The sequence below is a fragment of the Hymenobacter aerilatus genome (assembly GCF_022921095.1).
Classification (GTDB): Bacteria; Bacteroidota; Bacteroidia; order Cytophagales; family Hymenobacteraceae; genus Hymenobacter; species Hymenobacter aerilatus.
Genome location: NZ_CP095053.1, coordinates 1,871,122 through 2,332,494 on the forward strand (window position 1 = coordinate 1,871,122; position 461,373 = coordinate 2,332,494).

The 461,373-nt window shown below is 56.5% G+C and carries 404 protein-coding genes, 4 tRNA genes and 4 pseudogenes (2 of these 412 cut by a window edge); 183 read left to right on the forward strand and 229 right to left on the reverse strand.

Annotated elements, in window-relative coordinates; translation table 11 throughout:
• Positions 1 to 19 carry the end of a 3-hydroxyacyl-CoA dehydrogenase family protein gene (locus MUN82_RS07950; RefSeq protein WP_245096456.1) on the forward strand. 872 nt of this gene lie to the left of the window's left edge, so 19 of the gene's 891 nt are visible here — the last part of the coding sequence; its start codon lies off the left edge, out of view; it ends in the stop codon at positions 17 to 19.
• 309 nt (positions 20 to 328) lie between these two features.
• A complete protein-coding gene (gene msrA / locus MUN82_RS07955) occupies positions 329 to 877 on the forward strand; it encodes a peptide-methionine (S)-S-oxide reductase MsrA (protein WP_245096457.1) in 549 nt (182 codons plus the stop codon).
• A gap of 169 nt (positions 878 to 1,046) precedes the next feature.
• Here msrA and MUN82_RS07960 read toward each other — a convergent pair whose 3' ends face one another.
• Positions 1,047 to 1,877, reverse strand: a complete 831-nt coding sequence (locus tag MUN82_RS07960) for a 2,3,4,5-tetrahydropyridine-2,6-dicarboxylate N-succinyltransferase (protein ID WP_245096459.1) — start codon at positions 1,875 to 1,877, stop codon at positions 1,047 to 1,049.
• Between the two features lie 106 nt (positions 1,878 to 1,983).
• Entirely contained in the window at positions 1,984 to 3,492 is a 1,509-nt protein-coding gene (locus MUN82_RS07965; RefSeq protein ID WP_245096460.1) for a M28 family peptidase, read from the reverse strand.
• Between the two features lie 317 nt (positions 3,493 to 3,809).
• Between MUN82_RS07965 and MUN82_RS07970 the strand changes: the two genes are divergently transcribed.
• The 8 genes from MUN82_RS07970 (at position 3,810) to MUN82_RS08005 (ending at position 12,112) form a co-directional block, all read left to right on the forward strand.
• Positions 3,810 to 4,952 (forward strand): glycosyltransferase family protein, encoded by a 1,143-nt coding sequence (locus tag MUN82_RS07970; RefSeq protein ID WP_245096461.1) that lies wholly within the window; start codon positions 3,810 to 3,812, stop codon positions 4,950 to 4,952.
• Between the two features lie 103 nt (positions 4,953 to 5,055).
• On the forward strand, positions 5,056 to 6,066 hold the full coding sequence (locus MUN82_RS07975; RefSeq protein WP_245096463.1) for a 3-oxoacyl-ACP synthase III family protein: 1,011 nt from the start codon (positions 5,056 to 5,058) through the stop codon (positions 6,064 to 6,066).
• Between the two features lie 210 nt (positions 6,067 to 6,276).
• Positions 6,277 to 6,936, forward strand: a complete 660-nt coding sequence (locus tag MUN82_RS07980) for a metal-dependent transcriptional regulator (RefSeq protein WP_245096464.1) — start codon at positions 6,277 to 6,279, stop codon at positions 6,934 to 6,936.
• Between the two features lie 103 nt (positions 6,937 to 7,039).
• Positions 7,040 to 8,431 carry a tRNA uridine-5-carboxymethylaminomethyl(34) synthesis GTPase MnmE gene (gene mnmE, locus MUN82_RS07985; protein WP_245096466.1) on the forward strand — a complete coding sequence of 464 codons (1,392 nt, stop codon included), beginning with the start codon at positions 7,040 to 7,042 and terminating at the stop codon, positions 8,429 to 8,431.
• Positions 8,432 to 8,602: 171 nt separating this feature from the next.
• Entirely contained in the window at positions 8,603 to 9,238 is a 636-nt protein-coding gene (locus MUN82_RS07990) for a hypothetical protein (RefSeq protein ID WP_245096467.1), read from the forward strand.
• 37 nt (positions 9,239 to 9,275) lie between these two features.
• The gene (locus MUN82_RS07995; RefSeq protein ID WP_245096469.1) at positions 9,276 to 10,154 is read left to right on the forward strand and encodes a helix-turn-helix transcriptional regulator; all 879 of its coding nucleotides are present in this window, start codon (positions 9,276 to 9,278) and stop codon (positions 10,152 to 10,154) included.
• A gap of 134 nt (positions 10,155 to 10,288) precedes the next feature.
• Positions 10,289 to 11,173: an NmrA family NAD(P)-binding protein gene (locus MUN82_RS08000; RefSeq protein ID WP_245096471.1), complete on the forward strand. Its 885-nt coding sequence runs from the start codon at positions 10,289 to 10,291 to the stop codon at positions 11,171 to 11,173.
• A gap of 3 nt (positions 11,174 to 11,176) precedes the next feature.
• Positions 11,177 to 12,112 (forward strand): alpha/beta fold hydrolase, encoded by a 936-nt coding sequence (locus tag MUN82_RS08005; RefSeq protein ID WP_245096472.1) that lies wholly within the window; start codon positions 11,177 to 11,179, stop codon positions 12,110 to 12,112.
• A gap of 75 nt (positions 12,113 to 12,187) precedes the next feature.
• On the opposite strand, the gene MUN82_RS08010 is transcribed toward MUN82_RS08005, so the two are convergent.
• From MUN82_RS08010 to MUN82_RS08020, 3 genes are all read right to left on the reverse strand, one after another.
• Positions 12,188 to 12,916 (reverse strand): MIP/aquaporin family protein, encoded by a 729-nt coding sequence (locus MUN82_RS08010; protein ID WP_245096473.1) that lies wholly within the window; start codon positions 12,914 to 12,916, stop codon positions 12,188 to 12,190.
• Positions 12,913 to 14,454: a glycerol kinase GlpK gene (glpK, locus tag MUN82_RS08015; protein ID WP_245096474.1), complete on the reverse strand. Its 1,542-nt coding sequence runs from the start codon at positions 14,452 to 14,454 to the stop codon at positions 12,913 to 12,915. The genes MUN82_RS08010 and glpK overlap by 4 nt, the downstream gene beginning before the upstream one ends.
• Before the next feature lie 109 nt (positions 14,455 to 14,563).
• Positions 14,564 to 16,183 carry a glycerol-3-phosphate dehydrogenase/oxidase gene (locus tag MUN82_RS08020; protein WP_245096476.1) on the reverse strand — a complete coding sequence of 540 codons (1,620 nt, stop codon included), beginning with the start codon at positions 16,181 to 16,183 and terminating at the stop codon, positions 14,564 to 14,566.
• Positions 16,184 to 16,461: 278 nt separating this feature from the next.
• Between MUN82_RS08020 and MUN82_RS08025 the strand changes: the two genes are divergently transcribed.
• Positions 16,462 to 17,214: a DeoR/GlpR family DNA-binding transcription regulator gene (locus tag MUN82_RS08025; protein ID WP_245096478.1), complete on the forward strand. Its 753-nt coding sequence runs from the start codon at positions 16,462 to 16,464 to the stop codon at positions 17,212 to 17,214.
• A gap of 141 nt (positions 17,215 to 17,355) precedes the next feature.
• Entirely contained in the window at positions 17,356 to 18,645 is a 1,290-nt protein-coding gene (locus MUN82_RS08030; RefSeq protein WP_245096480.1) for a citrate synthase, read from the forward strand.
• Between the two features lie 94 nt (positions 18,646 to 18,739).
• On the opposite strand, the gene MUN82_RS08035 is transcribed toward MUN82_RS08030, so the two are convergent.
• The 7 genes from MUN82_RS08035 to lepA all read right to left on the reverse strand — a co-directional run bounded on the left by MUN82_RS08035 (position 18,740) and on the right by lepA (position 25,877).
• Positions 18,740 to 19,102, reverse strand: coding sequence for a DUF4890 domain-containing protein (locus MUN82_RS08035; protein ID WP_245096482.1), 363 nt, complete (start codon positions 19,100 to 19,102; stop codon positions 18,740 to 18,742).
• 323 nt (positions 19,103 to 19,425) lie between these two features.
• Positions 19,426 to 19,797: a hypothetical protein gene (locus tag MUN82_RS08040; RefSeq protein ID WP_245096484.1), complete on the reverse strand. Its 372-nt coding sequence runs from the start codon at positions 19,795 to 19,797 to the stop codon at positions 19,426 to 19,428.
• Positions 19,798 to 20,094: 297 nt separating this feature from the next.
• A complete protein-coding gene (locus tag MUN82_RS08045; RefSeq protein ID WP_245096486.1) occupies positions 20,095 to 22,041 on the reverse strand; it encodes an OmpA family protein in 1,947 nt (648 codons plus the stop codon).
• Between the two features lie 38 nt (positions 22,042 to 22,079).
• A complete protein-coding gene (locus tag MUN82_RS08050; RefSeq protein ID WP_375374083.1) occupies positions 22,080 to 22,730 on the reverse strand; it encodes a 7-carboxy-7-deazaguanine synthase QueE in 651 nt (216 codons plus the stop codon).
• Positions 22,731 to 22,867: 137 nt separating this feature from the next.
• On the reverse strand, positions 22,868 to 23,779 hold the full coding sequence (locus tag MUN82_RS08055; protein ID WP_245096488.1) for a bifunctional 5,10-methylenetetrahydrofolate dehydrogenase/5,10-methenyltetrahydrofolate cyclohydrolase: 912 nt from the start codon (positions 23,777 to 23,779) through the stop codon (positions 22,868 to 22,870).
• A gap of 13 nt (positions 23,780 to 23,792) precedes the next feature.
• On the reverse strand, positions 23,793 to 23,981 hold the full coding sequence (locus MUN82_RS08060; protein WP_245096490.1) for a hypothetical protein: 189 nt from the start codon (positions 23,979 to 23,981) through the stop codon (positions 23,793 to 23,795).
• Positions 23,982 to 24,089: 108 nt separating this feature from the next.
• Complete coding sequence (lepA, locus tag MUN82_RS08065) at positions 24,090 to 25,877, reverse strand: translation elongation factor 4 (RefSeq protein ID WP_245097541.1); 1,788 nt, start codon at positions 25,875 to 25,877, stop codon at positions 24,090 to 24,092.
• A 194-nt stretch (positions 25,878 to 26,071) separates the two neighbouring features.
• Here lepA and MUN82_RS08070 point away from each other — a divergent pair, with 194 nt between their 5' ends.
• From MUN82_RS08070 to MUN82_RS08080, 3 genes are all read left to right on the forward strand, one after another.
• Positions 26,072 to 26,428: a hypothetical protein gene (locus tag MUN82_RS08070; RefSeq protein ID WP_245096492.1), complete on the forward strand. Its 357-nt coding sequence runs from the start codon at positions 26,072 to 26,074 to the stop codon at positions 26,426 to 26,428.
• 166 nt (positions 26,429 to 26,594) lie between these two features.
• Positions 26,595 to 28,448, forward strand: a complete 1,854-nt coding sequence (locus tag MUN82_RS08075) for a glycoside hydrolase family 15 protein (RefSeq protein WP_245096494.1) — start codon at positions 26,595 to 26,597, stop codon at positions 28,446 to 28,448.
• 145 nt (positions 28,449 to 28,593) lie between these two features.
• Positions 28,594 to 29,460: a carboxypeptidase-like regulatory domain-containing protein gene (locus MUN82_RS08080; protein ID WP_245096496.1), complete on the forward strand. Its 867-nt coding sequence runs from the start codon at positions 28,594 to 28,596 to the stop codon at positions 29,458 to 29,460.
• Between the two features lie 33 nt (positions 29,461 to 29,493).
• Here the strand turns inward: MUN82_RS08080 and MUN82_RS08085 are convergent, their stop codons facing one another.
• On the reverse strand, positions 29,494 to 30,417 hold the full coding sequence (locus MUN82_RS08085) for an AraC family transcriptional regulator (RefSeq protein WP_245096498.1): 924 nt from the start codon (positions 30,415 to 30,417) through the stop codon (positions 29,494 to 29,496).
• Between the two features lie 249 nt (positions 30,418 to 30,666).
• On the opposite strand from MUN82_RS08085, the gene hxlB reads away from it, so the two are divergent.
• The 7 genes from hxlB (at position 30,667) to MUN82_RS08120 (ending at position 39,237) form a co-directional block, all read left to right on the forward strand.
• Positions 30,667 to 31,251, forward strand: a complete 585-nt coding sequence (hxlB, locus tag MUN82_RS08090; RefSeq protein WP_245096500.1) for a 6-phospho-3-hexuloisomerase — start codon at positions 30,667 to 30,669, stop codon at positions 31,249 to 31,251.
• Between the two features lie 59 nt (positions 31,252 to 31,310).
• Positions 31,311 to 31,943, forward strand: a complete 633-nt coding sequence (gene hxlA, locus MUN82_RS08095; protein ID WP_245096501.1) for a 3-hexulose-6-phosphate synthase — start codon at positions 31,311 to 31,313, stop codon at positions 31,941 to 31,943.
• A gap of 191 nt (positions 31,944 to 32,134) precedes the next feature.
• Positions 32,135 to 32,737 carry a Uma2 family endonuclease gene (locus MUN82_RS08100; protein ID WP_245096503.1) on the forward strand — a complete coding sequence of 201 codons (603 nt, stop codon included), beginning with the start codon at positions 32,135 to 32,137 and terminating at the stop codon, positions 32,735 to 32,737.
• A gap of 54 nt (positions 32,738 to 32,791) precedes the next feature.
• A complete protein-coding gene (locus tag MUN82_RS08105; RefSeq protein WP_245096505.1) occupies positions 32,792 to 33,064 on the forward strand; it encodes a hypothetical protein in 273 nt (90 codons plus the stop codon).
• Between the two features lie 116 nt (positions 33,065 to 33,180).
• Positions 33,181 to 34,053 (forward strand): carboxypeptidase-like regulatory domain-containing protein, encoded by an 873-nt coding sequence (locus MUN82_RS08110; RefSeq protein WP_245096507.1) that lies wholly within the window; start codon positions 33,181 to 33,183, stop codon positions 34,051 to 34,053.
• A gap of 134 nt (positions 34,054 to 34,187) precedes the next feature.
• Positions 34,188 to 37,670: a methylmalonyl-CoA mutase family protein gene (locus MUN82_RS08115; protein ID WP_245096509.1), complete on the forward strand. Its 3,483-nt coding sequence runs from the start codon at positions 34,188 to 34,190 to the stop codon at positions 37,668 to 37,670.
• 313 nt (positions 37,671 to 37,983) lie between these two features.
• A complete protein-coding gene (locus MUN82_RS08120; protein ID WP_245096511.1) occupies positions 37,984 to 39,237 on the forward strand; it encodes a DUF3826 domain-containing protein in 1,254 nt (417 codons plus the stop codon).
• Positions 39,238 to 39,596: 359 nt separating this feature from the next.
• On the opposite strand, the gene MUN82_RS08125 is transcribed toward MUN82_RS08120, so the two are convergent.
• The gene (locus MUN82_RS08125; RefSeq protein WP_245096512.1) at positions 39,597 to 40,085 is read right to left on the reverse strand and encodes a YciE/YciF ferroxidase family protein; all 489 of its coding nucleotides are present in this window, start codon (positions 40,083 to 40,085) and stop codon (positions 39,597 to 39,599) included.
• A gap of 641 nt (positions 40,086 to 40,726) precedes the next feature.
• Entirely contained in the window at positions 40,727 to 41,860 is a 1,134-nt protein-coding gene (locus tag MUN82_RS08130; protein ID WP_245096514.1) for a M50 family metallopeptidase, read from the reverse strand.
• A gap of 346 nt (positions 41,861 to 42,206) precedes the next feature.
• Here MUN82_RS08130 and MUN82_RS08135 point away from each other — a divergent pair, with 346 nt between their 5' ends.
• The 10 genes from MUN82_RS08135 (at position 42,207) to MUN82_RS08175 (ending at position 54,691) form a co-directional block, all read left to right on the forward strand.
• Positions 42,207 to 44,081 carry a peptidoglycan D,D-transpeptidase FtsI family protein gene (locus MUN82_RS08135; RefSeq protein WP_245096516.1) on the forward strand — a complete coding sequence of 625 codons (1,875 nt, stop codon included), beginning with the start codon at positions 42,207 to 42,209 and terminating at the stop codon, positions 44,079 to 44,081.
• Between the two features lie 46 nt (positions 44,082 to 44,127).
• Positions 44,128 to 44,631: a DUF1493 family protein gene (locus MUN82_RS08140; protein WP_245096517.1), complete on the forward strand. Its 504-nt coding sequence runs from the start codon at positions 44,128 to 44,130 to the stop codon at positions 44,629 to 44,631.
• Between the two features lie 201 nt (positions 44,632 to 44,832).
• Positions 44,833 to 45,708, forward strand: coding sequence for an aldo/keto reductase (locus MUN82_RS08145; protein WP_245096519.1), 876 nt, complete (start codon positions 44,833 to 44,835; stop codon positions 45,706 to 45,708).
• 90 nt (positions 45,709 to 45,798) lie between these two features.
• Positions 45,799 to 47,310, forward strand: a complete 1,512-nt coding sequence (locus tag MUN82_RS08150) for an alpha-L-fucosidase (RefSeq protein WP_245096521.1) — start codon at positions 45,799 to 45,801, stop codon at positions 47,308 to 47,310.
• Positions 47,311 to 47,551: 241 nt separating this feature from the next.
• On the forward strand, positions 47,552 to 48,439 hold the full coding sequence (locus MUN82_RS08155) for a DUF2279 domain-containing protein (RefSeq protein ID WP_245096523.1): 888 nt from the start codon (positions 47,552 to 47,554) through the stop codon (positions 48,437 to 48,439).
• 306 nt (positions 48,440 to 48,745) lie between these two features.
• Entirely contained in the window at positions 48,746 to 48,880 is a 135-nt protein-coding gene (locus MUN82_RS22270) for a hypothetical protein (RefSeq protein ID WP_262922851.1), read from the forward strand.
• A gap of 246 nt (positions 48,881 to 49,126) precedes the next feature.
• On the forward strand, positions 49,127 to 49,756 hold the full coding sequence (bamJ, locus tag MUN82_RS08160) for a BamJ family beta-barrel-assembly machinery protein (RefSeq protein WP_245096525.1): 630 nt from the start codon (positions 49,127 to 49,129) through the stop codon (positions 49,754 to 49,756).
• Between the two features lie 171 nt (positions 49,757 to 49,927).
• Positions 49,928 to 50,335, forward strand: a complete 408-nt coding sequence (locus tag MUN82_RS08165; protein ID WP_245096526.1) for a hypothetical protein — start codon at positions 49,928 to 49,930, stop codon at positions 50,333 to 50,335.
• Positions 50,336 to 50,429: 94 nt separating this feature from the next.
• Positions 50,430 to 52,364, forward strand: a complete 1,935-nt coding sequence (locus MUN82_RS08170; protein ID WP_245096528.1) for a KUP/HAK/KT family potassium transporter — start codon at positions 50,430 to 50,432, stop codon at positions 52,362 to 52,364.
• Between the two features lie 587 nt (positions 52,365 to 52,951).
• On the forward strand, positions 52,952 to 54,691 hold the full coding sequence (locus MUN82_RS08175; protein ID WP_245096530.1) for a DUF5723 family protein: 1,740 nt from the start codon (positions 52,952 to 52,954) through the stop codon (positions 54,689 to 54,691).
• Between the two features lie 104 nt (positions 54,692 to 54,795).
• Here MUN82_RS08175 and MUN82_RS08180 read toward each other — a convergent pair whose 3' ends face one another.
• Together MUN82_RS08180 and MUN82_RS08185 are read right to left on the reverse strand one after the other, a co-directional pair.
• On the reverse strand, positions 54,796 to 55,464 hold the full coding sequence (locus MUN82_RS08180) for a helix-turn-helix domain-containing protein (RefSeq protein WP_245096532.1): 669 nt from the start codon (positions 55,462 to 55,464) through the stop codon (positions 54,796 to 54,798).
• A gap of 261 nt (positions 55,465 to 55,725) precedes the next feature.
• Positions 55,726 to 57,534 carry a M61 family metallopeptidase gene (locus MUN82_RS08185; protein ID WP_245096534.1) on the reverse strand — a complete coding sequence of 603 codons (1,809 nt, stop codon included), beginning with the start codon at positions 57,532 to 57,534 and terminating at the stop codon, positions 55,726 to 55,728.
• Between the two features lie 166 nt (positions 57,535 to 57,700).
• Here MUN82_RS08185 and MUN82_RS08190 point away from each other — a divergent pair, with 166 nt between their 5' ends.
• From MUN82_RS08190 to MUN82_RS08210, 5 genes are all read left to right on the forward strand, one after another.
• Complete coding sequence (locus tag MUN82_RS08190) at positions 57,701 to 58,273, forward strand: C40 family peptidase (RefSeq protein WP_245096535.1); 573 nt, start codon at positions 57,701 to 57,703, stop codon at positions 58,271 to 58,273.
• A 795-nt stretch (positions 58,274 to 59,068) separates the two neighbouring features.
• Entirely contained in the window at positions 59,069 to 59,503 is a 435-nt protein-coding gene (locus MUN82_RS08195; RefSeq protein ID WP_311136432.1) for a DUF2147 domain-containing protein, read from the forward strand.
• 141 nt (positions 59,504 to 59,644) lie between these two features.
• A complete protein-coding gene (locus MUN82_RS08200) occupies positions 59,645 to 60,139 on the forward strand; it encodes a DUF2147 domain-containing protein (protein WP_245096538.1) in 495 nt (164 codons plus the stop codon).
• An 89-nt stretch (positions 60,140 to 60,228) separates the two neighbouring features.
• Positions 60,229 to 60,858, forward strand: coding sequence for a hypothetical protein (locus MUN82_RS08205; RefSeq protein WP_245096540.1), 630 nt, complete (start codon positions 60,229 to 60,231; stop codon positions 60,856 to 60,858).
• A 181-nt stretch (positions 60,859 to 61,039) separates the two neighbouring features.
• A complete protein-coding gene (locus MUN82_RS08210) occupies positions 61,040 to 62,848 on the forward strand; it encodes a T9SS type B sorting domain-containing protein (RefSeq protein WP_245096541.1) in 1,809 nt (602 codons plus the stop codon).
• Between the two features lie 92 nt (positions 62,849 to 62,940).
• On the opposite strand, the gene MUN82_RS08215 is transcribed toward MUN82_RS08210, so the two are convergent.
• The 5 genes from MUN82_RS08215 to MUN82_RS08235 form a co-directional block, all read right to left on the reverse strand.
• Positions 62,941 to 65,748 (reverse strand): M16 family metallopeptidase, encoded by a 2,808-nt coding sequence (locus MUN82_RS08215; RefSeq protein WP_245096543.1) that lies wholly within the window; start codon positions 65,746 to 65,748, stop codon positions 62,941 to 62,943.
• Between the two features lie 248 nt (positions 65,749 to 65,996).
• Positions 65,997 to 66,416, reverse strand: a complete 420-nt coding sequence (locus MUN82_RS08220; RefSeq protein ID WP_245096544.1) for a GNAT family N-acetyltransferase — start codon at positions 66,414 to 66,416, stop codon at positions 65,997 to 65,999.
• Between the two features lie 127 nt (positions 66,417 to 66,543).
• Complete coding sequence (locus MUN82_RS08225) at positions 66,544 to 67,191, reverse strand: cytochrome c oxidase subunit 3 (protein WP_245096546.1); 648 nt, start codon at positions 67,189 to 67,191, stop codon at positions 66,544 to 66,546.
• 131 nt (positions 67,192 to 67,322) lie between these two features.
• Entirely contained in the window at positions 67,323 to 67,664 is a 342-nt protein-coding gene (locus MUN82_RS08230; RefSeq protein WP_245096548.1) for a hypothetical protein, read from the reverse strand.
• Positions 67,657 to 67,890 carry a hypothetical protein gene (locus MUN82_RS08235; protein ID WP_245096549.1) on the reverse strand — a complete coding sequence of 78 codons (234 nt, stop codon included), beginning with the start codon at positions 67,888 to 67,890 and terminating at the stop codon, positions 67,657 to 67,659. The genes MUN82_RS08230 and MUN82_RS08235 overlap by 8 nt, the downstream gene beginning before the upstream one ends.
• A gap of 181 nt (positions 67,891 to 68,071) precedes the next feature.
• Between MUN82_RS08235 and MUN82_RS08240 the strand changes: the two genes are divergently transcribed.
• The 5 genes from MUN82_RS08240 (at position 68,072) to MUN82_RS08260 (ending at position 73,266) form a co-directional block, all read left to right on the forward strand.
• A complete protein-coding gene (locus MUN82_RS08240; protein ID WP_245096551.1) occupies positions 68,072 to 68,812 on the forward strand; it encodes a TapB family protein in 741 nt (246 codons plus the stop codon).
• Between the two features lie 130 nt (positions 68,813 to 68,942).
• Positions 68,943 to 69,449, forward strand: coding sequence for a DUF4920 domain-containing protein (locus MUN82_RS08245; RefSeq protein ID WP_245096552.1), 507 nt, complete (start codon positions 68,943 to 68,945; stop codon positions 69,447 to 69,449).
• A 116-nt stretch (positions 69,450 to 69,565) separates the two neighbouring features.
• On the forward strand, positions 69,566 to 71,689 hold the full coding sequence (gene ligA / locus MUN82_RS08250) for an NAD-dependent DNA ligase LigA (RefSeq protein ID WP_245096554.1): 2,124 nt from the start codon (positions 69,566 to 69,568) through the stop codon (positions 71,687 to 71,689).
• 205 nt (positions 71,690 to 71,894) lie between these two features.
• Entirely contained in the window at positions 71,895 to 72,269 is a 375-nt protein-coding gene (locus MUN82_RS08255) for a rhodanese-like domain-containing protein (protein WP_245096556.1), read from the forward strand.
• Positions 72,270 to 72,273: 4 nt separating this feature from the next.
• Positions 72,274 to 73,266: an alpha/beta hydrolase gene (locus MUN82_RS08260; protein WP_245096558.1), complete on the forward strand. Its 993-nt coding sequence runs from the start codon at positions 72,274 to 72,276 to the stop codon at positions 73,264 to 73,266.
• A 127-nt stretch (positions 73,267 to 73,393) separates the two neighbouring features.
• On the opposite strand, the gene MUN82_RS08265 is transcribed toward MUN82_RS08260, so the two are convergent.
• Positions 73,394 to 74,290: a polysaccharide deacetylase family protein gene (locus MUN82_RS08265; protein ID WP_245096560.1), complete on the reverse strand. Its 897-nt coding sequence runs from the start codon at positions 74,288 to 74,290 to the stop codon at positions 73,394 to 73,396.
• A 139-nt stretch (positions 74,291 to 74,429) separates the two neighbouring features.
• Here MUN82_RS08265 and dapA point away from each other — a divergent pair, with 139 nt between their 5' ends.
• On the forward strand, positions 74,430 to 75,326 hold the full coding sequence (dapA, locus tag MUN82_RS08270; RefSeq protein WP_245096562.1) for a 4-hydroxy-tetrahydrodipicolinate synthase: 897 nt from the start codon (positions 74,430 to 74,432) through the stop codon (positions 75,324 to 75,326).
• A 199-nt stretch (positions 75,327 to 75,525) separates the two neighbouring features.
• Here the strand turns inward: dapA and MUN82_RS08275 are convergent, their stop codons facing one another.
• The 5 genes from MUN82_RS08275 to MUN82_RS08295 all read right to left on the reverse strand — a co-directional run bounded on the left by MUN82_RS08275 (position 75,526) and on the right by MUN82_RS08295 (position 80,579).
• Positions 75,526 to 76,266 carry a (Fe-S)-binding protein gene (locus MUN82_RS08275; RefSeq protein ID WP_245096564.1) on the reverse strand — a complete coding sequence of 247 codons (741 nt, stop codon included), beginning with the start codon at positions 76,264 to 76,266 and terminating at the stop codon, positions 75,526 to 75,528.
• A 138-nt stretch (positions 76,267 to 76,404) separates the two neighbouring features.
• The gene (locus tag MUN82_RS08280; RefSeq protein WP_245096565.1) at positions 76,405 to 77,847 is read right to left on the reverse strand and encodes a TlpA family protein disulfide reductase; all 1,443 of its coding nucleotides are present in this window, start codon (positions 77,845 to 77,847) and stop codon (positions 76,405 to 76,407) included.
• Between the two features lie 117 nt (positions 77,848 to 77,964).
• A complete protein-coding gene (locus MUN82_RS08285) occupies positions 77,965 to 78,807 on the reverse strand; it encodes a hydroxymethylglutaryl-CoA lyase (RefSeq protein ID WP_245096567.1) in 843 nt (280 codons plus the stop codon).
• A 66-nt stretch (positions 78,808 to 78,873) separates the two neighbouring features.
• Positions 78,874 to 79,848, reverse strand: coding sequence for a hypothetical protein (locus tag MUN82_RS08290; protein WP_245096569.1), 975 nt, complete (start codon positions 79,846 to 79,848; stop codon positions 78,874 to 78,876).
• 122 nt (positions 79,849 to 79,970) lie between these two features.
• The gene (locus tag MUN82_RS08295; protein ID WP_245096570.1) at positions 79,971 to 80,579 is read right to left on the reverse strand and encodes a helix-turn-helix domain-containing protein; all 609 of its coding nucleotides are present in this window, start codon (positions 80,577 to 80,579) and stop codon (positions 79,971 to 79,973) included.
• A gap of 178 nt (positions 80,580 to 80,757) precedes the next feature.
• Here MUN82_RS08295 and MUN82_RS08300 point away from each other — a divergent pair, with 178 nt between their 5' ends.
• Complete coding sequence (locus MUN82_RS08300) at positions 80,758 to 82,107, forward strand: M23 family metallopeptidase (RefSeq protein ID WP_245096572.1); 1,350 nt, start codon at positions 80,758 to 80,760, stop codon at positions 82,105 to 82,107.
• Between the two features lie 245 nt (positions 82,108 to 82,352).
• On the opposite strand, the gene MUN82_RS08305 is transcribed toward MUN82_RS08300, so the two are convergent.
• The 3 genes from MUN82_RS08305 to MUN82_RS08315 all read right to left on the reverse strand — a co-directional run bounded on the left by MUN82_RS08305 (position 82,353) and on the right by MUN82_RS08315 (position 85,607).
• On the reverse strand, positions 82,353 to 82,949 hold the full coding sequence (locus MUN82_RS08305) for a hypothetical protein (protein ID WP_245096574.1): 597 nt from the start codon (positions 82,947 to 82,949) through the stop codon (positions 82,353 to 82,355).
• Positions 82,950 to 83,124: 175 nt separating this feature from the next.
• On the reverse strand, positions 83,125 to 83,850 hold the full coding sequence (locus MUN82_RS08310; protein WP_245096576.1) for a hypothetical protein: 726 nt from the start codon (positions 83,848 to 83,850) through the stop codon (positions 83,125 to 83,127).
• Complete coding sequence (locus MUN82_RS08315; RefSeq protein WP_245096578.1) at positions 83,847 to 85,607, reverse strand: S8 family serine peptidase; 1,761 nt, start codon at positions 85,605 to 85,607, stop codon at positions 83,847 to 83,849. Before MUN82_RS08315 ends, MUN82_RS08310 begins: the two co-directional genes overlap by 4 nt.
• 278 nt (positions 85,608 to 85,885) lie before the next feature.
• Here MUN82_RS08315 and MUN82_RS08320 point away from each other — a divergent pair, with 278 nt between their 5' ends.
• Positions 85,886 to 86,692: an OmpA family protein gene (locus MUN82_RS08320; protein WP_245096580.1), complete on the forward strand. Its 807-nt coding sequence runs from the start codon at positions 85,886 to 85,888 to the stop codon at positions 86,690 to 86,692.
• 185 nt (positions 86,693 to 86,877) lie between these two features.
• Here the strand turns inward: MUN82_RS08320 and MUN82_RS08325 are convergent, their stop codons facing one another.
• From MUN82_RS08325 to MUN82_RS08340, 4 genes are all read right to left on the reverse strand, one after another.
• The gene (locus tag MUN82_RS08325; protein ID WP_245096582.1) at positions 86,878 to 88,263 is read right to left on the reverse strand and encodes a M20/M25/M40 family metallo-hydrolase; all 1,386 of its coding nucleotides are present in this window, start codon (positions 88,261 to 88,263) and stop codon (positions 86,878 to 86,880) included.
• Between the two features lie 89 nt (positions 88,264 to 88,352).
• Positions 88,353 to 88,892, reverse strand: a complete 540-nt coding sequence (locus MUN82_RS08330; protein WP_245096583.1) for a phosphoglycerate mutase family protein — start codon at positions 88,890 to 88,892, stop codon at positions 88,353 to 88,355.
• A gap of 276 nt (positions 88,893 to 89,168) precedes the next feature.
• Positions 89,169 to 92,078: a GEVED domain-containing protein gene (locus MUN82_RS08335; RefSeq protein WP_245096585.1), complete on the reverse strand. Its 2,910-nt coding sequence runs from the start codon at positions 92,076 to 92,078 to the stop codon at positions 89,169 to 89,171.
• 100 nt (positions 92,079 to 92,178) lie between these two features.
• Positions 92,179 to 92,643 (reverse strand): hypothetical protein, encoded by a 465-nt coding sequence (locus MUN82_RS08340; protein ID WP_245096587.1) that lies wholly within the window; start codon positions 92,641 to 92,643, stop codon positions 92,179 to 92,181.
• Between the two features lie 390 nt (positions 92,644 to 93,033).
• On the opposite strand from MUN82_RS08340, the gene MUN82_RS08345 reads away from it, so the two are divergent.
• From MUN82_RS08345 to MUN82_RS08365, 5 genes are all read left to right on the forward strand, one after another.
• Positions 93,034 to 94,029 (forward strand): ABC transporter ATP-binding protein, encoded by a 996-nt coding sequence (locus MUN82_RS08345; RefSeq protein ID WP_245096589.1) that lies wholly within the window; start codon positions 93,034 to 93,036, stop codon positions 94,027 to 94,029.
• 61 nt (positions 94,030 to 94,090) lie between these two features.
• Positions 94,091 to 94,549: a hypothetical protein gene (locus tag MUN82_RS08350; RefSeq protein ID WP_245096591.1), complete on the forward strand. Its 459-nt coding sequence runs from the start codon at positions 94,091 to 94,093 to the stop codon at positions 94,547 to 94,549.
• A gap of 105 nt (positions 94,550 to 94,654) precedes the next feature.
• Positions 94,655 to 96,223 carry an ABC transporter permease/substrate-binding protein gene (locus MUN82_RS08355; protein ID WP_245096592.1) on the forward strand — a complete coding sequence of 523 codons (1,569 nt, stop codon included), beginning with the start codon at positions 94,655 to 94,657 and terminating at the stop codon, positions 96,221 to 96,223.
• Between the two features lie 117 nt (positions 96,224 to 96,340).
• Positions 96,341 to 97,249 carry an NAD(P)/FAD-dependent oxidoreductase gene (locus tag MUN82_RS08360; RefSeq protein ID WP_245096594.1) on the forward strand — a complete coding sequence of 303 codons (909 nt, stop codon included), beginning with the start codon at positions 96,341 to 96,343 and terminating at the stop codon, positions 97,247 to 97,249.
• Positions 97,250 to 97,340: 91 nt separating this feature from the next.
• Positions 97,341 to 98,474 carry an AI-2E family transporter gene (locus MUN82_RS08365; RefSeq protein ID WP_245096596.1) on the forward strand — a complete coding sequence of 378 codons (1,134 nt, stop codon included), beginning with the start codon at positions 97,341 to 97,343 and terminating at the stop codon, positions 98,472 to 98,474.
• Positions 98,475 to 98,531: 57 nt separating this feature from the next.
• On the opposite strand, the gene MUN82_RS08370 is transcribed toward MUN82_RS08365, so the two are convergent.
• The gene (locus MUN82_RS08370; RefSeq protein WP_245096597.1) at positions 98,532 to 99,941 is read right to left on the reverse strand and encodes a T9SS type A sorting domain-containing protein; all 1,410 of its coding nucleotides are present in this window, start codon (positions 99,939 to 99,941) and stop codon (positions 98,532 to 98,534) included.
• Positions 99,942 to 100,285: 344 nt separating this feature from the next.
• Here MUN82_RS08370 and MUN82_RS08375 point away from each other — a divergent pair, with 344 nt between their 5' ends.
• The 3 genes from MUN82_RS08375 (at position 100,286) to MUN82_RS08385 (ending at position 102,819) form a co-directional block, all read left to right on the forward strand.
• The gene (locus MUN82_RS08375; RefSeq protein ID WP_245096599.1) at positions 100,286 to 100,972 is read left to right on the forward strand and encodes a response regulator transcription factor; all 687 of its coding nucleotides are present in this window, start codon (positions 100,286 to 100,288) and stop codon (positions 100,970 to 100,972) included.
• A 138-nt stretch (positions 100,973 to 101,110) separates the two neighbouring features.
• Entirely contained in the window at positions 101,111 to 102,442 is a 1,332-nt protein-coding gene (locus tag MUN82_RS08380; protein WP_245096601.1) for a sensor histidine kinase, read from the forward strand.
• A gap of 173 nt (positions 102,443 to 102,615) precedes the next feature.
• Positions 102,616 to 102,819, forward strand: coding sequence for a hypothetical protein (locus MUN82_RS08385; RefSeq protein WP_245096603.1), 204 nt, complete (start codon positions 102,616 to 102,618; stop codon positions 102,817 to 102,819).
• Positions 102,820 to 103,004: 185 nt separating this feature from the next.
• Here the strand turns inward: MUN82_RS08385 and MUN82_RS08390 are convergent, their stop codons facing one another.
• The 3 genes from MUN82_RS08390 to surE form a co-directional block, all read right to left on the reverse strand.
• Positions 103,005 to 103,325, reverse strand: coding sequence for a putative immunity protein (locus MUN82_RS08390; protein ID WP_245096605.1), 321 nt, complete (start codon positions 103,323 to 103,325; stop codon positions 103,005 to 103,007).
• A gap of 182 nt (positions 103,326 to 103,507) precedes the next feature.
• On the reverse strand, positions 103,508 to 104,059 hold the full coding sequence (locus MUN82_RS08395) for a 2'-5' RNA ligase family protein (RefSeq protein WP_245096607.1): 552 nt from the start codon (positions 104,057 to 104,059) through the stop codon (positions 103,508 to 103,510).
• 15 nt (positions 104,060 to 104,074) lie between these two features.
• Positions 104,075 to 104,953: a 5'/3'-nucleotidase SurE gene (gene surE, locus MUN82_RS08400; protein ID WP_245096609.1), complete on the reverse strand. Its 879-nt coding sequence runs from the start codon at positions 104,951 to 104,953 to the stop codon at positions 104,075 to 104,077.
• Between the two features lie 194 nt (positions 104,954 to 105,147).
• Here surE and MUN82_RS08405 point away from each other — a divergent pair, with 194 nt between their 5' ends.
• A complete protein-coding gene (locus MUN82_RS08405; protein ID WP_245096611.1) occupies positions 105,148 to 105,771 on the forward strand; it encodes a hypothetical protein in 624 nt (207 codons plus the stop codon).
• 82 nt (positions 105,772 to 105,853) lie between these two features.
• Here the strand turns inward: MUN82_RS08405 and MUN82_RS08410 are convergent, their stop codons facing one another.
• Complete coding sequence (locus MUN82_RS08410; protein ID WP_245096613.1) at positions 105,854 to 106,357, reverse strand: cupin domain-containing protein; 504 nt, start codon at positions 106,355 to 106,357, stop codon at positions 105,854 to 105,856.
• A gap of 46 nt (positions 106,358 to 106,403) precedes the next feature.
• Positions 106,404 to 107,429 (reverse strand): LacI family DNA-binding transcriptional regulator, encoded by a 1,026-nt coding sequence (locus tag MUN82_RS08415; RefSeq protein WP_245096614.1) that lies wholly within the window; start codon positions 107,427 to 107,429, stop codon positions 106,404 to 106,406.
• Between the two features lie 937 nt (positions 107,430 to 108,366).
• Here MUN82_RS08415 and MUN82_RS08420 point away from each other — a divergent pair.
• The 8 genes from MUN82_RS08420 (at position 108,367) to MUN82_RS08455 (ending at position 121,598) form a co-directional block, all read left to right on the forward strand.
• On the forward strand, positions 108,367 to 111,519 hold the full coding sequence (locus tag MUN82_RS08420; protein ID WP_245096616.1) for a SusC/RagA family TonB-linked outer membrane protein: 3,153 nt from the start codon (positions 108,367 to 108,369) through the stop codon (positions 111,517 to 111,519).
• 17 nt (positions 111,520 to 111,536) lie between these two features.
• Entirely contained in the window at positions 111,537 to 113,042 is a 1,506-nt protein-coding gene (locus MUN82_RS08425) for a RagB/SusD family nutrient uptake outer membrane protein (protein WP_245096618.1), read from the forward strand.
• A 215-nt stretch (positions 113,043 to 113,257) separates the two neighbouring features.
• Positions 113,258 to 113,980: a basic secretory protein-like protein gene (locus tag MUN82_RS08430; protein WP_245096620.1), complete on the forward strand. Its 723-nt coding sequence runs from the start codon at positions 113,258 to 113,260 to the stop codon at positions 113,978 to 113,980.
• Positions 113,981 to 114,145: 165 nt separating this feature from the next.
• Positions 114,146 to 116,434, forward strand: coding sequence for a GH92 family glycosyl hydrolase (locus MUN82_RS08435; RefSeq protein WP_245096621.1), 2,289 nt, complete (start codon positions 114,146 to 114,148; stop codon positions 116,432 to 116,434).
• 195 nt (positions 116,435 to 116,629) lie between these two features.
• Positions 116,630 to 118,048 carry a glycoside hydrolase family 125 protein gene (locus MUN82_RS08440; RefSeq protein ID WP_245096623.1) on the forward strand — a complete coding sequence of 473 codons (1,419 nt, stop codon included), beginning with the start codon at positions 116,630 to 116,632 and terminating at the stop codon, positions 118,046 to 118,048.
• Positions 118,049 to 118,359: 311 nt separating this feature from the next.
• Complete coding sequence (locus MUN82_RS08445; protein ID WP_245096625.1) at positions 118,360 to 119,568, forward strand: fumarylacetoacetate hydrolase family protein; 1,209 nt, start codon at positions 118,360 to 118,362, stop codon at positions 119,566 to 119,568.
• A 338-nt stretch (positions 119,569 to 119,906) separates the two neighbouring features.
• A complete protein-coding gene (locus MUN82_RS08450; RefSeq protein WP_245096627.1) occupies positions 119,907 to 121,061 on the forward strand; it encodes a zinc-dependent alcohol dehydrogenase in 1,155 nt (384 codons plus the stop codon).
• A gap of 12 nt (positions 121,062 to 121,073) precedes the next feature.
• Positions 121,074 to 121,598 carry a hypothetical protein gene (locus MUN82_RS08455; RefSeq protein WP_245096628.1) on the forward strand — a complete coding sequence of 175 codons (525 nt, stop codon included), beginning with the start codon at positions 121,074 to 121,076 and terminating at the stop codon, positions 121,596 to 121,598.
• A gap of 106 nt (positions 121,599 to 121,704) precedes the next feature.
• Here the strand turns inward: MUN82_RS08455 and acs are convergent, their stop codons facing one another.
• From acs to MUN82_RS08495, 8 genes are all read right to left on the reverse strand, one after another.
• The gene (acs, locus tag MUN82_RS08460; RefSeq protein ID WP_245096631.1) at positions 121,705 to 123,621 is read right to left on the reverse strand and encodes an acetate--CoA ligase; all 1,917 of its coding nucleotides are present in this window, start codon (positions 123,619 to 123,621) and stop codon (positions 121,705 to 121,707) included.
• Positions 123,622 to 123,733: 112 nt separating this feature from the next.
• On the reverse strand, positions 123,734 to 124,105 hold the full coding sequence (locus MUN82_RS08465; RefSeq protein ID WP_245096632.1) for a response regulator transcription factor: 372 nt from the start codon (positions 124,103 to 124,105) through the stop codon (positions 123,734 to 123,736).
• Between the two features lie 30 nt (positions 124,106 to 124,135).
• Positions 124,136 to 124,978 (reverse strand): sensor histidine kinase, encoded by an 843-nt coding sequence (locus MUN82_RS08470; RefSeq protein ID WP_245096634.1) that lies wholly within the window; start codon positions 124,976 to 124,978, stop codon positions 124,136 to 124,138.
• Positions 124,979 to 124,998: 20 nt separating this feature from the next.
• A complete protein-coding gene (locus tag MUN82_RS08475) occupies positions 124,999 to 126,882 on the reverse strand; it encodes an SLC5/6 family protein (protein ID WP_245096636.1) in 1,884 nt (627 codons plus the stop codon).
• 165 nt (positions 126,883 to 127,047) lie between these two features.
• Positions 127,048 to 127,254 carry a hypothetical protein gene (locus MUN82_RS08480; RefSeq protein ID WP_245096638.1) on the reverse strand — a complete coding sequence of 69 codons (207 nt, stop codon included), beginning with the start codon at positions 127,252 to 127,254 and terminating at the stop codon, positions 127,048 to 127,050.
• A 224-nt stretch (positions 127,255 to 127,478) separates the two neighbouring features.
• Positions 127,479 to 128,954, reverse strand: a complete 1,476-nt coding sequence (locus MUN82_RS08485) for an MFS transporter (RefSeq protein ID WP_245096639.1) — start codon at positions 128,952 to 128,954, stop codon at positions 127,479 to 127,481.
• Between the two features lie 171 nt (positions 128,955 to 129,125).
• Positions 129,126 to 130,637: a hypothetical protein gene (locus tag MUN82_RS08490; RefSeq protein ID WP_245096641.1), complete on the reverse strand. Its 1,512-nt coding sequence runs from the start codon at positions 130,635 to 130,637 to the stop codon at positions 129,126 to 129,128.
• A gap of 149 nt (positions 130,638 to 130,786) precedes the next feature.
• Positions 130,787 to 131,209 carry an IS1/IS1595 family N-terminal zinc-binding domain-containing protein gene (locus tag MUN82_RS08495; RefSeq protein WP_245096642.1) on the reverse strand — a complete coding sequence of 141 codons (423 nt, stop codon included), beginning with the start codon at positions 131,207 to 131,209 and terminating at the stop codon, positions 130,787 to 130,789.
• 261 nt (positions 131,210 to 131,470) lie between these two features.
• On the opposite strand from MUN82_RS08495, the gene MUN82_RS08500 reads away from it, so the two are divergent.
• From MUN82_RS08500 to MUN82_RS08515, 4 genes are all read left to right on the forward strand, one after another.
• On the forward strand, positions 131,471 to 131,737 hold the full coding sequence (locus MUN82_RS08500) for a hypothetical protein (protein WP_245096644.1): 267 nt from the start codon (positions 131,471 to 131,473) through the stop codon (positions 131,735 to 131,737).
• Positions 131,738 to 131,843: 106 nt separating this feature from the next.
• Positions 131,844 to 131,987 carry a VIT1/CCC1 transporter family protein gene (locus MUN82_RS08505; RefSeq protein WP_262922858.1) on the forward strand — a complete coding sequence of 48 codons (144 nt, stop codon included), beginning with the start codon at positions 131,844 to 131,846 and terminating at the stop codon, positions 131,985 to 131,987.
• Positions 131,988 to 132,132: 145 nt separating this feature from the next.
• A complete protein-coding gene (locus MUN82_RS08510; protein ID WP_245096645.1) occupies positions 132,133 to 132,600 on the forward strand; it encodes a BLUF domain-containing protein in 468 nt (155 codons plus the stop codon).
• 75 nt (positions 132,601 to 132,675) lie between these two features.
• A complete protein-coding gene (locus MUN82_RS08515; RefSeq protein ID WP_245096647.1) occupies positions 132,676 to 134,541 on the forward strand; it encodes a PAS domain-containing sensor histidine kinase in 1,866 nt (621 codons plus the stop codon).
• Between the two features lie 71 nt (positions 134,542 to 134,612).
• Here the strand turns inward: MUN82_RS08515 and MUN82_RS08520 are convergent.
• Positions 134,613 to 135,838: pseudogene (locus tag MUN82_RS08520) on the reverse strand (alanine dehydrogenase).
• 96 nt (positions 135,839 to 135,934) lie between these two features.
• Positions 135,935 to 136,366 carry a tRNA (adenosine(37)-N6)-threonylcarbamoyltransferase complex ATPase subunit type 1 TsaE gene (tsaE, locus tag MUN82_RS08525; RefSeq protein WP_245096649.1) on the reverse strand — a complete coding sequence of 144 codons (432 nt, stop codon included), beginning with the start codon at positions 136,364 to 136,366 and terminating at the stop codon, positions 135,935 to 135,937.
• 224 nt (positions 136,367 to 136,590) lie between these two features.
• Between tsaE and MUN82_RS08530 the strand changes: the two genes are divergently transcribed.
• From MUN82_RS08530 to MUN82_RS08555, 6 genes are all read left to right on the forward strand, one after another.
• A complete protein-coding gene (locus MUN82_RS08530; RefSeq protein ID WP_245096650.1) occupies positions 136,591 to 137,742 on the forward strand; it encodes a serine hydrolase domain-containing protein in 1,152 nt (383 codons plus the stop codon).
• A gap of 216 nt (positions 137,743 to 137,958) precedes the next feature.
• Positions 137,959 to 139,215: a pyridoxal phosphate-dependent aminotransferase gene (locus MUN82_RS08535; protein ID WP_245096654.1), complete on the forward strand. Its 1,257-nt coding sequence runs from the start codon at positions 137,959 to 137,961 to the stop codon at positions 139,213 to 139,215.
• A gap of 317 nt (positions 139,216 to 139,532) precedes the next feature.
• Positions 139,533 to 142,010, forward strand: a complete 2,478-nt coding sequence (locus MUN82_RS08540; protein WP_245096656.1) for an outer membrane beta-barrel protein — start codon at positions 139,533 to 139,535, stop codon at positions 142,008 to 142,010.
• Between the two features lie 77 nt (positions 142,011 to 142,087).
• Positions 142,088 to 143,005 (forward strand): bestrophin family protein, encoded by a 918-nt coding sequence (locus MUN82_RS08545; RefSeq protein ID WP_245096657.1) that lies wholly within the window; start codon positions 142,088 to 142,090, stop codon positions 143,003 to 143,005.
• A 914-nt stretch (positions 143,006 to 143,919) separates the two neighbouring features.
• Positions 143,920 to 147,063, forward strand: coding sequence for a SusC/RagA family TonB-linked outer membrane protein (locus tag MUN82_RS08550; RefSeq protein ID WP_245096659.1), 3,144 nt, complete (start codon positions 143,920 to 143,922; stop codon positions 147,061 to 147,063).
• A gap of 13 nt (positions 147,064 to 147,076) precedes the next feature.
• Positions 147,077 to 148,567: a RagB/SusD family nutrient uptake outer membrane protein gene (locus tag MUN82_RS08555; protein WP_245096661.1), complete on the forward strand. Its 1,491-nt coding sequence runs from the start codon at positions 147,077 to 147,079 to the stop codon at positions 148,565 to 148,567.
• Positions 148,568 to 148,678: 111 nt separating this feature from the next.
• On the opposite strand, the gene MUN82_RS08560 is transcribed toward MUN82_RS08555, so the two are convergent.
• Together MUN82_RS08560 and porX are read right to left on the reverse strand one after the other, a co-directional pair.
• A complete protein-coding gene (locus MUN82_RS08560) occupies positions 148,679 to 149,821 on the reverse strand; it encodes a TlpA disulfide reductase family protein (protein ID WP_245096663.1) in 1,143 nt (380 codons plus the stop codon).
• 156 nt (positions 149,822 to 149,977) lie between these two features.
• Positions 149,978 to 151,543, reverse strand: a complete 1,566-nt coding sequence (porX, locus tag MUN82_RS08565; protein WP_245096665.1) for a T9SS response regulator signal transducer PorX — start codon at positions 151,541 to 151,543, stop codon at positions 149,978 to 149,980.
• Between the two features lie 330 nt (positions 151,544 to 151,873).
• On the opposite strand from porX, the gene MUN82_RS08570 reads away from it, so the two are divergent.
• Together MUN82_RS08570 and MUN82_RS08575 are read left to right on the forward strand one after the other, a co-directional pair.
• Complete coding sequence (locus MUN82_RS08570; protein ID WP_245096666.1) at positions 151,874 to 153,100, forward strand: HD domain-containing protein; 1,227 nt, start codon at positions 151,874 to 151,876, stop codon at positions 153,098 to 153,100.
• A 447-nt stretch (positions 153,101 to 153,547) separates the two neighbouring features.
• Entirely contained in the window at positions 153,548 to 154,780 is a 1,233-nt protein-coding gene (locus tag MUN82_RS08575; protein WP_245096668.1) for a tyrosine-type recombinase/integrase, read from the forward strand.
• 370 nt (positions 154,781 to 155,150) lie between these two features.
• Here the strand turns inward: MUN82_RS08575 and MUN82_RS08580 are convergent.
• The 10 genes from MUN82_RS08580 to MUN82_RS08625 all read right to left on the reverse strand — a co-directional run bounded on the left by MUN82_RS08580 (position 155,151) and on the right by MUN82_RS08625 (position 158,918).
• A tRNA-Leu gene (locus tag MUN82_RS08580) sits at positions 155,151 to 155,229 on the reverse strand.
• Between the two features lie 5 nt (positions 155,230 to 155,234).
• Positions 155,235 to 155,306 (reverse strand) — tRNA-His (locus MUN82_RS08585).
• Positions 155,307 to 155,308: 2 nt separating this feature from the next.
• Positions 155,309 to 155,379, reverse strand: a tRNA-Gln gene (locus MUN82_RS08590).
• 71 nt (positions 155,380 to 155,450) lie between these two features.
• Positions 155,451 to 155,526 (reverse strand) — tRNA-Pro (locus MUN82_RS08595).
• Positions 155,527 to 156,228: 702 nt separating this feature from the next.
• Positions 156,229 to 156,765, reverse strand: a complete 537-nt coding sequence (locus tag MUN82_RS08600; RefSeq protein WP_245096670.1) for a hypothetical protein — start codon at positions 156,763 to 156,765, stop codon at positions 156,229 to 156,231.
• Positions 156,762 to 156,956 carry a hypothetical protein gene (locus tag MUN82_RS08605; protein ID WP_245096672.1) on the reverse strand — a complete coding sequence of 65 codons (195 nt, stop codon included), beginning with the start codon at positions 156,954 to 156,956 and terminating at the stop codon, positions 156,762 to 156,764. Before MUN82_RS08605 ends, MUN82_RS08600 begins: the two co-directional genes overlap by 4 nt.
• Complete coding sequence (locus MUN82_RS08610) at positions 156,953 to 157,486, reverse strand: TIGR02594 family protein (RefSeq protein ID WP_245096673.1); 534 nt, start codon at positions 157,484 to 157,486, stop codon at positions 156,953 to 156,955. The genes MUN82_RS08605 and MUN82_RS08610 overlap by 4 nt, the downstream gene beginning before the upstream one ends.
• Complete coding sequence (locus MUN82_RS08615; protein ID WP_245096675.1) at positions 157,483 to 158,106, reverse strand: hypothetical protein; 624 nt, start codon at positions 158,104 to 158,106, stop codon at positions 157,483 to 157,485. Before MUN82_RS08615 ends, MUN82_RS08610 begins: the two co-directional genes overlap by 4 nt.
• Entirely contained in the window at positions 158,103 to 158,384 is a 282-nt protein-coding gene (locus MUN82_RS08620) for a hypothetical protein (protein ID WP_245096677.1), read from the reverse strand. The genes MUN82_RS08615 and MUN82_RS08620 overlap by 4 nt, the downstream gene beginning before the upstream one ends.
• Positions 158,385 to 158,444: 60 nt before the next feature.
• Complete coding sequence (locus MUN82_RS08625; RefSeq protein ID WP_245096679.1) at positions 158,445 to 158,918, reverse strand: hypothetical protein; 474 nt, start codon at positions 158,916 to 158,918, stop codon at positions 158,445 to 158,447.
• A 245-nt stretch (positions 158,919 to 159,163) separates the two neighbouring features.
• Here MUN82_RS08625 and MUN82_RS08630 point away from each other — a divergent pair, with 245 nt between their 5' ends.
• A complete protein-coding gene (locus tag MUN82_RS08630) occupies positions 159,164 to 159,322 on the forward strand; it encodes a hypothetical protein (protein WP_245096680.1) in 159 nt (52 codons plus the stop codon).
• Positions 159,323 to 159,366: 44 nt separating this feature from the next.
• Here the strand turns inward: MUN82_RS08630 and MUN82_RS08635 are convergent, their stop codons facing one another.
• From MUN82_RS08635 to MUN82_RS08680, 10 genes are all read right to left on the reverse strand, one after another.
• A complete protein-coding gene (locus tag MUN82_RS08635; RefSeq protein ID WP_245096681.1) occupies positions 159,367 to 159,948 on the reverse strand; it encodes a hypothetical protein in 582 nt (193 codons plus the stop codon).
• A gap of 33 nt (positions 159,949 to 159,981) precedes the next feature.
• Positions 159,982 to 161,340 (reverse strand): hypothetical protein, encoded by a 1,359-nt coding sequence (locus tag MUN82_RS08640; protein WP_245096682.1) that lies wholly within the window; start codon positions 161,338 to 161,340, stop codon positions 159,982 to 159,984.
• A gap of 67 nt (positions 161,341 to 161,407) precedes the next feature.
• Positions 161,408 to 164,596 (reverse strand): hypothetical protein, encoded by a 3,189-nt coding sequence (locus tag MUN82_RS08645; RefSeq protein WP_245096684.1) that lies wholly within the window; start codon positions 164,594 to 164,596, stop codon positions 161,408 to 161,410.
• Between the two features lie 3 nt (positions 164,597 to 164,599).
• A complete protein-coding gene (locus MUN82_RS08650; RefSeq protein ID WP_245096686.1) occupies positions 164,600 to 165,187 on the reverse strand; it encodes a hypothetical protein in 588 nt (195 codons plus the stop codon).
• A 5-nt stretch (positions 165,188 to 165,192) separates the two neighbouring features.
• Positions 165,193 to 165,411 (reverse strand): hypothetical protein, encoded by a 219-nt coding sequence (locus MUN82_RS08655; protein WP_245096688.1) that lies wholly within the window; start codon positions 165,409 to 165,411, stop codon positions 165,193 to 165,195.
• Positions 165,412 to 165,674: 263 nt separating this feature from the next.
• Positions 165,675 to 168,080, reverse strand: coding sequence for a glycoside hydrolase family protein (locus tag MUN82_RS08660; protein WP_245096689.1), 2,406 nt, complete (start codon positions 168,078 to 168,080; stop codon positions 165,675 to 165,677).
• A 2-nt stretch (positions 168,081 to 168,082) separates the two neighbouring features.
• Complete coding sequence (locus tag MUN82_RS08665) at positions 168,083 to 169,249, reverse strand: hypothetical protein (protein ID WP_245096691.1); 1,167 nt, start codon at positions 169,247 to 169,249, stop codon at positions 168,083 to 168,085.
• Positions 169,246 to 171,492: a collagen-like domain-containing protein gene (locus tag MUN82_RS22375; RefSeq protein ID WP_311136433.1), complete on the reverse strand. Its 2,247-nt coding sequence runs from the start codon at positions 171,490 to 171,492 to the stop codon at positions 169,246 to 169,248. Before MUN82_RS22375 ends, MUN82_RS08665 begins: the two co-directional genes overlap by 4 nt.
• Before the next feature lie 3 nt (positions 171,493 to 171,495).
• Positions 171,496 to 172,656 carry a hypothetical protein gene (locus MUN82_RS08675; RefSeq protein ID WP_245096693.1) on the reverse strand — a complete coding sequence of 387 codons (1,161 nt, stop codon included), beginning with the start codon at positions 172,654 to 172,656 and terminating at the stop codon, positions 171,496 to 171,498.
• Positions 172,657 to 172,715: 59 nt separating this feature from the next.
• Complete coding sequence (locus MUN82_RS08680) at positions 172,716 to 175,865, reverse strand: hypothetical protein (protein WP_245096695.1); 3,150 nt, start codon at positions 175,863 to 175,865, stop codon at positions 172,716 to 172,718.
• Between the two features lie 82 nt (positions 175,866 to 175,947).
• Here MUN82_RS08680 and MUN82_RS08685 point away from each other — a divergent pair, with 82 nt between their 5' ends.
• Positions 175,948 to 176,385, forward strand: a complete 438-nt coding sequence (locus MUN82_RS08685) for a hypothetical protein (protein WP_245096696.1) — start codon at positions 175,948 to 175,950, stop codon at positions 176,383 to 176,385.
• Here MUN82_RS08685 and MUN82_RS08690 read toward each other — a convergent pair.
• The 21 genes from MUN82_RS08690 to MUN82_RS08780 all read right to left on the reverse strand — a co-directional run bounded on the left by MUN82_RS08690 (position 176,382) and on the right by MUN82_RS08780 (position 190,112).
• Positions 176,382 to 180,158: a phage tail tape measure protein gene (locus MUN82_RS08690; RefSeq protein WP_245096698.1), complete on the reverse strand. Its 3,777-nt coding sequence runs from the start codon at positions 180,156 to 180,158 to the stop codon at positions 176,382 to 176,384. The genes MUN82_RS08685 and MUN82_RS08690 overlap by 4 nt on opposite strands.
• Positions 180,159 to 180,464 carry a hypothetical protein gene (locus MUN82_RS08695; protein WP_245096700.1) on the reverse strand — a complete coding sequence of 102 codons (306 nt, stop codon included), beginning with the start codon at positions 180,462 to 180,464 and terminating at the stop codon, positions 180,159 to 180,161.
• A 32-nt stretch (positions 180,465 to 180,496) separates the two neighbouring features.
• Positions 180,497 to 180,880: a hypothetical protein gene (locus tag MUN82_RS08700; protein ID WP_245096702.1), complete on the reverse strand. Its 384-nt coding sequence runs from the start codon at positions 180,878 to 180,880 to the stop codon at positions 180,497 to 180,499.
• A gap of 1 nt (position 180,881) precedes the next feature.
• On the reverse strand, positions 180,882 to 181,301 hold the full coding sequence (locus tag MUN82_RS08705; protein ID WP_245096704.1) for a phage tail tube protein: 420 nt from the start codon (positions 181,299 to 181,301) through the stop codon (positions 180,882 to 180,884).
• 29 nt (positions 181,302 to 181,330) lie between these two features.
• Complete coding sequence (locus MUN82_RS08710; RefSeq protein ID WP_245096705.1) at positions 181,331 to 181,825, reverse strand: hypothetical protein; 495 nt, start codon at positions 181,823 to 181,825, stop codon at positions 181,331 to 181,333.
• Positions 181,822 to 182,184, reverse strand: a complete 363-nt coding sequence (locus MUN82_RS22425; protein ID WP_375374084.1) for an HK97-gp10 family putative phage morphogenesis protein — start codon at positions 182,182 to 182,184, stop codon at positions 181,822 to 181,824. The genes MUN82_RS08710 and MUN82_RS22425 overlap by 4 nt, the downstream gene beginning before the upstream one ends.
• On the reverse strand, positions 182,174 to 182,509 hold the full coding sequence (locus MUN82_RS08715; protein ID WP_245096707.1) for a phage head closure protein: 336 nt from the start codon (positions 182,507 to 182,509) through the stop codon (positions 182,174 to 182,176). Before MUN82_RS08715 ends, MUN82_RS22425 begins: the two co-directional genes overlap by 11 nt.
• A complete protein-coding gene (locus MUN82_RS08720; RefSeq protein WP_245096709.1) occupies positions 182,509 to 183,072 on the reverse strand; it encodes a head-tail connector protein in 564 nt (187 codons plus the stop codon). Before MUN82_RS08720 ends, MUN82_RS08715 begins: the two co-directional genes overlap by 1 nt.
• Positions 183,073 to 183,075: 3 nt before the next feature.
• Positions 183,076 to 183,321 carry a hypothetical protein gene (locus MUN82_RS08725; protein ID WP_245096711.1) on the reverse strand — a complete coding sequence of 82 codons (246 nt, stop codon included), beginning with the start codon at positions 183,319 to 183,321 and terminating at the stop codon, positions 183,076 to 183,078.
• Between the two features lies 1 nt (position 183,322).
• Positions 183,323 to 184,567: a phage major capsid protein gene (locus tag MUN82_RS08730; RefSeq protein ID WP_245096713.1), complete on the reverse strand. Its 1,245-nt coding sequence runs from the start codon at positions 184,565 to 184,567 to the stop codon at positions 183,323 to 183,325.
• A gap of 11 nt (positions 184,568 to 184,578) precedes the next feature.
• Positions 184,579 to 185,313: an HK97 family phage prohead protease gene (locus MUN82_RS08735; protein ID WP_245096715.1), complete on the reverse strand. Its 735-nt coding sequence runs from the start codon at positions 185,311 to 185,313 to the stop codon at positions 184,579 to 184,581.
• Between the two features lie 252 nt (positions 185,314 to 185,565).
• The gene (locus MUN82_RS08740; protein ID WP_245096717.1) at positions 185,566 to 186,306 is read right to left on the reverse strand and encodes a phage minor head protein; all 741 of its coding nucleotides are present in this window, start codon (positions 186,304 to 186,306) and stop codon (positions 185,566 to 185,568) included.
• Positions 186,306 to 186,479 (reverse strand): hypothetical protein, encoded by a 174-nt coding sequence (locus MUN82_RS08745; RefSeq protein ID WP_245096718.1) that lies wholly within the window; start codon positions 186,477 to 186,479, stop codon positions 186,306 to 186,308. Before MUN82_RS08745 ends, MUN82_RS08740 begins: the two co-directional genes overlap by 1 nt.
• 16 nt (positions 186,480 to 186,495) lie before the next feature.
• Positions 186,496 to 186,921 carry a BC1872 family protein gene (locus MUN82_RS22430; protein WP_375374085.1) on the reverse strand — a complete coding sequence of 142 codons (426 nt, stop codon included), beginning with the start codon at positions 186,919 to 186,921 and terminating at the stop codon, positions 186,496 to 186,498.
• A 241-nt stretch (positions 186,922 to 187,162) separates the two neighbouring features.
• Positions 187,163 to 187,438: a hypothetical protein gene (locus MUN82_RS08750; protein WP_245096720.1), complete on the reverse strand. Its 276-nt coding sequence runs from the start codon at positions 187,436 to 187,438 to the stop codon at positions 187,163 to 187,165.
• A 6-nt stretch (positions 187,439 to 187,444) separates the two neighbouring features.
• A complete protein-coding gene (locus MUN82_RS08755; RefSeq protein ID WP_245096721.1) occupies positions 187,445 to 187,783 on the reverse strand; it encodes a hypothetical protein in 339 nt (112 codons plus the stop codon).
• 11 nt (positions 187,784 to 187,794) lie between these two features.
• Entirely contained in the window at positions 187,795 to 187,962 is a 168-nt protein-coding gene (locus MUN82_RS08760; protein ID WP_245096723.1) for a hypothetical protein, read from the reverse strand.
• A gap of 5 nt (positions 187,963 to 187,967) precedes the next feature.
• The gene (locus tag MUN82_RS08765; protein WP_245096725.1) at positions 187,968 to 188,498 is read right to left on the reverse strand and encodes a hypothetical protein; all 531 of its coding nucleotides are present in this window, start codon (positions 188,496 to 188,498) and stop codon (positions 187,968 to 187,970) included.
• A 235-nt stretch (positions 188,499 to 188,733) separates the two neighbouring features.
• Positions 188,734 to 189,456: a site-2 protease family protein gene (locus MUN82_RS08770; RefSeq protein ID WP_245096728.1), complete on the reverse strand. Its 723-nt coding sequence runs from the start codon at positions 189,454 to 189,456 to the stop codon at positions 188,734 to 188,736.
• Between the two features lie 63 nt (positions 189,457 to 189,519).
• Positions 189,520 to 189,831, reverse strand: a complete 312-nt coding sequence (locus tag MUN82_RS08775) for a hypothetical protein (RefSeq protein WP_245096729.1) — start codon at positions 189,829 to 189,831, stop codon at positions 189,520 to 189,522.
• An 11-nt stretch (positions 189,832 to 189,842) separates the two neighbouring features.
• Positions 189,843 to 190,112, reverse strand: coding sequence for a hypothetical protein (locus tag MUN82_RS08780; protein WP_245096731.1), 270 nt, complete (start codon positions 190,110 to 190,112; stop codon positions 189,843 to 189,845).
• 84 nt (positions 190,113 to 190,196) lie between these two features.
• Between MUN82_RS08780 and MUN82_RS08785 the strand changes: the two genes are divergently transcribed.
• The 3 genes from MUN82_RS08785 (at position 190,197) to MUN82_RS08795 (ending at position 191,364) form a co-directional block, all read left to right on the forward strand.
• On the forward strand, positions 190,197 to 190,364 hold the full coding sequence (locus MUN82_RS08785; RefSeq protein ID WP_245096733.1) for a hypothetical protein: 168 nt from the start codon (positions 190,197 to 190,199) through the stop codon (positions 190,362 to 190,364).
• Between the two features lie 49 nt (positions 190,365 to 190,413).
• Positions 190,414 to 190,737 carry a hypothetical protein gene (locus MUN82_RS08790; RefSeq protein ID WP_245096734.1) on the forward strand — a complete coding sequence of 108 codons (324 nt, stop codon included), beginning with the start codon at positions 190,414 to 190,416 and terminating at the stop codon, positions 190,735 to 190,737.
• Between the two features lie 450 nt (positions 190,738 to 191,187).
• Positions 191,188 to 191,364 (forward strand): hypothetical protein, encoded by a 177-nt coding sequence (locus MUN82_RS08795; protein ID WP_245096736.1) that lies wholly within the window; start codon positions 191,188 to 191,190, stop codon positions 191,362 to 191,364.
• Here the strand turns inward: MUN82_RS08795 and MUN82_RS08800 are convergent.
• The 40 genes and pseudogenes from MUN82_RS08800 to MUN82_RS08995 form a co-directional block, all read right to left on the reverse strand.
• Positions 191,361 to 191,627 carry a hypothetical protein gene (locus tag MUN82_RS08800; RefSeq protein ID WP_245096738.1) on the reverse strand — a complete coding sequence of 89 codons (267 nt, stop codon included), beginning with the start codon at positions 191,625 to 191,627 and terminating at the stop codon, positions 191,361 to 191,363. The genes MUN82_RS08795 and MUN82_RS08800 overlap by 4 nt on opposite strands.
• A 149-nt stretch (positions 191,628 to 191,776) precedes the next feature.
• Positions 191,777 to 192,040, reverse strand: coding sequence for a hypothetical protein (locus MUN82_RS08805; protein WP_245096740.1), 264 nt, complete (start codon positions 192,038 to 192,040; stop codon positions 191,777 to 191,779).
• A gap of 50 nt (positions 192,041 to 192,090) precedes the next feature.
• On the reverse strand, positions 192,091 to 193,446 hold the full coding sequence (locus MUN82_RS08810; protein ID WP_245096742.1) for a phage portal protein: 1,356 nt from the start codon (positions 193,444 to 193,446) through the stop codon (positions 192,091 to 192,093).
• On the reverse strand, positions 193,447 to 194,721 hold the full coding sequence (locus MUN82_RS08815) for a phage terminase large subunit family protein (protein ID WP_245096744.1): 1,275 nt from the start codon (positions 194,719 to 194,721) through the stop codon (positions 193,447 to 193,449). It lies immediately after the preceding gene.
• Complete coding sequence (locus MUN82_RS08820) at positions 194,721 to 195,167, reverse strand: terminase small subunit-like protein (RefSeq protein ID WP_375374086.1); 447 nt, start codon at positions 195,165 to 195,167, stop codon at positions 194,721 to 194,723. The genes MUN82_RS08815 and MUN82_RS08820 overlap by 1 nt, the downstream gene beginning before the upstream one ends.
• 59 nt (positions 195,168 to 195,226) lie before the next feature.
• Entirely contained in the window at positions 195,227 to 195,823 is a 597-nt protein-coding gene (locus MUN82_RS08825; RefSeq protein WP_245096748.1) for a helix-turn-helix domain-containing protein, read from the reverse strand.
• A 131-nt stretch (positions 195,824 to 195,954) separates the two neighbouring features.
• The gene (locus MUN82_RS08830) at positions 195,955 to 196,464 is read right to left on the reverse strand and encodes a hypothetical protein (RefSeq protein WP_245096750.1); all 510 of its coding nucleotides are present in this window, start codon (positions 196,462 to 196,464) and stop codon (positions 195,955 to 195,957) included.
• Positions 196,465 to 196,598: 134 nt separating this feature from the next.
• On the reverse strand, positions 196,599 to 196,796 hold the full coding sequence (locus MUN82_RS08835; RefSeq protein ID WP_245096752.1) for a hypothetical protein: 198 nt from the start codon (positions 196,794 to 196,796) through the stop codon (positions 196,599 to 196,601).
• Positions 196,797 to 196,810: 14 nt separating this feature from the next.
• Positions 196,811 to 197,122, reverse strand: a complete 312-nt coding sequence (locus MUN82_RS08840; RefSeq protein WP_245096754.1) for a hypothetical protein — start codon at positions 197,120 to 197,122, stop codon at positions 196,811 to 196,813.
• A complete protein-coding gene (locus MUN82_RS08845; protein ID WP_245096755.1) occupies positions 197,115 to 197,522 on the reverse strand; it encodes a hypothetical protein in 408 nt (135 codons plus the stop codon). The genes MUN82_RS08840 and MUN82_RS08845 overlap by 8 nt, the downstream gene beginning before the upstream one ends.
• On the reverse strand, positions 197,519 to 198,001 hold the full coding sequence (locus MUN82_RS08850) for a hypothetical protein (protein ID WP_245096757.1): 483 nt from the start codon (positions 197,999 to 198,001) through the stop codon (positions 197,519 to 197,521). The genes MUN82_RS08845 and MUN82_RS08850 overlap by 4 nt, the downstream gene beginning before the upstream one ends.
• A gap of 51 nt (positions 198,002 to 198,052) precedes the next feature.
• A complete protein-coding gene (locus MUN82_RS08855; RefSeq protein ID WP_245096759.1) occupies positions 198,053 to 198,313 on the reverse strand; it encodes a hypothetical protein in 261 nt (86 codons plus the stop codon).
• Positions 198,314 to 198,315: 2 nt separating this feature from the next.
• Positions 198,316 to 198,804: a hypothetical protein gene (locus tag MUN82_RS08860; RefSeq protein ID WP_245096761.1), complete on the reverse strand. Its 489-nt coding sequence runs from the start codon at positions 198,802 to 198,804 to the stop codon at positions 198,316 to 198,318.
• A gap of 69 nt (positions 198,805 to 198,873) precedes the next feature.
• Positions 198,874 to 199,296, reverse strand: a complete 423-nt coding sequence (locus MUN82_RS08865; RefSeq protein ID WP_245096762.1) for a hypothetical protein — start codon at positions 199,294 to 199,296, stop codon at positions 198,874 to 198,876.
• 33 nt (positions 199,297 to 199,329) lie between these two features.
• Complete coding sequence (locus MUN82_RS08870; RefSeq protein WP_245096764.1) at positions 199,330 to 199,572, reverse strand: hypothetical protein; 243 nt, start codon at positions 199,570 to 199,572, stop codon at positions 199,330 to 199,332.
• Positions 199,573 to 199,639: 67 nt separating this feature from the next.
• Positions 199,640 to 200,008, reverse strand: coding sequence for a DUF4326 domain-containing protein (locus MUN82_RS08875; RefSeq protein ID WP_245096765.1), 369 nt, complete (start codon positions 200,006 to 200,008; stop codon positions 199,640 to 199,642).
• Positions 200,009 to 200,068: 60 nt separating this feature from the next.
• Complete coding sequence (locus tag MUN82_RS08880; protein WP_245096767.1) at positions 200,069 to 200,335, reverse strand: hypothetical protein; 267 nt, start codon at positions 200,333 to 200,335, stop codon at positions 200,069 to 200,071.
• Between the two features lie 20 nt (positions 200,336 to 200,355).
• On the reverse strand, positions 200,356 to 200,550 hold the full coding sequence (locus MUN82_RS08885) for a hypothetical protein (protein ID WP_245096769.1): 195 nt from the start codon (positions 200,548 to 200,550) through the stop codon (positions 200,356 to 200,358).
• Between the two features lie 2 nt (positions 200,551 to 200,552).
• Complete coding sequence (gene dnaB, locus MUN82_RS08890; RefSeq protein ID WP_245096770.1) at positions 200,553 to 201,986, reverse strand: replicative DNA helicase; 1,434 nt, start codon at positions 201,984 to 201,986, stop codon at positions 200,553 to 200,555.
• Entirely contained in the window at positions 201,983 to 202,909 is a 927-nt protein-coding gene (locus MUN82_RS08895) for a DUF1376 domain-containing protein (RefSeq protein WP_245096772.1), read from the reverse strand. Before MUN82_RS08895 ends, dnaB begins: the two co-directional genes overlap by 4 nt.
• Positions 202,906 to 203,406 (reverse strand): class I SAM-dependent methyltransferase, encoded by a 501-nt coding sequence (locus MUN82_RS08900; protein ID WP_245096774.1) that lies wholly within the window; start codon positions 203,404 to 203,406, stop codon positions 202,906 to 202,908. The genes MUN82_RS08895 and MUN82_RS08900 overlap by 4 nt, the downstream gene beginning before the upstream one ends.
• Before the next feature lie 413 nt (positions 203,407 to 203,819).
• Positions 203,820 to 204,038 (reverse strand): hypothetical protein, encoded by a 219-nt coding sequence (locus MUN82_RS08905; RefSeq protein WP_245096776.1) that lies wholly within the window; start codon positions 204,036 to 204,038, stop codon positions 203,820 to 203,822.
• A complete protein-coding gene (locus MUN82_RS08910) occupies positions 204,031 to 204,531 on the reverse strand; it encodes a dUTP diphosphatase (protein WP_245096778.1) in 501 nt (166 codons plus the stop codon). Before MUN82_RS08910 ends, MUN82_RS08905 begins: the two co-directional genes overlap by 8 nt.
• Positions 204,531 to 205,322 (reverse strand): SANT/Myb-like DNA-binding domain-containing protein, encoded by a 792-nt coding sequence (locus tag MUN82_RS08915; protein ID WP_245096779.1) that lies wholly within the window; start codon positions 205,320 to 205,322, stop codon positions 204,531 to 204,533. Before MUN82_RS08915 ends, MUN82_RS08910 begins: the two co-directional genes overlap by 1 nt.
• 3 nt (positions 205,323 to 205,325) lie before the next feature.
• Positions 205,326 to 205,805, reverse strand: coding sequence for a hypothetical protein (locus MUN82_RS08920; RefSeq protein ID WP_245096781.1), 480 nt, complete (start codon positions 205,803 to 205,805; stop codon positions 205,326 to 205,328).
• Between the two features lie 4 nt (positions 205,806 to 205,809).
• A complete protein-coding gene (locus MUN82_RS08925) occupies positions 205,810 to 206,016 on the reverse strand; it encodes a hypothetical protein (RefSeq protein ID WP_245096783.1) in 207 nt (68 codons plus the stop codon).
• A 234-nt stretch (positions 206,017 to 206,250) separates the two neighbouring features.
• On the reverse strand, positions 206,251 to 206,487 hold the full coding sequence (locus MUN82_RS08930) for a hypothetical protein (RefSeq protein ID WP_245096785.1): 237 nt from the start codon (positions 206,485 to 206,487) through the stop codon (positions 206,251 to 206,253).
• Positions 206,488 to 206,496: 9 nt separating this feature from the next.
• Positions 206,497 to 206,858 (reverse strand): annotated as a pseudogene (locus tag MUN82_RS08935) (ERF family protein); the annotation flags it as partial.
• Positions 206,859 to 207,066: 208 nt separating this feature from the next.
• Positions 207,067 to 207,846 (reverse strand): DUF551 domain-containing protein, encoded by a 780-nt coding sequence (locus MUN82_RS08940; protein WP_245096789.1) that lies wholly within the window; start codon positions 207,844 to 207,846, stop codon positions 207,067 to 207,069.
• Between the two features lie 70 nt (positions 207,847 to 207,916).
• Positions 207,917 to 208,111: a hypothetical protein gene (locus MUN82_RS08945; RefSeq protein WP_245096790.1), complete on the reverse strand. Its 195-nt coding sequence runs from the start codon at positions 208,109 to 208,111 to the stop codon at positions 207,917 to 207,919.
• A gap of 13 nt (positions 208,112 to 208,124) precedes the next feature.
• A complete protein-coding gene (locus MUN82_RS08950) occupies positions 208,125 to 208,490 on the reverse strand; it encodes a hypothetical protein (protein ID WP_245096792.1) in 366 nt (121 codons plus the stop codon).
• A 4-nt stretch (positions 208,491 to 208,494) separates the two neighbouring features.
• Entirely contained in the window at positions 208,495 to 208,644 is a 150-nt protein-coding gene (locus tag MUN82_RS08955; RefSeq protein ID WP_245096794.1) for a hypothetical protein, read from the reverse strand.
• Complete coding sequence (locus MUN82_RS08960; RefSeq protein ID WP_245096796.1) at positions 208,631 to 209,062, reverse strand: hypothetical protein; 432 nt, start codon at positions 209,060 to 209,062, stop codon at positions 208,631 to 208,633. The genes MUN82_RS08955 and MUN82_RS08960 overlap by 14 nt, the downstream gene beginning before the upstream one ends.
• 156 nt (positions 209,063 to 209,218) lie before the next feature.
• Positions 209,219 to 209,512, reverse strand: a complete 294-nt coding sequence (locus MUN82_RS08965; protein ID WP_245096798.1) for a hypothetical protein — start codon at positions 209,510 to 209,512, stop codon at positions 209,219 to 209,221.
• A gap of 71 nt (positions 209,513 to 209,583) precedes the next feature.
• Positions 209,584 to 209,772, reverse strand: coding sequence for a DUF7167 family protein (locus MUN82_RS08970; RefSeq protein ID WP_245096800.1), 189 nt, complete (start codon positions 209,770 to 209,772; stop codon positions 209,584 to 209,586).
• 152 nt (positions 209,773 to 209,924) lie between these two features.
• The gene (locus MUN82_RS08975; protein ID WP_245096802.1) at positions 209,925 to 210,407 is read right to left on the reverse strand and encodes a hypothetical protein; all 483 of its coding nucleotides are present in this window, start codon (positions 210,405 to 210,407) and stop codon (positions 209,925 to 209,927) included.
• A 1-nt stretch (position 210,408) separates the two neighbouring features.
• Positions 210,409 to 210,699, reverse strand: coding sequence for a hypothetical protein (locus tag MUN82_RS08980; protein ID WP_245096804.1), 291 nt, complete (start codon positions 210,697 to 210,699; stop codon positions 210,409 to 210,411).
• Positions 210,700 to 210,789: 90 nt separating this feature from the next.
• Entirely contained in the window at positions 210,790 to 211,515 is a 726-nt protein-coding gene (locus tag MUN82_RS08985) for an antA/AntB antirepressor family protein (RefSeq protein ID WP_245096806.1), read from the reverse strand.
• 260 nt (positions 211,516 to 211,775) lie between these two features.
• The gene (locus tag MUN82_RS08990; RefSeq protein WP_245096807.1) at positions 211,776 to 211,934 is read right to left on the reverse strand and encodes a hypothetical protein; all 159 of its coding nucleotides are present in this window, start codon (positions 211,932 to 211,934) and stop codon (positions 211,776 to 211,778) included.
• A gap of 520 nt (positions 211,935 to 212,454) precedes the next feature.
• On the reverse strand, positions 212,455 to 212,745 hold the full coding sequence (locus MUN82_RS08995; RefSeq protein WP_245096809.1) for a hypothetical protein: 291 nt from the start codon (positions 212,743 to 212,745) through the stop codon (positions 212,455 to 212,457).
• Positions 212,746 to 212,887: 142 nt separating this feature from the next.
• Between MUN82_RS08995 and MUN82_RS09000 the strand changes: the two genes are divergently transcribed.
• From MUN82_RS09000 to MUN82_RS09030, 7 genes are all read left to right on the forward strand, one after another.
• A complete protein-coding gene (locus MUN82_RS09000; RefSeq protein WP_245096811.1) occupies positions 212,888 to 213,457 on the forward strand; it encodes a helix-turn-helix domain-containing protein in 570 nt (189 codons plus the stop codon).
• Positions 213,458 to 213,513: 56 nt separating this feature from the next.
• Positions 213,514 to 214,554, forward strand: a complete 1,041-nt coding sequence (gene lpxD / locus MUN82_RS09005; protein WP_245096813.1) for a UDP-3-O-(3-hydroxymyristoyl)glucosamine N-acyltransferase — start codon at positions 213,514 to 213,516, stop codon at positions 214,552 to 214,554.
• 134 nt (positions 214,555 to 214,688) lie between these two features.
• Entirely contained in the window at positions 214,689 to 216,080 is a 1,392-nt protein-coding gene (locus MUN82_RS09010; RefSeq protein WP_245096815.1) for a bifunctional UDP-3-O-[3-hydroxymyristoyl] N-acetylglucosamine deacetylase/3-hydroxyacyl-ACP dehydratase, read from the forward strand.
• A gap of 102 nt (positions 216,081 to 216,182) precedes the next feature.
• Positions 216,183 to 216,980 carry an acyl-ACP--UDP-N-acetylglucosamine O-acyltransferase gene (gene lpxA / locus MUN82_RS09015; RefSeq protein ID WP_245096817.1) on the forward strand — a complete coding sequence of 266 codons (798 nt, stop codon included), beginning with the start codon at positions 216,183 to 216,185 and terminating at the stop codon, positions 216,978 to 216,980.
• Entirely contained in the window at positions 216,970 to 217,602 is a 633-nt protein-coding gene (locus MUN82_RS09020) for an ABC transporter ATP-binding protein (RefSeq protein ID WP_245096819.1), read from the forward strand. The genes lpxA and MUN82_RS09020 overlap by 11 nt, the downstream gene beginning before the upstream one ends.
• A gap of 227 nt (positions 217,603 to 217,829) precedes the next feature.
• A complete protein-coding gene (locus tag MUN82_RS09025; protein ID WP_311136434.1) occupies positions 217,830 to 218,234 on the forward strand; it encodes a Uma2 family endonuclease in 405 nt (134 codons plus the stop codon).
• Positions 218,235 to 218,351: 117 nt separating this feature from the next.
• On the forward strand, positions 218,352 to 218,714 hold the full coding sequence (locus MUN82_RS09030; protein ID WP_245096821.1) for a hypothetical protein: 363 nt from the start codon (positions 218,352 to 218,354) through the stop codon (positions 218,712 to 218,714).
• A gap of 136 nt (positions 218,715 to 218,850) precedes the next feature.
• Here MUN82_RS09030 and MUN82_RS09035 read toward each other — a convergent pair whose 3' ends face one another.
• Entirely contained in the window at positions 218,851 to 219,606 is a 756-nt protein-coding gene (locus MUN82_RS09035) for a DUF4197 domain-containing protein (RefSeq protein WP_245096822.1), read from the reverse strand.
• A 96-nt stretch (positions 219,607 to 219,702) separates the two neighbouring features.
• On the opposite strand from MUN82_RS09035, the gene MUN82_RS09040 reads away from it, so the two are divergent.
• From MUN82_RS09040 to MUN82_RS09050, 3 genes are all read left to right on the forward strand, one after another.
• The gene (locus tag MUN82_RS09040; protein WP_245096824.1) at positions 219,703 to 220,962 is read left to right on the forward strand and encodes a competence/damage-inducible protein A; all 1,260 of its coding nucleotides are present in this window, start codon (positions 219,703 to 219,705) and stop codon (positions 220,960 to 220,962) included.
• Between the two features lie 165 nt (positions 220,963 to 221,127).
• Positions 221,128 to 222,564 carry a dihydrolipoamide acetyltransferase family protein gene (locus tag MUN82_RS09045; RefSeq protein WP_245096826.1) on the forward strand — a complete coding sequence of 479 codons (1,437 nt, stop codon included), beginning with the start codon at positions 221,128 to 221,130 and terminating at the stop codon, positions 222,562 to 222,564.
• Between the two features lie 75 nt (positions 222,565 to 222,639).
• A complete protein-coding gene (locus MUN82_RS09050) occupies positions 222,640 to 222,849 on the forward strand; it encodes a hypothetical protein (RefSeq protein WP_245096827.1) in 210 nt (69 codons plus the stop codon).
• Positions 222,850 to 223,014: 165 nt separating this feature from the next.
• Here MUN82_RS09050 and MUN82_RS09055 read toward each other — a convergent pair whose 3' ends face one another.
• The 3 genes from MUN82_RS09055 to MUN82_RS09065 all read right to left on the reverse strand — a co-directional run bounded on the left by MUN82_RS09055 (position 223,015) and on the right by MUN82_RS09065 (position 228,586).
• Positions 223,015 to 225,123 (reverse strand): S9 family peptidase, encoded by a 2,109-nt coding sequence (locus MUN82_RS09055; RefSeq protein WP_245096829.1) that lies wholly within the window; start codon positions 225,121 to 225,123, stop codon positions 223,015 to 223,017.
• 195 nt (positions 225,124 to 225,318) lie between these two features.
• Positions 225,319 to 227,949 carry a valine--tRNA ligase gene (locus MUN82_RS09060; RefSeq protein ID WP_245096830.1) on the reverse strand — a complete coding sequence of 877 codons (2,631 nt, stop codon included), beginning with the start codon at positions 227,947 to 227,949 and terminating at the stop codon, positions 225,319 to 225,321.
• Between the two features lie 286 nt (positions 227,950 to 228,235).
• Entirely contained in the window at positions 228,236 to 228,586 is a 351-nt protein-coding gene (locus MUN82_RS09065) for a 4Fe-4S dicluster domain-containing protein (RefSeq protein ID WP_185283457.1), read from the reverse strand.
• A 187-nt stretch (positions 228,587 to 228,773) separates the two neighbouring features.
• On the opposite strand from MUN82_RS09065, the gene MUN82_RS09070 reads away from it, so the two are divergent.
• Entirely contained in the window at positions 228,774 to 229,784 is a 1,011-nt protein-coding gene (locus tag MUN82_RS09070; protein WP_245096832.1) for an acyl-CoA reductase, read from the forward strand.
• 108 nt (positions 229,785 to 229,892) lie between these two features.
• Entirely contained in the window at positions 229,893 to 230,198 is a 306-nt protein-coding gene (locus MUN82_RS09075) for a hypothetical protein (RefSeq protein ID WP_245096834.1), read from the forward strand.
• A 153-nt stretch (positions 230,199 to 230,351) separates the two neighbouring features.
• Here the strand turns inward: MUN82_RS09075 and MUN82_RS09080 are convergent, their stop codons facing one another.
• The 8 genes from MUN82_RS09080 to MUN82_RS09115 all read right to left on the reverse strand — a co-directional run bounded on the left by MUN82_RS09080 (position 230,352) and on the right by MUN82_RS09115 (position 241,670).
• A complete protein-coding gene (locus MUN82_RS09080; RefSeq protein WP_245096835.1) occupies positions 230,352 to 231,224 on the reverse strand; it encodes a nucleoside phosphorylase in 873 nt (290 codons plus the stop codon).
• A gap of 158 nt (positions 231,225 to 231,382) precedes the next feature.
• Positions 231,383 to 232,336 carry an oxygen-dependent tRNA uridine(34) hydroxylase TrhO gene (gene trhO, locus MUN82_RS09085; protein ID WP_245096837.1) on the reverse strand — a complete coding sequence of 318 codons (954 nt, stop codon included), beginning with the start codon at positions 232,334 to 232,336 and terminating at the stop codon, positions 231,383 to 231,385.
• Between the two features lie 107 nt (positions 232,337 to 232,443).
• Complete coding sequence (locus tag MUN82_RS09090; protein ID WP_245096839.1) at positions 232,444 to 233,079, reverse strand: NeuD/PglB/VioB family sugar acetyltransferase; 636 nt, start codon at positions 233,077 to 233,079, stop codon at positions 232,444 to 232,446.
• 236 nt (positions 233,080 to 233,315) lie between these two features.
• The gene (locus tag MUN82_RS09095) at positions 233,316 to 234,566 is read right to left on the reverse strand and encodes a hypothetical protein (protein WP_245096841.1); all 1,251 of its coding nucleotides are present in this window, start codon (positions 234,564 to 234,566) and stop codon (positions 233,316 to 233,318) included.
• On the reverse strand, positions 234,563 to 235,861 hold the full coding sequence (locus tag MUN82_RS09100; RefSeq protein WP_245096842.1) for a DUF2851 family protein: 1,299 nt from the start codon (positions 235,859 to 235,861) through the stop codon (positions 234,563 to 234,565). Before MUN82_RS09100 ends, MUN82_RS09095 begins: the two co-directional genes overlap by 4 nt.
• A gap of 252 nt (positions 235,862 to 236,113) precedes the next feature.
• Complete coding sequence (gene lolA1 / locus MUN82_RS09105) at positions 236,114 to 236,758, reverse strand: outer membrane lipoprotein periplasmic chaperone LolA1 (RefSeq protein WP_245096844.1); 645 nt, start codon at positions 236,756 to 236,758, stop codon at positions 236,114 to 236,116.
• A gap of 114 nt (positions 236,759 to 236,872) precedes the next feature.
• Positions 236,873 to 239,821 (reverse strand): FtsK/SpoIIIE family DNA translocase, encoded by a 2,949-nt coding sequence (locus MUN82_RS09110; protein ID WP_245096846.1) that lies wholly within the window; start codon positions 239,819 to 239,821, stop codon positions 236,873 to 236,875.
• Positions 239,822 to 239,951: 130 nt separating this feature from the next.
• On the reverse strand, positions 239,952 to 241,670 hold the full coding sequence (locus tag MUN82_RS09115) for a DUF6044 family protein (RefSeq protein WP_245096847.1): 1,719 nt from the start codon (positions 241,668 to 241,670) through the stop codon (positions 239,952 to 239,954).
• 136 nt (positions 241,671 to 241,806) lie between these two features.
• On the opposite strand from MUN82_RS09115, the gene MUN82_RS09120 reads away from it, so the two are divergent.
• Positions 241,807 to 242,220 carry a tudor domain-containing protein gene (locus tag MUN82_RS09120; protein WP_245096849.1) on the forward strand — a complete coding sequence of 138 codons (414 nt, stop codon included), beginning with the start codon at positions 241,807 to 241,809 and terminating at the stop codon, positions 242,218 to 242,220.
• A 138-nt stretch (positions 242,221 to 242,358) separates the two neighbouring features.
• Here MUN82_RS09120 and MUN82_RS09125 read toward each other — a convergent pair whose 3' ends face one another.
• From MUN82_RS09125 to MUN82_RS09135, 3 genes are all read right to left on the reverse strand, one after another.
• Complete coding sequence (locus MUN82_RS09125; RefSeq protein ID WP_245096851.1) at positions 242,359 to 243,669, reverse strand: ferredoxin reductase family protein; 1,311 nt, start codon at positions 243,667 to 243,669, stop codon at positions 242,359 to 242,361.
• Positions 243,670 to 243,766: 97 nt separating this feature from the next.
• Positions 243,767 to 244,666 carry a site-specific tyrosine recombinase XerD gene (xerD, locus tag MUN82_RS09130; protein WP_245096852.1) on the reverse strand — a complete coding sequence of 300 codons (900 nt, stop codon included), beginning with the start codon at positions 244,664 to 244,666 and terminating at the stop codon, positions 243,767 to 243,769.
• A gap of 169 nt (positions 244,667 to 244,835) precedes the next feature.
• On the reverse strand, positions 244,836 to 246,644 hold the full coding sequence (locus tag MUN82_RS09135; RefSeq protein ID WP_245096854.1) for a serine hydrolase domain-containing protein: 1,809 nt from the start codon (positions 246,642 to 246,644) through the stop codon (positions 244,836 to 244,838).
• Positions 246,645 to 247,005: 361 nt separating this feature from the next.
• Here MUN82_RS09135 and aroQ point away from each other — a divergent pair, with 361 nt between their 5' ends.
• The 4 genes from aroQ (at position 247,006) to rnhA (ending at position 249,967) form a co-directional block, all read left to right on the forward strand.
• The gene (gene aroQ / locus MUN82_RS09140) at positions 247,006 to 247,452 is read left to right on the forward strand and encodes a type II 3-dehydroquinate dehydratase (protein ID WP_245096855.1); all 447 of its coding nucleotides are present in this window, start codon (positions 247,006 to 247,008) and stop codon (positions 247,450 to 247,452) included.
• A 227-nt stretch (positions 247,453 to 247,679) separates the two neighbouring features.
• Positions 247,680 to 248,744 (forward strand): aminotransferase class V-fold PLP-dependent enzyme, encoded by a 1,065-nt coding sequence (locus tag MUN82_RS09145; RefSeq protein ID WP_245096857.1) that lies wholly within the window; start codon positions 247,680 to 247,682, stop codon positions 248,742 to 248,744.
• Between the two features lie 86 nt (positions 248,745 to 248,830).
• A complete protein-coding gene (locus tag MUN82_RS09150) occupies positions 248,831 to 249,391 on the forward strand; it encodes a MarC family protein (RefSeq protein ID WP_245097544.1) in 561 nt (186 codons plus the stop codon).
• Between the two features lie 111 nt (positions 249,392 to 249,502).
• Complete coding sequence (gene rnhA, locus MUN82_RS09155) at positions 249,503 to 249,967, forward strand: ribonuclease HI (RefSeq protein WP_245096858.1); 465 nt, start codon at positions 249,503 to 249,505, stop codon at positions 249,965 to 249,967.
• Between the two features lie 174 nt (positions 249,968 to 250,141).
• Here rnhA and MUN82_RS09160 read toward each other — a convergent pair whose 3' ends face one another.
• Complete coding sequence (locus MUN82_RS09160) at positions 250,142 to 251,581, reverse strand: DUF389 domain-containing protein (RefSeq protein WP_245096860.1); 1,440 nt, start codon at positions 251,579 to 251,581, stop codon at positions 250,142 to 250,144.
• Positions 251,582 to 251,684: 103 nt separating this feature from the next.
• Between MUN82_RS09160 and MUN82_RS09165 the strand changes: the two genes are divergently transcribed.
• The gene (locus MUN82_RS09165) at positions 251,685 to 252,407 is read left to right on the forward strand and encodes a tRNA1(Val) (adenine(37)-N6)-methyltransferase (RefSeq protein ID WP_245096862.1); all 723 of its coding nucleotides are present in this window, start codon (positions 251,685 to 251,687) and stop codon (positions 252,405 to 252,407) included.
• A gap of 2 nt (positions 252,408 to 252,409) precedes the next feature.
• Here the strand turns inward: MUN82_RS09165 and MUN82_RS09170 are convergent, their stop codons facing one another.
• From MUN82_RS09170 to MUN82_RS09180, 3 genes are all read right to left on the reverse strand, one after another.
• Positions 252,410 to 253,102, reverse strand: a complete 693-nt coding sequence (locus tag MUN82_RS09170; RefSeq protein WP_245096864.1) for an ABC transporter ATP-binding protein — start codon at positions 253,100 to 253,102, stop codon at positions 252,410 to 252,412.
• Positions 253,095 to 254,039: a hypothetical protein gene (locus tag MUN82_RS09175; RefSeq protein WP_245096865.1), complete on the reverse strand. Its 945-nt coding sequence runs from the start codon at positions 254,037 to 254,039 to the stop codon at positions 253,095 to 253,097. Before MUN82_RS09175 ends, MUN82_RS09170 begins: the two co-directional genes overlap by 8 nt.
• A gap of 151 nt (positions 254,040 to 254,190) precedes the next feature.
• On the reverse strand, positions 254,191 to 255,561 hold the full coding sequence (locus tag MUN82_RS09180) for a saccharopine dehydrogenase C-terminal domain-containing protein (RefSeq protein WP_245096867.1): 1,371 nt from the start codon (positions 255,559 to 255,561) through the stop codon (positions 254,191 to 254,193).
• 205 nt (positions 255,562 to 255,766) lie between these two features.
• On the opposite strand from MUN82_RS09180, the gene MUN82_RS09185 reads away from it, so the two are divergent.
• Positions 255,767 to 256,711, forward strand: a complete 945-nt coding sequence (locus tag MUN82_RS09185; protein ID WP_245096869.1) for an alpha/beta fold hydrolase — start codon at positions 255,767 to 255,769, stop codon at positions 256,709 to 256,711.
• A 124-nt stretch (positions 256,712 to 256,835) separates the two neighbouring features.
• Here the strand turns inward: MUN82_RS09185 and MUN82_RS09190 are convergent, their stop codons facing one another.
• Entirely contained in the window at positions 256,836 to 257,639 is an 804-nt protein-coding gene (locus MUN82_RS09190) for an NIPSNAP family protein (RefSeq protein WP_245096871.1), read from the reverse strand.
• Positions 257,640 to 257,744: 105 nt separating this feature from the next.
• Here MUN82_RS09190 and MUN82_RS09195 point away from each other — a divergent pair, with 105 nt between their 5' ends.
• The 5 genes from MUN82_RS09195 (at position 257,745) to MUN82_RS09215 (ending at position 261,671) form a co-directional block, all read left to right on the forward strand.
• A complete protein-coding gene (locus MUN82_RS09195) occupies positions 257,745 to 258,329 on the forward strand; it encodes a DUF7010 family protein (RefSeq protein ID WP_245096873.1) in 585 nt (194 codons plus the stop codon).
• A 34-nt stretch (positions 258,330 to 258,363) separates the two neighbouring features.
• Positions 258,364 to 259,491 carry a sensor histidine kinase gene (locus MUN82_RS09200; protein ID WP_245096874.1) on the forward strand — a complete coding sequence of 376 codons (1,128 nt, stop codon included), beginning with the start codon at positions 258,364 to 258,366 and terminating at the stop codon, positions 259,489 to 259,491.
• Between the two features lie 14 nt (positions 259,492 to 259,505).
• Complete coding sequence (locus MUN82_RS09205; RefSeq protein ID WP_245096876.1) at positions 259,506 to 260,243, forward strand: LytR/AlgR family response regulator transcription factor; 738 nt, start codon at positions 259,506 to 259,508, stop codon at positions 260,241 to 260,243.
• Positions 260,244 to 260,482: 239 nt separating this feature from the next.
• Positions 260,483 to 260,986, forward strand: coding sequence for a cytidine deaminase (cdd, locus tag MUN82_RS09210; protein ID WP_245096878.1), 504 nt, complete (start codon positions 260,483 to 260,485; stop codon positions 260,984 to 260,986).
• Positions 260,987 to 261,056: 70 nt separating this feature from the next.
• Positions 261,057 to 261,671 (forward strand): alpha/beta hydrolase, encoded by a 615-nt coding sequence (locus tag MUN82_RS09215; RefSeq protein ID WP_245096880.1) that lies wholly within the window; start codon positions 261,057 to 261,059, stop codon positions 261,669 to 261,671.
• Positions 261,672 to 261,796: 125 nt separating this feature from the next.
• Here the strand turns inward: MUN82_RS09215 and MUN82_RS09220 are convergent, their stop codons facing one another.
• From MUN82_RS09220 to MUN82_RS09235, 4 genes are all read right to left on the reverse strand, one after another.
• Positions 261,797 to 262,543, reverse strand: a complete 747-nt coding sequence (locus tag MUN82_RS09220; protein WP_245096882.1) for an SDR family NAD(P)-dependent oxidoreductase — start codon at positions 262,541 to 262,543, stop codon at positions 261,797 to 261,799.
• 193 nt (positions 262,544 to 262,736) lie between these two features.
• Entirely contained in the window at positions 262,737 to 263,567 is an 831-nt protein-coding gene (gene porT / locus MUN82_RS09225) for a type IX secretion/gliding motility protein PorT/SprT (RefSeq protein WP_245096884.1), read from the reverse strand.
• Complete coding sequence (ubiE, locus tag MUN82_RS09230) at positions 263,516 to 264,244, reverse strand: bifunctional demethylmenaquinone methyltransferase/2-methoxy-6-polyprenyl-1,4-benzoquinol methylase UbiE (RefSeq protein ID WP_245096886.1); 729 nt, start codon at positions 264,242 to 264,244, stop codon at positions 263,516 to 263,518. Before ubiE ends, porT begins: the two co-directional genes overlap by 52 nt.
• 158 nt (positions 264,245 to 264,402) lie before the next feature.
• A complete protein-coding gene (locus MUN82_RS09235) occupies positions 264,403 to 266,640 on the reverse strand; it encodes an OmpA family protein (protein WP_245096887.1) in 2,238 nt (745 codons plus the stop codon).
• A 500-nt stretch (positions 266,641 to 267,140) separates the two neighbouring features.
• Here MUN82_RS09235 and yihA point away from each other — a divergent pair, with 500 nt between their 5' ends.
• The 3 genes from yihA to MUN82_RS09250 all read left to right on the forward strand — a co-directional run bounded on the left by yihA (position 267,141) and on the right by MUN82_RS09250 (position 268,937).
• Entirely contained in the window at positions 267,141 to 267,758 is a 618-nt protein-coding gene (gene yihA, locus MUN82_RS09240) for a ribosome biogenesis GTP-binding protein YihA/YsxC (RefSeq protein ID WP_245096889.1), read from the forward strand.
• 131 nt (positions 267,759 to 267,889) lie between these two features.
• On the forward strand, positions 267,890 to 268,300 hold the full coding sequence (locus MUN82_RS09245; protein ID WP_245096891.1) for an energy transducer TonB: 411 nt from the start codon (positions 267,890 to 267,892) through the stop codon (positions 268,298 to 268,300).
• An 82-nt stretch (positions 268,301 to 268,382) separates the two neighbouring features.
• Positions 268,383 to 268,937, forward strand: a complete 555-nt coding sequence (locus MUN82_RS09250; RefSeq protein WP_245096893.1) for a DUF5606 family protein — start codon at positions 268,383 to 268,385, stop codon at positions 268,935 to 268,937.
• 80 nt (positions 268,938 to 269,017) lie between these two features.
• Here MUN82_RS09250 and fbp read toward each other — a convergent pair whose 3' ends face one another.
• On the reverse strand, positions 269,018 to 270,028 hold the full coding sequence (fbp, locus tag MUN82_RS09255; protein WP_245096895.1) for a class 1 fructose-bisphosphatase: 1,011 nt from the start codon (positions 270,026 to 270,028) through the stop codon (positions 269,018 to 269,020).
• Between the two features lie 138 nt (positions 270,029 to 270,166).
• Here fbp and MUN82_RS09260 point away from each other — a divergent pair, with 138 nt between their 5' ends.
• From MUN82_RS09260 to MUN82_RS09285, 6 genes are all read left to right on the forward strand, one after another.
• On the forward strand, positions 270,167 to 271,435 hold the full coding sequence (locus tag MUN82_RS09260) for an aspartate kinase (RefSeq protein WP_245096897.1): 1,269 nt from the start codon (positions 270,167 to 270,169) through the stop codon (positions 271,433 to 271,435).
• Between the two features lie 86 nt (positions 271,436 to 271,521).
• Positions 271,522 to 271,983, forward strand: coding sequence for a Fur family transcriptional regulator (locus MUN82_RS09265; protein WP_245096899.1), 462 nt, complete (start codon positions 271,522 to 271,524; stop codon positions 271,981 to 271,983).
• Positions 271,984 to 272,045: 62 nt separating this feature from the next.
• The gene (locus MUN82_RS09270; protein ID WP_245096901.1) at positions 272,046 to 272,681 is read left to right on the forward strand and encodes a peroxiredoxin; all 636 of its coding nucleotides are present in this window, start codon (positions 272,046 to 272,048) and stop codon (positions 272,679 to 272,681) included.
• Between the two features lie 129 nt (positions 272,682 to 272,810).
• Positions 272,811 to 274,076, forward strand: a complete 1,266-nt coding sequence (locus MUN82_RS09275; RefSeq protein ID WP_311136435.1) for a 3-deoxy-D-manno-octulosonic acid transferase — start codon at positions 272,811 to 272,813, stop codon at positions 274,074 to 274,076.
• 139 nt (positions 274,077 to 274,215) lie between these two features.
• Positions 274,216 to 275,142, forward strand: a complete 927-nt coding sequence (rsgA, locus tag MUN82_RS09280; protein WP_245096903.1) for a ribosome small subunit-dependent GTPase A — start codon at positions 274,216 to 274,218, stop codon at positions 275,140 to 275,142.
• Between the two features lie 72 nt (positions 275,143 to 275,214).
• Positions 275,215 to 276,672, forward strand: coding sequence for a hypothetical protein (locus MUN82_RS09285; protein WP_245096905.1), 1,458 nt, complete (start codon positions 275,215 to 275,217; stop codon positions 276,670 to 276,672).
• 291 nt (positions 276,673 to 276,963) lie between these two features.
• Here MUN82_RS09285 and MUN82_RS09290 read toward each other — a convergent pair whose 3' ends face one another.
• On the reverse strand, positions 276,964 to 277,614 hold the full coding sequence (locus MUN82_RS09290; protein ID WP_245096906.1) for a fasciclin domain-containing protein: 651 nt from the start codon (positions 277,612 to 277,614) through the stop codon (positions 276,964 to 276,966).
• A 207-nt stretch (positions 277,615 to 277,821) separates the two neighbouring features.
• Between MUN82_RS09290 and MUN82_RS09295 the strand changes: the two genes are divergently transcribed.
• A complete protein-coding gene (locus MUN82_RS09295) occupies positions 277,822 to 278,280 on the forward strand; it encodes a peptidylprolyl isomerase (RefSeq protein WP_187317817.1) in 459 nt (152 codons plus the stop codon).
• 131 nt (positions 278,281 to 278,411) lie between these two features.
• Positions 278,412 to 278,660, forward strand: coding sequence for a hypothetical protein (locus MUN82_RS09300; RefSeq protein WP_245096908.1), 249 nt, complete (start codon positions 278,412 to 278,414; stop codon positions 278,658 to 278,660).
• Positions 278,661 to 278,900: 240 nt separating this feature from the next.
• On the opposite strand, the gene MUN82_RS09305 is transcribed toward MUN82_RS09300, so the two are convergent.
• From MUN82_RS09305 to MUN82_RS09315, 3 genes are all read right to left on the reverse strand, one after another.
• Complete coding sequence (locus MUN82_RS09305; protein ID WP_245096910.1) at positions 278,901 to 280,430, reverse strand: sigma 54-interacting transcriptional regulator; 1,530 nt, start codon at positions 280,428 to 280,430, stop codon at positions 278,901 to 278,903.
• Positions 280,431 to 280,529: 99 nt separating this feature from the next.
• Positions 280,530 to 281,633 (reverse strand): vWA domain-containing protein, encoded by a 1,104-nt coding sequence (locus MUN82_RS09310; protein ID WP_245096912.1) that lies wholly within the window; start codon positions 281,631 to 281,633, stop codon positions 280,530 to 280,532.
• Between the two features lie 112 nt (positions 281,634 to 281,745).
• The gene (locus MUN82_RS09315; RefSeq protein ID WP_245096913.1) at positions 281,746 to 282,732 is read right to left on the reverse strand and encodes a GNAT family N-acetyltransferase; all 987 of its coding nucleotides are present in this window, start codon (positions 282,730 to 282,732) and stop codon (positions 281,746 to 281,748) included.
• Positions 282,733 to 282,899: 167 nt separating this feature from the next.
• Between MUN82_RS09315 and MUN82_RS09320 the strand changes: the two genes are divergently transcribed.
• Entirely contained in the window at positions 282,900 to 283,181 is a 282-nt protein-coding gene (locus MUN82_RS09320; RefSeq protein WP_245096915.1) for a DUF427 domain-containing protein, read from the forward strand.
• Positions 283,182 to 283,276: 95 nt separating this feature from the next.
• Positions 283,277 to 283,897 carry a hypothetical protein gene (locus MUN82_RS09325; RefSeq protein ID WP_245096917.1) on the forward strand — a complete coding sequence of 207 codons (621 nt, stop codon included), beginning with the start codon at positions 283,277 to 283,279 and terminating at the stop codon, positions 283,895 to 283,897.
• Positions 283,898 to 283,976: 79 nt separating this feature from the next.
• On the opposite strand, the gene MUN82_RS09330 is transcribed toward MUN82_RS09325, so the two are convergent.
• On the reverse strand, positions 283,977 to 284,954 hold the full coding sequence (locus tag MUN82_RS09330) for an acyl-ACP desaturase (RefSeq protein WP_245096918.1): 978 nt from the start codon (positions 284,952 to 284,954) through the stop codon (positions 283,977 to 283,979).
• 92 nt (positions 284,955 to 285,046) lie between these two features.
• Positions 285,047 to 286,708, reverse strand: a complete 1,662-nt coding sequence (locus MUN82_RS09335; RefSeq protein ID WP_245096919.1) for a hypothetical protein — start codon at positions 286,706 to 286,708, stop codon at positions 285,047 to 285,049.
• An 87-nt stretch (positions 286,709 to 286,795) separates the two neighbouring features.
• On the opposite strand from MUN82_RS09335, the gene MUN82_RS09340 reads away from it, so the two are divergent.
• Complete coding sequence (locus tag MUN82_RS09340; RefSeq protein WP_245096921.1) at positions 286,796 to 288,433, forward strand: ArnT family glycosyltransferase; 1,638 nt, start codon at positions 286,796 to 286,798, stop codon at positions 288,431 to 288,433.
• A 49-nt stretch (positions 288,434 to 288,482) separates the two neighbouring features.
• Here MUN82_RS09340 and MUN82_RS09345 read toward each other — a convergent pair whose 3' ends face one another.
• From MUN82_RS09345 to MUN82_RS09400, 12 genes are all read right to left on the reverse strand, one after another.
• On the reverse strand, positions 288,483 to 289,445 hold the full coding sequence (locus MUN82_RS09345) for a GNAT family N-acetyltransferase (protein WP_245096923.1): 963 nt from the start codon (positions 289,443 to 289,445) through the stop codon (positions 288,483 to 288,485).
• A gap of 54 nt (positions 289,446 to 289,499) precedes the next feature.
• Complete coding sequence (locus MUN82_RS09350; RefSeq protein WP_245096925.1) at positions 289,500 to 289,901, reverse strand: sugar 3,4-ketoisomerase; 402 nt, start codon at positions 289,899 to 289,901, stop codon at positions 289,500 to 289,502.
• A 68-nt stretch (positions 289,902 to 289,969) separates the two neighbouring features.
• Positions 289,970 to 290,959: a glycosyltransferase family 2 protein gene (locus MUN82_RS09355; protein ID WP_245096927.1), complete on the reverse strand. Its 990-nt coding sequence runs from the start codon at positions 290,957 to 290,959 to the stop codon at positions 289,970 to 289,972.
• Complete coding sequence (locus MUN82_RS09360) at positions 290,956 to 292,212, reverse strand: MATE family efflux transporter (RefSeq protein ID WP_245096929.1); 1,257 nt, start codon at positions 292,210 to 292,212, stop codon at positions 290,956 to 290,958. The genes MUN82_RS09355 and MUN82_RS09360 overlap by 4 nt, the downstream gene beginning before the upstream one ends.
• Before the next feature lie 94 nt (positions 292,213 to 292,306).
• Entirely contained in the window at positions 292,307 to 293,308 is a 1,002-nt protein-coding gene (locus MUN82_RS09365; protein ID WP_245096931.1) for a GNAT family N-acetyltransferase, read from the reverse strand.
• Positions 293,309 to 293,419: 111 nt separating this feature from the next.
• The gene (locus MUN82_RS09370; protein WP_245096932.1) at positions 293,420 to 294,730 is read right to left on the reverse strand and encodes a sensor histidine kinase; all 1,311 of its coding nucleotides are present in this window, start codon (positions 294,728 to 294,730) and stop codon (positions 293,420 to 293,422) included.
• A gap of 199 nt (positions 294,731 to 294,929) precedes the next feature.
• Positions 294,930 to 296,300, reverse strand: a complete 1,371-nt coding sequence (locus tag MUN82_RS09375; protein WP_245096934.1) for a sigma-54-dependent transcriptional regulator — start codon at positions 296,298 to 296,300, stop codon at positions 294,930 to 294,932.
• Between the two features lie 126 nt (positions 296,301 to 296,426).
• Positions 296,427 to 297,545: an FtsX-like permease family protein gene (locus MUN82_RS09380; RefSeq protein ID WP_245096936.1), complete on the reverse strand. Its 1,119-nt coding sequence runs from the start codon at positions 297,543 to 297,545 to the stop codon at positions 296,427 to 296,429.
• Between the two features lie 68 nt (positions 297,546 to 297,613).
• Positions 297,614 to 298,864, reverse strand: coding sequence for an ABC transporter permease (locus MUN82_RS09385; RefSeq protein WP_245096938.1), 1,251 nt, complete (start codon positions 298,862 to 298,864; stop codon positions 297,614 to 297,616).
• Between the two features lie 85 nt (positions 298,865 to 298,949).
• Positions 298,950 to 299,678: an ABC transporter ATP-binding protein gene (locus tag MUN82_RS09390; RefSeq protein WP_245096940.1), complete on the reverse strand. Its 729-nt coding sequence runs from the start codon at positions 299,676 to 299,678 to the stop codon at positions 298,950 to 298,952.
• 333 nt (positions 299,679 to 300,011) lie between these two features.
• Positions 300,012 to 301,475: a TolC family protein gene (locus MUN82_RS09395; RefSeq protein WP_245096942.1), complete on the reverse strand. Its 1,464-nt coding sequence runs from the start codon at positions 301,473 to 301,475 to the stop codon at positions 300,012 to 300,014.
• 4 nt (positions 301,476 to 301,479) lie between these two features.
• On the reverse strand, positions 301,480 to 302,730 hold the full coding sequence (locus MUN82_RS09400; RefSeq protein WP_245096943.1) for an efflux RND transporter periplasmic adaptor subunit: 1,251 nt from the start codon (positions 302,728 to 302,730) through the stop codon (positions 301,480 to 301,482).
• Between the two features lie 234 nt (positions 302,731 to 302,964).
• Here MUN82_RS09400 and corA point away from each other — a divergent pair, with 234 nt between their 5' ends.
• Together corA and MUN82_RS09410 are read left to right on the forward strand one after the other, a co-directional pair.
• Positions 302,965 to 304,179, forward strand: a complete 1,215-nt coding sequence (gene corA / locus MUN82_RS09405; protein WP_245096945.1) for a magnesium/cobalt transporter CorA — start codon at positions 302,965 to 302,967, stop codon at positions 304,177 to 304,179.
• A 31-nt stretch (positions 304,180 to 304,210) separates the two neighbouring features.
• Complete coding sequence (locus tag MUN82_RS09410; protein WP_245096946.1) at positions 304,211 to 304,753, forward strand: hypothetical protein; 543 nt, start codon at positions 304,211 to 304,213, stop codon at positions 304,751 to 304,753.
• 131 nt (positions 304,754 to 304,884) lie between these two features.
• On the opposite strand, the gene MUN82_RS09415 is transcribed toward MUN82_RS09410, so the two are convergent.
• On the reverse strand, positions 304,885 to 307,620 hold the full coding sequence (locus tag MUN82_RS09415; protein ID WP_245096948.1) for a hypothetical protein: 2,736 nt from the start codon (positions 307,618 to 307,620) through the stop codon (positions 304,885 to 304,887).
• Between the two features lie 130 nt (positions 307,621 to 307,750).
• Between MUN82_RS09415 and MUN82_RS09420 the strand changes: the two genes are divergently transcribed.
• Complete coding sequence (locus MUN82_RS09420; protein WP_245096949.1) at positions 307,751 to 309,223, forward strand: APC family permease; 1,473 nt, start codon at positions 307,751 to 307,753, stop codon at positions 309,221 to 309,223.
• A gap of 85 nt (positions 309,224 to 309,308) precedes the next feature.
• Here MUN82_RS09420 and MUN82_RS09425 read toward each other — a convergent pair whose 3' ends face one another.
• Together MUN82_RS09425 and MUN82_RS09430 are read right to left on the reverse strand one after the other, a co-directional pair.
• Positions 309,309 to 309,758 carry a carboxypeptidase-like regulatory domain-containing protein gene (locus MUN82_RS09425; RefSeq protein WP_245096950.1) on the reverse strand — a complete coding sequence of 150 codons (450 nt, stop codon included), beginning with the start codon at positions 309,756 to 309,758 and terminating at the stop codon, positions 309,309 to 309,311.
• 451 nt (positions 309,759 to 310,209) lie between these two features.
• Positions 310,210 to 310,587, reverse strand: a complete 378-nt coding sequence (locus MUN82_RS09430) for a hypothetical protein (protein WP_245096951.1) — start codon at positions 310,585 to 310,587, stop codon at positions 310,210 to 310,212.
• Positions 310,588 to 310,714: 127 nt separating this feature from the next.
• Here MUN82_RS09430 and MUN82_RS09435 point away from each other — a divergent pair, with 127 nt between their 5' ends.
• A complete protein-coding gene (locus tag MUN82_RS09435; protein WP_245096952.1) occupies positions 310,715 to 310,999 on the forward strand; it encodes a hypothetical protein in 285 nt (94 codons plus the stop codon).
• A gap of 151 nt (positions 311,000 to 311,150) precedes the next feature.
• Here MUN82_RS09435 and MUN82_RS09440 read toward each other — a convergent pair whose 3' ends face one another.
• The 7 genes from MUN82_RS09440 to MUN82_RS09470 form a co-directional block, all read right to left on the reverse strand.
• Entirely contained in the window at positions 311,151 to 312,395 is a 1,245-nt protein-coding gene (locus MUN82_RS09440) for a tol-pal system protein YbgF (protein WP_245096954.1), read from the reverse strand.
• A gap of 597 nt (positions 312,396 to 312,992) precedes the next feature.
• Positions 312,993 to 313,553 carry a hypothetical protein gene (locus MUN82_RS09445; RefSeq protein WP_245096956.1) on the reverse strand — a complete coding sequence of 187 codons (561 nt, stop codon included), beginning with the start codon at positions 313,551 to 313,553 and terminating at the stop codon, positions 312,993 to 312,995.
• 21 nt (positions 313,554 to 313,574) lie between these two features.
• A complete protein-coding gene (locus MUN82_RS09450; protein ID WP_245096958.1) occupies positions 313,575 to 314,633 on the reverse strand; it encodes a LacI family DNA-binding transcriptional regulator in 1,059 nt (352 codons plus the stop codon).
• A gap of 282 nt (positions 314,634 to 314,915) precedes the next feature.
• Positions 314,916 to 315,815, reverse strand: coding sequence for a hypothetical protein (locus MUN82_RS09455; protein WP_245096960.1), 900 nt, complete (start codon positions 315,813 to 315,815; stop codon positions 314,916 to 314,918).
• 102 nt (positions 315,816 to 315,917) lie between these two features.
• Entirely contained in the window at positions 315,918 to 316,460 is a 543-nt protein-coding gene (locus tag MUN82_RS09460; protein ID WP_245096962.1) for a heme NO-binding domain-containing protein, read from the reverse strand.
• Between the two features lie 128 nt (positions 316,461 to 316,588).
• Positions 316,589 to 317,443 (reverse strand): anti-sigma factor, encoded by an 855-nt coding sequence (locus MUN82_RS09465; protein WP_245096963.1) that lies wholly within the window; start codon positions 317,441 to 317,443, stop codon positions 316,589 to 316,591.
• A gap of 2 nt (positions 317,444 to 317,445) precedes the next feature.
• Positions 317,446 to 318,003 carry an RNA polymerase sigma factor gene (locus tag MUN82_RS09470; RefSeq protein ID WP_245096965.1) on the reverse strand — a complete coding sequence of 186 codons (558 nt, stop codon included), beginning with the start codon at positions 318,001 to 318,003 and terminating at the stop codon, positions 317,446 to 317,448.
• A 235-nt stretch (positions 318,004 to 318,238) separates the two neighbouring features.
• Between MUN82_RS09470 and MUN82_RS09475 the strand changes: the two genes are divergently transcribed.
• Positions 318,239 to 319,636, forward strand: a complete 1,398-nt coding sequence (locus MUN82_RS09475) for an NAD-dependent succinate-semialdehyde dehydrogenase (protein WP_245096967.1) — start codon at positions 318,239 to 318,241, stop codon at positions 319,634 to 319,636.
• A 3-nt stretch (positions 319,637 to 319,639) separates the two neighbouring features.
• Here the strand turns inward: MUN82_RS09475 and MUN82_RS09480 are convergent, their stop codons facing one another.
• The 6 genes from MUN82_RS09480 to MUN82_RS09505 form a co-directional block, all read right to left on the reverse strand.
• Complete coding sequence (locus MUN82_RS09480; RefSeq protein WP_245096970.1) at positions 319,640 to 320,407, reverse strand: YdcF family protein; 768 nt, start codon at positions 320,405 to 320,407, stop codon at positions 319,640 to 319,642.
• A 359-nt stretch (positions 320,408 to 320,766) separates the two neighbouring features.
• Positions 320,767 to 321,108 carry a thioredoxin family protein gene (locus MUN82_RS09485; RefSeq protein WP_245096971.1) on the reverse strand — a complete coding sequence of 114 codons (342 nt, stop codon included), beginning with the start codon at positions 321,106 to 321,108 and terminating at the stop codon, positions 320,767 to 320,769.
• A gap of 210 nt (positions 321,109 to 321,318) precedes the next feature.
• Positions 321,319 to 323,109, reverse strand: a complete 1,791-nt coding sequence (locus MUN82_RS09490) for a DUF885 domain-containing protein (protein WP_245096973.1) — start codon at positions 323,107 to 323,109, stop codon at positions 321,319 to 321,321.
• A gap of 303 nt (positions 323,110 to 323,412) precedes the next feature.
• Positions 323,413 to 327,018 (reverse strand): ATP-dependent DNA helicase, encoded by a 3,606-nt coding sequence (locus MUN82_RS09495; RefSeq protein WP_245096974.1) that lies wholly within the window; start codon positions 327,016 to 327,018, stop codon positions 323,413 to 323,415.
• Positions 327,019 to 327,116: 98 nt separating this feature from the next.
• Positions 327,117 to 327,563, reverse strand: a complete 447-nt coding sequence (locus tag MUN82_RS09500; RefSeq protein WP_245096976.1) for a hypothetical protein — start codon at positions 327,561 to 327,563, stop codon at positions 327,117 to 327,119.
• A 147-nt stretch (positions 327,564 to 327,710) separates the two neighbouring features.
• A complete protein-coding gene (locus MUN82_RS09505; RefSeq protein ID WP_245096978.1) occupies positions 327,711 to 329,153 on the reverse strand; it encodes a M48 family metalloprotease in 1,443 nt (480 codons plus the stop codon).
• A gap of 351 nt (positions 329,154 to 329,504) precedes the next feature.
• Here MUN82_RS09505 and MUN82_RS09510 point away from each other — a divergent pair, with 351 nt between their 5' ends.
• Positions 329,505 to 330,899 (forward strand): DNA/RNA non-specific endonuclease, encoded by a 1,395-nt coding sequence (locus MUN82_RS09510; protein WP_245096980.1) that lies wholly within the window; start codon positions 329,505 to 329,507, stop codon positions 330,897 to 330,899.
• Between the two features lie 136 nt (positions 330,900 to 331,035).
• A complete protein-coding gene (locus tag MUN82_RS09515) occupies positions 331,036 to 332,733 on the forward strand; it encodes a sensor histidine kinase (RefSeq protein WP_245096982.1) in 1,698 nt (565 codons plus the stop codon).
• 220 nt (positions 332,734 to 332,953) lie between these two features.
• On the opposite strand, the gene bglX is transcribed toward MUN82_RS09515, so the two are convergent.
• The 12 genes from bglX to rsmA form a co-directional block, all read right to left on the reverse strand.
• Positions 332,954 to 335,278, reverse strand: coding sequence for a beta-glucosidase BglX (gene bglX / locus MUN82_RS09520; protein WP_245096983.1), 2,325 nt, complete (start codon positions 335,276 to 335,278; stop codon positions 332,954 to 332,956).
• A 224-nt stretch (positions 335,279 to 335,502) separates the two neighbouring features.
• Positions 335,503 to 337,272 carry a family 43 glycosylhydrolase gene (locus MUN82_RS09525; protein ID WP_245096985.1) on the reverse strand — a complete coding sequence of 590 codons (1,770 nt, stop codon included), beginning with the start codon at positions 337,270 to 337,272 and terminating at the stop codon, positions 335,503 to 335,505.
• 12 nt (positions 337,273 to 337,284) lie between these two features.
• The gene (locus MUN82_RS09530; RefSeq protein WP_245096987.1) at positions 337,285 to 338,082 is read right to left on the reverse strand and encodes a carboxylesterase family protein; all 798 of its coding nucleotides are present in this window, start codon (positions 338,080 to 338,082) and stop codon (positions 337,285 to 337,287) included.
• A gap of 194 nt (positions 338,083 to 338,276) precedes the next feature.
• Positions 338,277 to 339,644, reverse strand: a complete 1,368-nt coding sequence (locus MUN82_RS09535; RefSeq protein ID WP_311136436.1) for a glucoamylase family protein — start codon at positions 339,642 to 339,644, stop codon at positions 338,277 to 338,279.
• Between the two features lie 167 nt (positions 339,645 to 339,811).
• Entirely contained in the window at positions 339,812 to 341,296 is a 1,485-nt protein-coding gene (locus tag MUN82_RS09540) for a RagB/SusD family nutrient uptake outer membrane protein (RefSeq protein ID WP_245096989.1), read from the reverse strand.
• 27 nt (positions 341,297 to 341,323) lie between these two features.
• Positions 341,324 to 344,620: a TonB-dependent receptor gene (locus MUN82_RS09545; protein WP_245096991.1), complete on the reverse strand. Its 3,297-nt coding sequence runs from the start codon at positions 344,618 to 344,620 to the stop codon at positions 341,324 to 341,326.
• A 126-nt stretch (positions 344,621 to 344,746) separates the two neighbouring features.
• A complete protein-coding gene (locus MUN82_RS09550) occupies positions 344,747 to 345,778 on the reverse strand; it encodes a FecR family protein (protein ID WP_245096992.1) in 1,032 nt (343 codons plus the stop codon).
• Between the two features lie 146 nt (positions 345,779 to 345,924).
• Positions 345,925 to 346,512: an RNA polymerase sigma factor gene (locus MUN82_RS09555; protein ID WP_245096994.1), complete on the reverse strand. Its 588-nt coding sequence runs from the start codon at positions 346,510 to 346,512 to the stop codon at positions 345,925 to 345,927.
• A 140-nt stretch (positions 346,513 to 346,652) separates the two neighbouring features.
• On the reverse strand, positions 346,653 to 347,546 hold the full coding sequence (locus MUN82_RS22380) for a nuclease A inhibitor family protein (RefSeq protein ID WP_311136437.1): 894 nt from the start codon (positions 347,544 to 347,546) through the stop codon (positions 346,653 to 346,655).
• 202 nt (positions 347,547 to 347,748) lie between these two features.
• The gene (greA, locus tag MUN82_RS09570; RefSeq protein ID WP_185283340.1) at positions 347,749 to 348,222 is read right to left on the reverse strand and encodes a transcription elongation factor GreA; all 474 of its coding nucleotides are present in this window, start codon (positions 348,220 to 348,222) and stop codon (positions 347,749 to 347,751) included.
• 144 nt (positions 348,223 to 348,366) lie between these two features.
• Positions 348,367 to 349,317 carry an NAD(P)-dependent oxidoreductase gene (locus tag MUN82_RS09575; RefSeq protein WP_245096996.1) on the reverse strand — a complete coding sequence of 317 codons (951 nt, stop codon included), beginning with the start codon at positions 349,315 to 349,317 and terminating at the stop codon, positions 348,367 to 348,369.
• A gap of 368 nt (positions 349,318 to 349,685) precedes the next feature.
• The gene (gene rsmA / locus MUN82_RS09580) at positions 349,686 to 350,474 is read right to left on the reverse strand and encodes a 16S rRNA (adenine(1518)-N(6)/adenine(1519)-N(6))-dimethyltransferase RsmA (protein WP_245096998.1); all 789 of its coding nucleotides are present in this window, start codon (positions 350,472 to 350,474) and stop codon (positions 349,686 to 349,688) included.
• A gap of 132 nt (positions 350,475 to 350,606) precedes the next feature.
• On the opposite strand from rsmA, the gene MUN82_RS09585 reads away from it, so the two are divergent.
• The 12 genes from MUN82_RS09585 (at position 350,607) to accC (ending at position 361,569) form a co-directional block, all read left to right on the forward strand.
• Positions 350,607 to 352,058, forward strand: a complete 1,452-nt coding sequence (locus MUN82_RS09585) for a leucyl aminopeptidase family protein (protein ID WP_245096999.1) — start codon at positions 350,607 to 350,609, stop codon at positions 352,056 to 352,058.
• A gap of 209 nt (positions 352,059 to 352,267) precedes the next feature.
• Positions 352,268 to 353,284 carry a 4-hydroxythreonine-4-phosphate dehydrogenase PdxA gene (pdxA, locus tag MUN82_RS09590; RefSeq protein ID WP_245097001.1) on the forward strand — a complete coding sequence of 339 codons (1,017 nt, stop codon included), beginning with the start codon at positions 352,268 to 352,270 and terminating at the stop codon, positions 353,282 to 353,284.
• A gap of 208 nt (positions 353,285 to 353,492) precedes the next feature.
• Positions 353,493 to 353,774 carry a hypothetical protein gene (locus tag MUN82_RS09595; RefSeq protein WP_245097002.1) on the forward strand — a complete coding sequence of 94 codons (282 nt, stop codon included), beginning with the start codon at positions 353,493 to 353,495 and terminating at the stop codon, positions 353,772 to 353,774.
• 383 nt (positions 353,775 to 354,157) lie between these two features.
• Positions 354,158 to 355,372, forward strand: a complete 1,215-nt coding sequence (locus tag MUN82_RS09600; RefSeq protein WP_245097004.1) for a hypothetical protein — start codon at positions 354,158 to 354,160, stop codon at positions 355,370 to 355,372.
• A 205-nt stretch (positions 355,373 to 355,577) separates the two neighbouring features.
• Positions 355,578 to 355,925, forward strand: a complete 348-nt coding sequence (locus tag MUN82_RS09605; protein ID WP_185283335.1) for a helix-turn-helix domain-containing protein — start codon at positions 355,578 to 355,580, stop codon at positions 355,923 to 355,925.
• A gap of 77 nt (positions 355,926 to 356,002) precedes the next feature.
• Entirely contained in the window at positions 356,003 to 356,536 is a 534-nt protein-coding gene (locus tag MUN82_RS09610; protein WP_245097005.1) for a YceD family protein, read from the forward strand.
• Between the two features lie 53 nt (positions 356,537 to 356,589).
• Positions 356,590 to 356,814, forward strand: a complete 225-nt coding sequence (gene rpmF / locus MUN82_RS09615) for a 50S ribosomal protein L32 (RefSeq protein ID WP_245097007.1) — start codon at positions 356,590 to 356,592, stop codon at positions 356,812 to 356,814.
• A gap of 71 nt (positions 356,815 to 356,885) precedes the next feature.
• The gene (gene plsX, locus MUN82_RS09620; protein ID WP_245097009.1) at positions 356,886 to 357,827 is read left to right on the forward strand and encodes a phosphate acyltransferase PlsX; all 942 of its coding nucleotides are present in this window, start codon (positions 356,886 to 356,888) and stop codon (positions 357,825 to 357,827) included.
• 57 nt (positions 357,828 to 357,884) lie between these two features.
• Positions 357,885 to 358,892, forward strand: coding sequence for a beta-ketoacyl-ACP synthase III (locus MUN82_RS09625; RefSeq protein WP_245097010.1), 1,008 nt, complete (start codon positions 357,885 to 357,887; stop codon positions 358,890 to 358,892).
• Positions 358,893 to 359,005: 113 nt separating this feature from the next.
• Positions 359,006 to 359,569 carry an elongation factor P gene (efp, locus tag MUN82_RS09630; RefSeq protein WP_187317753.1) on the forward strand — a complete coding sequence of 188 codons (564 nt, stop codon included), beginning with the start codon at positions 359,006 to 359,008 and terminating at the stop codon, positions 359,567 to 359,569.
• A 30-nt stretch (positions 359,570 to 359,599) separates the two neighbouring features.
• Entirely contained in the window at positions 359,600 to 360,100 is a 501-nt protein-coding gene (gene accB, locus MUN82_RS09635; RefSeq protein WP_245097012.1) for an acetyl-CoA carboxylase biotin carboxyl carrier protein, read from the forward strand.
• Between the two features lie 122 nt (positions 360,101 to 360,222).
• Entirely contained in the window at positions 360,223 to 361,569 is a 1,347-nt protein-coding gene (gene accC / locus MUN82_RS09640; protein WP_245097014.1) for an acetyl-CoA carboxylase biotin carboxylase subunit, read from the forward strand.
• A 134-nt stretch (positions 361,570 to 361,703) separates the two neighbouring features.
• On the opposite strand, the gene MUN82_RS09645 is transcribed toward accC, so the two are convergent.
• On the reverse strand, positions 361,704 to 362,276 hold the full coding sequence (locus MUN82_RS09645) for a DUF3109 family protein (protein ID WP_245097549.1): 573 nt from the start codon (positions 362,274 to 362,276) through the stop codon (positions 361,704 to 361,706).
• 114 nt (positions 362,277 to 362,390) lie between these two features.
• Positions 362,391 to 363,554, reverse strand: coding sequence for a glycosyltransferase family 4 protein (locus MUN82_RS09650; RefSeq protein ID WP_245097016.1), 1,164 nt, complete (start codon positions 363,552 to 363,554; stop codon positions 362,391 to 362,393).
• 111 nt (positions 363,555 to 363,665) lie between these two features.
• Here MUN82_RS09650 and MUN82_RS09655 point away from each other — a divergent pair, with 111 nt between their 5' ends.
• From MUN82_RS09655 to MUN82_RS09670, 4 genes are all read left to right on the forward strand, one after another.
• Positions 363,666 to 365,921, forward strand: a complete 2,256-nt coding sequence (locus MUN82_RS09655; protein ID WP_245097018.1) for an ATP-dependent helicase — start codon at positions 363,666 to 363,668, stop codon at positions 365,919 to 365,921.
• A gap of 152 nt (positions 365,922 to 366,073) precedes the next feature.
• Positions 366,074 to 366,769, forward strand: a complete 696-nt coding sequence (locus MUN82_RS09660) for a DUF4290 domain-containing protein (RefSeq protein WP_245097020.1) — start codon at positions 366,074 to 366,076, stop codon at positions 366,767 to 366,769.
• Positions 366,770 to 366,870: 101 nt separating this feature from the next.
• Positions 366,871 to 368,175: a UDP-N-acetylglucosamine 1-carboxyvinyltransferase gene (murA, locus tag MUN82_RS09665; protein WP_245097022.1), complete on the forward strand. Its 1,305-nt coding sequence runs from the start codon at positions 366,871 to 366,873 to the stop codon at positions 368,173 to 368,175.
• A gap of 236 nt (positions 368,176 to 368,411) precedes the next feature.
• Positions 368,412 to 369,176: a DUF4349 domain-containing protein gene (locus MUN82_RS09670; protein WP_245097024.1), complete on the forward strand. Its 765-nt coding sequence runs from the start codon at positions 368,412 to 368,414 to the stop codon at positions 369,174 to 369,176.
• Positions 369,177 to 369,224: 48 nt separating this feature from the next.
• Here MUN82_RS09670 and MUN82_RS09675 read toward each other — a convergent pair whose 3' ends face one another.
• From MUN82_RS09675 to MUN82_RS09710, 8 genes are all read right to left on the reverse strand, one after another.
• Positions 369,225 to 369,560 (reverse strand): phage holin family protein, encoded by a 336-nt coding sequence (locus MUN82_RS09675; protein ID WP_245097025.1) that lies wholly within the window; start codon positions 369,558 to 369,560, stop codon positions 369,225 to 369,227.
• Positions 369,561 to 369,657: 97 nt separating this feature from the next.
• Positions 369,658 to 370,749 (reverse strand): agmatinase, encoded by a 1,092-nt coding sequence (gene speB, locus MUN82_RS09680; RefSeq protein ID WP_245097027.1) that lies wholly within the window; start codon positions 370,747 to 370,749, stop codon positions 369,658 to 369,660.
• A gap of 112 nt (positions 370,750 to 370,861) precedes the next feature.
• The gene (locus MUN82_RS09685; RefSeq protein ID WP_245097029.1) at positions 370,862 to 371,497 is read right to left on the reverse strand and encodes a chemotaxis protein CheC; all 636 of its coding nucleotides are present in this window, start codon (positions 371,495 to 371,497) and stop codon (positions 370,862 to 370,864) included.
• Between the two features lie 66 nt (positions 371,498 to 371,563).
• Positions 371,564 to 373,198 (reverse strand): chemotaxis protein CheA, encoded by a 1,635-nt coding sequence (locus MUN82_RS09690; RefSeq protein WP_245097031.1) that lies wholly within the window; start codon positions 373,196 to 373,198, stop codon positions 371,564 to 371,566.
• Positions 373,195 to 374,265, reverse strand: a complete 1,071-nt coding sequence (locus MUN82_RS09695) for a chemotaxis protein CheB (RefSeq protein ID WP_245097033.1) — start codon at positions 374,263 to 374,265, stop codon at positions 373,195 to 373,197. The genes MUN82_RS09690 and MUN82_RS09695 overlap by 4 nt, the downstream gene beginning before the upstream one ends.
• A gap of 53 nt (positions 374,266 to 374,318) precedes the next feature.
• Complete coding sequence (locus tag MUN82_RS09700) at positions 374,319 to 374,702, reverse strand: response regulator (protein ID WP_245097035.1); 384 nt, start codon at positions 374,700 to 374,702, stop codon at positions 374,319 to 374,321.
• A gap of 89 nt (positions 374,703 to 374,791) precedes the next feature.
• Positions 374,792 to 375,304, reverse strand: a complete 513-nt coding sequence (locus MUN82_RS09705; protein WP_245097037.1) for a chemotaxis protein CheW — start codon at positions 375,302 to 375,304, stop codon at positions 374,792 to 374,794.
• Between the two features lie 77 nt (positions 375,305 to 375,381).
• On the reverse strand, positions 375,382 to 379,170 hold the full coding sequence (locus MUN82_RS09710; RefSeq protein WP_245097038.1) for a HAMP domain-containing protein: 3,789 nt from the start codon (positions 379,168 to 379,170) through the stop codon (positions 375,382 to 375,384).
• Between the two features lie 350 nt (positions 379,171 to 379,520).
• Here MUN82_RS09710 and topA point away from each other — a divergent pair, with 350 nt between their 5' ends.
• The 4 genes from topA to MUN82_RS09730 all read left to right on the forward strand — a co-directional run bounded on the left by topA (position 379,521) and on the right by MUN82_RS09730 (position 387,796).
• Positions 379,521 to 382,007: a type I DNA topoisomerase gene (gene topA / locus MUN82_RS09715; protein ID WP_245097040.1), complete on the forward strand. Its 2,487-nt coding sequence runs from the start codon at positions 379,521 to 379,523 to the stop codon at positions 382,005 to 382,007.
• Positions 382,008 to 382,077: 70 nt separating this feature from the next.
• On the forward strand, positions 382,078 to 382,770 hold the full coding sequence (locus MUN82_RS09720) for an SIR2 family NAD-dependent protein deacylase (protein WP_245097042.1): 693 nt from the start codon (positions 382,078 to 382,080) through the stop codon (positions 382,768 to 382,770).
• Positions 382,771 to 382,873: 103 nt separating this feature from the next.
• Positions 382,874 to 386,554, forward strand: a complete 3,681-nt coding sequence (locus tag MUN82_RS09725; RefSeq protein ID WP_245097044.1) for a BamA/TamA family outer membrane protein — start codon at positions 382,874 to 382,876, stop codon at positions 386,552 to 386,554.
• A gap of 258 nt (positions 386,555 to 386,812) precedes the next feature.
• Positions 386,813 to 387,796, forward strand: a complete 984-nt coding sequence (locus tag MUN82_RS09730; RefSeq protein WP_245097046.1) for a Ppx/GppA phosphatase family protein — start codon at positions 386,813 to 386,815, stop codon at positions 387,794 to 387,796.
• Positions 387,797 to 387,976: 180 nt separating this feature from the next.
• On the opposite strand, the gene ppk1 is transcribed toward MUN82_RS09730, so the two are convergent.
• Together ppk1 and gyrB are read right to left on the reverse strand one after the other, a co-directional pair.
• A complete protein-coding gene (gene ppk1, locus MUN82_RS09735; RefSeq protein WP_245097047.1) occupies positions 387,977 to 390,319 on the reverse strand; it encodes a polyphosphate kinase 1 in 2,343 nt (780 codons plus the stop codon).
• Positions 390,320 to 390,467: 148 nt separating this feature from the next.
• Positions 390,468 to 392,444 (reverse strand): DNA topoisomerase (ATP-hydrolyzing) subunit B, encoded by a 1,977-nt coding sequence (gyrB, locus tag MUN82_RS09740; protein WP_245097049.1) that lies wholly within the window; start codon positions 392,442 to 392,444, stop codon positions 390,468 to 390,470.
• A 255-nt stretch (positions 392,445 to 392,699) separates the two neighbouring features.
• Here gyrB and MUN82_RS09745 point away from each other — a divergent pair, with 255 nt between their 5' ends.
• Positions 392,700 to 392,912 (forward strand): hypothetical protein, encoded by a 213-nt coding sequence (locus tag MUN82_RS09745; protein ID WP_245097051.1) that lies wholly within the window; start codon positions 392,700 to 392,702, stop codon positions 392,910 to 392,912.
• Positions 392,913 to 392,992: 80 nt separating this feature from the next.
• On the opposite strand, the gene MUN82_RS09750 is transcribed toward MUN82_RS09745, so the two are convergent.
• Together MUN82_RS09750 and MUN82_RS09755 are read right to left on the reverse strand one after the other, a co-directional pair.
• A complete protein-coding gene (locus MUN82_RS09750) occupies positions 392,993 to 393,730 on the reverse strand; it encodes an SDR family NAD(P)-dependent oxidoreductase (protein ID WP_245097053.1) in 738 nt (245 codons plus the stop codon).
• A 52-nt stretch (positions 393,731 to 393,782) separates the two neighbouring features.
• Entirely contained in the window at positions 393,783 to 395,099 is a 1,317-nt protein-coding gene (locus tag MUN82_RS09755; protein WP_245097054.1) for a family 1 glycosylhydrolase, read from the reverse strand.
• 276 nt (positions 395,100 to 395,375) lie between these two features.
• Here MUN82_RS09755 and MUN82_RS09760 point away from each other — a divergent pair, with 276 nt between their 5' ends.
• From MUN82_RS09760 to MUN82_RS09775, 4 genes are all read left to right on the forward strand, one after another.
• Complete coding sequence (locus tag MUN82_RS09760; protein WP_245097055.1) at positions 395,376 to 396,446, forward strand: 3-oxoacyl-ACP synthase III family protein; 1,071 nt, start codon at positions 395,376 to 395,378, stop codon at positions 396,444 to 396,446.
• Positions 396,447 to 396,635: 189 nt separating this feature from the next.
• Positions 396,636 to 397,640: an SDR family oxidoreductase gene (locus MUN82_RS09765; RefSeq protein WP_245097057.1), complete on the forward strand. Its 1,005-nt coding sequence runs from the start codon at positions 396,636 to 396,638 to the stop codon at positions 397,638 to 397,640.
• Positions 397,641 to 397,844: 204 nt separating this feature from the next.
• Positions 397,845 to 400,400, forward strand: a complete 2,556-nt coding sequence (locus MUN82_RS09770; RefSeq protein WP_245097059.1) for an FdhF/YdeP family oxidoreductase — start codon at positions 397,845 to 397,847, stop codon at positions 400,398 to 400,400.
• A gap of 464 nt (positions 400,401 to 400,864) precedes the next feature.
• Positions 400,865 to 401,773, forward strand: coding sequence for an LEA/WHy family protein (locus MUN82_RS09775; protein WP_245097061.1), 909 nt, complete (start codon positions 400,865 to 400,867; stop codon positions 401,771 to 401,773).
• Between the two features lie 85 nt (positions 401,774 to 401,858).
• On the opposite strand, the gene MUN82_RS09780 is transcribed toward MUN82_RS09775, so the two are convergent.
• The 5 genes from MUN82_RS09780 to MUN82_RS09800 all read right to left on the reverse strand — a co-directional run bounded on the left by MUN82_RS09780 (position 401,859) and on the right by MUN82_RS09800 (position 406,128).
• A complete protein-coding gene (locus MUN82_RS09780) occupies positions 401,859 to 402,551 on the reverse strand; it encodes a DUF421 domain-containing protein (protein WP_245097063.1) in 693 nt (230 codons plus the stop codon).
• Between the two features lie 3 nt (positions 402,552 to 402,554).
• Positions 402,555 to 403,256: a DUF421 domain-containing protein gene (locus MUN82_RS09785; RefSeq protein WP_245097065.1), complete on the reverse strand. Its 702-nt coding sequence runs from the start codon at positions 403,254 to 403,256 to the stop codon at positions 402,555 to 402,557.
• A gap of 58 nt (positions 403,257 to 403,314) precedes the next feature.
• Entirely contained in the window at positions 403,315 to 404,202 is an 888-nt protein-coding gene (locus MUN82_RS09790) for an RES family NAD+ phosphorylase (protein ID WP_245097066.1), read from the reverse strand.
• A 499-nt stretch (positions 404,203 to 404,701) separates the two neighbouring features.
• A complete protein-coding gene (locus MUN82_RS09795; RefSeq protein ID WP_245097068.1) occupies positions 404,702 to 405,580 on the reverse strand; it encodes a cyanophycinase in 879 nt (292 codons plus the stop codon).
• Between the two features lie 53 nt (positions 405,581 to 405,633).
• Positions 405,634 to 406,128: a ferritin-like domain-containing protein gene (locus MUN82_RS09800; RefSeq protein WP_245097070.1), complete on the reverse strand. Its 495-nt coding sequence runs from the start codon at positions 406,126 to 406,128 to the stop codon at positions 405,634 to 405,636.
• Positions 406,129 to 406,413: 285 nt separating this feature from the next.
• Here MUN82_RS09800 and MUN82_RS09805 point away from each other — a divergent pair, with 285 nt between their 5' ends.
• From MUN82_RS09805 to MUN82_RS09865, 13 genes and pseudogenes are all read left to right on the forward strand, one after another.
• Positions 406,414 to 407,997, forward strand: a complete 1,584-nt coding sequence (locus tag MUN82_RS09805) for a TPM domain-containing protein (protein ID WP_245097071.1) — start codon at positions 406,414 to 406,416, stop codon at positions 407,995 to 407,997.
• Positions 407,998 to 408,700: 703 nt separating this feature from the next.
• A complete protein-coding gene (locus tag MUN82_RS09810; protein WP_245097073.1) occupies positions 408,701 to 409,681 on the forward strand; it encodes an aspartate carbamoyltransferase catalytic subunit in 981 nt (326 codons plus the stop codon).
• Positions 409,682 to 409,759: 78 nt separating this feature from the next.
• The gene (locus MUN82_RS09815; RefSeq protein ID WP_245097075.1) at positions 409,760 to 411,037 is read left to right on the forward strand and encodes a dihydroorotase; all 1,278 of its coding nucleotides are present in this window, start codon (positions 409,760 to 409,762) and stop codon (positions 411,035 to 411,037) included.
• Positions 411,038 to 411,112: 75 nt separating this feature from the next.
• Positions 411,113 to 411,433 (forward strand): hypothetical protein, encoded by a 321-nt coding sequence (locus MUN82_RS09820; RefSeq protein ID WP_245097077.1) that lies wholly within the window; start codon positions 411,113 to 411,115, stop codon positions 411,431 to 411,433.
• 72 nt (positions 411,434 to 411,505) lie between these two features.
• Complete coding sequence (purE, locus tag MUN82_RS09825; RefSeq protein ID WP_245097078.1) at positions 411,506 to 412,027, forward strand: 5-(carboxyamino)imidazole ribonucleotide mutase; 522 nt, start codon at positions 411,506 to 411,508, stop codon at positions 412,025 to 412,027.
• Positions 412,028 to 412,050: 23 nt separating this feature from the next.
• The gene (locus tag MUN82_RS09830; RefSeq protein ID WP_245097080.1) at positions 412,051 to 413,274 is read left to right on the forward strand and encodes a 5-(carboxyamino)imidazole ribonucleotide synthase; all 1,224 of its coding nucleotides are present in this window, start codon (positions 412,051 to 412,053) and stop codon (positions 413,272 to 413,274) included.
• Positions 413,275 to 413,496: 222 nt separating this feature from the next.
• Positions 413,497 to 413,700: pseudogene (locus MUN82_RS09835) on the forward strand (hypothetical protein); the annotation flags it as partial.
• Positions 413,675 to 414,139 carry a helicase-related protein gene (locus MUN82_RS09840; RefSeq protein WP_245097082.1) on the forward strand — a complete coding sequence of 155 codons (465 nt, stop codon included), beginning with the start codon at positions 413,675 to 413,677 and terminating at the stop codon, positions 414,137 to 414,139. The pseudogene MUN82_RS09835 and the gene MUN82_RS09840, both read left to right, overlap by 26 nt.
• A gap of 565 nt (positions 414,140 to 414,704) precedes the next feature.
• Positions 414,705 to 415,379, forward strand: a complete 675-nt coding sequence (locus MUN82_RS09845; protein ID WP_245097083.1) for a response regulator transcription factor — start codon at positions 414,705 to 414,707, stop codon at positions 415,377 to 415,379.
• Between the two features lie 44 nt (positions 415,380 to 415,423).
• Positions 415,424 to 416,800, forward strand: coding sequence for an ATP-binding protein (locus MUN82_RS09850; protein ID WP_245097085.1), 1,377 nt, complete (start codon positions 415,424 to 415,426; stop codon positions 416,798 to 416,800).
• A gap of 726 nt (positions 416,801 to 417,526) precedes the next feature.
• A complete protein-coding gene (locus MUN82_RS09855) occupies positions 417,527 to 419,077 on the forward strand; it encodes an FMN-binding glutamate synthase family protein (protein WP_245097086.1) in 1,551 nt (516 codons plus the stop codon).
• A gap of 3 nt (positions 419,078 to 419,080) precedes the next feature.
• Positions 419,081 to 419,503: a nucleoside diphosphate kinase regulator gene (gene rnk / locus MUN82_RS09860; protein ID WP_245097089.1), complete on the forward strand. Its 423-nt coding sequence runs from the start codon at positions 419,081 to 419,083 to the stop codon at positions 419,501 to 419,503.
• A 288-nt stretch (positions 419,504 to 419,791) separates the two neighbouring features.
• Entirely contained in the window at positions 419,792 to 420,253 is a 462-nt protein-coding gene (locus MUN82_RS09865) for a DUF4199 family protein (RefSeq protein ID WP_245097091.1), read from the forward strand.
• A gap of 116 nt (positions 420,254 to 420,369) precedes the next feature.
• Here the strand turns inward: MUN82_RS09865 and MUN82_RS09870 are convergent, their stop codons facing one another.
• Together MUN82_RS09870 and MUN82_RS09875 are read right to left on the reverse strand one after the other, a co-directional pair.
• A complete protein-coding gene (locus MUN82_RS09870; RefSeq protein ID WP_245097093.1) occupies positions 420,370 to 420,594 on the reverse strand; it encodes a hypothetical protein in 225 nt (74 codons plus the stop codon).
• A gap of 173 nt (positions 420,595 to 420,767) precedes the next feature.
• Positions 420,768 to 421,652 (reverse strand): helix-turn-helix domain-containing protein, encoded by an 885-nt coding sequence (locus MUN82_RS09875; RefSeq protein ID WP_245097095.1) that lies wholly within the window; start codon positions 421,650 to 421,652, stop codon positions 420,768 to 420,770.
• Positions 421,653 to 421,785: 133 nt separating this feature from the next.
• Here MUN82_RS09875 and MUN82_RS09880 point away from each other — a divergent pair, with 133 nt between their 5' ends.
• From MUN82_RS09880 to MUN82_RS09910, 7 genes are all read left to right on the forward strand, one after another.
• Positions 421,786 to 422,718, forward strand: a complete 933-nt coding sequence (locus MUN82_RS09880; RefSeq protein ID WP_245097552.1) for a dihydrodipicolinate synthase family protein — start codon at positions 421,786 to 421,788, stop codon at positions 422,716 to 422,718.
• Positions 422,708 to 424,162, forward strand: a complete 1,455-nt coding sequence (locus MUN82_RS09885; protein WP_245097097.1) for an aldehyde dehydrogenase (NADP(+)) — start codon at positions 422,708 to 422,710, stop codon at positions 424,160 to 424,162. Before MUN82_RS09880 ends, MUN82_RS09885 begins: the two co-directional genes overlap by 11 nt.
• Before the next feature lie 92 nt (positions 424,163 to 424,254).
• The gene (locus MUN82_RS09890; protein ID WP_245097554.1) at positions 424,255 to 425,256 is read left to right on the forward strand and encodes a 4-hydroxyproline epimerase; all 1,002 of its coding nucleotides are present in this window, start codon (positions 424,255 to 424,257) and stop codon (positions 425,254 to 425,256) included.
• Between the two features lie 2 nt (positions 425,257 to 425,258).
• Positions 425,259 to 426,506, forward strand: coding sequence for an NAD(P)/FAD-dependent oxidoreductase (locus MUN82_RS09895; RefSeq protein ID WP_245097099.1), 1,248 nt, complete (start codon positions 425,259 to 425,261; stop codon positions 426,504 to 426,506).
• 205 nt (positions 426,507 to 426,711) lie between these two features.
• On the forward strand, positions 426,712 to 429,114 hold the full coding sequence (locus MUN82_RS09900) for a glycoside hydrolase family 127 protein (protein ID WP_245097100.1): 2,403 nt from the start codon (positions 426,712 to 426,714) through the stop codon (positions 429,112 to 429,114).
• Positions 429,115 to 429,229: 115 nt separating this feature from the next.
• Positions 429,230 to 431,599, forward strand: coding sequence for a glycoside hydrolase family 127 protein (locus tag MUN82_RS09905; RefSeq protein WP_245097102.1), 2,370 nt, complete (start codon positions 429,230 to 429,232; stop codon positions 431,597 to 431,599).
• Between the two features lie 143 nt (positions 431,600 to 431,742).
• Positions 431,743 to 433,392 carry a M1 family metallopeptidase gene (locus tag MUN82_RS09910; RefSeq protein ID WP_245097103.1) on the forward strand — a complete coding sequence of 550 codons (1,650 nt, stop codon included), beginning with the start codon at positions 431,743 to 431,745 and terminating at the stop codon, positions 433,390 to 433,392.
• A gap of 4 nt (positions 433,393 to 433,396) precedes the next feature.
• Here MUN82_RS09910 and MUN82_RS09915 read toward each other — a convergent pair whose 3' ends face one another.
• A complete protein-coding gene (locus MUN82_RS09915; RefSeq protein ID WP_262922852.1) occupies positions 433,397 to 434,437 on the reverse strand; it encodes a LacI family DNA-binding transcriptional regulator in 1,041 nt (346 codons plus the stop codon).
• A gap of 408 nt (positions 434,438 to 434,845) precedes the next feature.
• On the opposite strand from MUN82_RS09915, the gene MUN82_RS09920 reads away from it, so the two are divergent.
• The 7 genes from MUN82_RS09920 to MUN82_RS09950 all read left to right on the forward strand — a co-directional run bounded on the left by MUN82_RS09920 (position 434,846) and on the right by MUN82_RS09950 (position 448,389).
• Positions 434,846 to 436,885: a glycoside hydrolase family 127 protein gene (locus MUN82_RS09920; protein ID WP_245097107.1), complete on the forward strand. Its 2,040-nt coding sequence runs from the start codon at positions 434,846 to 434,848 to the stop codon at positions 436,883 to 436,885.
• 141 nt (positions 436,886 to 437,026) lie between these two features.
• Entirely contained in the window at positions 437,027 to 440,041 is a 3,015-nt protein-coding gene (locus MUN82_RS09925) for a SusC/RagA family TonB-linked outer membrane protein (protein WP_245097109.1), read from the forward strand.
• A 17-nt stretch (positions 440,042 to 440,058) separates the two neighbouring features.
• Positions 440,059 to 441,687, forward strand: coding sequence for a RagB/SusD family nutrient uptake outer membrane protein (locus MUN82_RS09930; protein ID WP_245097111.1), 1,629 nt, complete (start codon positions 440,059 to 440,061; stop codon positions 441,685 to 441,687).
• A 140-nt stretch (positions 441,688 to 441,827) separates the two neighbouring features.
• Positions 441,828 to 445,187 carry a VCBS repeat-containing protein gene (locus MUN82_RS09935; protein ID WP_245097112.1) on the forward strand — a complete coding sequence of 1,120 codons (3,360 nt, stop codon included), beginning with the start codon at positions 441,828 to 441,830 and terminating at the stop codon, positions 445,185 to 445,187.
• A gap of 62 nt (positions 445,188 to 445,249) precedes the next feature.
• Complete coding sequence (locus tag MUN82_RS09940; protein ID WP_245097114.1) at positions 445,250 to 446,434, forward strand: hypothetical protein; 1,185 nt, start codon at positions 445,250 to 445,252, stop codon at positions 446,432 to 446,434.
• Positions 446,338 to 446,973, forward strand: a complete 636-nt coding sequence (locus MUN82_RS09945; RefSeq protein ID WP_245097116.1) for an SGNH/GDSL hydrolase family protein — start codon at positions 446,338 to 446,340, stop codon at positions 446,971 to 446,973. The genes MUN82_RS09940 and MUN82_RS09945 overlap by 97 nt, the downstream gene beginning before the upstream one ends.
• A 51-nt stretch (positions 446,974 to 447,024) precedes the next feature.
• Positions 447,025 to 448,389 (forward strand): vanadium-dependent haloperoxidase, encoded by a 1,365-nt coding sequence (locus MUN82_RS09950; RefSeq protein ID WP_245097118.1) that lies wholly within the window; start codon positions 447,025 to 447,027, stop codon positions 448,387 to 448,389.
• A gap of 282 nt (positions 448,390 to 448,671) precedes the next feature.
• On the opposite strand, the pseudogene MUN82_RS22440 reads toward MUN82_RS09950, so the two are convergent.
• Both MUN82_RS22440 and MUN82_RS09955 read right to left on the reverse strand, forming a co-directional pair.
• Positions 448,672 to 448,791 (reverse strand): annotated as a pseudogene (locus MUN82_RS22440) (integrase core domain-containing protein); the annotation flags it as partial.
• A gap of 1,094 nt (positions 448,792 to 449,885) precedes the next feature.
• Entirely contained in the window at positions 449,886 to 450,860 is a 975-nt protein-coding gene (locus MUN82_RS09955; protein WP_245097119.1) for a hypothetical protein, read from the reverse strand.
• A 333-nt stretch (positions 450,861 to 451,193) separates the two neighbouring features.
• On the opposite strand from MUN82_RS09955, the gene MUN82_RS09960 reads away from it, so the two are divergent.
• From MUN82_RS09960 to MUN82_RS09985, 7 genes are all read left to right on the forward strand, one after another.
• The gene (locus MUN82_RS09960) at positions 451,194 to 451,415 is read left to right on the forward strand and encodes a helix-turn-helix domain-containing protein (protein WP_262922853.1); all 222 of its coding nucleotides are present in this window, start codon (positions 451,194 to 451,196) and stop codon (positions 451,413 to 451,415) included.
• A 143-nt stretch (positions 451,416 to 451,558) separates the two neighbouring features.
• Positions 451,559 to 453,361, forward strand: coding sequence for a restriction endonuclease subunit S (locus MUN82_RS09965; RefSeq protein WP_245097123.1), 1,803 nt, complete (start codon positions 451,559 to 451,561; stop codon positions 453,359 to 453,361).
• 29 nt (positions 453,362 to 453,390) lie between these two features.
• Positions 453,391 to 454,731: a hypothetical protein gene (locus MUN82_RS09970; protein ID WP_245097125.1), complete on the forward strand. Its 1,341-nt coding sequence runs from the start codon at positions 453,391 to 453,393 to the stop codon at positions 454,729 to 454,731.
• 109 nt (positions 454,732 to 454,840) lie between these two features.
• Positions 454,841 to 454,972 (forward strand): hypothetical protein, encoded by a 132-nt coding sequence (locus MUN82_RS22275; RefSeq protein ID WP_262922854.1) that lies wholly within the window; start codon positions 454,841 to 454,843, stop codon positions 454,970 to 454,972.
• Between the two features lie 193 nt (positions 454,973 to 455,165).
• The gene (locus MUN82_RS09975; protein WP_245097127.1) at positions 455,166 to 457,739 is read left to right on the forward strand and encodes a DEAD/DEAH box helicase family protein; all 2,574 of its coding nucleotides are present in this window, start codon (positions 455,166 to 455,168) and stop codon (positions 457,737 to 457,739) included.
• A gap of 67 nt (positions 457,740 to 457,806) precedes the next feature.
• Positions 457,807 to 461,256, forward strand: a complete 3,450-nt coding sequence (locus tag MUN82_RS09980) for a DEAD/DEAH box helicase family protein (protein WP_245097128.1) — start codon at positions 457,807 to 457,809, stop codon at positions 461,254 to 461,256.
• Positions 461,257 to 461,309: 53 nt separating this feature from the next.
• Positions 461,310 to 461,373: the 5' end (the start) of a helicase-related protein gene (locus MUN82_RS09985; protein WP_245097130.1), read on the forward strand. Its footprint extends 2,780 nt past the window's final position; the window shows 64 of its 2,844 coding nt (coding positions 1-64); the start codon lies at positions 461,310 to 461,312; its stop codon lies off the right edge, out of view.

The window sequence follows — 461,373 nt, forward strand, 5'->3', positions numbered from 1 at the left end:
CGAGCGGTTTCGTAAGTAGTTTAGTCACGTTTCCTACCCTATTTACACTCCTATTAGGGTAGATACTCGCCTCAAAATTGCAACCCCAGTAAATCTGCCCGGCCCGCCGCTGACGTATACATAGTCGGTGGCGGGCCGGGCTATTGTTAAGCTGCATAGAATGAGCGCTATATAGCTTCTGAGCCGTCTGAGTAAACTTTTTTGCCTGAAATTTCCTTTCTACCGTATGATCAAATTGCTTACTACCGCGCTCCTGCTGTTGAGCTTCTGCTACGGCAGTTTCGCTCAAAGCACAACGGTTAAACCCTCTACCAAGACAACCAAGAAAATGGAATTAGCAACATTTGGCGCCGGCTGCTTCTGGTGCACCGAAGCAGTTTTTCAGGACCTCGAAGGCGTTGAAAAAGTGGAATCGGGCTATGCCGGCGGGCGTATTGCCAACCCTACCTATAAGGAAGTATGCTCGGGCCTTACTGGCCACGCCGAAGTCATTAATATCACCTACGACCCCGGCAAGATCAACTTTAAAGAGCTGCTGGAGATATTCTGGAAAACCCACGACCCTACTACGCTCAACCGCCAGGGCAACGATGTGGGCACACAGTATCGCTCGGTGGTGTACTACCACAATGACGAACAAAAGCAGTTAGCTGAGGAGTATAAAAAGAAGCTCAACGACGCCCACGCTTTCCCCAACCCCGTGGTAACGGAAATCAGCGCCGCGCCTACCTTCTATAAGGCCGAGAACTACCACCAGGACTACTACAACCTGAACGGCACCCAGCCCTACTGCCAGTTTGTAGTGAAGCCGAAGGTAGATAAGGTGAAAGCCGTGTTCGGTGATAAGCTGAAGAAGTCTGCCTCGGCAGCGAAGTAAGTCTAAACCACGGATTCGTTCGGATTTTCGGATGACACGGATTTTGTGAACGATTACAAACAAAAAGAGCTGCCCAAATTGGGCAGCTCTTTTTGTTTTAGTTCAGTTGCTTATGGTCAGGTCGTACACAAAATCTGTGTCATCCGAAAAATCCGAGCGAATCCGTGGTTTAGACAGCCACGTTGTGCTCGCGTAGAGCATCGTTGAGCGAGGTTTTGAGGTCAGTGCTGGGCTTGCGCTGACCGATGATGAGGGCGCAAGGCACTTGGTACTCACCGGCCGGGAACTGCTTGGTGTAGGAACCCGGGATGACCACCGAACGAGCCGGCACTATGCCTTTGTACTCCTTAGGCTCGGCACCCGTCACGTCGATAATCTTGGTGCTACCCGTGATGGTAACGCCCGCGCCAATAACGGCTTCCTTGCCGATGTGGCAGCCTTCTACCAGAATGCTACGCGAGCCGATGAAGGCGCCGTCTTCTACAATCACGGGGGCGGCCTGCACAGGCTCCAGCACACCGCCGATGCCCACACCGCCGCTTAGGTGTACGCCCGCGCCAATCTGCGCGCACGAACCTACGGTGGCCCAGGTGTCTACCATCGTGCCCTCGCCTACCCAGGCACCGATGTTGGTGTAGCTGGGCATCAGGATAACGCCGGGAGCCAGGTAGGCGCCGTAGCGGGCCGTGGCGGGCGGCACCACGCGCACGCCCTGTCCAGCGTAATCGGTCTTGAGGCGCATTTTGTCGCGGTACTCAAAGGGCGTCAGCTCGATGGTTTCCATCTGCTGAATGGGGAAATACAGGATAACGGCCTTCTTCACCCAGTCGTTTACTTGCCACTCACCGTCTTTGCCCTCGATGGGCTGGGCCACACGCAGACGGCCTTTGTCCAGTTCCTCGATAACGGCGTGGATGGCATCCGTGGTGGCGGATTGCTGCAACAGGCTGCGGTCGGCCCAGGCGGCTTCAATGATATTTTGCAGTTCGGAAGTATTCATATTAACTCTTGAAAACGGAATGAGCGGTAAAACTAGCGCCAGCGGCGGCTATGTTCCCAATATCAGGCGGAAAACATTCCGGCCGCCGCACCTGCTGATAAGTTTTCTACCGCTCCAGTTTAAAGCCTGCTTCCCGCGCCGGGCGCTGGTCGCGGTTGGCCACCTGCCAGCCGGTGAGGTACATCCACTGCGTCATTTTAGTGAGCTTGGCGTAGTCGATGCGGCTGGCTTCGTCCTTGGGTGTGTGGTAGTCCACGTGCAGCAGGGAGGTATACATCACGGCCGGAATGCCTAGCCGGGCGTAGGGCAAATGGTCGGAGCGGAAATACCAGCCCTCGGGGTGGGTAGGCTTGTCCCACTCGATATCGAGCTTGAACCTGGGGCCGGCTTGGTTAGCAGCTAGGGCTATGTCTACCAAATCCTGGGAGTTGCGGTGGGGCGGCGTAGAGCCCAGTAGGGCAGCGCTGTCGGGGTCGTTGCGGCCCATCATCTCGGCGTTCAGCACCACTACAATCGACTCCTGCGGCACGGTAGGGTTGGCCGAGTAGTAGCGCGAACCTAATAGGCCCCGCTCCTCAGCCCCGTGGTACACAAACAAGGCCGAGCGCCGAGCTGGTTGCTGCTTGAAGGCCCGCATGATAGCCAGCAGGGCCGCGCAGCCAGTGGCGTTGTCGTCGGCACCGTTGTAGATGGAGTCGCCGGCCACGGGGGCGCGGGCGCCGTCGTGGTCTTGGTGGGTGCTGAAGAGCACATATTCCTTTTTCAGCTGCGCATCGGTGCCGGGCATCCTGGCCACGATGTTCACCGAGGGGTAGGCAAAGGTTTCCACTTTCAGATTGGTGCTGAACTGCTGACCGGCCTGTCGCGCCCAACTTAGGGCATCGGCCGGCAGCCACACCACAGGCGCCTGATCGGCTGGTACCTGCACGTTGGCGTCGCCGGGTAGGCCATAGCGGCCCCGCTCGAAGATGTGGCTCCAATGGTCGTAGATGGCCTGCGCCTTGTCGTCCGACACAAACACCACGGCCACGGCGCCGGCCTTGGTCAGCTCGGCGGCTTGGTCGCGCAGCTTGGCAAACAGGTAGCGGCGGTAGCTGATGCCGTCGGTGGGGGCCCCGGAAATCTGCAAGGCTACAGCTTTGCCTTTTACATCCACCTTTCCTACCTCAGCCGGCGTGGCGGTGCCCACAAATACCAGCGGCGCCGTGATGCTGGCGTTGGTGGGGGCCACAATTACGGCATCGTGGTTGGGCCGGAGCTGATGCGACCCGATACGCAAGGTGCTGACGGGTGTGAGGCGGGTGCGCTGGAGCGAGAAAAATTGAAAATACGTACCATCGTCGCCGGCGGGCTCCAACCCAATGGAGCGCATTTGTTCGGCTATCCAGGCGGAGGCGCGCAGCTCGTCGAGGGTGCCACCTTCCCTACCCCGATACTTGTCGTCGGCCAGCACATACAGGTCGCGCTTGATGTCGGCTTCGCGGATGGCAGCTTCAGCTTTGGGGGCTTTCGTGGTTGTCTGGCGGTTTTTCTTTTGGGCTGAAGCCGTGTGCGGGTCTGCAAGTGTGAGGCCCAGCAGCAGGCAACTCACAGCTGCCTTGTGCGTGATGTTCATGCGGAGAGGATAATAGATAAGTAGATGCAAAAGGCTATGATAAGGAAAAGGAATGAGTCTGAACCACGGATTCGCTCGGATTTGTCAGATGACACGGATTTCGTGAGTAGGAGCTATTGGGAAGGCTTGTCATCCTGAGCTTGCGAAGGACCTTCTCACGGCAGAATGACAAGCGAAACAACGACTCGCTCACGCGTGAGAAGGTTCTTCGCAAGCTCAGAATGACAAAACGCAGCAAAAACCCCTCGTCTACAAAATGAATCCGTAGTTCAGACAATTTCATACCTGCCGTAAAACCGGCATCTTTGGCCTCAACGATGCCGCCTACCACTATCCTGCTTGCCTCCGTTCTCAAGCCCCTCGACGACACGCGTATGTTCGGTAAATTTGGCCGTACGCTGGCTGAGCGGCCTGGAATCCAGGTGCACGTGGCAGGCCGACGCGCCCCGCATCCGCCCGATGCACCAGCCAACCTGCACACGCACGAGTTGCTGGTCGGTTCGCGCCTGAGCTGGCAGCGTTTGGCGGCGCAGTGGCGCTATTGGCGGCTATTGCAGCGGGTGCAGCCGCAGTTGGTGGTGGTGCACGCGCCGGAGCTGCTACCCCTCGCGCGGCTATGGTGCAGCCAAGGTAGGGAGCGTCATTTTATATATGATGTGCGGGAGAACTACGCCCTCAATATCCTGACGCAACAGGTCTACCCCCAGGCACTGCGGCAGCTACTAGCCCGGCTGGTGCGGCGCATCGAAACGACGGCAGCGCGGCAGGCGGCGGCGCTAGTGCTGGCCGAGCGCAGCTACGCTGGGGAGCTTCCCTTTGCCGAGCCGGCCCGTACGGTGGTATTGGAAAATAAATACCAGTCTCCGCCCGGCGAGCCGCTGCCTGCAGCCCGCCATGTCCTCCCCCTACCCCCCGCGCCGCTGGAGCTGCTGTACTCCGGCACCATCTCAGAGCTAAACGGGGTGTTCGATGCTATTGCTTTCACGCACGCGTTCCGGCGGGCGTGGCCCACGGCGCGGCTCACTATTATTGGTTTTTGCCAGCAACCCGAGGTACTGCGCCGTTTGGAGCAAGCTGTAGCTGCGGCCCCAAATGTCCTCACACTCATCGGCGGCGACCAACTGGTACCGCACCGGGAAGTGGTGCAGGCCATCCAACGCAGTCACCTGGGGCTGCTACCCTACCGCCCTCACCCCAGCACTTGGCGGTGCCTACCTACCAAGTTGTTTGAATATGCTGCGCACGGCCTGCCCATGTTGCTTCCCGACAATGCACTGTGGCTGACTACGGCGCGGGCCTACGGGGCGGCACTGCGGTGCGCTGACTTCGCGCAGCCGCCCGCACAGCAGTTGGCGGAGGAACTGCGCCAGACACGCTTCTATCCGCAAGGCGCTCCTGAGAAGGTTTTCTGGGCTTCCGAAGCCACGAAATTGTGGGCCGTAGTGGATGCTATTCGGTAACTGCCGACCTTCGCGCCCCGTTTGAACAATCAGGGCGGTGTTTTTTTTACCTTCGACCGTTCCTTTTTCCCATCTTACTGCCCACCCCAACGCTTTACCGCTTATGTCTACTCTCCGTTATTCCGAAATTGCTGGCGTTGGCCACTATGTACCCGACCGCGTAGTTACGAATGCCGACATCGAACAGCTCATGGAAACCACCGATGCCTGGATTCAGGAGCGCACTGGTATCAAAGAGCGGCGCTGGTTCACGGAGGGCGTAGATACTACTGCTAACATGGGCGCCAAAGCTGCCCGCCGGGCCCTGGAAGCCGCCGGCCTTACGCCCGACGACGTGCAGCTCATCGTGTTTGCGACCCTCTCGCCCGACTACTTTTTCCCTGGCTCGGGCGTGCTGTTGCAACGCGAGTTGGGCATGAAAGACGCCACTCCAGCCTTCGACGTGCGCAACCAGTGCTCGGGATTCATCTACTCGCTTTCCATGGCCGACCAGTTCATCAAGACCGGCATGTATGATACGGTGCTGGTGGTAGGCTCCGAAATTCACTCCTCGGGCCTCGATAAATCGACGCGCGGGCGGGCCGTATCTGTGATTTTTGGCGATGGTGCCGGCGCCGTGGTGCTGCGCCCTAGCACCCGCGAGGGTCACGGCATTCTGAGCACTCACCTGCACTCCCAGGGTGAGCACGCCGAAGAGCTGATTGTGAAAGAACCCGGCTCGAACCGCGAGGGCCGCGTAGATTACGCCATTGCACACGAGCCTGATATGTACCCCTACATGAACGGCCAAAACGTGTTCAAGCATGCTGTGGTACGCTTTCCCCAGGTCATCAAGGAAGCACTGGATCAGAATGGCATGCAACCTCAAGACATCGACATGCTGATTCCTCACCAAGCCAACCTACGCATCACGCAGTATGTGCAGCAGAAAATGGGGCTCACAGACGATAAAATCTTCAGTAACATTCAGCGTTACGGTAATACTACCGCCGCTTCCATCCCTATTGCCCTCAGCGAAGCCGTGCAGGAAGGCAAAGTGAAGCGTGGCGACTTGGTGTGCCTGGCGGCCTTTGGTTCCGGCTTCACCTGGGCATCGGCTCTGATTAAGTGGTAAAGCGTCGTTTGTATTATTTGTCATCCTGAACGCAGCGAAGGACCTTCTCACGTTTGCACGGTACTCGTACCAACGACTCGTTCTATGGGCATAAGGTCCTTCGCAAGCGGACGCCAGATAAAGGATGACAAATGGCTTAGGATAACAGACTTCTCCAAACAACAGCGCGAAAACTCACAATTTCACCTTCTCACCATTTCACAACTTCCCTTGCCTAGCTACACCGAGGAAAACTACCTGAAAGCCATCTACAAGCTCTCCGAAGCCGAGCCCGGCGTGGAAGTCAGCACCAACCGCATTGCGGAGGCGCTGCAAACGCGGGCAGCTTCGGTAACGGATATGCTGCGCCGCCTCGGGGAAAAAGGGTTGCTCGACTACCAGCGCTACCGGGGGGCTACCCTCACCCGTGAGGGTAGGCAGGCGGCCTTGCTCACTATCCGGCGACACCGGCTGTGGGAGGTGTTTCTGGTGCAGACCCTGGGCTTCAATTGGGACGAGGTGCACGAGGTGGCCGAGGAGATGGAACACTTGCAGTCACCCTTGCTGCTGCGGCGGCTCGACGAGTTTTTAGGATTCCCCCAGCTCGACCCTCACGGCGACCCGATTCCGAGCGAAGACGGCGCCGTGCAGCGCCCCCGCAGCCGTCTGGTGGCCGACCTCACGCCCGGCGAGCAGGGTACCGTGGTAGCGGTGAAAGACACTTCCCCCGCCTTCCTGCGTTATCTAGATAAGGTAGGTTTGAGCCTGGGCGCTCAGCTTGAAGTATTAGACAAGGTAGAATTCGATAATTCACTAGAAATCAAAGTAAATCAACAACAAAAAGCTTTAATATCAGCCGAAGTGAGTCGGAACTTACTGGTAACCCAGTAGGTGCTGTGCATCTACTGCTGCTGCTTGGCAACTTATTAACCCGGCAATCCATGCTAGGGTAGCCTGCGTATTTTTATGACCGAATTCGCTTAGATTTTTCTCCGTGGCTGCTTTCCTTCCCCCTACTCTTTCTGATACCATCATTGCCTTGTCGACGCCGCCGGGCGCAGGCGCTATTGCGGTGCTGCGCCTGTCTGGTCCGTCGGCCATTGGCATCACCGACCTGGTATTTCACGGTCATCAGCTGGCCGACCAGCGTGGCCACACGATGCACTATGGCACCATCCGCGACGAGGGTAGGATTATCGATGAGGTGGTGGTGTCGCTGTTTCGCGGACCGCGCTCCTACACCCGCGAGGATGTGGTGGAAATCAGCTGCCACGGCTCCAACTACATTGTGCAGCAGTTGCTGATGCTGCTGGTGCGCTGCGGCGCCCGGCTGGCCGAGCCTGGCGAGTTCACCAAGCGGGCTTTTCTGCGCGGTGCCCTCGACTTGGCCCAGGCCGAAGCCGTAGCCGACCTCATTGCGGCCGATTCGGCCCTATCACACCAGGTAGCTATGCAGCAGATGCGCGGCGGCTTCTCGCGGGAGCTGCGCGACCTGCGGGCGCGACTGGTGCAGTTTGCCTCGTTGCTAGAATTGGAGCTGGACTTCGGCGAAGAAGACGTAGAGTTTGCCGACCGTACTGGGCTGGTGGCGCTGAGCCAGGAAGTGCAGGCTCTGGTGCGCAAGCTGCTGCGCTCATTCGAGTTGGGCAACGTCATCAAAAACGGTGTAACAACTGTTATTGCCGGTCGGCCCAACGCGGGCAAGTCTACCCTGCTCAACGCCTTATTGCACGAGGAGCGCGCCATCGTATCGGCCATTGCCGGCACCACCCGCGACTTGATTGAGGACGAAGTGAGTATCGACGGCATCCGGTTCCGCTTTGTGGATACGGCCGGCCTGCGCGATACCACCGACGTGGTAGAATCCATTGGGGTAGAGCGTACGCGGCAGCGGGTGCAACAAGCAGCTGTTGTACTATATCTATTTGATATCACGAGCACTTCGCCCGCTCAACTTGAAGCAGAAATTGAAGACCTACGCCTACCTGCCGGCGTTTCGGTAGTGGCCGTGGGCAACAAGCTAGACGTGGCCTCCGACGACGAAATCAGCACGTTTAGTGCCCGACCCGATACCGTTCTCATTGCCGCTTCCCGCGGCGACGGTCTCGACGAACTGCAAACGGCCCTACTCGAGCACGTGCGCGGCGCCGGCCTCGACCGCACCGGTAGCAGCACTATCGTCACCAACCTACGTCACGCCCGCAGCCTAGAGGCTACCATTGCCGCCCTCGATGCGGTGCTAGTGGGTCTGGCTACCGGCGCCGGCACCGAGCTGGTGGCCGCCGACCTGCGCCAAGCCTTGGGCGCACTGGGCGAAATCACCGGCGAGATTTCGTCGGATGATTTGCTGACCAGCATCTTCACACAGTTCTGTATCGGGAAGTAAATCCCCATGTCATTCCGAACAGCGTGAGGAATCTGAGTCAACATATGATGGTTATGCCTGCGTAGCTAGGGCCGTTACGCGGGCATTTCTTTCTCTTCTGCAACCAGTTATTCCTATGTCGCGTGTTAACTCAGATTCCTCACGCTGTTCGGAATGACAAACTCTCTACCTATGCTTTCTACCCTGAACCCCTCTGCCCTACCCGACGCGGACGCGTTGCGCCGCTTATGCAAGTCGCTGGCCGCGCTGGATGTCGTGAACTCGCCGGAGCCCGAGTATCGGTACTACACCTACAATCCGGCGTGGGATATAGAGGAGGAGCTATTTGAAATGGCCGATGGCGAGGGCGACCAGATGCTGGTGTTGTTTCGGCCGGAAGGCTGCTGCATCAATGGCTACTTGCAAGACTACGACCAGCCAGATAAAGCCGAGGTAACCCGCGGCCTGCCCGAAGCCTTCGATGAATTCGTATTCGGAGAGCCGGTCAATTCCATTGGCACTACGTTTTGCCTGTGGTACACGCCCGCGCATGGCTGGCAAACTGGGGTGGTAGAAAACGAAGACGACGGCTCCGACGAGTTGCTGTTCATCTTCGACCAACAGCCCGACACCTACACCGACTGGGCCACCGAGTACTACCTCGACGAAACCGACCGCCAGCCCATCGACCCCGATGCCGTAGCAGCTGTATACCGCCACGAACCGCTTACGAAAGCCGCTGCCCTGGCTATCAACAACGAGCTGGAAGATTGGCCGCAGCTGGAAACCGATTTACAAAGTATTGGTTTTCCTTACAATTTGGGGTAGTCAGCAACTCCCTGCTACACGCCGCACCTGATTTTCTATGGCCGCTTTCACTACCCACGTCTACACCTCCGAGTTGTATGACCGTCCGGCCCTGGCAAGCAGTCAGGCGCTGGACTGGCCGGGGGTGCGGCTGGAGCGCTACCAACTAGAGGCCATGACTCTGCCAGCCCACTACCACGAGCAGCACCTGCTACTTGTGCACCAGGGCGAACAGCCGGTGGTAGCTAGCAGGCGCACGGGCGGGCACGTAGAGGCCGACCGGTTTTGCAAAGGCGATGTAGGCCTGTATCCGCAGGGGGAGTACGGACCGTTTGGGTGGGATGGTCCCGCGGATATCATTCACGTACACCTAGATGCGCAAGCCTTGGAAACTCGCGCCCGCCGCGACCTAGACGTATCTTATTTTGCCCTGCGCGAGCGGTTTCGCAGCGAGGATGGCTTACTGGCGCAGGTAGGGCAGCAGTTGCTGGCGGCCGCCGGCCGGTCCCATACCTTAGGCCACCTGTACAGTGAGTCGCTGGTTACGGCGCTCAGCTACCATCTCATTGAGCACCACGCCACTTTTGAGCGCCGCTTACCGGGGCGGACCCAGGGCCAGCTTCCCACGGCCGTGCTCACCCGTATCGACGCGTACCTGGAGGCCCACACCGAGGCCCCTATTACGCTGGAGGCCTTGGCCGATCTGGCTAATTTAAGCGTCTTTCACTTCGCCCGCCGCTTCAAGCACACCACTGGCCGCTCACCCTACCAGTATGTGCTGGACTGGAAAATCCGGCGGGCTCGCGCCCTGCTGCGGGCCGGCGAGCTGCCCGTGGCAGCCATTGGCGACGCGTTGGGTTTTGCCTCGCCAGCGCATTTTGCAGCCTCCTTTAAGCGGGCCACGGGGCGGAGTCCGCGCGCGTTTCAGCAGGGCTAGGCTACACAACATAAGCGCAAGAATGCGTAAGTAAAGCGCAAGAATCAGGCATTGGACCGAGAGAGGTTAGAGGACCTTTGGGGTAGTTAAAGTCGCCGCGGCAAAGCGGCTATTTCTTCCCCATCCCTCTTTTTATGAATCCTTTACTTGTAGTGGCCGGCGCGACGGGTAACCTCGGCAGCCGTATAGTTAACGCCCTGCGGCAGCGTGGTGCGAATGTGCGAGTGCTCGTGCGCCCCGAAACTGCCCCCGCCAAAGTTGACAGTTTAACCCAACAGGGAATCGACGTACGCCGCGTCGATTTTGCGGACCTCCCTACCCTTACTCAAGCCTGCGCCGGAGCCGACTGTGTGGTGTCGGTGCTGGCGGGTCTGCGCGAAGTCATTGTGGAAGCGCAAACGCAGTTGCTTCAGGCGGCCGTAGCTGCCGGCGTGCCTCGGTTCATTCCGTCTGATTTTTGCAGTGACTACACCCAGCAGGCACCCGGCACCAACCGCAATTTTGACCTGCGGCGGGCGTTTCAAGCCCGCCTCGACCAGGCGCCTATTGCTGCTACGTCTATTCTCAACGGCGCTTTCGCCGAAGTGCTGACCTACAACATTCCGCTGCTCGACTTTCAGCAGCAGCAAGTGGGCTATTGGGAAGATGCCGACTGGCGCATCGACTTCACCACCATGAACGACACGGCTGCTTTCACAGCCGCGGCCGCGCTGGACCCGGCTACCCCCCGCTTTCTGCGCATTGCCAGCTTCCAACCCAGCCCCCGCGAGCTGGTTACCCTCGCTCAGCAGGTCGGTCGGGGAGATTTTGCACTGACGCGGCTAGGCTCCCGTGCTGACTTGGCCGCGTCCATTGAGCATGCACGGGCGGCCAACCCCGCCGGCGAGCAGCAGCTCTACGCCGACTGGCAACAGATGCAGTACCTGCTCAGCATGTTCAGCGTGCAAAACCAGCCCCTCGACAATGCCCGCTACCCAGACCTTACTTGGACTTCTGCCCTCACCTTCCTAGCGTCTTAGTTTATGCAACCTGATACTTCCAACACTCTAGGGCCTTATTCTGACGAAGCCCTTATTCAGCACCTGCCCGGCTTCACCAATCACTACGCAACCGTGAACGGGGTGCAGCTCCATTACGTGGATGGCGGCAGCGGTCCAGCCCTTATCTGTCTGCCAGGCTGGCCGCAGACTTGGTACTCCTACCACCCTATTGCGGCTGAGCTGGCCCAACATTACCGGGTTATCATTGTGGATATTCGGGGCATGGGCAGCTCTGAGAAGCCCGCTGTCGGCTACGACAAGAAGACGATGGCCCAGGATATCTACGCTCTATTGCGCCACCTGAACATCGAAAAAGCATCTCTGCTCGGTCACGATATCGGAGGGATGGTTGCCAGCAGTTTCGGCTTTAACTATCCACAGGCCACGGAAAAATTGATTCTGGCCGACGGCGCTCATCCCAGCGAAGGTATGCGGCAGATGCCACTACTACCCTCCCCCGGCGCCTTCACCGAAAAGATGGACGGGCAGCAACCCTACGTTTGGTGGATGGCCTTCAACCAGGTGAAGGAGCTACCCGAGCAACTTCTGGCCGGACGTTTTCAGTATCTGCTAGACTACCTATTTCGCTACGTGATGCTGGATGAGTCCCGCATGTCGCCCTTTGACCGGGAGGTGTACGCGGCCGTGTATAATCAGCCCGAAAATATCCGCGCAGCCACGGCCTGGTACCAAGCACTGAATCAGGACATTGCTGACGCCGGCACCTACGAGCGCCTAACCATGCCGGTGCTGGGTATTGGGAGCCGCGTATCGTTCAACTATTTGCAGATGAGCTTGCCGTATATGGCCGAAAACGTTGAGGTAGTGGGTATTCTGGATAGTGGCCACTACATGTTCGAAGAGAAGCCAGCAGAGGTGCTGGACGCTGTGTTACGTTTTTTACAACCTATCGAGTAAACTTCTCCTACTGTCCCCCTACTGGCGCGAGTTACGCTGCGCCAGTAGGGGACAGTAGAATAGTAACTACACTGCCTACCCTAGCCACGCATACAAGCCCGCGGCCAGGACTGCGCCAATCAACGGTCCTACCACCGGAATCCAGGCGTAGGACCACTCGCTGGAGCCTTTGCCCTTGATAGGCAATAGAGCGTGCGCGATGCGCGGCCCCAGGTCGCGGGCCGGGTTGATGGCATAGCCGGTGGTACCACCCAAGCCCAACCCTATTACCCACACCAGCAGCGCCACCGGCAGCGCCCCTACCGAGCCCAACCCGATAGGCGTGCGGGTAGGCGTAATTTCACCGCCCACAATGTAGAACACCGTCAGCACCAATACCAGGGTGCCTAGCGTCTCGCTGAATAGGTTGCTGAGGTGGTTGCGGATGGCCGGGCCAGTGGCAAACACCGCCAGCTTGGCCAGCGGGTCGGGCGTGCGGTCGAAGTGGTCTTTGTACATCACCCACACCAACGTGCTCCCCACAAAGGCCCCCGCCAGCTGCGCCCCGAGGTAGGGCAGCACCAGTGCCCAGGCAAACTTGCCGGCTACAGCCAGTCCTAGTGTTACGGCCGGGTTTAGATGGGCACCGCTGCTGGGCCCGGCAATGACTACCCCCACAAACACAGCCAGCGCCCAGGCCGTGCTGATAACCATCCAGCCGCTGTTGTGGCCTTTTGTGTCGGCCAGCACCACGTTGGCCACTACCCCGTTGCCGAGCAAGAGCAGCACGGCAGTACCCACAAATTCTGCTGCAAATGGGCTCATTGGGCGGCTGCGGTTGCTGGTGTAGCTTCTGATTTCGCCGCCGGCCTACCCTCCGACCACACTTGCAGCGCCTGTACGGCCCGGTTCCAGTCGGCAATACCGTCTTCGATACTGGCACGGTCGGGGCGGGGCGTATAGGCCGTATCGGCTTGGCCGAGGGCTTTGATAGCCTCTATGCTTGGCCAGTAGCCCACGGCCAGCCCCGCCAGGTAGGCGGCGCCCAGGGCCGTGGTTTCGGCCATATGGGGGCGCACCACTTTCGTATTCAGCACGTCGGCCAGAAACTGCATCAGCAGCTTGTTGGCGGTAGCGCCGCCATCTACGCGCAGCTCGGCAATGGGCAATTCCGCATCGGCCTGCATGGCACGCAGCACATCCATGGTCTGGTAGGCAATGGATTCTACGGCGGCCCGCGCCACGTGAGCCGCTTTCGTGGCCCGGCTCATCCCAAAGATGACGCCCCGCGCATATGAGTCCCAATAGGGCGCGCCGAGCCCGGCAAAGGCCGGCACAAAGTACACCCCGTCGGTGCTGCTTACCTGACGGGCCAGCTGCTCTACTTCGGCCGATGTTTTGATGATGCCCAGGTTGTCGCGCAGCCACTGTACCACGGCGCCAGCAATGAAAATGCTACCCTCCAGTGCGTACTGCACCTGCCCGTTTAGCTGCCAGGCCACGGTAGTCAGCAGGTTGTTTTGCGACGCTTTCGGCTCGGTACCGATGTTCATCAGCATAAAGCAACCAGTACCGTAGGTGCTTTTCACCATGCCCGGCTCGGTGCACAACTGCCCAAATAGGGCCGCCTGCTGGTCGCCGGCAATGCCGGCAATGGGAATCTTAGAAGCAAAAATGGTGGTCTTGGTTTCGCCGTACACCTCACTCGACTGCCGCACCTGGGGCAACATGCTGCGCGGAATAGCAAACAGAGTCAATAGCTCGTCGTCCCAGGTTAGGGAGTGAATGTTGAACAGCATGGTACGCGAGGCGTTGGTCACGTCCGTCACGTGCAACTCGCCCTGAGTGAAGTTCCAGATCAGCCAGCTATCCACGGTGCCGAAGGCCAGCTCGCCGGCCTCGGCCTGCTGGCGGGCACCCTCCACATGGTCGAGAATCCAACGCACTTTGCTGGCCGAGAAGTAGGCGTCGAGAAGCAGGCCGGTCTTGGCCCGAATCAGGTCTTCCCTACCCTGCGCACGCAGCTCGTCGCAGTACTCCGCCGTGCGGCGGTCTTGCCACACAATGGCGTTGTACACGGGCTTGCCAGTGTGGCGGTTCCAGACCACCACGGTTTCGCGCTGGTTGGTGATGCCAATGGCGGCAATGCTCTTGCCGTTCTGCCCGGCTTTCACCGTTGCCTCGGCCGCTACCCCTGCTTGCGTCGACCATATTTCCAACGGGTCGTGCTCCACCCAGCCCGGCTGCGGAAAAATCTGCGTAAATTCTTTCTGAGCTTGCGAGACTATCTGCCCCTGTTGGTCGAAGAGAATAGCACGGGAGCTGGTCGTTCCTTGGTCGAGCGACAAGATATATTGCTGCATGAAGGATAGTAAAGTGAGAGCGTATTGGGAAGAGCAAAAGTCTAATTCGGTTCGCTAAGTAGCACTTTTAGCCCGAAATCGTTTGCAGTTTGAGAGAAAGGAAAAGCCTTCAGGCTTTTTCCGTAGCTAGTAGGGACTGGTCCCGAAGTACGTAGTGCTGCGCCACCTTGCAGAACGCATCTACTTGCTGCTGCTCCCACTGCGCATCGTGCCCCAGCTCGCGGGCCAGCAATGCAGCTACCGTTGGCGCCATCCGGATAGCAGCCTGCGCATCCAGGAATAGCACCCGCACGCGGCGGGCCAGCACATCCTCCACCGTGCGGGCCAGCTCGTGGCGGGCGGCCCACACCACTTCGGCCTTCACAAACTCCAGGGTAGGATCCAGCTTTTCGCCTAGGGCAGGCTCGGCGGCAATGAGCTGCTGCAACGCAGGTTGGTCGCTGCCATACACGTAGAGGTGGTTGCTACGGTCGGGGGTAGGTAGGGCGCCGTGAATGGGAAGGTGCGCCGTTTGGCTCGGCGCCTTCGGGAGCTTACCTAGGGCAATAGCTTTATCCACAGTATCTTGACCCATGCGGCGATAAGTAGTCCACTTGCCGCCTGTGATGGTAATCAGCCCTGCTTCCGACACCAGAATCTTGTGGCTGCGCGAAATTTCCTTGGTCTTCTCTGAGTTATCCTGGGGCGCTGCTAGGGGCCGTAGCCCGGCAAAAATGCTCAGGGCATCGCTCCGTTTGGGCGGGCGCGCCAGGTAGCGAGCGGCAGTACGCAGAATGAAGTCGATTTCCTGTTCCAGCGCCTGCGGCTCCTGGCTGTACTCGTTCAGGGGCGTGTCGGTGGTGCCCAGCACTACGCGGCCGTGCCACGGCACGGCAAACAGCACGCGCCCATCATCGGTCTTCGGAATCATGAGGGCGTCGCCGCCGGGTAGGAAAGATTTGTCGAGCACGATGTGCACGCCCTGGCTGGGACGCACCAGCTTCTTGGCACCGGGCTGGTCCATTTGCAGAATATCATCTACGAAAATACCAGTGGCATTTACTATGGCTTTGGCCCGCAGGGGGTAGGCTTTGCTGGTTTCTAAGTCGGTAGCCAGTACGCCCGCCACTTCGCCTTGCTCGTTCTTCAGCAGGTTGCGCACCTCGAAGTGGTTGAGCAGCGTGCCCCCCTGCTCAATGGCCGTCTGGGCTAGATTCACGGCTAGGCGGGCGTCGTCAAATTGGCCATCGTGGTAGAGCACGCCGCCCCGCAGGCCGTCGGTTTTGATGTTGCCCAGGCGGCGCAACGTTTCCTTTTTACTGAGATGCCGTGAGGCTCCCAAGCTGAGCTTACCAGCCAGCAGGTCGTACATCGTCAGGCCGATGGTATAGAACGGGCCGCCCCACCACTCGTAGTTTGGGATGATGAAATCCTGATTTTTCACCAGGTGGGGCGCGTTTTTCAGCAGAAGTCCCCGCTCATACAGCGCCTCGCGCACCAGCCCAATGTCGCCCTGGGCCAGGTAGCGCACGCCCCCGTGCACCAGTTTGGTACTGCGGCTGCTGGTGCCCTTGGCGTAGTCTACCTGTTCTAGTAGTAGCGTTTTGTAGCCCCGACTAACGCCGTCGAGGGCTACTCCCAAGCCCGTGGCGCCGCCCCCAATCACAAGTAGGTCCCAAATAGGCTGGCTCGTCAGCTGCTGTAAGAGGGCTGCCCGCTGAAAGGTAGACCCGGTTGCTTGCTCACCCATCTTTTCGTTTTATTTCTTTTCCTTTTCAACTATTACCCAAAGAAACTAAACGAAAGTAAAGAACAAAAGATTACAGTAACATATTTTCTGTAGATAAGAAATATATATTCAACTGGTTATCCTCAATTTATTCTATCACAACACGTCTTTGGGTTGACTTTCTACCGTCCGGCAGCAAGTCCCTACCCTAGCAGAAACAGCAAAGCGAAACACTCGAAAAGCTGTTAGTCTACTTGCTCCGCTAAAATTGGATACATTTACTCCTGATGAATCCTAGCATGAAAAGGCACCAACTCATTTTGCAGCAGTTGCAGGAGCAAAAGCACGTGCAGGTACCCGCTTTGTGCGAGGCCCTGAACGTGTCGGCCGTGACAATCCGTAAGGACCTGAAACTACTTGAAGAAAAAGGATTGCTGTTTCGCACCCACGGCGGTGCGGCTCTGGAAAGCCCCTACATCAAAGACCGCCCCGTGAATGAGAAGGAACTGTTGCATGTGACCGAGAAAACGGCCATTGTGATGGCCGCGGTCCGGCTCATTGAGGCGCAGGAGTCCATTATTATTGCTTCGGGCACCACCATGCTGGCGCTGGCCCGCGCCCTACCCGCCCAGCTGCCGCTCACCGTTATTACCTCGGCCCTGAACGTGGGGATAGAACTGCTGCGCCATCCCGAAATAGAGGTACTACAGCTCGGCGGCTATCTACGGCATAGCTCGTCGTCGGTGACGGGGCCCTACGCCGAGCAGGTACTGACCGATACTTCGTGCAGCAAGCTCTTTCTGGGTATTGACGGCATTGACCTGGATTTTGGCCTGACCACCACCAATATGGGCGAGGCTCGCCTGAACCAGCAAATGATACGGGCGGCCCAGGAAACCATCGTGCTGGCCGACTCCTCCAAGTTCGGCCGTCGCGGTTTTGGGCGCATCTGCGGCCTCGACCAAGTACACCGCATTATCACCGACGCCGGAATTTCGCGGCACGATGCGCAGCGGCTGGAAGAGCAAGGTATTCAGCTGACTATTACCTGACCCGGCTTCTTTCAATACCTATTCATCACGAAACAACACAGCCTGGGATTTTGTAGTATAGGTGCAAATCCTTGTTATTCGCTTTTTGGCTTGGCCGTAATTCTTTAGCTTCGCCCCGAACCCACCCTCTAACCGATACTTATGGCAGAGTCTGCTGAGATGATTCTCGATGGGAAAACGTATTCTTTCCCTACTATTGAAGGCACCGAGCACGAAAAGGCAATCGATATTGCCAAGCTTCGCGACCAAACCGGCTACGTTACCCTTGATCCGGGCTACAAAAACACGGGCGCTACCAAGAGCGCCATCACATTTCTGGATGGTGAGGAAGGCATTTTGCGCTACCGGGGCTACCCTATTGAGCAACTAGCCGAGCAATCGAGCTTTCTGGAAGTAGCCTACCTGCTGATTTACGGCTCTCTACCCACTCAAAGTGAGCTGGACGCGTTCAGCAACCGTGTTACCAAGCACACGCTGGTACACGAGGACATCCGCAAGATTTTCTCCGGTTTCCCCAGCAGCACGCACCCCATGGCCATCCTCAGCAGCATTACCTGCGCGCTGACCGGCTTCTACCCCGAGAGCATCAATCCCAACCAGACCGCCGAGCAGATAGACCTGACCATTGTGCGCTTGCTGGCCAAGATGCCAACTATTGCGGCTTGGACGTATAAAAACTCCATTGGGCACCCGCTCAGCTACCCCCGCAACGACCTCGACTACTGCGCCAACTTCCTGTATATGATGTTTGGCTACCCCACCGAGAAGTACGAGGTGAACCCCGTGGTAGTGCGCGCCCTCAATAAGTTGCTCATCCTGCACGCCGACCACGAGCAGAACTGCTCTACCTCTACCGTGCGCCTGGTAGGCTCGTCCAACGCCTCGCTCTACGGTTCGGTTTCGGCCGGTATCAACGCGCTGTGGGGCCCCCTGCACGGCGGTGCCAACCAAGAGGTTATTGAGATGCTGGAAGCCATTGAACGCGATGGTGGCGACACCAGCAAATTCATTGCGAAGGCCAAGGACAAGGAAGACCCCTTCCGCCTTATGGGCTTCGGCCACCGCGTGTACAAGAACTTCGACCCGCGCGCCAAGATCATCAAGAAAGCTGCCGACGAAGTATTGCAGGAATTGGGCGTTACCAACAGCCCCCTGCTCAAAATTGCTAAAGAGCTGGAAGAAGCTGCCCTCACCGACCAGTACTTCGTTGACCGTAAGCTCTATCCGAACGTTGACTTCTACTCGGGCATTATCTATAAGGCTCTGGGTATTCCGTCGGAGATGTTCACGGTGCTGTTTGCCCTGGGCCGCCTACCCGGCTGGATTGCCCAGTGGAAAGAGATGCGCGAAAACAAAGAGCCTATTGGCCGCCCGCGCCAGATCTACGTGGGCGAGCAGGTACGCGACTACGTTGGCATCGAGCAACGCTAAGTTGGCCCTACCCTCCTCATACAAAAAGCCCGCTTTACAGCGGGCTTTTTTGTGTACTAGAAGATGGATAGCCGTTTAGCCAGTAGGCAAGCGCTTAACGCAGGTTTACGGCCGTCATAGAGGCTTTGGCCTCACGGTAGGCTACCATCTGGCGGGGCCATAAGATAGCAGCTAGGTCCCACTCGTAGTGGTCCTGAATTTCGGCCATTTGTTTGTCAACGGCTTCGGTGTCCATGTTGCGCTGTTTTTTAAGCGTTTCCACAGCCGTCAGCATTTGCAGGTTCAGCTGTTTCACTTTCAGGTACTGACCTTCATTGAGGTGCGTCTTAGCCGCAATCTGCTGCGTCATCGTTTTGGCGCGGGTAGCCAACGGTGAGTCGCCAGGGCCGCCGGCCATTACAGAAGTTGTGCTGAACAGAGCAAATACGGCGAGGAGGATGTAAGATTTTGCTTTCATAATACTAGAGAAGTAGAAAGTGAGAATACTGTTGAATTTTGTGTGGGGTGATGGAAAAAGTCAACTGGCATTGGCATGTGTGTCACAGATGCCAACAAGCGAGGCAAAACATAATTATAATCGAATATAATACTATTTATAAATATAATGCAACATAAACTTATTATATTTTTCTACTAACTATCATTTAACCTATATGCAACTGCATTCCTATTCATTATTGTATTAGTGTCACTCAGACTGTAGGGCTTACTTACCTATATAAATTGTACTGACACGTCACTTGGAAGAGGGCCCTTGGTCTTTCTATTAGCTTAATGAAGCTATTCGGCGCGGAAGGCCATACGGGTATTTTCTGAATGGCGGTAGATCTGCTGCTGCGCGGGGTATAGCAGTGCTAGCATTTCGCTTTCGTACTGCGCCTGCATAGCCGATGCTTGCTCATCCAGCGACGATACAGTGGCTGTGCCCTCTTGTTTAAGCGTTTCCATCTCCGTCAGCCACCGTACGTTCAGTTGCTTTAGCTTCAAATACTGGCCTTCATCGAGTCGCATTTTGGTGGCCATAGTCCGGGTGAGTATCACCGCCCGCTGCTGAATCGCAGGATTTTCGCTGGGATCTTGGGCAATAGCTTCTGCTGTGCTACTCATGTATAGCCCTATCAGCAAAGCGGCGGTCAAGTATGCTTTTTTCATGCTCGTAGTAAGTAAAAGAGTGGATGCTTGATGATTCTTCTTTAATGTATTCTTTGTGCTTACATCAGCCGAATCCTATTTATAGACGCTATTCAGCCACATCGAACGATACAAACGTACCGTCTAAATTTTAACTTAAAAAAGAATTTGTAGTATTTAAATGATTGATAACTTGCACTAAACTTATACAACAGACTTATTCCCAGTTGCCTGTTTGCTGTATGAAAAAGGAATACTACAAACACAAAAAAAGCCAATAGCTCGAGGCTATTGGCTTTGAAACGAAGGTCTACTGGACTACAGTAATCGGAACTCGATGCGCCTGTTCTGCTGACGGTGTGCTTCCGAATCGTTAGCGACCAGCGGGCGAGTTTCGCCGTAGCCCTTATAGCGCAGGCGAGAGGCCTTCACGCCATGCTGGCTTAGGTAATCATACACAGCCTTCGCGCGGTTCTGCGAGAGCACCATGTTATCGGCATCGGCGCCTACGTCGTCGGTATGGCCCGAAACCTCTACCTGCACCTCCTGATACTGCTGCATAAACTGAATCAGCCGGTTCAGTTCCGTGCGCGACTTAGGCTTCAGCTCGTACTTGTTGGTATCGAAAAATAGATTGTTCAGCACAATGGTGCGCCCGGCCCGCACAGGCTCCAGGTAGATGTCGAGCGTGAGCGGGTCAAAATTGCGCTTGTCCGTATAATCAAAGCTCAGGCTTTTCATTAGGTATTTATCAGCCACGGCATACATGGCGTACTGCCTACCCTCGTTCAGCACCACGGTATAGTCGCCCTGCTCGGGGTCGGAGGTAACATACTGCGTAAGCTGGTCGGTGTTAAGGTCGTAGAGCTGCACATCGGCCTTCAGGGGCTTCTTCGTAATGGCATCAAACACCCTACCCTGTGTGTAGGTGCTGGTTTCCTGGGCTTGCACGGCCTGGGGCACCTCAAAGCTATATAGCTCTACCGGACGGTTGCGCACCTTGGTTACGCCCGGCTCAGAAGTGCGCGAGCGGGAGCAAAATCCCCGGCGGTTGTCAGAAGAGATAAACAACGACGCTTCGTTTTCGAAGGTATTGAGCGGGTAGCCCAAGTTTTGCGGCACGCCCCATTTACCATCGGGCTGCACGGCACTCCGAAACACGTCGAGGCCGCCCATGCCTACCAAGCCATCCGTTACGTAATAGAGCGTGGTGCCCGAGGCGTGAATAAACGGCGCCATATCCTGCCCCGGCGTATTTATGGGGGCGCCCAGGTTGCGGGCGGGGCTCCAGGTGCCGTCGTCCTGCTGAGTGGTCACGTAGATGTCTTCCTTGCCTAAGCCGCCACGCCGGTCGGAAGTGAAGTAAAGTGTGCGCCCATCGGCCGAGAGCGAGGCCTGCGAATCCCAATAGGGCGAGTTCACGTTGCGGCCCATATTCTGAGGCTTGCTCCACGTATTGCCCGTGCGCCGTGAGATGTACAAGTCGCAGGACCCCACGGAGCCAGGCCGGTCGCAGGAGGTGAATACCAGCGTTTTACCGTCCCCGGAAATCGTGGCGGCTCCCTCATTATAGGGCGTGTTGATGGCCGGCGATATCGACACTGGTTCACTCAACGACCCGTCTTTGCCTTGCCGGGAAATCAGAATATCCTCGTAGCTATTGTCAGAGGCGCTGGCCCGAGCCGTAAAGACCAGAAAGCGGTTGTCGGCCGTCAACACCGGAAAATACTGGAAGTAGAAGGTATTCAGCGGCTCGCCAAGGCGTTCGGGCTGCTTACCAGTGGGGTTGGCCATGGCCTTTTGGGCAAACTCGCAGTTGAGCAGTTGCTGCTGTGCCCGCACCGTATTGCGCTGTCCCTTCGGTCCTACCTTTAGGTATTTGGTATACCCGTCCGCTGCGGTTTTGTAATCACCCAGGCTCAGGGCCAGCTCGCCCAGTGTGAAGTAGTTGTTGGCCTGCCCCGCTGTCACCGGCAGCTTGCTGAGCCCGTCGCGGTAGGCCTCGTAGGCGTTCTGGTTTTCGCCCATAGCCTTCAGCAAGGAGCCACGCATTACATACGGCTCACCCAGCGAAGGGAACTTCTCATTGAGGACTTGCAGTGTTTCCAGAGCCTTGTTGAAGTCACGGGCTTTGGCTTGCTGCTGCGCCTTATCCCACAGACCGCGCGCTTTGGTATTGGAACTAGCCAGCGTTGCCTGCGCGGCGCTTGACAGCGGCAGCGCCAGCACGAGTGCCAACAACGAGGCAGGAAAGGAGAAGCGCATGGGCGGGTAGCGGAAAGGTAGACCGTGAAGGAGAGCGGCTAAGGAATATCGAGGTATTTGTGCGTTTGCAGCGACACTTGCCAACGCGGATTGGCCTTCACGTAATCGATAATTAGGGGTGTCATAGCGGCCTCTTTACTCCATTCGGGTTGTAGGTAGAGGCGGCAATTGCTCCCTACTTGGGTGGCGTGTTCCTCAGCCCACTTAAAATCCGACTTGTTGAATACTACCACTTTAAGCTCATTGGCTTCAGCCAGCACTTGAGGTAGGGGGGCTTTGAATTTCTTGGGCGACACGCAGATCCAATCCCAGTGACCAGAGAGCGGGTAGGCGCCGGAAGTTTCAATCCAGGTTTGGCAGCCGGCTTCTTTCAACGCGCCGGTGAGCTGGGTGAGGTCGTGCATGAGTGGCTCGCCGCCGGTAATCACGGCGTTGCGGCCGGGGTAGGACGTGACGGCAGCTACCATGTCGGCAATGGCGACGCGGGGGTGCGCCTCGGCATCCCACGACTCCTTAACATCGCACCACACGCAGCCCACATCGCAGCCGCCCAGGCGGAGGAAGTACGCAGCGCGGCCCGTATTGTAGCCCTCGCCCTGAATTGTGTAGAAATGCTCCATCAGGGGCAGCGTGGCCGCCCCTACGCTATCGGCCACCAGGCCGGTTGCAACGGGTAGTTGGTGTAACAAGACAGTCAGCAAAAAAGGTAATCGGGCCTTAGGAAAGGCGCTGGGTACCACGGCACCCAAAAACCCTGCCTAAAGCCCGACTTTAAAGATACTATTCAAGCTCCAAACCGCGAAAACGGCGGTTTGGTTCTGGCTACCTACCGCGGGTATACGTCACCTTTGGCCGCGCGCAGCGTGTTGAGCAGCAGCATAGCAATGGTCATGGGACCTACCCCGCCGGGCACCGGCGTGATGTAGCTGGCCTGTGGTGCTACCTCTGTGAAGTTGACGTCGCCTTTCAGCACGAAGCCCGATTTGCGGCTGGCGTCTTCTACCCGTGTAGTACCCACATCAATCACCACGGCGCCGGGCTTCACCATGTCGCCCGTCACGAACTCTGGCCGGCCCAAAGCTGCTACAACAATGTCAGCCTGACGCGTGATTTCCGCCAAGTTAGCGGTACGCGAATGGCATAAAGTAACGGTGCAGTTACCTGGCTCCAAGTTCTTAGCCAGCAATATACTAACTGGCGTACCCACAATATTAGAGCGGCCAATCACCACGCAGTGCTTGCCACTGGTTTTGATACCGTAGCGCTTTAATAACTCCACAATGCCCGAGGGGGTAGCAGGCAGCAGGGCAGGTAGCCCAGCCACCATACGGCCGATGTTCATGGGGTGGAAACCGTCCACGTCCTTCTCCGGCCGGATGGCCTCAATCACCTTTTCCGGGTCGATGTGCTTGGGTAGGGGCAGCTGCACAATAAAGCCATCGATTTCGGGTTCCTGGTTCAGTTCTTCTACCTGTGCCAGCAATTCCGCTTCGGTGATGTTGTCCTCAAAGCGTAGCAGGGTACTGCCGTAGCCTACCCGCTCGCAGGCCAGCACCTTGTTGCGCACGTAGGTTTCGGAGCCGCCGTCGTGTCCGACGAGGATGGCCGCCAAATGCGGTACTTTCTGGCCAGCCGCTTTTAGCTGCTCTACTTCAGCGGCAATTTCAACTTTGATATCCTCGGCGGTTTTCTTACCGTCGATGAGTTGGTAGGTGTCAGCTTCGGGGGCTGTGGTCATAAGTGATGTAAGGTTATTCAGGAAGAATACTATCGGTTTTTTTAGACCGATTATGTTTTAGAATGGCTGCACTACCGGCTTCCGTTAGGGCTTTTTCCATGGTGGGCCAGTCGTCGCGCCACCGAAACTTACGTTCCTGGCCCTTGATGATTTTTTCCAGTTGCTCCTGGCTAGTACAGTTCTTAGTAAGATCGTTGGACATTGGATGGTTGGGTAATCATACAACGCCGTGTCAAGAAGTGTATGAGGTGAAACAGGAAAGAAAAGTAAAAACAAAGCGCGGCCCGTTTCCGGAGCCGCGCTTTTTGCATTAGTCAATCTTCAACACCGCCAGGAACGCTTCCTGCGGGATTTCTACGGAGCCCACTTGGCGCATCCGTTTCTTGCCCTCTTTCTGCTTTTCGAGCAGCTTGCGCTTACGAGATATGTCGCCGCCGTAGCATTTGGCAATCACGTTTTTGCGCAGAGCTTTCACCGTTTCGCGGGCCACGATTTTCTGACCGATAGAAGCTTGAATAGCAATTTCGAACTGCTGGCGGGGTAGTAGCTCGCGCAGCTTTTCGCAGAGACGCTTGCCCCACTCATAGCTCTTGCTGCGGTGCACAATGGCCGACAACGCATCGACCTTCTCCCCGTTCAGCATGATATCCAGCTTCACCATGTCCGACTCGCGGAAACCAATCAGCTCATAATCCAGCGAGGCATAGCCGCGGCTAATGGTCTTGAGCTTGTCGAAGAAGTCGAACACAATTTCCGACAGCGGCAGCTCGAAGGTCATTTCTACCCGCTCGGAAGTCAGGTAGCTTTGGCCTTTGATGATGCCACGCTTCTCCATGCACAGCGTGATGATCGAGCCTACGTAGTCGGCAGCGGTGATAATCTGGGCCTTAATAAAGGGCTCCTCGATGAACTTCACCGTGTTCGGCTCCGGCATTTCGGAGGGAGCATTGATGATGTACGCCTGGTCCTTGGTACCGGTGGCGTGGAACTGCACCGAGGGCACAGTGGTAATCACCGTCATGTCGAATTCGCGCTCCAGACGCTCTTGCACGATTTCCATGTGCAGCATGCCCAGGAAGCCGCAACGGAAGCCGAAGCCCAGGGCTGCTGAGGTTTCGGGTTCCCACACCAGGGCGGCGTCGTTGAGCTGGAGCTTCTCCATGCACGAGCGTAGTTCCTCGTACTCGGTGGTATCTACGGGGTAGATACCAGCAAATACCATCGGCTTCACGTCTTCGAAGCCGTGAATGGCCTCTTTCGTGGGGTTCAGCACGTTGGTAATGGTGTCGCCTACCTTCACCTCGCGGGCCTCTTTGATGCCCGAAATTAGATAGCCCACGTTGCCGGCGCGCATTTCGGGGCGAGGCTCCTGCTTGAGACCCAGGATGCCGATTTCGTCGGCGCCGTACTCCTTGCCGGTGGCCATGAAGCGGAGCTTGTCGCCCTTGCGCATGGTGCCGTTCTTAATGCGGAACAGCACCTCGATGCCACGGTAGGAGTTGAATACCGAGTCGAAAATCAGAGCTTGCAGCGGGGCTTCCGGGTCACCTGCCGGGGCGGGAATCCGCTCGCAGATGGCATCCAGAATTTCCTTGATGCCGATGCCCGCCTTACCCGAGGCGTGAATAATTTCGTCCCGGTCGCAGCCAATCAGGTCCACAATCTCGTCCGACACCTCCTCCGGCATGGAGTGGGGCAGGTCGATTTTGTTGAGCACCGGAATAATGGTCAGGTCGGAGCCAATGGCAAGGTAGAGGTTGCTAATAGTCTGCGCCTCAATCCCCTGCGATGAATCCACGATCAGCAGAGCCCCTTCGCAGGCGGCAATGGAGCGGGATACTTCGTAGCTAAAATCGACGTGACCGGGTGTATCAATCAGGTTGAGCGTGTACTGCTCGCCCTGGTACTGATACTGCATCTGGATGGCGTGGCTCTTGATGGTGATGCCCCGCTCCCGCTCCAGGTCCATGTTGTCGAGCAGCTGGGCTTGCATATCGCGCTGGGCCACGGTCTGGGTGAATTCCAGCAGGCGGTCGGCCAGGGTGCTCTTGCCGTGGTCGATGTGGGCAATGATGCAGAAATTACGGATGTTCTTCACTAGAGGCGGTTTTTGCAACCGCGAAGTTACGCAAACCGGCCCGCAAAAGCTAGCTGCAGGTGCAAGTCGCCGCGCTGCGCCCAAGCTCGACCAAAACGCACCAAGTGGCCTGCTCGTTTAAAAGAAAACCCTACCCCTGCCACCCGCCGTGGCCAGGGTAGGCTCCATTCCATTTTCCTACCCCCTCCCCAACCATGAGCATCCAAGTAAACAAAAAGGCCGTGACGTATGCCAAGCAGCTGATCGAAGACGGCAAAATCAAGAACGACTCCGGCCAGTGGAGCGAACACAACCCCGATACGGCCGACGAAAACAAGTTTCTCGAAAAACACGAGATAGAAGAATATGCTAAGTGGCACCTCGGCGAGGACACCAGCAAGGGCGAAGACACGAAAGGCCGCTATAAATTTCCCTACGGTGACTTCAAGACCGTGCACCGCGACGGCCTGCTGGCTGCCAAAGAGCGCGCCGCCCAGCAGGGCTACCACGACATCGAAAAGGCCGCCGACGAGCTGGAACAAGCTCTGGAAAAGAAGGCTGACAGCAAATAGTGCCTTTACCCTACTTGGCCTGAGCGCCCGCATAGTACCGGCTGCCGAGTGCTTCGCCCGACTTGCCTACTCCCTCCCTCACCCTACAAAATTCGCGTCTACCTCGGCTGTCGATGGGCCTTTTGCGTTGATAGAGTACTACACACTCGTGTACCTACTTCTTTATATGACGCAAGCCACTCCTCTAGAAGATTACGGCCTGGTTGGCAACCTGCACACGGTTGCGTTGGTATCCAACAAAGGGTCAATAGACTATCTACCCTTCACCCGCTTCGACTCCCCTACCATCTTTGCGGCGTTGCTGGATGCCGAGAAGGGCGGTTATTGGTCTCTGGCGCCCGCCGATGAGGGGGTGCAATCCAAACAGCTCTACCTGCCCAATACAGGTATTCTACTAACGCGCTTTTACTCCCAAGGTGGCATTGCTGAGCTAACGGATTTTATGCCCGTGAAGCATCACCAGCAAAACTGCGCCGTGGTCCGAATGGTGCGCGTCATCAAAGGCAGTATGACGTTCACGATGCACTGCTGCCCGCGTTTCGACTACGCCCGTGCCTCGCACGAACTGGTAGCACAGGAAGATGATTTGCTTTTCCGCAGTTGCGGCGAAGAGGATTTTCAATTTCGTTTGCTTGGCGACCAGCCGCTGCAGTCCACTGAGGCCGGCGACGCCATCGGCACCTGGACGCTGGCGGCGGGCGACACGGCCAATTTTGTGATTGAAGCCACGCCCACTGATGATCCGTCTTTTATAGCCCGCGACCTGAAGCACTACACAGAAGGTGCCTTCAATGATACGATGGCCTATTGGCGCGAGTGGATAGAGAGCAGCACGTATACCGGCCGCTGGCGCGAAACAGTGCTACGCTCGGCCATTACGCTTAAGCTGCTAACTTCCTTGCAATTTGGCTCTACGGTGGCCGCCGCTACCTTCGGCTTACCCGAGTGCGTGGGCGGTGCCCGTAACTGGGACTACCGCTTCACGTGGATTCGCGACGCGGCTTTTACCATGTATGCGTTTCTGCGATTGGGCTTCACCACCGAGTCGAAGGCCTTTCTGCACTGGATTATGGAGCGTTGCAACCAGCTGAAAGACGCCGCCGACTTACAGCTGATGTACGCCGTGGATGGTTCTACTGAGCTGCCTGAGATAGACCTGCTGCACCTGGCCGGCTACCGCGACTCGCGCCCGGTACGCATTGGCAACGGCGCGGCGCATCAGTTTCAGTTGGATATCTATGGCGAGCTGCTCGACACGATTTACCTCTACAACAAGTACGGCGGTGCCATCACCTACGACTTCTGGAAACATGTGTCGCGGCTGGTAGATTTTGTGGCGGAGAACTGGCAGGAGGAGGACCACGGCATGTGGGAAGTGCGCGACGAGGAACGCCAGTTTATCTCGGCCAAAATGATGTGCTGGGTAGCGCTCGACCGCGGCATTCAGATTGCCAACGACCGCTCGTTTCCAGCCCCGCTGGAGAAGTGGTACAAGGTGCGCGACGAGATTTACAAAGAGGTATTTGACAACTATTGGAGCGAGGAGAAACAAGCGTTTGTGCAGTACAAGGGTAGCGACGTGCTAGATGCCACCGTGCTGCTCCTGCCGCTGGTGCGGATGTTTAGCCCGGCCGAACCACGCTGGCAGTCTACCATGCGCGCCCTGGAAAAGGAGCTGGTCATCGACTCGCTAATGTATCGCTACCATGCTGGTGGTGGTGCTTCCGACGGCCTGGAAGGTGAGGAGGGCACGTTCACGATGTGCTCGTTCTGGTACATCGAAAACTTGTCGCGGGCGGGCGATTTGGACAAGGCCACGCTGCTATTTGAGAAGCTGCTGGGTTTTGCTAGTCCGCTGGGCCTATACTCCGAGCAGATTGGCGTGGCCGGCGAGCAGATTGGCAACTACCCGCAGGCCTTCACCCACCTGGCCCTCATCAGTGCCGCGTTCCAGCTCAACCGCGACCTAGACGAACGACACAGCGGAAAAAGCCAGCAAGGGCATAACTTCGTGGGGTAGAATCCATTTAGCTACTGCTAGCTTCTCGAAAACAAAATCGCCGCGCTGAAGCCTGCTTCAGCGCGGCGATTTTGTTTTCGAGAAGCTAGCGTTGCAACGTTTGGATGCGCTTTTTCACTCTACTGGCTACATCATTCTCCTACACATGGTAGCCTACCTTCTCTTCTTTCCCTTCTCGTCGCTCTTCTTACAGGCCCCTACCCCCTCTATCACCAACGCGGCTACCCATGCCGCCGTACCGTATGCTTCGGTTGGGGTGAAGGGCAAGCCTATTGGCACTGTGGCCGATGCTCAGGGCCACTTCGATCCACAGCACCTAGCCGCCGCTGCCCCTAGCGACACCGTCGTGTTTTCCTGTGTGGGTTATCAGCCTTTTAAGCTACTGGCTGCGGACCTGCCGCGCCACTCAGCTATCAAGCTGACGCCACAAGCGCAAACGCTGGGTGAAGTGCACGTGCGCGCCAACAGCTGGAAGCGCCACCGACTAGGCCGCGACGGTAGCTGGGGTTTCACTTACTACAACTTTCACCTAGCCACTGATAAGAGTCCAGCCAACATTCCCGGCCGTGAGGTAGGCACCATTCTACACATAAAACCAGGCAGCTACCTGGAGGACGCGCACGTGTATTTTGGAAGTCGCAATTATAAGAATCTGCGTTTCCGCCTTAACGTGCGTACCCTCGACGCCGATGACCACCCCGCTACCAGCCTACTCACGCAGGATGTGCAAATGACCATACCCGATGACGCCCCCGCCGGCTGGCAGCACATCGACCTCAAACCCTACCAGGTTTGTGTGGGCGACAACAAGCGAATAGCCGTGACGCTGGAGTGGCTCGACGGCCTGGAAACCCGCGACCGTGCTGATAAAAACCAGTGGAATGTACTGCTGATTCCGGCTGCTTTATCGGCCACACACCGCATGGTGTTCCGCGAAAAATCGGAGGACCAGTGGCAGGTGCAACCTATAAACCTGAGCCTATACGTGACGGTGGCAAGTCCCCGCGGCTAAGTGCCATTCCAACAAAGCCATACCCTCCACAGATTACCTAGCCAAACACAGCACCCGGTAATCCGTGGGGGTGATGCCTTCCAGTTGCCGGAACATGCGCGTGAAGTAGTTCAGGTTGCTGAAGCCGGCTTTGAAGCATATTTCGGTGATGCTGAGCGCGGGATTCTTCAGGCACTTCTTTGCCAACCGCATGCGCTCTTTGATGATGTAGTCGATGGGCGACAGGCCAAACTCGTGCTTGAAGGCCCGGTAGAAATTGGGCTTGCTCATGTACACCTTCTCGCTCAGGTCATCGACGCTGATTTTCTCCGCAATGTTCTCTTTGATGTACTGCAAGATGTGCGCGAACCGATTGGAGGTAGCCAGCACGGCCACGTTGTGTTCCTTTTCGTGGAGGCTTTGCACCTGCATGATGCGGAGCAGCAGCTCTTTCACCGTAAAATCGGCCAGAATATCCTTGTTGCGAGAGTCGCCAAATCCGATGCGCACTAGTTTGTAGAGCAGCGCCGTCACTTCTTCATCGTTGTAGAAGTAGTGCTGGTTGAAGCTGAAGGTCCACTTTTCGTCCTCCGTTTTGGGGTAGTGCTCGTTCAGATAGTTCACCGTGTCGATGATTTGCAGCCGGTCGATGGCCAGGGCCACGCACTGGGTAGGGTTCTCGTCGGAGGCCTCCGGGAAATCAATCATCATCTTCAGATTGGGTGGCACTACCATCGTATTGCCGGGCAGGTAATTGAACTTCTCCTGCTCCAACAGATGCATCACCTTCTTGCCGCGCAACATATTGGTGAGCACTAGGTCGCTGTACGACTGCTCTACCTGCGCGCTTTGTATATAGGTTTCGAGCAGGCTAATCTCATAGTTTTCCAGCGTTTGCACCCGCCGGTTGTCAATCAGGGTAGCAAGGCTCTGTGCGTTGGGCAGCGGGATGCGAGGAAGTAAATCAGGTACACGCATGGGTGGGTGGTAACGATGTAACTGCCCCAGGGCAGCGATGCAAATAGGGGTGAAATACGCGGGCTACCTGGCAAAACGCAGCCCGCAGGTCGGGTTCGATAGGATACTGCTACCACTTGATACCATTCTGCCAGTATGGCCCTGCAGCCTGCTCTAGCTTTGCAGCACGGTATCCAGCTTCGCTTTTCCAGCCAAGTGATCCTACCTAAGTAGCCAGCTACGTAGCCGAATCCAAACCCTGCGGCCCCCATGAGCAAGACACCTTCCGATGCGTTGAGCGCAACCCTGCACAACCATCTACAGCAGATCATCCGGGAAAATCAACAGCTGGCCGAAAAGCTCGATTTCGACCAGGTAGCGGCAATCCTTCCGCTCTTGCAACAGGCCAAGCGGGTGTTTGTTGTGGGCGCTGGGCGCACGGGGCTGGCCCTGAAAGCTGCCGCCATGCGCCTAATGCACCTCGGCCTGACGGTGTTTGTGGTAGGCGAAACCACTACCCCCGCCATCGGCAGCGGCGATGTGCTGCTGGCTGGCTCCGGCTCCGGCACCACCAGCAGCATTGTGAAAGCGGCCGAAAAAGCCGCCGCTGCTGGCGCCCAGGTGGTAGCTATTTCCACTACTACCTCATCGCCGCTGGCGGCTCTGGCTACGCACGTGGCCGTGCTACCGGCTGCTCAAAAGCAGGACCACGGCGGCGAAATCTCGGCGCAATATGCCGGCAGCCTGTTCGAGCAAAGCGTCCTGCTGCTCCTCGATGCCATCTTCCAAACCCTGTGGGGCCTTGATGGCACCCCGGCCGAGGAGCTGTGGAAGCGACACGCCAACCTAGAATAATTTCCTGGGGACACCCCTCCCCTTTTTCTCCTACCTAACACAAAATCAGACCCACACCCATGGCTAAATTACAAGTTGCCATCGACCTACTAAGCACTCAAGAAGCTTTGGCCCTAGCTGGCAAAGTAGCGCCCTACGTTGATATCATTGAATTGGGCACGCCCCTCATCAAGAGCGAAGGACTAGCCGTCATCACGGCCATGAAGCAAGCCCACCCCGACAAACTCGTTTTTGCCGATTTCAAAACCGCCGATACGGGCGAGCTGGAAGCGGACATGGCCTTCAAAGCCGGTGCTGACCTGGTAACCATCCTGGGTGCCGTAGACAACGCTACCATCGTAGGCGCCGTGAAGGCAGCCAAAGCTCACGGCAAAGGTGTGGTAGTAGACACCATTGGCGTGACCGACCGCGTGAAGCGTGCCCAGGAAGTAAGTGCGCTTGGCGTAGAATTCGTGGAGCTGCATGCCGGCCTCGACGAGCAAGCTTTGGAAGGCTATTCTATTCAGGTATTGATTGATGAAGCAACGCGCGCCGGTGTACCCGTTTCCATCGCGGGCGGTGTCAACCTGAGCAATATTGCCGCCGTGAAGCAGGCTGGCGTAGCCGTTGCCGTTGCTGGTGGCGCTATCTACAGCGCCGCCGATCCGGCCGCTGCCGCCAAAGAGCTGCGCGAAGCCCTCGACGCTGCCTAAGGCAGGTAGTCTCTTTGGCGCATCGTATCGTAAGTACACACGCCTTACTAGGCTATCGAAAAAGCTCCGGCCAGTGGCCGGAGCTTTTTTGTTAGTTGTGCGCGAGTGGGTGGATGAGGTAGAAGCGCCTCCTGAACGTTGAGCCTACTATCCACGTTTTGGCATTACGACCAAACGCGTACCTTTCTACTATGCTACCTCTCTTCTCCGAACACAGCTTGGTTTTGCGCGGCCCGTACCTGGAAAAGATGACCGATGCGGAGTTTTTCGACTTCTGCCAGCAGCATCCGGAGTTGCGCATCGAGCGTACGGCTAACCACGAAATAGTTCTTATGTCGCCTACCGGCAGCCGCTCCGGCAAACGCAACGCCCGCTTGAATGGGCAACTTTACATGTGGTGGATGCAGCACCGCGCGTTAGGTGAAGTATTCGATTCAAATAGCGGCTTTACCCTCCCTGATGGTTCCATCTTTTCCCCAGATGCTTCCTGGGTCTCCGCGGCTAAGTGGAACGCCCTGACAACCGAGCAGCAGGATAAGTTTGCCCCTGTGTGCCCAGAGTTTGTGGTGGAGTTGAAATCGGCTACTGATTCAACTAAAACACTGCAAGCGAAGATGTTCGATTGGCTCCGCAATGGCGCACAACTGGCGTGGCTGCTGGTGCCCGAGACAGAAGCTGCCTACCTCTACCGCCCCGGCCAGCCAGAGCCGGAACTCGTACAAGGCTTTGACCATGAGCTTTCGGGCGAAGCAGTGCTGCCAGGGTTCCGGCTGCGGCTGGCGGAGTTGCGGTAAAACAGGTTATCCTTACCAGTTTCACTACACATCACTACTTCTTAAACCCAGCATATGGCTTTTATTACTGATAACCGGAATTTTCGGCTTGTAATAGCAAGTGATGTGAACCCACGCGATGGCTTGGGCTGGGAGTTATGGGAGGGCCATACACTACTATTAGAGATATTCAGGCATGACGATTTGAAAAAGATAACATTCTCAACATTTCACCAGGGTATTGATATTCCCATTGAGGCTCTGGAATACATTTTAAACGATTTTAATACTACTGGTGGTAGAAACTTCATTGAAGACTTCGAAGAAGATTCATCTAATTCTGAATGAATAGTCTGCATAATCCAAACTCACCCCGCGCCTACCCCCGCCGGGGCTTCTTTGTGCGCGTTGCAACGCCAGGCTACCCTACTGCACTCCCATAGCTGTATCAACGCTACAGCTCCATGCGCTTTATCCTATTAGTCGGCTTACTATTAATTCTATGCCGGCCTACCCTGCTTGTTGCTCAAACCTTGCAAGGGCAAGTGCAGCATGATTCTACCGCCACACCCGTGCCGTTTGCTTCCGTTGGGGTGAAAGGCAAAGCCTCAGGAACCGTGGCAGACGCCCAAGGGCGCTTCAGTTTCCCAGACTCACCGGACCTTGCGGCGACGGACACTGTAGTAGTTACGTGTGTAGGCTACCAGCCGGCCCGACTAGTAGTACGTCAGTTACGGCAACAGCCTGTGACTATCCGGTTGCGGAAGCAGCCGCAGATATTGCAGGAGGTAACGGTGCGGCACCAGCACTTACGCCAGGAAACGCTGGGGCATACAGGGAAAGCGGGGCTAGCAGACTGGGGGACGGGTAGCATGCCGAACGACAGCACCTATCGGCGTGATATGCGAGGTAAGGAATTCGGCACGTTCCTTACACCGGCTCGCAACTGTTACGTAGACGATTTCAACCTGTACATTCGCGGCAATTCCTTCCGAGAAGTTCGGTTGCGGCTATTGTTTTATACCGTCCGCGACGGGCGGCCAGCGGAGCTATTACTACCAGCTGATATACAGTTTACGATACCTAACAAGTATGTAGGCTGGTTTAGAGTTGACCTGCGGCCCTACAATATACAACTAGCCAAACAGCAGAAAATAGCCGTTGCCATGCAATGGCTAAGCAGCGAGGGCGATACGACTACCCGACAATGGTTTGGAATTCCGGCGGTATTCCCAGCGGCGTTGCACCGTATATTTTCTAGAAACAAAAGTCAGGCAAAGTGGGAGTCCTACCCCTGTCAACCTAGCCTGTACTTGACGGTGCAGAGCTGGCGGTAGGGGCGCGTTGCACGCACTCCTTGTTGCTGGTATTGTTTGGGTGTATAGCATAAGCCTCTGACAAATGACGGGAGCCTACCCCGCCGAGGCTTTTTCGTACCTTAGCCTACCCAAATTACCCACCCCACCCGATTATGCAAACCACCCCCGTTGCTCCTTATAAACCCCAAAACCACGTTCGTATCGTAACGGCTGCCGCCTTGTTTGATGGGCACGATGCGGCCATTAACATCATGCGCCGCATCATCCAGAGCAGCGGCGCGGAGGTGATTCACCTGGGCCACAACCGCTCGGTGCAGGAAATCGTGGACTGTGCTGTGCAGGAAGATGCCCAGGCCATTGCCATTACCAGCTACCAGGGCGGCCACAACGAGTACTTCAAGTACATGCACGACCTGCTGTACGAGCGCGGTGCTGGTCATGTGAAGATCTTCGGTGGCGGCGGTGGTGTCATCCTACCCTCCGAGATTGAGGAGCTGGAGGCCTACGGCATCACCCGCATCTACTCGCCCGACCACGGCCGCGCCATGGGCCTGCAAGGCATGATCAATGACCTGCTGGAAAAATCGGACTTCCCGACCGGCCAGCACCTCAACGGCGAGGTGAAGCACATCAAGGAGAAGGACGCCCGCAGCATCGGCCGCCTGATTTCCGCCGCCGAAAACTTCCCGCAGGAGTATGAGCGGGTGAAGTCGCAGCTTATTTCTGACTTTCAGCAGAAAGAAAATGCAGAGGGGTCTAACACCTCCCAAACTCCTACCCTCCCACCCTCCCACCCTTCAACCGCCCCCATCCTCGGCATTACCGGCACGGGTGGCGCGGGCAAGTCGTCGCTGGTAGATGAGTTGGTACGGCGCTTTCTGCTCGACTTCCCTAACAAGACCATTGCCATCATTTCCGTCGACCCGAGTAAGCGCAAGACCGGCGGCGCCCTACTCGGCGACCGGATTCGGATGAACGCTATCAACTCGCCGCGGGTGTATATGCGCAGCCTCGCTACCCGTCAGAGCAACCTGGCCCTCAGCAAGTACGTGCAAGACGCCGTAGACGTGGTACGCGCCGCCGACTTCGACCTGATCATCCTCGAAACCTCCGGCATTGGGCAGTCGGACACGGAAATCACCGAGCACTCCGACGCTAGCCTCTACGTGATGACGCCCGAGTACGGCGCCGCTACCCAGCTGGAAAAGATTGACATGCTGGACTTTGCCGACGTCATTGCCCTCAACAAGTTTGACAAGCGTGGTGCCCTCGACGCCCTGCGCGACGTACGCAAGCAGTACCAGCGCAACCATCAGCAATGGGACGCGCCCCTGGACCAGATGCCGGTATTCGGCACCATTGCCTCCCAGTTCAACGACCCCGGCATGAACCGCCTGTACCGGGCCGTGCTGCACGTGCTGGAAGAGAAAACGGGCGCTACCTTTGCCTCGCACCTGGAAACTCCGGTGGGGGAATCGGAGAAGATCTATATCATTCCGCCCCACCGCACGCGTTATCTTTCTGAAATAGCCGAAACCAACCGCCAATATGACCAGTGGGTCCACCAACAATCCGCAACTGCCCAGCAGCTTTTCGGACTTCAGCAAAGTGTCGAAACCGTCCGCAGCCTCGGGGCCGGAAGCCCTAACGGAAGCAGCGGGAGCAGCCCAGGACTCGACGCCGGCGCACTCGTGGCCGGCCTGGAGGCCGCATTCGAGGAAGTCAAGCTGCGGCTGGACGGGCAAAACTGGAAACTCCTGGAAACCTGGCCGCAAAAGGTAGCCGCCTACAAGGCCCCGGAGTTTGTGTTTAAGGTGCGCGACAAGGAAATCCGCATCCAGACGCACACCCAGAGCCTCTCGGGTCAGCAGATTCCCAAGGTTTCCCTACCTCGCTACACGGCGTGGGGCGACCTGCTACGCTGGCAGTTGCAGGAAAACGTGCCCGGCGAGTTTCCATACACGGCCGGCGTGTTTCCGTTCAAGCGTGAGGGCGAAGATCCTACCCGCATGTTTGCCGGCGAAGGCGGCCCCGAGCGCACCAACCGGCGCTTCCACTACGTGAGCATGGGCCTACCCGCCAAGCGCCTGAGCACGGCCTTCGACTCGGTGACGCTCTACGGCGAAGACCCCGACCACCGGCCCGACATCTACGGCAAAATCGGCAACGCGGGCGTGAGCATCTGCTGCCTCGACGACGCCAAGAAGCTCTACTCCGGCTTCAACTTAGCCAACCCCAGCACGTCGGTATCGATGACCATCAACGGTCCGGCCGCCACGCTGGCGGCGTTCTTCATGAATGCGGCCATCGACCAGCAGTGCGAACTGTATATTAAGGAGAACGGGCTGGAAAGTGAGGTCGATGCCAAAATCAACCAGCTTTATCAGAAGAAAAACCTGGAGCGTCCCCGCTACCAGGGCGCCCTACCCGAAGGCAACGACGGCCTGGGCCTGATGCTGCTCGGCGTGACCGGCGACCAGGTCCTACCCCCCGACGTGTACGCTACCATCAAGGCGCGCACGCTCTCGCAGGTGCGCGGCACCGTGCAGGCCGATATTCTCAAGGAAGACCAGGCCCAGAATACCTGCATCTTCTCCACGGAGTTTGCCCTGCGCCTTATGGGCGACGTGCAGGAGTACTTTATTAAGGAGAAGGTCCGCAACTTTTACTCGGTGTCGATTTCCGGCTACCACATTGCCGAGGCGGGCGCCAACCCCATTACGCAGCTGGCCCTTACCCTTAGCAACGGCTTCACCTTTGTGGAGTACTACGTGAGCCGGGGCATGGACGTGAACGACTTCGCCCCCAACCTGTCGTTCTTCTTCTCCAACGGCATCGACCCCGAGTACGCCGTGATTGGCCGCGTGGCGCGCCGCATTTGGGCCAAGGCCATGAAGCTGAAGTACGGCGCCAACGCCCGCTCGCAGATGTTGAAGTACCACATCCAGACCAGCGGCCGCTCGTTGCACGCCCAGGAAATCGATTTCAACGATATCCGCACCACGTTGCAGGCGCTCTACGCCATCTACGACAACTGCAACTCCCTGCACACCAACGCCTACGATGAGGCCATCACTACGCCCACCGAAGAATCGGTGCGCCGGGCTATGGCTATCCAGCTCATCATCAACCGCGAGTTGGGCCTGGCCAAGAACGAAAACCCGATCCAGGGTTCCTTCATTATCGAGGAGCTGACCGACCTGGTAGAAGAAGCCGTATTGGCCGAGTTCGACCGAATTACGGAGCGCGGCGGCGTGCTGGGCGCCATGGAAACCATGTACCAGCGCGGTAAGATTCAGGAGGAAAGCATGCACTACGAGATGCTCAAGCACACGGGCGAGTATCCCATCATCGGCGTGAACACCTTCCTGTCCTCCAAAGGCTCGCCCACGGTCATCCCGGCCGAGGTAATCCGCGCCACGGAGGAGGAAAAGCAGTACCAAATCACAATGCTGCAAAACCTGCACGCCCGCAACCACGGTACCACCGAGCAGCGCCTGAAGCAGTTGCAACAGGTAGCCATTGCCAATGGGAATTTGTTCGAGGAGCTGATGGAAACCGTGAAGTTCTGCTCACTCGGGCAGGTGACAAATGCGCTGTTTGAGGTAGGCGGGCAGTATAGAAGAAATATGTAAGCCGCGGCAGCTTTGGCTGAAACGAAACGGGTGCTACCTTGCTGAGAGGTAGCACCCGTTTTTTGAAGACATTTTTATATTAAGTTGCTTACTAAACTAAGTATAATTTAACTCATGGCTGACGTAGAAAAGAAAGGTGTAACGTCTTTTGGTTTTGTAAGAAATCTTAAAACTTTCGCTCAAGAAGCAAACGACTGTATTTTAGATACTGAAAAACCTTTTTAAGCGAAATAAGAAACAGCATTGCACATTTACCTCAGGAATGAGCGTAAAAAAATATATACCATTAATTCCTTTCCTAAAGTAACAGTATATGAAATTATACGCTTGGAGCGCTTTCTTCGCGCTTTGCCTCTCGCAGGCAGCTATTGGCAAAAGTGCTTTGCAGCCCAAAGATTCTACAACTTACCAACAGATAGTAGCAGAACGGGCACACAAAATTGCTATTACTCTTGATCTCACAGATCCTGAAAGAGTGAAAAAAGCAGAAAAAATAATAGCAAAGCAGTATATCGATTTAAGGCAAATACACGATGCAAGGGATAAGCAAGTAAATATTGCGAAAACAAATTCTGAGTACTCAACTCAACAGGTGAATGCAGCAGTAAAGAAAATTGAAGAGCAAACAGGCAAAAGGCAAGATAAATTGCACGAAAAGTACTTGGCTAAACTCTCCAACCCTCTTTCGCCAGCGCAGGTAGATAAAGTAAAGGATGGCATGACGTACAATGCTTTACCTATCACATATAGAAATTACCTGGCAATGATTCCAGACCTGAGTGAAGAGCAAAAGGTACAGATTAAAGCGTGGCTCACCGAAGCCAGGGAACATGCCATGGATGGCGGGTCGTCGAAGGAAAAACTCGGCTGGTTTGAAAAATACAAAGGAAAAATAACCAACTACCTTACTGCTGCCCACTACGACCTGAAGAAACTGGAAGCCGATTGGCTGAGCCGCACGGAAAGCCAAAAAGCAACGCATAATAAGTCAGCTGGCAATGCCGAAAGCGTGAAAAGAGCACAGGTTGTTTTGGATAGCCTGAAAATTACGGATGGGACGAAGAGAGCAAAAGTACAGGCACTCCTAACCCAGCATTTTGACAGCCTGAATTCCATTTTTCAGCGGCGTAAATCTGCTATGCAAACCGCGTCCCAATACGCCGATAAAGAATTGGCTAATGCGCGCGGTGAAGCAGCATGGAGTGCAGCAAGTGGCAAATTGAATAAAGTGCACGCTATATTTCTAGGCAAACTCTCAACTGAACTATCAGCAGATAACATAGAAAAAGTAAAAGATGTAATGACCGAAGGCGGATGCAGAAAGGAATACAAAAATTATCTTGCATTATTTCCTGGCCTGAATCCTGTCCAGAGAACACAAGTTTGGGCGTATCTGACTGAAGCACGTGATAACGCAATGAATGCAGAAAGTGCCGATGTAAGAAAGCAGTGGTTTATTAAGTATCGTGGCCGTGCAAATAATTTTTTATCGGCTGCCGGATATGACCTGAGAAAAGCAACTGAAGATTTAGAAAAACACCAGAATAAGAATGCAATTAAAAAATAAGGAAGTGGTCTAAAGCGAGGTGATGCTCTGTTTACAGTCGTGCTTATAATCTTTTCATAGAAACGTAACAAGCAGGTTTTACTGCGTGTACGCAAGCCGTTCATCACTTCACTTTAGACCACTGCCATCTTGTGTTTATCTAAACGATACCGCCCAACGATGTAGAGACGCTTATTCGCGTCTCTACATCGTTGGGCGGTATCGTTTACCTGCTTATATGATTTGTTATGGATACCGAATTATTTAATGACCAATACCGCATTGAATTGTTAATGTGGACGGCCTAACGCAAACCGCGCCGCCTGGAGCTGTCCAAGCGGCGCGGTTTGCGTTAGGTAGGGTCAGAAAAGGCGACTCCTCTACTCCTGGCCCTGCTCGGCGAGAATCCGCTGGGCGATGTCGGTGTGCTTTTCGTCGGCCTGCTTGGCTTCTTGCACAGAGGCTTTCAGTTCTTGTTCGGTTTGCGAAAGGCCAGCCGAGGCGGCATACGAGGCCACTGTACCGAAGGAAGCAATCCAGTAGTGCAGGGCCATTTGGCCGCTGGCAATGATGCCCAGGTCGCGCACGGTGTCGGTTTCAGCTTGACCCCGAATCTCTTTGCTCACTTCATAGTGCGCTTCCAGGATTTCGTTGTCCTGGCTATCTACACCGCCTACCTCTTCGATAGCGCGGTCGATGCGCTTGGCCCACTCCTTGGAGGTTTCGTTACCTTCCTTAAGAGCAGCTTTCAGCTCGGGGTGCGTGGCGTCGTCGAGGATTTCGTCGGTTGCTTTAGCAGCTACTTGGCTTCCTGCTTTCTGGGCAGATAAGCCGTCTTTGATGAGTTGTTTTAGGTCGTCGGTTTTCATGATACAGAGGAATAAAAGATCAAGAGTGAGAATCACTTGTTTTGCCCTTTCAACGGACCCTTTATCGATTTGTTTGCCTCTACTAGCGGTAGTGAGTGCTGCGCATTTGTTTAATATTACTGCCTTATTATCAATATTTTACACATTCAACTACTTAGTATTCTTCCTCTAATATGAATATATAGTCGAAGCTCTTTACTTTATGAATCCAATAATGGAGGCTACGCCAAAGTTGGTGTCATAGGCTAGCATCTTGCACTACAGTATGTAGCTGTCGATTAACGCTATAGCACTTTGACAGCTACCTTATTATGACGAATCAGTATTCGAATCCTTCCCTTCCAAATCGTGCTTTTGTACTACGGCACAGTGCTCCACAAATGAGTTGGTTGAGAGACAGAACGCTGTTAGCTACCTCTCGTCAAAAGCTTAGGGACGTCTGGTCAATAGGGCCGCGAAATGACAATATCCTGTAGGTAAACTTCTGAGTAAGCCATCCTAAGCCATAGGGTAAGAGGTGGTCGAATCGCAGAATGCTTCCAACTAGCGCGGCTTGCATTGCGGCTAGCGCTACTATATAGATGCTGCGTATCTGCGGGCAACTGCTGTACCTGGACGCAATGCCTGTTTGCACAGCTAATTTAAGCGGACTCTACCCGTGCCACGGATGCTTGTTCTGCCCAGCGCATGGTGTCTTGCAACCATTCCTGATACAGACGGGCGCTACCCTGATCAAGGTTGCGAGGCAGTTCGCGCAGGGCAGTCTGCGCCTGGGCGTGGGCACGTTCGGCATCGCCTATGAGGCGAGCCAGGGCCGCTTCTACGCGCGGCAGTTGATCGGCTGAGGTAAAGGCATTGGGTTTAGCTTCGGCCAAGTAGGCGCGGGCCGCAGAGGCGTCGTGCTCGTAGGCAGCACTGAAAAACGCGGCTTCCAGCCAGACGCTGGCTTGCAACGCAGGCGGCAGATGGGGTAGCTGTTGGCGGTAATTAGCCAAGTGCTGCCCGGCAGCCACCGGGTCGCCCGCATCGAGATGATGCAGGTAGAGGTAGTAAGACAAATGCAGTTTCGATGGGTGCTCGACGGGCAGGGCAAGGGCGGCTTCCAGGGCCGAGCGGTTCAACGCACGCGGTCGTATGCCGGCCATGCCGCGGATAGTAGCAGTTAGCATAGCTACTTCTAACTCTTGCGCTGGCCCCGAGCGACTTAGATTGCGTATACGCATGCCGTCGCTGGCAAAGCCGCCCGCCTGGAAGGGTAGGATCGTGACGATGAATAGTAGAAAGGAAATGCCACCAATCATGGCCAGCGCCATTGCTGGCACCGTGCCTTGGGCGGCGGCTGGCAGCAGCGCGTAAAGTCCTACCCCTACCACGCCCCATACCAGGCTGGCCAGTGGTCCGCCCGCAACAAACATGCGAAACCGTTCGCGCAGCCGCACGTCGTCGGGGGGCACGCTCAGGGCCAGCCCCCCGGCTGTATTCAGGTTGCGGTTCCACTCGAAGCGCAGGCGGCCCGTGGGCTGGCGGCGCCACATCAGCGGCCCTACCGTGAGCCAGTGCAGGCGAAACCCTTGCAGGCGCCCGGCCAGCGCGTGGCCCAGTTCGTGCAATCCAACCGCTACCAGCCACGCCATCGGCAGCAGGGCCAGCAACACTAGCTTTTGTGTCAGGGTCAAGTGCAGGTCGCCGGGTGGAGAAAGTAGTCGGTACTTGGCACATAGAAAACCTATACCCCCACCTAGTATTGCGAATACAACTAGTCTTAGTTTTTTCATGATAAGGCTGAGTAGGAAGTTGGAGGCTCGACGTTCAAACTGAGCGGAGGCGAAGCATCTCGTGTGCCGACGAAAGATAGTATCGAATATTCAGCACGCAAGATGCTTCGTCTTCACCCAACCTGCTGTTCGATCTTTTCTAAGATTCTTCCTTATAGATACCTTTCAAATGTACTGGCGGCACCTCAACTAGCCTAACCACCCTGTAGTGCACCAAGACGCACGCGCCCGCCTACTACCCAGCAAGGCTCATCATACTACCATTCTAACTTAGAACTAGAAGGCAGCAAACCCGATTCATCGAAAAGCGTGGCCCGAAGCTTGGCAAATGCCTAGCTTTACTCTCATGCGCACGGTTTACACTATTCAAGGCTTACTCCTATTCTGGCTACTTGTAGGGCTGGCTGCTTGTTCCTCGTCGGACCAGCAGACCAGCGACCCAACCCAGGGCGCAGACCCCACCTACACTCGGCAGCGCATCGTGGTATCCGACTCGTTGCACCGGGGCCGCATTCTCGACCGGTACGACTCGGTGCTGGTGGATACACGCCCGCAATACCTACTGAAGCTGCCGCGCCGCCTGCTCGATACGCTGGCACTGGGCGAGCTGCTCGGCTGGGACTCCGTGACCGTCCGGCAGCGCCTGACCGATGCCCTACCCTACGGCCGGGCTTCTGCCGGCTACCCCATTCAACTCCGCCTCACAGCCAAGGAAGCCGAGCGCGTGCGCCGCGACAGCAGCGCTACCAGGCTTCAGAAGCTTGTGCTGACCCAGCGGCGCCAGCGCGTGTATACTACCAGCGCAGGGGCTTCCGTACTGGGCTATCTGGGTACCGAGGCGCAGGCGTTTTACCGCCAAGCCAAGCGCATCAAGCGCGGCCGCTTTTACCGGCTGCGCAATGGCGGCGTCGAAACTTACTACAACGGTTTGCTTACCGGGCATTGGGGCTACCTACACCCGCTGGTAGATGAGCAGGGCAACCAGCACGGCACCTGGGCGAAGGACACCGTTTTTCAGCAGGGTCAGGACATACACCTGACCATCGATGCGAAGCTACAGGCCTACGCCGAGAAGCTGCTGGGCGGCCGCAGGGGCTACCTGGTGGCTCTGGACCCCAGCACCGGCGAAATTCTAGCCTACGTGTCGGCGCCGGTGTACCCGGCCAGCGCCCTTACTGCCCCCGACCAAGCAGGCGTGCGCACCCAATTGCTGCAAGACGCCGACATGCCGCTGCTCAACCGCCCAGCCATGCTGGCCAACCCGCCCGGCTCGGTATTTAAGCTGGTGAATGCCGCCGCCGCGTTGCAGCTGGGCGCTATTCAGCCTACCACCGGGTTTCGCTGCGACCAATCGTTGGTGCGCTGCGTGCACCATCATCCCCAAGCCAACAGCCTGACCGCAGGCCTGAAATACAGCTGCAACCCCTACTTCTACCAGGTGATGCAGCAGCTCATCAACCGCACTCCCGACAGTCTGGCCCAGGACTCAGCGGCCGCCCGCCACCTCAACCTGGCCTTGTGGCGGCGCTACGTTCGGTCGTTTGGGCTGGACTCGGTGCTGGGCACCGATGTGGCCCGCGAGGCGCCCGGCTTCCTCCCTACCCCGACCTACTACGATAAGTCCCGTGGCACCAAACAGTGGACCTACCGCTCTATCTACTCGCTCAGCATTGGGCAGGGCGAAATAAACCTGACGGGCCTGCAAATGGCCAATATGGCGGCCATTGTGGCCAACCGCGGCTGGTACTACCCGCCACACCTAGTACGTAGCGTGGGCAACCGTGGCCCCCTACCCCGCTTCCGCGAAAAGCAGCATACGCTGATTGATAGCGCCAACTTTGCGGCGCTGCTGCCCGGCATGGTGGCCGTGCTACAGCGCGGCGGCACCGCCGAAGCCTCCAGCCTGTCCGATGTAGGCATCACAGTAGCCGGCAAAACTGGCACTGTGCAAAACGACGAAGGCGACGACCACGCCGCTTTTGTCGGCTTCGCGCCGGCTGATAATCCCAAAATAGCCGTGGCCGTGTATCTTGAAAATGCTGGTTTTGGGGCCACGGCGGCGGCACCCTGCGCCGTGCTGGTGATGGAAAAGTATCTGCGCGGCAGCATCGCGCCCAAGCGGAAACGCTGGGAGCGGCGGATACAGAGTAGGGCCGAGAGAGCACCAATAATTAAAGCTCCGCCCAAAAAACCAGTATCGGCCGACAGCGTATCCCAGTAGCCCTTCTTTTGCAATTATAACAATCTTACTTGCTAGCTATCAACCTATGACTCGTCCGGAAATACCTATTCGATTTGCCGATTTACGCCGGCTAGTCCGTGAAGTGCCACCCTATCTGTCGGATTTCGTTGGCGTAAAAAATGAAGCGTGGACGCTGCGAACCGCTGTGGAAGACGATTGGGGCGTAGCTGGCCTGGATACAGAGCAACTGCTACTCGCATTTGGCAAAAAGTATCGGGTTGATTTAGCTAAGTTCGATTTCACGGGTTATATCACCCCCGATGACCTCCCACCGTGGCAAGCATGTCTATCATCGGTTCTTTTGCCAAGCCTGCTGTTTTTGTGGCTGATTAAAACGGCAGTAGCTGGCCTGTGCTGGCTGTTTAATAGGTCGTGGACGTCTGCTATCTGGCGCTTCAGCCTGACAGGAATCTTTACAAAGCCCCGACCATACACTGAAGTGCTGACGACGGGCGACTTCGTAGCCTCGGCCGCGGCGGGGCAGTTTGTGAAGCGTGAGCGGGTACGGTTTGTATTGATCAGCCAGTAGTCAACTGCTCTTTAGTTGTAGCGGTGCGCACACTGACGCGATTTCAGCACGCCCTACTCTGCGCCCAGCTCTATAGTAGCATTCGTGCCGTTGGTAGGTAGTTGATACTTCAGCATCAACCTATATAGTAGCGCCCGAACTTACGCCGATCAGGCCGGTTTACTTAACATCCTCCAGATCAACTAAACCACCCCTCCTTCCATGCCCTCCACCATCACCATTGCCTCTAACTCCGACCAACCACTTACCGTTAACCGCTTAGGCTACGGCACTATGCGCCTACCCGGCCCCGATGTGTGGGGAGAGCCGGCCAACCGCCCCGAGGCCCTGCAAATCCTGCGCACGGCCGTAGAAAACGGCGTCAACTTCCTCGACACGGCCGATTATTACGGCGAGGATGTCACCAACCGACTCATCCGCGAAGCCCTCTACCCCTACCCTTCGGACCTCGTCATCTGTACCAAGGTAGGCGCCACGCGTCGGCCTGATAAAAGCTGGGTACCCTTCAACACGCCCGAAAACCTGCGCACCAGCATCGAGAACAATTTACGCACCCTGGGGCAGGAGCAGATTCAGCTAGTGCACCTGCGCCTGATGGGTCACGGCGCAGTGCCCCTAGACGAGCAGCTGGGTGCCATGTTGGAGATGCAGCGCGAGGGTAAAATCCTTCATGTAGGCCTCAGCAATGTGACCCGCGAGGAGCTAGAAGCTGGCTTGCAGCTAGGCAACATTGCTTCGGTAGAGAACATGTACGGCTATGCCCAGCGCACTACTCTGGCGCACGCACACGGCCACAACCCCGGCGGCGAGGAAGTGCTAGACCTCTGCGAAAAGCATGGCATTCCGCTGATTCCATTCTTTTCGCTGCTGCACGCCCTACCCAAGCAGCTCGATACAATTGGTGAGGTAGCCCGCCGCCACAACGCCACGCCTGCCCAGATAAACATTGCCTGGCAGCTACATAAGTCGCCCTGGATTCTACCAATTCCGGGCACCTCGTCGCTGGCGCACTTGCGCGAGAATCTGGCGGCAGCCGCTATTCAGTTGAGTGCGGAGGACATGGCGTATCTGGGGTAGCAAGCAGCTCGACCACGTGCTTTGTGTAGCAGCATAACGGCGAAGTTTGTTTCTTGTGCCACCGCACATCCTCTTGCCAGCCATTTTCTCATGCTACGCACCTATCTGAGCACCGCGCTGCTTCTCGGCTCTTCTTCTCTGTTCTTTCCCTACTGGTCGTCCTTGCCGGCACCGATGCGGGCAATTCCTACTATTGCCCCAGCTACCCCACCCAAGCCCTACGGCGCCCTACCCTCAGCCCGGCAGTTGGCCTGGCACACCACGGAGGTATACGGTATTGTGCATTTCACGCCTACCACCTTCGAAAACAAGGAGTGGGGCTACGGTGATGCGGACCCGAGTGTTTTCAACCCAACTGATTTCAACGCGGAGCAGATTATCAAGGCAGCGAAGGCCGGGGGCTTGCGCGGTATTGTGCTGGTAGCCAAGCACCACGACGGCTTTGCACTGTGGCCCACTAAAACTACGGCCTACAATATCTCCAAAAGTCCTTTCCGAGGCGGCAAAGGAGACTATGTGAAGGAGATGGAGCAGGCCGCTCGCAAGCATGGCCTGAAGTTCGGGGTGTACTGCTCGCCTTGGGACCGGAATAATGCCGCCTATGGTACCACCGCCTATCTACCCATCTACCAGGCCCAGTTACGGGAGCTGTACACGGGCTACGGGGAGCTGTTTATGAGCTGGCACGATGGCGCTAACGGCGGCGACGGCTACTACGGTGGCGCCCGCGAAAAGCGCTCCATCGACAACACCACCTATTATAACTGGGACCAGACCTGGGGCATCACCCGCAAAATGCAACCCATGGCCAATATCTTCAGCGACATTGGCTGGGATGTGCGCTGGGTAGGCAACGAGGAAGGTCATGCGGCCGAGACCAGCTGGGCCACCTTCACGCCCCGTCCGCCCGAGGGCAAAAATGTGGCCGTGCCGGGCCAGGCCAACTACCCGCAAAGCCCGGCGGGCATTCGCAACGGCGAGTTCTGGATGCCCGCCGAGTGCGACGTCCCCCTTCGCAAAGGCTGGTTCTACCACCCCACCGAAGCACCCAAAACGCCCGAAATGCTGTTTGATTTGTACCTGAAAAGCGTTGGCCGTGGCGCAGCGCTGGACCTGGGCCTGGCCCCCGACACCCGCGGTCAGCTGCACGCCGATGACGTGGCCGCCCTCAAAACGTTCGGCGACATGGTGCAGCACACCTTCGCCGACAATCTGGCCAAGGGCGCACGCCTCACGGCCAGCAACACCCGCCACGCCACCTACGCCCCCGCCAAACTGCTCGACGGCAACCGCCAAACCTACTGGGCCACCACCGACGATGCCCACACGCCTACCCTGGAGCTAGCCTTTACGGCGCCTAAAACGTTTGATATCATCAGCCTGCAAGAATACATTCCGCTGGGTCAGCGCATCGAAGGATTTACCCTCGAAGCGTGGCAGGACGGTGCCTGGCGGCCGCTCTACACGGGCACTAGCATCGGCGCCAAGAAGCTGGTGAAGCTAGATGCCCCCGTGACGGCTACTAAACTGCGCGTGTCGGTTACCAAATCGCCGGTTTGCGTGGCGCTGAGCGAGGTAGGCGTGTATAAACAAATGCCGTAGCAGCAGGGTAGGCTTGGCGCCTCATGTAGTGCTTTGGGCCTGAGACCCGAAAATAGGTACACGAGCAGCCGGCAGTTGGTCCACGGCTCGCCGAGCATTCATAAAAAGTGAAGCTTTTGATGGCCATACGAAGTACATCATCGTATGTAGAAGCCTTTTACTTCACTTAAAATAGATTTTATTGACTTTTTCGACGCCAACGACAGCACTTTCCTCGTTTTCCAAAATAGTTGGCAGCAGCTTGCTTCTGAGCAGCTTAACTGTATTCAACACCATCGCCCAGCCCACCGTTACTCCCCACGACACACTAACGGTTCGGCAGAAACGCACCCGGCAGTTGGCATTGGGTACCGGCTTTGTGGTGGGCTACGCCGTTTCGCTCAAATTGCTCAGCGACGCGTGGTATAAAGAGTATCCTCGCGCCCCCTTTCATTTCTACGACGACCGCCACCACTGGAAACAGATGGACAAAGCGGGACACTTCTGGACGGCTTTTCACCAAAGTCGCATTGGCGTAGACGCGTTGCGCTGGGCGGGTACTTCCGAGAAAAAGGCCATCTGGCTCGGCAGCTTGGTTGGCTTAGTCCTGCAAACGCCAATTGAGATACTAGATGGCATGAGCGAGGGCTATGGCTTTTCGAACAGCGACATGGTGGCCAATGCCGCCGGCGCGGCGGGCGTGCTGGGGCAACAGCTGGCCTGGGGCGAAATCCGGGTGATGCCGAAGTTTTCGTTTCATAGCACGTCCTACCCCACTACCCGCCTCGAAAGCCTGGGTAACAACTATGCCATGCAGGTGCTGAAAGACTACAACGGCCAAACCTACTGGCTCTCAACGGATATATCCCGCTTCCTACCCTCCGACACCCGCTACCCCAAGTGGCTGAACGTGGCAGTGGGCTACGGTGCCGCCGGTATGGTGGTAGGCGACCCAGTCCAGAATCGGGCGCTGGGTTACCGGCCGTATCGCAAGTTCTACCTCTCCCCCGATCTGAACCTGCAGAACATTCCTACCCGTAGCGGCCTGCTACGCAAGGTCTTCTACGTGCTCAGTATCGTGCGTGTGCCTGCGCCGGCCCTGGAGTACAATACCAAGCGCGGGTTCGTATTTCGCCCGCTCTATTATTAAGTCTATGCATCCGCGCAGAGCCGCTATCTGCTGGCCTGCGTCAGCTTTCATCCCCCGTAGCAACAAGCTACCCGACTACCCGGTTCTAGTCCGAAGCTGCAGGCACTGGAACAATGACAGATTTGACACATATATCATTGTATATCAATGATATACATCAATTAAATAGACTTTATAATAGCTTTTTTCCGAGAGAATATTCTATAGTGAGTATATAAATAGTATGCACGCCTACTACTTTTTCAATAAATACCTCGTACCTTTGCACGCAACCAATTGATCATCATTATGCTACCTTCCATCACTATGAAAAGAAGCACCGTTGCTGTTTCGTCCTTTCTGTTGCTGAGCAGCCTGGGTTCGTTGGGCTTTCTTGCCTCCCAGGTGCGGGACCTCAACCTGTTTTTTGACCTGCGCGACGGCGAGGAGCTGCATTTCTAGCCCCTTTGCGCATTGGCTATTTTCTTCTAAACCCCGCTACTGGCGGGGTTTTCTGTATTTGGCGCGTCGCACAAAACAGCTCTGATTATCAATCTGTTGATCAGAGAGAACAAAAAAATTAGAACTGTTCGCGGGGGTTTTCGGTACTTCACGCTGGGTTGACCCATAGAGGGTCGGCCGTACTTTTCACCTGCTGGTATTCCGGGCGCCACCCATCACCTTGGTTTACAGCACAATTTAGGATGTATGAACCTGAGTAGCCTTAAGGAGCAAATCAGCTACATTATTGGCCGCGACATGGCCCGCAACTTCTCGCAGCAGGGCCTGGACCTGGATGTGGATGTGTTGGCCCAAAGCATGAAGGATGCCCTGGGCGGCAAACCCAGCGCCCTCTCCAACGAGCAGATACAAGCGGCTATGCAACAGCTACAAGAGCAGCTGGGCGGCGCCGAAGAAGATGACACCCAAGACCCCAACGCCGTGAACAACAACAAAGCCGAAGGCGAAGCCTTCCTTGCCGAAAACAAAAACAAGTCGGGCGTGACGACCTTGCCCAGCGGCCTCCAGTACGAGGTGCTGACCGAGGGCACCGGCCCTAAGCCTACCCCCCGCTCGTCGGTGACCACGCACTACCACGGCACGCTCATCAACGGCAACGTGTTCGACAGCAGCTACCAGCGCGGTCAGCCCGCTACGTTTGGTGTGAACCAGGTAATTGCTGGCTGGACGGAAGCCCTGCAACTGATGCCCGAAGGCTCGAAGTGGCGCCTCTATATTCCCTCGGACCTGGCCTACGGCAAGCGCGGCGCCGGTCGCGACATCGGCCCCGACTCCACGCTCATCTTCGATGTGGAGCTGTTGAAAGTGAATAACTGACTGGCTGTTTCCCCGGCTTCCGCGGCGCCCTCTGGCGCGGCAGGAGCCGGGGAAACCCTTTCCCTACCCCCGCCTACGGACTTTTCTACTCCTACCCCCCCTGCTCCTGCCCCCCTGCCTACCCTGCACAGCGAGGACAACCGCCTGGAGCTAACAGCTACCACGCTACGCGTGCACGACCAGCGCTACAATCTGCTAGAATTGGAAGCTGCCGAGCTGACGCCCGTACGCTGGCTGCTGTGGTACATGCTGGGGGCATTGGTTTTGGCTGGCGTGCTGCTGGCTTTCTTGCAAAACTGGCTGCGCACCCTACCCACGGCGCTGGGCCTGGCCATAGGTGCCCTGTTGCTGGCGTATGGTAACCGCGGCACCAACCGGCTGCGCTTGCACCGGGCCGGCCGCGAAGCCACGCACTTTGCCCTCCCCGGCGACCCGGCCACCTGGCAGCCGCTGATCAGCGAGCTGAACCGCCGCATTCGTGCCCGGCACGATGCCGCCGCCGCCCACGCGGCGCAGCTGCTGGCGGCCCTTGCGCCGCCCGATGCCGACCCGCACACCCCACCCACTGATTCGTTTTAGTCTGCCCTTGCTTTAGCTATGCGTCCAGTGGTTTTGCTGTACCTTTGGCGCGTCCGTTTCACTGGTTAGTACCACCGTTTTCCCTCCTCTCTCTATGGACTCCAAACACCAGCACACCGCCATTTCTACGGCAGGTCTGCTCATCGCCCTGGGCATTATCTACGGCGATATTGGTACTTCCCCACTCTATGTTATGAAGGCCGTTGTACCGGGTATCATCGACCCGGTGCTAGTATACGGCGGCATTTCGTGCGTGCTCTGGACGCTCACGCTTCAAACTACCATTAAGTATGTATTGCTGACGCTGAACGCCGACAACAACGGGGAAGGCGGTATTTTTTCGCTCTACGCGCTGGTGCGGCGGCGGGCGGGCTGGCTTACCGTCCCGGCCATTGTGGGCGGCGCAGCCCTGCTGGCTGATGGCGTGATTACTCCTCCTATTTCCGTATCATCGGCGGTGGAGGGCCTGGAAGCCATCTACCCCAATATCCCTACCGTGCCCATTGTTATCGGCATTCTGCTACTGCTGTTTTTACTCCAGAGCTTCGGAACGCAGATTGTAGGCAAGGCTTTTGGGCCGATTATGCTTCTATGGTTCAGCATGTTGGCTGTGCTGGGCGTCAGCTGGATAGTGCAGCATCCGGGCATCTTGCAGGCCGCGAATCCCTACTATGCCTACGATTTGCTGGTGAACTACCCTGGTGGCTTCTGGTTGCTGGGCGCGGTATTTCTGTGCACTACCGGTGCCGAAGCCCTCTACTCCGATCTGGGCCACTGCGGCAAAGGCAACATCCGCATCAGCTGGACTTTTGTGAAGCTGTGCCTGCTGCTCAATTACTTCGGGCAGGGCGCGTGGTTGCTGGAACACCAGGGCCAGCAGCTAAACGGCCGCAACCCCTTCTATGAGCTGATGCCCCATTGGTTCCTTATCATCGGCATTGGTATTGCAACCATTGCGGCGGTTATTGCCTCGCAGGCGCTCATCACAGGGTCGTTTACGCTGGTGGCCGAGGCCATTCGCCTGAACATGTGGCCCAAGGTGAAGCTCAACTACCCTACCGATGTGAAGGGCCAGCTGTTTGTGCCCAGTATGAACCGTTTGTTGCTGTTTGGCTGCATTGGGGTAGTGCTGTATTTTCAGCGCTCCGAGCATATGGAGGCAGCCTACGGGCTGGCCATCACCCTCACTATGCTCATGACCACGCTCTTGCTCACCGTATGGCTGCGCAGTAAACGGGTGCCCATGGCCGCCATTGCATTATTCGTGTTGCTCTACGGTAGCATTGAGGGGTCGTTTTTGATTGCCAACCTTATCAAGTTTCCGCACGGCGGGTGGGTATCGTTGGCCATTGGGGCGGCGCTGGTGAGCGTGATGTACGTGTGGCTACGGGCTTTCTACATCAAGAAGCGCCTCACCGAATTCGTGAAAATTGAGCCCTACATAGAGTCGCTTAAGAATCTGAGCGACGACGAGTCTATTCCTAAATACTCCACCCACTTGGTGTTCATGACCTCGGCCGAACGGGCTTCCGAAATTGAGTCGAAAATCATTTACTCAATCTTCCAGAAACGACCAAAACGGGCTGATATCTATTGGTTTGTGCACGTGGATACCACCGACGAGCCGTATACAATGGAATACAAAGTGTCGGAGCTGGCCAAGGATGACGTGTTTCGCATCACGTTCCGCCTGGGCTTCCGGGTCGAGCAGCGCATCAACCTCTACTTCCGCAAGGTGGTTGAAGACCTGGTGCGCAATAAGGAGGTAGACATCACCTCGCGCTACGAATCCCTTAGCAAGCAGCACGTGACGGGCGATTTCCGCTTTGTAGTGCTGGAAAAGTACCTGTCCGTCGACAACGACTTCCCGACCATGGAGAAGCTCGTGATGCAGGCGTATTTCTACATCAAGCAGTTCATTGCCTCCGAAGACAAGTACTTTGGCCTCGATACCAGTTCCGTGAAGGTGGAGAAGGTGCCGCTGGTCATCGCCCCCGTCCGCGACGTGGCGCTCAAACGCATCAGCTAGCCCTACCCTTCGGGCATGAAAAAGGCGACCCACTTGGGTCGCCTTTTTCATGCCCGAAGGGTAGGACCGGTATAAATTACCGCTCCGGCCGATGACTTTGCTAGCAAAAAAAGCCCGGGATTCATGCGAGCAAAATTACTACCCTGGTTAACCGGCAGTAGCGCAGCAGGTCGTGAGGCTGCTAACGACCTGCCCTACTCTCAGGGCTATATCACGAAGCTGGAGAAGTAGGTCAGCAGGACGTTCAGTCTTCTGACTTCCTGGATAGCCTCTACTACTATTGAAGTACAGCGCAACCCGCTTGCAGAGCGAAGACCGTCATCTTGGTTTTTCTTATCTGTTTTGCTTCCTACCCCCTTCGTTGCCTATCTCCTAGGTGGTTCTTTTAAAAGTATAAATGTCTATGAATATGACTATTAAGACCACTAAATAATAGATATGCATGGCTAAATATACCTAAAATCGGGTATTGCGGGGCACATACCTTTCTGTGATTTTTGCAAATAAAGACTGTAAAAATCATATTTATGACATACTTTTACTTCTTCCATTCCCGCGCAGGATTTTTACTCTTGCTGGTACTCTTGTTGGCTTTAACTCATTCGGGATGGGCGCAGAACTGGAGCGGTTTAGCGCATAGCAACTACGGGGGCACGCAAAATATCTATCTGAATCCGGCTTCGTTGGCCGACTCCCGGCATGCTGCTTACCTGAACTTGGGTAGTGGCAACGCCACGTTTTATAACACCTACCTCCAGCTGGAGCTGCCAAGCTCGCCGCTGAAGTTTCTGCGAAGTGGTCAGGAGCTGCGCGAACAGTATTTGCAGGAGCAAGGCGGTGGCGGACCGTATTTCGCCACGTTCATGGGCGAAGCGCGGCTTCCCTCCTTGATGCTGGCAGTGGGCAAGCAGCAAGGCATTGCGTTTACCAATCGGGTACGCGTGTTTGCGCAGGCCAATAACGTAAGCGAAAACCTAGCCCGGGTGGCCCGTTATGGCCTGGACGATGCCAATAGCCTGGGGCTGTCCAACGACAACAACTTTACCCTATCGGCCGGCGCCTACCACGAATTTGCCTTCTCCTACGCCCGTACGTTTACGGCCAACCAGACGCATTTCTGGAAAGGCGGCATCACGGCCAAGTATCTGGTCGGGCTGGCCGGCGGCTACCTGCAAAGCGAGGGTACCGGCTATCAGGTGTACAACGAAGACAGCGTACAGCTGCGCAATGCCAATCTGAATTACGGTTTCACCAACCCTGAGCTGTATGACCAGCAGGACTTCAGCGTGGGCTCCCTCTACGGCAAGCAGCGCCTGGGGCGGGGCGTTGGGTTTGATGTGGGGGTAGCGTATGAGTGGCGGCCCGACCACGACCAGTACGAGTACCAGATGGATGGCCGCACCTGGGAAGATGCTACCCACAACAAGTACCGGCTTCGTCTGGGCTTGGCCCTCACCGATATAGGTGCCATCCGTTATAACAACGCGCAGTATGTGCGCCAGGCGCGGGTAGCCAACAGCCAAACGCTGCAACTCGGGCAGCTCGATACCGTCCAGATCCGCAATGCCGATGACATTGCGCCTACCCTGGACCGCTTGGTTGGTCTTTCCGAACAGAGCCAGCGCTTCACCACCTACCTGCCCACTACCCTGCGCCTCAGCGCCGACTACCGTTTGGCCAACCATGTGTATGCTGGCCTGCAGTGGACGCAAAGCCTACTACCGGAAAGAACGATTGGGCAACGCTCTATCAGCAGTCTGGTTCTCACCCCGCGCCTGGAGTTTAGCCACGTTGAGGTAGCAGTGCCCGTTCTGCTCACCAACCGCTACCGCTCGCTGCAGTTGGGGGCTATGGTGCGCCTGGGTCCGTTGCTGATTGGCTCCGATAACCTGGGTGGCCTACTGGGCCTGACTGCCACCACCGGCGCGGATGTATACGTGGGCCTGGGCCTTGCCCTACACAAAAAACGGCTGAAAGATCGGGACAAGGATGGGGTCAGCAATAAACTGGATAAATGCCCCAAGGTGAAGGGCACCTGGGCATTGCAGGGCTGTCCCGATCAGGATGGGGACGGTATTGCGGACGCCGCGGATGCCTGCCCCACGGAAGCAGGACCAAGCGAAAACAAAGGCTGCCCGCTCCCGGCCACAGAACAGTCGGCCCCGGTGGTGCCGGCTTCTACCCCCGAGCCCACCACACCGACGCAGCCAGAACAGACCGTTGCTCCTACCCCACCAGCTACGCCTACCCCGCCGGCCACGCCTACCCCCGAGCAGCCACTGCCGATTCCTACCACGGCCCCTACTCCCCCCACCGACCTACCGTAGGACGCCGTGCTACTACCTACAGTTGGGTAGGTAGTAGCGGCTCCACGTGGATGCCACGACTTGTTTCAGAGGCGCTACCTTCTGGCGTTCTACATTGCCCGCGGCTAGAGCAAATCAAAGGCGCGGGCATACTGTCCGAGTTCGTAGGCGGAGGTGGTGCCTAGCTTCTGGCGCAGGTTACGGCGGTGCGTATCAACGGTTTGAACGGAGATAAACAAGCTTTCGGCAATATCGCCCGAGCTTTGCCCCCGGCAGATGCAGGCCAACACTTGCCGCTCCCGGTTGGTGAGGCTGGCAAACCGGGCCGACTGGGCGCGCAGGAAGGCGTTTTCATCCAGTAGCCGCTGCGCTTTGGTGTTGATGTGACAGTCTGGGTCCAAAATGCAGGACAAGCAGACAGTCAGCAGGGGTTGCCCCTGGTTGCCTTGCGCCAAGATGCGCACCGTGCTCAGATGAAGCTGATAGCTGCCCTGTGGCCCCGTGCGCACCTGCTGAAAGAGGGTAAGCGAGTAGGTCAGATCGTTCCGCTCCAGTAGGTCGGCTACCTGCGGAACGTATTTGTGGGCTTCGTCGGCGTTGAAATAACGGCTATAGTACTCCTCGCCCATGGCCTTCAGTTCCGGCACCGTTGTGTTCAGCTTGGCTAGTCCCATGGCCGACATATACAGCACCTGGCGGCAGTCACCGCTTAAGATGATTATCACCCCGGGCAAGTCGTCGGCTACGGCCGCAACCTCTGCTATTTTTCGCTCAATCAGTTCTTCATCGGTCATGCAAATGGGGGTAAGTCATCCAGATATCAAATCCAAAATGTAGACGAAGCGGCTCTTTTCCCATGCTTCACCCCCCTGCCGTATACCTTATCTAGAGTTGCCTCAATTAAAAGATAAAAAGTAGAAGCCTCGAATACAACCTAAAGTCTATATTTATTATTTGGCACCCCTAAATCATAAAGGCTCCGGTGGTTAAATGTCGATTCAACCACCGGAGCCTTTATGATTTTCCTCTTTTACAAGAAATTTCGCTTTCCACTACTACTGCCCTACCGGCAGCCACTTGCGCAGCACTTTCAGCTGGGCTTCGGTGGGGTTTTCTACCTGCTCTACGCGGTAGCGCTGGGTGGTACCGGCCAGCAGCGGGAAGCTCACTTCCTTGATCTGACCATCGCGGTTTACCAGGAATTTGACGGTAGTGCCGGCCGGGCGGCCGGTAAGGGCCGTGTTGGGGTCGGTAGTGATGCGGCCGCCGTCGAGGGCCAGGATTTCGTCGTTCACGTTCAGGCCACCCTGCCAGGCGCTACCGTCGCGCACCACGGTAGTCACGGTAGGCGCGCCGCCACGGGTGCTTACCACAGCACCCAGCACGCCGTCGGTGGTAGTGGGGGTGTTGGCGAGGCGCAGGCCCGCGTAGCCCAGGGCCGTATTGTAGGGTAGGGTTTCGGTGCCGTACACGTAGCGCCGGAAGAAGTCGTCGAAGCGCTGGCCGGTTATTTTGGCCACAGCAGCTTGGTATTCTTCGTCGGTGAAGCCACGCTTCTTCTTGGTGTAGTACTCCGAGTAGAGGTAGCGCATCACGTCGTCGAGGCTTTTCTCGCCTTTGGTGGCGTTAATCACCATCAGGTCCAGCACGGCCCCAATCACCTCGCCCTTGTCGTAGTAGCTGATGCTGGTGTTATAGGAGTTTTCGTTGGGTCGGTACTGCTTGATCCAGCTATCAAAGCTCGACTCGGCAGCCGACTGAATCTTATTGCCGGGCGTGTTTTCTACCCTGGTAATCACGTTGCTGAGGTCGGCTAGGTAGTTTTCGGGCTTCACGAAGCCGGCGCGCTGGGTAATCAGGTTGGAGAAATACTCGGTGCCGCCCTCGCTCACCCACAGCATGTGCGTGTAGTTTTCCTTGTCGTAGTCGAACGGCCCCAGCGCGATGGGCCGAATGCGCTTCACGTTCCAGAGGTGGAAATACTCGTGCGCTACCAGCCCCAGAAAGGCCTTGTAGCCGCCAGGGGTATTATACGTGTTGCGCGACACCTCCAGGGTAGTCGAGAACAAGTGCTCCAAGCCGCCGCTACCACGCTCCAGGTTGTGCACAATGAACACGTAGCGGTCCAGCGGGTTCTGGCCCACCACGCGGTGCGCTTCCTCACATACTTTTTTCATATCGGCCAGCAGCTGCTGCTCGTCGTAGCGGGCCTCGCCGTACATGGCTACCGTATGGGGCGTGCCGTTGGCGGTAAATTGCAATACCTTCTGGTTGCCGATTTCGATGGGCGAGTCGGCCAGCTCGTCGTAGCTCTCGGAGCGGAAGGTGAAGGGCGCGCCGCCGCTCACGGGCTTTAGGCTGGTGCTTACTTGGCTCCAACCAGTAGAGGGCCGCACCGTGAGAGTACTGCCCATCATTTTGCCCTCGGCCGGATACATAAACACGCTGGTACCGTTGAGGTAGCCGTGGGAGGCATCGATAAAGCTGGTGCGTACGCTCAGCTCATACGCGTACACCTTATACTTAACGGTGAAGTCCTTGGCCTTGGGATGATACACGCGCCAAGTGTTCTTATCCACCTTGTCAACCTGTAGCGCCTGCCCGCCGGCTGTGGCTACCAGGCCTTCCACGTTTTTCTCGAACTCCCGCACCAGGTAGGAGCCGGGCGCCCACACGGGCATTTTCACGTCGGTATAGGGTTTGTTGAAGCCCCCCAGGCTCATTTCCACTTCGAAGTAGTGCGTTTGCGGAGCAGGCATCGAGAGGGTGTAGCGTAGGGTAGGCGTGGCAGCGGCAGCTGTGGCGGCCGTCAGCAACGACAGCGCCCCGGCGGCTACCAGCGTGCGGAAACGGGTAAGCAGCATGAACAGAAAGTGAGAATAAGAAAAGCAGGTGTACACCCGACCCAAAACAAAGGCCGGGGTTGCAAAGTAAGGCCGATTTTTGAGCCTACCTACTTGCCGGGGCATCCCCCGCCGGAACCCCTACCCCACGGTTGCCGTTAGGCAGCTTACTTTCCTGCTCCCGTCTATGCGCTACGTCTGGATAACATTTCTGACACTGGTAGCCGTGCTGCTAGCTGTATTTCTCTGGCCCCGACAGTCGGCCAACCGTTCGGCCCGCACGGCACCTACCCCCGTTGCGCCCGTGGTGGCAGTTGTTCATCGGGTGCCCCGCGCCCCCACTCTCATTGCCAACGACGACGACCGAGCCGAGGATATTATCCGATTTGCCCGGCAACAGCTAGGCACGCGCTATTGCTACGCCGGCACCACGCCCGCCGGCGGCTTCGACTGCTCAGGCTTCGTCTACTACGTGTTCAAGCAGTTTGCTATCAGTGTGCCGCACTCCACCGCGCAGCTCATCAGCACGGGCCGCCCAGTGGAGCGCCGCCAGGCTCGCCCCGGCGATATTGTGGTGTTTACGGGCACTGCTGCTACCTCTACCACGCCCGGCCACGCAGGCATCGTACTCTCGGAGCCCGGCGAGCCGCTGCGTTTCATTCACTCTTCCTCGGCCCGCCGCGAGTCCGGCGTGAAAATCAGCCAGGTAGAAGGCTCCGACTATGAGCGTCGCTTCATGCAGGTGCGGCGGGTGCTTTGAAAGTGCCTAAGTAAAAAAACCGTCTGTCATCCTGAGCGCAGCGAAGGACCTTCTCACGCGTGAACGAGTCGTTGTTACGACGGTCGTCCAACTGGCATAAGGTCCTTCGCTCAGGATGACAGACGGTTTTATATTCACGAAACCACTACCTGATTCAGGCACTCGTTTAAAAAAGCGATGCCCGGTACTGCCTGTGCAGGCCTACTGAAAGGCTGCTGGGCAATACCGGGCATCTAATCCTTCAAATCTTACCAAGCGACGGGTCTGGGGTACAGCCCCGCCATCCGTGAGATAAGACCTTGCCAGAATGCGGGAGCACGCCCTGTTGGGCTAACAAGTGCTCCGCGCGAAAAGCTGTTGTTACGCGCGTCCGGCGGTGAAGCGGACTACATTCGACAGGCTCGGCAGGATTTGGTTGGGACTACTAGACATTTTGTACCTCCTTTCTTTACGTTCGACATAACCCTTGCACGCGCTACCCAGCACCTTAGGGCTGCTTGCGCAGGGCTGTAGCACTCGCTACTGGTCTGTAAAGTTAAAAGCCCTTCGGATGGTTCAAAGTAAAACCTCTACTATTTTACCCCCTGTAGCTAGTTACCTGATCATCAGCATGTTTTTTTTGGAAAAATCCAGACATTTTTTTCATCAACGGCTGAATAGGAAGCTGGCGCTATGTTTGTATCCTACCAATGGTATTCTAACGCGGTTTGGTTGCACTCACTGGCTTTGACCATCTCGTGGTTTTCCCTTATCTTTTTTCCCAAACTCACTCTCTCTATCACCACCATGAAAAAAATGTTGTTTCTCTGTCTGGCGTTGTTGCTGGGTTTCACAAAGTTTGCTGCGGCCCAAAGCCTCTCGCCGCTGGGAACTTGGACCAATGCTGAGAAAAAAGCCACGTTCGAAATTTATAAGTGCGACGGCGACAAACTGTGCGGCAAGATTGTGTCGCTGACGGTGCCCAACGACCCCAAAACCGGCAAGCCTAAAACCGATACCGTAAACCCCGACCCCAAGCTGCGCAGCCGTCCCCGTCTGGGTATGGTGTTTATGCAGGGCTTCGAGTACGACTCCGATAACAAGTGGGATGACGGTAAAATCTATGACCCCGAAAGCGGCAAAACGTATTCTTGCTACATCAAAATGCAGAACGCGAATACGATGGAAGTAAAGGGCTACATCGGCTTTTCGATGATTGGCCGCTCCCAGACCTGGACGCGGGTAAAGTAATAGAAGAACTTATTTGCTGAGCAGCGGCGTTCCGGGCGGAACGCCGCTGTTTTTATTTTATATTCAGCCAGTTACTGCGCAGGCGTCTGTCATGCCCCTCCCCGGCTCTTTTGCGTATCACTCTATTTGCCCCTCCCGCCTATGTCCTTGCTCCAGCCCCTCACCACAACCAGTACCGCGCACGTGTTTTCTTTCTGGCTGTTTTGCCTGGGCGTGCTGCTGCCGCTGCTGGGCCAGGCGCAGGCGTTGTCGCCGGTAGGAATGTGGGAAGACAATTCGGGGGAGGCCCGCGTGGAAGTGAGCGTGCGCGACGGTGAGCTAACCGGCCGGCTGGTGTGGATGCGCCACGCCATAGACCCCAAAACCGGCCAGCCTCACCTCGACGGGCGCAACCCTAACCCTACGCTGCGCACCCGCCCGCTCCAAAACCTGGTGGTGCTGTACAAAATGCGTTATAACCCCGACTCAGGCCGCTGGGAAGACGGCGAAATCTACGATCCACACAGTGGCCACTACTACTCGTGCTACCTGCGCATGGAGTCGCGCGACCGGCTGGAAGTGAAGGGCTTCATTGGGTTTTCGCTGCTGGGCCGCTCGCACTACTGGCACCGCCTGAAACCCGGCAACGCTTTGTAGCTCCTGTGTTGGCCAGTGCAGCTCTCCGGAAACTATTTGCAGGGTCGGGTGTTTCTTCTGAAAATCCGAACCAGCTTTTTCTTCCACCCTTGCGTCGTTTTCTTCAACAGCTTTTTGGTTCTGCTACCACTGCCTGCCAGGCTGAGTGGCGGCCGCTGGCACGCACCAGAGCACAGCAGGAAAGCTACGCCCGCTGGGTACAGCAGCGGGTGTATCTGAACTGGATGGGGCCGTTTTTCAAAGCCTACCACTTTCAGAAAACCAACGTGCGCGGCCAGGGGCTGCGCGTGCAGTTGCTGAGTGAGTGTGGCCGGCAGGGGGCCTTGTTTTTCTACGACCCCAGCATCGGGCCAGGCAACTTTCAGCACCTGTTCGACTTCATTCGGGACCGGGTGTTGGCGCTGGGCTACCATCTCTCTACCTCAGACTGCCGCCGCCGTCCTCATGCTGAGTACACAGAAACTATTGAAAAGCACTTTCTGAAGCCCACACCCGGCGACTGTCCCGAGACGGGGCGCTGCAACCAACGCTTCGGCAACGTGACGGTAGACTTGGTGCGCATCAACAACCAGCCGGGCTTTATCCGGTTTGTGAGCAACCCCTACCACGACAACATCTTTTCCCCAGCTCATACCTTCGATGAGTTGCTGGATGCTGTGTTCAACCTCCCCGCTGCTAGTGCAACAGAGCAGGCTAGCGCCAAGCAGTTTCAGAAGTAGCGCTGGGCCTCTCTTGGTTATGATTTGCCACGGCAAAGCAGTATCTTTTCAAGGAAAAATATCCTTGTCTTAAGAGGTTGCTATGGCCAGATTTTTACGTTCTTTTAGTTGTGTTAGCCTATTTGTTGTCTTGCTCCTGCTGAGTTTATCAGCAAGGGCTACGCATATTGTGGGCGGTGAGATGGACCTACGATACGTGTCGGGCAACAACTACCAACTGACCCTCACGCTGTATTTCGACGCCATCAATGGCAGCCCCGGCGCGCTGGACAACGACCTGACGGCCGGCATTTTCGACAAGGCCACCAACCGCTCGATGCAGGATGTGGTGCTGCCGTTAGTAGAGAATACCTATGTGGCCTACACCAATCCGGCCTGTACGTCGCCCTCGCTCAGCACGCGCAAGCTGGTGTATCGCAGCGTGGTGCAGCTTGCCCCTACCACGTATAATGGCGCACAGGGCTACTACGTGGCCGTGGAGCGGTGCTGCCGCAACAACGGTATCAGCAACATAGTAGGGCCGGGCGAGTCGGGCCAGACGTTTTACCTGGAGTTTCCGGCAGTGCTGCGCAACGGCCAGTTGTTTCGCGATTCCACCCCCCGCATTTTCCCGCCCCTGAGCGACTACGCTTGCCTGGGCGAGCTGTTTTACTATGACTTTGGCGGCCAGGACCCCGATGGTGATTCGCTGGTGTATGAGCTGGCCACGCCGCTCAATGGCTACTCCTCTACCCGCGTGCCCAAGCCGGCCACGGCTACGGCGGCTCCTTACCCTACCATCCAGTGGGGAACGGGCCGTGGCGAGCAAAACCAGATACCCGGTACGCCTACGCTCACCATTAATCGGCGTACGGGGCGGTTGCAAGTGCGTCCCACCGAACTGGGCCTGTTTGTGTTTGGCATCAGGTGCTCGGAGTATCGCAACAAGGTGAAGATTGGCGAAACGCGGCGCGACTTTCAGCTGAAGGTGATTATGTGCCCCACCAATGCCGAGCCCACCATTACGGCGCAGGCCCAGGTGGGTAGGGCCACCTACCGGCCCGGCCGCGACACCATTCGGCTGGTGCCGGGCGGCAACCCCTGCGTACGCCTGCGCTTCACCGATGCAGATAACGCGTCGGCCCTGTCGCTGTCCTTGCAGCCGGTAAACTTCACGGGGCCGCTGCCCAGCATCTCGCTCCTGCAAGGCATGGTGCGCGCCGCGGGTATGCCCGACACACTCGTGTCGCAACTCTGCTTTCCTACCTGCTTCGACACCAAGGGCCAGGTGTACTACCTGAATGTGATTGTGGCCGACAACGGATGTAGCCTGCCCAAGCGCGACACTGTGCAGCTGGCTATTATAGCCCAGCCCGTGCCTACCCACGTGCCGGTGCTTACCTCCGTGCCTACCCTGATGCAGGATAACAGCACACCGCTGGTAATACGCGTGGCTCCCGGCAGCGTGTACGAAGCCACCCTCACGGCCACCGATGCCGACAACGACCCACTAACGCTCACGGCTGCCGGTACCGGTTTCGATATGGCGGCGGCCGGTATGCGCTTTGTGCCGACGAATGGCAACGGACGAGCTACGGGCTTGTTTCGGTGGGAAGCTTCCTGCGCGGCGGCGCTGCTGCAACAGATGGAAGTAACGTTCCGGGTGCAGGAAAGTACGTGCTACCCGCAGCCCCAGGTGCAGGTGGTGCGCTTTGAGGTAGTCAGCCCCGACACGCTGGCGTTTCTGCCGCCCAACATCATCACACCCGGCAACCACGATGGCAAAAACGACGAATTCACGCTGCCTACCCTCCCACCCGACTTCTGCGACAACCGCTTTGCCACCATCAAGATTTTCTCGCGCTGGGGCAACGAGGTGTATAGCTCCGCTGACCGCAACTTCCGCTGGGACGGCGGCGGCCGCCCTGCCGGCGTGTATTTCTACCTGATTGAGTACACCAACAAGCGCCGATTCAAAGGCATGCTGACCCTGGCTCCGGCCTATCAGTAAGGAAGTTCTAGCAATCTACCGCAAGCAAAAGCCCCGGTCCTGCTGCGCATGCAGCAAGGCCGGGGCTTTTGCTTATAAACCCGACAATTACCTTATGGCTTGGCCGGCGGAGCTGAGCGGTAGGCGGGCTCTTTCGCTTTTTTCTCGGCTAAGGTCTTCTTGGCTTTCTCGAAGTCGCCGGCTTCTACGAACACCAGCTTGTTGTAGTCGAGGTACTTCTTCACGGCGGCGTTTACCTGCTCGGGCGTGAGGGCGGCTACCTTCTTCTCGAAGTCGGCATCCCAGGCCAGGGTGCGGTTCAGGTCGAGGTAGGAGTTCAGGCGGCCAGCCAGGGCATCGTCCTGAGCGCGCGATACGGAGCGACTTTGCAGCCAGCCGCTCTTCGCCGCTTTGATTTCCTCAGCCGAAAAACCGGTTTTCGACATTGTGGCAAACTCCTCCTGAATGGCTTTTTCCAGCCGCTCGTTGTTTTCGGGGTTGTAGATGGCGTATACCATGTAAGAGGCCAGTTTGTCGCGCGAGTCAGCACTTACCTGTGAGCCGATACCGTAACTGATGCCTTCCTTCTGGCGCACTCGCGTGGCCAGGCGCGAGTTCAGGAAGCCGCCACCGAACAGGTAGTTGCCCAGCACCAACGCGGGGTAGTCAGGGTCGTCGTCGCGCATGGGTAGGTTGAAGCCGGCCACATACACGGCGTTGGCCTTGTCGCTGGCCTGCACCGACTGCTTCCCAGCCTTTATATCTTGGTAGTTGCGCACAATGCGCGTGTACGAATTGTTGGCTTTCCACTTGCCCAGGTCGGTTTTCACTAGCTTTTGCACGGCTGCTTCGTCGGTGGCGCCTACTACGGCCACGGTGGCGTTATCGGCGCCGTAGAAGTCCTTATAGAACTGGCGCACATCGTTCACGGTAGTGGCTTTCAGGGCTTCTATTTCCTCATCGAAGGTCATCACGTACAACGGGTGGCCTTTGGGGTAGGGATTCAGCACGCGCTGGCTGGTGTTAAAGGCAATGGCATCGGGCTCCTGCTTTTGCGATTCCAGCGACACCAAGCGCTCCTGCTTTAGCTTGTTGAACTCCGCTTCCGGGAACGTCGGATTCTTCAGGTAATCTGTCACAATCTTCATCACGGCCGGCAGGTTTTCCTTCGAGGCTTCCACCACTACTCCGGCCGACTGGCTGCCACCGTACACGTAGGCGCGGGCTTTCAGCTTGTCCAACTCGTCGCGGATTTGCTGGTAGGACCGGGTTTTGGTGCCGCGTTCCAGCATGGAGGCCGTGAGGCTGGCTAGGCCGGGCTTGTTGGCCAGGCTCTTTTCGTCGCCGTAACGCAGGGTGAGTTGCACGTTCACGCTGTTGCCGCGGGTGCTTTTGGGCAGCACGGCATACTTGGTGCCTTTTCCTTCCTCGCCACGCTTGGTGCGGGCCTCAATGTTGGCGGGCGAGGCGTCGAAAGCTTCGCCGGCGGCTACGGCTTTCTCGCCTTTGTAGTCCTTCACCAGCGCCAGCACGTTGGGCGTTTCCGGAATGTCGGCGCGGTCGGGCTTTTGTTCGGGGATGAAGGTACCGACGGTACGGTTGGAGGGTTTCAGGTAGGCGTTGGCCACGCGCTGCACATCGGCGGGCTTCACCTTCCGGATGTTGTCGCGGTAGAGGAACACCAGGCGCCAGTCGCCGGCCGCAATCCACTCGCTTAGGTCCAGCCCTACCCGGTCGGTGTTCTTAAATAGCAGCTCAATGCCGGTGAGCAGCTTGGTTTTGGCACGGTCTACCTCTTCGGCTGTGGGCGCTTTGGTGGAAGCCATGTCCAAGGTGCGCAGCATGGCGGTGCGGGCCGAGTCCAGGGACTGTTCTTTGCGCACTTCGGTGTAGAAGAAGGCAAAACCGGGGTCGTGGAGGGCGGGCGTCCAGCCATAGGTGTAGGCCGCCTTTTTGGTATCGATGAGGGCTTTGTACAAACGGCCCGAGGGCTCGTTGGTCAGCACATCCATCAGCACATCCAAAGAAGCATAATCGGGGTGGGCACCGGCGGGGGTGTGGTAGGCCACGGCCACGCTCTGCGCGTCGCCCACGCGGCGCAGAGTTACAGACCGCTCCCCATCCTGGGTAGGCTCGGTGGTGTAGGCCTGAGGCAGTTGCCGGGTAGGCTTCGGAATGGGGCTGAAGTACTTGTCTACTAAGGCCAGGGTTTTGGCCTCGTCCATCTTGCCGGCTACCACCAGCACGGCGTTGTCGGGTTGGTAGTACTTCTGGTAGAAGGCTTTTAGATTATTGATCGGCACGCGCTCAATATCTTCCTTCGAGCCGATGGTGGATTTGCCGTAGTTGTGCCACAGGTAGGCCGACGACAGCACGCGCTCCATCAGCACCCTGCTCGGCGAGTTTTCGCCCATCTCAAACTCGTTGCGCACCACAGAAAACTCCGTAGACAGGTCCTTGGCGTCGATGAAGCTGTTCACCATGCGGTCGGCTTCCAGGTCGAGAGCCCAGTTCAGGTTTTCGTCGGTGGCCGAGAAGGTTTCGAAATAGTTGGTGCGGTCGTACCAGGTGGTGCCGTTGGGGCGGGCACCGTGCTCGGTCAGCTCCTGCGGAATGTTCTTGTGTTTGGCGGAGCCCTTAAAGGCCATGTGCTCCAGTAGGTGCGCCATGCCGGTTTCGCCGTAGCCCTCGTGTCGCGAGCCTACCAGGTAGGTGATGTTGACCGTGGTAGTCGGCTTGGAGTTGTCGGGAAACAGCAGCACGCGCAGGCCGTTTTTCAGCTGATACTCCGTGATGCCCTCCACCGATGCTACGCGGGTGAGGCCTTCGGGAAGCTTGGTCTGCGCCGTCGTCGGCAGAGCAGTTGGTAGCAACGCAGCCACCAAGGGCCACAGCCGGATAAAAGACCCAAAACAGCGCATAGGATAGTGGTTATGTGAGTAGGTTAGTACTCTGCATAATACCAACTATCTATCTAGAAACAAGCACTATATGGCAATATTCATATACTATTTGAAACAGCCAATTTCTTCATTCTGCGCAGCGCCTGCCCTGATGCTATTGCTACCTTATTTGTGGACAGAGCATCCTTCAAACTCGAATACTCTCCGCAAGACGAGACACAAAATAGTGTATCCTTACCCTCTATTACTCTACTTGCCTCAACTACTCACGAAAGCGCTTTGCGCAGGAAGTAGCGCGTAAAGCCAGTCGGGTAGTTTTCGAGCTGCCCGAACACGGTGTAGCCTTGTTTCACGTAGAAATCCTTGGCTTGAAACCCGAATGTATCGAGGTGGACGTGCTGGCAGCCGCGCTGTCGGGCGGCTTGCTCCGCCTCTTGCAGCAGGCGGGTACCTAGGTTCTGGCCGCGTAGCGCCTCCGGCACAAATAGCAGCTCTACAAACAGCCAGTCGTAGTAAGTGCGCCCCCACAAGCCGCCGATGGTCGTGTTTTGCTCATCAAGAAGCAACACGGCCAGCAGTTGGGACTCGCCGGGCACTTGCTGCCGGTTGTATTCCTGCAATCCTGCCAAAATCGGCTGACGGGCGGCAAGATCGGGGTCAGAGGTGAGTAGCAGGCGCGGGGACATAGAAGAATCGGATACCTAGTTAATACCGAAGGACCTTAGGCTAAATAAACGAATCGTTGTTACATCGGTCGTTTACTCAGCCTAAGGTCCTTCGCGTTGTTCAGGATGACAGATATGTACTTTCGGCCTAGTACAGGAATAGAAAGGCGCAGAACAGCAATACCCACAGCACATCCACGAAATGCCAGTACGTGCTCATTAGCTTGAGCTGCAAGCGGCGGTATGGGTCGCGGATGAAGAGTAGCGTGCGGATACTGTCGCGGGAGGCGTGCTGAGCACGCAAAAACAACAAGGTCAGGAACAGCACACCGCCCAGCAGGTGCATCACGTGGATGGCGGAGATAAGGTAGACGTAGGTACCGCTGGGCTTATCTCTGAAAAAGACGCCCTGCACTTGCAATTCGTGCCAGCCCAGCGTCTGCAAACCGGCAAAGGCCAAGCCTAATAATAACGTAGCTCCCAAGCAGCGGGCCAGGTTCTTCACGTCGTCCTCGCGGTAGAGGCGCTGGGCTTGGCTGAGCGTGTAGCTGCTGGCTAGCAACACCACCGTACTGATGGAAAAGTAACGCGGAAACGGGTGCAGCCCCGACGGCACCCCACTCAGGAAGCGCGTTTGCGCGTACGCCGTAATCAGCACCACAAACAAAACCAAGCTACCCACCAGCCCCAAGTAGAGCAGCAGCAGCGACAAGGGCACCCGAGCGGGGCGCGGGGAGGGAGCAGAGCGATTGGCCCCTATGCGTCCCTGGCGTTCTTTACCGAAATCAGAATTCATTACAACAGAGCAGACGTAGCAGCATACGGTTGGGCAAGCTATTTTAGAGACCTTTAGTTCCGTGGCAAACCCATTGAGCCTTTTGCTAATATAAACAAAACCGCCACGGAATGCCGCTTGTTTTCACCGACTCAGCTGCGAAAAAACGACCCGATTTTTCCTAGCACGGCGTGGAAGGTGATACTCGGCCGCTTGCCCTGCCCGAACGTAACGTAGGTTTTGCCGTTCACGCGCAGCTCCAGTACCAAGCCCAGCCGTTTGGCTAGTTCGTGCAGTTGCTGCAAAGGGTCGGCTTTGGGACCAGGGGGGCGCGGTGGGGCGTTGGGGTCTTTGGGCGGGCCGCTGGTGAGCTTGTCGAGTACGCGCTGGCTAGGTACGTTCAGGATGAGGTAGGTGCCGGAGGCCGCCAGTTGCAGCTCGTCGCCCTCAATCGTGACGGTCAGCCGGGCGTCTATTTCGAGGCCGCTAGCCAAGGGACGAGGGCGTGGAGCCGGGAGTAGGGTTTTCGCCGCGCGTGCGGATGCGCAACGAGCCATTGATGCGCCAGGTGGCGGACGCGCCGGTGGGATTTTGCGGATTGGGTACCTGCACTTCTATCTGATCGAAAGCGCAGGACAGCTCCACGCCGCCCGAGAGCTTAGACAGTACAGAAGCGGCCATATCGGCCCAGTTGGTAGTGGAAGCAGCAGAATCGGCCATGCTGTTTTAGTAAGAAAATTGGGTGAAATCAGATTCAGAACTCGTTGCCCGCAAGCTACGGTCCTGTCTCGGCAAACGCAAAACGCCCCGCAGGGTTGTCCCAAGCGCAACTTGCGCCCCCCTGCCCCGCGTATGAAGCAGGACAAATAGCCTCCTACCCATATTGTATTTTTCTGCTTCTATGTCCTGCTCTTTTATGCGCCCACTTGGGCTAGTGGCACTGCTGCTTGGTGCCAGCGCCTTCGCTCCTACCCACCTTCTCCCCGAAGGTCCCGCCCCCTTCCGCCTGACCGACAACGCCGAGCTGGTGTATAACTTATTGGATGCAAAGGGTCAGAAAACCGGCCATATCACGCAGCGCGTGGTCCGGCTTGACTCTGAGACCAATAAAAAGCAAACGCTTACCACGACTACTGCCCTGCTAAAAAGCGGCATTTACGATGCGAAAAATCGCTTGGTGCGCATGCAGGACCTCACCTATGCGGCACACCACGATACGTCTTTCACCGACGGCATGGCCGAACTGCCGCCCGATGCGCTCCGCCGCTTTCGGGACCGTATCTACGACTACCAACCCACTCGCGTGGCCTGGCCCGATGCGCCTACCGTGGGCACGCGCTTGCCCGATGGCGGGGTGGTGGTAGCCATCAGCAGCACCGCCGTGAGCATTGCCAAAGTGCAGGCCGTGCTCAAAAACCGCCGGGTGGTAAGTGGCCCCCAGGCCGTGACCACGCCCGCCGGCACCTTCCAATGCTATAAGGTAGAAGCGGAGCGCGACCTCACCACCCGGGCGCGTGCTGATATGGCGATGCGCCAAGTGGAGCGCGAAGTAACGTATTACGACCCGGCCGTGGGCATTGTGCGCACCGAGTACTACGACCGGGACAAGCTACGCGAGGTAAAGGAGCTAGCGAAGCGGTAGGCCGGGCCAGTGGCAAAGGACTTTCAGTGTGCCATATGTTTGCTATTTTGCATGTCTAGTAGCTGATACTCAGCCGCAGCCATCGGCTAACCTGTTGCGGCGGCTTCATCCCTTTTCCTACCCTACCCCTATGCGTTATTTCCTGTTGACTGCCCTCAGCCTCTCTTGCACGCTGGCCTCAGCCCAGGCCACTAAAACCCCGCTGACGCCCAAGCCCGGCACTCACACGGCCTTGCTAGCCACCACACAAGCGCAGACCTACGGCGCCCCCGTGACGACCACTGGCGCCGTGCCCGTGCAACAGCTCAAAACGGTGCTGGCCGGCCGCGACTCGGCCCGCGTGAAGCTGGTAGGTCCCATTGCCGACGTGTGCAAAGCAGAGGGCTGCTGGCTGACCATGCAGCCCGCCCCCGGCCAGATGATGCGCGTGCGCTTCAAGGACCATGCATTCTTTGTGCCCAAGGATATCAGCGGCAAAACGGCCGTGGTGGAAGGTGTAGTAGTGCACGAAACGGTATCGGTGGCCCAGCAGCGCCACTACGCCGAGGACGCCGGCAAATCCAAGCAGGAAATTGCGGCCATCACCAAGCCCGTAGAGCAGTACAACTTCATTGCCGACGGCGTGCGAGTGCAGTAAGGGATGAAATTGTGAGTTGATGAAATGGTGAGTTTGCCGTTTTTGCGACGCAACTTGCGTTGCTTACGCGGCGAGAACGTCAAACTCACCCTTTCACTATCTCACCCTCCCACCTCATGTCCAGCATTCAGGAACAGATATCCACCCTCACGGCCCGCCTGCACCACCTCAACTATCAGTACTACCAGAACGACGTGTCGGAAGTACCCGACCAGGAGTTCGACAAGATGCTGGCTGAGCTGGCAGCCCTCGAAAAAGCCCACCCCGAGCTGGCCCTACCCAACTCGCCTACCCAGCGTGTGGGGGGCACCATCACCAAGCAGTTCCCCACGGCTCTGCACCGCTACCCCATGCTCAGCCTGGGCAATACCTACTCGGAGGCCGATCTGCGGGACTTCGACGAGCGGGTGCAGCGCGGCCTGGAAGGTGCGGAGTACGCCTACGTGTGCGAGCTGAAGTTCGACGGTGTGGCCATGAGCCTGACCTACCAGAATGGCCAGCTCACGCAGGGCGTCACGCGCGGCGACGGCACCCGCGGCGATGTGGTGACCAGCAACGTGCGCACCATCAAAAACCTACCCTTACACCTGCGCAACACTGGCCCTACCCAGCCCGAGGAGTTTGAGGTGCGCGGTGAAATCTTTATGCCCCAGCCGGTTTTTGCGGAGCTAAACCAGGAGCGTGAGGCTAATGGCGAAGCTTTGCTAGCTAATCCGCGCAACGCGGCCAGCGGCGCCCTCAAGCTGCAAGACTCGGCGTTGGTGGCTGCGCGGCGGCTGCGCTTTTTTGCCTACAGCTACCTCAGCCAAGGCCGCGACTTCCCTACCCACAGCGCTGCCCTGGAAGCCCTACGCGCATGGGGCCTACCTGTGTCGGACACGTGGCGCAAGTGTCACTCACTGGATGAGGTACTAGAGTTTATTCATTATTGGGACAAGCACCGCTTCACCCTACCCGTGGCTACCGACGGTATTGTGGTGAAGATAGACGACCTACGCCAGCAGGAGCTGCTAGGCTACACGGCCAAAAGTCCGCGCTGGGCTATTGCGTATAAATATCCCGCCGAGGCCGGCCGCACCCGCCTGCGCGAGATACAGTACCAGGTAGGCCGCACCGGCGCCGTGACCCCGGTAGCCCTGCTCGACCCGGTACCGCTAGCCGGTACCATCGTGAAGCGCGCTTCGGTGCACAACGCCAACCAGATTGCCGCCTTGGATTTACGCCTGGGCGACATGGTGTTTGTAGAGAAAGGCGGTGAAATCATCCCTAAGATTACCAGCGTCGACCTCACTGCCCGCCCTGCCGACAGTCAGCCCATCATCTATCCTACCGAGTGCCCGGCTTGCGGCACGCCGCTAATTCGGCCCGAGGGTGAGGCGCACTTCCGCTGCCCCAACGACCGGGGCTGCCCGCCCCAACTCAAAGCCAAACTGGAGCACTTTGTGTCGCGCAAGGCCTTGGATATTGACGGTTTGGGCGCCGAAACTGTGGGCCGCTTCTTTGACCTGGGGCTGGTGACGGACGCCGCGAGCCTATACGACCTGCCCGGCAAGGCCGCCGAACTCGCTCAGCTCGAGCGCATGGGTGAAAAATCGGTGCAGCGCCTGGTAGCGGGTCTGGAGGCCAGCAAGCAGGTGCCATTCGATCGAGTGTTGTTTGGTTTGGGCATTCGCTATGTGGGCGAAACCGTAGCCGAGAAGCTGGCCGCGCACTACCGCACGGTGAAGGCGCTGGAAGCTGCTACGGCCGAGACGCTGGCCGCCGTGCCAGAGGTAGGCGGCGTCATTGCCGTATCGGTAGCGGCGTGGTTTCAGGAGCCGCAGAATCGCGAGATGGTGGAGCGTTTGCGGGCAGCGGGCGTGCAACTAGCCCTCACCGGCGAGGCCCCTAAGGCTCAGAGCGACCGACTAGCCGGACAAACCTTCGTGCTGTCGGGTGTGTTTGAGCAGCACAGCCGCGAGGAGTTGCAACAGCTCATCCAGCAGCACGGCGGCAAGGTAACGGGCAGCATCAGCAAGAAGCTGAGCTACCTGGTAGCCGGCGACAAGATGGGTCCCGCCAAGCGCGAAAAGGCCACGGAGCTGAAGGTGCCAATTATTTCGGAAACCGATCTGCTAGCCATGCTCCCGGATGCCACTACCCTCCCCGACTCCGAGGCTGAAGCTGCCGCCGATTCTGCTCTGGACGACCTCACTGCGCCTACCCCACCACAAGGAGGTCAGGCCTCGTTATTTTCGTAGAGATGCATGTAGTATGTCTTATCGTTGCTGACGTTGGGGCTATCCAGAAAGTCGACAGAACGTCCTGCTGAGCGGAGTCGAAGCTTCTCGCGTGCTAACGGTGAGATACTATCTTTCGTCACCACGCGAGATGCTTCGACTCCGCTCAGCAGGACGTTCGGACAATTCCCCTGTTCCGCTTCACAAACGCCTTTTCCTACCCACCATGTCTCGTTTCCTATTACTGACTTTTGCCGGCGCACTCGCCTTCACACAGCTTTCCTGCTCCTCTAATACCTCCGTCACGCCCACCGAAACCGCCGCGCTGCTGCAAAAGCCCGATGTGGTGCTGCTAGACGTACGCACGCCCGAGGAGTACGCCGACGGCCACCTAGCCGGTGCCCGCAATATCGACTTCAAAGCGTCGGACTTCAACGACCGAATTGCCCAGCTCGACAAGTCCAAAACCTACGTGCTGTACTGTGCTTCTGGCAACCGCAGCGGCAAAACGGCTAAGCTTATGGCAGAAAATGGCTTTACTAAGGTAGACAATGCTGGTGGTTTCAAGGATTTGAAAGCAGCTGGTTTGCCCACAGAATAGCCGGATGAACTATCCTTTCTGCATACGCTGTGGCTGGGTGTTGGCGCTGACTTTCGCCAGCTGCTACCCAGGCCTAGCACAGACGCCTACCCCGGCTCGCGACACCTCGTTCACGGTGTACAGCGCCCTGGCCAAAGCCCGCAAAACGGACCCATCCATCACGCTGGCCCGGCCGGCGGTGCCGACAATTATTCGCTCGCGGATGAACGTGCCATACTGCACGGCCAGTGGGCGGGCGTTGCAGCTCGATGTGTTTTACCCCAAAGCCCGGCGCCAGGGCGGCTACCCGGCCGTGCTGCTGATTCATGGGGGCGGGTGGCGCTCCGGCGACCGGAGTCAGCACGTGCCCATGGCCCAACAGCTGGCGGCCCGCGGCTTCGTGGCCGTCACGGCCGAGTACCGGCTGAGTACCGAAGCGCCCTACCCCGCCGCCGTGCAGGATCTGAAAGCGGCCGTACGGTGGATGCGGGCCAATGCGCGGACGTACCGCATAAATCCTAAGCAGATTGCTACGTGGGGCTTCTCGGCAGGTGGTCAGTTGGCGGCGCTTGTCGGCACTACCAATGAGGAAACTCGTTTCGACTCGTTGGCCTGCAACATAGGCTACTCCAGCCAAGTGCAGGCCATTGTAGACGTAGACGGCATTCTGGCCTTCATTCATCCCGAATCGGGTGAGGGCGACGACCGGAAAAGCACTTCAGCGGCCACGTATTGGTTTGGCAGCCCCAAAACCGAGCGGCCCGATTTGTGGCGCCAGGCCTCAGCCCTGACGTACGTGGGGCCACACACGCCGCCTACCCTGTTCCTGAACAGCTCCGTAGACCGCATGCACGCCGGCCGCGACGACATGATGCGGCAGCTCAGCCAGTTCAATATCTACCACGAGGTACACACCTTCCCCGACGCGCCGCACCCGTTTCCGTTGTTCAACCCCTGGTTTTCGCCTACCCTGGACTACACGGTGGCCTTTCTGAATAAGGTGTTCAGCCGGAAATAGCACATAACAATAGCACGTCCTGCTGAGCTTGTCGAAGTATCTCGCTTGTATCGTTGAATGATTGTGGGCGAGATGCTTCGACAAGCTCAGCAGGACGTGCTATGATACGTTTATTTAACACGAATACTTAAAAGCTGTTCACCATGCTGTTATGCAGGGTGCGTGGGCTCCAGTAGCCACTGGCAATAATGCGACGAATGGTAAACAGCGGGTCTTGCTGGTCGCGCTTTTCGGCCAGAGCGAAGGCTGCCACAAACCCGCGCTTCTTCAGCTCCGGAATAGCTTCGGGGTTCCACAGGCCGAAGGGGTAGGCGAAATACGTAATCTTCTGCCCTGTGATTTCCTCTAGGGTTTTGGTCGGCTTTTCGATCTGCGTCACCCAATCCTGACCCTGGTATTTCTTCACGTTATGATGGTCCCAAGTGTGCGAACCGATAACGTTGCCTTCGTCGGCTAGCTGTTTCACTTGGGCTTTGCTCATGTACTTGGGACGGCCCAGGCTCACGGTCATCACAAAATACACGGCCTTGAAACCATGCTTTTCCAGCTCGGGGCGGGCTACGGTGAACTGGTCGAGGTCCGTGTCGTCGAAGGTGAGCATGATGGGCTTGGGGGGTAGCGGCGCGCCCGTGGCAAGGTAGGCGTAGAGCTGATCAGGTAGGATGGTGTGGTAGCCCGAGTCGGCCAGCATCTGCATCTGCTTCTTGAACGCATCTACCGGCACGATGTAATCCTTAGCCGATTTGGAGTCGCGCGGACGCCAGTCGCGGATCTGATGGTAGCACAGAATAGGCACTTGCGGCCGGGCGTAAATCTCCGCCGCACTGGCCATAGCGGCCACCGGAATGCTGGCCGGCGTGGGGGGAGCCGGGGCTTCCACAGGCACTGCTACAGTGACCGAATCGGTAGCCGAAGCAGCGGGAACATCAGTTTCAGAAGCAGTAGCAGATTTGATATCGCAGGCAGGCAGCGCGGCCAATGAGGCCAGCCCAGCGGCCAGCAAAGCAGTACGAAATAGATACATAGTCACCTGAGAGTACTAGGCTCTCAGAAAATGGGTATTTTTGAAAATAATTAGCGGATAACGTTGCTCCAGCTGCACATACCTATACATTGTACTTTCGCTGGAGTAGCTCCATTGCAAATCAACTGCTTTCTTTCTCATGAATCAACTCCGTGGTACGGGTGTCGCACTCGTCACGCCTTTTTTGCCTACTGCAAACCATGCCGTGGACTACCCCGCGCTGCGCCGTCTAATTGACTTTACCCTGGATGGAGGCGTTGATTATCTGGTAATTAACGGCACCACGGCCGAATCTCCTACCCTCTCTGCGGAGGAGCGAGCAGAAATTTTGCGCGTAGCGCAAGAACAAGTAGCGGGTCGCGTGCCGCTGGTTTTTGGCCTGGGTGGCAACCACACGGAAGCCGTAGTTCATGCCCTGCGCACCACAGACCTTACCGGCGTAGTAGCCATACTGTCGGCCTCGCCCTACTACAACCGGCCTTCGCAGGCTGGTATTGTGGCGCACTACCAAGCCCTAGCCGATGCCTCGCCCCTACCCCTCATCCTGTATAATGTGCCTGGCCGCACGGGCTCCAACCTCACGGCTGCCACTACCCTGCACCTGGCCCAGCACCCCAATATCATCGGCATCAAAGAAGCCAGCGGCAACCTGGAGCAGTGCATTGCCATTGCCGCCGGTAAGCCCGATGACTTTCTGCTGATTTCGGGCGACGACATGATGACGACTTCGCTCGTCAGCTTTGGCGCTGTAGGTATCATTTCGGTGCTGGCTAACGCCTTCCCCCGTGCTTTCTCCGACATGACTCGCCACGCCCTAGCCGGCAACTTCGCCCAGGCCAGCCAGCTGCTGTATGATTTCGTGCCGCTGAACCCGCTGATGTACGAGGAAGGCAACCCCGTGGGCGTGAAAACGGCTCTGGCAGCCCAGGGCCTGTGCTCAGCCACCGTGCGCCTACCCTTAATAGAAGCATCGGAGAGCCTACAGGAGCGTATTACCCTGCTGACGCAGAAAATGCAAGCAGTAGCTGCAGAGTAGACAAAAACGCATTTTTAGTACTAGTGGGCAAAACAGCTGTCATCCTGAGCGGAGCGAAGGACCTTCTCACGTTTGCAAGACAAGCGCACTAACGACTCGTTCTACCGTGAGAAGGTCCTTCGCTCTGCTCAGGATGACACACGTTTTAGATCGTCCACAAAATCAGTGAAATACGTTAAAATGCGAGCTAATCCGTGGTCTACCAGCCACTAGCCAGCACATCGGCTATATGTAAGGTCTTGATGGGGCTTTTCTCGCGGCGGATGTAAGCGTCGAGGTGCATCAGGCAGCTGGTATCGGTGCTAATAAGGTAGTCGGCGCCGGTGGCCAGGGCGTGCTCTACCTTCTGCTCGGCCATGGCCACGGAAATTGCCTGAAACTTGACGGCAAATGTGCCCCCAAACCCACAGCAGGTTTCAGCCTCGGCCATTTCCAGGCGCGTGAGGCCCTGCACATTATCCAGTAGCTGGCGCGGCGCTTCCTTTATACCACATTCCCGCAGAGCCGAGCAGGAGTCGTGGTAGGTGTACTGGCCGGGTAGGGCGGCACCGGGGATGGTATTGATACCCAGTACGTCTACCAAAAACTCCGTCAGCTCGAATACGCGCCGTTGCAGGCCGTAGTGCTGGGTTTGCCGAGGCGTGCCGTCGAATAGCTCGGCGTAGGTATTGCGCACCATGCCCACGCACGAAGCCGATGGGCTGACCACGTAGCGGCCCGGCTCGTTGGGAAAATCCTTCAGAAACTTGGTAGCCACCTCGCAGCTTTCGGCCTTGAAGCCCGCGTTGTAGGCCGGCTGCCCGCAGCAGGTTTGGTTGCTATTGTAGTGCACCTCGCAGCCCACGGCCTCTAGCACCTTCACCATATTCATTGCCGTGGCAGGAAACAGTTGGTCAACGAAGCAAGGAATGAACAGGTCGACGGCGGTGGGGGTAGGCATGGGGTAGAATGCAAACGAAGGAGGGGTAGGCCGGACGGGATGCCAGCCATGGACCAAAAGCAATATGGTCTGGCAAAGGTAGGCGTCCTTTCCAGAAAAAGCTTCCTACCCTATTCAACCCATATATACCTTAGTGCCTTACCGCGCCAGCAAATCAGCAATCAGCGGCTTCAGCTCGGGGTCGTCGGGGCGCAGGGCGTCGGCGTAGCGCACGATACCGTATTTGTCGAGCAGCACATAGCGCGGAATACTGTTGACGGTGAAGCGTTTCAGGAAGCCAGCCGTGGTAGGGCTGACGAAATGATACTGCTCCCGCACACCCGCTAAAAACTCCTTACTGGCCTGCTGCCACGCCTGCTTGTCCTTATCAATAGAAAGCTGGATAACCACTACTGGTTTCCCTTGGTAATGTCGATGCAACGCTGCCGTGGCAGGCATTTCCATGATACAGGGCGCGCACCAGCTAGCCCACAGATCGAGGTAGATAACTTTACCCCGGTGCCGGGCCAGCAGCGCGGCCAGGGTCTGGCGGGAACCGTCGGGGGCTACGAGGGTGTCGGTAGTTGCCATTTGCTGGTTGGGCATCACCAGCGTGAATTGGTCCTGGTGGGTGAGGCTGCGTACGAAACGGCTTTCTGGCATTACCCAGGTGCGGTAGTCTTTGAGTTGCGTCCCGATGGGGCGGTGCATAAACTGCGCTTCTTCCAGCAATGCGTAGCATACCCACTCTCGCTCTAAACCAGTGTATTCCTGCTTGGCTACGGCATACTGCACACTGGTAGAAGCCGGTCGATTTTGCAGCATCGTTAGGTAGGCAGCCATTCTGTCTAACGTTTCCAACCGTTTCGGCGACGCCGTTGGCGGTAGCAGTTGCATACTCCTCAAAAGCCGCAGCTGCGCCCGCACCGAGTCCTGATAAACAGCTGGAAACGAAGTTACCAAATTCAATTTCAGCGTATCCCGCATCAGCCGTACACTGCGTGGAATGAAGGGCTGGGTATTATATAGATTATGGTACCAGACACCCCCGAGCAGGTAGGCAACTTTTTGCAAACGCAATTCCCTCTCCAGTGCCTCCGCCATAGCTGGCCGGATGCCCGGTGTAGTGCGCACCGCCACTCTGAGGCTGTCGCCGGTAAGGCGTAGGCGCTGCCAGTGCGCCATAAATTCTTCCAGCGTGGCGGGCATCTCTAGCGTCGTTTTATCGTCCAGAAAAGCCCAATTACTCAAGCTGAATGAACTGCGCCAGAGTTGTTCGAAAAAGCGCAACTCTGCCGGGTAGCGGCCAGTAAAGTCGTACGTTACGGCGGCTTCATTGTGACGAATCGTAATAACATCACCGGGCAATACCAACAGCGCGGGCTGCTCTACCAGGTTATGTATTTCCCGGGCGAAATGAACAGTTGTTGGCAAGTAGGAGTTCTCGTCAAACTGGATGCGCAAGGTGTCGCCGGGCTTCACCGGACCACCTTTGTCTTTGTGTAGAATGTTACGGTAATGAGGCCAGATTTTATCCGTTGCGCTGTTGTTAATCAATAGCGCTTCCCGCCGCTGGGCGTAGCTGCTAGTACTGACTAACAAAGCACATACTACAGCAAGCAATAGAATCCGATACATCAGCATAGCACGCTAGGTAGTTGTGAATCAATTCAATACCTCACAACTAACGACTATTACCTGACAATCAATATAGCCTACTTAAAATACTTGCCTGGCCGCTATTTGAGCTTCTCGGAAGGCCTGCATATCCAGTTCCAACGCTTCGCCCTGGGCTTGCAGGTAGGCTACCAAGTGCTCGGTGGGCATGTTACCGGTTAGCTCGTCGGTGGCCATGGGGCAGCCGCCGTAGCCGCCCAGCGCCCCATCGAAGCGGCGGCAGCCGGCGTGGTAGGCGGCGGCTACTTTCTCTTGCCAGGCATCAGGCGTGGTGTGCAGGTGCGCCCCGAAGGTGATGTCGGGGAAAGCCGGAATCAGGGTTTCAAACAAGGGCGTGATAGTAGCTGCCGTACTCACCCCAATGGTATCCGACAGGGCCACGATGCGCACGCCCAGTACTGCCAGCTTACGCGTGAACTCTGCCACAATATCAGGGTGCCACGCCTCGCCGTAGGGGTTGCCAAAGCCCATCGACAGGTATACGACCAGCGTTTTAGCTGTTCGCTCACACAGCGCCTGCATCTGCACTACCTCTTCCAGCGCCTCGGCAATGGTTTTGTTGGTATTGCGCCGCTGGAAGGTTTCGGATAGAGAAAGCGGAAAACCGAGGTAGGCAATTTCGGCGAAGCTGGCCGCCGTTTCGGCCCCGCGCAGGTTGGCCACAATAGCGAGCAGCTCGGTGGGCGAGTTGCCGGTATCGAGGCCAGCCAACACCTCGGCCGTGTCGCGCAGCTGCGGAATAGCCTTGGCTGACACAAAGCTGCCGAAGTCCAGGGCCGTGAAGCCTACCCGCAGCAACTGGTTGAGGTAGGCCGTTTTAGTGGCTGTGGGGATGAAGTCGGCTAGGCCTTGCATGGCGTCGCGGGGGCATTCGATAAGCTGCATAAGGAAGGGAAGAAGCGGTGCAAATAGCGGTATACGCCATTGCTCTTTTTGGGTGAACTTACTTACTCATTTCGTAACAACTCCAAACCGCCCACCTCTTACATCAAACACAACCAGTTGTTCCGCAAACGGCTCGTTTCCAAGCATTCCACTCATACCCGACGTTTGCATCAGCAACTGCTGCCACCAACTCATCCCTTCTATATAGGTGACTGTTTGCAAGGGTAGCGCGGCACCCCCAAGCTGCAGCCGAGCCGCCGTGGCAGTGGTATACGACGTGAGCGTACTACCCCAGGAGTTGACGTTAATGGTCTGAACGGCGGCGGCGGGCTCGGCCATTTTGTGCCATTCCGACTTGGAAGTAAGCAAGGCAAACGCGCTGCTGCCCGAATCGAAAAGCAGTTGCCGATCCTTGCCCGCTATAGCCGCCTCTACCAGTAACCGGCGACTTTTGAACGACAGGGGCACGAAGGCCGCTTGGCGCGCGAGGCTGTCAGGTACCACGTTACTCAGCGTAAAACGGTGGTGGGCGTAATCAAGCACCAAGGCACGACCTTCCAAAACATCGGTTCCCAGCGTACCAATGACAAATGGGGTAGCGCTATCGGGTAGCTGGGCAGTTCCATAAGGTAGTACCCGCATCTCACGCGCTTGCACCTGACCTTGACCTAGCGCAAAATGGACGTTTTGCGCGGATGTGGTAGCCGGTTGGATAGCAGTGCGCATAGCAGGATACTGCCTTTGTAGGGCCACCATCGGCTTGGCGTATAGTATCGAATATGGAGCGCCGGTATCAAATTGCAGGTAGCATGTGCGCGGGCAGCCAGGTAGGGTTACAGGCACGAGCAATGCGGCATGCGGCGTAATCCGGCCAGCGCTGGTATCAGCCAGCCACGAGAACGTACAGGTGGCTGGTAGCTTCGTCACGACCAGTTGATTAACGGGTGGCTCGAACTTCTTACGAGCGTAGAAATAGCCGCCTACGGCAGAGAGTAGGAGCAGCAGCAGTACGGCGAGAAGCACTTTGGTAAGCGGACGCATACGGTATGGGGCTGAGGTGATTTTCTGATTCGAACCTACTAGCCTTGCCCGTTCACGCTTGTGTCATTTCTACGTCATTGTGCCGCCATAGCCTACAACCACCTGTTATTCAACAACAACACTCATACTCTATACCGATAGATATTCAAATTCCCCAGCTGCAATTGTCGGGCGTAATACCCAACGGTTAGCACATTCAGCGTATAGGTCAGCACCAACGCTCCTATGAAAACGCTTGGCACTACCCCACGGAAGTAGGAAGCGGCTACCACCTGCGCCAGCGCCAGCAGCAAATACAAAAAGAAGCATCCTACCTGCCACAGCACTTGAAACCCTACCACCCGCCGGCCTATTTCTGCGACGTGTTCCGTGTCGTGTCGGCGGGAACGCCACAGCAGCAGTGGCACCAGAATATTGAGCAGCGGGAAAAGCAGCAAGCTCAGCGCACTCAGATTAAGCAATTGCAAAAACTGCGGATCGGCCCGAATTGAGGTAGCTCTTGGCACCTCAGTAGCCGCGGAGGATTCCACTGGCGCGGGCTCTTCGTGGAAGCTTTCCAGCGGCACTTGCAGGGCGGCGGCCAGCGCCTGTATGGTGTGGCCGCGTGGTACCGTTTCGCCCTGCTCCACCCGTTGGATTGTACGCAGGCTTACGCCCGACTCTTCGGCTAGCACTTCCTGCGAGTAACCTTTGCTTTTGCGGAGAGCGACGATGCGAACAGGAGAAAACATAAGAGCGCCAACGGAGATAGAATGAGCAGCAACCAATGATACAGTATTATTCTCGCTCATTGCACAAGTTGGGCCTCGACTATCTTAAAAGCCCATTGCTGACGGCTTTTTTCTACCTCGATGCTGCACGAACTACCTCTATCATCCTAGTGTTTGGTATAGAAATCAACTACTGCCTATGTTTTTTCGCCTTCGTGCTCCTTTCTATTTTGCTTTACTAACCTTTTTTCTTGCGGCCTGCGGTAAGCAACAAACCCTGCAAGGCATCTTCAACCAGCCTCGCACCCCGCACGAAGCCTACGCTCGGCAACTGCATCAAACTCGCCTCGACGAAACAGCCCTGGGCCGCGACTGGCTGCAAGCCGCCGACCAAGCCCTGCGCGACTCGTTGGTCGTGACGCTACCTTTCCAGGAATCTGGCGTTTTTCGGGCCGATAAAGCCACGGCAGCCGGGTACCGCTACGCCGTGCGCGCTGGCGAAACCATCCGCGTGACGCTCACGCTGAGCCCTGGCACCGATGCCCGCGTGTTTCTGGATGCGTTTGAGTTAAATCCGGAGCGCCCTACCCCCCAGCCCATCACCTCGGCCGATACTACAGCGCTTACGTTCAGCTACGACGTGAAAGACGACCGCCAGCACCTGCTGCGTGTACAGCCCGAGCTGCTGCGCGACGGCCGCTACACTGTGCGCATCCAGCGGGCGCCTTCGCTGGGGTTCCCGGTGCAGGGTAAGAACGATGTGGCCGTGGGCAGCTTCTGGGGCGCCGACCGCGACGGGGGCAAGCGCCGCCACGAGGGCATCGACATCTTTGCCAAGCGCGGCACGCCCGCTGTGGCTGCCGTGGATGGCTACGTGACGCGCACCGGCGTAACCAACCTGGGCGGCAACGTAGTGTGGTTGGCAGATACCGAGCACGGCCAACACCTGTACTACGCCCACCTCGATAAACAGCTCGTGCAACCCGGCCAGCAGGTGCGCCAGGGCGATACGCTGGGCTTGGTAGGCAACACCGGCAACGCTCGTACCACGCCGCCTCACCTTCATTTTGGCGTGTACCGCGGGGGACGTGGCGCCGTGGACCCCTACCCCTTCATCCGGCGGGCCGACGCTACCCCGGCTGCTCCGCGTACCAAGGCCGAGCGCCTGGGGGAGTGGGTGCGCGTGCAGGACAAAAGCACTGATTTGCAATACAGTCCCGCTCGCAAAGCTGGCCAGATTGCGGCCCTACCCCGCCATACACCGCTGCTAGTGGTAGGTAGCCAAACCGATTGGTACCGCGTGCAGCGCCCCGACGGGCAAATGGGCTACGTAGCGGCCCGCGCCGTGGTGCCTGCTACCACGCCGCTGCGCCGCGAGAGCCTCTCCCGCCCCACCGACCTTCTTGCTACCCCCCTCCCTTCTGCCCCTATGCTCGATACCCTGCCCGCACAATCCAAGGTGGCTGTGCTGGGCGAGTTTGGTAGCTTTCAACTGGTGCGTGCCGCCAGTGGCAGCCTGGGCTGGCTCACAAAAGCACCGGCTTCCTAATATTGGTCTTAACACGCCGTAGGGTTCACTTACGATTAATCCCTCATAAACCCTGCTAACTTCATCTTTCACTCATGCACCGTACTCTACCTTCGAGCCGGTGATTGGAGTACAGCGCGGCATATTCTCTCCGGAGGGTATGCCGCGTTTGCGTTGGCGGCACTGGAGTTTAATTGTAATTACAATGCAAAAGCCGCCCCGCAGTATATGCGGGGCGGCTTTTGCGTGTTGGGTATTGCTACTACTTACTCAGCAATGATAACTGCCTTACCTAGGGTTTTGGCGTAAGCGATGCGCCGCTCACGGCCGGTATTAGAGGTGTAATCGAAACCTACGGCTTTGGTATCGGCTTTCACGGCGCGCCAGTTCTCGGCGTCTACGTTAGCGGGTTGGGTTGCGGTACGAGGCACGGCTGGCTGCGTAAACCGGTCGTCGGCAAAGAAGGTGTTCATGGCCTGCAGAATAGCAATTTCCTTGGCGCGGGTAGTAGCTGCCTGCGGATCTTCCAGATTGCGGGCTTCAATGAGCGCAATCGCCGGAATCATCTCCTTGCGCAACGTGTCGCCGGTGCTGGTTAGGATGATGAAGCGAGCCTGCGCATTCAAAATTTTTGCGCCCTGCAATTGTAGAATAAAGTTATCCTTGGTTTTGGCGCTGGAGAAATAATGCGTGGCGCGCACCGTATTTAAGATGCTGCGGGTGGTGAGGCGGTTGCTTTCCGTAGGTGGCGAATACGCTTTGTCGGCATTCTTGGAATTTCCTACCTCGCGCTCGGTATTGATGCAGGAAGTAACCTGGAACAACAAAGCAGCGGCGACACCAGAGAGGAGAAGTTTTTTCATTGCGCGGCCGTGGCCAATTAAAATCAATGCGGCAAGATACGCGGCTGACTTACTTCGCAAGCCAACCCACCGCGCCCGACCGCGAATTTTATACCAGAAATGACCGTCGGGTACGTTCTTTTCTGCCTTTCTTATACGCACCAGGTAATGTTAAGGTCACACGCGTAGGGCATGCTCACAACCAGCTCAACTCCAATCCGAGCGTCCAGCGAGGCAACTCGGGGTAGTACGCTTGAGTGCTGGGAGTAAAGGTATCGGCCAAACGGTAGCGGCCCACCAGCGCAAAGCGTCCAATACCGGCGCGGGCGCCCACACCATAGGACCAGCGCCGCACGTACTCCAGTCCCCGCACCGATACGCGCTGCCGACGGGCCCCATTCGGGCCGGGGCGGTCCTCGTAGAAGTGCGTGCTACCCATCACCCAGCCTCCCCAGCCCCCCACGTCTACGTAGCGCCCAATGGCGTTGCCGCGCCGGCCGTAGTTGATGCGCACAAAGCCCTCGGCCTGCGCCTGGTGCAGCGCTAGGTACTCGCGGTGGTGTTGCGCGGGGGTGGGCAATACCTTCTGGTCGTTCTGGCGCAGGTAGTACGCTAGGCGGCTATAGCGCAGGTCGGCACCCAGGGCCAGCGTTTGGCTGAGGCGCCACTTGTTGCGCAAGCCCAGAAATAGCTCCGCTGAGCGGCCATACTCCACCTCGGCGCCCGTCCCGGCCGAGGGGCCCACTACGGCCGCATAGCCCAGGTAGAAATGATTGTAGAAGGCTCGGTTGGGGCCGTAGTTTTCATAGGTAGTGTCATTGGCGACGTTGGCGCGCAGCAGCACCCGTTGCGCCCGAGCGGCGGGTAGCCACCCGGCCAGCAGCCCCCCCACCAATGCTATCCTTTTGATTATCCGCATCATGGCGCAGCAGTGTACGTTTGCGTGGAGCCCCGATAGTGCACGCGCAGCACATCGCCGGGCTGCAACAGGCGCAGGGGCATTTCCAGCACCGCCCGTTGGGTCACGTCGCGCACCTCATAGCGGCGCAGCACGCCTTGACGGTTGGCAATGTGCCAGTAGAGGTAGCGCGGCGGTTCTGCGGGCACGGGCTCTTCCTCGGCCGGCGCCTCAGGGGTAGGCACGGTCGACTCTTTGCCCAGAGCGGGCACCTCATTGGGGCGGACAGCGGGTGTCACGGCCCGCACCGAGTCGGCATAGAGCGGCAGCGTGCGGGCAGGCACGGTAGCGGCGGCCACCCGAACCACCACGGCCACCATCGTATCGCGCCGCACAAAATCGAAGGTAGGCGTGGGGGCCGCTGGCGGACTGGCCGGCGCGAGCAACACCGCAATCTGTGGGCGCCCGTAGCCGTGGGCATAATCATAGTACGGATACAACTCCCCTGCTTTCTCCAGCTTCCTGAACACCTCCATGGCCGTGAGTTGGCGCTGCTGCTGCCATAAGCAAGCCGCCAGTCCTACCATCAGCGGACTGGCAAAGGAGGTGCCCTCGATGCGCTCGTAGCCGCCGGGCGCGGCCACCAAGGCCGTGCTGAATGCCGCCACGTTGGGCTTCAGCCGCCGCCCAGCCCCAGGACCGTAGCTACTGAAGTCGCTGTGCAAATAGGTATCGGGGTCAAGGCCACCCACGGTCAGCACCGAGTCGCCGTCGGCGGGTGTGCCAATGGTGCGCCAGTCCTCGTCTTCCCCATCGTTGCCGGCGGCATTCACTACCAGAATGCCTTTGCGCACCGCCATTTCGGCCGCCCGGGCAATCAGGCTGGTGCGGCCGTTCATCTGCTCCGGAAAGTAGCGCCGCTTGGTATAGCCCAGCGAAGAGTTGATGATGTCGGCGCCCTGGCGGTCGGCCCACTCAGCGGCAGCCAGCCAGGCTTCTTCCTCGGCATACCGCTCCCGAAACATCTGCTCGGTGCGCGCCAACAGGAATTCGGCGCCGGACGCCAGGCCCAGGTAGCTACCATCGGGGAGGGCACCTGCCACGCACGACAGCACCTCACCGCCGTGGTTGGCACCATGGTACACATTAGGTTGACGTTTGATGAAATCATACGTGGCCACAATGCGCTGCCCGCTACGCAGGTGCTCAAACGCCGGGTGGCGGTCTACCCCATTAAAGCCCGCATCGAAGATGGCAATGCGCAGGCCCCGGCCGTCGAGGTGGGCCTGGCGGAGCTGCACCGCGCCCAGGCTTTCCGTCTGGCGGCGGGCCAGCTGGCGGTTGGTGGTCGATATTTGCATAGAGGCCCCTCCCAGTGCTGCACGAGTTGCTAGTTGCACCTGGTGCTCCGGCAATGGTAGTACGCTGCGCACGCCCGGCAACCGGTGCAGAGCCTGCACCTGCGCTGGCGTAGCCCAGCAGACCGCCCCGTTCAGCCAGCGGCTCACCATAGTTACCGAGTCGGAGGTAGCAGCCAGGGCATGCAGGTAGACCGGGCGCACGGGGTAGTCGGTGCTATCGGCTAGGGGCAGCTGCTGGCGTACGCGCCGAGCCAGTGCCGCGGGCGTAAAATAGGCCTTGGGGTTGAACTCCACGCCTTTCTTGTCGCGCAGCTGTACCCAGTAGCGGGTAGTAGAAGGCTGCGCCTGGCCTAGCCGGGGTAGTAGCGCGCCTACCCCTAGCAACAGCTGGCAGCACAAAAAGTAAATGCGGTTACTCACAAAATATAAATGCCGAAACGAAAACGAGGCCTAAGGTACAATGTGAACAGCAGACCCGCTACTCGATGCTTGTTTGCCGGTAGCAGCAAATGGCTGCTCTGCGGATATTCAATTTTCCTACTATTATTGCCGGCCAGTGCCTACCGACCAAAGTTCTTCTTTCTAGGAATAGCACAACTTCTCATCCAGCCAAAGCTTTTTTCGTATAAAGCAACAACGTCGGAAAGCGTAACGGCAGCCGGCTCCATTCTTTGTTTATCCTTTTGAATAGTACCTACATGACCTCCCCTCTTTCCCGCTTGGCCCTCACGGCGCTTCTGGGCGGCAGCTTATTGGCTGCCCCCGGCTGTAACAAAAAAGAAATTGCTGCCTTGCAGCAGCAAAACCAGGATCTGACCCGCTCGCGCGAGCAATTACAGGCCGAAAAGGAGGCACTGGCACAGGAGAAAGCTCGTTCGGAAGAAGAATTGCGCTCCAACTTGCTCAATAAAAATCAGCAGGTGAGCCAACTCAACGAGAACCTAGGCATGACGCAGCAGCAGCTGAAGGAGCGCGAGGCCCGTATTGCGGAGTTGCAGCGCGTGCTGGACGAGCAGCAGCAGCGGGTGCAAAGCCTGCGCCAGCGCGTAGCCGACGCCCTACTGGGCTTCAACGCCAATGATTTGCAGGTGCAGCTCAAGAACGGCAAAGTATACGTGTCGCTTTCGGAGCAATTGCTGTTCAAATCAGGCTCTACCAAGGTAGACCCCAAAGGCCAAGACGCCCTCAAGAAGCTGGCAACGGCACTGCAAGGCAACAAAGACGTGAACGTATTGGTGGAAGGCCACACCGACGATGTGCCGATTGCCCGCGGTACTGCTGGCATGCAAGACAACTGGGACCTGAGCGTACTGCGCGCCACCGAAATCACCCGCCTGCTCACCACCAACGGCCTCAACCCCGACCAGGTAACGCCCTCCGGCCGCTCGAAATATTTGCCGATTGTGGCCAATAATTCTCCTCAAAACCGCGCCCTCAACCGTCGTACCGACATCATCCTGACCCCAAAACTGGATGAGTTGTTCCAGATTCTGGAACAGAACTAAGGTAGCGAGTCTCGAATAACATAAGACGGCTGTCATCCTGAGCAGAGCGAAGGACCTTATCACGTGTGAACGATAAACATAACAACGTCTTGTTCTACCGTGAGAAGGTCCTTCGCTGTGTTCAGGATGACATCCGCTTTTTATTTAACGCTCACCACTTTATAACCTCACAACTTCACCACTTCTTACAGCCCATATTTGCTGATAAGGTAGATGAGGGCGGCCATGCTGGCGCCGCCTAGTTCCAGCTCGCGTCGGTTTACCTTGTCGAAGGTGTCGGCGGCGGTGTGGTGGATGTCGAAGTAGCGCTGGTCGTCACAGTCGTAGCCAATGAGGGCTTTCACCTGGCCTTTTAGCGGGCCAATATCGGTGCCGCCGTGGCCTGGGCCGATTTCTTGGCTATGGTAGGGCGCAAACAACGGGGCCCATTGCTGCATTTTGGCCAGGGTAGCGGGGTCAGCTTCCACGCCGAAACCACGGGGTGTGAACCCACCCCCATCCGACTCCATGGCCGCTACGTGCTTTTCGTTGGCGGCTTTGGCTAGCTCGGCGTATTTCAGGCCGCCGCGGGTGCCATTTTCCTCGTTCATGAAGAACACGGCGCGCACCGTGCGCTCGGGGCGCAGACCGGTGGCTTTCAACAGGCGCAACACTTCCATGCTCTGCACAATGCCGGTGCCGTCGTCGTGGGCACCTTCGCCTAGGTCCCATGAGTCGAGGTGGCCGCCCACGCTGATGATTTCGTCGGGATACTTCGAGCCTTTCAGCTCGCCTATTACATTGTAGCTTTTCACCTCAGGCAGTTGCTGGCAGCTCATTTCCAGCTCGAAGGTGAGGGTAGGGTTGGCTTTGAGCAGCTGGCTGAGCCGGTCGGCGCCGTTGGTGCTGAGGGCGGCGGCGGGCACTTTGGTTACTTTCTCATCGTAGCTCATGGTGCCCGTGTGCGGGTAGTCGTCGTGGGCCATGGACAGGCTGCGTACCAGGGCACCCACGGCGCCGCGCTTAGCCGCCTCAATGGCCCCGCGCCGGCGCTGGTCACCGGCGTCGCCGTAGGCCCTACCCGTCTCGATGAAGGTAGGGTTCATGGGGCGGTTGAAGAAGATGAACTTGCCCTTCACCTGGTTGTCGGGTAGGGCGGCAAGCTGGTCCCAGCTGGTTACTTCTACCACGCCGGCCTTCAGCTTGCCTTTGGTAGCTACCGAGCCACCCAGGGCGCACACGTTGAACTTGACAGCTTTGCTACCAGCCTTGGCTTCGGCCTTTTCCTTGGCTCCGCGCACCCAGTGCGGCACCATCACCTCCTGCAAATACACCCGGTCGAAGCCGGCTTTTTCCATGGCGGCTTTGCCCCACTCCACGGCCTTTTGGGCTTCCGGCGAGCCGCTAAGGCGGCCGCCTACCTGGCTGGTAAGCTGCCGGAGATTCTCGTAGCTCTGCCCGCGCAGCAGGGCTTCGTCGTAGAGTGTCCGGATAGCCATCGAGTCGATTTTGGAGGCAGATTGGGCCTGGGCAGCAGGGGCCAGCGCGGCCGCCAGGGCCACGGCTGCTACCCCGCGAGAAAGAAAGCGCATGTAGGGAGGAGTATGGTAGAAAATCAAAAAAGCGGACAGAACGAAGTCGCAATATAGAAAGCCCGCTCAGCGGAAGAAACGCAACAGCTTTATTTCGCGCCGGCGCCGTAGTGCTGCACAGCTACCGTGCCGGGGGCGCCGGTGCGGGGCAGCTTCACCTCAAACAGATAATCATACTCGCTGTCAGCTATTTCCTGAAACGGGCGCGTCACCTGCAATTCGTCCAGCAAGGGCAAAATCGTATTGGAGTGCCCTACCACTACCACCGTTTTGCCGGCGTATTCCTGCCGGATCTGCTCGGCCAATCCGCGCTGGTTGCGTGCGCTATACACAATGGGTGGCAGCCGCAAGGCCGTGGCCAGTGGGGCCACCGTGCTACGGGTGCGGCGGGTATCTGTCGTGAAAATGGCCGTGATGGGGCGGCTTTCCAGCAGCTCGCGCAGGGCCACGGCGCGCTGCTCGCCGGCCGGCGTCAGGGTCGGGTCTGGCAGATTGGGGGTCGGGTCCTTTTCTCCGTGGCGCACGATGTACACCGTGGTAACGCTGGCTTGGCTGGGATTGGCCGAGCGCGTGCCGCCGCAGCCGGTCAGGAACAAAAAGCCAAGAATGAGAAGTAGAAACGTACGCATGGCGGATAGCAGTAGGAGCGCCCTGTAAGCGCCTGTGAGAATGTGTGTGAATAGGCTGCCAGACGGAGAAGCCGATGTGATACATAGACCCTTCAGGCATAACCACGGCGTAAAGTCGGTTTCAAGATAAAGCAGAAGATGCACATACGGCCCCTCCGGCGTCTTTCCGGAAACTCGGAAACACGCCGGAGGGGCCGTTTACTGGCTGCGCTCCGTACTTAGCAGCCTGCGGACACGGTACCTGGCAGCTGCTGGTACCGTGCCCCGTGCCTAGGATTATTTCACCTTCAGCAAGCGGAAGCTTTGGGACGTTTGGCCCGTTGTCAACCGCACCAGATATATGCCTTCTGTCAGGTTTTGGCTATCCACCGGAAACTGGTAGTTCTTGCCCGCTTCGGCGGTACCGGCGGCAATGCGCTGGAGCAGCCGGCCGGTTACATCATATAGTTCAAGCACATAGCTCTCCGTTTGGGCCTGCTGGAATTCAATGACTGCTTCCTCCGTGAAGGGGTTCGGGTAGATGCTGAGTTGCTTGCTCATGCCCCCTACCTCGTCCGTGAGGTGCTGGGCGCTGCTCTTGGCAGTAGCTACTAGCTTAGCCGAGTTACCATCTAGAGGGCAGCCCATATTGTTGAGCTTATCAAGCTTATCCGCTAGCGCGTTTGCTGCTTTTTTATCCCTGCTCAAGAAGGCCGCATTCACGTCCGCCATAAGCTGCTGCGTATTGTTCCGGTAGGGGGCACTGTAGGCTACTGCATTGGTGCAACTATTCAACAGCGCCGCCACCGATTGCCGGCCCAGGTTATAGTTGCCACCTCCACCGGACTTTAGCACCTCCAGCAACGTTTTGCTTTTAAGTTCGGCTGGGGCTTTCTGAAATACACTTCCGTAGAGGGTAGTGGGTGTATAGCACCCCCACCGGGTAGGGTGATTTTTCCAGTAGCCCAGCCCGCAGCCCTGGGCCACAGCATTGTCGCTGACGGTCACTGACACCGCTGTAGAAGTGGTTGCCAGCCCTTTGTCGTCGGTGGCTACGGCCGTGAGGGCATACGTACCGACCCCTACCCCAGTCCAGCTATAAGTATACGGGGCGGTCAGCACTTCGCCCAGCTTGGTAGCGCCCGCAAAGAATTCTACTTTGGCGACACGCCCATCGGCGTCGGCAGCTTCGGCCGTGAGGCTGATGGTAGCAGGAGCACCAAAACTGGCATTGGCCGCCGGCGAAGTGAGGCGAACGGTAGGCGCTTCGTTGGTCCGAATGGTGATGGTGTAGTCCTCCGCCTCGCCATAGTTCATCGACGACGATGACTGCTCACCCGTAATCTGGGGGCTGTAGCTGCTGCGTACCCGCATGCGCGTGGTGCCCAGGCGCGCCGTAGCCGGAATGGCAATGGTGGCCGCAAAGGGAGACGTGGAGGAGGTAGGCGAGCCGTACACAAACTCTCCTTCGTCATCAAAATCCTTGTCTTGGTTGTAATCTATCCACACGCCAAAATACATGGGGTAGTTGGCCGCCTGCATCTGCATAGCGTAGCTTTCACCGCGGGTAACGGTAGTAGTCAGCACACCGGTTGGAGGATAGATGGTGTAGCCATTGGCCGTGCCACCTCCACAGCCCGAATTAGCATTTGCCAACGTGCTGAAGCTAAAATTGTTGATGAGCGTCGCGAAATTGGTACAGCCATCGGTGTATGTGGGTTGCTCGTAGTCTTTTGTGGAAATGGAGTAGACCCCCAGGGAAGCATAGTCGGAGTTGGCGCCGAGTGCTCCCACTGTGCCGTCAATGGTTAGGTAGTAGGTGCCAGCCGGCCATGTGCCCTCCACTGTGGCCGAGAGCGTGGCTGGGTCGGCGGTGGCCACTACGGTGCCGGCTGCGTCGCGTAGGGTCAGCAGTACGTCCAGGTTAGGGTGGGCAGGATCGGGACGGACGCTGAGAGCCAGGCGGCCGCCAGCGTGTTTGATGGAGAAGACATCTACATCCGTTGAGGTGGATATAACGCCCTGGTTGGCCTCTCCCGACACCAACCCGCCTGCGCCTACCACCAGCGGGGTAGCCGAGGCCAGGTCGTTGCCGTGGTCATCGGCCCGGTAGCCAAAGCCATTCATCGTACTGATTTTCAGTAAGTCATCCTCCACATTATTGGCGTAGGGATACTCGCCCTTGCTCCACTGTGCCACCGGCACGTAATAGCCCACTCCCATGATAGGAGCCCAGGACTGCTGACCCGCAAAATATCCTTCGTCGGGGTTAGTGCGGCCATCGTGCCCCAGGTACAACGTGTGGCCGCCCTCGTGCGAGCCGGCTTCACCGGCGCCCTTCACGCCCCCATTGAAGACCCAGCAAGGAGTTTCGCCGTAGGTAGTGCCACCCCAGGTGAAGGACCCTATATAGGCTACGCCCCCGGCACCAGGGTAGAAGTAGGTAGTGGGCGTGAAAATAACCCGCATCCGCTGGCTTGGCGACGCTTGGTTGAAGACGGCCTCACTCGTGGTTACATTCAGAGCAAAGGGGCGGTAGTCCTCACTGACCAGCTTCCATACCTCGATCATCTCCCGTTCCGACAGCGTAGCGGGGGCTGCCTCAATGGGGTTGCCGTTGTTAAAATTGTAATTCCACAGTGTATTCGTCACCGTCTGCCCATCAAAATCGAGGTAGAGCACTGCGCCAGCTCCCGGCAGACTCTCGAGGGCCGGCACGGTGGCGGCCACCGTTGCGCTAGTAGCCACTTGCGTGTTTGCGGGAGCAGTGGGCTGGCGGTCTTGGTAGCCCACACACAGCACTTTGTCGATGTTTTCCTCTGTCAGGTAGACCGAGCCATCGGCAGTAGAGGAAAACCGGTAGTATTTCTTCTCGTCGCGCAGAATCACCGAGCCTGTGGCCTCCCAGTCCGATACCTTCAGGTAAAACGAACTGTGCTTGGTGCCTGCTACTTCGCCAAAGAACAACTCGGCGGCTCCCTGCCGCTTGTTTTCCGTTAAAGTAAGCGCCAAGTCCTTGCCTGCAGGCACCGCTTGCCGCACCGCTGTGCCTACCCCCTTGGCGCTGGGCGTTGCAGCTTGCGGGTGCTTTTTATACTGCGCGACCACTTCCCGGAGCTTACCCAGGTAAAGCGGTTTCTGCCCATAGGCCGGCACCAGCAGCCCCCCAGACAGAAGCAAAATCAAGAAACAGTAGATGTTTTTCATAAGATGTGGAATGAAGTGGAAAGGATAGATCGTATGGCTTATTGTGCCTGAGAACAGGTGACGCGCCGCATCACACCGCTTCTCCGACAATTGGCAGTGCTTATTTCCGGAGCAGTGTGACCTGAATTTCTGAGCCCAGCCCTGTGGAAAGCGCAGCGGCGTTGGTGTCCTGCCCGCTTGCTACTGGCGTAAAGAGATTGGGCGAACGTATAATCAGGCGCTTTGTGGTCAGCTCGTACGTAGCAACCCACACCATATCCTGCTGTGCCAGGGTAAGAAAGTGTCCGCGCGTTTTGTAAGACAAAACAGCACAAGGCTGCTTAGCACCCTCTGCGTGCACGGCTAGGGTAGCAGCGCTAAAGGTGACCGTAGTACCAGGCCGGATAGCCTGGCATAGCGTAGCAATGCCAAGCGGAGTAACCGATTGATCGGTAATCACCCACTCGCCTTCCAGTGTAGCCCTCACCGCCTTGTTTTGCTCAGGGTGCTGCGCTTGTACGCACCCCACGCAGCATAGCGCCATAACGAGCACCTGCACACCAACCATCGTCACGAATAGCTTCATAAGGCACTACTCTCTCCTTACTAGATGATACACAGCTTGACCCTAGCCAGCCGCTTCTATTTTCCTACTATTTCGCAATCCTAGCCTACCTGGTCAGAGACAGGTAATTGGTTTACACGCTGGATATTAGTCTCTAACTATCGCGCAGATACCGATGCAGCACAAAGCAGAACCGGTACGGCGTAAATAGACCGTATACTAAAATTATTACTCTATTATTCAAAATTAAATTAGAATATTTATACAATAAGGTAAAGGTTACATTTGCCTTATTTCATGTGTAACGCCCTACGCAGATCAAGGCTGAACTTTTGCTGTTGATATACGCGCGTCATTGCCCGCAAACAAACTTCGCCCCTTCTCTCTTACCTTGACACACTGTAGCGCAGCTTGCCTACCCTCCCCATCGCCTATACTTCCTTGACTGCACCCGCCATTCACGTCCGTAACCTGACCAAACGCTACCAGGACCGCGCCGTGGTGCAGGATATTTCCTTTGCCCTAGCACCGGGCGAAACGCTGGTGCTGCTGGGCCCCAGCGGCTGCGGCAAAACCACGCTGCTCAAGATGCTCAACCGCCTCATCGAGCCCGACGGTGGCATCATCGAAATCAACGGCCACGACATCCGGCAGCAGAATCCCGCCGAGTTGCGGCGCGGCCTGGGCTACGTGATTCAGCAGGTAGGGCTGCTGCCGCACTACACTGTGGCCGAAAACGTAGCTGTGGTGCCCAAGCTACTCCAGCACCGCCCCAAGCAGATTGCCCAGCGTACTACGGAGCTGCTCACGCGCCTGCACCTGCCACCCGCGCAGTACGCTGGGCAGTACCCGCGCCAGCTTTCGGGCGGGCAGCAGCAGCGCGTAGGCATTGCCCGCGCCCTGGCCGCCGATCCGCCCATTGTGCTCATGGATGAGCCCTTCGGCGCCCTCGACCCTATCACCCGCGCCGCCATCCGGCAGGATTTTCGGGAGCTGGATGAGCTACGCCGCAAAACCATTGTGCTCGTAACCCACGACGTACAGGAAGCCTTCGAGTTGGCCGACCGTATAGCCCTGCTCAACCAAGGGCAGATTCAGCAGATGGGTACGCCGCGGGAGCTACTGTTCCATCCAGCCAATGACTTCGTGCGCCAGTTTTTCGCCGCCGAGCGCCTGGCTTTGCAGCTACGCGTGCTGCAACTGGCCGATGTGTTGCCGTTTCTGCCAATGTTTCCGGAAACACTGAATGCGCCTACCCTACCTGTTTCCGCTCCGGTGCAGGAGGCTCTGGAGTTGCTTAGCGGCGCGCCCGGCAGCCAGCTACGCATTGCCGAGACGAGTACGGCGGTAGATTTGGCGGGACTGATGGCGGGATTTGAACGGGCCTTGGCAGCGGCGGCGGCCTAACTTAGGTTGCTAAAATATTTAGTGCGCTGTACCTTAGCTAAAAATACTTACTTGTTTCCGTATGGCCACCCGTAAGAAAAGCCCTACCACCTTCGTACCCGATGCCCCCCACGCAACGGATTCAGATGCTACGGAAGTGCTAGATATAGATACAGAACTAGCGCCCGCACCTACCTCCGACCTCGATGCCTCGCTGTGTGCCACGTGCGGAGAGCCGCTGGTCTGGCACGAAGAAGCGTGCAGCGCGACTGCTCCCGCCGCAGCTCCCGAGAGTCGGCCTACCCGCTTCACCCTGGACGCCCCGCCGGAAGCCGACCCCGGCCTGACGCCACGCCCGTTTGCCTATGCGCTGGGCCAAACCGTGCAGCCTACCCCCGACGCGCCCGTGCACACCATCGTCTGGCGTGGCCAGGTGAAAGCCCGGCACCCGCGCCTGGGACTAATCCACCGCGTAAACGTCTACCGGCTCGACAACGGCTATTGGGACTGTTACTACGAAACCGACCTGCGGGCCGCGTAAGTTGCCGTTTTTACGCCAAGTTGCCCCGCTACGAGGCTATTTCTCGGAGCTACTGGTAGTCACCCGCTACCCTACCCGGCTTCCTTCATCACCTACAACAGCCCCGTGCATATCCTCTCCGACCTATTCTCCTTCTGGCACGAGCAGGCGGCCAAACTCGGCCAGCAGACCATCCAGCACATTGGCCTCACGGCGGCGGCGCTGCTGCTGGGCGTGCTGGTGGGCGTACCCGCGGGGCTGGCAGTGGCACGGCGGCCGCGGTGGGCGGGGCCGGTGCTGGGTTTTGCGGGCGTGTTGCAGACCATCCCGAGCATTGCGCTGCTGGGCTTTTTGATTCCGTTGATGGGCATTGGCTATAGGCCGGCCATCTTCGCGCTATTTTTGTACTCGTTGCTGCCCATTGTGCGCAACACGGTGGAGGGCGTGCGTGGTGTAGATGCCAGCGTGGTAGAAGCCGCCCGCGGGCTGGGCTTCACCAATTGGCAGATTCTGCGGCGCGTGGAGCTGCCGCTGGCCTTGCCCGTGCTGTTTGCAGGCATCCGAACGGCCACGGTGATAAACGTGGGCGTGGCCACGCTAGCGGCCTACGTGGCGGCGGGTGGTCTGGGCGAGTTCATCTTTGGTGGTATCGCGCTCAACAATCCAGTTATGATTCTGGCCGGCGCCATTCCGGCGGCTGGGTTGGCAGTGGCCTTTGATGTGGCACTGGCGGGTGTGCAGCGCCTTAGTGCCCGTCAGCTCACGCGGGTAGGCACGGCCCTGCTGGTGGCGTTGCCGCTGCTGGGTGGCCTCTACCTCCTACCCCGCGCCAGTGCCCGGCTGCGGGCTGGCTTCAGCCCCGAGTTTGTGGGGCGGGCCGATGGACTGCCGGGCTTGGCTACCACCTACGATTTGCACCCCAGCAACGTAATTCTGGCCCCGGCCCTGGTGTATGAAGCCGCCCGCGCCGGCGAAGTCGACCTCATCGACGGCTACTCCACCGACGGCCGCATCAAGGCCTACGACCTGCGCGTGCTCCACGACGACAAGCAGGCCTTTCCGCCCTACTACGCCGCGCCCGTAGTGCGCCCGCAAGTGCTAGCGGCCCACCCCGAGCTAGGGCCGGTGCTAGCCAAACTCACTGGCCAGATCAACGATTCGGTGATGACCGACCTGAACTATCAGGTTGATTTCCTGCACAAAGAACCCCGCGCCGTGGCTGAAGCTTTCCTGCGGCAGCGTGGTCTGTGGGCGGCACCTCGCCCTACCCCTGCCACGGCACCTACCATTACGCTGGGCTCCAAGATTTTTGCCGAGCAGTACATTCTAGTCGAGCTATACGCGGCGCTCATTCGGGCCAATACTAATTTGAACGTAGCCTCCAAAACCGGTTTGGGTGGTACCAGTATTTGCTTTGAAGCCTTGCGGCGCGGCGAAATTGACCTGTACCCTGAGTACACCGGCACGGGCCTGCTGGTACTGCTGCAACCCTCCGCCGCTGTGCTAGACTCGCTCGGTGGCAACCCGCAGGCTGTGTACGACTACGTGCAGCAAGGTTTCCGACGTCGCTACAACTTAGAGTGGCTGGCGCCGCTGGGCTTCAACAACGCCTATGCCCTACTCATGCGGCGCAAGCAGGCCACCGACTTAGGCATTGCCTCCATTTCGCAGTTGGGCGCCTACTTACGGCAGTAAGAGAACTATCAGCTCGCGGAGGCGTCAGCTTTGCGGTAACGCATTTCTTTTTATTTTACTGAAACAATGTTGCATATATTTGTTGTATAGTTATTCACTCCCCTCTTATTTTTCGTTATGTCTTCTGACACGCTTTTTGATGCACTAATTGTTGGTGGCAGCGTAGCCGGTCTCAGTGCCGCGCTGATGCTGGGCCGTTCACGTCGCCGCGTGCTGGTACTGGATGCCGGCCGCCCGGCAAATCGGCAGACGCCCCACTCCCACAGCTTTTTCACCCGCGACGGGGCTACCCCGCAGCAGCTGCTTGCCATTGCCCGCGAGCAACTCCTACCCTACACCACTGTACAGCTTCGCACGGCTACTGTCACGCACATCACCCCTGATGGCCCCTATTTCAGCCTGAGCACTGAGGATGGGCAGACTTTCCAGGGACGTAAGCTTCTGCTTGCCACAGGCATCCGCGACGAAATGCCCGCACTACCGGGCTTTGCTGACTGCTGGGGCATCTCGGTGCTACACTGCCCCTATTGCCACGGCTACGAGGTACATAATCAACCGCTGGGCGTGCTCGGAAACGGCGACATGGGCTTTCATTTTGCCCGTATGATTCAGCATTGGTCCGCTGATCTACGCGTGTTCACCAATGGACCTTCTACTTTCACTGTAGAGCAGGCCCAGCAGTTGCAAGCGCATGCTGTCCGCATTATCGAAACACCCTTAGCGGCGCTGGAGCACGAGGCGGGTCAGCTGCGCTACCTGCGCTTGACTACCGGTGAACAGGTGCCACTTACGGCCTTGTTTGCCCACGTGCCTTTTTCGCTGCCGCTCGATTTCAATGCACAACTTGGTTGCGAACTCACGGAGAACGGGCACCTGCGCACGAATGAGATGGGCGCTACTACGGTGCCCGGCGTATTTGCGGCGGGCGACCTTACCACGCCGATGCGGCAGATATCCGTTGCCAGCGCTCAGGGTGGCATGACAGGTGGTGCTCTAGACCGGGAACTGATAGCGGCAGATTTCTAACGCTGCTTCTTTGCGGCAGCCAACACGAGGTGGTAGTGGTCAACTTTCCTTAGCGTAGCCAGTATCACTACCATACTCACTGGCTACGCATATGCTCGATTTTATCCGCAACACGTTTCAGGCGCCGCCGTCGGCTCCACGCGCATCTTCCCTTGCCCCCGACCATACAAAAGGCCCGTTTGAGCCTAAGCAGCAGTCTGATAGCTTTATGACGCGGGTGCTGCTAGTGGTGGGCACGGTACTGTGCGTGGGGCTGCTGCTGTGGTTTCTGTGGGCCAGCATGTCTATCCTGCTGCTGGGCTTCGGCTCGGTACTGTTTGCGGTGCTACTGCGGGCCATCGGCCGCTTGTTTTGCCGTATTTCCGATAAAATTCCGCAGAAATTGGCCGTTACACTGGCCTTGCTACTCATCATCGGGCTTATTGCCGGGTTTGTATTGTTGGCGGCACCACGTATTTCGGCGCAGGCCAGTACGCTGTCGTCCGATCTGCCAACAGCCATCAATAAACTGGAAAGTCAACTGGACCAGACGCAATGGGGGCACTACATCATTGATAAGATTCGCTCCGATGCGTCGGCGCCCAATCTCAGCCGCATGACGGGCTATGTGGGCAGCTTTCTGGGCATTGTGGCCAACACCGTGGTACTACTGATTGCGGGCTTCTTTCTGGCCCTCGATCCGGGTTTGTACGTCAACGGCTTCACGCGCTTGTTTCCTGTAGCCCGCCGGCAGCGTGCCCGCGAGGTGGTAGGCCGTGTGGTAGCGCAGTTGGAAGGCTGGCTGTTGGGGCAATTTATTGCCATGCTGGCCGTAGGCATTCTCACTTGGGCGGGCCTGATGCTGCTGGGCATTCCGCTGGCGCTGGTGCTGGGCGTGCTGGCCTTTATATTGGACTTTGTGCCCTTTATCGGCCCCATTGTGGCGGCCGTGCCGGGGGTGCTGCTAGCAGTACTGCAAGGCCCCGAGATGATGCTGTATGTGGGCCTGATCTACCTGGGCGTGCAGCAAATAGAAAGCTACGTAGTGGTACCGCTGGTGCAGCAGCGCACCGTATCGGTGCCGCCGGTGCTAGTGCTGCTAGGCGCGCTGTTGGGCGGTGTGCTGGGTGGCTTGCCCGGTACCATCATTGCCATGCCTGCTCTCGTCACATTCATGACTTTAGTTCAAGAACTCTACATCAAGGATGCCCTGGGCGACCATTCATCAACAGATGAAAGCAAATAGCCCCAGCCGAGGCCGCTTCTACAGAGCGTCGGTTGGGGTTACGGGCAGTCTTAACTGCTACTCCTTGATCAGCTTTTGCTGCGTTACGCGTCCATCCGTCAGCACTTGCAGGAGGTAGAGCCCCGGTTGCAGGGCCGGGAGGTTACGCAATATGCAGGCGGCTTCGGCTAGCTCATCGGGCGTGAAGACGTGTTGGTAGACCTGTCGCCCGTCGGCGGACAGTAAGCAGACATGGCCGGCGGTGGCTGTGGTGGGCAGTTGCAGCCGCAGCGTTTCGCGGAAGGGATTGGGAGCGGCTTGGATCTGGCTACTCATATTTTGCATGGCCACAGCCGTTACCGGCGAGTAGGCGCTGGCGCCGTCGCGGTCGAGCTGGTGCAGGCGATAGTACACCACATCCGCCGCGGTAGGGCGGTGCAGGTAGGAATAGCTGGTGCCGGTGGTTTTGGTGCCGGCGGCCGCTACGCGCCCTACTGGCACAAAGGTGCGGCCATCGGTACTGGTTTCCACCACGAAAGCGGCCGAGTTTTGCTCGCTGGCCGTGTGCCATTGCAAGCGCACGGCCCCGTTGCCCTCTACGCTACCCTGAAAGGAGGTAAGCTGCACGGGCAACACCTTCACTGAGCGGCTATTGTAGGCCACAAACGCCACGTCACTATCACCCGACAACCGGATTTTGAACTTGGCTATGGCACTGTAGTTATCCTTCGTGATGCCGAACCTGCTGAGCTCGGCGCTCCAGAGCCGGATGGGACGGTCCGTTTTGGTGAAGCCTAGCAGCAGCGTCCGGGGATTTTGAGAAGCTTCGTAAAAATCTGCTACCCAATTTCCTACCGCCGGAAAACCTGTATTGTAGGTTACATCCACCGTATTGCCAATCAGCACGTCGTTGGCATCGTAGAAGCCGTAGGTGTCCGCCAGGTTGGCGTTTGGCGAAGCAATCTGCGTAACCAGAATATCCGGTATGCCATCATTCAGGGCAGCTAGCTGCACTTCGCGCACGACGAAGTCAATATTTCCAGCGGGCAGGTTGGCAATACCCGTTCCGATATCCAGGCCATTTGGCCCGTCGGTGAGGTAGGAGGCCAGCGCATCGCTGGGGGGCGGGTTGCTGGGGCCGTTGTCTACCCCGTCATATAGCTGCCCCAGGCCTACTTTGGTGTTGCTGGTGGGGTTGCCAATGGCTACAACGGGCAATGCCTGAAACTGAGCGGAGGTGATTTCCAGGCCCCTATCGCGCAACAGCTGGTCGTTGACGCCCGTGGAGTAGCGCACACCATTGGCCGTGAACGACAGCAGGTAGTGGGAGTTTTCGGGTTTAGTCGGATTGATAGCCCCAACCCCACTTTGCCAGAAACCATCATACGTTGTTACGATTTCTGTTACGTAGTTGATGCTGGTTGTTTGAGCCGCCGCCGGCATGGCACACATTCCCAGCAGAACACTTATCGTAAATAGTTTAGTCATGTAATTTGTAGGTTCGTACGAAGGCAAACGGCGCCGCCCTCGCTTCTTTTATTCTTTCTTAAATACAAATCGAGCCCTGCATCTCCACACCAAAAAATCGGCTTTATCTATTTGAGACAAAGGTAGAGAGGGTGCTTATTTTTATACATATAAAAAATATGATATATTCAACATCCTAACGACATTTGAGTAAGTTTATCCTTTTAGAAAACTTCTTTTTCCAGATTTGGTACTATTTGACTCACGTGGGGCTGCTGCTCGTCTCTTGCGCTTCATCTTTCCTTCAGGCAGTCTTGTGTAGGTTGCCAGCCTGAACTTCCCTCTTACCTGTCTGCCTGTATCCTATGTATGTCCTGATTGTTGAAGACGAAAAAAGCCTGCACCAGGAGGTGCGTCAGTTCCTGACGCAGTCGCAGTATATCTGCGACTCGGCCCGCACCTATGCCGAGGCTTCGGAGAAGATTTTTGTAAACAGCTACGATTTTATACTGCTCGACCTGGGCCTACCCGGCGGCGACGGCCTGGACTTGCTGCGCGAGGCCAAGGAAAACGAAAACCAGGAGGCGGCCTTCATCATCCTCACGGCCCGCGGCGCCATCGACGACCGAATTAAAGGCCTCGACCTGGGCGCCGACGACTACCTACCCAAGCCGTTCTCCCTGATGGAGTTGCAGAGCCGAATGCAGGCTATCACGCGGCGCAAGTTTGGGCTGAAGCGTCAGGAAGTGGATTTTGGCAACGGTTTTCACCTGGATGTGACGGGGCGCACGCTGCACTACCAGGGCCAGGAGGTGACGCTTACCAAGAAGGAGTTCGACCTGCTGCACTACCTACTGCTGCACAAAAACCGCGTGCTCACGCGCTTGCAGCTAGGCGAACACCTATGGGGTAACGTGCTGGAAGACGATTCCGACTCCAACTACATCGATGTGCACATCAAGAACGTCCGCAAAAAGCTCGGCCAGTTCGCCCCCACTGATTTTCTGGAAACCGTGCGCGGTATCGGCTACCGCATCACAGAGGGAGGTTAAACATTAAACAATGCTGTCATCCTGAGCAGCGGGAAGGACCTTATGCCTGCAGAACGACTAGCGTACCAACGACTCGTTCTGCGGGCATAAGGTCCTTCCCGCTGCTCAGGATGCCAGGGTTTTAGCAATAGCAGGAACATGCGGTTAGAAGCAAAGCTGGTTTTATTTAATGCCCTCTCGAAGCTGCTGCTGGTCCTGCTGGGCGTGGTAGCCCTACCCCCTATCGTCAGCCGGGTGTCCATAGCCCACACCGACCAGCGCCTGCGCGAGAAACAAGGGGAGCTACTGGATCTGATCCGGCGCGACGGCATATCGGCCTTTGTGCGGCAGGAGCAGAACGCCGAGGCCTACGCCGATTATAACATCCTGAAACAAGAGTACATCAGCCTCACGCCCCTACCCGACACTACCCCTGAGGAGCCCGTGCGGATGCTGGAGGAGCAGCGCCAGGTAGACAATGAGATTGAGGACTTTCGGATTCTGAGCCACGTGTTTCGGCGCGACGGGCGGGCCTATCGGCTGGAAATTGGGAGCAGTCTGGCTACGGTGGAATTGCTTACCTACACGCTGCGCCACCTGGCCTTATGGGTGCTGGTGATTGGGGCCCTGCTGACGGTGTTTACCGACGCGGCGTTTGCGCACTACCTGCTGCGGCCTTTAGGTAGGCTGATTGCCCAGAAGCTACAGGCTGTGAACCACCCCTCAGCTTTTCCGTTTGAGCCGCTGGCTACCACTACCGCCGACTTCCGCCGACTCGACGACAGCCTCAACGGCATGATGCACAAGATACAGGGGGCCTTTGCCAAGGAGCGGGAGTTTATGTCGAACGTGTCGCATGAGCTGCTGACGCCGGTGAGCATCCTGCAAACGCGCTTCGAGAACATGCTCCAAGACCCGCGCTTGAGCCATGCCCACTCGCTAAAACTGGTGGAGTCGCAGAAAACGCTCTACCGCCTGCGCAACACGGTGAAGACGCTGCTGCTTATCGCCAACATCGAAAACGAGCAGTACCTCCGCAACGAAACCGTATCGCTGGCCACCGTGCTGGCCGACGTGACCAACGAGTTGGAAGACCGCCTGGCCCAGCGCGAACTGAAGCTGCTGGTGGAGCTGCACCCCGATTACGTGCTCACTAACGCCAACCGCACGCTGCTGTTTACCCTGCTGTTCAATTTGCTCAGCAACGCCATCAAGTACAACCGCGAGGAGGGCAGCATTACCGTTACGGGCCAGCTTCTACCCAGTGGCGGCTACCGCCTGGGCGTGCACGACACCGGCCCCGGTATTGCGGCAGAGAATATTCCGCATCTGTTCGACCGATTCCGGCGCTTTCACAAGGGCGCCGCGGCGCCGGAGGGCTACGGCTTGGGCCTGCCCATCGCCAAAACCATTGCCGATTTTCACGGTGCCGACCTACGGGTGGAGTCTACTGTGGGCAAGGGTACCACCTTTATTCTGGAATTTGCCTGAGGGTAGCCTATACCCACTTAGCACTGCTACGCGTGCATCAACCGTTTCTACAAAAGACGCTCTGAGTTGCATCAGAGCGTCTTTTTTGTACCATGCGGCGCGGGCAGCAACTGGTTTCACGCAGGCTTCATGTTGTGGCGCGTAGCTTTCGGGCACAGATTTTTTCTCAGGCTATGAAGAAGCTGCTGCTCTTGCTACTAGCGGTGCTACTCGGGCTGGTTGGCGTGCTATGGTACCAGCAAGCAACGCATCACCGCCTCCCCGTCAGCACCGTCATTCCCATCATTCATAAATCAGACAACCCTGCTTTCGAGCATAAGCGCGTGCAAGCCGTGCACACGGCTATTCTGCACCACCGGCCGCAACAGTTACTGTAGCCACCGGCCCGCGCCCACTTTGCAGACAGGAAAAGCCTCGCCCTTTGGGCGGGGCCTTTTTTTGCGCTTTGCTTTCAAACGAAAGCATCCCCTACCTTACGACCTACACTGTGCGTTGCTGGCTTTAGTTGAAAGTTGAGTTTCAGAGGTGAAACCCAAAAAGGCCATTGCAGCGCAAGGGAACGTTATGCTGCTATAGCAGTTGCTTTGGCAGCATAAGCAGTCACATGAGGAGCATGGGTATACATGTGTGCCACTGCGGCCGCCTGACCAGCAGCGCGGGCAGCGGCTACGGCAGCTGGGTGGCTAGCAGCCCGTGCTGCCGCGTGCGCGCCAAACGCGGCCTTCCGGCAGGACATCATGCTGGCCTGCCCTTGCACCCAAGCCCGCAACGTAGCCAATGCCTCGTGGGGACGCATATCGTGGGGGCACTCCTTCTCAAATAAAGGTAGTACCCCCTCCGCGCAAGCAGCCGCTTCCAGCGCCAGCGCATGGTGAACAGACAAAGCAGGGTTTTTAAATGGCGGTTTAGAGAGGCTATGCATACGCGTAAGCACCTTATGAGTATCAGCTCGATTAGCCCACTGAGAAGGCTCCCCACAAGAATAATAGAGTTAAAATCGCTTGATACAGCATTCGCCAAGTCACCAGTTTACTAATTGTATCACCCTTTTACCCAACACTCTTGTTATGCCGCGGTCAGCGCAAACGTTTGGACCAACTGCCATTGCTGCCCATCGTGGCAAAACAGCTGTAAGGCTTCTATCTGAAACGTGGCCGCGTAGCTGCGTGCCGCAAACAGTGCTTGCAGTTCAGCGACCTGCTCGGGGGGTAGGTCGCGGGTGGTGAGGGTGATGTGGGGCGTGAAGGGCCTGGTCTCACGGGGAACTTCTGGTAGCTGCGCCGCGCACCACGTCTGCAAATCTGCGTGCAAGGCTCGTACCTCCGCATCGTCTGACACGCGTACGAACAGGGTGCGGTTGCCAAACCACGCGAAGTCCCGCACCCCTACCCTGCAAGGCTGTTGGGTGGCCGCAAAGGCAGCCAAGGCCTGCCGCGCCTTCTGCTCAAAATTCGGAGATTGACGCAGGGGCGGAATTAGGGTGATGTGCGGGGGTAGTCGCACGGCGTTGCGACTGCCTGTGCGCTGGTGCACCTCCTGCTTCAATGCCCACACCTCCGATAGTGCGGGCTCAGGCAGCAGCAGTGCCACCAGATACAGCGGTTTGGTGGGCGGCATAGCAGTGGGACTATCCTACTCCGGGCGCGGATCGGTGGGAGTAGCGCTACCGATGTAGGGCGTGTGCGGGTGGGTAGGCCGGCGCGGGGGCTGGTCGCCCAACGTCAGGTCCCAGCTCTCGTTCAGCTGGCTCAGGCCGTAATGAGCAGTGAGGTCGAACTGGCAGGGCACTACGGAAATGTAGTTGTTGGCCAGTGCCCATTCGTCGGTATCCTCGCCCTGGTCCTCATTCACAAAGTTGCCAATCAGCCAGTAGTAGGGCCGGCGGTGCGGATCGTGGCGCAGGTCGAACTCTTCTTGCCACTTGGCGCGGGCCTGGCGGCACAGGCGCGTGCCTAAAATAGACTGCTCCTGCTTTTTGGGAATGTTGATGTTCAGGGCCGTACCCGCCGGAATACCATGCTCTAGCGCCTGCCGGGTAAGGTGCTCTACCCACTCCTCCACGTGCGAGAAATCGGCCTCGTGGCCGTAGTCGCAGAGCGAGAAGCCGATAGCAGGCAGTCCTTCAATAGCTGCCTCAATAGCCGCCGACATGGTACCCGAGTACAGCACATTCACGGAGGAATTGGAGCCGTGGTTGATGCCCGACACTACTAGGTCGGGGTTGCGGTCTTTCAACACCATGTGCTTGGCCAGCTTCACGCAGTCGGCGGGCGTGCCAGAGCACTCGTACGCCTCCACACCCTCCTCGGCAAACACGCGGCTAGGGTCGAGGCGCAGCGGGTGACCGATGGTGATGGCGTGACCCATGCCCGACTGCGGCGAATCGGGTGCTACTACTACCACTTCGCCTAGGCGACGCATGACGCGCACCAGTACAGCAATGCCAGGGGCCGTAATGCCGTCGTCGTTGGAAATTAGAATAAGTGGTTGGCGGGCAGAAGCGTCGGGCACGATTAGAGGGATTTTGGGTGAGAAAAGCTTGGTTAAAGGTACGCAAGTCGGCCGCCTTCGGTCGTAAAGTTTTGGTTACGTCGAATTCCACCCAACGCCGAAGCGCCCGTTGTCGTAAGTCGGACATGCTTCCTATAAATATCTTCATCTCCCGGATAGAGCAGCTGCGGGTTGCCCTGCTACCGCTGGCGCTAATGGCTGGATTGACCGCCTGCGACTCCTCTACCTCTACTCCCCGCACGCCCGTGGCTTCCAGTGGGGCTACACCCTTTGCTGGCGACTCCCGCGCCACCGACCCCGATGCGGCCGCGCAGCGCATTGCGCAAACACCCAATATGCCCGACTCGCTCCACCTGATCAGCCCTGGTCAAGCGGGCCGCCTGCGGGTGAGGATGTCCGAAAAGCTGCTCCTGGCCCGCGTGCCCGCCGACCAGCTGCGCAAACTCACGCGTACCGTAGGCGACAGCACCTACCCGGCCTATGAATTGCGCGATGCGCAGGAGCCCACGGCCCCGCCTACCCTGCTAGAAATGGCCGGCACCCCGCAGCGTGGCTTCTATCTACGGCGCATCATCATCACCGATCCGCAGTACCGCACCGGCGAAGGGGTGGGCGTTGGCTCGCCCTTTGGCGCTGCCCGCCAACTCTTTGGCTTCTCGCGGGTGCGCACTACCCCTGATGGTTTTGCGGCTATATCGCGCCAGACACGCATGGCCTGGCTGTTGGATGAAAATTCCCTACCCGCCGACCACAGCAACGACATGCCCTCCGCCGAAATCCCTACCGCTACCCGTATTAAAGGGGTAGTAGTGTATTGAAGTAAGGGCGACTGAATAAAAAAACGGCTGTTATCCTGAGCACAGCGAAGGACAACAGCCGTTTTTTTATTCAGTCGCTCGTTTAGCGTCCGAAGTCGTCTTGTACGCGGACGATGTCGTCTTCATCGGAGGGTTGCTGGGGGTCGGTGTGCTGCCAGATTTCGGCAATGATACCCCAGTCGTCGAGGCCGATGAGACGGTGCCGCTCGCCTTGTTTCAAAGTAATCTGCTCACCGGGCGCGTAGCTTTTCAGTTCGCCTTCCTCGTCGGTATCGCTGGTGATAACACCTACGGTTCCGCGCACTACACGCCAGATTTCGGCGCGGCGGTGGTGGTACTGCCACGACAAACGCTGGTGAGGCGCTACCAGCAGGATTTTTGGGCTGAGCTTGCCCGAGATACGTAGGCTATCCACCGACAACCCATCGAAATAGGTATCGGCAAAGGCCTGCGCCTGCTCCTCATCCAATACAAAGAAGCCGCCCCACGGACGTGTATCGTCCCGACGATCTACTGTGAAGCCCTGCTGCTGCAGGCGCTCGGCTACTTCGGCAAAAAGCTCGGTTTTAGCAGCGGTAGTTTCCATAAAAAGAGAAAAGGGTAAAAGAACCAGAGTAAGCTAACAAACTAAACTACGGTACGCGCCGGATCGACGACTCCCGGATAAGCAGGGAGGGCGGCAACTGAACCTGCGTGGTACGCCCCTGCTCGTCGCCCCCTTCTAGGGCAGTCAGGAGCGTGCTGATGACGTTTTCGGCCATCACTTCCATAGGCTGCGCAATAACGGTAATTGTGGGTGAATACAGCCGAAACAGGTCCGAATCGTCGAAGGATATCAGGGCAATGTCTTCCGGAATGCGCAGTCCCAGGCGGCTAATAGCCTCCAGCCCGTACACGCTCAGGTAGTTGGTAGAGAACAGAATAGCATCGCACAGCGGGTTGGCGCGCAAAAACTCATGGATGCGCTGAATCATTTGCTCGCGCTCCAACTTAAATTCCACCTCCAGCACCAACTCTGGCAAGGCATGTGCTTGCATAGCCTGCGCATAGCCCTGTTGCCGACCCAGCATCTGAGTTTGCCCGGAGGCGATAGTTACAAAAGCCACCGTCAAAAATCCCTGACTCAGCAAGTGCTGCGTGGCTTGGTAGGTGCCAGCGGCGCCATCTACCACCACGGCATTCACCAGCACGCCTGGCAGCAGGCGGTCGAACAGCACCACCGGCTTGCCATTACGCACCAGCGTGCCAATTTCTTCTTCTACCCCATTGGGTGGAGCCACCACGTAGCCATCCACGTGCCGCTCCTGAAACATAGTAAGCAGGTCGCGGGTCTTGGCGGTGTCGTTGTTGGTGCTACAATAGATAATGCGGTAGCCGCGCTCCAGCGCTTTCTTTTCGATGAGGCCAGCCACCGTGGCAAAAAACGAGTTGGCAATGTCCTCCACAATCAGCCCAATAACGTGGGTTTTACCTGTGCGCAGGCTTTTGGCTAGCTGGTTGGGCTTATACCCCACCTCTTCTACGTAGGCCAACACTTTCTCGGCCAGCGCGTCGCTGATGCGGTTTCCTTTTGCCTTCCCGTTGAGCACCAACGACACCGTGGCAATCGATACATCCAGGTGCTGCGCAATGTCGCGGATCAGGGTTTTCTTTTTCAAGTAATTAAGGTCTTGGAATAGTAAAGGCTTGGGTGATATGCTGGTAGTCCCTGAATATAAGTCAAGACTCTAAGCATCTCCGTTCATACACTTCTTTTGGGCAGTTGGGATGATACCAAATTTTTTATTGGGCGGCGAATCTATAATAAGTCCAGCGTGCTACCAGCTCCAAGCCCTAATGCTATGGGTAGGAAAGCTAGAGTGAAGCCTGGAATTGCAGCATTTCGTCGCCTGAATCTAATGAAGCATCTGCCTATGCTCCTTATTGCCGCTGATGCCCTCAGGCATTATATAATCGGCTTAGAAAGTGAGTTTTTGCGCGAGGTGATAGTGCGGCAAGCTGCAGGGCACCTAGCGAAACAACCGGGTAGCTACCTACCGAAAATGGGTATGCATTTTTTCGCATGCGAAGGGTTTGAAAATAGAGAAGGATAGGAAAGTAATGTGTGCGAGTGCACCCTGCGCCATACGGGCATGTCAGCTTCAGCTGCTATAGTATATCTCCACGACTCTAGAAACACTAGCTTACTAAGCAAATATGCTAAAAGCTTTTAGCAGTTGTTTGGTAGATCAAAATAAATGCTTGATATTTTCGCTCACAAATCACTTTGCTTGCTTATATGCATGCAAAGTGATTTGTTTCTGCTGCTTCAGACCTACGCTCAAGTTCAGCCTTTTCCTTTGCGCCAGCTACCTATTATATAGAGCATTACAGCTGTCCTTTCTACCCTCCCTAAGCATCCGGCCTAGGGAGCCAGTAGTTTTCCCACGCGCTAAGCTTCTTCCTTCTGCTTCTCTTTACATCCTCTTCGACACTTATAATAGCTAAAACGTTTAAGTATCTTCCGAAAACGATTTCTATATTTATAATTGTACTAACTGTTCTCGCCAGTTCTACTTTCATTTTCATTTCCATTCTTTCACCAACCCCTACCTTATGACCTCTTCTTTATCTGTTAAACATTTGTGCAGAGTACCGTTGCTGGCGCTTGGCATTGCCACAGCTGTACCACTCACGCAGGCTACGGCCAACAGCCGGGTAGCAGCCACTTTCCGCCGCGTAGATGTAACCGTGCAGGGCGTAGTTACAGACGATAAAGGCAATCCCCTTCCTGGCGCTACAGTGGTATTGAAAGGTGCTACGGGTGTAGGAGCTTCTTCCGACTCGGAAGGTCGCTTCTCTCTGACCGTACCCACCGGCAATGAAACGCTGGTTATTTCATCCATTGGGTATGTGGCACAGGAAGTTGCCATTGGTGGTCGTACTTCGCTCACAATTAAGCTAGTGACGGATAACAAGGCACTGGATGAGGTAGTGGTGGTGGGGTACGGTACGCAAAAGCGCTCTGATATCACGGGTGCTGTAGGTAGCGTGAAAGGCAGCGAGTTGGTAGAGCGTCCTGTAGTGAACGTCGCACAAGGCCTGCAGGGTAAGGTAGCAGGTGTAGATGTCTCCTTGAACTCAGGGCAGCCAGGTGGCTCGCCTACCATCCGGGTGCGGGGCTACTCGTCTATTACGGCTGGAAACACGCCGCTGTATGTAGTAGATGGCGTATTCTGGGAACAGGGAATCACTACGCTTAACCCCAATGACATTGAGAGTATTGAGGTGCTGAAAGATGCTTCAGCCACAGCCATCTATGGAGCACGTGGTAGTAGCGGGGTTATTCTCATCACGACGAAGCGCGGCCGTAAAGGCGGACAGGTATCCTACGATAACTACGTGAGCATAAGCCAAATGGCACGCAAGCTCGATGTTCTTACTACTAGTGAGTTCTTAGCCATGGAAGACCTAGGCTATCAGAACGTGCAGAAGTACGATCCAGCAGGTTGGGCTCGTGGTGCTTACGCCAATAGAGACCCACGCATCAAACGTCGTGCTCTAGCTAATCCTAACGACCCCAAGCGTTTGTTCGACGAAAATCTTAACCCACTTTACGATGTAGATTGGCAAAAAGAAACTACCCAAACGGGAGTCGCACAAAGCCACAACTTATCGTTCTCAGGTGGCGGTGACCAGACTACCTACGGGCTCTTCCTCAATTATACCAACGCCGAGGGTATCATTCGTGAAACTTACCAGAAACGCTATTCAGGACGTTTAACGGTAGACAACCAGGTAAAAAGCTGGCTGAAAGTAGGCGCGACGTTGAACTACAGCAACATCGAAGATAAAGTTGGCAATAACTTCGTAGGAGGTAATAATATTCCGCGGATGATGATTGAGATGATTCCTATCATCCCAATTCAATACCCGAACGGCGTATATGGCAAACGTCAAGATTACCCGGATATGGAGGGTGGCGACAATCCTGTAGCCATCACCCGTGAAGATGTGAATTTGACGCGTAACCAAGTGTTTGCGGGTAACGCCTATGCCAATTTCACTTTCTCACCTAGTTTAAGCTTCCGCTCGGTATTAGGCGCCAACATTAGTTCGCAGCTCAACCCTACCTCTTCGACCAACTTGATTCAGTTGCGGGCAGGCACCCAAAACTTAGCTGGCTTTACGGCTTTTGACGGCAAGAGTATACAATGGCAGAACTACTTGACGTACACCAAGGTATTCGCGCAAGACCACTCAGTTAATGTAGTAGGGGGAGTAGATGCTCAACGCTACCGATCATTACAGGATTACACGGAGATACGTGGCATTAGTGACAACGCTTATAGCTACTACAACTTAGGGGCGGGGGCGACTCCTCAGGTACCGACCTCTAACTTTGACGCGAATCAATTCTTATCGTTCTTCGGACGAGCCAACTATGGCTATAAGGATCGTTACTTGCTCACGGCTACATTTCGTGCAGACGGTGCGTCGCGCTTCGGCCCTGGTAGAAAATGGGGATATTTCCCATCAGCAGCAGCGGCTTGGCGCATTTCGCAAGAGCCCTTCTTAGCTGATAATTCTACGATTTCTGACTTAAAGCTGCGCTTCGGCTACGGACAGACTGGTAATAGCAACTTTGCCAACTATCAGTCGCAAGCCCGCCTGGGTACTAACAGCTACATTTTCAATGGTGTGCGGGTAGGCGGTACCACAATCAGCACGCTCGGCAACCCCGATCTAGCCTGGGAGCGCGCCAGTCAGTATGATTTAGGTCTGAATTTAGGCTTGTGGCAGAACCGCATAACATTTGAGGCAGACTTATACTCGCGTACGACTACTGACTTGATTTTGGCTGCGCCCGTGCCACGTACTAGTGGTTTTGCTAGTATTACCCGTAACGTGGGCAGTATTCGTAATCAAGGCTTAGAATTGTCGCTGAATACGGTGAACGTGAGCGGCAAGGACTTTAACTGGTCGACCGGCTTTAACATTTCCTTCCTCAAAAACCGGGTAGTGGCACTTGGGCCAGCGGGCGACGACATCTACCCTGGTCCTAACTTCCTGAACGAAACCAACGTGCTGCGCATTGGGCAGCCAGTAGGCTCGCTCTTTGGCTTGGTACGTGCAGGCACCTGGGGCACCGACGAGGCTGACGAAGCCCGGCGGTACAATAAACTACCTGGCGACCTCAAGTTTGTGGATCAAAACAACGACGGTCAGATCAACGACCGCGACCGAGTAATTATCGGTAAGAGCATCCCAACGGGCTTTGGTTCCTTCATCAACAACTTCTCCTACAAAGGAATTGACTTGCTGTTTGACGTGCAGTTCACCTACGGCAACGACGTAATGAATCTCACCCACCACTCGGCCCTAGACCGCACCGATCAAGCCAACAGCTACACTCGCGCCTATACGGAAGCCTGGACGCCTGACAACCAGAACACGATGATTGCTCAGGTGCGTCCTTCCTACGTGTACTATGATTCGCGCATCGACTCTTATAAGGTAGAAGATGGCTCATTCATTCGGGGGCGCAACGCGGTACTTGGGTACACGTTCCCAGGTGCTTTGGTAGAGCGTATCAAGCTTTCTCGCCTGCGGGTATACGTATCGGCCCAGAATTTCTTCCTGATTACCAAATACAAGGGTTACGATCCTGAAACGTCGACGTACGGCAACGCCTTTGCACAAGGCATTCAATTCTTCGACTATCCGAAAGCACGCACGTTCACGGCGGGCCTCAACGTAACTCTATAACCTACTACCTAGCTTTTATGCTTTCGTCAATTCGCTTTCGTTCTCAAGCCGCAGCGCTCTGCGCAGGCTTACTGCTGGCCACTACCGGCTGCAATGATTTTTTGGAGGAAGACAACCGCTCGACGCTCACCAGCGCCAACTACTTTACCAATGCTACGCAGGCGCAGTCGTTCGTCGACGGTCTATACAACCGTCTGCGCATTATGAACACAGATGTAGGCTATGGCGAGTCTATCTGGATAGGTCTAGAGCTAATGGCTTTGCATGCCACTACTCTTGGGCAGAGCTTCAACAACAGCCAGCTCATCAACCAGAATATCGACCCGGCTAACCCATATTTTTCTAATATGTGGAATCTTGCCTACAATAGCATTGCCGCAGCTAACCTGGCGATAGAACGCATTCCAAACGTTTCAATGGATGAAACGCAGAAAAAGGCGTTGCTGGGTCAAGCATACTTCATTCGGGCATTTCAATACTACCATCTGGTGCGCTTATATGGCGACGTGCCTTTGATTACGACACCTGTTGACGGGACCAGCCCTAGTCTATATCCCAGCCGCACGCCGCAGGCCGATGTATATAATCTTATTATTGCCGATTTGCAGGCGGCCGAGCAGGCAGGTCTGCCTGCAGTAGACCGCACGGGGCGCATCTCACAAGGAGCTGTAAAAGCACTGCTATCGAGTGTTTACTTGACTACGGCCGGTTACCCTTTGCAGATAAAGGCTAACTACCAAAAGGCCGCCGACAAAGCCGCCGAGCTGATTGATGCGAATCAGTATCCATTGTTTAGCAATTATATCTCGCTACACAACAACGCCGACAAAAACCAGGGCGAATTTATTTTGCAGGCCCAATACGCTTTCGGCATTGCTACCAATGCCATCAGCGCACAGGTGATTCCGTACTTCGTAGGTATCTCGAGATACAACGATGAGTTTGGAGCCCTTATCCCGACACCTGGCTTCTACAACACCCACGAACAAGGTGATTTGCGTGCACAGGAACAGCAATTTTATTTCTCAAAGTATCCATCCATCAAAACTCCTGGCCAAACCGTCAATTTTGGTACACAGGCTTTGTACAAATACTTCCAAGTTGAAAGTGCTTTAGGCAATGGGGTAGGCGACGAAAACTGGACCTTGCTGCGCATGCCAGAAGTGATGCTGATCTATGCGGAAGCTATTAATGAGGCAAGTGCTGCTACGCCTAAGGCATACGAGCAAATCAATAAGATCCGGGCACGGGCTAAGCTACCCGCGTTGAGCGGCCTAAGCCAAGCTCAATTCCGTGAGGCCGTATGGAAAGAGCGCTACCACGAGTTGGCGTATGAGAACAAAGCGTATTTTGATATTCAACGCACCCGCCAGACTTACGATGTAGCCAATAACCGTTTCGTGAACGTGGTAGGCTTTAAAGGCGAGGTAGGACCGGCTTTCCAGGAGAAATATCTCCTGTGGGGTATTCCCTCGGCTGAAATCAACAACAATAAAAACCTCACTCAGAACCCTGGGTGGTAATCGGTAAATAGGACGTCATGGCCGGGTGTGCGGCACTGGTGGGTGGTGGTTCTGGGAATTTCTGTCACTCTGCTACCCCACCCGGCCTGACGTTCTTTTTTTGTGCCTCTGCATGAATGTGGCACCACCAATTGTGCTTTTTTCATCCACTCTTAAAAGCAACCATTTGATAGATACCTCTACTTTATTACGCTGACTGTTTTATCAACTATCGTATGCCAGGACTTTCGCTGAGCTTACTTCTCTCTCTAGTAACTTCTTCCGCTACATTAACTGCCCTACCGACGCCTACCCTCCTACCCCAGCAGGTAGCCGCTACACGGGACTCTGTGACGAAAAAGGGCTATACGTTGATCTTTATTTCGAAGGATCCGGCCCTGAACCCGACTACCAAGCAGCGCATGATAGACGCGTTTTATACCGTCTATCCGAAGGAGGCCAAGCGGTTCAACCCCAACACGCTCAAGAAAGTCACCTTCATCGTCGACCCGGAGTACAAGGGCGTGGCAGCTACGCACAACGGTATTGTGCGCTACAGCCCTACCTGGCTAAAGGAGCACCCCGAGGACATCGACGTGGTGACGCACGAGGTGATGCACATTGTGCAGGGCTACCCTGGCGGTTCGCTAGGCTGGCTCACGGAAGGTATTGCCGATTACACGCGCTACGCCCTTGGCATCAACAATCAGGCTGGCAATTGGAAACTACCTGACTACAAAGAAGGACAGAGCTACACCAACAGCTACCGCATTACAGCCCGGTTTCTGGCGTGGTTGGAACAAAACGGCTACCCCAAAATCGTGAACGAGATGGATGCCGCCTTGCGTGCCCACGCCTACACACCGGAGCTGTGGCAGCAGAAAACCGGCAAAACGCTGGACGAGTTGTGGGCCGCCTACACCGCCAATCCCGCAGCCGTGAAGCTGGTGTATAAGTAAATCATGCGTCGAATTTAGCTAATCAAGACCGTCATGCTGAGCTTGTCGAAGCATCTCTACAGCTTCGCCTAGTAGTAATCAATTACTCGCGGTAGAGATGCTTCGACAAGCTCAGCATGACGGTCTTTACATACCCTTTTGTTACCCTACTCTTTCCCTAACCGAATGCCTAAACTCTTTCCTGTTCTTTCTGCTTTGCTGCTGACGACGGCCCCTACCCTAGCGCAGGGGCCGGTGGCAACGAAAGACTACGCCCAGTGGGTAAACCCTATTATGGGCACCGACTCCAAGCCGAGCTTGTCGAACGGTAACACCTACCCGGCCATTGCCCTCCCTTGGGGCATGAACTTCTGGATGCCGCAGACCGGCCCCATGGGCAACGGCTGGGCCTACCAGTACTCGGCTGATAAAATCCGGGGCTTCAAGCAGACACACCAGCCTTCGCCCTGGATGAACGACTACGGGCAGTTTGCCATCATGCCCATCACCGGCAAGCGGGTGTTTGATGAGAATGCGCGCGCTAGTTGGTACTCGCACAAGGCTGAGGTAGCTGAGCCCAACTACTACAAGGTGTACCTGGCCGACCACGACGTAACGACGGAAATTGCACCCACTGAGCGGGCTGCTCGTTTCCGCTTTACCTTCCCCAAAACCGATAGCGCTTACGTGGTGATTGACGCTTTGGATAAGGGCTCGATGGTGAAAATCCTGCCCCAACAGCGCAAAATCATTGGCTACACCACCCGCAACAGCGGCGGCGTACCCAAGAACTTCAAAAACTACTTTGTTATTGAGTTCGACCACGACTTCACCAGCACGGCCGTGTTCAAGGACAAGGAGCTGGCTGCGGGAGTGATGGAAGCTACCGTGAACCACGCCGGCGCAACCGTGGGCTTCAAGACGCGCAAGGGCGAGCAGGTGAATGCCCGCGTGGCCTCGTCGTTTATCAGCCCAGAACAGGCTGAGCTGAACCTGAAGGAAATCGGCGACCAGAACCTGGAGACCGTGCGCCAGAAGGGCCGCGAGGCGTGGAATAAGACCCTAGGTCGTATTGATATCGAAGGCGGCACTGCCGACCAGAAGCGTACCTTCTACTCGTGCTTATATCGCGCCCTGTTGTTTCCGCGCAAACTCTATGAGCTGGACGCCAATGGCAAGGTGATGCATTACAGCCCTTTCAACGGGGAGGTGCTGCCCGGCTACATGTATACTGATACAGGTTTCTGGGACACGTTCCGGGCTTTGTTCCCCTTCCTGAACCTGCTCTACCCCGAACAAAACGCGGAGATGCAGCAGGGTCTGGCCAACGACTATAAAGAAGGCGGCTGGCTGCCGGAGTGGGCTAGCCCCGGTCTGCGCAACGTGATGGTGGGCAACAACTCGGCCTCCGTAGTGGCCGATGCCTACCTGAAAGGCATCCGAGGACAGGACATGGAGGTGCTCTACGAGGCGCTTATTCATGGCGCTAACAACGAAGGCCCCCTGGACGCCGTGGGCCGCAGGGGTGTGCAGTACTACAACAAGCTCGGCTACGTGCCCTACGATGTAAAAATCAAGGAAAACGCGGCCCGTACGCTGGAGTATGCCTACGACGACTTCACGATTTCGCAGTTGGCCAAGGCCCTGGGTAAGCCCAAGAAAGAAGTGAACCTCTACGCCAAGCGCAGCCAGAACTACCGCAACCTGTTCGACAAGCAGGTAGGACTGATGCGCGGCAAGAACCAAGACGGCAGCTGGGCACCCAACTTCAGCCCCTTCAAGTGGGGCGATGCCTTCACGGAGGGCAACAGCCTGCACTACACGTGGTCGGTATTCCACGATGTGGCGGGCCTAATGGACCTAATGGGCGGTAAGCAGAAGTTTGTGCAGACGTTGGATACTGTATTTGCCCTACCCCCCGTGTTCGACGATTCGTACTACGGCGGTACCATTCACGAAATCAGAGAGATGCAGATTGCGGGCATGGGTAACTATGCCCACGGCAACCAGCCCATTCAGCATATGATCTACCTCTACAACTATGCTGGCCAGCCCTGGAAGGCGCAGTACTGGCTGCGTGAGGTGATGAACCGCCTCTACCTACCCACCTCCGATGGCTACTGCGGCGATGAGGACAACGGCCAGACCTCGGCCTGGTATGTGTTTACGGCCCTGGGCTTCTACCCCGTGTGTCCCGGCACCGACCAGTACGTGCTCGGCGCCCCGCTGTTCCCGAAAGCTACCCTGCACCTGCCCTCCGGCAAAGACATCGTGCTGAATGCCCCCAAGAACTCCGATGAGAACCGCTACGTGAACCAGCTGACGATGAACGGCAAGGCCTACGACAAAAACTGGCTGAGCCACGAGGAGCTGCTGAAAGGCGCTACGCTGGATTTCGACATGACGTCGACGCCCAACAAAACCCGAGGCACTAGCAAGGACGCCGCGCCGTTCTCTATGTCGAAGTATAAGTAATTCGTTGATTTGAAACGAAGAACGTCATGCTCTATCTGGCGTCCGCTTGTCGAAGCATCTTTACCTTGAGTAATTATTTACTATCAGTGGAGATGCTTCGACAAGCGGACGCCAGATAGAGCATGACGTTCTTTAAGAAAATAGTAGCTCATTAAACGCGTTACAAGTGACGCGCTCTTGTTACCCACCATTCCCATGAACCGCAGAAATTTCCTTCACGGCTTTTCCCTTCTGACCACCAGCGTTTTCTTCAACCAGTACTCGTTTGCCGGCACCGCGCCCAAGTTTCCGGTTGTGCGGCCCGCGGCCGATAAGCGTCGTTTCCGCAGCAAATCCGTGGAAGCAGCTATTACCGAGTTTCAGAAGAAGGTGAAAGACGAGGAGTTGGGCTGGCTGTTCAACAACTGCTTCCCAAGCACCCTGGACACCACCGTGACCCACGGCACCCGCGACGGGCGTCCTGATACCTACGTCATCACCGGCGACATCGACGCCATGTGGCTGCGTGACTCCTCGGCCCAGGTGTGGCCCTACCTCCAGTTAGTAGGCAAAGATGCCGAGCTGCGCCAGCTGATTGCCGGTGTGATTAACCGCCAGACCAGCTACATTCTGAAGGACCCGTATGCCAACGCCTTCTACGACGACGCGAACAAGGTAGGCGAGTGGAAAACCGACAAGACCAAAATGCTGCCCGGCGTGCACGAGCGCAAGTGGGAAATCGACTCGCTGTGCTACCCCATTCGCCTGGGCTACCACTATTGGAAGACCACCAAGGACACCAAGCCCTTCGACCAGCAGTGGCAGCAGGCCATCAAAACGGTGCTGCAAACGTTCCGGGCGCAGCAGCGCAAGGATGCCCTTGGCCCCTACTCTTTCCAGCGTGAAACCGCCAACGCGACCGACACGCAACCCATGAAGGGCTACGGCTACCCCATCAAGCCGGTAGGCCTGATCTGCTCCGCGTTCCGCCCCAGCGACGACGCCACGCTGTACTCCTTCCTGGTGCCCAGCAATTTCTTTGCGGCGGTGAGCCTACGCCAAGCCGCCGAGATGATGACTGCCTTGGCCAAAGACCAGAAGACAGCCGGTGAGCTTACCGCGCTGGCCACCGAGGTAGAGGCAGCCCTGAAGCAGCACGCCATCGTGAACCACCCGAAATACGGCAAAATCTACGCCTACGAGGTAGACGGTTTCGGCAGCCAGGTGCTGATGGACGACGCCAACGTACCCAGCCTGATTGCCCTACCCTACCTGGGCGCCGTACCCGTGTCGGACCCCGTGTACCAGAACACCCGCAAGATGCTGCTCTCCGAGGATAACCCCTTCTATTTCAAGGGCACGGCTGGTGCAGGCATTGGCGGGCCACACGTGGGCCAGGACATGATCTGGCCTATTGGTCTCGTTACACAGGGCCTCACCAGCACCAGCGACGCCGAAATCAAGCAGTGCATTCAGACGCTGAAATCCACTCATGGCAGCACCGGCTTCATGCACGAGTCGTTCAACAAGGACAACCCGGCCAAGTTCACCCGCTCGTGGTTTGCTTGGGCTAATACCATTTTTGGGGAGTTTTTGTGGAAGACCTATAAGGAGAAGCCACAGCTGCTAGCATAGCTTTTTCGACTTCCTACGCAACGCGCTGTCTGGCTTACGTAAGCCGGGCAGCGCGTTGTTTGTTTTCATAACCAGTTGCCCTTTCTGTCATTCTGAGCTTGCGAAGAAGCTTTTCACGTAAGGACGAGGGGCGTTTATGCTAGTCGTTTCACGTGAGAAGGTCCTTCGCAAGCTCAGCATGACAGATTGCATAGTGCTGATGCTTGCGTTCAATAGAGAATCTGGCAAAAGCACAGCGCCCGGCGGCAGTTCTCCGTACAACCTGCGCCGCTAGCTTGGCTTTCCTACCCCTGATTCTACTTTCTTTCTGCATGGCTTCTGCGAACGACCCTACCCTACACTCCTGGATTGACATTCCGCCCACCAGCGACTTTCCCATTCAAAACCTACCCTTTGGCATTTTCGAAACCGAGGAACGAGGTGCCCGCGTGGGCGTGGCCATCGGGGGCTACGTACTCGACTTATACGCCGTGAGTCAGTGGGGTTTCTTTGACGATCTGGATCTAAAAGGGCAACCAAAAGTGTTTCGACGCAGGTCGCTGAACGCGTTTATTCGGCTGGGCCGCCCGGCCTGGCGGGCCGTGCGCGAGCGGGTGAGCGAGCTGCTGCGCCACGACAACACCGTGCTGCAAAGCCCTGAGGTGATGCGCGACTGCCTGCTGCGCCAAACGGAAGTGCAGCTGTTGCCCCCGGTCAAGCCGTGCCACTTTGTGCGCTTTACCAGCCGCCTCGCATCGGCCCCTACCCTCCCCGCCAATGAACCAGACCCTACCCCCGCGGGCAGCTACGGGCCGGCTGGTAGCCTGCTGGCCGCAAGCACGCGCATCCGTCGCCCCGCCCGCACCTATCTGCTCGATGTAGACGACACCCTGCGCGGCCCCGTGCAGCGCCTCGACTTTGAAGTGCAGCTAGGTTTTGTGGGCGGTCAGGACACGGCCCTGGGTACAGCACTCCCCGTAGAGGAGGCCGAAGAAACGCTGTTTGGTCTGACACTGGTACTGGGCTGGTACGCCCACGACTTATGCCGGGGCTCGGCGCCGGCGCCTTTGCTGGACCGCAGCTTTGGAAGCAGCCTCTCGGCTTGGGTGGTGACACTGGACGCGCTGGAGCCTTTCCGGGTGGCCGGGACGCCACAGCTACCGGAGCCAGAACCGCATTTGCGCCAAAACGGCCAGCACCATGTGGCCGTGCAGCTGGAGGTGGCCCTGCAACCCGCCAACGGCCCCGAAACAGTTATAGCCACTCCCACCACTCGCAGCCTGTATTGGAGCGTAGACCAGCAGCTTGCCTACCTCACCAGCAGTGGTACCCCGCTACACGCCGGCGACTTGTATACTAGCGGTACCGTGGCCGACGGCAGCCTCTACCAACTCACCGCCAGCGGCACACAGCCTTTGGTCCTCAACGACAGCACCATGCGCTTGTACCTGGAAACGGACGACCAGGTACGCCTCAGCGGCTACTGCGAACAGGAAGGCGTACGCCTGGGATTCGGCGAGGTAACGGGCGTGATAGAATAGAGGCAGAAGATGCCTGCGTTGTATTATGCTGCGCCTCACCCAAAGGCAGCCTTTCTTTGTGTGGCCGTACCCTGCGCCTAGGAGAAAACACAGCCCAATAAGATTGTTTGGTGTGCTGTATAGGCAGCTTCGGTTTTACTGCGTATTTCACGCGGAACTACGAAACAGGCATCCGCATAAATACCCATTTACTCCGCGATTATCCGCAGTTTCACAACCCTATCCGTGCACACGCTGGTACTAGTAAGCACAGCAACTAGCCGTGCTTGCACGGCAGCGGCATGTCTATATACCATCGTTTTTATCCTCTCCACCCTTCTACCCCAAAACCAACGCCTATGCTCGCCATGGAATATCGCGGCCCCAAGAGGGTCCGAGCCGTTCAGAAACCAATGCCCGAAATCAAGCATCCGGAGGATGCCATTGTGCGCGTTACCCGCTCTTGCATCTGCGGCTCCGATTTGCACCTTTACAACGGCAACGTGCCCGATACCCGCGTAGGCTCCACCTTTGGCCACGAGTTTGTGGGCGAGGTAGTGGAAATAGGTTCTGATGTCACCAACATCAAGGTAGGCGACAACGTCATTGTGCCCTTCAACGTGGCGTGTGGCCGGTGCTACTTCTGCAAGCAGGGCATGTTTGGCAACTGCCATCAGTCCAACTCGATGGCGACGGCCGTAGGCGCCATTTTTGGCTACTCGCACACGGCAGGTGGTTTCGATGGTGGCCAGGCCGAGTACGCCCGCGTGCCCTACGCCAACGTAGGCCCTACCGTCATTCCGCCCGGCATGGACCTGGACGATGCCGTGCTGCTCACGGATGTGGTGCCCACTGGCTACCAAGCCGCTGAAATGGCAGGCATTCAAAAGGGCGACACAGTGCTGGTATTCGGTGCCGGGCCAGTAGGCATTATGGCAGCCCGGTGCGCCTGGCTGTTTGGTGCCGGCCGCGTGATTGTGCTCGATAAGGAAGACTACCGCCTGGAATTTGTGCGCAACTATGCGCCATGCGAGGCCTACAACTTCGAGGAAATCGGCGACCCGGTCTTGTTCATTAAGAAGATTACAGATTGGCTGGGTGCCGACTGCGTGATTGACGCCGTTGGGGCCGAGGCCGCTGGCAACGCCTTACAAACTATCACGGGCCGCAAAACGCTGTTGCAGGCGGGTTCGGCTACGGCACTGCACTGGGCTATTAATGCCGTGAAGAAAGGCGGCGTGGTGTCTATTGTAGGAGTGTATGGTCCTACTGACAACCTAGTGCCCATTGGCAATGCTATGAACAAGGGCCTGACCATTCGGGGTAATCAGACTTCGGTGAAGCGTCTGCTCCCACGTCTCATCGACCACGTGCAGAGTGGCCGGCTCAATCCGAAGGCCATCATCACCCACCGCTTGCCGATGGAAGAAGTGGCCGACGGCTACCGCTTGTTTTCCGCTAAGCTGGACAACTGCATCAAGCCGATTCTGCTGCCCCCAACTGTCACCCGCTAACTTCCTGTCGTCATGCAAACCAAGAAAATAGACTACACGCAAATCAATGGCTGGGGTGTAGATGCCGATCCGGAAAATGACCCTACCTACCCCATGCAGCACCGCGAGGATGCTCCTCCGCGGGACATCTTCTACGACCGACCAACCCAGCAACCTGTGGACGTAGAAGTATTGCATTCTAATGAGCGCCCCGATGTAACGGCCGTGTTTGGTACCACCCTCCCACCAAGCGGCCTGAGCGGTGCCATTCGGCGCTTTGCTTTCAAGTACAGCGAAAATGAATACAAGCACTGGCTCCCACTAATCTTTGCCGACCGCGTAGACGTGGTAGAAGGTGTCTTGAAAGACTTAGCCCACGGACACGTTCCCAACATCTTCGCTGAGAAGGGCTACCCAATGGAATGGAAATACAACCGCACGGCCTTCGTGACCAAAATGGCCACTATTGCTGCCATTACGGTTGGAACTGTCCTCCTGCTCAACTCCGGTAAGGACAAAAAGAAAGCTAAATACGCTCGCGGGTACCGCGGGAAGTAGAGAGCCTCTACGCAAAGCGCCCCATCAAGCAGCGAGTTTCACTTACTGCTTGATGGGGCGCTTTGCGTAGAGTCCCTACCGGCATCCTACCTACCAACCTATTTGGTTATTTCCTACCCTCCACAATCTTCTCCACAATCTCGGGGTCGAGCAAGGTAGTGGTGTCACCCAGGTTGCTGGTGTCGCCCTCGGCCACTTTGCGCAGGATGCGACGCATGATTTTGCCCGAGCGTGTTTTGGGTAGACCCTCCACGAACTGAATTTTGTCGGGCTTGGCAATGCGGCCGATTTCAGCCACGATGGTTTCGATGATGCTGGCTTCTACGTGTTTGCGGCTGATTTCGTCGTCGCAGGCGCCGTCGCGGCAAATCACGTAGGCGTAGATACCCTGCCCCTTTACATCGTGTGGGTAGCCCACTACTGCCGATTCTACCACCGTATTATTTTGGTTGATGGCATTCTCAATTTCGGCCGTGCCGAAGCGGTGACCTGATACGTTAATCACATCATCCACGCGGCCCTGGATGCGGTAGAGTCCGTCGGGCTCGCGCCGGGCACCGTCGCCAGTAAAGTAATAGCCGGGATACACGCCGAAGTAGGTTTGCTTGGCCCGCTCATGGTCGCCGTAGGTGGTACGGATGATGCCCGGCCACGGCGCTTTAATGGCGAGGTAGCCCTCCACGTCGTTACCCTCAACCTCTTGGCCTTCCTGGTTGAGCAGCACGGGCTGCACACCGGGCAGGGGTAGGCCGGCTCGGGCCGGTACGCTGGGCGTGATGTTGGCCATAGCCGAAATCATGATGCCGCCGGTTTCGGTCTGCCACCACGTATCTACAATGGGGCAGCGGCCCTTGCCGATGTGCGTGTGGTACCAGTGCCAGGCTTCCTCGTTGATGGGCTCGCCCACCGAGCCCAGCACCCGCAACGAGTCGAGGGAGTAGGCCAATACGTGGTTGATGTCGTGGGCCATGAGAGAGCGGATGGCCGTAGGCGACGTGTAGAATACATTCACGCCGTGCTTGTCAATCACCTCCCAATAGCGACCAGGGCTGGGGTAGGTAGGCACACCCTCAAACATAAGGGTAGTAGCACCCGACAGCAGCGGCCCGTAGAGCAAGTAGGTGTGGCCCGTTACCCAACCAATATCAGCCGAGCACCAGTACACGTCGTTTTCTTCCACCTGAAACACGTTGCGGAAGGTGTAATCGGCCCACACCATGTAGCCGGCGGTAGTGTGCACTACGCCCTTGGGCTTGCCGGTGCTGCCGGAAGTATAGAGAATAAACAGCATGTCCTCGGCGTCCATTTCCTCGGCGGGGCAGGTTTTCTCTACCTCCTGCACCTCGTCGTGGTACCACACGTCGCGGCCGTCTTTCATGTGCACGGGCCAGCCCAGGTGCTCCACCACAATCACGCCGCGCACGGAGGGGCAGTGTTCCAGAGCCTCGTCTACCACGCGCTTCACCGGAATCTGCTTGGCGCCGCGCTCCAAACCATCGGCCGTAATTACTACGGTAGCCTGGGCGTCATTCACGCGGTCGGCAATGGCATTGGCTGAGAAGCCAGCGAAAATAACAGAGTGTACTGCTCCAATACGAGCGCATGCCAGTGTGGCAATGGCCAGCTGCGGAATCATGGGCATGTAGAGACACACCCGGTCCCCCTTCTCTACCCCGTTGTTGTGCAGCACGTTGGCAAACTTACACACCTCCTGGTGCAGCTCGCGGTAGGTGTAGCGAATCTGGCGGGTTTTGGGGTCGTTGGGCTCCCAAATGAGGGCCAGCTTGTTGCCGCGCGTGCTCAAGTGGCGGTCGAGGCAGTTCTCGGTGATGTTGAGTTTAGCACCTTCAAACCATTTGTTGTGGCCTTCTACCAGGTCGGCTGTCAGCACGTTGTCCCATTTGCGGCGCCAGGTGAAAGGCTCGGCTACATCGGCCCAGTACTGCTCGGGGTTTTCCACGCTGCGGCGGTAGGCATACTGGTACTCTTCGGTGGTCCGGATGCGAGGATGGTCGGTGGGCATGGGTAAGGAATTAAGAATTAGAGATTGAAAAGTAAAGACTGAGGTTGGACGCTACGAAGCGATAAAAACCAACGTGGGGTAGCGTAAACTACAAAAAACGTGGGAGCAGGGCCTACGCAGCCAGCAGCGCCTGCACCTGTTCCATGAGCTGACGGGTGCTGAAGGGCTTGGGTATATAGAGGTCGGCACCAGCGGCGTAGCCCTTCTGCAAGTCGGCCTCCCGGCTCTTGGCCGACAAGAAAATAACCTTGGTCTGCTGGCGGTCGGGGCGCTGCTTCACGTGCTGACACACCTGATACCCATCCACATCGGGCATCATAATATCCAGTAGAATCAGGTCGAATGAGGTGCGGTCTACGGCTTCCAGGGCCTCGGTACCGTTGCGGGCAATGCTGACCCGATAGCCGTTTTTGCGCATCAGAAATTCCAGCGACATCACGATGTTCGGTTCATCATCAACCAGTAAAATGTGGGCTTCTTTCATAGCCAAAGTAGGTGTTGAGAGCGGCGGGTGTTACAAATTATGCGTGGGCTGCTCCTGCGCGTGCAGCGGCAGGGTTAGCAGGAAGCTGGCGCCTTGCTCCGGCGCGCTTTCCACCCAAATACGTCCCTGGTGCAGCTCCACAATGTTACGGGTGATGGCCAGGCCCAGCCCCGAGCCCTCCGGTTTGCGCATGGTTTGGTGTTGGGCCTGGTAAAACTTGTCAAAAATCAGTTGATGGTAGGCCGGGTCGATGCCCTTACCGTTGTCAGTAACGTGCAGGTGCAGCTGCCCGGCGCGTACCTCTGCTCCTACCCTGATGCGCCCGGACCCATCGGCGGGGCAGGCTTTCACGGCGTTGGAGAGCAGATTCACCAGCACCTGCATCAGCCGGTCGCGGTCGGCGGGTAGGGTAGGTAAGTCGGGGGCTACGGCTACCACCAGCTGAATGTGGCGGGCCTGCGCCAGTTGCTCCACCGCTGCCACTGCCTCGGCTACTAGCTCGGCTACCGCCACGGGGGCCGCCGTCAGCGTAGCCTTGCCCGACTCATACTTTTCCAGGTCCAGCACCAACGTAATCAGCCGGCTCAGTCGCTCCGATTCCTTGGTGATGGTGTGCAGGAAACGCAGGCGCTCCTCCTCGTCCAATTCAGGATTATCAGACAGGATTTCCGACAACGCCCGGATGCTGGTGAGTGGGGTGCGCAGTTCGTGCGTCACCGTGTAGAGAAACTCATCTTTGCGCTCGTCTAGGGCTTGCAACTGCTCGTAAGCGGCCTGCAAATCGGTGGTGAGGCGCTGCAACTCCTGCTGCTGACGGCGCAGCTGGCGGTTGGCGGCCAGCAACTGCTGACTTTCGCGCAGAATGCCTACCACATTATCAAACCGCAGCTCCTCTACCCCATGGCCGAAGACAACAGCAGACGCGCCGAGGCTGGTCCGATGCTGCCGGCCAGTAGCTTTTCGGCGTAGGCCAAGAGGCGCGGGTCGGCATCGGCGGGGGCTATGGGCTCGGGGGGCAGGGCGTCGGGGAAGCGCGTGGCGAAGGCCTGCAACGCCTGCACGGTGCGCTTCTTGCCTAGAAAACCGCGCAGCAAGGCCCGCACCGACAGCACTGGGGCAGCGCCGCGCCACTCGGCGCTGGCGGCCGGCCGGGGCCGGAACGCGTCCACAAACTCCTCGGCCTGGCGCAGTTCCAGCCCCGTGGGCACGCGCCCCAGCACCGACACACCCACGTACAGCCCCACGTTGCAGAACCAGCTCCAAAACAGCGCGTGCGATAGATAATCGAGGCCCGTGAGGCCAAATAGCGCAAACGGCCGCAAGACCCCTACTCCGAACAAGCCGTGGTCCATAATGGAAGCGGGTAGCAGGCCGGGCGCTATCATAGTAGGCAGCACCAGCGTGAAAAACCACACCGCGAAGCCGCCCAGGATCCCTGCTGTGGCGCCTTGGCTGGTGCCGCCTTTCCAGTACAGTCCGCCTAGTACCACCGGCACAAACTGCGCCACCGCCGCAAACGATACCAGCCCGATGTTCACCAACGACAGCAAATGCCCTACTGTGGCGTAGTAGCCGTAGGCCAGCAGCAGCACCAGCACCACCGCCAGCCGGCGGCTTTGCAGGGCTACCTGCCCCAGGTAAGCAAACCACCGCGCCGACTCGCCCCGGGCGGCCGGCATTCGCACCAATAGCGGCATTAGCAGGTGGTTGCTCATCATCACGCTCAGGGCAATAGTCTCTACGATAATCATGCTGCTGGCCGCCGACAGCCCGCCCAGGTACACCAGCAGCGCCAGCCAGCGGTGCCCCGCACCCAGGGGTAGGGCCAGCACAAAGGTGTCGGCATCGAGCTGCGAGCCGTAGCGCAGCACCCCCCCAAAGGCAATGGGCAGCACAAACACATTGATAATGATGAGGTAGAGCGGAAACAGCCACATGGCTTTGCGCAGGTGGTCCTCGTTCACATTCTCCACCACCGACACCTGAAACTGCCGTGGCAGCAGCAGTACGGCCGCCATGCCCAGCAGCAGTAGCGTAAGCCACTGCGCGCCGCCAATACCGGTGGTATGCAGCGTAAAGAGCTTTTGCAGGGCCGGCACGGCCGCGGCGCGGTCAAACACATCGGCAAAGCCATCGAACAGGCCGTAGGTAACCAGCAGGCCAGCGGCCAGAAACGCCACTAATTTCACTAGACTTTCCAGGGCCACAGCCAGCACCATACCCTCGTGGCGCTCGGTGGCTTCCACTGAACGCACGCCGAAGATGATGGTGAAAAAGGCTAGCATACCAGTGGTAATCAGGGCGGTATTGTCGTCCAACCCACCCATATCCGCCTCGCCGGCCATTACTTCAAATGACGTAGCTATTGCCTTGATCTGCAATGATATATAGGGAATAACACCCAGCACGCACACCACTGTGGCCAGGGCGCCCAGGGCGGCGCTTTTACCGTAGCGGGCCGAGATGAAATCGGCAATGGAGGTGAGACGCTGGGTGCGACAGATGCGGATAATCTTACGCAGCACCAGCCACCACGCCGGCGCCAACAGGGTAGGCCCCAAGTAGATACCCACAAACTCCAGCCCGAAGTGCGCTGCCCTTCCTACCGAGCCGTAGTACGTCCAGGCGGTGCAGTACACGGCCATGCTCAGGGCATACACGTAGGGGTTGCTCACCAAGCTCCGTCGCGCCGCCGAGCGTCGCTCCGCTGCGTAGGCTACCCCAAACAGCAACGCCAGGTAGCCAAAGGAAAAGCCGATGAGCAGGAGTTTAGACAAGGTGAAATTGTAAAGTGGTGAAATGGTGAATGCAAAGCGTCTGTCATCCTGAGCTTGCGAAGGACCTTCTCACGGCTAAACGACAGAAGTATCAACGACTTGTTGTACTGTGAGAAAGTCCTTCGCAAGCTCAGGATGACAGATATTCTTTTTCCATTAACTACTTCACTTTCGAACTAGCCAGCCCGTGAGCAGCACGATGCTGAGCCAGAGCAGCAGCAGGTACAGGTAGAGCACCGGAATGCCTCCTACCCTACCCTCACGGTCGAAAACGGCCAGCAGGGGAAAGTTGAGGAGCACGGCAAACAGGCCACTGACAAACAGCAGCCGCTGTCCCCGCCGCTGCTCGGCGGCTTCGGATGAGTCGGGCATGGATGGGAATGGGTTAGCTAATGAACCTCCAAGGTAGGAACACAACGTATTGTATTTCGGCGGCGGCGTCACTGTTTTCAGTTGCTGAGGTTGTGTAGACTACCGCAGGTCGTTCAACGAGAAGATGCTGCGCAGTGCGTCCCTACCCCACTGGCCGCGCAAAAAAGTCCGCCGACCCAACGACCCGACGGACTTTTTGTTTCAGACTCAATTCACTCAGCCACTTACTCGTCCATCAGGCGCACATTGCGCACATCCTTCATGTAGATCATGCCCACAAAAAAACAAATCAGGGCTATAGCTATCGGGTAGATGAGCCCCAGCAGGCTGCTGTGCTCCTTGGCAAACGTGCCCTCGGGCTGGGCAGCAGCCCACACGCCAATGGAGGTAGCCACCAGCGGCACAAAGCCCCCGAAGATACCATTGCCAATGTGGTAAGGCACTGACAGGGAAGTATAGCGCACTTTGGTCGGGAACAGCTCCACGAGGTAGGCAGCAATGGGTCCGTACACCATCGTCACGAACACAACCAGGCAGAAAATCAAAGCCGTCATGGCGGGAACGTTGGGCGTCAGGGCTTTCATGACGGCGGGCACAGCTTTGCCAGCGGCATCCACGGTAGCAGGCGTAATCTCGGTGAGCGGCCCGGCAAACGCCTTGATGCCGTAGAACAGCGGCGCCGTGAATAAGGCCCCGCAAATCATACCCGTCATGATAATGCGCTTGCGGCCGATGCGGTCTGAGAGCGAGCCGAAATACACAAACAGCGGCGTAGCCAGCAGCATAGACACCACCATGATAATGCTCGAGTCAACGATGTCGAGCTTGAGGGTCGAGTTCATGAAGGTGAACACCTGAAACTGGCTGGTGTAGAAGATGACGCCCTGGCCCATGGTCACGCCAAACAGGGCAATAAGTACCAGGCGGCGGTTTACGGGGTTCACAAAAGAGTCGCGCAGAGGGCTTTTGCTGGTGGTGCCGGTGGCCTTGGCCTTGGCAAACAGCGGCGACTCGTGCAGCTTGCGACGGATGTAGTACGAGGCAATTACCAGGAAGCCCGACAGCAGAAACGGAATGCGCCAGCCCCACTCTTTAAAGGCATCTTCGCCCACAATCTTACGGGTAATCAAGAGCACCGAGATACTCAGAATCAGGCCACCGGTGGCCGTAATCTGGATGAAGCTGGTGTAGTAGCCGCGCTGCTTATCAGGCGCATACTCGGCCACGTAGGTAGTGGCGCCGCCATACTCGCCGCCCAGCGCCAGCCCTTGCAACAAGCGCAGAATAACCACCACTACCGGCGCCGCAATGCCAATGGTATCGTAGCTGGGAATGAGGCCGGTAACGAAAGTAGCCCCGCCCATAATCAGCAGCGTGACCAGGAAGGTGTACTTGCGCCCGATCATGTCGCCGAGGCGCCCGAAGAACATGGCCCCAAACGGCCGCACCACAAAGCCGGCCCCAAACACGGCCAGGGCACCCAGCAGCGTATCCTCAATCTTGCCCGCGTGCCCAAATAGCACTGGTCCGATAATGGCCGCCAACGAGCCAAAAATGTAGAAATCGTACCACTCAATCACCGTTCCGACCGAAGAAGCGGTAATTACCTGCCAAATGGTCTTCGTTGAAACGGTATTGTTGTCGTGGGCAATGGGGGCATCGGCGACGGCGCCGTACCCAGGATTTACGCTGTGTTCCATTGAAAAAGGGGAATTTTAGTGGAAGAAAAAAGCGATGAACGCCCTGGCAAACAAGCCGCAGCTATTCTGTTTCGCACTGGATTGCAAGCACATACACTTGTCCTTCAGCGCTGATAAGCAATTATCGGGTAGGCGACGGTGCCGCTATAAATCAGAGGTAGGAAGCAGACTTTATAGAGCTACCTGGGTCTGAAGCGTAATCTCCGGGCGATACTTTACATCGTTCACGTTGGTGAAGTCGGGCCGGGCGCGGTAATTGAGCGTGAACTTGGCGTTGTGCCCGTCGATGTAGAAGTTGGCTCCCGCATCGAAGATGTTGACATTTTTCTGCTCGCCGTTGCTTCTGCGCAGTCCTTCGTAGCCGGCCAACAGGTGCGCGGCGTAGGGTTGCAACCGCAGCTTGGGACCCAGCAGGTTTTTGGGTAGTAGATAGCCTGCCTGCACGTAGCCTACGTTGCCGGTACCGGAGTGCGGCACGGCATTTCCACGGCGCGCATCGGTACCCCACCCCGGATTGGCGGCCCCAATAAACCGTACGTGATTGGGGCCCATGTTGTAGTTGTAGTATACCCCATACACGGTGAGGGCGGTACCAGCGTCTTTATTGATGGGCGTATCAAAAAACACATCGGCCGAGAACAGCGCAATATCGTGCTTGGTGGTGGCAATGGTGGTGGGGGTAGCAATCTGCGCGGCGGTAGCCACGTTGTCGGTACCTCTCGATACCATACCGTTGTGGTTGTAGAAAAAGCCCGCTCCAATGTTAAAGACGCGCTTCGCCCCGAGGTAAGTGCCGACATTGAAGGGTAGCAGGTTGGCCTCCTGGTCCAGAAACTCCCAGCTAAAATATCCCTGGTAGATGTGATGGGTACCCTGCGGGTTGTATTGGGCCGTGTTCGTACCCGTGTTGATAGCTGCCGTACCCGTACCCGAGGTTACGCCCAGCCCCAACGGTGTGCTGAGTGCGCCCGTCTGGTTGGTAAGCATCGACTCGTTTACCGACAGCACGTAGTCGAGCTTGCCGATACGCCCTTTGCCATACACCCCAATGCCGCGCACAAACTGGTCGATGGCTTCGATGGTGGGCCAGTTCGTGAGGGGGGCATCCAGCGTGAGAAAGTTAATGGTGCTGGAGCGCGTCATGCGGGAGAGGCCGTTTTGGTAGTGCATGCCAGCTCCCAGGTTCAGGTACTTGTTGACCTTATACTCCACCACGGCTTCGTGCACGAAAAGCTGCGGCTTCTTGCCGTCGGTAGTAGGTGCCAGCCCTCCACTCACAGCCGTCTGGTTGTTGATACCGATATGCGTGTATACCAGAAAGCGCGGATTCAACTGCGAAAGCACAATCAGGCGGGACCGACGAATGGCAAAGTCCAGCTGGTCGGCTTGCGGCTTGTTGGGCGCGCGCAGCGTACCCGTGTTGTTCTCCGTGTAGCGCGTCCAGATCTGATGCCAGGTGATAAACCGCAGATACTTGGTACCATCCGGTGAGAGGTTCACCTTCATACCCTGCCCATACGGTACCGTTTCGGTGGGAATGGTAGCTGGGGCGGCCACCACTGGGGTCGGTTCGGCCGGGGGCGGAACTGGCCGGTCGGGTGGGGGCGGGACGGTAACTTGGGCGGTGGCTCCGGTGGCAGCCACCAAAGCAGTTAGGGCCAGTGCGTAGCGAACGTTTCGCATAGAGAAAGAGGAGGGTGGGAGGTAGACACGCAGGGTGAAGAGCAGACACCAAAAGGCTTGGCGAAGTCTTCCGCTGTTTGGTCTAACCAAGTAGAAAAATCCTTCTACCGAATCCACACAGGTGCTATCGTTCTGCTAACCCTATAGCTTCACCCCTGCTTAAACCGCTCCCACCGAATCATCATATACTTATCACCCAGTTCTGTGACTACCAGGCCCGCGCCCTGTACGTTGGCCGGATTCTGAAAGAAGTCCGCCAATTCTTTCTGATTTAGAATTTTATAGGTAGGATGATAGTCTGTCTGGCGAGGCGCTTTCACGCCGTATTTCTTCACCCAGTTCATCACGCTCACGTGGCTGACACCCAGCAGACGCTCGATTTCGCGGTAGCTCACCCCCTCTATATAGAGTTGCAAGGCCTTGATGACGTAGTAAGAGTTTATCTCCTTCCCTACCTTGGCCACAGTATAGTGGTAGCCACACTGCTTGCATTTAAACCGCTGTCTACCATCGATAACCCCACTTTTAGTGGCCTCGGGAGAATTGCACTTGGGGCAGACTAGGGCTGACATACTACTGGGTGGGTTGGTAAGCTATAACTATTTAGTAAAGATATATCATTTGAGCAAGTATTAGCTAACAGCTTGCTACAAACACCCTGTCTGTGAAGAGAATATACGGGGCGCGGCGGCTGGGTTGCCGCCTGATCTTCCGCTATTACCCTCTCTGCCTAGTCTTGCTTCCCGGATTTCGATAAACGCTACCCCCGTAAAATTCACCCTTTAGAGTATGACCGGCGTACAAGGAGAAGTTTTCATTAACCCATTCCGCCCATGTCTTCCTCTGATACCACTTCCGACTTGTCGCAGCTCATCCGCTATTCCCTTACCATTGATAACCTAAGCGACGAGCAGTCGGTGGGCCGCGCCCGTGCTGCCCTAACGGGTCTGACGCTCATCGTAGACCAGATTGAGGCGGGCACGCCGGGGCGGGCGGAGGTAGCCACCATGCACGCTGAGACGCCGGGCACGGATGATATTCGGCTGGCGCTTCGCGCGGAAGGCTTCGAGTTGCTGGATATATCCCGGCAAGTAGGGTAGCCACGCTTTACCCAGCGGCCAGCGGCAGTCGAGGCTTGCCGGAAATATGGAGCGTAGAATGCTCCTTGTATAACCACCATACCTACGCAGGGGCTGGTCGGCGGCGCTGACGCTGGTTTGCCTGCTGCTGTTTAGCTACTTCAAGAGTCGGCTGACTGGTCAGCCAACCGCGTGGGGCATTCTCAAAATGGCAGGTACCGGAGCGCTGGCGGCAGCAGCGGCCTTTGGGGTGGCTCGACAGTTCAGCTAAAAGTATTGGTTATTTTCTACGTATACTTACGTACAGTGGAGCTTGCTAGCGTCTGCGTCAGTGGAAAGCTTCATACCTTGCCGGCTCAACGGGTTGCGTCTTGCTAGTAAAGCAACTCAGCAATACCCCTCATCGTTGTAAGCTCATGCATTTAAATCACATTGTGTACATCAGCCGGGCTGTGCGGCCGCTCACTGACCAGGATTTGCACGAACTTCTGGAGCAATGCCGCCGTGACAACAATAAGAACCATATCACCGGTATTCTCTTTTACAGCCACGGCAACATTGCTCAATTGTTTGAGGGTGAACCAGAAGCAACTGAGGCACTGTTCAGCCGCATCAAGCGCGATGGGCGCCACTCGCACGTGCAAAAGCTGGTAGATAAACCCATCGATGTGCGGAGCTTTCCGGACTGGCACATGGCCTTTCACCCGTTGGAAAGCGCAGGATTCTCGCAGTTGCAAGGCTTTTTGCTACCCGACCGCGTACCGGCCCCACCCGATACCCTCACCATTGCCGATGCTATGCTTATAGAGCTGGTGCGCCTGGCTGTTTTTGGCCCGCCTAACACGCCAGCTTTCCCGGCTATGCCGCGCCCTACCTCCGCCTAGCTGAACCTTTATAGTCCTAATCTGCTTATCTGACGTACTTACTCTACTTTTCGCCACTCCTACCCTGCTCTTTTTATGCGTGAACAACACCTTCACGCCCTGCTGCACCATTTACCCGCCGGCGTTGCAACCTTAGAGGGTTCCGACCTGCGGTATGGGTATCTGAATAAGGCGATGCAGGAATTGCTGGGTAAGAGTGTGGCGGAAGGCCAGTGCGTGACCGACCATCCCGGCGTACTCCCTCCCGATCTGGTGGACGTACTGCACCAGGTCTATCGTACGGGGACAGCGTACGTTGCCAAGGCCTGCTCCTTGCCTCTACCCGCCCACAATGGTCAGGAAGCCGTATCGCGCTGCTACGATCTGGTACTAGAGCCCGTGTACGATGATGAGCAGGAGATTACGGGGTTGGTACTGTTCGCCGTGGATGTGACCACCCAGGAAGAAGCCCGGCAACGCGCGCACACCCTGGCCATGGAAACCCGCCGCCTTGATGCCCGCCTGCGTGTACTGACGGAAACCGTGCCCCAGATTACGTTTTCTCTGGATGCGGCGGGCATCTACGAGTACGTAAGTCCGCAGTGGTACTACTTCACTGGTCAGCCACCCACTGCTGATTTGAACGCCATTTGGCCGCTGCTGATCCACCCCGATGACCGGCTGCGGGTGCTCTACCAGGGCGACACAGCCCGCAAGACAGGTACTGGCTGGAGCTATGAGTATCGCTTGCGCCGCCACGATGGGCAATACCGCTGGATGCTGAGCCGCGCGTTGCCTGAGCTACACGCCCCCGACCGGCCCGTGTTCTGGCACGGCGCCCTTACCGAAGTACACGACCAGCGCGAGCTATCTGATGCCCTGCGCCGGGGTGAGGCCGAGTTGCGCTTCCTCGCCGATAGTATTCCGGAGCTGATTTGGACAGCCACCGCCGAGGGCTTCATCGACTATTACAATCATTATACGGGTGAGTATTCGGGCCTGACCAAGGAGGAGTTGGGGCCTACCGGGTGGGTGAATTTGCTGGAGCCGCGCAAGCAGGCCGAGGCAGCCCGACAGTGGGTGCAAAGCGTGGCTACCGGTGAGCCATTCGAGGGCTTATTCAGAATGCGTCGCCACGATGGACAGTACCGCTGGCACATTATCCGGGCGCGGCAACTGACCGACGAGCGAGGCCCGCGCTGGTTTGGCGCCTGCACCGATGTAGACGACCAGCACCGCCTGCGCGAGGTACTCCAAGTGCAATACGATGAGCTGGCCCGCACCAACCGCGACTTGGACACGTTCGTCTACACGGCTTCGCACGATCTGAAACAGCCGCTCTTCAACCTGCGCGGCTTGTTTGAGGAGCTGCGCCGTAGCGCTACGTTCAACGACCCGGAGGAGGAGCAGCTCATCTCGATGGTGGATGACTCCTTGCATCAGCTCGACAGTACGTTACAAGAGCTGGCGGCCACAGTACAAGACCAGCGCGGCCTCTCGGCCCCGGCCGAACAGTTAGACCTACGTCACATCACGGAGGATGTGCTGCTGGGCCTGCGCGCTCAGATTCAGGCTTCTGGGGCTACCGTGCATGTAGAGGTAGCCGAGGCCCCTACCTTGCTCTACGGCCGGGCCAACCTGCGCTCGGTGCTGCACAATCTGCTCAGCAATGCCCTCAAGTTTGCGCACCCCGAGCGGCTGCCAGTCATCACACTGCGCAGCTATTTATCGGCGGCTGACCATCCTGTACTAATGGTGCAGGACAATGGCCTTGGCATGCGCGTTCCGAAAGCCTCTTCCACTGCTTTCCAACCTTTCACCCGGCAGCATCCACAGGTAGGGGGCTCGGGCGTAGGGCTCTATCTGGTGCAGCGCATTCTCACTTCCCGCGGCGGACGCCTGGAAGTTGCCAGCACCATCGGCGAGGGTACTACCTTCACGCTGCATTGGTTTGAGGCCTAGCGGCCCGTACGCCGCTTGTCGCGGTCTTCAGTGCTACCCTACCCCTACCCCCAGCGGGTGACGACTGGCTGCTAATTGCGCACGGCAATCAAAAGTCCTAGCTCTTTGTAGCGCATATTGAAGCGCTTGGCAATGGTGGCATTGGTGAGGGAGCCCCGGTAGATATACACCCCCGAGCGGAAATGCTCGTTGCTGAACAGCACTTCGTTGATGCCGCCGTTCTGGCTGATTTCCTGCATAATGGGTGTGAAGATGTTGCTCAGCGCATTGGTGGCCGTGCGTGGCACCCGCGAGGCAATATTGGGCACACAGTAGTGAATCACGTCGTATTTACGGAACACCGGCTTGTTGTGCGTGGTGACTTCCGAAGTTTCAAAGCAACCGCCCTGGTCAATGCTCACATCAATAACCACCGAGCCGGGCGCCATCGTCGCAATCATGCTCTCGGGCACCATAAACGGCACGCGCCCTTCCTCGGCGTTGAGGGCTCCAATCACCACGTCGGCGCGGCGAATTTGCTGGCTGAGGGCAAACGTATCGAGGGTGCTGGTGTAGAGCTGCGTACCCAGGTTTTCCTTCAAGCGACGCAGCTTATAAAGATGGTTGTCGAACACTTTCACCTCGGCACCCAGACCGGTAGCGGCACGGGCTGCATACTCAGCTACGGTACCGGCGCCCAAAATCACCACCTGCGACGGCGGCACGCCTGTAATGCCGCCTAGAATTACACCCTTGCCCTCATTGGAGCGTGCCAAATACTCGGCCGCCACCAGCATCACGGTAGAGCCCGCAATTTCGGACATGGCCCGCACTACCGGCCGCGCCCCGAGGGGTCCTTGATCAACTCGAAGCTGATGGCATTGATTTTCTTACGCAGCAACGCCGTGATATACTCCGCCGACAACGACCCAAACTGCAAGGCCGAAATCAGCGTCTGGCCGTGGCGCAGCAGTTCCACTTCTTCCAGGGTAGGCGGGGCTACCTTCAGCACAATATCCGCTTCGTATACTTCTTTGGCCGAGTAGGCAATGGTGCCGCCCGCCTCGGAGTAGTCGTGGTCGGAGTACTTGCTGGGCTCACCGGCCCCACTCTCAATCATCACGTCATGGCCGCCTTCTACTAAGTGCTTCACGGCCTCGGGCGTGAGGCAAATGCGATTTTCTTGCAACGACGACTCCCGGGGCAAGCCAATGAAGAGCTTGCGGCGGCGGGTTTCGATGGCCAGCATCGACTCCTGCGTGAAGTAGGCGCGGCTCGCAGCCAGCGACTCAAATCCGGGGGGAACGGCTTCGGGCATTTGTTTTTAATTAAAAATTAAGAATTAAGAGTTAAAAATTTGTTTGCTGCCATTCCATCCTTATTCTTCCAGATGGTTGTAGACGGCTTTTAATTTTTAATTCTTAATTTTTAATTCTCGGGAAGAGGGTCCGGTAACGGTAAGGGTAAGGAGAAGATGATCTGTCGGCAGCAATTCGGCTACGCGGCTCGGCCATTCTATCAGGCAAAGATAACCCGAATCGAAGTATTCCTGTGCGCCCATGTGTACAGCTTCCTGCGGGTCGTTGAGGCGGTAGAAATCGAAGTGGTAGATGGGCTGATTCTGGGCGTCGCGGTATTCGTTGACCAACGAGAAGGTAGGCGAACTGACCTCCTCTGCCGGCACGCCCAGACTTTCGCACAACGCCTTGATGAAGGTGGTTTTGCCCGCTCCCATCTCCCCCTCAAAGCATAGGACAGTGGCCGTGCCCAGATGCTGGCGCAGCGCGGCCGCCGCTTCGGGTAGGGCCGCCAGCGAAGAAATAACGATGGGGTGTTCTTGTGCCATGGCGAAAACTAAAAGTGGCGCAAGTTCCGAAAGTTTTGGCGGAGTAGAAATGCCAAGGACGTTGCACCTCAGTGCGACCAAGGAGGGAAATTTCACGTGCCTCCACCAATTTCCGACGGTGTTACAGCCTACCAATGCACGCGCAACTTCTTCACACGGCCAATGGAATGTGCAACGAATAGTTTATCGTAGCTTTCATACCTCCTCCACACTACGCCTGTTCTATGCGCAAACCCTACCCCCTGCTGCTACTGTTAGTACCCGTACTGGCTTGCTCTCAACTGCCTACCAGTACCACTGCCACCACCTACTACCCCGGCCGGGGCAACGCCTGGAAAACCCGCGCCCCTGCGGAAGTAGGCATGAACGCGGCCCGGCTGGAAGAAGCCGTCGAGTTCGCCAAAACCCAGGAAACCACCCAGATTGCGTCGGATTTTAGTAATCAGGCCGAAATCTTTGGGACGCCGCTGGGGCCGCTACCGCCCGGCCGCGCTGCCACCAATGGCCTGGTTCTGCGCCATGGCTACATTGTGGCCGAGTGGGGCAACACCCAGCGCCCCGATCCTACCTACAGCGTGGCCAAAAGCATGCTCTCCACGGTGCTGGGCATTACGCTGGATAAAGGAATGATTAAGGACATCCACGACCCGGTGGCGCAGTACGTGCCCGACGGCGGCTACGCATCGGCGCACAACCAGCCCATCACCTGGGAGCAGCACGCCCGCCAAACCAGCGAGTGGGAAGGCGAGTTATGGGGCAAAAACGCCGATTTTATCGGGCACGAGGCCTTTGGCAAGGGTGAGCGGAAGCCCCGCACACTGCAAGCGCCCGGCACCTATTGGGAATACAACGATGTGCGCATCAACCGCTTCTCACTCTCCTTGCTCACGCTCTGGCAAAAGCCCCTACCCCAGGTGGTGAAGGAGCAGATTATGGACCCCATCGGCGCGTCGGACACGTGGCAGTATCTGCCTTATTTCAACTCGATGGCCGTAATACATGGTCGGCCCCTACCCTCGGTGAGCGGCGGCACGCGCTGGGGCGCGGGCCTGTGGATCAGTGCCCGCGACGAGGCCCGTTTTGGTTACCTCATGCTGCGCCAGGGCCAGTGGGGCACCCGCCAGATCGTGTCGCGCGACTGGGTGCGCCAGGCCACTACCCGCGGCCCCATCGGCCCTGACTACGGCTACCTTTGGTGGCTGAATACCGAGCAAAAAGCCTGGCCCCACGCCCCGGCTACCAGCTTTGCGGCCCTGGGTGCCGGCTCTAATACCATCTGGATTGACCCCGAGCACGACATCGTGCTTGTGTGGCGCTGGCACAATGGGAATCCGGATGAGCTGATTAAGCGGGTGCTGGCAGCGGTAGAAAAGTGAGGTAGTAGTTTCTCATCTGTCATCCTGAGCAGCGCGAAGAACCTTCTCACGCGTAAACGAGTCGTTGGTACGCTTATCGTTCTCATGTGATAGGGTCCTTCGCAAGCGGACGCCAGATAGAGGATGACAGGGCTGGTTCTCATATTCTAGCTAACTCCCAATTACCTGCATCGTACCTTCGCAGTAAGTACCCCATCACCCCCAACTACCCGCACAATGCAAGTTTCCCGCATGGCCGGCAGCCTTATCGGCTCCGAAATCATCAAGATCGGCAACGAAGTAAACGATATGATTCGCAAGGGGGAGCAGATTTGCAACCTCACCATTGGCGACTTCACCCCCAGCATCTTCCCTATTCCGGAGCAGCTGCGCGATGCTATTACGGACGCCTACGCGGCCGGCCACACCAACTACCCACCCGCCAACGGCACGTTGGATCTGCGCACCGCTGCCGCCGACTTCTTGCACCAGCGTCTGCATCTGGACTACTCACCCAACGATTTGCTGGTGGCTGGCGGCTCGCGGCCGCTCATCTACGCCACCTACTTGGCCCTGGTAGACCCTGGCGACAAAGTAGTGTTTCCTACTCCTTCCTGGAACAACAACCACTACTGCCACCTCTCCGGCGCCGAGGCAATAGCAGTGGAAACCCTACCCGAAAACAACTTTATGCCTACCGCCGCCGAGCTGGCCCCGCACCTGTCGGGCGCTACCTTGCTGGCGCTTTGCTCCCCGCTGAACCCCACGGGCACCATGTTCACCCGCGACGGCCTGCTGGAAATCTGCGACCTGGTAGTAGCCGAAAACCAGCGGCGCCAACCCGGCGAGAAGCCGCTCTACCTGCTCTACGACCAGATTTACTGGATGCTGACCTTCGGTGACGCTCAGCACTTCGACCCAGTGAGCCTGCGCCCCGAGCTGCGCGACTACACTCTCTACATCGATGGCATCTCGAAGTGCCTGGCTGCCACCGGCGTGCGCGTGGGCTATGCCTTTGGGCCAGCAGTGGTAATTGACAAGATGAAGGCTATCCTGGGCCACGTAGGCGCCTGGGCCCCCAAAGCGGAGCAAATGGCCACCGCCGCCTACCTCGCCAACGACGCGGCCGTGGATGCCTTTATTCCCGCATTCAAAGACAAGCTTCAGCAGAGCCTACAGGCCCTGTACAACGGCTTACAGGCGCTGAAAGCGCAGGGCTACCCCGTAGATGCCATTGTGCCGATGGGTGCTATCTACCTCACGGCCAAGCTCGACGTATTAGGCAAAACCACGCCGGATGGGCAGCAGCTCAGCACGACGAAAGAATTGACTTCCTACCTAATCAGCGAGGCACGCTTGGCGCTGGTACCATTCAGCGCGTTTGGCACCAACGAGACGGACCCGTGGTTCCGCATGTCGGTAGGCGGGGCCTCGCTGGAGTCAATTGAGGCGGCATTGCCGCGGCTGCGCGCCGCCTTGGATGCACTTCAATAAGAAGCGCTCTGACGCTTTCCGGCCCGGTGCCGGCGGACTTCTCCCCTAGCGGAGCGCCGCCTGCACCGGGCCAATTTCGTTTTATGGACGATTAGCTGTATAATAGGGTGGGATTATACTTTTATCAATAAAAACATACATAAGTTGTATGATTTTACTTTTTAATAGCATAGTCTTGTAATTCCGTTGCGTTGCAAAGTAGCAGTTACTGCCTTGTATTTGCTCACTTTCCGGATCGGCTCTGCGCTGCGTTCTGCTCTACCTGATTTTATTGCAATACCCGTGCTTTATTCCATTACCCGAACACCATCTCTTTCATGCGTCACTACGTTGGGCGGCTATTGGTAAAACGTTTCCTCGCGAGCTTGTTTGTACTGGGCTGGGTAGCTTCTGTGCCGCAGGTACATGCCCAAACTGCCCCTACCCTCATGGGCCTTGTGCGCGATGCCAGCGGGCAGCCGCTGGAGTATGCCACCGTGACGCTGCACCGCGCCGCCGACTCGGTGGCCGTTAAGACTGAGTTCTGCGATGCGCAGGGGCGCTTTGCCCTACCCGCGGCACTTGCGGGGAACTACCTGATTTCGGCGGCCCTTGTAGGATACAACCGCGTATGGAGCGAACCGGTGACTGCAATCGGGCAGTCTCAGACCCTAAGCCCGCTCGTGCTCCAGGCCAGCGCGGCCGCCACCTTGCATGAGGTGAAAGTAGAAGCGCGCCGCCCTCTGTATGAGCGCGAGGCCGACCGCACCATTGTGAATGTGGAGGGTAGCACGCTGAGTGCCGGCGCTACCTCGCTGGATGTGCTGGGCCGTGCCCCCGGCGTGACGGTAGATGGCGCCGACAACCTCTCGTTGCGTGGTCGCCAGGGCTTGCTAGTACTTATCGATGGCAAGCGTGTGCCCCTGAGCGGCACCGAGCTGGCTGACTACCTGCGCGCCCTACCCGCCGAGCAGCTTGCCAGTATTGAGTTGCTGAGCAATCCGCCCGCTAAGTTTGATGCGCAGGGTGGCGCCGGCATTATTGCCATTCGCCTGAAAAAGGACCAGCGCTTGGGTACCAACGGCACTGCCAACATCAGTTACGGGCGTGGGCGCTACGGTAAGTTTACCACGGGCCTTGCCCTGAACCACCGGCGCAAAAACCTCAATGTATTTGGAAACTACACCTACACCGACCGGCGTAATTTCCTGGACTTGGACTTTTACCGCCAGTTTACCAGCAACGACAACGCGTGGTTGGGTTCTAGTGAGCAGTTCAACCGCACTACCAGCCATTTGCAGTCGCATAGCTGGAAAGCAGGGTTAGACTACAATCTATCGGATCGTACCTTGCTAGGTGTAAGCGTGAGCGGGCTACTGAGCGAGGCGCCTAGCTTTGGTGATAACCAAACGTTTATTTATGGTGAAACCTCTGATTCCCGCTATCGCTTGACCGGCCAGTACCGCTCTACCACCGACCAGATGGTACAACGCCCTAACCTCGCTGGCAACCTCAACCTACGCCACGTATTTGCTGACTCTACCAACGCCCCGGAACTAACCGCCGACCTGGACGTAGCCCGCTACACCACCGACCGCCTACTGGCCCTGACAACCGTGTACGAGTTGCCCGATGCTCCTACCAGCGTACTGCACGGCGACCAGCAAAACTACGTTACCATTCAGTCGGCGAAGGTTGATTACAGCCGCCTCCTACCCTACCGCACCCGTCTAGAAACCGGTGCCAAGGTCACCTACATCAGCTCCGACAACGATGCCGTATTTACGAATACGGTAGAGGAGCAAACTACTCTGGATACTGAAAAAACCAACCGCTTCCGCTACAACGAAAACGTGAATGCGGCTTATATTAGTTTGCAGCGCGCTACAGCGCGCACTACTACCCAGTTGGGCCTGCGAGCTGAGCAGACGAATACGCTGAGCCGGCAGTCGGTGGGCAACGAGCGGTACGAGTGGCACTACTTTCAGCTGTTCCCAAACCTGTCGGTGAAGCGGACGCTCTCGGAGCAGCACGCGCTGGCCCTCTCGCTCAGCCGCCGCCTCGACCGCCCCAGCTACGGGCAGCTCAACCCGCTACGCGTGTACTTTGATGCTACGTCGTACCAGTCGGGCAACCCGGCGTTGCGGCCCCAGACCAGCTACGACCTGGAGCTGACGCATACCTTTCACGAGAAGTATACCAGTACCCTGGGATACGCCCGCACCAGCAATCTGATTCAGAATGTAGTGCAGCCTGCCCCCGAAGGCGGCCGCACAGTGGTGAACCAGTTTACTAACTTAGGCAAGCTGCACTTCTTCTCGCTTACGCTCACGGCCCCCGTAGAAATCAGCAGGAGCTGGACCATGTACAACAACTTGGTGCTATTCTATGGCCGTTACTTAGGCAGTCTGGCCGGCACCGCCCTCGACCGGGGCCGCCCGGCCTTCACGTTCAACACCAACCAGAGCTTCAGTTTTGGGCGCGGCTGGTCGGCAGATGTAACGGGCCTGTACCAGTCGCGGGAGGTAGCGGCGTTCGAGGTAGTGCGCCGACGCGGGCAGGTCACGGCTGGCGTGCAGAAGTCTCTGTGGGACAAACAGGCCACGTTGCGCCTGAATGTGTCGGACGTTTTCTACACCACGCCCATCCGCTCTACCTCCACCTACGACAACTTTCGGGAAACCTTCTACAACCGTTTTGACAGTCGCGTCGCTACCCTGGCTTTTACGTACCGCTTTGGGGGTAGCAAAGTCACGGCCGCCCGCAAACGTACGGTAGGGGCCGACGCGGAACTGCGCCGCACAGGAGGCTTCTAAGGATGAAAGCCTGATCGGCACAACTACTCGCACGGCTTTGCGTGTAAGGGAGGACGTACACGTAACTCCTCCCCTCCATGCTCCTCGACACCAAATTGCCCGTTGGCTATATCCTCAAGCGCATATGGCCCGATGTCATTCGGGTGCTGATTATTTCCGTTTCTTTTCAGCTCCTGAAGTATTTTCTCGGCGACTATCTCCCCCAGATTCCACTGCAACTGCCTACCATTCTGGGCAGCTTGATTTCGCTGCTGCTGGCCTTCAATCTCAACCAGTCGTACGACCGGTGGTGGGAGGCACGCAAGATGTGGGGCGCCATCGTGAACGACTCGCGGATGCTGGTGCTGCAGATCCTGCACTTCGTGCCCAACGACTTACTGCGCAGCCCTACCCTTGGCTCACCCCTACACGCCTTTGCCTATCGCCAGATAGCCTGGTGCTACAGTCTGGGGCAGTCTTTGCGCGGCCTGGATGCATTGGAGGGTCTCGATACGTTTCTCTCGGAGCAGGATCTGGCTTACCTGCGAAAACACAGTAACAAACCTGTCGGAATTTTGGCTTTGCACACAGCGCACACCAAAGAACTCTATCAAAAGGAAATAATCAATGCTTTCCAGCAAGTGCAGCTCGACAATACCGTAGTGCGCTACACCGAGTCGATGGGCGGCGCCGAACGAATCAAAAACACCGTATTCCCGGCCAGCTACCGCCAGTTGATCTACCTTCTGATTTATCTATTTCTGATTACGCTGTCATTGGGTCTGGTGGAAACCATAGGTTTTTGGGAAATTCCTATGCTAATGACCATTGCAGTTGCCTTTCTGCTGCTCGAGCGCACGGCCCGTTATCTGCAGGATCCTTTCAGCAACAAACCCACCGACACGCCCATGACAGCCGTAGCCCGCACCATTGAAATCAATCTACGACAACTGCTGGAAGAGCACAAAGACGATATTCCCACGCCAGTAGTCTCAAACACGTTTTATCTGATGTAATCAGCCTAACGCGTTTATTAAGTACAAGGGCCGATTCTGTAGAGGATCGGCCCTTGTATTTATTGCCACATCTATACTTTGCAGAACACTCTCGCAGGATCATCCTGTTTAAGCTAAATTGATAGCTGAGCACCCTCCCTATCGAGCAGAAAAACGAAATTCGAATCTTCGTGTATTGCTAACATCCTCACATTGGGTAACATAAGCACCACTTGCATAGATTGAATACGAAATAGGTCGTACTTATGGCAAGATGCTATAATGGCAATCGATACGAACTGACTGTCGTAAATTAAATTTATACTTATAAACAGCTTATAAACAATTATTTACAAAACAAACAGCGATAAAATCAACTTAACATTGAGGTAATACAAAAGAAAAAACTTCTGTAAAAAGTAGACTTTTTTAGCATTATCGCCTTAATTAGCAACATCTATTGAAATACTGTCAAACGAATAATGAAGCTTTGATGAGCAAAATCATACTCTTGCTTTCACTACTAGCACTTCCATTTACAAGTCGCAGTTTGTGTATGTAAGCGTAGCATATCGCTGGTGAAAGCCACGCATAAACGGCTTCCAGCTATTGCCGTTTCAGGAGTGGCAATAACCATATTTCACTGGTTCAAGGAAGTCATTTCCTGTATTCACCACATAGGCTTATACAACTCTGCTGGCCGTAGTACCGAGGTAGCAGATTGCACAAGCTGCTTACGCGTTACTTCTCCCTTTTTCATGAGGCAGAGCTACGAAAGCAAGCTATTAGCTCTTCACAGGATCAGCCAGCCGTTCCCTGACTAGTCAGGACTACAGCCTGTTTTCTACTGAAAGCAGCTACACCCGGATTTTAGAAGTAGCGATGCGCTACAAACGAACTTCAATCACCTACTTAATTCCTAATTCCAACTCTGCATGAAGAAAACACTACTTCTCAGCTTTGTTTTGATGCTGGCGCTGCTAACGCAGGCGTGGGCACAGAACAGAACTGTAACAGGACGAGTGACGGACGTTACCACTGGCGAAGCGTTGCCGGGCGTAACCGTTCGCCTCAAAGGCACAGCCACAGCGGCCCCTACGGATGCAACTGGCAGCTACAGCATTGATGTTCCAGCCGGCGAAGCAACGCTGGTATTCACCTTCATTGGCTATATCAATAAAGAAGTTTCGGTTGGCAACCAATCTGCGCTGAATGTAGCGCTGACTGGCGACACCCAGAACCTGGATGAAGTAGTAGTGGTAGCATACGGTACGGCCGACCCTGCTACGTATACCGGTTCCGTGGCTAAAATCGGAGCCGAGAAACTGTCGCAGCGTCCCGTAACGAACGTTACGAACGCCATTGCCGGCCAAGCTGCAGGTGTACAGGTTGCTGGTGGCTCCGGTCAGCCAGGAGATGGTCCCGATATCCGTATTCGAGGCTTTAGCTCTGTGAACTACTCAAATTCTCCGCTATATGTAGTAGATGGGGTGCCCTACACGGCAGGACTGTCTAATTTAAATACGGAAGACATTGCGAGCATCTCTATTTTGAAAGATGCCGCCTCCACTGCTCTTTATGGCTCGCGCGCTACGAACGGGGTAGTAATGATTACCACCAAGCGCGGCAAGAAAGACCGAGTACAGGTGAACGTGCGGGCATTGCAAGGCGTTTCTTCTCGGGCAATTCCGGAGTACAGCCGCGTGAATGCGCAGCAGTATTACCCCATGATGTGGGAAGCTTACCGCAACAGCCTTGTTAGTGGAACTGTTACCCGCGAGCAGGCCAATCAGCGCGCTACCAACACGATCAAAAGCCTGCTGGGCTACAACCCCTTCAATGTGCCCGACAACCAGATTGTAGGCACAGATGGCACTCTGAACCCCAACGCACAGCTGCTGTGGGGTGATGATCTGAACTGGGAAAAAGCGCTGAGCCGGACCGGCTCCCGCTCTGACTACACGGCCAGCTTCAACGGCGGCTCGGAGAAAAGCGACTACTACGTTTCGCTGGGCTACCTGAACGAGAAAGGCTACGTGATCAAGTCGGACTTCGAGCGTTTTTCCGGCCGTCTGAACGTGAATACCAACCTAACCAAATGGTTCAAGGCTGGCGCAAACATAAATTACACGCTCACCAACTCCAACCAGGCTAACACCGGCAGTGCTACGGGCTTTGTAAATCCGTTCTTCTTCAGCCGCGGCATTGGTCCCATCTACCCTGTGCACCAGCACGACCCCACAACGGGAGCGTATGTATTGGATGCCAATGGCCAAAAAATATATGACATCGGCGGCTCCTCTCCTACCATGACCCGTCCGGTGTATCCTGGCCGTCATATCGTAGCTGAAACCGAGTGGAACAACTACCTCTACCGTCGCAATGTACTGGGTGGTAGAACCTACGGGGAAATCACCTTCCTGAAAGACTTCAAATTCACGGGCAACTTTGCGATAGATATTACCAACTACGAGGAGCAGACCTACGAAAATACGGTAGTAGGCGACGGTGCCCCCGCTGGCCGCGCTGGTCGGACGATCTACAACCTGACGAGCTACACTGCCAACCAGCTGCTGAACTATAACAAGACGTTTGGCGGAGTACACACCGTGGAAGCACTGGTGGGCCACGAGAACTACAGCCGAAACTATGACTATCTAACTGGTTCTAAATCGGGTGAGGTAGTGCCGAATAACACGGAGCTGCAGAACTTCAACACCATCAACAACTTCAATACCTACCTGCAGGAGCACCGGATTGAGTCCTTCTTTGGTCGGGCAAACTATACATTTGATGACCGCTATACAGTATCTGGTTCGTACCGGCGGGACGGTTCCTCACGTTTTTATAAGGATGTACGTTGGGGTAGCTTCTGGTCTGTAGGCGGCTCCTGGCGTCTAGACAAGGAGAAGTTTTTCACGATGCCTACTTGGGCTGACATGGTGAAGCTACGCGCTTCTTATGGACAGGTAGGAAACGAAAACCTGAATAATTCAGACGGGAATAACTTCTACGCTTGGCAGGCGCTCTATACTCTGGGTCAGAACAACGCCGCAGAACCAGGCTTCTCGCAAGCAACTCTAGGCAACAGAAACCTAGTGTGGGAAAAGAACAACAGCTTCGATGCCGGGCTTGAGTTTGCTTTGTTCCAGAACCGCTTGAATGGCTCGATTGAGTATTTCAACCGGACATCGAAAGACCTGTTGTTTGAAGTGCAGTTGCCACTTTCCAGTGGGGTAGCCAACCGCATCGAGAACGTAGGAGCAATGTATAACCGAGGTATTGAGCTTCGCCTAGCCGGAGACATCATTAAAACCAGTACCTTCAACTGGAATCTGGATGTAAACTGGACCACCTATAAAAACGAGATTACGCGCCTACCCTATGAAGAGCTGGTATCGGGTACCAAGAAGCTGAAAAAAGGCCGGAGCCTGCAGGAATTCTGGCTGCGTGAATACTACGGTGTTGACCCGGATAATGGCGACGCGCTGTACCGCGCTATCTCGTATAACGAGAGCAACAGCAAAATCATTGGTGGCGATACTGTGACCTCAAGCGCCAACAATGCCCGCTACCACTACGCTGGCACGGCCATTCCAAAGTTCTCGGGTGGTATCACCAATACGTTCACATACAAAGGCTTCACTCTGTCGGCCCTGCTGACCTACTCCGTAGGTGGCAAGTTCTACGATAGCCAGTACGCCAGTTTGATGAACCATGGCAGCTACGGTGATGCCATGCACACAGACATGCTGAACCGCTGGCAGAACCCTGGTGACATCACTAATGTGCCTCGCATGCAAGTGGGCAACACCGTGAACTTAGCTGCGGCTTCAGATCGTTGGCTAACCGATGCCTCCTACCTCAATTTCCGGTCAGTGTCGTTGGGCTACAACCTGCCTGCCCCCCTTATGACCCGCCTCAAGCTGCGTAACGTGAACATTTTCGCTACCGGCGAGAACTTGGCGCTGATTACCAAGCGCAAAGGCATGAACGTGGCGCAGGCTTTCTCCGGTACTACGTCGGCCGTGTACCTGCCCGCCCGTGTACTTTCGCTGGGGATGAACCTCTCTTTGTAGTAACTACTTAGTAATGAAAAAGACGATATATAGCGCTTTCTTAGCTAGCGCCTTAGTGTTTTCCTCCTGCGATAAGGATTATCTAGATACGGCACCTACTAGTGCCGTAACCGAGGAAGACGTTCTTACCAATACGAAGAACGCTATGGCGGCCTTGAACGGTATCCACCGGATACTGTATTTGCAGCATAACAGCAGCCAAAACCAGGGCGGAGAAGGGTCGATGAAAATTATGATGGATGCCCTAGGAGAAGACTGGGTGCAGACATTGGGTACCAGCTGGTGGGCTTCTGAGCACAACTGGATTTCGCACCGCAATGCGGCCTCGACATCTTCTTACAACCATGCCTGGTACTATTTCTATTACCGCATCATCTCCAATGCTAACATGCTCATCAACGGGCTGGAGAATGCAACCGGACCCGAAGCGGACAAGAAAATGGTGATTGGTGAGGCCTTGGTATACCGTGCCTGGGCGCACTTCCAACTGGTGCAAGTGTTTGGGGAACGGTACGATGCCAGCAAGGACAATACCCAGCTAGGCGTGCCGCTAATGACTACGAACACCACAGAGGGCCAGCCCCGAGCCACTGTGAAAGATGTGTACGCCCAGGTGAACAAGGATCTGGACGATGCTATCACGACGCTGACCGGCCTGGGTGCTCGCCCTGCCAAATCCCACTTCAATGCAGCCGTAGCCAAAGGCATCAAAGCCCGGGTAGCCCTGGCGCAGCAAAACTGGGCGGATGCCGCGAAGTTTGCGCAGGAAGCCATTCAGCAGAGCGGCGCCACCCTGATGAGCCGGACGCAGTACACGAGCGGCTTCAACAATGTGGATAACCCGGAGTGGATATGGGGTAGCAAGATGCAGGCCGACCAGACCAACTACTTCTACTCGTTCTTCGCCTACATGTCGGCCAACTTTAACTCGACCGCTATCCGGCAGAATCCAAAGAAAATCAACTCGGTTCTCTACGACCAGCTGCCCACTACCGACGTTCGCCGGCAGTTGTGGGACCCAGCGGGTACCAGTATTCCGGCTCCTGCCAACGGTGTGAAAGCAAAGTATGGCCAGAAGAAGTTTCTGGTAGCTGATCCCAGCCTGAGCATCGGCGACGTACCACACATGCGTTTGGCTGAGTTGTACCTGATCTTGGCAGAGGCGCAAGCCCGGCAGAACAATGCCGCTGCTGCCGCTACCCTGTTCACGCTTGTGAGTGCCCGCGACCCACAATACGTGCGCTCTACCAAGACGGGCCAGGCGCTGGTAGACGAAATTCTTACCCAACGCCGGGTAGAGCTGTGGGGCGAAGGTTTCCGCTTCCTGGACCTCAAGCGCACCAACAGCCCACTAAACCGGACAGGCGCAAACCACCTCGAGCAGTTTGCCTGGGCAATTCGCGTAGGCAACCTCAGAGTGGAGCCCGGCGCGAAGGAATGGCAGTTCCTGTTCCCGCAGTCTGAAATCAACGTAAACAAAGCCATTGTGCAGAACCCACTGTAGAGGTTCTACCTTTCTGCTGACAAAGAAATTCACACAATATGGTTAGCCGTTTGGCTTGAAAAGGCGAAGGCCGTTGCACGAATCGTGCAACGGCCTTTTTCGTTGTGTGGCTTACTTAGCTCCTACCTTATCGTTCAGTGCGGCCCGGTATAGCTGCGGATTGTTCTCCGCGTATCCCACAAATCTTCGTATCTCTTTACCCCTACTGTCAGCTAGAATAACTAGAGGAATAGCGCTGAAATTGAATTTTTGCTGCACCGATTCGATCTGCTCTTTGTCGACGATGAGTTGCTGCCATCCCATCTGCTCCTGGCCCAACGCCTTCTGCCAGCTTTCTGGTTGCTCATCGATGGAAACACTAACCAAGTTCACACCTCGGTCTTTATACTCGGTGTAGAGTTCTTTCAACTGGGGTATCTCTTGGCGGCACGGGCCGCACCAGCTGGCCCAAAACACGAGCATGTTTACCTTGGCACCGTTGTCCATCATCCATCCTTGCTGCTTGTCAGGTTTCGCAAAGGACATATTGGGGTAGGGCTGATCCGGATCTACCCTATTTGCTAGATATTGTTTGACTTTCGCACCAAAAGCGGATGCCTGCACGTCTGGGGTGAACAGCGCTAGAATCTCGCGTAGCTCCTGCTCGGAATATTGTTCTTTCGCGTTATATATCTCCTTTATAAGGTAGTAAGAGTAAGGGTTCGCTCTGATTTTATTTGTAAAAAACTTGATTCTAGCTGCCCGTTTTTCTCCTTCACTGTTACCTAACCAACCAAAATCTGCCCTATTCAGACTGTACATAAGGCTGGTTTCTTTACTACCATATACCCTTATTTTATCACCTTGCAGATCACCTCCTAATTTTGTACGCCCTTTTTCTAAGAAAAAGGCTGTGTGGTAGTATTTTAAGCTATCCGCGCCTTTTGTGTAGTTATAAAACGCTAGCATCCGATACCCTAGCCTTTTGTAATACTGCTCCCTATCTGTGGAGTCATATGGTATATCGTTGGTGTAATGAATAGATACCATACTAGGCGTGAATGCAGAATCCGGTTTCAACTTAAAAATAAAGTGCCCATCCTTGCACTCCGTCGAATCAAGCAAAATGTCGTATTGGTAGGCGTCGGCTAAGTATACTTTACCATCCGGCATGTTCTTGATATTGCCTTCGACGATAATTTCGTTAGCAGGTTTTTCTTTGGCGCAAGCACACAAGCAAGCGAGCAGGCTAATTTTCATAAACGAATTTCTCATGAGCTAATAGGGTAGTTGGTTGATTTATAGAATACTAAACGGTAATAACTGAATATACAATATACTATTTCTCATATAATGAAAAGCGCCGCGTCAGCACCAACAGAATCTTACTGTCGGTGCTGACGCGGCGCTACGCATTGCTGCTACTCTTCCCTACCCTTTCGCTGTGAGGGTGATGTAGGGGATGATACACTCCTCCAGCGAGATGCCCCCGTGCTGGAATGTGTCCTTGTAGTAATTCACGTAGTAGTTGTAGTTGTTGGGGTAGGCGAAGAAGTAGTCGCCCACAGTGAAGACGTAGGCAGTGCTCACGTTTTCGCGGGGTAGGAAAATGCGCTCGGGCTTGCGCACCACGTATACGTCGCGGGAATCGTCGAAGCCCAGGTTTTTGCCGTGCTTATAGCGCAGGTTGGTGTTCGTATTCCGGTCGCCCACAATCTTGTAGGGGCGCTTCACGCGGATGGTGCCATGGTCGGTGGTGATGATGAGCTTGCCCTTTTTCTCGGCAATGGTTTGCAGCATCTCATACAGCGGCGAGTGCAGAAACCACGAGCGGGTAATGCTCCGGTACGCCGACTCGTCGGCGGCCAGCTCCCGAATCATGGCCATGTCGGTGCGGGCGTGGGAGAGCATGTCCACGAAGTTGTAGACGATGACGTTGAGCTTGTAGTTGTTGTGCAGGTTAGCCATTTTGCCCAACAAGTCCTTGCCGGCCTGCAAGTTGGTTACCTTGTTGTAGCTGTGCTTGTGCTTCTGGTTGGCGCGCTGGAAGTTGATTTCCATGAACTCCGCCTCGTGCAGGTTTTTGCCCTCGTCGTCGTCGTCGTTCACCCACAGGTTGGGGTATTTCTTCTGAATCTCACCCGGCATCATGCCCGAGAAGATGGCGTTGCGTGCGTAGGCCGTGGTGGTGGGGAGGATGGAATAGTACATCTCCTCCGAATCCACGGTGAACAAATCGGCTATGATGGGCTCCAGAATCTTCCACTGGTCGTAGCGCAGGTTGTCGATGAGCACAAAGTATACGGGCGTATCGCCGGTTTCCTTTAGCAGCGGAAACACGCGCTCCTTGAAGAGCTGGTGCGACATGAGCGGGGCGTCCTCATCGTCGCCGTTCACCCAATCCTCGTAGTTCTCGGTGATGAAGCGGCCGAAGTACGTGTTAGCCTCGTCCTTCTGCATGTTGAACACATCGGCCATGCTCTTGCCTTCCGTCTCGTCAATCTCCAACTCCCAATATGCCAATTTCTTATATACATCGGCCCATTCCGAGGGCGAGAGCCGGTCGCCAAGCTGCATGCCCAGCTGGCGGAAATCACGCTGGTAGCTGCTGTTCGTTTTCTCCGACACTAGGCGCTTATTATCCAGCACCTTCTTCACCGACAGCAAAATCTGGTTGGGGTTCACGGGCTTGATAAGGTAATCGGCAATCTTGCTGCCGATGGCCTCTTCCATAATATGCTCCTCCTCGCTCTTGGTAATCATCACTACCGGCACGGTCGGCTTTATCGCCTTGATTTCGGTGAGGGTTTCGAGGCCGGTGAGGCCGGGCATATTCTCATCCAAAAATACTAGATCGTAGGTTTTCTCCTGGATTTCCTCAATGGCATCCGCACCGGAATTCACGCCGGTCACGTCGTAGCCTTTTTCCTTAAGAAAGAGAATGTGGGGTTTGAGCAAGTCGATTTCGTCGTCGGCCCAGAGAATAGAGTATTGCATAGGGGTCTTAGAATGGCAGCGCAAACTATTGCTTTGCGCCTTGTTGAACGAACTGGTGCAGCCTTGCATTGTCGCGCAGTCGCGAGAAATGCCTTCTGGCAAGCCAGCAGCTACCGTTTCGTGAGTAGCTTTACCGTTAATTCGGCAGTTTGGGTTGTAAGAAAATTAAGGCAAGCCTATATTCTTCTACCCTATTATCAACCCGGGAAAACCGAAAATAGTTAGCAACCAGTGCAAAGTAGTAGCGTTGAGCTTTTACAAATGCCCCGCACCGCCAACACCAATAGTAGCTATACAGCACGAACTTGAAGCTTGGCGCTACGCCCTACTATGAATAAGAAAAAAATTTTCAACGACCCTGTATATGGCTTTGTGACCATTCCTACGGAGCTGCTGTTTGACCTGATTGAGCATCCGTACTTCCAGCGGTTGCGGCGGATTCAGCAGTTAGGTCTCACCAGCTTCGTGTATCCGGGGGCGCTACATACGCGCTTTCACCACGCGCTGGGTGCCATGCACCTCATGTCGTTGGCGTTGCGCTCGTTGAAGGACAAGGGTGTAAAGATTTCGGCCAAGGAAGGAGAGGCGGCCATGATTGCCATCCTGCTGCACGACATCGGCCACGGCCCGCTCTCACACGCGCTGGAACACAGTATTTTTGATGGAGTGCCGCACGAGCAGCTTTCGTTGTACTTGATGCAACGGCTGAATACGGAGTTTGACGGGCGGCTCGACCTTGCCATTCAGATTTTTCAGGGTTCTTACCCCCGCCCGTTCTTTCACCAACTGGTAAGCAGCCAGCTGGATATGGACCGCCTCGACTACCTCAACCGCGACTCCTTCTACACGGGCGTACAGGAGGGTAGGCCCGGCGCCGACCGCCTCATCAAAATGCTGACGGTAGTGGACGAAAAGCTGGTGCTGGAAGAGAAAGCCGTGTATAGCATCGAGAACTTTCTGGTGAGCCGCCGCCTGATGTATTGGCAAGTGTATCTGCACAAAACCGTCACGTCGGCTGAGCAGATGGTGATTCGGATTGTGCAGCGTGCCCGCGACCTGGCCCGCTCCGGGCAGGAGGTAGGCGCGTCGTCGTGCCTGCAGTATTTCCTGAGTCGGCCGGTGAGCATCCGCGAGTTCGAGGCCGACGACAGCATCTTGCAGCGCTTCGTGCAGCTCGACGACTACGACATCTGGGGCGCGGTGAAGCAGTGGGCTACTCATCCCGATAAAGTGCTCAGCTACATGGCCAGCAGCATTCTGAACCGTCACCTATTTAAAATAAGTTTGCAAGCTGAACCGTTTGATGAAGACTTCAAGCTGGGGGTGACGGAGTTGATTGCCGAGCATTTCCAGTTACCCACCAACGAGGCTGCGCTACTCATGCTGCACGGCCGCATCAGCAACAACGCCTACGACGCTGTGGGCGAAACCATTGACGTGCTTACCAAGCGCGGCCGTGTGGTAAATGTGGCTGAAGCGTCGGACCTGCCCAATATACGTGCCCTCAGCCAGCGGGTAGAAAAGCACTACCTCTGCTACCCCAAGGAGATTATGTAGTGACTAACAGCTAGTTGCTGAGCTTGCGGTTAACTAGGCCACACTCACAGTAGAAAAAGGGATATTTCTCTAATTTTGTCCGCTATGTTATTTTCCCAGTAGCGCTTGCAGAAGACCCACCCCTAAAATGCGGTGGGTTTGGTTTTTTAAGCCCTTTTCTGTTTTTGCCATGCTTCGCGTTACCCTGGCGATACCCCCTTCCACACCCCCTAAACCGTTACCCGGCCCTAAGAATCATCGCATTTGTAGGATGTGGGGGAATCTCTGTACTTTCTTATCAATATTCAGTTTACCATATACTATATATGATACTATTTACATTATTAGTAGAACTATCCCAAGCCTTGGGTATAGGTCTGCTTCCTCGCTCTGTCCGCTCTTATTCTATACACAACCGTCCCCGCCGCCCTATTCCTGCGGCTTGGGACTATGCGAACTACGCATCTTATGAAGCTGAAGCTGTGGCTGAAGCTCCACAAAATTAACAAGGCTGGGAAAGCCCCAGTCAGCTTACGGATCACTTTATATGGCAAACGTGCAGAGTACAGTAGCGAAATCCGGCTCTTCCCCGACGAATGGGACCAAGCCACTGAAACCATTCTTCCTACTCGGCGCAAGCAAGCGACGGTAGACAAGGACAACGATCTACTCGAAGAACTGAAAGCCGATGCTCGGCAAGCCAAAAACAGTCTACCTAAATCCCAACGAACTGCCCTAAACGTTGCCAAGGAAATGCGGGGCATTATGCCCGATGAAGACGCCACTACGTGTCTACTCGCTGCCTTGGACCGCATCCTAGCGACGCACTATCAACACGCCAATCAAAGTACACTTCAACCGTTTACCCGTGCTGCTGCCTTGCTAAGGAAGTGGCACGGGCCTGGCCACCTGCCCGCGGCTTCTTTTACGGAAGATCGCCGGGACGCCTTTGGCCTGTGGTTAGCGGGGCAAATGGCTTCGTCTTCTGCCAGAACCTACCTCTCGGCGCTTACTGCTATGTGGAACCGTGTCAAAGCTTGGCCGCACACTCGGCGGTCTTTCCGCCCCTTCTTCGGATTGCGCCTCCCGCGCCACAGTGGGCGGAAGCGTACCGTGCTCACGAAAGAACAATTACTGGTGATGCAGGAAGCGGCGTTGCCGCCAAAACAAGCGTTGGCGCGGGATATTTACATGGCGTGTTTTTACCTGCATGGTTCGCGGGTTTCAGCCGTGATGCAGCTCCGCTGGCAGAATGTAGATTTCACGAAAGGCGAAGTCAAGTACAAAGCCATGAAAAGCGGCCCCGAAAAGACCATCGCGCTCAAAGGTCCATTGTTACCCCTTCTACTGCGCTATCATCATTCAAGCGCGGCAGGCAATGACTTGATCTTCCCGATTCTGCCACCTGATTTTTTCTCTTTGACGCTGAACCAGCGCCACGTCCAAAACCGGGCTGCGAACGTGCGGATTCTACGGAGGCTGTACACGCTTTGCAAAAATTTGGGGTTGCCTGAACATGTCCACCCGCACACAGCCCGGCACACAATGGCCGTGTTAACAGTAGAGGCCAACAACGGAGATATACGGGCAGCGCAGCATGTGTTGGGACATTCCACCTATCGCCAAACCGAAACCTACTTGCGCAAGATGCTGCCAGAGCAGATAAACGACGCAGCCGCAAACGTCTACGATAGCTTTTAAACTATGATATATGCACTACTATCTACACCACTATACCCGCGGCCTCCACCTCCCTCACTCTTGGTATGAACCACCCGACCGACCACCGACGGAACAAGAACTACGCTGGCGTCTACGTCCTCCCTTTGATGGCTATGCCGTAGACTGTTGGAACCGCCTTGTACGACTTGATTACACCGACGGAAGAGGGCGTAAACGCCGAATCCACCACATCAGAAAGCAGCGCAAGAACGGCTCAATAGGGTTCCTGTTATTCAAAGACGGACGCCGGTACTGGATGCCAGCTAGGGCCTTGCGTCGGCATCTAGTGAAGGTGCAGGTGGTGCAGGAGTAATACAAAAGCCCCTATCGTATGACAGGGGCTTTCTTGTGCGCTAGGAGGGACTCGAACCCCCACCCGTAAAGACCGGTTTCTAAGACCGGCGCGGCTACCATTACGCCACTAGCGCAAAAGGGTGCTAGACGGGAACCGAACCCGTAACTCCCGCTGCACAGGCGGGCGCTCTTCCAGTTGAGCTACTAGCACAGTTGCCGGACGTGGGGTCGAACCACGATAAACACCTTCAAAGGGTGTCGTCCTGCCATTAGACGATCCGGCAATGTATGGGTCTTTCCCCATCTGTCAGCAGTAGCTTTTATTTCTCGGAAAGCCCACTGTAAGAAAACCACGTCGGGTAGGCAAGATTCGAACTTGCGTGCCTCCGCTTCCAAGGCGGATGAGATAAACCTGACTCCTCTACTACCCGATGAAAAACAAAAAACCCGACCTTGTTGGGCCGGGTGCGTCGCGATGAAGTACTTCTACTTATTAGGCAACAGGCATCCGGCCCAGGCTAGTGGGGAGTTGATGCTGCGGCTGTAGAGCGAAGAATTTCATAACGCACAAATATACGCATCCTATTATATAAGTTGCATGCGTTGGCAACTTTATTTTACAAAGCAAAACACCCCGGCCGGTTGGGTCGGGGTGTCTGTGATAAAAGGGTGAGGCTTGCGCACAACACCCGGAGGACTACTACCCCGGCTATGGTGCCGGCTCGCAACCCCAACCCACAGCCCCTACTAACCTCCCATGTTGCAACATAGGGCTTCGGTAGGCTATAGATTGTTAAAAGTAGAGAGGCTGGTAGGCACGCTTTTGCGGAGTAGCCCTACTTATTCGCGCCACTGTTTGACATTCATGGCAACCTCTCTATACCTGTATAGAACACTACCGTCTGTAGTGTCTTGATGATGGTATAGGGCAAGTCCAAACCCCTACATGGCGGATAACGACCTGTCCGAAAACGAAGCCCCGCGTTTGCCGTTGATCAGGCGGCCTGTGCATTTAATGAGTAAACGGCTCGATGCCGACCTTACCCAAATATACGAAGAAAACCATCTATCAGCCTGGTAGATAGCCTACTATTTACGGCACCAATACACAAAGCCGAAACGTTGATGCCTCCTCATAGGGCTTCCATTTCTACTGTGATGTCGTGTGGACTAACCAACGCACCACCGAAATACAGTCCATGCGTTAAGCCGTAGCTCGGTAGCTTGCCCGGCGCATCTTCAAACTTCGCGGCTATTACCTTATTCGTCTCATGCTCGCGCACCGTAAAGGAGAAGCACGGCGCGGCAAACTCGGTGTGGTAGTTAATCCGGCAGTCTACCCGCTGGCCTATCTTCACCTGTGCCACCACTGGGAAGCGCATCTGTTTATCCCAATTCCGTTGGCCGTTCACGTAGACGTAGGCGAGTAGCTCAATACACTGTGCAGACTTGGACCAACGCCACCCGAACCGAGCGGAGTTCTTATGCGGGCCTGAAAAGCCAAAGGAGATGCCGAACAGCTTGTTTACGTCGTCGGCATTATAGGCTTGGCTTTCGTACTCGCAGCTTGGGGTAAAGATGACGCTTCTACCTATAGAAGCCTTACCGCACCAGGGCCAATTGAAAGAGCCGTCGTCGTGCTTGCCTTTCTTTACGGTGTAGCTTCTCATACCCGCTTCTTATACTTTACATACGTAATCACATACCCCAGCCCTGCCAATCCAAAGCAGATAGCCGGGAAGATGGCACTCCCTAGTTCTTTGTATTTAATATAGTCGTTGGCGGCTATCACACCGGTTACTACACCCATTAAAGAGAGTAGGCAGATAGCCCATTTAGCCTCAGAAGGAAAGTGTTTCATACAACAGAAGGGTTTAGAATGCCAGTAGAAGAGAGGTGAATCTTGCGCACGTTGGCCGGCTGCCCAATGCGCCACGGCGAACGACGGTAGCCTACAGCGGCGGACTTGGGGAAGCGGGCTATACTCACGCTGTTGTTCTGATTACCCCCTAAAATGTGCAGATGCGTAGCGTCCTCGCCGACGTAGAACCCAACGTGCCCGCCCCCTACTCGGGTGAAGACTACTACGTCTCCCAGCATGGGTTCCGGAACCGGGTTGCCCCACTTGAGCCATTGCTTAGCCCGTAGCAGAATGGGCACTAGGTTGTAGTCCGCCCGCTCGACTACCACGCCCACGAATAGCCCGCACCAAGGGATTTCGTCGGCTGTGTATTCGCGCTGCATCCCCAACTCTTTCGCCCACTTTAGGATTTCCAGGCTGTGCAGCGGGCCTACTATTTCGCGGGTGCCGAATAGCTTTAAAGCCTCAACCAGCACCTTCGGGGCGTTTTCACGCAGCAAGTAGCTGTAGCGGTTCGGTAGTGTAATCATGCTGTTGTATCGTTTTTCTTCTTGCCATACCCAGCCCAGCCTAGTAGTCTTTCCCGACTCGGTAGCCAAGCGATAACCGGCGCTAAGAAGTACCAGCCAACCAGAGCACCCCCTACGACTAGTGCCCAAAAGGCATACACCTTCCAGCCCGCAGCCTCTTTAGTGGTGACCGTATTTCCGTCTCCTACAATGCCATTCTTACCGGCCGTACTGAGTTGGTTGCTATCCCCTACTGCTGTAGGAGCCTTGACCTTTCCTATGCTAGTCGTCGTGGCCCCCTCTCCTACGGCGGCGGCGGCTTTCTTACCGGCTACACTGGCAGAGGACGAACCAGAACCCGTACTAATGCTGATGCTGCCGTAGTTCTTTTTCGGCAGGATGATGTTGCCCGCTGGCGTAACGGTGGGCTTGTCGCGCCCGGTTACGGCACTAATAATACCTCCTACTGCCGTGCGCGGCGGTGGGGTAACGGTTATGCGGGCGGTGTCTCCTTTGGCGGGTCGTGGCAGGTCATAGGTCGTAGATACCGGGGCTTTCTTTGCCTTTTGTAGTGCACGTTTTTCTGCACTACAACTACTAAGGAGTAAGCAGAAAGAGAGTAGGTAGGCTAGGTATTTCATATGGTTAAGCCTTTGCGGCGGCTTCGATAAATAGTGTAGGCAAGTAGGTTTCGCTTCCAGGTTGGCAGGCGCTTAGCTCTGTGTATGATGTAGAGCATTCGCTCAATGTGGTCCAAATCTTTAAAGAGGCGCGGGCGGCGGAAAATGTAGGTCTGTATCCATAGCCACCAATCGTAAGATTGAATCTTCGGGATAGCCCACAGCCAAAACACTGTAAGCGCCACAGTCACAGCAAGCCAAAACAACCCGAATCCTAGCCATTTATAGAGCGTTTCCATACTCAAAAGATACGAAAACTCAACCACTAAAACAAGTTTAATCCGTTGATTATCAAATATTTATCTCATATTTTCTTCGCCGCCAACCGATACATTATTCGGCCCGTTCAGCGTAGTATTTTCCGTGTTAATTTGCGTTTCGGGCGGGCTGTTAGCCTTTACGGCTCTATAGGTACCCAGCCCGACCAGAGCAACCAGCAAGGCGGCTATGGCATCAATTACCCGTATCTGGTCTTCACTAAATTTAACCGGCCCCGAAGTGAAGAAGAACCCCTGTATCAGAATGCCTATAAAGAGAGGAATCAACAGATAGGTAAGCGTCCGGCGGCTGTTTAACTCCCGTGGGGTGCGCGGGTCGCCTAACGGAGCCACTGTATTGAGTAGTAGTCGAGTAAGCGAGTTCGGCGGGCGGGTCATGCCCCACACCACCGTAAAGCCTAACCACACAGCTATAAACCCCGCCCCTAACAGGATAGCATACACCGTCCCATGCGGGCCAAATAAGACAGAAGGCAAATGGTCTTGCAGGTTCATTCGATAGCGTCCGACAGAGCCGGGGTGAAAATGGAGTAGAGTTGACAGTCCGCCACGACATGGTAGGAATGTTCTTCGTGCGGGGCTAAATCTGCCCTGTCGCCTGGCTTCATCAGCCGGTAGGCTTCCCCCTGGGTTTGCTGCCACCACAAGAGTTCACCAATCTGCAACTCGACCTGCACGGCTTGCGGTACACTAAACCGGGGAGAGTGCGCCCCGCACATACCCCGAAGTGAAGTGCAGCTATGCCCGGCTGGGGCCAGAAGCCTTGCCAACATAAAGCCCACCGACCCCGCCAAGGGTTGGTATTGAAACCCGCCCGGCAACACCAATGGGCGGTCCTCTCCATCTACTGTGAGTGGGAGGACCGCCCCAACGGCGGCGGCGACACGCAAGGCTTCTAACTTGGTATTGCTGAATGCCTCATAGGCTTCTAGCTGCTGTGCCATCATGGAGATTTGGTCGCAAAGGCCCGTACTTGTGTGCCAAATTCTAACAGTGCTTTTTCCACGTCGTGCATTCGCCCGGCCAATGCGTGATTGGAATGGGTGAAGGGTGCCACGATTTCGTTCATCTCCCGGTAGGCATTGTTGGCCGTTTCGGTTAGCTTTCGCCGGTCTTCCCGTTCGGCTTCTAACTGCTTGGACAGGCTTTCTAAGTTGAGCTGATTGGTAATGGCCTGCGCAGACATTTGCGCCTGTGCGTGGGTTTCGTTGGCGCGTATTTCTTGCGCGTGCTTTTCGCTGGCTTCCGCCAGGGCCTTTTCGTAGGCTTCTTTGGCGGGAGCGGCTGCGGCTTTCACGGCGGTTTCGACGGCGGAAGCCACGTTGGCTACTTTGGTATAGGAGTAGTAGACAACGGCTACCAGCATGACCCCTAGCACGATTACAATAGTGTAGAGTAAGTTGACCAGCGCCCCGTAGTCGCGTAGCAGGTCGGTGGTTTGCCCGCTCTGCTTCTGCATGGCCTGGGCAACCGCCGCTACAGTAGCGGGGTCTGGGGTAGCTTGTAGGAGTAGAGTTAGCAGCACAGGATAGGTGGGGTGCGTAAGAGAGGTAAGAGATTAGCGGTTGGTCAGTGGTCCGAGCTTAATGCCTTGTTGTGCCCACCGCTGTAGGTGAATGTTCTTCCACAGGGTTTCCATTGCCCGGCTGGCGGTTCCATTGGGCAGGTCGCCTACGAGGTAGGTATTATCATCAATCGGAATGATGTTGGTGCGCCACGGCTGGTTTTGGGTGCCGTAGTCGAATCCTGCCAGATCATGCCGGCCGTTGATGGCAAAGTGGTAGTAAGAGTGGTTCACGCACAGCAGATTGTTGCGGGTGCGGTTGTTGTAGAAAGCACTGGCCGGGGCGTTGGTGGAGTTGGAAATACTTGCCCCTGCGTTGTAGTCGTAGGTAGAAGCTGGCCGGGGTGAACCGTCAGGCAGCAGATTGGCGCACACCACAACGTTATCGTGGTAGTCGTTGTCATGCCCGCCGCTGTTGTTCAGACTGCCGTTGCGAATACCTAAAAATGTATTGCCGTATGCCTCTGTGAAAGCGGCTGCCGTAGCAGCGTTGGCCTGCTTGTCCTTGTCTCCGTCTGTCGTAATGCCAGAACCAGAGGCCCCGTAGCTTTGATCAACTATATTATTGCGAACAATAGCGGGGCTAGCCGCCGTGCCGGAGCTGTTGTGGATATTGAAGTTATCCTCGGCGGTGGTGTCGGGCAGGTGATTCTGAATGAAATTATCTTCAATCAACATGCCCGGCCGGCTCACCTGCCCATCGAACTGCACCCCGTTGGATTTCTCACTGGGCTTGGTGCCGTTCTTGAAGCGACCGTCTATATCGTAGAGGATGGTTTTGCTGACCGTGAGGGTACTAGCCCGTGCGGTATCATCGGGCTGTTGGGCCAAAATCATGGTCCCAAATGATTGAAACTGACAGTTCTCTACTGTCAATAGGCGGGGGCGGAAGGCGTTTACTGCTTTGCCATGCGTCACACCATCAACCGTGGGCGGCAACCCCCACCCAAACACATTGCGAATACGCACCTCGCAATACCCTCTGTTTAAGAATGCATCGGAGGCAGACACTACATGCCCCCCAATAATATCTACCAATCCATTCTGAGCCGTGATTTCAACCGCTGGCTTGTTCGATACACCCGACCCTGCGCTAATCGTGTAGGTGCCTGGCTGACTGATGACGATAGGCGGGCCTAGCTCATTCAATGCCGGCCGCGGCTGCCGAGGGAGTAGAATACCCGACGTATCCAGCGTTACGTAGTAAGGGTTTGGAATAAAGACCGCGTACCCTTGGAATTTCTTATTGGCGTAGATACCCGCATCTGAACGAGCGGTATTCACTAGCCCTTTTAGGCGGCGAACAATGCCTTGGCAGTTTGGCCCCAGCGCCCGCCAATCGGCTTCGCTCATGCCGATTCCTTTGCCAGCGTCGGCTATAGCATTCGGGAACCGTGATTTTAGATTGCTATAGACCATGTTAGATGAGAATGATTTCGTAGTTGTCTAGGTTCTGCTCACTTCCATCAAAAGCGGTATAGGTGACACCACCCGGTGTTACCGGAGGTTGCCCTCCTCCTTTCACCAGTACATCCAATAGCCCGATAATCCGGTCCCGTACCTGGCCTTTCTCCCAACTTGTGATTCTGAGCGTAGCGGGTTGATTGACCAAGGCACCCGATTCCAACGGGCTCACGTTGGCCGAATACCCGGCGTAGGAGACCGATAGTTGGCCGTCTACTGCCTTGATGATGAGCCGTTGGTTGCGGTCGGTAATGCGGGGGACGGGGTTGTCGTAGCTCTGCTGTAGTAAGAGGGTATTGTTGGCCCAAATCTCACTTTTGGCAGGCGGTGGGGAGAAGTTGCTTTTGGTGTAGAATCTTGCCAACACCTTGCCGTTCACGTCGCACACTTGGTAGTACTGCCCACCAGAATTGCTGTCCTGAATATTGCCGTCGTTGCCGCTGTTGCGGTCGAAGGTGACAATAGCTTCTACACTCCAAGTAGATGAGTTGATAGGCCCAATGTCGCCAATGTGTTCCGCGTTGGTGCGCGAGAAGATGAGGCGTGATTTACCAGCGAACTTATCTGGGTTGAGGGTCCCTAATTCAACATAGAAGTTGCTGGACTCCGGTATGCTGCTAGTCCACCGGCTGGGCTCTGCTAGCATATCCACACCCTCTCGTTTGGGCTTGTTGAACCCAAGCCCATTCTGAATGCTGAACGTCCGAGCCTTCCGAGGATAGATAGAAAGTAAGCCGGTAATCTTCCACCGCATCGTGCCGGACGGCCCCCCTTCGGACGAATGGTAGATATATCCTACATCTGGGTTGGTGGGGTCAATAGCCACGCCAAACATTAAGACGTTCCCGGCCATGCCAGGGTAGCCGATTCGCTGGCCCGCCTCGTTGGCTTCGCGCTGGCTGACGCCGAATGTGAATAGGAATTGCCCGCGCTGATAGTGCACGTTAAAGAAGTTGTATTGCGCGTCGTCGGCCCCTTCGCCTGGATTATTGTAGATAATGAGTGGTCCCAGCGTCCGAACAACGCCGTTGTTGTGGCCGTTCTGGTTGCCGTTTTGGTCAATGGCTCTATTCCCATTGGGATAGGCGCCATTTCGAGGATAGGGGCCTTTGTAGAACTTCCCCGTTCCGTAAGCAGCTTTCCACGCGGCGGTTGTCTGCCCGGCTGGGACACCTACAAGACGAGGGCCGGTGGTGCCGTATTCCTGCCCGTCTTGGGAGCGTTGCACAAGCCCCGATTGAAAGACCGGGCGCGTGCCGTCCTCTGTTTTGATGTAGGTATCCGTCGGCGGGAACCCTGAAAAGTCGGCGGGGTCGTTGGCGGTAATCCCGGTGTAGGAGTCAATCTGCGTGGAGAAGCCCCACGTTGGGTTCCCCGTTAGCGGGTCGGACGTAAGCGACTCTTTAAAGTACCGAATAGTACCTGGCAGTGGGCTTAGTGCGCTCTGAGCAAAATAAAGGCTGCCATCAGCGCCTAGTGTTTTACGTTCGGAGATGGTTTTAACCAGCACTAGACCAGCATCCGTCAACTCATACAGTCCTTTCGTGCTGGCATCAGCATAGTAGCGCGCCGTACCGTAGGTTCTACCTGACGGGAAGGTTACGACGTTCGCGAGGATAGTCCCCAGTTCAATATTTTGGCGGCGGTTGTGCAGCCCGAACAGTAAAGCAGGAGCCTTAGCCCCCCAATTGCGGTGCAGCTTGGCCGGCGCGCCCGGTTTAGTATAGTCTGGCTTAAACTCTTTCCAGGTGTTGAACACCCTAGTTGGGTCGTTCAAGTCTACGCCACCACTATAGCTGTTCCCTTGGTAGGCTATTTCATCAAGTTTAGTTCGGGTAGCTGACAGATACTCTATCCGGTTGTTGCCACAGTCTCCAACCCACAGTGTACCATCCGATCTGCCGAGCAGAAACCCTTCGTGTACGCTGCCCGATACATCAGAAAAGTAGTACCGCCCATCTATTACGAGCGAAAAAGCCTGTTGCCCGCCGACCGTGCCGTGTACCCATTGGGTAGTACCGTTGCTGTCCACTGCCCGAACTTGTTGCTTGCTGCCGGCTTCTTCAAACACCAACAAGCCTAGTAGCATCGTTAGAGCTACCACGTCTGTTACCGATACCGTGGCCAGCGCGCCCGACGGGGTTCCATCGGCGGCTAGGCTTACTCTGGTTAGAACATCTCCTTGGTTAATCCACAGGTGGTCGTTTTGATCAAACAGGAGTTCTTTGGGAGAGGTAAACGAGACTGTCTTGAGCACAACCCCGGTTAACTTATTCGCTACCACATATTGGTTTTTAGCCGCGTACGAGGCTACTTGAAAATTGCCGGTCCTCTGTACTGCTAGACCGGTAATGAAGTTAGTAGGGTCGTCGGTCGTCAGCAGAAAGGCTGCGCTTTCGTCCGTATTGGAGTGGTTCGGGCGGTACGTGCTACCAGAAGTAAACGAGTATGATTGGTTGGTCGTCGTATCGTAAGCTGCTACCCAGGTTCTATTAGGATGTTGGTCGCCTAATCTATCCCAGCGGGTATAGTATACCCTCGTGCCATCCGTGCAGATGTAATCAGAACCAGTACCCGACCCATAGTAAAACGGGAACACATCATAGGCGGCCTGTACATTGTTTATTGGAACCTTCACCAACGGCGAAGGGCCTTCCACGTACTCTTTAACCAACCAGTAGTACCCGTTGGCTTCTACCATGCCCCGGTAAAACCGGTAGCCTCTATGGTGTAATTCGGGGGCTACCTTACCGTAGGAAGAATTGCCGAGTATACCATCATACTCTGCTTTCAGGCTGTGTGTGATGCCTTCTTGCGTGTACTGTGCGTCGGCTGCTAGGGCAACATCATTCGTTAGTCCATCCCACAAGGCAGCGGCATTCAGCCCTTTCACGGCGGCGGCGGGGCCAATATCGCGCACCATCTTGCCGTTCAGGCTGATGCTTTCGGCTACAGCCCCGGCTTTTGGGAGTGGATACGTTCCTACCGGTCGTTGAGGAATGGCAATCGTTTTTACTTCGTCACTACCTGCTACTTTGTAGGACATGGTGGTGGCGTCGTCGGGGAAGGGCCACGACTGCACGAGGTTGCCGTTCTCGTCAACTGATTCTGTTACGTTGGCCGGAGGCGCGAAAGGAGTTGCCATAGCTTACTTGTAAGAGACGAGGATAGTGCCGGTGGTCGGGTCAACCGTGGCAACTGGTTTGGCTATTGGAGCGGAAAGCGTAGGCGCAGGTGCAGCTACTTGCGAGAAGGTGTAGGTCAGTACTCCACTGTTGCCGTTGGCCGCGTCGTAGAACTTGTCAGCATCCGGCGTAAACACTTGCTCGTAGGTGGCGTTCTTGTTGCCATTGTAGGAGCCAGCGGGGCCGGATGGCGTACCGGGGAGCACTTGCCCGTTGGCATCCAGAAAACGAAGTTTCATATTGCCGTAGGAGTCTTTCGGATAGGTAGCCTTCACCTCCTTAAAAACTCCCGGCTTCACGGCTAGCTTTGTTTTTTCGCGGCTCTTGACCTTCTGCGAAGTAGCCAGTAACGTTGTCTTTCCGTCGTAGCCAATGCCTTCAAACTTCCACCCGGCGCTACGGTCTTCGAGACCAGGACGGGCTTCTAGCTCAATCGCAGCCAACGTTGCACTAGTAGGTGCTGCCGTCGGCGCGTCCACTGACAAGGCCAGTTCTAGAATGGCATTGATATGCTGCGCTATTTTAGGCGCTATTTCTTCTCTGGTTGCCATCGTTCTTAAGAATAAGAGACTGTGTAAGAAATTCCGCTCGGGGCGGTAAACTGGCCCGTGCTGGCATCGACGGTGGGGGCCTGTGTGGTCGGTGGGTCAACCGGTGGCTCTACTACCCCATACCGACGCTCGTACTCTGCCAGTAGAAAAGACAGGTTCCCAGCCTCTTGCACTGGGCTAAGAGACTGGTAGTCGTTGTCGGCGAGGGTGGTGAGTAGGGCCATCTGGGTGTTGTGGTGTTAGGGGTAGCCGCCTGCGGGTGGCAGGCGGCTTGGGGGTGTATGGCAGCTGTAGCAGTACTATTATATTTGCCCTATTTCATCATTTTTATTCGTGTAATGTCTCATTCTGTTCTGCCTATCGAGCACGCGACTCCTATAGGTGCACCATTAACAGGCAAGCTAGACTACATAAATGCCTTGCGGGGCTGGGCTATTTTAGCTGTCATGTTCATTCACAACGGACTGTACGGAGGTGATTTGAACTACTACAGTGGGTCGATGACCAACAGAACGTTATCCTGCGCGCCAAAACGATAGGCGGCGCTTGTGCGCAGCTTCAGCACGAAATTGTAAGGCGTAGCAAGCTGCGGGTACGTACCTGTGTTGCTAAACGTAGTAACGCCAGCGGGAAAAACAAGTAGATCTGCATCCGGCTCTGCCTGCTCTGGGTACTGGTTGGTGTTCTGCGAATCGGTGACCTGTATATAGATCGTCGTGTCCTGCGCGAAAGGCTTGTCGACTGTGTAGGTCAGGTGCACGACCTGCTTGCCATTCGCAGGCGCGTCTTTGTAGCCGGTCACATTCACGACTGGCAGATTTGCTGAACTACCACCGCTCGGGCCAACCGTGAACGCGCCTTGGCCTGTTACCGCGTCAACTTTCACCGCCGAGTCGCTGACGCTTATAATTTTCCAACCCGCCTCGTACGAGACTGCGCGCTTGTTTTTCACAACGTTGGCATATAGTACGAAGCTGGATGTGTTTGCGGGCACGGAAACCGTCACCACACCACCGTCCTTGTTGGCATCTTGGAAGGTGCTGCCACCAGCGATTCCACTGTCGTAGAATTGCACCTGGAGCGAGTAGGCTTGTGCGTAGGCCGGTGTTGTCAGAACCGATACATCGACCAGCGTTTTTGTGTCGTCTTCGTCGTGTCCAGACCAGCGCATACCTGTTGTAGCGCCCGTTGTGCCGGGCGGTTGGCTCGTTACTGGGCCACTGCCCATCGCGCCATTCTGCGAAACTAAGTACTCTCCTTGCACGTCTGCCAGTGTGGTGCTGAGTGTTACGGATGCGTTGCTTACGCTCACGAGCCTCCAACCAACCGTGAACGCAGCACCGCGTTTGCGCTTGAGCGAGTTGGCGAATCCTGTTGCGCTAGTGGCGCCAGCTGGCACGACGAATGTGTATACGCCACCGTCCTTGTTGGCATCTTGGAAGGTGCTGCCACCAGCGATTCCACTGTCGTAGAATTGCATGGAATAGGTCGTGCTTTCCGCCACAGCGGCTGACAGCAGGCCGCGCAGGGTGAGCTGCACATTTTCTGTGGTTTCGTTGGCACCAACGAACGTAGCACGCGCCACAGCGGTACTGTTGGCCGGTGGCAGATACGGCACCTCGATCAGTTCCGGCCGCCCCGCAGCCACCAAACTACCGTGGCGCGGTAATACGCCATTGGTGCCAACAGATAGCAGAAACTCCTGCGTATAGCCGCCGAACGCGCTAACACTGCTATCTACGCCGCGATATGCCACTCCTTCGTTCGTTTGGTACTTATCGTAGATTAGTAGATCGCGACCGTTGAACTGGTAGATGGAATTGCCTTCCAATCCTTGCCCTAACGCAGTCAAGTTTCCGGTTCCGGTGTTGTAGCCAGAGAAAGGCGACGACGATGTAACACGCACGAGATACTTCGTAATTTCGTCCTTGAAAAACAGGTGGTATACCCCATTGCGTAGCACAATATGCGGGTCGATAATATTTTCTGGGATGGCCGAACCAGTAATCTCGATTGGCGTTCCAGTGGTTGGATTATCCGAAAACAGGCCACTTACCGGAATCACAACCGGCTTAAACAACATATTTACATTGTTGTCCTGGTTCGGATTATCCACCGTCGAAATAGCGCAGATAATATAATCCTGGCCGCTTATGGTAATAATCTTAGGACTCCACGTAGTCGCTTTCGGATTGTCGCTTACCGTCAGCAGCTTGAGAAAGGTGAAGTCCTTGCCATTGGTAGCAGTGGCAAGGGCAACGGTTGGCGAGTTATTGTAATATTCATGGTAGGTGCTGTTCGGGTCGCGGATCAGGCGTGTGTGTACCATGCGCTGCACTCCATTCCTTTCCACGACGTAAGGGTCGCGCAGACTTCTTCCGTCCATTTCTGCGCCAGCGGTGTACGTTGCCTCTGGTATGTGGCGCATACTGCCCAGGTTGCCGGCGAACATGCGGAATTTTTCAGGTACTGGGTCGAACGAATAGTAGACTAGCGCGTCGGTCGGAAAATTAGCGGCGATGCCTTGTGGCCCAGTAACTACTGCCTGCACCGTGACATTCCGCACTGGCGAAATCTTCTGCGTACCGGCTGCGTCCGTAACCGTGCTGCGCAATTCATAACCACCTGCGGCAAGCGCCGTGGTAAATCCAGTATACGTAGCGCCTTGCGTTGGCCCGCCAATTGTCTGTACGACTTGTGTGTTCGTGTTTTTCGCGGTTATGATATGCGTGTAGGGGGCCGTACCACCACTGGCAGTGCTAGTCCAAGCTACTTGCTGTCCTTCTGAGGCAATGGCAGGTGAGGTGCGCTGGAAAGCAACCGTAAGGCCACCACCACCTCCCCACGGCTCTAGCACCAGATTCGTATTAATAACAGGAGTTCTAGTAGCCATACTTAGGAAGCATTCGGAATGAAGACGGAGAGAACATAGGCCACCCATTTCCCGGCGTTCGTCCCAGACGAGGGCGTTGCCGTGGCATAGAGGATGGTACCGGGGTTGAGCTGCAAGGCAGTGGTAGGGAGTTCGGCCGTGAGCTTGTTGAGGAGTCCCAATAGAATCGAGGTGGACACGCTTTTTGAGTACACATCACTCCCCCCGGCTGTCGTGCCGATTTTCAGCGTAATCGAGCCCAGCAACGAGGCGGGCGGCATCTCACTCAGTAGAAAAATCACGTTCACCGGCATCACCTTCCGGTTGAGCCCGGTGGTATCCGTGAGCGGGTCGAGTGCTACTGAGGTGCTGCCCACATTTTGCGCAATACGGGCAGGTTGGTTAATTCCTCCTAGCACCTGTTCAAACCGAGGGTAGGCGGTTTTGCCCGTTGCAGAAGCATCGGCTACCGGTCCTTTAATTTGCCCAGTGGCCGTGTCGCCTTCGCGTAGCAGGCGCTTGTTTACGTCGGTTTGCAGCGCCGGAACAGTCGTCGTGACAATCGTATCAACCCTTCCCTTCTGCGTATCAATAGCCGACTGTACCGCGGGGACAGTGGTACTTACCAGCGTGTCTACTCTTGCTTTTTGCGTGTCTACAGCACTCTGCACTGTACTGGTAGCCGTGGTAAGGGCCGAAGTCGTAGCCAGCGTAGGCAGCGTGTTTTGTACACTTGTTAGCCCGTCGGCCGTGGTATTGAGCTTGGTGCTGATAGCCTGTACGGTAGTGGCGTTGGCTTTTGCGGCGAGGTCAGCCACGTCGGCTTTTTGCAGTAGTTGGCTCAGTACGCTGGTAAGCTGATTCTTTACCAAAAGCACATCCGCCGCGGTGGCTTTGTCGCTTTTTAGGTTGGCGTCCATCTCGTTCACCAACTGAACAAGCGAGGCTGCTACGTGGTCGCCCCCTAGAATGGTGGCTACTAATTGCCCCATCTCTACCATCATTTGGTTTGCCGCTAGTAAGCGCTGGTAGAGGTCTTGGTTGGTGGCAAGTTGCTGCAATAGCGTAGTTCGCAGCCCCTCATTCGTCATTTCGGGGGCTACAGAAGGCAGGGTGCCGGATTGCGTAAGTGACTGCCCGAGTACGGGGGCTACTTGTGCCGCTATTTTCTTTTCTAGGAACGGTCTCATACGCCAGCTTCTAGGTAACGACGCCACTTCCACACGGTCTGCCCATCACTTGTTACCGGTCGGGAAGGGGTACACCGGTATTGAAATTCGTCCCCTGGGGAGGTGTAGTCGTCGGTGAATTCTGTATCGTAATAGGCTTCGTCGGTTTCCACGAACGGCCCGCCGGCCGACGCGTAATCGGCAATCACTTGATTGGCTTTGGCCGTGGTCAGGTCGTAGGGGTCGAAGGAATCAGCCGGGGTGCCATTACCGCCTTCACTACGCCGGTCAATCACATTGAGGCCCGCCGGATAAGTAATACCGGTGATGTCGCACTCGTCGGTGCTACCCTCTAAAATCAGCGTGCCGTAGCCATTGGTGCTGCCAGTCGCATAGGTGTAGTTCGCTAGCAGCGAGTTGCGTACAATCAGGATAGCCCCCGCCTGCACCTCAAGCGTGCCGTTCTGACTGCGCACCTTCTCTACTAGCGCTGCCTGGCTTTCGTCTGTTGTCTGGTAGAGGGATACGATTTTATACGCGCCAAACGCTGTGAAATTTAGCAGCCGATTGTCCGCCCCAGCGAGGCCAACGGTTGAGGTCTGGTTGACGAAAATAGCCCCCAACCCATCAAACCATGCCCCGTTGTTGGAGATAAATCCATCTGGTAAATAGGTCAGGCGCGCCCGACTAAGAATCGGGTTGGTAATCGAATTGGCCAGCATCGGCGCCGAGAGGCTGTCGCTGAGCTGTACTTGGTAGGAGCTACGATTGACGACGCGGAAGAACGCCGCCAACCGCGGGTCTTGGCTATCCACGAACGGGTTGTCTTCTCCGACGGGTTCCCCGGAGGTGCCCGTTAGCGCGGCTTGTTGCTCCGGTGTGATCTGCGTCGCATCAAACAGCAACTCCCACAAAGCCCCAGCTACTGGCAGAGCGGTACGATTCCCAGCCGACCTGCTTTTGAAGGCTTTTAATCCTGAGAATACAACATCATCCTTTTTAACTGTAATGGTACTACCATCGGTGGGGAAGGCATACAGGTTCGCCCCGAAGGTATCCGTGGGCAGGATGAACCGACGCGTAAGGGTCGCCCGGCTGTCTTGGTCGGGGTCGGTGGTAACGGCGGAATAGGCTCCGTTGTAGCTGTACAGCGCGCCTTTGAAGTAGTATTCGAAGTCGGGTCCGGCTCCGACATCAGCCCCTCGCGTGAAGGGCTTGATGGCAATTTGGCTAAGGGTAACGGTGTTGAGGTCGGTGGTAGCCTTTTGGGTCATTGCCCCGTCTGTGTTCTGCCCAGGGCTTGGGTACAACAACCCACCGTCGCCAGTCCCACTTGCGCCGGGAGGACCAGCCGGACCTTGTGGCCCTGCGGGGCCTTGTGGCCCGGTTGCGCCGGTATCGCCTTTCGGGCCAGTTGCGCCTTGTACCCCTGTCGCACCCGTGTCTCCTTTAGGGCCAGCGGGGCCAGCGACGCCCTGAATACCTTGCGCGCCTGTATCGCCTTTGGGGCCAGTAGCCCCGGCAGGGCCTTGGCTACCCGTGTCACCTTTGGGTCCGGTTAAGCCTTGTACCCCCTGCGCACCGGTAGCACCCTGTGCACCAGTGTCCCCTTTGGGGCCGGTAGCGCCTTGTGCGCCCGTATCTCCCTTTAACCCTTGGGGGCCGGGTACTCCTTGCTCGCCTTTCGGGCCGCGTACAAGCCCTACGTCATTAAATTCAGCACCTGACCATACGTGCAGGTGCCCGTCGTCCTGCGTAATGTAGCCGTCGCCTGCGTTACTTGGCCCTAGCGTAGTCGGCAAGGCAGCGGCGTTGGCCACACTGCCTTTGATGGTTACCGAAGTGCCATCTTCCCCAGCGGGGCCAATCGGGCCTTGCTCGCCGGGTTCGCCTTGCGCTCCTTGTGGCCCTGCTATTCCCTGTGGGCCAATGGGTCCTTGGATGCCCTGTGGTCCTTGCGGGCCGACTTCGCCTTGCGGGCCTTGTGTACCTGCACCACCACCAGCAGAAAGAACCCAGCCAGCGGGAGACGCTACGTTTGCCAGCGAGACAAGAAGCAAGTCAACTGCTTGTCCGGCATTGACGCTATCCGACAGTACCCGAACAACGGTAACGTTCTCTTTGATCTGGTCAGCTTTAGAAGCCAGGGCGTATAGTTCGGCACGGTTGGCTACGACCCGGCGACCACCGCGCAAGAAGTTGCTGTCAACAAACGCGTTGTTTGGGTTATTATGCTGGTATTCGTCAGACTTCTTAACTGCCATGACCTATTTAAATTCTAAGGTGGAGTTTGTGAAAGCCTGTGTGGCGTTAGACACGATGTAGGCCATCGTGACGGCGGCTCCCAGCTCATTTTGACCGCTCAGGCGGCGTACTTCACGAAAAGCTCCCCGGATGCTGTCCACTCCATCCTGTAGGATTTGGGCTACATCATCATTACCTGCATTGTCTTCCCACGCATAGACCGTGTACAATCCAGTTCCTGCCATTACTCCACCGATGGTGCGGCTACGCCCATCTTGCAGGCGCTCATTGCCCAGGTTTAGGAGTTGTGCGAACGTTGGATTTTGGGTGGAGAGGTAGCCGAAGGTGCTGGCAAACAGCCCGCTATAGGTTACATCATCAAAAAAGGCGTTGCCCTTCGTATCCAGCCCACTGAGCAGGAAAACGCGGGTAACGCCTTTGGTAATGGTAAACGCGGTTGTGCTAGCGGATAAGGTGCCATCGTTGGCTTCTGCGCTGGCTAATACTGTGTTGCCAGTTACATCACGGAACGTCAAGCTATTGGCTTGAACATTTCCTGAATTACTGGTAGACCACGTAACCGATTTGAATCCTTGCGGGAACTGTGTGCCTACTTTGTAGGTAGCACTGTCAGCGCCTTGTACGCGAAGCGAGTTGTTGAAAGACGGAGCTTGAAACAACTCTAACTTGAGTCGCCACAGGTCTTCTGAGGTAACATTTGTATAAGTAGTACCAGCTTGGATACCGCCGTCGGATACGGTGGGGGTAATAGTGAAAGGCGTTGCTTCTCCACCTCCTACTACCACCGGCACCCACCGCGCCGCTACCTTTCCTCCTGAAAACGAGCCATCCTGAAAGACCGAGAGTGGTCCGGTGGCGTCACGTTGCAGCCGGTAGATTGCCGCTGGAGATTCAACGTAACAGGTGGTATTTAGGCACAATAGGTCTGTTGCCAGTGCCGTGCGTCCGGCTTCATCTGGCACCGCTTTCAGTAGGTCGCGGCGGTTGTTTGGCCCAGCTAAGTAGGCTCCGACGAACTGCAATAACAGCCCTGGGCTTACCTTAAGTGACTTGAAAGCGCCGTTGGCTTGCTGCTGTTCAAATTCGTAATTCCCAGCCAGCAACTGCGCAATAGTGGTGGCTGCGTCTAGGTCGCGTATGTAAACTCCCTGTGCTTCTGGCATGGGGCGAAACTACCCGCACAGCCTGTTGGTCTTGCCCTAGAAAGACCGCAAGTTGTTGGCTAGTCCACTGGTATCCGGTATCGCCCGTCGGCCGTTACCCGCCGATCGCCTGTGCTGCTTAGTCGAGTGAAGAGGGTGGTAGGCTGCCCGAACCGACCACTACCTAGTTTTCGCAGCGCAATAGAAGCCTCGGCCTCGTGCTCATCCAGCGCATACCCTACCACGACATACTTGCCGTCGGCGTCAAACACCGCATCCACTACCAGCCCAATACCCCACTGCCAGAGTGTACGACCTCGCAGCGTTCCTGTTAACACTTCCCCCGGAAACGTTCGTAGTTCCAACCGGTCTAAGGCAGCGGTTTCCAACAGGCCCGCCGCCCGACGAGTACCGGGTCTACTCCAACTCGTCGTGGCCCGCCCATCGGCTAAGGTCAACGCATGGCGCCACGCCTGCACGTCCATGCCGCGAACCGGCGCGAAATTACCATTGTCAAACTGGAACCGAGGCAGATCATCATGCACGAGTTCTACGGTGGGCAGTAGTAAAAACCCGTTCTCGTTTACCGCAAACTGGGTTTCCGTGTCCTCAAAGAAGACTTCGTTGGGCCGGATTTGCAGCCCAATTTCGTAAATCGTGATAATCGGATATTGCCCATTACCCGTAACCGGGACGGGTTCTAGCGTGCCATTATCGAGTAGTTGGGGAGGGAGTAAACGAACGCGAATGGTATCGGCTACTAAGCCAAAGGGAATAAACTGCTCTACTGTTACCTCTTTGTCTTCGCTGGAAAAAGAGAACGTCAGGTAAGGTAATACTGGGGCGCCTCCATCCAAGACTTCAAACCGCAACCGCACGAAGTTAGGTTTGGGTTTCGGCTGCCCATCCACTTCCACGGGGGCTTCTACTTTTGCCCGTAACCGGAGCACCGTACGCGCCTCGTTTGGGTCCGGCTGGTGGGGCATGGGGGGCGAGAGCAACCCCGCCGAAGCAGGTGCCCGGTAGGCGTCAGCATACAAGGCAAGCGCGTACTGCCCGGCCTTACCTGACGACACGCGCCGCACTCCGGCAAAGAAGAAATTTCCTGTGCTTACCGCGTCTTCGACTGTCCAGTTAATTGGTTGGGTATTGGTCGGGTTCCACAGTTGAAACGTGCCATTTTCTAACTGATTTTCGACAAATTGCCTTTGCACGGTGGCTTGCACCACTTTGGCAGAGCCGACGATACTCACGGATTGGTTCTCATCCAGCCAGTACGCGGAAAACTCGTCTTCCTCTTGGGGAGGCACGACGTGGCGGGGCAACGGCCTATCTGGAAGCGGGGCGGGAAGGCCATTCGGGTGAAAGGCGCGAAAATCATATTCTTGTTCGACTTCGTTCAGGCTCACAATCCACCACGCGCCCATTCTTTGCACCAGTAGACAATTACTCCGGCGTAGAATGCTATTGAGCACCGTCCGGCAATCAACCGTCTTCCCCTGCTCGTAGTACGCTGTGCGCCAGCCCCACGTCTCGGCTAGGGGGTCGGCGTCTTCGCCCATCAGCACGTCGCGTAGGTTGTCGGCGTTGTATAACGGAAGGTTTACGTCACACCGAGACAAACAGTGCAGTACCGTCGCCAGCAGCGGCCGGCGTCCGAGCATATCCTCCCCGATGTGATTTAAAAACTCTGTATCGGCTAACGCTCCTAGCCCATCGTTGGCGTCAAAGCTAACTTCCTGGCCTATGCCTAATAGTGGTTCTTGGTAGGTGCTTGGGTCCACGAAGCCTCTGAATACCAGAATATCCGCCCGGTAGACACTAACACGGTGGAAGCGGTCGTGCTTGGTGACAATATCCACGAACTGCCGCACTTGGCTGGTTCTGAGCCGCAGGGTCACACCCGAGCCAATGGCTTCGGGTAAGATGCCATCGGGCGAACTGCCGGTTTCAGCGTAGGAGCGTTGCGCTGGGCTCGCTGCCCCGCATACGCTCGTTACCCCACCCGCCCAATCCTGTTGTTCTATTTCAACTCGTAAGGAAGTACTGAACAGGTCATCCGCTTCCAGTCGCCACCGCACCCGGTAGCGGTCCTCAATGGTAAACTTGGCTTCAATACTTCTACCGGCCGCATCTTGAACGCGCACAGTATGCTGCCCGGCCGGGAGGTTATCAAACTGCCCGGTGGTATTTGTTTCACCTGTACTTTCTTCTGTAAACGACAACGGCAACGCGGGCGAATCGGCTTCTACCCACACGTCGCCTAGTCGCTCCAGTACTGAATCAATATCGGTTTTGATGAGGTTGAGTAGACGCAGTTCCCCGGCTGTGCTAGGCGTTGTGGCAATCGTATCTTCAACCCGTAGTCTGTAATTCCCGTCGTGATAGAGCCGCCGATACGTGATACCATCAGGCAGGTAATACGCGTCTACGATTTCTGTGGTAGGACGCGAGTAGGCGGCTGGGTAGGCCGGGTCGGTTTGGTAGGCAACGTCGTAGGCGTCACGGGTAGCGAAATCATAGGCGGTGCCCCTGGCAACGTAAATCGTGCGGCCGTTTTCGCCGCGGTCATCCGTTATAAACTCTTCAAAAAGGAAGTATTTGAGCCACTTGGCAGGCTCTCGCGTCGGGTCGGCCGGCTGGTTGTCGGTTTCACCCGGTCCAAAAATCCGAACTTCCTCCGAAATCACTTGGCAGGTGGCCGCGTCCTGCACCGCGCACCGATATCTTCCAGCCGGGGCTTTCTTGAACACGAACTGATACACGCCTTCTGTTGGAATGGAATACGTGTAATTCGGCGTGTCTCCTACTTGCCCGACGACATAGCTTACCCCGGCAACCGTTATAGAAAAACTAGCCGGTCCGTTGCTGGTAGAGGCGGTAAAGAATAAACTACCGAAAGCAGGATCATCCGTCGTATTCGTCCCGAACGTTTCTAGACGCAGGTCACAGACGCCCGCTATGGGACAACTACCGTGGTTAGGGTTGTCAATGCGTTCTGCCTGCCCGCCTTGGCTGTAGCGCAGCACGTAGGTCGAGCCTTCGCAGTATTCGTCTAAGACCGTGTTGTCTTCAATCTGGTGCGTTTCCAGTTGGAAGCTATCCACTACCTCTGTTTCCGAGGCATGAATAACAGGATTGTAGTAGATGCGGGTAACGCGGTACTGCCCCGGCGCGGTCTCGACGCTGGTAGAGGTGAGCAACCGCCGCTCGTAGACAGGAAAGGCCATGCTGCGAAGCTAACAGAGGAGGCTAGGGGTTCGGGGAAGGCCCGGCGCAACTTGTTGGCTAGTGGTTGTGTATATTGGCGGTATGAAAAATATTCTACTTTTAGCGTGTATCTTATCAAATACATATGCTATTGGGCAAACTACGTCTGCGACGCCATTCAAAGGGGCTACCGTTATCAGTGTACCATTCACTGGGTCTGCTGGGCAATCTTTACAGCGCATCGCAAAAGTATTTGTGCAGCAAGGATTTGGTATTGAGCGAATGGATACGACGCTAGGCTATTTTGACACCGCCCCACGAGCCTACGGGCAGTTGTCGCCAGCCGTGTTTCTATACCATGTCGTTGCTAAAAACACGGTAGAAATTACAGGGCAATATCAAGTAAAGGTTGGACTGCAAACCATCAGTTCACCGATGCAGTGGACAAAAAGTAATCTGACACAAGACAAGCAATGTTTTTTGCGGGCACAGGAAGTAGCCGAATCCTACTCCCCTACCCTGCAATACAGCACGCGTTAGGCTTTGCGTAGAGTCCTATATTGATCGACTCGCAGCAGCTTTGTAAGCACGGACGACGCATCATCACTTGATTTTAAATCAACTTCTACTTTCAATGCTTGTGATTTAGGGAAATCCGCTGGTTTGGGGGCCGCTACTGCGGCGGGCCCTGTCCCCGCCGAACCAGCTCCGGTAATAGAACCGAGTTGCCCAGCAGCTTGCTTGCCTACTGCCGAAACGACCCCCCCAAGGGCTACAAGCCCTATGCCAGCGGCAATAGCTGCGATACCGCCCGCGGCGCCAGATTTAAACAGGTTATCTAGGGCAAGCTTGGCAATACCAATCGCAATGAGTTGCTGCCCGAAGGTTTTCATAAAATCTCCAATAGCGGAGATGATAGACCCAAAGACAAACTGCAAGCCATCACCAATTGTAGCACTACCCGTAACGATAGCGCCAAACGCTTCCCCAATCGAGTCTGCAATACCTGAGAGCGCAGAAGCTACCCCGAACTTAAAGGTTTCGACTAGGGCTTGTTGTTCAGTCAGACGCTTAAACTTATCCGTTAAGGACTCTACGCCCTCTCCTACTTCGCTTATATTGCGCAGATACACCCCCGTCCCATCAGCAGACTCCACAAAGCCGACGGTGGTGGGGTCAATACCTTGCGCCCTTAGATTGGCAAGCGACGCGCTTACAGCGGCGATCTTAGCCCCTGTGTAATCGAAAGTTGCTCCGAAATCGACACTTCCTTGCGCCGCTTCAGCAAGGGCTTTGTTAAGTGTTATCGTTTCGTTGGTGAGCGCTAAGCCTTCCCCGCCGCCTCGCATACTTGCGAAATTCAACCGGACAGGCAAGTCAAGCGGCTGGCTTTTATAGTCCCCAAGGATATTCTGAATATCTCTATCCAATGTATCCTTGACCGTACGGGGCATCCGTAGCCCTTCAAAAATCTTCCCGCCATCTAGCTGATCGAATCCGGTATCAAGCGATTGACGGAGCGTAACAAGTTGCTGCGTGAACGAGGCAAAGGCCCTGTTCGCGCTGGTGACGCCCACCTTCGCGAGTCGAGACAGCCCGGTTTCCAGGATGGCAATGCGCTTGGTGGTTTCCTCAACGCCTTCTGATACGATTCCAAGCTTCACTTGTCCGTCCAACCCACGCAGGTTGTCGCGTAGTTGCTTAAAGGCTCGTTCTACTTCGCTTAGGGCTTTCTTAGCGGTGTTTGGAAGTTGCTTGAATTCTGCTATTTGAGCGCGTAGGCGTTTAATCAACGCATCATCAGCCGTCAGGTCTTTCCCTGCTAGCTTGTCGTTGTAGCGTTGTTCTAAGGCGGCTTTAAGTTGTTCTTCTAGTTCTTTGAGTGTAACCAGCGCTTTCCCGGTTTTATCAGCAGCCCCTTTTACGGCATTCAACCCAGTAGTGGCAGCGGCTCCTAATCCCAAAAAGCCTTTGGTTAAGCCTCCTATTGCTGGATTGATGACGCTGCTAATTTGCACCCCTGCACTACTGAAGTCTCCTAGCGTACGGCGCAAGTCGGTGACGACGTTCTTTTGCTCGTCAAACGCCTTGGTAGCGTTTACCAACTCCTTTTGAAACGTTACGATGTCATCCGTTTGGTCGGAGTAGAAAGCCCGCCCACCGCTGGTGACGAATACTTTGCCGGTTCTATTATAAATCTCTTGGCGTTCCCGTAGTGTGCGCAGTACTTTTTCGCGTTTTTGCAGTTCCTCTGTTTCGCTTTCAATAGATTGCCGGGCAGAACTTACCGTTAACTGCTGTTGCGCGGCAATGAACTCACGGGTGCGCTTCGTATTAAGCGAAAGCGTCTTCCCGTACGCATCTATCTCTCCGCGGGCACTAGGAATGGCCGTCGTGACTTTTTGGATGATGGTCTCTAGCTCTGCTTGCTCCCCGGCCGTGAGTGCAGTTTTGCTTTGCAGTTCCTCGTAGCGGGCAAGCAGTGGCTCAACCGAAGTCGTAAGTTCTTGAGTGGCTGTCTTCTGGTCCTGATACGACCGTAGCGTGCGTTCGCTGCTGTTGGACAGATAAACCAAGCCCGCCGCGAGTGCGGCTACGGCAGCTACTGCTAAGCCAATAGGGCCAGTAGCAACGGTCACAGCGGCACCTAATGCTTCTAATCCAACAATGAGTGCGCCGCCTGGGGCTAATAAAGAAATAATACTACCCAATCCAAATGCCAGTGGCCCAATAGCTGCCACCAACCCACCGACCACCAACACCGTTTTCGCGGCGGCTGGCGACATGTTATTCAGTGCTCCCGTAATGGCTCCTACCGTCGCAGAGAAGCCTTTTAAGAGGGGAAGCAGTTGATTGCCAACTGTTATTCCTAATTCGGTCAGACGGTTTTTCGCTATCTGTATCTGGCTCGCAGTTGTTTCGTAGCGTTGCCCGGCTTCTTTGGCAAGGGCGGTATTGTCGGAGAATGCTTTACCCGATAACTCAATTGCCCGACGGGCCACGTCGCCCGACCCTGCCAAACGCAACAGCGAGTCGGATACGCGAATATCATTTAGCTCTAAATCTGCTAGGGTTTTAAGCGTAGAGCCGCCCTGGTCTTTAATTCGCCCTAACCCCTCGGTGAAGTCTACGATGGCGCCGGCCGCGTTGGTGCGGAAGCTCTTGGCGAATGCATCGGCACTCACGCCCGCTACCTTGGCGAACTTATTCAGATCACTACCCCCGTTCTCAACCGCTAATTGAATGCGTTTGAAGACCGTGCTTAACGCAGTACCTCCGGCTTCGGCATTGATGCCTAAGCTACTCAGTGCCGTGCCAAACGCCAGAATATCGGCTTCTGTTAGATTAATCTGCTTACCTGCCCCGGCTAAGCGTCCAGCGATTTCAACAATCTCTGATTCAGTGGTTGCAAAGTTGTTCCCCAATGCGACTACCGCGGAGCCCAGGTTACTAAACTGGGTTTGGGGGAGCTGGGTAATATTAGCCAGTCGGGCTAACGCCGTGGCGGCTTGATCGGAACTGAGGTTCGTGCTGTTGCCAAGATCAATCATGGTCTTGGTGAAATCCAGCACGTTCTCGCGTTTGATGCCAAGTTGCCCGGCGGCTTCTGCTACTTTGGCTATCTCAGTGGCTGCGGCTGGTATTTCCGTGGCTAGTTGTCGGATGCCGGCGCTCAGACGAGCATACTCGGATTCTGTTTGCGCGGCACTTAACCCAGTAGTATCAAGTGTTTTCTTTACCCCGGCAAAAGCCGATTCAAAATCTACTGCCGCCTTGCCCGCCAGCCCAAAGGCTAAGGTAATGGGCGCACTAATTCCAATCGAAGCCGCCTGCCCTACGTCTTTTAAGCCATCCCCTAACCGACCAACCCCATCTTTCAGCCCTTTGGCCGCTGCGTCACCTGCTTTAAAGGCCGCAATCAACTTGCCGTTGATGGTATCCGCGGCATTGCCCGCACCGGCGGCTAATCCTTTGAATCCATTCCCGGCCGTTGCCGCAGCGCCCCCGACGTTCTTCGCGGCTTCCGCTGCTAGAGTGGACGAGCTTACCCAGCGCCCGTTGGCATCGCGCATCTTGCCCTGTGCATCAATGTAGCGCCCCATTGCCTTATCGGCTTCATTCAGCCCTCCAGCTACACGGGAACCAATAGTAGCAGCGGCCGTGCCGACGCCCGATAAGGAGCCTGCCGCGTCTGTCGCTGCTTTGTTGGCCGTGCTGGCAAAGCTTTGTACGCGGGTAGCGGCTACATTCAACCCAGACTCTAGCCCGCTTAAATCGGCACCAATGGCAACATTCAGGGCTCCTAAATCCATTTAGGTAGTGGTAGGGCGTTTAAAGTAATTCATAGCCGCCATGCGCTTTAAAAACGCATCGTTGCTTTCTGTTTTCTCTGAAGTAGCCCGGTCGGTCGGCAAGGGCCATAGCATTGCGCCTTGTATTTCTTTGCCGGTTTTGGTCTTCGTGCCGTTGGCTTGAAACACCCACGCCCCCAACTCTCGGAGGCGACGAATTTCCTGCTCTTGCTTGTTTTGATACCCAAGCACCGCGTGCTCGTAGTCGGGCCACGTCATGCGCCAAAACTCCCAGGGCCGGAGGCCGGCTTGCGCAGCGTACGCCATAACGCCCCTCCATGTAGGAGGGGCGCTGGGCGCTACTTCTGTTCCTTCGGCCCCTTCGCTTTTCCCGGTGCCGTGGTGGCTAGGTCGCGAGCGGTTTGGAAGAATTTGGCAATTTCTTCGGGGGTGGTTTGAGCTGCTTCGTCCACCCAGAACGACACTTTCTTAGGTGTGTACTCAAAGGGCAAATCGTGTAGTTCCGCGCCAGCCGCCAAAGCGGAATGCACTAAGTCTACAATCAGTACCGAGTCTTTTAGACCGCCTGCCCCGGTTAGTTCACTGACCGCCTCTTGGTAACCGGAAAGTTCTACACCCCGGTTCTCACAAAAGATTCTGGACTGAAGTGTCCCCCAATGGTAGGGGCGTTGCTCCCCGCCAATCAGCATCGAGCCTTCCCCGCGAATTGCTAGATGTACCATACTACGCAGTGATTAAGCCATAAGGGCCGTTACCCGTGAAGTCAGCCGTCCAGGTAACAGTGCCCGTTTCGGGCTTGCTCAGGGCAAGGTTAGACAAGTAGGCTTTACCGCCGTAGCGTTCGCCCTGTTCGCCGCCAAGGGTGAATTCAAAGTCTACCTCCGTGCCGTCTACCAAGGTAGAAAGCATGTCTTTGTAGGAGATGTTGGCCGCTTCTTCAGCAGTAGGGAAGACGCGGGCAATAGCGCCAATAGAACCGGACCAGCTCCGTTCGCCAGGGGAGCCTTGCGCCCACCCGCCCGAAGAAGAACAAGTAGCCGGGTCAATTGTACGGGCAACCGTAACATCCATTGATTGGGCGCACCCTACTACGGTATCTCCGATGTAGGTTACCACATCTGTGGCGTTGATGATAGAAGCCATTCGCTAGGGGTATAAGGAGTGAGAAATGTTTAAGAGACAGCCCGGTAACGCCCCGTTGGGGCCGCGTACACGGGTGGTAGCGGTTGTAGGTAAGTGCCACCGTGGTAGTACACCGACCAGCGGTAGCGGAGTAGTCGTCGAACCGCTCGCAGTTCGCCGTTATCCTCGCGTAATTCAGAGCCTAGCAGCGTAATACCACGCCCGCACTGCCAGCCCGCAGGCATGGGCAAGGCTACGTTATCGAGTCGATTGGTAATCTGATCGGCTAGTTCGTCGGCTGGTTCGCTCGAGAGCTGGTCGGCTGGGAATTGGGTAATCACATCGATTAGGGCCGTGCACTCCCAGGCCCTGCAACCAGTGGAACCAGCAGTAGGGGCGAAGGTGGGCTGTTGCAGAAAGACGTAGTGCTCCCGTAGTTCTGAATCGGGGTGCTCGTACACCTTGATATCCACACCATCGTACACCAGCGGCGGAACCGTTAGCGTCGTGTAGAGGGTAGGAATAAGGTGTTTAAGCGGGTTCATTTCAGGTTAGCGCGAGACTTTAGATTGTCTAGAAAGCGTTGCCGGTTAGCTTCGTACGCCGGGAAAAGGAAAGGCTGTGCGCGTTGCCGCGTCGTGCCCAGCTCCACGAAAGGCGCATAACTCACGTTTGTTCCGACCACCCCCGACAGGCCGTTGGAACTGATTTCAGTGTGGATACTTGACCGGAGTCTACCCGTATCCACGGGGGCTAATTCTTTGGCGTCGGATTCAATGAGAAGGAGCGTTTCCGCTACGACTTCTCGCGCCGCCGCTCGGGTAGAGGGGAGTAAGAGTTTGATCTTGTTGAGCAGCCCGTTTAACTGCTGACCATCTACACCGACTTGTAGGTTACTGGCCACTGTCAATGCACGTTAACACGTCGTATTCCTTGCGTCCGTCGGGTAAGACGGCTACCACGTTCAGCGTCCGGCCATTCTGGGTGCGTATTCTATCCTTGGTCGTAAAATGAGCCTCATAGCGGGCTGTTACTTCGTACATGGTGGTTCCCAAGGGTTGCCCTAACCGAACTGCTTCTGACCCACGCAAGGCCCGTAGCTTCACCCACCATTGAGTTTCTACGCCAGGACCTACCGGCTTTTGCCCGCCCCGCCCGTCGTCTACGCTGGCAGGCCGGCCGATCTTGGTTACCCGTTCGTTCAGGTCGCCTGCGTTGATGCGTCCCATTAGAACAGCACGTTGGTTAGGCGTAACTCCGCCAGCTTCACCCGGTAGGAGACGGGCAGTTCTGACGCCACCGAGCCTACTTGTGTGGTTTCGCGGTTGCGGTACCACTCAGCAGCCAGTTCCAGAATAGCCGTTTTTACCACGGCTGGGCACCGCTCGGCAGCATCCGTGGGCAGATCAACGGTTACCGTGTAGGTCTGCGCAAAAGCTCCGTAAGCACCATTTAGGGGGAGTTCCCGGTTGATGCTGATGCCTTTCCGGTATTCTTCCAGGTTCCAGTTCTCAAGCGCTTCTAGCGTGGTAAAGAAGCCACGTACACTCACCACCGTAGCACCTTGCGGTAGCTCGTAGGGTTCGCCTAGCTCGTAGGTGATTTCTACGCGTTGCCCTCCGGCAAAGAACCGTCCCGTATAGGCTTCCACCTTTTCGCGGGCACCTTGCAGGCAGATTGCTAGAATACCATTCTCACTCTCCCCATCTACCCGCACCCACGCCTTGAGGTCCGATAGTCCGACGGGCTCTACAAGCGGGGCTGGCGAATAGATGGGGACAGTGGTAGGCATCGGTTACTTGGTTTCCTTGACGGGGTTGGCGTCTTTGGTTTCGCGGTCCTCAAAGGGCTTGGGCTTCGCAATTCTGGTAGTCTCCGTTTTGGGTTTTGCCGCAGGGGCTTCCTCTTCTTCGCCTACTTCTTTTGCTAGCCCTGCCTTTACCAGCAGGTTTGCGCGGGCCTCGCTCGTTTCGAAGCGAGTGCCTCGGCGCATGAACCCCTCATCACCAGAAAAGGGGCTCAAGGCTTCGAGTTTCTTCATGTTAAGCAGCTTTCTGGATCAGTGGTTTGGCCGTGGCGAAGCTGCCTTTCACGAAGGCTTTAGGGTAGCCCACTTTCAGCGCAATGCGCTTTTCAATCACGATCAGCAGCAAGTTGTGGCGGGCGTCATCTTCGTTCTGGTCGTAGATGCGAACGCTTAGCGCGGTGCGGTCGAAGAGTTGAGCACCCAGGGCGAAGTCGCCAATCAGGAACTCGCCTACGGGCATTACCGTGTTTTCCACGATACGCACCCCCGAAATAGCGGGCAGGGTCGTGCCGAACAGGGCAGCGGGGACGAGGTAGTGGCCGTCTTCGCCTTTTTCCAAATCCATGTTGGCCACGTCAATCGGGCTCAGGATGATGAGGGTAGGCAGGAAGTGTTCTACCGAGAGTTGGGCAACAGCAGCGCGTAGTACGTCGAACTCGTTGGGGAACTCGGCTTTCACACCCCCACCTGTAAAGGCAGATGCTTGGGTGTAGATGCCTTCTAGGTTGTTGCCCAGACCATCACCAAACAGGATTTGGTCGTCTTCTACGAACTCAATGTCTGCTACACCTTCTTGCTGAATCGTGGACATGAGCAATGGAATATCGTCCACCGTTTCTTCCGTGATTTTGAAGGTGTTGGCAATTTTCTTGGCGTCCAGACGCTTCGTGATGAAGCCCAGATCAGACGAAGGTTTCAAGCCGCCTTCCCCTACCATACCTGCGCCACGATTGCGCGAAGCCGTGTGTTGCAGGTAAGTAGCCGAACCCGTAGACATCTGGCCTACGTTCATGAAGGCACGAATATGACCACGACGTCGGGGCTCGGTTACAATGCCAGGCAGTTGCGTTACCGAAGCAGGGCCGCCCAGGGTGGTCACGTTAGCCGTGGTAATCGTGGCGGCGGCCTTGGCGTTCAACTCAATCGTTACTGAGTTTTTAGAGCCGGGCTTTACGGCTTTGATTTCCGGGGCCTTGTCGTTGAAAGCTTTCCATGCTTCAGCCAAACCTTCGTTATGATCGAAGGGGGCGTTCATGGCGTTTCGCTTCATTTTGGCTTCCAAGCCATCTACGCGCTCGTTGTTTTCTTTCGCGGCTTTTTCAGCAGCGCTCTTGGCTTCTTCGGCTAACGTTTTAGCTTCCGTAGCGGCGGCTTTCACGTCGGATACAGCAGCCTCGGCAGCTTGCTTGCCAGCTAGTTCAGCGGCGGTTTTCGCCTCTGCTTTGAGGCGCTCAGCGGCCTCTTTTACTTCTTGTTCCATTAGAGGAATGATTAAATGAGTTGTAGAAAGGAGGTTAGTGCCTTCTCGCCGCTCGGCTCCTCAGACTCGGAAGTGGCTATTGCCGGCTTCACGGGTTCGCTGGGGAGTGAAATCAGTCCTTTGTAGGCGGTTTGTATAGCCTCTAGCTCATCAGCTAGTTGGTATCCTAAGTCATCCGAAATAGTGCCGTGGCGCAGAGCTTTAACCAGCTTACCCTCCCGGTCTTGAATGCGCGCAAGGGTTAGATCAAGCCCTGCTTTGGTATCGCACTTAATGCCAATCAAGGGGGTAAAGCGGTTGGCGCCCCATGTAACAGCCGAAAATTCACTCACTGCCAACTCGGTTAGGTATTGAATACCCGCCTCGTCTTTATGGCTTTTCATGATGCGGTAGCCAAACGAATGCTCAAAGAGGTCTAGCTCGTAAAGCGCTAGTGCATCGTCCCCATCCTTACTGCCGAGCGCGAGTTGCGAAGACACAACGGCCCCAACAGTATCCTGCCCTAATTCGATAGGCTTACCAATGATGGTGCGTGTTTCGTGTTGACGCAGGTGCTTTATGCGGTTTGCGCCAGTAGGGCCGTTCTCAGCAAATGTTTTTGTAAAGGCGCCAGGCATCGTTACATCCCCATCGCTATCCACGTTATTAAACGCAGCGCCATAGAACTGCACAATGCCCTTTCGGCCATCAATGTCTTTCAGCAGTACCGGCCCGGCGTAGGCGTAAGAGTATCCCTGTGTGAGCATGAAGCAAACCTACCCTACCCCACCCCCTGCTATGTAACCACAGAAGCGCAAAGTGTTGGCTAGTCACACCTAGACACAAAAAAGCCCGCACGAGGCGGGCTAATTAGCACTTAGTCCAGAAAGCAGGAAGCGGTAGTAGGTTCTACCGGAAAAGCGTGTAGGTCTGTGTTATCCCATCTTCCCAGCCTAGATCGTAGCCAGGACAACGGCATAAGGTGCGGGGTGGGCGGCTGCTGGTGAGGAGGAGTAGCTTTAGCTTTTGGGGCGGTAACCGAGCGAACATCTACAGCGGATTATCTGAGCAGCGGGAAGCATTGGGTCGCCGGGGTAACGGGCAGCATACCCGCCCACTAGGAACGTATCGTTCATGCCGACCGTCTGTCTGTCCGCTGCAATGTGGTCGGCGCGGGTACGGCTGTCTTTGGTGGCTATCCAAAACTTGTCCAACGCTACCCCAGTAGCCTGTGCTCCAAAGAAGCTGCCAGCATTACTGGCGGCTACTACCTCCGTACGAATGATGGTAGTCGCCCGTGCCTTGCTGATGGTAGCAATATGCTGACGTAAGGTTTTAGCTCCTTCGGCTACGCTCTGCCCTTCTGCGACTACCTGGCTTAAGACCTTGCGTACCTGCTCCCTGGTTGTCTCCACCATGCCCGAGAGACGTTGAGCGCCTTCCGTGCTGATGAAGTTCTTTAGTCTGCTGAGCCAGCCCGTTCGCACTTCCGTAGGCGGTGCGGCCTTGATGGACTTCTGCGTGGTGAGCTGATCGTAGGCTTCCTTAGCAAAGTAGTCGCCAGCTTTCTCATAGACGACTTCCAAGGCTTGCTGTAGTCCGTTCTTTGTGATAACGGCCGCGGCTAGCTCCGGGCTACCACTGGCCTCCCACATAGCAACAGCTTGCGCGCCTTGTTGGATGAGGGCACGACGAATGCTCGCCTCGTAGCGGTTCTCGTAGCGGGCGCGGGCGGCTTCGGTCTGGTCGTAGGTGGGCATTAGGAATAGTGGTTGCGCCAGTCGTAAGGCTTTTCTTCACGCTGCACAGGTGCGCCCTTTATGTAATTAACCATCGCTTCAACATCTAAGCCGCCCCAAAGTAGGCTCAGTTCTTTACTGATTAATGACCCTACTTTATTATTCTGTTGACTATCTTTTTTGGGCTCTTCCATTGCTACAAGTTACGTATTACAGGACTGTTAGTAAAGCAGCTCGACAGATAGCTTCGGGAGCGGTTGCAGAAAGCACGTCCTGAGTAGACTCGTATTCTTTGAACCGACGAAAGCTTATCTTGAAGCCTAGTTCTCCACCGTCGGAACCACCTGATATCCAAGCTTGCATCATTTCTAGATAGTGGCTTTTGTTTAGGTGCTCTACTACTTGCCAAGCGTCGGCTATAGAAGTAGAGGGCTGCCACCGATTAGGTATTGTGCCGCCTGAATCGGGGAAACGTTCAGGATGTTTACCCTCTAGAATAAGCCCACCCCGCTCCTTGTGAAACCGGAATGGCTCATTTACAGCGCAAAACTGCCACCCCATTAGGTACTCTGCTACTAGTGCATCTAGTTCTCTCCCTACTGGGGTAGAGTCTATTAGTTCTTTGGTAAGAGTCATGGTTGGCGCTTTTTGAGTTGGGCTAGCTCGTCAGCCATTGCTAGTACTCGGGCGTTGGCTTGTTCAATCTCCCTGTCATGGCGGCTGTTCTGGTAGCCATCTAGTATCATTAGGGCAACAGCAAAAGCCATACAACAGGCTGCCAGGATAGCCAGGCTCTTTACCCATTGCCGTTTGACTTGGTACTCATGCCATAGAGCGTACTGCTCGAGCATATCCAGCGGCTTATCGTGTGGGTTCGTCATCCTTTTGTTCCCTCTTCTAGTGTAGGCTGGTCGGGACATTCGCTGTTTAACACTTCTTTCAGCCGCTGAATATTGGCTTTGAGTGCATCTACTGTAATGGCAAAGATGGCATTCAACGCTTCTCTACCTAGATCATCTTCATTCAACTTGTTGCGACTACCATCATCCCATCCGATGCTAACACACCAAAAGATATCGGGGCCGTTACCCTCCAATACATTAAGGTCGCCTTGCATCATGCCAATCTGAGTTTCAATCTCTTGCTTTGTCATCTTGTCTTATAGTGTAGGTTGAACAACTAAATCTTCTTTCTTCAACAGCACTGTCGCATGAAACGGGTTTGTGCCCAGCGTAGTAGAAGGGCCGAATATTTGAACGAAGTGCCAACCCTGAAACTTGGTATACCCGTTGGCGTCGGCCTTTGCCTTTAGTTCTTCTATCGTTGGCACCTGTCTGATTTCTTTGCTGACGGTGGTAGGCAGCCGATTACGCCACACTACTTCACGTTCATGCCATGCCTTATAGCCTTCCTCGGTTACTTTTACCAGCATGTAGTTATTCAGATTGAACTCTACGTAGTCCTCTGCTAGTCTTTCGGGGGTTAGTCTCTTACTCATGGTGGTGGGGGTTAATTGAATTTACTAGCAAGCCATTCTTTTTCAGCATACATCCCAATAAGTAGGCCCGCGAAAGCCCCGACGATATACCCGTCCTTCCCGAAGGCATTGCCGATAATAGCGCCGCCGCTGGCTGAAACAAGTATGCTTGTAATGCGCTCCTGTGTAGTGCTTTTCATGGTCTTTAGACTTTTCTAATATAGTCTTGTCCCTCTACTAAGGGGGTGCCATTGAGGGGCAGGGCGAATTGTCCGACGTTGCGCAGGTAGTCAGCAGCTGCAAACGCGTTCTTAAGGTCTACTGGTAGTTGCTTGCCAGCGTGTTGCAGTCCTACAATCATATCCCACGTATCATCAATGCGAACGAAGTAGCCGTTGCTGAAATCAACCACCCAGCCGCTTCCGATATAGGTAGTCGTGAATGTGACGGTGCGCGTAGAGCAACTGCCAGTCGTGACAATCTTCGCCACCTCTACCGCTGGTACCGTCTTATCTGGTAAGGCAGTGCAGAGTTGGTCGAACGAGCGCAAGCGTGGGCGGACATCAGCTACTGAATATCCGTTAACCGATTGCGTTTCAACGCCATCTACGTCGGCTATGTATCGTTTACTAAGCTTGAAGTAACGCAAACCAACCAATATGCCGGGGCCGTCGGGTGTTTCCACTTCTAAAGTACCCAGTGGATAGGCTTGCAACAGTTGTAGGGTAGTAGACATGGCTAGTTATGAAGTCTGTGTTTACACTGCCCGCAATGGGTTTTGCAGGGGCCGAACTCGTTTTGACACTCACTCAATGTCTTTGCTGTTGCCGGCCCCACCTGCCCACATGACATACAAGCCAGCGTAAACCGATTGCGTATTGCATGAGTACAGTTAGCCCGCTCGTGTGCGTCGCGTTCTATGACTGAGGCAAAGTTGAGGGATTGGGTAGTAGACATAAGGCAGAGGGGGCTTATAAAAAGTCGTTGTACACACTCAGAAAGAAAAGAACAGCCATAAGGGCCAGCCCCGTAAGAGCGAAGGCTCCTTGCGCCCAGCCCGGCACCCGGCGGCGACTTACCATCTCAACCAAGCCTACCACGATATGCCCACCGTCGAAAGGAAGCAATGGCAGTAGATTCGCCAGTCCTATAGCGGCAGAGATAGCGCCGCTATACAGCATACTTTCCCCTTCTTTCACTTGCTGCATGAAGGTGAACGTGCTAGAAGCCTTCCCGGCGTCGGCTACTTCCAACGAGCTTATGCTTGCAGTGGGATGGGAGAACACGCCTGCTAGCTTGTGTCCGAGCATAGCCAGCAACTTTCCTGTTACACCGATAGTCGCCAGCACAGCTTGCCAATACGGAACATGCTGTTGCACCTGCACATAGTAGGCCACGCACAGGATGCCAAATATGATGCTAGCCAGCGGGCCGGCGGCGGCGACTAGTACCCGTTGATAAGCAGGCGCGGCTTCGTAGTCCTCCTCTCGTGGCTTAACATACCCGCCCAATGGCAAGACACCTAGTCGGAAGGCCGTACCCCGCCACCGAAAGAGCGTAACCCCTGGCCCAAAGCCAATCGAGAACACGTCGGCCCGAATCCGAAAGGCAAGCGCTGCTAGGTAGTGCCCTATCTCATGCACAGTAACTAGTAAGCACAGCACAGCGCAGGATAAAAGAACGTTGGAGAGCATATCGTTTCAGAGAGTGTTGGTAGTAGTAGGTTGTTCCTTTGTGCTTAGGAGAAAGAGAGGGGCCTAGGCTACAACACGATACCGAAACTCGTTTTCCTCTTCCATGAGGCGAGCGTCTTTGTCGGGGCTGTAGTCAGCATTTAATGAGATGCGCGTAAACCACCGGCCAAAGCGGTGCTGCTCTGAACGGGCAGTTGTGCAGTCGGTCAAGGTGTAGCCTAGCCGCTTCAACTCTTCCTGTTCTTGATAAGAGAGGTCGTAGGCGTCATAATAATCTTCGCCCCAGTTGTTCGCAGCCCGTAGTTCAATACCCAAGTCATAGGACAGGATGCTGTTGCGCTCTTGCTGCAACTTGCGGAAGGATGGGAAGCCCATAGTGGTAGGCGCTATAGTGATTCAAACTCAGATTCCAATTCAGCGATTTTAGCAGTCCGACGAGCAATCAGAGATTCTAAAAAAGCCTTTATCTCTGCCTCGTCAGGGTTGCCTTCGGGATTCACATAGGTTATGGATAGCCATTGCTCAACAGGTAGCGACTCATCTACCTTGATGATGCGCAAGTAGTATTCGTTGCGCTGCAACTCTTCCACTTCCGTTTTCAGCCCAGCAATTTCAGCCGTGATAGCTAGACCTCTTTCTATCTTTTCTTGTGTCATACCCAAAGATAATACATACACACTACATATACAATAGATACACACTTGTGATTTATTTCTATCTTCGCAGCAATACCTAGACACATGGCAAAAGACCCGCGCAAAGACCGCCTATACAACCTGACCTTCGATTCTGCGGAAGAGAAAGCCTTCTACATTGAGTACGCCCAACGGGTGCATGGTCTAAAGCTCGCACAGTGGCTTAAGAAGATGATGCGCGATGACCGTCGGCAGAATGATTCCAAGTCCTGACCCCCTCCCCTACTATGTAGTAGTTCTTAAAACATTAACTATCAAAACAATGGCACACTCTATCCTTATCCGAGGCACCAAAGGAGAGCTTGTAGGCTTCTCTGTTGATTGGGAAGACAAAGGCTATATCGTAACCAACACAGTACAGGAAGGCAACCGACCGCAGTTCTATCCAACGGACTTTGTGGCGCGGCTCGATTTCGCATGCGGCCAAGTAGCTGCCTTAACCTTTGTCCCTTATGCTGGAGTTGATTGGAAGGCACACGAACAGCACTCCATTAGCGGGGTTCGTGGCTGGGCACAAGGCTTAGAATGGGCATGGCGTCATAGCCGCAACAAAGACCCAATGATTGCACCCTGGCTGATTCGATAGCCCCTCCCCTCTCTTTTAATCTAACAGAAAGACCGATGAATCAACCCCCTGCTTACACTATCTCTGCCGACGCTAATCAGTATTTACAAGAGTTGGCAGGGCAAAACGGGTTAACACCAGCTTCAGTACTAGAAATACTTGTTCGGCAGGCACACGCTGGGGAGTGGTCGGTTACGCAAGCATTTCTATTCCCAACGAAAGCCGATGACCCTATTGACTTAGACGAACTACTGGGTCTGATTACTACAACCCCTAGTCGGAATGCTTTGCGTCGATTTATTAACCAAATGGACCTTGTTTCGTGGTTGGACCTAGGCAGGCAAGGGCGGCAGCAACTTATGCGTATACCTTACTTCTCAGTAAAGTACTTAGATAATATATCCGCTCTACTTAAAACGAAAGGCGTTACTCTTTAGCCCTACTACTCTCTCTTACTCTTAAAGTACTATTATGGAACTCTTCGATTCTCGTATTACAGCACTACTTGGCCAGCCCTTTGAAGAAGAAGGTAAATGGTGGATGCGCGTAGAAGCAGACACCCCAGAGGGAATACGCAACTTTGAAGTATCAAGAGACACAAAAGAACAGATAGAATCTATAGTGGTCGGGGATAAATTAATTTCTTAACCCAACTGCGGATAATGCTTCCACTCTCTTACCACAGGACCGGCTAGTACTAAACTCCAACACGGCCCGTCGGGCAGCTCGGTAATGGTATGAATGTAATCCGGTGGTATCTCATGGGTGGAACCGGCTTTCCAAGTGATGTTGACGACTACCCCGTCTTGGTAGACGCGCTCGGTGTAGGAGCCTTCCACAATTGTGCTGGTGAAGTGAACCGGATGGTCATGCATCGGACCCGAATCCGGCTCTCGCAGGCAGTGCAGCATAAGCCAACGCCCGTCCGCGATTGGCCCCAACGTGTACTTCGTCAGTGGCCCGAACTGCTCTACTTTCCACGGGTTGACCGGCCAGTGAGGGCCGAGCAAGGGGCGTAGTACCGCTTCGTGTCGGGTGGTGAAGGCTTCTAGGTCAGTCATTACTTCAGTTCTAGTACTTGCCGACGCCCTCTGCCTGCTAGTGATTCCTGTAAGTCTTCCAGGCAGTGCACGGAATGCACGGCTACTTTCACGCCGGCTGGGGTCTTCTCGTCGGCGTGTTGCATCCCAGGCTTCGGCACGAGTTCCAGGTAGTTGCCGCTGGGCAGGGGCGCTGCGTACGTGCGGGTGGGGTAAGGCTGGCGTTCCTCGTTGGTGCGGAAGCGCAGGGCTAAGAGAACGGGTTCAACGGGTTGATATGCCATACTGCAATTATTTTGGGTATTAATGCTTGTTTTCTCTTGCCTCAACTTGGTTACGGCCTATCCTTGTAGTCGTCTACACCCAAGCGGTTGAGCAGCTTCTCGGCGGCTTCGGCACTATCCGTATCAACAGCTTCATTCAAGCCGACGTACTGCGCGGGCACCATGTACTTCGGCCCGTCCCAGTCGGGCTTTACCCCATCCAACCGCTGTTTCTCCACAACAGGTATCCACCACGCTTTATCGAGGTAGATAGCGCGTTGGGCCTTGTCTTCCTGCAACTCGGCAATGTCTGAGGTGGAGAAGTTGAAGTAGGCTTCGTCGTTGTACTCTTCGCCTAGCCAGCGGTTAAACCCATCACGGATGATGGTTTCCAGCGGAATCACACAGCGGTTGTACAGGGCCTTCCCTGCTTCGCCCATGTTGGAGAACGTGGTCCCTTTACTACCGTTGAGTAATTGGCCGGGGAAGCGGAACAAGTCAGCTACACTGTCCTTGTCGTGGGGGATGGCTTCTAACACCGCCAAATCCACCGGCCCTAACCCTGTGCTCACGTACCGAATATCGCCCGTTACGAGGGGAATATCGCCGGACCGACGACCACCTGAGAAGAACGAGCGGAACCAGCCCTGCAATCTATTTTGCTGTGCGTCGGTCCAGTCGGCATTGTCGGGGCTAGCATCCGTAATCAAACCGGGAGGCCCTGCGTTCTGGTACTGCCGTACTCTGGATTCAATACCTGACTTCGCGGCGGTTACGGGGTCAATGCCGGCGGTAATCGGGCTTAGACCATACCGGTAGTCCCCCGGATTCCAGTACTTGAGGTGTAGCACGTCTTCTACTTCGTAGTTGATGTACCCGCCCCGGCCGTCGGGAATGCGATACCCCGTTACTTCCTGCATTCTGCCCCCGCCCATCACTTCCACAATCGGGGCTTCCAGCGCCCACCACTCGCGCATCTTGCCCCGATTGGGGCCGGACTCCAACCGAATACCGTACACGTAGGCATTCCCGGTGGTGAGTAGATAGCCTTCTAACTCCGTCTTGAGGTCTGCCCAGCTCTGACGAGGATTAGGTCGGTAGAGCGTTTCAGCTAGGGGGTGTTTGGGCAGTAGCTCTGCCGCAGCATCTTCTTCCGTGACCTTGTACACGCCCCATGGAATGGCCTGCGCGACACTCAGGATGTAGTTAATCACCGAGTAGGCGACGTGGTGGTTGGTGTAGCCGTTCTTCACCAGGTCCTGTCCTTTCGCCCCTAACCACTTCGCCGGGGAATCCCCTACCAGTTGATAGCCGGACATGGGGAGCGTTCGCCCAATGCTATCGGTTAAGAGCTTTAGATCAAGCGAGGTGGGTTGCACTTTGCGTAGGCCGAAGGATTGCAGGGCTACTTCTAAGGTTGTGTTCATCTAGTAGACCTTTCGTTCTTTGGTGGGGGCTAATGCCAATTCGGTAATACCCCACACCAGCGCGTCGATGTTGTTGGGGCTTTTCTGTCCTTCGCCGGCGCTCCATCCCGTTTGCTGGGATTCCAGCGCATCCAATCCAGGCAAATGGCGCACCCTGGCTTGCTCGTAGAGCGCCGCAACGGGTTCAGCACGGGTGTACTTGCCTTTGGTAGCGTGCACGGCCTTGTAGCTGATGGTTTTGTTGACCTGCCGCACGTTTACCTCCACCAAATCTCCACCGTTGTTAACCTCGGCTACTACTCGGTCGGCTTGGTACTTGTCATAGAGGAAGCTCACTTTACTCGCCCAGTTTAAGGGAGTGTAGATACCAGTAGCGTCTTCTAAGACGTAGATCAGGTTATCCGATCCGAGCCCGACGACGACAATACCGGTTTCGTCGCTGTCCTCTTTACTCGATACGGCGGGGTCCACGGCAATCACGGTCCGGCGCAAGGTGACGTGCTTCGGGATGCCGGCAATCTGAATCGGCTCAAGCATTTCCCAGCGCCACAGAGCGCCTTTCACGTCGTCGTACTCGAAGTTGCCGTTGATTAGGCGTTGAATCGTGGCTTTACTAGCCGTTGCCAGAATGCCGGCGATGTAATCCGGTACTTCCGGGCTGGGGTTGTCCGCAGGCAGGGCCGGAATGAAGATGTGGCGAGGCTTGGGAATGCCGTCTCTATGGGGGCGGTAGTAGCGTTTGTAAACGTGGCCCTTGTCGGGGTTGAAGGTCTCCAGCATCTTGCGCCGTATACCGTACTCGTGGTTTCGCCGACGACCACAGCGGGTATAGAGAATCTCAATCGCAGAGTAAGCGGTTTCCGCGCTCTCATCTACGGCACATCCGGTTAGCTCAAAGCCCCCGAACCGGGCATAGAGCGGGTCGGAGGGCTTGTAGGCAGTGTCAATCAGAAAGATTTGCGAGCCGTTGGTGAACGTGATGATGTTGAGCTGCTGGTTGTAGGTGTAATCCCGTTCAGACTTGATATCTGATTCAGCAAACACCTTAAACAAGGTCAGTAGCGTGGTTTTCTTGAGGTTCGTAAGCTCGCGACGGCCTAGCCCCCATCCGGTATCTGGATACGCCAGACACATAATGGTAAGCCAGTAGCAGAGTAGGTAGGACTTACCGGAAAAGGCCGAACCACCGTAGCCGATGAACTCGGTTTCATCATCGGTCAAATACCCGTAGGCATCGAACTGCTTTTTCGACGGCGTGAAACGGACATTTGGCATTAGGCAGGGGCTATAATCTGAATCACAGGAACCCCTGGCAGCTTCTCGCCGCCCGTCGTCACATCTACCTTATCACCGTATTTCTTCGGGGCCAACTTGCCCAGTAGCCATTTGCGGCTGTCAATCTTCAACTTGTCTCGAGCAGTGGCCGTGAATCGTTCCCGCTCTACAGTTGAATCCTCCCCTACCTCTACCTCTACCACGTCCCGGCTGGCGTCGTCGGCAATAGCCAGTATCTCATCTGCAATAGCGTCAGCTCGTAACTCGCAGGCGCGCGCGTATTGTTCGCGAAAACTCTCGTGCTCCTCCTGCGCCAACCAACGCATAACGGTGGCAACATGAGGCATCCCAGGTAGTTTACAGGCAGAACGCAACGATAATCCCTCTGCAATTTGCTCGCAGATGTATTCGGCTATCTCCGGCGTGTAGTCACTAGGGCGTCCCATATGACCAAAACTACCCCGCTCCCCTACGCGCCCGACGGCTACCCGGCGCAAACTGTTGGCTAGTCAGCGCGTAACAGCCGCAATGGATAGTATCCCCAGTATACTTTCTCACTGGTAGGCTTGCCGTGGCGTTGCTTATAGCCGGTATGCTGGATGTCTTCTACAACGAACGTCACTACCTTTTCAGCGAGTCGGATATACCCCAGGCTACCGGGTTCGGGGCATACATCGGGGAGCTTGCGACCAGTGCGGAACTGCGGGCGGGTCTTGGCCGTGTGGGTGAAGCGGGCGGGGGCTTCGGGGCGCAGGTCCAAGTACCATCCTCTACTGGTGCTGCGGCCCAACCGACCAGGCTCTAGTTCAATGGCTTGGCCGTGCGTGAGGTTGAGCGTCTTAACCAACGTGTCAGACAACGTGATGACGCCGGTTCGCATGTTCAAGGAAAGAGTAGGAAGTTCGGGGACTTCCACTTCCCGCACGTACTTGGATACCATGTTGGTGCCACGACCAACCATTGTAGCGATCTGGGCAATGGTGTAGCCTTGCTGGCGTAAGGAGACAGCTTCTGCCTTGGGGTCAAAAGAAGCGGCTTGCTGGGGCTGCGGGTGGTGTATACCAGGTACTCCTAGTAGGTTAGAAGGGGTGGGTGGGGTCATAAATTATTGGTTTTCAAACTGTTTTAGCCACATTTTAACCCGCGGCTGGCTTGATTAAACGGTATAAGAATTCCAGCACGACCGAGCATAGTAAGCCGACGATGATACACTGAGGGCAGGTCATAGCTCTATTAGTCTAGTGTTAGTCCTAACTGTTGGGCGGCGGCACGGATAGCGTCATCAAACCACGCCTTTATCATTCCGAAATCATCATTAGGATGCGCTTCTGTATTCAACAACCCTTGTAGTACTTGACGTGTCTGTTCTTGGCGGTGGTCTAGTTCGGCTAAGAGGTCGGGTATGTCTTGGCGGGCGTGGGCAATAAAGAGTTGGTTGGCCTGCGCCTCAGCTAATGGTGGGGCATCGTTTCCGCCCTCGCCAACGCACTTCCCATTATCAACATACACTTCTGCAATGCCGCCCATATAGCCCTCATCTAAAATGTAAGGGCAGTTACAAGGATGCTCGCCATTGTGTAGATGTCCAGACCACCAGGGCTTAGGGGTGGCTGCTTGTTCACGTTTCTTTATCTCTTCTATCCTTTCTTTAGATAGGGGGTGTGGGGTGCTATCGGGCATGACGACGTTTGTTTTTAAGGCGTTTGCGTTCCTGAGCACGTTTGACTCGAAAGCGATGTTCATGGCGGGCAGCTAAATCAATGAAGACCACCGTAAAATCAATCATGTAGGTAAAGGCATCTTGGTCAAATACCTCCAAGTCGCCAGCTACTAGGCAGTCTTCGGGGTGTGGGGTGGGGTGTGACATAGGGAGAGTGCTATTTTAGTTGCTGTTTGCGATCAGCTTTACGACGGCGCTTCTCTTCTGCTTTCGCCAACGCCTCCATGTCTTCTGCCGTCGGCTGATAGCGCGGGCGGGGCTGCATGGCCCGACGCATGGTAGTAGTAAGTGGGGCGTCTACTCCCATTGCGGCCATAGCCGACATTGCCATCATCAATCCTAGTGCTCGTTTCATAATCCTATTCTTCTTTAGGTTGCTTCTTTAACTCCTACCCTTCTCATGGCTTCCTTAAAAGCAGGTACTAGTTCGTCCGGTAGGTCTATGATGGTGTACTTGTTTCCAGAATAGCCAGGGAAGGAGGCTTTGTAGTAGCGGGGCTTGAGCTGGGCAGGGGCGCTCTGGCTTGTGTCGATTTTAAGCCTGTGGTGCGCTTCAATTTCTTTCGGTGGCTCTGTGGTAGGCCCGGCGTCTTTCGTGCGTCCTGTGGCGTAATTCCGGCGCTTGTTGGCGTTCTCTGCTAGGGCGGCGTCTATCTGAGCTTGTACGTAGGCACTAGGCATGGCTCATTTGAATGACCTTTGCGGTTGGCTCGTCGGCCGGTTCATCCGTCGCTATCTGCAAGTCGGTATTGTACTCCCGGCGCACGTAGGGCGACCAACGTTGGCGGAACAAGGCGCGCATCAAGACGCACAGGTCGGTAGCGTTGGTCCAGGCTGGCGGCTTGCGGCTCATGGGACTCATCTTGACGTACTGCATGACCGTGAAGTCTTTCGCGGTCTTGCCGAAGAACTGAAAGCGCAAGGTTTCGCCGCTGAAAGGCGAGAAGCCATACCCGCGCCAATCGAAGACGACGCTGGATTCTCCGATTTCAATAATCGTTACCTTCTCTGCGTTGGGCAGAGCCGTCACGACCAGCGCGGCCAACTCTTCGCCTGTAATGGGGCTCACGTCGGCGCTCATGGCTGGTTCTCTTTCTGTGGGGTGGCAACCGGCGTGTATTCTTCCAATCCTTGAATTATAGCATCCAATGCACCCTGATAAGCAACGACACCTGCTTCCTTTTCTAGCAGGATATTTTTGATTTTTTGCGCTATAGCGGCCGCAGCCATGCAGCACGTAATAGCCTTCGTAGCAATCGATCTAGCAGCGTGTCCCCGCTGTTTGGCTTCTTCTAGTTCTTGAGATAGTCTGTCTCGTTCAGCTACCAACTCTGATTGTGCTTGCCGATGGACTTGCCCGCGCCGACGCTGCTCTGCCATGTGGTATTTCACATTCAAGGCGAGCTGTCGAGTAAGGCGCTGGTTGTAGGGCTGGTTTTCTTCGATGTGCCGCAGAATAACTTCTAACTCATCTGGTCCGATAGGCCCGCCGACAAGCTGGGCTGCTAGTTGTTCGGCTGTTTCTGACGGGTAGGCATGAGGTGTTACTTCCGTTTCCATTGTTCAGCTTATTTACTTTAAAATACAATAAATCAATTACTTATCCAAGATTTATTCTTTCTTTTTTAGGTTCAAAACCTTGTGCCAACGCTCATCATTCCACGCCTTCAAATAGGTAGATTGGTGGCGCAGTTCTTTCTGTATCTGGTCTTGCTGCCACGGTTGTAGGCGGGGCCACAGTCGGACAATCTCATCACTAACAATACTTGGCGCGGTGGTCTGTCGGTCTAGGGCGTAGCGCATGGCGAAGCACAGCACATCGGCTTCAGCATTGCTCAGGTAGGCGGGTGTTTCTTCTGGGAGAGAGGGCATGGCTATTCGTTTTGCTTTTTGATGTGTTCTTGCGCCTCTTTGGGCCACTCGTGTAAGCCCATCCGAGTCTTTAGTTGCCAGTAGCATTTCTGCCCGTGCAGGGTGGTTTGTCCGTGCGTTTTTGTTTTATCACGCTTACAGGCTTTGCTGGCAGCACTCGCTATCTGCCTCATCTGAAGCATACCCCACTCGGCAGGCAGTAACACGGCGTATTCCGCGATGTACGACTCAGCTAGCGGTTTCGGGTCTTTATACCCAGGTAGTGAGGCACCACGTCCGGCACCCGTCAGCATGTCCAACACTGGCGTAGCCTTTGGTTTTGGCGTACGAGCTGATGTCGTTGGTTTTGCAGCAGGCTTTTTGCTGGGCGGCTTCGCTTTAGTTGGGGACGGGATATGCGTTAGCAGGCTTTTTAGAAATGCTACGCGTTGTTTAAGGGTGAGCCCTGCCACTTGCATAGCTAGTTGTGCCGGTGTCAGTTTCGTGTTCACAGAGCCCATGACAGATGTGTAAGTAGATAGGGTTAGAGAAGTAGTAGGGAAGAGCCAGAGAGATGCAGGCTATTCAGCAGCCAGCATGGCTTCGTACAGAGGAGCCGACCGTTCGCCCTTGCTGTAGCGGGTGAGCAATGGGTTTAGAATGAGGGTAAGACCCATCACGCCAGGGATGCCAATAGAAGCGTAGTGCCCACGAATGGTGTTGAGGTGCTTCTCGGCGGCTTCCCAATCAAAGCCAGAAGCATCTACCCCGTTGGCAATGTCTTCTTCGTTGGCGTAGGCATCGTTGGCCTGCTCTTGGGTCAGGTCTTTATCGCCAATCACGACGGCATATTCGTCGCTACCTGTGCTCACTTCTAACAGGCTGATACCGTTGCCGAAGCGGGCCAGAAAGTCGTTGACTACCTTGTTGATAGCCTCAAAGTCTGGGGCGTCTTTCCAGTCCCAAGTATGAACGGCTAGTGGTTTTGTGGGGTGCTGTGTCATGTCTGTAATAGAGTAGTTAAAGGGGGTAGAGGGCTATTTCTCGTTCATAGCCCAGACTGACTTGCTTTTCAACATCCGAAGCACGGCCGGGAAGAGGTGCTGGTAGTCGTTGCTATTCATGCCAGCTTTCTCCCCGACGGTAGCCATGAAATGCACGAGCATAGCTTCATCTTCCTCATCGTCATTGAATAGCCAGTTCTTCACAGCAGGATGAGCGGGAAATACTTCACGCTTGCCCTTGTTGTACTTGTAGGTTACTAGGTCTTGATTTTCCATGATCTTCTAGGTTTAGGAGTGGAGAGAGTAGTAGTAGTAGTAGTTTCTTTACTGAGGGGCCAAAAGGCTAAGCATTAGCCAGTTCAAGCAATACATCAGCATGACAAGGGGCATCTAGGGCGCAGAAGCAAGCAAGGTGTTTGCCGCGTAGGTCGGCTAAGTCAGGCTTTGATAATTCAAGCCACCAACCATAGATATCTACAGCAGTGTGCGGGCTGTTCACCAACCACCATTCGCCAGTATCCGCCGCTTTATCGCCAACTAGATACCAGCAGGCACCAGTCTTGCCGCCCATAGAAGCCCATTTGCCAATTTTGAAGGGATTACCCCACTTGCCAGGCCGGCATACACTCACCACCGGACGGCCGTCGGGCGACTGGGCTTGCAGGTTGAATCCTTTGGTTCTTTTGCGTTGGATGCGAATAGGCTTATTCATCGTCGTAAATTTTTAGAGGTTGTAGGCTAGAAGTCGGCTTCTCTTTGTTCTAAAAAGGGGTTACTTGAAAATGTCACCAAAGCCGCTCAAGTCAGACTTGCTACCCGACCCTTTGAGCATGTCCATCATGGAGTCCATCCATTCTTTGTTCTTCTTGTTCTCGCATTTCTCTATCACGACTTTGGTTTTGCTGGTGATGAACTTCATGGCTTTAATGCGAGCCTCGTCTTCGCTTTCAGCGGGTATTTCCATGCGGATATGCCCGGTCTGGATAGGCTGCGTTTTAGAGGGGAATTCAATGTGGGCTGTAATGATGTAGGTATGCATAGTGGTAGGGGTGAAATGGATTACAGAATATGCGCTACTCCTTGCTCTAAGGCGCGGGCGTAGCAGCGTTGTATCATGGTGGTGGCCTGCTCCCGTTGTTCCATCAGCTCGCGTATCTTTCTATCACACTGGGCTTGCTGGGCGCGGGCCATATCGTAGGCCCGTTGTAGTTCGGTTTGCCGGGTTTCTATCAGATGATTGAGGGGAGTTGCCATCGTTAGAAGGGAGGGTTTTCTATGGGCGTATCGTCGAACGTCGACGCGGGCAAGGGCCGCAGGGTAGCTTGTTCATTCACCACCACCGCCTCAGTGTAGAGGTCGGAAAGCACCCCGCGCCGCATGTTGCAGCCTACCACCACTTCGCCGGTTGCTCCGTTGCGATGCTTGGCAAGGTCAATCAGCATCGTGCCTGCCGTGGGCGTTTGGTCGGCGTACTCGGTGATGTTGTAGTACTCCCCGCGCCACAAAAACACAATCACGTCGGCGTCTTGCTCCAGCGAACCGGACTCGCGCAAGTCGGATAGTTGGGGGCGCTTCTCCCCTCCCCTCGTTTCCACGGCCCGGCTGAGCTGGGATAGAGCAATTACTGGGACACTTAATTCTTTCGCCATCTCCTTCAACCCGCGGCTGATGGAGCCTATTTCCTGTTCCCGGTTGCCTTTGCCGTCGCCGTGCATGAGTTGCAGATAGTCGACGAGAATCATTCCGATGTTGTGCTCTGCTTTCAGGCGGGCGCACTTGGCGCGCAACTGATAGATACTTAGGCCGGGGGTATCGTCAATCAGAATCTTGTCGGTCTTGAGCCGGTGGGCACGTTGGGCTAGGTGGCGTACTTCGTCGACGCCGCCGCGTAGTTGCCCCCGGCGTAAGTCAGAGTTGCTATACCCTTCTACCTCGGCAGATACCATCCGCTGCACGAGTTGGATAGTGGGCATTTCCATGCTAAAAATCGCACTCACTATCCCTTCGTCGACGGCGGCGGTACGGGCGAAGTGTAATAGTGCAGCGGTTTTGCCCATTCCCGGCCGGGCTGCCAGGATGATTAAATCCGACGGCTGCCAGCCACCTGTCGCGTTGTTGAGTTCGGTTAGTCCAGTCGGAACGCCCGTCAAGCCTTGTTGCTGCACGGCCTGTTCCATCTGGGCAAACACTTCGTCGAAAATACTGGCGACCGATTGCACGGCCCGGCTTTCTAGGCTTTGGTGCAACACGTTGATGCGTTGCTGTCCTTCGGCTAAAAGCTCCAGCGGGTCTTTTGTTTCGTCGTAGCCGTGCTGTTGCATGTGCCGACCCGCCTCGATAATCACCCGACGGGCGTACTGCTGTTGTAGAATCCGGCAGTGCGTTTCCAGGTGGGCAACCGAGTTGATTTTCGTGGTCAATCCGGCAACGAACTGGTGGCCTCCTACGCGGTCTAGTGTCCCGTCACTGCGCAGTTGCTGAATCACTGTGAGCATGTCCACGGCCTTATCGGCACGATGCATGGCCTGCATGGATTTGTAAAGCAGCTTGTGTTTGGGGTCGTAGAACACATCTTCCGACGGCAGCAAAGCAAACAGGGTGCGTAGGGCGCTGGCCTCGATTAAGCCGGAACCGAGTACGGCGGCTTCCAACTCAAGGGCCTGGGGTGGTTTGTAGGCGGTGTCATTCATGACCAGCGGGCAGGGTCTGCGGCGGCGGCGGCTCCTAGTGGCGCACTAGTGGCGCGGGTTACCGTCGGGGCGGGGTTGTTGGAATTGCGGTAGGTAGTCTGCTGAACTTCCGCGTCTGGTAAGAGTAGCTTGCGCTTCAATTTGTCATTGTCCAGCCAGCGCTCGATGTAGATTTTCCACTCATCGTTTGTGGCCTCAGCATTTCGTCGACGATTTTCGATTTGCTCGTTCGCACCACGGACAATGCGAAGCAGGTAAAGAGCCTTGTCCACGTAATCGTAACCGATAGCGTTTAGGTGGGCGTAGAACTCTGTGCTGCGAAAAACCGGAGCATCCTCCGGCGTAAACTTCGCGGCCTGTTTCGTCGACTGGGCTTTCGGGTTTTCAACTTGCGAAGCTTTCCCTTGCGCGCCCTGCTTGCTTTGCACTTCTTCTTTAGAAGAATGTAATTGTAATTGTGATTGTAATTGGTTGCCCTTTTCACCAACACCTGTTACCGGATTTTCAACAGGTGTTGAACAGGTGTTGGATTTCTGTTGAAGATCTGTTGCTTTTCTGTTGGCCTCGGCTTCGCGCTTGGCAGCCGAACGACGCCCTGCTTCGGCCTTCTTTTCGCTCAGTTGTTCACGCTTCGCCGCCTCGTCTAGTAGGCGCGGGTTATAGCGATAGGTACCACATTCTGACAGCGGAAACATAGCCAGCAAGGCGGGTCCACTCACAGCCCAATCAGCTGGACTCATTTCACAGAGCCGGCGTACGGTGTCTTCGGCCGCTGGCAGGGTGCCTGGCTGATCTTCGCCCCACGATGTAGCTAGCAAGCCGATATAGGCCCCGCGTTCAGCAAGGCTCATCATCCGCACCGACTTGGAACTAAGCCAGTCAGCGGTATTAAAGGCGAACCAGAAAGGCTTGTTGGATTTCATGGTTGTACCTCCCCTGCCTCAATTGGCATCTTCATAAATGCCATCCAAACCGTCTCCCCATTTTTGCGGGAAGTATGCCCAAACAAGGGTTGCTGGCTGAGTAGCGGCAGGATTTTGCTTAATGGTATTTCGTTCTGATTCCACTTGAAAATCAGCGTACCGTACACGTCTAGCACGCGCATACACTCTTCAAAGCCCGCCTTGATATCATCCTCCCACGTCGGCAACAACCGGCCGTACTTCTTGGCCAACCATGATGTGTTGCCAAGTTTCCGCAAATGGGGTGGGTCAAAGACAACCAACTTGAAAGTGTTGTCGACAAAAGGCATTGCCCGGAAGTCAGAAATTATATCAGGCTGTACTTCCAGTGTGCGGCCGTCGCATAGGATGTGGCTTTCCTTGCGGATATCGGCGTAGGTGACGCTGGGGTTAGTCTTGTCGAACCACATCATTCGACTACCGCAGCACGCGTCTAGGATAAGTTGTTCTTGAATCATAGTTGCCAGAAATAATGAAACCGCCCGCCCTACCCGACACGGTAGAGCTAAGGCGGCCTCGGTAAATGGCTGGCAGGCCATGTTGAAGTCGTTGCACAGGCTGGTGTCGCAGCCTCGTTCAGAACCGCACCCCTGCCAGGGCGACCGTATTCCGATTTGCTATACCCAAAGATACAACTAGTATTACTAAGTAATACTATATCAGACAAAGTATTTTTTGTGACTACTTTTGCAGCCTATGGCAAAGCAGCCCGCCCCTACCCCCGTCCGGCTTTCTCCGGAACTACTCTATAAGTTTGATGTGGTCGCCAAAGCCAGAAGGCGGCGGCGGGGCGAGCTATTGCGTATGCTGGCAGAGGACGCCGTAGAAGCCTATGAAAAGGAACACGGCCCTATTCTTCTTCCTTCCTCTTCTATAGAGAGAGAGAAGGGGTAGAACTGGATTTCTTGCACAGCCCTCGCGCTGGGCAGCTTGTATTCTGACAGGTAGTAGGAGTATCGAGCTTCTGGTCTATTACCTGCCAGGAACGGGCCTCTATTAACTTCCAGTGCCGTTTCTGCATAGCCAGCATCCGAAACACAAGTAAGGGAGCCAGCACCCGTAGGCGCTGGCGAGAGATGGTCTTACACATGGTTGAGTAGGTTAGTAGAGCCAAACCCACCGGCCCCGCGTTCTGACTGTTCTAAGGTTTCGACTTGTTCAAAGGTGACGGTGGGCACCCGTTGGAATTGGATTTGACCGATGCGCTCAAACTTCGGATAGATGTTGCTGTGATCGATGCTTAACTCTTTCTTGTAAACCGGGAAGTCCACCATCCCACGCACAGGTACATCTACTTCTTTGGCCGTCTTCCTAAACCGGGCTTTCCATTCCCCGCGGTAGCCAGCGTCTATCACACCAACGCTATTGCAGAGTGCTAACCCGTATTTACTGATAGAAGAACGTGGGTAGAACAACCCCTGCCAGCCTTCGGGCATCTCCGTTTTGAAGCCTAGACTATACTCTATGTAGTCGTCAGTTACTTCCATGCCCACGGCTATTACATCAAAGCAGGCATCACCCTTATGCGCTTTAACTGGCATCGCGTCGGGGTGCAGTAATTGAATTTTAACGTTGCAAGTCATTAGCGTATAGAAGAAGGTGAGGGAGTCCGGTAGACAGTGGCCAGCCGGTTGTTTTGATCTAGGATTTGCACGGCTTGTTTGCCGGCGAGGTGGGCAGCAAGCCCTTGTTTGTATTCCTCTGAGTTGTGGGGTAGCTTCCAGTAGGGTGTTTTAGCGGGGCCGGTTGACTGGTGTTTTGGCGCTTTGGCTATCTTCTTGATGCCAGGCACTAAAGGAGTACCTGTGCGTTCAATGGGCTTGCCGCGCCGACGGGCACCGCGCTCGGCTCCTTTGCGGTCGAAATAGACTTTGCTTTTTCTGACCTTTGTTTCTGCGGCTCGGCGGTTGACAGCCGTAGCGCTTCGACCAATAGCTAGGGCTACATCTTTGGTTTCTGCGTCGGGATAGTGGGCTTCTAAGTATTGCTGTTCCCACGGTTCCCAGCTTTTGGAGGCGCGCTTGACGCCTAGCTTTTTGGCTCGGTTGGCAATGGCTTCCTGCGTTCTAGTAGGAAGCCGCTCGAGCAAGTCCGGCCACGCGCCTTTTGTATAATGCTCCCGAATTAACTCATCTTCCTTTGCCGTCCATTGGGGTGCTCTGCTAGGGAGTGTGGTCAACTCGGTTCTGGTATTGATGTCATAGTTCTTTTGCAGTCTCATAACTTTTGCGTGGCTAGCGATGGAATTAATGGTGCGCCCTGGCAGGATGGCTAACAGGGCTTCGTTGGAGTGTTTGGCGTAGAATTCAAGTAGTAGCTTATCCTCTGCTTGTGACCACTCCTTACGTTTGGCATCTGTTTTCCCGCGTGGCATGGCTTAGGCGGCTTTAGGAGTAGAGGGGATATAGGCCAGATTGCTCTCGGCCATGTTATTCATATGTTTTAAGCTTGCCTCAATCTGTGCGGGCTTGAGCTGTAGTAGCAGCTCGGCAGCTTGCCCTAGCACTTCTGATAAGGCATTGGTTGAGTCGCTATGCTCGTTCTCAAAGGGGCGCTGCATTTCGACTAGAAAGTCCTCTGACTTTTTGATCAGGTCCGTAATAGACTTCCGGGTTTCACGCTTGACAGGCCCCATTGTTGAGAGTTGTCGAATCGCATGATCGAGGTTTACCAATGAGGAACTGAGTACACCAATTAAGGCCCCGGCGCGCTGGGCTACTTCGGGGTCACGTTCAGTGGGCGGGACAGTGTTGCGCTCAATCATCCTGCGGCGCAACTGTGAGGGGTAATGCGAGGGAATAAGTGGGGCTTGCTTCAACCCAGCAACGGGGGGCATCCCTAGTGTGGTGAGGTTCATAAGGTTATTGTTTCACCCAACACCCGAAGGTGAGTAGGCGGTGTAGGAATTCTTCTTTGAGTTCGTAGGGGTCTTCTTCCGGCCGACCGGGGCGTGTTCTGGCAGCGTATAAAATCTTCGTGGCTTGCTTGCCTTGTCCGAAGTGCTGCCAGAACACGCGCCGTACACACGCATCTTGAGAGGAATGATATGTGCCTTGTAGGTCAGGCATGGAAGGGGTTTCTAAGCCCTCCCTTTCGGCCAAACCAAGACCGGCGGGGCGGGTCGGGCGGCAACACAAGCAGTTCGCCTTTTACTGCGCCTTCTACCTCAAATGCAGCCTTAATCCACTCGTCCTCTCCTTCTTCGTAGGACAGGTTTTCACCAGAGCATTCAGCTAGTAGGTGCTCGTGCATCTTTTCTAGTAGTTCCCTTGGTTGGGGTATGTAGTCTATCCGGCGCTTGCTCATGCTGCTACCCCTCCCTCCTGCTTCGTGAGTTGCTTCTTGCGGCCTCCTACAATCTTGCGGAAGGCGTCGATTTCCTGAAAGCCAGGATAGGCAGCCCACAGGCTATCTACTTCGTCGTTCGTCTCGGCTAGGATGACTTCGCCAATGGCTTGCGGAAGCGTAACCTGTGCCAGCTCGTGCGTCTGGTATTCGGTATCTTTTTGTTCCTCCGTTGGAATGCAGAACAATTGCATGAGGGCTACTTTTAGCGCGTAGGACTGCGCTTTGCCCTCTGCTTTGTTCCGCTATCCATTGCTTCGCCGCGTGCCTCAGACGTGATGAAACTGCCATCCTCACAGAAGAAAGTATAGCGTACGGTTATCGTAACGTGCATCATCTGCCCGCCCGACTTAGTAGGCACTGGCCCGGCGTGGTGGGCTAGTACTGTATTGGTATAGAAGACGCCGTTCTTTGCCAGCGGCTCGTGCAGGGCATTAAAAGCGTCGTCAATACCACGGAAGGAATACCGCTGTTGTTGGTTCTCGCGGTTCTTGCCGATGTGCCCTACTTCGGACATGACAGCGGCAATCTTGGCGTAGATAAGCCCTTGTTTTTCAGTTGCCATGGTATTTTACCAGAGTAGTAGTGGAGGAAGAGACTGTGCCCGTTGGGCGGTCTGGTGTTCTACCTGAGCGTCCTGAGAAGGTGGGGTAGGCTCTAAAAAAGAACCTATCAACCCAGCGAGTAAGGCCCCACCGGCGATGAGACGGAGTAGGCGTTTGGTCTCTTCCCAGCTCCGAGGCCGGCGGGCGGTGCGGGAGAGGCCAGGGCGGTTAGCTTGCATCTTGCTCTCCTTTCTCTGTTGGGGCGGTGGGCGGTACAGGGAGAGGCTGCCAGTGCGAAAACTTATCAATCGGATTGAACCCAGCATTCACAATGCAGCGGTTGGGCCTATCCCACTGGTCTACTGCTTGAAAAGTCCCGGCGTCAATCTTGCCGCTGTCCTTCCACACGAACAACACACGGGCATCGTGCTCAGGCAACCCATCTTCTACCCGTACCCACTTCTCTTCTCTACCTTCTAGTGTAGGAGATGCAGAACGAAGGGCGTGAGCGTGGCCGGCATAGAAGGCAAAACGTAGATGTATAGCACTTGCTCTGTAATCTGTCGTTTCAGCAATCTTGTCAGCATAGGCTTGCGCGACTTCATACAAAGGGTCTTTGTCAGAGTATTCAGCCTCTCCTACTACTGGTACTGTGGTAGCACGAAGACGGCGTATTTCTTCTATAAGAGCTAGGGTAGTGGTAGGGTTGGCGGCGGCTATGTAGGCCGAATTGTCGCGTACCGGTACGCGATGCCACTCCTTGTGATGTTCGCGACCCTTGCCAGCCACAGCATCTTCGTGAATACCTGATAAGATGCCCTTTTCCTGCGCGTCCGGCATAAAGAGGCTTGCGCCGTTGAAGCCCCAGCGAATAGGGCGGAGCACCGTATTCATGTAAGCGCCTACTAATTCCAGCGACTTGTTAAGCGGCCGTATATCCCAATACCACGGCCCCGGCGTTGCAGCCTTTGCTAGTTCTTCTAATTGACTTAACTGTTGCTCGTTCATATCTTTGCTGTTGTGATTGTTTGAAAAAGTCAGCCGGGCAGGGGTCGTGTCCTTGCCCGGCTGATGTGGGTTAAAGGCTAGTAGGGCAACCGCCCGCTACGTGGCGTTTATAGTCCTCTGTGTTGTCGTAGAGCCTACCCCGTCCGTCTTTAGAGGACAGTTCAAGTACTCCTTGCTGCACGGCCTTTCGGTAGGCGTACATGGGGTTAGAGGTGACGGCTACTACCTCTTTGGTCTTGTCGTTGTAATAGGTCTTGGTGTCCATTGGGGTGGGGAGGTTAGGAGGTGACAGCTTCAAGTTCTTTCACTAAGCCCCGTAGGTATTTGAGTAGGGTTTCCACCGACGGGCAGGACTTATATTCTGCCTGCCACGCCTGCCGGGTATCGGCTTCTACTATCCCTTGGTGCTGCAAGTCGACTACCAGCGTACACAGGTAGGTTTGTAGGTGCTCCGCGGCTTCTTCCTGGCTGCAAGGATGCTCGGTCCAACCTTCGCGTGTGGCTTGCAGGTAGTGGGCGACCCAGCCTAGGTCGCGAGCTTTGCGCGGGGCAAGGCCGACAGGGTGCAAAGCGAGGCGTTCGGCGTCGGTGAAGACGTTGCTATAGAGCGCCGTGCGCAGGCGGTGGTAGGCGTTCTGGTTCATCTCCCTACCACGTGCAGGCCACGAACAAGACTACTAGCCCAATCACCCCGCCAATCAGTAGCCCGCCGCCAATCTTCCCAAAAGGGTCTTTTTTGTCTTCTGCACACCGTCGGAGCATTTCTTGTCCGATGAAGTCTTGGTTATAGCGTTCCATAGGACTTAGGAGCGTACAAAAGTGCTTTGGAAGCCGCTACTGTGGTTAGGTCTATGCTGTGGATTTCTGCTAGCACATCAACTACCCGCATTAGGCCATCGTATTCGCTGCCCGGCCCATCGTTGTAATCGCCCCACCCCTCAAAAGCTTGTTCAATAAGAATCACTTGCGCCCGTGAATACCCTATAGCATTCCGTTGCCGCTCTCCTTCCTTATCATTTCTACGCCAAGCAAAAGGGATATCTTGTCCTTCGCTGTCAAACCACGCAAGCCTATGCGGCGCCAGGGTGAACCCCATTGCATCAACTACTAGGTTGCCGACTGCACAAGCATAACAGTTGCCCTTTTCTAAAACGCCTTCGAAATAGGCTTTTACCAGTACTGCGACGCTGTTATTAAACTTATCTTGCTGATTCATATCCTTATTCTTTTACTTAGTGAGTGATTGTATTAAGCCAAGTCCAGTAGCCAGCGGTAGGCTTGTCGTCCGTAGACCAATGTTTCGCAGCCGTACACGGAGCGTTGGCAGAGTTGGCCGTCGGTGTTGATAAGTAGAATCGTGTATCCCATGTCCTTAAGCGACTTGTAGTTGAATCACTTTGCATTCGGGCTCTGGTTCTGCTTCTCCGAAGAGCAAGTCCCAGATTTCTTCTGCCAGGGTCGGGTATTGTGGTTCCAGCCGACGGTAGAGTTTAGGCAGGGCTGGTTCTGGGATAAGGTCAGCCTGCGAAGTAGTCAGTACTGCTTTGGCAAGAGGAACTTCAGCGGGGTTGACAACTCCTTGTGGCTTGGCTGGGATGCCGTGCATCTCAAAGAAGGAGGTAGCAGGAATGCCCGGGTGTTGGGAGGGAGTTAGGAAATTGTTCATCTTTGCAATTGAATTAGAGTGTTGTTTGAATACCCGCTGGACTCGTACCCCAGCGGGTGTTTTGGTTTAGGCTATGCTTCTTCCCAGCCGACAGAGAGGCCCGTATTCCAAGCCCACTGTTCAACCTCCTTGTATTTATCGTCTTCCTTCATGGCTGCCCACTCTTCGTCGGTAATGCCCCAGTCGGCTTCGAGGTCAATCACTTTTTCACGGCCGGACTTGATGCTGGCGCCGGAGTCGCACCATACTTTGATTTTCATCGTTGTAGTTGATTTACAGTGAACTAATCCACAGCCAGTAGCTCTGTACTGCGGTACTTCCTACTCCTACCACAAAGGCAAAAGCAAGAGAGATTGCAAGGCGATGCGTAGGAGTGTTCATAGAAGTAGAAAGGGTTAGAAGAGTGAAGGGATTACGCCGCTTTCATAGCAGCTCGGTTGTTCAGGTAGGACAGTTCTTGGCGCTGCTTCTCGCAGGCTTCCAAGTGAGCCGCCATCTCGTCGGCTTGCTGGGCTTGCCGTTCTAGGGCCACCCGCCGCACGTTGCGCGCCCACCGCCCGAGCCGAACTAGGTCCGTGCAAGCAAGGATGTTGTCTACTCCCGTCGCGTACTCCGCGTGGTTGAACACTGGGCTCGCCATCCAGCGCAGTACTGCTGCTTGGGCGTTGTGGAGTTGTAGGGCGGTGGTATGTGGGGCAGCCGGTTTAGAAGCAGGTGCAGGCTTTCTACTTGCTGGTGTTTTTGCGCAATCAGCGCAACGCACTACCCAATGGGTGCCAGGTGCTGCAAGTGCTCCATGCCGACCGTAATTGCGAATAAGTTGCCCCTTGCCTACTTCTACTTTTACGCTGCACTGATAGTAGATACCGGGGAGGCTGTTTGGTGCTTTTGCCATCTTACAGAGCAATTAGAACGCTGGATACTGCACCGCCCTTCTCTACAATGATGCTATCGAGGTTGAAAGCGCGGCGGCTCAACTCTTGCATCTTTACCCGCCGTGCCGCTGGCTTGCGCAACTCGTCTTGCAGCATCGAGCGAACAAGGCCGAGGTAATCAAGACGCTCATAGCTCATGCCTGCACGGTGCGCTGAAATATGAGCAGATAGCTTCTTAAGCGTGCCCGGCGTGGTTGGCAATGACTCAAGCCCGATGGTGTCGTGGTTGGCGGTGGCAGCGGTAGTAGACATGGTAGTGGGGTGTTTTACAGATGACTTGAACAAATATACGTATCTTCTGTAAAGTAGCAAGCGAATATTACAGATTTCTGTAAAATATATTTACAGTGAATCCGCAGGCTTGTAGCGTTTGGTTAATTCAATGGCTCCCTTGCCTGTTACCATTGTCTGCGCTTGCAGGTTGTTCAGGTCGCTACGGTGGCCTAAAACCCGCTGTTTAACCTTGAATAACCCTTTTGTTACCTCCTTTTGGTAGGGCAGGTTGTTCTTCATTAAGTACCCATCCCGACGCAACCAGCGGAATAACGTATTGCGGCCGACCTTCGGGATATTTAAGGTCTTCGCTAATTCTCCGATTGTCAGTAAATCTTCTGAGTCTGACACGAGCTTGGTAAAGGCTACGGCTGGCGCTGCCAACGCAAGCTCGTGTTCTAGCTTCTCCTTTGCTTCCAATTCACTGAGCAGGGCGGCTACAGCTTCCTTGTAGGTAGTGGGCAGCAACGGGCGTGGGGATTGGGCCAACGAACGCAACTTTTGCTCGCACTCAATAAAGTAGCGGCGGGCCTCCTGCCCTTTCGGGGTTTTCTCAACCATCGAAAGTTCCTTAGCCATGCTAAGTGTAATCACAAAGTCCTGAGCCTGACGCCCTCCGGTACTTTCTTCCAAAAATGGAATAAAGTCTACCTTTTCTTGAAAGCCGTATTCTTCGACGCGGCGGTTGAACCAGGTGGTGAAGTTGCTGCTTACTTCTAAGTAGGCGTAGAGCAGGCGGGCCGAAACAACATCACGGCCACCTTCGCTTTTCTGAATTGGGTTTAGGTCTTCCATTGGTTTATGCTGTTATAGAGGGAGAAAGAGTTTCTTCTAAGGGCATGAAGTAAAATTCTTCCCACACCCAATCAGCGCGTTTTGTTCTTGGGTATTCTACCAAAGACACACAGAATCCTAGCCCTGGTAACCACTCTACCTCACGCACGTGATAGGTTTGGCCTATAGTAAGCTTTGGGCACCCAACGGGATTATTATTTACTTTCTGAGCGAACTCAATAGCTTGACCAGTCTTAAATTTTGGTTGCATGTCGCAGATGTTAAGCGTGAATCAAGCCTAATTCAACCAAGTACTTCACCCCTTGTGGCGTAATCATATTCCAGCCGTCGCCACGCGTAGCAAGGCCCGCTTCTACTAACCACGTCCGGTCGGCTTTACTGATTAGGTCGCCGTCCCATGTTACCTGCATAAGTTGCATAAGGCTGGCTTCGATAGGTTTCGCGGTAGCTGAATCGAATTGTGAGGTTGCGTATTTCATGAGGTGAATAATTGAGAATGTTTTTGTTTAAACTGTTGGAAGTACTCAGGAGCCAACTCTTCCATAATTTCCATCTTCAAATTCCAGACTTCTGTAAAGTGTAGACAGAATGATGCCTTGTCGTGCTCCCATTCGTGGTGGTGCTCACTACACAAGACCACGACGTTACGCGGGTTGGCGGCTAGTAGTGGAAACTTCTTTTGCGTCAACACATGGGAGGGTGTCAGATCGTAACGAGTGCCGCAGCACGCGCACGAGTCCTGTGTTTTCTTCACCTCCTTATAGGCTGCCTGCCTCGCTTTCAACACAATGGCACGGCTAGTAGAGATTTGCGCAATCGGCTTACGCTCTTTTACTTGCACGGGCCTTTCTGCCTTAATTCGCTCCCTGTTGTGCGACGCACATAGCCCTAAATCCCGATTCTCAACCTTGTTGGAACCGCACTGGACACAGCACTGCATCACGCGGCCAACTCGGCTTCTAGGTTCACGGCCTCCTTCGCCAAATCTCGTAGCGCGTCCAATACGTTCCAGTCCACAATACGCCCCAGCCGCACATTATTAATATAAATCTTCAAGGCTTGCGGGGTGTAGGTGCCCTTCTCTCGCATTTGGGCTACAATAGCCCCTAATTTGCCGTTTTCCGCTAGTTTTTCCAGTGTTCTGGTCGTGTAGGCTTGCGGAATATCACTACTGAATTCCAGTAGTTCCTTTTTAAACGCCTCTTTCCCAGGCTTCTTTCTATTAGCCATAGTGTATTTTTAATGGTGTAGCTTGTAACTTTACAGGAGTTCCGTAGTTTTGTACTATAAACATCGCTGTTTGCCCGCCTTGGGCAAAAGTAAAGATACTCAAATCTTCTGTAATATTACAGACAATACGAAATAAATTCACATGGAAACCACCATTGGCAAACGTCTGCAATTAGTCCGGCAGGCAAAGAAGCTAAGTGTCGAAGCGTTGGCCGACATCTTAGGCGTAAAGGCCAGCGCAGTGTATGGATTACAGAAGGATCACAATAAGCCTTCCTTTGATACCATCGCCGCTCTGACAGACGCCTTCCCAGATATAAGTATGCAGTGGTTAATACACGGCAAAGGAGAAATGCTACGCGACGGCAAGAACCTGACACCTGTAGTAGACGCACCCACCCGGCCGGCCCCGATTGCCACCCAGCCCGGCCAAGTGGATTTCGTGCAGCGGTACATCACACGCTTAGAAAACGATCTGGACGCCGCCGCGGAACGCGAAGCCTATTACCAAGCCCGCATTCAAGAACTACTGGGAAAGCCATTGGGTAACCACAGTGCAGCACCGGAACTAGATAACCTGTACTTAGAGCGCACCCCGATTGGGTTCGGCGCCGTCGCTGCCAAAGCTCCCCAACGCGGGGGTGTGGTGCGGTCGATGTACGGCGTTTCTAGCACCGTTGCGGTTACCCTCCCCTACGCCATGAGCCTATAAGCTTGCGTAGGACGCTGCAAACGCTATTTCAGAATAACATAGTAATTTTGTCCGCTATGGAATTTACGGTAAGTCAGGTGGCAGAAGTGCTGCGCGGTACAACGGAAGGAGACGCCACGCAGAAGATTGATCGGCTGGCCAAGATAGAAGAAGCCCAGCCTGGTTCGCTCTCCTTTCTGGCCAATCTCAAGTACGAGCCGCACCTGTATACCACGGGCGCTTCGGCCGTGATTGTGAGTCGCGACTTGGTGCTGCGCCAGCCCGTCACGGCCGCCCTCATCCGCGTCGACGACCCCTATTCCAGCTTCACTACCCTGCTGGAGTTCTACCAGCAGGCCACCCGCACCGGCCGCCGGGGCGTGGAGGAGCCGGCCTTTTTGGGTGCGGGCTCGGAAGTAGGCGAAGGCCACTACCGCGGCGCGTTTTCCTACGTGGGCGAGAATTGCAAAATCGGGCGCGACGTGCTGATTTTCCCGCACGCCTACATAGGCGACCGGTGCCGCATTGGCGACGGTACCATCATTTACGCTGGCGCCAAGCTCTACCCCGATACAGTCGTAGGTGCCCGTTGCGTCATCCACGCCGGGGCCGTGCTGGGTTCCGATGGCTTCGGCTTTGCTCCCCAGCCCGACGGTTCCTACCGCCCCATCCCACAGATCGGCAATGTGGTGCTGGAAGACAACGTGAGCATCGGGGCCAACACCACCATCGATTGCGCTACTATGGGCTCCACAGTTATTCGGGAGGGTGCCAAAATCGACAATCTGGTGCAACTGGCCCACAATGTAGAAGTAGGTCGACACACGGTTATTGCTTCGCAAACGGGTATCTCGGGCTCCACCAAAATTGGTGATTTCTGCGTGTTGGCGGGCCAAACAGGTATTGCCGGGCACCTCACGTTGGCCAATCGTACTACCGTCACGGCACAGTCGGGGGTAGGCAAGTCCATTAAGGAAGAAGGCGTGTTCCTGCAGGGCGCGCCGGCCTTCAATTTGCGTGACAGTTTGCGTGCCCAAGCTGTTTTCCGACATCTACCGGACTTAGAGCGGCGCCTGAGTGTGCTGGAACGTGCCAATCCAAAGCCGGAAAAGTCATAGCTTTGTCGCTACAGAAGCTGTTGGCTATTAGCTGTTCGCTTTTAGCCTTGGTTTTTCACTCCATACGTCACCTTTCTGAATACAGTTTTACAGTATTCAGCTAACAGCTAAAAGCCAGTAGCTACTAGCTTTACATGAACGACAAGCAACATACGATTAAGGCCCCGGTAACAGTGAGCGGCATTGGGCTGCACACGGGCGTAGTGGCCACCATGACCTTCTGTCCGGCGCCGGTCAACCACGGCTATAAGTTTCAGCGCATCGATTTGCCCGGCCAGCCCCTGGTAGATGCCGACGTGGACAACGTAGTAGACCTCTCGCGCGGTACGACCATCGAGCAGAACGGTGCCCGCGTAAACACCGTGGAGCACACCCTGGCTGCCCTGGTAGGCTTGCAAATCGACAACGTGCTCATTCAGCTCAGCGGCCCCGAGCCGCCTATTATGGATGGCTCGTCGTATGAGTTCATCAAGCCCTTGCAGGAGGTAGGGCTGGAAGAGCAGAACGCGCTGCGCAACTATTTCGAGATTCCCGACGAAATCCGCTACCAGGATAATCCCCGGGGTGTAGAAATTGCCGCCCTACCCCTCGACAACTACCGCCTCACGGTGATGGTAGACTACAACTCGCCGGTGCTGGGCTCGCAACACGCCTCGCTCACGGAGATGTCGCAGTTTGCCACCGAAATTGCTTCGTCGCGCACGTTCTGTTTTCTGCACGAACTGGAAGCGCTGTACAAGCAAAACCTCATCAAAGGCGGCGACTTGAGCAACGCCATTGTAGTGGTGGACCGCGTGGTGAGCGAAGATGAGCTGAGCGAGTTGGCCGAGATGCTAGGCAAGCCTAAAGTAGCTGTCAAGAAAGAAGGCATTCTCAACAACGTGGACCTGCGCCACAAAAACGAGCCCGCCCGCCACAAGCTTCTCGACCTCATCGGCGACCTGGCTTTGGTAGGCCGCCCGCTGAAAGGCCAGATTCTAGCTGCGCGGCCTGGCCACGCCGCCAACGTAGCGTTTGCCAAGCGCCTGAAAAAGAAAATGCTGGAGGTAGACTCCTCGCCCGTACCACACTACGACCCCGCTCGTGTGCCGGTGATGGACATCAACCAGATTGCTGCTACCCTACCCCACCGCTACCCCTTCCTGCTCATCGACAAAATTATTCACCTGGATGCCACCACGGTAACCGGCGTGAAAAACGTGACGATGAACGAGCCGTTTTTCCCCGGTCACTTCCCCGGCAACCCTGTGATGCCAGGCGTACTGCAGATTGAGGCAATGGCACAAACCGGTGGTATTCTGGTACTTAACACCGTACCCGACCCCGAAAACTACTGGACGTATTTCCTGGGCATCGACACTTGTCGCTTCCGCCGGATGGTGAAACCCGGCGACACCATTATCTTCAAATGCCAGCTACTGGCCCCCATTAAGCGAGGGATTGCCAAGATGAGCGGCAAGGCTTTTGTGAACGGAAAAGTGGTGATGGAAGCAGAGATGAGCGCCAGCATCGTGAAGAAGAATTAATAATTAAGAAGTAAAAATTAAAAATGGCCTGTAGTTCTGTGCTATTCCCGCCATTGACGCCAATTCTTAATTCTTAATTTTTAATTATTAATTGAAAAAAGCATGAACCAGCCGTTTGCCTATATCCACCCCGAAGCCAAAATTGCCCATAACGTAGTGGTAGAGCCATTCTCCACTATTTATCAGGACGTTGAAATTGGGGAGGGTACTTGGATTGGTCCGAACGTGACCATTATGCCGGGCGCCCGGATTGGCAAGAACTGCAAGATTTTTCCAGGCGCCGTTATTTCCGCTGTGCCACAGGACCTGAAATTTGCAGGCGAAAAAACCACGGCTCACATCGGTGATAATACTGTGATTCGGGAGTGCGTGACGGTGAACCGTGGCACTGTGGACCGGCAGCGCACCGTAGTGGGCAGCAACTGCCTGCTCATGGCCTACGTGCACGTAGCGCACGACTGCGTTATTGGTGACAACTGCATTCTGGCTAACTCGGTGCAAGTGGCCGGCCACGTTGAAATAGGCGATTATGCCATTGTAGGCGGCTCCTCGGCCGTGCACCAGTTTGTGAAGGTAGGGCCGCACGCCATGATTTCGGGTGGTTCGTTGATTCGCAAAGATGTGCCGCCCTTTGTGAAAGCTGGACGCGAGCCGCTTTCGTACTCTGGTATCAACAGCATCGGGTTGCGTCGTCGGGGCTTTTCCGACCAGAAGATTTCCGAGATTCAGCAGCTTTACCGCTTACTGTTCCTAGGTGGGCTGAATAACAACGAGGCGTTGGATAAGATCGAGTTGGAGTTGGCACCGTCTCCTGAGCGCGACGAGGTAGTAAACTTCGTGCGGCAATCGGGCCGAGGAGTAATTAAGGGGTACAACCGCCACAACAGCAGTGCAGATTGAGGCCAACGGCCTGAGCAAGCGCTACCTGCGCGAGTGGATCTTCCGCGACCTGACCCACACGTTTCGGCCAGGGTCGGCCACGGCCATCTTGGGGCCGAACGGCTCAGGCAAAAGCACGCTGCTTAATACGTTATCGGGCCAGCTCCTACCCAGCCAGGGTACGCTCACCTACACGTGGCAGGGCCAGCCGGTAGCAGTAGATGACGTACCACGTCTTCTGGCTTACTGCGCGCCCTACCTGGAAGTAGTGGAAGAACTAACGCTCACGGAGCTGCTGCACTTTCATACCCGCTTTAAACCACTGCGTCCCGGCCTCACACCTCAGAAGCTGATTGAGCTGATGTACCTAGAAAACTCGCGTCATAAGCTGGTGCGCGATTTTTCCTCCGGTATGAAGCAGCGCCTGAAGCTGGGCCTGGCCCTCTACGCTGACGCCCCTCTCCTCCTGCTCGACGAGCCCACCACTAACCTCGACCGGGCCGGTGTAGCCTGGTACCTGGAGCACGCCCGCGCCACCATTGCCGGGCGCACGGTGCTGGTCAGTTCCAATGTACCGGAGGAATATGAATTCTGCTCTGAGCACCTCAGCGTCACGGACTTTGGCGCCAAGGCGGCACGCTGATTTTGGGCAGGAGCATGTATATTTGGCTATGACCTACTTGCCTATGTCAGCCCAGCAACAACCCTACGTCACGCCCGAAGAATATTTGGCCGCCGAGCGGGCTGCCAATCGTGACACCGATGGCAAGCACGAGTATTTCCAAGGAGAAGTATATGCTATGGGCGGCGCCAGCCGGCAGCATAACTTATTGGTGACCAATCTAATCGTGGGGTTAGATACACGGCAACGTGTATCCCAGCGATATGCGTGTGCATGTAGCCAGCAATGGTCTGTATACTTACCCGGATGTAGTGGTGGCCTGCGGTGACGAAGAATTTCTGCCAGACGCCTACCTCGATACGTTATTGAATCCGGTTGTGCTAGTTGAAGTTTCTTCTCGCTCTACAGCACAGTACGATCAGGAAGGCAAGTTTCTCCTGTACCTTAATATTTCTAGCCTGCGACACTACTTGCTGGTTGACAGCCAACGCGTGCGCATCCTATGCATTACGCGGCTGGAAACCGATACGTGGAACTTTCGCGAGTATAGCCAGCTGACAGAGCAGGTAGAATTATCGGCTTTGCAGCTGGGAATTCCCATTAGCGAAATCTACCGAAAAGTGCTTTTGCCGGCTGCTAACAGCACTTTGTAAGATTCTCTTTACCTTTCGCCCGAACTTCTAAACGCCCTGCCCCGTATCTTCGCCCTTGGGCAGTGGCATAACTAAGCTACTTCATTTTTTCACCTCTTTTCGCCCCTTACCACGGCCATGAGAACGTACGACGACTTCGACGACGACAACCTCGACGATGACGACGAGCTTGACAATTTTGCCAAATCCGGCGGCAGCAAAACCCGCGGCAGCGACGAGGATAAGCTTTCGGCTAAGTACTCCGACTATCTGATGTGGCGCGACACCGGCTCCTCGCACGACGAGGCCCTAGACCTTGCCAACATGACGGAGGAAGAATACGCCACGGCAGAAGCTGCCGACGACTCCAGCGACAGCAGCGGCTTCGGCAGCTTCGATGACGACCTGGACGATGACGACGATTTGGATGATGACGACAGCTACAGTAGCCGCGGCAGCAAGCGCGGCGGCAAAGGCGGTTATGACGACGACGATTATTAATGTGTTGATTGTTTGATGTGCTGGTATGCTGATTCTCTGTATATAATGCACTCGTAACACACAAAAAGAAAGCCCGTGCTTAGGTAAGCACGGGCTTTCTTTTTGCAGTTTCATCACCAATCAGCCCACCAAAAGATTAGCCTCTGCCGAATACGCGCTTTAGTAGCTCGGTGGTGCGGGCAACGGGGTTTTCGCGGATGTTGGCTTCTTCCTGCGCTACCAGCGTAAACAAACCGTCGATGGCCTTGCCGGTGGCATACTGGTTGAGGTCGGTTTGCACGGGCGTCACCAGTGGAATCTTGTTGTAGCGCGTGGTCAGGGCCGAGTAGTAGCGGGTAGCATTCACCTTATCCAGCGACTGTTGGATGATGGGCTGGAAGGCCGTGGTTAGCTGCGTAGTAGTAGTGCGCTTCAGGTACTGAGTGGCTGCATCCTTCTGGCCCGTCAGGATGCCCCACACATCTTTAAAAGTCAGGCTTTTGATGGCTGCCAGAAAAATAGGCTTAGCACTCTTGGCAGCATCTTCGGCCCCACGATTCAACGACAGTTCAAACTGATCTACCTGGCTACCCAGTCCAATGGTACGCAATGTGTTGGCTACGCGCTGGGCATCGGGCGGAAACGGGATACGAATGAGCTTATTGAGGTAGAAACCATCTGTTTGAGAAGCCTGATCGGTGCCTTTGCTGATGCCCTGAATCAAGGCTTGTTTTAGTCCTTCAGCAGCTTCCGTCTGGCTAACGGAGCCGGTGGTGGAGGTAGTGGTAGTTTTCTTGGATGTGGGCAGCTTGATGCCTCCGATCTTGGGTAGTTGGAATACCTGGGCCGAGGCTGACACGTGTAGGCCGAGCACTAAACCGGCCATCAGGAAAGAAGCGCGAAGATTTTTCATAACTCAAAGCAGCAATTCGCAGTTAGTGGAAGCGAATCTTTTCTTGAAAAGACACAAACCGGACCAAAAACCTTCGCATCCCTCCTACCCTACACTATGCAACAGGTACCCAACGCAGAAATTATCACAATCGGCGACGAGCTGCTCTACGGGCAGGTTATCGATACCAATTCGGCCTTCATGGGGCAAGAACTAGGAAAACTGGGCGTACGGGTACGACAAATTACGAGCGTGTCGGATAGGGGAACTGAGATTGTGCAGGCCCTGGATGCGGCCCGCGAACGGGCCGATGTGATTCTGCTCACGGGTGGCCTCGGACCTACTAAAGACGACCTGACCAAGCACGTGCTCACTGAGTATTTTCGCTCGGAGCTGGTGCTGCACGAGCCTACCCTACAACACGTAGAGGCCATCTTTGCCCGCTATAACCGGCCTATGCTAGAGGTGAATCGTCAGCAGGCCTTCGTGCCGCGCGTGTGCCAAGTAGTGCCCAACCCTATGGGTACGGCGCCGGGCATGTGGTTTGAAGACCGGGGCACCGTGTTCGTGTCGATGCCGGGCGTGCCGTTTGAGATGAAGCGCATGATGACCGACACGGTGCTACCACGCCTGCAAGAGCACTTTCATACGGCTCCCATCGAACACGTGGTGGTGCAGACTGTTGGGCTCGGCGAGTCGTTTCTGGCCCAGCAGATTGCTGATTGGGAAGATTCCCTACCCCCCAATATGAAGCTGGCCTACCTACCCTCGCTCGGGGCCGTGCGCCTACGCCTCACCGGCACCGATGATGGCCAACCTGACCTGCGCGGCCGGATGCTGGCCCTACTCCCTGCTCTGCGCGAGCGGCTGGGCACGCATATTTTTGCCGAAGGCGAAGTGAAGCTGGAAGAAGCCTTGGGGCAGCTCCTGCGTGAGCGGGGCCTCACGGTGGGCACCGCCGAAAGCTGCACCGGCGGCTACATTGCCCAGCGTCTCACCAGCGTGCCGGGTAGCTCGGCCTACTTTCAGGGTAGCATTGTGGCGTATCATAACGACATGAAGGTGAAAGAGCTAAGCGTGAAGCCCGAAACGCTGCAAGCCCACGGCGCCGTAAGCGAAGCCACTGCCCGCGAAATGGCCGAAGGCCTGCGCCAGCGCCTGGGCGTAGATGTGGCGGTGGCCGCCAGCGGCATTGCTGGCCCCGGTGGCGGCACCACCGAAAAGCCGGTGGGTACCATCTGTATTGCCTACGCCGACGCCCACCAAACTGTCAGCCGCCAGCTCAATTTTGATCGGGGCCGCCAGCTTAATATAGAATACACCTCCACGGCCGTACTGAATCTCCTACGCCTGAGCCTACCCCCAGTGGTGAAATAGTGAGGTGGTGAAATGGTGAGTTGGATGTGTTAATGGCTCTATCAGGGCAGCTTACGCAGTCAAAACGTCAAACTCGCCATCTCACCACCTCACCATTTCACTATTCCCTACCTTTGCGGCACCAATCCTCTCCCACCCCCAACCTCCTTATACCTCCCGCGACTTATGGCACGAATGGAAATGACGATGCCCAAAATGGGCGAATCCATTATGGAAGGCACCGTTCTGAAATGGCTGAAGCAAGTAGGCGACACCATTGAACAGGATGAATCGGTACTGGAAGTAGCTACCGACAAGGTAGATACGGAAGTGCCCGCCCTTCATGCCGGCGTGTTGCAAGAAATTCTGGTGCAAGAGGGCGATGTGGTAGCTGTAGGCGCCCCCATTGCCATTATCGAAACCGATGCGGCCAGCGCCAGTGCTCCTGCTCCGGCTGCAACGGAAGCTACTGCGCCCGCAGCAGCTTCTGACGACGAAGAGGAGGAAGCCGCCGCTACGGTACCGCACGTGCCCAACGCTACCCCTCCCGCTCCTACCCCAGCGTCGCCGGCTGCTGGCCGCTTCTACTCGCCCCTGGTGCTCAGCATTGCCCGCGAAGAGGGCATTTCCCTGGCCGACCTGGAGCAGCTGCCTGGTACCGGGGCAGAAGGCCGCGTAACGAAAAAAGACATTCTAGACTACGTGGCCGACGGTAAGAAGCCACTGGCTCCGTCGCCAGCAGCGCAGTCGGCGGCCTCCGCTCCTACCCCGTCGGCTCAGGCAGAGGCCCCAGCAGCTCCTGCAGCACAGCCCGAAACCAAAGCCCCTGCTATCTCACAACCCGCCGCCAAAGCGGAGACAGCAAAGCCAAAAGCGGAAGAGCCGAAAATCAAGCCAGCGCCTTCTGTGAGCGGCAATGATGAGCTGGTGGAAATGGACCGCATGCGCAAGATGATTGCGCAACGCATGGTAGACAGCAAGCGTATTTCGCCGCACGTAACAAGCTTTGTAGAGGCTGATGTGACGGAGCTGGTAAACTGGCGCAACCAGCACAAAGACGCCTACAAAAAGCGCACGGGCGAAAACCTGACCTTCACGCCGCTGTTCATCCAGGCTATTGCACGCGCCATTCAGGACCTTCCGAACATCAACGTATCGGTAGAGGGCGACTACATCATCAAAAAGCGCGATATCAACATTGGCGTGGCCGTGGCCCTGCCCTCCGGCAACCTGATTGTGCCCGTGATTCACAATGCCGACCAGCTGAACCTGAACGGCTTGAGCAAGCGCGTGAACGACCTGGCTAATCGTGCCCGCCAGAACAAGCTAAAGCCCGAAGACCTGGAAGGCGGTACCTACACCGTCAGCAACGTGGGCTCGTTCGGCAACGTGATGGGCACGCCCATTATTATGCAGCCGCAGGTGGCTATTATGGCAGTAGGCGCCATCAAGAAGAAACCGGCCGTCATCGAAACTCCTCAAGGCGACCTGATTGGTATTCGTCACTTCATGTTCTTATCGCACAGCTACGACCACCGTGTGGTGGATGGTTCGCTGGGCGGCATGTTCGTGCGCAAAGTGGCCGACTACCTGGAGCAGTTCGACCCCAATACTACCATCTAGCGCTGTATCTTCGCGCACTGGTTCCACATAAGCCCATCCAGCCGGATGGGCTTATCTTTTTGCTTACCCACTTCGATGAAAAATTACCTTTTTCTAGCGGCACTGCTCATCGCGCTAGGGCTGATTCTCTACCTATTCCGCCAACTCACGGCCACCGAAGAAGCTCTGAAATTGGCCGAAAAGCGCTTCGCCGACTGCGAGCAGGTGACCTTTCAACTGCAAATGCAGAACCGCGGCGTGAAGCCCCGCGGCCGACAAGACGTAACGAGGGACACGTTGCGGTAAGTCAGTTACCCGTTATTATTCTCCAGCAAAAAGCCGCGTCATCCTGAGCAGAGCGAAGGACCTTATGCCAGTTGAACGAGTCGTTAAACGATTATCGTTCTGGTATGATAAGGTCCTTCGCAAGCTCAGGATGACACGGCTTTTTGCTGGTAACTTACGACTAACCTACGCCCGCATTCCCAGCACCAGCATCATGAACGCATACTGCCGAGCCGTGTCGTGGAGTGACTTGAAGCGGCCGGAGGCGCCGCCGTGGCCGGCGGCCATATCGGTGTGCAGGAGCAACATATTCTTGTCGGTTTTCATAGCGCGCAGCTTGGCCACCCACTTGGCCGGCTCGAAGTACTGCACCTGCGAGTCGTGCAGGCCCGTGGTGACGAGCATGTTGGGGTAGGCCTGCTTCTTCACGTTGTCGTAGGGCGAGTAGGACAGCATGTAGTCGTAGTACTGCTGCTCGTTGGGGTTGCCCCACTGGTCATACTCGCCGGTGGTAAGCGGAATGGTTTCGTCGAGCATTGTGGTTACCACGTCCACAAATGGCACGCCCGCAATAATGCCTTTGTAGAGGTCAGGACGCATGTTCACCACGGCACCCATCAGCAAACCGCCCGCCGAGCCGCCCATGGCGAAAAGTTTCTGGGACGAGGTGTATTTCTCCTTAATCAGGTACTCCGAGCAGTCGATGAAGTCGGTGAAGCTGTTTTTCTTGTGCAGCATCCGGCCGTTCTCGAACCATTCCCTACCCATTTCCTGCCCACCTCGAATGTGGCAGAGCACATAAGCAAAGCCCCGGTCGAGCAGGCTGAGGCGGGCCGCCGAGAAGCTGGGGTCCTGCGAGAAGCCGTAGGAGCCATAGGCGTATTGCAACAGCGGCGCGCTGCCATCCTTCTTAAAGCCTTTTTTGTAGACGATGGAAATCGGTACCATGGCCCCGTCGCGGGCCTTCACGAAGGTACGCTCCGTCACGTAGTCTTCTTTCTTGAAGCTCCCTACCACCTCCTGCTGCTTGAGCAGGGTGGTTTTGCCGGTTGCCATGTTGTACTCATAAGTGGAAGGCGGCGTGGTGAGCGAGGTGTAGTTGTAGCGCAGCACCGGCGTATCCAGCTCCGGATTGACACCGATGGTAGCGGTATAGGCCGGCTCACTGAAAGCCATGTACTTTTTCTTGCCGTCCTTTATCCCCATAATGAGCAGCTGACGCAGGCCCTCCTTACGCTCATTCACCACAAGATAATCTCGAAACACATCGAAGGCATCAATAAAGGCATCTTTGCGGGCTGGAATGACGTCTTTCCACGACGATTTAGCAGTATTGCTTACCGGCGTCGCCATCAGCCGGTAGTTGGGTGCCTCCCAGTTGGTGCGCACGTAAAACTTGTCGGCCAGGTGCTCTACGTCGTAGAGGTGGTCTTTCTCGCGGGGTAGGAAGGTTTTGAACTCGCCGGTGGGCGCGGTGGCGTCGAGGTAGCGAAACTCGTTGGAAAGCGAGCTGCCTAGCACCAGGAAAATGTACTTCTTGGACTTGGAGCGCCCTACCCCCAAGTTGAAGGTGTTGTCCTTTTCCTCGTAAATCAGCTTGTCTTCTTTAGGGTCGGTGCCGAGGGTGTGGCGGTAGAGCTGGTAAGGCAGCAGCGTGGTCACGTCCTTTTTAGCGTAGAACACGGTTTTGTTGTCGGCAGCCCACACGGCGTTGCCGCTAGTGTTCGGAATGGCTTCAGGGTAGGCTTTGCCGGTTTTCAGGTCCTTGAAGCGCAGCGTGTAGAGGCGGCGGCTCACTGTATCAGTTCCATAGGCCAGCAGCTGGTTATTGTCGCTGACTTCGTAGCCACCAATTTGAAAGTATGTCTTGCCCTGACCCATTTGGTTGGCGTTCAGCAGCACTTCTTCCAGTGCTTTCAGGTCGCCTTTCTTGCGGCAGTAGATGGGGTATTCACCGCCCTTTTCGTAGCGGGTATAGTAATAGTACCCGTTGTCGCGGTACGGCACCGACTCGTCCTGCTCCTTGATGCGACCCTTCATCTCCTGGTAGAACTTTTCTTCCAGGTCTTTCACCGGCGCCATCACTTTGTCGAAGTAGGCGTTTTCGGCGTCGAGGTAGCTGATGACTTCTGGATTGGTGCGCTCGTTCAGCCAATAGTAATTATCGGTACGGACGTTGTTGCCCATTTTCAGCTCTTTGGGCTTCACCAAAGCCACCGGCGGCGTGGGTGCCTGCTGCGCCTCGGCGCCGGCGGCCATTGCCAACGCACTAAACAGAATAGTAGATTTTTTCATGGTTGTGGAAGGGTAGGGTTCTGATGAAAGATACAACTGCCGAACGAAGGTTGCGCTGATTTATACAGCATAAACCAGAACGTCCTTTCGACCAGCGGGAGAAGTCTTGCGTGCTTCCGGTAACTATTTCGGTGTCAGCACGCGAGACTTCTCTCGCTGGTCGAAAGGACGTTCTATTGGCTTGCGTACTCTCGCTTATAGCGCCGCCAGGCTTTGCTCTAGTGCCGCAATCTTGGCTTCGGCGTCGGCCAGTTTCTGCCGCTCGCGCTCTACCAGATCCGGCTTGGCATTCTGCACGAACTTTTCATTCGCGAGCTTTTTCAACACCGATTCTCGGAAGCCTTGGGCATATTCCAGCTCTTTAGTCAGGCGTTCTTTCTCGGCACCGAGGTCAATCTGGCCTTCCAGCGGAACAAAAAACTCTGCCCCACCCGATACGAAGCCTACTGCCGCTGCGGGCGCGGTATCTACTACGTTGATGACCTCTAACGCTCCCAGTTTGCGTAGGATGCCGTCATAGTCTTGCAGCAACTGCGTGTCGTCGGTTTTAGCGGCTAGGGTCAGCGGCTTGTTGGGGCCAAGACCTTTTTGGTTGCGGATGTTACGAATGCCAGCCACAATGTCAAGGGCCTGGCTCATGCGCGCCAGCAGCTCGGTGGCACCTGCTTCGGGCTGTGGCTTGGGCCAGGCCGCTATGCAGAGGTAGTCCTTATCGGTGCGCTCGGCCAGTTCATGCCAGATTTCCTCCGTGATGAAGGGCATGAACGGGTGCAGCAGCTTCAGCAGGGTTTCGAGGTAGGCGGTGGTACGGCGCAGCGTCTCGGCGTCGATGGGTGCCTGGTAAGCGGGCTTCACCATTTCCAGGTACACCGAGCAGAAGTCGTCCCACACCAGCTTGTACACCGTCATCAGCGCGTCACTCATCCGGAACTTCTCGAAGTGCTCATCCAGCTCTACCAGCGTGGTGTGCAGCTTCGCCCCGAACCACTCCACGGCCTTTTGGTTGGCGAAGGGTAGGGCTGCGTCTACCTCCCAGCCTTGGGTCAGGCGGAAGGCGTTCCAGAGCTTGTTGGTAAAGTTGCGGCCTTGCTCTACCAGCTTGATATCGAACAGCAAGTCGTTGCCAGCCGGCGAGGAGAACAGCATACCGGTGCGCACGCCATCGGCGCCGTACTGGGCAATAAGGTCGAGCGGATCGGGCGAGTTGCCGAGCTGCTTGCTCATCTTCCTTCCCTGGTCGTCGCGCACAATGCCGGTGAGGTACACGTTCCGGAAGGGTACCTCCTTGCGGTACTCCAGGCCGGCCATGATCATGCGAGCCACCCAGAAAAACAGGATTTCGGGGGCCGTTACGAGGTCGTCGGTGGGATAGAAATAGTTGATATCGGCATTGTCGGGGTCCTTGAAACCGTCGAACACCGAAATCGGCCATAGCCACGACGAGAACCACGTATCGAGCACGTCTTCGTCCTGGCGCAGGTCGCTGGCTTGCAGGTTTTGGTTGCCGCTTTGCTCGCGGGCCAGTTTCAACGCCTCTTCCGTATCTAGAGCTACTACAAACGAGCCGTCGGGCAGGTAGTAGGCTGGAATACGCTGGCCCCACCACAGCTGCCGCGAAATGCACCAGTCGCGCACGTTTTCCATCCACGAGCGGTACATGTTCTTGAACTTGGGCGGGTGCAGCTTGATTTCGTCGTTTTCGACTACTTCCAGCGCCTTCTTGGCCATGTGGTCCATCTTGCAGAACCACTGCAGCGACAAGCGCGGCTCAATCACGGCCCCGGTGCGCTCCGAGGTTTGCAGCACGCTGGCGTACTCTTCTACCTTGTCGAGCAGGCCGGCTTCCTCCAGGTCCTTCACCACGTTGCGACGCGCGGCAAAACGGTCCTGGCCCACGTACAGCACGGCTTTTTCGTTGAGCGTGCCATCGTTGTTTAGAATGTCGATAACCGGCAGGTTGTGCTTCAGCCCTAGCTCGTAGTCGTTCAGATCGTGCGCAGGCGTCACCTTCAGCGCGCCCGTGCCGAAGTCAATGCTCACGTACTCGTCCAGAATCACCGGAATCTCGCGGCCCAGTAGCGGAATACGCACTTTCGCGCCGTGCAGGTGCGTGTAACGCGGGTCGTTGGGATTTACCGCTACGGCTACGTCGGCCATAATGGTTTCTGGACGGGAGGTAGCTACCGTCAGCGCTTGTCCTTCGGCTCCTACTACCTCATATTTGAGGTGATACATCTTCGCCATCGTGTCCTTCGGAATCACTTCCTCGTCACTTAGCGCGGTACCGCCTTTGGGGTCCCAGTTCACCATGCGCACACCGCGATAGATCTGGCCTTTGCGGTACAGGTCCACAAACACGCGCAGTACGGCCTCGGTCAGCTCGGGCTCCATGGTGAAGCGCGTGCGGTCCCAGTCGCAACTAGCACCTAGCTTCTTGAGCTGCTCCAGAATAATGCCGCCGTACTTTTCCTTCCAGTCCCAGGCGTGGGTCAAAAACTCCTCGCGGGTTAGGTCCTTCTTGCTGATGCCTTTTTCCTGCAACAGCGCCACTACCTTGGCCTCGGTGGCAATGCTGGCGTGGTCGGTGCCGGGCACCCAGCACGCTTCCTTGCCCTGCATGCGCGCCCGGCGCACCAGCACATCCTGAATGGTATTGTTGAGCATATGCCCCATGTGCAGCACGCCCGTCACGTTAGGCGGCGGAATCACGACGGAGTAGGCGGGCTTGCGCGGGTTGGGCTTGGCGTGAAAAAAGCCTTTTTCCTGCCAGCGCTGGTACCACTTGGCTTCAACGTCGGCGGGAGAGTAGGTTTTGGCGATAGACATCGGCGGGAGAATCTTATTGAAGTAGCAAAAGTATGGATTTAGCAGGGTCTAGAGTAGTGGCTTGAGGTAGGATTGGGTAAGGCCTGTCATCCTGAGCGCAGCGAAGGACCTTCTCACGCTGGCACGACAGGCGCACTAACGATTCGTCCTCACGTACATCGTTCACGCGTGAGAAGGTTCTTCGCTGCGCTCAGGATGGCAGACGGCTTTCTCAGTCCCTAACTTTTACCCCACAAAAAAGCCTACCCCTTGGCAGAGGCAGGCTTCTGAGGAAAAGAAAACTAGCTTACGCTTCGGCGTGCAGCCATTCTTTCTTTTTCAGTAGCTCTGGCTCCGATTCGCGGTAGTCGGGGTCGTCTACGCAGCAGTCTACGGGGCACACGGCGGCGCACTGAGGCTCCTCGTGGAAGCCCACGCACTCGGTGCACTTATCGGACACGATGTAGTAGTACTCGTCGGAAATCGGGGTTTGCGGAGCCACGCCCGACACCACCGTACCGCCGTCCATTTCCACTTCTTTCAGAGCCGTTCCATCGGCCCAGCGCCACTGGGCGCCGCCTTCGTAAATGGCATTATTGGGGCATTCCGGTTCGCAGGCACCACAATTGATGCACTCGTCGGTTATCATGATGGACATAGCCGTCTGTCTTTTTATGCTAAAGTAACGTCTTCTCTTACGTAAGAAGAGCCGCGAACGTAACGCGGGCCGACAAAAATAGAAACTAACTCGCAGTGCGCGTAATTTTAACCCGCGAATATTGACCTGAAGTGGGTTTACAGCCTGGCTTCACGTAAACTTCAGCCTTCCACCCCATCTTTCCTATATGAATCATTCTGACCGCCTGGCGGCCTTTGTGGCCCTGGGCCAGCGTTTACAACACTTATCTGAAGACGAACTTGCCGGCCTCGGTGCCCGCGCCCGCAATCAAAACAATTGGTTTACGCCGACCAACGTAGCCTACGCACTCAAAGGCATTGCCGAGCTACTGGCCGAGGAGCCGTTGCGGCAGTGGGCTGGCCGCTACCCCGCCGAGCCAGAGCAGCCCCGCCAGATTGGCGTGGTGATGGCCGGCAACATTCCGCTAGTAGGCTTCCACGATCTACTGTGTGTACTGCTAAGTGGCCACATTCTGCTGGCCAAACCCAGCTCCGACGACACCGTGCTCATGACCTGGATTGCCAGTGAGCTGGTAAAGCTAGAGCCGCGCTTCGAGGAAATGATTCGTTTTGTGCCGCGCCTAAATGCGGCCGATGCGTTTATCGCCACCGGCTCCGACAACACCGGGCGCTATTTTGAATACTACTTCGGCAAGAAGCCCAACCTGATCCGGCGCAACCGCACCAGCCTGGCTATCCTAACGGGCCGCGAAACGGAACACGACCTAGGACTGCTGGGTGAGGATATTTTCCGCTACTATGGCCTGGGTTGCCGCAACGTGAGCAAGCTGTATGTGCCGGTGGGCTTCTCCTTCCCTACCCTGCTCGATGCGCTGCAACCCTGGCAGCATATTCTCGACCATCACAAATACCAAAACAACTACGATTACAATAAGAGCATTCTGCTGGTGAACGGCGTGCCGCACTACGACAACGGATTTGTGCTGCTCACGGAAAGCCCGCAGCTGGTGTCGCCTATCTCGGTGGTGCACTACGAGGGCTACCAGCACGAGATAGACCTAGTAGAGCGCCTAACCACTGTGGCTGCGCAAACGCAGTGTCTGGTGTCGGCGGGAGGGCAGTATCCGGGCAGTTTTGCGTTTGGTCGGGCCCAGCATCCGCAGGTATGGGATTACGCCGACGGCATCGACACGATGAAGTTTTTGGCTCAGTTTTAATGGAAGTATAATTCCATTTTAATACGTTTCAAATGAGTAGAAGCGTTATTTACCAACTTCTCCCCTAATCAGACGCCCCCGCGTCTACCCACTTTAGCTTTTCAACCTATGCCCTTCACACCTTCGACAGACACAGCTGAAATCATTGAGAAAGAAGCTATTCCTAGTCTGCACTTTCCTACCGAAGATGTTCTCACCGACCCGCTCGACCAGCAGCGCCGCCGCCATGATGCTGAACGGGCTACAGCCCTAGGCAACAACTACCAAGGCAAAGTAGACATCTATTTCCGCACGTCCGACTACATCACCCGCCGCGTGCACACCAGCATCTGGGCCAGCCACGACAACAGCCTTACCTTGAAAGCCGGTGTGTCCCTACCCTTGCAGGCTGTGCTAGGGTTTGATTTTTATTAATAGAAGCGTAAGACAAACATGTCCTCCTGAGCGCAGCGAAGGACCTTCTCACGCGTGAACGACCGTCATAATAACGACTCGTTCACGCGTGAGAAGGTCCTTCGCTGCGCTCAGGAGGACATGTTTGTTTAAAACACCTAAACAACCTATCAACTACAACCGATCCAGCGTCTTCACAATCAAATCGTTGATGACGTCTTCTGAATTGGTGGCAAACTCGCCGGTGGCGCGGTTGGCTACAATGGCGTTCAACGACACAACTTCGTGGCCGAGTAGGCGGCCCAGGGCATAGTACCCGGCCGTTTCCATCTCAAAGTTGGTGAGGCGCAGCTCGCCCTCGGCGCTCTGGTGGCGGAAGTTTTGGAATTGCTGAATCAGATCGGGCTGGCGTAGGTCGAGGCGCAGCACGCGGCCCTGGGGTCCATAGAAACCGGGGCAGGTGAGCGTGTTGCCTACCACCATGTCTTTGCCAAGCTGCTCACGCAGCAAATCGGAGCCGCGCACGCAGTAGGGACGGTAGGGCAGTTGTAGCGCCTCCTGAATGCCGGTGGCTACTTCCACTTCCAGACCAGTTTCTACCAAGGGATAGAACTGCATCAGCGAGTCCAAGCCCACGGCGTGCTCCGTAACCAGGTGTGAGCCCACTGGAATATCGGCCTGCAAGGCGCCGCTGGTACCAATACGCACAATGCGCAGCTGAATCCGCTCGTCGTGCGGGCAAGGCTCCCGCCCTACAAAGTCGATGTTGACCAGCGCATCCAGCTCATTGAGCAGAATATCAATATTATCGGTGCCCATGCCGGTCGAAATTACGGTGAGGCGCTTGCCTTTGTAGTAGCCTACGTGGGTCACAAACTCGCGCTTGTGAATTTGCGTCTCAATAGAATCGAAATGCCGGCTGACCATTGGCACCCGCTCCGGGTCGCCCACCGTGATGATGGTGTCGGAAATATGATCGGGGAGCAGGTTGAGGTGGTAGATGCTGCCGTCTTTGTTCAGGATCAGCTCCGATTCGGGGATGGGCATAGGAAGGTGTTTTAGGTAGGAGAAGACGAAGATAAAAAAAGCGTCATCCTGAGCGGCGCGAAAGACCTTGTACCCACAAAACGAGTCGTTGGTACGATGGTCGTTTTGGCGTGAGAAGGTCCTTCGCGCTGCTCAGGATGACAAACTATTTACAGTACCTACTTCGCAGGTGCTCTATACGACAACAAGCCCTGCTCGGGGTTATAGTTGTTGCTGTTTTTGGGGTAGGTGCCGGTGCCGTCGTAGGGACGCTTATCGGGGTGCTGCTGGCAGGTAGGCGAGCAAGCGCCCTCCAATTGCTCGGCGCAGGCTTCGCAAAGCGGCAAGTGGTCGTTGCAGTGCGGATTGGCACAGTTCACCATGCGCGCCGAGGGCGTGTGGCAGTTATGGCAAGTGGAAATAATCGTCGGGTTGACGCTGTTAACATCTACGGCCACACGGCCGTCGAACACGTAGCATTTGCCGTCAAAATCCTCGCCGCCGGCTTCCAGACCGTACTTAATAATGCCACCGTGCAGTTGGTACACGTTCTCGAAGCCCTGCTCCAGCAGAAACGCACTGGCCTTTTCGCATTTGATGCCGCCGGTGCAGTAGGTCAGGATTTTCTTGTCTTTGTACTGCTCCAACTCCCCTACCTTACCCGGAAACTCACGGAAGTTTTCGATGTCGAGCGTGACGGCGTTTTTGAAGCGCCCCAGCTCGTGCTCGTAGTCGGAGCGCACGTCTAGCACCACCACATCGTCCTGGTCCTTCATGTCCTTGAATTCCTGGGGCGAGAGGTGGATGCCGGTACGTTCGTAGGGCTTGATATCGGGTAGGCCTACGTGCACGATTTCGGGCTTCACGCGCACGTGCAGTTTCTGAAAGGTGTGCGCCTCAGCAGGTTCTATTTTAAACTCCAGCGCCGCAAAGCGCGAATCGGCCTTCACTACCCGCATGTACTCCTCGCAGTCGGCCCGCCGGCCCGATACCGTGCCGTTCAGTCCTTCCGGTGCCACAATAATGCGGCCGCGCAAGTGCAGGCGCAGGCACAGGCGGTGGTGCTCTTCCCGAAACGCCTCCACATCGTCGATGGGTGCGTAGCAGTAGTACAACAGAACGAGGTAATCCATTTTCCAATTAAAAATTAAGAATCGAGAGTTAAAATCTTGGCATACTGACTATTCAACCAGGACTTCTTCAACTCAACAACCTAGTCTACACTTTTTAGCAGCTATTCTTAACTGACTTTCGCAGCGGGGTTTCCGAACACAGTTTGATTGGCCGCCACATCGGCCACTACAACCGAACCAGCGCCTACACGAGCTTTCTTCCCAATTTTAACGCCTGCCACCACAATAGCACCCGAGCCAATGAACGCCTGGTCGCCTACCTCGACGCCGGTATTGAGGATAGCGCCGGCGCCTACCTGCGCGTATTCGCCCAATTGCACTTTGGTTTCGATTACCGCGTTGGCCCCGATAATGCAGCCATCGGCTATTTTGGCGGTGCTGGCCACTACGGCATTGGCACCTACCAGGATGCCGTGGCCGAGCCACGCATGCTCGGCTACGCTGGCGCGGGCGTGAATGGCGTTGACGGGCGCTACCTCATACTCGTCGTGCAGCATACCGGTGAGGCTGCGGCGGCTGGCTACGTCCTCGGTGGCCACAAACACCTCGCACTTCTTACCCAGCAGTTTCAGCAGGTCTTTATTGTCGGTGTTGCCCATCACGGGCACATCGTTTACTTCGGTGTCTTGCAGTTGGGCGTCGTCGTCGAGCAGGCAGTAGACCACCACATCGTTGCTCAGAAAGGAGTCGAGGGCAGCGGTGCCCACGCTCTGAGCGCCCAGAATGATTACGGGATTTTCCATATAAAAGAGAACAGCCCACGCGGGGCCGGAGTTTGCAGCGAAACCACAAAGATAGGTTGAATGGTGAAGTTGTGAATAGAGAAGTTGAGCAGCGTGTGTCATCCTGAACGTGCGAAAGACCGTCTGTCAGTTGAACGAGTGATTGTTACGTCATTCGTTCTAGTGTGATGGAGTCCCTCATCCCCACTTGATGCGCGGAATACCTACGTGACAGATGTATTGCATTTACAACTTCACTATCTCAGCACTCTCCGCACATACTCATTTTGCAGCAACAGCAACAGTAGAAACGGCAGCAGCACCGTACGGTAGCGGCTGAGGGTGCCCAGGTTGGGAGTCGTTAGGCCCAGCAACACGGCCAGGCCCAGGCAGTATATGGCCAGTACCAACACGAGCGCAAAGGGTAGGCGCCCGCCCCTACCCCGCCACACGGCCACGGCCGCCGTGAGCAGCAGCGTCAGCAACACCACATTCTCCAGACTCACAGCCAGGTAGTTCCACTGAGTGCTTTCCCAAGGCCAAGGCCGTAATAACGTGTTGATGGCGGCAGCCGGGGCGTTAGTAGCGACGCTCTGCCAAGTAGGCGCCAAGTGGTCGTACTCAATGTGCGGCTTGTGGCGCGATTGATCCAGCATGCCATAATAATTGCGCAACAGTTGGCTGCTGAATCTATTGAAGCGAAAAATTGAATTCACCTCGCTCAGCACCCAGCCGCCTCCGCACAGCAAGAGTACCACCAGGGCCACTTGCACCCCACGCTGCCGCACGCCCAACTGCTCCCCCACTCGGATAAGAGCCAGCCCCAGCAATGCAGCAAACAGCAGCACCGCGAAGAAATACCGCATCTTAAATCCGACTACCATCAGTACTATACCTCCCACCACCGACCACACACGTACAGGCTGCTGCCCATACAGCCAGCCCAGCACCAGCGCCGTCAGCCATGCTAGTGCCCCTACCAATACGCTTTCCTTGGTTATGCCCGAGGTCCAGTACAGCACTGTGGGCCACAGCAGGAAAGCAACAGGTACTGCCAGCGCCAGCGTATCCGGAAACAGCTTTGGCACCTTCCGGACTAACTGCCAGCATCCTACCAGACAAAATACTGACAAATACACCGCATTTAGCCACACGCTCCCCAGCGAGCCCAAGTTTAATGCGGAGAGCACCTTGATGAGGAAGAACGTGTTGGAGTAGCCGTGATAGATAAGCTGCTGGCCCGCTGCATGAAACTCGTCGCCCAGCAGCGTGCCTACCCAGGCAGCGGGGGTGGCCCAGAGCTGCTCGGTGAGGGCGCGCCCCCAATAGTGAAAGTAGCGGGCGTCCTCGGTGAGCAGCATAACGGTAAGCAGCGTTATGGTCAGCTTCAACACCAGTATGGGAAGTAGCAACGGCCCTACCCCCGGCGCCTGTTGCTCCCGGCGCACCCAGCGCCACAGCAGCCACAGCAGGCCAGTATTTAGTATAATAGCAAGTAGGAGCCTCAACGCAGCACGGGTTTGGGTTGTAGAATACGGCTGCCAATAGCACAGCGCAAGCATTGGCGCGGCTGGCAGTAGCCGTTGTGCAGCGCCAGCAAGCCCTGCGAATCGGCGGCGGTGCGGTGCTGGAAACCTAGTAGGTCGTAGGTGTCCGTAATGGCATTGCGTTCGGCGGGCAGCTGCGTGAGCAGCGTCACGGCTTGTTCTACCAGTTCGGGCTGGCCTATATGGCGGGCGTAGGCCACGCGCAGGGGCACTACCACGTTGGTTATCAGTAGATGGGCGCTGCTCCTACCCAACTGGTGCGGCACCTTGCCCGCCCTACCCGGCCGGGTGTGCCCCTGCCAATACTCCGACACCGGCGCTGCAAAGAATTGCTCCAGCGTCAGTACGTCCTGGGCCGTAAGCAAGGCATCGAACAGTGCGGGGCGGGCGTGCAGCACAGCGGCCAGCTGGGCCAGCCGTACCGGAGGAAAGTTAGCTGGCCGCAGGCGCAGGAAATTCCAGTCGTGTGGGGCCAGGGCAGCGGCTTTCAATTGATATTTATGCACCAGGAACTCGTACTCGGCCCGCAGATCAGCCACAAACAAGTCGTGACGATTTTCGTCGTTTTCAGTTAGAAAACCAGCTTGCCCGAACAACAGCGCTTCCAGTTGGCGCCGGTCGTGGCGGTGGCGGCGCAATACCGGCAACGGCAGGGCTTTAGCAAGGCGCTGCAAAGGCTCCGTATTTTTCTTGAAGCCAAAAGCCGCCAGCAGTGCATGGTAGGCAGTGGCCTCCCAGTCGCCGCCCAGGTGCTGGTGCAGGGCTTCGAGGGTAGCGGCTTTTTGCTCTACCCGTTCCAACAACGTTCGTTCTACCATCATTACCCGCGCAATAACGGGCACTTGCGCCAAAAGAGGCGCGCAGGGTAGGGCGGGCGTCTCGGTAAGGAGTTGCTGGTAGCGGCCCAACAGCTCCGGCGCTAGGCGGCCTTCCAGCACCAGCGCGGGCACCTCGGAGCCGTTAGTGCGGCGCACGGGCTCGTCGGCATGCAGTACCACGTGCAGAATTACCTGGTCGTACTTGAGGTCGTGCTGGTGCTGGTGGCGGTGCCAGTCGGAAGCGCGTAGGTGGATTTCTACGGCGCCGTTCCACTCTACTTCGCCCAGGTGCAGGCGGGCGTTTAAGAAATCGGGGCCGGCATCGTGATTGTGCAGGCCGGGCTTTAGTACGGTAATGGTTTCACCATTGGTGGTACGCAAGTCGGTTTTATCGAAGTACTGGTGCTGCCAGACGTAATGGAGGAAATCTTCTTGCATAGCAAGTATAAAAGCACGTGGATAACTAGGCAATGTCTATTCTCCCTGTTAGCCCTGAGCATGTGGCGCACCAAGCCAGGGGCCAAGGATGCTCTCACGCTGGAATGACAGACGTAACAACAACTTATTTTACGGGCAGCAGGTCCTTCGCAAGCTCAGGATGACAGATGATTTTTAAGATTACTCCCAAAGCAAAAACCGGCCCGCCTCCTGTGGGAAGCGGGCCGGCCAAAACGGCAGCGTGGCTGTCAATTAACGCAGATCTACCACTTTCACGCCTTTATACTTCGATTTATCGAAGTTGAAGGTAGTGGCGTCTACCGGCGGGTTGGGCTGAAACTGCTTGATAGTGTAGGTATAGCGGTTGCCGTTCTTCTTGAACATCTGCCAGCTTTTCACCGATTTATCGGCCTTTCCTACCTTGATGCGCACTTTATACACAGCATTGGAGCGGTCTTCCGGCGACAAATCGATGATGTCGATAGCCTGGCCGCCTTCTTTGGCTTCCTGCACGTAGGTGTACTTATACCCCTTCTTATATAAAGTAAATATTTGAGAAGGAGACACTTCCTGATCATCCGGGTCGTAGTCGGAGATGTTCACCTCGTTTTCCGACTTCAAGTAGGTCCACATGGTCTGGCCATTGTTGATGACCTCTTGGCCATTCACTTTCAGCCGGAACTTAGGGCCACTCACAATGATGTCGCCGGTGATATTTTCCTTCACCTTGGCCTTATCATTTTCCAAGGTTTGCGTGAAGTTAGCCCGGAATGCTTTCATCGCCTGATACTTAGCACTCATATCATCGAGAATCTTACCGGCCTTGGGGTCCTGCTGCGCCGATGCGGCTTGTATGAACGAAGCAGACAGCGCGAGCAGAGCGAGAAATTTTTTCATTGCAGAAATTGGTGTAGCGAGCTTGAGTAGTAGAGCGAAGTGCTCTGCGAAAGTTTAAACGAAGAAAACTAAAAGTAGAACAACGCTAAGCTCTAATTTTCTCCTGGCTAAGTTCTATTTCTGCATCGTGTTCAACAACTGTTCCAAACTGTACTCATCGGGGATGAGCACTTCGCGGGCTTTGCTACCCTCAAACGGCCCTACAATGCCGGCGTGCTCCAGCTGGTCGATGAGGCGGCCGGCACGGTTGTAGCCCAGCTTCAGCTTGCGCTGAATGAGCGAGGTGCTACCCTGCTGATGAGTTACGATCACGCGGGCGGCTTCCTCAAACATCGAGTCGCGGTCGGCGGGGTCAAAGTCCTCGCCGCCGTTGCCACCACCGTCTTCGCCGGCTACCTCAGGCAGCTGGTAGGCGTCGGGGTAGCCCTGCTGCTCGCCCACAAAGTCGCAGAGGCGGTCTACCTCCGGCGTGTCGATGAAGGCGCACTGCACCCGGATGATATCGGAGCCCTGCGAAATCAGCATGTCACCCTGCCCCACCAATTGGTCGGCACCGCCGGCGTCGAGGATGGTGCGTGAGTCGATTTTGCTGGTCACTTTAAAGCTGATGCGGCACGGAAAGTTGGCCTTGATGATACCCGTAATCACGTTCACCGACGGGCGCTGGGTGGCCACAATCAAGTGAATACCAATGGCGCGGGCCAGCTGGGCCAGGCGGGCAATGGGCGTTTCCACTTCCTTGCCAGCCGTCATCATCAGGTCGGCCAGTTCGTCAATCACCAGCACAATGAAGGGCATGTAGCGGTGGCCCTTTTTGGGGTTGAGGCGACGCTCCACAAACTTGCGGTTGTACTCCTTCAGGTTGCGGCAGCCGGCGTCTTTAAGCAAGTCGTAGCGCCGGTCCATCTCCATACACAAGGAGTTGAGCGTGTTCACCACCTTTTTAGTGTCGGTGATGATGGCTTCCTCGGTGTCGGGCAGCTTGGCCAGGAAGTGACGCTCAATCTTGTTGAAGATGCTTAGTTCTACCTTCTTGGGGTCGACCAGTACAAACTTCAGCTCCGAGGGGTGACGCTTGTAGAGCAGCGAGGCTAGTATCACGTTCAGGCCCACCGACTTACCCTGACCGGTAGCCCCGGCCATCAGCAAGTGAGGCATTTTGGCCAGATCGACCACGAATACCTCGTTGGTGATGGTGCGGCCGAAGGAAATCGGCAGGTCCATTTCGGTGTTGATGAACTTGTCGGTGGCGAAGACCGAACGGATGCTCACCATCTCCTTCTTCGTGTTTGGCACCTCAATACCGATAGTACCCTTACCCGGAATAGGCGCGATGATACGAATACCTAACGCGGCCAGGCTCAGAGCAATATCATCTTCCAGGCTCTTGATTTTGGAGATGCGCACGCCCGCATCCGGCACAATCTCATAGAGCGTAACGGTAGGCCCAATGGTGGCCTTGATGCTGGCGATGTTGATGCCGTAGTGCCCCAGCGTTTCCACGATGCGGTCCTTGTTGGCCTCCAATTCCTCTTTGGATACTTGAGCTTTGGGGGCGCCATAGTCGTTGAGCAGCTCCAGGGTAGGGTACTGGTAGCGAGGTAGGTCGAGGGTAGGATCGTAGTTGACGGCGGGCATGGCCTCGGCGTCCTCGTCTTCCTCGGCAATAACGGCCATGTCGGCGCCGGCCGAAGGGTCTAGCTCGCCGGTCTTATCCTCAATTTCGAAGGGTGCTTCGGGCTTGGCAGGCTCTACGGTCAGCGGCAGTGCCGAGGCCGTGGCAGCTGGCAGCGGCGTAGTATCGTCAGCCAAGTCGGCGAGGGAAAGCGGGGTTGGCACACGCGATGCGGACGTAGCAGTAGATGCTACTTCAGGCTCAGCAGTGGGCATCTCGAAGGAGAAGCTGGGGCCGCTGGCGGCAGCTTTAGCCGCCACGGCACCCGCGTCAGCCACGGTAGCCGCCGCTCCGGCGGAGGCAGCAACTGCCGGCGCCGCAACGGCCGCCGGTGCCACACTCAGGGCCACGGCACCACCGGCCACGGCACCCGTACGCACCACTTCTGGCTCGGTGGGTACGGGGGTAGCAGCCACTGGGCGACGGTCGTGCAGGGTGATGTTCAGAGCATCATCCTCTTCATCTTCATCAGGCTCCAAGGTGTTATCTTCCTCCATCTCTTCCGAAGCAGCCGGCGAGAAGCGCGCCGTATTTCCGGCACGATTGGTCGCAGTAGTCGGCGTAGCCACAGCAGGAGAAGAAACAGCTTCCTCCTCTCCTACCCCCCGGCTCAGGCCCAGGGTAGTCACGTTGAAGAAGAACACCACGAAGGAAATCAGCAGGAAAGCCAGCAACAGCACCGTGCCCCAGCCAATAAGACTGCTCAGCCACAACGCGGCCTCGTAACCTACTCCGCCGCTCAGAAAATCGAGGCGATGTGCCAGGTTGGGGTCGGCGTCGGGAGCCTGCATGCTGAGCACCACGTAGCCTAGCAACACACTCAGCCACAACATACTAAACAAGCTCAACGCCAGTACGTAGCTCACCGACACATCGGCCCGGCGAAACACAATTTTATAGCCCAGAAAGAACACCACTGGAATAACGGCAAACGCCGCCACGCCAAAGCCTTTGTAGATTAGAAGTTGCGCGGCCCAAGCTCCTACCAGTCCCAGCAGGTTGCTGGACTCCTGCCCGGCTTCTTTCACCGGGGTGTTGGCCAGGTTCTCTACCACACTTTGGTCGGCGTGCCCCGTGAACAGGAACGACACAAAGGCAATGGTGAGGTAGATGGAGCTGAGCAGGAAGAAAAAGCCCAGAAATAGCTGAAAACGCCGGTCGCGCAGGAAACTAAACAGCCCGCCCAGACGCACGGAGGGTAGGCGCAGGGGCGGGCGGGCAGCGCGGGGCGCAACCTTCGGCTTTTCCTTGTTGCGCGGCTCGCGCCGGGGCTGCTCGCGGGCGGGGGCTGCCTCCTCAGCCACGGGGGTCGCCGCTCGTGTCGGGCGCGGCTCGTTGGCACGGGAAGCGGGGGCAGTATTCGTTTGCTTATATGTATTCTTCGCCATTCTGTTATCTCACCAAAAAGCCAAATCTAGCAAATTCGAGGGGGAAACCGGGGAGTGAAACCGTAAAACGGTGACGGAGTGAAGTTACTATTTTCGCGCCCCGATTTGTTTGTAAATTCTTTCCCGCGTCTCACTTCGCTACCTCGTACACGAACAGTTTCCAGTAAGCTGCCGCATCGGCCTGCACGGCCAGCAGGCGCAGGCCACTCTCCTGCGGCCGGGCCAGCCTCGCAGCCGACAGCACAAAGCGCCCCCCCAACTGGCGAAACGCCGCGGCATCGAAAGCCCAGTGTTGCACCACGCGGCGCGAAGTAGCGCCTACCCGAAAGTTTCTGCCAAGCTCGGCTGAGAACAGGTAGCAACGGTTGCCCCAAGCATCGAAGTAAGCGCGTAGCGCAGGGTCCTTGGCCAGCTCTCCGGCAATGAGGGGCCGAAACCGGCGCTTGTAACGCAGGGGGTAATTGTTCTGGTAGCTGTCGAGGGTATAGAAACCGTTGAGCTGGGCCACGCCAGGCGGTAGGCCCAGGCAGGCTACCCGGTAGGCGGGCGGCTCCTGGCCGGTGCGCTCGTGCAGCAAGGCCCGCACGCGCGCAAACAGCCGAGGTGCTACGTAGGCGGCATAGTCGGGGTCGGTGGCGGGGGCGGCGCCTGCCAAGTGACGCAGGTTAGTGGTCCACTCGGTGTTCATGGCTAGGCCTACTATGAGCTGCGCTGCCACTAGCCCTATCCGCAAACGGCCGGGGGGTAGGGCGCGCAGGCAGAGCAGCAGCACCACAAACCAGAGCAACGGCGTCAGGAAGTGAAACCGACTTACGTTGAACGTGCGCAGCAGCAGCAGTTGGTCTTGCAACGCTGTAAGCAACTGCGGGTAGAAGCCACAAAAAGCGGCCACCAATACCAGCACCACACTCAGCGGCAGCAACTGCCGGCCAAGCTGCCGACGTGCCGTTGGCTGGCTCCGGGCCAGCGCCACCGCTACTGCCACCAGCATCACCCCTCGGAAAAACAAGCTGGCGTGGTACTGCCCGAGCAGCAGGTAACGCAAGGCGCTTTTTAGGCCACTTAGTAATCCCATGGGCGCCAGCTGGCTGATATCAAACTCCACTCTATGCGACACAAACTGCTTGGCTATCAACAGGGAATAGAACAGCGGAAACTCCACTATCAGGTAGCTTAGCAGCAACAGCCCAGCGCCCATTAGCACCCCGCCCAGGTAGGCGCGGCGGCCGTGCCACCAGTCCCACGCCAGCAGCCCCCCGATACCCACCAGCAGAAACGGCCCCACGTACACGAAAATCGACCACAGCGGAAACGTGGCCAGCAGCAACCAGCTTACACCTCGCTGCCTACCCTCCCGCAGGTTCAAGATGGCCCATAGCACCCAGGGCTGCCCCACCACCGACAGCCCATAGATAGTGTAGAGCGGCAGCGTAGCCCAGGCCAGGGCTAGCAGTGCTGCCAGGATAGCGTCGGGAGGGTGGCGTAGCCAGTGCGTGCGGGCCAGTGCGTAGAAGCCCAGCAGCGCCACCACACGCACCAGCAGTGCGTGCAGCAGGTAGGCTGGCAACGGGGGTAGCCAGGCAAACAGCCACATGGTCACGCTCAGGCCAGGGCGCAGGGCGTTGCGCGGCAGGCCATCCATCAGAGGTGGAACCACGGCGGTAGGGCGGTAGTCCAGCAGTACGTCGTGGCGGGGCAGCAGGTAGGGCGCTACCAGTTCCGAGTCGAGGTTGTCATCGATGGTCAGGTAGGCGTGCTCGCCCAGTAGCCACGTGGGCACCAGCAGCACCAGCAACACCAGCAGCGCCCAGCGCAAAGGAGTACTAGAAAAGCGAAAAAAAGCGGGCATAGCACAGAAACCAGACAGAAAAACAAAAGTATCCTGCGCCGGTCGTATTTCCTGTCCAGGTTGTTATTCGTGCGAAATCTACCCAGTTTCGCACATTCAATTTGTTACAATTATTTCCGGTTCCCGCTTTTTTACCATGCTTTTAAATTCCGCTAGCGACCCCACCGACGGCAGCTCCTGTATCCTTGTATATGATGAGGATAACCACTGGCTGCGTGCCACCTGGAAGGGGTTTGTAGACAAGGGCGAAGCCACTAGAGGGGCTGATCATTACTTGATTTCCATGCGAGACGTCAATTGCCCTTACCTGTTAAATGACAACAGCCAGCTGGTGGGGCCGTGGTTTGATTCGATTGAGTGGTTGCAGCGAATATGGGGGCCCCAGGCCAATCGGCTTGGTCTACGCTACGTAGCCCACGTAACGCACCGGCTGCGCAGTGAGCTGGCAGTGCTGGACAAGCATCATCCCTTTCAGGGTCAGTTTGAAGTACAGCTTTTTGAAACCGTAGCCGCCGCTGAAGATTGGCTGCGCGCTTGCCAGAAACGGTGAGATGGTGAGTTTGTGGAGCAAAAAGCGGGTGTCATCCGCTTCTTGCTTCGTAACTGATGCTGTTGCCAATACCTGCCTGCTCGGCCAGGGCTTTACTGGTGAAGAAGGAATAGGCTCCTCACCAGGCATCAGTATGCGCTACACCAGATTAAAGTCCTCCTTGAAAATGCGCTCTAGCGGCACCTTGGCCTCTAGTAGTTCCTCTTCTACAGAACTCATCAGCGCCGCCGGGCCACAGAGTAGAAAGCATTTTTCCGGCAGGTTGCCTACCTTTTCGCATAGCAGCTTGGCATCGAGCAGGCCCTCAGCATCGGAGTGGTGTGGCACATGGATGCTGTCCAGCTTCTCTAGATCTAGTCCTTCAATTTCTGCATGGTACAAGGCTTCGTCGGCCTTCGCAACGCTGTAGATCAGGTACGTTTTTCCCTGGCGGCGCTGCATGAACGCGTCGCTCGACAGCATACTCAGAAAGGGTGTGATGCCGATGCCCCCGGCAATGAGTACGGCGTCGCGCTCGGGCTGCTGCCAAAGGTGGTTGCCAAACTCGCCATACGGCCCCCACACCCGCGCCCGGTCGCCCGGCTTCAGCTCCGTCATTTTCCGACTCCAGTCGCCTAGTGCCTTCACCGACAGGCGCAGCCTTGTGGCTTCCGGGGCCGACGATACGGTGTAGGGGTGCAACTCGCGGCTCACTGCTTCGGCCTCAAACGACACATACAGGAATTGCGCAGCCCGCTGGGGCATGCGCCTACCCACTGGCTCCAGGTACACCTCAGTAATGTCGTCCAGTTCGCGTACTTCCGCCACGCGGTACTGGTAGATCGGCCCAAAAAAACGGTAGAGCACCCGCATGTATACATAGCACCCCAGACCTGCTACTACCCACAGGGTAAACCACGCCCGCAGCAGCGGGAAACGCATAATTTCGCCGTGACCTTGAATGCCGTGGTAGACGACTAACAGCAGCACCAACCCAAATAGGTTATGCGTCTGCTTCCAGATGTGATACTTTACAGGGGGCCAGATCGAAATAACGACCAATCCTACCAGCAAGGTCAGGGCCACGAGGCCCGTGTTGCGCACCACGTCGGCGGAAAACCACAGATAGCTCCCGAAAGCTGACCAATCGGGCAGCAAGTGCATTGCCAGGAAAATCGGGTGCAGAAAAATCAGACCGAAGGCGGCTTTACCCACGTCTTGGTGGGCTTGGTAGGCTTTATCCAGCCCTCCAAAAAATTTGTTGATTGGTTGTAGGCGAGTGGCCAGAATCAAGGCCCAGCACATGCATAACGTAGCGGGCATACTCCCGATTTTGGCGACGTACTTGAACTGGTCTTCGTACCAGGCGTCGTAGTACCACATCGAACCCAGCCACAAGGCCAGGGTAATCACAATCGACAAGCCAATAGCAAAATAGCCCCAATAGTATTGCTGTTTAAAAAGCTTCATACACGCAGTAAGTGACGTAATGGGTAAGAGAAGTCTACCGCAATACGCATACCGGGGAAATTATTTGCCTTTTCTACCCCATATCCGCGCACATTTCTTAGCTGCGCGGGTGAAACTCTGTAATGACCTGCTTCAGGTAGTCGCGGTCGAGGTGGGTGTAGATTTCGGTAGTGGTGATGCTCTCGTGGCCCAGCATTTCCTGCACAGCGCGCAAGTCGGCACCCCCTTCTATGAGGTGGGTAGCAAAGCTATGGCGGAACGTATGCGGGCTGATGCTCTTGCGAATACCTGCCTGCTCGGCCAGGGCTTTGATGATGTTGAAAATCATGACGCGCGACAATTTGCCACCGCGTCGGTTCAGAAACACAATGTCTTCGTCGCCGGGCTTCACGTCGAGGTGGGCGCGGATGCCGCTGAGGTAGAAGCCCAGGTGCTTGAGCGCGTCGCGGCCGATGGGCACCAGCCGTTCCTTGCTACCCTTGCCTACCACCCGCACAAAGCCCTGATCTACGTACACATTAGAAAGACGCAGCTCCGTCAGCTCCGACACGCGCAGGCCCGAGGAGTACAGTACCTCTAGCAGGGCGCGGTTGCGGGTGCCCTCGGGCGTGCTCAGGTCGATGGCCACCAGCAGCTGCTCTACCTCGGGGTAGCTGAGCGTATCGGGCAAGTGGCGGCCGATTTTGGGAGCCTCCAGCGTGTCGGTGGGATCCAGTTGGAGCAGGTCCTCCATAATCAGGAAATTATAGAAGGCCTTGATGCCCGACAACGTGCGGGCCTGGGAGGTAGCACTCAGCCCCAGCGCCCCAAGCCACGTCAGAAAAGCGCGCAGGTGCTCAGGCGTCACGTGCTCTGGGGTGATAGGCAGCTGGTGCAGCTCAAAGTACTGGCGCAGTTTGCTCACGTCGCGGGAGTAGGCTTCCACGGAGTTACCGGACAACGATTTTTCGAGCCGCAGGTAGCCGTCGAATTGCTTTTGCGCAAGGGGCCAGGTCATGGATAGGAACTAGGAAACTGAGAAACCGGGAGGGCGAACAAAGGTCGGCGCTTTTTTCATAGGGTGCCGTTTCCTAGCTGTTTTCAGCTTAGCGAATACAGTTGCTGCACCCTCTCCTTGCTCAGCATACGTCGAAACTCAACCATTTGCCTTCAACAAGTCACATAGCTCACTCTTTCACAAACCGACTAATCACTACGCGTTCTGGCAGTTGGAACCGAACCAGGTAGTGCCCAGGCTGTAAGTCGCTGATGGGAATGGTCTGATTTGGTACTAGCACACTCGTCCGCAGGCGCTGCCCCAGCAGCGTGGTCACCTCATAGGGTAGCACTTGGGGCACGCCTAGTACAGTTAGCTCCGTGCGGGCGGGATTGGGGTAGAGCGGCAACCGCACCGCGCCGCCGGCTGCCACTGCGCCATTGGTGGCGGGCAGCGTCAGGGTTGGGTTGCCATCAAGCACGTACACGGGTTGAAAACCGGTGGACGCATTTTCGGTGTACTCCACTACCCGCACGTGGTAGCGACGGCTCGCATCGAGGTGGGGCAGCCGCACCGAATCGGCGGCCGTATTGGCCACCACGTAGGTGCCTGTGCCCAGGGCAGCCGGCGCGCTTAGTGCAGTAGGCGCGTAGCGGGTACCATCCAATGGAAAATCCACTATCGGCCGTTCGGCTTGCACAAGCACCAGGCAACGCGTGCCGGTACCGCGCTGCCAGCGCAGCACAACGCCTCCCGAATCGGATAGGGCCGTGAGTTCCGTTGCATTACGGGTAGGTGGCCGCAGATCGTGGGCGGGCATCTTTGCCACGCGCTGCACGGCTACCCAGCCTAGTTGGTCAAGCTCTTGCCAGCAGGCTTCTGAGGCGGGGCGCGTGTTGAGCAAGATGGCCCAGGTGTAGCCGCCAGCCGTACGCACCAGGTACGTGCCCGTGCCATCCATTTCGCCGCGGTGCCAGCGGTGGCCGGCGGCATTCACCATCCATCCTTTACCGTAATGGACATTCACGGCTGAGGGCTGCGCCATGGTAGCCAGGGTGGCAGGCGTCAGCAGGCCCGACTGCCCGGCCCTACCCTCCACCGCTTGCAAGAGTTGCACTAGGCTACGAGCCGAGCACACCCAGCCGCCGTGGGCACCCATTGCTTCCAGGTTGAAGCCTCCGTACGCTGCGGGCACTACCTTCCCCGAGCCGTCGCACGCCTCAGTTTGGTAGTGGCTTTCGTAGGATACCTCCCGCTCCAGCCGGTGGGCGGGTAGGTTGCGGCCCAGGTGCGCCTCGAGGGCGCCAGCGGGTTCCAGCAGTTGCTGGCGCACCCACGTTTCGTAGGGCTGACCCGTTACGGCTTCCAGCAATTTGCCCAGCACCAGATAGCCGATGTTGGAGTAGGCGTAGTGCGTGCCCGGCGTGGTATTCAGCCCGCGGGTCAGCAAGAAACGGATTAGGGTAGAGTCGGCTACGGGCGTGGCGGCGTGCATAGCGCGGGCCACGTACACCGGAAAATCGATGGGGTCGCAGCCATCCTGACCATCGCAATTGGTGTTGCGGTCCCAGCCGGCGGTGTGCTCCAGCAACTGCTGCACGGTGATGTCGTAGATGCGCGGGTCGCGGATGGCCTCTAGGTAGTATGGGCGCCGCAAGTGGCCCTGCGGCCCAAACACTTTGTCGGTCAGCCGTAGGTGTCCCTGCTCTACCAACTGCATCACGGCCAGCGCCGTTATAGGCTTCGATACACTAGCCACGCGCAACAGGTGGTAGGGCTGCATGGGCTGCGTGCCCGCCACGTCGGCCGAGCCGAAAGCTCGGGCATAGACCACGCCCCCCTGCGTACCAACTGCCACTGAGGCACCCCGGATGCCCCAGCGCTGCATAAACTGCTGCATGGCCCGGTCGAAGGGTTGAAAGGCGGGCTCCGAGACGCCCGTTTGCGCAGTTGCCCGCAGGGAAATCAATAAGCAAATGAAAAAGTAAAATTTCTTCAATTCCTAGGCTACCAAAAACATACAACATCCTACCCGAGGTCTGTCTCAGACCCGAGCGTTTATTGCAATTTTTGTAGCACAATCCATCAAAATAACAGACTTAAAAAAGTATGTTCTATAAACTTTCAAATAAAGTTTCTTCTGACATCCCTTGCACATGAAGCTAACAGCAAAGCCTATCATAATATAACATTACCTATATTTATACAATATAATATCCTCCATACGCGTTGAAACTTATTGTTGGCAGACAAAGCGGCGCGTGCTTTTCACCTCGCTGGGTGGCTTCTATCGTCGGGCGTCTTTCCTACCTTGCCAATTGGTTTTTGACACTTGGCATCTATTCGTTTCACGCCTTTTCATGCAAATTCTCATTCTCAACGGCCCCAACCTCAACTTGCTGGGCCAGCGCGAGCCGGGCATCTACGGTACCCGCTCGTTTGATGCCTACCTGCCCGAGTTGCAGGAGGCCTTCCCGAACCTGACCATCGACTATTTTCAGAGCAACCACGAAGGACAACTGATTGATAAGCTGCACGAAGTGGGCTTCACCTACCACGGCGTGGTGCTAAACGCGGGTGGCTACACGCACACCAGCGTGGCTCTGGCCGATGCCATTGCGGCCATCAACACGCCCGTAGTGGAAGTGCACCTGAGCAACCTGCACGCCCGCGAGGAGTTTCGCCACAAAAGCCTCATCGGCAAAAACTGCGTGGGCAGCATCGCGGGCTTCAAGCTCGACAGCTACAAGTTAGCGCTGCACTATTTCGACGGCCTACGGCCTAAGCGGGTAGGGTTTCGGGTGTGATGGAAAGGTGAGGTGGTGAAAACGGCTGTCATCCTGAGCTTGCGAAGGACCTTATGCCAGTTGAACGAGTCGTTATGACGTCGGTCATTCTTACGTGAGAAGGTCCTTCGACACTGGCTTTATGCGCCACATGCTCAGGATGACAGAACATCAAACTCACATTTTCACAACCTCACCTCTCCCCCATTCCCTACCTTTGTTTCCCTCATGTTTTGACTTTCCTTCCTATGTATACATTCAATCCAGGGCCGGCTGCTGTGTATCCGGCAGTGCGGCAATACCTAACGGATGCGTATGACCAAGGCTGGCTGTCGGCTCAACACCGGGGCGACCGGTTTACGACGCTGATGCGGCAGATTGTAGCCGATTTGAAGACCAAGCTCAACATTCCGCAGGACTATACCATCTTCTTCATGAACTCGGCCACCGAGTGCTGGGAGGTGCTGGCTCAGAGCCTCACGCCGCGCAAAAGCCTGCACTTGTACAGCGGCGCTTTTGGGGAGAAGTGGTACGAGTACGCCAAGGCCCTGCGCCCGGCCTGCGTAGGCTACCCCTTTGGTATTGATGAGCTGCCCGACGTGGCCGCCCTACCCCTACCCGACGACGAGCTGGACTTGGTGTGCATCACGCAGAACGAAACCAGCAATGCTACCCAGCTGCGCGACGGCTTCATTCTCAACCTGTTCAACAAAACCGGCAACGCCCTGCTGGCCGTGGATGCTACTTCCTCGATGGCGGGCGTGCAGCTGAAATTCATTAAGGGCGACATCTGGTACGCCTCGGTGCAGAAGTGTTTCGGGCTGCCGGCGGGCCTAAGCATCATGGTGTTGTCGCCGCGGGCGGTGGCGCGGTTCCGGCACATCAACGAGAGCAGCCACTACAACTCGCTCACGGCGCAGTACGAGAAGATGCTCAACTTCCAGACCACCCACACGCCCAACGTGCTCAACCTCTACCTGTTGAGCCGGGTGTTGCAGGACCGGGAGCCCATCAAAACCGTGCATCAGCACCTGCTGGACCGTGCTACCAAGCTCTACGACTACTTCGACCAAGCTACTCAGCTCAAGCCCATGGTCACGAACCCCGAAACGCGCTCTACCACCGTCATCGGCCTGCAAGGTCCGCCTGCTCTCATCGACGAGGTGAAGCGCCGCGCCCTGGAGCAGGGCATGCAGCTGGGCAGCGGCTACGGCAAGTGGAAGCCTAGCACCCTGCGCATTGCCAACTTCCCTGCCGTACCCGATGCGGCGTTTGAGCAGCTAGTGCAGTTTTTTGCCCGCGAGTTTGCCTAAGATGCTTTGAGGGGTAAGTATTGGATGAGCAGGTAGACTACCTGAACTAACTCAACACTTACCCCTCAAAACTCAACATTCCCATGATGTTCAGTTTAAAAGAAATCTTCTCGGTTACGCTCACCCTGTTTGCCATTATTGATATTCTGGGTTCGGTGCCCATTATCATTCAAATACGGCAGCGCGAAGGGAAGATCCACTCCGAGCGTGCTACTCTGGTAGCAGGCGTGTTAATGGTGGTGTTCCTGTTTCTGGGACAGAGCATTTTGTCTCTTTTTGGAGTTGACTTTCAGTCGTTTGCCTTAGCTGGCGCCATTATCATCTTTCTCATCGGCATGGAAATGATTCTGGGCATTGAGCTCTTCAAAAACGACCCCACGGCCGCGTCGGGCTCCATTGTGCCGCTGGCATTTCCCATCATTGTGGGCGCCGGCACCATGACCACCTTGCTTTCTCTACGGGCTGCCTACTCCCTACCCAACGTGCTGGTAGGCATCGTGCTAAACCTGGTCTTTGTATACATCGTGCTGAAAAGCTCGGCCTGGATTGAGCGCAAGCTCGGCAAAGCCGGCGAGGACATCCTGCGCCGCGTGTTCGGCGTGATTCTGCTGGCCATTGCCATCAAACTGTTTAAAAGTAATTTTTGAAGAGGGTCTTGAGGTCTTGGGGACTTAAGGGTTTGGTTGACGTTCAACGACTTATCGGAACATCAACCAAGCCCCTAAGTCCCCAAGACCCAAAGCCCTAACAACACCCTAATGATTCACCTATACACCGATGGCTCGTCGCGGGGGAACCCGGGACCGGGCGGCTACGGGGCCATTCTGCGCTTCGGACCGCACGAAAAAGAGCTGACCCAGGGCTTCCGCCTGACCACCAACAACCGCATGGAACTGCTGGCCGTGATTGTGGGTCTGGAGGCCATCACGCGCCCCGAAATGCCTATCACCGTCGTTACCGACTCGAAGTATGTGGTGGATGCCGTGGAGAAAAAGTGGGTGTTCGGCTGGGCCAATAAGCCCGATTTTGGCAAAAAGGCCAACGAAGACCTCTGGCGCCGTTTCCTGAAAGTATACCGCCAGCGCACCGTGCGCTTCCAGTGGGTGCGCGGCCACAACGGCCACCCCGAAAACGAGCGGTGCGACCAGCTAGCTGTGTGGAGCGCCACTCAAGGCAAGCTGCTGGTGGATGAAGGATATGAGCTGATCGAGGCGAGGAAGTAAGGTAACACGTAAAAAAGCGCCTGTGTCATCCTGAGCCTGCGAAGGACCTTCTCACGTAGGAACAGCAGGCGTTAGATAGTTACTGTCTAGCGTGAGAAGGTCCTTCGCAGGCTCAGGATGACAGGCGTGTTTTATTCACCACTTCACAAACTCACAATTTCACCACTCACTACTTCACCGCCTTGCCGCTGGGGTAGGCGTGTTTAGTGTTTGAGGGATGGTAGGTGCTTGGGGTAGGGTGATGGGCACGGCACGGGGGGCAGGCTGTCGCATGGCGCGCAGCGGGGTACGGCTTAGGATGAGCGTGTCTTGTTGCAGGCGGGCTTGCAGAAACTGGTAGAGACGTTGGGCTTCAGCGGGGGTAGGCACGGTATCAGGGCGTTGCCAGGCTACGGCCACGGTGAGCAGGGTATCGGCGCGGAGGGTGTCAGGGGCAATATCGGTTTGGGGGCGAGCTACGCTTAGGCCCGCCACGCGCGGGAAAGCGGCGCGCACCTCACGCAGCACCTGCGCCGCCGAGGGTAGCGGGTTGCTGGCCGGGCTGCTAGTGGTGCGGATGGTAGGCGTGCGCGTAAGCTCGGCTTCCAGCTGCATGTTCTGAAACAGATTGCGGGCAGCTTCCTCGCTTAGCTGTGCTATTTCTTCCTTAGAAATATTCACCCGCGACACCTTTACTTGGTAGTTCTTGAGGTCGCGTTGCTGTAGGCGCTGTTCCATTTGCGCCACTTGGCGAGGCACCACGTTCAGGCCCGAAAAGTATACCCGCACCAAATTAGTCGAATCGGTGCGCATGATGTCCCAGCGCAGCACTTCGTTGCCCTGCGCCCGCAATCCCTCTACCACCACCTCTTTCACAATGCGCCGGTCGCGCTCCTCCCGGTACACACTTACCAGAAAGTAAACGCTGGGGGCCACAATCAGCGCTAGCAGTAGGCCCATAATGATGGTAACGCGGCGCTGCTGACCCTCCTTCACATAGGTGCGTTGCGGGAAGCGCATCACGCGCACAATCAGGTAGGTAGCTAGACTGATAAACGCCGCGTTAATGCAGTACAAGTACAACGCACCCAGAAAAATCGACCAGTTGAGATGCGCCAGACCAAAGCCGGCGGTGCACAGCGGAGGCATGAGCGCCGTAGCAATGGCCACGCCCGGAATGGCGTTGGTCTTGTCGCGGCGTGAGTTGGAGATGATGCCGGCCACACCCCCAAACAGGGCAATCAGCACGTCGAGCAGGGTAGGGTGCGTGCGCGCCAGCAGCTCGGGTGTGGCTTGCCCCAAGGGTGTAAGGCTGAAATAGAGCAAGCTAGCCCCCAAGCTAATAGCTGTAGCTACCCCCAGTTGCTGCAGCGCGTGCCGAAACATGGCAGAATCGTTGATGCCCAAACTCATGCCCACCCCTAGAATCGGCCCCATCAGCGGCGAAATCAACATGGCCCCAATGATAACGGCGGCCGAGTTAGTATCAAGGCCAATGCTGGCTAGCAGCGCCGCGCACAGCAAAATCCAAAGCACTGAGCCGCGCAGCCCAATGTTGGCTTCGATTGCTTCGATGGTGCTGCCAATGGACGCGCCAGTACGCAGATTTAGTAAATGGAGTAGACGCCGCAGCATAAGGGAACTTTGGGTGGGAAAGAGGATGGTAAGACCAGCATACGAAAAGCTCGACAGGAAAGCTGCTCTCTATCTTTGCACGTACTTCCAGCGTTCAACCCTCATGGCCAACTCCTATTTTCAGTTCAAGCAGTTTCGGGTGGAGCAGGCGCAATGCGCTATGAAAGTGTGCACTGATGCCTGCGTACTGGGCGCCGTGGCGGCCGTAACTGGCGCCCAGCGCGTGCTGGATATTGGCACCGGCACCGGCCTGCTGGCCCTGATGACTGCCCAGCGCAACCCCTCGGCCACCATTGAAGCAGTGGAGCTAGACCCCGCCGCAGCTGCTCAGGCCGCCGAGAACTTTGCCACCTCGCCCTGGGCAGAGCGTTTGCGTGCCTACCCTGTTAGCCTAGCCCGCTTCGCGGCTACCTATCCCACTCCCTACGACCATATTCTGTGCAACCCGCCCTTTTTTCGGGAGTCGCTCCGCTCACCCAATGCGCAGCGTACCACTGCCCGCCACACCGCCGACGACACGCTTACCTTCACCGAAATCAGTCAATTTGCCGCTGGTTTTCTAACTGAACAGGGTACTCTTACGGTACTCCTGCCGCCACCCGAGATGCTATACTTCGAGCAGGCCGCCGCGGCTGTAGGCCTCTACCCTACCACCCGCCTAGCCGTACACCACCGACCCGGCAGCCGGGCGTTGCGCCACATCACAGCGTTTGGGCGGCAGCCGCAGCCTGTCATTACACGAGTACTATTGCTGCATGATGCTGATGATACTGTGTATTCGGCGGAGTTCCGGAAGTTGTTGAGTGACTTTTATCTGCATTTATAGCCCTATACCAACTGCCGGAGCCGCGCGAGCTTTTCTTGGTAAAATTCGTCGAGCAAATCAGTGCTTACCTGGTCGAACTCGGGGCGGGTGTAGTGGCGGCGCACGGTGCCAGCGGCCAGGATGGTTAGCTCATTGCAGATTTCAGTGAGCGTGCCCAGTAGGTGTGACGTCAGCAGAATACCGGTGCCGCGCGCCCGCAGCCGCAACAGTATCTCCTTCACCAGCAAGTTAGTACCCAGGTCAAGGCCGTTGAATGGTTCGTCGAGAATAAGATAGCGAAAGTCCTGCACCAGCACCGCCAGTAGGGCCAGCTTCTTTTTCATACCGGCAGAGTAGTCTTCGGCATAGGCATCAAGCGGTAGTTCCAGCAACGCATTCCATTCCGTGAAATCCGGCACAGCCCGGCCACGCGCCTGCAAGCAAAAGGTGAGGTACTCGCGACCGGTGAGGCGCGGGTAGAAGTAGGGCTCGTAGGGTAGCAGACCCGTATGCTGGCGCAGGCTGAGGCCAGTGGTTTCGCGCACGGTGCCGCGGTAATCGGCAATCAGCCCGTAGATGCAGTTCAACAGCGTGGTTTTGCCGGCCCCATTCACCCCTACCAACCCATGGATGGTACCAGGGCGCAGGTCGAGGCTGACGTGGTGCAGCACGGGCTGCGCGTCGTAAGCTTTATATAAGTCGCGAACTTCAATCATAGCGAAAAGCGGCCAACCGCCGTCGGCTTTTGTTCAGTAAAACAGGAAATGCCGCTACGAACAACGCCCCGTACACGGTATTCAACACAATCAGCAAGCCCAACACTACGACGCCCATTTGGATGGTGCGGCTTAAAAAATCATTGGGGTAGAAAGCGTATTTGGCAAGCAACGCGTTTCCCAACACGGTGAGGCTCCACAATAGCATTCCCAAAGCGCCTACCCAGGTAGCAGGTCCTGCCGCCATAACCGTTAGGAAAGGAGCCGCCGTGAGCAAGTAGTAAGCCCACAGCAGCCACAAGCGTCGTCTGAGAAAAGCACCTACCCCGCGGGCAACCAGTAGCACCATGGTAGATGGCTCGGCCGTGCCATAGCAACTTAGCACCCAGAACAGCCACAGCACCGCGGCACCGGCTGCTACAATAGGTTGCTGATGTTGCCACACAGCCACGCTCAGCAGCCCCAGCCACACTACCGTGCCGCCTCCTTGTCGCCAGCCTCCTACCCACTCAAAAGCCTCAGCCCGAAACAGACTACTTCTACCCCGTTTACGCACCCGCACGGCCGGAATCGGCAGCCACGGCACCGCAGCAGCAGCTAGCCCCACCAGTACAGCGGCGCCTACCCTGCCATGCGCCAGCAGCACTACCGCGGCCGGGCTCAGCAGCAGCGCATACTCCGCGGCCAGCCACTGCCGAAACGTGGGGGCCACCGCTTGCAAGAAATGCAGGTCGTTTCGTTGCCAATGCGCACTGAGGCACAACCACATACCCATTATCGGCACTACCCACTGTCCTACTGTATGGTGCGCTGCCATAAGCAGGGCTTTGCTAGTCACCGCCAGTAGCATCGCCCCCAGCAGTAGTATTCGCCACCAGCCTAGCTCTAGCAGGTGGCGCCTCAACACCCGCAGGCGCAGACGGAGATATGCTTGCATAACGCTTACAACGGCCGATTGCAGCTTCTATATATACAATAGATTCTATTTAATGTGTAGTAAAGGAGTGGCTGTTTGCGGCTTCAAGGTCGCAGTTGTCAGCCAAGTAGCGCTGATGGGCTGATGTGCGGTGATGCGTGCAAAACAATTATTAACCGGCCGTCAGGCGTCTTTCTACGCCTTCCAGAAAGCTAATTTCATATGCTGCCGCCAGCTCGTGCAAAATAGGCTCGTAGATATCGGCCTGTGTAGGAATCACGATACCATATGCGGCAACGTGCCCGGTGGCCAGCCGGCGCACGGCCATACCTAGTGGCAGCCCTACCGTCTTGGCCATGGCGGTGTGCGTGGCATCATCGCCTAGCACTACTAGCGAGGCAGTGTTACTGTATACCACTCCCGCTATTTCATATTCAAACTGATGCTGCATCACCACCATGTCGCGGTCGTGTGGCTGGAGCGCCCATTTTTGCAGTAGTAAGTGCTCCAAAAGTTGGGCCGGCGTGGCGTTGGCGAGACCTACCGGCTCGGGCGAGAAGATGCCCAGCCACGTTAGCAGTTGCATTTCGGGGCTATTGGGTGCGAACTGTAGGTAGGTAGCGGCCTGGTCAGCTACCGACTCGTGGGGGGTAGGCAGGGCGTGCAAGCAGCCCGCCACCACCTCGCTCCACGGCAGGGTGGCAGCGTTGCCCAGGCGTACCGAGTCGTCGGTGAGGCCCAGCTGCACCAGCGCGTGCCAGGCAGCGCAGTAGCCGGGGCGACGCAGGGTGCCGCGCAGCATAGTCGGAATATCGGTGAGGCCATAGAGGGGACGGTAGCTGAGCGAGTCGCGGTTGGGGTAGCCCTCGAAGTCGCCGTAGCCAGGCACACTAATAGGCTCCGTGCGGGCAAACAGCTGATGGTAGGGCACCAGCCGCAGGCGGCCATTTTCGATGTACTGCGCCGTGCTCTGGCCGGCCAGCACCACGTTGCGCGGATTCCAGGTGAACTTGTAGCGCCACGGGTTGTCGTCCTCTGAATCGGGTGCCAGCAGGCCGCCGCAGTAGGATTTGAAGCTGGTGAGCCATCCGCCCCGCGCCCGAATGGCATGGATGGCCCGCATGGCCGACATATGGTCCAGGCCGGGGTCGAGGCCGCACTCCATGAGCAGCGTGACACCCGCGGCACGGGCCTCGGCGTCCAACGCACGCAGTTCAGGCGTGGCATAGCTGGCCGTGGCTAGGTGACGACGGTGGCGCAAGCACACCCGTGCCACCGCTGGGTGCAGAAACGCGGGCAGCATCGAAATGACTACGTGGTGCTCCTGTACCAGCTCATCGAGGTGGGTAGCATCGTCGGTGGAGAAGGGCACGGCGCGGGCGTAGGCGGCGTGCGCGACCAGCACAGGTACTAAGGGCGTAGGGTCGAGGTCGGCAATGGTGAGCTGCCAGTTTTCCTGGGGTGCGTGGCGCAGCAGATAGGCAATGAGCGCGGAAGCCGAGCGGCCGGCGCCAAGCAGCAACAGGCGAGTGGGGTAGGTCATGGCGGAAGGTTCGGGTGTACTGTCAAAGCTAATAACTCCGGGAATTTCCGTCGGCTGGCCCGATAGGCGGTCTGCCATTCGCCCTACCCCTAGCGCAGTTCAGCCGGTTGCGTTACCGTTCGCTGAAAAACAGTTCTTCCTGGCCAAAAGGCCTGCTAGGTTTGAGACATCAATCGCACCACAAGACTCCTCTACCCCTACCACAATGAACCTGATTGCTCGCCTCCGCCCCTTCTGCGCTGCCCTACTCACCAGCGCCACACTCCTCGCCGCCGCACCCACCTCTACTGCCTCGGTCCCTACCCTTCTAGCAGCCGATAGCCCAGCCGCCACGCACCCCAACTTCACGGTGCGCGTGGTGGGCAAAGGTCAGCCCATGCTCCTGATTCCTGGCCTGACCTGCCCCGGCGCGGTGTGGGACGAAACCGTGGCCCACTATCAGAAACAGTATCAGTGTCATATCATTTCCGTCAATGGATTTGGTGGCACCGCCGCCCCAGCAAGCACCGAGCACCTGCTCCAAAACGTGCGCGACCAACTCCTGACCTACGTCAAAACGCAGCGCCTCCACAAGCCGGTAGTAGTGGGGCACAGCCTAGGCGGTTTCTTGGCGCTCTGGATGAGCGCCACCCAGCCCGACGCCATGGGGCCGCTGGTGATTGTAGACTCCCTACCCTTTCTCTCGGCCGTGCAGAACCCTATGCTCACCGCCGAAGCCGCCAAACCCATGGCCGAAGGCGTGCGGCAGCAAGTGAGCCGTGGCAAAATGGACGCCGCCACTGCCCGCCAGATGTCGGCTAGCCTCATGACCGACACGGCCCGCATCCGGCAGGCCACGCGCTGGAGCGTAGCTTCTGATCCGGCTACCGTCGGCCAGGCCATGTACGACATGTATACTACCGACCTGCGCCCCGATGTGGCCCGCATTCAGCAGCCGGTGCTGGTGCTGGGCGCCTGGGCCGCCTACAAGGCCTACGGCTCTACCAAAGAAAGCACCCGCGCCATTTTTGAGCAGCAGTATGCTAAGCTGCCTCAGCACCAGATTGAAATGTCGGAGGCCGGCAAGCACTTTCTGATGTGGGACGACACGCAGTGGTTTCTGGCACAATCGGATGCTTTTCTGAAGCAACACGCCGTGGCCCGCAAGTAAAAGGCCGTCATGCTGAGCTTGTCGAAGCATCTCTACCGCTTCGACAAGCTCAGCATGACGGCCTAATTTGCCTGGCTCCCCCTCTCCTTTTTTGGAGAGGGGTGAGGCGACCCGTTGCTACTCTCTAAAAATCAGAGTAGGCTACTGGGTGCAGAAACTGGATGTCGATGTGCGACACGTTGTTTTGGTACTCCGGCAGGGCGGAAAGCTTTTTCCAGTCAGCCGACTCGCCGAACTGTTTCCAGTGCGCGTCGCGGGCAGCTTTATTGTCGAAGGTGGTCATGTACATCAGGTTGGGCATGTGGCCGCCCGCCAGCACCCGGCCATAGAACACGGCATTGAAGCCCAAGCGCTTGAATATCCCTACTTCGTCGCCCTGCACAAACATCTGCACCTTGTTGAGGTGCTGGGCCTGAGTGGCGCTTTCGTAGCTACGCAGCTCGTAGATACGCTCCGGCCGCGAGCCAGTGAGGGGCGGCGTCTGGAGCTTGAGCGGATCGGCAAACGACTCCAGCAAAATGGTTTCCAGGCGCGTGTAGGGTGCTTGATTGTGGGCCGCCTGCCAGTATTGTTGACCAGCAGCGCCGTACACCGTTGGCTTCTCCAACTGCGTCGTCAGGCGCTGCCACTGTTGCAACGACTGGCAGGGCACCAGCACCAGCAGGCGCCGGTCAGCAGTAGTGTCGTTGCCAACGGGCTCAAACACACCGACCTTCGGCACACCCAGCCGGTGCAGCGCTGGCAGGTAGGCATCGCGTAGAAAGGCCTCTACCTGCTGCTGTTGCTGTTGGTCGCGCAGGTGATACACTTGCAGCTGATACAGCTCGCGGCCCGCGGCGTGCGTGGCGGCCGCGCTCAGCAGCATACCAGCCAGCAGCAGAAACCGCTGTACTATGGAAGAGAATTGTGGAGGGAAGAAGAGTTTCATGGATACAGTACAGGGTGGATGAATGACCTAAACATACCGCAAATTCAGCAACGGCTAGCAACGAGCAACGGTGCTTTCTCCTAATCTTACACAACGTTTTTTGCCATGACCGCTTCAACCTCGTCCTTAGCGCAACAACGTACACAGTTTGCTAGTCGGCGCCTGCTAGCCATGCCCCTGGCGGGTACCCTGGCCTGGGCCGTGGTAGGCGTGGCCGGCCTCACTCTGTCGTCACCTTTGCAATTAGTCTGGACATTGTATTTGAGCACCGGTAGCATTGTGTATTTAGGCATGTTTTTCTCACGATTTACGGGCGAGCATTTCTTGGACCGTACCAAGCCCAAAAACGAATTTGACACCCTATTTTTCAGCACAGTGGCTATGTCACTGCTAGTGTACGCTCTTGCTATTCCTTTCGCGCTGACTGATTACACTTCTTTGCCCCTCACCGTAGGCGTCCTCACGGGGCTAATGTGGCTGCCCCTGTCCTGGATTATCCGGCACTGGGTAGGCGTGTTTCATGCTGTGGCGCGCACGGTGCTGGTGCTGGCGGCTTGGTATGCATTTCCGGCCCAGCGGTTTGTCATTATTCCGTTTCTCATCGTGGGGCTGTATGTTGCAACCATCCTTATACTAGAGTACCGCTGGCGTGCCGTACGGCAACAAAGCGCGGATAGCGAGCTTGCCTAGCCTAAGTAGATTCTACCCATCCTTGCGTTACACTATGTCTGATTCCGCTATATCTAGTCGTCGCCAGCGCTGGTATTGGGGCTTGCAACTCACTGGCTGGGTGCTCTACGCCAGCATGGGTCTGCTAATGATCCACTTATTTGCCGCGAAGGTTGCCATTACGGGCCATCTGTTGGCTATCCAGGCAGCCATGGCAGTAGTGCTGTTGCTCACCAGCCACGCGTTGCGCACCTGGCTACAGTGGCGCCATTGGAAACAACTGCCTGCCCTGGCCTTGCTGTGGCGCCTGGTCCTGGCCAACGGGGTAGCAGCCGTGCTCAGCCAGTTGGTGTTGGGCGTCATCATTGCTTTTCTGATTCGGCCGCCCGCCAGCATGGGGGGCTTAGCGGGCGGCCCGCAACTGGTGGGCTACATCCTGCAAACCTACTTCGTACTCTGGCTCTGGACAGCCTGCTACTTTGGTCTTCACTACCTCGACCGTTACAAGCAGGCCGAGGTAGACAAATGGAAGCTGCACGCGGCCGTTCGGGAAGCGGAAATGAGCACTCTGAAAGCCCAGATCAACCCGCATTTTCTATTCAATGGCCTCAACAACATCCGGGCGTTGGTGATGGAAGACCCCGCCCGTGCCCGCGCCATGATGACGCACCTCTCCGATTTGCTCCGCTATTCCATCCAGCTCAACGGCACCGAGCAAGTGCCGCTGGCCCGCGAGCTGGAAATTGTGGAGCATTACCTGCAACTGGAAGCCATGCAGCTGGAAGAGCGCCTGAGCTATACCCTCGACATCGACCCCGCTACCCTGGCCGTACCCGTACCGCCCATGACGTTGCAGCTGCTGGTGGAAAATGCCATTAAGCACGGCATTGCGCCCCGGCCCGAGGGCGGCAGCATTACCGTTTCGGCCCAGCTGGCTGCTGCGGGCACACAGTTGCATATGCTAGTACGTAATACAGGCTGCTACCATCCGCCCGCGCCCGACCATACGGGCATTGGCCTGCGCAATGCCCGCGAGCGGCTCGCCCTGCTCTTTGGCCCCACCGCTACCCTCACGCTCGCCAACGACCCAAACGCACCCAGCCAGGTACTGGCCCACGTGCAGCTACCTGTAGCCGCCGCCCTACCCTTCCACTCCACGCCAGCTGCGGCAGTTAGTGTATAGCTAGTTTTTGCGTTATGAATATTTTACTAGTTGATGATTCGCGCCTGGCGCGCCAGGAGTTGCGCCATTTGTTGCAGGCCCACCCCGAGGTGACGGTGGTAGGCGAAGCCCGCCACGCCGCCGAGGCTCGCCAATTCCTACCCACGCTCCGCCCCGACGTGCTCCTGCTCGATATCCACATGCCCGGCGAGACTGGCTTCGACCTGCTGGCCTCGCTGGATGCGGCCCCGCACGTCATCTTCACCACTGCCTATGATGAATATGCGCTGCGTGCTTTCGAGGTGAATGCCCTAGACTACCTGCTGAAACCCGTGCAGGAAAACCGCTTGGCCGCGGCGCTGGCTAAAGCCCGCACGGCCCTCGTGCCGCTCGAAATTACCTTACCCATCTCCGTACCTGAGCCAGCCCCTACCCTGCTCACCGAGCACGACCAGGTGTTTGTGAAGGATGGGGAGCGGTGCTGGTTTGTACGGCTGGCCGATATCCGGCTGTTTGAAATCAACGGCAGCTACACCCAAATATACTTCGAGCAGCACCAGCCCCTCATTCCGCGCACCTTGCAGCACCTAGAGCAGCGCCTCGACCCGCGGGTATTTTTCCGCGCCAATCGCCAGCAGATTATCAACCTGAAGTGGATTACCGGCATCGAGCCCTGGTTCAGCAACACGCTCAAAATCCAGCTGCGCGAAGGACCGGAGGTGGAAGTCTCGCGCCAGCAGTCGGCCCGTTTCCGGGAGTTGATGAGCTTGTAGTGCGGAGGAAAATGATTCCGAAACGTCATGCTGAGCGCAGCGGAATTGAAGCATCTCGCGTGCCTTGTTAATCTCAATCGTTCGGGAATTATCGGGAGCACGCGAGATGCTTCTACTCCGCTGCGCTCAGCACAACATTCTAAGAGTCGAACCAAATAATCGACAGATAATTGTATTTTCGCCGCCCCTCTTTACAATCGGGGCCGCAGTTCGGCGCCGTCACTTCTTTTGCCCTGCCGATGGCTCATTCCCTGCACCTCACTATCACTGTCGACGTACTAGCCTCGGAGGCGGAGCTGACGCCTGCTGAAGCTGCTGTATGGCAGGCCGCCCGCGCCGCTACCAATCATGCCTACGCACCCTACTCACATTTCCATGTAGGCGCGGCGCTACTGCTGGAGGATGGGAGTGTGTTTCGGGGTAATAACCAGGAAAATGCTGCCTACCCCTCTGGTCTTTGCGCCGAGCGCACGGCTTTGTTCGGCTGGGCAGCCAGTCAGCCGATGCAGCGCATTGTAGGTATGGCTGTGGCTGCCCGCCCTGCCAACGGTGAGTTTACGCTGGCTTGGCCCTGCGGCGCCTGCCGCCAGGTGATGACCGAGTACGAGCACCGCCAGCAGCACCCCATTCCACTACTCCTACCCGGCCCCGACGGCACCATTTACCGCTACCGTAGCGTGGGCGACTTGCTGCCGTTCAGCTTCTCAGCCGACAACCTGCCCAATCCGCATTCTATTGTCTAACGCGCTCCTTGTGACTGCTCAGGAACATCACCTTCGCGTTCAAAGCACGGCGCGCTTTTATCAAGTAGGCATGCCTGGCCCCACTACGCGCCGCGTGTGGGTAGTATGCCACGGCTACGGACAACTGGCTGCTTATTTCATCCGGCATTTTGCCTTTCTCGCCGAGGAAGACCCCACCACAGTTGTATTGGCGCCCGAGGGACTTTCGCGCTTCTACCTACAAGGTACCAGCGGCCGCGTAGGCGCTACCTGGATGACGCGTGAAGACCGCCTCACCGAAATTGAGGATTATGTGGCCTACCTCAATCAGCTCTCGGATACCATCTTAGCCCAATGCCCACCCGAGGTGCAAGTGCTAGTCTTAGGCTTTTCGCAGGGTGCCGCCACCGTGAGCCGCTGGCTGGCCCACGCCCCCTTCCAAGCGGCGCGGCTAGTACTGTGGGCTGGTGCCTTCCCACCCGATATGGACTTAGCAGTGGCTGCTCGCCTACTGCAACAAGTGCCCGTCACGCTAGTGTGCGGCTCTCAAGATGAATATGTTACAGCCGAGGCTGTAGCGCAGCAGCAGGCGGCTCTTCACAGCCTAGGTGTAGAGCCAGAAATCATCTGGTTTGAAGGCCGACACCAGTTGGATAGAACGGTATTGCAGCAGCTCAGTGAAGCTATAAGCTCGCCTACCTTGTAAAACACTTGTCATCCTGAGCACAGCGAAGGACCTTTTTATTCGTGAACGGTTTTCGTACTAACGACTCGTTCACGAATAAAAAGGTCCTTCGCTATGCTCAGGATGACAAACCGTTTTCTACTGTCCTATCCTTTCTGAATAGCAGTAGCCGCGCCTTGTGCTGTGGGCAACAGCAGTACTTCGGCTACATTCACGTGCGGTGGACGCGTCACCATAAATCGGATAACGTCGGCTACATCTTCGGCGCGGAGTGGCTCGAAGCCCTGATACACTTTGTCGGCGCGCTCCTGGTCGCCCTTAAAGCGAACCTGCGAAAACTCGGTTTCTACGGCACCGGGGTTCACCTCGGCCACCCGAATACCCTGGGGTAGTAGATCCAACCGCATGCCTTTCGTGAGCGAGTCTACGGCAGCTTTCGAGGCGCAGTATACGTTGCCGTTGGCATAGGCCTCTTTGCCGGCTATAGAGCCGACATTCACGATGTGCCCCTGCCGGCGGCGGGTCATGGTGGGTAGTACGGCGCGGGTCACGTAGAGCAACCCTTTCACGTTGCCATCCAGCATGGCATCCCAATCCGCCGGGTCGCCATCCTGAATGGGGGCCAGGCCGTGGGCATTGCCTGCGTTATTAATCAGTACATCAATCTCCTGAAACTCGGCGGGTAGGCTGCCAATGGCTGCCTCCGTAGCCTCCCGGTCGCGCACGTCAAAGGTAAGCAGGTGGGTAGGCGCGGGTGCTAGCTGCTGCGCCAACTCCTCCAATTTCTCGCGTCGGCGGCCCGTGAGCACCAGTTGGAAGCCAGCTTCGGCCAGCACCACCGCCGTAGCTCGGCCAATGCCCGACGAAGCGCCGGTAATCAGAGCAGTTTTCATTACTATCACTAGTTAAATAGCTGTATGGCAATTGTATGTTTGAAAAGAACGTGTCATGCTGAGCGAAGCGGAGCGAAGCGGAGCGAAGCGGAGCGAAGTCGAAGCATCTCTACCGTGAGTAATTCATTTACTACCAGTAGAGGTGCTTCGACTTCGTTCCGCTGCGCTCAGCATGACGCCTACTTATCCTTTCCTATTCAAAATTCAAGTAGAGCGTCACGGTGTGGCTGCTCATCCGTTGCAGGCTAGTGTTGTACACATCGGTTTGGCCTTGCTGTTGCTGAATGTTGCGCAGGCCATGCGAGAAGCGCAGCTCCGGCGCAAACTTAAATAGGGGATAAAACAGGTCCAACCCTACCCCGTACTCAATGGCTAGGTCCGTTTTGTTGACACGTAGCAGGTTGTTTTCCGGGTCTTTGATGCGGTTGCCCACGTTCACGCTCGGCTTGATACCGCCTACCATGTACAGGCGGGTGTTGCGCCGCCGCTGCGAGTGAAACTTCAGCAGAATAGGAAAATCCACTTGTGTGGTTTCCACTTCCTGGTTTTGAATTTCGCTGGGCATGTCCGGCACGTTCGGGTCAGGCGTATAGCCGAAAGGCTTAAACTCCACCCGACGCGTCATAAAGCTCACACCCGGCGCAAAGCGCAGGCTCAGAAACTCCATTAGGCGCGCATCGCCTACAAATCCCACCGAAAAACCGGGACTATTGATGGCGTTGGCCGTCACTCCCAGGCCGCTACCCCGCCGGTCGATGTAGGCTTGCGTATGCTGAATGCGGTAGCCGGAGAAGTTTGGCGCGATGTAGAACCCTGGGTGAAACCACCGGTCGTTGTAACCGGGCAGGTTGTTGCTGGTTAACGATTTCACTTGGCCGCGGCGGCCGCGGCTAGCTTTGGTCAGGCTTTTTTTCTGGGCATATGCCCCAAAAGGTACCACGGCCGCCAGAACGGCCGCCACGGCCACCCGGCCTATTTGTGCGCGGTATAAATGGAGCTGATGCCGAAAGTAAGTGGCTGCCATGCGGGGGTAGTAAATCCAACCTGTGAAAGAATTGCCAGAAAATCCGGGCCATCGGGAAACGCCTGCACCGACTCGGGCAGGTAGGTATAAGCCGACTGGTCCTTGGAAATCAGCTTGCCAAACACGGGCAGAATGTGCTGAAAATAGAAATTGTACGCCTGCTTCATGGGGAAGGCCGTGGGTTTGGAAAACTCCAGAATCACGAGCTTGCCACCGGGCCGCAGCACCCGACGCATCTCCGTCAGGCCCTGCTTCAGGTTTTCGAAGTTGCGCACGCCGAACGAAGCCGTTACGGCATCAAAATGATTGTCCGGAAACGGCAGGTTCTCGGAGTCGCCCAGCTCCAGCTTAATGCGGTTGGTGAGACCCTTAGCCTGAAGCTTGCGTCGCCCTACCTCCAGCATGCCTTCCGAGATATCTACGCCCGTTACCTGCGCGTCAGGTGTGGCGGCACGCAACGTTTCAATGGCAAAATCGGCGGTGCCGGTCGCAATATCCAGGATTCGAGCCGGACGTAGCTGCTTCAACTCACCTACTGCCTTGCGTCGCCAATAGATATCGGTGCCAACGCTCAGAAAGTGGTTCAGAAAGTCATACTTGCCGGCGATGCTGTTAAACATGGTAGCTACCTGCGATTTTTTGCCGGCAGCATCGTCTTTGTAGGGAACAACGGACATATCAAGTGCAGAAACGAAGTAAGGGGCGCTGAATTGCTCAAACATAACGCCCCAGCGCGGATAAAGTTGGGATACGGCTTAGCCACCGCTACAGCCAGCGCCTGTAAACCAAACGGGCCGGGCATGATGCCCGGCCCGCGTCGTTGGCAGCCAGCAGCTTACTCGTTGCTGGTTTTCACTTTGGTTTTTTCGCCGGTAGCGGTTTTCGCTTTCGCGTCGATGGTACCGTCCTGTGTAACGGTTTTTGACTTGGAGCCTTCCGGACCTTTGGTTTTGATTTTCACCTTGTCCGAATCCTCGTCTACTTTCACCTTCACCTTGGTGCCGTCGTCAAGCTTCACCGTGTTTTTGCCGGGCTCAAGGGCGGCGCTGGTTCCACCGGGCGCCGGGTTCAGGGGCCGGGTCATACGGGGCTGCGAGCTGGGGCTCATCATAGCACCGCCACCTGAGTTGGTGCTGGTACCCGTGCCGTTCATTTGCGGCATGGTCTCACCCTCACCCAAAATCACGCGGAACTCGGTGCGGCGGTTTAGCTGCATGTTCTCCGGCGAATCGTTCGGGGCAGCCGGACGACGCTCACCGTAGCTCACCGTCACCATACGGGTTTCTGCCACGCCCTGCTTCTTCAGATAGTTATAGGCAGCGTTAGCACGATTCTGACCCAGTACCATGTTGTACTCGTCGGTGTTGCGCGAGTCGCAGTTACCTTCCACCGAAATGTTGATGCCAGGATTCGCTTTCAGAATACGGGCAATGTTGTTCAGCTCCGTAATCGACTCCGGCCGCAGGTTATACTTGTCGGTATCGAAGTAGATTTTGTTGAACGCGAATTGCGACGTGGTATCTACGTACGGTACGTAGAAGTTCTTCACAATAGTGGTAGAGTCGTTGGTGGAAACAGGCACCTCAAACTCCTGCGTTTCAATATTTTTGCCGTCTTTCGACACGGCTACCTGATAGGTACGCCCCGAAAGTAGGTTCACCTGGTAGTCGCCGGTGCCGGGCTTGGTTACATCGCGGTAGCTCAGGGCCGTGTTGTCGGCCTGCTTACCACTGAATACCAGCTCTACACCCGGAATCACGGAGGCGCTGTCGCGGGCCGAGAACACCTGACCACGGATGGTTACGTTCTTGATATAGTTGATGGTGTAGATGTCCTTCTCACCGTAGCCCCCGATGCGGTAGCTGGAAAGGTAGGCATAAGTACCATCGGGGCTGAGGCGATAATAAGTGTCATCATCGGGCGTGTTGATGGGGTAGCCCATGTTTTCGGCCCGGCCCCACTTGCGGCCTACTTCGTCCCACTCCGATTTGAAGATGTCGTAGCCGCCCATGGTGTTGTGGCCACGCGATGCGAAGTACAGGGTTTTGCCGTCGCGGCTCAAGAAAGGGCTGTCGTCGTCGTAGGGCGTGTTGATAGCGTTGCCAATCGATTTGGCTGGTCCCCAGTCGCCACCCGGCTGCCGGGTAGAGTAGTAGATGTCCAGCGTACCGTCTTCCGAATACTTGGCCGTTGAGAAGTAAATAGTTTGGCCATCGGGCGTGATAAACGCGTCCGACTCGTACGACTTGGAGTTGATATTGCTGTTCAGCTTCTTAGGCTCCGTCCAGTCGCTACCCGACTTCTCCGAGTAGAAGATGTCGCCATCCTCATCGTTGCGGTACATCAGCAGCTTGGTGTCGTTGTCGAACACCTGGATGGAAGCGTCGTGGCCTTTACCATTGAGTACAGTGCTCAGCGAACGGGGCTTTTCCCATTCATCTTCGTCAATGCGCCGGGCCTCGTAGATATTCTCGTAGTACTGACCATCAGCGGCCAGCTTCTTATCTTTTACCTTACTCTTCTTGGTCTCCGTTACTACCGGCGTCTCGTTCATGTTATCAGAGCGAGACGTGAACAGTAACACTTGGTCGTCCTGCGAGATAACGGGGCTATGCTCCGACCATTGTGTATTGATGGTCGGGCCCAGGTTTTTCACGAAGATATCCTTGGGCGTATTGAACTGCACCTTGGCGTTTTTGCTGTGCTGAATCAGCTGGGCCAGTTCTTTCTTGCGGGTATCCTTGTCCTTCAGGGTTGTATTGTAGGCCTGAAAGTGAGCAATCGCCTCGTCGAAGTTGTAATTGAGGTGGTCAACGCGGCCCAACCAGTACTCCACATCTCTGGAAACGCGTGGTTTCAGCTTCTGTGCCTTATAAATGTAGTCGCTGGCCTTTTCCTTATCAAACGACATATAGGCAATACCAGCCCGAAACAGTGCCAATGCATTGTTGGGATCTTGCGCTAATACCTGCTCATAGTAAGGAATAGAAGCCCGGTAGTTCTCCTGCTCGAAAAACTTATTAGCGGTCTTCAGCTGCTTGCGGGTGCCTTGGGCCAGCGCAGGCTGGGCCATAGCAGCAGCAAGGGCAAAAGCACAAGAGGCCTTTAATAAGCTTTTGACTACGTTGTCCATTTGGGGAGATGTTTGAGAAATAAAAAGGTGCGGTAGCTCGTTTGTGAAATAGCTTCGCCCTGCAAACTTAGTTTTTATTGGGCTGCCTCTTATACTTAAAACCTGCTACAGGGTTAAGGGCAAGCGAATAATTCAGTAGCACTGGTACGACGAAATGGAACTAGTTGTTAGTAACAGTCTGTTGTAGAGCTCCCCCAACAAGCACGTTTGCGGGCAAAGATAGAAATTTTATAATACGTCCTTACTCTTATCCTATCCATTCAAAAATATTGAGAAAAGGGCTGTTAAAGAGGATTGAGACTTCCAAAAAGTATACCTGTTATTTCAAAATTTTGTACAAATATAGGATTATAACAGTATTTAAGAGAAAGTTCTAAAGTTTTTTCTCATCGCTCTCTACTGGCATCCTGTTGTACCTTTGTGGTTTCGCCAAGCTGCCTATGCAAATTCACGACGCTACTTTCCTGGCCAGCAACACACGCCTCGATGCTTGTCCGCCACCTACCCTACCAGAATATGCCTTTATCGGGCGCTCCAACGTAGGAAAGTCTTCCCTTATCAATATGCTGACCGGCCAGAAGGCACTGGCTAAAACATCTTCTACTCCTGGCAAAACCCAGTTGATCAACCATTTTCTGATCAATAAGAACTGGTACCTGGTTGATTTACCAGGGTATGGGTATGCTAAAGTGAGTAAGGTGGCGCGGGCGCAATGGGGCAAGATGATTAACTTCTACTTGCGCAACCGTGAGAATCTGACCTGCTTGTTTGTGCTGCTCGACTCGCGCCTACCCCCGCAAGCCGTCGATCTGGAATTTATGGAGATGCTGGGCACGCAGGGTATTCCCTTCGCTATGGTGTTCACCAAAGCTGATAAGCAGTCGGCTACGCGCACAAAGCAGTTGATTGAAGCCTACTTGGAGAAAATGAGCACGAGTTGGGACGAGCTACCGCGCCACTTCGTTACCTCCGCTGAGTCGAAGGAAGGGCGTGAGGAGTTGCTTACTTTCATTGCCAAAATAAATCAACAGCTGCCCGCAGCACCAGAGAATTCATAATCTGGCTTCTTTCTTGACACTGAGGGTAGCGCGGTCGTTACGTTTCTTTTGATTAGCTGGCCGCTGCTTTCTCCTTCACTGAAACGCTTAGTCAACAACTCGTTTACAGTCAAACGATTATTATAACCTCCATGAAAAAATTCGCTTTTCTTCTGAGCTGTGGCTTGCTGGCCAGTGCAACTTCCGTAGTTGCTCAAACCAAACCCGCTGCCCCCTCACCAGCGGCGGCCCAAACGGCTCCGGCTGGTGGCGTAGCTAAGTCTATTCCGGTAGCCGACTATTACGAGGGTGGCCAGGAAGCTATGTATGCTTTTATAGAGAAGGAGCTGAAATATCCGGTGCTGGCGAAGCGCAACCGCATTCAGGGTACTTGCATTGTGAGCTTTACGCTGAACACGGATGGTACTACCAGCGGCTTTAAACTGGTGAAGGGGGTAGGCGGCGGCTGTGGCGACGAAGCCCTGCGCGTGGCGAAGCTACTGCAATTCAAAAAGCCTGATTACGCGGTGCTCACCAGCCTACCCATCGTTTTCAAGCTCTAACTGCATCTTTGGGCGACCAGCCGGCACCAACTCGTTTGGAATGCTACCTTTGCCGCCTTCTACACCAATCGACTTTACTTCTATGCCCTACGACCTGAAGGAAATTGCCGCTATCAGCGGAATGCCCGGTCTGTACCGCCTCGTGAGCCCTACCCGTACCGGCGTGATTATCGAAGCGCTGGATGGCCGCGGCACGCGCTCCATCGCCTCGGCCCGCAACAAAGTGTCGCTGCTCCAGGAAATTTCTATCTACACCCAGGACTACGACCAGACGGTGCCCTTGACGGAAGTGTTCGACCGGATTCACCAGCAATTCGGCGCCGAGCTGGAACTGACCAGCAAGTCGGACGATCGTGACTTGGCTACTTTTATGGGGAAGATCATTCCGGACTATGACCGCGACCGGGTGTATATGTCGGACATGAAGAAGCTGGTGACGTGGTACGGCATCGTAAGCAAAAACCTGGAATATCAGGCCCCAGCTACCGATGAGGACGACGCTACCCCCGCTACTGACGAGCCCTTGAGCACAGGTGGTGAAATCTCGGCTGATGCGACGGCAACGGATGATGCGGCAACCGCTAACCCCGAGGCTACTGCTCCAGCACCTAAGAAAGGGAAGAAGAAGGCTGAGTAATCGGCTTTTAGACTTTCACTTACACACAAAAGCCCGCTCAGAAAGTGTCTGAGCGGGCTTTTGTGTGAATTACGTGGCTTTTAACTACTCTCTTCAGCGGCCAGCAGTTCTTCTACTTTACTCACTAGCTCGGGTGAGCCTATAAAGAATGGGCACCGCTCGTGCAGGCCTTGTGGCTGAATTTCCAACGTGCGCTGGTAGCCATTGCTGGCTTTGCCGCCGGCTTGCTCTACCACGAATGCCAATGCGTTGCACTCATAAAGCAGGCGCAGCTTACCCGCGGGTGCTTTGCTGGTGGCCGGATACATATAAATACCACCCTTGAGCAGGTTGCGGTGAAAGTCGGCCACGAGGGAACCGATGTAGCGGCCCGAAAACTCCTGCTCTTTGAAATGCGCCACCACCGCTGCCATGCCTTTGCTGAAGTGCTGCGCCATACCCTCATTCACGGAATAAATGGTGCCGGTAGCGGGCGTCATAATGGTAGGGTGCGAGAGCACAAACTCACCCAGCGAATTTTCGTAGGTGAAGCCGTTCACGCCGTTGCCCGTGGTGTATACCAGCATGGTGCTGGAACCGTAGATAACGTAACCCGCCGCTACCTGGTGCGTGCCACGTTGCAGGCAGTCCTGCTCGTTGCCGGCGCTGCCGGTGGGCGAAATGCGCCGGTAGATGCTGAACACCGTGCCAATGCTCACGTTCACATCAATGTTGGACGAGCCATCCAGTGGGTCGATGGCCACCACGTATTTTCCCTTCGTGTTGCCGGTCTGGATCATGCCCTCTTCCTCTTCCGACACGATAGTGCACACCTCGCCGCCATTACGCAGTGCTCGGATAAAACGCACGTTGGCAATAACATCAAGCTTCTGCTGGTCTTCGCCCTGCACGTTGCGGTTGCCGTAGGCCCCGGCAATGTCAATCAGGCCGGAGCGGTTGATTTCGCGGTTCACGATTTTCGCGGCCAGGGCAATGTCGCGCAGCAATTGCGACAACTCACCAGTAGCGTACGGAAAATCTTCCTGCTTGCGCATAATGAAGCGGTCGAGGGTAGTACCAACCGGCAGGGCCAGCTTATCGTGATGATCCATAGAGGGCAGACGAATCGAAAGAAAATAGAGTAAAAGGGAAAGAAAACGATATGCTCAAAAGTACAGGTTTTCGCCTAGCAATGTCTACTGAGGGCCTGTTATCTGCGAATTCAATTTCCGAGCCGCTACTTTTGAGGTATGCACTCACTACCCACCCTAAAGGTCTTTAAGTTTGGGGGTGCCTCCGTGAAGGACGCCCCCGCCATCCGCAATTTGGCCGCCATTGTGCACCTGCACCAAAGCCAAGGGCCGCTGCTGATTGTGGTATCAGCAATGGGCAAAACCACCAACGCCCTGGAAGACATTTTTCAGCGCGCCTACACCGGGAAACCATATGCGGAGGCCTTGCAGGCGCTGGAAGACTACCATCTGCAAACGGCCCAGGAGTTGGTTGAGCCTACCCACCAAGAGGCACAACCTGTCTTGAACGAGCTATTTGCGCAGCTTCGGCAACAACTCAGCACGCTCATACCCGCACAATACGACCAGCAATACGACCAGATTGTGAGCTTCGGGGAGCTGCTGGCTACACGCTTAGTGGCGCACACGCTGGCGGCGCAGTGGCTCGACTGCCGCTCCCTGCTCCGCACCGATAGTACCTGGCGCGAGGCGCGTGTAGACTGGGCCACCACCGAGCAGCAGCTACAGGCCTCCCTACCCCCGCTGCTGGCCCAGGGCTTAGTGATAACCCAAGGCTTTTTGGGCGGCACCGCCGACGGCCGCACCACCACGCTCGGCCGCGAGGGCTCCGACTACACCGCCGCTATTCTGGCGTATTGCCTGGGCGCCGAGTCCGTTACTATCTGGAAGGACGTGGCGGGCCTACTCAACGCCGACCCTAAGTTCTTTGCCGACACGGTGCGCTACCCCGAAATCAGCTACCAGGAAACCATTGAAATGGCGTACTACGGCGCGTCCGTGATTCATCCCAAGACGATTAAACCACTGGCCGTGCGCGGCATTCCGTTGCTGGTGAAGTCGTTTTTGTACCCCACGGCCGAGGGCACACGCGTACACGACTGCCAGCACGGGCTGCTGGCACCTGCCTATATTCGCAAGGCCGACCAGTGCCTAATTTCCTTTGAGTCGAAAGACCTCGCATTTATTTCGGAGGAAAATCTGGAGGTAATTTTTGGGACGTTGGCGCAGGTGCGGCTCAAAATTCATGTGATGCAAAACTCGGCCATCAGCTTCTCGGTGTGCACCGATTTTTCGGCCTACCGCCTGGAGCAACTGCTGAGCTTGTTGCGCGACCAGTTCACGGTGCATTACAACACGGAGCTAGTGCTTTACACTATCAAAAACTACACCTCCGATAGCCTGGAGCGTCTCACGGCAGGCCGTACCTTACTACTGGAGCAGCGCACCCGGCAAACCTTTCAGATGGTGTGCCGCGAGGAGGCGTAGGCGGGGTAGCGCGGCCGGGCTGGCCGAAACAATGTACCATCCCCTGCGCTTTTCACCTTATCTTTGCGGTTCCTATTTCCTGACCAGTGTCGGTTTCTGCGCTTTCTGCTACCTCTTCGCCTACCCCTGCGCATGTGCGCGACCTGCTGACGCGGGCCGGACTGCGCGCTACCCAACAGCGCGTCCTGATCCTGGGCGGACTGCTGGCCCTGCGCGACCATCCTACGGCCGAGCAGGTACACCGCCAGGTAGCCGCCGAGGCCCCTACCCTATCGTTGGGTACGGTGTATAAGGCCTTGGATAGCTTTGTGGTGGCCGGCCTGGTGAAGCGGGTGGCCGTGGCCGATGGCGCGGCCCGGCGCTACGATGCCGACTGCTCGCCTCACCACCACTTGTTCTGCACCGCTACTCAGGAAATCCTGGACTATCGCGACCCGCAGTTGGACCAGCTGATTCAGGAGTTTCTGGCGGCGCGGGGGTTCGAGAACTTCCAGCCGCATTCGTTCTCGCTGCATATCACCGGCGAGAAAATCATTCGCCCTGCCTGACCTATCCCGCCCAACGATTCCCTTGCTTTTTCATTTCTTTTTACCCCCAATCTCCTAACAACATGGCAGTTCTCGTTGGCAAACGTGCTCCTTCTTTCAAGGCTACGGCCGTTATCGACGGCGAATTTGAGGAAGACTACTCCCTCGACCGTTACCTGGGCAAGAAGCACGTGCTGTTTTACTTCTACCCCGCCGATTTCACCTTTGTGTGCCCCACCGAAATTCTGGCATTCCAGGAGCGCCTAGCCGATTTCGAGAAAAAAGGCGTGGCCGTGGTCGGCTGCTCCACCGACTCGCACTTCTCGCATTTTGCGTGGCTGAACACCCCCCACGACCGGGGTGGCATTGAGGGCGTGACCTACCCGCTGGTAGCCGACGCCACCAAAACCATTGCCGCCAACTACGACGTGCTGGGTGGCCACTACGACTACAACGAAGCTGGCGAAATGATTTTCGTAGGCTCGCCGGTAGCGTACCGCGGCTTGTTCCTGATTGATAAAGACGGCATTGTGCGTCACCAGCTCGTAAATGACGGCCCGCTGGGTCGCTCCATTGATGAAGCTATGCGCATGGTAGATGCCCTGCAACACTTCGAGAAGTTTGGTGAGGTATGCCCCGCCGACTGGGAAGAAGGCAAGCAAGGCATGCAGGCTACGCAGGAAGGCGTATCGAATTACCTGGGCCAGCAAAGCCGGTAATTGCTTCTGTATCCGTTGCTTTCAGCAAAGCCCCGGTCCAGTAGGATTGGGGCTTTTTCGTGGGGCGGCCAGAACGCGCTATTTTTGCAGGACAATCAGCGCATTGCTGGTCCTTCTTGTCTGTCCTTTTTGTCTTTACTGTTGAGTTTTCTGTATTCTGTTGCCATTTATCTGTACGGCTTGCTGCTGCGACTGGTGGCTCCTTTTGTGCCCAAGGCGGCGCAGTGGGTAGGTGGCCGTAAGGGCTGGCGAGTCCGCTTACGCGAAGCGCTCCGGCACGAAACGGCCCCGCTGGCGTGGTTTCACTGTGCTTCGCTGGGCGAGTTTGAGCAGGGCCGACCACTGATGGAGGCCTATGCCCGCCAGTACCCCACGCACAAAATCGTGCTCACGTTTTTCTCGCCCTCGGGCTACGAGGTCCGCAAAAACTGGCCTGGCGCGGCCTACATCCTGTATCTGCCGCTGGACACGGCGGCCAACGCCCGCGCCTTTCTGGACCTGGTACGGCCCCGGCTGGCGGTATTCGTGAAGTACGAGTTCTGGCACCACTTCCTGCGGGAATTGCAGCGCCGCCAGGTTCCTACCCTCTGCGTGTCGGCTATTTTCCGACCTGAGCAGGTCTTTTTTAAGCCCTGGGGCAGCTTCTTCCGTGCTATCCTGAGTCGGTTCACGCACATTTTCACGCAGAACGATGCCTCGGTGGAGCTGCTCCGCCAGGCCGGCATTCGGCAGGCCAGCGTGGCCGGCGACACGCGCTTTGATACGGTAGCGCGCACGGCGGCGCAGCCACCTGTTTCCCTACCCCTGGTAGAGGCTTTCCAGGCCGATGGGGTGCCGGTGATGATTGTGGGGAGCAGTTGGCCAGAGGACCTGCCTACCCTCACCCCCTTATTCCAGCAGTACCATCAGGAACTGCGCTTCATTGTGGCGCCGCACGAAATTGGGGAGGCTAATCTGCGGCAGGTGGAGGCGGCGCTACCCGGCCAAGTGGTGCGTTACTCCACTGCCACCCCAACCACCGTGGCACAGGCCCACGTGCTGCTCATCGACAACGTGGGGCTGCTTTCCCAACTGTACCGCTTTGGGCACTTTGCTTACGTGGGCGGGGCCTTTGGCAAGGGCCTGCACAATACGCTGGAAGCAGCGGCGTTTGGCTTACCGGTGTTTTTCGGGCCTACCTACCACAAGTTTCAGGAGGCCGTGGAACTGGTAGCGCTGGGTGGCGCATTTCCGGTGCACTCGGCACAGGAGCTGGAAACGGCCCTACTCCCCCTGCTCCGCAACGAACCGACCCGCCTGCTCGTGCAAGACCTCAATATGGACTATGTTTTTCAACATGCCGGCGCCACCCAGCGCATCATGGCGTGGCTCGATGATAAAGTCGATGTGAAATAAACTGTCATCCTGAGCGGAGCGAAGGACCTTCTCACACTAGCACGAGTCGTTGTTACGTCAGTCGTTCTACTGTGAGAAGGTCCTTCGCTCCGCTCAGGATGACAGTTCACAAATTCAATACTCACAAATTCACTATCTCATGGTAGGTATTGTTGTTAAATCGACGGGCTCGTGGTACGTGGTGCGCGACGCGGAGGCGGGCGCGCTGCACCGCTGCCGGCTGCGGGGTAAATTCAAGCAGAAAGGGCTAAAGGTGAGCAACCCGTTGGCCGTGGGCGACCAGGTGGAATTTACGGTGGAGGAGCAGACCGAGGGGGCAGGCGTGATTCACCACATCGAGCCGCGCCGCAACTACATCATCCGACGCTCGGTTCACAAAACGGAACATTCTCACATTGTAGCCGCCAACCTCGACCAGGCGCTGCTGGTGGTTACGCTGGTGTCGCCGGCCACGTCGTTCGGGTTTATCGACCGATTTCTGGTCACGGCTGAGGCATACAGCATCCCCGTCACGCTTATTTTCAACAAGGCTGACTTGCACGACGAGGACCTGGCCGACTACCAGCAGCAAATTGCCAAAATGTACCAGCGCGTGGGCTACCCTAGCCTGCTCACCTCGGCCCAAAGCGGGGTAGGCGTAGCGGAGGTAGACGCCTTGCTCGATAGCAAAACCACCTTGCTTTCAGGCCACTCTGGGGTAGGAAAGAGCACGCTTATCAATGCCTTGGTACCCGATCTGGACCTGAAAACAGCCGAAATCAGCCAGTTTTCTGATAAAGGCGTGCACACTACCACCTACGCCGAGATGCTGGAAGTGCGCCCTGGCACCTACCTCATCGACACGCCCGGCATCAAGGAGCTAGGGCTGGTAGACGTGCAACCGGGCGAGCTGGCCCACTTTTTCCCCGAGATGCGCGCCCTGCTCAACCAGTGCCGCTACCACAATTGCCGCCATGTGCAGGAGCCCGGCTGCGCCGTTATCGAAGCCGTGGAGAAAGGCCGCATCGCCCTACCCCGTTACGACAGCTACCTAAGCATGCTCCACGACGAAGACAACCGACATTGAGTAAGATGCCGTAGAGAGGCATCCTCGTACACTGATTCCACAACTGCTCTAGTAGTCAACAACCTAAACAACATGGCTCACTGCTTCTTATTTGCGCCGTTTGCAGACGCCGCTCGACAACGGCAGTATGAGGCGGTGTGCGAGGTACTAGAATTAGAGGTAGCCGCTCCTACCACGCTGCTGCTGGGCAATTTAGACGCTGTAGGCATTGCCTTGGATGCTGTGGTCATACGGCCGCGTAGTATTACGGCGCTGGTGCTGGAACCACGCAACGGCCACCTGAGCGTGCCTACCCTAGAGTACGGCGCCTGGAAGCTGAACGGGCAACCGCTGCCTGGTCGGTCGGGGGCCGATAATCCGTTTGATCAATACCAGCAAAATCAAGCAAAACTGGCGACTTGGCTAAGTCAGGAGCTGCACCAGCCGGCAGCCGAGCTGCCGCCCCTCACGGGCATGGTGCTGTTTGAGGCGCCGCTGTCGTTTGGGCCAGAAGTAGAGCGGCAGCTGCGCCACTACCCCGGCGCCGGGGACTTTCAGCTGCTGAGCAACCCGCAACTGCTGCCGCGGCGCTTGTGGCAACTGGCGCAACCCGAAGCGCTACTAGCCGAGCACGAGCTACAAGAGTGGGCCACCCGCCTGATGGATTCGTACCAAACCGATGACCTGACTGACGACCCGGCACCTGCCGAAACCGAAGCAGCCGCTGGCTTCTGGACGCGCAAGCTACGGCAGTTTTGGGGGTGGCTGGGGGCCGAAGACGTACCTGCCGACCCACCCTACGGAGCACCCCTACCCATGCAGCCGGCCGAGCAGCAGCAGGAGCAGCAACGGTTGGAGCAGCTACGCCAGGAGCTACAGCAGCAGCTTGTCCAGCAGCAACAAGCCGCCGCCACACGCGAAGCGGGACAGGCGCAGGAGCTGGAACGGCTGCGGCAGCAGGTAGCCCAGACCGAGCAATCAGACGCGGCGCGACGGGCCGAGCAGCAGCAGAAAGCGCTGGAAGAGGCCCTGCGCACCGTACGCGCCGAAGCCGCCGCCCGCAACGAGGAGTTGGATGCCCGCATTCAGCAGCTTAGCAAGCTACTGGAGCAGCTACGCCACCCGGCCGCTACTCCACTGCTCCAGCCCCCGCTGCCAACCGCCGCGCAGCCCTCGCGCCCCACTGCTCCGCACACCTTGCCTCCCCCTGGGCGACCTGCAAAATCCCAGTCCTTGGTTCGTCTCGAACGCATAGGCTTGCTCGTGCTGGTCCTGTTGCTGGGATTGGTAGTGGGCATTGGTGGGGTGAAATACTTCACCCGCCCGGCCGAGCGCCCGCATGCCCCTACCCGGTCGGCTCGACACACGCCTGCTCCCACGGAGGAAACTGAGGCCGCTCCCGACTCCATTGCAGCTGATGATTCTGTTGCGGCCCCGGCCACGCTGCCCGAGCCGGAAATACTGAACGAGGAGGAGCTAGAGCCGCAGGACCCGGAGCAGATTATGCGGCCGCCATCCGATAGCGCTGCCCGCGCCCTCGAAAATGAGTAGCCGACGGCGGGTGGCCGCCTTGCGTGGTTCTGGCGTATACCCAGCTAATTGCACGTTAACTTCTCCCAAGAAAATAGCTGGGCATGCCTTCCTGGGATTGGGCAGTATGGGCGTTCCTGGGGCTACCCATCCAGGTGCTTCGAGCAGGTTTTTCGCTCACGGGTAACAACGCTTCGCTAAGCGTGAGATGGCACTTTGCAAGCGCAGGATAACAGGCGAAAATAAACGATACAACAAAAAAGCCCGGCTGAAACAACCGGGCCTTTCCAACCAATCAGGAAATCGTTGATATTATTCAGCAGTGGGCAGCAGCACACCGTCGATGACGTGGGTTACGCCGTTGTTGGAAACTACATCAGCAGTCTGCACTGTGGCAGGCGCATCTTTACCGTTGCTGATCATCACTTTACCACCTTGCACCGAGATTTTCACTTTCTCGCCGTTCATGGTAGTCAGTTCTTGTCCGTCTTTTAGATCGGCTGCCAGCAGGCGGCCCTGGATAACATGGTAAGTGAGCACACCTTTCAGCTTCTCCTTGCTCTCAGGCTTCATCAAGCCAGCCAGCGCCCCTTTGGGCAGCTTATCGAAAGCGGCGTTGGTGGGGGCAAATACGGTGAAAGGGCCGGGGCCGCTCAGGGTACCGTCGAGGCCGGCGGCTTGTACGGCTTTCACCAGCGTGCTCACGCTGGGCGCCATCACGGCATTCTGCACAATGGATTTATCCGGCGTCATGGGCACACCGTCTACCAGCACGCCCTCGGGCTTGCCCATGCGCGACGAGTCGTTGGGCATGGTGGCTACCGTGTCGGTCATAGCCGATTCGGTGCCGGGAGCTTCGGTGGTGGTGTCAGCTCCTTTGTTGTTGTCGCAGCTAGTCAGGCCAAACCCTACCGAGGCAACCGCGCAAAGCGCCAGGAAAGAAGTACGAAACGTCTTTTTCATAAAGACAGCAAATGAAAATGAGGGTTGAAGAAGGGAGTTGTTTGGCCCGAAAGCCACCGCAAGCTCGCCTACGGTGGCCGTTCTACCAAATACCTACGACGCGGAAGTAGCAGCCGGATTTCCTACCCCCGCAATTTGGTTACTTTTGCAGAGCTGCTACTTGCGTGGCAGACATCATTTCCACCCATCTCACCTTCCGTTTTTCATATGAAAACCGCTGAAATCCACACCAATAAAGGGGTAATGAAAGTAGAGTTCTACGAGCAAGACGCCCCCAAAACTGTAAAGAACTTCACCGACCTGGCCCAAAAAGGCTTCTATGATGGGCTGAAGTTTCACCGCGTTATCCCCAACTTCGTGATTCAGGGCGGCTGCCCCAACTCGCGCGATGGCGCGAAGGGCACCCCCGGCACCGGCGGCCCCGGCTATAAAATTGACTGCGAGCTGACCGGCGACCATCAGTACCACGAGCGCGGCGCCCTGAGCATGGCCCACGCCGGCCGCAACACTGGTGGCAGCCAGTTCTTTATTGTGCACGACCGTCAGAACACTGCCCACCTCGACCGCAACCACACCGTATTCGGCAAAGTGGTAGAGGGCGTAGACGTAATCGACCAGATTCGCGCCAACGATACCATCGAGAAGATTGTGGTGAACGAGGCGTAGCCGTTACTGCCTCCCCTCCGAAAGGCTCTGCTTCCTGATGGCTAGCAGAGCCTTTTTATTTTCAATTCATTCAACTGCATCCTTGATTCGTTCGTATTTATCAGCAACACAGCCTTTTTATTGCCCTCATTATGAAATTCTCTCACAAAGCTTCTCTGCTAGCCCTACTCTCCATTGGCTCGTTAAGTGGCTGTTCTGCGTTTCGCTCCGATGCTAATTCCAGCAATCCGGTAGTAGCAGAGCAAGCACGACGGGTGAACGACCTGGAAAGGGAAGTAAAAGACCAAGACCGCATTGTAGACTCGGAGAAAGCCAAGCTGAAATCTCTTAAATACCAACTGAAAAGCGCCAGAGCGGAGTTAAAAGCCCGTAAGCTATAATTTTTCGCTTTTGCTTTTTGCATAACAACGCCCCGGCTAGCACTAGCCGGGGCGTTGTTATTTTGTATTGGACGAGCCGTAGAGACGCATCCTTGCATCTCGGCATGGCTGAAGTTGTGTGCGGGCGCGAGTCGTTCAACGACGAGACGCCAAGAAGCGTCTCGACGGGGAATAAAACACACGCCCCGCGCATCTTCCGATACGCGGGGCGTTTCTACTCTACTATCTTACGCTCCTACCCTACCGGCGCTTGCGCTTGCGCGACGATTGGTAGTCCTCGTCGTCATCGTCATCATCCCCGAAGTTGGGCATGGTGAACATGCTGCTGAGCAGGTCCTTGAACTGGGCGCCAGCCGTGAGGCGGTTGCGCGAAATCAGGCTGTGCTCGGCCATGCCGTGCAGGGCAAACTCCATCCAGAAATGGCGGTTTTCCTTGCTCAGCTCGCTGGGCACGCTCTGCTGTACCAGGTCTTGTAGGCCGGGCACCACGTCGAGCACCTTGCGGTAATCCTCGTCGGAGGCGTCGTGCAGCAGGTCGATGGTGCGCGAGCCAAACCAGTCCTGAATGGCTTTGTACGGGTTAGGCTTATCCTTTTGCTTCTTCGACTTTTCGGGGTCGGGGAAGTAGTTCAGGAACTGCGTGCGCAGGGCCTTGCCCATCAGCTTCTCAGCCACAATGCCGGCGCCTTCCTGCTCGCCCTCGTACACCAACTCTACCTTGCCCGTGACGGCCGGCACAGCGCCGATGAAGTCGGCAATGCGCACGTAGGTGTTCTTCTCGCCGTTGATGAGCGCACGGCGCTCGGCGGCGGCAATTACCTGCTCGTAGGCCGAGATAGTAAGTCGGGCCGACACGCCCGATTTAGCATCTACGTACTCCGAGCCGCGGGCCTCAATGGCTACTTGCTCTACCAAGTCGTGTACGATTTCGTTGGTGGTCACCAAGCCGCGCTGCTCCTCTTTGATGCGGGCTTCCTGCTTGGTGATGCGCTTCCCAATTTCGATGCTCTTAGGGTAGTGCGTGATAATTTGTGCGTCGATGCGGTCCTTCAGCGGCGTCACGATGCTGCCGCGGTTGGTATAGTCCTCGGGGTTAGCAGTGAAGACAAACTGGATGTCCAAGGGTAGGCGCACTTTAAAGCCGCGAATCTGGATGTCGCCTTCCTGCAAGATGTTGAACAATGACACCTGAATACGGGCCTGCAAGTCGGGCAGCTCGTTGATAACGAAAATGCCCCGGTGCGCCCTAGGAATCAGCCCGAAGTGGATCACCCGCTCGTCGGAATAGGGCAGCTTCAGGGTAGCAGCTTTGATGGGGTCGGCGTCGCCGATAAGGTCAGCCACCGATACATCGGGGGTAGCCAGCTTCTCGGTGTAGCGCTCGTCGCGGTGCAGCCAGGAAATAGGCGTATCGTCGCCTTTTTCCTCGATGAGGTTGCGAGCGAATACTGATAGCGGCTGCAAGGGGTCGTCGTTCAACTCGGAGCCTTCCACTACTGGAATGTACTCATCGAGTAAGCCCACCAGCAGGCGGGCAATACGGGTTTTAGCCTGTCCGCGCAAGCCCAGCATGTTGATGTGGTGCCCGGCCAAAATGGCGCGTTGCAGGTCAGGAATAACGGTTTCCTCGTAGCCATAGATGCCAGGAAACACTTCTTCTTTGGAGCGAAGCTTGGCAATCAGGTTGTCGCGCAACTCCTGTTTCACGGAGCGGGGCTGGTAACCAGACTGTTTCAGTTCGCCGAGGGTCTTGAGGGTAGGTTGAGTCATATAGTAGGAGCACGTTGCACGCACCCATCGTTGAACGAAATGATTAGGGAGATGTCAAGTATATACGCTTCGGTGGTAGGCGAGCCTGTGTAATACGCCTTACAAAGTCTTGCGACGATTCTTTTTGTAATCCTCAAACACTAGGTGCCCCAGCCCTTTCAGACCGCTGTAGTAGGCTTTGCCCTGGTTCACCTCCGTAAACTCCTCCACAAACTGCCGCAGGTAGGGGTCTTGGGCAATCATGAAGGTGGTAATGGGAATTTTGAGGCGACGGGCGGCGGCGGCCAGGTTCAAGGTTTTATTGACCACTTTACGGTCGAGGCCGAAGCTGTTTTTGTAGTAGCCGGTAGGCTCCTTCAGGCAGGTAGGCTTGCCGTCGGTAATCATGAAGATCTGCTTGTTGGCAGTTTTGCGCTTGCGCAGCAGGTCCATGGCCAGCTCCAGACCGGCTACCGTGTTGGTATGGTAGGGGCCTACTTGCAGGTAGGGCAAATCCTTCACCTTGATTTCCCAAGCATCGTTGCCAAATACGATGACGTCGAGGAAGTCCTTAGGGTACTTCTGCTTCACCAATTCGGCCAGGGCCATGGCTACCTTTTTGGCGGGCGTAATGCGGTCCTCGCCATACAGAATCATGGAGTGCGAGATGTCAATCATCAACACTGTGCTGGTCTGGGTTTTGTGCTCGGTGTCGCGCACTTCCAGGTCGCCCTCAGTCAGCATAAAGTCGCCGCTGAGGCCGTGGTTGAGCTGGGCATTGCGTAGCGATTCAGTCATCTGAATCTGCTCCAGCGTGTCGCCGAACTGGTAGTCGCGCATGTCGGTGCCCATCTCGTCGCCCTGGCCCGAGTGGGGCGTGCGGTGGTTACCACTGTTGCCCTTTTTGAGCTTGCCGAAGATTTCCTCCAGCGCCGATTTGCGGATGTTCTGCTCGCTTTTGGCCGTGATGTTGAACGCGCCCGGCTCCTGCGGATTCTCGTCGATATACCCTTTTTTCTTTAGGTCTTCGATGAAGTCGCCCATGCCGTAGTCATTGTCGGTAAGGCCATACTGTTTATCCAGCTCGTTGAGCCACTGCAACGCCTCCGACACGTCGCCAGACGTGATAGTGACCAGTTGCATGAACAATTTAAAAAGCGTGTCAAAACCCTTATCGCCCGATTCTTCGGGTACAAAATCCTGGAAACGAAAACCTACTGCCATACTGTCTGAGCTGCTTGAAGAAGCGGCACTGGCCTTCGTGGGCGAACAAAGGCGTAGCCGCGCCTGAATCTAACACCACCTTGCGTAGGAATGTTTCCTATTAGGAATGGGCCTACCCTTTGCGTGGGCGCAGGCGACGTACCAGGGCCATGCGGACCGCTTTGGCCTGCTTCATCAGCCAGGGTAGGCGGTTGTAGGCGATGGTGGCAAACGGCGTCTCCACCGACCCGAAGCTGCCGTAGAAATGCGCCACGTTGGCTACTTCGGGCGCCTCAAAATCAAAATATAGTGTCTGGCCCGCATGGGTGCGAAACACCTCATCCAGGAGCAGCGAAATGGCTCCGGCTTCCTTGCCAGCCTCGGTCGAGGAGTTGAAAATATAAATCAGCTGCTCCTTGAAACGAAATAGCAGAATCATGGCTATTACCTCGCCCTGAGCCGATACGGCTTGCCACATAGTCGCCATGTGCCGCTGCGTAGCCGCCGCGTACAAGGCCTTCAGCAGCCGGTACTCATAAGCCTCACCGATGATGCCGTAGATAGAAGGCGCCGTGTTTTCGTGGAAGATCTGCACCATCCGGTCGATGTTGGTGCTGGGCTCGATGCGCAGGTCGCGACGGCGGGCCTGGTTGAGGCGCCACCGACGGTTGCGCTTATAGCCGGCCAGCAGTTGCGGGTAGGGCGGCTGCAACGAGAGGTAGTACGTAGTGAAAGCCTCCACCGGCACCCCTACCCCATTGCCAGCCAGCACGTCCGTATTAGCCGCGTTAAACGAATACCGCGTGACAACCCGGAACAACTGGCGCAACAGGCGGCCGATGACCTCCCAGTCCTCGGTAGTAGGTACCTCAAGGGAGAACACACCCAACTGCTGCGCAAACAACGGTTGCTGGAGGTAGCGGAAACCAAACTTCCGGCGCACGGGTAGCGGCATCACGGCCACGTAGCGCCCCTGTTCCTCTTTCACCAGTGCCTCCCAGCCGGGCGACACGATATCGAGGTACCAGGAAAGCGCATAGATGAGCCCATTGGGCGCCTGCTCGAGCAGCGCATCCCACTGCACGCGGTCTATCTTGTTGTGCCGGAGGTGATGTATCATCGGCCTTGGTTGACTTCCGCAGAATAGCGGAGAGGCTAAAAGTAGCGACGAAAGTTGAAGCCAGCTTTTGGAGGACGTTTCGCTTCGCTGACATGCTCAAAACTTCGATTGACCTGAGGTAGTTATGTCAGTCAAAATGCATTCGAAACAAGCCTAAGACTCCTCCTATGAAAGCTATTTGGAACAACACCGTACTGGCCGAAAGCGACGACACGGTAGTGGTAGAAAACAACCACTATTTCCCGGCCGATTCTTTGAAACGCGAGTTTTTTGAAGACAGCATTGCCGGCACTACCTGCCCCTGGAAAGGCCGCGCCAGCTACTACTCCGTGCGCGTGAACGGTGAGCTGAACAAGGACGCCGCCTGGTATTACCCCGACCCCAAAGAAGCTGCCCAGCAGATCAAAGGACGCGTGGCTTTCTGGAAAGGGGTGCAGGTGACTTCTTAGTGGGCGTAACCCTCCGGGCGGGCCGGCGTTTGTAGGGAGATGCAGCTGCGGCTGCCTCCCTCTCTCCTACCTTTCCTTTTGCTCTGCTGAAGCCTATGCCTCATTTTTCCCTACCCCGTTTGCTACTCCCCCTGCTGGGCACCGCTCTCGCATTGAATGCCTGCGACTCGCAGCGCACCACCACCGAAACTGCCGACCCCGCCATACGCTCTGTACCAACGGAGGCCGTCAGCTTCCGCAAAGAAGTAACCGATGGCGACCACCGGTTTGTGGTGCAAACCACCGGCGAGGGTAGCCAACGCCAACTCATGCTTCGCGCCGAGAAGAACGGCCGCGAGCTGACCACTACCCGGCAGTCACTCAACGGACAAGTATCAGACGTGGTAGTAACGAATCTCAACGAAGACGACTTCCCCGAACTGCTGATCTTTGTAGCTGATGCGGGCAGCGGCTCCTATGGACAGTTGCTGGGCTACGAGTTCATGAACCAGGGCCGCCGCCCCGTGGCCCTCCCCGACCTGAGCGGCCCCGCCGCCCAGGGCTACCAGGGCCACGACGAGTTCAAGGTAGTAGGCCACGAAGTGCAACGCATGTTCCCCATCTACCAAGCTGCCGATGCCAACTGCTGCCCCTCGGGTGGCACCCGCACCGTGCGCTACACCCTACCCGCCGAAGGTCTCACGCTCCAGCAGGTAGCCTTTGCCGATCAGAAGTAGCGTAGTAACCCGCTGAAACGGAAAGCCCGTCACGTTTTGCGCGACGGGCTTTTCTAGTTTTTTCCTATTCCTTAGTGGGCTAGTCAATCCATTTGAACTTATACTCCAGCTTGGGCACGGGCATACGGTCGGCCACGCGGCGCAGGCGAGCGGGTAGGGCCATCACGTAGTCGCGGGCTTTTTCGGCAGTGGAATTCAGGCCGGTGCGGTCGGCAATTTTCCAGTCTATTAGCAGCGTGTCCAAGATGTCGGTGTAGTCTTGGCTGGTATACACGCCAATACGTTGGGCAGCATCGGTGAAGTGACCGAAAGTTTTGCCCATCTCGATGCCCAGCTCGCGCATATAGTGCGCTGGCATCACGATTTTCTTGCGCATCATGTCCTCAAACGCCAGCATCATCTCCGAAGGGTCTACCTCAAAAATCTTATCAACGAAGGTTTTGTAGACGCGGGCGTGGCGGGTTTCGTCGCCGGCAATCATACCGCAGATTTTAGACAGTTGGTCGTCGCCGGCTTTGCGGGCAAACTGGCCCACGCGGCGGTGCGAGATGTTGGTGGCCATTTCCTGGTAGCTGGTGTAAACAAACGCCCGGTAGGGGTCGTGGGCCGTGCCCAGGTCGAAGCCATCGGCAATGAGGTGTTGGGTGGAGGCCTCAAACTCGCGCATGTTTACGCGGCCCGAAAGGTAGAGGTAGCGGTTGAGCAGGTCACCATGGCGGTTTTCCTCGGCCGTCCAGCCCCGAATCCACTGTGCCCAGCCATTGTCGCGGTCGCGGTTCAAGTCATCCAACTCGTGAAACCACGCTTCATAGTTGGGTAGGGCTTCTTCGGTGATGGTGTCGCCTACCAGCACGGCCAGCAGATCGTAGCTGAGGCCAGCAGCCCGCTCGCGCAGCAGCTTCACCTCATCAAAAAACGTATCCAGACGCGAATCGGGAATGTAGTCGGAAGGCTGCCAGCTGTCTTCTACGGTACGGAGAAAAGTGCCAATGTTTTCCTTTACGAACGATTCGAGGTGCATGAGCACTTCGGCGCGGGAGATGGCAGTAGAGAGCATAGCAGGAGAGGCAAAAAAGAGAAAAAAAGCAATTACGCGTCAAATGTATGTATTCACTACCCCTCATTGGGCAGAATAAGTCCATTTCTGCTCTATAAAATTTTGGCTTTACTAGCTTTCTTCACAGGAAGCACACTTGGCTTATACGGTTGAAGCTGGTCAGTATGCCGAACAGAGTCGGGTGCCAGTCCGCGTAGCTGCATTATAGGTTGATTTGCCTGTTGGGTGCGTTCTAATTGAATATTAAGCAGTTCGGCACCAGCTGGGGTAAGCAGCCACTGCACGGTGCTGTCTTGCTGGGCTAAACGGCGCAGGGATTCTGGCATGGCCCGTGCCCCGGTAAGCGATGCCCGAAATACGGGTTGCGAGGGGTCGAGGGCTTGCCATCCCACAAGCGACAAGACGCGTCCCGGCAGCGGCCACTCTGCGTCAAAGGGACTTCGGGATTTGTAGTAGCGTTCAATACCGTCGGACACGAATAGGGTGGTAGCCGGCTGTGCCAGACCACGTAGCGCGTGCTTGTTGGCTTGTTGCTCAGCGTATAGCATTTGCCGGCGATGCACAGTTTTGTAGCCGTACAGCCCGAGCACGAGTACCAGCCCTACCACCACCGGCCATGGCCGACGCGGTAGCCGCTCGGCGCGCTTCAGGATAAAGATGCCGTTGGCCAGCACCCAGGCGTCGAGGTAGGGCAGCGCCAGGCGGGGCGGCAGCTTGAGCACGCCCGCCAGCAGCAGCCCTCCTACGCCAAACCCCAACTGCACCAGCACAAACTCGCGCCGCCCAATGTGTCGGGCTCGGCGCGCTACCCAAACCCACGACAGCAGTAGCAGCGCCAGCAGCGGAAAGTAATTTCGCACCAGCAGCTGGGCAGTTTCCTGAAGCTTGCCAGACAGCTTTTCCTGCATAAAATAGGCTGCGTCCAACGGCAGCGCCCGCTGGAACAGCGCTTCGTTTACGAGGGTCGAATCGGCCAGAAACCAGTGCTGCACAGCGCGTACCCCCAGGCTATCGGCGGCGGTATGGGGGGTAGGGCGCAGCAGCTGGTAGTCGTTGAGGTTGGATTTGAGTACGTCGAGGCGGCGGTAGGTGGCGGCCACGGGCGAGCGGGTGAGATTCACGGCCAGCGCACCTACCAGCGCCAGCGCGGCTGCCCCAACCAGCACCCGCCCGCTGCGCCGGCCGCTCAGCCACCACGCACCCGGCACGGCCAGCAGCAGCCCCAGCACCGCCGCACTCGGCCGAATCAGCCATGCTACCCCGAAGGCCAGCAGGCCTAGTACCAGCGCACTCGTGCGCTTGGGCCGGGCGGCACTGTGCCATACGCCGGCTGCTGCCAGCAGCACCGGCACCCGCAGGTAGTTGAACCACATGGCATGCTCCAGCCACCCTACCAGAAAAAAAAGCGCCAGGGCCACTGCCGTTTCGCCCGGCCGCAGCCAGGCCCGTAGTCGCCTGTACAATACTCCAAACAGCAGCGCAGTAGCCAGATAGAGCAGGCCGTACAGCAACAGGCCATACCAGGGTACGGCGGACCACTGCTGGTAGAGGGAGACCAGCGGCGCGGCCAGCCCATGAAAGTACAGGTGCAGGTTGGTAATGGGCCCCGCACTCATGCGCCCCTGCAGCAGCAGCGTCAGCACAGTGTCGTCGTTGGTTTCGTAGTAGCTACCGAGGCCGATGAGGGTAATCAGCAACAGCAGCGCGGGTAACAGCCAGACCGTGAGCCGGCGCCGGGAGATGCGGTATGCCATAGCTCGCAAAGAACGGGAGTTTGAGGTAGTATTGACGCGGCGGCGTGCTTCTGATAGCTTCAGCGACTCAACTGCTTAACTTGCCGCGTGAACTTCTCCCTTGCTCGCCTACCCCTGCTCACGCTGCTATTTGTGGTGCTGATGACCGTTGCGTTTTTCATCTTTGCCCACGAAGGGCTGTATGCGTTGGACGACTATTTCTACTCTCGCTACGCTCACCAGCTGCTCAATGGCACCTTTCGAGTGCAGCCCGACCCATTGGGCCTGCTCCACGACCCATTGAAAGAACGACCCTTGATTTTTGGGCCAGTGGCGGGGTTGTATGCACTGCTGGGCATCAACATTATTTCCACTACCCTGTGGCCGCTGCTGGCCACGCTGGGCTGCGTGGGTATTCTCTACGCTTTATACCACCGTCGGGCGCCGGTGGTGGCCAGCGCGGCCATGCTGCTGCTGGGGCTGCACTATTTCACGCTGGACCTCACGCGCTACCTCTACCCCGATAATATTCTGATGCTGTGGTGCTTGGCCAGCGCTGCCGCCTTGCTGCGGGGTAGGCAGGCCACGCGGCGGCGCGTGCTGTGGGGCGCGGGCTTTGCGCTGCTCAATTTCGCGGCCCTGCTCAGCAAGGAAACCATCGTGTACTACCTACCCTTCTACCTGCTCCTGCTGGGCCGCGACGTGCTGCACCGCCGTCACGGACGCTTTTGGCTGGCAGCCCTGCTCACGGGAGCAGCCTTGCTGGGGGCTTATTTGTGGTTTTACCAGGTGTACACCAACGACGCGCTGTATCGCCTGCACCTGATTGAGCACACCAACGAGTTTATGCGGGACAACAATTACCTGTTCGGCAACCGCGCCGCGCTGGTGGCTCGCATTACGTGGCAGCCGCTCGCGTTTCTGGTCAACATCGGGCTGGGGCTGATGCTGGTGCTGGCGGGTGTGGCCTTCCCCTTACTACGCCGGCCGCACTCCGACGCCCGCTTCTGGCTGGTGCTGGCTGGGTCCACGCTACTGCTGTATTGGGTAGGAAGTACGTCGCTCAGCCAGTACAATCCGATCACGTTGCTGCCGCGCATGACTACCCCCCTGCTCCCCCCGCTGGCGCTGGCGGCGGGCTTTGGGGTAGCGCGACTCTGGCAAACGGGGCGTGGCTACTGGGTGGCCGGGGGGGTACTGCTGGCACTGGCGGTTTGGCTGCACACCAGCCAATCAGCGCTGTATGCACTGCCGGGCCTGTACTTTGTGGGGGTAGGCGCATGGCGCCGCAGCCAGGCGGCCCGGCAGCTAGCGTTGCCCGCTACGGCGGCCCTCACCGTGCTGGTGCTGGCGGCAGCGCTCAGCATACGGCCCGTGTATTTCATGCGCAAGCCCAGCGTATCGGCGCACTTTGCGCAGGACCGGCTTATCCGGCAACAGCTGGCCGCACCGGCAGGCGGCGGTGTGGTATTCGTGGATGACTACCTGATCGGCAACTACGACTTCTACCACGGCTATCAGCTGCCCCAAAACCTGCAATACCGTCGCTACTGGGCCCGCGACTCGGTGCAGCTGGCGCCCGGCCAGCAGGCGTGGCTGCTGCTCAACCGCGCTACCCTCAGCAACGACGAGCTGACCCGCACGCTCATCCGCTACTCCCCCGATTCGGTGCTGAGCTGGTATCCGCACCGCCACCTGATAGCGCAGGACGGTCGGGTGGAGCTGTATAAGGTAAATCCTCAGTAGCTAACTCATTATGATCTGCGCTATAATCCGCAACTACGGCGCCGTGAGGCTATAACACTTTTGTATAGGTTTCCACCACCTCCCCTTTGGCACCAAACCCTTCCTTATAGCTCAACAGACCGTAGTTGACCTCCCCTTTCACCGTGGAAATGCCGAATGACAACCGCTGGTATATGCCCTGTGCCTGCTGCAGTATATGATACAGAATTGCATCAACCGCGCCCACCAGCCTACCCTCGGCATTTGTTGAGATATACTGACTATGCAGGTAGCCTTTGTGTGCCTCCTTGAACACTACTACCCCCGCCAGTATTCGGTTTTCAACTTGCGCTACGTATAATTCTATGTTTTCGGGGTGCCTTTCGTGCAAGTAGGTAATTTCTGCCAGCGTATGCACCGGTTTCACACCATGCACCTGCCAGAGATTATCGGTTAATATCGGCCAGAACACATCGAAGCGCTCCGATACCCCTACCTGCACATTGCTTTTGCGGGCTTTACGAAGATTATTCTTCTGCCTGGACCCAATATTGAAAGGCTGAGTTAAATCAATAACTGAATTTAACTCTCTGTTTTTTAGCGCAAATCCGTTTTTGTGTAACACAAATAGGCCGTTATCAGAATACTCTCTACAAAATACCCGCGGTATTAGCTTTATTGTTAGGCTGATAAAGCCATGTTGCTTCAGAAAATCAAATAAAGCACCGTATAGCTCTTCCAGCAGTAGATACTGTAAATCACTGGCTGTAACCACGCCCCCATATGTCAGACCCGGATGCGCGATAAGGTGCTCATTGCGCACACGTTGCTTTGGCAAAGCAGCTACAAAGACAGCCAGCAGTTTACTACCCTTCCATATCAGACACGAAAAATCATCAAACCTATCCTGATGATACTCCATGAAGGAGCGCTTTAGCATAAAGCTACCGTTTACCGACTGCTCAATCAACTCATTCCAGATATGCGCGCAGTCCGGAGTATAGCGTTTGATTTGAAAATCGTTAGGCATCATAGCGACAAGCTGCTACAAGAGAAATATGCTTCGAGAATGGCGCTTTATTATTACTTATCTACGAGCTACTGATTTAAATTCTTCAAAGCTCCTGATATAATCAGCTTCGTTGTACTCGGTGGAGGCTAGGCACAACAGCACAGCATCGTGCGAGAAATTGATGGTGCGCCAGTGCATTTCCGGAATAAATAACCCGACCTCAGGTGCATCTAACAGAAACGTTGATTTCTCGCCTGCTACATTTTCCAACGTAAACTCGATGCGGCCGTGCACCGCAATGACTAGTTGCTGCAGCTCGTGGTGCGCGTGGTGGCCTCGAAGCACCGTTTCGGGCGTGCAATAAATCCAGTAGGTTCGCTTTATCGGAAATGGCAAAGCGCTGTTTTCGGCCACTGCTATGTACCCCAAATCGGGGGAGCCGATGGTATCGAACGTAAGTAGATAAGGTGTTTGCACGTTCATTTTTCTCTTGTCAACACTGCTGCTTGTCGCAACGGTGCTAGTTTGGGTGCGCCTTTGGATAGCTACGCGAAAGGCCTGCCAACTATGCGCATTATTTTCGGGGCCAGGTGGTAGGTCAGCCAGTCGAGTGGGCGCACGGCGTGTAGCTGCCGCAGCAACTGATATAGGTCGTGCACTTCTACCCGGTTGCCCCAGCGCACGGCCTGGCGCAGCTCCCATCGCAGGCGCACCGCCAATGCCTGCCGTTCGGTGGGGGTGCGGCACAGGGCCAACGCCTTGTGGCACACCCGAATAGTGGAAGCCAGATAGGGGTCGTGCGGACGGTAGGCCAGGCTCGATTTGCTGCGCGGGTGCAGCCGCTTACGGGTAGAAACAACGTCGAGAAAGTGAAATTGCCACGTGCGCGCCGCCCGCACCCAAAAGTCGAAGTCTTCGTACGTCAGCGTTTCGTCGTAGCCGTTGAGGCTGAGCAGCGTAGTGCGGCGCATCATCATGGTGGGGGCGCTAATGAAGAAACGGCGCAGCACATCGGCAAACACCCAACCCTCAGCCGGGCGAGGATGCAGTTGGCCGCGGGCGTCGCGGCGGTAGTGCCGGCGCACGGGCTGCGAGGCTTCGTCAATTAACTCCGCATCGGTATACACTACGCCGTACTCGTCGGGCAACGCCTGAAAGGCAGCTACTTGTTGCGCTATGCGTGTGGGCAGCAGCACGTCGTCGGTGGCAAAATCAATCACAAACTCGCCCTGCGTTTGCCGGAAAGCAGCGTTGAATGCGGCGCAGTTGCCCACGTTTTGGGGAAGAAACAGCGTTTGCCAGTTGGGGTTGGCCTGGGCGTAGCGCGCCAGCACCGCGCGGCTGGTGTCGGTGCTGGCATCGTCTACCAGTATTACTTCTAGGCGAGGGTAGGTCTGAGCCAGAATAGAATCCAGAGCCTCGGCCAGAAAAGGCGCGTGGTTGTAGCACAGCGCCACGATAGACACCAACGGCACACCATCCGCTTGCGGGGCAGGCGGGGCAGTGGGGCAAGGGTGGGCAGCGGTAGAGCTCATGCAGAAGGGCGCCAATCGGCCCGGAAATATACGGCGCACGCCATTAGCAGCAGGCAATAGTGCACGGCGTGGGTCAGGGTGGCGCCCAGCAGTTGGTAGCGCGGCAGAAGCACGGCCAGAATGCCCACGTAGAGCGTAGCCGCGCCCATTTGCACCGCTACATAGCGCCCTACCTGGGCCCGGGCCGTGAGCTGATACAGCAGCACCCAGCTCAGAAACTTGGCCCAGTCGCCGATTAGCTGGGGAGCGAGCAGGGGCCGGGCCGCTAGAAAGCGTGGCTCAAACAGTAGGGGCAGCAGCCAGCTTTGTAGCAGATAGATGAAGCCCAGGCCCGCCGCCAGCACCGGCGCTAGCAGCAGCAGCACCGTGCGCACATAGCGGCGCATAGCGTCAGGCTGTCCTACCAGCGCCGCCAGCCGGGGGTAGTACACGCTGCTCACCACCGCTGAGAACACCATCGTGTAGTTGTCGGACAGCTTCACTACAGCTTGCCACAAATCGGTGCGGGCTAGGCCGTAGCGGGTTATCAGCAGGTCGCGCACAGCAAAGTCTACGGCCTTGCCAAAGAGCAACAGGCTCACAGCCATCAGCAGAAACCGACCCAGCCCCCGCAGTGCTACCACACTCATCTTGCTCCGCCAACGGTGCACCAGCCCGCTGCGAAAAGCCAACCACAGCGCTGGCACAGCCACGCTACCTTGGGCCAGTAGGTAGACCAGCAGCGCCATTCCGGCCGAGCCGCCCCGCAGCAGCACCATTGCTACGGCCGCTACGCTTAGCCCACTCAGCCACACCGTGAGCAGCACGTAGTGGCGCAGCCGGCCCGCTGCCAGCAGCAGCGTTTGCAGCAGCGCATAACTTACCAGCATTACTATTCCTACTCCAAAACCCAACCGCAGCGCAAGGCCCGGCCCCAAGAGCTCCGCAAGCAGACCCGGCCGCAGCAGCAACAGCCCCATACCCAGCAGGAGCGCGCCCGCATTCAGCAGCACCCCCGCACCCAGCCACGCCCTGTAGCGCCCCGAGCCGGCCCGCAGCGGCGCCAGGTACTTTGTGATGCCCACGTTGATGCCCTCACCGGGTAGGGTAGTAAATAGGCCCAGCAGATTCTGAAAATGCGCCAGCAGCGTGAGTCCACCGGGGCCGCCGTACACGGCCAGCAGCTTATTGAGCACCACAGCCCCTATCCCCCGCGCCCCCACGGCTACCCCCGCCCCTACCGAGCCCTTCAGAAACCGTCGTAGCGTGGACATGCTGGTGAAGTGATGAGCTAATGAAGCTGTGAAATGGCGAGTTTGATATGCTGGTCGCGCAGATGGCGCAAGTTGCACCAATAGAACGTCAAACTCACCTTCTTACCTGTTCACCACTTTGCCATTCCAAGGTTAGGCGCGGGCCGGATACGCCGCCGAGATGGCGCCTGAAGGTCAGCAACGACTCGCTGGGACCGGTGGGAAACGTGGCAGTGCCCAGGTCCAGCAGGCGGTAGCCGCTGGCTTGCCCGAAGGCGTGCAGCCCCTGCATCAGTAGAATGACCGGGCTGAATGTATTCCACTGAAGTGAACTGGCCGGATGGATGCAATACAGCACCTCGTCGTTGAGACGGATGAGCACCGTGAGGGCAGCCCAGGTCCCGGTCGCGTCGCGCACCGAGAACAGGAATTGGTCGTTGGGAAATGCCCGAAACTGCGCCTGCAACTGCTCCAGCGGCCATACTGGTGGCAGCCCCTTTTCTTGCCGACACTGCTGCATAAACTCGTACGCCAGAGGCAGGAACAGCGGCGTTTCCTGCTCCACGCGCAGGCCGTGCTGGTGGCATTTGCGCAGCCGTCGCCGCGCCGAAGGATGCAATCCATCCTCAAAAGAGTGGGCCAGCGGCAGTGTATAGTTGGTTTCCGTGAGGGTGGTGCGGTAACTCAACTCCTCAAAAACAGGCAACAGGAGGGCGCTAGCGGCTTCGTCGTAGCTCGTAGGGTAGGCGCGCAGGTGCACCTCCCCTACTCCTGCTGCTGCCAGTGCCTGGTGCGCCGCCGTCACGAAGGCTCGCACGGTGGTGGCGGGCACGCTGGGCGCTATCTGCACGCCCCCAAACGGAGCTTGCCAGGAGCTATGGGCGTGTTGCGCTGCTATAACCAGTGGCCAATGCCCTACCGTCTGGCCCTGCTGGTGGTCTTCGAGGTAGAAAAACACCACTTCGCCGGGCGCTGGGTGCAGGGCCAGGTACGCCGGACGCAGATATAGGTAGGGCTCGTAGGCTAGTGGCAGCGTGGGCTCGGACGTGGGTAGCACCGCGCACCGCAGCCAGTAACGGTCATCGAGAGGAGAAAGAGATGCAGAGAAAAGGAGCAAGGCAACGAGGCAAGTACAGGTCAAAAGTACGGCAGATTCAGCGTTTGTTCCCCGCCACTCGTCTCCGGCTTTACCGCGCGTGCCGATACCAGCGCGACACTCCCTACCCTCCTACCCTCGCTCACTCAGCCAGATACTAAACACCGTGCGGCCGGGAGCCACCGTTTCCAAGCGGAAAGGAAAATGGTGTTGCAGCAGAATGTCACGCACTAGCGTGAGGCCGATGCCCTGGCCGTCGCGCTTGGTACTGAAGAAGGGCATGAACAGGTGCTGCTGCACGTGCGGCGGAATGGCGGTGCCGTTGTTTTCCAGCTCAATCAGGGGCGGACTGTGCTGGGTACGTACCGTGAGGGTGCCCCCGTCGGGTAGGGCTTCCAGGGCATTTTTGGCGATGTTGAGCAAGGCTTGCTCCACCTGCTGCTGGTCCAGGGAGGCCCACAGCGGCTCATCGGCTAGCTGCCAGCGCCAGGTGATCTGGCGCCGCTCGCTCACCACGTGCAGCAGGCGCGCCAGCTGGTGCAGCAGGGCGTGTACATCGGTGGGTTGGCGCGTGGGTGGGGGTAGGCGCACCAAATTGGCGAAGCCGCCTACAAAGTTGCTCAGGTTGGTGTTGCGCTGAATAGACACGTCGAGGGCCTCGCGGAAGTCGGGTTGGTCGGCGGGGTGGAGCTGGGGGGCGTAGTGGTGAAAGCTTTGCAGGATGGAGTTGATGGCCCCAATGGAGTTGTTGATTTCGTGCGTCATCATCCGAATCAGCTGCTCGTAGGCCTGCTTTTCCTGCCGAATCAGCTCTTGCGTCAGCTCTTCCAGCAAAATAAAGTAGCGCGTAAAGCCCCGGTCGAGGAAGTGGGCGCGATGGGCGCGGTAGGTCTGCACACCCGACAGGCGCACTACCTGGGGCGCGTCGGGCGGCAGCGCGCTCAGGGTGGTGCCCCAGGTGCCGGGTAGGGCAGCCAGTGGCTGCCCCAGCAGCGTAGCGGCCGGTAGTTGCAGGATACGCTCGGCCGCGGGGTTTGCGCTTTCAATCGTGCCCTCGAAGCTCAGCAGCAGCACCCCGGCGGGCGAGGCGCGCAACAGGCTATCTAGCAGGAAGCTCTTCTCGTGCTGGGTTACTCGCTCGCGGCGCAGCTCGTCTATCATGTGGTTGTACACGCCAATAAGCTGATCCATTTCGCGCTGGCCCACGGGCACGAATTTCAGTGAGAAGTCCTTGGCCTGCATGGCCTCCGTGCCGGCCGCAATCAGCTGAAACGGCCGCACAAAGCCCCGATACAATTGCACCGCCAGCCCGATGCTTATCAACAATAGCACCTCTGCACCAATGAACAGTGGCACATTGGTATGCCGCAGCTGCGCCGCCAGCACCAGCAGCACCGCGTGAATGAGCGTGACAAAGAGTAAGAACTGAAGGCGGAGAGACATGCGGTAGGGGCGCCCGGCACGCGCCCATTGTTGTTATATAGAGAACGTCATACTGAGCGCAGCCGAAATATCTCTACGGTGTACTACTAATAGCTAACGGTAGAGATACTTCGGTTACGCTCAGTATGACGGTTAATTCTCCTCCTAATCGAAGTGACAGTCTTAATCGTTGGTAACAGTGGGCGCATGGTATGCGCTCTTACTCAAACGGAATTTCATATTTCTCCAGCCGCCGGTACAGGGCGGGACGGCTCAGGCCCAGAGCTTTGGCCACGCGGCTGATGTTGCCCTGATAATGCTCCAGAGTATTGCGAATCATCTGGGCTTCCAGCTCGTCTAGCGTCATGGTACCGGGGGCGGGTAGCTCGCCGGGCTCGGGGGCGCGGGTGGGTAGGGACTGCGCCTGGGCTTGAAAATCTTCGGGCAGCAGCTCGTCGTGGCCGGATACTAGCACGGCGCGCTCCACCAGGTTTTTCAGCTCGCGGATGTTGCCGGGCAACGGTTGCTCTTGCAGCCAATGCAGGGCCCGCACGCCTACCTTCAGAGCGGGCCGGGCGTAGGTGGTGCGCAGCCCAGCCACAAAGTGCTGCACCAGCAGCGAAATATCCTGGGGCCGCTCGCGCAGGGCAGGCAAGCGCACCGTGATGAGGTTGATGCGGTAAAACAAATCCTCCCGAAAGCGGCCGGCGCGCACTTCCTCGGCTAGGTTGCGGTTGGTGGCACAAATCACTCGAATGTCGAGGCGGCGGGGCTTGCTGTCGCCCAACACTTCGTAGGTGCGGTCTTGCAATACGCGCAGCAGCTTCACCTGCGAGGAGAGGTCCAGCTCGCCGATTTCGTCCAGGAAAATGGTGCCGCCGTTGGCCAGTTCAAAGCGCCCTACCCTATCCGTCTTAGCATCGGTGAAGGCCCCGCGCCGGTGGCCAAACAGCTCACTTTCAAACAGTGAAGCAGAGATGCCGCCTAGGTTCACCTTCACAAAGGCCTTATTCCGGCGCGGACTATTGCGGTGCACGGCCTCGGCAATCAGCTCCTTGCCCGTGCCCGATTCGCCCTCAATCAGCACCGAGGCATCGGTGGCAGCCACCTGCCCTACCTGGCGCAGCACGTGCAGCAGCCCGGCATCCTGCCCCACAATGTTGCGGAAATCGTATTGCTGATCGAGCTGGCGGCGAGTGGGTTCCGGGCCTCTACCCTGCGGCACGGGCAGACTCAGCAACGTGCGGATGGTCTGGAGCAGGGCGTCGTTGTTCCAGGGCTTGGTGATGAACTCGGCGGCCCCGGCCTTCATGCCTTCCACGGCCAGCGCTATGCTTCCCCACCCGGTGATGAGCACCACGGGCACCTGCGGGGCTAGCTGCTTCACCTGCGCCAGCAATTGCAAGCCGTCTTGCCCACTGGTGTCGAGGGAGAAGTTCATGTCCATCAGCACCAGCTCAGGCGTGGTTTCACGTACCATGCGCAGAGCAGTTTCGGGGTCGGCGACAGCCTGCGCAAGGTAGCCGGCTTGCTTCAGCAGCAGACTAAGGGAGATGCGAATGGCGGGGTCGTCGTCAATTATCAGAAGCATTCTTTCATTGATTATGGATCAATGCTACGGTTATTTCATGTAAAATTTCGCCTCTACGGCTGCTCGGCCGTAGAGGCACGACTGGATTGAAAACCCGGCCTACAACTACTTAGTGGTTTGCCTACTCTACTCTTCCCGCAGCGCCACAGCCGGTTGGATTCCAGCGGCCATACGGCTGGGGTAGAGCGCGCATACGGTAGCCAGCAAGTAGAGCAACCCCGCCGCCAGCAGCATAGCTGTGAGGTACACGGCGGGCTGCACGCTAAATACGCCCAGCAATGGAAACTGCACTGCCACCAGCAGCCCTAACACTAGCCCGAAGGTAGTAAGCACTAGAATTTCGCCCAGTACCTGCCAGCTGATGTTGCCGGCCGTAGCGCCCATAGCCCGACGCACGCCTATTTCACCCCGGCGCCGACTGATGTTGAGCCAGAGCACGCCAAAGAGGCCCAGGGCAACGTTAATAATTAGAAATAGGCATATGACGCCAAGAACAACTGGCAGCACCAAACTAAACTTAAGCTGAATCAGCCGTTGGTTAGGCAGCGTGATGATATTGCTTGTCCAAGTAGAGCCAGCAGCGCGGATATCATCACTTATTTTCTTTTCTAGTACGGCGCCACTACCGGGTTTCACTTTTACCAATAGCGTGTGCATGGCGCGGCTTGTATCCTGGGGGCTTAAATACACGAACATCGCCGGCGCAGGCTCGCTCAATTCACCGCTAGCCCGGTACGGACCGCTCACGCCTATTATTTGCCATTCACTCTCCTTATTACCCACGCGCTTTCCGACAGCCGAAACACCTGGTCCGAAAAGTTTGTCGCGTAGTAGTTCGTTTATCACTACAGGGGTGCGGGTTGCCGCCTCATCGCGACGATCGAACCAACGGCCTTCCTGTAGTTGCAGCCCCATTACGTCGCGCAAGTCTGGGTTGGCATCGTAGAAGTTTATATCCCCTACCGATTGCTTGGTGCCGTCTTTCTCAGTTTCCAGCCACATTGTATTATTACTAAAAGCAAACGGCGTATTAGAGGCACTACGCGATACGCTCATAACGCCTGGAGTACTGCGTAGCTGACGCAAGATGGTTTGTAACGTTCCAAATTGCTCGGCGTGTGGTTGGGCACCGGCACTCAGGTCAATCTGCCAAACGTTCTGGTAAGTAAAGCCCAACGGCGCGCGGTAGTTGCCCCAAGTATATACACTCACGCTACCCACAGCGAACAGGACTACGAAGGCCAAAAAAATCTCTGCGATAAGCAGACCATTGGACCGCTTACGGTTCCACATCAGGACAAATAGGTGACGTATCATACGGCAACTTCTCCTTTTAAGACCCTTACGGCCTGTAGCTTCGACATTTTATAAGCCGGATAAACACCCGACAGAATTCCAAAAAACAGTGCTAATCCTAGTGCTACTCCACACACTCGTCCGTTCAAGGAAAACGCTGAATAAGGTAGTAAGTGACTTTCGTTAATAAGAACCAATAGACCTGCCGCCAACCCTAGACCTAGTACACCACCCAGCAACGTCAGCAGAATATTTTCCACTAGAAATTGTCTCATCAAGGCACCCGTGGTAGCGCCAAATGCCTTGCGAATACCAATTTCAGAGGCACGCTCTAATGTGCGGCTCACGTTAACGTTCACCAGATTCAGGGCAGGCAGTAGCATGAAGAGCAGGCCAAAGGCTAGTCCCACCCGCACAAACACACTAACTTCGCCATCGGGACCTGTGTCATTGCTATTTCCGCTTAAGGAGGCGAACAGCGTGTGAGCACGGGAATTGACCTTGCTATATCGATTAGGTTCAGGTACTGGTATTCTCTTGATCAGCTGAAAGTATTCCTCTTTCACTTGAGGTACATCGGCAGCACTATGTGCCAACACAATAGCCTCGTAACCGCCCAAATAATCCGGGTCACGCAAATTTTCAGTTGTAGTTGTGATGGGTACCCATAAGTCGGCGTAAGAATGAATGCGCGATAAAGGCACGTCGCGCACTATTCCTACAACCCGGTAACGGACAGCATCAATTTCAATAGTGCGTCCTACTATACCTTTCACAGTACCAAAGTAGCGCTGACTAGTGGCCTGATTGATTACTGCTACGTGCGCTGCATCGCGCACTTCGCGGGGCGTGTAAGGCCGACCAGCCAAGAATTCGAAATTTAGCACTTCCCAAAACTCACTATCAGTGCGTTTGAGGTCAAACTTGAGCGCTTGTTGACCTATGTAAGCTGTTACCGCGCTGAAAGTATTTTCGCTAAGCGCTACTTTCTCTGGGGTGCGCAACGTGCGCACATACTTGTCGAGAAAAGCATAGCCTAGGCTCGAATTACTCTGCCCACCGTCCTTATACAAGAGCTGCATCCTGTTGACAAACAAGAGTCGATCTACGTGCAATTCAGGACGCTGCGGCCCTACGGTGTGGTCCACTATGGCATACACCACCAGCAAAATCATCAGCGTGAAACTGATACCGAATAGGCTAATGAAGGTGAAGAACTTGCGCCGAAGCAAGACCTTCCAAGCAATTTTCAGATAGTTGAGAAGCATAGGAAGAAAGGTAAAGTTGTGAACAGTAAAATTGTGAGAGGCGAGGTTGAACATGCACAACTTCACCCTCCCACAACTTCACTATTTAATTGACCTGGCTGCCGTCGAAAAAGCGGATGATACGCTCGGTCTTGAGGGCTTGCTGCTCGTCGTGGGTTACCATCACGATGGTAGCGCCTTGCTGGCGATTCAGGGTCAGTAGCAGGTCCATGATTTCCTCGCCCATCACCGAGTCGAGGTTGCCGGTGGGCTCGTCGGCCAGAATGATTTCGGGCTGGCCGGCCAGGGCGCGGGCGATGGCCACACGCTGGCGCTGCCCACCCGAAAGCTGGCTGGGGAAGTGCCGGGTGCGGGCGCTGAGCCCTACCGTATCGAGGGCGGTCAGGGCGCGTTGGCGGCGCTCCTTGCCGCTCACGCCGCTGCGGTAGATCAGGGGCAACTCCACATTGTCGAGCACGGAGAGGTCGTTAATGAGGTGGTAGCTCTGGAACACGAAGCCGATTTTGTGGTTGCGCAGGTGGGCTAGCTCCCGGTCGGAGTAGCTGGTCACGGCGCGGCCATCAATGGCCACGGTACCACTGGTGGGCTCATCCAACAAGCCCATGATGCTGAGCAGGGTAGACTTACCGCACCCGCTCGGCCCCATCACCGATACAAACTCCCCCCGCTGAATCGACAGGTTCACGTGGTTCAGGGCCACCGTTTCGATGGTTTTGGTCTGGTATATCTTTTCGATGCCCGTGAGCTGGATAACGGCCTCAGCAGCGGCCACCGCCGGAGCTGACTGGGTAGCAGGGGTAGGAAACTGGTTCATAGGGAGTAGGCGAAAAGTGGAAGAAGTGTCCGGTTGTATGCAGCAGAGGGCTGGTTTCCAGTAGATATAGCCAAGCCATGTGCCATTTATATAAGCATTTACTTATCAATCAATTACAACCTATATCTATAAAACACACTTGCTAAAATATGTCCGCAAACGAACAGGTTGTTCGGATTCATCATCGTCTTTCCTAGATTGTCATCTTGAGCTTGAAGGACCTTATGATGGTAGGACGAGTCACTGGCGCGGCTGTCGTTCTGCCGTGAGAAGGTCCTTCGCAAGCTCAGGATGACAGCCATTCTTGGTGTCGTTTTTATTCATGACGTTCCACTACTCCCCCGCTAGCGGCTGTTTTTGCTCAAAATCATACAGCGTGAGGGCGCGCAGGCGGTAGTGGGCTACCCAGGCGGCGCGCAGGGCGGCAATGTAGGCGCGCTTGGCCTGGTCTTTCTCCGCGAGGGCAATATTGAGGTCGGTGAGGCTGATGCGGCCTACCTTGTAGGTAGCCTGGGCAATGTCGTAGCGTTGCTGGGCCAGGGTGTCGGCCTGGGCGGCCAGTGTTAGCTGCTCGTGCAGGCCACCGAGCTGGGCAGCCTGCGTGGTCACGCTCTGCTCAAACGTCAGCTCCTCCTGAGCCACCGTGAGGGCCACCTGCTGGCGGCTTAGTTCGGCCGTTTTCCGCACCGATTTCTGCCTACCCCAGTCTACCACCGGCAGCGCAAACTCCAGGCTGATCTGCTGCTGGTTTTGCGGTCGATAGTAGGTCTCCCAAAAATGACGGGCGCTGTTGGTGTAGCCCACATTCGCTTGTAGCGTTGCCACAAAGCCGGTGGTGCCGCGGGCTTGTGCTACGGCGCTTTCTGCCTCTAATAGGCGCCGCCGGAAGGCCAGCGGCGCGGCGCGGTGCTGCCGGGCGTAGGCCAACGCTTGGGTAGGCGCTACCACCGGGCGCGGGGCTACGTCGGGTATCATAAGCAGCAGCGTATCGGCGCGCAGGCCGGTGTAGCTCTGCAGGCCCACGGCAGCTTGCTGGGCATCGAGGCGGGCCTGTACCAAGGCCTGGCGCGAGCGGAGCAGGTTTAGCTCCAGCAGCAGCAGGTCGTTTTGGGAGAGACGACCCAGCTGCTGCCGCTCCCTACCCAGGCGCAGCAACTCGGCGTTGGCCTGGGCGTTTTGGGTGGCTACGCGGGCATTCACCTGTTGCAATAGCACATCAAAATACAGCTCCGTGATGCGCTGGGCAATGGTTTCACGCTCTTCCACAAATTGCCGGCCAGCTTCTTGGTAGCGCAGCGGCTCGATGCGGCGTGCCCAGCGCAGCGCGTTGTAGCGCCCTAGCGGCTGCGTGAGGCCCAGGCTAAAGGGCTGGTTGTTGTAGAGCCGGGTGCTGCGGTTGAAGTCGTCGAAGCGCTGCGCTTCAGAGGTGACGTACACCGAGCCACCCGTAGGGCCAATGGCCTGGCTTAGGGTAAGGCCCAGGCTGGAATAGTTCTGGCGCACAGCCTGAAACTCAATGGTGCCATCGGGCTGCACTACGGGCGTGATTACGCGGCTGAAGTTGGGCACCGTGCCCTGCAAGGCCAGCTGCGGCCGATAATTTGACTGGTACGTGCGGTACTGCCAGTAGCTAGTTTCGCGGGTGGTAGCGGCCTGTCCCGCCACCGCCGATTCCTTCAGCGCCGCGCTGATAACGCCGGGCAGCGTGAGGGTTTGGGCACGCAGGGGTAGGGAGTCGAGGAGTAAGAGAAGCAACGTCAGCAGGCAGAAGCCAGGGGGTAAGGAGCTCTTTTTCATCGTCCTATTCCGTTATCCGCAGACGCGGGGTGTCCTGGTGGTCCTTCATGTCGCTGAGCACGATTTGCTCGCCGGGGCGCAGGCCGCTCACTACCTCCACGTAGTCGAAGTTGCTGTCGCCGAAGCGCACCTGGCGGCGCTCGGCCCAGCCGTCCTTCACCACAAATACCGGCTGCTCGCGGCCACCTTGGTAGAAGGGGCCATTCTTCACACGCACGGCTTTGGGGTGGGCTTTGGTCACCACAAATACATCGGCGCGCAAGTTGGGGCGTAGGTCGGGGTGGTGGTCTTGAGCCAGTTGGGCGTAAAAGGTGACTACCCCTTTGTCAGCGGCGGGGCTGATGGTGCCGATGGTGCCGCGCAGGTCGGTGTCGTTGTTGAGGCGCACCACCACGGCGCCGCCGGGGCTCAGCTGGCCGGCGTAGGTGTCGGCAATGGTGGCGCGCACCCGGAAGCTGCTCAGGTCGGCCACGCGGGCCAGCACATCGCCCTGACGCACGGTGCTACCCAGGTCTTCGTTCACCCAGGTGAGCACGCCCGGCCGGGGGCTGCTGATATCGGCTTGCGTGAGCTTGCCAGCCAGCTCCGAAATGCTGCGCTGCTGCATCTGCATGGTGTAGCCCAACTCGCGCACATCGGCGGCGTTGGCGCGGCGCTGGTTGCCAATCTGCTCTTGCAGGCGGCGCAGCTCCAACTGGGCTACCTTCAGGTTCAGCTCGGCCTGGCGCACGCTTTCGGCGGTGCCACCGCCTATTTTCAGCAAGTATTGCTCGTCGCGCAGGGTGGATTGCAGACTGCCTACCTTCGCGCGCTGCACTTGCTCCTGCGACTGCAAGTCGTTGAGGGCACGCTCCAATGTGAGGCGTAGCTGGTCGTGCTTGTTGCGGTTTTGCTGTTGGGCGTCTTCCAGTTTGGCTAGCTCCGTGGCGGTCAGCTCTTTGTCTAGCTCTAGAATAGGCTGCCCTGGCTGCACAGGCTGCCCCACCTGTCGCACCACGCGTCGCACGGTGCTGGCAATGGGGCTGGTGAGCACGGCCTCGTGAGCGGCAATAACAAGGCCCGCGGCCGTCAACGATGCCTCCACGGGACCGGTACCCACGGTGGCCGTCAGGATTTCGGGGCGCCGAATGCTGGGTTGCAGTACCGTGCGAAAGGCCACAAGTGCCGCGCCTACTGCTGCTAGCCCCAGGGCTAGCCACAGCCCCAAGCGTAGGTAGCGGCGACGCTGCACCGTTGGCGAAATAGCTCTGTCCATTTTTGTACGGGAAGTAGATGGTTTCCCGTACTCTTAGCCAAGCGCCAAGCCAAACTTATAACGCGCTACATAACAGATATTTGCAATATGCATTATGTATATCAGCGACTTAAAAACTGTCCGTTTGCGGACAGGCTGTTCGCTCATAGCACTGCCAACAGCGGCTATCTACGCGTTTACCTTTTACCCGCCCAGCTACGTACTTTACCCGTACGTTTTTCTTTCCCGCCTTTTATGGATTTTCCTACGGCCCCTCCCGTTGCTGCCCCTACCCCATCCCTACCCCACCACGACGACGAACAAGACCACGACCTTGCGCAGGTTCGCGGTATTTCGGACCGCGACGCCACCCGCGAAGCCCGCGACCAGGTAGTAGGGCAGCGGCCGGGTACGCTGGTCATTTCGCCCCGCGCTCTGCGCCCGCGTCTGTTTTTGTACTCCTACGACGAGCAGCATATGCTGGAAGAGGAATATGATACCTACGAGGCGCTGATCGATTATTTCCGTGCCCACCCCGAGCAGCGCCATTGGATCGATATACGCGGTTACAATAATCTGCACCTAATGGAGCAGCTGATGGCGGATTTCGACATTCACCCGCTGCAAATGGAAGACGTGCTGGGCGACTACCAGCGGGCCAAAGTGGAGCTGTTCGACGAGAATCGGCTGTTTCTGGTGTCGCGCATGACGGAGTTTACCGACTCCCGCGACATCGACGACGACCAGCTCTCCATCTTCACCGGCGCCAACTACGTGCTCACGTTTCAGGACGACTACGAGGACTGCCTCGACAGCGTGCGGCAACGCCTGCGCTCGGGCTTCAGCAGCATCCGGCGGCGCCCTTCGCTCTACCTCGCCTACGCCCTCACCGACGTAGTGCTCGACCACTACTACCCCACCATGGCCGCCATCGGCGACTATATCGAAACGCTGGAGGACCGCACCCTCTCCGACCGGCCCTCGCGCCGACTACTCAGCCGCATCTTGCAGGTAAAGAAAGATATCGTGCGTTTTCGACGCCTAGTATACCCCGAGCGCGAGAAAATTGCTGAGGTGCTGCGCATGCCCGACGAGGTGGTACCCGAGGAAATAAAGGTCTTCTTCCGCGACTGCTACGACCACGCCATTCAGGCGATGGATCTAGCCGAGAGCTACCGCGAATCGGTGAGCAGCCTGGTAGACTTGTACATGTCGAACCAGAGCAACCGCATGAACGAGGTGATGAAGGTGCTCACTATCATCAGCAGCATCTTCATTCCGCTAAGCTTCGTGGTAGGTCTCTACGGTATGAACTTCCAGCGCGAAGGCCCTGACGGCCGCATTAACTACCTCAACATGCCCGAACTGTACAGCCCCATCGGCTACCCCGTGCTGATTGTGGTGCTAGTGGTAATTGTTATTGGCCAATTGGTGTATTTCTACCGCAAAGGCTGGCTGTCGGATAAGTAGCTAATATAATGAATATTATATACTACAAGGCATGAATACCAGAATCCTACATAGTATTCTCCTGCTCATTTATTGCTTTTATATCAGCAGTTGCGTTGCTGTCCGCCAGCCTAAATCTTGGCGATATAGGCAGCTAGGTTCTGAAACGGAATCGACTAGACCTTTTATCGGAATAAACCTAAAAAAATCAACAACCTTGTTACCTATACCGCTCATCATATGGGAAGTAGGCTCGAGTAGAAACTACTTACTCGATATAGATTTTCACACAGAGAATATTGAGTACAAACAGTTAGACTCTATCCGTTATGAAATACAAAATCTAGACAAAGAGGTGCTTGCTTCTGGTACATTACCCATCATCAATGGTGAGCTTAGCAGACGATCCTATTCTCCTGAGGTCCACCGCGCCCAATGCACTACACAACCGATTATTGCACTTGGCAACCAGCGCCAAGAGCTTATTGGCACCTTTACTATCTATGCAACGGATGCCAAAGGTCAGAAAGCACTAGTACTCGTTGAAAGTGTTGCTCTGCATTATTTCAAAGCAAGGTTTGGTAGTTTCTTCTAGCGAATAGATTCTTACACTCATTCGACTCTACCATATGTGCATTACCGTTCCAATGTGAGGAGGTCCTTCGCTGCGCTCAGGATGACACGCATTCCTTCATTCACAAATTCACAAGCTCACAACTTCACTATTTACCACGGCACCAGCGTGCGGTGTAGCTCGGGGCCGGTTACGCGGTAGAGCTGGTAGGCGCGGCGGGTAGCGTCGTAGTCGAGGGAGATGGTGGGGGCGCTGCTGGGAAAGGGGCGGCCGCTAATGAGGCGGCCATCGGCGTCGTAAAGGTACACGTTGCCGGGACCGGGCTCGGTGAGGGTTATTACTTGGCGTTTCGGGCCGAAGTTGAAATACTGCACTGGCTTGAGGCCCGACGTGAGAAAACGGCGACTGAGCAACTGCCGACCTGCAGGGCTGAATACCGCAAGCTGGCCGCGGTCGTCTTCCCGCACCACCACATAGGAAGCTTTATTTTGGTCCGGAATCAGACGAAATACGGAATTGCGGCTCCAGGTAGCCACCCGTCCCCGGCTCACAATCTCGCCGCTGAGCGCAAATGTCACCCGCTCGCCGTGCTGAGTCACCATGGTCACGCGGGTGCGGCGTAGGGTAGCACCCCGCTCCACCAACGCGCCGCTGTGCAACCGCGCCCCCATACTAATGGGAAACCCTGGGTAGAGTCCGCCCTGCGCGTCGTAGGCGTATACGTAGCCATTCTCCAGCGGCACCACTATGATGTCGCGGCCATTGACGCTCAGATATTGTGGTTCGCCGGCCAGGCTGAACTCCATGCGCTTGGGCTGCCAGCCGGCGTAGGGCTGGCCGTTGGTATCATACAGAAACAGGTTGTTGTCGCCCCCCAGCACCAGCAGGCGCGTGGCAGCGTTGCCCTGGTTGGGCGAGGCTACCATTCCCGTTGCCTGTACCGTGTCGGGTAGGTTGAAGGGGAAATTAGGCACCTCGGCCCCGCGTTCGTTCAACAAGTGCAATTGGGTAGGCGTCACCAGCAAATGCTGGTTGTTGCCATCGCGCCGCAGCCGCAGAATGGGCTGCACTAGCGGCCCCGGCAACGAGTCGGACCAAGCCACCACGTTTTCAGGCGTCACGTAGTGCAGCACCTGGGCGGCATCTTGCACCAGCACGCCGGCATTGCGAGTGCCCGGTACGGCCACTAGGGCCGGCCCCGAAGTAAGGGCCGTTTTGAAAGTCAGCACAGCATCGTTGCTGTTGCTACCCTGCGCCTGCACCACTGCCGGCCCGATAGCCGGATGGCGCAGCAAAAACTGCGTGTAGTATTGCGCGGCCGTGTCGTTCTCGTTGGTGGCGGGCACCCATTGAAAGGCCATCTGCGGAAAGCGCTTGAACAGGTTTTCGTTGCGCAGCAGGCCCGCCCGACGGTCTTCTACGGCGGCACGCAGCAGCACATTCCAGGCATTACGCACGTCCAGCAGCACGCTCAAGCGGGCCAGCGGAGCCGTTGCTTGCAAGAAAGCCACTTGCACCGGCGAGCGGCTCCATACCTCGCGGGCGGCTATGTCCGTCAGCCAGGTGCGCAGGGTAGCCGCATCGGCCCCAAATGCTACGTAATTGCCTACCTGCGTCACCACGGGTTGCCCAAAGTTGGCAAACTGCGGCCCCAGCAACCGGGCTGGCAGCTCAGGCACGCCGGTCTGGTAGATCTGATATGGCCCTACCCGCTCAAACGAAGGCGTAGTACCCGTGGCCCGGCGCAGTTGCCCCAGCAGAATGCCGGTCCGCTCGGGGGTAGCGCAATAGGCCAGCGCCAGCTTTCCCGGCGCTACTCGCGCCGAAGGAGCCGCCAGGTAGCACAGCGCCGCTTCCCGCGAAAACTGCCCGGCCAAGCTATCGAGCAGGGGCTGTGTGAGCTGGCTCAGCGAGTCGGTGGTGGCGGGGCGGGGTTCGCGCAGCACACTGGTCGGCCCTACCCCCATATGCACCAGCAGCGCCGTGCGCAACGAGAGTACCTCGGCCATTTGCAGGCGCTGCGCCGGCTGCCCGCGCAGACGCTGGTGCAACGAGCCCCGGGCGGTTTCGGGGTTGCTGAACCCACTCAATTCTAACTTGTTGCCGGCCAGGCGAATGCCCAGCATGCCATTGCGACTCAGGCTAGTGAGGGCCGTTAGGTCGCCTTCTAACTCGGGCCGGAAAAACACGCCCAATAGCTGCGGCAGCCGCCGGTAGTTCACCAGCAGGGTAGCATCGGTATCGGGCATGGTCAAGTAGTCGGTATTCCCAAAGTCGGCGGCTACGGTGGGGGCATCGGGGTGCTCTAGGCGTAGCACCACCGCTTCTACCAGCGTGGGGTTAGCACTGATCAGCAGTTGGTTGCGGTAGTTGAAGTAAGTAAGGCTAGCGCCTGTGTTGCGCTGCTGAATGGTCACGAGCTGGTTGTCGTGAAACGTGCGCATGCTAACCTGGTAGCGCGCGTCGCGACGAAGGGCATCTTCCAGGGCCCGCACCTGCCGGTACTCGCGCACGGTCGCAATAGGCACCTGAAACAGCACATCAAACGTGCCCGGCGCCGTAACGTGCACAGACGTCAGCACCCGCTTGCGGCCCAGAAAGCGCAGCACCACATCACGTCCGCCTACCAGGCTATCGGCTAGCGTGAGGTTGTCCTCTACCTGCTGGAAGTAGCGTACGGACGTGAGGTTGTCCCAAAGCTGACTTTCCTGCAGGTGGCGCACCAGCGTGGGGTGGTCGTCGGTAGTGAGCACCAGCGCCGCGTCGTTGGGTACCAGCGTCCAGGGGTCTACGGGCACGGCCGCCACCGTGTGGCGGTAGTAGATGTATGACCCCAGAGCCGAAACCAGGAGCAGTCCGATTAGAAAGGCGAGTAGCTTGTGCGACATGCAACCGCAAAAGTAGCTATTCGTGGCGGGGCGCAGTAAAGTTACAGTGGCAGCTTGCTCAATTTGCCAGCTGGCTACCCGGCAGAATCTACCTATATTCCGCCCCCGAATACACTCCTACTCCCTCTTTATGTCTGAAAAACAAGGCCACTTTCAGCGGGCCATTACGCTGTTTGATGCCGTCATGATTGTGACCGGTGGCATGATCGGCTCCGGTATCTTCATCGTTTCCACCAGCATCGCCCGGCAGGTAGGCTCGGCGGGCTGGCTGCTAGTAGTCTGGATCATCACGGGCCTTATCACGCTGGCTGGGGCTGTGAGTTACGGTGAACTGTCGGCCATGTTCCCGAAGGTAGGCGGGCAGTACGTGTACCTGCGCGAGGCCTACAACAAGCTGGTGGCGTTTCTCTATGGCTGGTCGCTGTTCACCGTCATTCAGACCGGCGTTATTGCAGCCGTGGGTGTGGCGTTTGCTCGCTTCACGGGTGTCTTATTTCCGTGGTTCAGCGAGCAGCACGTGCTGTTCAACGTTGGGCCCCTGGCTTTCACCACGGTGCAGTTGCTGGCTATTCTGATGATTGTGGGCCTGACCTGGATCAACGCCAACGGCGTGCGCAGCGGCAAGCTGATTTCCAACGTATTCGGTAGCACCAAGCTGGTAGCCCTTGCCCTGCTCATCTTGTTCGGCCTCATTCTGGGTATCAACCACGAGGCTGTGCAAATCAACTTCACCGGTATGTGGCAGGCCGCCAGCTTCAACGACCTGGGCCAGGCTACCCCCCTGGATACCTGGGGCCTGATAGGCGCCATCGGTCTGGCCATGACTGGCTCCCTGTTCAGTTCCGACTGCTGGAACAACATCGGGTTTTCGGGCGATGAAATCGTGCGGCCCGAGCGCACCATTGTGCTCAGCATGGCCATCGGCACGGCTATCGTCACGGCGCTCTACCTGCTCATCAACGTGGTGTACCTGCTGGTGCTACCCATCCCCGGCAACCCTGCCGCCGCCGCTACCGATGTGGTAGGGCGTGGCATTATGTATGCCACCAACGACCGGGTAGCCACTGCCGTGGCCGAAAGTATGCTGGGCCGCACCGGCGCCTACGTCATGGCCGTACTCATTATGATCAGCACCTTTGGGGCCAACAACGGCATCATTCTCAGCGGTGCCCGTGCCTACTACGCCATGGCTAAAGATGGCTTGTTTTTCCCGCCCTTGGCCCGCCTCAACCGCGCCGGCGTGCCCGGCGTGGCCCTCTGGACCCAATGCGCCTGGGCTTGCCTGCTCTGCCTCACGGGTTCCTACGGTGAACTGCTCAACTACGTGATGTTCTCGGTAATTCTATTCTACGTCATCACCATCATCGGCATCTTCGTGCTGCGCCGCACCCGGCCCAATGCCCCCCGACCCTACCGGGCATTTGGCTACCCGCTGGTGCCGATGTTCTACATTGTACTAGCCTCGGCTTTCTGCGCTATTCTATTGTTCAGCCCAGCCACAGCCACCTTTTCGCAACGTGGCTTACTCCTGCTGGCGCTAGGCGTGCCGGTCTACTTCGTACTAGAAAAGCAGTTCAACAAGCAGCTACCCAACGATCAGTAAGCGGCGGATGCACTGCCATTCATCTTTCAACAAAAACGCCCCGTCAGTACTGACGGGGCGTTTTTGTTGAAAGAGAAAGACTCTATTAACGCTTGATGCGCTTGAAAGCATCCGGCCGGTACTGTAATACAATGGTTTGGTCGGTGGCGGTTTGGCGGGTAGCCACTTCATTATCGTAGTAGCCTGCCGAGCCGCAGCGGAGCGTATACGTGCCAGCCGGAACCGTGAGTTTGTAGCAACCATCGGCGTCAGTGATGCCGATAATCTGGGTGCCCTGCACCACGATAGTTGCTCCTACCAGGGGGTCTTTGTCCACATCTATTACGCGGCCCTGAATGGTCATCATGCGTTTGCGGGTGCTTGTGGTTGTGGGCACGGAGCGCGGCGCTTCTTTCTCTTCCTCCTCTTCCGCCACAGTTGCAACGACGGCATTAATAGCTAGCACGGCGTCATCAACATGACCTTGCGCGTAGCTACCTATGCGTGCTGTGAGTATCAGCAAAACAAGAGCGAAGGCGGTAGGCAGTGACTTCATTCGGTAATGACTTGCTATTATTCTAGATGACCGTATCGCCTTAACTGTATAACGGATAAAGTTCAACTTATCGAACCCTACACATCTTTCAATCAGGTGCACAAATATATTGCACTATTACTAGATTTTCATATCACTTTAAATTTTTTTATTCTAAAATTGACTCAAATTATTCTAATAACAGGATCATATCGTAGGTCTATATGCTATTTCATTACATACAAAAGCGATATTCTACCATCTAATGAAAGCTACTGTACTATTTTGATTCGCATATAATCTATACTGTCAGATAATCTATTACCAAGACATCTACCTATCCTCTACCTATCTTTCACAAGCGTCATGTCTTGCTAACAGCATAGCATTCTATGCTTGCAAAGAGTTTCTAAACACAAAATCCCGCGCAGTAGCTGCGCGGGATTCTGCTGGCAATAGAGTAACCCATGAGTTAGTCGTGTGCGGGGCGGGCGGGGCCACTGGGTGCGTCTTCGCCAAAGTCCTGGTCCTGCGTACGAATGCTATTCCCCATTTCGTAGCTGCCTTCTTTGGTAAAGCCGGGGCCTTGAGCGTTTTCGCCCTCTGCATGGTGCTCGTTGCCGCCTTGCGGGTGGGTTTCGTCGCCGCCAATATGCAGATTTTCCAGCTGGTCTTTCTGGTTACTGCGCTGTGTGTAGCCATTAGCACCGGTATAGCGAGCTGCCGAAGGGTCACTCATCTCTTTGCCGTTGCTTTGGCTTTCGTCAAACTCCTTTTTGTTTTCGAGTTGCTCGTTTTTCGGAATAATGTTTTCCTGGTCGGTGATGCTGCCGTCTTTATCTGTAGCCATGTCTGGGTGATGAAATACGTGGGAAGAAACTCTTTGGCAATACGCAGCCTAGCGGGCATGGTTGGGGATGCAGCCCCCAATCCGACCGCTACGACTAAACCTGCGTAATCAGAATGTTTTCGGATTTTTGCCTGATCCTTCAGCCGGTAGCTTTCTTTTGCCTACCCTTAGCTCTTTCCTACCCGTGGATTTCTCTAAACTTTACCGTCCCAGCGCCCTCAACAGTTATCAGTTTATTGCCCTCACAGGCCTTATCATGAGCGGTGGGGCACATTTGCTGCTGCATTTCGTGTTTCACCACACGGTGCAGGGCTTCAACTGGCTCTATGTCTGTTGGACCGCCTTATACATTGTAGGTACACTACGCAACCTCTTCGGCAAACCCGATGCGGGGCACCACCATCACCATTAAGAAAGGCGAAACTGTAAATTGCTGTCACCTGGCATAGCAAGAAGGACCGGTGCACGGTAGAAGAGAGTCGTTGTTACGACTGCCGTTCTACCGTGCACCGGTCCTTCGTGCCACCCTAGATAACTGGACTTAACGCATTACTTCACTACCACTAGTTGTTCTTCAGATAGATATGCGCCTCGCGGCACATGTCTGACTTACGTTCAGCGCGCTCCGCTACTACGGAGTAGTACTGCTTGGCGCGGCGTACGTCTTTTTCCCCATTGGCTAGGTGCGCCAGGTTCAGATTGGCGTAGAGATAGAAGCCGCTTTGCGTTTCACTAGTACTTTCGGCAAATACAATGCAGCGCTGGTAGTATTCTTTGGCTTTGGCCAGGTTGCGCACTTTGTTCTGCATAATCCAACCCATGAAATAGCTGGCGTAGCGGCCACTGGTGCCTTCGTAGCCGGGTAGGCCTCGGTTTAGCTTATCCAGAATATCCTTACTGACTTTCTCGCACTCCCAAAACTCTCCCTCGTTGAAGCACAGCATGGCGTACAAACGCTCGAAGTAGGCATTGTCGGGGTAGGTCTGGTGTAGCTGTTGGGCAACGGCCAAGGCTTCGCGGGCTGAGTTTTTCTGCTCCGACAGCACCTTCATCAGAAAGTACTTGGCTTCCGGCGCAGCGTAGAAACCGTTGTTGGCTACCATGCGCAACTGCTCGATGCCCAACTGCTGGTTGCCCTTCGGAAAAAACAACAGCACGGGCCGCAGCAGTTTGTAGGTTTCCGACAGCCACACCGAGTAATAATTGATCAGAGCTTGGCCGCACAGAAACTCGGGGCTCAGCCCGTTGGCCTGCTTGCTAATTTCGAGGTAGTCGAGGGCACGCTTGCTGCTCACGGTTACGCGGCGCCAGTTGTGCCGCTCGCCGTTCAGGCGAGCATCAAAGCCATAGGCGGCGGCCAGGAAAAAACAGGCTTCGTAGTTTTTATTGTCGGCTTCATAGAGGCGAGTAGCGTAGGTAATAGCCGTGTCCATGTAAGCAAAGAGCAGATTATCGTACTGCTTGGTTTGCGCAATGTTGGGCATGATCTTCCACCAAGTGGTCAGGCCCATCAGGAAGTAGGGCATGGGGTGCTGGGGGTAGCGCCGCCGTAGCGAGCGAAATTGCTTCTCGGCCTTGTCGTACTTGAAGTTGTAGAGGTTATGCATCGCCCCATCCAACTCTGTTTGAATGTCCTTGTCTAGCAGCAGCCAACCGTCTATAGCAGCCGCGCTGGGTAGCACGTCTACGTTTTCTATATCAATATTTCGGATGGGTGCCTCTTGCCGACTAATCGTATCTGGCTGCTGCGCGTGCAGCAACACAGGTAGTAGCAGTAGCAACAGAAAAGAGTAAAATGTTTTGCTCATACACGGGTGGTTGGGGCAGGCATAACAACCGATAGCAACTTAGACTTCTTACTTTCAGGCAGTAGGCGCGCAATTCGTTTTATCCAAAATCACCCGTATTATTCAAGTGATTTCAACGCCTACCCCGTCTACGTTTCCATTCATCTAATACAACAAGTTTTGCTCAGCAATATTGATGCTGTTTTTGCACTACAACCATATTGAATCAGCTCTTCGCAAATATATAATACTTCAAAGGGTATTATAACTGTATTTTACCATGATCAGCATACATTAATAAGAGAAGTATACTCTTACTTATACACTGTATTTCCCAAAAAGAAATTCTTTACATAAAAGATGGCACCTACTGCATAGACTCCGTTTTATATAATTAGCAGAACCGTAGTAAACAACCTAATTACCGGCTTAGATGCATAGGTAGAGATGGGCTGCGCAAACGATACAAGACTTACTACTCCGTTTGATTTCCTATCTATAAAGTATCCAACCACGCTGTACAGCGAACCTACGTCTACACCCATAAAGCACTTTGGGGTAGGGCGCCCAGTGCGATACCACCAGACACCCTACCCCAGAACCCAACGTTTTTTGCGTCTATTTGCCAGCCTGAAGCTTCAGGTGTAGCTCTATTACACGAGTGTCTTCATCGCTCCACACTACATGGCGCACATCGTCTACACGAAAAGCGGCCAATCCATCGGCCGTGCCCGACTCCGTGTAGCACTCCATTAGCACTTCGCGCTCGGTAAGTTGCCGCACATAGCCGTAGAAATTAGTAGCCACATATGTGGTCAGGTAGATTAGCTGCTCGTGCTCACGCGCCATTTCCAACAGGTAGGGCGTACTCAACTCCTCTACTGTCAGGAAAGACGGTGTTTTTACGCTGGCATACACCCGGTCCAGGTTGTTCGCCTTAAACTCCACGTTGCGGATGTACTGGTCGTTGAAATCAACTTGAAATACATCACTCAGGTTAAAAGATTGCAGGCCGGTTTGCATACCATCGCGGTTGATAACTCGCAACAGTAGCGCTTCTTCGCTATAGCTCTGCACAAAGCCCACGGCGAAGCGTCCAGGCTCGCCCGTATTACTACGCACGCCCACCATCCGCTGCTCCTGTTGAGCACGCGCAAATAGATGACTATAAATACTCATGCTGGTTGTACGTGTTACCTGTTACCGCATCGACGATTCGCGGATGTGCAATTGTGGCTTCAACACCACGCGGTGAGGGGCGAAATTGTCGCTGCGCTTGAGCATTTGCAGGAACAGCTGCACGGCCGAATGCCCCATCTGCTCGCCCCGCTGGTCTACCGATGTCAGCTTGGGCGTTGTCAGGGTAGTGAAGGGCTCGTTGCTGAAACCAGCCAGCGCAATGTCTTCGGGCACCCGAATGCCTTGGGCATGCAGTACCTCCAGCGCCCCCGCCACCGGAATATCGCCGGAGCCGAAGATGGCGTCGGGCGGTTCGGGGAGTTGCAGTAGCTCGCGCATGGCCTGCTCGCCAGCGCCTTGCTGCAGCTTAGGCAGGAAATGCATCAACTGCTCATCGTGGGGCAAGCCGAAGGCCTGCAGAGCGTTGAGGTAGCCTTTGTGCCGGTTGCTGTAGATGTTCAGATGTTGCGGGCCAGCAAAGTGAGCAATGCGGCGGCAACCCTGCTCCAGCAAGTGGCGCACGGCCATATAGGCGCCCTGATGGTCGTCGAGCACCACGCCGCTCACGTTGGATACCTCCGGCATGCGGTCGAAAAACACCAGCGGAATATTCTGCTGACGCACTTTCTCGAAGTGCTGAAAATCGTGCGTGGTACGGGCCAGCGACACCAAAATACCCTCTACCTGCGCGTTCAGCAAGGCATCGATGTTGTTTTTCTCGCGCTGCACGTCTTCGTTCGACTGGCAGATCATCACGTTGAAACCAGCTTTGCTGGCCACCGTTTCGATGCCGTGCATAATCGACGGAAAGAAGTGGCCGTTGATATGGGGCACAATCACGCCCAGCATGTTGCTGCGGCCCCGGCGCAGCGCGGCGGCCAAGTGATTAGGCTGGTAGTTCAGCTCTTTGGCTACTTCCCACACCCGCTGCTTGGTAGCCTCGCTGATGTCGGCGTGGCCGTTGAGTGCCCGCGAAATGGTAGAAGGCGACAGATTCAGGATCTTTGCCAGGTCCGTGATGGAAGCGCGTTTGTTATATTTTTGTGCCACGGCGTTGTGCGTATGCGGTAAGGTAAGCATACGGAGAATACCCGCATACTATTTCCATTCATTGTTCAGAAAATAAGCCAAAGCTGGCGGCGCAAGTACCCATCCGGGGGCACCGTTGATGGCTCGTCTATTGGCTTAATCAGCAAATTACCGGCATAAATGCGAATGCAAGCAACGGTAGCAGGTTATTTCTTATTTAATTTTTCGATACTTCCCCAAAAGTAGTTACACAACTAAGGGCCGACTACCACAACGAAAAATACGTCTATCAAGACGAATTTGCTGATCCTAGTTAATTGGCGAAGCCCTACCCTACTGCTGGCCGTAGGGCGCTCGGGTCACCGATTTCAGGCGGCGCCAACGGCCATTCCACGTGATCTGACTTAAGAGCAGATGGGGATAGTCTTGGGCAAACCAATACACGTTGCGCTTCTGCTGGTCGAGCACTACGGTTACGCGCCAGCTGGCAGCCAGGGTATCGGAGGCCGCCTGGTCGGCCACTGCTACGTGGGCCTGGTAAAGCAGCGGTGGTACGGCACTACTGGTTTGCTGTTGCTCTGCAATGGTCACGTCAAAGGCGGGCAACTCTTTGAATTTCAGGCTGCGCAGACAGTAGCTCAGCGCATCTTCAAACAGCAGCTCGTGGCGCAGCAGGCGCCGGCCGGCCCCTTGGCCATCGTGGTACGAGTTATAGGTTTCTACGTATTGCAGGTCATCATCCACAAACGCCTTGAACGTATTGCCGGCAGGTTCTTGCAGGCTGGTTGTGAGCTTGTGCAGGACCGTAGGCCGGTCGCGCCGAAAAAACAGCGTAGTCAGAAAATGAAAAGGCGGCGTCTCAGTTGGCAGCGAGCCAAACTGGCTGATGTGCATCACCGGAAAAATGTCGTTGCGGTGGAGGCTATCCGTCCGTACATCAAACTGCTGGTTGAACTCCTCCAGCTGCGTTACCTGGACTAGCTCGTAGGGTAGGGCTTGCCCGTTGATGATTCGTTGGGCATCGTAACGCGCAATCTCAGCGCGGCCATCTTCCCACAACGGCCGCATGGCCCAGTCGGAGTCGAAATATGCATCGAAGTGCTGCCGCCGCAAAGTTTGCTCCGGCTCGTTTCTCTGCTCACCCGAGCTGGTAGGGCCCGATGAGCAGCTAGCCAGCAACGGGATAGCGCTTAGGCTTACGACCAGCTTTTTCCAGTATATCGTTCCACTCATAAGCTCAAGTGCGAGTTGACTCCCACTGTCATTTCTACATATAGGCGCATGCTATAAGAATCTATTGTTCACCACTCTACCTTTGCCCACGGGTAGAATCCGTTAGTGCAGCAAGCGCACCCGCATCTGTACCCGCTCGCCGTTTTCACTGGTGAGCGGCTCTACTGCAATACGGTCCTCTTCATCGAAATAGCGCGCCAGTCCGCGCACAATGCCCACTGCCAGGGCGCCCATGCGCCGCGGCGATACATACTCAATAAATACCTCGTCGGGGGCTACGCGGCGCACGTCCAGCACGGGCGGGCGGTTGCCTTCGTGTGCAGCTCGCACGCGTGTGTGCATGGCTGTTTCGGTGTGCTCCAGCATATCCAGCGTCCGCCACTCCGGCTGAATGTACTTCTGGTACATATAGAGCAAGTCCGGCACCAGATACTCACCAAATTTTTCGTGCAGCTCATCGGCCGGCACCCCGGCCATTTGGGCGGCCTGCCCCACCAGGGCGTACATGTGCTCATCGGGGTACACATGACGGTGGTCGAATTCTACTTCTGTCAGACCGGAGTGCTCTAACAGGCGCACCCAGGTGCTATGGTCGTACTGCGTTTGCACATAGCGTTTCAGCAGCGAAAAGATGGTTCCGTGCACGGATGGAAGGCAAATGGGTAAAATTTAGCCTATATACGCAAAAAAGCGCTTCGTAGCCAACTGTTCAGCTACGAAGCGCTTCTGCGCAATACACAACGGCTCCAGCGGGAGCCGTTGTGGTTACTTTGCTAGATATTCCCTACCACGGTCATTGTCGAGAGCGTGGGGGTAGGGCTGCCGCCAGCGTCCTCCACTGTCATGGCAAAGGCCTGAGCGCGGGCGATGTCCTTCATGTGTTGCAAACTTTCGCCCGATGCAGTGGCATAATCCAGTACGCCTGCGTCTACTGGCTTGCCGTTGTCGAGGGCCCACAGTTGATACTGCTTACCGGCGGGCGGCTCGGGCAAGCTGCGTACATCCACATACACGGTGCGCGTGCTGGGGTTGTAGAGCACCTTGGCACTTGCCTTAGGCGCGGCGGGCGTACCATTCAGGGCTACTGTCCGGAACTCGTCGCTGCGCAGTACAGATAGCTCATTGGTTTGCTCACCTAGTCGTTTCTCTACTGCCATGTGCGAGGCCGCCAGCAACGACCGGTCGCTTTCCACGGCGGCCAGGCTGGTTTCGGCGTTTTGCCACTTCGAGTAGAGCAAAAAGTTGATGCCCACGCTCAGCAGCAGAAACGCAATGGAAGCGGCCATCAGCCAGTTGAAGCGCGGCGCAGCTTCGGCCACCGGTGCCGAGGTGATGGACCGCACTACCGGCTCGGGCTCGGATGCGGCAGCCACCGGCGCCGATGCCGCTGTATCAGCGTCAATAGCCGCTTTCCAACCCGCCAGCACCCGGTCGCGCATGTCGGCGGGGGGCGTTTGGGCGTACTGGGCGGCGTAGCCGCTGAGGGTCTCTATCACACTGTCCAGCTCTTGCCGGATAGCGGGATGCTGGGCGGCGAGGCGCTCTACCTCGGCCTGCTCTGCTTCTGGCAGCTCGCCAAGGGCGTACTGCTCCAGAATGCCTGATTCGATGTATTCCTGAATATCCACGGCTATCGAATCAGTTTTGATAATACCTTAATTGCTGCCCGGGCCCGAGTTTTTACGGTGCCCAACGGCAAGTCGAGTTCTTCTGCCACTTCGCTTTGAGTAAAACCGCCAAAGTATAACAGGTCAATCACTTGTTTCTGTTCAGGGTTTAGCTGTTTTGTGATTTCCTGCAGTCCTATGTGTTCAGGCTGAAACCCGGAGGAGGCCGCCTGACGCATGGCACCACTATCCTCCAATGGTGTCATGCGAGTACCTACGCGGTACTGTCGGGACCGGATTTTATCAATGGCCAAATTGCGGCAAATATTCAGCACCCACGTAAAAAGTCGCCCTTTGGACGAATCGTAGAACTGAAACGAATGCCAGATTTTGACCAGACCTTCTTGCAACACGTCCTCGGCTATTTCTTCCTTCTTCACGATGCGCAGGATGACCCCGTACAACGCAGCCGAGTATTTGTCATAAAATAAGGTCATGGCCGACTCGTCGCGGTCACGCAGACGCTGCACGAGCAGTTCCTCCGGGTAGGAGGTCGATGACTCTAAGGTGGTAGCTGACACGGATTAATACAATAAGTGGGCGAGTGAGGCAGCGGTGGGGAGGGCCCGATAGGCTGGCAAAATACGGGATAAAGTTTTATTCGCGTAGTGCGGCTTACTTTCCCCGGTGTGCCCCCTACCCTACCGAGCCTTCTACGTGCAGACGGGCAACGACTGTGTTATAAGTTTTCGGGTATGGCAGACGCTGGAGGTAGTGGCTGCGTAACCATACGCTTCCTACCCTTGTTGTTCTGTAATGGCAATCACCTCTATCAACCCCTACACCGGGCAGGTGCTGCAAGAGTTTGCGCCCCTGGCCTGGTCCGATACTGAAGATATACTACGGCAGGCGCACGAGGCTGCCGCCTCGTGGCGCACTACCTCCTTTGCGCACCGCGCCGAGCGAATGCGCCGCGCCGCCGAGCTGCTGCGGGAGCGGGCACAGGAACTGGCCCACCTCATGAGCATCGAAATGGGCAAGCCCATTGCCGACGGCCGCGCCGAAGCGCAGAAATGCGCCACCACCTGCGACTACTACGCTGAGCACGCCGAGGCATTTCTGGCCGATGAAGAAATCCGGACGGAAGCCCAGCGCAGCCTGATTGCCCACGAGCCGCTGGGGGTAGTGCTGGCCATCATGCCCTGGAACTTTCCGTTGTGGCAAGTGGTGCGCTTTGCCGCGCCAGCCCTTATGGCCGGCAATGTAGGGCTGCTGAAGCACGCGCCCAACGTACCGCAATGCGCTTTGGCCCTGGAGAAGATTTTCCACGATGCTGGTTTTCCGCCGGCTACCTTCCGTGCCTTGCTCATCGACACGGACCAGGTAGAACCGCTGCTGGCCGACGACCGGGTGCGGGCCGTGACGCTTACTGGGAGCACGCGCGCCGGCGCCAGTGTGGCGGCACTAGCCGGCAAGTACCTCAAGAAAAGCGTACTGGAGCTAGGCGGCTCCGATGCGTTTGTGGTATTGGCCGACGCCGATCTAGACGTAGCCGCCCAAAATGCTGCCCAAGGCCGTATGATTAACGCGGGACAGAGCTGCATTGCGGCCAAGCGGTTTATTGTGGAGCAGTCGGTAGTGGCCGAGTTTACGCAAAAGTTGAAAGAGCACATGGCGGCTTTTCAGACCGGCGACCCCCTCGACGAAGCTACGCAGTACGGCCCCCTCGCCCGCCCCGACTTAGCCGATATGCTCACCCAACAGGTGCGGGATTCTGTGGCCAAAGGCGCCCAGATTGTGTTGGATGGTGGCCAGGATGCACCCGGCGCTACCCTATTTCGGCCTATGATTCTGACCAACGTGCAACCCGGCCAGCCAGCTTACCACGAGGAGTTTTTTGGCCCGGTGGCGCTGGTGCTGGAAGCCCGCGACGCCGATGATGCCATACGCCTCGCCAACGACTCTCCCTATGGCCTGGGCGGCTCTATCTGGACGCGTGATGTAGCCCGCGGCGAAGCCCTGGCCCGCCGCGTGGAAGCCGGCGCCGTGTTCGTCAATGCCATTGTAAAATCGTCGCCAGAGATGCCCTTCGGCGGCGTAAAGCAGTCGGGTTACGGGCGCGAGCTTTCCTACCTGGGCATCCGCGAATTTGTCAATCAGAAAAGCCTTTGGATAGCGCCAGACGAAGAGCCACGGAAGCACAAAACGGAGTAGTTGCTAGCAGTACCCCAATACTTTATAGCTCACAAACCCTAGTATTTCATGCAGAAATATATTCCAGGTTAAGAGTGCGTCGCTGCTGGGCAACAGTAGGTAGTCAAGCGTCAGGAATCGATCAGCAGAGTAGAACCCGGCAGGAAAGGCTATGGGATACAACCCTACTTTATGAAAACAGCCTTGAGCCCGACGTTGATGAAAAGCGGACGTAATTAATACTAAGGATTTTATTTCGGGGTATTGTGACAGCAGCTCTTTCGTATAGCGTGCATTTTCGTATGTATTGCGACTCTGCTCTTCTAATATGATATCGTAATCTGGCACCCCTGATAATCGTAATAAAGTGGCTAGTTCAAAGGCCTCCGATTCTGGGGTGCCATGCGAACCAGCCAGCCCGCCCGAGATAATAATGCGCTTAATGTAGCCGGCCCGGTAGAGCCAGAGCGTATGGGTCAGGCGGTCGGCACCAGCATTAAGCGACACCCTATCCTGAGGAGAGCGTCCTACCTGCGTGATGCCTGTCAGCAGAATACCCGCGTCATACTGCGTTTTAAGTTCTTTTAATGGCACTGGTGGAAGCTCCCACACCAACAGCAACTCATTAATTATAGCACCATTTGTGAAGATGGTCAACAGCGCTGTAGCAGCTGTGAGAAGCCGCAGACGCCAACGCACCCGCGGGATAAGCATTGCAGCTAATAGCAACGTCAGTATCCATATAACAGGACTTATAAAATAATTTGGAAGTTTAGACAGGAAGAAAATCATGCAGCAAAACTACGGCAGAATGCTCTTTCATCTCCCGCTACACGATAACACTCTATAAATCAGATATATTACAACAGCGCATACACTTTATACACGAGCAGTTCGTGGGGTACTACCCTCCCGTTGACTAGGGACACTAGGGTTGAGTAGTACGCTTAAGCGAGGCTGCCTGGCGGTTGGTGAAGTAGTAACCTGCCGAAGACATTCAGCGCCCGGCGCTGGTGAAACGCGGAAGCGCACACGCCACCCACAACCGGTTGGATGGTATTAATAAGGAACCTAAAAAGCAGAAAAAAATCCCGCAACACTATGTACGTCATAGCGTTGCGGGCGTTACTTGCTACTAAACAGCTGCCACTCTACACCACTGATGCTGGCACGTAGGCCAGTAGCTGTGTGAGATAATCCTTCACTTCTTCTTCCGTTTTCAGCGTATCGCATTCCAGCATCCGACCTTTATAGTAGATGACAAAGAACGGGGCGATACGCTCATCCATCATCTTTTTAGCTACCGGATTCTGATCTGAATCAAGGCGCAGAAAAGCGATTCCCTGGTAGGCCGGCTCGGCGGCAAACTTTTCGAACGGCGGCGCCAGCAGGTCGCAGATAGCGCAATTGGCTGAGGTAAATTTGGCAATCACCTTCGGGTAATCATGAATCAGCGTGCGCAGACCTTCGTCGTTCGTATCAATTATTTTCATGGACAGCATCTTTCGGGCGGCAAAGATAAAGGTTCGGTGGGTGTCTGTCCTGCGCAGACACAAAAATGAACCCATAAATTCCCATATTGAAATATTGCACGGGTGCACTCCTACCCTAGCACTTAATATAGCCTAACTTTAAAAGCCAGATGACGGTGCTATTTAAACACCCCCGCCTGGCTTTTATCTGTCAGTCAGACACTTCTACAACTACTCCGCTTTTTTCAGCATGAGTTGCCGGATATACTTCACCGGGGCGTTGCCATAGCTCAGAAATTGCTCGTTGAACTGCTTCACGCTGAACTCGTTGCCCTCGCGCTTTTTCACTTCCTCGCGCAGGCCATAAATATCGGTGTAGCCGCTGAAGTAGCTGCTGAGCTGCACTTGGCTGAGGGTAGCACGGCGCCACTTGTTGCGGGCCTCGGTTTCTTCCTGAAAACCGTCGCGGCGCAGCATGGCCACAGCCTGAGCCTCAGTGATGTTACCGACGTGCACTTCGTGGTCGAGGATGGCATTCAGGGTCACGCGCATGTTCCACTTGTCCCACATCAGCCAGATTTCGTCGGAGCCGCCGGCGTAGCCATTTTCCAGCATCATGCGCTCCGAGTACACAGCCCAGCCCTCAATCATGGCGCCGTTGCCGAAGATGCTCTTGATGAGGGAAGGGGCACGGTTGGCGTACACCAGCTGGGTGTAGTGGCCCGGAATGGCCTCGTGGATGTTCAGGATTTGCAGCGTGTAGTCGTTGTACTCGCGCAGGTAGCTTTCGGCTTGGGCATCAGTGAGGTTATCCAGAGGTTCTACATTATAGTAGGTATCGGCGCCCTTATCGTAGGGGCCGGGGGCCGAAACGCTGGCGCCTGCCCCGCCGCCACGCATGTACTTGGGCGTTTCGCGTACTACCAGCGGCTTGCTGGGGTCCTGAGTCAGCAGCTTCTTGTCGTCTACGAACTTGGTGAGGGTAGGAATCTGCGCCTTCACCGCCGCCACAAAACCGTCTTTGCTGACGTGCTTGGCAGATAGCTTGCTGATAACCTGCTGAATCAGGACCAGCGTATCGGCGGGCTGGGGCTGACCAGGGAAATACTTGGGCCAGAGACGGGTAGCCCGCACCTGCATATCGCGCAGCAGGTCCTGCTTGTGCGCCAGAGCTTTCTGGTACACCTGCTCGGCCGTGTAGCTCGACTGAATATCGTAGGCAAACTTTCTGGCAAATAACGCCTGGCCCAGCCGGAAGCTGCGGAAGTTCTTTTTCGGTAGTACTTCTTCCTTCAAAAAGCGCACGTACTCCTGCATGGCTAGCCGGGCCACGCCAATGCGGGTAGTAAGCTGCTGCTTTTCCTGCTCCGACAACCCCGAGCGCGCCACTGAGTCGGCCAGCGCCTTGCCAAACACGTCCATGCCGCCCTGCGTTTGCAGAATCGCTAGGTCGGTGTGCTCCCGGGTAGGGCGGCTGATGTTGTTTTTAGCCGCTTCGTAGTAGTCCGTGGCGCGACTGATTTTCAAGGAGATACTGCGCAGACGACGGTCCAGGGGCTGGTAGCGGCCGTTCAGGATTTCGGCCACGTTGCCGCTGATGTTGTAGTTAGATGGGTCCCACTGCCAGGCTTGCAGCGTGTCGTTGTACCAGCGGGCACCGTGCAGGTAGTTCTGCATCAGCTGGTAGTCGATCTGGTTGTCGGTTGACAGCTCGTTGAGCTGCCAGGTTTGCATATCCTTGAGGCGACGCGCCACAAAGGCGGCCTCTACCTGCCGCCGTCCCGCCGAGGGAATGGTCAGCAGCGAGTCGTAGCGGTGATAGCCAGCCCCGGAAGCCCACTCCGGGTTATAGTACCACAGAGAATCAATGAACTGCGTTTTGTAGCGCCCGAAGGAAGCATCGGGCTGGGCATCGGCCTCGGCTATTTTGCGGCTTTCAGACTCGCCCCCACAGCTGGCCAATAACGAGGTGGCGGCCAGCAGGGTAGACCAAATGAGTTTCGGGGAGAAAAGGTGTGGCATAGGGGGTGGTTGAATGAAAGAGGCAAGGTAGGAGAATTGCAGGCAGAAGCGAAACGAGAGAGCTAGGTCTAACTCCCCTCCTTTTTTAAGGAGGGGTGCCCGCAGGGCGGGGTAGTAAACGTCGTTGGAAGAGAGCTAAAGCTAGTTTTTCTATTTGTTAGTCTTCTAATTCTAACATCGTTCTGGCGGTTTTACCACCCCGGCCTGCGGCCACCCCTCCTTAAAAAAGGAGGGGAGTTAGACCTAGCTCTTCAGCTTCTAGCATCGTTCTCCGATACTTATTCCCTACCCCCTCTCTAGTTTCTAGCTCAGCAGCCCTACCAGCTTCTCCATACTCAGGCCGCGGCGCTGGAACTCGGTGCCGAGCTTGAGCAGGTGCAGCAACGGGCCGGTGGTGCGCGTGAGCAGGGCGTGGGCGTGCGGATCGGGGGTGAGGGGAATTTCTAGCTCCTCCAATACGTCGGCGTAGAAGGTGGCAGCTACGCGGGCGTCGAGGATAACGAAGGCGCCGCGGTCCTTCTCGCGGCGCACGAGGCGACCGAACCCCTGGCGCAGCTTCAGGCGGGCCGCCGGGCGGTAGAACTGGCTCCAGAACACGTCGTCAGCCTCGTAGCGCTTACGGTGGCTGATGAGCACGTCGCCGAGCGAGGGGAACGGCAGGCGCCACACAATCACCTGCGAGAGGGTAGGCCCGGCGAAGTCTACGCCCGTCCACATGCGGTCTACGCCCAGCAGCACCGACTGCGCCACCCGCCGAAAACGCCGGATTTCCCACTGGCTGGCCCCACGCTGGCAAATCAGTTCAATATCGTGCGCGGCTAGCGGAGCAGCCAGCCAGTCGGCCGCAAAGCGCAAGTCTTCCACAGAGGTGAACAGCACCAGCGTGCGGCCTTCCAGGGCCACCAGCAAGGGTAGCAAGGTGCGTAGCTGGGCCACGCGCCAACTTTCCAGCGCTGCTGGCGTCAGTCCCGCCCGAAACGGCGGCAGGTAGGCCGGAATGCTGCCGAGCACCGGCTCGCGTTCCTCATCCTTGAAATCGAACACGGAGGCAATGCGCTCCTCGGCCACAAATGGCACCCGTTGGTCGAGCTGTCGACGGAAGTAGTCGAGTTTATTCTCCACGTAGAGCGTGGCCGAGGTGAAGATGACCGTCCGAAACAAGTCGAACAGCGGCGTGGCGGGCTCGTTGGCCAGGCGGCCGGCGGCTTGCCGGGCCAAGGCCTGGCGCTCGGCAAACGTGGCGGCAGGCTCATCTTCCAGCTGCTCCAACACGGCCAGAGAGGTAGGATCGTGGGTGGTGAGGTAGGGCCAGAGGTCGTAGGGCTTGCGGATGAGGTTCCAGCCCAACTCGTCGTGGTCGCGGGTACGCTCCAGCACCGGCACGAAGCCGCGGCACGGGAACTCACCCAACAGGCGCGTCAGCACCTCTACCTGCCCCAGCGCCGTATCGACCAGGCGCACGGTGCGCAGGCGCAGGCGCTCATCGTGGTCGGGCGGCGTGTCGGATTCTTCCTCGTCCATGTCCATGGCGTTGCCCAGGTTGAGAGCCGTGCCGAGCTGCCGGGCAATGAGGCCCAACTCGCGGGCGGCGGCGGTGAGGGGAGCCAGCAGCGGCCGAAGCGCCGCTTGCAGCGGCTCGGCCAGGGCCATGCGCCCTCCCCTACCCCCGTAGGCCGGGCGCACCCATACCTCGTCCTGCCAATGCGTTTCGCCCAGCGGAAACGGCAGCCGCACCGCACCGTATCCACTGGGCAAAAAGTGCTGCCCTACCTCCTGCAACGCGTTGCGACTCGTTAGCAGCGGCTCGCGCACAGCCTCCACGGCTTGCCGCACCGTACGCAGCGCCCGACGACGGCGCAACGGGTCGGCGGCAGCGGCAGCAGCGGCCGAGGCTAGGTGGGCCGTGTGGAGGGCATCGGCGGCGGCAGGCGTGTCGTGCATGGCTTCGGCTACTTGGTGCAGCAGAGCGGCCTGATTCACGAGGTCATGCAGGCGGGCCTCGTCCCAGGCTTCGTAGGCGCGCTGCTCAGCGTCGGTGGCGCCGGGGCGTTCGTCGAGCGGGATTTTGCTCCACAGGGCATATTCTTCGTCGCTGAAGCGGGCGTCTAGCTCCCGGAGTAAGCCTTCGGGCGGGCGGCGTGTGCGCTCTTTTTCCGTTGGGGCAGCTTCCTCTGGGCGGCGCGACACCGCCGATGGACCACCGAGCAGCGGCTCCACTACCTCCTCCACCAGCTCGCGGGCGTTGAAGGTGCGGGCCAGCGCCGAGCGAAAGTTGTCGGGGAAACGGTCTGCTTCGTCCAAAATGCACACCTTGGCCCGTTCCAGTAACTGCGGGGGTAGGAGCGCCAGCTTGTGGTGGTTCACGATAATCAGGTTGGCTTCCTCGGCACGCTTGCGGTGAGCGGGATACACGCAGGCGGTACGGTCGGGCAGCTTGCCGTGGCGGCAGGCGCGGTCGGCCGTCACGCGGCGCAGCAGCCCGAACAGCGCCCCGCCGAGGCGGTCAGCTACCTGGGGCGCAATGTTCTCTACCTCGCCGTGGGTGTCGCGCAGGCGCAGAGCCAGGTAGAGCCACGCCAGCCGCTCGGCCCAGTCGGCGGTACGCTCGAAGCTGGCTTCGAAGTTCCTACCCAGCGCCTCGGCGCAGAGGTAACAGTTCTTGCCCTTCAGCATGGCCGTGCGAATGGCGGCGTAGCGGGGCACGCGTTTGCCATCGGACTGGCGCAGCAAGGCCGGCAGCTCACCGTGCTGCATCTGCTCCTGCAGGTTTTTGGTGGAGGTAGCCACAATGACGGCCGCGCCGGGCGCAATGCGCAAATACTCTAGTGCGGGCACTAGGTAGCCGAAGGTCTTACCCGTGCCCGTACCGGCTTCCAGCGCATATGGTCCTTCTTCGCCCGCAATAGACCGCGCCACGAAGCGGGCGTAGCGCAGTTGGGGCTCACGTACTTTCAGCTCCTCGGCGCCTACCTGCTTGCGCAGCTCGGCAAAGGCTTCGGTTACGTGTTCTTCCTTGAGTACCTGATTGATACCCAGTCCGGGCGTGGCAGCATCGTCGGGCTGGTCGCGCCAACGGGCCAGCCACTCTAGTAGCAGCTGTTGCGCCTGCTGGGCCTGGGGGCGCTCGAGGAAGGGCGCGGGCTTCGGCAACCGGCGCTGGGTAGCTTCGCGGGTGGTTTCGGTGGGGACCGGGGTATCGTCGCAGCAGTCGGGCTGCTGGGCCAGGGCACGCAGCAGCCGAAAGCCGCGCAGGGCCACCGGCCGCCGCACAGCATCGACCACAATGCTGTGCAGCAAGGCGTAAGCGGGCAGCCAGGAGCCACTACCAGCGCCCTGCACGCGCAACAGGCTGGCCAGTACCCATCGCACGCTTCGGCGCATGGCATGCAGCACGAAGGGCAATTGGGGTAGGCTTTTTTCGTAGCCTACCCGCTCGCGCCACGCTTTGTCGGCAAGTAGTTTTTCCTTGAGGTCGTCGGCATCATCAAGCACCTCGTGGGGCAGGAAGAAGGCCAGCAGCTCATCGAGGGCCACACAGATGGGCGCCTTGGGCATGTCGGCCAGCACCACCTGCTCCAACCACAGGCGCTCGGGTGAGGGCTGCCCGGCGCGGTCCAGAATCAGCAGGGCGTCATACTGTGCAAAGGCGGCTTGCACCTCCGCTTTGCTTTCCAGCCAGGTAGGGGCTTCGGCGGCCTTTTCGTTGCTGATGCGGCAGGCCTGAAACACGGCCGCCGAGTGCTCCCGCTCGGGGTTCAGCGGCCACGCCTGCACCTGGGCATCGGGCACCAGCGGTAGCAGGCCCACGTGCAGCAGTCCGTGCCCGTTGCCGGGCTGGTAGGGGCCGGTGGCAAACACGTGCACCACGGCCGCCCGCACAGGTTTCGCCGCCGAATCGAATAAACTCATACTTCTTTGATCCGGCACGAAGAGAGTGATGGCGCGCCGGGAGAAGCTTCAAAGATACTATGGATTGCCTGCCTTCCGATTCGCTCTACCCCCTATTCTCATAGCTTATTAGCAAGTGTGGTGGCCGAGACGGTGTAGCGCTTGGTACCGCCAAACTCCTGCGCAATGGCCTCCAGCTCCCGCCACTCGGAATTGCCGCCACCCCGGCGACGCACAACAGCTATCGGCATAGGGACGTGGGTGACAGCATTTTGTTCGTAAATGCGGAGCAAAAGGGTGTTATTGACAACGGTACCGGTTACTCGCACGGGAAATGCATCACTCCCCAGTGCATACGTCGAGAGGGTAAGCAAATCTTTATCACTGTGTTCGATGCTGTAGCCCCTGGCCACGAGAATGTGCGCCAAGCGTTTCCAACTGGCTTCCGGCGACTCGGCAAGGTCCAGTAGGATGGTATCATCGTCTCGGCTAGTAGTGGCAGATGATTGCGCGTGAGCGAGCTGTGCGTAAACCACCAACAGGAACGTATAGACGGTCTTTTTCATAGAGAAATAGCTATATAAAATCTCGAAACGTATTGGATGCCTCGCTCATTGTATAGGCAGCATACCAAGAGCCGCCACGAAGCCGAATGCATTCCTTGTCATCGGCTTGTGGCGGCTCTTGCCATTTGTATTTTGCCTGGCCGCGGCCTACTTCCCTACCGTTTTGTAGAGCATACCCGCGCTCAGCTTGTCGGTGGTTTTCATGCCGTTGAGAATAGCTAGCTCCTCGTGGCGCCGGGCCGGAATGCCATTGGCCGTGAGGGCCTGTGCCAGCGTCTGGCCAGCTTTGGCAGTTTTGATGCGGATTTTCTCGGGCTGACGGTTCAGCTTGCTGGCGTCGGTGAGGCGGGCAAAGCCCTGGGCCGTGCGCTGAAAGCTGGGACCGTAAGTAGTGAGCGTGTTGGGCGCGCACAAGCCAATGAAGGCGTAGAGCGTTTTGCCGTCCTGAATCACGTAGGAAAGCGTACTGGCCGTGATGCCCTGCCGCCCGGTTTGCTGGTCCTGCCCTACCTGGTCACCCTGGATAGCCACCGCCGGGAAGCCGTTGATGGTGGTGCGCGAGGCCTGCGGCGACTGTAGCTTCAGTTGCTCGGCCAGGCTCTGGGCGGCTGCTTCGAGGGTTCCGTTGCCGGCCGTCGTCAGGATTTGCACGGCTTTGCCGTTGGGCTCGGCCATCTGAAACTGCGAGGGTGAGTTCTGCGACTTCCACCCGCTGGGAATCGGGAAGCGAAACTTCAGATCGGGGTGGTAGAACACGCCCCCTTCTACAAAGCCCTGGCGCGGGTCTTCGCCATAGGGCAGGCCCTCAATCCGGCGCAGGTAGGAGTCGCGGTTCACGGTGAGGGCGCGGCCGCCCACCTGCTGCTTGGCCTGCGTTGCTAGCTGCTTCACGGTGGTGTAGCGGTCGGCGGAGTTGGGGTGCGACGACAGGAAATCCGGCACCGCGTCAGCTCCACTGGCGGCCTGTTCGCGCTGCAGGGTCTGGAAGAAATCAGCCATGTAGCTGGCGTCGTAGCCAATTTTGGTGCTGTAGGTCACGCCCAGCTTGTCGGCCTCGCGCTCATCGTCGCGGCCATATTTCAGGAACAGCAGCCCTACCCCCTGCGACAACGGCTGGGCTAGTTGGGCGATGCGGCTCGAAAAGATGGAACCCAGCAGCAGCGCCCCCGTGGCCAGGGTAGAGCGCGTTTGCTGTTTCTGCCCGTGTTTAGCCGTGATGTGCCCAATCTCGTGCCCCAGCACGCCAGCAAATTGCGCTTCGTTGTTGAAGTGCGCCATAATGCCGCGGGTGAAATACACGTTACCATCGGGCGCAGCAAAGGCGTTGATAACCGGTGAATCGACGATGGTGAAGTTGTAGCCGTAGTCGGCGCGGTTGGACACTGCAGCCATTTGCTGGCCTTTCTGCTTGATAAACTGCTGCAAGGGGGCATTCTCGAGCAGGCCAAACTGCGCAATTACCTGCGGATCGGGCTGTTTAGTTTGTTTGGTTTGCTGGGGCGAGCGGAAAGCCGTGGAGCCTGCCAGAGGCAACAGCAAAGCCAGCGCACCCACGCGGGCGTGGCGGGCAAAAAACGAAACGTGTGACATAACAGACGGGGAGAGAGTGGAAAACAGAACGAGCGTACGGATATACTTACAGGAAAACCCGCTGCTCTCCTACTCTTAGGCGAAAGTTGTACCAATCGTGGCAAAAGTAGGACGACATGGAGTTTACAGTACCAGTACTGTTCAACTTCGTTATAAGTTGCCAAGCAGCTGACAAGCGCATTACGCAACCACCAAAAGTGGTCTATCGGTTACCGAAAGCTCATTATTGACGCTAATAGCTACGATTTTCGGGCAGAACACCTGGCGGCGAACAGCAGTAGGCATCCTACTAACTAGGGTTGAGCGGTATACTGCCGAGGTACTCTCCCAGCAGCCTCGTACTTTCGCAGCATGGCCCGACTCCTTCTGCTCCTACCCGTAGCCCTGCTTGCCTGCTCCCAGCAATCTGCCGAAACGCGCACGGCCGTCGTGGTGCTCCCTACCCCCGCCTCCACCACTACGTCTCAGGTAGCCCCGCCCCTCACCGAAACGTTTGAGGCCGGCAGCAAAGGCGCCTACGCCACCGCCAACGAAGCCCTACCCTCCGGCTCCTGGCGCTTTGCCGAGGCACTGATTGGCGCTTCCGACCAAGACCACAAGGATGGGCAGCGGGCAGCGCGCCTGCGCGAAGGTGGCCGCCTGGGCATGAATTTCGATGCCCCCGCGGGCGTGCGCACTATCCGCATCCGCAGCGCCAGCTACGGCACCGACCCCGCCAGCACTTGGGAGCTGTGGCTGAGCCAGGACGGCGGCCGGCGCTACGCCCGCATGGGCCAGCCTGTGCGCACGGCCGGCGCGGGCCTTCTTACCACCACTTTCACCGTACCGCAGCCAGGACCGGTGCGTCTGGAAATCAGAAAGGTAGATACCGGCAAAGGTCGCCTGAACATCGACGACATCGAGCTGCTGCCAACCGGCACCCCTACCCCTACACCCCAGTCCCCCAGTCCCTCGGCCCCTACCCAAGACCCGAAGATCCCAGGCTCACAAGACCCCAATTTACTCCTCGGTAACCCCAGCGGTGCCACGGCCAGCCTTAGTGCACCGAACAACTACCTGATGGTGAAGGCTCAATATACGCTGAGCTACAACGCCCAGCGCGGCACGCCTACCTGGGTAAGTTGGCACCTAAGCAAAGCCGAGATGGGCTCAGCGCCGCGCCAGGACGACTTCCGTCCCGACCCGGCCCTACCCCGGCAGTTCTACCAAGTGACGTCGAAAAGCTACTCCGGCTCGGGCTTCGACAAAGGCCACAATTGCCCCTCTGCCGACCGCACGTACACGCTGGACGACAACTCGGCTACTTTCCTAATGACTAACATGATTCCGCAGGCGCCCAACAACAACCAGCGCACATGGTCGGCGCTGGAGGAGTATGGGCGCAGCCTCGTGAGGCAGGGCAAGGAAATCTATATCGTGATGGGCAGCTACGGCCGGGGCGGGGTAGGCGCCAATGGCCCTGCCGCCACCATCGACCAGGGCCGCGTGACAGTGCCCAAACGCGTGTGGAAAGTGCTGGTGGTACTGCCCAAGGGCACCAACGACCTGCAACGCATTGCTGCCGGGCAGGCCCGCATCATTGCCATCGATACGCCCAATGACAACAGCGTGAGCCCCAACTGGGGCCAGTATCGTGTGAGCCTCGACGCCTTGGAAGCCGCCACCGGTCTGGACTTGCTGAGCGCCCTCCCCGAAGCCGCGCAAACGCGCCTGCAAGCAAGCGTAGATGCGGGCCCCACGCGGTAAACTCACCGGTTTCTGCATCACCTAAACAGTATGCTACGTAGAATTTGCGGGTTGCTTCGCGGCGGCTGCCTACTTTTGCTTTCTATACTGTTACCGATCCGGTAATAGTGGTACCACGCGCAGTTTTACAGTCAATATGAGTGCAGATATCTTATTTACGGGAGGCGGAGAGATGGGAGAGCGAATCAGAACGCTGGACTGGTCCCGGACAAAACTGGGCCCCGTAGCCGACTGGCCGCAGAGCCTAATTACGGCCGTGCAAATTATGCTCGGCTCGCGCTTTCCGATGATGGTGCACTGGGGACCGGAGCTGGTTCATTTCTATAATGATGGCTACGCTGCCATTCTACAAACCAAACACCCCGGTGCGCTGGGCCAGCCGGCCCAGCCCTGGTGGGACGAGATGTGGCCTTTTCTAACGCCCATTTTCGAGCAGGTATGGGCTGGCCATACCACTCACTTCGAAAATCAACTGGTGCTCCCCAACCGTCGGGGCTTCGTGGAGGAAACGTATTTCACTTTCAGCCACAGCCCCATTCGGAATGAAAGCGGGCAGGTAGCTGGCGTCTTTGTAACGGCCATGGAAACCACCACAACGGTTTTGAACCAGCGGCGGCTGGCCATGTTCAGCTCCCTGATGGCGCATGCGGCCCTTGCTTCCCGGCCTGTAGAAGCGGCTCAGCACCTGGTAGCCTCCCTAGCCACCGACTCCGATGATATCCCGTTTGCGCTGCTCTATAGCATCGATCAGCCGGCCCAAATGGCCCACCTCACGGGCTGGTTTGGGCTGCCTGCCGGCGAGCCGACGGCCCCCAGCACCTTATCACTGAACACCAGCCGGTACTGGCCGATGGCCGAGACGCTGTCTGCCCGTCAGCCGGTATTAGTGGATGACCTGCCCACCCGCTTTGGCAGCTGGCCGGAAGGCAATTGGTCTGTGATACCTACGCAGGCCCTGCTGCTCCCCCTTCGCCTGCACGAAAACGACACCGCGGCCGATAAGGTGCTGATTGTAGGCCTGAGCCCCCGCCGCCCGCTGGATGCCGACTACTACGCCTTTTTCTCGCTGGTAGCCGACTACGCTGGGCGGGCCCTAAACCATGCCGCGGCCACCTACGAGGCCTACCGTCTCAACCAGGCTTTGCAGGAGGCCAATAGCTCGCTGGACACCTTTGTGCACATTGCAGCCCACGATCTGAAAGGGCCGACCAATAACTTAGAGAGCTTGATTGAGGTGTATCGCGAGGAGCCCGCCGGCGCAGCGCAGGAGCACGTTATGACGCTGCTGACCAAGGAAGTACACCGGCTGACGAGTACCGTGGCGGGTCTATTGGATATCCTGCGGAGCCAGCACACAGCAGCACCGCCCGCCGAGAGAGTGGAGCTGCAAACCGTATTTAGCCGTGTGTATGCTGACCTGATGGGGTACATGCAGGCGCAGGAGGGAATGATTACGGCTGATTTCAGCCGGGCCCCGGTGGTGGTATGCCCCCCTGCCTACCTCGAAAGCATCCTGAAAAACCTACTGCACAACGCCCTCAAGTACCGCGCCCCCGACCGGCCGCCCGTGGTGCACGTAAGCACCCGCAGCCGCGACAACAACGTGGTGCTGAGTATTGTTGACAACGGCATCGGCATTGATTTGCAGCGGGACCGGGACCGGCTGTTCAGCCCGTTCACCCGCCTCACGGCCGAGGGTGAGGGCGCTGGCCTGGGCCTCTATATGGTTCGCTCCCTGGTGCAGCAGCAAGGCGGCGCCCTCGATGCCAGCAGCTCCCCCGGCGTGGGCACTACCTTCACCATCGTGCTACCCGCCACTGGCCCCGAGAAGTAGGCCCTCTGAAAAACCAGAAACACCAAGCGCGCGAAAAGCAATTTTCGCGCGCTTGGTGTTTGGGCTGCTGGGGGAGAGACACAGACCAGCTTGTGTCTCTCCCCCAGCAGCCCAAACACCAAGCGCGCGAAAAGCAATTTTCGCGCGCTTGGTGTTTGGGCTGCTGGGGGAGAGACACAGACCAGCTTGTGTCTCTCCCCCAGCACACAGTACTAGACTCTTATTGCAGCTTGAAGCCAGCCATCTGCACGTCGCGGGAGTTGCCGCCTACCATCACCTGGAAGTCACCGGGCTCGGCCACGAAGTTCAGGTCGTTGTTGTAGAACTTCAGGTCGTCGGGCGAAAGACGGAAGGTGAGGGTGCGGCTTTCACCCTTTTTCAGCATCACTTTCTGGAAGCCCTTCAGCTCTTTTACGGGGCGCGAGAGGCTGCCTACCATATCGCGGATGTAGAGCTGGGCCACTTCCTCGCCGTCGTAGTTGCCAGTGTTGCGCACAGTCACTTTCACTTCCAGCGGCTGATTCTGGCCCAGCGTGGTGGTGCTCAGCTCGGGCTTGCCGTACTCAAACTTGGTGTAGCTCAAGCCGAAACCGAAGGGATAGAGCGGCTCGTTCACCTCATCCAGGTAGCGCGACTTATACTTGTCCATCGGGTCGGTGCCGGCGTAGGGACGGCCAGTGCTCTTGTGGTTGTAGTACAGCGGAATCTGCCCCACGGAACGCGGAAAGGTCATCGTGAGTTTGCCCGATGGGTTGTAATTACCAAACAGCACATCGGCCATGGCGTTGCCAGCTTGGGTACCGCCAAACCACGTTTCCAGGATAGCCGAGGCGTTTTGATCTTCCCAGGTCAGCGTGAGCGGCCGGCCGTTCATGAGTACCAGCACCAGCGGCTTACCGGTGGCTTTCAGGGCCTTGAGTAAGGCGAGTTGCTGGCCGGGTAGGCCAATATCGGCGCGGCTGGCGGCTTCACCGGTCATGCCCTGGCTTTCGCCCACGGCGGCCACAATCACATCGGCCTGCTGGGCTACCTGCACGGCCTCCTTTATCATTTCCTCAGAGGAGCGCTTGTCCAGCACCAATTCTCCTCCGTGGTGGTTGAGGCGGTCAAGCATCTGTTGGTCATCGGCAATGTTGGCGCCTTTGGCATACACGATTTTCACCGCGTTGCCGGCCACGTTCTTAATGCCCTGCTCCAGCGACACAGCCTGTTTCCAGTCGCCGGCGCCGCTCCAGTTGCCAATCATGTCGCGCTGGCTCTGGGCCAGTGGGCCCACCAGTGCAATGGTGCCCGACTTCTTGAGGGGTAGGGTTTGGTTGTCGTTTTTCAGCAGCACCATGCTCTTGCGGGCAATGTCGCGGGCATCGGCAATGAACTCCTTGTTCATAATCACCTTCTTGGCCCGCTTCTCCGACACGCCGTGGTAGGGGTCTTTGAACAGGCCGAGGCGGTACTTGCCTTCCAGCACGCGGCGGCACGCCAGGTCAATATCGGCCTGCTTCACGAGGCCGTTTTTCAGGTCTTCGCCCAAGTGCTTCAGGAACAGCTCCCCTACCATGTCCATATCGGCACCAGCTTTCAACGATAGCGCGGCTACTTCTTTCTCGTCGCCCATGCCGTGCGCAATCAGCTCGTTGATGGCTGTGTAGTCGGTGGCCACGAAGCCCTTGAAGCCCCATTTCTCGCGCAGCAGGTCCGTCAGCAGCCAGCGGTTGGCAGTGGCTGGCACTCCGTTCACGTCGTTGAACGACGACATTACGGACCCTACCCCGGCATCGACGGCAGCTTTGTAGGGCGGCAGGTACTCATTGTACATGCGCACCTTGCTCATGTCGGTGGTGTTGTAGTCGCGGCCGGCTTCGGAGGCGCCATAGAGGGCAAAGTGCTTTAGGCAGGCCATCACGGCATTTTCCTTGGTCAGGTCGGTTCCCTGATAGCCGCGCACCATGGCTTCAGCCATGCGCGAACCGAGGTAGGCGTCTTCACCAGCGCCCTCGGCCACGCGGCCCCAGCGCGGGTCGCGGGCAATGTCGACCATGGGCGAGTACACCCAATGTAGGCCATCGGCTGAGGCTTCTTCGGCGGCAATGCGGGCGCTACGCTCTACGGCCGTAAGGTCCCAGCTGGCAGCCAGCCCCAGCGGAATGGGGAAAATGGTGCGGTGGCCATGAATGACATCGTAGCCAAAAATCAGGGGAATTTTCAGGCGGGTTTGCTTCAAGGCCAGCTCTTGGAGCTTGCGGGCGGCAATGGGCGTGTAGGTGTTGAACACACCGCCGACGTTGCCTTTCGAGATGTTCTCGTTCACATTTTGGCTCACTACCGGCCCCGTCACGTCAAACCCTACCGATACTAGATTCAGCTGACCAATTTTCTCTTCCAGCGTCATTTTCTGCATCAGGTTGTCGATGAAGGCCTTCATCTTGGGGTCGTCCTGCATGACTTTGGGGGTAGGCGCTGGTGGTTGCTGCTGGGCATGTAGCGGCGCCGTCGTGAAGGTGAGGCCCAGCGTGAGCAGCAGGGCAGCGCGGGAAAGTTTATTCATGGGTGTACTATGTGGGAAATTTGAGTGTTTTTGATTTGATGAGTAGAGCTAAGACCAGAACCTAGTTCCTCTCAGCTAAGGAAGAATTAAGGGTGGTTGAATACCGTTGCACGACGTAAATAGTCTTGAAAATGAAAAGACTAGTTTTTAGCTTCGTTCTGATGGAGGCCAACCACCCCTAACCCCTCCTTAGCTAAGGAGGGGAGCTAGTTCTAGCCTCGTCCTCACTTCGCCTCCACTACTTGTGTGCGAGGGCCTACGCCGGCTTCGTTCACGGGTTCGATGGTGAAGTAGTAGGGCTTTTGGTTGTCCATGCCTTTAAAGTAGTAGTCGTTTTGGCCGTGCACCATGATGCTGTTGTAAAGCTTGCCGGGCTCGGTGCCGAAGAAGATGTTGTAGGCGTAAGCGTTGTCGACGGGGCGCCACTTCAGCCAGGCGCTGCGCTTGTCTTTCTCAGTGCGTAGCACCACGAAATCCTGCACCGCGGCGGGTTTGGGCACGTTGGCCGTACCGAACACGCGCAGACCACTGAGGGCAAACTTACCGGTGGGCATGTGCACGTTTTCGAGCTTGAGGTAGCGGGCCTGTATGGGCTGCGCGAGCTGGAGGTAGTCGTGCGGCACGTCGGTTTGATTTTTACTCTTATCAACCAGCAGCTTCCACTTTTTGCCGTTTTCAGAATACCAGAGCTTGTACTGATGGTAGGTATTGGTCTGCTTGCCCAGAAACTCGGCGTCCTGATCGGCGTAGTTGAGCTGCACGGCCCGCACGGTGCTTACCTGGCCCAGGTCGGTCTGGAACCACTCGCCTTTGTTGGCGGTGGCGGCGCTCCAGTAGGTGCGGATGCTCTCGTCGACGGCCAGGTTGGGGGCGTAGTTGCCGAGGGTGCTGCTGGCCTGCACGGGCTTGTTGTAATTGAGCAGCATCCAGCCCGTGAAGCGGCTTTGTAAGTGGTCGGCAGTGCCGGTGGGTAGGTAGTGTGGGTAGTCGCCGAAGGTGGTATTGCTATACAGCACGCCGTCCTTATCGAAGCCGGCGGGCCACAGCCCCAGCCGCCGCTCGAAGTTATTTTTCACCGAAATGACCATGGTAGACACGTGCCACCAGTTGCCGTATTTGTCCTGAAACGTATTGCCGTGCCCCGCCCCGCGCGCAAAGCCACCCGGCTTGTAGGCAAACGGGTCTGACTGCGGCCGGAAAGGCCCGAGCGGCTTGTCGCTCACTTGCACGCCATCGGCGTAACCGCTGAATTCGGTGCCGGGCGCGCCGTATTGGAGGTAGTATTTGCTGTTGTGCTTGATCATCGAGGCCCCTTCCATGAAGGGGTCCAGGAAGGTATTGTCGAGGTACTCGCCGAAGCGCTGCCAGCCAAACCGTTTGTCGTTCAGACCAAACATTTCCTGCCGCTCGCCAATGGGCTGAAAAGTTTTGCGGCTGATTTGCTGACCGTAGAGCGGGTACAGGTTCGAGCTACCCCAATATAGATAGAGCTTGCCGTCGGTATCCAGAAACAAATCGGGGTCCCAGGCCACTACCGGAAACGGGTCCACAGCTTCCTTCCAAGTGTCGTGCTTGGGGTCGGTGCTCATCCAAAGCTGAAAATTCTTCTGGGCGGCCGAGCCCAGCACCAGCAGGGTGTCGCCTACCACCGCCACCGCCGGGGCGCACAGGTCATCGTACACCGTGTGGTAAGGCTTCAGAAACGAGCGTTTCACGAAGGTCCAGTGGTAGAGGTCGGGGCTGTGCCAGTACCCCCACTGGTTGGTACTGAACAGGTAGTAGTCGCCCTTGTAGAGCGTGATGACTGGGTCGGCGGTGGCGCGATGCCGGCCGCTGGTCGCAAAGTTCGGAATTGGCGTGTAGCCGTAGTCCAGGTTGAGCGGGTTGCAATAGGTAGCGGTCGGGCCGGTGGGCTGGGCCGCAGTGGGTAGGGCCATTAGTCCGGCAGCCAGCAGCAGGCCCCACAGGCAGAAAGTGCGCGTAGATGTCCTCATTGTTTCTACCCTTTATTTGTGCTGACTGAACAGCCACGACAGCAGCTCCGGTTCGGCAAAGGCGCTGTCCCAGCTGTTGTGGTTCACGCCAGGATACTCGGTGTATTTCACTTGGGCACCGGCCTGTTTCAGGGCCGCTACCATTTCGCGGGAGTGCTCGGGCGCCACCACATCGTCGGCGCTGCCATGAAATACCCATAGGGGTAGGCGTTTAGCGTAGCGTTTCACCGAAGCTGGCTCGCCGCCGCCGCAGATGGGCGTGGCCGCCGCAAACAGCTTTGGCTCGCGGTACAAGGCCTCAAACGTACCCATCCCTCCCATCGACAAACCCATGATATACACCCGCTTTTTATCGACATGGTCTTGCCGGCGCAACTGCTGCACTAGGTCGAGGGCGGCACGCAAAGGCCAGTTGGGGCCATCGGCGTAGCGGAACTGGATATCGAGTGGGTGCTTGGTGCGGTCAATTTTCGTGGCCGCCCAGTAGCTATCTTCGGGGCACTGCGGAAACACCACAATGGCTGGGAATTGCTGCCGGTTCTGCGGATCCAGAAACAGCTTACTACCGTGCGTCAGCTGCTTTTCGTTGTCAGCACCCCGCTCCCCGGCCCCGTGCAGCACCAGTATCAGCGGGTACTTTTTGGCGGGGTCGTAGTTCTCAGGGTACAAGATGCGGTAGGGCAACGTGTGACCACCTTTAGCAGCGTACGTCCGAGACTGAAAGCCTACACCTTGCTGGGCGTGGGCTAGGGTCACGCAGGCACATGTCAGCAGGGTAGCCAGTAAGTAGCGAAAAAGTGAATTTTGCATAGCATTGTGGTTTTGCGCGGACGGAGGCGCCTCGCCCCCGGCCCCTTCTCCTCTGGGAGAGGGGGAGTATTTGCCGGAGCTATTAGCTGTTAACTTTTCATTGACGGGGGCTAGCAGCCATCAGCTAGTAGCTAACAGCCCAATCGTCAGTCTCTCCCTCTCCCGGAGGAGAGGGGGCCGGGGGTGAGGTCCACCTATTTCTTCAACTGTGGGCTTTCGATGCCCAGCTTCTTCAAGCCTTTCTGCACGTCGGGGCTGCTCATGAAAAGTTTCCACAGCAGGCCTGTGCGGTGGTTTTCAATCATGCCTACAATAGGACCTTGGTCGATGGCGAGGTAGGACTTAGCGTACCAGTTGTGCTCGGGGCTGAACGCATCCACGAAGCCGTACTCGCCCCAGATTTTGTCGCCCAGGTCGTTGTAGTAGTGCCTCAGCGCCGCCATTGATTCCTTGGGCGCGTAGGGCATGGCCGATAGCGCGGCGGTAGGTGAAATCACGCCCAGGTCTTCGGTGGGCGAATGCGCGGCGTAGCCCTTGTAGCTATCCGAGGCGGTGAGGCCCCAGGTGTCTTTCCCGTAACCCTTGTACTTCTTCGGGTTCTGCACGCAGTAGTCGTAGTTGATGCGCGTGTGAGCCTGGTTCTGCTGCCAGTAATCAGCGTACTGGTCCTTGAGGCCGCGTGGGTCAATGCCCAAAAACGAGTAGTGCGAGAAAAATAAGGGTCCGCCGTAGTCGAAGCCCAGCGGCAGGGTAGTGCCCAGGTATTTCTTCCCGTTTTTGAAGGCGTTGCCGGTGGCCCAGCCTTCGTCGTACACTTTCTTATCGATGCTGTAGCGCGGCGAGGCGGCCGCCAGCACGTAAGTCACAAAGCACTCGTTCCAGCCATGAATCTGGTGGTTCATGCTCCAGTCGTTGTTGGGGCTCCAGTGCCAGTACAGCACGTTCTGTTTTTGGGTGTACCAATTCCACTCCACGCCTTCCCACATCCACAGAATCTTGTTGCGCAGGTTGCTTTCCGTGGGCGTGTCTTTGGTGAAATACTGACGGGCGCAAATCAGACCTTCAAATAGAAAGGAGGTTTCCACAAGGTCGCCGCCGTCGTCTTTGGGGCTGAAGCGGATAGTTTTGCCCGTCTCGCCGTTCAGCCAGTGCGGAAACGCGCCGTGAAACATGTCGGCCTTCCACAAGAAGTTGACAATCTTCCCTACCCGCTCGGCAGCCTGCTCCCGCGTAATCCATTTGCGCTCGGCGGCCACAATGATGGCCATAATGCCGAAGCCCGTGCCGCCCGTTGTCACTACCTCGTCGCCGTAGTCGAAGCTCACGTTGCTCCGTTCCCGCGCCATGCCCGATACCGGGTGCCCAAAGTCCCAGAAATACTTGAACGTCTGGCGCTGCACTTCATCCAGCAGCTGCTCGTCGGAGAGGTTTTTCTGGCGGGGGGCAGTGTAGGTGAGCTTGGCAGTGGCGGGAGCAGTTTGAGCCTGAGCACTGAGCGGCAGCAGACTGGCCGCGCCCAGGCAGGTAGCAAGCAGGCAGGCAAATGGATTCGGATTGTTCATAAACAAAGGTGTAGTTTAGGAAAAGCGCGGGGTTGTGAAAAGGTCCTTAAAAAAGAACGTCATGCTGAGCTTGTCGAAACAGCTCGCTCACTTCGTCTGGCAGTCTGCAACGAAGCGGGCGAGATGCTTCGACAAGCTCAGCATGACGTTCTTTTTAACCTAGCCGTTTAGTAGCCAGGATTTTGGGTAATCAGCCCGCCGCTGATGTCGATGCGGTTTTGCGGAATAGGGAATACCTCGTTTTTGCCGTCTACAAAGTTTTTACCCACGGCGCGCAGCACGGTACCGGCTCGGCCCTGGCGCACCAGGTCCCAGAACCGCTCGTGCTCCATGGCCAGTTCCACGCGCCGCTCGCGCCAGATGGCTTGGCGCAGCGCCGTTTGGTCGGTGGTTGTCACATCGGGTAGCACGTTGGCGTTAGTGCCACGAGCACGCTTGCGCACCAGGTTCAGGTCAGTGAGAGCCTTGGCCGAGTTGCCTTGTTGGTTGGCAGCCTCGGCATTCATCAGCAGCACGTCGGCGTAGCGCAGAATGCGGATGTTCTTGCCCGAGTCGCCGTTGCCGTTGGGTGAGCGGGGGTCGGTGGCGCGCACATAGGCCTTTTGGTTGTAGCGCGGGTTGTCAATCACCGTGGGGATGGTTACACCGTCGCCCAGGTTTTCGCCGGCGTAGATGATAGTAGCGTCGCGGCGCGGGTCACCGGCTTCGTAGGCGTTGTTCAGGTCCTCGGAGGGTGAGTTAAAGCCCCAGCCCCCGGTTGGGATGGGTGCGCGTGGGCTTTGTACCTCAGAATACTGCGAGCCGCCCCCACCCTGCGGCAGGGTAGCGCACTGCACCTCAAAGATGGACTCGCTTGAGTTTTCGCCTTCTAGATTGAACAACAACGCGTAGTTGTTGTAGAGGCTGTACTCGCCAGAGTTGATGACCGCATCGGTGAGAGAAAGCACCTGGCCCCAGTTGTTTTGGTACATATATACCTTGGCCAGCAGGCCCTGCGCGGCGCCCTTGGTCACGCGGCCCAAGTCGGCGGTGGGGTAGGCCGAGCGCACGGGTAGGGCCTCAATGGCCGCATTCAGGTCGGCAATGATGAACTGGTAGGTCTGCTCGCGGGTAGCGCGAGGACGCGAGGAATTGCTGCCGTCGCGGGGAGGTAGCTCATCAATAATGGGCACGCCGCCGTAGGTGCGCACTAGGTTGAAGTAGAAGTAGGCGCGCAGGAAGCGGGCCTCGCCAATCAAACGAGCTTTCAGCGCGTCGTCCATTTGAATATCGGGCACGCGCAGAATTACTTGGTTGGCGCGGGCAATGCCCAGGTAGTAGCCCTGCCAGAAACCATCGAGCAGGCCGTTGGCGGCCGTTGCCGTAAAGTTGTCCAACTCGCCCATAGCGGGGGCATCACCGGGGGTACTCCCCTTGTCGGCATCATCGGAAGCTACGCTGGCAATGCCGATGAAGGAGAACGTGTGCACCGAGAAGTCGCGCAGCTGGTTGTAAATGGCGTTGGTAGCCTGCACGGCGCCGTCGGAGGTGGCAAAGAAGTTTTCGCTCAGCTCCTCGCCCAGGGGCTGCGTGTCCAGAAAGTCCTGGCAGCTGCTAACGGCCATGCTCAATGAGAGGCTGGCCAGGGCAATGATATAGTATTTCGCTTTCATGATGCGATGTGCTTATCAGGTTCTGAATTACAGAGAAATGTTTACCCCAGCGTTGTAGGAGCGCGTCACGGGCACCACAACCCGTTCGATACCGCGGGCGGCGTCGTTGCCGCCTACCTCCGGCGAGAAGCCCGAGTAGTTGGTGAAGGTGAAGGGGTTGAGCGCGTTGATGTAGAAGCGGATACCGCCTACCCCAAACGACTCGGTAATGGCCCGCGGGATGGTGTAGCCCAGCTGAATGGTGCGGAAGCGCAGGAAAGCGCCCGACTCGATGAAGTAGCTAGAAACCTGCGGAATAACGTTTGATACGCGGGGCTCGGTGGTCGAAGGGTTGGAGGGCGTCCAACGGTCCAGGCGCGAGGCCTCAAAGTTTTCGTTGGTGAAGCGCACAGCCTTCTTGCCATTGTAAATCTTATTGCCGGCCACGCCTTGCAGGTCCACGGCAATGTCGAAGCCTTTGTAAGCGGCGTTGGTGTTCAGGGCATAGGTGAGGTTGGGGATGGGCGAGCCCAGGCTCACCCGGTCGTTCTGGTCAACCACACCGTCACCGTTCACGTCGCGGAAGCGCAGCTCACCGGGAGCTTTGCCACCGGGCTGGTTGGGAGCAGCGGCTACCTCGTCGGCCGTCTGGAAAATACCTATCACGTCGTAGCCGTAGAATTCGCCGATAGAGGTGTTCACACCGCTCCGTGTCACCACGTTGCCGTTGCCCAGGCTACCCCCAATGATGGGCTGCCCGCCGTTGCCCAGCGATACAATGTTGTTGCGCAGGGTAGAGAGGTTGGCATTTACGCCGTAGGTGAATTCTTCTTTTACATCACCGCGCCAGCCCAGGGTAAACTCGAAGCCTTTGTTGTCGACAGTACCAATGTTACGGTACAGCGCCCCTACCGATACGGGCACTTGCGTTACCAGGTCGTTGGTCCGACGGTCGAAGTAGTCAGCCTCGAAGGTCAGGCGATTCTCCAGGAATGCCATTTCAAAACCAATGTCTAATTGGTTGATTTTCTCCCAGCGAATCTGCGATACGGTGGGGTTGGTTTCGGTTTTGCCGATGTTCAGCGACTCGCCTGGGCCGAAGATGGCGTTCAGGTTGTTGTTGATGCGAGCATAGTACTGGTAGCTGGGCACGTTCACGTTGCCCACCACGCCGTAGCTAGCGCGCAGTTTCAGGTTATCAAACACGCCCAGATCCTTAATAAAGTCTTCTTCTGACAAGCGCCAGCCCAGGCCCAGGGCCGGGAAATAGCCCCACCGGTCGCCCTGCGAGAAGCGCGAAGAACCGTCGGCGCGGAAGGTAGCCGTCACCAGGTAGCGGTCTTTGAAAGCGTAGTTGGCACGGGCCAGGCCCGATTGAAACGCGTACTCGCTGGCCGAGTTATTGGCGATGTTGCCTTGGGCGTTGCCCACGTTCAGGTACCACAGGTCGTCATCGTAGCCGGGCACGTCGTTGCGCTGACCGAAGAGACTTTCGTTCTGGTCGCGCTGCATGGTATAGCCGGCCAGCAACGTCAGGCGGTGGTCATCGCCAAACTGCGTATCATAGGTCAGCGTGTTTTCCCAGAGCCAGGTAGAGTTAGTATCGGTCCGGCGCTCCAGACGGCTACGGTCGTTGCGTTGGTTCTGCGACACGAAGTACACCGGCGCATACACGCGGTTTTCGGTGTAGCCCAGGTCCGTACCGAAGCTGGTGCGGAAGGTCAGGTTTTTTAGCAGGTTGGCTTCAGCGAAGACGTTACCAATCAAACGGCCGCCTTTGTTGCGCTCGTTGTTATAGGCGAGTTGCGCCACTGGGTTGGCCACGTTTTGGTTCAGCGAGTAGCTATAATTGCCAGTGGTGGGGTTGAACACCTGCTGGGCGGGGTCAGCGTTGTAAGCATTGTCGAACACCGAGCCCGGCGTGATGTTCTCTTGAATGCGGCTGATGGCCACATTGGCCCCTACCCGCACGCGGTCGGTAAGCTTGTACTCGTTGTTGACACGGAAGTTGATACGCTCAAAGTCTTGGCCCTTCACAATGCCTTGCTGCTTGTTGTAGCCGCCGCTGATGCTGTATGTCGACTTTTCCGAGCCGCCCGAAGCGCTCAGCTGGTAGTCCTGGATAACGCCCTTGCGCAGAACTTCGTCAAACCAGTTCACGCCGCCGCCAAAGTCGTAGCCGGGTCCACGGAACAGGTTGGTAGAGTTGGGGGTAGTATTGAGAATGGCCTCGTTCAGCAGCGTCTGATATTCGCTGGCATTCGCCATTTTTACTTGCTTGGCAATTTCTTGATAACCCGCGTAGGCGTTCAGAGTAATGCGGGCCTTACCCGATTTACCTTTTTTGGTGGTCACGATAATCACGCCGTTAGCACCACGTACACCATAAATAGCCAGCGAAGAAGCGTCCTTTAGTACTTCAATCGACGCAATATCGTAGGGACTCAGGAACTGAATGTTGTTGGTAAACATACCATCTACCACAAATAGCGGCTGGTTGGCAGCGTTGTTGTCGTCGCCAGCTGTTCGCACCGACGTCACACCCCGAATGCGGATGTTAGGCGCGGCGCCGGGAGCACCCGAGTTGGAGGTAATAGTCACGCCGGCCACCTTGCCTTGCAGCGCCTGCTCGGCGTTGGCTACGGGGCGGTTGGCAATTTCCTCGGCTTTCACCGAGCCAATGGCGCCCGTCACGTCGGCTTTGCGCTGGGTGCCGTAGCCCACTACTACTACCTCGTTCAGAGTTTTGGTGTCGGCGCCCATCGTGATGTTGATGGCCGTGCGGCCGCCTACGGGCACCTCCTGGGTGTTGTAGCCAATGAAGGAGAACGTGAGCGTAGCGTTGTCGGGGACCGTGAGAGAGTAGTTACCCTCCACATCGGTCTGGGTGCCGTTGGAGGTGCCTTTCGCTACTACGTTCACGCCGGGTAGGCCCGCGCCTTTTTCATCCAGCACGCGGCCGGTGACAGTGATATCGGCCTGAAGAGCGGGCTGCAACACGATGCCATTGTCTACCACTTCATATTTCACCGCTACTGGCGACAGAATCGTGCGCAACACCTCTACCAAAGGCTGGTTTACGGCTTTCACCGACACGCGCCGAGTAGCCTTAATCACCTGTGGGCTGTACATGAAGTGCGTGTTAGTCTGCGCCTCCAACTGCCCAAGCAGGGTCTTCACGGTTTCGTTGTTGGCCTGCACCGTCACGGGCTGGCTCAGAATTTCCTGGGATAAGACCGGCCTGGCCCAGGTAATGCTGGTAGTGAGCAGCAGACCAAACAATTGCAGAAGCACGGCGCGTTTAAAGCGTATGCCCAGTGGTGGGATTTGTAGAAGAGAACTCATACAGCTTGTTAGGGTTGGTGAGAAGAATTTGGGAATTAAGCAAAGCGGTAAAAAGCGTGAAATGAAGCCGCAATCGTTTGCAGAGAGTTTAACGAAAAAAGAGAGTGGAGGGAGGCCAAAACCGCGTTAAGATTTGCAGCCCTGGCTATACAGTTGCACATGCGCATCTGTCGACCTATAAGTAGCGCCCAAAGTTTTGCACAACAGGTCTAAATTGTTGAATAGTTGATCCTTTTGGAGCACCACGCTCACTGTACAGTGCGCTAGTGCCGCCTCATCATACAGTATTTCAACCCCGTAGGCATGTTCCAGCGTGGCAATTACCTCTGCCACGGGCTGGTCGTCGAAAGACAAGGTAGTAGGCAGTGCCAGCAGTGCAGGTTGGGCCACCAAATCTTTGCGCAACGCATGGGCAGCGGGCGAATACACGGCCTGTTGATTGGGCAGCAAGTCTACTGCAGCGGGTGGTGCTGCGGCAGTGGCTGCTACCGGCTTGCGGGGCTGCACCCGCACTTTGCCGCGCAACACCTGTACCCGTGTTTCGGGCTGGCCGGCGTAGGCCTGCACGGTGAAGCTAGTACCCAGCACCGTGGTCAGCATTTGCTCCGTGTATACCTCAAACGGGTGCTGCGGATTGTGCGACACATCAAACGTAGCTTCACCTGACAAAAACACTTGCCGACGAGCTGCCACGAAACGGCGGGGGTAGCGCAAACGGCTGTCCGGAGCCAATACCACTGTGCTACCATCGGGTAGGGTGAGTTGGCCGGGCTCGGTACGTATAGTCCATTCTGATTGCGCTGTTTCCTGTTGTACGGTGGTGGATGCCACCCAGGAGCCGGGCAGTTGTTGCAGCGCCGCCAAGCCTACCCCAACGGCCACTGCTGCCGCAGCCGCCCAGCGCACCGGGGCTCGCACATACCAAGGCTTTGTGGCGGTAGCCAGCGGTATTACTGGCGTTTCCAGTTCGGTTTGCTGGGCAATGCGTGCCCAAAGCGCCTCTTGCAACGTCTGCCTTTCCTGCGCAGTCAGGGGTGGACTGGAGGGCACGTGCTGCTCCAGAGCAGCATACCAGTGCTCTACTTCGCGCTGCTCCGCGGGCGTGCATTCGCCACGTTGGTACCGCTGTAGTATATCCTGAATGTATGCGTCTGACATAAGCAAAGCCGTGGTTTGCTCTTATAGTCGAACAACCACCGTCCTACCCTGGCGCGGACGCAAAAAATTTGGGCTGATTTCCCAGTCTGCCTATATAATTAACTGAAAATCAACTTGTTTAAATTATAAATTTTTTAATAAAAAATTTACTTTATCGATAACAGTAAAGGCAACAGTACTAAAAAGTCCTTTAAACGCACCCGTAACAACTTCAGAGCGCGCGTCAGGTGGTATTCCACCGTTTTGGGCGACAGATGTAGTCGGTCGGCAATTTCGGGGATGCTCTGGTGCTCCAGCCGACTCAACCGAAACACCTCTCGCGTCGACTCGGGCAATTGAGTGATGCTCTCGGCCAGAGCCACTGACAAGTCGTCGGCGGCTACCAGCTCCTCGGTGCTACGGTCGGGCGCCAGTGGCTGCGCCTGCCGGTAGCTCAGGTAGCCGGCATGGGTAGTACGCACCCGTAGGTAGTCAATAATGCGGTACTGTAGGGCTTTGTGCAGGTAGTGGGGCAACCTTTCGATGTGGCTGCTGACGCGCTTGTGCCACAACGCCGCAAACAAGTCCTGCACCAGCTCTTCGGCGGCCTCGCGCGAGCCCAGCTTGCGCTGGGCCGTGGTGAAAAGTGGCCACCAGTACCGCTCGTAGATTTCCGCAAACGCCCGCGCATCCCCGTCGCTCAGCGCCTGTACCAGGGCTGCATCGTCGGCTATAGCGTAAGAGTTCGGCGGCATAAGTTTTTGTGGAGAAGACGAATGTAGGGTACGTAACAGATTTACACCGTGTATCTGATAAACAGTGCAAGCCCCTTAGCTCTACAACAACGCAACTTAGAAAAAGATACCCGCGCCGGGAGTGGCGCGGGCTTTTCTGTTTAGGTTTCGCTGAGGTAGGTTTTGAAGCCCGTCAGCTGCCCATCGGCTGTTTTACCCAAGGCATAGACCATTATGCGCGGGCCGTCCCCGAAGCGGTACACCTGTGTATCGTCTAGCTCTTGCTTCAAAAACATCTGCAACGCTTTAAAGCGGTTGGCGGCCTGCACCGAGCCTTGGGGGCCGTTGTCGGCGGTTTGCTGGCGCAGGAACTGGGTTAGCTCCTGCGTCTGCACAGGCGTATCGGCGGGCTCACCTACCAGCTCGCGCACGACTTCCGGCGTCAGCTCCTGCGGGGGGGCGGGGTAGTGTACTACTTCCAATGGCGCTTCGGTTTCGCCTACGTAGTGCAGGCCCTGCGTGAGCTGGCGTAGTTGGTCGGTGGGAGCCGCGGCGGCGGGGGTAGGCGCGGCGGCGATGGCGTTGCTGGCCACGGTTTCGCGCTCGGCTTTGCTTTCCAAGGGTGAGGTGTGTGCTTCGCCTACCTCGCTGGCTTCGGCGGCCGGCACGTGGGCGGCAATGGCAGCGGCCAGCTCCCGCATGCGCTCCTCGGGCACTGTAATCTTAGGGTTGGCGAAGTTCATATCCGCCACTTTGTTCATCGGAATCAAATGAATGTGCGCGTGCGGCACTTCCAGCCCAATTACGGCCACCCCGATGCGCTTGCACGGTACGGCGGCCCGCACCCCTTGCGCCACGCGCTGGGCAAACAGGTGCAGCGCGGCCAACTCCTGCGGGGGCAGATCGAAGATGTAGTCGATTTCTTTCTTCGGAATCACCAGCGTATGGCCTTCCACCAGGGGCGTGATGTCCAGAAAAGCCAGGTGCGCGTCGTCTTCGGCTACTTTATAAGCCGGCAGCTCGCCGGCCACGATGCGAGAGAAAATAGAAGGCATGTGGTCAAATGGTGAAATAGTGAGATGGTGAGTTGACGTGTAATATACGCTTGAGGCATATGTGGAACAGGTAAAACACCATGTCCAAAGTACGTGGGAAAACGCAAAAGGGCGAAGTCGTTGACTTCGCCCTCTTCTCCAGAAAAACAGTAAGATAATGATACCATTAACTCACCATTTCACAAGTTCACTATCTCACCACCTAGCGCGAAATTTCCAGAATCTCGAATTGCAGCTTACCAGCAGGCACAGTAATCTCGGCTGTGTCGCCGGCCGATTTGCCCAGCAGGCCTTTGCCGATGGGTGACTTCACGGAGATTTTGCCGGCGGCCAGGTTGGCTTCTTCCTCAGCTACCAGCGTGTAGTCGAGCACCATGCCATTTTTCAGGTTTTTCAATTTTACTTTGCTCATAATGAGCACCTTGCTGGTATCGAGGTTGCTCTCGTCGAGCAGGCGGGCATTACCCACAATTTCTTCCAGCTTGGCTATTTTCAGTTCCAGCAAACCCTGGGCTTCCTTGGCAGCGTCGTATTCGGCATTCTCACTTAGGTCACCCTTATCGCGGGCCTCGCGCAGGTCGTCGGCAGCTTTGGCCCGACCACGGATTTTCAGGTCCTGCAACTCGTCTTTGAGTTTCTGCAAGCCTTCGGGGGTATAATAATTAACAGTAGCCATGTCGGGTTGGTGGATTAGCTAAAAAACAAGGAGAACGGTCAGCAGCGCCGACCGTTCTCCAAAACAGGTTTCCTGCAAATATACACATTCGCCGCAAACCAAGCACTGGCGTTGTGCTGGCCCGGTGGCAGCGGCACTCAGCCCCTACCCCGCGTGCCGACGCAGAAAATCGTGGATTTTGCGGGCTAACACCTCATTGATGCGATGATAGGACTGATGCGTCCAGCCGCCGATGTGGGGCGTAAATACCACATTTGGGTCGGCTTCCAGCGCGTCGAGGGTAGCACGCTGGGCGGGCGTAAGAGTGGCGAGCTTTTCATTTTCGAGTACGTCGAGGCCAGCGCCGCGCACCTGGCCAATAGCCAACTGGCGTACCAACGCGGCGTGGTCCAGCACCTCACCCCGCGCCGTGTTCAGCAGCCAGATCGGGCGCTGAAAACCGGTTAGCATCGCCTCATTCACGACATGGTGATTGGCCGCCGAGTAGGGAATGTGCAGGCTCAGCACCTCGGCCTGCTGGTGCAGCTCGGCCAACGAAACCAGGGTAGCATAGTGGTCGGGGGCGCAGTTGGGGTCGTGGTCGTAGGCCAGCACAGTGCAGCCGAAGCCCGAGAGGCGCCGGGCAAAGGCCTTGCCCATGTGCCCGTAACCAATCAGCCCAATCACTTTGCCGCCTACTTCCTCGCCGCGGTTAGCCTCGCGGCGCCACTGCCCGGCGCGCACCTCGCGGTCGGCCCGGCCAATGTTGCGCAACACACTCAGCAGCAGCCCTACGGCAAACTCACCCACGGCATCCTGGTTGCCCTCAGGTGCATTCAGCAGCGTAACGTTGGCCGCGGCCAGCGCTTCCTCGTCAATATTATCGACACCAGCGCCGGCGCGGGCCACCCAGCGCAGGGCGGGGCCATGTGCTAAAAGGTCGGCGGTAATGCGCAGCTTGGAGCGCACCATGAGGCCATCATAAGGATGCGCAGCCAGGGCAGCGGGCACTTCCGTAGCCGTTAGTTCGGGCCGATAGTGGAGCTGCACCCCAATCTCGGCCAGCATATTGGGCAGACTGGAGTGCATTTCGTCGATGCAAAGACAGAGGGACATTCGTTTTGTTATTTACCTGATTGTAGTACTACTACCATACTGTCACGCAATTCAGATGAGTACCCGCGTCGTTTATACAAAGCAACCAAATCAAGGGCTTTAGGTATGAATCCATATTTTTTAAAATCTACAGATTGTGATGGAGGCGAACCTACATAACCTATTAATTGACTAGCGTAAAACCTTCCTAATGAATCTGTGGTCGTTGAATCCAACACTACCGATTCTTGCCGCAGTGTCACCCGAACGTTGGCAATCGGATTTCCAGAACTATCTATCACAATTCCATCGCAGCCAATAATTTGCTCACAACTCGACGCTAAAATCATCAAGAATATTGCACCAATTAGTCGCTCAAGATGCATTGCTTAATTCACCTTATGCTCCTGAATGTGCTTTGTCAGCTCCACAAACTCCCCTACCCCTAGCTGCTCAGCGCGTTTGTCGAATACCGCATCGGTGGTAGCTTCAGCAGGCATACCGAAAGGCTTGAGGGCGTTGCGTAGCGTTTTGCGACGGGTCTGAAAGGCTTGCTTTACTACTTGAAAAAACAGCTTTTCGTCGCAGCCCAGGTGCTCGGTGGCGTTGCGGGTGAGGCGAATGACAGCCGACTGTACTTTGGGCGGCGGGTTGAACACGTGCGGTGGTACCGTGAACAGATATTCCACTTCATAGAATGCCTGCAAGAGCACACTAAGGATGCCATAGGTTTTGGAGCCGGGGCCTTCGGCCAGGCGGTCGGCTACTTCTTTCTGAATCATTCCTACCACCTCGCGCACCTGCTGCCGGTGGGCCAGCACTTGGAAGAAAATCTGGCTGCTGATGTTGTAAGGAAAGTTGCCGATGATACTGATTGGCTCGCCAGGAAACAGCTCGTTGAGGTTCTGACGCAAAAAGTCGGCGGAGATAATACGGTCTTCCAGTGCCGGAAAGTGCTGCTGGAGGTAGGCCACCGATTCGCGGTCAATCTCCACTACCGACGTACGGTAAGCCGGATGTTGCAGGAGCGTGCCGGTGAGCACGCCCATGCCAGGGCCAATTTCGAGCACCTCGCGTACGCCATCGGGTAGGCGGAGCGCCTCCACGATGCGCCGCGCAATGTTGGGGTCGGCCAAAAAATGCTGACCTAAGTGTTTTTTGGCTCTAACAGAATCCACGGGCGGAGCGTTTAGGGAAAAGGCCGGGCAAAGTGCCTACCTTGCGAATCGCCAAAGATACGCCCGAAACCGCCGTTTTGCGCGGCTCTGTGGTTCCTGCTTTCGACTTTCAGTACTTCTCCTACTGTCTTTATGTCTCTCCAACTCGCCTACGCAGCCACGGCGCCCACTGCCGCCGACACTGTTTTCATCCTACCCACTGGCACCACTACGCTGCCCGACGCCGCTGCTACCGACCTACCCGACGCGGCCCGGCAGTACGTAAACGACCAGCTCGCCGCTGACAGCAAGCTCATCAGCCTTAACCATTTCACGCACCAGCACTACTTTGTGGTAGCCGCCGACAAGCCTACGGCACCCCTCGCGGCGGAGGCTCTGCGCAAAAGCGGCCACCAGCTGCACGCCCGCCTGAAAACCGATAAGGTAGCCGCGCTCTACGTGCAGGACCTGACCACCGACGCCACGGGCGCCCTACCCCTCGTGGAAGGTATTGCCCTCACGGCCTACCAGTTTGCGGGCTATAAAACCGATGAGAAGTCGCAGCAAGCGCCTACCCTAGCGCAGGTGTACCTCACCGGTTCGGCCTTCACGGCCCGGCTGACGCAGGAGCTGCAAGCAGTGGTAGAAGGCGTTTCCCTGGCCCGCGACCTGGTGAATGCACCGTACAATAAGCTCAACGCCACACAGTTTGCCGAGCAGATGGCCGCTGTGGGCGAGGAGGCAGGTTTCCAGACCGAGATTCTGGATTTGGTACGCATTGAGGCGCTCCGCATGGGCGGCTTATTGGGCGTAAACCAAGGTTCGCCTGAGCCCCCTACCTTCACTATTATGGAGTACAAGCCCGAGGGCGCTACCAACAGCAAGCCTTTTGTGCTGGTGGGTAAAGGTGTGGTATACGACACGGGCGGCCTCAGCCTGAAGCCTACCCCCAACAGCATGGACATGATGAAGTGCGACATGGCCGGCGGCGCGGCCGTGGTGGGCACGCTCTACGCCCTGGCTAAAAACCAAGTGCCGCTGCACGTGATTGGCCTGGTACCGGCCACCGACAACCGCCCCGGCGGCCCCGCCTTCGCCCCTGGCGACGTGCTTACGATGTACAGCGGCCTGACCGTGGAAGTGCTGAACACCGACGCTGAAGGACGCCTGATTCTGGCTGATGCCCTGGCCTTCGCCAAGAAATACAACCCGGCGCTGGTGATTGATATGGCAACCCTCACGGGCGCCGCCGCCCGCGCCATTGGGCAAGAGGGCATTGTGGGCATGGGCACCACCGACGAGTACATGGCGCAGCTCCAGCAATCGGGTCGGCGCGTGCACGAGCGTGTAGTAGAGTTTCCGCTGTGGGAGGAGTATGCCGAGCACATCAAGTCCGACATTGCCGACATCAAAAACCTGGGCCGCGCCGAGGCAGGCGCCATTTCGGCGGGCAAATTTCTGGAGCGCTTCGCCGAGGGTTACCCCTGGATTCACCTGGACATTGCCGCTCCCGCCTACCTCATGGCCCCCGACAGCTACCGTGGCAAGGGCGGCACCGGCACCACCGTGCGCCTGCTCTACGATTTCCTGAAGGCACAGGCGTAGAGAAAAGGTTACCTAACCGTTGTCATCCTGAGCATTTCGCGCATCAAGCGGCGACGAAGGACCTTCGCACACGTGAACGAGTCGTTGTTACGCCTGTTGTTCTGTCGTGAGAAGGTCCTTCGCAAGCTCAGGATGACAAACGATTTTCAACGACTAACCCACGGAAATCAAAAACTCACAACTCCACTCCTCACAACCTCACCACTCCCATGAGTCACCTCCCCCGCATCGGCATTTCCGTTGGCGATTTGGCCGGCATCGGGCCGGAAATTATTTATAAAACCTTCCTCGACGCGCGCCTGCTGAAGTACTGCACGCCCGTGGTGTATGGCATGGCTACGTCGCTGTTCGATGATTTTCCGGTGGACGAGCAGGTAGGGCCGCTCACGTTCCGCCAAGTGCGCTCGGCCGCCGACATCGACCCTGGCAAGCTCAACGCCGTGACGTGCTGGGATGAGGACTTCGTACTCACTCCCGGCCAGCCTACCCAGGCCAGCGGCGCGGCCGCCCGCGAGTCGCTGCTAGCAGCGTGCCGCGACCTGAAAGCCGGCCTGCTCGATGGTATCGTCACGGCGCCCATCAGCAAGGAAAACACACAGTCCGATGAGTTTCGCTACCCCGGCCACACCGAGTTTCTGACCAGCTTCTTTGGGGCACCGGAAAGCCTGATGCTGCTGGCCAGTGACGACTTGCGCGTGGCTACCCTCACAGGACATATTCCGCTCAAGGACGTAGCCACCCGCGTCACGCCGGAACTGCTGCGTACCAAGCTGCAAATCCTGCTGAACTCGTTGCGGCAGGATTTCGGGATTGAAAAACCGCGCGTGGCCGTGCTGGGCCTGAATCCACACGCCGGTGAAAACGGCCTGCTGGGCACCGAGGAAGGCAGCATCGTAACGCCCGTGTTGCAGCAGTTTTTGCAGGAAGGCCACTTGGTTTATGGCCCCTACCCTGCCGATGGGTATTTCGGCACGGGGCAGTACCATCAGTTCGACGCTACGCTGGCGCTTTATCACGACCAAGGCTTAACTCCTTTCAAAACGCTGGCTTTCGAGCGGGGTGTGAACTACACCGCAGGCCTACCCATTGTGCGCACTTCACCCGACCACGGCACGGCCTACGGCCTGGCCGGCCAGTTCCGCGCCGACCCTACCTCCTTCCGCGAAGCCTTGTATATGGCTTGTGACCTGGTGCGCCAGCGCACTGGCCAGGTAGTGGTGTGGTAGCCCCTACATACAGGACACTACCGAATAGTTTGTGCCCGGCCGGGTAGGTAAAGTACCTACCCAGCCGGGCACGATTTTTCCTCCCGCTCCTATTTTAATTGCTAGTGAAGCTCTTTACTGTTTTGCCGCTGTTGCTTGGCGGATTGTGTGCGCAGCCCGTTCAGGCCCAGACTGCTCCGTGAAATTCGACCTACGCTCGTAACAGAACTTGATACAGCGTTGGACCTGGGAAACCAGATCTAACAATAGCTGCTTCCCTACCCTTGCTAAAGGCGGTGTACAAGTAACCAAAACCAACTCGACGCTGACGGCCAACGACATCAATGTACCTTCAATAAGAATAACGGCCACAGCACAGGTACCAAAGGTACTAGTAGAGGGTAGGTTTCTACTTACCAGCCCCGACCCTGCCCTTTATGTGCGCCGCTTCGAGTTTTACGACCTGTCGGGCGTGAAGCCGTTTCCGACCTTACCTGCAGGCAATCCATAGTTTCTGGATGCTATTCCACTACTCGACACTAAGCTGGCTTCTATCGACACCAACACTATCAACCTGGGTCCGAGCGGCGAGTTGAACCACGTCCGCGCCAGCGATGCACCGAAGAAACGCACGCTCTATTCTATTTCGGCCTACCCCAAATCGACAGCAAGCCTCAGCCTTATACAGCGCCGGCGAAAGACGATTTGTTCAGAGCTGCACAGCTAGATAAATGCATTACTATGTAATACTGCGCTTGGATTGACCAACCTCGCATCCCTACCTTTAGTGCAATTAGTATTTCTGCAGAATTGACTATGTGTAAGGTTATCTTCTTTTTGTTCTTTCTCCTCATTTCCCAATTAGCATACAGTCAACATTTTGAACCCGGCTATTTGGTTCTATCTACCGGTGACACAGTACATGGTGAAATAGAAAACGCCTTCTGGGAAGAGCCGCCATCAACCATACGCTTTCGTACTACTGCTACCGCTCGCCCTACCTCCTACAAGGCCCGGCAATTGCGCAGTCTGTACCTAAGTTCCGGCCGGCTGTTGCGCCATGAGTTGCTCCCCCTCGACCGCGCCGCCGAAGTCCGCTTCGATCATTTAAGCCCTAAACTAGAGCGTCGCCAACAACCCGATTCGGTACTAGCTGATGTATTGGTGCTGGGGCCGGCCACGCTGCTGGGTGCTGTGCTCAATGAAAACAACCATTTCTTCGTGAAGCGCCCCGGCGAGCCGTACATAGAAATGACCGGTCGCCGTTATTTGTTGACCAAGCAGCGGCTCACACAAGTCATGGACGCCAACGACTACAAAAGCCAGCTCCTGCGCTACTTCGGTGACTGCGAAGCCGCCACAAACTTACTGGATCAGAGCACCTTCACAGAGGAATCGTTGCGGCGTATTGTCACTGCTTTCAACCGACAGTGCACGGACGCGCCCGTCTCCGCACAAGACACTACTTTGCTCCACGACGACCAAACTATTCGTCCCCGGGTGGCACTTCGGGTAGGGGCAGTAGCAGGAGTCCGCTATAACTCGCTACGTTTTACTGCACCACCACAGACTAGTGGCCCTCTTCAAGATCTTAATGCTGATGGCCGTTTTCATCCGCAGGTTGGTCTGTATGCCGATGTGGTGAATAGCGGCCGGCACTTAGCCCTGCACAGCGCACTATCCATCACCCAGTTTGGCACCTCTCAGCCCATACAGTACACCACAGTTGGGCAATATCATTGGCGAGGAACGCAGATAGCCGGTCAGTTTGGGCTTCGCGGATTCATACGTCTTGGTGGGCCATATCATCTATTGGTAGGGGGTGGCTACGAATTAAATTTCTTCTGGGCAGCCAAGTCTTACATCAACGATGCTTACAATCAATATGACTTTATAGATCGGTTCCAAGGTAGTCCATTGCCATATATTGAAACCGGCCTGCAACGCCGGCGCTTTTCCATTTTATGGAACGGCCGCTTGTACGAGAAAGATGGCTTCAGCCAGCCAGCATCAACTGCAAGCTACAACTTTCGTCCCTGGAGCTTAAGCGTATCCATTGGGTACCGCCTCAATGCCGATACCGACGAGCAGCATGTGCCGAAACCTTAGGTGCTCTATTTAGCTTATAATAGCTACTACTACACAGCTTTACTTTATTTTACAACAATCATTTCTATAGTAATCAGTTATTTAACAGTATGTCAATGCATTGCTTAGCACTTTAAATCTTTTCAAAAACGAAACTTTATTTCGTGTTTAGAATTTATTCACGACCTTTGCACCAGCTTTCTGAAACTGGTTGCTTTTTCACTGCATGACCCTCTCCACTCCCGCTCAATATCGCCAGGCGTTGCGCCGCTTGGATGCGCTGCTGGCAGTAGCTGATGCCGGGGAGGAAACGCAAGCCTTGGTAACGGCATTGGCGCAGTACGAAACCCGACTGCAACACTTGCCCAGCCTACCCGTCACACTAGCCGAAATGATCGAGCTGAAGCGTCAGCATTTGCAGCTCAAGCAAAAAGAGCTGGCTCAGCTGCTGGAGGTGCCGGCAGGCCGGTTGTCGCAGATTCTAAGCGGCAAACGACGTGTGACGCTGGACCTCGCCAAAAAGCTTTACGAACGCTTGGGCATCAGTCCAGAATTTATTCTAAAAACTGCCTAAGCCCTTTTCCGCGTTTGTCGGCACTTTCACAAACCGCGGAAATCTTTCTACTTTTGCCCCCTGCTATTCAGTCGACCGTGAAAAAAGACTCTCAATTTGACCTCAACATCGCCAAACTGGCGGATAAAATGCATCACTATGCATTTGAGTTGGGGCCGGACTTCTTCGCCCGATTTGATCAGCAATTGATTCAGGAAGGCAACCTGCACGTGGATCTGGAATTACTGAAGACAGACCGCCTGATGACCCTCGACTTTCACATCAAAGGCACGGTGCAAGTTACCTGCGACCGAAGCCTCGATGATTTTGATCAGCCAATTGACGTGCAGCGCCAGCTGCTGGTGCGCTTCGGCGAGACCTACGCCGAGTTGGACGAGGATGTGCTGCAAATCACGCCCGAAACGCAAGTGCTACCCATTGCCCAGCATTTGTTTGACTATATCGGCCTGGCTATTCCGATGAAGAAGCTGCACCCGCGCTTCCAGAATGAGCCCGACGAAAACCCTGACGCCGACAGCAAGCTCATCTTCACTACCCGCACAAAAGGCGACGATGACGATGATGACGACTACACGGACCCTCGCTGGAACGCGTTGCGCAATCTGAATTAAGCTGTTCGCCCCCCCATCTAACATTCAAAACTTAACATTTAACATTTACTACCATGGCTCATCCTAAGCGCCGCACCTCCTCCGCCGTACGCGACAAACGCCGCACCCACGACAAACTGACCCCCAAAGCCGTTACGATTTGCCAGACCACTGGTGAGCTGCACCTGCGCCACAAAGCCTATGTAGTAGACGGCGACCTGTATTTGAACGGCAAAGTAGCTATCAAGGACTACGCTCCGGTAGCATCGGCTGCAGCCCCGACTGAAGACGAAGAGTAGTCCGCGCTACCCTTCGTTGCTGGCCCCTCCCGGCCGATTAACCTGACCTTTGACTTCCTTAACACCCGTTCATGAAGATAGCCCTGGACGCAATGGGGGGCGATTTCGCTCCCCAGGCTGCCGTCGATGGTGCCGTGCTGGCCGCGCAACAATTAGCCGGCAAAGCTCAGATTGTGCTTATCGGCCAGGAGGAGGCTGTCCGGCCGCTGCTCCAACAACATGGTGCAGCGGCTGATAGCTTAGCTTTCATCCCCGCTACGCAGGTAATTGCGATGGGCGAGCACCCGGCCAAAGCCTATCAGCAGAAGCAGGATTCGAGTATTGCCGTGGGCTATAAAATGCTGCACGCGGGTGAAATTGACGCCTTTTGCTCGGCCGGCAGTACCGGCGCGATGCTGGTAGGCGCTATGTTCAGCGTGAAGGCTGTGCCGGGCGTGCTACGGCCCGCCATAGCGAACTTTGTTCCGAAGCTACACGGTGGCTACGGCATCTTTCTGGATGTAGGTGCCAATGCCGAGTGCAAACCCGAAATGCTGGAGCAGTTCGGCGAGCTAGGCTCACTGTATGCCCAGTACGTATTGGGCATCACTACCCCTAAAGTAGGCCTAATGAATCTGGGCGAGGAAGAAGGCAAGGGAACTGCCCTGCTGCAGGCCGCGCACCAGCTTTTGAAAATAAATCCACACATCCATTTCATTGGCAATATTGAAGGGCGCGACCTGTTCAATGATAAGGCCGATGTAATTGTGTGCGATGGCTATACGGGCAATGTGATGCTGAAAATGGCCGAGTCAATCTATGATATTCTAGCTGAGCGCCATATCGTAGACCCTTTCTTCGAGAAATTCAACTACGAAGCCTTTGGGGGTAGCCCCATCCTGGGCATCAATGATAATGCGATTATTGGTCATGGTGTGAGCACACCCACTGCTATTTGCAGCATGCTATTGCAAGGCTATCAAATGGCCGAATCTGGTATTTCTGACCAAATCAAAGCTACCTTTAAGTCTTAGCGACATTAGTCCGGCTCCGGCCGGACTTTGTGTTACCGCGCTTCTCTCCCACCACAGATGAAGATAACTGCCGCCATTACCGGAGTTGGGTCCTACGTACCCGATTACGTGCTTACAAACAAAGAGCTTGAAACCCTTGTAGATACCACCGATGAGTGGATTGTAAGCCGAACGGGAATTCAGGAGCGGCACATTCTGAAAGGCGAAAACCAGGGCACGTCGGTTATGGCTATTAAAGCCGTGGAGCAGCTCCTGGCCAAAACCAATACCAGCGCTGCAGAAATTGATCTGCTGATTTGCGCGACTACTACACCGGATTTGGTTTTTCCGGCTACTGCCAATATCATTTCGGCAGCCATTGGCACCACCAAGGCGTTCAGCTTCGACATGCAGGCCGCGTGCTCGGGCTTTTTGTATGCCCTTACCACAGGCGCCCAGTTCATTCAGTCGGGCACCTACAAGAAGGTGGTGGTGGTAGGAGCCGATAAAATGTCGAGCATCATCGACTACACGGACCGCTCTACCTGTATTATTTTCGGGGATGGTGCCGGCGCTGTGCTACTCGAGCCCACTACCGACGGTCTGGGCCTGCTCGACCACGAATTGTGCTCCGACGGCCGCGGCGAGCAGCACCTGCACCAGAAAGCCGGCGGCTCACGTCGTCCGCCCTCAGCCGAGACGGTAGCCAACCGCGAGCATTTTGTGTACCAAGAAGGCGCCGCGGTGTTTAAGTTTGCCGTGAAAAATATGGCCGACGTAGCCGCCCAGGTAGCCGACCGCAACCACCTCTCCGCCAACGACATCACATGGTTGGTACCGCATCAGGCCAACAAGCGCATCATCGACGCTACAGCCCAGCGCGTGGGCATTGGCCCGGAGAAAGTGATGCTCACCATCCACAAGTACGGCAACACCACCAACGCTACCATTCCGCTCTGCTTAGCCGACTATGAGCAGCAGCTCCGGAAAGGCGACAACCTGATTTTTGCCGCCTTTGGGGGCGGCTTCACCTGGGGCGCGCTCTACGTGAAATGGGCGTATAATCCTTCGGGAATTATGAATTAGAAATTATGAAGCAGGAATGGATTGTCTCTCTAGCTTAACTACAGCAGACTGTCAATTCCCACTTCAGGTTTACCAATTCATAATTTTTAATTCATACTTCATAATTAAGAAAAATGGCTACTACCGCAGACTTCCGCAACGGGCTCGTGCTGAACTACAACGGCGACCTGCACGTCATCACTGAATTTCAGCACGTGAAACCCGGTAAAGGACCGGCTTTCGTGCGTACCAAAATGCGCAATATTAAAACCGGCAAAACGCTTGACAACACCTTCAACGCCGGCGTGAAAGTGGAAACCGCCCGTGTGGAGCAGCGCCCGCATCAGTACCTATTTCAGGACGACTACGGCTACACTTTCATGGACAATGCTTCGTTTGAGCAGGTAGTACTGCCCGAGGCCATGGTGCCGTTTGCCGATTTGATGAAGGAAGGTCAGGAAGTAACCATCCTGTTCCACGCCGAAACGGAACAGCCCCTCACGGCTGAATTGCCCACTACCGTAGATTTGGTAGTAACTTACACCGAGCCCGGCCTGCGCGGTGATACGGCCACCAATACCCTCAAGCCCGCCACTGTAGAAACGGGCGCCCGCATCCAGGTACCTTTGTTTATTGATACTGATACCAAAATCCGCATCAAGACCAGCGACTACAGCTACGTCGAGCGGGTTAAGTAATTCTGCCAGCAACTCCACCCTACCGTGCCCATGAAAGCCAAAGAACTACAAGACCTTATCGACTTCATTGCCAAATCGGGGCTGAACAAGGTTAATATCGAAACCGAGGAGTTTAAAATCTCGGTGCAGCGCGAACCCAGCTATAAGCCTGTAATTAGCAGTGTAGCCCCTACTCCGGCCCCGGCCGTTGCGGCGGCACCTACCCCAGCAGCGCTACCGGCTGCGGCGGCCCCAGCCCCTACTACGCCTACCCCTGCTACACCGGAAGCAGCCCCCGCCGCGGGTAGCAACTACCAGTCGCTGAAAGCACCGATGATTGGCACCTTCTACCGTAGCAGCAGCCCCGAGGCACCCGTGTTCGTGCAGGTAGGCGACTTAGTAGAGAAAGGCCAGGTCATCTGCATCATCGAAGCCATGAAGCTGTTCAACGAGATTGAAGCCGAGCAAGCGGGCCGTGTGGTGAAGATTCTGGTTGATAATGCTACCCCCGTTGAGTACGATCAGCCGCTGTTCCTGATTGAGCCGATGTAATTTGTTGGGGTCTTAGGGTCTTGAGGACGTAGAGATTTTGGTTGTATTGCCAGCTCTACGTCCGCAAGGCCCTTTCTTTTTTCGCTAAGACCCCACGCTCCTAAGACTCCAAGACCCCACTCATGTTTAAGAAAATCCTCATTGCGAACCGGGGCGAAATTGCCCTGCGGATTATTCGCACCTGTAAGGAAATGGGTATCAAGACGGTAGCCGTGTACTCGACTGCTGATAAAGACAGCCTGCACGTGCGCTTCGCCGACGAGGCCGTGTGCATTGGGCCGCCTACCTCTTCGCTTTCTTACCTGAACATCCCGAGCCTGATTGCGGCCGCTGAAATCACTAATGCCGACGCCATTCACCCTGGCTACGGCTTTCTGTCGGAAAACGCGGAGTTTTCGCGCATCTGTCAGGAAAATGGTATCAAGTTCATCGGCGCTTCGCCCGAGATGATCAACCAAATGGGTGATAAGGCTTCGGCCAAAGCTACCATGATCAAGGCTGGGGTGCCATGCATTCCAGGCTCCGTGGGCCTGCTTGATTCGTTGGACCAAGGCAAGAAGGTAGCCGCCAAGATCAAGTATCCGGTTATTCTGAAAGCTACGGCCGGTGGCGGCGGGCGCGGTATGCGCATCATCAATTCGGAAGAAGAGTTTGAGAAAGCCTGGAACGACGCCCGCACGGAGGCCAAAGCAGCTTTCGGCAACGATGGCGTGTACCTGGAGAAATTCGTAGAGGAACCCCGCCACATCGAGATTCAGGTATGCGGCGACCAGTACGGCCACGTGTGCCACCTCTCGGAGCGCGACTGCTCCATCCAGCGTCGCCACCAGAAGCTGGTAGAGGAAGCTCCCTCCCCCTTCATGACCGATGACCTACGCGAGCGGATGGGCAAAGCAGCCATTGCCGGCGCTTCCGCCATTGGCTACGAAGGGGTAGGCACTATAGAGTTCCTGGTAGATAAAAACCGTGATTTCTACTTCATGGAGATGAACACCCGCATTCAGGTGGAGCATCCTGTGACCGAGGAAATCATCAACTACGACCTCATCAAAGAGCAGATCAAGGTAGCTGCCGGCATTTCGATTTCGGGAAATAACTACTACCCTCAGATGCACGCCATGGAGTGCCGCATCAACGCAGAGGACCCTACGAACGGCTTCCGCCCTTCGCCCGGCAAAATCACGACGCTGCACATTCCTGGCGGCCACGGCGTACGCGTGGATACGCACGTGTACGCGGGCTACACCATCCCGCCGAACTACGACTCGATGATTGCCAAGCTCATCACCACAGCCCAAACCCGGGAGGAATGCATCGTAAAGATGAAGCGCGCCCTCTCAGAATTTGTAGTGGAAGGCGTAAAAACGACCATCCCATTCCACCTGGCCCTGATGGACAACCAGAACTTCCGGGACGGTGACTTCACCACGAAGTTCCTGGAGTCGTCGTTCGATTTTTCGACGCTGTAAATCGTTCTGAAACGATATAGGAGATACAAAGAAGCGCTGGGAGTAGTCCCAGCGCTTCTTTGCATTTAATCTCAACTGTATTCTACTAGGAAACACAAATAGGGTTATAGGGACTCAATCCTCCACCTACCCGATTAACCTTGCGCGCCGCCTTCAATTTCCTGCACCAGCTCGCCATACCACGCCTCGCCGTATTTGCGAATAAGCGGCTCTTTCAGGAACTGGTACACACGCACACCTAGTTCGCCCCCAAAGGCACAGGCCGGGTTGCAAATGCCCCACCGATCGTAATTTAGTGCCTCAAAGTCTTCGTACTTGCTGATGCGGATGGGGTAGAGATGGCAGCTGATAGGCTTTTTGAACGTGGTGGCCCCGGCCAGATAGGCTTGCTCGATACCACATTTCAGGATGCCACGCTCGTCGTAAAGAGCATAGGCGCACTCCCGGTCGTTGATGGTAGTAGTGCTGAAGTCACCCTCCCAGTCTTTGATATAAAGTCCTTGCTGCTCAATAGCTTCCCTACCCTGCTCAGTAAGGTAGGGTTTGATGGCTTCGTATTCCTGCTCTAAAATGCGCAGTTCGTCTTCCTCCAGGGGGGCGCCCAGGTCGCCCTCTACGCAGCAGGCACCCTTGCAGGCTTCCAGGTTGCACACGAAAAAGTTGTCGCGTACGTCGTCGGAAATGACGGTATTCTGAATGATGATCATGGCGTAGGTTTCTGCTGAAGTTGGCAGCGGTAGAACAGTGCGCAAACAGCGCTTAGCGGCATGTTAGTACACGAAACAAAACGCAAAGATAACCATTCGGGCGTGTCTTTGAGCTTACAGCAGTTGCCGCAGAATATCTTCCGTCAGCGCGCATTGATGGTGATGCGAATAGGTACGCACGGCCACTTGTTGTGCTCTTAGGCCCATTTCTGCTGCCTGCGCTGGCTGTTGCAGACACCAGCCCACTGCCGTTAGCCACGCTTGTATATCACCTAGCGGGTAGAGCAGGCCCGTTTTGCCTTCCGTCAGAATTTCGGGGGTGCCGCCTGCGCGCGTGGCCACAATGGGCAGACCGGCGGCCATGGCCTCGATGGTTACCATACCGTAGGTTTCGTTGAGCGAGGCCACCAGAAATACATCAAGGGCGCGATATACCACTTGCGGTTGGTCTGTAAAATTGCGGATATGCACGTATGGCGTCAGCCCCAGCTCTGTAACTCGCTCTATCACGGCCGTACGGTAGGCACTGGCGGCTTGGTGGTTTTTGGTCGCTTCTCCTACCAATACCAAGTGCAATTCTTGGTCTGGAAAATGCTGCCGTAAATGGTAAAAGGCTTCCACTGCAAACTGTTGCCCTTTGCCTTCGTCGAAGCGTCCGACCAGGCCGAGCAGGTGACCTGTGGCTGGCAGTTGCAGCTGCTGCTTTGCCTGTTGCTGGGTAAGGCCCGGGTGCAGAAAACGGTCAAGCTCAATCCCGAGCGGTACCACATGCACGCGGCGCATATCCATGCGAGTCTTCTCACCTACCTGCCGGGCTAGGCCAGGTAGTGGGGCCAGCCAGGCATCTAGCGCCTGGTAGCGCAACGTGTGCAGCAAGTCGCGCTTCGACAGGCCCAACTGCATGTGTTGCTGATATACTAAACGCAGACGCGGCAGCAGCCACCGTTTGCAGAGCACGGCCAGCGGCAAATCTTGATTCTGCGTGACGATGAGCACGCGTGCACCCTGATGCTGTACTAGCGTGCGCAACCGCCAAGCTGCGGGAACATCCACGGCGCGCAGGGGGTTGGACAAGAAACAGGTAGTGATACCCTTCTGCTGGGCCTGCGCTGCCAGCGGCGACCCGGCCGATGCAATAAGCTGCACGGGCCAACCACGCCCGCGCAGCCAGTCCGCCAGCTTCACAGTATTGATTTCCAGGCCGCCCCAGCTAGCCGAAAGACACAGGATGGCTATCGGAAATTGAGCAGAAGGTAAGGTAGGACCAGTGGCAGACATAGGGCGGAAAGGCAACAGGGCGGGCGAAAAAGAACCGCAAAGGTACTTCGTTTCGTCTGCCGCTCGCAAAGCCGTATCTTTGCTAACACGCCAAAACGCTTAGCTTTTCGCATGGCCTTAGATTATCTTTCTTTACTAAACCCCTCGCAGGGCGCCGCGGTGATGCAGACCGAAGGCCCGTGCATGATTATCGCCGGTGCCGGTTCCGGCAAAACACGCGTACTCACCTACCGCATTGCCAACCTGCTCGAAAAAGGCGTCGACCCGTTCCACATTCTAGCTCTTACCTTCACTAACAAAGCGGCCCGCGAAATGCGCGCCCGCATTGAGAAGGTGGTAGGCCCCGAAGCCAAAAACCTGTGGATGGGCACCTTCCACAGCATCTTTGCCCGTATTCTGCGCTCCGAGGCTGATAAAATCGGTTTCCCACGCAGCTTTACCATCTACGATACACAGGACTCCAAGACGCTGGTTGGGCAGATTCTGAAGGAGCTGGAGCTGGATGACAAGCTCTACAAGCCGGGTATGGTGCTGGGACGCATTTCGGCTGCCAAAAATAAGTTGATTTCGGTGCAGCAGTACCTTAATGACCCGGTTATTCGGGCCGACGATGAGGCGGCGTTGCGACCCAAAATCGGAGTCATTTACCAGCAGTACCAGCAGCGCTGCTTCAAAGCTGGCGCCATGGACTTTGACGATCTGCTGTATCAGACCAACGTCCTGTTCAAAGACCACCCCGATGTGCTGAACAAGTACCAGAACATCTTCAAGTACGTGATGGTCGACGAGTATCAGGACACCAACTACTCGCAGTACCTCATCACGCGCAAGCTCGCAGCCAAAGACCGTAATATTTGCGTGGTAGGCGACGACGCGCAGAGCATCTATGCCTTCCGGGGCGCTGATATTCAGAACATTCTGAATTTTGAGAAGGACTACCCGGAGCTGCAGGTGTTTAAGCTGGAGCAGAACTACCGCTCTACTAAGAACATTGTGCGGGCGGCTAACTCCGTTATCAAGAACAACCAAGCGCAGCTGCGCAAGGACGTTTTCTCGGACAACGAGGAAGGCACGCTGATTGAGGTGCTCAAGGCCGCGTCCGACAACGAGGAGGGCAAGCTAGTGGCGCAGAGCATCTACGAGGACAAGATGAATCAGCATCTGTCTTACGATGACTTTGCTATCCTGTACCGCACCAACGCCCAGAGCCGCGCCATGGAAGAATCCTTGCGCAAGCTCAACATCAAATACAAGATTGTGGGCGGCCTGAGCTTCTACCAGCGCAAGGAAATCAAGGACCTAGTAGCCTACCTGCGCCTCACAGTGAATCCCAACGACGAGCAGGCCCTGCGCCGGGTAATTAACTACCCCAAGCGCGGCATCGGCGACACCACCATCAGCAAACTGATTTCGGCAGCCGACGAGTCCAACCACACGCTGTGGGAGGTAGTCAGCAACGCCGATCAGTTCCTACCCACCCGCGTGGCCAACCCGGTAGTGGACTTCGGCGAGAAGATCAAGAGCTATACCGTGGTGGCTGGTAAGGACGACGCTTTTGAGGCGGCTAAGTTCATTGCCAAAAACTCGGGTATGATTGAGGAACTGTATGCTGATAAGAGCATCGAGGGCCTGTCGCGCTACGAAAACATTCAGGAATTACTGAACGGCATCAAGGCCTTCGTAGAAGACCCTGAGCGCGAGGAAAAGTCGCTGAGTGCCTTTTTGCAGGATATTGCGCTGGTGACGGATGCCGACACCAAAGACGCGCAGAGCGAGGACGAGCAGGTAACACTGATGACCATTCACTCGGCTAAGGGCCTGGAGTTTCGCAACGTCTACATCGTGGGCATGGAAGAAAACCTGTTCCCGAGCCAGATGATGATAACCTCGCGGGCCGATCTAGAGGAGGAACGCCGCCTATTCTACGTGGCCATCACGCGGGCCGAGAAAAAGCTAACGCTCAGCTATGCTACCTCGCGCTATCAGTGGGGGAACCTGCGCAGCTGCGAGAAAAGCCGTTTCCTCGACGAAATCGACCCGCAGTTCGTCGACTTTAAGTTTGCTGCTACGCCGGCTGGGCCGGGCGCGGGCGACTCGCCGTTTGGGCACGTATTTGAGCGACGCTCTAACCTTGTGCCCCCGGCGCCACGTAAGACCGTAGCCACCAAGTACGTAGCGCCCTCCGATTTCAAGCCTTCTGATACCAGCAGCCTGCAAACCGGCCAGCGCGTAGAGCACCCCAAGTTTGGCTTCGGCACCGTGGCCAAGCTCGAAAAGCAGGATGGCACTACCAAAGCCACTATCAAGTTTGAGGAGGTGGGCGAAAAAACGCTGCTCCTGAGCTTTGCTAAGCTGCGGGTGCACTGAGGAAGTGTAGAGTTGAAAAACTCAACACTTCCCTACCCTGCCGTATATTTAACCACAAATTGCACTGAACCCGAGCAGGAAGCTCTTCCCTAGCGCACGGCAACTGTCGTGCGCTAGCGTGTTTCCTATCCTCCGGTTGCTTTTCTTTTCTCATGACCATTCCCGTTGAACATAATTTGCTGGTGCGCGAGTACGGCCAGAGCACCTATGAGCTGGTGCAGCAGCTGCGCACCATTGAGGACCGCGACGAGCGCACTCGTCGGGCCCAGCAACTGGTGCAGTTGATGCTGCGCTTGCAACCCGGCCTGCGCGAGCAGCAAGACGTGCAGCAGAAGCTCTGGAACCACCTCTACATCATGGCCGGCGAAGAGCTGGACGTAGACGCGCCCGTAACGATGCAGGGCACGCTCAATCAGGCGAAGCCCGCTCGGGTCCCCTACCCTACCAAGGCGCCCAAGCTCAAGACCTACGGCCGCGGGGTAGAGCTGATGATTGAGCAGGCATCGGCGCTGGAAGATCCGGCCGAGCGCGAGCAGGCGACCATCACCATCGGGCGCACCATGAAGTTTCTGTACCGCTCTTACAACAAGGAAAACGCCAAGGATGTGACCATCCTGAAGCACTTGAAGGAGCTATCGGGCGGTAAGCTCACGCTGGACCCAGCGCAGGTGGATGCGCAAAACCTGTTTGAGTTTACCACCAACGGCCGGCCAGTGCCCTTCATCGTGCCGCAGCCCCGCAGTGACCGCAACGACCGCAACGACCGGCGGGGCGTTAATAATCGCCGTGATAAACAGCGCGGCCGCAGCAAGAAAGGCCGTCAGGAACCTCAGCAACCTCCACAGTAATTTTTTGGGAAGCCAGAAGCTAAAGTGAGTAGCTGGAATTACGCAGAAATTTCAGTCCTGACTTTTAGCTTTTGGCTTCTAACCCCTACCTACTCTACCAAATGGCATCTTTTGAAGTAATCGGCGGTCAGCCCCTAAAGGGCGAAATCATTCCGCAGGGCGCTAAAAACGAGGCGCTCCAGATTTTGTGCGCCGTGCTGCTCACCGCCGAACCAGTTACCATCAGCAACATTCCCGATATCCGCGACGTGAACAAGCTCATCGAGCTACTGCGCGATATGGGGGTGAAGGTGGGCAAGATTGGCGTCGACACCTACGTATTTCAGGCCGACGACGTGCACCTGGACTACCTCGATACGGAGGCCTTTGTAACCCAGGGTAGGGCGCTGCGTGGCTCCGTGATGATCTTGGGGCCCATGTTGGCCCGCTTCGGCAAGTGCCAACTGCCCCGCCCCGGCGGCGATAAAATTGGCCGTCGTCCGTTGGATACGCACTTCGTAGGCCTCGAAAAGTTGGGCGGTAAGCTCACGCTGGAAGGCAATGACTTCTACCGCATCAGCACCGATGGCAAGCTGAAAGGCACCTATATGTTGCTGGATGAGGCTTCTGTAACGGGCACCGCCAACTTGGTGATGGCAGCCGTACTGGCCGAAGGCACTACCACCATCTACAACGCTGCCTGCGAGCCCTACCTTCAGCAGCTGTGCAAGATGCTGGTGCGTATGGGCGCCAAAATCAATGGTATCGGTTCCAACCTGCTCACCATTGAGGGCGTGGAAAGCCTCGGCGGTACTGAGCACCGTATGCTACCCGACATGATTGAAATCGGTTCGTTTATCGGCTTGGCTGCCATGACGGGTTCCGAAATTACCATCAAAAACTGCCAGATTGCAGAGCTGGGGCTAATTCCGGATACGTTCCGCAAGCTAGGTATTCAGTTAGAGTTTCGGGACGATGATATCCACATTCCGGCGCAGGAGCACTACGAAATCAATACCTACCTCGACGGTAGTATCCTCACCATCTCGGACCACACTTGGCCCGGACTCACGCCCGATTTGCTCAGCATCATCCTGGTAGTGGCTACCCAAGCAAAAGGCACCGTGCTCATTCACCAAAAAATGTTTGAGTCGCGCCTATTCTTTGTAGACAAGCTGATTGACATGGGCGCGCAGATTATCCTCTGCGACCCGCATCGCGCCACCGTAATTGGGCTGGATAAACGCACGCGCCTGCACGGCATCAGCATGACCTCGCCCGATATCCGGGCTGGGGTGGCATTGCTCATTGCGGCGCTATCGGCCGAAGGTCGTAGCGTGATTGATAACGTGGAGCAAATTGACCGCGGTTACCAAAACATCGACAAGCGCCTGACTGCGCTAGGCGCGCAGCTGCGGCGACTGTAAGCTTACGCTTTTCCCTGGTGCTCAAGCAGCCTCAGCTACTCCGGTGGCTGAGGCTGTTTTTTTGCGGCGCTGCATATGGCTTTTCTTACCAGATACGTTCCCTGATTACTATATACCACTAATTATATACAGACATGCGATACTTACTTTTCATAGCCGCCTTATGCATGGCTTGGGGATGCAGCCAGCAAGAACCTGCCAAGCAAGAAGCTGTAGCAGAACTAGCTAATGTGAGCGTGTCTGCTCCTTTAATGGCTCCAGCTGCCCCCTCTGCTTCCGAATACGAGGTCAATAGCATCGCCAGTGCTACCCTACCCACAGTAGAGGACAAGCAGCGGCAGATTGTCTACCATGCTGATATAATGCTAAAAGTTGACGACTTTCCTCAAACATCAACCCGTTTAGAAACCCTTCTGCGCCAGCAGCAAGGCGTTATCGAAGACTCGAAGGAAACACGGGAAGACGGGCAGTGGCAGCAGAGCGTACGCATCAGGATAACACCCGCGCGCTTCCAGGAGCTGCTGGCGGGCCTGCGGGGGTTGGGCACGGTAGAAGAGCGGCGCGTGTCTTCAGATGATGTGACAGCGCAGCATGCCGATGTAGCAGCCCGACTGGCAGCTAAGCGCAAGCTGGAGCAGCGCTACCTAGCTCTTCTGACGCAGGCCAGGAAAGTATCCGAGATGCTGGAAATAGAGGAGAAAATGGGAGCAGTGCGCGAAGATATAGAAGCCACTGAGAGCCAGCTTAAAACCCTCGATAACAAGATTGCCTACGCCACCATCTACCTGCGCTACTATCAGCCCCTACCCCTCGCCACCCCTGATCAGCCAGTTCTTTCTTTCGGCAGCCGCATAGTAGATGCTTTCTATAGCGGTTGGGTACTACTTACAGACGTTGCGTTGGGTGTGGTGTCTATTTGGCCTTTCCTGTTAGTGGCGCTCGGACTTTTCTTTTTCATTAGAAGCTGGCGCCGGCGCCGTCACTACACACAACAGCCCTGATTGCAGCGAGGCAACCAGGGCTGTAGCAACTTCTAGAAAGGCCGAACGTTAATCAACCACTCGGTCGACAACAGTCGTTACTAATGACAGCACAATGCTGAACAACAAGGCCGAGAAGAAGCCACTGATTTCAAAACCGCTCAGCAGGTAGCTGGCCAACATCACAATCAGGGCATTGATAACCAGCAGAAACAGACCCAGCGTGATGATGGTGATGGGTAGGCCGATAAGCTGTAGAACCGGTTTCACAAAGGCGTTAAGTAAAGCCAGCACAATCACCAGCCAAATGGCCGAGCCAAAGCCGTCGATGTGCGCGCCGGGTAAAAAGTTAGCCAATACGTACGTGAGTACGGCTGTCAACAAGAGTTTGAGTATGAATCCCATGATTGGAGAGAAATTGGGGGAGAGAAAAAAGACCAGCTTGCAACCGCAAGCTGGTCTCTTCATACGCAAACATAGCATTAGCGTTCGGCTATATAGGCTATTCGGCTTTACGCGCTTTCAGGCGGCCCTGCGAAACGGCCATCCAGTTGCACAGGTTGTAGAGCAGGCGGGCACCCACAATGGCGTTCCACTCGGTGTCGCCGGGCGCCACCTCGTTTAGGTCAAAGCCAATGATTTCGCGACCCGAACGCACAATCTGTCGCACCAGGTATAGCGCTTCCTCAAACTCTAGGCCGCCTGGAACCGGCGTACCGGTGCCGGGGCACAGCTTGGGGTCTAGCCCATCTATATCGAAGCTGATGTATACTTTTTGCGGGAGCTGCGCAATGATTTTACCGCACTGCTTCTTCCACGATTTCTTGGCGTACATCTCATCGCGCAGGAAACGGTGGTGAAACATCACCACGCGTCCCCCCGACTGATCGATGGTTTCGGCCTCTTGTTGGCACAAGTCGCGAATGCCTACCTGCACCAGCTTCTTCACCTGTGGTAGTTGCAGGGCATTGTGCATAATGGAAGCATGTGAGTAGGTGAAACCCTCATACGCCGGGCGCAGGTCGCAGTGCGCGTCAATTTGCAGAATACCGAACTCTTGGTGACGGTCGGCCAGGGCGTGCAGGTAGCCCAGCGGCGTGCTATGGTCGCCGCCCAATACCACCACGGCTTTGCCGGCGTCGAGGTAGGCACCGGTTTTCTCCTTCAGCCATGTAAGTAATTGCTCGCCGCGCTGGCTGATGGCGCCGGCAGTATCGGCGAAACGTGTGGCCTCGGCCTCGGGCTGTCCTGCCTCCAGCCAACCAATGTAGCTAGCAGCCTGTTCGCGCAGGGTACGGCTTTCCTGTGCCCAGTGCTCGTCTACCTCTTCCATGGCCAAACCCAGGCGCCAGGCATCCGGAATGTCTGGGTCGTAGAGGTCCACTTGCAAGGAGGCGTCGCGGATGGCCTCAGGTGCTTCGGCTGTGCCGGCGCGGTAGGAAACTGTGACTTCCCACGGCACGGGCACAATCACCATTTGCGCCTCCTCCACCGTGAAGGGTAGGCCGTACACACCGCCGGCCGTGTCGCCAAGGGCATTGGGGTCAAAATTGGCCAGCTTTTGTTCCAGCGAAGAATCAGCGGAATATTCCATGAAAAAGCAGTAAAAGAAAAGTAAAAAAGAAAACGCCGGCTACTATTTGGCTGAGTACACGGGTAATCAACCAAACAATAGCCGGCGCGAAAATACGACGCCCAGAACGGACTTACGCCGGAGCCTGCCCGCCCATAAAGTTATAGGTGCGGATAATTTCCAACATTTTCGCAAACGTTGCGCGGTCGAAGAAAATCATTAGGGGTAGCTCTACAGAATTGTCTTTGTCGGAAAACTGGGTGATGACCGAAAAAATCAGCGGCTGTACCATGGGCCGGTTGGTCATCAGATTATTGAGCGAATCAGCAATGTTGCCGCGCGGCGCTACGGGCGGCGCCCCGTAGATATTCGACTTCAGGATGTTGGCTAGCTGCGTTACCAGCGCCCCCGTAATGATGTTGCTGATTTCCAGCAACAACGACTCCTGCATGGCGTCTATCTTGATGCTGTCGCTCACGTTCATGCGCAGGCACACCTTGGAAAGCCGCTGCACGTGCTGCCCCGAAAAGAACATGAGCGTAGTGCCGTTGAAGTCGCCCTTGATATCAGATTGAATGATGACGTGCGTACCCTCGTACTCGTGCACACGCCCCAGGATATTGCTACCCGGCACCAGGTCCAGGTTGGGCACTTCCAGCAGCACCCGCTCCTGCGCAATCACCGCGAAGGAGTCAGCTGCCCGAGCCAGGCCAATGTTCAGAATCTCGCGGATGATGTCCCGCTCCAGTTCTGTCATGTGCAAATCCATAGGAATGTATTAATTAAGCGGCTTTTCTCAACGGCTGAGATTGGCCGGTGTCTGCAAGTACGTGTTTTAGGGTCGCTTGGCTAAAAAAAGTCGGGTGAGGGCTGGCACATCCAGCACCAGGCACACCTGGCCACTACCTAGCAGCGTCACTCCCCCAAATAAATCAATAGTATCAAGCGGTTTACTCATGGGCTTGATCACGATGCTTTGCTGGCGCAAAAACCGGTCGATAATCAGGCCCAGTTTACGGTTGTTGTAGTTAACGATGATGATGTCCTGCCTACCCTGCAATTCGTTGCGGTTGGCGGATGGTAGGGGGCCGTCGCCGTTGTGCAACAGGCGGCGCAGGTCCACCACGGGCACGTTTTCGTCCTGCACTTCGGCCAGCAGCAAGCCACCTACCACATGCAGGTCTTCTGGTTGCAGCGACACCACCGAGTCGGTGTGCATGAGGGGGATGGCGTAGCTACGGGCGTCCAATTCGAAAAGCAGGGCGCCCTTCACGGCAATGGAGGTAGGCAGCACCAGCGTGAATGTGGTGCCTTTGCCCAGGGTAGAGCTCACGCGCAACTGTCCGCCCAGCGAATCAATAGCCAGCTTCACTACGTCCAGCCCTACCCCCCGGCCCGAAATATCGGTGATTTCCTTGGCCATGGAGAAGCCAGGCTCAAACAGAAAAGCGCGCACAGCATCATCGTCGAGCTGCTTAGCAGCCTCGGCACCTATTAGGCCGCGCTCTACGGCCTTGCGGCGCACGTTTTCTACATTGATACCAGCCCCGTCGTCGGATACTTGAATCAGCACATTGTCGCGCTCAGTTTGGGCAGCCAGCGTCAGGCGGCCTTGGGCGGGCTTGCCGGCCTGTTCGCGCACGGCTGGTGCCTCTATCCCGTGCCCAATGGCGTTGCGAACTAGGTGCAGCAGCGAGTCAGTGATGATTTGCAGGATGTTACGGTCGATCTGTATATCCTGCCCGTCTACTTCCAGCGCAATGTCTTTTTTCTCGGCAGTGGCTACGTCGCGCACCACCCGCGGAAACTTGTTGAATAGCGAGCCTACATTTACTAGGCGCACGTCCATGATGCTGTACTGCAACTCGTCGGAGATGCGGAACAGATGCGCGGCAGTAGCTTGCAACGCCGGACTGTCGCTTTCTTTGCTTAGTGTCAGGATCCGGTCACGGTCGATGATCAGCTCGCCTACCAAGTTCATCAGGTGGTCGAGCTTTTTGATCTGGATGTACACTAGGTCCGACAGCTCTAGCTTGCGGCTGGCATCTTCGTCGTCGGCTTCTACCTGCTCTTCCAGGATGGGCTCTTCCCCATTCACCAGCCGGTCGAGGTTGGCCATGAGCGTGTCGGCGGAGGGCAGCTCGGTGCCGGCACCTACTGCCCGAATCATCTCACCAATGGTGTCTACCCCCGTAAACAGCACGGGTACCACGTTGCCCTCAAACGTGCGCTCTTTCTCGCGAATGAGCCCAAAAATGGTTTCCATGCGGTGCGCTACCTCGCTGATGGCCGGGTAGCCCATGGCGCGGGCGTTGGCCTTCAGGTTGTGCATCAGGCGAAACAGCTCGTTGAGTGCCGCGGCATCGGCCGGGTTCCGCTCCAGCTCGCTAATATGGCGGCTCATAGCGTCGTAGTACTCGAGCGCCTCCACCATAAATATTTCGCGGTATTCTTCTTCTCTCGATTTCATAGCTGTTCAGCGTGAGAAAAAGAAGAAACCAAACGTCGTCCGGGCCGGGCCTGCAACGCAAATTGGTTGATATAGTCCGCTATATCCCTCAACAGCAATTCTTTGTCGGCGCAACCGGCGTGCAGTGCGGCTTGAGGCATGGCGGTTACGGCAGCATCGCGCTGTACCACTACCCGTCCCCCGTGCTGCCTAATGGCGCGGGCGCCCTCAGTCCCGTCATTTCCCAACCCACTGAGGATAACCCCTAACGTAGGTCGGCCTGTAGTTTGTACCACAGATTGCATCAGCAGATCAATGGACGGCATAGTGCTGTTTGGGTTGGACTCCGCTACAAAATTGGTTTGCCAGCTAATCCAAGGCGAACCTGTACCACGTCTGATGCTGGTGTTGCCACCACCAGGCACCACAATGATTTTGCCTGCAGTCAACGAAGTACCGGTTTCGCCGCTCACCACGGGCAGCGAGGTCACGCGGTGCAAACGGTCGACTAATGTTTGCGTGAAAAGGGCGGGTAAATGCACCGCGACCAGTATGGCGCAGTTGGAAGGAAGCAATTGACTCACTACTTTCTCTACAGCCGCCGAGCCCCCTGTAGAGCCTCCCAGCACCACAATACCGGTAGGCAGGGAGGTAGGCTGCCTTGCTATAGGCAGGACTTGCGGAGCCGGGCCTGCCTGCAACACAACCGCACGCAGCTGTTGTAGCAAGCGCAACCGCCAGCGGACATAAGCCGGACTGTCTTGTGGTACCCAAGGTCCAAAATAGTCGTGTACGTTCCACCGGGTTGCCTGCCGCAGGCGGGCACCACCCAATGAGAAGGAGCTGTATAGCACCACCGGTACCGGATGTATCTGCGCCAGCTCGGCCAGCTCCATCATGCCGCTTTCGTCGGCAATTACCAGATCTACCCGGTACTGCCGGGCTATAGCCGCAACTGTTCCTCGCGCTGGTTGCACCGGCACCACCTGCCACGCTGGCTCGCTGCCCAACAGGCGCACCAACTCTGCCCGCACCAGCGGCGGCAGATTGCCAATCAGGACAGAAATGGAGGTGGAAAAATTGGACACGAACAAGGTACTACACGTGGCGGCCCATCTGGCCGCGCACAAAGAGAATAAGCTTAGGCTTCGCTGGAACCGCTGGTTTGCAGGGCGCTACCTACTATTTCCAGCACTTTCTCCTCCGAGAAGGGCTTCACGATATAGGCCGTAGCGCCGCTTTCCAAGGCTTCGTTCACGATTACCTCTTGCCCCACGGCGCTGCACATTACCACTTTCACATCGGGTTGGTCTTCGCGAATACCCTTGAGCACGTCGAGGCCCGTGTTATCGGGTAGAATCACATCCAGGGTAATGAGGTCGGGCCGGGTAGCGGCGGCCATTTCCAGGGCCTGCTGCCCGTTTGCGGCTTCGCCTACCACTTCGTAGCCCGCGTCGGAGAGCATATTCTTGAGCATTGTGCGCATGTAGAAGGAGTCGTCCACAATAAGAATGCGGTTTTTCATACGAAAAGGGTGCAGTAGTCTGAGTTTGAAAAGAGGAAGCAGAGGAGCTAAGACGCCCCGGCCTTTGTACGTAGGGAAACAGGCGAAGATTAGCTTTTTGCAGGCAGCTGCATGATTTCAGCAGGTGTCAGCAGTTTTAGCATGTCCAGCACCACAATGATGCGACCGTTTACCTTGGCAATGCCCTCAATGTATTTGTCGTGAATGTTGATGTCCTGAATGAATTCTGGTGCTTTCTCAATAATGGACGCCGGAATAGACAGCGGCTGCGGTACCTCACGCACCACAATCCCGATGGTGTATTCTTTGCCCTCAATGGCCATTGTGTAGCTGACGGCTGGCATTTCTGCGCCGGCCGAGCGTAGCTGAAACCGCTCCTCCAAGTCGATGATAGTGATAATATCACCTCGTAGGTTGGCAATGCCCTTCACAAAGTCCGGCGTTTTGGGCATTCGCGCAATTTCTGGCGTCAGCGTCACTTCCTTCACCTGCTCAATCCGAATCCCGTAGTCTTCGTCACCCAGGCGAAATACGATCAGCTGAATCAGCGGCTCCTGCTTGGTATTCTTCTTGTCGTTGGTGGCGTTATCGGTGTCTGCCATGCAGCATCATGCTTACGGGTGCGGAGGGTAGGCTGGTCTGTGCGCAAACCAGCTTACCTCCTACCCTGCTGGAGTATTTATTTCGTCCGGGCCTTGCGTGTAGCTTTCGCCGCGGTTGCTTTCGGCTTGGGGTCCTTACCGTCGTCCGATGGCTTCTCGGGGCGGACTTTAGCGCGAGCCGGTTTCTTTTGCTCGTTGCTGTTCTCTACTGGTTCGGTAGGAGCAGTTGGGGCAGCACTACGCCGGGAGGGAGATGCTGCCGGAGCCGGCCGCGGTGCGGTTACCTGTGGCCGTGCTACAACGCCGTTGGTCGATGAGGCCGATGCAGCGGCGGCGGCTTGCTGGCGGCGGCGTAGTCCCAACCGCCGCTGGGGCTCTGGTTCCGGCTCTGGTTCGGGCTCGGGTTCCTCATCTTCCATCAGCAGGAAGGCGGCCAACCCGTCTTGCAGGTCATCGGCAATATCAGTCAGGTTCTGGCTGGATGTCGTTAGCTCCTGCATGGAGGTAGAAAGCTGCTTGGCCGTGCTGGCTACCTGCTGGGTGCCCGAGGCCGTTTGCTCGGCAATGGCTACCACCTCCTCCACGTACTTCACCACATCACCGATAGAGGCTTTCTGCACTTCGGTAGCTGTGAGGATGTCGCGGGAAGTACGCAGGGTTTCGCCGCTGCTGGTGGCAATGTTTTTAAAGGCGGCGCTGGCCTCGAAGGTGGCATTTTTGCCCTTCATCACGCGGCCTTCCATGGTCGAAATAGCCGCGGCAGCCGTCGTGGTGTCTTTCTTTACGTCATCTACCAGCGTGCCGATTTCGTTGGCCGAGCGACGCGAACTTTCTGCCAGCTTGCGAATTTCCTCGGCTACCACTGCAAAGCCGCGGCCAGCCTCACCGGCACGGGCAGCCTCAATGGCTGCATTCAACGCCAGTAGGTTGGTTTGGGCAGCAATATCGGTGATAACGCCCAGCGACGTGCTGATTTGTTGCGAGCGAGTGCTCAGGACTTCGATGGTGCGCGAGGTTTGGGTAGCGGCGCTGGAAATCTCTTCCATGTTTTTCACCACTTCCGCCACCGTTTTCAGACCCAATTGCGAAGTTTGCTCCCCCAGAATAGCGGCCTTAATACCCACGTCGGCTTTGCCGGCGGTTTCTTTGGTGGCCTGCATGATTTCCTCGATCAGCTTAAAGGCCTGATCGGTTTTCAGGGCTTGGTTCTGCGCACCTTCGGCCATTTGCTGCATGGCCAAGGCTACATCTACCGTCACGCGGCTCATTTCTTGGCCTTTCATGGCCATTTCGCCCGATGACTGCCCAACCACCTGCGCCGAGTCGTTGATTTCACCTAGCAGCTCGTTCAGATTTTCCACGGCTAGGTTCAAAGCGCTCGACATGGCTTCAATATCCCCGGCAGTGGGTACTTCCACGTGCTGGGTCAGGTCGCCTTCGGAGATGCCCCGCACCACGCGGCTCACTTCCAGTACCGGCGAAGCAATAGACTCTAGCAGGTCATTGAGGGTATCGACCAGTTCTTTCCAAGAGCCGCTCACGCCGCCTACAGTGGCCCGCTCCGTCAGCTTGCCCTCTACCCCCGCTACCTTGGCTACACGGCTTACTTCCACGGCCAAGCGGTTCAGATCGGCCACCATGCGGTTGATGGTGTCGGCCAGTTCTGCTACTTCGCCTTTGGCATCCAGCTCCAGGCTCTGCGTCAGGTCGCCCTGCGATACGGCCGTTACTACCTTTACCAGCCCACGCACTTGCGTAGTCAGGTTAGCCGCCATCGTGTTCACGTTGTCGGTGAGGTCCTTCCATACACCGCTCACGCCGGGCACGCTGGCCTGGCCACCTAGGCGGCCTTCGGTGCCTACCTCCTGCGCTACGCGCGTTACCTCGCCCGCAAAGATGTTCAGCGAGTCTACCATGCGGTTCAGGTTTTCCTTCAGCTGAAGCAGCTCACCTTTCACGTCCACCGTCACTTTCTGGCTCAAATCTCCCCGGGCTACGGCGGTGGCCACGTTGGCAATGTCGCGCACCTGACTCGTCAGGTTCGAGGCCATCGTGTTCACATTGTCGGTCAGCTCCTTCCATGTGCCGGCCACGTTCGGTACTACAGCCTGCCCGCCCAGAATGCCCTCGGTGCCTACCTCGCGCGATACGCGCGTTACTTCGCCCGCAAACACGTTCAACGAGTCCACCATCTGGTCGAGAATGTCCTTCAGCTCCAGAATCTCACCCCGCACATTCACTGTCATTTTCTGGCTCAGGTCGCCGCGCGCCACAGCCGTAGCCACGTTGGCAATGTCACGCACCTGACTCGTCAGGTTCGAAGCCATCGTGTTCACGTTGTCGGTCAGCTCTTTCCACGTGCCGCTCACGTTCGGCACTACGGCCTGTCCGCCGAGCTTGCCCTCGGTGCCTACCTCGCGCGATACGCGCGTTACTTCGTCGCCAAACGTGTTCAGCGAGTCCACCATCTGGTTCAGAATGTCCTTCAACTCCAGGATTTCTCCTTTTACATCAACGGTCATTTTCTGCGACAAATCACCCCGTGCTACGGCAGTAGCTACGTTGGCAATGTCACGCACCTGACTCGTCAGGTTCGAGGCCATCGTGTTCACGTTGTCGGTCAGTTCTTTCCACGTGCCGCTCACGTTCGGCACCACGGCCTGTCCGCCGAGCTTGCCCTCGGTGCCTACCTCCCGCGACACGCGCGTTACCTCATCGCCAAATGTATTCAGCGAGTCCACCATCTGGTTCAGGATGTCCTTCAGCTCCAGAATCTCGCCCTTCACGTTCACCGTCATCTTTTGGCTTAGGTCGCCGCGGGCTACGGCGGTGGCCACGTTGGCAATGTCGCGCACCTGACTGGTCAGGTTGGCGGCCATATTATTTACGTTATCAGTGAGGTCCTTCCACACGCCAGCCACGCCGGGCACGCTGGCTTGGCCGCCCAGGCGACCTTCGGTGCCTACTTCCTGCGCCACGCGCGTTACCTCGCCCGCAAACAGGTTCAGCGAGTCCACCATCTGATTGAGGTTCTGCTTGAGCTGATACAGCTCACCCTTCACATCGACGGTGATTTTCTGGCTCAAGTCGCCTTTGGCTACGGCAGTGGCCACGTTGGCAATGTCGCGCACCTGACTGGTCAGGTTCGAAGCCATCGTGTTCACGTTGTCGGTGAGGTCTTTCCACACACCACCCACGTTCGGCACGTTGGCTTGGCCGCCCAAGCGACCTTCGGTGCCTACCTCCTGCGCCACGCGCGTTACCTCGCCCGCAAATACGTTGAGGTTATCGATGGTTTTGTTGATGGTTTCAGCCATCAGCTTGAAGTCGCCCGACACCGGAATCTGGAACGTTTCGTCCAGATTGCCTTTCGAAATGTTCTTCAGAACCTTGCCTACCTCCAACACCGGCACGGCAATGCTGTCTACCAGCCCGTTGATGTTGTTGATCATGTCGCGCCAGAAGCCGGAGGCATTCTCGGCCGAGGCGCGGGCTTTTAGGTTACCTTCTACCCCCGCTACCTTGGAAATGCGCGACACCTCGCCCCCTACCCCGCCAATCATCTCCACCATGGAGTTATAGGCCTCGGCAATGTCGGCGAAGATGTCGTTGTTCTGCTTGGTGAGCCGCACCGAGATGTCGCCTTTCTTAAAGGCATCAAGAGCATAGAGCACCCGATTAAGCTGATCGTCGATGTAGGCGGCTTCCTGGGCGCTGGTGGCTTGGCGTTGCAAGCCGCGGGTCTGACCTACGCGTCGGGTCAGACCCGCGGCCTTCTTTTCATCAGCGGGCTTCACCGGCTGGTAGGACTCCGGCGCGGACGGAGCAGGGGTAGTCGTCGGTTGGTTATTCTTACCTGATGCCATATAATACGAGATGGGCGGGCTGAAAGCAGTCGATAAATCCTATCATTCTGCGCGAGCACGACGGTTTTACCTGACTGGCAAAGGTAGCAAATACGCCGTTGGGGCGCATGCGCTTTTTTTTGGGAACGGCTTTTGTCAAAATAGGCAAAGGCTGAACTACTTATACTGCTCAAACTGTATTCACGAGTGCTACCCTACCCAAATGCGGACGTCGGCCAGCACGGTACATGACGGGTCACACCGGATTATTCCAGCATCTTTGCCCCAAAATCAACTTTTCCCGCGCCCGCCCCGTTTTTTAGTTGATACCCACCCCCACCTCCAGCACTCCGCCCCCGGGCTTTCTTCCTATGATCAAAAATCTAGTTATTGTTGAGTCTCCTGCCAAGGCAAAGACTATAGAAGGATACTTAGGCAAGGATTTCATTGTGAAATCCAGTTTTGGCCACGTCCGGGACTTACCGAAGGATAACAACGCTATTGATATTGCCAATGGCTTTAAGCCTACCTACGTCGTTTCGCCGGACAAGCGCGAGTTGATTTCGGAGTTGAAGAAACTGTCGAAAGAAGCCGAAACGGTGTGGCTAGCCAGTGACGACGACCGCGAGGGCGAGGCCATTTCGTGGCACCTGGCCGAAACGCTGAACCTTACGAACGCAAAAACCCGCCGCATCGTATTTCGCGAGATTACCAAAAACGCGATTCTCAATGCCATCGACTCGCCCCGCGAAATCGACCTGAACTTGGTGAATGCTCAGCAAGCCCGCCGCGTACTCGATCGGCTGGTAGGCTTTGAGTTGAGCCCGGTGCTGTGGAAGAAAATTAAGGCCGGGCTGTCGGCCGGACGGGTACAGTCGGTGGCGGTGCGGTTGGTGGTAGAGCGGGAGCGGGAGATTCAGCAGTTCAGCGTGTCGTCGGCCTACCGCGTGGTGGCCCGTTTTGATGCTGGTCAAGGTGCCGTGCTGGAAGCCGAGCTGCCTACCCGCTTCAAAACCCGCGAGGAGGCCGATGCCTTCCTGACGCGTTGCGTGGGTGCTGCATACACCATTGAGAACTTAGAGAAGAAGCCTGGCAAACGTTCACCGGCGCCGCCTTTCACTACCTCTACTTTGCAGCAGGAAGCATCGCGCAAGCTGGGCTTCTCGGTGGCTCAGACGATGAGCGTAGCACAAAAACTGTATGAGGCCGGCAAGATCAGCTACATGCGTACGGACTCTGTGAACCTATCGGTGGAAGCACTGGCCGGAGCTCAGGCTGAAATCACGCGGGCCTACGGCGCAGAGTACGCGTTTCAGCGTCATTTCAAAACCAAATCGGCTTCGGCCCAGGAAGCCCACGAAGCCATCCGCCCTACCGATTTCTCACTGGCGAAGGCGGGTAGCGACTCGGCCGAGCAGCGCCTCTATGATCTGATTCGGAAACGCGCTATGGCCTCGCAAATGGCCGATGCGCAGATTGAGCGTACAGTCGCCACCATCGGCATCAGCACCCAGCCGGGCACCACGCTCACGGCTACGGGCGAAGTGATTACGTTTGAGGGTTTCCTAAAAGCCTATGCCGAAAGCAAAGACGACGATGATACTGACGCTGATGCGGAGTCGTCGTTTTCGCGCGGCCTACCCCCCCTCACGGTAGGGCAGCGCCTACCCTTGCAGCTGTTGCGAGCCACCGAGCGGTTTTCGCAGCCACCAGCGCGCTACACAGAAGCTTCGCTGGTGAAGAAGCTGGAAGAAATGGGCATTGGGCGCCCATCTACCTATGCGCCTACCATCTCTACCATTCAGAAGCGGGGCTATGCCGAAAAGGACTCCCGCGAGGGCAAGGAGCGCAAGTTTCATGTGCTGACGCTGGACGGCGACGCGGTGAAAACAGAGGTGAAAACCGAAACCTACGGCGCCGACAAAGCCAAGCTGTTTCCGACAGATACAGCCATGATTGTCAACGACTTCCTGGTGGATCACTTCCCCGTGATTGTGGATTATAAGTTCACGGCCAAGGTGGAGGACGAATTCGACCAGATTGCCAACGGCCTGGAGCAGTGGGAGAAGATGATTGGCGACTTCTACGGCACTTTCCACGAAACCGTAGAGCGCGGGCAAGACATTGAGCGCAGCTCGTTGGGCTCTACCCGCGAGCTGGGCACTCACCCCGAAACCGGGCAGAAGATTACGGCGCGCTTGGGTCGCTTTGGACCCTACGTGCAGATTGAGCCGCGGGAAGGCGCGCCCGAAGATGAGAAGCCGGTATATGCCAGCCTGCGCAAGGGACAGTTCATTGAAAACCTGACAGTTGACGAAGCGCTGGAGCTCTTTAAACTGCCACGCATTGTGGGGCAGTACGAAGACAAGGACATGACCGCCGCCGTGGGTCGCTTCGGTCCGTATATTCGCCACAACAGCAAGTTCTACTCCCTAAGCAAAACGCAGGACCCACTTTCCATCAGTGCTGATGAGGCCATTGCACTGATTGAAGCCAAGCGCAAAGCCGACGCCGAACGCCTGATTAAGGAGTTTCCGGAAAATCCGGAGGTGCAGGTGCTCAATGGTCGATTCGGACCATATATTGTGGTAGGCAAGAAAAACGTGAAGATTCCGAAGGGGGAAGAACCCGCTGAGCTTACCCTGGAGCGTTGCCTGGAGCTAGCCGCCGCTACCCCTGACAAACCGGCCAAAGGAGGTCGCTTCGGCAAGAAAGCCGCACCAGCTGCTGATGTAGCCGAAACCGCCGACAAGCCCGCCAAGAAAGCTGCTACGGCAAAGAAGCCGGCAGCTAAAAAGGCTACGGCGAAGAAGGCGACAGGTGCTACTGCCAAAAAATCGGCCGCAAAAGCAAAATAAGCTTCTCTCTTCACCGTATAAAGGCCCCGAGCAATCGGGGCCTTTCTCGATTATAACCGTTAGCTGTTATATGAAAAAGAAAATCGTAGCCCTCACGGGTGCAGGTATTTCGGCTGAGAGTGGCCTGGCTACCTTCCGCGGGTCCGATGGGTTGTGGGAAGGCCACCGCGTGGAGGACGTAGCCACGCCCGAAGGTTTTGCCAAAGACCCTACCCTGGTGCTGGAGTTCTACAACCAACGCCGCCGCGCCGCCCGTGAGGCGCAACCTAATGCGGGCCACCTTGCTCTGGCGGCGCTAGAACACGATTTCGACGTGGTGGTAGTGACGCAGAACGTAGACGACCTGCACGAACGCGCTGGGAGCAGCCACATCATTCACCTGCACGGCCAACTTTTCCAATCGCGGAGCACGCGCCACGAAGAGCTGGTGTATCCCATGACCGGCGACCGGATTGAGCTGGGCGACTTGTGCGAGCGGGGGCACCAACTGCGGCCTAATATTGTGTGGTTTGGCGAGGCGGTGCCACTGATGGAGCAAGCCGCTGCGGAAGCAGCCTCTGCCGATGTCTTTTTGGTGGTAGGCACCTCGCTGCAAGTGTATCCGGCGGCGGGGCTGGTCGATTATGCGCCGCGCTATTGCCCGGTATACGTTATTGACCCACAGCAACCGCCCCTGACCAGTCGTCGCCATGTACACTTTATTACCGAGCCAGCCAGCACGGGCATGGTGCGGGTGGCTGCTGAGCTACGGGCCGCGCTCTAATGAATTTCTAATCTACTTTTCGGTTGGCTTTTCGTAAGAAAGGGTTCACCTCCCTTCTATGCGAAAAGTAGTACTTCCCCTCTTGACAGTTTTTTTACTGTCAATGCATCTTGCCTGCGCTCAAGCCCCTACCCCGCCCACGCACACCGTTTATCTGTTAGGCAATACGGCCACAGCCGAGCTGCCCAATACACATCTCCAAAGCCTGCGCCGCACGCTGGAGCAAACGCTAGGTACTTTCACAGTAGTACACCTGGGCGACGTGGTGAGCAACAATGGCTTGGGCAGCAAGAAGGACTCCATGCGGGCCGGCGAAACAGAACGCATTGATGCCCTGATTGGCTTGGTGAAAGACCTACAGAAGGGTCGTATCTACTTCGTGCCCGGCGACAAAGACTGGGACAACTCCGGCCGAGAAGGCCTGAAGCGGGTGCGCCGACTTGAAAAGTATATCGAAAAGCAGCTGGGTGGGCAAGATGCCTTCCTACCTAGCAACGGCTGCCCCGGCCCCGACATCATCGACGTGGCGCCTAACGTTCGCCTAGTGGCCATCAACTCGCCCTGGTGGACGCACCCCTACCACAAGCCTGAGGCCCCTGACACGGATTGTAAAACACTCACGCAGGATGAGTTTCGGGAGGAACTACAGGATGCGCTGGAAGAAACCGATGGCCGCAACGTGCTGCTGCTAGGCCATCAGCCGGTGATTAGCAATGGTATCTACGGCGGGCATATGCCCCTGAGCCGGCACTTGTTGCCGCCCGTATTCGGCACACTCTACGCCGCCTACCGCCAGAACGTGGGTGCCCCCCGCGACATGGCTAATCCGGCCTATAAAGAGTTTACCAAGCAGATACTGGCGACGCTCCAGGAAAACCCCGGCGTGATTTACGCTGCCTCGCACGACTACAGCTTGCAGCTCAACCAGTTTCAGGGTAACTACCACCTCGTTTCTGGCAGCTTTGCAGAGAAAAAGCATGTGGGAGCCAACAGCAAGTCGCTGTTTAATAAGTCGGAAGAGGGCTTTTCGAAGCTGGAATACTTTGCCGATGGTACCGTGAAAGCGTATTTCTATACGTTTGATGCGGCTGGCACTGCGGCCAAGGAAGCGTATGCCAACACCGTGTTTCAGTCGGCGTGCCAGGAGCCGCGCCTGCCCAACGTGCCCGTGAATACCTATATTCCGGAGTGCCCATCAACCCCGAAGGGAGTAGCCGCGCCCAAACCTGATGCGCCCGCGCAAGCTACCGTCACGGTAGCGCCCGGTCCCCAATATGCGGCCGGCTCATGGCGGCGCTTTTGGATGGGCCCGCTCTACCGCACTTCCTGGACCCAGCCGGTGAAGGTGAAGACGCTCGATTTAACCACCGAGAAAGGCGGTTTGCGGCCGTTTGGGCGCGGGGGCGGACGCCAGACCACGTCGCTCAAACTCATTGCCGCCGACTCGTCGGAGTACGTGTTTCGGTCGGTGGACAAAGACGTGACGCGGATTCTGCCACCGGAGCTGCGCAACTCTGTGGCCGCCGATGTGCTGCGTGACATCACGCCCACGGCTCACCCGTATTCGGCGCTAGTTATCAGCTCGATGCTGGACAAAACGGACATTTTGCACGCCCGGCCGCGCCTGTTCATCCTACCCGACAACCAGCAGCTAGGCCCCTACCGTGAAGACTATGCTGGTTTGCTGGGCACGCTGGAAGACCGCCCCAAAGACCCCAAGCCTAACCTGCCTGGCTTCGGCAACTCCGACAACGTGCGACGCTCCGGCAGCTTCTTCCGCCAGCTGTATAAAAACAACAACAACCGCGTAGACGCCTACCAGTTAGGCAAAGCCCGCGCCTTTGATATGTTGGTGGCCGACTTCGGCAAGCACCAGGACAACTGGAAATGGGCCGGCTACGATAAGGGCAAAAAGACCATCTACGAGCCCATTCCGCGCGACCGGGACCAGGCCTTTACCAAGTGGAATGGGGTGCTCACCTACCTGGCCAACCGTAGTTGGGCTGTACCAAGCATAGAGGATTTTCAGGCTGAATTTCATGACATGAAAAGCCTGAACTGGCCCGCCCGCCACCTCGACCGGTTCCTACTTCAGTCGTTGAGCCGGCAGGACTGGCAGCAGATTGGCCAGTACATGCAGCAAACCATGACGCCCGCCGTCATTGACGAAGCCACCGCTACCCTACCCTCCGAGCTGAAGGATATTTCTACGGAAGAGCTGAACCGCAAGCTGAAAGCCCGCGTGCAGGAGCTACCCAAAGCGCTGGACAAATATTACTTGCTGCTGGCTAAGCGCGTAGATGTGGTAGGCTCCAATAAAGCCGAGGTATTTCTGGCTGACCGCCTACCCGATGGCAACCTGCGCGTACGGATGTACGACAAAGACAGCGACAAAGCCGACCAACTCGGCGAGCTGCTGTTTGACCGCACCTTCAAGCCCAACGAGACTGACGAGGTCTGCCTCTACGGCCTTGATGGCAAGGATATTTTCCGGGTGACGGGTGAGACGCGCAAGAGCGTTCTGCTGCGCATTATTGGCGGGGAAGGCAAAGACCAGATTGTCGATAACTCTCGCGTAACAGGCTTGCGCACGCTTACCAAGGTCTACGACGTGCCCGATACTGACCTGCAACTGGGTAGGGAGAGCGACAACCGCACCTCTACCCGTCCCGGCGTGAACCACTACGACCGGGAAGGCTTCGAGTATGACAGCTACCGCCCCAGCGCCACGCTAGGCTACAACCGCAACGATGGGTTTATCATTGGCGCGGGCATCAACTTCATGCAGCAGGGCTTCCGCAAGCCCGATTTCAAGAACATGTACTCGCTGGATATACGCGGCTCCAGCAACGGCAACTTCCAAGTAGGGGTAGGCGCGCGCTACCGCCACGCCATTGGGAAGTGGGATATTGGCGCCCGCACCGAGTACGGCGACTTTTTTCCCTACTACAATTTCTTCGGCTTAGGCAATAACACAGTGAAGGATGAAGGCCTGTACGACGCCCGGTACTACACGGCACGCTACAAAGGCTACACGATTGGTGGCTTTCTGGAGCGCACATTCTTCAACAACAAGAGCATTTTTCGGGTAGGCCCTACCTACGAGCAGTATACAAGCAGCTTTTCCGACAATAGCTACCTGGGCGAATTGCTGCGCAACCCTATAACCGACACGGCGGTACCCAATGCGGATTTTCAGCGCCTGATTGGGTTGAATGCTTTGTTTGATCTGGATTTGCGCGACCGGCAAAGCTTTGCCCAGCGCGGTGTGCGCCTGCTGGTGCAGCACGACAGCTACCACCAGCTCAACCGCGCCAAAGGGAATTTCGGCCTCACCCAGGGCTTCGCCGAGTACTACGGCACAGCCCGCATCGGCATTCCGATAACGCTGGTGGTGAAAGCCGGTGGTGCCAAAAACTATGGCGACCGGGACGAAATTCCATTCTACAAATACACCAGCCTGGGCCTGGCCGAAAACCTGCGTGGGTACTACCGCAACCGCTTCACCGGCGACGCCAGCCTCTACCTAAACACGGAATTGCGCTTGGCCCTGGGCCACGTCCAAACGTCGTTCCTACCCTTCTCCTACGGCATATTCGGGTTCTACGACCAGGGCCGCGTGTATTACCGCGGCAGCTCGCCCGATGGCTGGCACCGCGGTACTGGCGCGGGCTTCTATATAGCCCCTGTCACAGATCAGCTGGCGCTGTCGATTTCGTTTCAGCATTCGAAGGAGCAGAACGTACTGTTCCGCTTTGGGGTAGGCTTCCGCATCGACAAGTAGTGTAATTGGCTATATGAGCAGGCGGTCATGCTGAGCGCAGCGGAGTCGAAGTATCTCGCGTGCTGATGTCAGATAGCCATTCTGAAAAATGAAATCACCGGGACCACGCGAGATGCTTCGACTCCGCTGCGCTCAGCATGACCGTTCTATTCACTCCCCAGCCGAAGGCCAACGATGCCAATGACGAGGCACAAAATATTGTGTCTCTACTTCGTCCGGCTATATTTGAGCACTTTTTTCTCACGTTTCCCTCTCCCTATGGAATATCCACTGCTGAAACTGGCTGCTATTGATATTGGCTCCAACGCCGTCCGTTGCCAGATTTCGGCAGTTTTACTTTACGAAGGTCAGTTCCGACTGAAGCGCGTGGAGTACGTGCGCTACCCCATGCGCCTGGGCGAGGACGTGTTTGCCTCCGGTCAGATTTCGGCGCCTAAGAAGGAGAAGTTTGTGAAGTTTCTGCATTCGCTGAAGCTGCTGATGGAGGTGCACGACGTCAACCACCACCTTATTTGCGCCACCTCGGCCATGCGCACTGCTACCAATGCGCCCGGCATTGTGGCGCGGGTACGCGAGGAGCTGGGCCTGGAAATACAGGTGATTGACGGGCAGGCGGAAGCCGCGTACATCAACCGCGTGATGGAACACCTGCTGGAGGACAAGAAGCACTACCTGCACATCGATGTGGGCGGCGGCAGCACTGAGTTCAACATCTACCACGACCGCCACAAGGTAGCCTCGCAGTCTTTCGAGGTGGGCTCTATTCGGCGGATGCAGCAGGCCGAGCAGGGCACTGATGGCACTACCCTGGAAAGCACCTGGGACCGGATGGAAGCCTGGGTACGCGAGAATGCACGGCGCTACCACGTCACGCGCGCCATTGGCACAGGGGGCAACATTGGCAAGATTTACAACATGAGCAAGCCAACGCCCGGCACGCCTATCACGCGCAAAACCATTGCCGCTACCCTGCGCGGCCTCGAGGCCATGACCATGGACCAGCGCGTGAACGTGGCCATGCTCAACCCCGACCGCGCCGACGTTATTCTACCCGCCGGCAATATCTACCTTTCGGCCATGGAATGGGCCAACATCAAAACCATGCAAGTGCCCGACATCGGCCTGAAAGATGGCATGATGCAGACGCTGTTTGAAGACCACTTCGAGGAAATCCGCCCCGCCGCCAACCACTCCGGCCGCATGCCTTTCCCCAACCTACAAAGCAACCCCACTACGGAGTAAGTGGTGAGCTTATTAGATTAAGCTGAATATGCAAAAGCGTCTGTCATCCTGAGCAAAGCGAAGGACCTTATCACGCCTAAACGACTGACGTAACAACGTCCTGTTCTACCGTGATAAGGTCCTTCGCTTTGCTCAGGATGACAGACGCTTTTTTAGCGCATCACCTCACAACTTCACCACTCAGTCCTTGCTTGGCCCTAGGTGATGGTTAGGCGTTTCCAGCATTTCTTCTGCTTCATCGGTGTCGCATTCTTCCTCGCCCAGGGCGGCTACAGCCAGCGGATCGAGTAGCTCGTCGGCGGGTACCTCGGGGGCGGTGCCGGCCACAGCAGCGTGCTGGGCGGCAGCAATTGCTTGCTCGGTGCGACGGCGCTGCTGGTCCAGCAGTTCGAGTAGGCCCTCGGGCGTGGCGTTGGCCAGCAGCTCTGCATCGGGCAGGTAGAAAGCGCGGTGGATGTTGATGGCGGGTTCGTCGGCACCCGGCTTGAGGCGGATGTATGCCCCATCCTCGCGCATGAGGTAGGAATTCTGGTTGTCCAGCAGGTTCATCATCAGGATGCTGATGGCCTCACGCTTGAGCTGCGGATTCACAATCAGAAACAGCGCCTCAATACGCCGGTCAAAGGAGCGCACCATCATATCGGCCGAGCCGGCGTATACTTTCGGCTGCCCGACCTGATGAAAATAGAACAGGCGCGAGTGTTCCAAGTAGTCGCCTACAATGCTGCGCACCTCAATGTTCTCACTCAGCCCTACCCTACCCGGCCGCAAGCAGCAAATGCCGCGCACAATGAACCGAATGGGCACACCAGCCTTGCTGGCCTTGTAAAACTCATCTATCATCTCCTTGTCTTCCAAGGAATTCATCTTCATCACAATGCCGCTGGGCAGACCCTTCTTGGCATTCCTCACCTCCTCACGGATGAGGTGAATGAGTTGCTGACGCATATCCTTTGGCGCCGTGATGAGGTACTCGTAGTCGTCGGGCTGAGAGTGGCCGGTGATAACGTTAAAGAATTCCGACACGTCGTGACCATACACGTCGTTGGTCGTGAGCATGCTCACATCGGTGTAGAGACGCGAGGTTTGCTCGTTGTAGTTGCCTGACCCGATGTGCACGTAGCGCGTCACCTTCTCGCCTTCCTTGCGGATGATCTGCAACATCTTGGTGTGGGTCTTGTACTTTCCTACCCCGTAAATCACGAAGCAGCCGGCCTTTTCCAGCTTGGCGCCCTCACGAATGTTGCGCTCCTCGTCAAAACGCGCTTTCACTTCAAACAGCACCGACACGTGCTTGCCGTTCTCAGCCGCCTTCAGTAATGCCGCCGACACCCGCGAGTCCTCGGCCAAACGGTAAATGGTCTGCTTGATACCCAGCACGTAGGGGTCCTCGGCAGCCTGCTCCAGCAGCCGCACCATGGGCTCGATGCTGTTGTAGGGATGATGCAGCAGCACATCGTAGTGCTTGAGGTATTCAAACAAGTTTTCCTCGGCGCCTTCGGGCAGGCTAAGTGGAGGCACTGCCGCTGGCATGCGAGCCGCTTTGCCTCGGAAGTTCGGGTGCTTCAGAATCTGAAACAGCCCTTTCATATCAATCAGCGAGTTGATAACGAACACGTTGCCGTTGTCAATCTTCCAGCGCTCCTTCAGTACACTCAGCAAAATTGGGGAGGCGTTCTGCTCGATTTCCAGGCGTACTACCCTACCCTTCTTGCGCGTTTTCAAGCCCGACTGAATCTCTTTGATGAAATCCACGTCGATGTCGTCCGACTCTTCCAGCGTGAAATCACCGTTGCGGGTGATGCGGAACAGACTCGCCGCCAGAATATCCACGTTGCGGAACAGCTTGGGTAGGTTGGCCCGCACAATCTCTTCAATAGGAACAAACAGCACCCTGTCTTTGCGCGACAACTCGAAGAAGCGCGCCAGGTTCTGCGGAATCTGCACGAAGGTGAGGCGCTCCTGCCCTTTTTCCATATCGCCATCGCCTAGGCTACCGCTGCCCGCCCGCGTCACTACCCCAAAGATGAGCATCTGGTTCATCATCATGGGGAAGCCGTGGTAGGAATCGTATACCATGGGCGTAAGCAGCGGAAACACCGTGTTTTTGAAGTAACCGTCGGCCTTCTTCTGCTCAGTTTCCGTGAGGTCTTCCATCTTCAAAAGGCTGAAGCCGTTCTTTTCAAACAGCGGCTTCAGTTCATTCAGGAAGGTGAGCGACTGGTCGTTCACGAAGCGGTGGGCGAAGTCCAACAGTTTGCGCCGAAACGGCAGCTCGCGTAGCCCTGAATAGTCGATGCGCTCCTTACCGTAGTCGAGGTAGTTGTACAGCGACCCTACCCGAATCATGAAAAACTCGTCGAGGTTCGACGAGGTAATAGCCAGGAATTTCAGGCGGTCGAACAGCGTGCGGGCGGTATCCTTGGCCTGGTCGAGCACGCGGTAGTTGAAGCGCATCCAGCTCAGGTCGCGGCTGATGTACTTGCTTTTGCGGATGAGGTCGGAAGATTTAAAGAGTTTCATGAGATAGAAGGGCAGACTACGAGGCATAAGGCAGCAAGCTACACGCTATGCTTGTAGTTGGGCGGTTCAGATCGTACTACATCACTACGCGTAATACGCGGCCGGAAGATAAAAAAAGCCCGCTGGGCAGCGGGCTTTTTTTACAACGTTAAACGTCCAGCTTCGCGTATTTCGCGTTTCGCTCGATGAACTCGCGACGGGGGCCTACCTCGTCGCCCATCAGCATCGAGAACAGGTGGTCGGCCTCAGCAGCCGATTCTACAGTTACCTGCTTCAGAGAGCGAGTTTCGGGCTGCATGGTGGTTTCCCATAGCTGCTCGGCGTTCATTTCGCCCAAGCCCTTGTAGCGCTGTACGTTCACTGAGTCGGGCTTGCCGCGGCCCATTTCCTCCTGGGCATCCATGCGTTCTTGCTCGGTCCAGCAGTAGCGCTCCTCCTTACCCTTCTTCACGAGGTAGAGCGGGGGTAGGGCAATGTAGATGTAGCCCCGGTCCACTAGCTCACGCATGTAGCGGAAGAAGAACGTCAGGATCAGCGTGCGGATGTGCGAGCCGTCGATGTCGGCGTCGGTCATGATGATGACCTTGTGGTAGCGCAGCTTGTCGGTGTTCAGGGAGCTGTTGGTGGTACCATCGTCTTCGCTCACCTTCTTCTCCATACTCACGCCCAGGGCCGTAATCATGTTGCGGATTTCCTGGTTTTCGTAGATGTGGTGCTCTTGCGCCTTCTCCACGTTCAGGATTTTACCGCGCAGCGGCAAAATGGCCTGGAAGCCCCGGTTGCGGCCTTGTTTGGCAGTACCACCAGCCGAGTCACCTTCCACCAGGTACAGCTCACAGATAGCAGGATCCGTTTCCGAGCAGTCAGCCAGCTTGCCGGGTAGGGCCGTTGAGCCCAGCACGGTTTTGCGCTGCACCATCTCGCGGGCCTTGCGAGCCGCAATGCGGGCTTTAGCCGCCAGAATCACTTTTTCGATGATGATGCGGGCTTCCTTGGGGTTTTCTTCCAGAAACTGGTTCAGGATTTCACCTACCACCGTGTTCACGGCGCCGCTCACGTCAGAGTTGCCGAGCTTGGTCTTAGTCTGGCCTTCAAACTGCGGCTCGGCTACCTTCACGGAAATAACAGCTGTGAGGCCCTCGCGGAAGTCGTCGCCCTGAATCTCTACCTTCGCCTTCTCCAGCATCCCCGACTTATCGGCGTAGGCCTTCAGCGTGCGCGTGAGAGCCGCCCGGAAGCCAGCCACGTGCGTGCCGCCCTCGTGGGTGTTGATGTTGTTAACGTAGCTGAAGATGTGCTCCTGGTAGGAATCGTTGTACTGCAACGCTACTTCTACTGGGGTGCCGCCCTTCTCGCTTTCTACGTGGATGGGCTTGGGCATGAGCACCGTACGGCCGTTGTCGAGGTACTGTACGAACTCGCTCAGACCACCCTGCGAGTAGAATTCCTCGCCTAGGTAGCTGCCGTCTTCCTGCTGCTCACGGCGGTCGGTGAGGACAATGCGGATGCCTTTGTTGAGGTAGGCCAGCTCGCGCAGACGCCCTGCAATGGTTTCATATTTGTAAACCGACTCCGTGAAAATCGTATCGTCGGGCAGAAAATCTACCTGGGTGCCGTGCTCATCCGTCTCGCCGATTTCCTTTACCGGGTACTGTGGGAAGCCGATTTTATACTCCTGCTGGTACACCTTTCCTTTGCGGCGCACGGTTACCTTCAGGTCCTGGCTAAGCGCGTTTACGCAGCTCACGCCTACCCCGTGCAAGCCGCCCGACACCTTGTAGCTGTCCTTATCGAACTTGCCACCGGCGTGCAGCACGGTCATTACCACTTCCAGGGCCGAGCGACCTTCTTTCTGGTGAAAATCAACCGGAATACCGCGGCCGTTGTCGCGCACGGTGATAGAGTTGTTTTCGTTGATGGTCACCTCAATCCGGTCGCAATAACCAGCCAGGGCCTCATCAATAGAGTTGTCTACTACTTCCCACACCAAGTGGTGCAGGCCTTTGATGCCAATATCGCCAATGTACATGGCCGGGCGCTTGCGCACGGCTTCCAGTCCTTCGAGTACCTGAATGCTATCCGCGGAGTACTCGGCGGGGACTTTATTTTCGGTGGTTTCGCTCATGTGTCGCTTGTTGTTTCAGCGCAAAATTTAGTATACAAAGATACCGATTTTATCCGGTTTTTGCCAGTTTTCGCCCGGTTTGCGGCCCATAAACGTGGCCATTAAATCAAGCACTTTCAGGCCTGCCTACTGTCGACTTTTTTTAGGGGGTAAGAAGTGCTTCTCACTAACTGGCAATGGGTAAGAACGCACCAGTTGGCTTGCAATTATAAATCTATATTACTATATTAAGCAGCTCACCAAACTCCAACTGCCATGGCTACTCTACTCGCGCTTGCTGGTCGGCCCACTACGGTTCGGCGCATTCTGTCCTTGAAGTGGCACCGTCCGTCGCTGCTCACTACGGTACACCAGTTGCACAAAGCCGAGCGCCTGCGAAAGCAGCAGGAGTTGCAGGCGCAGGAAGAGGAACGCTGCTACGGCTATGCCTGGGTGAGTGCCTGCCAGGGCTTTGCTTCTATCTTTTGATTTCCTACCCTCTCGCAAACGAAAGCCCCGTTGCTACCTTAGTGTAGCAACGGGGCTTTCGTTTAGGATAGATATGTGGCTTACAGCTGCGCTAGGCGGCCCCCATCTACACGGAGCAGGGCGCCCTGCACAAACTTAGCATCCTCGGAGGCGAGGTAGGCAATGGCAGCGGCCACATCTTCGGGTTTTCCCACGTTGGCTTTGTCGATTTTCTCTACCCCGCTTTTGATGTTGGGATTCTCCCAGAGCATGGGCGTATCGATGGCGCCGGGTAGTACGGAGTTTACCCGGATATTCTTGGGCTGCCCCTCCAGCGCCGAGGAGCGCGTGAGCGACAGCACCGCCGCCTTAGCCGCCGCGTAGGGCGCTACCAGCGGGCTGGTTTCGATGGCGTGAATGCTGGATACGTTGACGATGGTACCGCCCTCGGGCATGTGCAAAAAAGCTTGCTTGGTGAAGTAGAACGTACCCAGCAAATCCACACTCAGCACACGCATCCAATCGTCGCCGGTTAGTTCTTCCAGGGGCTTGAAGTCCATCAGGCCCGCATTGTTGACGATGACATCCAAGCGGCCAAAATGCTTCAGCGCACTGGCTACTGTGGCCTCTACCTTCTTCTCTCTGGCCACATCGCAGACGCTGGTGTGCACAGCGGGGGCGCCGATATCCAGCACGATTTGCGCCGCTGCCTTCAGTTTTTTGTTATCGAGGCCTACCAACATTAGGCGGGCGCCTTCGGAGGCCAGCCGCTTGGCCACGGCCAATCCAATACCACTGTCGCCGCCGGTTACCAGCGCCACTTTATTCTCAAATCGCATACGTAGGTGTAGTTCGTGTCTTGAAAGAAACGGGAGGGGAAACTCGACAGTACTACGGCTCTGCGGACGGTGTGTTGGCTGGCGCGGTCGATTTATCCTGTTGTGCTTGCCGGGCCTGGGTTTTCTTGTTGCGCGCCCATGGCTCCTCGTTTTCGCTGGGCATGATGATGGGCACCTGCAAGCACACGCTTTGGGCGGGCAGCACCTGGCGCCAATCGTGGATGAGTTGTTTGTAGGCCTCCCCTACCGGCCGGATGTTGCGGTCAAGGTCGTAGAGGCCCAGTGGGTTCACGTGGCCGTTGTTTTCGCGCAGGGCCGTGTCCCAGTCTACCTGATCGGTGAGCGAGTACCACGTGAAGCCCACGATGGGCACGCCGTCGTTGCGCACGCGCAGCACGTTGGCCCACTCCTTCCAGAGCCACTGCACGGCCTCGTCACCATTGGGCCCTTGCCACAAGTTGGTTTCGGTGTGCATCACGGGTAGGCGGTATCGGTCGTGGTACTGCCGGGTAATCACGTGGTAGCCGAACACCTCGCCCGATGCGGTGGTGCTGCCATCGGCACGTACGCGGTGCTCGTTGGTCTTGTAGTAGTCGTTGCCCATGATGCAGTGGTGCTTGAGGTTACCCTTCAGAAAGAAGTGATATTCCTCGCGCGTCATGCCATTGTCCAGGAGATACTCGTACATCTCGGAGTCTACCCGGCGGCCGTAGTTGAGGTCGAGCGACAGAAACCGTTTGGCGTTCAGTTGCTCAGCGGGCTTGATAGCGGCGGGATTCTCAGCGTGGAAGTACTCCGACGACTCACTCTGGATAAACAGCGCATCGGGCCGCACCTCCAAAATGGCGTGCATGGCCAGCACATTGGCCTTCACAATGTACTTGAGGGCCGTCACGAAAGCCCTGTCACTGGCTAATTGCTCGTTCCACCAGCCATACAGCGCCGAAAACTCGGCGCAGATGTACATTTCATTGACGGGCGTGTAGAGCTGCACCCACGGAAAGCGCTCGGCAAAGGCCCGCGCATATTGCGCAAAGAGGGTAGGAAACTCACCGTTCTGAAAATTCCCTACCCAGTCGGGCACCCCAAAGTGGCACAGGTCTACGATGGGCACAATGTCGCGCCGCCGCAGCTCCCCAAACGTTTCATCCGCAAACGACCAATCGTATTTGCCCGGTCCCAGAAAGGTGGTGTGAATAGGCGGGCCATAACGCAAGAATGAAATACCCAGCTCTTGCACCCGATCAAAATCGGTGCGCCAATGCTGGTAGTGGCCACATTTTTCCAGCTCATCTACCCGCTCTGCGCCATGCTTGATGGTAGGGTTGCTGTTCTCGATGCCTGTAGCAAACAGAAAGAGAGAGTTCATAGGCCAAAACGTAGTGAGAGCAGAAAAAGTAGGTGACGAAGCCTCCACAGAACTACGCCAGAAGCTGAACCATATAGCCGATACTGATTTTGCTACCCCTGCGTTGTCAGGCCCCTCTCTTGGCCTGAAGCTGAACAGCGGTTGGGGTGAGAACAGGCCCGGCACACGACACGCTGTAGACCTATTCGCCTAATTCACTCAACAATTAGTGGTATCTATGGCTTTTTAAACAAGTAGCTGTCTACCCTGGGCAGTCGTCATTTCTTTTCCTACTCAATGATCCGTTCCGCCATTGCGGCCACAGGCAGCTATATCCCCGATACAATTGTTGGGAATGAAGATTTTCTGACAGCCCGGTTCTTCACGGCCGAAGGCACCGAGATAACACAGGAACCTTCTACCATTCTAGCAAAGTTTAGCGCCATCACGGGCATTCAGCAACGGCGGTATGCCCATACCGACCACAACGCTTCTGATCTGGGCTTCCTGGCAGCGCAAGATGCACTCACCAGCTCCGGCATCGACCCCGAAACGCTCGATTATATCATTGTAGCTCACAACTTTGGTGATGTAGTCTCGGGTAGCAACCGGGTAGATATGGTGCCCTCGCTGGCTTCGCGCATCAAAGAACGGCTGGCCATCCGCAACCCCAACTGCGTGGCCTACGATATGGCCTTTGGCTGCCCCGGTTGGCTGGAAGCCATCATACAGGCTAACTATTACATCCGCTCCGGCGACGCCCAGCGGTGCCTAGTTATCGGCACCGAAACCTTGTCCCGCATTGTAGACCCGCACGACCGCGACACTATGTTGTTCAGCGACGGCAGCGGCGCCGTTGTTTTGGAGGCCCGCTCGCAGGACGGCCGCGGCATTCTGGCGCATCATACCCAAACGCACGCCCACGAATACGCTGGCTTGCTGCAAATGGGCAAGTCCTACCACCCAGAAAAGGCGACGGAGCCAGAGCGCTACATGAAGATGAACGGCCGCCGACTCTACGAATTTGCCTTGCAACACGTACCGCTGGTTATTCAAACGGCGCTGCAAAAGGCGCAAGTACCGCTTCAGCAGATTCGCAAAGTGCTTATCCATCAGGCCAATGAGAAAATGGATATTGCCATACTGCAGCGCCTTTTCAAACTGTATGGTGAGGAATACACCAACCAGGAGCTGATGCCCATGACTATTAGCTGGCTAGGCAATAGCTCGGTGGCTACTATCCCTACCCTACTCGATCTGTTGCAGAAAGGCCAGCTACCCGGCCACCACATTGAAGCGGGAGATGTTGTGCTGTTTGCTTCTGTAGGGGCCGGCATGAACATCAATGCCGTCGTATATCAGTTTTGACATAGAACAAGCCAGCCAGCGCCGGATTAGCACTGATGGTGACAGATAGAAGACAAACAAAGGCAAGAACACAGCACTTTACGTGTTTTGCCCCGTTAAACCCGTATTTTTTTCTCTAAATGAAGCTCGTAGAAAAAGGTAGTCCTGGTGCTAAGTCACCAGGGGCCACCTTTTCTACGAGCTTTATTCATGACTCTATCCCTCAAGCAGACCGTCGTCATTACGGGTGCTTCTAGCGGCATTGGCCTCGTCACGGCCCGGATGGCTGCGAAACGCGGTGCCCGCCTTGTAGTAGCGGCCCGCAACACCGAAGCCCTGGAACAACTGGCCGAAGAAATTCGCAGCCAAGGCGGGCAGGCCATTGCAGTTACCGCCGATGTGGGCCAGGAAGAGGACGTGGCACGCATCGCCAGCGAAGCTATTGCCGCCTTTGGCAGCTTCGATACCTGGGTCAATAATGCTGGTGTGTCCATTTTCGGCACGTGCGAAGAGGTGACCATATCCGACATGCAGCGTATGTTCCAGACCGATTTCTGGGGAACAGTGTATGGTTCTCGCGTGGCAGTCCAACACTTCAAAGAGCGAGGTAGCGCGGGCGCTCTTATCAATGTAGGCAGCTTGTTTGGCGACTGGGCTCCTCCGGTGCAGTCTACCTACTCGGCAGCTAAGCATGCCCTGCACGGCTGGACCAATGCCCTGCGCATGGAGCTGGAAAAGGAAAAAGCACCCGTATCTGTCACGCTGGTTCACCCTGGCCGCATCGATACGCCTTACAACGAGCATGCGCGCAGCTATCTGGACAAGCAGCCTTCGCACCGGGGCATGATTTATCCGCCCGAAGCCGTGGCCGACGCTATTCTGTTCTCGGCAGAGCACCCCAAGCGAGACATGTATGTGGGTGGGCAAGCCAAAATTTACGCCATGCTCGCCCCGCTTTTCCCACGTCTCACCGATAAGGTACTGGAGCTATGGCTCTACCCCACGCAGCACGACGACCGGCCTTCACGCAGCCGCGAAGACAATGCCCTTTATCGCGCTGGCTACGGTCTGCACGAGCGAGGCACGCACCACGGCTGGTTCCGTTCGGGTAGCCTCTACGTGCAAATGCAAAAACATCCGCTCCTATCGGCAGCGGCCGTGGCGGGCTTAGGCGTTGCAGCTCGACTTTGGGCAAAAAGCCGACAAGCGGCATAGACAGCTAGCTGGCTAGTCCACATGCACCCCAACAAGCTACGTCCTGCCAATATGCTCGCTTGCTTCGGCAATGCAGGGTAAGGAAAGCGACTCCCTTTTCTAGCGTCTTCTCACCATCTACGTGAGCCCTCAGCTTGTACCACTGCTACCAAGCAGCTTGATTGGGCTGAGGCTCACCTATTGCCCCCTCCTTTCCTCTACCTCATGGAAAAATCTCCAGCTTCTGATCCTACGAAAGCAGGCAAAACGGAACAGCAAACTGCTTCCGACAACGTGCCGAAAAGCGGTGAACGGCCCGACCAAGGCAAAGCGCCCGCTATGAACCCGTGGGAAAACTCAAATAAGGACGATGCGGATAAGCGCATCATGGATGCCCCCGATACAGTAGAAGCCCGACAGCAAAACCCCATCTTGGCGCAGCCACCCATGGAGTTTACAGGCCTTACCTTGGGGAAGCCCGCCACAGTAGCTGCTGGCATCACGGCAGTGTTGAAATCAGGCAGCTTTGCTTTTAGCGAGGATGGCCCTATTCGGGGTACGCATGCACTCTTGAAGCTGAACCAAAAGAATGGTTTCGATTGCTCGAGCTGCGCCTGGCCCGACCCCGATGGGCATCGCTCGGTAGCCGAATTCTGCGAAAACGGCGCAAAGGCCACGGCCTCCGACTCGCAGGATGAGCGCGTAGACCCGGATTTCTTTGCCAAGCATAGCCTAGCGGACCTCTCGCGCATGACCGACCGCGACCTGAACAATGCCGGCCGCCTCACTCACCCGATGGTGCTGCGGCCGGGGGCTACCCACTACACGCCTATTTCGTGGCCCGAGGCGTTTCAACTAGCTGCCGATGAGCTGAATGCCCTAGCCTCGCCCGACGACGCCATTTTCTACACCTCAGGCAAGGTGCCCAACGAGCCCGCCTACCTCTACCAGCTCTTTGTACGGCAATTTGGCACCAATAATATGCCCGATTGCTCCAATATGTGCCACGAGAGCAGCGGCGCGGCTATGAGCCCTACCACGGGTCTGGGCAAGGGCTCGGTCACGCTCAATGACATCTACGAGGCCGAGGTCATCATCGTCATTGGGCAGAACCCCGGCACCAACCACCCACGCATGCTGTCGGCCTTACAGAAGGCCAAGCGTAACGGTGCCAAGATCATCAGCATCAACCCCTTGCAGGAAGCGGGTTTGTTGCACTTCAAAAATCCGCAGGACTTCATGAACCCGCTGCTGGCGTTGGGTACGCTGCTCGGCAATGGCACCCCCATTACCGACGTGTACCTGCAGGTTCGCATCAACAGCGACCAGCTGGTGATACGGGGCCTAATGAAGTGCCTGCTCGAAGCGGAGCAGCTCAACCCCAACCAAGTACTCGACCACGCCTTCATTCGGAAGTACACCACCGGCTACGAGGAAGTTATAGAAACGCTGCACAACACGAGCTGGGCGGACATTGAAGAAGCCAGTGGTCTGACTAAGGCCGAAATTCAGGAAGCGGCCAACCTGATTGCCCGCCACAAGAAAGTGATTACCTGCTGGGCCATGGGCCTTACACAGCAGAAAAACGGCGTGTATACCATTCAGGAGATTATCAATATGCACTTTATGAAGGGGGCCATTGGTACGGCTGGCGCAGGCCTGTGTCCGGTGCGCGGCCACTCCAACGTGCAGGGCGACCGGACCATGGGTGTTTGGGAGCGACCCACCGATGATTTCCTGGATTCGTTGGAAAAGGAGTTCAACTTTCAGTCCCCGCGTGAGCACGGCCTCGATACCGTCGATTCGGTGAAGGCCATGCACGATGGCAAAATCAAGGTATTTATGGCCATGGGCGGTAACATGCTCTCGGCCTGCTCCGACACGGAGTTTGTGGCGGAAGCCATGCGCAAACTACGCCTATCCATCCACGTGACGCCGAAGCTCAACCGTGGCCACCTCACCAACGGCGAAATGGCTCTGTTGCTGCCGTGCTACACCCGGGTAGATATCGATATGCAGAAATCGGGGCAGCAATTTATGTCCTGCGAAAACTCGATGGGCGTAGTGAGCATGAGTAAGGGCGTGCTAGAGCCCCTGCAAGGCGAGATGCTGAGCGAGGTGGCCATTGTGTGTGGCATTGCCATTGCCACGCTGGGCGAGCGTACTTCCGTGGACTGGGTAGGCTGCACCGAAAACTATGACCTGATTCGCGACTACGTAGCCCGCACGATTCCTGGGTTCGAGCAGTTCAACGAGAAGATTCGCCGCCCGGGTGGGTTCTACCTACCCAACGGCCCACGGGAGCGCACCTTCACCACCGAAAACGGCAAGGCCAATTTCACCTGCACGCCCTACGAAAAGCACGTGCTCGAACCCGGCCAACTGGTGCTCATGACCATCCGCTCGCACGACCAGTTCAACACCACTGTGTATGACTACAACGACCGCTACCGCGGCGTGTACAACGAGCGACGCGTGATTTTCATGAACCCCGAGGATATGGCGGACCGGGGCATCCAGGAAAAGCAGCAGGTCAATATCACTAGTCACTTCGAAGACCAGGAACGTCACGCTGAGAAGTTCATCGTGGTACCCTACAACATTCCGAAGGGCAATTGCGCGGTATATTTCCCTGAGGGCAACGTGCTGGTACCCATTGGCTCCGTGGCGTATAAGAGCAACACGCCTACCTCTAAGTTTGTGGTGGTGACGGTAGCCCCAGTAGAAATGCCCATCGGCACCCAAATTCCTACCTTCCACCAAGTGGCAGTGCCGGCGTAGGTATCAACGCAACACCATTCGCTTGAAGTAGCAGCAAGAGCTGGCTCCCTGAATTAAAGGGAACCAGCTCTTTGCGTTAGGACTATGCCGTATCAATGCAACCCATAGGTACATTCTACCTGTTGTCTGGAAAGGCGTATGGGTAGGGACCAGTGAAGAGGTTCATAGCGGCAAATGCGTAGGGCAATATCCCGATTTACCCGGAGTAGATTACGGGTTTTTCCGGTGGTAGTGCGCCCATACCGTGGCGTATAACTAGCAGGCGCCCAATGTGCTTCGACCAGACTAAGCCTGCTGATTGTGTCGGTGGTGATACTGGTTTATGCGGTGTGGCCTCACTTCATCGAGTGGAAAGCGCATCGCCGTACATGAGCACAGACTAGCAACCAGCGAGATAGAAGGCAGTGCCTTCTAGAGCGGGGCAAGCGTGTGGTTGAGTTTCTTCTATCGTTTCAATTTTTGGTATGGCTTCTTCATTTGTCCGGCGTCATCCGGTTGTAACCGGCTTGTTGGTGCTGGTTGGTTTCGTGTTGATAGGTGGTGGTATTGCCTATTTTTCCACCGACCGCGGCAAGGAACTGCTGCCTACCCTAGAGCAACCAACGCTCAACATCAGCAACATCACCCGCGAAAAGATTAAGGGCAACATGGTGGTGCAGATGCGCAATCACGCGCCCATTACGCTCCGCATCGATAGCCTGCACTACACTACCCGCGTAGACGGCAAGCAACTGGCGCAAGGCCATAAAAGTCAGCCGCTTGTGCTTCATAAGAATGCTACTAGTCGCTTGGAGCTTCCATTGGAGCTGAACCTACCCCAGCTGACCCGCAAAGCCCAGGAGGCGCAGCGCGACTGCGTAACGGTGCAGATGCACACCGTACTGTACGCCACCCTGCCGGTGGCAGGCCCCCAGCAATTTCCTGTGGATGTGCGCAAACGCGTGTACATACCCAAGCTACCCAAGATTGAAGTGGCCGACGTAAAAATCACCAAGCTAGGGTTGCAAGAGGGCAAAGCGCAGGTCTACCTGCGCGTAACCAACTACGAGTCCATTCCTTTCACCATCAAACAGGTCAGCTACCACTTTCAAGTAGAAGACGACCTTGATGTGCAGGGCCAGGAGACTCAAAACGTCACGTTTAAGAAAAAAGGCACTGAACTGATGCCCATCCTTGTCCGGTTCGAGCCTAAATCCATGCCCAAAGTGCTGTTTAAGTCGATATTCAAGGCGGGCAAAACCAACTACCGGCTTACGGGCACGGCCACTGTGGCCGCCGGCCAGGCAAGCGCCCGCGATGCAACGATGAAGTTCAACAGCCAGGGCACTGTGAAAGAGCTGAAAGAGCTGGCCAAGGGCAAGAAGAGCGACTAGCGGCCAAGGCAGTACAGCGCACCGTGGCGCTTAGCACACGTTGTATTTCACAGGCAGCTTCTGCTTCCTATCCCCTACCCCACAGCTAGCTGATGACAGCTGGTTGCCATTCGGTGTGCTTACACCTTACGCAGGCAGTCGTCGGCGCAACATCACTCGAAACCACCCGGGCGCAGCTGGCACAGGCATATTTGCCGGGGGCTTTGGGCTGCTCCTGCCGAAACTGCTCGTCGCGCAGGGGTAGGATAGACAGTCCCGGCCGGGGCTCAGAAAACTTCACGAAAGAGAAACCTCCGTTGGCTTCCTGGTAGACTCGTTGCACGTTGCCCAGGTTATCAATGCTTTCATTGCGCAAGCGAGCCAGCAGCTGCTCCCGCGACATCACGCTTTCCTCTAATTTATCGAGCTGCAACTCGCCTTCTTTAACCAGGATGGCGAAGTCGTCCAGCACAAATGTTTCCAGCTTTTCGTGGCGTGCGGCCTGCCAGGCAACTACCTGCTGGTAGCCCACGATAATAGCCACGGCCACCACCACGGGTAGCAGCCCCCGATCGGGAGCCATCAGCGCCACGCCATTGGCTCCGGCCAGCGAGACGAGGGCAATCATCTCGTTGCGGGTAAGTATAGAGCCCATGCGGTTGCCCATCAGCCGCATGGCCAGCACCAGCAACAGGTAGATGAACACAATGCGCAGAATAGCTTCCAGAAAGAAGCTTGGTGGCACCTCCCCGAAGAGAATACGCAACCAGTCTGTGAGATGAATGTCTTCGGGCTTCATACTTTATGATGCAGATACGGCATACGTCCAGGCAGAGGCGCCGCAACGTGGGCAAGTGGTTGATTGGGGTGATGGAAGCGGCTCTGGCTCGGTATATCCACAGTGCCCGCAAGCCCGCAGGTCCTCGGCGCGAGGAGCGTCTTGGTGCAGCCCTACATCTGGTGCAGGCAAAACCGACAGGCCAGGTTTAGGTTCGGCTTGGCGATAGAGGCTAAACTCGCCGTTTGTTTCCAGATACACGCGTTTAAGCTGCCCCAGATGCCTGATATCTTCGGTTCGTAGGCTGGCAAAAAGCTGCGCGCACGATAAGTTAGCCTTACGCATGGCTTCCCAATCCAGCACGCCATCCACGAGCAGAATCTGCAAGTCGCCCTGCGTCAGCAGCTCTACCTGACGGTAGCGGAACGTCAGCCAGTTAACGAACCGGAACAGCAGTAGGGTACATACCAGAATAAGAGCACTGTGCGCTAGCCCACGGTCTGGCACTTCCATCCCTACCGATACAATGCCGCCTAGCATAATCATCACGGCCAGCTCAATGCGCGTGAGCTGCGCGTTCATGCGCTTGCCTAGTAAGCGCATCACCAGTAGCAACACCACATAGATGATGCAGGTGCGCACAACGACCTCCAGCAGGAACTCAACCGGCGCATTGCCTAGCAGAATCCGCTGCCAATCCATAAACTCTATTTCCTCCTTCTTCACGCGCTCGTATTTTCTACAGTATGATAGGAATATGCCACAACCAGATTGATACGCTTCACTAACTCGGTAGCCAACTGCCAGCTACGAAACGACAATTCGTGGCTTTGGCCCCTTCCCGCAACACCCAGTTGCCGGGCTGATTTATCCAACATAGGTGACCGTCTGGTGTTACCTCACGCGCAAAATTCAGGGAGCATACGTCAAGGGTTTCGGTTCCTACCTGATGTACTCGCAAGTGCTCTACGTACTGCAACACAAGCTTGTCTTCCTCTACGTAGGCGGGGTGCAGCGCCAGATTGTGGGCGGGCGAGGGCATAGCCGCCGATGGATACAAGAGACCATCGAAGGCTGTACCCAATTGGCACGCTTCCGCTACAGCAATGGACAACCGATAATGATGCTGGTTGTCGTCGTGTACGGTTCTAGTGAATAGGTCGGTCAGGAAAGCGGCCAGCTGACGCCGGGGTGCGGGCAGATCAGCCAGGGCATCGCGGAGTGCCTTTTGCCGATCTGTGTGCGGGTCGTCGATGCAGCGGTCGGCGTAGCCGAAGCTAGCTAGACGCAGCGGTTGCTGGGTTTGCCAGCGACTGATAACAATCTGGTCGCCGGGCTGCACACCCGCCTCAAAAAAGGGCGGATGCCAGGTAGCACTGCAATAAAACATGGGCTGCCCGGCACGATTGGCGCGCTGATCGGCTATTACCCGGTTGGCAGGTGGGTAGGAGACATCGGCCAGCGTAGCAGGCAGGTCTTTGCTTACGATGCCTCGGTACAAAAGCAAACCAGCCGGAAACTCAAGACACTGCAGTTCCTGCTGTTCTAGCAGGTTGCGCACGCGGTCGGTGAGTTCCTCAATGGAGTGTTGCCGCAGATCCAGCTGTTGTAAAGCTGCTATCTGGTGCGGCACCGTGGCCTGGGGGTCGTTTGAAGGAGTGCGAGCAGTCATACGGTATACGGCAGCTGGCAGGGGGTGGAAATAGCGTTACGTCTAAAAAGTAGAGTAGATCAGCCTACGCAATAGGAAGCAGCGGTTGCGGGTACGTGTTCTGCTAGCAGCATTTGTGGCCCTTGGTACGCAGCAGCCGGCAGCACATCCAATAGCTTACCACCAGGCCTGGACCGCAATTGCTCCGATAGGTTTGCAGCCACTCCACACCAGTATAGATGCAGCCCCTGCGCCCGGGCCTCCCGATTGGTAGCCAACAGCAGGCGCTGCCCATCAGCCGTAGACGCCATGGTTAAACGCTGACAATCAACCCACAAATAAGGCATACCCAGTAAAATAAGAGGCTGCAATGCCATCGTCATCTGGGCTACGTTGAAAGCACCCGTACATTCTCCGCGCAAGGTAGCTCCTACGCAGCCTCGGTAGCCCCCTATGTACATCATCACCATCGCTTGTCAGAAAAAGGAACATACCTCAGGACGTAGAGATTACAGAGATGCTAACTGTAAAAGCGAGGCATTACCGGCAACGTGTACCGCTCCCCACTACTGAGCAGGTGCAGGCGCGCATCGCATAGGGTAAACGGGGTGTTTGGCGCAATTTCATGGATGTTGGTACTCCCCTCCCGGACATCCAGGATGACGACCATTCCACTACCAATCACCTCTATTTCTTTCCCTTCCGTTATCAGCACCGCGGTATCTTCCTCTAAGCCCAGCCCCAGGCAGCCAGGGTTTGTGGCTAAGATCTGCGCCATGCGCACAATACGCCCCCGTGCCACAAAATGAGTATCCACGGCCACATCGTGCAGCAGCTCCAGGCCGGTTGTGATGTGGATTTCTCCTTTCAGATAGCCCGCGTCGTTGCGGCCCTGGTAGATCATGGGGGTGCTCATGGCGGTGGCACCCGCACTCGTACCCGCAATGATAAACTCATCGTGGGCGTAGCGCTGTTGCAGGACCTGCTGTAGGGCCGTGCCACCCAGCAGGGTAGTAAGCCGCAGCTGGTCGCCGCCCGTAAATAATACGCCACCGGCGTCTTGCACGCGCTGTACGTTTTCAGCTAGCATGGCATCGGCCCGAGACCGCACATCCAATATCTCTACCGCTGGTGCGCCCTCCATGCGGGCATACGCCTCAATGTAGGCCTTGGCTATTTCTTCGGGCTCCGCTGAGGCCGTCGGAATGACTACCAATGGGCCGCTGGCCCGCATTTCGGCTGCCAAACGGCGCAGGATGGTCTCGGGTGCAAAGTTGACGTTGAGAGCGGCCTGCTCGTCATTGTCGGGGGCATCGCCTTTGTTTTCGTGCCCTCCAATGAGAAGCAGCTTACCCCGTGGGGCCGGACAGGAAGTGGATGAGACTTTTTTGGTCGGCATGGTCATGTATAAAAGGGCCCACCGAGATGGGCCCTTCTAAAGTAAAACAGATTTTAAAGCGCTCTTTGATTGATATAGCTTTTTGCCAAATCGTTGAGCTTGGTATCGGTCAGCTGCTCTTCCTCTAGGGTCTGACGCAACAGGGCAGCAGCCTCATCGTACCCTAAGCTCTCGGCGTAATTAACGGCCGTGCCGTATCCCGCAATTTCGTAGTGCTCGATGCGCTGCGCAGCTGCAATCAGAGCCGCGTCCATCACCGCATCGCTTGCGTCTTCCGACATGGTTTCTTGCCCTTCGGTTATGAGGCCTTTCATGGCCGCACAGGTATGGCCGCCTAGCTCCAGCTCCATGGCCTGGCCAATTTGCTCGAGTCGCGCTACCTGCTGTTCGGTTTCTGCCAAATGTGTTTCAAAGCTTTGGCGCAGCTGCTCGTCTTTGGCACTACTCGCCATCAGTGGCAATGCTTTTATTAATTGATTTTCAGCACTGTACAAATCTTTGAGTTGTAACTCAAGCAGGTCTTCCAGGGTTTCCAGGGTAGCAGCCATAACACGTTTGTATAGGGAAGTGGGGTAGAAAAGCCGGCCCATCCGGCTGGTCGTTTTCTACGTGCTCTTTTTCGTCCTGTTAAGTCTTCTGATTCGGTTATTGGTCATATGTGAGTAGTATTGTCAGCAGTACTTATCTGTTTATTAGAAACATGACGCAGCGCTACTGAAGAGCTTATAGGATAAATACGGACATGGTAAATACGTATTTATCAACTTCTTTTCCGTACTATTTTTTGGTGCAGCGGCGCTGCCACACTATTTCAACGGCCTTCATTGCACCGTATGTTGCTCTTTCGTTCTTGTCTCGCTTGTTGGGTGCTACTGCTCATGCTGCTGAGCGGTTGCCAATCGGATGGCCCTACCCCGGCCGGCATCACAGCCGACAACTACCTGAGCGCCATTCCCGACCCCAAAACGCTGGGCGAGAGCTACGTGAGTGACCCGGACCAGATATTGCAGCCCGGCACCACTGCCGCCCTAAATGCCCGTCTCGATAGCCTCGACCACAGCGGCCGTGCGCACATCGACGTGGTGCTGGTGCGCAGCCTCGGGGAAGCGGTGCCCAAAACGGCCGCCTACGAGCTCTTCAACAAGTGGAAAGTCGGCAGCAAATCGACCAACAACGGTTTGCTGATGCTAGTGGTGCTCGACCAGCGCCGCGTGGAGTTTGAAACCGGCTACGGCCTGGAGGCCGACCTGCCCGACATCATTTGCTACCGCATTCAGCAGCGCTATATGGTGGAGCCCGCCCGCGCCGGCAACTACGACCTAGCCGTGCAGCAGGGCGTAGCGGCCCTCATCCGACGCCTCCGCCCTACCCTCGCGCTTCCCAAGCCTGCGCTCCGCACCGCCGAGGACTCGTCGCGGTACTACGTCGACAGCCTGCAACACGCCCTCAAGGCGCAATACGGTTTGCTCCCTGCCGAAGACCCACTGGTTACCGTGCTGCCCAGCGAGTCGCTAGCTGACAACTACTCCCCGCCTGGCCCGGGCGCGCCGGTAGGCATCTTGGTGGCAGCCTTTCTGGCACTGGTGCTCTACTTAGTACTGTGGTACCGCACCACCCAGGGCATGCAGGGGCGCGGGTGGCTGATTATAGTTCCTATCTGCTTGTTTGTCAGCTTGTTGATAGCATCACTAAGCTGCGGAGCAGCCAATACAACGGGCACTTTCGTCGCGCTGGCGTACGGGCTACCCTGGCTGTATTTGCATGGCTACTTTGGATGGTACTACCGGCGGGCGCAACGCGCCGTATTGCCCTCGGAACGGCCAGCGACGTACGAGCAGTGGCAACGGGCGCACCGGGGGCTGGCCTTCACGGCCTACCTGTTTCCGGTAGCGCTGGCGCTGTACTGGCCCTGGTACCGCCGCTACCTGGCGGCGCTGCGCGACACGCCTTTTGCCTGCCCCGAGTGTAGCCAGCTCATGCACCGGCTCGACAGTACCGCCGAGAAACAGCACCTCGGGCCGGGGCAGCAGGTAGAAGAAACCTCCCGCGCCATCGACTACGACGTGTGGGCATGCCCCACCGGCCACTACGTGCCCCTAGCCTACCTCAACCTCGACAGCGACGCCAAGGTATGTCCTGCCTGCCACCACCGCACCCTCTCGCCCGGACGACTACGGGTAGAAAAAGTGGCTACACGCCACACCGAAGGCCGGGGCTGGCGCGTGGAGAAATGCCGCTTCTGCCAGCACGAGGAAAAAACCAAGGAGACAATTCCACGCCTCCCCGACCCTACCCAACGCGCCGCGGCTAGTAGCTCCTCCTCGTCGTGGGGAAGTAGCTCCAGCAGCAGCTCGGGTAGTCGGAGCACCAGCAGCGGTGGCTCGTCGGGCGGCGGCGGAGCGGGCAGTAGCTGGTAGATGCGTAGTACAGAGCTGGTTGCTTTTCTCCCCACGCACGCTCCTCCCGGCGAAAACACGAAGACACAGACGAAGCTTCAGAAGCCAATAGCACGATTACGCGGGCGCACAAAGCACGCAGAGCAATCTGACACACAGTAAATTGACATGTATACTCTGCTCTTCTATTCCCTGACTGATCTGTCTTTTCTCACTACTTCAGATCAAGACTTTCAAGCAATACAGACGCTTGCCTCGGCAGAAATTCTTGCTTGGCATACTTAAAGAATACGTAACAATACCGTAGCTTTGCATCGTGCTTCAACCAGAAAACTTGTTGATGAAGCGTGGAAACCTGCTCAGCAAGGAACCGCGAGTGGACTGCAAGGTCTTCGCCGCCGCCGGTTTTTTCGATTTTGCTTCTGGCATTTCTGTTGTTTTTTTCCGGTGTTGCCCCACTGCCGTTTCGGATTCTGAAACGGTTTTTTTATGCCCGTCGCGTTCGTCAACGGGCGCGCTGCAGTCAGTTGATAGCTCCTACCCTAAACACTATACCTACTTCCCTACCCCCCTCAGGGAAGCCAGTGCCCCCATCCCAGCTGCGGCTGCTTCCACTAGTGCCCCGGCTCATGCCGGTAGCCCGCTTCTCTGCCATGGATAGTGGCAAATCAGACTTCACCTTGTTCGCTTTAGCTAGATAACCTCACTTTTCCTCAACTTCGGTATGGCACGTAAAGACCTGCTCGACATCGCATCCCTTCACCGTGAGGAAATCGAGTTCCTGCTCGACCAATCCACGTCCTTCAAAAAACTGTTCACCCGTTCGGTGAAAAAGATTCCTGCCCTCGAGGGTAAGTCTGTGCTCATGCTGTTCTACGAGGCCAGCACCCGGACGCACTCTTCCTTCGAGGTGGCGGCCAAGCGCCTCTCGGCGGAGGTAACCAATTTCGATGTGGCGCACTCCTCCATCACCAAGGGCGAGTCGGTTCGCGAGACGATTGAGACACTCCAAGCCATGCGCACCGACTATATTGTCGTCCGCCACAGCCACCCCGGCCTGCCCGGCATGATTGCCCGCCAAACGACAGCCTCGGTTATCAATGCCGGCGACGGGGCGCACGAGCACCCCACCCAGGCCCTGCTCGACGCCTTCACTATCAAGGAGAAATTTCCTGACCCCAGGGGTAAACGAGTCCTCATCATCGGTGATATTCTCCATTCCCGCGTGGCGCGCTCTACCAGTACCCTGCTGCAAAAGCTGGGCGTAGAGGTGGCGTACCTCGGGCCGGGCTCGCTGGTGCCCAAATACGTCCCGGAAAGTATCCGCCGCTTCACCGACTACGAGGCAGCTATGGCTTGGGCGCCCGACGTGGTGTATCTGCTTCGTGTGCAGATGGAGCGCCAGGACGTGCAGTTTTTCCCCAGCGTGCGCGAATACCACCGGGTGTACGGCATCACCACCGCCCGCCTGGCCGAAATCCGCGACAAGGGCCTCTACATCATGCACCCCGGCCCCGTAAACCGGGGGGTAGAGCTGTGCGACGCCGTGATGGACTACGAGCGTAGCCTGATTACCAACCAAGTTGAAAACGGCATCTCCATTCGCATGGCCGTGCTCGACTGGCTTACGCCGGGCGGGGACTTCCCGAAGCAGGAAGCGTATAACGCCCAGCAAAAAGCCAGCTCGCCGGTGATTGTGCCCTAGCCGCCAGCCGCGGCGGCTGACTCCATTCTTTGTTTACATCTTCCATAACCCTACTCGGTTCACAGAAATTATCACTTTATGCTCCTCCTTCAAAACGCCCGCATCGCCTCCGAAAATTCACCCGTGCTTCTTGAGAGCGATGTTCTATTTGTCGAAGGAAAAATTCAGGACATCGGCAGCGGCCTGGCTGTTCCCAAAGGGGCCCGCGTCATCGACGCGCGGGGCCGGGTGCTAATGCCGGGTATGTTCGATGCCCACGTGCATTTCCGCGCCCCCGGGTTCGAGAACAAGGAAACCATTACCACGGGGAGCGAAGCGGCTATCAACGGCGGCGTTACCGGCGTGGTGATGATGCCGAACACCCGCCCGGCCATCGACTCGGCGGCCGTGGTAGCTACGGTGCTGGAAAACGCCAAGCACCGGTCGCGCATTCCGGTGTACACCTCCGGCTGCGTCACCAAAAACCGCGACGGCAAGGAACTAGCGGAAATTGAGGGAATGCACAGGCTCGGCGTAACCATGCTCACCGACGATGGCGACACCACCAACGACCCGGCGGTGCTGCTGCGGGCCATGCAGTACGCCACTGAGTTCGGGATGTTTTTCGCCAGCCACTGCGAGGTGCCGGAGCTGGCCGGGCCGCGTGCCCTGAACGAAGGGGTGATGAGCTACCGGCTCGGCATCAAAGGCTCGCCGGCCTGCGCCGAGGAAATCATCATCGACCGGGACATCCGCTTGGCTCGGGCGGCGGGCGCACACGTGCATATCCAGCACGTATCCAGCAAGGAGGGCATGGAAACCATCCGCTGGTGGAAATCGCGCGGCGATGTGAAGGTGACGGCGGAAGTGGCCCCGCACCACCTGCTGTTCACCGACGAGCACATCGGCGACTACGATACCAACTACAAGATGAACCCGCCGCTGCGGACCCAGGCCGATTGTGATGCCCTGCTCGAAGGCCTCAAGGAAGGCGTATTCGACCTGATTGCCACCGACCACGCCCCGCACACGCCGTTCGAAAAAGCCCAGGATTTCGTCAGTGCCCCTAACGGCATCACTGGCTTGGAAACGGCGCTGGTGTCGCTGTATCACTTCTTCGTGCGGCCCGAAAAATTTGGGTGGGACCTGGTAGTGAAGCGCTATTCCGCGGAGCCGCGCCGCCTGATGGGCCTGCCCATTCCTACCATCGAAGTTGGTCAGCCAGCCGAGTGTATCTTGTTCGATACCGAAGCAGAAACGACCTTCACGCAGGACTTCATGAAATCCAAATCCCAGAACACGCCCTTCATCGACCAAACTCTGAAAGGCCGAGTAGACCTAGTAATTCTGGGTTCAGAGATTCTACTGGAACGCTGATAATCAGAACGTCCTGCTGAGCTTGTCGAAGCATCTTTACCGCTTCGTTGAGGATGAATTAGTTTACAAGGCGCAATGGAGGCTTCATCGCAGCTAGGTGGTAACACAGCGCATATTGTGCGCTGCTACAAAAAAGCCACTTACAGTTATTTGACTCCTGTTGGCTTTGTATTACTGGGCTTTCTGTTAGATTTTTTCCTGTTACCGGCACTGCTCATAATACTGCCTTGCAGTATTATCGGCTTGCATTTCACTTTTAAGGGTTTTAAGTTATCCAGTAAGCTGGGCAATTTTGAAAAGAAGGATGTTGGCTACGCTAATATTCTATTAGGCATCATTCTTTTTATAGCTGGATTGCTTAGTGCTGGATTTGCTTACGTCTGGATAAGCAGTTAGCTCTTATCTTCAGCTTGCTACGATGCTTTCGCAAGCAAACTCCAGACGAGGCATGACGACCAACTAATTTCAATGAGTACACCTTTCTCCTCCGACTCCCCTACCCCAACCACCCCCCTCATCGGCGTAGTGATGGGCTCCAGCAGCGACTGGGACACCATGCAGCATGCCGTGCAGATTCTCTCAGACTTTGGCGTAGCCCACGAAGCCCGCGTGGTATCGGCCCACCGCATGCCCGACGATTTATTTGCCTACGCCGAACAGGCTGGTCCGCGGGGTTTGCAGGCCATTATTGCCGGGGCGGGCGGGGCGGCCCACTTGCCGGGTATGCTGGCCGCCAAAACCACGGTGCCCGTGCTGGGCGTGCCAGTAGCCAGCCGCCATTTGCAGGGGGTAGACTCGCTGCACAGCATCGTGCAAATGCCCAAAGGAATACCGGTGGCCACGTTTGCTATTGGCACGGCCGGAGCGGCCAATGCCGCGCTGTTCGCCGTCAGCCTGCTGGCCCTGCACAACCCGGAGCTGGCTACCAAGCTGCAGGCGTTTCGCGCCGCCCAAACCGAGGCCGCCCGCGCCATGACGCTACCCGTATGAGTGCCGATAGTAACGTTGCAGCCATGACCCCGATTTTCCCAGGCAGTGTGGACGCTGCTGGGCAGCCGGCTACCCTAGGTGTGCTAGGGGGAGGCCAGCTAGGCCGCATGTTTGTGCACGCTGCCCAGCGCTTGGGCTACTTCACCGCCGTGCTGGAGCCTGACGCGCAAAGCCCCGCCGGACTGGTAAGCCACCACCACATCCAGACCACCTACGACGACCCGGCCGGCCTGGCTGAACTGGCTCAGCTGTGCCAGTCCATCACCACCGAGTTTGAAAACGTGCCGGCCCAGGCCCTGCAAACGCTGGCGCAGACCCGACCCGTGGCGCCTAGCGCGGCCGTGGTAGGCATTGCCCAAAACCGCATCGAGGAAAAAGCTCACTTCACGGCCTGTGCCGACGTATCGGGGGTGACCTGCGCGCCCTATGCGGTGATTGAAACGCTGGCCCAGCTCCAAGCCGTGCAGAACGAGCGGGCGGATTTACTGCCCGGCATCCTGAAAACTGCGCGCATGGGCTACGACGGTAAGGGCCAGGTGCGCGTGAAGACCGCCAAGGAACTGGCCGCTGCCTGGGCAGAGTTAGGTAGCGTGGCGTGCGTGCTGGAAAAGATGCTGCCGCTCACCGCTGAGTGTTCGGTGCTAGTGGCGCGCGGTTGGGACGGGCAAATCGTGAGCTTCGCTCCGCAGCGCAACGTGCACGTCAATGGTATTTTGGCCGTTACCGCCGCCTACGAAGGCAACATGCCGTCCGTCCTGGCCGATAGAGCCCGAGACGCGGCCGTGGCCATTGCGCAGCATCTCGGCTACGTCGGGGTGCTGTGCGTGGAGTTTTTTGTGGTGGATGATGGCACTGAGCATGGTGGCCTGGTAGTCAACGAAATGGCCCCGCGCCCGCACAACAGCGGCCACTACACCATAGATGCCTGCGACGCGTCGCAGTTTGACCTGCAAGTGCATGCCTTGGCGGGCTTGCCCTTGCCGCAGTCGCGCCAACACTCCCCGGCCATCATGCTCAACCTGCTGGGCGACGTGTGGCTTGATGCCAACGGGCAATTGCAGGAACCGGACTGGCAGGCCGTGCTGAGGTTGCCGGGCACGCACCTGCATCTATACGGTAAGTTGGACGCCCGCGCCGGCCGCAAAATGGGCCATCTGACCATCACCGGCCCGGATGTTGACGGTGTCAAAGCCGTGGCGCGCCGCGCCGCTGCTCTGCTCAGCCTGCCGGGACTGGATGCTATCTAGCTACCCTAGTGGCCTATGGACTGGTCTGATAGGCTTGCAGAGTCTCTTGTAGAAAACGTGCCAATTGGCACAGCTCCCCTACCCTCGCAAGGAATGGGTAGGGTTTCCTACCCCCGGTCCGACGCCTGCGGCGTCGGACCGGTATCGTAGAACGAAGCGCGGGCGGCCGGCTCCTCCGGTTGGTGCGGGTGGCTTTCCGGAAGCTCGAGCAACCCGCTCACCGTCATCGAACAGATTACCTACCTGCTCTTCATCCACCGCCTCAACGAGCTGTACACCGCTCGTGAGGCCCAGGCCCACTGGACCGGCCAGCCGGTGCAGAATCCCATTTTCACTCCCGACCAGCAGGCCCTGCGCTGGACCAGCTTCAAGGAAGCCGACGCCGATACTATGCCATGCGTTGTTTATCGAGGAGCGGTTTCATAAGCTGTTCCCGCAGCTTGGCGGTGGCTTCGTACGCATTATCGACAACTACGAAGAGTACGCTCAGGCCCTGCTCGACAACTTTTCGGAAACCGACAAGACACCCCAGCTGGCTATTTCGGTGGATATGCTCGATACCGGCATCGACATTCCGGACGTAGTGAATCTGGTATTTTTCAAGGCGGTGCGCTCCAGTGCCAAGTTCTGGCAAATGCTGGGCCGCGGCACCCGCCTGCGCCCCGACCTGTTCGGACCTGGCAAGCACAAGGAGCACTTCATGGTGTTCGACTTCTGCGAGAACTTCGAGTTTTTTAAGGCCCGTCCTGAGGGTCTTAGTGGCAGCGCCCCGGCGCCCCTGAGCCAGCAGATTTTCATGGCCCACCTCACGCTGGCGGAAGTGCTGCGCCAGCCCGGGTACCACCCCGACGAAGCGCACCAATAGCTGCGCCGAGAGCTGCTGGGCGAGTTTATCCGCAGCCTACTCGGGCTGGACGTGAATGCCGCCAAAGAAGCCTTTGCCGGTTTCCTGAGCGGCCGCTCCCTGCAGCCCGACCAGATCTACTTCGTCAACAGCCTTCGACTACCTAGCCCACAACGGCACCATTGACCGTCGGAAGCTGTTCGAGAGCCCTTTCACCAAGAAGCACCACCAGAGCGTAGAGGGCGTGTTTCGGGAGGAAACCCCAGGTGCGGGAGCTGTTTCGGATCGTCGACTTGGTAGACCAGAACGCCCCGGCTTCGGCGTAGTAGGCCTTGCGCACCCTGTAGTAATACACTCTCTACCGGTCAGTTATATAGCGTTATACCTGCAACCGTCATTACCGCTGGCCGCTGCCATCCTTTGAATTTACCCTACCTTAGACCACCATCAGTAGGCCGCCGGTCACGAAAAGAATAGCCATGCACACGCCGCGCAATATGGTTGGCCCGTAGAAGTCAGGCAGGCTAGACATTGCTACCGGAATGCTTACTTTTGAGATGATACCAACCGGCCGTTGGGCCCCACTATGAAGGTTTTACTGGTTGAAGACGAACCCGACCTGGCGTCATTTATCAAGAAAGGATTTGAGTCGGAGGGCTATGATGTAACAGTGGCCTATGACGGCCGCACGGGCTGGTCGATGTACCAGCAGCAGCCCTACGACCTCGTGATTCTCGATGTGAACCTCCCCTATCTCAACGGCATTGAGTTGTGTCGCAGCATCCGGGCAGGGCGGCTGCGCGTGCCCGTTCTGCTGCTCACTTCGCTGGATAGCCTTGCCGATAAGGAAATCGGCTTCGCAGCCGGGGCCGACGATTATCTGGTCAAGCCATTTGCCTTCCGCGAGCTGCTACTACGCGCCCGAGCCCTTACGCTGCGCTACGCCGAAACGAGCACGCCGCAACGCTTGCAGCTGGCCGACTTGGAGTTGAACCTGGATTCTAAAATTGTGACCCGCGCAGGACAGCGCATCAATCTGACCAGTCGCGAGTACTCGCTGCTGGAGCATCTGCTGCGCAATCAGAACCGTATTGTGTCGCGCGTCGACATTTCCGAGCAGGTCTGGGAGGTAGATTTCGACACGACCACCAACATCATCGACGTGTACGTGGGCTATCTGCGCAAGAAGATCGACAAGGGCGCTGCCGTCAAGCTGATTCACACGGTGGTGGGTATGGGCTATGTCATGCGGGAAGGATAGGCCACCCGGCTGATTTCGTTAGCTGCTTTAGTCCCCCATCCGGTATGCTGATTCGCCAAAAGCTGATAACACACGTTGTGTTGCTCGTACTGGGCATTCAGCTGGGTTTTTCGGCTCTTCTCTACTACGCAAACACCCAGGTACGGGCGCAGCGCTTCGCGCAGCGGCTGACCCACAGCGCTACTATTGCTGGCCGGCTACTGGCACGTACACACCAGGAGGCCCCGGACCAGGTCAGCCGTCTGCGCCTCAATGATTTACTGACGCTACCCCAAGAACAGATCAGTATTTATGGCCCTGACCGCAGGCTGCGCTACAGTAGCAGCGGCTCCGGTACCCCAGTACGCAGCCGCGCTGGGCTGGACTCACTGCAGCCTGGGCAGGTGGTGATATACCCCTCATCGGACCGCCGTGAAACCGTGGGGCTGGCCCTGGCGCAGCCGCAGGGTGTATACCGCGTGTTCGTATCGGCCGAAGATCAGCTGGGCTGGACGCAGGTACGACAGCTAGGGTGGCTGCTGGGGGGCCTCAACGTCGGGGCCCTGCTGTTGGCTGTGGGCGCGGGCTGGTTGTTTGCCAGTGCCGCCCTACGCCCGGTGGCACGCCTCACGCAACAGGCCCGACGCATCTCCGTCACCAATCTAGGCCACCGCCTGCCCGAAGGCAACAACCGTGATGAGCTGGCCCAGCTGGCGCAGGTGTTCAACACCATGTTAGCGGGTCTGGAGCAGGCCTTTGCCGCCCAGAGCAGCTTTCTGTCGCACGCCTCACACGAGCTGCGTACCCCGCTCACCACGCTGACGGGCACCCTGGAAACGGCCTTGGCCTACGACGAAACCTTACCCGCCGCCCGGCAGAGCTTGGCGCGCAGCCTAGAGGCAACCCGCCACCTGAGCGCGCTGACCAATGGGCTGCTGAATCTGGCCAAAGCCGATGGTGCCTTGCCCGCCTTTACGCTCGTGCGGCTGGATGAGTGCCTGAATCAGGCCCTGGAATTTGTCCGCACCAAGTACCCCGGCCGCGAGTTCCGGCTCAGCTTTGGAGCCTTTCCGACCGATACGGAGGCGGACCTGTTCATGGCCCCCGGCAACGCGGAGTTGCTTACGGCCGCGCTCCTCAACCTGCTCGACAACGCCGGTAAGTACTCGGCTGGCCCCGTGCTCACAGAGCTAGCCTACAGTGACGCCCACACCCTACGCGTACAAGTGCGAGACTCTGGCCCCGGCCTCTCGCCCGATGAGCTGCGCCAGATATACGAGCCGTTGTACCGCGCCACCGGCGCCGTAGGGCGGCCCGGCTATGGCCTGGGCTTACCCCTGTCCCAGCGCGTGGTGCAGCGCCATGGTGGGCGCCTGGAGCTTGTTTCGACGCAGGGACAGGGCACGACTGCCATCATATGGCTACCGGCCGCACCCCTGTAAGAGACTGAACAAGGGCGGTAATCCAAGAAGCTTTTAAGTTGAACTGACTATTTGAAGATGAGGCAGAAGTAGTAGGGCTAGATTCAACGGCGCCCCACTGGGCGAAGCTGGTAATGGTGCTGTCGTGCAGCGCACGAGCAGGTAATCACCGCGAGCGGCAGTAGATATCGACACTTTCCAGCTACATATGTGCGTATGGCGCGACGTGCCGATGGACATTCTGTCCTGGTCCACGGTCTCCTACGACTTTACCTAATGAATGATAAAGCGGCGCGTTGCCTGGGCCGGCAATAATCACTGCCTTGCCCAGACTATAAGCGAGACCTCAGTACGCTACCTTAATCAGCTCTACAAGAGTGCGGAAGCTGAGGTAGCCTTTCTCATCATTTCTCATTTGCTTCTCATCTGATTCTTAAGTCAGCGGGGCATATTGGAATTGTACTCCTCCCCGTTGCAGTCGACCACCTTCGCGATGCTCACTCGCCCCATTTCTCAACGCGTTCCTACCGCGGCCGGAAAGCCCCAAGCGCTACACAAACTGGGGCATCACGAAGCTGGTCTACCGCAATGCATGCGCCAGGGGCAGGAGTAGAAACTTGTTCATGGACTGATGATCTGGCGGCCTTACGCCAGCGACGCCAAGCCGAACGGCATTCACTGGCCTGTCCCCAGCACCACAAAGGGGTTGACTAGCCCTTTGTGATTTCCCAATTCTCTCCTACACTGATGCACAGACTCAGCGTGCGGCACACCGTGGCCATATTACTTCTCACCTCCTGTATACTAGTCGCTGTGGCGGGCTGGTTTCAGCCCCATCTATGGTGGGCACTGCTGCTGCTCGGGCCCCTGCTGCTGTTGTACGGGCAGCAGGTGCGTCAGCGCGAGCATACGCTGCTGCGCAACTACCCGCTGCTAGGCACGTTGCGCTACCTGCTGGAGAGCATCCGCCCCGACCTGCGCCAGTACTTCTTCGAATCTGATCTGGACGGTAAGCCCTTCAACCGGCGGCAGCGCTCCATTGTGTACCAGCGAGCCAAGGACGTGCGCGAAACCGTGCCCTTCGGCATGCTCGCCGACAGCCAGCAGATAGGCTACGAGTGGATTGCCCACGCCCTGTTCCCAGTAACCGTGCGCGACCAGGATTTGCGCGTGCGCATCGGCGGGGCGCGCTGCCGCCAGCCCTACTCGGCCAGCATCTTCAACATCTCCGCGATGAGCTACGGAGCCCTTAGCCAGACAGCTATTGCCGCACTCAACGGTGGGGCCCAGCTCGGCGGCTTCGCCCATAATACCGGCGAAGGCGGTATCAGCCCCTACCACCTGGCCGGCGGCGATTTGATCTGGCAGATCGGCACGGGGTACTTCAGCTGCCGCGACGAGCAGGGCCGCTTCAGCGAAATGCTGTTTCAGGAGCAGGCCGCGCAAGACCAGGTTCGGATGATAGAGATCAAGCTTTCCCAGGGTGCCAAGCCGGGACACGGTGGTATTCTACCCGCGGCCAAAAATACGCCCGAAGTAGCCGCCATCCGCCGCGTGATGCCCTACACCACGGTGGAATCGCCACCGGGGCACTCGGCCTTCCACGACGCGTTCAGCCTGCTGGTGTTCGTCGAAAAGCTGCGCGAGCTATCCGGGGGCAAGCCCGTGGGTCTGAAGTTGTGCTTGGGCAACACCGCCGAATTTGAGGACCTATGCCGGCAGATGCAGACCACGCACCTACGTCCCGACTTTATCACCATTGACGGGGCAGAGGGCGGGACTGGCGCTGCGCCGCTGGAGTTTGCCGACAGCCTGGGCATGCCGCTCTACGATGCACTGGTCTTCGTACACGGCCAGCTCCTGCGCTACGGTCTGCGCGAGGATATTCGTTTGCTCGCCGCCGGCAAAATTATTACCGGCGTCGACATTGTAAAGGCCGTGGCGCTGGGGGCCGATGCCTGCTACAGCGCCCGGGGCATGATGTTCGCGCTGGGGTGCATTCAGGCCCTTAAGTGTGACTCAGGCCACTGCCCGGTGGGTATTGCTACCCAGGAGAAAAGCCTTTACCAGGGTCTGGATGTCACGGACAAGCGGGTGCGGGTAGCAAACTTCCATCGCAACACCATCAAGGCCACCGTCGAGTTGATGGCCGCCTGCGGATTCCGTACCCTGGCCGACATCAGCCCCGACAAGGTGTTTCGCCGCGTGGACGCCTTCCGCGCCCTGAGCTTCCACGACATCTACCGCCCCACGGCGGCGGGGGCGCCCGCGCCGCTTCCTCACGCTCAACTCTCTTAAGCCATGCGAACCTCCCAACAAGTCCGTCCGATTTACATCACCAAGCCCGACCACGACCGACTGCAGCAACTCGTGCAGCTAGAGCGCCACGCCCACGGCAACGAGCGGGTGGAAGCGCTCAGCCACGAGTTGAAGCGCGCTCAATTGGTAAACTCCTACGACGTACTGCCCGACGTCATCACCATGAACTCGCGGGTGAAGCTGCGCGACATGCGCAGCAATGCCGAACTGGAAATTACCCTGGTATATCCCAAGTACGCTGACATGAAAAGCCGGAAAATATCCATCCTAGCGCCAGTAGCCACGGCGGTACTTGGCTGCCGCGTAGGCGACACAGTCGTCTGGCCGGTTCCCAACGGGGAGGCGAAGTACTGGGTTGAGGCAATATTGCACCAACCGGAAGCCGCTGGCGACTGGGTTAGCTAAGACGTACTTTTTACCTGAAGCCGCGGATAGTGATGAACGGGACCCAACGGCTTTACTATTGCTCTTTGCACTAGCAGTCGTGCCCCCTTAAACTGACCCTACCCGCAGGCAAAAGGGTTGACATGTAGGACCTGTAATAAATAGGTAAGCTCGACGAATTAGCACCAAGCAAACTATCACCGACGCAGGCAACCAGAATAACCCGTAACGACCTGGCGTGTTCGTTTCGGCCATCCCATTTTTCAGTTAAGCCCATAAATCTTCTTCCATTTCATTTCCGAGCGCTACATGACCACCAACGTCTCAGTTTCCCGATTAGGTATTCTATATGGCACCTTTGCTTTCGCATTGATGTGCTTCTACTTCTTAATGTGCTACGCACTGGAGCTACACGTAAGTCAGCTAGTACGTTTGGGTAGCCACATATTCACGGTGGTAGCTGTCTTTTTGGCTGTTCGGGCTTTTAAAGCGGAGACAAGTGACCCGACTCCTTCCCTGCTAGGGTTAGGGCTTGGTTTTTTTGTTGGCTTAGTAGGATCGGTGCTCTTCGCGGTCTTCTTATTTATTTACGCCATCTTTCTGCATCCAGCCTATCAGCAGGATTTAGAACACGAATTGTATTTTAATGCGCGTCTTGGTCCTCTTGCGCTGGCTGGAGCCATCATGCTGCTCGGCACGCTCATCGGCAGCCTGACCGGCTATATCCTGCTGATGTTGTACGGTACCCCTGCCAGCAGCCACCGTGACTAGGTGGCAACGAGTAAATGTAGCCTGCTACCCCTACCCTCTTCGCTTTGAATATCATCCTAAATAATAGGGTTGTCCAGTAAAAACGGACGGAGCGCTAAGATATACTGATTTGAAAGTCACGTTCGAACTGGTAGGGCGAGCAGCAGCCTAGGGCGGAGTAGTGTCGGTCGAGTTTGAAGTAGGTGTCGAGGTAATAGGCGACCCAAGCTGGCAAACGCGCCGCCGTGTGGCAGCAGTTCGGTTTTGAGCGTACTCCAGTCGGCTTCGGCCTGCGCGTTATCATAAGGGTTACCCGGCCGGCTATAGCTGGCCAGCGCTTGGGCTTGTAATTTAGCAGGCATGGCAGTGGAAGGTAAGACTTCGCGCTGTCTGTTTTTTACTCGACTACCTCAGTCTCCAGCTGATTCTGTCCGGTTTTTCCTGCTGCGTCATGTTGGACCGTTCCCGGGCATATACGGTAATCGCTCAGTACTCATCGGCTAGGATGCCAAACGTAGGCCCCAGCTTGTGAATACTACTTTCCGCCACCGAGAGATTCGTTGCTACCTTCTCGATATTCGCGCGGCGTTTTGCCCATAATGTTGAAAAACACGCGGTTGAAGTGCGAGAGGTTGGCAAACCCGCAGGCGTAGGCCACCCCGGCAATCGTCTGATCGGTGTGCAGAAGCAGCTGGCAGACGTTGGTGACGCGCAGCTCGTTGAGGTAATGCACGTAGGTTTTGCGGGTGCGCTCCTTGAAGAAGCGGCAAAATGCTTCCCGGCTCATATTGGCTATCGAGGCTACCTCCTCCAGTGAAATAGCGCGGTGGCTTTGCTCCATCAGAAAGTGCAGCACCTGCTCCATGCGCTTGCCTTCACGCTCATTGAGGTTGTGCATCTGGTCAGTCACGTTCAGGCACTCGAGCGCGCCGGGCCGCATGAGCTGCTGCACAATCTGGAGCACGACTAGCACCCGCTCTAAGTTGCTCGTCTGCGGCAGGGCTAGCATGTGCCGGGCAATGGCCTCGCGGGCAGCATCCTGCACGCGGTAGCAACCCGTGAGCTGCTCAAAAAACTTGCGGACGCCTTGCAGCTCCTCGATACTGTAAAAGCCGCTGGTGAACACGCGGTGGTCGAAGAATACGGCTATGGCGTGGCTGCGAAGGCCATTGTGCTCGTCGTAATACTCCTTATGGCTGCGAAAAACGTGGGGCACATCGTGGCCGAGCAGGAACAAGTCGCCGGGCCGGAACAGGCCGATATAGTCGCCCCCAATCAGTTTGCCCTCCCCTTCGAGCACATAGCTCAGCTGGATTTCAGGGTGCTGGTGCAGCTTGTCGTAGAAGTAAGGCTGGTCGTCGACTTGATAGCGGATAAAGTCCTTGTTCGACTTCGGTATCTTAAACGAGATGACCTTCATTGGCAATACTATATTAATCGGATACCGGGCATATTTCCGTAATATTATCAATATAGCATCATTTCTTACTAATTCAGTACGGGACTTCGCTTGCAGGCCTAGGTAGCTTTGTAGAAAAGCAACTACAACCATGATCAACTGGCAAGGCGTATTCCCGGCAGTTACGACGAAATTTCATCAGGACGGCAGCCTGGATTTCGACACGTTTTATAAGAACCTTGATGCCCAGCTCGCCGCAGGCGTGCACGGCATTATTCTGGGCGGCACCCTCGGCGAATCGAGCGTCCTGCGCTCGGAAGAGAAGTACGAACTGACCAAGCGCACCATCGACTACGTGGCAGGCCGCGTGCCCGTGGTCATGAACATTGCCGAAGGCTCTACCCAAGAAGCCATCCTGCGGGCGCAAGAAGCCGAGGACCTAGGTGCCGCGGGCCTGATGCTGCTGCCCGCCATGCGCTACCCCACCGACCCCCGCGAAACCCTCGCCTACTTCACGTCGGTGGCGCAGAGCACGGAGTTGCCGATCATGATCTACAACAACCCCGTTGACTACAAAACCTACGTTACGCTCGAAATCTTCGACAAGCTGCTCGACGCGTGCCCGAACGTGGAGGCCGTGAAAGAATCGACCCGCGACGTATCGAACGTGACGCGTATGGCAACCCGCTACGGCGACCGGATGCGCATCCTAGGCGGCGTTGACACCCTAGCTTTAGAAGCGTTACTCATGGGCGCCCACGGCTGGGTGGCTGGCCTGGTGTGCGCCTTCCCGGAAGAAACAGTGGCCATTTACCGCTTGGTGCAAGAAGGCCGCATCGAGGAAGCCCGCACCATCTATCGGTGGTTCTTGCCCCTGCTGGAGCTCGACATTCACGCCAAGCTGGTGCAGTACATCAAGCTAGCCGAGCAAATGACCGGTATCGGCACCGAGTACGTGCGCGCCCCGCGCCTGACCCTAATAGGCGAAGAACGGGAGCGAGTTACGGCCCTAATTCAGCACGGCATCGATACCCGCCCCACGCTGCCTACGTTCACCGCTACTCCCGCCGCCGTCCATGCCGTTTAATGCGCTTTTGGCCGAAGCCTCGGCCGCTTTTGCCATTTATAAGAAAACTACCGGCGCGGAGCGAGCCGCGTTTCTGCGCGCCATTGCCACAGCCATTGAGGCGCTCGGCGACGAGTTGCTGCGCACGGTCAGCACCGAAAGCCACTTGCCCCTGGCCCGCCTCACCGGCGAGCGGGGCCGCACCCTAGGTCAGCTGCGCCTGTTTGCCGACTTAGTGGAGAATGGCTACTGGGCCGAAGCCACCATCGACACGGCCCTACCCGACCGCCAACCCCTCCCCCGCCCTGATATGCGTCGGCTACTGCTGCCGCTAGGGCCAGTGGCGGTGTTCGGCGCCAGCAACTTCCCTCTAGCCTTCTCAACAGCAGGTGGTGATACGGCTTCCGCACTAGCGGCTGGTTGTACGGTAGTGTATAAGGCGCACCCGGCCCACCCCCGCACGTCGGCGCTGGTGGCGGGTGCTATTGCCCAGGCAGCGCAGCAATGTAACCTGCCAGCGGCGGTGTTTCAGCACGTAGAAGGCGGCGCGCAAGTAGGCGCTGAATTAGTGCAGCATCCTGCCGTAAAAGCCGTGGCCTTTACGGGCTCTTACGGCGCGGGCAAGGCCCTCTTCGACCTAGCCGTGCAGCGCAAAGTGCCTATTCCGGTGTACGCCGAAATGGGCAGCGTCAATCCGCTGTTCGTCTTACCAGAAAAGCTAGCTTCTGACCCAGTTACCCTAGCGCAGCAAGCGGCGCAATCGGTGCTGCTCGGTTCAGGGCAGTTTTGCACGTGTCCGGGCTTGGTGTTTGTGCCCGCGGGTGAGGCCGCCGAAGCCTTTGTGGATAGCCTGGGTGAAGCCTTGAGCAGCGCCACCGCCGCCGAAATGCTGCACGAAGGCATTGCCGACAACTACTACCAGAACCTTTCTACCCTGCTCCAGCACGCCAACGTGCACACCTTGGTGCAGCCCAAAACGCACACACTGGAAGGCCGCGCAGGCCTAGCCCGCACCACGGCCAAGCAATGGGTGCAGAATGCCGCTTTGCAGGAAGAGGTATTTGGCCCGTTCATCTTGGTAGTCACTTACCAAGACGAAACCGAATTACTAGCCGCCGCCAACGCCTTGCACGGCCAGCTCACCTGCACGCTGTGGGGCACTCCCGCCGAGCTAGCCCAAGCCGAGCCTGTGGCCGATGTACTCCGCGAGAAGTGCGGGCGCCTGCTGTTTGCTGGCGTGCCCACGGGCGTGGAGGTCAGCCACGCCATGACCCACGGTGGTCCGTTTCCAGCCACCACGGACCCACGCAGCACCTCGGTGGGCTCCTACGCCATCAAGCGCTTTGCTCGGCCGGTCACGTTCCAATCGGCGCCATCGGAGCTGCTGCCGCCAGAGTTGCGCGACGAGAATCCGACGGGTATCTGGCGGATGATCGATGGGGAAGTAACGCAGCGCAGCCTTTAGCCTAGCTGTAGCGCGGACTTTATAAGCCGCACGTGAAAGTACGATTTGACAAGCGCGGACTACAAAGTCCGCGCTACACCATTAGCCACTTTATGGCCCGTAAAACATTTTTCTGCATTGATGCCCACACCTGCGGCAATCCGGTGCGCCTGGTAGCGGGCGGCGGTCCGGAGTTGCACGGCGCCAACATGAGTGAGAAGCGCCAGCACTTCCTGCGCGAGTACGACTGGATTCGAAAGGGGCTGATGTTTGAGCCCCGCGGCCACGACATGATGTCGGGCAGCATCCTGTACCCGCCCCAAGACCCCGCCAACGACGTAGCCGTGCTCTACATCGAGACCAGCGGCTGCCTGCCCATGTGCGGCCACGGCACCATCGGCACCGTGACCATTGCGTTGGAAGAGGGACTGATTACGCCCAAAGTGCCCGGCCAACTGCGCCTCGAAACACCAGCCGGTTTGGTGCTGGTTTCGTACCGCCAGGAAGGCCAGAAAATTAAGTCGGTGAAGCTGACGAATATCCCGGCTTACCTCGACTCCGAAAACCTAGCCGTGGAGTGCCCGGAGCTAGGTCCGTTGCGGGTAGATGTGGCCTACGGCGGCAACTTCTACGCCATCGTCGACCCACAAGAAAACTTCCAGGGCCTACAAGCCTATCCGGCCGACAAGCTCATCAGCTGGAGCCGGGTGCTGCGCCAGCTCCTCAACGAGCAGTACACCTTCGTACACCCCGAAAACCCAACCATTCAGGGTTTGTCGCACATTCTGTGGGCGGGCGACCCGCTCGACCCTAGCTCTACGGCCCGCAACGCGGTGTTCTACGGCGACAAGGCCATCGACCGGTCGCCGTGCGGCACGGGCACCTCGGCGCGCATGGCGCAGTGGTACGCCAAGGGCAAGCTCAAGCCGGGGCAGGAGTTCATCCACGAAAGCATCATTGGGTCCATCTTCAAAGGCACCATTGAGGAGGAAACCACCGTGGCGGGACGGCCAGCTATCCGGCCCGGCATCGAGGGGTGGGCCATCATTACGGGGCACAACACCATCTTCTTCGACGACGAAGATCCTTACGTTCACGGTTTTCAAGTTCTCTAGGTATGAGCAACGTAGTAATTGTCGGGGGCGGCATCATCGGCTTATTCACGGCCTATTACCTGGAGGAAGCCGGCTTCGGCGTGACCGTGCTCGATCAAGGCGACCTAGCCCAGGGCTGCTCCACCGGCAACGCGGGCATGATCGTGCCCAGCCACTTCGTGCCGCTGGCCTCGCCGGGCATGATTGGCAAAGGCATCAAGTGGATGTTCTCGGCCAAAAGCCCCTTCTACATTCACCCCCGCCTCGACCGGCGCTTGCTGGAGTGGTGCCTGCTTTTCTACCGCGCCGCCACGCCCAAGCACGTCGACCGCAGCATCCCCTACCTCAAAAACCTGAGTCTGCTCAGCAAAAGTCTGTACTTCGACCTAGCTCAGCAGCACCCCGAAGCCAAGCTAGGCCTGGAGGAAAAAGGCCTGCTGATGCTCTACAAAACGGCCGCCGTGGAGCACGAGGAAGTGGAAATGGCGCAGCTTTCCAACACGGTCGGCATCGAAGCCAACGTGTTGTCGCGCGATGAAGTGCGGGCTTTGGAACCCGACACCAACCTCGACGTGCGCGGGGCCGTGCACTTCACCGGCGACGCTCACCTCGACCCTGCCCGCCTCTACGATTTTCTCAAAAAGCACTTGCAAGCCCGCGGCGTGCGGCTGGTACCTCGCGCCGCAGTGCAACGCTTCGTGGCCACCGGCAACACGGTCACGCAGATCGTCACCAATCAGGGCGAGTTTGCCTGCGACCAGCTCATCATCTGCGCCGGGGCGTGGTCGGCCACGATTGCCAAGGAGCTAGGTCTGCGGCTGCCGCTGCTGTCGGGCAAAGGCTACAGCTTCATGCAAACCAACCAGCCCGCCATTCGCATTCCCGCCATCCTCACCGAGCAAAAGGTAGCTGTCACGCCCTTCGGCAACGAGGTGCGCTTCGGTGGCACTATGGAAATTACGGGCACCGACCACAGCATCAACAGCAAGCGGGTGCAGGGCATTTTCGAGTCGATTCAGCGCTACTACTCTGATTTCTCGCCCACAATGCCCCAGCCCGAAACGGTGTGGAGCGGCCTGCGCCCCTGCTCACCTGACGGCCTACCCTACATCGGCAAGACGGAGAAGTGGCAGAACGTGCTCTTCGGCACCGGCCATAGCATGATGGGCATCAGCCTAGCCCCTGGCACCGGCAAGCTTCTGGCCGAGCAGCTGCGCCACCAGAAAACCAGCATGGTCATCGACGCCTTTTCGCCGGATCGGTACAGCTAGGTTGCCTATTAATAGTGCATCTATTTTAAGAACGTCATGCTGAGCTTGTCGAAGCATCTCTACCGCAGTGGTAATCCTGATGCCTAGCTCAACGAAGCGGTAGAGATGCTTCGGCAAGCTCAGCATGACGTTCAGTTTTGACCTTAGGTCGATCCACCCCACCCCACCCCACCCCACCCCACCCCACCCTCCTACCCACCCTGCCATGCGCCCATCTTTCACTTTCAGCTTACTGTTCCTAGGTCTGGCGAGTGCTGCCAGTGCGCAGAAGGTAGCGCCGCCGCGCGACTACCCGATTCAGCCGGTCGCCTTCACGCAGGTGCACGTGCACGATCAGTTTTGGGCGCCGAAGATGCAGACCAACGCCGACGTGACCATTCCGCACACCATGCAGCAATGTCGGCAGGATGGCCACCTCGACAACTTCCGGCGGGCGGCGGGCGAGCTGCCGGGCGACAAGCTCACGCAGTTTCCCTTCGACGACACCGACGTGTACAAGGTGATTGAAGGAGCTTCGTACGCCATGCAGGTGAAGAAAAACCCGCGCATGGAGGCCTACGTCGATTCGCTGATTACCTTGATTGGCAAGGCGCAGGAGCCGGATGGCTACCTCTATACCTTCCGCACGGTGAAAACTGCTAAGCCCCACGAGTGGATCGGGACGAAGCGCTGGGAGAAGGAGGAAGATTTGAGCCACGAGCTTTATAATGCAGGGCACCTGTACGAAGCCGCAGTGGCGCATTACCAAGCCACGGGCAAAAGAACCCTGCTTGATATTGCCCTGAAAAACGCCGACCTGCTGGTGCACGACTTCGGCCCTGGCAAAGTAGAAGTGTACCCCGGCCACCAAGTGGTCGAAATTGGGCTAGCCAAGCTCTACCGCGTCACGGGCAAGCAGCAGTACCTCGACCTAGCTAAGTTTTTCCTGGATGTGCGTGGCCCTAAAGGCAACGACTACAACCAGGCCGCCAAACGCGTGGTCGACCAAGATGCGGCCGTAGGCCACGCCGTGCGGGCCACCTACATGTACTCGGCCATGGCCGACGTGGCCGCCCTCACCGGCGACCCTAGCTACCTGAAAGCCATCGACGCCATTTGGGAAGACGTGGTGAACCACAAGCTCTACATCACAGGCGGCATCGGCGCGACCGGCAATGGTGAGGCGTTTGGGAAGTCGTTTGAGTTGCCTAACATGTCGGCCTACGCCGAAACGTGCGCGTCCATTGCCAACGTGTACTGGAATAATCGCATGTTTTTGCTGCACGGCGACGCCAAATACATCGATGTGCTAGAGCGCACCCTCTACAACGGTCTGATTGCGGGCGTGTCATTAAGCGGCGACCATTTCTTCTACCCCAATCCGCTGGCTTCGATGGGCCAGCACCAGCGCGGTTCTTGGTTTGCGTGTGCTTGCTGCATTTCCAACATGACGCGCTTTATGGCTTCGGTGCCAGGCTACGTGTACGCCCAAAACGCGGATAACCTATACGTGAACCTGTTCATGACCAGCACCAGCGACGTGCAGTTGCCCTCGGGCAAGGTCAGCATCGAGCAGAAAACCAATTACCCCTGGGACGGCCAGATCGACCTAGCTGTGAACCCGCAGAAGCGCCAGGAGTTTGCCTTGCGCGTGCGCATTCCCGGTTGGGCGCAACAGCAACCCACGCCCGGCAACTTGTACAAGTTCATGGACGCCGCGCCCCAACCCATCACGCTAAGCATCAATGGCAAGCCGGTGCAGTACACCCTCGACCACGGCTACGCAGTGCTGAAGCGGCGCTGGCAGAAGGGCGACCATGTGACCCTAGCCCTGCCAATGACCACCAAAAAGGTGGTGGCTAATGCCCAAGTAAAAGACGACCAAGGCAAGTTTGCCCTGCAGCGCGGGCCGGTGGTGTACTGCCTCGAAGGCCCCGACAACGCCAACGGCTTGGTGCAGAACATCGTCGTGGATCAGAAGGCGCCGGTGGAAGTCGCCTACCAAGACAACCTGCTCAACGGCATTAACGTGCTAACGGCCGCCGGCAGCAGCTCACGCCGCCAGCTCAACTCCGCTGAGCTCCTGACCAGCCCCCAAACGGTGAAAGCCATTCCGTACTACGCCTGGGCCAACCGCGGCCCCAGCGACATGACGGTGTGGGTGCCCTACGAAGCCTCGGCCTCCAAACCCCAGCCGGCCCCGACCATTGCCTCACGCAGCAAAGCTAGCTCGTCGCTGAAAAGCGCCAAGACCCTCAAGGCTCTCGCCGACCAGTACGACCCCATCGACTCGAAAGACGCCAACTACCCTTATCTGCATTGGTGGCCCAAGAAAAACACGACCGAGTTTGTGCAATACGACTTTGCCGAACCCGCCACCGTGTCTGAGTCGAAAGTGTATTGGTTTGATGATGGGCCGTGGGGCGGGTGCCGCATTCCGGCCAGCTACAAAGTGTATTATCAGAAAGATGGACAGTGGGTGCCGGTGAAAAACACGACGCCTTACGCCATTGCCAAAGACCAATACAACACCGTGCAGTTTGAGCCGGTGCGCACCACCGCCCTCAAGCTAGAAGTACAGCTCCCTGCCGACAACGCCACCGGCATTCACGAATGGATGGTGAAGTAAGTAATAAGCAAAAAGGACCCGCTTATTAATCAACCCCATATCATGGTCTTGCAGCCTGCACCCGTGTGCAGCCTAGCTTTTATCAGCCGCTCTCCTTACCCCACCCCACTACCCCATGAACCAGTTACTAAAACGCTCCTGTCTTGTACCCGCGTTGCTTGGCTTGCTGAGTACTACCTCATTAGCCCAAACGTACCTGCCCACGCCCGCCGACAAACGGATGAAGGTGCAGCCCAAAGTACCCGTGAAAGCTTACGCTTTCGACCTAGCTCAGGTAAAGCTACTCGATGGGCCGTTCAAGCAGGCAGAGCAAGCTGATGTGACGTACCTGCTGAAGATTGAGCCTGATCGGTTGCTGGCCGACTTTCGGGAGCATAGCGGACTGACGGCCAAGGGCAAGCGCTATGGCGGCTGGGAGTCGTCGGGGTTGGCGGGGCATACACTGGGGCATTACTTGTCGGCGTGCGCGCTGGGCTATGCTTCTACTGGTAAACCGGAGTTTAAGCAGCGCGTGGATTACATTGTAGCGCAGCTGGACGAGTGCCAGAAGGCGCGCAAAACGGGATACGTAGGTGCTATTCCGAACGAAGACAAGCTGTGGGCGGAGGTGGCCAGCGGCAACATTCGCTCCCGCGGCTTCGACCTAAACGGAGCTTGGTCGCCGTGGTACACGGTGCACAAGATCATGGCTGGTTTGCTCGACGCTTACCTATACTGCGACAACAAAACGGCCCTGACCGTCAACCAGGGCCTAGCCGATTGGACCGGCAATACCATCAAAGGCCTCGACGAAGCCAAGATGCAGGAAATGATGGTGTGCGAGTACGGTGGCATGGCAGAAACGCTAGCCAACACCTACGCCCTGAGCGGCGACAAGAAATACCTCGACCTCTCCTACCGCTTCTACGACAAGAAAATCCTCGATCCGCTGGCTGCCCGCACCGATATTCTGCCCGGCAAGCACTCCAACACCCAGATTCCGAAGGCCATTGCCAGCGCCCGCCGCTACGAGCTAACCGGCGACCAGAAAGACGCTGCTATTGCGGATTTCTTTTGGAAAACGGTAACCGATAACCACTCCTACGCCACCGGTGGCAACAGCAACTACGAATACCTAGGCGAGCCGCGCAAGCTCAACGACAAGCTCAGCGAGAACACCACTGAGACCTGCAACACCTATAACATGCTGAAACTCACTCAGCATTTGTTTGCCCAGCAGCCCTCGGCCAAGCTGATGGACTACTACGAGAAGGGCCTGTACAACCACATCCTAGCCTCGCAGAACCACGCTACTGGCATGACAACCTACTTCGTGCCTTTGCGCATGGGTGGCCGCAAGACCTACAGCGACGAGTTCAACACCTTCACGTGCTGCGTGGGCTCGGGCATGGAAAACCACGTGAAGTACGCCGAGAACATCTACCTCCAGGGCACCGATGGCAGCTTGTACGTCAACTTGTTCATCCCTTCGGAGCTAGCTTGGAAGGAGAAAGGACTGACGCTGCGCCAAGAAAGCCAGTTGCCAGCCAACGACCAGGTGACGTTTACGCTCACCGCCACCAAGCCCCGCGCCTTCAAGCTGCGCCTGCGCCAGCCCAAGTGGACTAAGAACCCGCAGGTGCGCGTGAACGGCAAAGCCGTAGCAGTAGCGCCCGATGCGGAAGGCTACCTGGTGCTCGACCGCAAGTGGAAAGACAATGACCGAGTAGAACTGACCCTACCTGCCGACTTCTACACCGAAGCCCTGCCCGACAATCCCGACCGACGCGCCCTGTTCTACGGCCCCACGCTGCTGGCCGGGGTACTCGGCAACACCGAACCCGAGCCCGTAACCGGCGTGCCCGTGCTCGTGACGGCCAACCCCAACCCCAACCAGTGGGTGAAAACTACCGATGCGACTAAGCTCCGTTTCCAAACTGCTGGCCTAGGTACCCCCCACGATGTACCGCTGATGCCCTTCAACCAAACCGGCGACGAGTACTACACCGTGTACTGGGACGTATTTACGCCCGAAAAGTGGGCCACCCAGCAGCGCGTGTACGAAGCCGCCCGCAAGCAGCAGCAGGAGCTAGAAGCCCGCACCGTGGACGTGTTGCGCGTGGGCGAAATGCAGCCCGAGCGCGACCACCTATTTACCATCACGGAGAAAGCCGAAACCGGCGAGGAGCACGGCCGCAAGTGGCGCATGGTAAACGAAGGCGGCAACATGGCCTTCACCCTGAAAGTATCCCCCAACACGCTTAATACGTTGATGCTCACCTACTGGGGCATGGACAACCGCGGCCGCGTGTTCGATGTGCTGGTTGATGGCGAAAAGATTGCCACCGAAGACCTCAACAAGTACAAGGAAAGCCGCTTCTACGACGTCTCGTATGCCATTCCGCCCGCGTTGACCAAAGGCAAGCAGCAAGTGAAAGTGACTTTCCAAGCCAAACAAAACAACAGCGCCGGCCCCGTGTACGGCATCCGTAACGTGCGGCAGTAAACGAGGACCTCACCCCCGGCCCCTCTCCTCGGGGAGAGGGGTGCCAGACGACCTAGGTAGTGGAATCGTTGAACGCACCCCCCTCCCCGAGGAGAGGGGCCGGGGGTGAGGTTCCACCAGCAATCTTAAATCAATTTATATCCTTGAAAAAGACTCTCCTCCTGTTGGCTTGCGTCGGAATACTGGGCAAGGCTGCCGCCCAAACGCCCGCTCCGCTCACCTTCACGCGGGCCGACACCTTGCGCGGCGCCCTCACGTCCCTACGCACCTGCTACGACCTGCACTACTATCACCTTGACGTGAAACTCGATCCGGCGCGCAAGTACATCAGCGGTTCCAACCTGTTCCGCTTCACGGCCACAGAGGACTTCAACTGGCTGCAGTTCGATCTGTTTGCCAACCTCGCTGTGGACAAGGTGCTGTACAAGGGAAAATCAGTGCCGTTCACGCGCGAGGCCAATGCCGTGTTCGTCACGTTTCCGCAGCCCATTCGCAAGGGCACGCAGGACGAGTTTACGGTGCAGTACTCTGGTAACCCCACCGAAGCCAAGCGCGCGCCCTGGGACGGTGGCCTTGTGTACAGCCAGGACAAGCAAGGCAAGCCGTGGGTGGTGTCGGCCTGCCAGGGCATAGGGGCGAGCATCTGGTGGCCCACCAAAGACCACCAAGCCGACGAGGTCGACAGCATGCTCATTAGCGTGACGGTGCCGAAGGGTTTGCAAGACGTATCCAACGGGCGACTGCGCAAAACCACCAAGCTGAAAGGCGGCGACACGCGCTTCGATTGGTTTGTGGCTAGCCCTATCAACAACTACTGCGTGGCCCTGAACGTGGGCGACTATCAGCATTTCGGCGACACCTACCAAGGCGAAAACGGCAAACTCACGCTCGATTACTGGGTGCTGCCGGAAAACGTAGAGAAGGCCAAAAAGCAGTTTACCGCCAACGTGGAGCCCATGCTCAAGTCAATGGAGCATTGGTTCGGTCCCTACCCTTTTTACCAAGATGGGTATAAGCTGATCGAGTCGCCGCACCTGGGTATGGAGCACCAGAGCGCCGTGGCTTACGGCAACAGCTTCGGCAACGGCTACCGGGGCCGGGACTTATCGGGCACGGGCTGGGGCTCGAAGTGGGACTTTATCATTATCCACGAAAGCGGACACGAGTGGTTTGGTAACAACATCACGAGTAAAGACCTCGCTGACATGTGGGTGCACGAGAGCTTCACCAACTACTCCGAAAGCTTGTTTGTGGAAAGCCAGTTTGGTAAACAAGCCGGCCAAGAATACGTGCACGGCACCCGTCTCGGCATCACCAACGATGGACCCATCATCGGCGAGTTCAACCTCAACAATAAAGGCTCCGGCGACATGTACCCCAAGGGTGGCAACCTGCTGAACATGACGCGCACCATCATCAACGACGACGAGAAATGGCGCCAGATTCTGCGTGGGCTCAACAAAACCTTCTACCACCAAACCGTCGACGGCACGCAGGTAATTGACTACATCAGCCAACAGAGCGGGCAGGATTTCACCAAAATCTACGCCCAGTACCTGCGCCACCCCAACATCCCTACCCTGGAAGTGCGCTTCGAGAATGGCGAGGCCCTGGGTAGGTGGGTGGCCGATGTGCCCGGTTTCTCCATGCCCGTGCGGGTGCGGCAGAAGGGCGGCGAATACCGCTTCGTCACGCCGACTACCGCCTTTAAGCCCCTGGGAATTGCCGGCCTCACCAAAGATAATCTGGAAGTCGACACCTTCAATTACTATATCGGGGTGCTGGTCGACTGAGGGCCTAGCCTCTACGCAAGGAGGAAGCCCGCACGCGTAGCTCAGGCTCCAGCACCACGTGGTGCTGGGTAGCGCTACCCTTCTTCTCCTGACGTAGTTGCAAGAACAGCTGTACGGCGGCTTCCCCCATCTGCTCGCACCGTTGGTCGACGGATGTTAGCATGGGCTTGGTGAGAGAAGTGAACATTTCATTGCTGAAGCCGGTCAACGCTACATCTTCTGGCACTTGCAGGCCATGCTCCTCTACCACTTGCAGCGCCCCAGCAACGGCAGCATCGCTGGAGGAAAAAACAGCATCGGGGCGCTCCGGTAGTCGCAATAACTGTTGCATGGCCTGCCTACCCGTATCTACCGTCATGGTGTTGCAATACACAATTAAGTTGTCCAGCGCAGGTAGTCCGTGTTTTTGGAGTGCATCGAGGTAGCCTTGGCGGCGGTTCTTATAGATACCTAGGTGCTGCGGACCAGCAAAGTGTCCAATTCGTCGACAACCCTGTTCAATCAGATGCTCAGTGGAAAGAAAGCCCCCCGCGTAATCATCAAGCAACACGGCATTAACCTCGGTTCCCAGCAGAATCCTATCGAAAAATACTAGCGGAATCCCGCGCTGCTGCACCTTCTCGAAATGCGCAAAATCGTGCGTGGTGCGCGACAAGGATACCAAAACACCTTCCACCTGGGCGCTCAGCAGCGTTTCAATGTTCTGCCGCTCGTGCCCTACCTCCTCGTTCGATTGACAGATGATAATATTAAAGCCTGCCTGGCTAGCTGCCAGCTCAATTCCCTTGATAACAGCGGCAAAAAACCGTCCATCGATAAAGGGTACAATAACTCCTAGCAGTTTGCTTTTGCCTTTGCGCAGTCCGGCCGCTAGGTGGTTTGGCTGATAGTTCATCTGCTGGGCCAGCTCTTGTACCCGTTGCTTGGTGGCTGCACTAATGCGTGGATCGTTATTCAACGCCCGCGAAACACCAGATGCTGATAAACCTAGCTGTTTAGCCAAGTCTGTTATAGAAGTTGGTTTTGTCTCTCTCTCTTTCCTCACAATCCAAGTAGCTATAGGTATACCTTTAGTAGAAGACCATACAAGAACATCTCCGTGAGTAAACCTAAGTAATATTCAGTTAGCCTAGCATTGACGAGCAGAGTCTGTTATTACCATGACGCCTTTTTGCCAGCTGGCAAAATACCTTCAACAACCCTTTTGTTATCAATCGATTGTCTTCCTCAGCGGTTACGCAAACCACCTATTGCAAACGATTTCTAATTTTTTTGCTCAAACGTTTGCGCAATGTATTATTAAACGATATGTTTGTACAAGACCTCACCAGTTGACCACCGCCTTTTCAGTCTAGCGGCTCCTGTTCCTGTCCTATCTGCTCCGCTCGCATCCCGCACACTGTCCCGTGTAGCAGGCACCCACGTTATTTCTCATTTTTTCGCTTTTGCATGCATGAGTAAGCTCGTCCTTACCACCCTAGCATTAGGCTTAACCACCGCCGCGCTGGCGCAGCACACCGATTATCCCATCCAGGCGGTGTCGTTCACAAAAGTTAAGCTGACAGACAACTTTTGGCTACCACGCCTTAAGACCAACACCGATGTGACTATCCCGGCGTCGTTTCAGCGCTGTGAAGCCACCAACCGGGTGAAGAACTTTGAAATGGCAGCGGCCAAGCAGGGCAAGTTCGCCACTACTTTCCCCTTCGACGACACCGACATTTACAAGACCATCGAAGGTGCTTCGTACTCTATGAGTTTGTACCCGGATGAAGAGCTAAATGCCTACGTGGATGCCCTGGTTGCGAAAGTAGCTGCTGCGCAAGAACCTGACGGCTACCTCTATACAGCTCGCACCATCGATCCGGCCCACCCCCACGCTTGGGCGGGCAAAGAACGCTGGGAAAAAGAGCGTGAGCTTAGTCACGAGCTCTATAACTCGGGCCACCTCTACGAAGCGGCTGTGGCTCATTACCAAGCTACTGGCAAGAAAAACCTGCTCAACATCGCCCTCAAGAACGCTGACTTGGTGTGCTCGGTTTTCGGTCCTGGTAAGCGCAGCGTAGCCCCCGGCCACGAGATTGTAGAAATGGGCCTCGTGAAGCTCTACCGCGTGACCGGCAAACCCGAGTACTTGAACACTGCTAAGTTTTTCCTGGAAGCCAGGGGGCAGTATAAAGGATACGACCCGAAGAGCAAAGACGTGTGGAAAAACGGCTCCTACTGGCAAGACCACGAGTCAGTGTACGACCAGCGCGAAGCCATCGGCCACGCGGTGCGCGCCGAATACCTCTACTCGGCTATGGCCGATGTAGCTGCTCTCACTGGCGATAAGCGGATGCTGGCCTCGGTCGACAGTATTTGGAACAACATGGTAGCCAAGAAGTTCTACGTAACCGGCGGTACGGGTGCCGTACCCGGCGGCGAGCGGTTCGGAGGCAACTACGAGTTACCGAACACGACGGCTTACAACGAAACCTGCGCCTCCGTGGCTGACATTTACTGGAACCAGCGCATGTTTCAGCTGCACGGCGATTCCAAATATGCCGACATCATGGAGAAGGTGCTCTACAATGGGCTTCTGTCGGGGGTAGGGCTGGATGGCAAATCCTTCTTCTACTCCAACGCTATGCAGATCAAGAACAGCGCAAGCTTCGCGCAGACGGAGCCGGAACGCGCTGGCTGGTTTGATTGCTCGTGCTGCCCTACCAACTTAGCCCGCCTGTTTCCCTCGCTACCCGGCTACGTGTACGCTCAAAAGGGCAACAACCTGTACGTGAACCTATTTGTGAGTGGCCAGACCGACTTGCTCATCAATAAGAAGAAAGTACAACTCACGCAGCAGAACAATTACCCATGGGATGGTGGGCTGAAATTTACCGTGAATCCCGCTGCTACCACCGATTTCAACCTGTTGGTACGCATTCCGGGGTGGGCCCGCAACGAGGCCATGCCGTCGGATCTGTACACGTTTGCAGCGCCTTCGCAGGAGAAGGTAGGCATCAAGATCAACGGCAAACCGGTGGCCTATTCTGTGCAGAACGGTTATGCTGTCTTAGCTAAAAAGTGGCGCAAAAACGATGTGGTAGAAGTAACCCTACCCATGGAAGTGCGCCAAGTAATGGCTAACCCGAAGGTGAAGGACGACCTGGATAAGGTGGCCTTGCAGCGCGGCCCAGTTATATACTGCGCTGAGTGGAAGGACAATGCGGGCAAAACCAGCAACCTTATTGTGCCTCCTGCAACCACCTTCGCTGCTTCTTACAAACCCGACGTGCTGAACGGCGTGATGGAGTTGACCGCTACGGTACCCGCTGTGAAAGTAGATGCGGCCAACAACTCCATTCGTACCGAGCAACAGACTCTCACAGCCATTCCCTATTACGCCTGGGCCAACCGCGGCAAAGGCGAGATGACCGTTTGGTTTCCCCAACGCGTCACCGATGTTGACATTATCAGTCAACCTGTTACTGAAGCAGTCATCAATAAATAATACAGATAGGCGCTAACGTAAAGCCTTAAGTATCTACCCATTCGCGCATACCGGTATCTTCTGAACGCACAATCGATTGTGCGTTTCACGGGGAGGCTATGGCCTTGTATTTCATTCTTCTCTCTACCTAATCTTTCGCGTATGAAAATTCCCTTACTTCACACTAACAGCCTGGTACTGGCCGCTTCTCTCTGCGGAGCATCGGCAGCAATGCCTGGGGAAAGCTTGGCTTCTGCTCGGCTAACGGCGCCTTTCCTCCAAGCGGATGGCCCCGTCAAAGGTCGGGTGGTCGACGACAAAGGCATGGGGTTGCCCGGCGTAAACGTGGTAGTAAAAGGCAGCACCACTGGCACACAAACAGATGCTGACGGTCAGTACAGTCTGGATGCTCCCGCTAATGCTGTATTGGTATTTAGCTTTGTAGGCTCCACTGCCCAGGAAATAGCAGTAGGAGGACGCTCAACCGTCAATGTGACCCTACAACCCGATACCAAGGCACTTGGCGAGGTAGTGGTAGTAGGCTACGGCACCCAGCGCCGCGCCGACCTGACCAGCTCGGTGGCCAGCGTGAAAGAGGAAAACTTTATCAAAGGCGCTACGAAGGATGCAGGCCAGCTGCTGCAAGGCAAGGTGGCTGGCCTCACGGTAAGCACGCCCAGCGGCGACCCTACCGCCAACAGCCAGATTCTGTTACGCGGTACGGCTACCCTAAACTCCAGCACGCAGCCCTTGGTGCTTATCGACGGGATTCCTGGCACGCTAAATACCGTTGCGCCAGAAGATATTGAGTCGATTGACGTGCTCAAGGATGGCTCGGCAGCGGCTATCTACGGCACGCGTGGCACAAACGGTGTTATCTTAATCACAACGCGGCGCCCAAAGGGCAACATTACGCCAACCATCGAATACAGCGGCTACGTGAGCACGCAGCGCATTGCACGCCGCCCCGAAATGCTGACGGCCAGCGAGTATCGACAGAAGTTAGCTGACGGGGTAGCCTTCACCGATCAAGGTGCCAGTACCGATTGGATCAAAGCAATCAGCCAAGACCCCTTGATTCATGTGCACAACCTCACGTTTAAAGGGGGCAATGGGCAAACTAACTACCTGATTAACGGCAACTACCGCTACTTCGAGGGCATCTTCCAGAAGTCTGATAACCGCACGTTTACAGGCCGCGCCGATGTCAACCACACGATGTTTGATGGCCGGGTGAAAATCAACCTGGGTATTCTAAACAGCAACAACCGCTTTACTACTACTGCCGATGGTGGCAGCTTCAATGGCTATACCTACCGACAGGCCGTTATCCGAAACCCAACGGCGCCTATTTACAATGAGAATGGTACGTATGCGCAACAGCTTTCCTTATTCAACTACGAGAATCCACTTTCTCGACTCTACAACTCAGACGGTGAGAACACCTCTCAGAACACACGTCTGAACGGTAGTATTGTATGGGAGCCCATCGATAATTTGCAATTGAAGGCCTTGGCTTCCAATACCCGCTACAATCAAGTACGTGGCTATTCAGAAGACAAACAACATCCTTCTACCTTGCGAGACGGCCTGAATGGTTATGCCTCCCGGGGCACTACTCAAGTCATTGATAAACTAGCCGAACTGACGGCTACCTACAACCGCAGCTTTGGAGAGCACCGCTTTTCGGCATTGGCTGGCTATAGCTACCAGCAGAATACAGCCGAAAACTATTACATGCAGAACTGGGATTTCCCGACCGATTTATTTACCTACAACAACATCGGTATCGGAAACGCCGTCCGCCTAGGCCGGGCCCCTATCTACAGCGACAAAGGGCGTTGGAACCTCGTGGGTTTCTTTGGCCGTGTAACCTATAACTACAAGGAAAAATACTTGCTGCTCGCCAGTGTGCGACGCGAGGCTTCATCGCGTTTCCTAGGAGCGAAACAACCCTGGGGCACCTTCCCGGCTGTTTCGGTGGGGTGGCGTCTCAACCAGGAGAACTTTCTGCAGGGTGCTTCATTCATTGATGACTTAAAGCTCCGCGCGGGTTATGGTGTAACGGGTACAGCTCCTGATGCCTCTTTCCTCGGGGTAGCTCGGCTTGGATACACAGGCTTCTTCCTTTCTAATGGCACGTGGGTGCAGACGTTGAGCCCCGTAAGCAATCCAAACCCCTCGCTACGCTGGGAGGAAAAGCATGAAACCAATGTGGGTCTCGATTACTCTTTCCTCAAAGGACGCATCAGCGGCACAGTAGATTATTACATCCGTCGCACCAACGGTCTACTCTACAACTATCAGGTACCCTCGCCCCCAAACTTGTTTACGACCACCACAGCCAACGTAGGCTCCATGGAAAACAAAGGCATTGAGGTGTTGCTCAACCTGATACCGGCGCAAACCAAAAACTTTGTTTGGAACTCTAGCTTCAACTTCTCTAATAATCAAAACAAGCTCGTTTCGCTTACCAACGACCTCTACACACTTACCAATAATTTCTTCACGACCGGTTACACCGGGGAACCCATTCAGACCTATACCCACCGGGTAGAAGTAGGGAAGCGTCTGGGTGACTTCTACGGTTACAAAGTTGTAGACGTAACCGACGACGGACAGTGGATTTACGAAACCAAAGACGGAGAGCGGCTGCCCTACAATCAGTTCACGCACAGTGAAGACGATAAGCAAGTACTAGGCAATGGCTTGCCAAAATATTACGCTGGCTGGAATAACAACTTCCAATACAAGCAGTTCGACTTAGGTATTACCATGCGCGGTGCCTTTGGCTACCAAATTCTGAATTTCCAGCGCATGTACTACGAGAATACGGGTGTAACGCAGTACAACCGCCTTCGCTCTGCTTATGACAGAGTGTTCGATAAGGCGGTGCTCAGCACGAGCATGCCGCTAGAATATAACAGCTACTACGTCGAAAACGGCAGCTTCTGGAAAGTTGATAACATCACCCTGGGCTACAACTTTAAGCCAAATCCGGTGAAGTATATCAAGAATATGCGTGTGTACGTGTCTACGCTTAACACCTTCACTATCACCGGCTATTCAGGTATAGACCCCGAGGTGAATCGCATTGGTCTTGCACCCGGCAACGATGACCGCGACAAATACCCAACGGTACGGACCTTCACGCTCGGCGCCAACCTTACCTTCTAACCCGCCCTCCCTTATCCATGAAAACCATCGCTAAGTCATTGCGCGTTAGCCTACTGGCAGCTACTACGCTCAGCCTTCTCAACGCCTGCACGAAGCTCGACGACGAGAGCTACAACCAGATTGTTACGAGTCAGTTTACACCCACGTCTCAGGATTTGCTGGCCCTAGTTGGCCCGGCTTATAGTACATGGCGGCCGCTTTATCTGGAATTTAATGGTGTTTACCGTATCAACGAAACATCGACGGATGCGACGGTTACGCCGGCTCGACCCAATGGTTGGGTAGACGATGGCTCTTATCGGCGGCTACACGAGCACAAATGGACGGCACTAGACGCCACTCCACGTGATGCCTGGACGCAGTCGTATGCAGGCATTACCAACTGCAACCGAGTGCTCTACCAAATTGAAGCCGGGCAAATTCCAGTTACTGCGGGTAAAGAACAGCTTATTGCAGAGCTACGCGTGCTACGCGCCTCATACTACTACATTCTCTGCGACTTGTTTGGCAACGTACCAGTTGTAGATAAATTCGACGTTCCGGCAGGTTTTCTACCCACACAAAGCACTCGGAAACAGGTATACGATTTCGTTGTGAAAGAAATCACGGAGTCCATACCTGCACTTACCGACGTTGCGGATGCCACCACGTATGGGCGTTTCAGTAATAAATGGGCTGCCCAAGCGCTTCTCGCTAAAGTCTACCTCAATGCGCAGGTATATACAGGACAAGCCGAATGGGTAAAATGTATTGCGGCCTGCGACGCGGTAATCAATTCCGGCAAATACTCGTTGGAAGCTATTCAGGCAAGTGTCTTTAGAACCCAGAATGAGGGTTCAAAGGAAATCATTTTTGCTATTCCTTTTGATGAAGTATATGCGCAGGGGTTCCGCATTCATATGCAGACTTTGCAACCCCAAAACCAACAAACCTACAACGCACAGGGTAGTATGTGGGGCGGTGGCATCTGCGCCATTCCGCAGTTCATCAGCACCTACGACCCAGACGATACTCGTTTGAAGCAAAACTGGATTCAGGGGCAGCAATACTCTTCTTCCGGGGCACCGCTCGTGGGCGTGTTTGGCGCCACTACGGGCAAACCGCTGGCATTCACCAACACGCTACCCGGCATCGATAATTCTTTAGAAACAGATGGCTTCCGGGTAGGCAAGTTTGAAATCAAGCAGGGAGTGCGCGTCGACCTCAGCAACGACTTCCCCCTGTTCCGCTACGCCGATATCCTGATGATGAAAGCCGAATCGCAGTTGCGCTTGGGCCAGTCAGGGCCTGCTGCAGCCTTGGTTACGCAGGTACGCCAGCGCAACTTCATCAACAACCCCTCGAAAGCCACTGTGACAGGCGCTGACCTACTCAAGGGTAGCACTTACCAATACGGCCCGGCGCGCAACAATGTGGTGAGCCCGGTAGAAGGTGGCGCCGATATTCAATACGGCCGTTTCCTAGACGAGCTAGGGTGGGAATTCACTGCCGAAGGTCACCGCCGCCAGGATATGATCCGCTTTGGGGTGTACACCAAGAAATCGTGGCTGTCGCACGTACCCAATGGCGACTACCGCACGCTGATGCCCATTCCGCAAAACGTGTTGAATACCAACGCAAACCTAAAGCAAAACCCCGGCTACTAACCTAGCCCTAGTCGGCCAAAGCGAGGAGCTAACTCACTGCTGAGTAGTTCCTCGCTTTCGGGGGCTTCGTGCAACTGTTTGAGCGTCGCCGCATTGAACTGACCGCATAGGCTTTTTTAATTTTTCTTCTGCTCTCCTTCATGCTTTTCAAGCACTCGTTTTGTGTTGCCGCTAGCCTACTGCTCGTGCTGTTGTACCTCACTGGTTGCCAGCACGAGCAGCGAGCCGCAGTACCTAAGAACGCGCTATTTCAGTTGGTGCCGGCGGAGGAAAGTCACGTCACATTCCGTAACGACCTTCAAGAGGACGAGCTGACGAATGTGCTGGTATACGAATACACATACAACGGCGGTGGTGTGGCCTTGGGCGATGTGAACAACGACGGCCTTGATGACATTTACTTTACTGCCAACAAGGGTAGCAACAAGCTCTACCTCAACAAAGGCAACCTTCACTTTGAGGACGCGACCGACGCTGCGGGTGTGGCGCTGCCGCTCGGCTGGAAAACCGGCGTGACCATGGTCGACCTGAATGCCGACGGCCTGCTCGACTTCTACGTGTGCCGCTCGGGCGACTTGCCGGGCAAGATTCGCCAAAATCAGCTGTTTCTGAATCTGGGGCCGGATGCGCAGGGCGTGCCGCATTTTCGGGAGCAAGCTGCTGCTTGTGGGCTGGCCGACTCGGCTTACAGCACCCAGGCGGTGTTCTTTGATTACGACAAAGACCAGGACCTCGACATGCTCCTGCTGAACCACAGTCCGCGCCGGTTTGAGAACCTGGATGAGTTCTACATCAAGCAGCTCATGCGAACTCCCGACGCGCTGACGGGCCTGAAGCTGTACCGCAACGAAGGCACCCGCGAAGGCCTACCCCAGTTTCGGGAGGTGGCCACGGCGGCAGGCCTGCTAAACACGCGGCTGACGTTTGCGCTCGGTGCCTCGGTGGCCGACCTCAACAACGACGGCTGGCCCGACATCTACCTTTCCAACGACTACCTAGCCCCCGACTACCTCTACCTCAACAACCACGACGGCACCTTCACCGACCAGCTCGGCAACCAGATGGGCCACACCTCGCTCTCGTCGATGGGCAACGACGCAGCCGACCTCAACAACGACGGCTACGCCGACGTGTGTACCCTCGATATGCTGCCCGAGGACAACCGACGGCAGAAGCTGCTCTTTGCCAGCGACAACTACGAGCTGTTCCGCATTCGCGACGAGGCGGGTCTGCATAAGCAGTACATGCGCAACATGCTGCACCTCAATAATGGCAACGGCACTTTCAGCGAGGTTGGGCAGCTAGCGGGCATCTCAAATACTGACTGGAGTTGGTCCCCGTTGCTGGCCGACTACGATAATGACGGTTGGAAAGACCTGTTCATCACCAACGGCTTTCTGCACGACTACACCAACCTCGACTTTCTCAAGTACATGGGCGACTTTCTGCACGACCGCCAGGGCGACGTGCAGCGCAAGAACCTGCTGGACTTGGTACGCAAAATGCCTTCTTCCAACGTGGTGGGCTACGCGTTCCGCAACAATGGCGATGCTACGTTCGCCAACGTCAGCGCCGACTGGGGTATCACGGAACCCGCCAACAGCAACGGCGCCGCCTACGCCGACCTCGACAACGACGGCGACCTGGACGTGGTGGTCAACAACCTCAACGGCGAGGCTTTTCTCTACCGCAACACGGCGGAAAAGCAACTGAAGAACCACGGCCTTTCTGTTCGATTGGAGGGCACGGGAGCCAACCGCCTGGGTATTGGGACAAAAGTGCTGCTGTACGGTCCTGGAGGCACGCAGATCCAGGAACAACTAGTTGGGCGCGGCTACGAGTCGAGCGTGTCGCCGGTGCTGCATTTTGGTCTAGGCAAGCAACACCAAGCCGATTCGGTGCGCGTAATGTGGCCGAGCGGTATGCAGCAGGTAGTGCGCGCCGTTGCAGCCGGCAAGCTACTGGTGCTGCGCGAAGCGGAAGCGCAAAAGCCCCTAGCGCCAGCTCCGGCCATGCCTAGCTTGCCAGTGTTTGCGGCGGTGACTTCACCGATTGCAGCAGTAGCGGAGGAAAATAACGTGAATGATTTCAAGCGCCAACCGCTACTGATTAATAGCTTATCGTATAGCGGCCCATGCCTGGTGCAGGCCGATGTAAACGGCGACGGTCGGCAGGACATGTTTATGGGTGGTGCCTCGGGTCATGCCAGCCGCATCTTTGTACAGCAAGCTTCAGGAAAGTTTGCGGAGCTACCGCAGCCAGCCTTGGAAGCCGACTACTTGCACGAAGACACCGACGCGGCTTTCTTGGACGCAGACCGCGACGGCGACCTGGACCTCTATGTAGCCAGTGGTGGCTACGACAACTTCCTACCCGGCGACGCCCTGCTGCAAGATCGGCTCTACCTCAACGATGGGCGCGGCAACTTCAGCAAAAGCTCCGCGGGCAGCCTGCCCACCATGCCCACTAGCACCGCCTGCGTGCGGGTAGCTGACGTGAACGGCGACGGTGCTCCGGACCTCTTTGTGGGGGGACGTGTGACGCCCGGCCGCTACCCCGAGCCGCCGACCAGCTACCTGTTGCTCAACGACGGCCACGGCCACTTCCGCGACCAGACGCCTACCCTAGCGCCGGTGCTTCAGCACCTGGGCATGGTAACCGATGCCGCCTGGGTAGACCTGAACCAAGACCAACGGCCCGACTTAGTGACGGTGGGCGAATGGCTGCCAGTGCAAGTATGGGTGAATCAAAACGGCCGGCTCACCGACCAGACTGCTACCTACTTACCTGGCAAGCTCTCGGGTTGGTGGAACAAGCTGCTGGTGACTGACCTCAATCAAGATCACAAGCCCGATCTGGTAATCGGCAATATGGGTTTGAACACTCAGTGCCGGGCTACCGAGAGCCAGCCGGCAGAACTTTACTACAAAGACTTCGACGACAACGGCGCTGTTGATCCTATCCTGTGCATGTACTTGCAGGGGAAAAGCTACCCCTTCGTGTCGCGCGACGAGTTGCTGGACCAGCTCAGCATGACACGCAGCCGTTTCCCGAACTACAAGAGCTACGCCGACGCCCAGCTTACCGATATTTTTAAGGCGGAAGAGTTGAAAGACGCCCCTGTATTACGCGCCAATCACTTGCAAACCACCTGTCTGCTGAGTACTCCACAAGCCAGGTATCGGCTAGCTCCTCTCCCACTCAAAGCGCAGTACACCCCCATCTTTGCCCTCACTACCCTCGACTACAACCACGACGGCTACCCCGACTTGCTACTAGGTGGCAACAGCACTCACAGCCGCATCCGCTTCGGCAACAACGATGCAGGCTACGGCCTGCTACTACGCGGGGATGGGAAAGGCGGCTTCACCACGGTGCCGCAGCAACAATCTGGGCTACGGGTGCAGGGTGACGTGCGCAGCTTTGCCCAGCTTGGCCGGGTGCTGGTGGTGGGGCGCAATAATCAGCCCTTGCAGGCCTACACGCTCAATAGTCGATAAGCAGAAGCAGTATGCTGCTCCTGCCTCAGAATAGTTTGCAAACTACATCCTTACTAAGCACTATGTTGCATCGTGTACGTCCCTTTTTACTGGCCATCTTCGCGTGGCTGGGATTATCTGTAGAGCAGGCAACAGCGCAAACCGAGCTGCGGCCTCTTACCTCGCTCGATGGCGTATATAGCCCGCCCCGAGGCAAGGGCGAAATGAAGTTCAGCTTCGCGTGGCCCGAGCCCTCAGCGGAGTTTGCGGGCTTTCAGTTTAGCTTCCGCGTGCAGACGTTTGAGAATGCCTACGCCATCGACCCGGCTCGCACGCGACTGGAGCGCTCGGGCGACCGGCTACGCTACCTGTGTCAGGGCTTTACGTGGGCAGGCGGGCAGGAAAAAGCAGCGGGTGAGCTTACGGCGGAATTTCAGCGTAACCCCGATGGTAGTGTGGAGTGGCGCGTGTCCGCCCAGATGGATCAGCCGGTGAAATCCATCAGCACGGTGGTGCGGGGCATTCCGCGGGGCGAGCTGTCGCTGGCGGGTAACAACTTCTTCGACCCGCATGACGACGAAAACACATTTGAATACCCGCAGCTGTTTGGGCAGCTCTCTACCCCGCTGATAGTCATTAAAAAGCCGCAGGGCGGTTTCTTTGAGCTGTCGGCCCGACAAACGGAAGTGCGTCCGGCGCGCTTTTTTCTCCAACCTGGCCCCGATAGTTACCGGGCTGAGTTGATTTATGAGCAAGCCGGCTGGGACCAGCGCGAGCGCATCCAAAGCTGCCAGTGGCACATAGGGGCCGCTCCCACGTATGAGGCCATTGCCAAGCCCTATTTCGACCGCCTCGCGCAAACCTACCGCATTCCGGCTTACGCTACCCGGCCCGATGTGCCCGCCTGGCTGCGCGACACGAAGCTGGTGGTGGCGCTGCACGGCGCCCACTGGACTGGTTTTATCTTCAATGATTACGCCAAGCAACTCACCATCCTGCGGTGGATTGCCACCCAGATCGACCCGAAGCACGTACTCGTGTTTTTACCTGGTTGGGATGGGCGCTACTACTGGAATTACCCTCTTTACCAGACCGACCCGCGCATGGGGGCGACAAGGGCTTTCGGCAGCTTATCGACGAGGGCCACAAGCTTGGGTTTCACTTCTCGGCCATGTTTGGCACCAACTCGGCCAACCGCAAGCAGCCGGGATTCAAGAAGTTTGCTGATGCCGCCACCCAGCACGTCGACGGCGACAACTGGGACCTGAACTGGGTGGACTGGGACAACGACCGGCACGGCGACGGCTGGATGCCAGTGATGAACATTGGTGTGGCTTCGTGGCGCAATCATCTGCGCGACCGGATCGATAAGGTTATCAAGGACTACCATGTCGATTCGTATTTCATGGACATTGCCGGGCTCTGGGAAAACAACCCCCAAGCCGACATGTACGAAGGCACCCGCCGGCTCGTGACCGACCTGGCGCAGCGCCACCCCGGCGTGCTACCCATTGCCGAAATGCACTACGACGCCCTGATGGGTGTATTCCCGCTGACGCAGGTGCCACGCTACCCGCTCTACCCATCTGGTTTCTATACCTATGTGGATAGCTACAACCATCTGAGCCACCCCGCTCCGGGCACGGGCAGCACGGGTGTGCACGAGTACGGCTTCAGTAAGCCCCGGGCGGTGTCGGCCACCCAGCGCCCCATCCCTACCATCACCTTCGCCGACGACACGTTCGATAAATACCGCGAACAAGTCGCCCAGGACATTCAGGCGGCCAAAGCCCGCAAGGTCGAGTAACCCGGGGTTTCGTTTTCCCTGACTCATGTGTTCCGCGCTAACTACTTCCACATGAAGCGCCTATTCTTGCTTTTATTTCTGCTGGCTACCGGTGTGGGTGGCCCCTCTTGCCGGCGCATGGCACCCGCCGACTATGAGCCCACAGCCGACCGAATTGGTTGGGTGGTAGGCGAGATGAACGAGCTCATGATGCACGATGTGACCAACCCACCGTTGGCCGCTCGTTTTTTTGCCTACGCAATGCTGGCGGGCAATGAAGTGCTGGCGCGAAGTGACTCAACCTGCCCTGGAGTAGCGGACCGGCTGCACACGCCGCTGGCTATACCCAGGGCAACTCCCAAAGGATATTCACCTCGATTAGCCACGCTCCTGGCTATGCTGCAAACAGCCGGGAAGCTCCAGCCATCTGGGGCGGAGCTGCAAGCCCGCGAACAGAAGCTTCTGGATGAGTGCCGCCAGCGTGGTATGCCAACGGAAGTGCTTGCCGCCTCGCAGCAAGTGGCCGGCCAAGTTGCTCAGGCAGTGCTGGCCTATGCCAAGCAAGATGGCTACTACCGCATCAGTGACCGGCCGCGCTATACCCCTACCGAAGGGGCAGGCTATTGGTACCCTACCCCGCCCGGCTATTTCGCAGCAGTGGAGCCATACTTCAGCACCATTCGGCCGTTCTTTCTGGATTCGGCGGGGCAGTTTGCGCCAGCGCCTCCGCAGGCGTTTGCCACTGCCAAGGGTTCGGACTTCTACCAGCTTATGGATAGTGTACGGCAGGTAGGCAACACGCTCACCACGGAGCAACGGCAAATAGCCAGTTTCTGGGACTGCAACCCGTTTGCCATGCAAGACCAGGGCCACTTGCAGGTAGGGCTCAAGAAAATGTCGCCGGGGGCGCACTGGATGAAGATTGCCGGTATTGCCTGTGGGCAGAGCCGGGCTTCCTTTGGGCGTACCGTGCACATACACACGGCGCTGGCCCTTACCCTCACCGATGCGTTTATTTGCTGCTGGAAAGAGAAGTACCGCAGCAACCGCATCCGCCCCGAAACGGCTATCCGTCGCTACCTCGACCCGGAGTGGAAACCCCTACTCCAGACTCCACCTTTTCCGGAGTATCTGAGTGGCCACTCCGTTATTTCCACGGCGGCGGCAGGGGTATTAGACCACTACTTCGGCCCTTCCTTCGCCTACACCGATGATACCGAGAAAGAGTTCGGGTTGAAGCCCAGGCATTTCGGCTCCTTTCAGCAAGCGGCCACCGAAGCCGCCGTATCGCGTCTCTACGGCGGCATTCATTTTCCGGATGCTATCCGACAGGGGCAGGTTCAGGGGCGAAAGGTGGGTCAACTAACAATATTGCGTCTGGCTCGTCCCGCATCAGCAGGAGAAGTAGCTCAAAGTATCCACCCTTTCTATCAGTAGAGTACGTTCCGTTGCAGGTCTTAAACATGTAGTATCACTCGGTGCATTTGACAGCCTTAGCATTCGCTAAACAAGGGAGGCGTAGGCTACGTTGTGGTTGCAAACACCGCTTTTAAAGCAGTAACTTAATCGAGAGTGGGAACTCGCTTGCGTTACTGAGTGATACTACACGTTTTGAGAGCGTCTAAGAAGTGAGACGGTAAAGAGCATTGACTTTGTCTCATTCGTCCAATGAAACGGAGGTATGAGTGAGGTGGCCGGCTTAGATGACACAAAGTTGGGTCATAGGGAGAAAAGCTTGTTGCTCAAGCAATGCAGGCACTCGCAGCTCAATGCTGAATGCCGCCGCTGGTGATTGTAGTAGGCAAAATAGGCGGCCAGCTCGGCTTGCGCCTCCCCAACCGAAGAAAAAAGCCAAGCAACCCAGCAACACTTCGGTTTTCACCCGGGACCAGAGACTCTTGGCTTGGCGCATTGTCGCAACACTCGCCCCAGCAGCTCATGCCACGCATCAACTGCCGGTCCGTGAGTAGCCGCCGGTAAACGTGGCCGCAGTACTGTCCACCCCGGTTCGAATGGACAATCAGCCCTGCAGCCGGCTGTCGGCTCAGCAGCGCCTAACGTAAGACCGTGACTACCTATCCCTCGGGCATGCTGCTCCGTCCTTGCCATCCCACGACATATTGGATGTGTAAATTCTGAAACGCAGCCATATACGCCGGGCTGCCATTTTGTATCGGTACATAGGTAATACCGCCTACCCATACTTGGTCTGCCCTTGTGGGTACTGAACGGTTCAGCATGTGATTCGCCGCCACCTGCGGTCCATACTCGCTCTGGATCTAATTTGGAGGACGCCCTATGGCAAGCCTACCACTCCAACCAGGTTATTTCACGGCACTAGACTATATTACCACCTACAACGCACGAAAAAGCCCCAGCCGGGTGGGCTGAGGCTTACGCTCTACATGAGCTAGGAGTAGTCTACAGTGCTATTGCTATCTCTGAGTACACATACTTACTGCCATCTGCGTCAGTGAATTGCTGTCCAGGTTTACTAAAGGCTGCTTGATCTAAACGAAGGCTACCAAGAGGGGCTTCTACACCTTGCTGATACACCTTCGCTTCTAAATGCTCCGCACCACTAGGCCGAGAGAAAGTAGGGGCGTCCACTTTGGAGTAGAAAAGCGATACATATACTTTATCCAATAACTGTTAGGCAAGGGGCGAGCCAAGTGTGCAACTTCCAACGTCTTCGAGATCGGACAGAATTGTTCAGGTGTGCTCGAGGCTGACTTAGCGACAAAGGCATCAGGGATGAGGGACATGGTAAGATAGTTATGATGATTAAAAGGCACTCAATAAGCCTATTTACAGGCAACAGTTCTCAGTCAGGCACCGGACAGTAGTAGCATAAGCTTACCAGGCTTTCCGTGCATAGAGAACTCGCAACACTTATCAAGGCGATACTCAATTTTCCTGCGACTTGTGAACCTCTACACCAAATTGATATTAGAGCCCTCATGTTGAATAATATCGACCAGAGCACTCACTGATTTACGGGTCAACTGTGCTAGGTATTCCAACTCCTGTAACCTCCAGTTCCCTGGCCGGAGTACTCGCCGTCGTAAGGCATTTGCAGAAAGGCCTAAGCGTGCTGCTACATCGATACCAGAAGCGGTGAGCTGGTGGATATCTTGCATTAGCGTAGGTAGGTGCGCTTCTAATGGTTGATCAGTATCAGTTAAATGTTGCGTGTACATAGGTCCCACAGACCAAGGTTCCACTACAGTTACATCTGTTGGTAGATGTGCAAATTGTGTAGAAGATAGCCCACATACCTCATTGCAGTCTATACCTGTAGAAATTGGATATCCACCCACATAGGCTTCCTGGTTCCAGGAAAGGCGTGGGTAATAGTCATGAGGTAGCCGCGACCCAATTTTTTGAGGACCAGTCAACTGACTATACCAACCTCGCGCTGCCTCCGCCACTGGAAATACCCATCGATGCGAACAGTCATTAGGAGCTGTTTCGACAGTCACCGTATAGAGGCTTTGGCGCTGGTGCAGCACCAATAGTCCACCAACACTCTCTACTATTTTCTCTACTTCGGCTAGGTCCGTAAAGTAAAAGCCCGATTGTCCACCAGGTACGCCCTGCGGCTGGTGTAGCCTACTAGTAGCTTGGTTCACTAAGGCATTAAGTGGATGATCACAAGGCAATGCGCTAGCCAACTGGTAATAGGTATAACCAAAACGCCAATGCGTATAGGGTGTGAATATTATTGCGTGTGGCACAGGCTCTGGTTCTGGTACCGGAAAAGCCGTATAGCCGTGCGCATTGGCACCCCAATGCAATAATAATGGGCCATAGGTTGGATGCTCGAACAGTTGCCCGCCTTGCTTGCGAGCGAGTTGTACTACATGGTCGTAATCTAAACCTGCTGCTGCCACGGCTTTCGGATGCACAATAGGATGTATGCTCAGCTTAGCAAGGTTATACGATTCGAAAAGGGTTATAATCCTGAAGGCTTCTCCCAGCGTGTACGGTTTGGCTCATCAATACCTTGGTAATAACGCTGGACAATAAAGCCTCCCTCATTTAAAGTGTTGGGTATGTAAGCAGGACCAGTTGGGGTATCGATCTGCGCTAATACCGGGGCTTGAAGCAGAGTGGGCAGTGAGGCATCTCTCATAAAATAGGTGAAGTAGGACCAGAAGGAGGTCTAAAACTACCATCTTTCTACTCTTATAGTCACATGTGATTACACATAAAGTTATCCACTGCCCGAGCTTGCCAAGGTGAAAGTACCGGGGGTTCGGATAGCGTTTGGAGCTCATTTGCGCACGTTGCGCGAGGCGCGGGGTTGGAGCCAGCAAGAACTGGCTGACCGAGCCGATGTGTCTAAGCCGACGGTATACCGAATTGAAACGGCTCGGTATTCGGCTACACTGGATGTGTTGGCTGCTCTTGCTCATGCTATGGAGCTACCGTTGCGCGATTTGGTAGATTTTTCGGCGTAGTGTGCTATATCGATAAATATGACTTGCTTTCGATTTTGCCTCTAATGCAGTAGGTCATTTGGTCTTGAGCAGACCATAATAATAGATATCTAAACTTTATTAGTATCTATTTATTTCTCACGCCTTAATTAGAAAGCGTGTTGATGGATAAGTTCGATACAGATAATTGCTCTCAGCGTTTTCAGCTACGCAAGCTGAGATTAGGCTATAGTTTTTATTATTACTACACCTCCCATTCTTATTGTTTACCTATGATTCCGGAAGAACTATCTATTGAACAACAAGCAGTACAACAAGCCGAGCAAATCCTTTCTGTTCTTAGAAATTTCAGACCTCAGTCCACTGCTAGACTACGCAGCATACTCGACCGTTTAGATACCGCTTTTACTCAAGAGGCCATATTAGATCTGGTGCGCTTGCAGCCCATCGATTTTACGGAAGCTTGGTATGCCGGTTCGGGGCATAGAAACTCAGTGCTCAACTATCATCTCTGGCGGCAGACAAGCCACCACAGCTATGAACTGATGAAAGAGTTTCTTGCTGCCACAAAAGAGGCTTTTAGTGGCATAGAGGATGAGTTACCCTTCTTCAAACCGATGAGCAGCGGCCTGCGCACTCCTTATGACCCAGTACGAGAATTATACTTGGTGTTCCCAGAACAAGTAGTTGGCGAAGGCTGCGACTATACTAGTCTATGTAGATTCTACTTGAATCTGCTCCAGGTTATTCCGGCTGAGATTGAGGTAGTACTATTAATAAAGACCAGCCAGATTGCTAATCAGCTGCGGGCTAATCCGCCACGGGAACGTATTCGGTACGTGGTACACTCGGAGCTGGAAAGCATCTGGTTACGCGATTACGCGGGCTTTAATATGGGTACCCACTTAGTGAAGCCCGTGTTTTCTCCCAGGCGCATTGGGGATAATATGAAGTTGCTGCATTCGCTACTCGGTATCGACCTAGTTCCACTCAACCTGGTGTGGGATGGTGGCAATATGGTAACTAACGGCAGCCATGGTTTTATCAGTACCCGCCTACTTAAACACAATTTTAAAAAACAGCAGCAAACACTTTTCGACGAATCACCCCAAGAACTAGCCGGGCAGCTGATACGGTCCTCTCTAAAAATAGACCCCGTCTGGGTTGAACTGCCGCAGACCGACAAGCTTGCGCACACCGATGGGTATATAACTTTCATCTCCCCTACCCAAGCTTTGGTCAGTACCTTTCCGGCAAAATGGTCCCGTAAATATCCCGAAGACCAGCAATGTGTGGATACTGGTGACCCGGTGCGGAATGAGAAGGGGTGGCCGGTGAAGAAGTCAAGTGAAATTATTTCTGATATAGTTGGCGGCACCAGCTATGGAGGGGAAGACAGGGATTTAGAGCCCGACGAATTGGGGGTGCTAAAAGTTAGCGCTGTAACCAAGGGCTATTTCAAAGCAGTACCCAAGGCCTTGATAAATAAAAAGCTTATTAAACCACGCAAGGGCGACCTTTTGTTCAGCCGCGCGAATACCCGTGAACTTGTTGCGGCAACCTGCATAGTCGATAAAGATTACGACAATCTGTTTTTGCCAGATAAACTCTGGCGAATTGACCTTAATACTGAATTGTGTAATGCAATCTATTTTAAGCATCTCCTATCAAAGCCTGAATTTAGAAATGAGCTAACAAAGACGGCTACTGGTACAAGCGGCTCAATGCTCAATGTATCAATGGCTAAGCTTCGCAGTCTGAAGTTGCCTTTGCCCCCAATTGAATCGCAAAACCGGTTCGCTGAAATCGTGACCCAAATCGAAGCGCAAAAAGCCGCCATGCAACATCTTCAGCTTCAGTCCGACGCCCTGTTCAACAGCTTGTTGCAGCGGGCGTTTCGTGGGGAGCTGGGGCGGGCAGAGCCAGCGGGCAAGGCGGTAGCAGGGCAGTTGAGCTTTACCATGTAAATTCTTTTTCTACTTTTTATTTCTTCCAATTGAATACTCATCTGAATCTATTCCGGCACTACTCGGCCAGTGAGGACCAACAGGTACTTGAAAACAACCTGACCCGTGCCCTAGCGCTGTGCCTACAGCACGACACCCTATTCCTGTATACATTACTAGGTGCCATTGTGGGTGAGGAGAAGCTTCGTAGCGACTTGCATCTGACAGACGCCGATGAGCGTCTTATCATTGACGTGCAGCAATCAGTGAACGACCTAGGTACCTGCAATGCCCTATATCCGGTAGCACTTACCGAAGCCAAGCTCGATGGCGCTTCCTATGACACCATTGTTAGCTGGCGCAATGATTCGCCCATTACTGACTTTGTCATTCGATACAAAGACGTGCTGGTACTGGTGGAAGTGAAGCGTACCAACGAAAACTGTTTAGCCCAGTTGAAAGGGCAGGTAGAGGCTTATCAGGAAAGCCAGGGTGACGACCCGATAACTATCATGCCCGTCACGACCTTGAGTTGGGCACAGATAGTCCGGCTAGCGACCAACACGCGCAACCTGCATCAGCTGACAGGGCATGCCAGCCCCTACACCACCGATCTAGTGCAGTTTATTCAGTACCATTATCCGCATTGGGATGAGGTGTTACCTTTCAGATCCATTCCTTTTACCCAGAGGAATGGCGCCATCAACGAGGCTGCGCTGTACAAACGTCTACATTATATTCAGCAGCAGGCTTTTGGCGAGAAACTGATGTGGCTGAATGGCCGGGTAGCAATGCCTATTACCGTGAAGTGGGCCAGCGAAGTGATTACATATCCAGAACTGAGCGGGGACAAGCCTTACATCAGCGTGAACGTATGGCCGGGTAACACCAAGGGTCAGGGCTGGTCGCTATACAATCGACCATTAGATTGGACTACCCAGCAAACGCTGGAAGTGAATGGCCACTCCTACCCCTTGTGGATACGCCAGTACATCAAGTTCTCGCACTTTAACCGCTATATCTTCGAGCTTTCTCTGGAAGGCGAGTTGGCCCTTTATGCCCGCAACTTTCAAAGTGAGCAAGCTTTTCATAAATACGCTGGTAAGTGGAAGCGCCCCCGTTGGACGGAGTTTGAGCAATTGCTAGATGAAGACACCAACGGCGAGTGGCGTTTGCAAAAGTCGGGCTGGCAAGCTTGGGAGGACTCCTTTGTGCATACTGCGCGTAACTACACAGATGTAGCACTAGGCTTTCAACTGTCGGTTATGCTACCATACGAAGCGCTACAACAACAAGACAGCAACACCGAAAACTGGCAACCAGTAGCCCACACATTGCAGGCTGTTATCCAGGCGTTACAGGAGTTGATTGACGGCCCCACCAACGCTTAATTACATGAACGATACCGTTCGCGAGTACCTGATTGATAAGGCCCTGACCGGCAAAACTGTTTCCTATCAGGATTTAGCCAATGCCTGAGGATTAGGTTTAGATATGGGATTGGCTAACCATCGAAACAAAATAGCCGGTATCCTCGGCGACATTGGGGCTTATGAGCACCGGGCTGGTCGCCCGGTGCTCGGTGACGTGGCCGTGTTCAAGAATACTTACGAGCATGGCAAAGGCTTTTAAGCTCTATGTGAGCAACTAGGTATAGGAGATGCGAAGCAGTTGGAGAGGGATATGTTCGGTGTCCAGCAAATAACGGCCTGCTTTGATTTCTGAAAGGACCCGCAGCACTACGATCATTTTAAAGTTTTGCAATAGATTCCAGTCAAAAGTTGCCCGCAGCTTTAGCTACTCATTACTATTCCTGTCAGCTTATATGTACCAATCCGTTGACCTCGAACAGCTGCGCCGCGATAACCCCCGCCCCCTTTTCAAAAGCCCTTTCGAGCACCAGAAAGATGCATTCGAGAAGCTGAGTAAGCTGTTCACGTTCACCGACCAGGAACACAAGGCTGGCATACTGGTGCTGCCCACCGGCGCGGGCAAAACCTTCACTTCGGTGAACTGGATTTGCCGCAACGTACTGCCCAAAAACGCCAAGGTGCTCTGGCTGGCCCACACCGGCCACCTGCTAGAGCAGGCCTACGACACGTTCAAAAGCAACCTATTACAGGTACCGCCGCAACGACGCAGCATTAATATGCGCCTGGTATCGAGCGACCCGGAGCACTCCAATGCCTCGCAGATTGAACCGAGTGATGATATTCTCATCATCACCACCCAAACCGCCATTTCCAACACCGAGACCACGGCCCTGGACGAAGCGGGCCGCCCCCGACAGACCGCTTTTGAGCGGTTCCTGAAACACGCCCGACAGACCCGCCTGTTCGTAGTGCTCGATGAAGCCCATCATGCCCCCGCTTACGGGTGCCGCAACCTGCTCATCGGGGGCAGCCGCTTCGCCGAGGGCATCCGCCAAAAGGTGCCGGGCTGCTACATCCTGGGCCTCACGGCCACGCCTAGCTACTCCGATGCCCGCCGCCGAGGCTGGTTGTGGGAGATATTTAAAGACGGCATCATTCACCAGGTGGAAAAGGCCGACCTGATCAGCCGCAACATCCTGGCTGTGCCGCACTACGTGCAGAAAAACACCGGCCAGGAAATTGCCGTTGATGACCGCCTGTTTGACCGCCTGGAGCGCCAGCATCAGGATTTGCCCGAGGACCTCATCGAGCGTCTGGCTCGCGACAGCGGCCGCAACGACTACATCGTAGACGACTACCTGGCTAATCGCGCCGCCTACGGCAAAACCATCATCTTCGCCGACCGCTGGTTTCAGTGCGTGTACCTCAAGGAGAAGCTCCTGCAGCGGGCCCGCGAGCAAGGTATTCCGCTGAAGGTGGACGCCGTATACTCGCACGTGGACGCCCGCGCCAACACCGTGGAAGAGCGCAACCAGCGCAACGCAGCCGAGAACACGCGTATCCTGCATCAGTTCCGTAATAACGAACTGGACGTGCTGCTGAACGTGCGCATGCTCTCCGAAGGCACCGACGTACCCAACGTCAATACCGTCTTCATCACACGCCAGACGACTAGCGCCATCCTGCTCACCCAGATGATTGGGCGGGCTCTACGCGGCAAGGCCGCCGGTGGTGGCCCCGACAAGGAGGTAGCCAACATCGTCTTCTTCGTTGACAACTGGAAAAAGGTCATCAATTTCGCTACACCCGAAGGCCAGGGCGGCCGCGCGGAAACGGAGCCGCGCACCCGCGGGTCTTATCCTATCGAGTTCATTTCCATTGCCCTGGTGGAAGAATTGTCGCGGCAGATCGACAGCGGGCTCGTCTTCGCCGACCGTTCCTTTCTCGACAGCCTGCCGGTGGGCTGGTACGAAACCGAGGTATTGGCCAGTACGGTTGAGGGTACGGAAACCTACCGCGAGTTCGTGGTGGTATCGGCATCGGCCCAGCCCAGGTTTGAGCGGTTCTTAGAGCACCTCAAAACCAACCTGCCCCCCCACTGGGAAGACGACTGCCTTGATGAAGCCGTGATGCAGGCACAAGCCGCGCAGTGGATAGCTGAGTTCTTCGACCCCACCGATAACACCAGCAACCTGCTCGACGCGGACCTGCTCAAGTTGTCGCGCCACTACGCCCAGGCCCGGCAGGTCCCGCCTTTCTACTCCTTCACTGAGCGCCAGCAGCACGACCTGAGCCAGATTGCCGGCGACCTGCTAGAGTTCAACGAGTTTGTGGTGCAGGATAAGCTCACCGACCTCTACCACGATGGGTCCCGGCTGTGGCAGCGCTTTTACAAAAGCTATGAGCGGTTCAAAACAGCATTCGACGCCGAGCGCAACCGCATTTATCACCTGCGCAAGTTTGGCAGCGTCCCAGACGTGCAGGTGCACGCCCCGATTCAGCGCACCCTAGAGCAGCGGGAGCTGACGGAAGACGAAAAGCAGCAGGTGTACCATCGGGACAACTACACCTGCCAATGCTGCGGCAAGCAGAGAGAGCCGGGGCGCCGCGTGAAGTTTGAAGTAGACCACATTGTGCCCTTCCGCTTCGGCGGTGAAACCAGCCTTAGCAATTCTCAGACGCTGTGCAGCGTCTGCCACAAGCATAAGAGCATCAACTCCATCAATTTCCGACTGCATAAGAGTCCGCTGAGCTTACCAAAGCCAACGCTTGCAATACTACGTCTGTCGACGGCTGAATATGCCGATGAAGAGCTACGACGCGTCATCAACTTGTTTTACTACTGCAAGGCCGTTTCGCACATCTACTGCGACACCCGGCCAAACAGCAAGTACCGTTACAAGTGGGAGGTCGTTCTGTACGAGGGCAACAACCCCGAATGGCTGTTGAAGCACAAACCAGAACTATTGAATTTTATTCAGCAGGATATGGGCTGCCATTTGGTAGCGGATATCTTAGTCCGTTAAGTGTTATCCGGATTGTTTAAGCTACCCGGGCAAGAGTTTATTCTAAAGCTATTTTGATTTAACCGCAATGCCTACTACTCCGCTATCCAACTTCTCCTTCCTAGAAGCTGCCTGGCCCGACCTTTATGAGCCAGCCCGTGAGGCGGAGTTGCACGTCTGGAGTGCACCGCGCCTAGCGGCCCTCAGCAGCCGCATTGCTCTAGAAAACGCAATTCGGTGGGTGTACGACAACGACAGCAGCCTCACAATTCCCTATCAGGATAACCTGGCGACACTCCTCCATGAGTCCGGTTTCCGCAATCTGATTGGCAGCATCCAATTCCAAGGGGGCAACTACGTACGTAAACTGGGCAACCAGGCCGCTCACCAGAAAGTAAGTCCTACCGGTCCCGAAGCCTTTGATGCCCTACGACATTTGTATGGCTTTCTGGCCTTCGTAGCCGCGGCTTACAGCCCCGAGCGGCCTCGCATTCGGCCCTTCGATGAAACTCTGCTGCCTGCCGCCGACGCCTCTGATACCACCCAAGTGCAGGCGCAGAAGCTGGAGGCCGACTATCTGGCTCAGCAAGAGGAGTTGGCTCGCAAAACAGCCCAACTCGCGGCCAACGCCCAACAACTCGCCGCTTTGCAGGCTAGCCTGGCTGCTATTCAGGAAGTGAAGGCCTACAACCTGGCTCACCCTGTAGCTATGCCGCAGGCCATTACCGAAGCTGAAACGAGGCGGCGTTACATCGACCTGCTGCTGCGCGAGGCTGGCTGGGACGTCACCGCGCCCCGGGTGTGCGAGTTCGAGGTAACCGGCATACCCTTGAGCACGAACCCCAGCGGGAAAGGCTACGCCGACTATGTACTCTGGGACGACAACGGCCGGCCGCTAGCCGTGGTGGAAGCCAAGAAAACCATGGCTGAACCCACCAAAGGCCGATACCAGGCCACGCTTTACGCTAACTGCCTGGAGCAGATGACTGGTCAGCGCCCGATCGTGTTCTATACCAATGGCTTTGAAAATTTCTTGCTCGATGACCACCCCGCCACCGATTACCCGCCCCGGCAGGTGGCCGGCTTCCTTACCAAGAATGAGCTACGCCGGATGCTGCTACGCCGCACCTCACGGCACAACCTTACCCAGGCCAGCATCAACCCCGCCATTGCCGGCCGCTACTACCAGGCCGAGGCCATTGGCCGGGTAGCCACCCGGTTTCAGACCCAGAAGCAGCGCGGGGCCTTGCTGGTAATGGCTACCGGCTCGGGCAAAACGCGTACTGCTGCTGCCCTTGTCGATGTACTACTAAAAGCGGGCTGGGTGACTAGAGTACTGTTCCTGGCTGACCGTAAAGCCTTGGTGCGCCAAGCTAAAAATGCCTTTGCTGAGCATCTACCTAGCCTCTCACTAGTCAATATCACCCAGGAAAAGGAGGATAGCAACAGCCGCATGGTGTTCTCCACTTATCCCACGATGATGAACCGCATCGATGGCGAAGTAGCACCCGGTGCGACCCGCCTCTACGGTCCCGGCTACTTCGACCTCATTATCGTGGACGAGGCTCACCGCTCGGTTTACCAGAAGTATCAGACCATTTTCGAGTACTTCGATTCCCTGCTCATCGGCCTTACAGCTACACCTATTGCCCAGATTGACCGCAACACCTACGAGCTGTTCGGCCTGGAAGACCACCAGCCTGCCTACGCCTACGAGCTTAACCAAGCCGTGCAGGACAAATACTTGGTGCCACCCAAGGCCCTCTCGGTGCCCTTGAAATTCCAGCGCCAGGGCATCAAGTACAACGAGCTGAGCGAGGCTAAAAAGGAAGAGTACGAAGAAGAATTCCGGGATGAGGCTACCGGCCTAGTACCCGACGAAATTGGGTCAAGTGCCCTGAATGCATGGCTTTTCAATCAAAGTACGGTAGATGAAGTACTGCGCTTTGTGCTGGAGCGCGGAGTGAAGGTGGAAGGCGGCGACAAGCTGGGCAAAACTATTCTCTTCGCGCGCAGTCACCGCCATGCCTTGTTTATTGAGGAACGATTTCATAAGCTGTTCCCGCAGTTGGGCGGTGGCTTCGTACACATCATTGACAACTACGAAGAGTACGCTCAGGCCCTGCTCGACAACTTTTCGGAAACCGACAAGATTCCCCAGCTGGCCATTTCGGTGGATATGCTCGATACCGGCATCGCCATTTCGGACGTAGTGAATCCGGTATTTTTCAAGGCGGTGCGCTCCAGTGCCAAGTTCTGGCAAATGCTGGGCCGCGGTACCCGCCTGCGCTCCGATCTGTTTGGTCCTGGACAACATAAGGAGCACTTTGTGGTCTTCGATTTTTGCGAGAACTTCGAATTCTTTGAGGCTCAGCCTGAAGGTCTGATAGGTAGCAACCAAGTACCTCTGAGCCAGCAGATTTTTACGGCTCGCCTCACGCTGGCTGAAGTGCTGCGCCAACCCGAGTACCACACCGATGAGGCGCATCGGCAACTGCGCAGGGATTTGTTGGATACATTACACGGCCAGGTTGCCGCCCTCGACCAGGACTCCTTTGCCGTGCGGGCACGCCTGCGACACGTGGAAGAGTTTGGCGGGCCTCGCGCCCGCTGGGAGGCCCTCACCAAAGTGGACGTACAAAATCTGGAAAACCACCTTGCCCCCTTAGCCCCCGTGGAAGGAACCGACGAGCTGGCCCGCCGCTTCGATTTGATGGTATTGAACCTGATGCTGGCCATCGTGCAAAAAAGCACCCATCAGCAGGGCTACATCGAGCGGATTGCTAACCTGGGCTACAACCTTAACAGCCAGAAGGCCAGCGTGCCGGCCGTGCTCCGGCAAAAGGAGCTATTGCAGCAGGTGCAGCAGAAGCAATACTGGCAGTACGCTACCCTACCCGACTTGGAAGCCCTGCGCCAAAACCTACGCGACCTAGTGAAGTTCCTAGATCGTGACCAGCAGCCAGTAGTGTACACCCACTTTGCCGACCAGTTAGACGCCGCCGCCGTAGCCGAAAAGGACATCACTACCTGGGGCAGCACGGTGCTGGAAAGCTACTATCAGCGTGTAGCCCGCTACATCCGCAACAATCAACATCACCTCACCATCAGCCGCTTGCGCACCAATCAGCCTATCACGGCCACCGAGTTGCACGAGTTGGAGCGCCTAGTATCCGACGGTCACGAGCGGGGCACCGTAGCCGACCTGCACAAGGAGTTGGGCCAGCCGAAGCCGCTAGGCGAGTTTATCCGCAGCCTGCTCGGGCTTGATGTGAATGCCGCCAAAGAAGCCTTTGCCGGTTTCCTAAGCGGCCGCACGCTGCAGCCCGACCAGATATTACTTCGTCAACAGTCTCATCGACTACCTAGCCCACAACGGCACCATCGTCCGTCGGAAGCTGTTCGAGAGCCCTTTCACCGAGAAGCACCACCAGGGCGTAGTAGGCGTGTTTCGGGAGGAAACCCAAGTGCGGGAGCTGTTCAGGATTGTCGATTTGGTCAACCAAAACGCACAGGCATCGGCGTAGACAATGCTTAATACTAGACTTTTAGCAGAAATTTCATCAGTATACCAGCAAGTATAAACACCTAATGGCCGATACTTCATTGGAAACTCCGCTGTTGCTGGGCCGTGACGATATTGGTCGGCTGGCCT

What these genes read in the sequence shown, in the direction of transcription:
- msrA (WP_245096457.1), top strand. Translation starts at nt 329, where the DNA reads ATGGAATTAGCAACATTTGGCGCCGGCTGCTTCTGGTGCACCGAAGCA.
- MUN82_RS07960 (WP_245096459.1), bottom strand. Translation starts at nt 1,877, where the DNA reads ATGAATACTTCCGAACTGCAAAATATCATTGAAGCCGCCTGGGCCGAC.
- MUN82_RS07965 (WP_245096460.1), bottom strand. Translation starts at nt 3,492, where the DNA reads ATGAACATCACGCACAAGGCAGCTGTGAGTTGCCTGCTGCTGGGCCTC.
- MUN82_RS07970 (WP_245096461.1), top strand. Translation starts at nt 3,810, where the DNA reads ATGCCGCCTACCACTATCCTGCTTGCCTCCGTTCTCAAGCCCCTCGAC.
- MUN82_RS07975 (WP_245096463.1), top strand. Translation starts at nt 5,056, where the DNA reads ATGTCTACTCTCCGTTATTCCGAAATTGCTGGCGTTGGCCACTATGTA.
- MUN82_RS07990 (WP_245096467.1), top strand. Translation starts at nt 8,603, where the DNA reads ATGCTTTCTACCCTGAACCCCTCTGCCCTACCCGACGCGGACGCGTTG.
- MUN82_RS07995 (WP_245096469.1), top strand. Translation starts at nt 9,276, where the DNA reads ATGGCCGCTTTCACTACCCACGTCTACACCTCCGAGTTGTATGACCGT.
- MUN82_RS08000 (WP_245096471.1), top strand. Translation starts at nt 10,289, where the DNA reads ATGAATCCTTTACTTGTAGTGGCCGGCGCGACGGGTAACCTCGGCAGC.
- MUN82_RS08005 (WP_245096472.1), top strand. Translation starts at nt 11,177, where the DNA reads ATGCAACCTGATACTTCCAACACTCTAGGGCCTTATTCTGACGAAGCC.
- MUN82_RS08010 (WP_245096473.1), bottom strand. Translation starts at nt 12,916, where the DNA reads ATGAGCCCATTTGCAGCAGAATTTGTGGGTACTGCCGTGCTGCTCTTG.
- glpK (WP_245096474.1), bottom strand. Translation starts at nt 14,454, where the DNA reads ATGCAGCAATATATCTTGTCGCTCGACCAAGGAACGACCAGCTCCCGT.
- MUN82_RS08020 (WP_245096476.1), bottom strand. Translation starts at nt 16,183, where the DNA reads ATGGGTGAGCAAGCAACCGGGTCTACCTTTCAGCGGGCAGCCCTCTTA.
- MUN82_RS08025 (WP_245096478.1), top strand. Translation starts at nt 16,462, where the DNA reads ATGAAAAGGCACCAACTCATTTTGCAGCAGTTGCAGGAGCAAAAGCAC.
- MUN82_RS08030 (WP_245096480.1), top strand. Translation starts at nt 17,356, where the DNA reads ATGGCAGAGTCTGCTGAGATGATTCTCGATGGGAAAACGTATTCTTTC.
- MUN82_RS08035 (WP_245096482.1), bottom strand. Translation starts at nt 19,102, where the DNA reads ATGAAAGCAAAATCTTACATCCTCCTCGCCGTATTTGCTCTGTTCAGC.
- MUN82_RS08040 (WP_245096484.1), bottom strand. Translation starts at nt 19,797, where the DNA reads ATGAAAAAAGCATACTTGACCGCCGCTTTGCTGATAGGGCTATACATG.
- MUN82_RS08045 (WP_245096486.1), bottom strand. Translation starts at nt 22,041, where the DNA reads ATGCGCTTCTCCTTTCCTGCCTCGTTGTTGGCACTCGTGCTGGCGCTG.
- MUN82_RS08055 (WP_245096488.1), bottom strand. Translation starts at nt 23,779, where the DNA reads ATGACCACAGCCCCCGAAGCTGACACCTACCAACTCATCGACGGTAAG.
- MUN82_RS08060 (WP_245096490.1), bottom strand. Translation starts at nt 23,981, where the DNA reads ATGTCCAACGATCTTACTAAGAACTGTACTAGCCAGGAGCAACTGGAA.
- MUN82_RS08070 (WP_245096492.1), top strand. Translation starts at nt 26,072, where the DNA reads ATGAGCATCCAAGTAAACAAAAAGGCCGTGACGTATGCCAAGCAGCTG.
- MUN82_RS08075 (WP_245096494.1), top strand. Translation starts at nt 26,595, where the DNA reads ATGACGCAAGCCACTCCTCTAGAAGATTACGGCCTGGTTGGCAACCTG.
- MUN82_RS08080 (WP_245096496.1), top strand. Translation starts at nt 28,594, where the DNA reads ATGGTAGCCTACCTTCTCTTCTTTCCCTTCTCGTCGCTCTTCTTACAG.
- MUN82_RS08085 (WP_245096498.1), bottom strand. Translation starts at nt 30,417, where the DNA reads ATGCGTGTACCTGATTTACTTCCTCGCATCCCGCTGCCCAACGCACAG.
- hxlB (WP_245096500.1), top strand. Translation starts at nt 30,667, where the DNA reads ATGAGCAAGACACCTTCCGATGCGTTGAGCGCAACCCTGCACAACCAT.
- hxlA (WP_245096501.1), top strand. Translation starts at nt 31,311, where the DNA reads ATGGCTAAATTACAAGTTGCCATCGACCTACTAAGCACTCAAGAAGCT.
- MUN82_RS08100 (WP_245096503.1), top strand. Translation starts at nt 32,135, where the DNA reads ATGCTACCTCTCTTCTCCGAACACAGCTTGGTTTTGCGCGGCCCGTAC.
- MUN82_RS08105 (WP_245096505.1), top strand. Translation starts at nt 32,792, where the DNA reads ATGGCTTTTATTACTGATAACCGGAATTTTCGGCTTGTAATAGCAAGT.
- MUN82_RS08110 (WP_245096507.1), top strand. Translation starts at nt 33,181, where the DNA reads ATGCGCTTTATCCTATTAGTCGGCTTACTATTAATTCTATGCCGGCCT.
- MUN82_RS08115 (WP_245096509.1), top strand. Translation starts at nt 34,188, where the DNA reads ATGCAAACCACCCCCGTTGCTCCTTATAAACCCCAAAACCACGTTCGT.
- MUN82_RS08120 (WP_245096511.1), top strand. Translation starts at nt 37,984, where the DNA reads ATGAAATTATACGCTTGGAGCGCTTTCTTCGCGCTTTGCCTCTCGCAG.
- MUN82_RS08125 (WP_245096512.1), bottom strand. Translation starts at nt 40,085, where the DNA reads ATGAAAACCGACGACCTAAAACAACTCATCAAAGACGGCTTATCTGCC.
- MUN82_RS08130 (WP_245096514.1), bottom strand. Translation starts at nt 41,860, where the DNA reads ATGAAAAAACTAAGACTAGTTGTATTCGCAATACTAGGTGGGGGTATA.
- MUN82_RS08135 (WP_245096516.1), top strand. Translation starts at nt 42,207, where the DNA reads ATGCGCACGGTTTACACTATTCAAGGCTTACTCCTATTCTGGCTACTT.
- MUN82_RS08140 (WP_245096517.1), top strand. Translation starts at nt 44,128, where the DNA reads ATGACTCGTCCGGAAATACCTATTCGATTTGCCGATTTACGCCGGCTA.
- MUN82_RS08145 (WP_245096519.1), top strand. Translation starts at nt 44,833, where the DNA reads ATGCCCTCCACCATCACCATTGCCTCTAACTCCGACCAACCACTTACC.
- MUN82_RS08150 (WP_245096521.1), top strand. Translation starts at nt 45,799, where the DNA reads ATGCTACGCACCTATCTGAGCACCGCGCTGCTTCTCGGCTCTTCTTCT.
- MUN82_RS22270 (WP_262922851.1), top strand. Translation starts at nt 48,746, where the DNA reads ATGAAAAGAAGCACCGTTGCTGTTTCGTCCTTTCTGTTGCTGAGCAGC.
- bamJ (WP_245096525.1), top strand. Translation starts at nt 49,127, where the DNA reads ATGAACCTGAGTAGCCTTAAGGAGCAAATCAGCTACATTATTGGCCGC.
- MUN82_RS08170 (WP_245096528.1), top strand. Translation starts at nt 50,430, where the DNA reads ATGGACTCCAAACACCAGCACACCGCCATTTCTACGGCAGGTCTGCTC.
- MUN82_RS08180 (WP_245096532.1), bottom strand. Translation starts at nt 55,464, where the DNA reads ATGACCGATGAAGAACTGATTGAGCGAAAAATAGCAGAGGTTGCGGCC.
- MUN82_RS08185 (WP_245096534.1), bottom strand. Translation starts at nt 57,534, where the DNA reads ATGCTGCTTACCCGTTTCCGCACGCTGGTAGCCGCCGGGGCGCTGTCG.
- MUN82_RS08190 (WP_245096535.1), top strand. Translation starts at nt 57,701, where the DNA reads ATGCGCTACGTCTGGATAACATTTCTGACACTGGTAGCCGTGCTGCTA.
- MUN82_RS08195 (WP_311136432.1), top strand. Translation starts at nt 59,069, where the DNA reads ATGTTGTTTCTCTGTCTGGCGTTGTTGCTGGGTTTCACAAAGTTTGCT.
- MUN82_RS08200 (WP_245096538.1), top strand. Translation starts at nt 59,645, where the DNA reads ATGTCCTTGCTCCAGCCCCTCACCACAACCAGTACCGCGCACGTGTTT.
- MUN82_RS08210 (WP_245096541.1), top strand. Translation starts at nt 61,040, where the DNA reads ATGGACCTACGATACGTGTCGGGCAACAACTACCAACTGACCCTCACG.
- MUN82_RS08215 (WP_245096543.1), bottom strand. Translation starts at nt 65,748, where the DNA reads ATGCGCTGTTTTGGGTCTTTTATCCGGCTGTGGCCCTTGGTGGCTGCG.
- MUN82_RS08220 (WP_245096544.1), bottom strand. Translation starts at nt 66,416, where the DNA reads ATGTCCCCGCGCCTGCTACTCACCTCTGACCCCGATCTTGCCGCCCGT.
- MUN82_RS08225 (WP_245096546.1), bottom strand. Translation starts at nt 67,191, where the DNA reads ATGAATTCTGATTTCGGTAAAGAACGCCAGGGACGCATAGGGGCCAAT.
- MUN82_RS08235 (WP_245096549.1), bottom strand. Translation starts at nt 67,890, where the DNA reads ATGGCCGATTCTGCTGCTTCCACTACCAACTGGGCCGATATGGCCGCT.
- MUN82_RS08240 (WP_245096551.1), top strand. Translation starts at nt 68,072, where the DNA reads ATGTCCTGCTCTTTTATGCGCCCACTTGGGCTAGTGGCACTGCTGCTT.
- MUN82_RS08245 (WP_245096552.1), top strand. Translation starts at nt 68,943, where the DNA reads ATGCGTTATTTCCTGTTGACTGCCCTCAGCCTCTCTTGCACGCTGGCC.
- ligA (WP_245096554.1), top strand. Translation starts at nt 69,566, where the DNA reads ATGTCCAGCATTCAGGAACAGATATCCACCCTCACGGCCCGCCTGCAC.
- MUN82_RS08255 (WP_245096556.1), top strand. Translation starts at nt 71,895, where the DNA reads ATGTCTCGTTTCCTATTACTGACTTTTGCCGGCGCACTCGCCTTCACA.
- MUN82_RS08260 (WP_245096558.1), top strand. Translation starts at nt 72,274, where the DNA reads ATGAACTATCCTTTCTGCATACGCTGTGGCTGGGTGTTGGCGCTGACT.
- MUN82_RS08265 (WP_245096560.1), bottom strand. Translation starts at nt 74,290, where the DNA reads ATGTATCTATTTCGTACTGCTTTGCTGGCCGCTGGGCTGGCCTCATTG.
- dapA (WP_245096562.1), top strand. Translation starts at nt 74,430, where the DNA reads ATGAATCAACTCCGTGGTACGGGTGTCGCACTCGTCACGCCTTTTTTG.
- MUN82_RS08275 (WP_245096564.1), bottom strand. Translation starts at nt 76,266, where the DNA reads ATGCCTACCCCCACCGCCGTCGACCTGTTCATTCCTTGCTTCGTTGAC.
- MUN82_RS08285 (WP_245096567.1), bottom strand. Translation starts at nt 78,807, where the DNA reads ATGCAGCTTATCGAATGCCCCCGCGACGCCATGCAAGGCCTAGCCGAC.
- MUN82_RS08290 (WP_245096569.1), bottom strand. Translation starts at nt 79,848, where the DNA reads ATGCGTCCGCTTACCAAAGTGCTTCTCGCCGTACTGCTGCTGCTCCTA.
- MUN82_RS08295 (WP_245096570.1), bottom strand. Translation starts at nt 80,579, where the DNA reads ATGTTTTCTCCTGTTCGCATCGTCGCTCTCCGCAAAAGCAAAGGTTAC.
- MUN82_RS08300 (WP_245096572.1), top strand. Translation starts at nt 80,758, where the DNA reads ATGTTTTTTCGCCTTCGTGCTCCTTTCTATTTTGCTTTACTAACCTTT.
- MUN82_RS08305 (WP_245096574.1), bottom strand. Translation starts at nt 82,949, where the DNA reads ATGAAAAAACTTCTCCTCTCTGGTGTCGCCGCTGCTTTGTTGTTCCAG.
- MUN82_RS08310 (WP_245096576.1), bottom strand. Translation starts at nt 83,850, where the DNA reads ATGATGCGGATAATCAAAAGGATAGCATTGGTGGGGGGGCTGCTGGCC.
- MUN82_RS08320 (WP_245096580.1), top strand. Translation starts at nt 85,886, where the DNA reads ATGACCTCCCCTCTTTCCCGCTTGGCCCTCACGGCGCTTCTGGGCGGC.
- MUN82_RS08325 (WP_245096582.1), bottom strand. Translation starts at nt 88,263, where the DNA reads ATGCGCTTTCTTTCTCGCGGGGTAGCAGCCGTGGCCCTGGCGGCCGCG.
- MUN82_RS08330 (WP_245096583.1), bottom strand. Translation starts at nt 88,892, where the DNA reads ATGCGTACGTTTCTACTTCTCATTCTTGGCTTTTTGTTCCTGACCGGC.
- MUN82_RS08335 (WP_245096585.1), bottom strand. Translation starts at nt 92,078, where the DNA reads ATGAAAAACATCTACTGTTTCTTGATTTTGCTTCTGTCTGGGGGGCTG.
- MUN82_RS08340 (WP_245096587.1), bottom strand. Translation starts at nt 92,643, where the DNA reads ATGAAGCTATTCGTGACGATGGTTGGTGTGCAGGTGCTCGTTATGGCG.
- MUN82_RS08350 (WP_245096591.1), top strand. Translation starts at nt 94,091, where the DNA reads ATGGCCACCCGTAAGAAAAGCCCTACCACCTTCGTACCCGATGCCCCC.
- MUN82_RS08360 (WP_245096594.1), top strand. Translation starts at nt 96,341, where the DNA reads ATGTCTTCTGACACGCTTTTTGATGCACTAATTGTTGGTGGCAGCGTA.
- MUN82_RS08365 (WP_245096596.1), top strand. Translation starts at nt 97,341, where the DNA reads ATGCTCGATTTTATCCGCAACACGTTTCAGGCGCCGCCGTCGGCTCCA.
- MUN82_RS08370 (WP_245096597.1), bottom strand. Translation starts at nt 99,941, where the DNA reads ATGACTAAACTATTTACGATAAGTGTTCTGCTGGGAATGTGTGCCATG.
- MUN82_RS08375 (WP_245096599.1), top strand. Translation starts at nt 100,286, where the DNA reads ATGTATGTCCTGATTGTTGAAGACGAAAAAAGCCTGCACCAGGAGGTG.
- MUN82_RS08380 (WP_245096601.1), top strand. Translation starts at nt 101,111, where the DNA reads ATGCGGTTAGAAGCAAAGCTGGTTTTATTTAATGCCCTCTCGAAGCTG.
- MUN82_RS08385 (WP_245096603.1), top strand. Translation starts at nt 102,616, where the DNA reads ATGAAGAAGCTGCTGCTCTTGCTACTAGCGGTGCTACTCGGGCTGGTT.
- MUN82_RS08395 (WP_245096607.1), bottom strand. Translation starts at nt 104,059, where the DNA reads ATGCCGCCCACCAAACCGCTGTATCTGGTGGCACTGCTGCTGCCTGAG.
- MUN82_RS08405 (WP_245096611.1), top strand. Translation starts at nt 105,148, where the DNA reads ATGGCTGGATTGACCGCCTGCGACTCCTCTACCTCTACTCCCCGCACG.
- MUN82_RS08410 (WP_245096613.1), bottom strand. Translation starts at nt 106,357, where the DNA reads ATGGAAACTACCGCTGCTAAAACCGAGCTTTTTGCCGAAGTAGCCGAG.
- MUN82_RS08420 (WP_245096616.1), top strand. Translation starts at nt 108,367, where the DNA reads ATGACCTCTTCTTTATCTGTTAAACATTTGTGCAGAGTACCGTTGCTG.
- MUN82_RS08425 (WP_245096618.1), top strand. Translation starts at nt 111,537, where the DNA reads ATGCTTTCGTCAATTCGCTTTCGTTCTCAAGCCGCAGCGCTCTGCGCA.
- MUN82_RS08430 (WP_245096620.1), top strand. Translation starts at nt 113,258, where the DNA reads ATGCCAGGACTTTCGCTGAGCTTACTTCTCTCTCTAGTAACTTCTTCC.
- MUN82_RS08435 (WP_245096621.1), top strand. Translation starts at nt 114,146, where the DNA reads ATGCCTAAACTCTTTCCTGTTCTTTCTGCTTTGCTGCTGACGACGGCC.
- MUN82_RS08440 (WP_245096623.1), top strand. Translation starts at nt 116,630, where the DNA reads ATGAACCGCAGAAATTTCCTTCACGGCTTTTCCCTTCTGACCACCAGC.
- MUN82_RS08445 (WP_245096625.1), top strand. Translation starts at nt 118,360, where the DNA reads ATGGCTTCTGCGAACGACCCTACCCTACACTCCTGGATTGACATTCCG.
- MUN82_RS08450 (WP_245096627.1), top strand. Translation starts at nt 119,907, where the DNA reads ATGCTCGCCATGGAATATCGCGGCCCCAAGAGGGTCCGAGCCGTTCAG.
- MUN82_RS08455 (WP_245096628.1), top strand. Translation starts at nt 121,074, where the DNA reads ATGCAAACCAAGAAAATAGACTACACGCAAATCAATGGCTGGGGTGTA.
- acs (WP_245096631.1), bottom strand. Translation starts at nt 123,621, where the DNA reads ATGCCCACCGACCATCCTCGCATCCGGACCACCGAAGAGTACCAGTAT.
- MUN82_RS08465 (WP_245096632.1), bottom strand. Translation starts at nt 124,105, where the DNA reads ATGAAAGAAGCCCACATTTTACTGGTTGATGATGAACCGAACATCGTG.
- MUN82_RS08480 (WP_245096638.1), bottom strand. Translation starts at nt 127,254, where the DNA reads ATGCCCGACTCATCCGAAGCCGCCGAGCAGCGGCGGGGACAGCGGCTG.
- MUN82_RS08485 (WP_245096639.1), bottom strand. Translation starts at nt 128,954, where the DNA reads ATGGAACACAGCGTAAATCCTGGGTACGGCGCCGTCGCCGATGCCCCC.
- MUN82_RS08490 (WP_245096641.1), bottom strand. Translation starts at nt 130,637, where the DNA reads ATGCGAAACGTTCGCTACGCACTGGCCCTAACTGCTTTGGTGGCTGCC.
- MUN82_RS08495 (WP_245096642.1), bottom strand. Translation starts at nt 131,209, where the DNA reads ATGTCAGCCCTAGTCTGCCCCAAGTGCAATTCTCCCGAGGCCACTAAA.
- MUN82_RS08500 (WP_245096644.1), top strand. Translation starts at nt 131,471, where the DNA reads ATGTCTTCCTCTGATACCACTTCCGACTTGTCGCAGCTCATCCGCTAT.
- MUN82_RS08510 (WP_245096645.1), top strand. Translation starts at nt 132,133, where the DNA reads ATGCATTTAAATCACATTGTGTACATCAGCCGGGCTGTGCGGCCGCTC.
- MUN82_RS08515 (WP_245096647.1), top strand. Translation starts at nt 132,676, where the DNA reads ATGCGTGAACAACACCTTCACGCCCTGCTGCACCATTTACCCGCCGGC.
- tsaE (WP_245096649.1), bottom strand. Translation starts at nt 136,366, where the DNA reads ATGGCACAAGAACACCCCATCGTTATTTCTTCGCTGGCGGCCCTACCC.
- MUN82_RS08530 (WP_245096650.1), top strand. Translation starts at nt 136,591, where the DNA reads ATGCGCAAACCCTACCCCCTGCTGCTACTGTTAGTACCCGTACTGGCT.
- MUN82_RS08535 (WP_245096654.1), top strand. Translation starts at nt 137,959, where the DNA reads ATGCAAGTTTCCCGCATGGCCGGCAGCCTTATCGGCTCCGAAATCATC.
- MUN82_RS08540 (WP_245096656.1), top strand. Translation starts at nt 139,533, where the DNA reads ATGCGTCACTACGTTGGGCGGCTATTGGTAAAACGTTTCCTCGCGAGC.
- MUN82_RS08545 (WP_245096657.1), top strand. Translation starts at nt 142,088, where the DNA reads ATGCTCCTCGACACCAAATTGCCCGTTGGCTATATCCTCAAGCGCATA.
- MUN82_RS08550 (WP_245096659.1), top strand. Translation starts at nt 143,920, where the DNA reads ATGAAGAAAACACTACTTCTCAGCTTTGTTTTGATGCTGGCGCTGCTA.
- MUN82_RS08555 (WP_245096661.1), top strand. Translation starts at nt 147,077, where the DNA reads ATGAAAAAGACGATATATAGCGCTTTCTTAGCTAGCGCCTTAGTGTTT.
- MUN82_RS08560 (WP_245096663.1), bottom strand. Translation starts at nt 149,821, where the DNA reads ATGAGAAATTCGTTTATGAAAATTAGCCTGCTCGCTTGCTTGTGTGCT.
- porX (WP_245096665.1), bottom strand. Translation starts at nt 151,543, where the DNA reads ATGCAATACTCTATTCTCTGGGCCGACGACGAAATCGACTTGCTCAAA.
- MUN82_RS08570 (WP_245096666.1), top strand. Translation starts at nt 151,874, where the DNA reads ATGAATAAGAAAAAAATTTTCAACGACCCTGTATATGGCTTTGTGACC.
- MUN82_RS08575 (WP_245096668.1), top strand. Translation starts at nt 153,548, where the DNA reads ATGAAGCTGAAGCTGTGGCTGAAGCTCCACAAAATTAACAAGGCTGGG.
- MUN82_RS08600 (WP_245096670.1), bottom strand. Translation starts at nt 156,765, where the DNA reads ATGAGAAGCTACACCGTAAAGAAAGGCAAGCACGACGACGGCTCTTTC.
- MUN82_RS08605 (WP_245096672.1), bottom strand. Translation starts at nt 156,956, where the DNA reads ATGAAACACTTTCCTTCTGAGGCTAAATGGGCTATCTGCCTACTCTCT.
- MUN82_RS08610 (WP_245096673.1), bottom strand. Translation starts at nt 157,486, where the DNA reads ATGATTACACTACCGAACCGCTACAGCTACTTGCTGCGTGAAAACGCC.
- MUN82_RS08615 (WP_245096675.1), bottom strand. Translation starts at nt 158,106, where the DNA reads ATGAAATACCTAGCCTACCTACTCTCTTTCTGCTTACTCCTTAGTAGT.
- MUN82_RS08620 (WP_245096677.1), bottom strand. Translation starts at nt 158,384, where the DNA reads ATGGAAACGCTCTATAAATGGCTAGGATTCGGGTTGTTTTGGCTTGCT.
- MUN82_RS08625 (WP_245096679.1), bottom strand. Translation starts at nt 158,918, where the DNA reads ATGAACCTGCAAGACCATTTGCCTTCTGTCTTATTTGGCCCGCATGGG.
- MUN82_RS08630 (WP_245096680.1), top strand. Translation starts at nt 159,164, where the DNA reads ATGCCCGGCTGGGGCCAGAAGCCTTGCCAACATAAAGCCCACCGACCC.
- MUN82_RS08640 (WP_245096682.1), bottom strand. Translation starts at nt 161,340, where the DNA reads ATGAGCGAAGCCGATTGGCGGGCGCTGGGGCCAAACTGCCAAGGCATT.
- MUN82_RS08645 (WP_245096684.1), bottom strand. Translation starts at nt 164,596, where the DNA reads ATGGCAACTCCTTTCGCGCCTCCGGCCAACGTAACAGAATCAGTTGAC.
- MUN82_RS08650 (WP_245096686.1), bottom strand. Translation starts at nt 165,187, where the DNA reads ATGGCAACCAGAGAAGAAATAGCGCCTAAAATAGCGCAGCATATCAAT.
- MUN82_RS08655 (WP_245096688.1), bottom strand. Translation starts at nt 165,411, where the DNA reads ATGGCCCTACTCACCACCCTCGCCGACAACGACTACCAGTCTCTTAGC.
- MUN82_RS08660 (WP_245096689.1), bottom strand. Translation starts at nt 168,080, where the DNA reads ATGGCTACTAGAACTCCTGTTATTAATACGAATCTGGTGCTAGAGCCG.
- MUN82_RS08665 (WP_245096691.1), bottom strand. Translation starts at nt 169,249, where the DNA reads ATGAGACCGTTCCTAGAAAAGAAAATAGCGGCACAAGTAGCCCCCGTA.
- MUN82_RS22375 (WP_311136433.1), bottom strand. Translation starts at nt 171,492, where the DNA reads ATGGCAGTTAAGAAGTCTGACGAATACCAGCATAATAACCCAAACAAC.
- MUN82_RS08675 (WP_245096693.1), bottom strand. Translation starts at nt 172,656, where the DNA reads ATGCCAGAAGCACAGGGAGTTTACATACGCGACCTAGACGCAGCCACC.
- MUN82_RS08680 (WP_245096695.1), bottom strand. Translation starts at nt 175,865, where the DNA reads ATGGCCTTTCCTGTCTACGAGCGGCGGTTGCTCACCTCTACCAGCGTC.
- MUN82_RS08685 (WP_245096696.1), top strand. Translation starts at nt 175,948, where the DNA reads ATGAAAAATATTCTACTTTTAGCGTGTATCTTATCAAATACATATGCT.
- MUN82_RS08690 (WP_245096698.1), bottom strand. Translation starts at nt 180,158, where the DNA reads ATGGATTTAGGAGCCCTGAATGTTGCCATTGGTGCCGATTTAAGCGGG.
- MUN82_RS08695 (WP_245096700.1), bottom strand. Translation starts at nt 180,464, where the DNA reads ATGGCGTACGCTGCGCAAGCCGGCCTCCGGCCCTGGGAGTTTTGGCGC.
- MUN82_RS08700 (WP_245096702.1), bottom strand. Translation starts at nt 180,880, where the DNA reads ATGGTACATCTAGCAATTCGCGGGGAAGGCTCGATGCTGATTGGCGGG.
- MUN82_RS08705 (WP_245096704.1), bottom strand. Translation starts at nt 181,301, where the DNA reads ATGGCTTCTATCATCAACGCCACAGATGTGGTAACCTACATCGGAGAT.
- MUN82_RS08710 (WP_245096705.1), bottom strand. Translation starts at nt 181,825, where the DNA reads ATGAACCCGCTTAAACACCTTATTCCTACCCTCTACACGACGCTAACG.
- MUN82_RS08715 (WP_245096707.1), bottom strand. Translation starts at nt 182,509, where the DNA reads ATGGGACGCATCAACGCAGGCGACCTGAACGAACGGGTAACCAAGATC.
- MUN82_RS08720 (WP_245096709.1), bottom strand. Translation starts at nt 183,072, where the DNA reads ATGCCTACCACTGTCCCCATCTATTCGCCAGCCCCGCTTGTAGAGCCC.
- MUN82_RS08725 (WP_245096711.1), bottom strand. Translation starts at nt 183,321, where the DNA reads ATGAAGAAACTCGAAGCCTTGAGCCCCTTTTCTGGTGATGAGGGGTTC.
- MUN82_RS08730 (WP_245096713.1), bottom strand. Translation starts at nt 184,567, where the DNA reads ATGGAACAAGAAGTAAAAGAGGCCGCTGAGCGCCTCAAAGCAGAGGCG.
- MUN82_RS08735 (WP_245096715.1), bottom strand. Translation starts at nt 185,313, where the DNA reads ATGCTCACACAGGGATACTCTTACGCCTACGCCGGGCCGGTACTGCTG.
- MUN82_RS08740 (WP_245096717.1), bottom strand. Translation starts at nt 186,306, where the DNA reads ATGCCCACCTACGACCAGACCGAAGCCGCCCGCGCCCGCTACGAGAAC.
- MUN82_RS08745 (WP_245096718.1), bottom strand. Translation starts at nt 186,479, where the DNA reads ATGGAAGAGCCCAAAAAAGATAGTCAACAGAATAATAAAGTAGGGTCA.
- MUN82_RS22430 (WP_375374085.1), bottom strand. Translation starts at nt 186,921, where the DNA reads ATGACTCTTACCAAAGAACTAATAGACTCTACCCCAGTAGGGAGAGAA.
- MUN82_RS08750 (WP_245096720.1), bottom strand. Translation starts at nt 187,438, where the DNA reads ATGACAAAGCAAGAGATTGAAACTCAGATTGGCATGATGCAAGGCGAC.
- MUN82_RS08755 (WP_245096721.1), bottom strand. Translation starts at nt 187,783, where the DNA reads ATGAGTAAGAGACTAACCCCCGAAAGACTAGCAGAGGACTACGTAGAG.
- MUN82_RS08760 (WP_245096723.1), bottom strand. Translation starts at nt 187,962, where the DNA reads ATGAAAAGCACTACACAGGAGCGCATTACAAGCATACTTGTTTCAGCC.
- MUN82_RS08765 (WP_245096725.1), bottom strand. Translation starts at nt 188,498, where the DNA reads ATGTCTACTACCCTACAACTGTTGCAAGCCTATCCACTGGGTACTTTA.
- MUN82_RS08770 (WP_245096728.1), bottom strand. Translation starts at nt 189,456, where the DNA reads ATGCTCTCCAACGTTCTTTTATCCTGCGCTGTGCTGTGCTTACTAGTT.
- MUN82_RS08775 (WP_245096729.1), bottom strand. Translation starts at nt 189,831, where the DNA reads ATGGGCTTCCCATCCTTCCGCAAGTTGCAGCAAGAGCGCAACAGCATC.
- MUN82_RS08780 (WP_245096731.1), bottom strand. Translation starts at nt 190,112, where the DNA reads ATGACACAAGAAAAGATAGAAAGAGGTCTAGCTATCACGGCTGAAATT.
- MUN82_RS08785 (WP_245096733.1), top strand. Translation starts at nt 190,197, where the DNA reads ATGGCAAAAGACCCGCGCAAAGACCGCCTATACAACCTGACCTTCGAT.
- MUN82_RS08790 (WP_245096734.1), top strand. Translation starts at nt 190,414, where the DNA reads ATGGCACACTCTATCCTTATCCGAGGCACCAAAGGAGAGCTTGTAGGC.
- MUN82_RS08795 (WP_245096736.1), top strand. Translation starts at nt 191,188, where the DNA reads ATGGAACTCTTCGATTCTCGTATTACAGCACTACTTGGCCAGCCCTTT.
- MUN82_RS08800 (WP_245096738.1), bottom strand. Translation starts at nt 191,627, where the DNA reads ATGCTGCACTGCCTGCGAGAGCCGGATTCGGGTCCGATGCATGACCAT.
- MUN82_RS08805 (WP_245096740.1), bottom strand. Translation starts at nt 192,040, where the DNA reads ATGGCATATCAACCCGTTGAACCCGTTCTCTTAGCCCTGCGCTTCCGC.
- MUN82_RS08810 (WP_245096742.1), bottom strand. Translation starts at nt 193,446, where the DNA reads ATGAACACAACCTTAGAAGTAGCCCTGCAATCCTTCGGCCTACGCAAA.
- MUN82_RS08815 (WP_245096744.1), bottom strand. Translation starts at nt 194,721, where the DNA reads ATGCCAAATGTCCGTTTCACGCCGTCGAAAAAGCAGTTCGATGCCTAC.
- MUN82_RS08820 (WP_375374086.1), bottom strand. Translation starts at nt 195,167, where the DNA reads ATGGGACGCCCTAGTGACTACACGCCGGAGATAGCCGAATACATCTGC.
- MUN82_RS08825 (WP_245096748.1), bottom strand. Translation starts at nt 195,823, where the DNA reads ATGACCCCACCCACCCCTTCTAACCTACTAGGAGTACCTGGTATACAC.
- MUN82_RS08830 (WP_245096750.1), bottom strand. Translation starts at nt 196,464, where the DNA reads ATGAACATCGCTTTCGAGTCAAACGTGCTCAGGAACGCAAACGCCTTA.
- MUN82_RS08835 (WP_245096752.1), bottom strand. Translation starts at nt 196,796, where the DNA reads ATGAAACGAGCACTAGGATTGATGATGGCAATGTCGGCTATGGCCGCA.
- MUN82_RS08840 (WP_245096754.1), bottom strand. Translation starts at nt 197,122, where the DNA reads ATGCCTAGTGCCTACGTACAAGCTCAGATAGACGCCGCCCTAGCAGAG.
- MUN82_RS08845 (WP_245096755.1), bottom strand. Translation starts at nt 197,522, where the DNA reads ATGAGCGCCGACGTGAGCCCCATTACAGGCGAAGAGTTGGCCGCGCTG.
- MUN82_RS08850 (WP_245096757.1), bottom strand. Translation starts at nt 198,001, where the DNA reads ATGGAAACGGAAGTAACACCTCATGCCTACCCGTCAGAAACAGCCGAA.
- MUN82_RS08855 (WP_245096759.1), bottom strand. Translation starts at nt 198,313, where the DNA reads ATGCCCTCTCTCCCAGAAGAAACACCCGCCTACCTGAGCAATGCTGAA.
- MUN82_RS08865 (WP_245096762.1), bottom strand. Translation starts at nt 199,296, where the DNA reads ATGACACAGCACCCCACAAAACCACTAGCCGTTCATACTTGGGACTGG.
- MUN82_RS08870 (WP_245096764.1), bottom strand. Translation starts at nt 199,572, where the DNA reads ATGGAAAATCAAGACCTAGTAACCTACAAGTACAACAAGGGCAAGCGT.
- MUN82_RS08875 (WP_245096765.1), bottom strand. Translation starts at nt 200,008, where the DNA reads ATGAATAAGCCTATTCGCATCCAACGCAAAAGAACCAAAGGATTCAAC.
- MUN82_RS08880 (WP_245096767.1), bottom strand. Translation starts at nt 200,335, where the DNA reads ATGCATACCTACATCATTACAGCCCACATTGAATTCCCCTCTAAAACG.
- MUN82_RS08885 (WP_245096769.1), bottom strand. Translation starts at nt 200,550, where the DNA reads ATGGCAACTCCCCTCAATCATCTGATAGAAACCCGGCAAACCGAACTA.
- dnaB (WP_245096770.1), bottom strand. Translation starts at nt 201,986, where the DNA reads ATGAATGACACCGCCTACAAACCACCCCAGGCCCTTGAGTTGGAAGCC.
- MUN82_RS08895 (WP_245096772.1), bottom strand. Translation starts at nt 202,909, where the DNA reads ATGAAATCCAACAAGCCTTTCTGGTTCGCCTTTAATACCGCTGACTGG.
- MUN82_RS08900 (WP_245096774.1), bottom strand. Translation starts at nt 203,406, where the DNA reads ATGATTCAAGAACAACTTATCCTAGACGCGTGCTGCGGTAGTCGAATG.
- MUN82_RS08905 (WP_245096776.1), bottom strand. Translation starts at nt 204,038, where the DNA reads ATGTGTAAGACCATCTCTCGCCAGCGCCTACGGGTGCTGGCTCCCTTA.
- MUN82_RS08910 (WP_245096778.1), bottom strand. Translation starts at nt 204,531, where the DNA reads ATGACTTGCAACGTTAAAATTCAATTACTGCACCCCGACGCGATGCCA.
- MUN82_RS08915 (WP_245096779.1), bottom strand. Translation starts at nt 205,322, where the DNA reads ATGCCACGCGGGAAAACAGATGCCAAACGTAAGGAGTGGTCACAAGCA.
- MUN82_RS08920 (WP_245096781.1), bottom strand. Translation starts at nt 205,805, where the DNA reads ATGAACCTCACCACACTAGGGATGCCCCCCGTTGCTGGGTTGAAGCAA.
- MUN82_RS08925 (WP_245096783.1), bottom strand. Translation starts at nt 206,016, where the DNA reads ATGCCTGACCTACAAGGCACATATCATTCCTCTCAAGATGCGTGTGTA.
- MUN82_RS08930 (WP_245096785.1), bottom strand. Translation starts at nt 206,487, where the DNA reads ATGCAATTGTTCTGCATTCCAACGGAGGAACAAAAAGATACCGAATAC.
- MUN82_RS08940 (WP_245096789.1), bottom strand. Translation starts at nt 207,846, where the DNA reads ATGAACGAGCAACAGTTAAGTCAATTAGAAGAACTAGCAAAGGCTGCA.
- MUN82_RS08945 (WP_245096790.1), bottom strand. Translation starts at nt 208,111, where the DNA reads ATGGACACCAAGACCTATTACAACGACAAGACCAAAGAGGTAGTAGCC.
- MUN82_RS08950 (WP_245096792.1), bottom strand. Translation starts at nt 208,490, where the DNA reads ATGAACCAGAACGCCTACCACCGCCTGCGCACGGCGCTCTATAGCAAC.
- MUN82_RS08955 (WP_245096794.1), bottom strand. Translation starts at nt 208,644, where the DNA reads ATGGAACGCTATAACCAAGACTTCATCGGACAAGAAATGCTCCGACGG.
- MUN82_RS08960 (WP_245096796.1), bottom strand. Translation starts at nt 209,062, where the DNA reads ATGAATCAGCAAGATAAGTTTAATAACAGCGTCGCAGTACTGGTAAAA.
- MUN82_RS08965 (WP_245096798.1), bottom strand. Translation starts at nt 209,512, where the DNA reads ATGAACAATTTCCTAACTCCCTCCCAACACCCGGGCATTCCTGCTACC.
- MUN82_RS08970 (WP_245096800.1), bottom strand. Translation starts at nt 209,772, where the DNA reads ATGAAAATCAAAGTATGGTGCGACTCCGGCGCCAGCATCAAGTCCGGC.
- MUN82_RS08975 (WP_245096802.1), bottom strand. Translation starts at nt 210,407, where the DNA reads ATGGCAAAAGCACCAAACAGCCTCCCCGGTATCTACTATCAGTGCAGC.
- MUN82_RS08980 (WP_245096804.1), bottom strand. Translation starts at nt 210,699, where the DNA reads ATGTCTACTACCGCTGCCACCGCCAACCACGACACCATCGGGCTTGAG.
- MUN82_RS08985 (WP_245096806.1), bottom strand. Translation starts at nt 211,515, where the DNA reads ATGGAAGACCTAAACCCAATTCAGAAAAGCGAAGGTGGCCGTGATGTT.
- MUN82_RS08990 (WP_245096807.1), bottom strand. Translation starts at nt 211,934, where the DNA reads ATGCAACTTATGCAGGTAACATGGGACGGCGACCTAATCAGTAAAGCC.
- MUN82_RS08995 (WP_245096809.1), bottom strand. Translation starts at nt 212,745, where the DNA reads ATGGCTAATAGAAAGAAGCCTGGGAAAGAGGCGTTTAAAAAGGAACTA.
- MUN82_RS09000 (WP_245096811.1), top strand. Translation starts at nt 212,888, where the DNA reads ATGGAAACCACCATTGGCAAACGTCTGCAATTAGTCCGGCAGGCAAAG.
- lpxD (WP_245096813.1), top strand. Translation starts at nt 213,514, where the DNA reads ATGGAATTTACGGTAAGTCAGGTGGCAGAAGTGCTGCGCGGTACAACG.
- MUN82_RS09010 (WP_245096815.1), top strand. Translation starts at nt 214,689, where the DNA reads ATGAACGACAAGCAACATACGATTAAGGCCCCGGTAACAGTGAGCGGC.
- lpxA (WP_245096817.1), top strand. Translation starts at nt 216,183, where the DNA reads ATGAACCAGCCGTTTGCCTATATCCACCCCGAAGCCAAAATTGCCCAT.
- MUN82_RS09030 (WP_245096821.1), top strand. Translation starts at nt 218,352, where the DNA reads ATGAGAACGTACGACGACTTCGACGACGACAACCTCGACGATGACGAC.
- MUN82_RS09035 (WP_245096822.1), bottom strand. Translation starts at nt 219,606, where the DNA reads ATGAAAAATCTTCGCGCTTCTTTCCTGATGGCCGGTTTAGTGCTCGGC.
- MUN82_RS09040 (WP_245096824.1), top strand. Translation starts at nt 219,703, where the DNA reads ATGCAACAGGTACCCAACGCAGAAATTATCACAATCGGCGACGAGCTG.
- MUN82_RS09045 (WP_245096826.1), top strand. Translation starts at nt 221,128, where the DNA reads ATGGCACGAATGGAAATGACGATGCCCAAAATGGGCGAATCCATTATG.
- MUN82_RS09050 (WP_245096827.1), top strand. Translation starts at nt 222,640, where the DNA reads ATGAAAAATTACCTTTTTCTAGCGGCACTGCTCATCGCGCTAGGGCTG.
- MUN82_RS09055 (WP_245096829.1), bottom strand. Translation starts at nt 225,123, where the DNA reads ATGAAAAAATCTACTATTCTGTTTAGTGCGTTGGCAATGGCCGCCGGC.
- MUN82_RS09060 (WP_245096830.1), bottom strand. Translation starts at nt 227,949, where the DNA reads ATGTCTATCGCCAAAACCTACTCTCCCGCCGACGTTGAAGCCAAGTGG.
- MUN82_RS09065 (WP_185283457.1), bottom strand. Translation starts at nt 228,586, where the DNA reads ATGTCCATCATGATAACCGACGAGTGCATCAATTGTGGTGCCTGCGAA.
- MUN82_RS09070 (WP_245096832.1), top strand. Translation starts at nt 228,774, where the DNA reads ATGAATCATTCTGACCGCCTGGCGGCCTTTGTGGCCCTGGGCCAGCGT.
- MUN82_RS09075 (WP_245096834.1), top strand. Translation starts at nt 229,893, where the DNA reads ATGCCCTTCACACCTTCGACAGACACAGCTGAAATCATTGAGAAAGAA.
- MUN82_RS09080 (WP_245096835.1), bottom strand. Translation starts at nt 231,224, where the DNA reads ATGCCCATCCCCGAATCGGAGCTGATCCTGAACAAAGACGGCAGCATC.
- trhO (WP_245096837.1), bottom strand. Translation starts at nt 232,336, where the DNA reads ATGGATTACCTCGTTCTGTTGTACTACTGCTACGCACCCATCGACGAT.
- MUN82_RS09090 (WP_245096839.1), bottom strand. Translation starts at nt 233,079, where the DNA reads ATGGAAAATCCCGTAATCATTCTGGGCGCTCAGAGCGTGGGCACCGCT.
- MUN82_RS09100 (WP_245096842.1), bottom strand. Translation starts at nt 235,861, where the DNA reads ATGCAAGAAGATTTCCTCCATTACGTCTGGCAGCACCAGTACTTCGAT.
- lolA1 (WP_245096844.1), bottom strand. Translation starts at nt 236,758, where the DNA reads ATGAAAAAATTTCTCGCTCTGCTCGCGCTGTCTGCTTCGTTCATACAA.
- MUN82_RS09110 (WP_245096846.1), bottom strand. Translation starts at nt 239,821, where the DNA reads ATGGCGAAGAATACATATAAGCAAACGAATACTGCCCCCGCTTCCCGT.
- MUN82_RS09115 (WP_245096847.1), bottom strand. Translation starts at nt 241,670, where the DNA reads ATGCCCGCTTTTTTTCGCTTTTCTAGTACTCCTTTGCGCTGGGCGCTG.
- MUN82_RS09120 (WP_245096849.1), top strand. Translation starts at nt 241,807, where the DNA reads ATGCTTTTAAATTCCGCTAGCGACCCCACCGACGGCAGCTCCTGTATC.
- MUN82_RS09125 (WP_245096851.1), bottom strand. Translation starts at nt 243,669, where the DNA reads ATGAAGCTTTTTAAACAGCAATACTATTGGGGCTATTTTGCTATTGGC.
- xerD (WP_245096852.1), bottom strand. Translation starts at nt 244,666, where the DNA reads ATGACCTGGCCCCTTGCGCAAAAGCAATTCGACGGCTACCTGCGGCTC.
- aroQ (WP_245096855.1), top strand. Translation starts at nt 247,006, where the DNA reads ATGCAAATTCTCATTCTCAACGGCCCCAACCTCAACTTGCTGGGCCAG.
- MUN82_RS09145 (WP_245096857.1), top strand. Translation starts at nt 247,680, where the DNA reads ATGTATACATTCAATCCAGGGCCGGCTGCTGTGTATCCGGCAGTGCGG.
- MUN82_RS09150 (WP_245097544.1), top strand. Translation starts at nt 248,831, where the DNA reads ATGTTCAGTTTAAAAGAAATCTTCTCGGTTACGCTCACCCTGTTTGCC.
- rnhA (WP_245096858.1), top strand. Translation starts at nt 249,503, where the DNA reads ATGATTCACCTATACACCGATGGCTCGTCGCGGGGGAACCCGGGACCG.
- MUN82_RS09160 (WP_245096860.1), bottom strand. Translation starts at nt 251,581, where the DNA reads ATGCTGCGGCGTCTACTCCATTTACTAAATCTGCGTACTGGCGCGTCC.
- MUN82_RS09165 (WP_245096862.1), top strand. Translation starts at nt 251,685, where the DNA reads ATGGCCAACTCCTATTTTCAGTTCAAGCAGTTTCGGGTGGAGCAGGCG.
- MUN82_RS09170 (WP_245096864.1), bottom strand. Translation starts at nt 253,102, where the DNA reads ATGATTGAAGTTCGCGACTTATATAAAGCTTACGACGCGCAGCCCGTG.
- MUN82_RS09175 (WP_245096865.1), bottom strand. Translation starts at nt 254,039, where the DNA reads ATGCAAGCATATCTCCGTCTGCGCCTGCGGGTGTTGAGGCGCCACCTG.
- MUN82_RS09180 (WP_245096867.1), bottom strand. Translation starts at nt 255,561, where the DNA reads ATGACCTACCCCACTCGCCTGTTGCTGCTTGGCGCCGGCCGCTCGGCT.
- MUN82_RS09185 (WP_245096869.1), top strand. Translation starts at nt 255,767, where the DNA reads ATGAACCTGATTGCTCGCCTCCGCCCCTTCTGCGCTGCCCTACTCACC.
- MUN82_RS09190 (WP_245096871.1), bottom strand. Translation starts at nt 257,639, where the DNA reads ATGAAACTCTTCTTCCCTCCACAATTCTCTTCCATAGTACAGCGGTTT.
- MUN82_RS09195 (WP_245096873.1), top strand. Translation starts at nt 257,745, where the DNA reads ATGACCGCTTCAACCTCGTCCTTAGCGCAACAACGTACACAGTTTGCT.
- MUN82_RS09200 (WP_245096874.1), top strand. Translation starts at nt 258,364, where the DNA reads ATGTCTGATTCCGCTATATCTAGTCGTCGCCAGCGCTGGTATTGGGGC.
- MUN82_RS09205 (WP_245096876.1), top strand. Translation starts at nt 259,506, where the DNA reads ATGAATATTTTACTAGTTGATGATTCGCGCCTGGCGCGCCAGGAGTTG.
- cdd (WP_245096878.1), top strand. Translation starts at nt 260,483, where the DNA reads ATGGCTCATTCCCTGCACCTCACTATCACTGTCGACGTACTAGCCTCG.
- MUN82_RS09215 (WP_245096880.1), top strand. Translation starts at nt 261,057, where the DNA reads ATGCCTGGCCCCACTACGCGCCGCGTGTGGGTAGTATGCCACGGCTAC.
- MUN82_RS09220 (WP_245096882.1), bottom strand. Translation starts at nt 262,543, where the DNA reads ATGAAAACTGCTCTGATTACCGGCGCTTCGTCGGGCATTGGCCGAGCT.
- porT (WP_245096884.1), bottom strand. Translation starts at nt 263,567, where the DNA reads ATGGCAGCCACTTACTTTCGGCATCAGCTCCATTTATACCGCGCACAA.
- ubiE (WP_245096886.1), bottom strand. Translation starts at nt 264,244, where the DNA reads ATGTCCGTTGTTCCCTACAAAGACGATGCTGCCGGCAAAAAATCGCAG.
- MUN82_RS09235 (WP_245096887.1), bottom strand. Translation starts at nt 266,640, where the DNA reads ATGGCCCAGCCTGCGCTGGCCCAAGGCACCCGCAAGCAGCTGAAGACC.
- yihA (WP_245096889.1), top strand. Translation starts at nt 267,141, where the DNA reads ATGCAAATTCACGACGCTACTTTCCTGGCCAGCAACACACGCCTCGAT.
- MUN82_RS09245 (WP_245096891.1), top strand. Translation starts at nt 267,890, where the DNA reads ATGAAAAAATTCGCTTTTCTTCTGAGCTGTGGCTTGCTGGCCAGTGCA.
- MUN82_RS09250 (WP_245096893.1), top strand. Translation starts at nt 268,383, where the DNA reads ATGCCCTACGACCTGAAGGAAATTGCCGCTATCAGCGGAATGCCCGGT.
- fbp (WP_245096895.1), bottom strand. Translation starts at nt 270,028, where the DNA reads ATGGATCATCACGATAAGCTGGCCCTGCCGGTTGGTACTACCCTCGAC.
- MUN82_RS09260 (WP_245096897.1), top strand. Translation starts at nt 270,167, where the DNA reads ATGCACTCACTACCCACCCTAAAGGTCTTTAAGTTTGGGGGTGCCTCC.
- MUN82_RS09270 (WP_245096901.1), top strand. Translation starts at nt 272,046, where the DNA reads ATGGCAGTTCTCGTTGGCAAACGTGCTCCTTCTTTCAAGGCTACGGCC.
- rsgA (WP_245096903.1), top strand. Translation starts at nt 274,216, where the DNA reads ATGGTAGGTATTGTTGTTAAATCGACGGGCTCGTGGTACGTGGTGCGC.
- MUN82_RS09285 (WP_245096905.1), top strand. Translation starts at nt 275,215, where the DNA reads ATGGCTCACTGCTTCTTATTTGCGCCGTTTGCAGACGCCGCTCGACAA.
- MUN82_RS09290 (WP_245096906.1), bottom strand. Translation starts at nt 277,614, where the DNA reads ATGAAAAAGACGTTTCGTACTTCTTTCCTGGCGCTTTGCGCGGTTGCC.
- MUN82_RS09295 (WP_187317817.1), top strand. Translation starts at nt 277,822, where the DNA reads ATGAAAACCGCTGAAATCCACACCAATAAAGGGGTAATGAAAGTAGAG.
- MUN82_RS09300 (WP_245096908.1), top strand. Translation starts at nt 278,412, where the DNA reads ATGAAATTCTCTCACAAAGCTTCTCTGCTAGCCCTACTCTCCATTGGC.
- MUN82_RS09305 (WP_245096910.1), bottom strand. Translation starts at nt 280,430, where the DNA reads ATGACTCAACCTACCCTCAAGACCCTCGGCGAACTGAAACAGTCTGGT.
- MUN82_RS09310 (WP_245096912.1), bottom strand. Translation starts at nt 281,633, where the DNA reads ATGGCAGTAGGTTTTCGTTTCCAGGATTTTGTACCCGAAGAATCGGGC.
- MUN82_RS09315 (WP_245096913.1), bottom strand. Translation starts at nt 282,732, where the DNA reads ATGATACATCACCTCCGGCACAACAAGATAGACCGCGTGCAGTGGGAT.
- MUN82_RS09320 (WP_245096915.1), top strand. Translation starts at nt 282,900, where the DNA reads ATGAAAGCTATTTGGAACAACACCGTACTGGCCGAAAGCGACGACACG.
- MUN82_RS09325 (WP_245096917.1), top strand. Translation starts at nt 283,277, where the DNA reads ATGCCTCATTTTTCCCTACCCCGTTTGCTACTCCCCCTGCTGGGCACC.
- MUN82_RS09330 (WP_245096918.1), bottom strand. Translation starts at nt 284,954, where the DNA reads ATGCTCTCTACTGCCATCTCCCGCGCCGAAGTGCTCATGCACCTCGAA.
- MUN82_RS09335 (WP_245096919.1), bottom strand. Translation starts at nt 286,708, where the DNA reads ATGGCATACCGCATCTCCCGGCGCCGGCTCACGGTCTGGCTGTTACCC.
- MUN82_RS09345 (WP_245096923.1), bottom strand. Translation starts at nt 289,445, where the DNA reads ATGATGCCTAACGATTTTCAAATCAAACGCTATACTCCGGACTGCGCG.
- MUN82_RS09355 (WP_245096927.1), bottom strand. Translation starts at nt 290,959, where the DNA reads ATGAGCTCTACCGCTGCCCACCCTTGCCCCACTGCCCCGCCTGCCCCG.
- MUN82_RS09360 (WP_245096929.1), bottom strand. Translation starts at nt 292,212, where the DNA reads ATGTCCACGCTACGACGGTTTCTGAAGGGCTCGGTAGGGGCGGGGGTA.
- MUN82_RS09370 (WP_245096932.1), bottom strand. Translation starts at nt 294,730, where the DNA reads ATGTCTCTCCGCCTTCAGTTCTTACTCTTTGTCACGCTCATTCACGCG.
- MUN82_RS09375 (WP_245096934.1), bottom strand. Translation starts at nt 296,300, where the DNA reads ATGCTTCTGATAATTGACGACGACCCCGCCATTCGCATCTCCCTTAGT.
- MUN82_RS09385 (WP_245096938.1), bottom strand. Translation starts at nt 298,864, where the DNA reads ATGCTTCTCAACTATCTGAAAATTGCTTGGAAGGTCTTGCTTCGGCGC.
- MUN82_RS09390 (WP_245096940.1), bottom strand. Translation starts at nt 299,678, where the DNA reads ATGAACCAGTTTCCTACCCCTGCTACCCAGTCAGCTCCGGCGGTGGCC.
- MUN82_RS09395 (WP_245096942.1), bottom strand. Translation starts at nt 301,475, where the DNA reads ATGAAAAAGAGCTCCTTACCCCCTGGCTTCTGCCTGCTGACGTTGCTT.
- MUN82_RS09400 (WP_245096943.1), bottom strand. Translation starts at nt 302,730, where the DNA reads ATGGACAGAGCTATTTCGCCAACGGTGCAGCGTCGCCGCTACCTACGC.
- corA (WP_245096945.1), top strand. Translation starts at nt 302,965, where the DNA reads ATGGATTTTCCTACGGCCCCTCCCGTTGCTGCCCCTACCCCATCCCTA.
- MUN82_RS09410 (WP_245096946.1), top strand. Translation starts at nt 304,211, where the DNA reads ATGAATACCAGAATCCTACATAGTATTCTCCTGCTCATTTATTGCTTT.
- MUN82_RS09415 (WP_245096948.1), bottom strand. Translation starts at nt 307,620, where the DNA reads ATGTCGCACAAGCTACTCGCCTTTCTAATCGGACTGCTCCTGGTTTCG.
- MUN82_RS09420 (WP_245096949.1), top strand. Translation starts at nt 307,751, where the DNA reads ATGTCTGAAAAACAAGGCCACTTTCAGCGGGCCATTACGCTGTTTGAT.
- MUN82_RS09425 (WP_245096950.1), bottom strand. Translation starts at nt 309,758, where the DNA reads ATGAAGTCACTGCCTACCGCCTTCGCTCTTGTTTTGCTGATACTCACA.
- MUN82_RS09430 (WP_245096951.1), bottom strand. Translation starts at nt 310,587, where the DNA reads ATGGCTACAGATAAAGACGGCAGCATCACCGACCAGGAAAACATTATT.
- MUN82_RS09440 (WP_245096954.1), bottom strand. Translation starts at nt 312,395, where the DNA reads ATGAGCAAAACATTTTACTCTTTTCTGTTGCTACTGCTACTACCTGTG.
- MUN82_RS09445 (WP_245096956.1), bottom strand. Translation starts at nt 313,553, where the DNA reads ATGAGTATTTATAGTCATCTATTTGCGCGTGCTCAACAGGAGCAGCGG.
- MUN82_RS09450 (WP_245096958.1), bottom strand. Translation starts at nt 314,633, where the DNA reads ATGCTTACCTTACCGCATACGCACAACGCCGTGGCACAAAAATATAAC.
- MUN82_RS09455 (WP_245096960.1), bottom strand. Translation starts at nt 315,815, where the DNA reads ATGAGTGGAACGATATACTGGAAAAAGCTGGTCGTAAGCCTAAGCGCT.
- MUN82_RS09475 (WP_245096967.1), top strand. Translation starts at nt 318,239, where the DNA reads ATGGCAATCACCTCTATCAACCCCTACACCGGGCAGGTGCTGCAAGAG.
- MUN82_RS09480 (WP_245096970.1), bottom strand. Translation starts at nt 320,407, where the DNA reads ATGATTTTCTTCCTGTCTAAACTTCCAAATTATTTTATAAGTCCTGTT.
- MUN82_RS09485 (WP_245096971.1), bottom strand. Translation starts at nt 321,108, where the DNA reads ATGAAAATAATTGATACGAACGACGAAGGTCTGCGCACGCTGATTCAT.
- MUN82_RS09490 (WP_245096973.1), bottom strand. Translation starts at nt 323,109, where the DNA reads ATGCCACACCTTTTCTCCCCGAAACTCATTTGGTCTACCCTGCTGGCC.
- MUN82_RS09495 (WP_245096974.1), bottom strand. Translation starts at nt 327,018, where the DNA reads ATGAGTTTATTCGATTCGGCGGCGAAACCTGTGCGGGCGGCCGTGGTG.
- MUN82_RS09500 (WP_245096976.1), bottom strand. Translation starts at nt 327,563, where the DNA reads ATGAAAAAGACCGTCTATACGTTCCTGTTGGTGGTTTACGCACAGCTC.
- MUN82_RS09505 (WP_245096978.1), bottom strand. Translation starts at nt 329,153, where the DNA reads ATGTCACACGTTTCGTTTTTTGCCCGCCACGCCCGCGTGGGTGCGCTG.
- MUN82_RS09510 (WP_245096980.1), top strand. Translation starts at nt 329,505, where the DNA reads ATGGCCCGACTCCTTCTGCTCCTACCCGTAGCCCTGCTTGCCTGCTCC.
- MUN82_RS09515 (WP_245096982.1), top strand. Translation starts at nt 331,036, where the DNA reads ATGAGTGCAGATATCTTATTTACGGGAGGCGGAGAGATGGGAGAGCGA.
- bglX (WP_245096983.1), bottom strand. Translation starts at nt 335,278, where the DNA reads ATGAATAAACTTTCCCGCGCTGCCCTGCTGCTCACGCTGGGCCTCACC.
- MUN82_RS09525 (WP_245096985.1), bottom strand. Translation starts at nt 337,272, where the DNA reads ATGAGGACATCTACGCGCACTTTCTGCCTGTGGGGCCTGCTGCTGGCT.
- MUN82_RS09530 (WP_245096987.1), bottom strand. Translation starts at nt 338,082, where the DNA reads ATGCAAAATTCACTTTTTCGCTACTTACTGGCTACCCTGCTGACATGT.
- MUN82_RS09535 (WP_311136436.1), bottom strand. Translation starts at nt 339,644, where the DNA reads ATGAACAATCCGAATCCATTTGCCTGCCTGCTTGCTACCTGCCTGGGC.
- MUN82_RS09540 (WP_245096989.1), bottom strand. Translation starts at nt 341,296, where the DNA reads ATGAAAGCGAAATACTATATCATTGCCCTGGCCAGCCTCTCATTGAGC.
- MUN82_RS09545 (WP_245096991.1), bottom strand. Translation starts at nt 344,620, where the DNA reads ATGAGTTCTCTTCTACAAATCCCACCACTGGGCATACGCTTTAAACGC.
- MUN82_RS09550 (WP_245096992.1), bottom strand. Translation starts at nt 345,778, where the DNA reads ATGTCAGACGCATACATTCAGGATATACTACAGCGGTACCAACGTGGC.
- MUN82_RS09555 (WP_245096994.1), bottom strand. Translation starts at nt 346,512, where the DNA reads ATGCCGCCGAACTCTTACGCTATAGCCGACGATGCAGCCCTGGTACAG.
- MUN82_RS22380 (WP_311136437.1), bottom strand. Translation starts at nt 347,546, where the DNA reads ATGCCTTCTATTTTCTCTCGCATCGTGGCCGGCGAGCTGCCGGCTTAT.
- greA (WP_185283340.1), bottom strand. Translation starts at nt 348,222, where the DNA reads ATGGCTACTGTTAATTATTATACCCCCGAAGGCTTGCAGAAACTCAAA.
- MUN82_RS09575 (WP_245096996.1), bottom strand. Translation starts at nt 349,317, where the DNA reads ATGTCCCTCTGTCTTTGCATCGACGAAATGCACTCCAGTCTGCCCAAT.
- MUN82_RS09585 (WP_245096999.1), top strand. Translation starts at nt 350,607, where the DNA reads ATGTCTCTCCAACTCGCCTACGCAGCCACGGCGCCCACTGCCGCCGAC.
- pdxA (WP_245097001.1), top strand. Translation starts at nt 352,268, where the DNA reads ATGAGTCACCTCCCCCGCATCGGCATTTCCGTTGGCGATTTGGCCGGC.
- MUN82_RS09605 (WP_185283335.1), top strand. Translation starts at nt 355,578, where the DNA reads ATGACCCTCTCCACTCCCGCTCAATATCGCCAGGCGTTGCGCCGCTTG.
- rpmF (WP_245097007.1), top strand. Translation starts at nt 356,590, where the DNA reads ATGGCTCATCCTAAGCGCCGCACCTCCTCCGCCGTACGCGACAAACGC.
- plsX (WP_245097009.1), top strand. Translation starts at nt 356,886, where the DNA reads ATGAAGATAGCCCTGGACGCAATGGGGGGCGATTTCGCTCCCCAGGCT.
- MUN82_RS09625 (WP_245097010.1), top strand. Translation starts at nt 357,885, where the DNA reads ATGAAGATAACTGCCGCCATTACCGGAGTTGGGTCCTACGTACCCGAT.
- efp (WP_187317753.1), top strand. Translation starts at nt 359,006, where the DNA reads ATGGCTACTACCGCAGACTTCCGCAACGGGCTCGTGCTGAACTACAAC.
- accB (WP_245097012.1), top strand. Translation starts at nt 359,600, where the DNA reads ATGAAAGCCAAAGAACTACAAGACCTTATCGACTTCATTGCCAAATCG.
- accC (WP_245097014.1), top strand. Translation starts at nt 360,223, where the DNA reads ATGTTTAAGAAAATCCTCATTGCGAACCGGGGCGAAATTGCCCTGCGG.
- MUN82_RS09645 (WP_245097549.1), bottom strand. Translation starts at nt 362,276, where the DNA reads ATGATCATCATTCAGAATACCGTCATTTCCGACGACGTACGCGACAAC.
- MUN82_RS09650 (WP_245097016.1), bottom strand. Translation starts at nt 363,554, where the DNA reads ATGTCTGCCACTGGTCCTACCTTACCTTCTGCTCAATTTCCGATAGCC.
- MUN82_RS09655 (WP_245097018.1), top strand. Translation starts at nt 363,666, where the DNA reads ATGGCCTTAGATTATCTTTCTTTACTAAACCCCTCGCAGGGCGCCGCG.
- MUN82_RS09660 (WP_245097020.1), top strand. Translation starts at nt 366,074, where the DNA reads ATGACCATTCCCGTTGAACATAATTTGCTGGTGCGCGAGTACGGCCAG.
- murA (WP_245097022.1), top strand. Translation starts at nt 366,871, where the DNA reads ATGGCATCTTTTGAAGTAATCGGCGGTCAGCCCCTAAAGGGCGAAATC.
- MUN82_RS09675 (WP_245097025.1), bottom strand. Translation starts at nt 369,560, where the DNA reads ATGGGATTCATACTCAAACTCTTGTTGACAGCCGTACTCACGTACGTA.
- speB (WP_245097027.1), bottom strand. Translation starts at nt 370,749, where the DNA reads ATGGAATATTCCGCTGATTCTTCGCTGGAACAAAAGCTGGCCAATTTT.
- MUN82_RS09685 (WP_245097029.1), bottom strand. Translation starts at nt 371,497, where the DNA reads ATGGATTTGCACATGACAGAACTGGAGCGGGACATCATCCGCGAGATT.
- MUN82_RS09690 (WP_245097031.1), bottom strand. Translation starts at nt 373,198, where the DNA reads ATGAAATCGAGAGAAGAAGAATACCGCGAAATATTTATGGTGGAGGCG.
- MUN82_RS09700 (WP_245097035.1), bottom strand. Translation starts at nt 374,702, where the DNA reads ATGAAAAACCGCATTCTTATTGTGGACGACTCCTTCTACATGCGCACA.
- MUN82_RS09705 (WP_245097037.1), bottom strand. Translation starts at nt 375,304, where the DNA reads ATGGCAGACACCGATAACGCCACCAACGACAAGAAGAATACCAAGCAG.
- MUN82_RS09710 (WP_245097038.1), bottom strand. Translation starts at nt 379,170, where the DNA reads ATGGCATCAGGTAAGAATAACCAACCGACGACTACCCCTGCTCCGTCC.
- topA (WP_245097040.1), top strand. Translation starts at nt 379,521, where the DNA reads ATGATCAAAAATCTAGTTATTGTTGAGTCTCCTGCCAAGGCAAAGACT.
- MUN82_RS09720 (WP_245097042.1), top strand. Translation starts at nt 382,078, where the DNA reads ATGAAAAAGAAAATCGTAGCCCTCACGGGTGCAGGTATTTCGGCTGAG.
- MUN82_RS09725 (WP_245097044.1), top strand. Translation starts at nt 382,874, where the DNA reads ATGCATCTTGCCTGCGCTCAAGCCCCTACCCCGCCCACGCACACCGTT.
- MUN82_RS09730 (WP_245097046.1), top strand. Translation starts at nt 386,813, where the DNA reads ATGGAATATCCACTGCTGAAACTGGCTGCTATTGATATTGGCTCCAAC.
- ppk1 (WP_245097047.1), bottom strand. Translation starts at nt 390,319, where the DNA reads ATGAAACTCTTTAAATCTTCCGACCTCATCCGCAAAAGCAAGTACATC.
- gyrB (WP_245097049.1), bottom strand. Translation starts at nt 392,444, where the DNA reads ATGAGCGAAACCACCGAAAATAAAGTCCCCGCCGAGTACTCCGCGGAT.
- MUN82_RS09745 (WP_245097051.1), top strand. Translation starts at nt 392,700, where the DNA reads ATGGCTACTCTACTCGCGCTTGCTGGTCGGCCCACTACGGTTCGGCGC.
- MUN82_RS09750 (WP_245097053.1), bottom strand. Translation starts at nt 393,730, where the DNA reads ATGCGATTTGAGAATAAAGTGGCGCTGGTAACCGGCGGCGACAGTGGT.
- MUN82_RS09755 (WP_245097054.1), bottom strand. Translation starts at nt 395,099, where the DNA reads ATGAACTCTCTCTTTCTGTTTGCTACAGGCATCGAGAACAGCAACCCT.
- MUN82_RS09760 (WP_245097055.1), top strand. Translation starts at nt 395,376, where the DNA reads ATGATCCGTTCCGCCATTGCGGCCACAGGCAGCTATATCCCCGATACA.
- MUN82_RS09765 (WP_245097057.1), top strand. Translation starts at nt 396,636, where the DNA reads ATGACTCTATCCCTCAAGCAGACCGTCGTCATTACGGGTGCTTCTAGC.
- MUN82_RS09770 (WP_245097059.1), top strand. Translation starts at nt 397,845, where the DNA reads ATGGAAAAATCTCCAGCTTCTGATCCTACGAAAGCAGGCAAAACGGAA.
- MUN82_RS09775 (WP_245097061.1), top strand. Translation starts at nt 400,865, where the DNA reads ATGGCTTCTTCATTTGTCCGGCGTCATCCGGTTGTAACCGGCTTGTTG.
- MUN82_RS09780 (WP_245097063.1), bottom strand. Translation starts at nt 402,551, where the DNA reads ATGAAGCCCGAAGACATTCATCTCACAGACTGGTTGCGTATTCTCTTC.
- MUN82_RS09790 (WP_245097066.1), bottom strand. Translation starts at nt 404,202, where the DNA reads ATGACTGCTCGCACTCCTTCAAACGACCCCCAGGCCACGGTGCCGCAC.
- MUN82_RS09795 (WP_245097068.1), bottom strand. Translation starts at nt 405,580, where the DNA reads ATGCCGACCAAAAAAGTCTCATCCACTTCCTGTCCGGCCCCACGGGGT.
- MUN82_RS09800 (WP_245097070.1), bottom strand. Translation starts at nt 406,128, where the DNA reads ATGGCTGCTACCCTGGAAACCCTGGAAGACCTGCTTGAGTTACAACTC.
- MUN82_RS09805 (WP_245097071.1), top strand. Translation starts at nt 406,414, where the DNA reads ATGTTGCTCTTTCGTTCTTGTCTCGCTTGTTGGGTGCTACTGCTCATG.
- MUN82_RS09810 (WP_245097073.1), top strand. Translation starts at nt 408,701, where the DNA reads ATGGCACGTAAAGACCTGCTCGACATCGCATCCCTTCACCGTGAGGAA.
- MUN82_RS09815 (WP_245097075.1), top strand. Translation starts at nt 409,760, where the DNA reads ATGCTCCTCCTTCAAAACGCCCGCATCGCCTCCGAAAATTCACCCGTG.
- MUN82_RS09820 (WP_245097077.1), top strand. Translation starts at nt 411,113, where the DNA reads ATGGAGGCTTCATCGCAGCTAGGTGGTAACACAGCGCATATTGTGCGC.
- purE (WP_245097078.1), top strand. Translation starts at nt 411,506, where the DNA reads ATGAGTACACCTTTCTCCTCCGACTCCCCTACCCCAACCACCCCCCTC.
- MUN82_RS09830 (WP_245097080.1), top strand. Translation starts at nt 412,051, where the DNA reads ATGACCCCGATTTTCCCAGGCAGTGTGGACGCTGCTGGGCAGCCGGCT.
- MUN82_RS09845 (WP_245097083.1), top strand. Translation starts at nt 414,705, where the DNA reads ATGAAGGTTTTACTGGTTGAAGACGAACCCGACCTGGCGTCATTTATC.
- MUN82_RS09850 (WP_245097085.1), top strand. Translation starts at nt 415,424, where the DNA reads ATGCTGATTCGCCAAAAGCTGATAACACACGTTGTGTTGCTCGTACTG.
- MUN82_RS09855 (WP_245097086.1), top strand. Translation starts at nt 417,527, where the DNA reads ATGCACAGACTCAGCGTGCGGCACACCGTGGCCATATTACTTCTCACC.
- rnk (WP_245097089.1), top strand. Translation starts at nt 419,081, where the DNA reads ATGCGAACCTCCCAACAAGTCCGTCCGATTTACATCACCAAGCCCGAC.
- MUN82_RS09865 (WP_245097091.1), top strand. Translation starts at nt 419,792, where the DNA reads ATGACCACCAACGTCTCAGTTTCCCGATTAGGTATTCTATATGGCACC.
- MUN82_RS09870 (WP_245097093.1), bottom strand. Translation starts at nt 420,594, where the DNA reads ATGCCTGCTAAATTACAAGCCCAAGCGCTGGCCAGCTATAGCCGGCCG.
- MUN82_RS09875 (WP_245097095.1), bottom strand. Translation starts at nt 421,652, where the DNA reads ATGAAGGTCATCTCGTTTAAGATACCGAAGTCGAACAAGGACTTTATC.
- MUN82_RS09885 (WP_245097097.1), top strand. Translation starts at nt 422,708, where the DNA reads ATGCCGTTTAATGCGCTTTTGGCCGAAGCCTCGGCCGCTTTTGCCATT.
- MUN82_RS09890 (WP_245097554.1), top strand. Translation starts at nt 424,255, where the DNA reads ATGGCCCGTAAAACATTTTTCTGCATTGATGCCCACACCTGCGGCAAT.
- MUN82_RS09895 (WP_245097099.1), top strand. Translation starts at nt 425,259, where the DNA reads ATGAGCAACGTAGTAATTGTCGGGGGCGGCATCATCGGCTTATTCACG.
- MUN82_RS09900 (WP_245097100.1), top strand. Translation starts at nt 426,712, where the DNA reads ATGCGCCCATCTTTCACTTTCAGCTTACTGTTCCTAGGTCTGGCGAGT.
- MUN82_RS09905 (WP_245097102.1), top strand. Translation starts at nt 429,230, where the DNA reads ATGAACCAGTTACTAAAACGCTCCTGTCTTGTACCCGCGTTGCTTGGC.
- MUN82_RS09920 (WP_245097107.1), top strand. Translation starts at nt 434,846, where the DNA reads ATGAGTAAGCTCGTCCTTACCACCCTAGCATTAGGCTTAACCACCGCC.
- MUN82_RS09925 (WP_245097109.1), top strand. Translation starts at nt 437,027, where the DNA reads ATGAAAATTCCCTTACTTCACACTAACAGCCTGGTACTGGCCGCTTCT.
- MUN82_RS09930 (WP_245097111.1), top strand. Translation starts at nt 440,059, where the DNA reads ATGAAAACCATCGCTAAGTCATTGCGCGTTAGCCTACTGGCAGCTACT.
- MUN82_RS09935 (WP_245097112.1), top strand. Translation starts at nt 441,828, where the DNA reads ATGCTTTTCAAGCACTCGTTTTGTGTTGCCGCTAGCCTACTGCTCGTG.
- MUN82_RS09940 (WP_245097114.1), top strand. Translation starts at nt 445,250, where the DNA reads ATGTTGCATCGTGTACGTCCCTTTTTACTGGCCATCTTCGCGTGGCTG.
- MUN82_RS09945 (WP_245097116.1), top strand. Translation starts at nt 446,338, where the DNA reads ATGTTTGGCACCAACTCGGCCAACCGCAAGCAGCCGGGATTCAAGAAG.
- MUN82_RS09950 (WP_245097118.1), top strand. Translation starts at nt 447,025, where the DNA reads ATGAAGCGCCTATTCTTGCTTTTATTTCTGCTGGCTACCGGTGTGGGT.
- MUN82_RS09965 (WP_245097123.1), top strand. Translation starts at nt 451,559, where the DNA reads ATGGATAAGTTCGATACAGATAATTGCTCTCAGCGTTTTCAGCTACGC.
- MUN82_RS09975 (WP_245097127.1), top strand. Translation starts at nt 455,166, where the DNA reads ATGTACCAATCCGTTGACCTCGAACAGCTGCGCCGCGATAACCCCCGC.
- MUN82_RS09980 (WP_245097128.1), top strand. Translation starts at nt 457,807, where the DNA reads ATGCCTACTACTCCGCTATCCAACTTCTCCTTCCTAGAAGCTGCCTGG.